Origin of the sequence: Variovorax paradoxus, from assembly GCF_022009635.1 — a bacterium.
In the GTDB taxonomy this organism is placed as follows: Bacteria; Pseudomonadota; Gammaproteobacteria; order Burkholderiales; family Burkholderiaceae_C; genus Variovorax.
Genome location: NZ_CP091716.1, coordinates 2,641,132 through 3,086,652 on the forward strand (window position 1 = coordinate 2,641,132; position 445,521 = coordinate 3,086,652).

General features: G+C 67.0%; 409 protein-coding genes, 1 tRNA gene, 5 pseudogenes and 1 riboswitch (2 of these 416 cut by a window edge). Of the genes and pseudogenes, 203 read left to right on the forward strand and 212 right to left on the reverse strand.

The annotated features are described in order from the left end of the window. Window positions 1–6,360, reverse strand: partial view of an Ig-like domain-containing protein gene (locus tag L3V85_RS12250; RefSeq protein WP_272934789.1) — the 5' end (the start) only. The gene continues 15,072 nt to the left of window position 1, outside the view; only the first 6,360 of its 21,432 coding nucleotides appear in the window; the start codon lies at window positions 6,358–6,360; its stop codon lies off the left edge, out of view. 961 nt (window positions 6,361–7,321) lie between these two features. Beyond that, on the reverse strand, window positions 7,322–7,531 hold the full coding sequence (locus L3V85_RS12255) for a hypothetical protein (RefSeq protein ID WP_237679471.1): 210 nt from the start codon (window positions 7,529–7,531) through the stop codon (window positions 7,322–7,324). Window positions 7,532–7,727: 196 nt separating this feature from the next. Here L3V85_RS12255 and L3V85_RS12260 point away from each other — a divergent pair, with 196 nt between their 5' ends. Both L3V85_RS12260 and L3V85_RS12265 read left to right on the forward strand, forming a co-directional pair. Continuing rightward, on the forward strand, window positions 7,728–8,201 hold the full coding sequence (locus tag L3V85_RS12260) for a hypothetical protein (protein ID WP_237679472.1): 474 nt from the start codon (window positions 7,728–7,730) through the stop codon (window positions 8,199–8,201). A gap of 94 nt (window positions 8,202–8,295) precedes the next feature. Then, on the forward strand, window positions 8,296–10,125 hold the full coding sequence (locus tag L3V85_RS12265) for a bifunctional metallophosphatase/5'-nucleotidase (RefSeq protein ID WP_237679473.1): 1,830 nt from the start codon (window positions 8,296–8,298) through the stop codon (window positions 10,123–10,125). A gap of 84 nt (window positions 10,126–10,209) precedes the next feature. Here L3V85_RS12265 and L3V85_RS12270 read toward each other — a convergent pair whose 3' ends face one another. The 5 genes from L3V85_RS12270 to L3V85_RS12290 form a co-directional block, all read right to left on the reverse strand. Continuing rightward, complete coding sequence (locus L3V85_RS12270; RefSeq protein ID WP_237679474.1) at window positions 10,210–11,511, reverse strand: DUF418 domain-containing protein; 1,302 nt, start codon at window positions 11,509–11,511, stop codon at window positions 10,210–10,212. Window positions 11,512–11,640: 129 nt separating this feature from the next. After that, window positions 11,641–12,000, reverse strand: coding sequence for a hypothetical protein (locus tag L3V85_RS12275; RefSeq protein ID WP_237679475.1), 360 nt, complete (start codon window positions 11,998–12,000; stop codon window positions 11,641–11,643). Between the two features lie 100 nt (window positions 12,001–12,100). Further along, complete coding sequence (locus tag L3V85_RS12280; protein ID WP_237679476.1) at window positions 12,101–12,484, reverse strand: roadblock/LC7 domain-containing protein; 384 nt, start codon at window positions 12,482–12,484, stop codon at window positions 12,101–12,103. Between the two features lie 28 nt (window positions 12,485–12,512). Then, window positions 12,513–13,037, reverse strand: a complete 525-nt coding sequence (locus L3V85_RS12285) for a GTP-binding protein (RefSeq protein ID WP_237679477.1) — start codon at window positions 13,035–13,037, stop codon at window positions 12,513–12,515. Then, window positions 13,034–13,792, reverse strand: coding sequence for a hypothetical protein (locus L3V85_RS12290; RefSeq protein ID WP_237679478.1), 759 nt, complete (start codon window positions 13,790–13,792; stop codon window positions 13,034–13,036). Before L3V85_RS12290 ends, L3V85_RS12285 begins: the two co-directional genes overlap by 4 nt. Window positions 13,793–14,162: 370 nt before the next feature. Between L3V85_RS12290 and L3V85_RS12295 the strand changes: the two genes are divergently transcribed. Then, complete coding sequence (locus L3V85_RS12295; protein WP_237679479.1) at window positions 14,163–14,747, forward strand: BPSL1445 family SYLF domain-containing lipoprotein; 585 nt, start codon at window positions 14,163–14,165, stop codon at window positions 14,745–14,747. A 16-nt stretch (window positions 14,748–14,763) separates the two neighbouring features. Here the strand turns inward: L3V85_RS12295 and L3V85_RS12300 are convergent, their stop codons facing one another. After that, window positions 14,764–15,606, reverse strand: coding sequence for a plasmid replication/partition related protein (locus tag L3V85_RS12300; protein ID WP_237679480.1), 843 nt, complete (start codon window positions 15,604–15,606; stop codon window positions 14,764–14,766). Window positions 15,607–15,636: 30 nt separating this feature from the next. Then, entirely contained in the window at window positions 15,637–16,452 is an 816-nt protein-coding gene (locus L3V85_RS12305) for a 4'-phosphopantetheinyl transferase family protein (protein WP_237679481.1), read from the reverse strand. 163 nt (window positions 16,453–16,615) lie between these two features. Here L3V85_RS12305 and L3V85_RS12310 point away from each other — a divergent pair, with 163 nt between their 5' ends. Then, window positions 16,616–17,392: a siderophore-interacting protein gene (locus L3V85_RS12310; protein WP_237679482.1), complete on the forward strand. Its 777-nt coding sequence runs from the start codon at window positions 16,616–16,618 to the stop codon at window positions 17,390–17,392. Between the two features lie 22 nt (window positions 17,393–17,414). Here the strand turns inward: L3V85_RS12310 and L3V85_RS12315 are convergent, their stop codons facing one another. The 3 genes from L3V85_RS12315 to L3V85_RS12325 form a co-directional block, all read right to left on the reverse strand. Further along, on the reverse strand, window positions 17,415–18,068 hold the full coding sequence (locus tag L3V85_RS12315; protein ID WP_237679483.1) for a TetR/AcrR family transcriptional regulator C-terminal domain-containing protein: 654 nt from the start codon (window positions 18,066–18,068) through the stop codon (window positions 17,415–17,417). Window positions 18,069–18,140: 72 nt separating this feature from the next. After that, a complete protein-coding gene (locus L3V85_RS12320; protein WP_237679484.1) occupies window positions 18,141–18,845 on the reverse strand; it encodes a glutathione S-transferase N-terminal domain-containing protein in 705 nt (234 codons plus the stop codon). Between the two features lie 51 nt (window positions 18,846–18,896). Further along, window positions 18,897–19,856, reverse strand: a complete 960-nt coding sequence (locus L3V85_RS12325; RefSeq protein WP_237679485.1) for a TIGR03571 family LLM class oxidoreductase — start codon at window positions 19,854–19,856, stop codon at window positions 18,897–18,899. Window positions 19,857–20,047: 191 nt separating this feature from the next. Here L3V85_RS12325 and L3V85_RS12330 point away from each other — a divergent pair, with 191 nt between their 5' ends. The 3 genes from L3V85_RS12330 to L3V85_RS12340 all read left to right on the forward strand — a co-directional run bounded on the left by L3V85_RS12330 (window position 20,048) and on the right by L3V85_RS12340 (window position 23,849). Beyond that, window positions 20,048–21,367: an MFS transporter gene (locus tag L3V85_RS12330; RefSeq protein WP_237679486.1), complete on the forward strand. Its 1,320-nt coding sequence runs from the start codon at window positions 20,048–20,050 to the stop codon at window positions 21,365–21,367. 10 nt (window positions 21,368–21,377) lie between these two features. Next, a complete protein-coding gene (locus L3V85_RS12335) occupies window positions 21,378–22,784 on the forward strand; it encodes an FAD-binding oxidoreductase (RefSeq protein ID WP_237679487.1) in 1,407 nt (468 codons plus the stop codon). Window positions 22,785–22,874: 90 nt separating this feature from the next. Beyond that, window positions 22,875–23,849 carry a LysR substrate-binding domain-containing protein gene (locus L3V85_RS12340; protein ID WP_237679488.1) on the forward strand — a complete coding sequence of 325 codons (975 nt, stop codon included), beginning with the start codon at window positions 22,875–22,877 and terminating at the stop codon, window positions 23,847–23,849. Here L3V85_RS12340 and L3V85_RS12345 read toward each other — a convergent pair. After that, a complete protein-coding gene (locus L3V85_RS12345; RefSeq protein WP_237679489.1) occupies window positions 23,846–24,541 on the reverse strand; it encodes a TetR/AcrR family transcriptional regulator in 696 nt (231 codons plus the stop codon). The genes L3V85_RS12340 and L3V85_RS12345 overlap by 4 nt on opposite strands. Window positions 24,542–24,745: 204 nt before the next feature. Here L3V85_RS12345 and L3V85_RS12350 point away from each other — a divergent pair, with 204 nt between their 5' ends. From L3V85_RS12350 to L3V85_RS12360, 3 genes are read left to right on the forward strand one after another with little or no spacing between them, the layout of a single operon-like run. After that, window positions 24,746–25,549, forward strand: coding sequence for an SDR family NAD(P)-dependent oxidoreductase (locus L3V85_RS12350; protein WP_237679490.1), 804 nt, complete (start codon window positions 24,746–24,748; stop codon window positions 25,547–25,549). A gap of 26 nt (window positions 25,550–25,575) precedes the next feature. Continuing rightward, on the forward strand, window positions 25,576–26,712 hold the full coding sequence (locus tag L3V85_RS12355; protein ID WP_237679491.1) for a DUF5938 domain-containing protein: 1,137 nt from the start codon (window positions 25,576–25,578) through the stop codon (window positions 26,710–26,712). 4 nt (window positions 26,713–26,716) lie between these two features. Next, window positions 26,717–28,267, forward strand: a complete 1,551-nt coding sequence (locus tag L3V85_RS12360) for an acyl-CoA synthetase (protein WP_237679492.1) — start codon at window positions 26,717–26,719, stop codon at window positions 28,265–28,267. Here L3V85_RS12360 and L3V85_RS12365 read toward each other — a convergent pair. Both L3V85_RS12365 and L3V85_RS12370 read right to left on the reverse strand, forming a co-directional pair. Continuing rightward, the gene (locus L3V85_RS12365) at window positions 28,255–29,883 is read right to left on the reverse strand and encodes a class I adenylate-forming enzyme family protein (RefSeq protein ID WP_237679493.1); all 1,629 of its coding nucleotides are present in this window, start codon (window positions 29,881–29,883) and stop codon (window positions 28,255–28,257) included. The genes L3V85_RS12360 and L3V85_RS12365 overlap by 13 nt on opposite strands. Window positions 29,884–29,983: 100 nt before the next feature. After that, a complete protein-coding gene (locus tag L3V85_RS12370; RefSeq protein WP_237679494.1) occupies window positions 29,984–30,823 on the reverse strand; it encodes a hypothetical protein in 840 nt (279 codons plus the stop codon). A 234-nt stretch (window positions 30,824–31,057) separates the two neighbouring features. Between L3V85_RS12370 and L3V85_RS12375 the strand changes: the two genes are divergently transcribed. Beyond that, entirely contained in the window at window positions 31,058–31,717 is a 660-nt protein-coding gene (locus L3V85_RS12375; protein WP_237679495.1) for a DUF1345 domain-containing protein, read from the forward strand. Between the two features lie 13 nt (window positions 31,718–31,730). Here L3V85_RS12375 and L3V85_RS12380 read toward each other — a convergent pair whose 3' ends face one another. Genes L3V85_RS12380 through L3V85_RS12390 form a run of 3 tightly spaced genes read right to left on the reverse strand, consistent with a single transcriptional unit; the run spans window position 31,731 to window position 34,820 of the window. After that, a complete protein-coding gene (locus L3V85_RS12380) occupies window positions 31,731–32,690 on the reverse strand; it encodes a DMT family transporter (RefSeq protein WP_237679496.1) in 960 nt (319 codons plus the stop codon). Window positions 32,691–32,729: 39 nt separating this feature from the next. Next, window positions 32,730–33,227 (reverse strand): methylated-DNA--[protein]-cysteine S-methyltransferase, encoded by a 498-nt coding sequence (locus L3V85_RS12385; protein ID WP_237679497.1) that lies wholly within the window; start codon window positions 33,225–33,227, stop codon window positions 32,730–32,732. Window positions 33,228–33,233: 6 nt separating this feature from the next. Further along, a complete protein-coding gene (locus L3V85_RS12390; protein WP_237679498.1) occupies window positions 33,234–34,820 on the reverse strand; it encodes a DNA-3-methyladenine glycosylase 2 family protein in 1,587 nt (528 codons plus the stop codon). Between the two features lie 111 nt (window positions 34,821–34,931). Here L3V85_RS12390 and L3V85_RS12395 point away from each other — a divergent pair, with 111 nt between their 5' ends. Further along, window positions 34,932–36,314, forward strand: coding sequence for a phosphomannomutase/phosphoglucomutase (locus L3V85_RS12395; protein WP_237679499.1), 1,383 nt, complete (start codon window positions 34,932–34,934; stop codon window positions 36,312–36,314). 4 nt (window positions 36,315–36,318) lie between these two features. After that, a complete protein-coding gene (locus L3V85_RS12400; RefSeq protein WP_237679500.1) occupies window positions 36,319–37,704 on the forward strand; it encodes a 3-deoxy-D-manno-octulosonic acid transferase in 1,386 nt (461 codons plus the stop codon). Between the two features lie 138 nt (window positions 37,705–37,842). Here the strand turns inward: L3V85_RS12400 and L3V85_RS12405 are convergent, their stop codons facing one another. From L3V85_RS12405 to L3V85_RS12420, 4 genes are all read right to left on the reverse strand, one after another. Further along, on the reverse strand, window positions 37,843–39,396 hold the full coding sequence (locus tag L3V85_RS12405; protein WP_237679501.1) for a TolC family outer membrane protein: 1,554 nt from the start codon (window positions 39,394–39,396) through the stop codon (window positions 37,843–37,845). 21 nt (window positions 39,397–39,417) lie between these two features. Beyond that, window positions 39,418–39,753 (reverse strand): rhodanese-like domain-containing protein, encoded by a 336-nt coding sequence (locus L3V85_RS12410; protein WP_237679502.1) that lies wholly within the window; start codon window positions 39,751–39,753, stop codon window positions 39,418–39,420. A 13-nt stretch (window positions 39,754–39,766) separates the two neighbouring features. Then, window positions 39,767–40,444, reverse strand: coding sequence for a protein-L-isoaspartate O-methyltransferase family protein (locus L3V85_RS12415; RefSeq protein ID WP_237679503.1), 678 nt, complete (start codon window positions 40,442–40,444; stop codon window positions 39,767–39,769). 89 nt (window positions 40,445–40,533) lie between these two features. Further along, complete coding sequence (locus tag L3V85_RS12420; RefSeq protein ID WP_237679504.1) at window positions 40,534–41,211, reverse strand: TetR/AcrR family transcriptional regulator; 678 nt, start codon at window positions 41,209–41,211, stop codon at window positions 40,534–40,536. A gap of 102 nt (window positions 41,212–41,313) precedes the next feature. Between L3V85_RS12420 and msrA the strand changes: the two genes are divergently transcribed. The 6 genes from msrA to L3V85_RS12450 all read left to right on the forward strand — a co-directional run bounded on the left by msrA (window position 41,314) and on the right by L3V85_RS12450 (window position 48,225). Beyond that, window positions 41,314–41,865 (forward strand): peptide-methionine (S)-S-oxide reductase MsrA, encoded by a 552-nt coding sequence (gene msrA / locus L3V85_RS12425; RefSeq protein WP_237679505.1) that lies wholly within the window; start codon window positions 41,314–41,316, stop codon window positions 41,863–41,865. Window positions 41,866–41,879: 14 nt separating this feature from the next. Beyond that, window positions 41,880–42,269 carry a hypothetical protein gene (locus L3V85_RS12430; protein ID WP_237679506.1) on the forward strand — a complete coding sequence of 130 codons (390 nt, stop codon included), beginning with the start codon at window positions 41,880–41,882 and terminating at the stop codon, window positions 42,267–42,269. An 80-nt stretch (window positions 42,270–42,349) separates the two neighbouring features. Further along, on the forward strand, window positions 42,350–44,524 hold the full coding sequence (locus L3V85_RS12435; RefSeq protein ID WP_237679507.1) for a TonB-dependent receptor: 2,175 nt from the start codon (window positions 42,350–42,352) through the stop codon (window positions 44,522–44,524). Between the two features lie 16 nt (window positions 44,525–44,540). Continuing rightward, the gene (locus L3V85_RS12440) at window positions 44,541–44,936 is read left to right on the forward strand and encodes a hypothetical protein (protein WP_237679508.1); all 396 of its coding nucleotides are present in this window, start codon (window positions 44,541–44,543) and stop codon (window positions 44,934–44,936) included. Between the two features lie 81 nt (window positions 44,937–45,017). Further along, window positions 45,018–47,111: a TonB-dependent receptor gene (locus L3V85_RS12445; protein ID WP_237679509.1), complete on the forward strand. Its 2,094-nt coding sequence runs from the start codon at window positions 45,018–45,020 to the stop codon at window positions 47,109–47,111. A 160-nt stretch (window positions 47,112–47,271) separates the two neighbouring features. Beyond that, window positions 47,272–48,225 (forward strand): AEC family transporter, encoded by a 954-nt coding sequence (locus L3V85_RS12450; protein WP_237679510.1) that lies wholly within the window; start codon window positions 47,272–47,274, stop codon window positions 48,223–48,225. 21 nt (window positions 48,226–48,246) lie between these two features. Here L3V85_RS12450 and pdxH read toward each other — a convergent pair whose 3' ends face one another. Beyond that, window positions 48,247–48,900, reverse strand: coding sequence for a pyridoxamine 5'-phosphate oxidase (pdxH, locus tag L3V85_RS12455; RefSeq protein WP_237679511.1), 654 nt, complete (start codon window positions 48,898–48,900; stop codon window positions 48,247–48,249). A 29-nt stretch (window positions 48,901–48,929) separates the two neighbouring features. On the opposite strand from pdxH, the gene L3V85_RS12460 reads away from it, so the two are divergent. Beyond that, window positions 48,930–49,508, forward strand: coding sequence for a nucleotidyltransferase family protein (locus L3V85_RS12460; protein WP_237679512.1), 579 nt, complete (start codon window positions 48,930–48,932; stop codon window positions 49,506–49,508). On the opposite strand, the gene L3V85_RS12465 is transcribed toward L3V85_RS12460, so the two are convergent. Next, on the reverse strand, window positions 49,498–50,034 hold the full coding sequence (locus tag L3V85_RS12465) for a superoxide dismutase family protein (protein ID WP_237679513.1): 537 nt from the start codon (window positions 50,032–50,034) through the stop codon (window positions 49,498–49,500). The genes L3V85_RS12460 and L3V85_RS12465 overlap by 11 nt on opposite strands. After that, window positions 50,031–50,720, reverse strand: coding sequence for a gamma-glutamylcyclotransferase (locus tag L3V85_RS12470; RefSeq protein ID WP_237679514.1), 690 nt, complete (start codon window positions 50,718–50,720; stop codon window positions 50,031–50,033). Before L3V85_RS12470 ends, L3V85_RS12465 begins: the two co-directional genes overlap by 4 nt. Before the next feature lie 135 nt (window positions 50,721–50,855). On the opposite strand from L3V85_RS12470, the gene L3V85_RS12475 reads away from it, so the two are divergent. Then, complete coding sequence (locus L3V85_RS12475) at window positions 50,856–51,413, forward strand: OmpA family protein (protein ID WP_237679515.1); 558 nt, start codon at window positions 50,856–50,858, stop codon at window positions 51,411–51,413. A 79-nt stretch (window positions 51,414–51,492) separates the two neighbouring features. Here the strand turns inward: L3V85_RS12475 and L3V85_RS12480 are convergent, their stop codons facing one another. After that, window positions 51,493–52,479: an AraC family transcriptional regulator gene (locus L3V85_RS12480; protein ID WP_237679516.1), complete on the reverse strand. Its 987-nt coding sequence runs from the start codon at window positions 52,477–52,479 to the stop codon at window positions 51,493–51,495. A gap of 57 nt (window positions 52,480–52,536) precedes the next feature. Continuing rightward, window positions 52,537–53,358 carry an SDR family oxidoreductase gene (locus L3V85_RS12485; RefSeq protein WP_237679517.1) on the reverse strand — a complete coding sequence of 274 codons (822 nt, stop codon included), beginning with the start codon at window positions 53,356–53,358 and terminating at the stop codon, window positions 52,537–52,539. A 309-nt stretch (window positions 53,359–53,667) separates the two neighbouring features. Between L3V85_RS12485 and edd the strand changes: the two genes are divergently transcribed. The 3 genes from edd (at window position 53,668) to L3V85_RS12500 (ending at window position 57,026) form a co-directional block, all read left to right on the forward strand. After that, window positions 53,668–55,500, forward strand: coding sequence for a phosphogluconate dehydratase (gene edd / locus L3V85_RS12490; RefSeq protein WP_237679518.1), 1,833 nt, complete (start codon window positions 53,668–53,670; stop codon window positions 55,498–55,500). A 159-nt stretch (window positions 55,501–55,659) separates the two neighbouring features. Then, window positions 55,660–56,295 carry a bifunctional 4-hydroxy-2-oxoglutarate aldolase/2-dehydro-3-deoxy-phosphogluconate aldolase gene (gene eda, locus L3V85_RS12495; RefSeq protein ID WP_237679519.1) on the forward strand — a complete coding sequence of 212 codons (636 nt, stop codon included), beginning with the start codon at window positions 55,660–55,662 and terminating at the stop codon, window positions 56,293–56,295. 2 nt (window positions 56,296–56,297) lie between these two features. Beyond that, window positions 56,298–57,026 carry a haloacid dehalogenase type II gene (locus L3V85_RS12500; protein ID WP_237679520.1) on the forward strand — a complete coding sequence of 243 codons (729 nt, stop codon included), beginning with the start codon at window positions 56,298–56,300 and terminating at the stop codon, window positions 57,024–57,026. A gap of 12 nt (window positions 57,027–57,038) precedes the next feature. Here the strand turns inward: L3V85_RS12500 and L3V85_RS12505 are convergent, their stop codons facing one another. The 8 genes from L3V85_RS12505 to L3V85_RS12540 all read right to left on the reverse strand — a co-directional run bounded on the left by L3V85_RS12505 (window position 57,039) and on the right by L3V85_RS12540 (window position 65,442). Further along, window positions 57,039–59,228 (reverse strand): gamma-glutamyltransferase, encoded by a 2,190-nt coding sequence (locus tag L3V85_RS12505; RefSeq protein ID WP_237679521.1) that lies wholly within the window; start codon window positions 59,226–59,228, stop codon window positions 57,039–57,041. A 111-nt stretch (window positions 59,229–59,339) separates the two neighbouring features. Then, window positions 59,340–59,894 (reverse strand): DUF1697 domain-containing protein, encoded by a 555-nt coding sequence (locus tag L3V85_RS12510; RefSeq protein ID WP_237679522.1) that lies wholly within the window; start codon window positions 59,892–59,894, stop codon window positions 59,340–59,342. 19 nt (window positions 59,895–59,913) lie between these two features. Next, entirely contained in the window at window positions 59,914–60,327 is a 414-nt protein-coding gene (gene gloA / locus L3V85_RS12515) for a lactoylglutathione lyase (RefSeq protein WP_237679523.1), read from the reverse strand. A gap of 61 nt (window positions 60,328–60,388) precedes the next feature. Further along, window positions 60,389–61,069 (reverse strand): glutathione S-transferase family protein, encoded by a 681-nt coding sequence (locus tag L3V85_RS12520; RefSeq protein WP_237679524.1) that lies wholly within the window; start codon window positions 61,067–61,069, stop codon window positions 60,389–60,391. Between the two features lie 101 nt (window positions 61,070–61,170). Further along, window positions 61,171–61,857, reverse strand: coding sequence for an ABC transporter ATP-binding protein (locus tag L3V85_RS12525; RefSeq protein ID WP_237679525.1), 687 nt, complete (start codon window positions 61,855–61,857; stop codon window positions 61,171–61,173). After that, window positions 61,854–63,530 carry an ABC transporter permease gene (locus L3V85_RS12530; protein ID WP_237679526.1) on the reverse strand — a complete coding sequence of 559 codons (1,677 nt, stop codon included), beginning with the start codon at window positions 63,528–63,530 and terminating at the stop codon, window positions 61,854–61,856. The genes L3V85_RS12525 and L3V85_RS12530 overlap by 4 nt, the downstream gene beginning before the upstream one ends. A gap of 145 nt (window positions 63,531–63,675) precedes the next feature. Next, window positions 63,676–64,737, reverse strand: coding sequence for a Fe(3+) ABC transporter substrate-binding protein (locus L3V85_RS12535; RefSeq protein WP_237679527.1), 1,062 nt, complete (start codon window positions 64,735–64,737; stop codon window positions 63,676–63,678). 156 nt (window positions 64,738–64,893) lie between these two features. Beyond that, window positions 64,894–65,442: a PaaI family thioesterase gene (locus L3V85_RS12540; RefSeq protein WP_237679528.1), complete on the reverse strand. Its 549-nt coding sequence runs from the start codon at window positions 65,440–65,442 to the stop codon at window positions 64,894–64,896. Window positions 65,443–65,517: 75 nt separating this feature from the next. On the opposite strand from L3V85_RS12540, the gene L3V85_RS12545 reads away from it, so the two are divergent. The 4 genes from L3V85_RS12545 (at window position 65,518) to L3V85_RS12560 (ending at window position 69,595) form a co-directional block, all read left to right on the forward strand. Beyond that, window positions 65,518–65,973, forward strand: coding sequence for a MarR family winged helix-turn-helix transcriptional regulator (locus tag L3V85_RS12545; protein ID WP_237679529.1), 456 nt, complete (start codon window positions 65,518–65,520; stop codon window positions 65,971–65,973). A 108-nt stretch (window positions 65,974–66,081) separates the two neighbouring features. Next, window positions 66,082–67,395 carry an MFS transporter gene (locus L3V85_RS12550; RefSeq protein WP_237679530.1) on the forward strand — a complete coding sequence of 438 codons (1,314 nt, stop codon included), beginning with the start codon at window positions 66,082–66,084 and terminating at the stop codon, window positions 67,393–67,395. A gap of 22 nt (window positions 67,396–67,417) precedes the next feature. After that, entirely contained in the window at window positions 67,418–68,839 is a 1,422-nt protein-coding gene (locus L3V85_RS12555) for an MATE family efflux transporter (protein ID WP_237679531.1), read from the forward strand. Window positions 68,840–68,884: 45 nt separating this feature from the next. Beyond that, window positions 68,885–69,595 (forward strand): SDR family oxidoreductase, encoded by a 711-nt coding sequence (locus tag L3V85_RS12560; protein ID WP_237679532.1) that lies wholly within the window; start codon window positions 68,885–68,887, stop codon window positions 69,593–69,595. 12 nt (window positions 69,596–69,607) lie between these two features. On the opposite strand, the gene L3V85_RS12565 is transcribed toward L3V85_RS12560, so the two are convergent. The 5 genes from L3V85_RS12565 to L3V85_RS12585 form a co-directional block, all read right to left on the reverse strand. Continuing rightward, on the reverse strand, window positions 69,608–69,922 hold the full coding sequence (locus L3V85_RS12565; protein WP_237679533.1) for a hypothetical protein: 315 nt from the start codon (window positions 69,920–69,922) through the stop codon (window positions 69,608–69,610). Window positions 69,923–70,072: 150 nt separating this feature from the next. Continuing rightward, the gene (locus L3V85_RS12570) at window positions 70,073–70,810 is read right to left on the reverse strand and encodes an aldolase (RefSeq protein ID WP_237679534.1); all 738 of its coding nucleotides are present in this window, start codon (window positions 70,808–70,810) and stop codon (window positions 70,073–70,075) included. A gap of 38 nt (window positions 70,811–70,848) precedes the next feature. Beyond that, window positions 70,849–71,493 carry a 2-dehydro-3-deoxy-6-phosphogalactonate aldolase gene (locus L3V85_RS12575; RefSeq protein ID WP_237679535.1) on the reverse strand — a complete coding sequence of 215 codons (645 nt, stop codon included), beginning with the start codon at window positions 71,491–71,493 and terminating at the stop codon, window positions 70,849–70,851. After that, the gene (locus L3V85_RS12580; RefSeq protein WP_237679536.1) at window positions 71,490–72,401 is read right to left on the reverse strand and encodes a 2-dehydro-3-deoxygalactonokinase; all 912 of its coding nucleotides are present in this window, start codon (window positions 72,399–72,401) and stop codon (window positions 71,490–71,492) included. The genes L3V85_RS12575 and L3V85_RS12580 overlap by 4 nt, the downstream gene beginning before the upstream one ends. Further along, the gene (locus L3V85_RS12585) at window positions 72,402–74,138 is read right to left on the reverse strand and encodes an IlvD/Edd family dehydratase (protein WP_237679537.1); all 1,737 of its coding nucleotides are present in this window, start codon (window positions 74,136–74,138) and stop codon (window positions 72,402–72,404) included. It abuts the gene before it with no gap. A 150-nt stretch (window positions 74,139–74,288) separates the two neighbouring features. Here L3V85_RS12585 and L3V85_RS12590 point away from each other — a divergent pair, with 150 nt between their 5' ends. From L3V85_RS12590 to L3V85_RS12610, 5 genes are all read left to right on the forward strand, one after another. Beyond that, entirely contained in the window at window positions 74,289–75,032 is a 744-nt protein-coding gene (locus L3V85_RS12590) for a FadR/GntR family transcriptional regulator (RefSeq protein WP_237679538.1), read from the forward strand. A gap of 107 nt (window positions 75,033–75,139) precedes the next feature. Beyond that, window positions 75,140–76,522 (forward strand): ABC transporter substrate-binding protein, encoded by a 1,383-nt coding sequence (locus L3V85_RS12595; protein WP_237679539.1) that lies wholly within the window; start codon window positions 75,140–75,142, stop codon window positions 76,520–76,522. A gap of 37 nt (window positions 76,523–76,559) precedes the next feature. Further along, the gene (locus tag L3V85_RS12600; protein ID WP_237679540.1) at window positions 76,560–77,450 is read left to right on the forward strand and encodes a carbohydrate ABC transporter permease; all 891 of its coding nucleotides are present in this window, start codon (window positions 76,560–76,562) and stop codon (window positions 77,448–77,450) included. After that, window positions 77,447–78,298 (forward strand): carbohydrate ABC transporter permease, encoded by an 852-nt coding sequence (locus L3V85_RS12605; protein ID WP_237679541.1) that lies wholly within the window; start codon window positions 77,447–77,449, stop codon window positions 78,296–78,298. The genes L3V85_RS12600 and L3V85_RS12605 overlap by 4 nt, the downstream gene beginning before the upstream one ends. A 23-nt stretch (window positions 78,299–78,321) precedes the next feature. Beyond that, the gene (locus L3V85_RS12610; protein WP_237679542.1) at window positions 78,322–79,392 is read left to right on the forward strand and encodes an ABC transporter ATP-binding protein; all 1,071 of its coding nucleotides are present in this window, start codon (window positions 78,322–78,324) and stop codon (window positions 79,390–79,392) included. A gap of 13 nt (window positions 79,393–79,405) precedes the next feature. On the opposite strand, the gene L3V85_RS12615 is transcribed toward L3V85_RS12610, so the two are convergent. Next, window positions 79,406–80,446 (reverse strand): endonuclease/exonuclease/phosphatase family protein, encoded by a 1,041-nt coding sequence (locus L3V85_RS12615; RefSeq protein WP_237679543.1) that lies wholly within the window; start codon window positions 80,444–80,446, stop codon window positions 79,406–79,408. A 117-nt stretch (window positions 80,447–80,563) separates the two neighbouring features. After that, complete coding sequence (locus tag L3V85_RS12620; RefSeq protein ID WP_237679544.1) at window positions 80,564–82,369, reverse strand: DEAD/DEAH box helicase; 1,806 nt, start codon at window positions 82,367–82,369, stop codon at window positions 80,564–80,566. Window positions 82,370–82,671: 302 nt separating this feature from the next. On the opposite strand from L3V85_RS12620, the gene ettA reads away from it, so the two are divergent. Continuing rightward, a complete protein-coding gene (gene ettA / locus L3V85_RS12625; RefSeq protein ID WP_056587499.1) occupies window positions 82,672–84,333 on the forward strand; it encodes an energy-dependent translational throttle protein EttA in 1,662 nt (553 codons plus the stop codon). Between the two features lie 86 nt (window positions 84,334–84,419). Here ettA and L3V85_RS12630 read toward each other — a convergent pair whose 3' ends face one another. The 5 genes from L3V85_RS12630 to L3V85_RS12650 all read right to left on the reverse strand — a co-directional run bounded on the left by L3V85_RS12630 (window position 84,420) and on the right by L3V85_RS12650 (window position 90,580). Next, window positions 84,420–85,799 carry a bifunctional chorismate-binding protein/class IV aminotransferase gene (locus tag L3V85_RS12630; protein WP_237680550.1) on the reverse strand — a complete coding sequence of 460 codons (1,380 nt, stop codon included), beginning with the start codon at window positions 85,797–85,799 and terminating at the stop codon, window positions 84,420–84,422. A gap of 49 nt (window positions 85,800–85,848) precedes the next feature. After that, the gene (locus tag L3V85_RS12635) at window positions 85,849–87,576 is read right to left on the reverse strand and encodes an IS1634 family transposase (protein WP_237674302.1); all 1,728 of its coding nucleotides are present in this window, start codon (window positions 87,574–87,576) and stop codon (window positions 85,849–85,851) included. 99 nt (window positions 87,577–87,675) lie between these two features. After that, entirely contained in the window at window positions 87,676–88,131 is a 456-nt protein-coding gene (locus L3V85_RS12640; RefSeq protein WP_237679545.1) for a hypothetical protein, read from the reverse strand. A gap of 19 nt (window positions 88,132–88,150) precedes the next feature. Continuing rightward, window positions 88,151–89,530: a TAXI family TRAP transporter solute-binding subunit gene (locus L3V85_RS12645; RefSeq protein ID WP_237679546.1), complete on the reverse strand. Its 1,380-nt coding sequence runs from the start codon at window positions 89,528–89,530 to the stop codon at window positions 88,151–88,153. Window positions 89,531–89,551: 21 nt separating this feature from the next. Continuing rightward, on the reverse strand, window positions 89,552–90,580 hold the full coding sequence (locus L3V85_RS12650; protein ID WP_237679547.1) for a P1 family peptidase: 1,029 nt from the start codon (window positions 90,578–90,580) through the stop codon (window positions 89,552–89,554). A 40-nt stretch (window positions 90,581–90,620) separates the two neighbouring features. Between L3V85_RS12650 and L3V85_RS12655 the strand changes: the two genes are divergently transcribed. Next, window positions 90,621–91,916: an NAD(P)/FAD-dependent oxidoreductase gene (locus tag L3V85_RS12655; protein WP_237679548.1), complete on the forward strand. Its 1,296-nt coding sequence runs from the start codon at window positions 90,621–90,623 to the stop codon at window positions 91,914–91,916. Window positions 91,917–91,940: 24 nt separating this feature from the next. On the opposite strand, the gene L3V85_RS12660 is transcribed toward L3V85_RS12655, so the two are convergent. From L3V85_RS12660 to L3V85_RS12700, 9 genes are all read right to left on the reverse strand, one after another. Beyond that, window positions 91,941–92,231, reverse strand: a complete 291-nt coding sequence (locus L3V85_RS12660; RefSeq protein ID WP_237679549.1) for a copper-binding protein — start codon at window positions 92,229–92,231, stop codon at window positions 91,941–91,943. Between the two features lie 35 nt (window positions 92,232–92,266). Then, window positions 92,267–92,728, reverse strand: a complete 462-nt coding sequence (locus L3V85_RS12665) for a DUF411 domain-containing protein (RefSeq protein WP_237679550.1) — start codon at window positions 92,726–92,728, stop codon at window positions 92,267–92,269. A 13-nt stretch (window positions 92,729–92,741) separates the two neighbouring features. Next, complete coding sequence (locus tag L3V85_RS12670) at window positions 92,742–93,266, reverse strand: cupredoxin domain-containing protein (RefSeq protein WP_237679551.1); 525 nt, start codon at window positions 93,264–93,266, stop codon at window positions 92,742–92,744. A 29-nt stretch (window positions 93,267–93,295) separates the two neighbouring features. After that, window positions 93,296–94,687, reverse strand: coding sequence for a multicopper oxidase family protein (locus tag L3V85_RS12675; RefSeq protein ID WP_237679552.1), 1,392 nt, complete (start codon window positions 94,685–94,687; stop codon window positions 93,296–93,298). A 1-nt stretch (window position 94,688) separates the two neighbouring features. Further along, window positions 94,689–96,152: a TolC family protein gene (locus tag L3V85_RS12680; protein WP_414080229.1), complete on the reverse strand. Its 1,464-nt coding sequence runs from the start codon at window positions 96,150–96,152 to the stop codon at window positions 94,689–94,691. Between the two features lie 86 nt (window positions 96,153–96,238). Next, entirely contained in the window at window positions 96,239–96,670 is a 432-nt protein-coding gene (locus L3V85_RS12685) for a hypothetical protein (RefSeq protein WP_237679553.1), read from the reverse strand. A 40-nt stretch (window positions 96,671–96,710) separates the two neighbouring features. Beyond that, entirely contained in the window at window positions 96,711–96,998 is a 288-nt protein-coding gene (locus L3V85_RS12690) for a hypothetical protein (RefSeq protein WP_237679554.1), read from the reverse strand. Next, window positions 96,995–97,990 (reverse strand): glycerophosphodiester phosphodiesterase, encoded by a 996-nt coding sequence (locus L3V85_RS12695; protein ID WP_237679555.1) that lies wholly within the window; start codon window positions 97,988–97,990, stop codon window positions 96,995–96,997. Before L3V85_RS12695 ends, L3V85_RS12690 begins: the two co-directional genes overlap by 4 nt. Window positions 97,991–97,995: 5 nt before the next feature. Next, window positions 97,996–98,538 carry a DUF1439 domain-containing protein gene (locus L3V85_RS12700; protein ID WP_237679556.1) on the reverse strand — a complete coding sequence of 181 codons (543 nt, stop codon included), beginning with the start codon at window positions 98,536–98,538 and terminating at the stop codon, window positions 97,996–97,998. Between the two features lie 264 nt (window positions 98,539–98,802). Here L3V85_RS12700 and L3V85_RS12705 point away from each other — a divergent pair, with 264 nt between their 5' ends. Further along, window positions 98,803–100,344 (forward strand): glycosyltransferase family 39 protein, encoded by a 1,542-nt coding sequence (locus L3V85_RS12705; protein WP_237679557.1) that lies wholly within the window; start codon window positions 98,803–98,805, stop codon window positions 100,342–100,344. Here the strand turns inward: L3V85_RS12705 and L3V85_RS12710 are convergent. From L3V85_RS12710 to L3V85_RS12760, 11 genes are all read right to left on the reverse strand, one after another. Next, entirely contained in the window at window positions 100,341–100,829 is a 489-nt protein-coding gene (locus L3V85_RS12710) for a GNAT family N-acetyltransferase (protein ID WP_237679558.1), read from the reverse strand. The two genes, L3V85_RS12705 and L3V85_RS12710, sit on opposite strands and share 4 nt — an antisense overlap. Before the next feature lie 19 nt (window positions 100,830–100,848). After that, the gene (locus L3V85_RS12715; protein ID WP_237679559.1) at window positions 100,849–101,355 is read right to left on the reverse strand and encodes an AAA family ATPase; all 507 of its coding nucleotides are present in this window, start codon (window positions 101,353–101,355) and stop codon (window positions 100,849–100,851) included. A 194-nt stretch (window positions 101,356–101,549) separates the two neighbouring features. Next, the gene (locus L3V85_RS12720; RefSeq protein WP_272934790.1) at window positions 101,550–102,335 is read right to left on the reverse strand and encodes an amino acid ABC transporter ATP-binding protein; all 786 of its coding nucleotides are present in this window, start codon (window positions 102,333–102,335) and stop codon (window positions 101,550–101,552) included. Beyond that, window positions 102,319–102,972: an amino acid ABC transporter permease gene (locus L3V85_RS12725; protein ID WP_237679560.1), complete on the reverse strand. Its 654-nt coding sequence runs from the start codon at window positions 102,970–102,972 to the stop codon at window positions 102,319–102,321. The genes L3V85_RS12720 and L3V85_RS12725 overlap by 17 nt, the downstream gene beginning before the upstream one ends. A gap of 27 nt (window positions 102,973–102,999) precedes the next feature. Further along, window positions 103,000–103,662: an amino acid ABC transporter permease gene (locus tag L3V85_RS12730; RefSeq protein WP_237679561.1), complete on the reverse strand. Its 663-nt coding sequence runs from the start codon at window positions 103,660–103,662 to the stop codon at window positions 103,000–103,002. A gap of 15 nt (window positions 103,663–103,677) precedes the next feature. Next, a complete protein-coding gene (locus tag L3V85_RS12735) occupies window positions 103,678–104,481 on the reverse strand; it encodes a transporter substrate-binding domain-containing protein (RefSeq protein ID WP_237679562.1) in 804 nt (267 codons plus the stop codon). Then, entirely contained in the window at window positions 104,478–105,269 is a 792-nt protein-coding gene (locus tag L3V85_RS12740; protein WP_237679563.1) for a GntR family transcriptional regulator, read from the reverse strand. The genes L3V85_RS12735 and L3V85_RS12740 overlap by 4 nt, the downstream gene beginning before the upstream one ends. A gap of 97 nt (window positions 105,270–105,366) precedes the next feature. Continuing rightward, window positions 105,367–106,707: an MFS transporter gene (locus tag L3V85_RS12745; protein WP_237679564.1), complete on the reverse strand. Its 1,341-nt coding sequence runs from the start codon at window positions 106,705–106,707 to the stop codon at window positions 105,367–105,369. Between the two features lie 41 nt (window positions 106,708–106,748). Further along, entirely contained in the window at window positions 106,749–107,822 is a 1,074-nt protein-coding gene (locus L3V85_RS12750; RefSeq protein WP_237679565.1) for a hypothetical protein, read from the reverse strand. Window positions 107,823–107,852: 30 nt separating this feature from the next. Continuing rightward, a complete protein-coding gene (locus tag L3V85_RS12755) occupies window positions 107,853–108,626 on the reverse strand; it encodes an SDR family NAD(P)-dependent oxidoreductase (RefSeq protein WP_237679566.1) in 774 nt (257 codons plus the stop codon). Next, the gene (locus L3V85_RS12760) at window positions 108,623–109,129 is read right to left on the reverse strand and encodes an ester cyclase (RefSeq protein WP_237679567.1); all 507 of its coding nucleotides are present in this window, start codon (window positions 109,127–109,129) and stop codon (window positions 108,623–108,625) included. Before L3V85_RS12760 ends, L3V85_RS12755 begins: the two co-directional genes overlap by 4 nt. A 142-nt stretch (window positions 109,130–109,271) precedes the next feature. Between L3V85_RS12760 and L3V85_RS12765 the strand changes: the two genes are divergently transcribed. Beyond that, a complete protein-coding gene (locus L3V85_RS12765) occupies window positions 109,272–110,015 on the forward strand; it encodes a Crp/Fnr family transcriptional regulator (protein WP_237679568.1) in 744 nt (247 codons plus the stop codon). Between the two features lie 16 nt (window positions 110,016–110,031). On the opposite strand, the gene L3V85_RS12770 is transcribed toward L3V85_RS12765, so the two are convergent. Together L3V85_RS12770 and L3V85_RS12775 are read right to left on the reverse strand one after the other, a co-directional pair. Continuing rightward, entirely contained in the window at window positions 110,032–110,997 is a 966-nt protein-coding gene (locus L3V85_RS12770) for a Bug family tripartite tricarboxylate transporter substrate binding protein (RefSeq protein WP_237679569.1), read from the reverse strand. 41 nt (window positions 110,998–111,038) lie between these two features. Beyond that, window positions 111,039–111,479, reverse strand: a complete 441-nt coding sequence (locus tag L3V85_RS12775; protein ID WP_237679570.1) for an OsmC family protein — start codon at window positions 111,477–111,479, stop codon at window positions 111,039–111,041. Window positions 111,480–111,706: 227 nt separating this feature from the next. Here L3V85_RS12775 and L3V85_RS12780 point away from each other — a divergent pair, with 227 nt between their 5' ends. Then, window positions 111,707–113,404, forward strand: coding sequence for a long-chain fatty acid--CoA ligase (locus tag L3V85_RS12780; protein WP_237679571.1), 1,698 nt, complete (start codon window positions 111,707–111,709; stop codon window positions 113,402–113,404). 18 nt (window positions 113,405–113,422) lie between these two features. Here the strand turns inward: L3V85_RS12780 and L3V85_RS12785 are convergent, their stop codons facing one another. Next, complete coding sequence (locus L3V85_RS12785) at window positions 113,423–113,905, reverse strand: tetratricopeptide repeat protein (RefSeq protein ID WP_237679572.1); 483 nt, start codon at window positions 113,903–113,905, stop codon at window positions 113,423–113,425. A 119-nt stretch (window positions 113,906–114,024) separates the two neighbouring features. Between L3V85_RS12785 and L3V85_RS12790 the strand changes: the two genes are divergently transcribed. Next, window positions 114,025–114,546: a thermonuclease family protein gene (locus L3V85_RS12790; protein WP_237679573.1), complete on the forward strand. Its 522-nt coding sequence runs from the start codon at window positions 114,025–114,027 to the stop codon at window positions 114,544–114,546. Between the two features lie 16 nt (window positions 114,547–114,562). Here L3V85_RS12790 and L3V85_RS12795 read toward each other — a convergent pair whose 3' ends face one another. The 3 genes from L3V85_RS12795 to L3V85_RS12805 all read right to left on the reverse strand — a co-directional run bounded on the left by L3V85_RS12795 (window position 114,563) and on the right by L3V85_RS12805 (window position 117,935). After that, entirely contained in the window at window positions 114,563–116,227 is a 1,665-nt protein-coding gene (locus tag L3V85_RS12795) for a phospholipase D-like domain-containing protein (protein ID WP_237679574.1), read from the reverse strand. Between the two features lie 81 nt (window positions 116,228–116,308). Further along, window positions 116,309–116,560 (reverse strand): hypothetical protein, encoded by a 252-nt coding sequence (locus L3V85_RS12800; RefSeq protein ID WP_237679575.1) that lies wholly within the window; start codon window positions 116,558–116,560, stop codon window positions 116,309–116,311. A 19-nt stretch (window positions 116,561–116,579) separates the two neighbouring features. After that, window positions 116,580–117,935, reverse strand: coding sequence for an NAD(P)/FAD-dependent oxidoreductase (locus tag L3V85_RS12805; RefSeq protein ID WP_237679576.1), 1,356 nt, complete (start codon window positions 117,933–117,935; stop codon window positions 116,580–116,582). 156 nt (window positions 117,936–118,091) lie between these two features. Between L3V85_RS12805 and egtB the strand changes: the two genes are divergently transcribed. The 5 genes from egtB to L3V85_RS12830 all read left to right on the forward strand — a co-directional run bounded on the left by egtB (window position 118,092) and on the right by L3V85_RS12830 (window position 122,663). Next, window positions 118,092–119,351 carry an ergothioneine biosynthesis protein EgtB gene (egtB, locus tag L3V85_RS12810; protein WP_237679577.1) on the forward strand — a complete coding sequence of 420 codons (1,260 nt, stop codon included), beginning with the start codon at window positions 118,092–118,094 and terminating at the stop codon, window positions 119,349–119,351. 2 nt (window positions 119,352–119,353) lie between these two features. Beyond that, window positions 119,354–120,358 carry an L-histidine N(alpha)-methyltransferase gene (gene egtD, locus L3V85_RS12815; RefSeq protein WP_237679578.1) on the forward strand — a complete coding sequence of 335 codons (1,005 nt, stop codon included), beginning with the start codon at window positions 119,354–119,356 and terminating at the stop codon, window positions 120,356–120,358. Between the two features lie 684 nt (window positions 120,359–121,042). Continuing rightward, on the forward strand, window positions 121,043–121,327 hold the full coding sequence (locus L3V85_RS12820; protein ID WP_237679579.1) for a DUF427 domain-containing protein: 285 nt from the start codon (window positions 121,043–121,045) through the stop codon (window positions 121,325–121,327). Continuing rightward, window positions 121,324–122,079, forward strand: a complete 756-nt coding sequence (locus tag L3V85_RS12825; RefSeq protein WP_237679580.1) for a 2OG-Fe dioxygenase family protein — start codon at window positions 121,324–121,326, stop codon at window positions 122,077–122,079. The genes L3V85_RS12820 and L3V85_RS12825 overlap by 4 nt, the downstream gene beginning before the upstream one ends. Window positions 122,080–122,222: 143 nt before the next feature. Next, the gene (locus L3V85_RS12830) at window positions 122,223–122,663 is read left to right on the forward strand and encodes a universal stress protein (protein WP_007833935.1); all 441 of its coding nucleotides are present in this window, start codon (window positions 122,223–122,225) and stop codon (window positions 122,661–122,663) included. Window positions 122,664–122,672: 9 nt separating this feature from the next. On the opposite strand, the gene L3V85_RS12835 is transcribed toward L3V85_RS12830, so the two are convergent. Further along, window positions 122,673–123,344 (reverse strand): RluA family pseudouridine synthase, encoded by a 672-nt coding sequence (locus L3V85_RS12835; RefSeq protein WP_237679581.1) that lies wholly within the window; start codon window positions 123,342–123,344, stop codon window positions 122,673–122,675. Window positions 123,345–123,440: 96 nt separating this feature from the next. Here L3V85_RS12835 and L3V85_RS12840 point away from each other — a divergent pair, with 96 nt between their 5' ends. After that, the gene (locus L3V85_RS12840; RefSeq protein WP_272934791.1) at window positions 123,441–124,754 is read left to right on the forward strand and encodes an MFS transporter; all 1,314 of its coding nucleotides are present in this window, start codon (window positions 123,441–123,443) and stop codon (window positions 124,752–124,754) included. A gap of 14 nt (window positions 124,755–124,768) precedes the next feature. On the opposite strand, the gene L3V85_RS12845 is transcribed toward L3V85_RS12840, so the two are convergent. The 3 genes from L3V85_RS12845 to L3V85_RS12855 are packed head-to-tail and all read right to left on the reverse strand — an operon-like array spanning window position 124,769 to window position 125,494. Then, complete coding sequence (locus L3V85_RS12845; protein WP_237679583.1) at window positions 124,769–125,056, reverse strand: 2Fe-2S iron-sulfur cluster-binding protein; 288 nt, start codon at window positions 125,054–125,056, stop codon at window positions 124,769–124,771. A gap of 10 nt (window positions 125,057–125,066) precedes the next feature. Continuing rightward, window positions 125,067–125,348, reverse strand: coding sequence for a VF530 family DNA-binding protein (locus tag L3V85_RS12850; RefSeq protein ID WP_237679584.1), 282 nt, complete (start codon window positions 125,346–125,348; stop codon window positions 125,067–125,069). Next, window positions 125,345–125,494, reverse strand: coding sequence for a hypothetical protein (locus tag L3V85_RS12855; RefSeq protein WP_007833921.1), 150 nt, complete (start codon window positions 125,492–125,494; stop codon window positions 125,345–125,347). Before L3V85_RS12855 ends, L3V85_RS12850 begins: the two co-directional genes overlap by 4 nt. An 87-nt stretch (window positions 125,495–125,581) precedes the next feature. On the opposite strand from L3V85_RS12855, the gene L3V85_RS12860 reads away from it, so the two are divergent. The 3 genes from L3V85_RS12860 to L3V85_RS12870 all read left to right on the forward strand — a co-directional run bounded on the left by L3V85_RS12860 (window position 125,582) and on the right by L3V85_RS12870 (window position 127,781). Continuing rightward, window positions 125,582–126,100, forward strand: a complete 519-nt coding sequence (locus tag L3V85_RS12860; RefSeq protein ID WP_237679585.1) for a GNAT family N-acetyltransferase — start codon at window positions 125,582–125,584, stop codon at window positions 126,098–126,100. Window positions 126,101–126,109: 9 nt separating this feature from the next. Beyond that, on the forward strand, window positions 126,110–126,793 hold the full coding sequence (locus L3V85_RS12865; RefSeq protein ID WP_237679586.1) for a PepSY-associated TM helix domain-containing protein: 684 nt from the start codon (window positions 126,110–126,112) through the stop codon (window positions 126,791–126,793). A gap of 79 nt (window positions 126,794–126,872) precedes the next feature. Beyond that, the gene (locus L3V85_RS12870; RefSeq protein ID WP_237679587.1) at window positions 126,873–127,781 is read left to right on the forward strand and encodes a DUF808 domain-containing protein; all 909 of its coding nucleotides are present in this window, start codon (window positions 126,873–126,875) and stop codon (window positions 127,779–127,781) included. Window positions 127,782–127,803: 22 nt separating this feature from the next. Here the strand turns inward: L3V85_RS12870 and L3V85_RS12875 are convergent, their stop codons facing one another. Continuing rightward, window positions 127,804–128,016, reverse strand: coding sequence for a hypothetical protein (locus L3V85_RS12875; protein WP_237679588.1), 213 nt, complete (start codon window positions 128,014–128,016; stop codon window positions 127,804–127,806). A 29-nt stretch (window positions 128,017–128,045) separates the two neighbouring features. After that, window positions 128,046–129,242 carry a YncE family protein gene (locus L3V85_RS12880; protein ID WP_237679589.1) on the reverse strand — a complete coding sequence of 399 codons (1,197 nt, stop codon included), beginning with the start codon at window positions 129,240–129,242 and terminating at the stop codon, window positions 128,046–128,048. Window positions 129,243–129,344: 102 nt separating this feature from the next. Between L3V85_RS12880 and L3V85_RS12885 the strand changes: the two genes are divergently transcribed. The 4 genes from L3V85_RS12885 to L3V85_RS12900 are packed head-to-tail and all read left to right on the forward strand — an operon-like array spanning window position 129,345 to window position 131,749. Next, the gene (locus tag L3V85_RS12885) at window positions 129,345–129,617 is read left to right on the forward strand and encodes a DUF2164 domain-containing protein (RefSeq protein ID WP_237679590.1); all 273 of its coding nucleotides are present in this window, start codon (window positions 129,345–129,347) and stop codon (window positions 129,615–129,617) included. Window positions 129,618–129,619: 2 nt separating this feature from the next. Next, on the forward strand, window positions 129,620–130,447 hold the full coding sequence (locus L3V85_RS12890; protein WP_237679591.1) for a VOC family protein: 828 nt from the start codon (window positions 129,620–129,622) through the stop codon (window positions 130,445–130,447). A 57-nt stretch (window positions 130,448–130,504) separates the two neighbouring features. Further along, entirely contained in the window at window positions 130,505–130,930 is a 426-nt protein-coding gene (locus L3V85_RS12895) for a hypothetical protein (protein ID WP_237679592.1), read from the forward strand. 21 nt (window positions 130,931–130,951) lie between these two features. After that, complete coding sequence (locus tag L3V85_RS12900; RefSeq protein WP_237679593.1) at window positions 130,952–131,749, forward strand: enoyl-CoA hydratase/isomerase family protein; 798 nt, start codon at window positions 130,952–130,954, stop codon at window positions 131,747–131,749. A gap of 109 nt (window positions 131,750–131,858) precedes the next feature. Here the strand turns inward: L3V85_RS12900 and L3V85_RS12905 are convergent, their stop codons facing one another. Next, window positions 131,859–132,659, reverse strand: a complete 801-nt coding sequence (locus L3V85_RS12905) for a DUF2817 domain-containing protein (RefSeq protein WP_237680553.1) — start codon at window positions 132,657–132,659, stop codon at window positions 131,859–131,861. Window positions 132,660–132,802: 143 nt separating this feature from the next. Here L3V85_RS12905 and L3V85_RS12910 point away from each other — a divergent pair. Then, window positions 132,803–134,529: pseudogene (locus L3V85_RS12910) on the forward strand (IS1634 family transposase). Window positions 134,530–134,558: 29 nt separating this feature from the next. On the opposite strand, the gene L3V85_RS12915 reads toward L3V85_RS12910, so the two are convergent. Together L3V85_RS12915 and L3V85_RS12920 are read right to left on the reverse strand one after the other, a co-directional pair. Beyond that, entirely contained in the window at window positions 134,559–134,915 is a 357-nt protein-coding gene (locus tag L3V85_RS12915; protein WP_237679594.1) for a DUF2817 domain-containing protein, read from the reverse strand. A gap of 40 nt (window positions 134,916–134,955) precedes the next feature. Beyond that, the gene (locus L3V85_RS12920; RefSeq protein ID WP_237679595.1) at window positions 134,956–136,278 is read right to left on the reverse strand and encodes an MFS transporter; all 1,323 of its coding nucleotides are present in this window, start codon (window positions 136,276–136,278) and stop codon (window positions 134,956–134,958) included. Window positions 136,279–136,412: 134 nt separating this feature from the next. Here L3V85_RS12920 and L3V85_RS12925 point away from each other — a divergent pair, with 134 nt between their 5' ends. Continuing rightward, window positions 136,413–137,315, forward strand: coding sequence for a LysR family transcriptional regulator (locus tag L3V85_RS12925; protein WP_237679596.1), 903 nt, complete (start codon window positions 136,413–136,415; stop codon window positions 137,313–137,315). On the opposite strand, the gene L3V85_RS12930 is transcribed toward L3V85_RS12925, so the two are convergent. Beyond that, on the reverse strand, window positions 137,316–137,963 hold the full coding sequence (locus L3V85_RS12930; RefSeq protein ID WP_237679597.1) for a glutathione S-transferase: 648 nt from the start codon (window positions 137,961–137,963) through the stop codon (window positions 137,316–137,318). A gap of 82 nt (window positions 137,964–138,045) precedes the next feature. Here L3V85_RS12930 and L3V85_RS12935 point away from each other — a divergent pair, with 82 nt between their 5' ends. The 4 genes from L3V85_RS12935 to zigA all read left to right on the forward strand — a co-directional run bounded on the left by L3V85_RS12935 (window position 138,046) and on the right by zigA (window position 142,008). Then, entirely contained in the window at window positions 138,046–138,924 is an 879-nt protein-coding gene (locus L3V85_RS12935; protein WP_237679598.1) for a helix-turn-helix transcriptional regulator, read from the forward strand. Window positions 138,925–138,967: 43 nt separating this feature from the next. After that, the gene (locus tag L3V85_RS12940) at window positions 138,968–139,867 is read left to right on the forward strand and encodes an SDR family oxidoreductase (RefSeq protein WP_237679599.1); all 900 of its coding nucleotides are present in this window, start codon (window positions 138,968–138,970) and stop codon (window positions 139,865–139,867) included. A 130-nt stretch (window positions 139,868–139,997) separates the two neighbouring features. Further along, window positions 139,998–140,711: a DUF899 family protein gene (locus L3V85_RS12945; protein ID WP_237679600.1), complete on the forward strand. Its 714-nt coding sequence runs from the start codon at window positions 139,998–140,000 to the stop codon at window positions 140,709–140,711. Window positions 140,712–140,814: 103 nt separating this feature from the next. Then, window positions 140,815–142,008: a zinc metallochaperone GTPase ZigA gene (gene zigA / locus L3V85_RS12950; protein ID WP_237679601.1), complete on the forward strand. Its 1,194-nt coding sequence runs from the start codon at window positions 140,815–140,817 to the stop codon at window positions 142,006–142,008. A 13-nt stretch (window positions 142,009–142,021) separates the two neighbouring features. Here zigA and L3V85_RS12955 read toward each other — a convergent pair whose 3' ends face one another. Next, window positions 142,022–142,510, reverse strand: coding sequence for a Fur family transcriptional regulator (locus tag L3V85_RS12955; RefSeq protein WP_237679602.1), 489 nt, complete (start codon window positions 142,508–142,510; stop codon window positions 142,022–142,024). 168 nt (window positions 142,511–142,678) lie between these two features. Between L3V85_RS12955 and L3V85_RS12960 the strand changes: the two genes are divergently transcribed. Beyond that, window positions 142,679–143,674, forward strand: coding sequence for a Bug family tripartite tricarboxylate transporter substrate binding protein (locus L3V85_RS12960; protein WP_237679603.1), 996 nt, complete (start codon window positions 142,679–142,681; stop codon window positions 143,672–143,674). Between the two features lie 15 nt (window positions 143,675–143,689). Here L3V85_RS12960 and L3V85_RS12965 read toward each other — a convergent pair whose 3' ends face one another. Further along, complete coding sequence (locus tag L3V85_RS12965; protein WP_237679604.1) at window positions 143,690–143,998, reverse strand: hypothetical protein; 309 nt, start codon at window positions 143,996–143,998, stop codon at window positions 143,690–143,692. A gap of 145 nt (window positions 143,999–144,143) precedes the next feature. Between L3V85_RS12965 and L3V85_RS12970 the strand changes: the two genes are divergently transcribed. The 7 genes from L3V85_RS12970 (at window position 144,144) to L3V85_RS13000 (ending at window position 149,525) form a co-directional block, all read left to right on the forward strand. Then, a complete protein-coding gene (locus tag L3V85_RS12970) occupies window positions 144,144–144,806 on the forward strand; it encodes an alpha/beta hydrolase (protein ID WP_237679605.1) in 663 nt (220 codons plus the stop codon). 13 nt (window positions 144,807–144,819) lie between these two features. After that, window positions 144,820–145,137 carry a putative quinol monooxygenase gene (locus tag L3V85_RS12975; RefSeq protein WP_237679606.1) on the forward strand — a complete coding sequence of 106 codons (318 nt, stop codon included), beginning with the start codon at window positions 144,820–144,822 and terminating at the stop codon, window positions 145,135–145,137. 165 nt (window positions 145,138–145,302) lie between these two features. Beyond that, window positions 145,303–146,865: a glutamate--cysteine ligase gene (gene gshA, locus L3V85_RS12980; RefSeq protein ID WP_237679607.1), complete on the forward strand. Its 1,563-nt coding sequence runs from the start codon at window positions 145,303–145,305 to the stop codon at window positions 146,863–146,865. A gap of 46 nt (window positions 146,866–146,911) precedes the next feature. Continuing rightward, window positions 146,912–147,445, forward strand: coding sequence for a response regulator (locus tag L3V85_RS12985; protein WP_414080210.1), 534 nt, complete (start codon window positions 146,912–146,914; stop codon window positions 147,443–147,445). Window positions 147,446–147,577: 132 nt separating this feature from the next. Further along, window positions 147,578–148,507: an SDR family NAD(P)-dependent oxidoreductase gene (locus L3V85_RS12990; RefSeq protein ID WP_237679608.1), complete on the forward strand. Its 930-nt coding sequence runs from the start codon at window positions 147,578–147,580 to the stop codon at window positions 148,505–148,507. Between the two features lie 117 nt (window positions 148,508–148,624). Further along, on the forward strand, window positions 148,625–149,047 hold the full coding sequence (locus L3V85_RS12995; protein ID WP_237679609.1) for a nuclear transport factor 2 family protein: 423 nt from the start codon (window positions 148,625–148,627) through the stop codon (window positions 149,045–149,047). Then, window positions 149,037–149,525 carry a MerR family transcriptional regulator gene (locus L3V85_RS13000; protein ID WP_237679610.1) on the forward strand — a complete coding sequence of 163 codons (489 nt, stop codon included), beginning with the start codon at window positions 149,037–149,039 and terminating at the stop codon, window positions 149,523–149,525. Before L3V85_RS12995 ends, L3V85_RS13000 begins: the two co-directional genes overlap by 11 nt. Here the strand turns inward: L3V85_RS13000 and L3V85_RS13005 are convergent. Both L3V85_RS13005 and L3V85_RS13010 read right to left on the reverse strand, forming a co-directional pair. After that, a complete protein-coding gene (locus tag L3V85_RS13005) occupies window positions 149,512–149,871 on the reverse strand; it encodes an HPF/RaiA family ribosome-associated protein (RefSeq protein WP_237679611.1) in 360 nt (119 codons plus the stop codon). The genes L3V85_RS13000 and L3V85_RS13005 overlap by 14 nt on opposite strands. 117 nt (window positions 149,872–149,988) lie before the next feature. Then, window positions 149,989–150,417, reverse strand: coding sequence for a CBS domain-containing protein (locus L3V85_RS13010; protein ID WP_237679612.1), 429 nt, complete (start codon window positions 150,415–150,417; stop codon window positions 149,989–149,991). A 404-nt stretch (window positions 150,418–150,821) separates the two neighbouring features. Here L3V85_RS13010 and L3V85_RS13015 point away from each other — a divergent pair, with 404 nt between their 5' ends. The 4 genes from L3V85_RS13015 (at window position 150,822) to L3V85_RS13030 (ending at window position 170,465) form a co-directional block, all read left to right on the forward strand. Then, window positions 150,822–168,467, forward strand: coding sequence for an Ig-like domain repeat protein (locus L3V85_RS13015; RefSeq protein ID WP_237679613.1), 17,646 nt, complete (start codon window positions 150,822–150,824; stop codon window positions 168,465–168,467). Continuing rightward, window positions 168,467–168,835: a hypothetical protein gene (locus L3V85_RS13020; RefSeq protein WP_237679614.1), complete on the forward strand. Its 369-nt coding sequence runs from the start codon at window positions 168,467–168,469 to the stop codon at window positions 168,833–168,835. The genes L3V85_RS13015 and L3V85_RS13020 overlap by 1 nt, the downstream gene beginning before the upstream one ends. A gap of 432 nt (window positions 168,836–169,267) precedes the next feature. Next, entirely contained in the window at window positions 169,268–169,705 is a 438-nt protein-coding gene (locus L3V85_RS13025) for a hypothetical protein (RefSeq protein WP_237679615.1), read from the forward strand. A 460-nt stretch (window positions 169,706–170,165) separates the two neighbouring features. Then, window positions 170,166–170,465: a hypothetical protein gene (locus L3V85_RS13030; protein ID WP_237679616.1), complete on the forward strand. Its 300-nt coding sequence runs from the start codon at window positions 170,166–170,168 to the stop codon at window positions 170,463–170,465. 303 nt (window positions 170,466–170,768) lie between these two features. Here the strand turns inward: L3V85_RS13030 and bamE are convergent, their stop codons facing one another. After that, the gene (bamE, locus tag L3V85_RS13035; protein WP_237679617.1) at window positions 170,769–171,377 is read right to left on the reverse strand and encodes an outer membrane protein assembly factor BamE domain-containing protein; all 609 of its coding nucleotides are present in this window, start codon (window positions 171,375–171,377) and stop codon (window positions 170,769–170,771) included. Between the two features lie 202 nt (window positions 171,378–171,579). Here bamE and ylqF point away from each other — a divergent pair, with 202 nt between their 5' ends. From ylqF to L3V85_RS13050, 3 genes are all read left to right on the forward strand, one after another. After that, window positions 171,580–172,542, forward strand: a complete 963-nt coding sequence (gene ylqF, locus L3V85_RS13040; RefSeq protein WP_237679618.1) for a ribosome biogenesis GTPase YlqF — start codon at window positions 171,580–171,582, stop codon at window positions 172,540–172,542. A gap of 20 nt (window positions 172,543–172,562) precedes the next feature. After that, window positions 172,563–173,177 (forward strand): Crp/Fnr family transcriptional regulator, encoded by a 615-nt coding sequence (locus tag L3V85_RS13045; RefSeq protein ID WP_237679619.1) that lies wholly within the window; start codon window positions 172,563–172,565, stop codon window positions 173,175–173,177. A 63-nt stretch (window positions 173,178–173,240) separates the two neighbouring features. Continuing rightward, a complete protein-coding gene (locus L3V85_RS13050; protein ID WP_237679620.1) occupies window positions 173,241–173,849 on the forward strand; it encodes an anthrone oxygenase family protein in 609 nt (202 codons plus the stop codon). Here the strand turns inward: L3V85_RS13050 and L3V85_RS13055 are convergent. Continuing rightward, window positions 173,753–174,592: a hypothetical protein gene (locus L3V85_RS13055; RefSeq protein WP_237679621.1), complete on the reverse strand. Its 840-nt coding sequence runs from the start codon at window positions 174,590–174,592 to the stop codon at window positions 173,753–173,755. The genes L3V85_RS13050 and L3V85_RS13055 overlap by 97 nt on opposite strands. 101 nt (window positions 174,593–174,693) lie before the next feature. Here L3V85_RS13055 and L3V85_RS13060 point away from each other — a divergent pair, with 101 nt between their 5' ends. From L3V85_RS13060 to L3V85_RS13085, 6 genes are all read left to right on the forward strand, one after another. Beyond that, entirely contained in the window at window positions 174,694–175,137 is a 444-nt protein-coding gene (locus L3V85_RS13060; RefSeq protein WP_237679622.1) for a Fur family transcriptional regulator, read from the forward strand. Between the two features lie 87 nt (window positions 175,138–175,224). Further along, window positions 175,225–175,374: a type B 50S ribosomal protein L36 gene (gene ykgO, locus L3V85_RS13065; protein ID WP_013542562.1), complete on the forward strand. Its 150-nt coding sequence runs from the start codon at window positions 175,225–175,227 to the stop codon at window positions 175,372–175,374. Between the two features lie 146 nt (window positions 175,375–175,520). Further along, complete coding sequence (locus L3V85_RS13070; RefSeq protein ID WP_237679623.1) at window positions 175,521–176,228, forward strand: ABC transporter ATP-binding protein; 708 nt, start codon at window positions 175,521–175,523, stop codon at window positions 176,226–176,228. Between the two features lie 13 nt (window positions 176,229–176,241). Then, a complete protein-coding gene (locus L3V85_RS13075) occupies window positions 176,242–177,642 on the forward strand; it encodes an ABC transporter permease subunit (RefSeq protein WP_237680555.1) in 1,401 nt (466 codons plus the stop codon). A 9-nt stretch (window positions 177,643–177,651) separates the two neighbouring features. Then, on the forward strand, window positions 177,652–179,145 hold the full coding sequence (locus tag L3V85_RS13080; protein ID WP_237679624.1) for an ABC transporter permease subunit: 1,494 nt from the start codon (window positions 177,652–177,654) through the stop codon (window positions 179,143–179,145). 48 nt (window positions 179,146–179,193) lie between these two features. Continuing rightward, window positions 179,194–181,374, forward strand: coding sequence for a TonB-dependent receptor (locus L3V85_RS13085; protein WP_237679625.1), 2,181 nt, complete (start codon window positions 179,194–179,196; stop codon window positions 181,372–181,374). A gap of 6 nt (window positions 181,375–181,380) precedes the next feature. Here L3V85_RS13085 and L3V85_RS13090 read toward each other — a convergent pair whose 3' ends face one another. Further along, entirely contained in the window at window positions 181,381–183,036 is a 1,656-nt protein-coding gene (locus tag L3V85_RS13090) for a DUF4139 domain-containing protein (RefSeq protein WP_237679626.1), read from the reverse strand. Window positions 183,037–183,236: 200 nt separating this feature from the next. Here L3V85_RS13090 and L3V85_RS13095 point away from each other — a divergent pair, with 200 nt between their 5' ends. Further along, window positions 183,237–183,662: a PaaI family thioesterase gene (locus L3V85_RS13095; protein WP_237679627.1), complete on the forward strand. Its 426-nt coding sequence runs from the start codon at window positions 183,237–183,239 to the stop codon at window positions 183,660–183,662. Here the strand turns inward: L3V85_RS13095 and L3V85_RS13100 are convergent. Then, the gene (locus L3V85_RS13100; RefSeq protein ID WP_237679628.1) at window positions 183,592–184,815 is read right to left on the reverse strand and encodes an acyltransferase family protein; all 1,224 of its coding nucleotides are present in this window, start codon (window positions 184,813–184,815) and stop codon (window positions 183,592–183,594) included. The genes L3V85_RS13095 and L3V85_RS13100 overlap by 71 nt on opposite strands. Window positions 184,816–184,990: 175 nt before the next feature. Here L3V85_RS13100 and L3V85_RS13105 point away from each other — a divergent pair, with 175 nt between their 5' ends. From L3V85_RS13105 to L3V85_RS13120, 4 genes are all read left to right on the forward strand, one after another. Beyond that, the gene (locus tag L3V85_RS13105) at window positions 184,991–185,902 is read left to right on the forward strand and encodes a LytTR family DNA-binding domain-containing protein (protein ID WP_237679629.1); all 912 of its coding nucleotides are present in this window, start codon (window positions 184,991–184,993) and stop codon (window positions 185,900–185,902) included. 151 nt (window positions 185,903–186,053) lie between these two features. Beyond that, a complete protein-coding gene (locus tag L3V85_RS13110; RefSeq protein WP_237679630.1) occupies window positions 186,054–187,256 on the forward strand; it encodes an ammonium transporter in 1,203 nt (400 codons plus the stop codon). Between the two features lie 82 nt (window positions 187,257–187,338). Then, window positions 187,339–188,274, forward strand: a complete 936-nt coding sequence (locus tag L3V85_RS13115; protein WP_237679631.1) for a succinylglutamate desuccinylase/aspartoacylase domain-containing protein — start codon at window positions 187,339–187,341, stop codon at window positions 188,272–188,274. A gap of 16 nt (window positions 188,275–188,290) precedes the next feature. Beyond that, complete coding sequence (locus tag L3V85_RS13120; protein WP_237679632.1) at window positions 188,291–188,695, forward strand: DoxX family protein; 405 nt, start codon at window positions 188,291–188,293, stop codon at window positions 188,693–188,695. Window positions 188,696–188,708: 13 nt separating this feature from the next. Here the strand turns inward: L3V85_RS13120 and L3V85_RS13125 are convergent, their stop codons facing one another. From L3V85_RS13125 to L3V85_RS13135, 3 genes are read right to left on the reverse strand one after another with little or no spacing between them, the layout of a single operon-like run. Continuing rightward, entirely contained in the window at window positions 188,709–189,599 is an 891-nt protein-coding gene (locus L3V85_RS13125) for a restriction endonuclease (RefSeq protein ID WP_237679633.1), read from the reverse strand. A 55-nt stretch (window positions 189,600–189,654) separates the two neighbouring features. Then, a complete protein-coding gene (locus L3V85_RS13130; protein WP_237679634.1) occupies window positions 189,655–190,575 on the reverse strand; it encodes a M23 family metallopeptidase in 921 nt (306 codons plus the stop codon). Window positions 190,576–190,614: 39 nt separating this feature from the next. Further along, a complete protein-coding gene (locus L3V85_RS13135; protein WP_237679635.1) occupies window positions 190,615–191,166 on the reverse strand; it encodes a pseudouridine synthase in 552 nt (183 codons plus the stop codon). Between the two features lie 86 nt (window positions 191,167–191,252). Here L3V85_RS13135 and L3V85_RS13140 point away from each other — a divergent pair, with 86 nt between their 5' ends. Next, window positions 191,253–191,570: a hypothetical protein gene (locus tag L3V85_RS13140; RefSeq protein WP_237679636.1), complete on the forward strand. Its 318-nt coding sequence runs from the start codon at window positions 191,253–191,255 to the stop codon at window positions 191,568–191,570. Between the two features lie 57 nt (window positions 191,571–191,627). Here L3V85_RS13140 and L3V85_RS13145 read toward each other — a convergent pair whose 3' ends face one another. Continuing rightward, window positions 191,628–193,442: a glutamine--tRNA ligase/YqeY domain fusion protein gene (locus L3V85_RS13145; protein WP_237679637.1), complete on the reverse strand. Its 1,815-nt coding sequence runs from the start codon at window positions 193,440–193,442 to the stop codon at window positions 191,628–191,630. A gap of 147 nt (window positions 193,443–193,589) precedes the next feature. On the opposite strand from L3V85_RS13145, the gene L3V85_RS13150 reads away from it, so the two are divergent. After that, window positions 193,590–193,937, forward strand: a complete 348-nt coding sequence (locus tag L3V85_RS13150; protein WP_081271540.1) for a hypothetical protein — start codon at window positions 193,590–193,592, stop codon at window positions 193,935–193,937. Window positions 193,938–194,019: 82 nt separating this feature from the next. Here L3V85_RS13150 and L3V85_RS13155 read toward each other — a convergent pair whose 3' ends face one another. From L3V85_RS13155 to L3V85_RS13175, 5 genes are read right to left on the reverse strand one after another with little or no spacing between them, the layout of a single operon-like run. Then, complete coding sequence (locus L3V85_RS13155; RefSeq protein ID WP_237679638.1) at window positions 194,020–194,856, reverse strand: LytR/AlgR family response regulator transcription factor; 837 nt, start codon at window positions 194,854–194,856, stop codon at window positions 194,020–194,022. A gap of 9 nt (window positions 194,857–194,865) precedes the next feature. Next, window positions 194,866–195,879 (reverse strand): sensor histidine kinase, encoded by a 1,014-nt coding sequence (locus L3V85_RS13160; RefSeq protein WP_414080230.1) that lies wholly within the window; start codon window positions 195,877–195,879, stop codon window positions 194,866–194,868. A 56-nt stretch (window positions 195,880–195,935) separates the two neighbouring features. Further along, the gene (locus L3V85_RS13165; RefSeq protein ID WP_237679640.1) at window positions 195,936–196,235 is read right to left on the reverse strand and encodes a 2TM domain-containing protein; all 300 of its coding nucleotides are present in this window, start codon (window positions 196,233–196,235) and stop codon (window positions 195,936–195,938) included. Next, the gene (locus L3V85_RS13170; RefSeq protein ID WP_237679641.1) at window positions 196,232–197,188 is read right to left on the reverse strand and encodes a sterol desaturase family protein; all 957 of its coding nucleotides are present in this window, start codon (window positions 197,186–197,188) and stop codon (window positions 196,232–196,234) included. Before L3V85_RS13170 ends, L3V85_RS13165 begins: the two co-directional genes overlap by 4 nt. 39 nt (window positions 197,189–197,227) lie before the next feature. Continuing rightward, entirely contained in the window at window positions 197,228–197,905 is a 678-nt protein-coding gene (locus tag L3V85_RS13175) for a DUF6622 family protein (protein WP_423838545.1), read from the reverse strand. A 246-nt stretch (window positions 197,906–198,151) separates the two neighbouring features. On the opposite strand from L3V85_RS13175, the gene L3V85_RS13180 reads away from it, so the two are divergent. Genes L3V85_RS13180 through L3V85_RS13195 form a run of 4 tightly spaced genes read left to right on the forward strand, consistent with a single transcriptional unit; the run spans window position 198,152 to window position 207,538 of the window. Beyond that, a complete protein-coding gene (locus L3V85_RS13180) occupies window positions 198,152–199,543 on the forward strand; it encodes an efflux RND transporter periplasmic adaptor subunit (protein ID WP_337250117.1) in 1,392 nt (463 codons plus the stop codon). 49 nt (window positions 199,544–199,592) lie between these two features. Further along, window positions 199,593–202,709, forward strand: a complete 3,117-nt coding sequence (locus tag L3V85_RS13185; RefSeq protein WP_237679643.1) for an efflux RND transporter permease subunit — start codon at window positions 199,593–199,595, stop codon at window positions 202,707–202,709. A gap of 34 nt (window positions 202,710–202,743) precedes the next feature. Continuing rightward, window positions 202,744–206,034 carry an efflux RND transporter permease subunit gene (locus L3V85_RS13190; protein ID WP_237679644.1) on the forward strand — a complete coding sequence of 1,097 codons (3,291 nt, stop codon included), beginning with the start codon at window positions 202,744–202,746 and terminating at the stop codon, window positions 206,032–206,034. A 10-nt stretch (window positions 206,035–206,044) separates the two neighbouring features. After that, on the forward strand, window positions 206,045–207,538 hold the full coding sequence (locus L3V85_RS13195) for an efflux transporter outer membrane subunit (RefSeq protein ID WP_237679645.1): 1,494 nt from the start codon (window positions 206,045–206,047) through the stop codon (window positions 207,536–207,538). Window positions 207,539–207,598: 60 nt separating this feature from the next. On the opposite strand, the gene L3V85_RS13200 is transcribed toward L3V85_RS13195, so the two are convergent. Continuing rightward, window positions 207,599–207,964, reverse strand: a complete 366-nt coding sequence (locus L3V85_RS13200; RefSeq protein ID WP_237679646.1) for an SPW repeat protein — start codon at window positions 207,962–207,964, stop codon at window positions 207,599–207,601. 308 nt (window positions 207,965–208,272) lie between these two features. On the opposite strand from L3V85_RS13200, the gene L3V85_RS13205 reads away from it, so the two are divergent. Next, window positions 208,273–209,001: a GntR family transcriptional regulator gene (locus tag L3V85_RS13205; protein WP_237679647.1), complete on the forward strand. Its 729-nt coding sequence runs from the start codon at window positions 208,273–208,275 to the stop codon at window positions 208,999–209,001. Window positions 209,002–209,019: 18 nt separating this feature from the next. Here L3V85_RS13205 and L3V85_RS13210 read toward each other — a convergent pair whose 3' ends face one another. Then, window positions 209,020–209,886 (reverse strand): MurR/RpiR family transcriptional regulator, encoded by an 867-nt coding sequence (locus L3V85_RS13210; RefSeq protein ID WP_237679648.1) that lies wholly within the window; start codon window positions 209,884–209,886, stop codon window positions 209,020–209,022. Between the two features lie 144 nt (window positions 209,887–210,030). Here L3V85_RS13210 and L3V85_RS13215 point away from each other — a divergent pair, with 144 nt between their 5' ends. Genes L3V85_RS13215 through L3V85_RS13225 form a run of 3 tightly spaced genes read left to right on the forward strand, consistent with a single transcriptional unit; the run spans window position 210,031 to window position 212,988 of the window. Continuing rightward, on the forward strand, window positions 210,031–211,365 hold the full coding sequence (locus L3V85_RS13215; RefSeq protein WP_237679649.1) for an aspartate aminotransferase family protein: 1,335 nt from the start codon (window positions 210,031–210,033) through the stop codon (window positions 211,363–211,365). A gap of 53 nt (window positions 211,366–211,418) precedes the next feature. Continuing rightward, window positions 211,419–212,333, forward strand: a complete 915-nt coding sequence (locus tag L3V85_RS13220; RefSeq protein ID WP_237679650.1) for an amino acid ABC transporter substrate-binding protein — start codon at window positions 211,419–211,421, stop codon at window positions 212,331–212,333. Between the two features lie 13 nt (window positions 212,334–212,346). Further along, window positions 212,347–212,988, forward strand: a complete 642-nt coding sequence (locus tag L3V85_RS13225; protein ID WP_237679651.1) for an aspartate/glutamate racemase family protein — start codon at window positions 212,347–212,349, stop codon at window positions 212,986–212,988. Here the strand turns inward: L3V85_RS13225 and L3V85_RS13230 are convergent. Further along, window positions 212,980–213,864, reverse strand: coding sequence for a hypothetical protein (locus tag L3V85_RS13230; RefSeq protein WP_237679652.1), 885 nt, complete (start codon window positions 213,862–213,864; stop codon window positions 212,980–212,982). The two genes, L3V85_RS13225 and L3V85_RS13230, sit on opposite strands and share 9 nt — an antisense overlap. Window positions 213,865–214,020: 156 nt before the next feature. Between L3V85_RS13230 and L3V85_RS13235 the strand changes: the two genes are divergently transcribed. Next, window positions 214,021–214,845: an undecaprenyl-diphosphate phosphatase gene (locus L3V85_RS13235; RefSeq protein WP_237679653.1), complete on the forward strand. Its 825-nt coding sequence runs from the start codon at window positions 214,021–214,023 to the stop codon at window positions 214,843–214,845. A gap of 11 nt (window positions 214,846–214,856) precedes the next feature. Here the strand turns inward: L3V85_RS13235 and L3V85_RS13240 are convergent, their stop codons facing one another. Genes L3V85_RS13240 through L3V85_RS13260 form a run of 5 tightly spaced genes read right to left on the reverse strand, consistent with a single transcriptional unit; the run spans window position 214,857 to window position 219,929 of the window. Continuing rightward, window positions 214,857–216,773, reverse strand: a complete 1,917-nt coding sequence (locus tag L3V85_RS13240) for a sensor histidine kinase (protein ID WP_237679654.1) — start codon at window positions 216,771–216,773, stop codon at window positions 214,857–214,859. Then, a complete protein-coding gene (locus L3V85_RS13245) occupies window positions 216,683–217,387 on the reverse strand; it encodes a response regulator transcription factor (protein WP_237679655.1) in 705 nt (234 codons plus the stop codon). The genes L3V85_RS13240 and L3V85_RS13245 overlap by 91 nt, the downstream gene beginning before the upstream one ends. Before the next feature lie 42 nt (window positions 217,388–217,429). After that, the gene (locus L3V85_RS13250) at window positions 217,430–218,056 is read right to left on the reverse strand and encodes a GNAT family N-acetyltransferase (RefSeq protein WP_237679656.1); all 627 of its coding nucleotides are present in this window, start codon (window positions 218,054–218,056) and stop codon (window positions 217,430–217,432) included. Between the two features lie 45 nt (window positions 218,057–218,101). Continuing rightward, window positions 218,102–218,482 (reverse strand): YciI family protein, encoded by a 381-nt coding sequence (locus L3V85_RS13255; RefSeq protein WP_237679657.1) that lies wholly within the window; start codon window positions 218,480–218,482, stop codon window positions 218,102–218,104. 31 nt (window positions 218,483–218,513) lie between these two features. Continuing rightward, window positions 218,514–219,929 carry a PLP-dependent aminotransferase family protein gene (locus tag L3V85_RS13260; protein ID WP_237679658.1) on the reverse strand — a complete coding sequence of 472 codons (1,416 nt, stop codon included), beginning with the start codon at window positions 219,927–219,929 and terminating at the stop codon, window positions 218,514–218,516. A 157-nt stretch (window positions 219,930–220,086) separates the two neighbouring features. Here L3V85_RS13260 and L3V85_RS13265 point away from each other — a divergent pair, with 157 nt between their 5' ends. The 7 genes from L3V85_RS13265 to L3V85_RS13295 all read left to right on the forward strand — a co-directional run bounded on the left by L3V85_RS13265 (window position 220,087) and on the right by L3V85_RS13295 (window position 227,838). Then, entirely contained in the window at window positions 220,087–221,697 is a 1,611-nt protein-coding gene (locus L3V85_RS13265; protein WP_237679659.1) for an ABC transporter substrate-binding protein, read from the forward strand. A gap of 4 nt (window positions 221,698–221,701) precedes the next feature. Then, on the forward strand, window positions 221,702–222,643 hold the full coding sequence (locus L3V85_RS13270; protein ID WP_237679660.1) for an ABC transporter permease: 942 nt from the start codon (window positions 221,702–221,704) through the stop codon (window positions 222,641–222,643). 13 nt (window positions 222,644–222,656) lie between these two features. After that, window positions 222,657–223,529, forward strand: coding sequence for an ABC transporter permease (locus L3V85_RS13275; protein ID WP_237679661.1), 873 nt, complete (start codon window positions 222,657–222,659; stop codon window positions 223,527–223,529). A 12-nt stretch (window positions 223,530–223,541) separates the two neighbouring features. Beyond that, the gene (locus tag L3V85_RS13280; protein WP_237679662.1) at window positions 223,542–225,179 is read left to right on the forward strand and encodes a dipeptide ABC transporter ATP-binding protein; all 1,638 of its coding nucleotides are present in this window, start codon (window positions 223,542–223,544) and stop codon (window positions 225,177–225,179) included. Next, window positions 225,176–225,916 carry an AzlC family ABC transporter permease gene (locus L3V85_RS13285; RefSeq protein WP_237679663.1) on the forward strand — a complete coding sequence of 247 codons (741 nt, stop codon included), beginning with the start codon at window positions 225,176–225,178 and terminating at the stop codon, window positions 225,914–225,916. The genes L3V85_RS13280 and L3V85_RS13285 overlap by 4 nt, the downstream gene beginning before the upstream one ends. Beyond that, on the forward strand, window positions 225,916–226,260 hold the full coding sequence (locus L3V85_RS13290) for an AzlD domain-containing protein (protein WP_081266749.1): 345 nt from the start codon (window positions 225,916–225,918) through the stop codon (window positions 226,258–226,260). Before L3V85_RS13285 ends, L3V85_RS13290 begins: the two co-directional genes overlap by 1 nt. Before the next feature lie 105 nt (window positions 226,261–226,365). After that, entirely contained in the window at window positions 226,366–227,838 is a 1,473-nt protein-coding gene (locus L3V85_RS13295; protein WP_237679664.1) for an amidase, read from the forward strand. 15 nt (window positions 227,839–227,853) lie between these two features. Here the strand turns inward: L3V85_RS13295 and L3V85_RS13300 are convergent, their stop codons facing one another. From L3V85_RS13300 to mutS, 3 genes are read right to left on the reverse strand one after another with little or no spacing between them, the layout of a single operon-like run. Beyond that, complete coding sequence (locus L3V85_RS13300) at window positions 227,854–228,654, reverse strand: alpha/beta fold hydrolase (RefSeq protein ID WP_237679665.1); 801 nt, start codon at window positions 228,652–228,654, stop codon at window positions 227,854–227,856. A 5-nt stretch (window positions 228,655–228,659) separates the two neighbouring features. Next, on the reverse strand, window positions 228,660–229,499 hold the full coding sequence (locus L3V85_RS13305) for a proteasome-type protease (RefSeq protein WP_237680556.1): 840 nt from the start codon (window positions 229,497–229,499) through the stop codon (window positions 228,660–228,662). 28 nt (window positions 229,500–229,527) lie between these two features. Beyond that, complete coding sequence (gene mutS / locus L3V85_RS13310) at window positions 229,528–232,185, reverse strand: DNA mismatch repair protein MutS (RefSeq protein WP_295185413.1); 2,658 nt, start codon at window positions 232,183–232,185, stop codon at window positions 229,528–229,530. A 180-nt stretch (window positions 232,186–232,365) separates the two neighbouring features. On the opposite strand from mutS, the gene L3V85_RS13315 reads away from it, so the two are divergent. Both L3V85_RS13315 and L3V85_RS13320 read left to right on the forward strand, forming a co-directional pair. Further along, window positions 232,366–233,661, forward strand: a complete 1,296-nt coding sequence (locus tag L3V85_RS13315; RefSeq protein ID WP_237679667.1) for a tyrosine-type recombinase/integrase — start codon at window positions 232,366–232,368, stop codon at window positions 233,659–233,661. A gap of 16 nt (window positions 233,662–233,677) precedes the next feature. Continuing rightward, the gene (locus L3V85_RS13320) at window positions 233,678–234,550 is read left to right on the forward strand and encodes a hypothetical protein (protein WP_237679668.1); all 873 of its coding nucleotides are present in this window, start codon (window positions 233,678–233,680) and stop codon (window positions 234,548–234,550) included. Window positions 234,551–234,687: 137 nt separating this feature from the next. Here L3V85_RS13320 and L3V85_RS13325 read toward each other — a convergent pair. From L3V85_RS13325 to L3V85_RS13340, 4 genes and pseudogenes are all read right to left on the reverse strand, one after another. Further along, window positions 234,688–234,822 (reverse strand): annotated as a pseudogene (locus tag L3V85_RS13325) (hypothetical protein); the annotation flags it as partial. A 223-nt stretch (window positions 234,823–235,045) separates the two neighbouring features. Then, window positions 235,046–236,308, reverse strand: a complete 1,263-nt coding sequence (locus L3V85_RS13330) for a PIN domain-containing protein (RefSeq protein WP_272934792.1) — start codon at window positions 236,306–236,308, stop codon at window positions 235,046–235,048. A 60-nt stretch (window positions 236,309–236,368) separates the two neighbouring features. Beyond that, complete coding sequence (locus tag L3V85_RS13335) at window positions 236,369–237,514, reverse strand: AlbA family DNA-binding domain-containing protein (RefSeq protein ID WP_237679670.1); 1,146 nt, start codon at window positions 237,512–237,514, stop codon at window positions 236,369–236,371. Between the two features lie 176 nt (window positions 237,515–237,690). Next, on the reverse strand, window positions 237,691–237,960 hold the full coding sequence (locus tag L3V85_RS13340) for a hypothetical protein (protein ID WP_237679671.1): 270 nt from the start codon (window positions 237,958–237,960) through the stop codon (window positions 237,691–237,693). Window positions 237,961–238,159: 199 nt separating this feature from the next. Between L3V85_RS13340 and L3V85_RS13345 the strand changes: the two genes are divergently transcribed. The 4 genes from L3V85_RS13345 to L3V85_RS13360 are packed head-to-tail and all read left to right on the forward strand — an operon-like array spanning window position 238,160 to window position 240,364. Next, window positions 238,160–238,396 (forward strand): hypothetical protein, encoded by a 237-nt coding sequence (locus L3V85_RS13345; RefSeq protein WP_237679672.1) that lies wholly within the window; start codon window positions 238,160–238,162, stop codon window positions 238,394–238,396. Next, entirely contained in the window at window positions 238,393–239,238 is an 846-nt protein-coding gene (locus L3V85_RS13350) for a phage portal protein (protein WP_237679673.1), read from the forward strand. Before L3V85_RS13345 ends, L3V85_RS13350 begins: the two co-directional genes overlap by 4 nt. After that, entirely contained in the window at window positions 239,235–239,819 is a 585-nt protein-coding gene (locus L3V85_RS13355) for a glycoside hydrolase family 19 protein (RefSeq protein WP_237679674.1), read from the forward strand. The genes L3V85_RS13350 and L3V85_RS13355 overlap by 4 nt, the downstream gene beginning before the upstream one ends. Then, complete coding sequence (locus tag L3V85_RS13360; RefSeq protein WP_237679675.1) at window positions 239,816–240,364, forward strand: hypothetical protein; 549 nt, start codon at window positions 239,816–239,818, stop codon at window positions 240,362–240,364. The genes L3V85_RS13355 and L3V85_RS13360 overlap by 4 nt, the downstream gene beginning before the upstream one ends. A gap of 72 nt (window positions 240,365–240,436) precedes the next feature. Here the strand turns inward: L3V85_RS13360 and L3V85_RS13365 are convergent, their stop codons facing one another. Continuing rightward, a complete protein-coding gene (locus L3V85_RS13365) occupies window positions 240,437–240,925 on the reverse strand; it encodes a hypothetical protein (RefSeq protein ID WP_237679676.1) in 489 nt (162 codons plus the stop codon). 283 nt (window positions 240,926–241,208) lie between these two features. Between L3V85_RS13365 and L3V85_RS13370 the strand changes: the two genes are divergently transcribed. Next, window positions 241,209–242,000, forward strand: a complete 792-nt coding sequence (locus tag L3V85_RS13370) for a hypothetical protein (protein WP_237679677.1) — start codon at window positions 241,209–241,211, stop codon at window positions 241,998–242,000. After that, window positions 241,954–242,613, forward strand: coding sequence for a DNA/RNA non-specific endonuclease (locus L3V85_RS13375; RefSeq protein WP_414080212.1), 660 nt, complete (start codon window positions 241,954–241,956; stop codon window positions 242,611–242,613). Before L3V85_RS13370 ends, L3V85_RS13375 begins: the two co-directional genes overlap by 47 nt. 455 nt (window positions 242,614–243,068) lie before the next feature. Here the strand turns inward: L3V85_RS13375 and L3V85_RS13380 are convergent, their stop codons facing one another. From L3V85_RS13380 to L3V85_RS13425, 10 genes and pseudogenes are all read right to left on the reverse strand, one after another. After that, window positions 243,069–243,320: a hypothetical protein gene (locus L3V85_RS13380; protein WP_237679678.1), complete on the reverse strand. Its 252-nt coding sequence runs from the start codon at window positions 243,318–243,320 to the stop codon at window positions 243,069–243,071. 28 nt (window positions 243,321–243,348) lie between these two features. Beyond that, window positions 243,349–244,086 carry a heparin lyase I family protein gene (locus L3V85_RS13385; RefSeq protein ID WP_237679679.1) on the reverse strand — a complete coding sequence of 246 codons (738 nt, stop codon included), beginning with the start codon at window positions 244,084–244,086 and terminating at the stop codon, window positions 243,349–243,351. Between the two features lie 111 nt (window positions 244,087–244,197). Next, window positions 244,198–244,386 carry a hypothetical protein gene (locus L3V85_RS13390; protein WP_237679680.1) on the reverse strand — a complete coding sequence of 63 codons (189 nt, stop codon included), beginning with the start codon at window positions 244,384–244,386 and terminating at the stop codon, window positions 244,198–244,200. A gap of 421 nt (window positions 244,387–244,807) precedes the next feature. Then, window positions 244,808–245,311, reverse strand: a complete 504-nt coding sequence (locus L3V85_RS13395; RefSeq protein ID WP_237677815.1) for a hypothetical protein — start codon at window positions 245,309–245,311, stop codon at window positions 244,808–244,810. Beyond that, window positions 245,308–245,505: a transposase domain-containing protein gene (locus L3V85_RS13400; protein WP_237677816.1), complete on the reverse strand. Its 198-nt coding sequence runs from the start codon at window positions 245,503–245,505 to the stop codon at window positions 245,308–245,310. Before L3V85_RS13400 ends, L3V85_RS13395 begins: the two co-directional genes overlap by 4 nt. After that, window positions 245,475–247,058 (reverse strand): annotated as a pseudogene (gene tnpC, locus L3V85_RS13405) (IS66 family transposase); the annotation flags it as partial. The gene L3V85_RS13400 and the pseudogene tnpC, both read right to left, overlap by 31 nt. 56 nt (window positions 247,059–247,114) lie before the next feature. Continuing rightward, window positions 247,115–247,453 carry an IS66 family insertion sequence element accessory protein TnpB gene (gene tnpB / locus L3V85_RS13410; protein ID WP_237677819.1) on the reverse strand — a complete coding sequence of 113 codons (339 nt, stop codon included), beginning with the start codon at window positions 247,451–247,453 and terminating at the stop codon, window positions 247,115–247,117. Then, complete coding sequence (tnpA, locus tag L3V85_RS13415) at window positions 247,450–247,851, reverse strand: IS66-like element accessory protein TnpA (RefSeq protein WP_237677820.1); 402 nt, start codon at window positions 247,849–247,851, stop codon at window positions 247,450–247,452. The genes tnpB and tnpA overlap by 4 nt, the downstream gene beginning before the upstream one ends. A 76-nt stretch (window positions 247,852–247,927) precedes the next feature. Further along, complete coding sequence (locus tag L3V85_RS13420; protein ID WP_237679681.1) at window positions 247,928–248,338, reverse strand: hypothetical protein; 411 nt, start codon at window positions 248,336–248,338, stop codon at window positions 247,928–247,930. Window positions 248,339–248,659: 321 nt separating this feature from the next. Beyond that, window positions 248,660–250,177, reverse strand: a complete 1,518-nt coding sequence (locus L3V85_RS13425) for a sensor domain-containing diguanylate cyclase (RefSeq protein WP_237679682.1) — start codon at window positions 250,175–250,177, stop codon at window positions 248,660–248,662. Between the two features lie 185 nt (window positions 250,178–250,362). On the opposite strand from L3V85_RS13425, the gene L3V85_RS13430 reads away from it, so the two are divergent. From L3V85_RS13430 to L3V85_RS13440, 3 genes are read left to right on the forward strand one after another with little or no spacing between them, the layout of a single operon-like run. Further along, entirely contained in the window at window positions 250,363–251,340 is a 978-nt protein-coding gene (locus tag L3V85_RS13430; RefSeq protein WP_237679683.1) for a magnesium and cobalt transport protein CorA, read from the forward strand. A 53-nt stretch (window positions 251,341–251,393) separates the two neighbouring features. Next, on the forward strand, window positions 251,394–251,873 hold the full coding sequence (locus tag L3V85_RS13435) for a MarR family winged helix-turn-helix transcriptional regulator (RefSeq protein ID WP_237679684.1): 480 nt from the start codon (window positions 251,394–251,396) through the stop codon (window positions 251,871–251,873). Continuing rightward, entirely contained in the window at window positions 251,870–253,402 is a 1,533-nt protein-coding gene (locus L3V85_RS13440; protein ID WP_237679685.1) for a DHA2 family efflux MFS transporter permease subunit, read from the forward strand. Before L3V85_RS13435 ends, L3V85_RS13440 begins: the two co-directional genes overlap by 4 nt. 132 nt (window positions 253,403–253,534) lie before the next feature. On the opposite strand, the gene L3V85_RS13445 is transcribed toward L3V85_RS13440, so the two are convergent. From L3V85_RS13445 to L3V85_RS13455, 3 genes are all read right to left on the reverse strand, one after another. Continuing rightward, on the reverse strand, window positions 253,535–254,374 hold the full coding sequence (locus tag L3V85_RS13445; protein WP_237679686.1) for a siderophore-interacting protein: 840 nt from the start codon (window positions 254,372–254,374) through the stop codon (window positions 253,535–253,537). Window positions 254,375–254,423: 49 nt separating this feature from the next. Continuing rightward, the gene (locus L3V85_RS13450) at window positions 254,424–254,999 is read right to left on the reverse strand and encodes a PadR family transcriptional regulator (protein ID WP_237679687.1); all 576 of its coding nucleotides are present in this window, start codon (window positions 254,997–254,999) and stop codon (window positions 254,424–254,426) included. Between the two features lie 94 nt (window positions 255,000–255,093). Beyond that, window positions 255,094–256,242 (reverse strand): FAD-dependent oxidoreductase, encoded by a 1,149-nt coding sequence (locus L3V85_RS13455; protein WP_237679688.1) that lies wholly within the window; start codon window positions 256,240–256,242, stop codon window positions 255,094–255,096. Between the two features lie 71 nt (window positions 256,243–256,313). On the opposite strand from L3V85_RS13455, the gene L3V85_RS13460 reads away from it, so the two are divergent. Continuing rightward, window positions 256,314–256,754 (forward strand): MarR family winged helix-turn-helix transcriptional regulator, encoded by a 441-nt coding sequence (locus tag L3V85_RS13460; RefSeq protein WP_237679689.1) that lies wholly within the window; start codon window positions 256,314–256,316, stop codon window positions 256,752–256,754. A gap of 22 nt (window positions 256,755–256,776) precedes the next feature. Here the strand turns inward: L3V85_RS13460 and L3V85_RS13465 are convergent, their stop codons facing one another. Further along, window positions 256,777–258,072, reverse strand: a complete 1,296-nt coding sequence (locus tag L3V85_RS13465; RefSeq protein ID WP_414080231.1) for a cytochrome-c peroxidase — start codon at window positions 258,070–258,072, stop codon at window positions 256,777–256,779. A gap of 256 nt (window positions 258,073–258,328) precedes the next feature. On the opposite strand from L3V85_RS13465, the gene acpA reads away from it, so the two are divergent. Continuing rightward, a complete protein-coding gene (gene acpA, locus L3V85_RS13470; RefSeq protein ID WP_237679691.1) occupies window positions 258,329–260,542 on the forward strand; it encodes an acid phosphatase in 2,214 nt (737 codons plus the stop codon). A gap of 100 nt (window positions 260,543–260,642) precedes the next feature. Continuing rightward, window positions 260,643–261,254: a DUF938 domain-containing protein gene (locus tag L3V85_RS13475; RefSeq protein WP_237679692.1), complete on the forward strand. Its 612-nt coding sequence runs from the start codon at window positions 260,643–260,645 to the stop codon at window positions 261,252–261,254. Between the two features lie 13 nt (window positions 261,255–261,267). On the opposite strand, the gene L3V85_RS13480 is transcribed toward L3V85_RS13475, so the two are convergent. From L3V85_RS13480 to L3V85_RS13490, 3 genes are all read right to left on the reverse strand, one after another. After that, on the reverse strand, window positions 261,268–263,811 hold the full coding sequence (locus L3V85_RS13480; protein ID WP_237679693.1) for a TonB-dependent siderophore receptor: 2,544 nt from the start codon (window positions 263,809–263,811) through the stop codon (window positions 261,268–261,270). Window positions 263,812–263,898: 87 nt separating this feature from the next. Further along, window positions 263,899–264,897: a FecR family protein gene (locus L3V85_RS13485; RefSeq protein ID WP_237679694.1), complete on the reverse strand. Its 999-nt coding sequence runs from the start codon at window positions 264,895–264,897 to the stop codon at window positions 263,899–263,901. A gap of 1 nt (window position 264,898) precedes the next feature. After that, entirely contained in the window at window positions 264,899–265,411 is a 513-nt protein-coding gene (locus L3V85_RS13490; protein ID WP_237679695.1) for a sigma-70 family RNA polymerase sigma factor, read from the reverse strand. 129 nt (window positions 265,412–265,540) lie between these two features. On the opposite strand from L3V85_RS13490, the gene L3V85_RS13495 reads away from it, so the two are divergent. Beyond that, window positions 265,541–266,464 (forward strand): protein NO VEIN domain-containing protein, encoded by a 924-nt coding sequence (locus L3V85_RS13495; protein WP_237679696.1) that lies wholly within the window; start codon window positions 265,541–265,543, stop codon window positions 266,462–266,464. Here L3V85_RS13495 and L3V85_RS13500 read toward each other — a convergent pair. Further along, window positions 266,433–267,815 (reverse strand): hypothetical protein, encoded by a 1,383-nt coding sequence (locus tag L3V85_RS13500; RefSeq protein ID WP_237679697.1) that lies wholly within the window; start codon window positions 267,813–267,815, stop codon window positions 266,433–266,435. The genes L3V85_RS13495 and L3V85_RS13500 overlap by 32 nt on opposite strands. Window positions 267,816–268,376: 561 nt before the next feature. Between L3V85_RS13500 and L3V85_RS13505 the strand changes: the two genes are divergently transcribed. The 4 genes from L3V85_RS13505 (at window position 268,377) to L3V85_RS13520 (ending at window position 270,535) form a co-directional block, all read left to right on the forward strand. Then, complete coding sequence (locus L3V85_RS13505) at window positions 268,377–268,595, forward strand: hypothetical protein (protein ID WP_237679698.1); 219 nt, start codon at window positions 268,377–268,379, stop codon at window positions 268,593–268,595. 166 nt (window positions 268,596–268,761) lie between these two features. Continuing rightward, window positions 268,762–269,319, forward strand: a complete 558-nt coding sequence (locus L3V85_RS13510) for a PAAR domain-containing protein (protein WP_237679699.1) — start codon at window positions 268,762–268,764, stop codon at window positions 269,317–269,319. Then, window positions 269,316–269,927 (forward strand): type VI secretion system amidase effector protein Tae4, encoded by a 612-nt coding sequence (locus L3V85_RS13515; protein WP_237679700.1) that lies wholly within the window; start codon window positions 269,316–269,318, stop codon window positions 269,925–269,927. Before L3V85_RS13510 ends, L3V85_RS13515 begins: the two co-directional genes overlap by 4 nt. 20 nt (window positions 269,928–269,947) lie before the next feature. Continuing rightward, window positions 269,948–270,535 carry a hypothetical protein gene (locus L3V85_RS13520; protein WP_237679701.1) on the forward strand — a complete coding sequence of 196 codons (588 nt, stop codon included), beginning with the start codon at window positions 269,948–269,950 and terminating at the stop codon, window positions 270,533–270,535. A 5-nt stretch (window positions 270,536–270,540) separates the two neighbouring features. Here the strand turns inward: L3V85_RS13520 and L3V85_RS13525 are convergent, their stop codons facing one another. The 3 genes from L3V85_RS13525 to L3V85_RS13535 all read right to left on the reverse strand — a co-directional run bounded on the left by L3V85_RS13525 (window position 270,541) and on the right by L3V85_RS13535 (window position 274,063). Continuing rightward, on the reverse strand, window positions 270,541–271,869 hold the full coding sequence (locus L3V85_RS13525) for a sulfatase family protein (RefSeq protein WP_237679702.1): 1,329 nt from the start codon (window positions 271,867–271,869) through the stop codon (window positions 270,541–270,543). A gap of 23 nt (window positions 271,870–271,892) precedes the next feature. Then, on the reverse strand, window positions 271,893–272,891 hold the full coding sequence (locus tag L3V85_RS13530; RefSeq protein WP_237679703.1) for a Bug family tripartite tricarboxylate transporter substrate binding protein: 999 nt from the start codon (window positions 272,889–272,891) through the stop codon (window positions 271,893–271,895). Between the two features lie 155 nt (window positions 272,892–273,046). Continuing rightward, window positions 273,047–274,063: a Bug family tripartite tricarboxylate transporter substrate binding protein gene (locus L3V85_RS13535; protein WP_237679704.1), complete on the reverse strand. Its 1,017-nt coding sequence runs from the start codon at window positions 274,061–274,063 to the stop codon at window positions 273,047–273,049. Between the two features lie 125 nt (window positions 274,064–274,188). On the opposite strand from L3V85_RS13535, the gene pcaQ reads away from it, so the two are divergent. The 3 genes from pcaQ to L3V85_RS13550 all read left to right on the forward strand — a co-directional run bounded on the left by pcaQ (window position 274,189) and on the right by L3V85_RS13550 (window position 277,021). Continuing rightward, window positions 274,189–275,118 (forward strand): pca operon transcription factor PcaQ, encoded by a 930-nt coding sequence (gene pcaQ / locus L3V85_RS13540; RefSeq protein WP_237679705.1) that lies wholly within the window; start codon window positions 274,189–274,191, stop codon window positions 275,116–275,118. An 89-nt stretch (window positions 275,119–275,207) separates the two neighbouring features. Next, the gene (locus L3V85_RS13545) at window positions 275,208–275,813 is read left to right on the forward strand and encodes a TetR/AcrR family transcriptional regulator (protein ID WP_237679706.1); all 606 of its coding nucleotides are present in this window, start codon (window positions 275,208–275,210) and stop codon (window positions 275,811–275,813) included. After that, complete coding sequence (locus L3V85_RS13550) at window positions 275,810–277,021, forward strand: DUF418 domain-containing protein (protein WP_237679707.1); 1,212 nt, start codon at window positions 275,810–275,812, stop codon at window positions 277,019–277,021. Before L3V85_RS13545 ends, L3V85_RS13550 begins: the two co-directional genes overlap by 4 nt. Before the next feature lie 47 nt (window positions 277,022–277,068). On the opposite strand, the gene L3V85_RS13555 is transcribed toward L3V85_RS13550, so the two are convergent. Continuing rightward, window positions 277,069–278,754, reverse strand: coding sequence for an amidohydrolase (locus L3V85_RS13555; RefSeq protein WP_237679708.1), 1,686 nt, complete (start codon window positions 278,752–278,754; stop codon window positions 277,069–277,071). Window positions 278,755–278,788: 34 nt separating this feature from the next. Next, a complete protein-coding gene (locus tag L3V85_RS13560) occupies window positions 278,789–279,553 on the reverse strand; it encodes a helix-turn-helix transcriptional regulator (RefSeq protein WP_237679709.1) in 765 nt (254 codons plus the stop codon). Window positions 279,554–279,703: 150 nt separating this feature from the next. On the opposite strand from L3V85_RS13560, the gene L3V85_RS13565 reads away from it, so the two are divergent. Continuing rightward, window positions 279,704–281,044: an amidohydrolase gene (locus L3V85_RS13565; RefSeq protein WP_414080213.1), complete on the forward strand. Its 1,341-nt coding sequence runs from the start codon at window positions 279,704–279,706 to the stop codon at window positions 281,042–281,044. 3 nt (window positions 281,045–281,047) lie between these two features. On the opposite strand, the gene L3V85_RS13570 is transcribed toward L3V85_RS13565, so the two are convergent. The 5 genes from L3V85_RS13570 to L3V85_RS13590 all read right to left on the reverse strand — a co-directional run bounded on the left by L3V85_RS13570 (window position 281,048) and on the right by L3V85_RS13590 (window position 287,277). Beyond that, window positions 281,048–281,608, reverse strand: a complete 561-nt coding sequence (locus tag L3V85_RS13570; protein ID WP_237679711.1) for a hypothetical protein — start codon at window positions 281,606–281,608, stop codon at window positions 281,048–281,050. Window positions 281,609–281,619: 11 nt separating this feature from the next. Beyond that, window positions 281,620–282,756, reverse strand: a complete 1,137-nt coding sequence (locus tag L3V85_RS13575; protein ID WP_237679712.1) for a hypothetical protein — start codon at window positions 282,754–282,756, stop codon at window positions 281,620–281,622. Between the two features lie 131 nt (window positions 282,757–282,887). Further along, window positions 282,888–283,967, reverse strand: a complete 1,080-nt coding sequence (locus tag L3V85_RS13580; RefSeq protein WP_237679713.1) for a mechanosensitive ion channel family protein — start codon at window positions 283,965–283,967, stop codon at window positions 282,888–282,890. Then, window positions 283,967–286,210, reverse strand: coding sequence for an FUSC family protein (locus L3V85_RS13585; RefSeq protein WP_237680559.1), 2,244 nt, complete (start codon window positions 286,208–286,210; stop codon window positions 283,967–283,969). Before L3V85_RS13585 ends, L3V85_RS13580 begins: the two co-directional genes overlap by 1 nt. A gap of 2 nt (window positions 286,211–286,212) precedes the next feature. After that, window positions 286,213–287,277, reverse strand: coding sequence for an inositol monophosphatase family protein (locus L3V85_RS13590; RefSeq protein ID WP_237679714.1), 1,065 nt, complete (start codon window positions 287,275–287,277; stop codon window positions 286,213–286,215). Window positions 287,278–287,394: 117 nt separating this feature from the next. Here L3V85_RS13590 and L3V85_RS13595 point away from each other — a divergent pair, with 117 nt between their 5' ends. Together L3V85_RS13595 and cysE are read left to right on the forward strand one after the other, a co-directional pair. Continuing rightward, window positions 287,395–288,135, forward strand: coding sequence for an RNA methyltransferase (locus L3V85_RS13595; RefSeq protein ID WP_237679715.1), 741 nt, complete (start codon window positions 287,395–287,397; stop codon window positions 288,133–288,135). 76 nt (window positions 288,136–288,211) lie between these two features. Then, window positions 288,212–288,985 (forward strand): serine O-acetyltransferase, encoded by a 774-nt coding sequence (gene cysE, locus L3V85_RS13600; RefSeq protein WP_237679716.1) that lies wholly within the window; start codon window positions 288,212–288,214, stop codon window positions 288,983–288,985. A 28-nt stretch (window positions 288,986–289,013) separates the two neighbouring features. Here cysE and cadR read toward each other — a convergent pair whose 3' ends face one another. Beyond that, window positions 289,014–289,484, reverse strand: coding sequence for a Cd(II)/Pb(II)-responsive transcriptional regulator (gene cadR, locus L3V85_RS13605; protein ID WP_237679717.1), 471 nt, complete (start codon window positions 289,482–289,484; stop codon window positions 289,014–289,016). Window positions 289,485–289,553: 69 nt separating this feature from the next. On the opposite strand from cadR, the gene L3V85_RS13610 reads away from it, so the two are divergent. Beyond that, window positions 289,554–291,869, forward strand: coding sequence for a heavy metal translocating P-type ATPase (locus L3V85_RS13610; RefSeq protein ID WP_237679718.1), 2,316 nt, complete (start codon window positions 289,554–289,556; stop codon window positions 291,867–291,869). Window positions 291,870–291,955: 86 nt separating this feature from the next. After that, window positions 291,956–293,209, forward strand: a complete 1,254-nt coding sequence (locus tag L3V85_RS13615; RefSeq protein ID WP_237679719.1) for a cation:proton antiporter — start codon at window positions 291,956–291,958, stop codon at window positions 293,207–293,209. Window positions 293,210–293,213: 4 nt separating this feature from the next. Here the strand turns inward: L3V85_RS13615 and L3V85_RS13620 are convergent, their stop codons facing one another. Both L3V85_RS13620 and L3V85_RS13625 read right to left on the reverse strand, forming a co-directional pair. Beyond that, the gene (locus tag L3V85_RS13620) at window positions 293,214–294,542 is read right to left on the reverse strand and encodes a heavy metal sensor histidine kinase (protein ID WP_237679720.1); all 1,329 of its coding nucleotides are present in this window, start codon (window positions 294,540–294,542) and stop codon (window positions 293,214–293,216) included. Further along, a pseudogene (locus tag L3V85_RS13625) lies at window positions 294,539–295,114 on the reverse strand (winged helix-turn-helix domain-containing protein); the annotation flags it as partial. The gene L3V85_RS13620 and the pseudogene L3V85_RS13625, both read right to left, overlap by 4 nt. Window positions 295,115–295,263: 149 nt before the next feature. Here L3V85_RS13625 and L3V85_RS13630 point away from each other — a divergent pair. Next, a complete protein-coding gene (locus tag L3V85_RS13630) occupies window positions 295,264–296,991 on the forward strand; it encodes an IS1634 family transposase (protein WP_237674302.1) in 1,728 nt (575 codons plus the stop codon). A gap of 38 nt (window positions 296,992–297,029) precedes the next feature. Here L3V85_RS13630 and L3V85_RS13635 read toward each other — a convergent pair. After that, window positions 297,030–297,170: pseudogene (locus tag L3V85_RS13635) on the reverse strand (DNA-binding response regulator); the annotation flags it as partial. A gap of 159 nt (window positions 297,171–297,329) precedes the next feature. On the opposite strand from L3V85_RS13635, the gene czcI reads away from it, so the two are divergent. The 8 genes from czcI to L3V85_RS13675 all read left to right on the forward strand — a co-directional run bounded on the left by czcI (window position 297,330) and on the right by L3V85_RS13675 (window position 308,472). After that, a complete protein-coding gene (czcI, locus tag L3V85_RS13640) occupies window positions 297,330–297,704 on the forward strand; it encodes a cation efflux protein, CzcI family (protein ID WP_237679721.1) in 375 nt (124 codons plus the stop codon). 95 nt (window positions 297,705–297,799) lie between these two features. After that, window positions 297,800–299,164 carry a TolC family protein gene (locus tag L3V85_RS13645; protein WP_237679722.1) on the forward strand — a complete coding sequence of 455 codons (1,365 nt, stop codon included), beginning with the start codon at window positions 297,800–297,802 and terminating at the stop codon, window positions 299,162–299,164. Between the two features lie 18 nt (window positions 299,165–299,182). Continuing rightward, window positions 299,183–300,571, forward strand: a complete 1,389-nt coding sequence (locus tag L3V85_RS13650; protein ID WP_237679723.1) for an efflux RND transporter periplasmic adaptor subunit — start codon at window positions 299,183–299,185, stop codon at window positions 300,569–300,571. Between the two features lie 10 nt (window positions 300,572–300,581). Continuing rightward, on the forward strand, window positions 300,582–303,794 hold the full coding sequence (locus L3V85_RS13655; RefSeq protein WP_237679724.1) for a CusA/CzcA family heavy metal efflux RND transporter: 3,213 nt from the start codon (window positions 300,582–300,584) through the stop codon (window positions 303,792–303,794). Further along, on the forward strand, window positions 303,784–304,695 hold the full coding sequence (locus L3V85_RS13660) for a cation diffusion facilitator family transporter (RefSeq protein WP_237679725.1): 912 nt from the start codon (window positions 303,784–303,786) through the stop codon (window positions 304,693–304,695). The genes L3V85_RS13655 and L3V85_RS13660 overlap by 11 nt, the downstream gene beginning before the upstream one ends. 211 nt (window positions 304,696–304,906) lie before the next feature. After that, window positions 304,907–307,165: a catalase/peroxidase HPI gene (katG, locus tag L3V85_RS13665; protein WP_237679726.1), complete on the forward strand. Its 2,259-nt coding sequence runs from the start codon at window positions 304,907–304,909 to the stop codon at window positions 307,163–307,165. Window positions 307,166–307,239: 74 nt separating this feature from the next. Further along, window positions 307,240–308,031 carry an alpha/beta hydrolase gene (locus tag L3V85_RS13670; RefSeq protein ID WP_237679727.1) on the forward strand — a complete coding sequence of 264 codons (792 nt, stop codon included), beginning with the start codon at window positions 307,240–307,242 and terminating at the stop codon, window positions 308,029–308,031. A 168-nt stretch (window positions 308,032–308,199) separates the two neighbouring features. Then, entirely contained in the window at window positions 308,200–308,472 is a 273-nt protein-coding gene (locus L3V85_RS13675) for a general secretion pathway protein GspL (RefSeq protein ID WP_237679728.1), read from the forward strand. Between the two features lie 14 nt (window positions 308,473–308,486). On the opposite strand, the gene mog is transcribed toward L3V85_RS13675, so the two are convergent. Both mog and yjgA read right to left on the reverse strand, forming a co-directional pair. Next, window positions 308,487–309,077 (reverse strand): molybdopterin adenylyltransferase, encoded by a 591-nt coding sequence (gene mog / locus L3V85_RS13680; protein WP_237679729.1) that lies wholly within the window; start codon window positions 309,075–309,077, stop codon window positions 308,487–308,489. Window positions 309,078–309,198: 121 nt separating this feature from the next. After that, window positions 309,199–309,855, reverse strand: a complete 657-nt coding sequence (gene yjgA / locus L3V85_RS13685; protein WP_237679730.1) for a ribosome biogenesis factor YjgA — start codon at window positions 309,853–309,855, stop codon at window positions 309,199–309,201. Window positions 309,856–309,959: 104 nt separating this feature from the next. Here yjgA and pmbA point away from each other — a divergent pair, with 104 nt between their 5' ends. The 11 genes from pmbA (at window position 309,960) to L3V85_RS13740 (ending at window position 321,952) form a co-directional block, all read left to right on the forward strand. Continuing rightward, window positions 309,960–311,330 (forward strand): metalloprotease PmbA, encoded by a 1,371-nt coding sequence (gene pmbA, locus L3V85_RS13690; RefSeq protein ID WP_237679731.1) that lies wholly within the window; start codon window positions 309,960–309,962, stop codon window positions 311,328–311,330. Between the two features lie 59 nt (window positions 311,331–311,389). Further along, window positions 311,390–312,340: a helix-turn-helix domain-containing protein gene (locus L3V85_RS13695; RefSeq protein WP_237679732.1), complete on the forward strand. Its 951-nt coding sequence runs from the start codon at window positions 311,390–311,392 to the stop codon at window positions 312,338–312,340. Window positions 312,341–312,529: 189 nt separating this feature from the next. Beyond that, window positions 312,530–313,816 (forward strand): ABC transporter substrate-binding protein, encoded by a 1,287-nt coding sequence (locus L3V85_RS13700; protein ID WP_237679733.1) that lies wholly within the window; start codon window positions 312,530–312,532, stop codon window positions 313,814–313,816. After that, a complete protein-coding gene (locus L3V85_RS13705) occupies window positions 313,816–314,700 on the forward strand; it encodes a carbohydrate ABC transporter permease (protein WP_237679734.1) in 885 nt (294 codons plus the stop codon). Before L3V85_RS13700 ends, L3V85_RS13705 begins: the two co-directional genes overlap by 1 nt. Next, window positions 314,697–315,539 carry a carbohydrate ABC transporter permease gene (locus tag L3V85_RS13710; RefSeq protein ID WP_237679735.1) on the forward strand — a complete coding sequence of 281 codons (843 nt, stop codon included), beginning with the start codon at window positions 314,697–314,699 and terminating at the stop codon, window positions 315,537–315,539. Before L3V85_RS13705 ends, L3V85_RS13710 begins: the two co-directional genes overlap by 4 nt. A gap of 32 nt (window positions 315,540–315,571) precedes the next feature. Continuing rightward, complete coding sequence (locus tag L3V85_RS13715; protein ID WP_237679736.1) at window positions 315,572–316,675, forward strand: ABC transporter ATP-binding protein; 1,104 nt, start codon at window positions 315,572–315,574, stop codon at window positions 316,673–316,675. A gap of 29 nt (window positions 316,676–316,704) precedes the next feature. Further along, a complete protein-coding gene (locus L3V85_RS13720) occupies window positions 316,705–317,754 on the forward strand; it encodes an NAD(P)-dependent alcohol dehydrogenase (protein WP_237679737.1) in 1,050 nt (349 codons plus the stop codon). 113 nt (window positions 317,755–317,867) lie between these two features. Beyond that, window positions 317,868–318,692 carry an SDR family oxidoreductase gene (locus L3V85_RS13725; protein WP_237679738.1) on the forward strand — a complete coding sequence of 275 codons (825 nt, stop codon included), beginning with the start codon at window positions 317,868–317,870 and terminating at the stop codon, window positions 318,690–318,692. Further along, window positions 318,692–320,020 carry a flavin-containing monooxygenase gene (locus L3V85_RS13730; RefSeq protein ID WP_237679739.1) on the forward strand — a complete coding sequence of 443 codons (1,329 nt, stop codon included), beginning with the start codon at window positions 318,692–318,694 and terminating at the stop codon, window positions 320,018–320,020. Before L3V85_RS13725 ends, L3V85_RS13730 begins: the two co-directional genes overlap by 1 nt. A 31-nt stretch (window positions 320,021–320,051) precedes the next feature. Beyond that, window positions 320,052–320,954: a bile acid:sodium symporter family protein gene (locus tag L3V85_RS13735; protein WP_237679740.1), complete on the forward strand. Its 903-nt coding sequence runs from the start codon at window positions 320,052–320,054 to the stop codon at window positions 320,952–320,954. Continuing rightward, entirely contained in the window at window positions 320,951–321,952 is a 1,002-nt protein-coding gene (locus L3V85_RS13740; protein WP_237679741.1) for an SDR family oxidoreductase, read from the forward strand. Before L3V85_RS13735 ends, L3V85_RS13740 begins: the two co-directional genes overlap by 4 nt. On the opposite strand, the gene L3V85_RS13745 is transcribed toward L3V85_RS13740, so the two are convergent. Further along, window positions 321,933–322,844 carry a LysR family transcriptional regulator gene (locus L3V85_RS13745; RefSeq protein WP_237679742.1) on the reverse strand — a complete coding sequence of 304 codons (912 nt, stop codon included), beginning with the start codon at window positions 322,842–322,844 and terminating at the stop codon, window positions 321,933–321,935. The two genes, L3V85_RS13740 and L3V85_RS13745, sit on opposite strands and share 20 nt — an antisense overlap. Before the next feature lie 101 nt (window positions 322,845–322,945). On the opposite strand from L3V85_RS13745, the gene L3V85_RS13750 reads away from it, so the two are divergent. Further along, complete coding sequence (locus L3V85_RS13750; RefSeq protein ID WP_237679743.1) at window positions 322,946–323,704, forward strand: sulfite exporter TauE/SafE family protein; 759 nt, start codon at window positions 322,946–322,948, stop codon at window positions 323,702–323,704. Between the two features lie 7 nt (window positions 323,705–323,711). Here the strand turns inward: L3V85_RS13750 and L3V85_RS13755 are convergent, their stop codons facing one another. The 6 genes from L3V85_RS13755 to L3V85_RS13780 form a co-directional block, all read right to left on the reverse strand. Continuing rightward, window positions 323,712–324,188, reverse strand: coding sequence for an NUDIX domain-containing protein (locus tag L3V85_RS13755; protein WP_237679744.1), 477 nt, complete (start codon window positions 324,186–324,188; stop codon window positions 323,712–323,714). Further along, window positions 324,188–324,637, reverse strand: coding sequence for a GatB/YqeY domain-containing protein (locus tag L3V85_RS13760; RefSeq protein WP_081266549.1), 450 nt, complete (start codon window positions 324,635–324,637; stop codon window positions 324,188–324,190). Before L3V85_RS13760 ends, L3V85_RS13755 begins: the two co-directional genes overlap by 1 nt. A 109-nt stretch (window positions 324,638–324,746) precedes the next feature. Then, a complete protein-coding gene (gene rpsU / locus L3V85_RS13765; protein WP_007833691.1) occupies window positions 324,747–324,959 on the reverse strand; it encodes a 30S ribosomal protein S21 in 213 nt (70 codons plus the stop codon). Between the two features lie 111 nt (window positions 324,960–325,070). Continuing rightward, window positions 325,071–326,258 (reverse strand): NAD(P)/FAD-dependent oxidoreductase, encoded by a 1,188-nt coding sequence (locus tag L3V85_RS13770; RefSeq protein ID WP_237680561.1) that lies wholly within the window; start codon window positions 326,256–326,258, stop codon window positions 325,071–325,073. 29 nt (window positions 326,259–326,287) lie between these two features. Next, the gene (locus L3V85_RS13775) at window positions 326,288–327,079 is read right to left on the reverse strand and encodes a YaeF family permuted papain-like enzyme (protein WP_237679745.1); all 792 of its coding nucleotides are present in this window, start codon (window positions 327,077–327,079) and stop codon (window positions 326,288–326,290) included. Next, a complete protein-coding gene (locus L3V85_RS13780; RefSeq protein WP_237679746.1) occupies window positions 327,079–328,209 on the reverse strand; it encodes a sterol desaturase family protein in 1,131 nt (376 codons plus the stop codon). Before L3V85_RS13780 ends, L3V85_RS13775 begins: the two co-directional genes overlap by 1 nt. A 147-nt stretch (window positions 328,210–328,356) precedes the next feature. Here L3V85_RS13780 and L3V85_RS13785 point away from each other — a divergent pair, with 147 nt between their 5' ends. The 4 genes from L3V85_RS13785 to L3V85_RS13800 are packed head-to-tail and all read left to right on the forward strand — an operon-like array spanning window position 328,357 to window position 331,455. Beyond that, window positions 328,357–329,190 (forward strand): transporter substrate-binding domain-containing protein, encoded by an 834-nt coding sequence (locus L3V85_RS13785; protein ID WP_237679747.1) that lies wholly within the window; start codon window positions 328,357–328,359, stop codon window positions 329,188–329,190. 10 nt (window positions 329,191–329,200) lie between these two features. Continuing rightward, on the forward strand, window positions 329,201–329,998 hold the full coding sequence (locus L3V85_RS13790; protein WP_237679748.1) for an amino acid ABC transporter permease: 798 nt from the start codon (window positions 329,201–329,203) through the stop codon (window positions 329,996–329,998). A gap of 1 nt (window position 329,999) precedes the next feature. Next, on the forward strand, window positions 330,000–330,770 hold the full coding sequence (locus L3V85_RS13795) for an amino acid ABC transporter ATP-binding protein (RefSeq protein ID WP_272934793.1): 771 nt from the start codon (window positions 330,000–330,002) through the stop codon (window positions 330,768–330,770). A 16-nt stretch (window positions 330,771–330,786) separates the two neighbouring features. Next, window positions 330,787–331,455, forward strand: coding sequence for an aspartate/glutamate racemase family protein (locus L3V85_RS13800; protein WP_237679749.1), 669 nt, complete (start codon window positions 330,787–330,789; stop codon window positions 331,453–331,455). On the opposite strand, the gene L3V85_RS13805 is transcribed toward L3V85_RS13800, so the two are convergent. From L3V85_RS13805 to L3V85_RS13845, 9 genes are all read right to left on the reverse strand, one after another. After that, the gene (locus L3V85_RS13805; protein ID WP_237679750.1) at window positions 331,452–332,342 is read right to left on the reverse strand and encodes an ABC transporter permease; all 891 of its coding nucleotides are present in this window, start codon (window positions 332,340–332,342) and stop codon (window positions 331,452–331,454) included. The two genes, L3V85_RS13800 and L3V85_RS13805, sit on opposite strands and share 4 nt — an antisense overlap. A gap of 150 nt (window positions 332,343–332,492) precedes the next feature. Further along, window positions 332,493–333,410: an ABC transporter permease gene (locus L3V85_RS13810; RefSeq protein WP_237679751.1), complete on the reverse strand. Its 918-nt coding sequence runs from the start codon at window positions 333,408–333,410 to the stop codon at window positions 332,493–332,495. A gap of 16 nt (window positions 333,411–333,426) precedes the next feature. Continuing rightward, complete coding sequence (locus L3V85_RS13815; protein WP_237679752.1) at window positions 333,427–334,695, reverse strand: ABC transporter substrate-binding protein; 1,269 nt, start codon at window positions 334,693–334,695, stop codon at window positions 333,427–333,429. A 46-nt stretch (window positions 334,696–334,741) separates the two neighbouring features. Beyond that, complete coding sequence (locus L3V85_RS13820; protein ID WP_237679753.1) at window positions 334,742–335,860, reverse strand: ABC transporter ATP-binding protein; 1,119 nt, start codon at window positions 335,858–335,860, stop codon at window positions 334,742–334,744. 87 nt (window positions 335,861–335,947) lie between these two features. Beyond that, window positions 335,948–336,757: a uroporphyrinogen-III C-methyltransferase gene (gene cobA / locus L3V85_RS13825; RefSeq protein WP_237679754.1), complete on the reverse strand. Its 810-nt coding sequence runs from the start codon at window positions 336,755–336,757 to the stop codon at window positions 335,948–335,950. Further along, the gene (ybiB, locus tag L3V85_RS13830; protein ID WP_237679755.1) at window positions 336,754–337,659 is read right to left on the reverse strand and encodes a DNA-binding protein YbiB; all 906 of its coding nucleotides are present in this window, start codon (window positions 337,657–337,659) and stop codon (window positions 336,754–336,756) included. Before ybiB ends, cobA begins: the two co-directional genes overlap by 4 nt. A gap of 113 nt (window positions 337,660–337,772) precedes the next feature. After that, the gene (locus L3V85_RS13835; protein WP_237679756.1) at window positions 337,773–340,187 is read right to left on the reverse strand and encodes a DUF6351 family protein; all 2,415 of its coding nucleotides are present in this window, start codon (window positions 340,185–340,187) and stop codon (window positions 337,773–337,775) included. Between the two features lie 136 nt (window positions 340,188–340,323). After that, window positions 340,324–340,959, reverse strand: a complete 636-nt coding sequence (locus L3V85_RS13840) for a response regulator (protein ID WP_237679757.1) — start codon at window positions 340,957–340,959, stop codon at window positions 340,324–340,326. Next, a complete protein-coding gene (locus L3V85_RS13845; RefSeq protein ID WP_237679758.1) occupies window positions 340,956–342,041 on the reverse strand; it encodes a PAS domain-containing sensor histidine kinase in 1,086 nt (361 codons plus the stop codon). The genes L3V85_RS13840 and L3V85_RS13845 overlap by 4 nt, the downstream gene beginning before the upstream one ends. 205 nt (window positions 342,042–342,246) lie before the next feature. On the opposite strand from L3V85_RS13845, the gene L3V85_RS13850 reads away from it, so the two are divergent. Further along, a complete protein-coding gene (locus tag L3V85_RS13850) occupies window positions 342,247–344,520 on the forward strand; it encodes a DUF6351 family protein (RefSeq protein WP_237679759.1) in 2,274 nt (757 codons plus the stop codon). A gap of 4 nt (window positions 344,521–344,524) precedes the next feature. Here the strand turns inward: L3V85_RS13850 and L3V85_RS13855 are convergent, their stop codons facing one another. The 8 genes from L3V85_RS13855 to L3V85_RS13890 all read right to left on the reverse strand — a co-directional run bounded on the left by L3V85_RS13855 (window position 344,525) and on the right by L3V85_RS13890 (window position 355,638). Next, window positions 344,525–347,317: a nitrate reductase gene (locus tag L3V85_RS13855; RefSeq protein WP_237679760.1), complete on the reverse strand. Its 2,793-nt coding sequence runs from the start codon at window positions 347,315–347,317 to the stop codon at window positions 344,525–344,527. Between the two features lie 48 nt (window positions 347,318–347,365). Then, entirely contained in the window at window positions 347,366–347,761 is a 396-nt protein-coding gene (gene nirD, locus L3V85_RS13860) for a nitrite reductase small subunit NirD (protein WP_237679761.1), read from the reverse strand. Window positions 347,762–347,770: 9 nt separating this feature from the next. Continuing rightward, window positions 347,771–348,562, reverse strand: coding sequence for a type IV pili methyl-accepting chemotaxis transducer N-terminal domain-containing protein (locus L3V85_RS13865; protein WP_237679762.1), 792 nt, complete (start codon window positions 348,560–348,562; stop codon window positions 347,771–347,773). Next, window positions 348,559–351,027, reverse strand: coding sequence for a nitrite reductase large subunit NirB (nirB, locus tag L3V85_RS13870; RefSeq protein WP_237679763.1), 2,469 nt, complete (start codon window positions 351,025–351,027; stop codon window positions 348,559–348,561). Before nirB ends, L3V85_RS13865 begins: the two co-directional genes overlap by 4 nt. Window positions 351,028–351,051: 24 nt before the next feature. Beyond that, window positions 351,052–351,861 (reverse strand): ABC transporter ATP-binding protein, encoded by an 810-nt coding sequence (locus tag L3V85_RS13875; RefSeq protein ID WP_237679764.1) that lies wholly within the window; start codon window positions 351,859–351,861, stop codon window positions 351,052–351,054. Beyond that, on the reverse strand, window positions 351,858–352,778 hold the full coding sequence (ntrB, locus tag L3V85_RS13880) for a nitrate ABC transporter permease (RefSeq protein ID WP_237679765.1): 921 nt from the start codon (window positions 352,776–352,778) through the stop codon (window positions 351,858–351,860). The genes L3V85_RS13875 and ntrB overlap by 4 nt, the downstream gene beginning before the upstream one ends. A 13-nt stretch (window positions 352,779–352,791) precedes the next feature. After that, window positions 352,792–354,036 (reverse strand): CmpA/NrtA family ABC transporter substrate-binding protein, encoded by a 1,245-nt coding sequence (locus tag L3V85_RS13885; RefSeq protein ID WP_237679766.1) that lies wholly within the window; start codon window positions 354,034–354,036, stop codon window positions 352,792–352,794. Between the two features lie 330 nt (window positions 354,037–354,366). After that, window positions 354,367–355,638: a nitrate regulatory protein gene (locus L3V85_RS13890; RefSeq protein ID WP_237679767.1), complete on the reverse strand. Its 1,272-nt coding sequence runs from the start codon at window positions 355,636–355,638 to the stop codon at window positions 354,367–354,369. A 124-nt stretch (window positions 355,639–355,762) separates the two neighbouring features. On the opposite strand from L3V85_RS13890, the gene tsaD reads away from it, so the two are divergent. Beyond that, complete coding sequence (tsaD, locus tag L3V85_RS13895) at window positions 355,763–356,821, forward strand: tRNA (adenosine(37)-N6)-threonylcarbamoyltransferase complex transferase subunit TsaD (RefSeq protein ID WP_237679768.1); 1,059 nt, start codon at window positions 355,763–355,765, stop codon at window positions 356,819–356,821. Here tsaD and L3V85_RS13900 read toward each other — a convergent pair. Both L3V85_RS13900 and L3V85_RS13905 read right to left on the reverse strand, forming a co-directional pair. Then, window positions 356,760–357,518 (reverse strand): alpha/beta hydrolase-fold protein, encoded by a 759-nt coding sequence (locus tag L3V85_RS13900; protein ID WP_237679769.1) that lies wholly within the window; start codon window positions 357,516–357,518, stop codon window positions 356,760–356,762. The genes tsaD and L3V85_RS13900 overlap by 62 nt on opposite strands. A gap of 189 nt (window positions 357,519–357,707) precedes the next feature. After that, entirely contained in the window at window positions 357,708–358,079 is a 372-nt protein-coding gene (locus tag L3V85_RS13905) for an Hsp20/alpha crystallin family protein (RefSeq protein ID WP_237679770.1), read from the reverse strand. A gap of 122 nt (window positions 358,080–358,201) precedes the next feature. Between L3V85_RS13905 and L3V85_RS13910 the strand changes: the two genes are divergently transcribed. The 26 genes from L3V85_RS13910 to L3V85_RS14035 all read left to right on the forward strand — a co-directional run bounded on the left by L3V85_RS13910 (window position 358,202) and on the right by L3V85_RS14035 (window position 383,110). Continuing rightward, window positions 358,202–359,482: a branched-chain amino acid ABC transporter substrate-binding protein gene (locus tag L3V85_RS13910; protein ID WP_237679771.1), complete on the forward strand. Its 1,281-nt coding sequence runs from the start codon at window positions 358,202–358,204 to the stop codon at window positions 359,480–359,482. A gap of 3 nt (window positions 359,483–359,485) precedes the next feature. Next, entirely contained in the window at window positions 359,486–360,691 is a 1,206-nt protein-coding gene (locus tag L3V85_RS13915) for a pyridoxal phosphate-dependent aminotransferase (protein WP_295173839.1), read from the forward strand. A 78-nt stretch (window positions 360,692–360,769) separates the two neighbouring features. Beyond that, on the forward strand, window positions 360,770–361,705 hold the full coding sequence (locus L3V85_RS13920) for a DMT family transporter (RefSeq protein WP_237679773.1): 936 nt from the start codon (window positions 360,770–360,772) through the stop codon (window positions 361,703–361,705). Between the two features lie 88 nt (window positions 361,706–361,793). Beyond that, window positions 361,794–362,060, forward strand: a complete 267-nt coding sequence (gene rpsO, locus L3V85_RS13925) for a 30S ribosomal protein S15 (protein ID WP_007837783.1) — start codon at window positions 361,794–361,796, stop codon at window positions 362,058–362,060. A 204-nt stretch (window positions 362,061–362,264) separates the two neighbouring features. Then, a complete protein-coding gene (gene pnp / locus L3V85_RS13930; protein WP_237679774.1) occupies window positions 362,265–364,598 on the forward strand; it encodes a polyribonucleotide nucleotidyltransferase in 2,334 nt (777 codons plus the stop codon). Window positions 364,599–364,687: 89 nt separating this feature from the next. After that, window positions 364,688–365,686 (forward strand): NAD(P)H-quinone oxidoreductase, encoded by a 999-nt coding sequence (locus tag L3V85_RS13935; protein ID WP_237679775.1) that lies wholly within the window; start codon window positions 364,688–364,690, stop codon window positions 365,684–365,686. 13 nt (window positions 365,687–365,699) lie between these two features. Then, the gene (gene tpiA / locus L3V85_RS13940; protein WP_237679776.1) at window positions 365,700–366,464 is read left to right on the forward strand and encodes a triose-phosphate isomerase; all 765 of its coding nucleotides are present in this window, start codon (window positions 365,700–365,702) and stop codon (window positions 366,462–366,464) included. 39 nt (window positions 366,465–366,503) lie between these two features. Beyond that, a complete protein-coding gene (secG, locus tag L3V85_RS13945; RefSeq protein WP_237679777.1) occupies window positions 366,504–366,914 on the forward strand; it encodes a preprotein translocase subunit SecG in 411 nt (136 codons plus the stop codon). A 119-nt stretch (window positions 366,915–367,033) separates the two neighbouring features. Beyond that, a tRNA-Leu gene (locus L3V85_RS13950) sits at window positions 367,034–367,118 on the forward strand. A 67-nt stretch (window positions 367,119–367,185) separates the two neighbouring features. Beyond that, a complete protein-coding gene (locus L3V85_RS13955; RefSeq protein ID WP_012748607.1) occupies window positions 367,186–367,545 on the forward strand; it encodes an NADH-quinone oxidoreductase subunit A in 360 nt (119 codons plus the stop codon). A 15-nt stretch (window positions 367,546–367,560) separates the two neighbouring features. After that, window positions 367,561–368,040, forward strand: coding sequence for a NuoB/complex I 20 kDa subunit family protein (locus L3V85_RS13960; RefSeq protein ID WP_007837763.1), 480 nt, complete (start codon window positions 367,561–367,563; stop codon window positions 368,038–368,040). 13 nt (window positions 368,041–368,053) lie between these two features. Further along, complete coding sequence (locus tag L3V85_RS13965; RefSeq protein WP_237679778.1) at window positions 368,054–368,665, forward strand: NADH-quinone oxidoreductase subunit C; 612 nt, start codon at window positions 368,054–368,056, stop codon at window positions 368,663–368,665. A gap of 5 nt (window positions 368,666–368,670) precedes the next feature. Then, window positions 368,671–369,924 carry an NADH-quinone oxidoreductase subunit D gene (locus L3V85_RS13970; protein ID WP_237679779.1) on the forward strand — a complete coding sequence of 418 codons (1,254 nt, stop codon included), beginning with the start codon at window positions 368,671–368,673 and terminating at the stop codon, window positions 369,922–369,924. Window positions 369,925–369,934: 10 nt separating this feature from the next. After that, window positions 369,935–370,489: an NADH-quinone oxidoreductase subunit NuoE gene (gene nuoE, locus L3V85_RS13975; protein WP_237679780.1), complete on the forward strand. Its 555-nt coding sequence runs from the start codon at window positions 369,935–369,937 to the stop codon at window positions 370,487–370,489. Further along, window positions 370,489–371,829: an NADH-quinone oxidoreductase subunit NuoF gene (gene nuoF, locus L3V85_RS13980; RefSeq protein WP_237679781.1), complete on the forward strand. Its 1,341-nt coding sequence runs from the start codon at window positions 370,489–370,491 to the stop codon at window positions 371,827–371,829. The genes nuoE and nuoF overlap by 1 nt, the downstream gene beginning before the upstream one ends. A gap of 20 nt (window positions 371,830–371,849) precedes the next feature. Further along, window positions 371,850–374,021 (forward strand): NADH-quinone oxidoreductase subunit NuoG, encoded by a 2,172-nt coding sequence (gene nuoG / locus L3V85_RS13985; RefSeq protein ID WP_237679782.1) that lies wholly within the window; start codon window positions 371,850–371,852, stop codon window positions 374,019–374,021. Beyond that, complete coding sequence (gene nuoH / locus L3V85_RS13990) at window positions 374,018–375,097, forward strand: NADH-quinone oxidoreductase subunit NuoH (protein WP_409195238.1); 1,080 nt, start codon at window positions 374,018–374,020, stop codon at window positions 375,095–375,097. Before nuoG ends, nuoH begins: the two co-directional genes overlap by 4 nt. 17 nt (window positions 375,098–375,114) lie before the next feature. Beyond that, on the forward strand, window positions 375,115–375,636 hold the full coding sequence (gene nuoI, locus L3V85_RS13995; RefSeq protein ID WP_237679783.1) for an NADH-quinone oxidoreductase subunit NuoI: 522 nt from the start codon (window positions 375,115–375,117) through the stop codon (window positions 375,634–375,636). Window positions 375,637–375,673: 37 nt separating this feature from the next. Further along, entirely contained in the window at window positions 375,674–376,330 is a 657-nt protein-coding gene (locus tag L3V85_RS14000) for an NADH-quinone oxidoreductase subunit J (RefSeq protein ID WP_237679784.1), read from the forward strand. Beyond that, the gene (gene nuoK, locus L3V85_RS14005; protein ID WP_019653383.1) at window positions 376,327–376,635 is read left to right on the forward strand and encodes an NADH-quinone oxidoreductase subunit NuoK; all 309 of its coding nucleotides are present in this window, start codon (window positions 376,327–376,329) and stop codon (window positions 376,633–376,635) included. The genes L3V85_RS14000 and nuoK overlap by 4 nt, the downstream gene beginning before the upstream one ends. Window positions 376,636–376,642: 7 nt before the next feature. After that, window positions 376,643–378,676 (forward strand): NADH-quinone oxidoreductase subunit L, encoded by a 2,034-nt coding sequence (gene nuoL, locus L3V85_RS14010; protein WP_237679785.1) that lies wholly within the window; start codon window positions 376,643–376,645, stop codon window positions 378,674–378,676. A gap of 25 nt (window positions 378,677–378,701) precedes the next feature. Beyond that, a complete protein-coding gene (locus L3V85_RS14015) occupies window positions 378,702–380,180 on the forward strand; it encodes an NADH-quinone oxidoreductase subunit M (RefSeq protein ID WP_237679786.1) in 1,479 nt (492 codons plus the stop codon). 24 nt (window positions 380,181–380,204) lie between these two features. After that, a complete protein-coding gene (nuoN, locus tag L3V85_RS14020) occupies window positions 380,205–381,692 on the forward strand; it encodes an NADH-quinone oxidoreductase subunit NuoN (RefSeq protein ID WP_237679787.1) in 1,488 nt (495 codons plus the stop codon). Window positions 381,693–381,707: 15 nt separating this feature from the next. After that, window positions 381,708–382,013, forward strand: coding sequence for a DUF2818 family protein (locus L3V85_RS14025; protein ID WP_237679788.1), 306 nt, complete (start codon window positions 381,708–381,710; stop codon window positions 382,011–382,013). Between the two features lie 7 nt (window positions 382,014–382,020). Further along, window positions 382,021–382,638, forward strand: a complete 618-nt coding sequence (locus L3V85_RS14030) for an NUDIX domain-containing protein (protein WP_237679789.1) — start codon at window positions 382,021–382,023, stop codon at window positions 382,636–382,638. A 7-nt stretch (window positions 382,639–382,645) separates the two neighbouring features. Continuing rightward, window positions 382,646–383,110: a DUF1178 family protein gene (locus tag L3V85_RS14035; protein ID WP_237679790.1), complete on the forward strand. Its 465-nt coding sequence runs from the start codon at window positions 382,646–382,648 to the stop codon at window positions 383,108–383,110. 24 nt (window positions 383,111–383,134) lie between these two features. Here the strand turns inward: L3V85_RS14035 and L3V85_RS14040 are convergent, their stop codons facing one another. Continuing rightward, window positions 383,135–384,919, reverse strand: coding sequence for an ABC transporter transmembrane domain-containing protein (locus L3V85_RS14040; RefSeq protein WP_237679791.1), 1,785 nt, complete (start codon window positions 384,917–384,919; stop codon window positions 383,135–383,137). Window positions 384,920–384,995: 76 nt separating this feature from the next. On the opposite strand from L3V85_RS14040, the gene L3V85_RS14045 reads away from it, so the two are divergent. From L3V85_RS14045 to L3V85_RS14060, 4 genes are read left to right on the forward strand one after another with little or no spacing between them, the layout of a single operon-like run. Further along, window positions 384,996–385,532 (forward strand): MarR family winged helix-turn-helix transcriptional regulator, encoded by a 537-nt coding sequence (locus tag L3V85_RS14045; RefSeq protein ID WP_237679792.1) that lies wholly within the window; start codon window positions 384,996–384,998, stop codon window positions 385,530–385,532. Then, the gene (locus L3V85_RS14050; RefSeq protein ID WP_237679793.1) at window positions 385,525–386,997 is read left to right on the forward strand and encodes an efflux transporter outer membrane subunit; all 1,473 of its coding nucleotides are present in this window, start codon (window positions 385,525–385,527) and stop codon (window positions 386,995–386,997) included. The genes L3V85_RS14045 and L3V85_RS14050 overlap by 8 nt, the downstream gene beginning before the upstream one ends. Before the next feature lie 37 nt (window positions 386,998–387,034). After that, window positions 387,035–388,357 (forward strand): efflux RND transporter periplasmic adaptor subunit, encoded by a 1,323-nt coding sequence (locus L3V85_RS14055; RefSeq protein ID WP_237679794.1) that lies wholly within the window; start codon window positions 387,035–387,037, stop codon window positions 388,355–388,357. A 50-nt stretch (window positions 388,358–388,407) separates the two neighbouring features. After that, complete coding sequence (locus tag L3V85_RS14060) at window positions 388,408–389,970, forward strand: DHA2 family efflux MFS transporter permease subunit (protein WP_237679795.1); 1,563 nt, start codon at window positions 388,408–388,410, stop codon at window positions 389,968–389,970. A 57-nt stretch (window positions 389,971–390,027) separates the two neighbouring features. Here the strand turns inward: L3V85_RS14060 and L3V85_RS14065 are convergent, their stop codons facing one another. Next, window positions 390,028–391,236: an AGE family epimerase/isomerase gene (locus tag L3V85_RS14065; RefSeq protein WP_237679796.1), complete on the reverse strand. Its 1,209-nt coding sequence runs from the start codon at window positions 391,234–391,236 to the stop codon at window positions 390,028–390,030. A gap of 268 nt (window positions 391,237–391,504) precedes the next feature. On the opposite strand from L3V85_RS14065, the gene L3V85_RS14070 reads away from it, so the two are divergent. The 6 genes from L3V85_RS14070 to L3V85_RS14095 all read left to right on the forward strand — a co-directional run bounded on the left by L3V85_RS14070 (window position 391,505) and on the right by L3V85_RS14095 (window position 397,584). Further along, the gene (locus L3V85_RS14070) at window positions 391,505–392,275 is read left to right on the forward strand and encodes an ABC transporter ATP-binding protein (protein ID WP_237679797.1); all 771 of its coding nucleotides are present in this window, start codon (window positions 391,505–391,507) and stop codon (window positions 392,273–392,275) included. 1 nt (window position 392,276) lies between these two features. Next, entirely contained in the window at window positions 392,277–392,984 is a 708-nt protein-coding gene (locus L3V85_RS14075; protein WP_237679798.1) for an ABC transporter ATP-binding protein, read from the forward strand. 64 nt (window positions 392,985–393,048) lie between these two features. Further along, window positions 393,049–394,245 carry an ABC transporter substrate-binding protein gene (locus L3V85_RS14080; protein ID WP_237679799.1) on the forward strand — a complete coding sequence of 399 codons (1,197 nt, stop codon included), beginning with the start codon at window positions 393,049–393,051 and terminating at the stop codon, window positions 394,243–394,245. A 130-nt stretch (window positions 394,246–394,375) separates the two neighbouring features. Beyond that, window positions 394,376–395,569: an ABC transporter substrate-binding protein gene (locus L3V85_RS14085; protein ID WP_237679800.1), complete on the forward strand. Its 1,194-nt coding sequence runs from the start codon at window positions 394,376–394,378 to the stop codon at window positions 395,567–395,569. 136 nt (window positions 395,570–395,705) lie between these two features. Further along, window positions 395,706–396,581: a branched-chain amino acid ABC transporter permease gene (locus tag L3V85_RS14090; protein ID WP_237679801.1), complete on the forward strand. Its 876-nt coding sequence runs from the start codon at window positions 395,706–395,708 to the stop codon at window positions 396,579–396,581. Window positions 396,582–396,591: 10 nt separating this feature from the next. After that, on the forward strand, window positions 396,592–397,584 hold the full coding sequence (locus L3V85_RS14095; RefSeq protein WP_237679802.1) for a branched-chain amino acid ABC transporter permease: 993 nt from the start codon (window positions 396,592–396,594) through the stop codon (window positions 397,582–397,584). 76 nt (window positions 397,585–397,660) lie between these two features. Here L3V85_RS14095 and L3V85_RS14100 read toward each other — a convergent pair whose 3' ends face one another. From L3V85_RS14100 to L3V85_RS14110, 3 genes are all read right to left on the reverse strand, one after another. Next, on the reverse strand, window positions 397,661–398,116 hold the full coding sequence (locus L3V85_RS14100) for a YXWGXW repeat-containing protein (RefSeq protein ID WP_237679803.1): 456 nt from the start codon (window positions 398,114–398,116) through the stop codon (window positions 397,661–397,663). A 93-nt stretch (window positions 398,117–398,209) separates the two neighbouring features. Further along, window positions 398,210–399,277 (reverse strand): lipocalin-like domain-containing protein, encoded by a 1,068-nt coding sequence (locus L3V85_RS14105; protein WP_237679804.1) that lies wholly within the window; start codon window positions 399,275–399,277, stop codon window positions 398,210–398,212. Then, entirely contained in the window at window positions 399,277–400,353 is a 1,077-nt protein-coding gene (locus tag L3V85_RS14110) for a PLP-dependent cysteine synthase family protein (RefSeq protein WP_272934794.1), read from the reverse strand. The genes L3V85_RS14105 and L3V85_RS14110 overlap by 1 nt, the downstream gene beginning before the upstream one ends. A gap of 108 nt (window positions 400,354–400,461) precedes the next feature. Between L3V85_RS14110 and L3V85_RS14115 the strand changes: the two genes are divergently transcribed. Together L3V85_RS14115 and L3V85_RS14120 are read left to right on the forward strand one after the other, a co-directional pair. Then, window positions 400,462–402,954 carry a penicillin acylase family protein gene (locus L3V85_RS14115; protein WP_237679805.1) on the forward strand — a complete coding sequence of 831 codons (2,493 nt, stop codon included), beginning with the start codon at window positions 400,462–400,464 and terminating at the stop codon, window positions 402,952–402,954. A 104-nt stretch (window positions 402,955–403,058) separates the two neighbouring features. Beyond that, on the forward strand, window positions 403,059–404,114 hold the full coding sequence (locus L3V85_RS14120) for a hypothetical protein (protein WP_237679806.1): 1,056 nt from the start codon (window positions 403,059–403,061) through the stop codon (window positions 404,112–404,114). A gap of 18 nt (window positions 404,115–404,132) precedes the next feature. Here L3V85_RS14120 and L3V85_RS14125 read toward each other — a convergent pair whose 3' ends face one another. Next, on the reverse strand, window positions 404,133–406,742 hold the full coding sequence (locus L3V85_RS14125) for an FtsX-like permease family protein (RefSeq protein ID WP_237679807.1): 2,610 nt from the start codon (window positions 406,740–406,742) through the stop codon (window positions 404,133–404,135). A gap of 81 nt (window positions 406,743–406,823) precedes the next feature. On the opposite strand from L3V85_RS14125, the gene L3V85_RS14130 reads away from it, so the two are divergent. After that, a complete protein-coding gene (locus L3V85_RS14130) occupies window positions 406,824–408,287 on the forward strand; it encodes a serine hydrolase domain-containing protein (RefSeq protein WP_237679808.1) in 1,464 nt (487 codons plus the stop codon). Between the two features lie 13 nt (window positions 408,288–408,300). On the opposite strand, the gene L3V85_RS14135 is transcribed toward L3V85_RS14130, so the two are convergent. The 3 genes from L3V85_RS14135 to L3V85_RS14145 are packed head-to-tail and all read right to left on the reverse strand — an operon-like array spanning window position 408,301 to window position 410,388. Then, window positions 408,301–409,197 carry an ADP-ribosylglycohydrolase family protein gene (locus L3V85_RS14135; RefSeq protein WP_237679809.1) on the reverse strand — a complete coding sequence of 299 codons (897 nt, stop codon included), beginning with the start codon at window positions 409,195–409,197 and terminating at the stop codon, window positions 408,301–408,303. Further along, window positions 409,194–409,757, reverse strand: coding sequence for an NADAR family protein (locus L3V85_RS14140; protein WP_237679810.1), 564 nt, complete (start codon window positions 409,755–409,757; stop codon window positions 409,194–409,196). The genes L3V85_RS14135 and L3V85_RS14140 overlap by 4 nt, the downstream gene beginning before the upstream one ends. 13 nt (window positions 409,758–409,770) lie before the next feature. Beyond that, window positions 409,771–410,388: a DUF4291 domain-containing protein gene (locus L3V85_RS14145; RefSeq protein WP_237679811.1), complete on the reverse strand. Its 618-nt coding sequence runs from the start codon at window positions 410,386–410,388 to the stop codon at window positions 409,771–409,773. Window positions 410,389–410,544: 156 nt separating this feature from the next. On the opposite strand from L3V85_RS14145, the gene L3V85_RS14150 reads away from it, so the two are divergent. Further along, entirely contained in the window at window positions 410,545–411,201 is a 657-nt protein-coding gene (locus L3V85_RS14150) for an NUDIX hydrolase (RefSeq protein ID WP_237680564.1), read from the forward strand. 5 nt (window positions 411,202–411,206) lie between these two features. Here L3V85_RS14150 and L3V85_RS14155 read toward each other — a convergent pair whose 3' ends face one another. The 5 genes from L3V85_RS14155 to L3V85_RS14175 form a co-directional block, all read right to left on the reverse strand. Continuing rightward, complete coding sequence (locus tag L3V85_RS14155; RefSeq protein ID WP_237679812.1) at window positions 411,207–412,442, reverse strand: RNA polymerase sigma factor; 1,236 nt, start codon at window positions 412,440–412,442, stop codon at window positions 411,207–411,209. Further along, window positions 412,439–412,801: a YciI family protein gene (locus L3V85_RS14160; RefSeq protein WP_237679813.1), complete on the reverse strand. Its 363-nt coding sequence runs from the start codon at window positions 412,799–412,801 to the stop codon at window positions 412,439–412,441. The genes L3V85_RS14155 and L3V85_RS14160 overlap by 4 nt, the downstream gene beginning before the upstream one ends. Window positions 412,802–412,969: 168 nt before the next feature. Continuing rightward, window positions 412,970–414,331 (reverse strand): NAD(P)H-dependent oxidoreductase, encoded by a 1,362-nt coding sequence (locus L3V85_RS14165; protein WP_237679814.1) that lies wholly within the window; start codon window positions 414,329–414,331, stop codon window positions 412,970–412,972. Between the two features lie 4 nt (window positions 414,332–414,335). Then, a complete protein-coding gene (locus tag L3V85_RS14170) occupies window positions 414,336–415,211 on the reverse strand; it encodes a phytanoyl-CoA dioxygenase family protein (RefSeq protein WP_237679815.1) in 876 nt (291 codons plus the stop codon). Then, window positions 415,208–415,915 carry a GntR family transcriptional regulator gene (locus L3V85_RS14175; protein ID WP_237679816.1) on the reverse strand — a complete coding sequence of 236 codons (708 nt, stop codon included), beginning with the start codon at window positions 415,913–415,915 and terminating at the stop codon, window positions 415,208–415,210. The genes L3V85_RS14170 and L3V85_RS14175 overlap by 4 nt, the downstream gene beginning before the upstream one ends. Window positions 415,916–416,031: 116 nt before the next feature. On the opposite strand from L3V85_RS14175, the gene L3V85_RS14180 reads away from it, so the two are divergent. Beyond that, window positions 416,032–416,991 (forward strand): threo-3-hydroxy-L-aspartate ammonia-lyase, encoded by a 960-nt coding sequence (locus tag L3V85_RS14180; protein WP_237679817.1) that lies wholly within the window; start codon window positions 416,032–416,034, stop codon window positions 416,989–416,991. Window positions 416,992–417,013: 22 nt separating this feature from the next. On the opposite strand, the gene L3V85_RS14185 is transcribed toward L3V85_RS14180, so the two are convergent. The 4 genes from L3V85_RS14185 to mutL form a co-directional block, all read right to left on the reverse strand. Then, the gene (locus tag L3V85_RS14185; protein WP_237679818.1) at window positions 417,014–417,664 is read right to left on the reverse strand and encodes an ABC transporter ATP-binding protein; all 651 of its coding nucleotides are present in this window, start codon (window positions 417,662–417,664) and stop codon (window positions 417,014–417,016) included. Further along, window positions 417,661–418,698, reverse strand: a complete 1,038-nt coding sequence (gene miaA, locus L3V85_RS14190; protein WP_237679819.1) for a tRNA (adenosine(37)-N6)-dimethylallyltransferase MiaA — start codon at window positions 418,696–418,698, stop codon at window positions 417,661–417,663. The genes L3V85_RS14185 and miaA overlap by 4 nt, the downstream gene beginning before the upstream one ends. 82 nt (window positions 418,699–418,780) lie before the next feature. Beyond that, window positions 418,781–419,752 (reverse strand): alpha/beta hydrolase, encoded by a 972-nt coding sequence (locus L3V85_RS14195; RefSeq protein ID WP_237680565.1) that lies wholly within the window; start codon window positions 419,750–419,752, stop codon window positions 418,781–418,783. Window positions 419,753–419,943: 191 nt separating this feature from the next. Then, window positions 419,944–421,869 (reverse strand): DNA mismatch repair endonuclease MutL, encoded by a 1,926-nt coding sequence (gene mutL / locus L3V85_RS14200; protein WP_237679820.1) that lies wholly within the window; start codon window positions 421,867–421,869, stop codon window positions 419,944–419,946. Window positions 421,870–421,954: 85 nt separating this feature from the next. Here mutL and L3V85_RS14205 point away from each other — a divergent pair, with 85 nt between their 5' ends. Then, window positions 421,955–422,623: a DedA family protein gene (locus L3V85_RS14205; protein WP_237679821.1), complete on the forward strand. Its 669-nt coding sequence runs from the start codon at window positions 421,955–421,957 to the stop codon at window positions 422,621–422,623. A gap of 82 nt (window positions 422,624–422,705) precedes the next feature. Here L3V85_RS14205 and L3V85_RS14210 read toward each other — a convergent pair whose 3' ends face one another. The 3 genes from L3V85_RS14210 to tsaE all read right to left on the reverse strand — a co-directional run bounded on the left by L3V85_RS14210 (window position 422,706) and on the right by tsaE (window position 425,140). After that, window positions 422,706–422,993 carry a glycine zipper domain-containing protein gene (locus L3V85_RS14210; RefSeq protein ID WP_237679822.1) on the reverse strand — a complete coding sequence of 96 codons (288 nt, stop codon included), beginning with the start codon at window positions 422,991–422,993 and terminating at the stop codon, window positions 422,706–422,708. 153 nt (window positions 422,994–423,146) lie between these two features. Beyond that, a complete protein-coding gene (locus L3V85_RS14215) occupies window positions 423,147–424,637 on the reverse strand; it encodes an N-acetylmuramoyl-L-alanine amidase (protein ID WP_237679823.1) in 1,491 nt (496 codons plus the stop codon). After that, window positions 424,634–425,140 (reverse strand): tRNA (adenosine(37)-N6)-threonylcarbamoyltransferase complex ATPase subunit type 1 TsaE, encoded by a 507-nt coding sequence (gene tsaE / locus L3V85_RS14220; protein WP_237679824.1) that lies wholly within the window; start codon window positions 425,138–425,140, stop codon window positions 424,634–424,636. The genes L3V85_RS14215 and tsaE overlap by 4 nt, the downstream gene beginning before the upstream one ends. On the opposite strand from tsaE, the gene queG reads away from it, so the two are divergent. Beyond that, on the forward strand, window positions 425,126–426,199 hold the full coding sequence (gene queG, locus L3V85_RS14225) for a tRNA epoxyqueuosine(34) reductase QueG (RefSeq protein ID WP_237679825.1): 1,074 nt from the start codon (window positions 425,126–425,128) through the stop codon (window positions 426,197–426,199). The two genes, tsaE and queG, sit on opposite strands and share 15 nt — an antisense overlap. Here the strand turns inward: queG and arsC are convergent. The 5 genes from arsC to L3V85_RS14250 all read right to left on the reverse strand — a co-directional run bounded on the left by arsC (window position 426,196) and on the right by L3V85_RS14250 (window position 431,766). Beyond that, window positions 426,196–426,597, reverse strand: a complete 402-nt coding sequence (arsC, locus tag L3V85_RS14230) for an arsenate reductase (glutaredoxin) (protein WP_237679826.1) — start codon at window positions 426,595–426,597, stop codon at window positions 426,196–426,198. The two genes, queG and arsC, sit on opposite strands and share 4 nt — an antisense overlap. Before the next feature lie 27 nt (window positions 426,598–426,624). Continuing rightward, window positions 426,625–427,311: a glutathione S-transferase family protein gene (locus tag L3V85_RS14235; RefSeq protein WP_237679827.1), complete on the reverse strand. Its 687-nt coding sequence runs from the start codon at window positions 427,309–427,311 to the stop codon at window positions 426,625–426,627. A 32-nt stretch (window positions 427,312–427,343) separates the two neighbouring features. Continuing rightward, on the reverse strand, window positions 427,344–427,856 hold the full coding sequence (locus tag L3V85_RS14240; protein WP_237679828.1) for a 6,7-dimethyl-8-ribityllumazine synthase: 513 nt from the start codon (window positions 427,854–427,856) through the stop codon (window positions 427,344–427,346). Window positions 427,857–427,954: 98 nt separating this feature from the next. After that, window positions 427,955–428,124: riboswitch (FMN riboswitch) on the reverse strand. 97 nt (window positions 428,125–428,221) lie between these two features. After that, a complete protein-coding gene (locus L3V85_RS14245; RefSeq protein ID WP_237679829.1) occupies window positions 428,222–430,411 on the reverse strand; it encodes a TonB-dependent siderophore receptor in 2,190 nt (729 codons plus the stop codon). A gap of 263 nt (window positions 430,412–430,674) precedes the next feature. Further along, on the reverse strand, window positions 430,675–431,766 hold the full coding sequence (locus L3V85_RS14250) for a DNA glycosylase AlkZ-like family protein (protein ID WP_237679830.1): 1,092 nt from the start codon (window positions 431,764–431,766) through the stop codon (window positions 430,675–430,677). A 935-nt stretch (window positions 431,767–432,701) separates the two neighbouring features. Between L3V85_RS14250 and L3V85_RS14255 the strand changes: the two genes are divergently transcribed. Both L3V85_RS14255 and L3V85_RS14260 read left to right on the forward strand, forming a co-directional pair. Further along, window positions 432,702–433,154 carry a hypothetical protein gene (locus L3V85_RS14255; RefSeq protein WP_237679831.1) on the forward strand — a complete coding sequence of 151 codons (453 nt, stop codon included), beginning with the start codon at window positions 432,702–432,704 and terminating at the stop codon, window positions 433,152–433,154. Between the two features lie 42 nt (window positions 433,155–433,196). Next, a complete protein-coding gene (locus L3V85_RS14260; protein ID WP_237679832.1) occupies window positions 433,197–433,664 on the forward strand; it encodes a hypothetical protein in 468 nt (155 codons plus the stop codon). A 360-nt stretch (window positions 433,665–434,024) separates the two neighbouring features. Here L3V85_RS14260 and L3V85_RS14265 read toward each other — a convergent pair whose 3' ends face one another. From L3V85_RS14265 to L3V85_RS14305, 9 genes are all read right to left on the reverse strand, one after another. Continuing rightward, a complete protein-coding gene (locus L3V85_RS14265) occupies window positions 434,025–434,903 on the reverse strand; it encodes a sugar phosphate isomerase/epimerase family protein (protein WP_237679833.1) in 879 nt (292 codons plus the stop codon). An 8-nt stretch (window positions 434,904–434,911) separates the two neighbouring features. Then, window positions 434,912–436,099, reverse strand: a complete 1,188-nt coding sequence (locus tag L3V85_RS14270; RefSeq protein ID WP_237679834.1) for a dihydrodipicolinate synthase family protein — start codon at window positions 436,097–436,099, stop codon at window positions 434,912–434,914. Between the two features lie 7 nt (window positions 436,100–436,106). After that, window positions 436,107–437,282 (reverse strand): Gfo/Idh/MocA family protein, encoded by a 1,176-nt coding sequence (locus tag L3V85_RS14275; RefSeq protein WP_237679835.1) that lies wholly within the window; start codon window positions 437,280–437,282, stop codon window positions 436,107–436,109. Between the two features lie 54 nt (window positions 437,283–437,336). Further along, window positions 437,337–438,767 carry an enolase C-terminal domain-like protein gene (locus tag L3V85_RS14280; protein ID WP_237679836.1) on the reverse strand — a complete coding sequence of 477 codons (1,431 nt, stop codon included), beginning with the start codon at window positions 438,765–438,767 and terminating at the stop codon, window positions 437,337–437,339. An 11-nt stretch (window positions 438,768–438,778) separates the two neighbouring features. After that, window positions 438,779–439,558 carry an ABC transporter ATP-binding protein gene (locus tag L3V85_RS14285; RefSeq protein ID WP_237679837.1) on the reverse strand — a complete coding sequence of 260 codons (780 nt, stop codon included), beginning with the start codon at window positions 439,556–439,558 and terminating at the stop codon, window positions 438,779–438,781. A gap of 57 nt (window positions 439,559–439,615) precedes the next feature. Then, window positions 439,616–440,617, reverse strand: a complete 1,002-nt coding sequence (locus tag L3V85_RS14290) for an ABC transporter substrate-binding protein (protein WP_237679838.1) — start codon at window positions 440,615–440,617, stop codon at window positions 439,616–439,618. Window positions 440,618–440,655: 38 nt separating this feature from the next. Continuing rightward, a complete protein-coding gene (locus tag L3V85_RS14295) occupies window positions 440,656–441,429 on the reverse strand; it encodes an ABC transporter permease (RefSeq protein ID WP_237679839.1) in 774 nt (257 codons plus the stop codon). A gap of 46 nt (window positions 441,430–441,475) precedes the next feature. Beyond that, window positions 441,476–442,468, reverse strand: a complete 993-nt coding sequence (locus tag L3V85_RS14300) for a tripartite tricarboxylate transporter substrate binding protein (RefSeq protein WP_237679840.1) — start codon at window positions 442,466–442,468, stop codon at window positions 441,476–441,478. Window positions 442,469–442,626: 158 nt separating this feature from the next. Then, on the reverse strand, window positions 442,627–443,301 hold the full coding sequence (locus L3V85_RS14305) for a TetR/AcrR family transcriptional regulator (RefSeq protein ID WP_237679841.1): 675 nt from the start codon (window positions 443,299–443,301) through the stop codon (window positions 442,627–442,629). 94 nt (window positions 443,302–443,395) lie between these two features. Here L3V85_RS14305 and L3V85_RS14310 point away from each other — a divergent pair, with 94 nt between their 5' ends. Beyond that, window positions 443,396–445,126 (forward strand): thiamine pyrophosphate-binding protein, encoded by a 1,731-nt coding sequence (locus tag L3V85_RS14310; protein ID WP_237679842.1) that lies wholly within the window; start codon window positions 443,396–443,398, stop codon window positions 445,124–445,126. Here L3V85_RS14310 and L3V85_RS14315 read toward each other — a convergent pair. Continuing rightward, a complete protein-coding gene (locus L3V85_RS14315; RefSeq protein WP_237679843.1) occupies window positions 445,086–445,385 on the reverse strand; it encodes a hypothetical protein in 300 nt (99 codons plus the stop codon). The two genes, L3V85_RS14310 and L3V85_RS14315, sit on opposite strands and share 41 nt — an antisense overlap. Before the next feature lie 103 nt (window positions 445,386–445,488). Here L3V85_RS14315 and L3V85_RS14320 point away from each other — a divergent pair, with 103 nt between their 5' ends. After that, a protein-coding gene (locus tag L3V85_RS14320) for an AraC family transcriptional regulator (RefSeq protein ID WP_237679844.1) crosses the window boundary here: on the forward strand, window positions 445,489–445,521 show its 5' portion. 711 nt of this gene lie beyond the right edge of the window; 33 of the gene's 744 nt are visible here — the first part of the coding sequence; its start codon is at window positions 445,489–445,491; its stop codon lies off the right edge, out of view.

Genomic DNA, 445,521 nt, shown 5'->3' on the forward strand with positions numbered 1-445,521 from the left:
CGAGAAGGCCAGCGGGGCGCTGGCTGCGCTGGTGTTGCCCGCCGCGTCGGTGAGCGTGTGCGTGATGCTGTGCGCACCCTGGGCCAGAGGCTTATTGGGCGTAAGGCTCCAGGTGCCGTCGGCGTTGACCGCGGTGCTGCCGATGAGCGCGGCGCCGTCGTACAGCTTGACGACGTCTCCGGCCTTGGCGCCGCTGCCGCTGAAGGCGGGCGAGGCGTCGTCGGTGGAGCCGCCTGGGGCGATCGGCCCGGTCACAGCCCCTTGGTCATCCGTGGCTGTCACGGTCGTGGGCGTAGCAGGTGCGGTGGTGTCCAGCACGATCGGGTAGTCACCGGTAGCGGGGCTGGCCTGGCCAGCGCCATCGACGGCAATGGCCTTGAGGTTCTTGACGCCATCACTGCCCAGCGGACTGGTGGTCACGCTCCAGGTGCCGTTGGCGGCCACGCTGGTCGAGCCCACGGCGACGCCGTCGGCGTACACGGTCACGACCGTGCCGACGGTCCCGGTGCCGCTGAGTGTGGGCGTGTTGTCGTCGGTGCTGGCGTTCTGGGCGATGCTGCCGGTCACGCTGCCCTTGTCGTCGCTCACGCCGGTGATGGCGGGGGCCGCAGGTGCGTCGCCTAGCAGTGTGAAGGTCGAGGCCGGCGTGATGGCGCTGACGTTGCCGGCCGCATCGACGGCCCGTGCGGTGAGGCTGTGCGTGCCCGTGGCCAGTGGCAGCATGGGCGTGAAGCGCCAGGTGCCGTCGGCATTGACCTCCGTGCTGCCCAGCAGCACGCCGCTGTCGTAGACATTCACACTCGCCACTTGCGCGGGGTCCGCCTTGCCTGCATAGGTCGGCTTGCTGTCGTCGGTCTGCGCGCCTGAAGCGAGAGGGCCCTGCGTCGCGCCCACGTCGTCCAGCACTTGCAGCGCGGAGGCGTCCAGCGCCGGGGGCGGCGTGGTGTCCATGTTGACTGCGAGCGCGCCCGAACGCGCGCTCTCGTTGCCGGCCGCATCGGTCAGCGTGTAGCTGAGCCGGTGCGAGCCTTCGGTCAGCGGTGCATTCGGCGTCAGCGTGCCGGCGACCGGGTCATAGGTTGCGGCGAACTTGATGCCGTCGACATACAGCGCGGGCGTCGTGCCTACGGGCACCGTGCCGATGTTGAGGCCGGGCATGGTGTCGTCGGTGGTCGGGGCGGTGCTGGCCGGGTTCCGGACGGTGCCGACGTTGTCGGCATAGCTCGTCGGTGCGGCTGGCGCGACCGGGGCAGTCTTGTCGACGGTGACGGTGAGCGCCGGCGCCGGCTTGCTCTCGTTGCCGGCCGTGTCGGTCAGCGTGTAGCTGATGCGGTGCGTGCCTTCGGCGAGCGGAGCATCGGGCGTCAGCGTGCCGAGGGCCGGGTCATAGGTCGCGGCGACTTTGACGTCGTCCACATACAGAGACGGCGTCGAGCCGGCTGGCACCGTGCCGATGTTGAGTCCGGGTGTGGTGTCGTCCGTGGTCGGCTCGGTGCTCGTCTGGCTCTGGATGGTGCCGACATTGTCGGCATAGCCCGTCGGCGCGCCCGGCGGGGGCAGAGCGACCGTGTTGACGATGACGGAGAGTGCGGGGGCCTGCTTGCTCTCGTTGCCGGCGGCGTCGGTCAGCGTGTAGCCGATCTGGTGCGAGCCTTCGGCGAGCGGAACGTTGGGCGTCAGCGTGCCTGCGACCGGGTCATAGGTCGAGGCGACCTTGGTGCCATCGACATACAGCGATGGCGTCAGGCCCGTGGGCACCGTGCCGATGTTGATGCCGGGCGTGGTGTCGTCGGTGATCTTGGCGGTACTCGTCGGGCTCTGGACGGAGCCGACGTTGTCGGCATAGCCGGTTGCCGCCGCCGGCGTGGCCGGCGCGATGGTGTCCACGTTGATCACGAAGTCGCTCGACGGCTTGCTCTCGTTGCCCACGGGATCCATGGCCGTGGCGGTGAGCCTGTGCGTGCCTTCGGCCAGCGGCGTGGTCGGCGTGAAGCTCCAGCTGCCATCGGCCTTGACCGTGGTGCTGCCGATGGCGCTGTCGTTGTCGTAGATCTTGATGACATCGCCCGCCGTCGCGCCGTTGCCGGTGAGCGTGGGTGTGGTGTCGTCGCTTGCGCCTCCGTTCACCAATTGGCCCTGCACCGCACCCACGTCGTCCGTGGCGTTGCCGATGGCAGGAATTTTGGGCGGCGTCGTGTCGATGGTCAGGCCGAGAACGGCCTGACCGGTGGTGCCGGCGGCGTTTACCGCGGTGGCTTTGTATTCGTGCGCGCCCTCGGCCTGCTCCGAAAGCGTGAGGCTCCAGTTGCCGTTCGCGTCCGCCGTGGCGGAGCCGAGAACGGCAGCACCCTCGGTGACTGTCACGACCGCGCCGGCCGTGGCCTTGCCGGCGAGTGTTGGCGTGGTGTCGTTGGTGAGCCCGGCGATCTGCCTGGCCCCGCGTGCTGGCGGTCGTTCCAGGGATTGCCGGACGCTGACGATGACGTCGGAGGTGTCGATCGTGAAGGTCAGCGGTGCGCTGGCGGCGCTGGTGTTGCCGGCGGCGTCGGTGACCGTTTGCGTGATGCTGTGCGCCCCCGCGCCCAGCGGCGCGCCGGGTGTGACGCTCCAGCCGCCGTCGGTCGCGACCGTGGCGCTGCCGATGAGGGTGGCGCCGTCGTACAACCTGACGGTGTCGCCGGCCTTGACGCCGCTGCCGCTGAAGGTGGGCGAGACATCGTCGGTGGTGTCGCCGGACACGATCGGGCCTTGCACCGCGCCGACCTTGTCCGCCGCCGCGATCATGCTCGGGGTGGAAGGTGGCGTGGTGTCGAGCACGATCGGGTAGATGCCCGTGGCGGCGCTGGTCTGGCCCGCGCCGTCGGCCGCGACGGCGCTCAGGTTCTTGACGCCGTCGGCGCCCAACGGATTGGTTGTCACGCTCCAGGTGCCGTTGGCGGCCACGCTGGCCGAGCCGACGGCCACGCCGTCGGCATACACGGTCACGACCGTGCCGACGGTGCCGGTGCCGCTGAGCGTCGGCGTGTTGTCGTCGGTGCTGGCGTCCTTGGCGATGTTGCCGGTCACGCTGCCCCTGTTGTCGCTCACGCCGGTGATGGCCGGTGCAGCGGGCGCGGTGCCCAGCAGTGTGAAGGTCGAGGCGGGCGTGGTGGCACTGACGTTGCCGGCCGAATCGACGGCCTGCGCGGTGAGGCTGTGCGGGCCGGTGTCCAGAGGCAATGTGGGCTCGAAGCGCCAGGTGCCGTCGGCGTTGACGGCCGTGCTGCCGATCAGTTTGCCGTTGTCGTAGACGTTGATGCTGGCCACCTGCGCGGGGTCGGCCTTCCCGGCGTATGTCGGCTTGCTGTCGTCGGTCTGCGCGCCGGAGGCGATGGGGCCTTGAATGGCGCCCACGTCGTCGAGCACCTGGATCAGCGAAGCGTTCAGCTGCGGGGGCGGCGTGATGTCCACGTTCACCGTGAAGTCGCCCGAACGCGGGCTTTCGTTGCCCGCCGCATCGACGGCCGACGTGCTGAGGCGATGGAGGCCTTCCGTCAGCGGTGTGGTCGGCGTGAAGCTCCAGCTGCCGTCGGGCTGCACCGTCGTGCTGCCGATCGGGCTGGCGTTGTCGTAGACCTTGATGACGTCGCCCGGCGTCGCGCCGCTGCCGGTCAGCGTGGGCGTGGTGTCGTCGGTGGCGCTGCCGCTCGTGAGCGGGCCTTGCACCGAACCGACGTCGTCAGTGGCCTTGCCGATGGCGGGAGCGTTAGGCGCCGTCGTGTCGATGGTCAACGAGAGGGAGGCTTCGCCCTTCGTGCCGGCCGCGTTGACCGCGGTGGCCGTGTACTTGTGCGCGCCTTCGGCCTGCGCTGGCAGCGTGAGGCTCCAGTTGCCGTTGGCATCCGCCGTGGTGGAGCCGACAACGGTCGAGTTTTCCGTGACGGTCACGATGGCCCCGGCCGTCGCCGTGCCCACGAGGGTCGGCGTGGTGTCGTCGGTGACTGCGCCCGAGGCGAGGTTGCCTTGCTTGCTGCCTTGGTCATCGACCGCATGGCCGACGCTGACGACGACATTCGATGTGTCGACCGTGAAGGTCAGGGGGGCGCTGGCGGCACTGGTGTTGCCCGCTGCATCGGTGAGCGTGTGCGTGATGCTGTGCGCGCCCTGGCCCAGCGGCTTCTCGGGCGAGAGGCTCCAGCTGCCGTCGGCATTGACTGCGGTGCTGCCGATGAGGGTGGCGCCGTCGTACAGCTTGACGGTGTCGCCGGCCTTGGCGCCACTGCCGCTGAAGGCGGGCGAGGCGTCGTCTGTGGAGCCTCCGGCGGCGATCGCGCCGGTGACTGCGCCCTGATCGTCCGTGGCCACGACGGTGGCCGGTTTCGTCGGCGCCGTGGTGTCCAACACGATCGGGTAGTCACCCGTGGCCGGGCTTGCCTGCCCCGCGCCGTCGACTGCGATGGCCTTGAGCTTCTTGACGCCATCGCCACTCAGCGGGCTGGTGGTCACGCTCCACGTGCCGTTGGCGGCGACGCTGGCCGAGCCGACGGCCACGTCGTCGGCGTACACCGTCACGACCGTGCCGACGGTACCGGTGCCGCTCAGCGTGGGGGTGTTGTCGTCGGTGCTGGCGTCCTTGGCGATGTTGCCGGTGATGCTGCCCTTGTTGTCGCTCACGCCGGTGATGGCCGGCGCGGCGGGGGCATCGCCCAGCAGCGTGAAGGTGGATGCGGGTGTGATCGCGCTGATGTTGCCGGCTGCATCGACGGCCTGCGCGGTGAAACTGTGCGCGCCCGTGGCCAGGGGCAGCGCGGGCGTGAAGCGCCAGCTGCCGTCGGCGTTCACTGCCGTGCTGCCGATCAGCTTGCCGTTGTCGTAGACGTTGATGCTCGACACCTGGGCGGGGTCGGTCTTGCCGATGTATTCCGGCTTGCTGTCGTCGGTTTGTGCGCCAGCGGCAATGGGGCCTCGGACAGCGCCGATGTCGTCCAGCACCTGGATGCTGGAGGCATCCAGCGCCGCAGGCGGCGTGGTGTCCACGTTGACCGTGAAGGCGGCCGAGGGCCTGCTTTCGTTGCCTGCCGGGTCGATGGCCGTGGTGGTGAGACGGTGCGCGCCCTCTGCCAGCGGCCTGGCTGGCGTGAAGCTCCAACTGCCGTCGGCCTTGACCGTCGTGCTGCCGATGGCACTGCCGTTGTCGTAGACCTTGATGACATCGCCCGCCGTCGCGCCGCTGCCGGTGAGCGTGGGCGTGGTGTCGTCGGTGACACCGCCACTGGCGAGCGGACCCTGCACTGGGCCCATGTTGTCCGAAGCTGCGCCGATGGCCGGCGCGCCCGGTGCGGTCGTGTCGAGTCGGACGCTTCCGGTTGTCACTGGCATGGAGACGTTGCCGGCCAGGTCGCGGCTCGTCGCGCTGACATTGATCGCGCCGCCTTCCACCGGATTGGGAAACGATGCGTTGACAAAACCGTTGGCGACATCCGCCGCTGTCAGCGTGATGCTGGACGAGACCGTGCCGGCAGCCAGAGTGATGACGTCGCCCACAGCCGCACCCGACACGAGCGTGATCTTCGCGGTCACATCGGCGCCTTTCTCGCTGGCGTTGATGAAGCCGTCCTTGTTGGCGTCGTTGACGATGGCGATGCCGATGACAGGCGGCTTGCCGTCGACAGCGGCTGTGGTTTCAGGGCTCGTGTTGCCGGCTGCATCGGTGGCAACGACGTGCAGCACCGTGCCGTCCTTCGGCGGAGCCGTTGGCGTGATGCTGTACGCGCCGTCGGCCGCGACAGTGGCGCTGCCGATGACGTTGCCCGAGTCGTCCTTGATCGTGACCATGGAGCCGACTTCGGCCATGCCCGTGATCAGGCTGCCGTTGGTCGGATTGACGGTGGGGGCGGCTGGAGACGTCTTGTTGCTCGGCGTCTGCGGAGGGGGCGAGGAAAAGAGGAAGGACTGCAGGTTGTCGCCGCCGCCACCGCTGAAGGCCGCGCCTGCGGCCAAACCACCGCCGACGAGAAAAGGCAGCAAGCCGAGATCGAAGTCCTGGTGCAGCAGCAAGGGCTCGATGGAGTCGATATTCGAATATTCGACGGCCAGATCGCCCTGGTTTTCACCGATTTCGGCCAGCCACAGACCCTCTTGGTTGTCGCTCAGTACAAGGTTGCTGCTGTGGCCATTGAAGGGCGTGAAGAAATCATGAACGGTGACGACCTCGCCTGAAACGGCGGTAATGATCAGGTCATTGCCGACGCGGCGCATGCCTTTGATCCGGTCATTCGACAGGCCGATGCGGATAACCGAGGCCGCCTTGAGTGAAATCTCGTTCACCAGGATTTGGCTGACTTTCCCACCACGCTTGGCAATTACTTCCAGCGAAAACATCTTTTATTCCCTGATTTTTAATTGATTGAGGCTTCGGGATTTATTGAAATCCAGAAATCAATATGGATAAATTTGTCGACTCTTGGATTTGTCGATCTGATTTTTTGAATTGATAATTTATTGGCGCTGCCAATGGCTCCAATTGCACACGCCATCCGATCCACGTCTGGCCTGAACGGAGGGGGCTCGAAGCGCTGGGCACAGGGCGTGCAATGGCCGCCGCGCAGTTCTCGAGCTCTTTCCTTGTGTCGTACTTTCGTAGCGCAATACACGGCCGCAAGAATTTGACGAAGGCACTTCAACCTCGCTGTTTCATCAATGGGATGCCAGTGGAGGTGCCGCGGCACACCCCATCAGGATCATTCGGACAGCGCAATGTAATGGTTTACATTGCGTTTGGAATATTTCATCGACCAAAGGCTGATGAAAATTTCTACTGCTCGAATTGCTCTTTCGGGTGTTTATTTTTAAATGTTCGTGAAAAAGTTCACGAAATTTGGGAGGCTGTGTGTGCGCCCCTGATTATTAATTGCATGTTTATTGCAATTGATGGCAATTATTTGAAAATGCCCTGAAAAGTTGACGCGATCAATTTCAAAGGTAGATGCGAAAAACTTCACGGCATATCAGAAGCGCCTTGAGCATTCCGGGCCGTTTTCCCGGAATGAAAGGCCGGTACCAGGAGATGGGGAGGGGGCGAAAGTCCGCGTAAGCGGTCTTTGTTTACTGTTGTTTCAGTTGCGGGCCGCATGGAGATCCAGGGGCCGAAATGAAAAGCACGGTCGAACGAAAGCCCGTTCAGGGCACGCTCTGCTTGAATCCTTGGAGATGTGCCTTCTCTGCGGATTTGGACGAGGTCAGGTGATGGGATGCGACGCGCAACAGAAGGCGCGTCGGCGAGGAGGGCGCTTGAAGGTCGCGAAAGGCAGCGCTCATGGGCGCTGCCTTACATAGGCTTAGCTCAATCGGGCTCGATCACGCCTTCGTCCAGATAGCGCTGGTACTCGGCAATCGGAATCGCCGTGGTCTGGGCGCTACCGCCGTCGCCCCAGCTCAGCACAGCGCTGTCGGGCGCCAGCAGGACCTCGATCGGCCCCTGGGGAATCAGGATCAAGGGTCCGTCGCCGGCCCTGTATTCGACATCTCCGGTGACTTTCGCGTTCGCTGGCATGTGGGCATTCCTCGGGCTAGGGTGGCGGATTTGCCAGCTTACAGCGCTTGCGTCGCGGCGGGGTCATCGCAGCGCGGCGAATCTTGTAGGCCTGACTGCCGTTTGCACAACTGGTCATATCGGCGTCATGCGCCGCATGGCACGCTCGCGCCCGTTTTCCAAATTTTCTTGTTGATAGAAGAGTCGAGAAAGTGCGATGAAGCCACTTCGTATCGTCGCAGTGCTGACCGCCGGGCTGCTGGCTGCCGCAGCGGTCGTGTTTGTCGCGTGGAACCCCGCAACCGAAAAAACTGTTGGCGCAAGCGAGGCCGCATCCGCACCGCTGCTCGAAATCCGCTGGCACGGCGGCGGCATCGTGCTGCAGGGCAAGGTGCGCGACGTGGCCACGCAGCAAGCGTTGGCGCAAGGTGCGGCCGCGCGACTGGGCGGCGAAACCGATCAGGTGACCGACTGGCTCGACATCACGCCCACCGGACTGGTCGTGGCCGACCCGGCGGCGCTCGCGCAACTCATCCGCTTAGGGCAGGAAGGCTGGCACCTGCAGCGGCGTCCTGCCGAGGCACGGCTCGCGGTGCAGTCACTCGCCGATGCGCGCAGCGCGCAGGCCCTGTCGCTGTTGCAAGCGGCCTTTGGCCCAGGCGTTCCGGCTCGCTTGATTCAGTTGCCCTGATTCATTTCGAAACCTTAACGAGACCGAAGGGATTCACGGCGCCGTCATGCGCCTTGCCCAGCATCCGCTGCATTCAAAACAGAGGAGAGGTGCCATGCAACCATCATTGAAACAGCTCGCCTTGGCGAGCGTCGTTCTTGCCACGCTGACCGCCTGCGGCGGCAGCAACAATTCGAACAGCGTCCTGCCGCTGCCCCCGCCCACGGCGTCCAACCCTCCGGCTCCCGCACCTGCCGTGCCCGGCACGGTGGACGTCAAGCTCATTGCCTTCAACGACCTGCACGGCAACCTCGAGCCGCCGAAGCTGACGATCTCAGCGCCCGCCAAGGGCGGCGGCACGGTGGCGGTGCCCGCCGGCGGCGCTGCCTACATGGCCTCGGCCATCGCCGCGCTCAAGGAGAAGAACCCGAACAACGCGGTGGTGTCGGCCGGCGACATGATCGGCGCGTCGCCGCTGGTGTCGGCGCTGTTCCTCGACGAGTCGACCATCGAAGCCGTGAACGCCATGAAGATCGACTTCAACGCGGTCGGCAACCACGAGTTCGACAAGGGCCAGACCGAGCTGCTGCGCATGAAGAACGGCGGCTGCGCGAAGAACACCGCGCTCGAGCCGTGCCGCGTCAACAAGAACTTTCCGGGCGCGAACTTCGGCTTCCTGGCGGCCAACACCGTGAAGAGCGACGGCAACACGCTGTTTCCCGCCACCGGCATGAAGACTTTCACCAAGGATGGCGCCACGGTCAAGGTGGCGTTCATCGGCATGACGCTCAAGGGCACGCCCAGCATCGTGACGCCAGCCGGCGTCGCGGGCCTGAGCTTCAAGGACGAGGCGGACACCGCCAACGCGCTGATTCCGCAGCTGAAGGCGCAGGGAGCCGATGCCATCGTGGTCGTGGTCCACGAGGGTGGCACCACCGGCGTGGGCTACAACGACAAGAGTTGCACGGGCCTGAACGGCGACATCCTGCCGATCCTCAACAAGCTCGATGCCGCGGTCGACGTAGTGATCTCGGGTCACACGCACCGTTCCTATGTGTGCGACTACAGCAAGACCAACCCAGCCAAGCCCTTCCTGCTGACCAGCGCCGGCCAGTACGGCACGCTGCTCACCGACATCAACCTGACGATCGACACCCGCACTCGCAAGGTCACGGCCAAGGCCGCCGACAACGTGATCGTGCAGGGCGAGGCGTACACCAGCGGCGCCACCACCTATGCGGTGACCGACCAGTACCCGGTGTTCGGCAAGAACCAGCAGGTGGCCGCGCTCATCAGCCAGTACCTCAGCATCGCTGCGCCGCTGGTGCAGCGCGTGGTGGGGCAACTCACGGCCACGGCCAATCGCACGCAGTCGCCATCGAAGGAAAACGTGCTGGGCAACATGATCGCCGACGCGCAACTGGCCGCGACCAAGGACGCCGGCAAGGGTGGCGCGCAGATCGCCTTCATGAATCCGGGCGGCGTGCGCGCCGACCTCGTGCCTGCCGCCGACAACAGCGTGACCTACGGCCAGATCTTCGCGGTGCAGCCCTTCGGCAACGGGCTGGTAGTGAAGACGATGACCGGCGCCCAGATTAGGGCAGTGCTGGAGCAGCAGTTCAACAGCGGTGCCAACACGACCGCCACGCCGAAGGTGCTGCTGCCGTCCGCCAGCTTCTCCTACACCTACAACCTCATCCAGCCCGCTGGATCGCGCATCACCAACATGGCACTCAACGGCACCGCGATGGCCGATGCCGCCACCTACCGTGTCACGATGAACAGCTTCCTGGCCACAGGCGGTGACAACTTCACAGCGTTCAACGAGGGCACGAATGCGCTCGGCGGCGACCAGGACGTGGACGCTCTCGAGGCCTACATCAAGGCCGGCAGCCCGTTGACGCCGCCAAGCGTTGGCCGCATTACCAACGCCACGCCTCCCTGACAGGTCCGCCCGCCGGGATAGATATCCCGTCAACGCATCGACGATCGCCGCCTCGATGGCGGCGGTCTCGATTGGCGAACGGCCTCAGGCCGTCGCGCACAGCCGCATCGGCTGCGGCTTGCCGTAGACCAGACTGCGCCACACCCACTCAGCAGGCCCGAAGCGGAAGCGGCCCAGCCACCAGCAACTGAACAGCGCCTGCAGCCCGAAGATCGCAAGACCTGCGAGCGCGACGCCCGCGAGTCCGAACTGCGGCCCCAGGCCCAGTCCGATGCCGTAGAACAGGCCAAGGCCGAGCAGCGTTTGCGCGAGGTAGTTGGTCAGTGCCATGCGTCCCATCGGTGCCAGCTTGCGCAGCCAGTGGCGCCACGCGGCCTGCTGGAAGAGCAGCACGAAGCCCGCCATGTAGAACACGCCCTGTGCCAGCGGCGCGATTTCCCGCAGCAGGCGCGTCGCGACGAGCCCCGCGCCATCTTGCAGCCATACGGCGACCACGCCCGTGCTGTTGTAGTCCCGCAGCACCAGCAGCACGCTCGCCACCACGCTCACACCGAAGCTGGCGCGCAGCAGCCGGACCCAGAACCGCCGGTGCGCCACCGATTCCTGCAGTACTCGCGTGCGGCCGATCGCCATGCCGATCAGCAGCCGGCCGAACACGAACAGCGGCAGCGACCACACGGCGATTCGCATGCGGATGTCGCGCGTCAGGTTGCCTTGCAGCATCGTTGCCCAGTCGCCGCTGACGAAGGCCGTCCACGCGGCGGCCGAAGCCTGCGGCCTGCTGAGTTGCTGCGGCAGCAGCCCCGGCAACACAGGCTGAAGCAACACGGGCAGCACCACCGCCACGCACACGCCGAGCACGGTCAGCGTGCGCGTCGACATCTTCGTGAATGCGAGCAGCAGCAGGCCGAACACCGCGTAGTAGCGCAGGATGTCGCCCCACCAGAAGAGATAGGCGTGCACGAGGCCGATCGCCAGCAGCACCAGCATGCGGCGCACGTACAGGCGCGTGCCGTCGGCCTTGTCCGCGAGCCGGCGGGTCTGCATCGCGAAGCCGACGCCGAAGAGCAGCGTGAACAGGGTGATCGACTTCGCGTCGACCAGCAGCTCCATCGCCAGTGCGATGGCGCGGTCCCATGCCGCGGTGGGTAGCGCGCCGCGTTGCGACTGGGTAATGAACTCGTACAGCGAGAAGCTGCGCAGGTTGACCAGCAGCACGCCGAAGAGCGCGAAGCCGCGCAGCGCGTCGAGCAGTTCAAGGCGCCGCGTGAGGGGCGCGGGCGCAGGTGCGTATGAGGTTCGCGCGCGCGCGGCGGCGGTGTTCGAATGGCTCAGGGAGCCGCCCGCGGCTGAATAGCGCGGCAGCCTTGCAGGATCGAATGTCATCGGAGTTCGCAGGGTCGGGTCGGGTGCCGGATGTCGGGCAGCCGCAATGAGCCGCCCGTGCCAGACCTGCGATGCTATGAATCAGCATTGCGCGAACATTGCGTGGTTCGGCGCATGCATGCGCCGCGCTCAGATGACGATGTTCTGCTCCACGTCCAGCGTCTTGCGTCGCGCCAGCGCGAGGTTCGACTTGGCCTTGTCCAGCACGAGGTAGACGAATAGCCCTTCCTTCTTCTGCATCGGCCGGATGATGTGGTACTGCCTGCCCAGCGTGATGAGGATGTCCTCGATGACGTCGTTCAAGCCCAGGTCGCGCATGGTGCGCAGCTTGGCGCGAACCACTTCGGTGTTGCCCGCCGCCGCCACTTCCAGGTCGACGCCCGAGCCGATCTGGCCCAGGATCATGCCGCTGCTGGAGTCGACCAGCGCCGCGCACAGCGCGCCGTCGCAGGTCATCAGGTCGTCCATGGATTGCTTGATATTTGCCATCGGAATCTTTCCTAGTACCTCGCCCCTGAAAGTCGGCAGCCACCCGGGCGAAGAGGTGGGCGGCTGCCGGAGTCGAACCGATGCGGCCGGACAGGGGCCCTCAGGCCTGTTGCAGCGACAGCGTTGCCTGCTTCGCGAAGTAGAGGACCTGGCCGATGATGGCGTCCTTGCCCGTGACGACGCTCACGATGAGCGCGATCTCCGGGTGGCGCGCCTGCAGCATCAGGATGTGGCCGTGCGTGGCTTCGATGGTCACGTTGTCGCAGGCGCCGAGGTTGCTTTCCTCGCCCGCAACGGCGCCCAGCGCCGCAAGCGAACTGGCAATGGCCGAGAGGCGGGCCACCTGCGCGGTGTTCTCCACGCGCGCGGCCAGCTCCATGCCGTCTTCGGTCGAGATCACCACCGCTTTCACGCCCTTGATCTCGCGCATCAGCGTGTCGATGGCGGATTCGGCGGCGAGCTTGATTCTTGGCGTTATTTGCATGAGTGCTCAGAAGTGGGAAGACAGGGGCTCAGGTCTCGAGTTGAAGCAGCAGCAGCTCCAGCAGCTCGACGACCTGTCGCGCGTCGGTGACGTTGGCGGGCAGCACCGGGCACAGCACGCCGCGGGCTTCCATGCGCTGCGCAAAGGCGTCGATGTCGGGCTTGGGATGCGCTTCCATGCGGCCCACCGCGACCACGCAGGCGGTCTTGGCGATCAGTTCGGCAAAGCCGTCGAGGTAGACGTCCAGGTCGGCCAGCGGATCGGGGCGGCTGTTGTCCACCAGGATCACCAGGCCGAGCGCGCCGCGCCCCAGGATGCGCCACATGAAGTCGAAGCGCATCTGGCCGGGCGTGCCGTACAGGCGCAGCTTCTCGCCGTTGTCCAGCGTGAGTTCGCCGTAGTCCAGCCCGACGGTGGTGGTGGCCTTGGCCACGGAGGTGTCGCTGTTGCGCACGTCGGTGCTGACGGGGGGGATCTCGCTCACGGCGCCGATGGCGGTTGTCTTGCCGGCGCCCATGGTGCCGGTGAAGAGGATCTTGTGTTCGACGGTCATTTGTGCCCGGTGGCGAGCAGGCCGAGGCGGCTGCGGATGCGTGCCAGCAGGCCGGGTTGCACGGTGTCGCGCGCCAGGGCCTGCGGGCGGCTGTCGACCGGCAGTACCGAATCGGGCGCGGACGGCGTGGACAGCATGATCGGCGCCGCGCCGACCGCGATGGCCGGGGGCGCGGGCTGGCGAGCGCTTTCGAGCAGCTCGGCACGGCGCAGGTCGGCGAGGAAGTCGAGGCAGTCCTGCGGCGCGAGGCCCGAGCGTTGCCGCAGCAGCAGCAGGGAAGTCGGCCGGCCGGTCATCAGCGTGGCCAGTCGAACGCGCGCAGGCGTCTCGAGCAGGGCGGCGGGCGGCCAGCGCAGCAGGCGGAATTCTTCGTTTTCGGCGATATGGCCGTCGGACGCCGCAAGGCCCAGGCCGCGTGCGTGGACGACCAATGCGCCGAGCCGGTTGAGCGTGTGCTCCAGCTCGTCCGCATGCAGCGGCAGCGGCAGGAAATGGCCGCCGCGCTGCGGGTCGGGCTGGCCGATGGCCAGGACCGGCACGGCCGCCGCCGGGTCATCGGTTGCGGTGGAGGCTTGCCCGCCCACCACCCGGAGGTCGGCCTGCCCGGCCTTCCAGGCCCAGTGCTGGTGGGTGCGGTGGTCCAGCAGGCGGACCAGTGACTTGAGGAGCAGCTCTTCCCGGGGCGGCAACCCCTCGACGCTGAAGCTCAGCAAGGCGCGTTGGCCTTTGGTCGCGGGGTTGGCGGCGGTCGTCATGGCTGGTGTGCGTGACGGTTGGGCGCCTCGAAGGAGGGCACCAATATGGGGCGAATATGCCGATCTGAATGCAACTTAGGCTCTTTGAAAAATTTCAATGGATGGAGCGCTGAGGGCGCCGGCCAAACTGAAGTCCAAGGTTGTATCAATCTGTGTGACGCTAAAAATATAACACCTGTTGCAAATAAAAACACAACATTACGGCCGAAGTTTTCGGCCGACCGAGCGGTCGTTCATCGACGCCGTGTCTTCGCGTAGGCCGATTCCTCAAGCCGGATTTGCCCCGGTTTTGCGGATTTAGCATGGGCGCACCTGCCGAGGGAGGCAGTGATTTCTTCGCAGATCCATGTTTTTTCCAAAGGAAGACGCCATGAACACCCTGAATCTCCGCACGCTCGCCGTCTCGTCCGCGGTTGCCTTGTGCAGCATCGCGTTTGTGGGTTGCACCACCACTAAGCCGCAGGACCAGGCCAGCAGCGCGTCCTCGCGCGCTTCGGTCGACGCACAGGTCGACGCCTCGCTGTCCAAGCTGTATGACTCCGTGAAGGGCTCGCGCGAGCTGGTCGCGCGCTCGAGCGGTGTGCTGGTGTTCCCCGCCGTGGTGGGGGCCAGCATGGGCGTGGGCGCCGAATATGGCCGTGGCGCGCTGCGCGTGAACGGGCGCACCCAGTCGTACTACAGCACGACCTCGGGCTCGCTCGGCTTCCAGGCCGGCGCGCAATCGAAGGCGGTGGTCTACGTGTTCACCACGCAGGCCGCGCTCGACAAGTTCCGCAACAGCAAGGGCTGGACGGCTGGCGCCGACGCCACCGTGGCCGCCGCGACCGTCGGTGCCAACGGCAGCATCGACACCAACACGCTGCGCCAGCCGGTGGTGGGCTTCGTGATGACCAACGTGGGGCTGGAAGCCGGCGTCTCGCTCTCGGGCGCGAAGATCACCGAGATCCAGCTGTAACCTGACCGCGCTCCGGTTACTGGCCGAGCCGCGCCTGCAGCTCGGCCACCTGCTTGCGCAGGGCGTCGTTCTCGGCGGTCAACTGCACGACGCGCTCCTTCAGCAGCTGCACCGTGTCGGCGTCGCTCGATGACTGATCGTCGCCGGCCGCGGCTTCCGCGGGCTCCTCGCGCGGTTTCTTTTTCGACTCTCGCACGCGTTTTGCCGCCTGCTTGAGTTCGTCCTTGCCGGCGTTCGCGGCGGACACCTGCTCTTCGGCCGGCAGGGTGGCCACTGCCGCGGCGGTGTTGATCGAAATCACGCCCGACTTCACCGCCGCCACCAGTTCAGGCGCCGCCTGCTTCTGGATTTTCTCGATCATCACGACCTGACTGCTGCTCAGCCGCGCGGCCCTGGCAATGGCTTCCCGGCTGTTCAGCGGGGCTGGCGGGGGCAGCGGGACGGCGCCGTCTTCGGCACTCGCGCCGGTTGGCGAGTCGACATCGAAGGGAGGATCGTCCGCCGATGTCGGCGCGGCAGAAGCCGAACGGGCGCGCTGCACGTCCACGATGTCTTTCTTGCGCAATGCGAGCACGCCGCGCAAAAAGTCCGAAATGCTGCGCCGGCCCAGGTGCTGGTCGATCATCCAGAGATGCACGTCGTCGATGGTCTTGAAGCGCGTGTTCTGCACCGTCTGGAACGGCAGGCCGTGCTTCTGGCAGATGCCGTAGCGGTTGTGGCCGTCGACCAGCACGTCACCCCACAGCACCAGCGCATCGCGGCAGCCCTCGGCCAGGATGCTTCGCTCCAGTGCTTCGTACTCCTCCGGCGTCAGTGGGTCGATATAGGCTTTGAGTTCTTCGTTGACGACGATGTTCATGGGTGCGGAGTCGGGGAGAGGGGCGGGATTTTAGATGCCCGCCGATTCGCCGCTGCGCTCCGGGTGGATTTCCAGGGGCAGCTCCCACTGCAGCGGTGCGATGTCCCGGCACACGATCCGCATGCCGGCACCGTTGCCGCCGGTGGCGGCGCAGACGGCCACGAGATGCTCGGGCGTGGGCCTCAGTTGCCAGAAATGCCGGTGCGGCGCGTCGTCGCCATGCGCGTTGCTGAAAAGCGCGAATCCGATGCGGTCGTCCGCCTCGTCCAGCGCGAAGCCGAAGCTGTCGAGCGGGATCTGCAGGCCCATGCCGCGTGCCTTGATGTAGCTCTCCTTCAAGGTCCACAACTCGAAGAAGCGGTGCGCTCGCCTTGAAGGCGGCAACGCGGCCAGCGCCTTTGCCTCGGCCGGCGAGAAGAAGTGGTCGGCAAGCTCGAGCGACGCGTTGCGGCCGAGGTGCTCCGCGTCGACACCCATTTCGAGATTTCGCGCGAGCGCCAGCACGATCAGCCCATCGGTGTGGCTCAGGTTGAAATCCAGGCCTTGGATGGCCTGCGTCATCGGGCCTCCAATGCGGGGGCGGCCGAAGGGGCCCTCCGCAAACCGCCAGTCCTGCGGCCGCACCGGCGCATAGCGCGAGAGCGCCGTGCGTACCAGCACCCGCGTCAGCAGGTGGCGATGCCGGTCGCGCGCGAAGTGGAAGCGTGCGGTCCGCGCGAGTTCATGGGGCTCCAGCAGCGCGCGGCACGCCGCTTCCAGCGCGGGATCGCCGGACTCGCCGTGACGGCAGAACCAGAGATGGATTTCGCCCGAAGGCAGGGGGAGAAGGGCGTCGGCTGCGGGCATGTGGGGGCCGATGATTGCATGAAGCGGACGAGCCCATCAGCATGGTCGCCCTGTCGGCGGGGTGGCTGCCTTCATGAAAGACTAACGTTGTTAGTTTATGATGAAGTTCAACCTACCATTGTTAGGTTGTCCGTGGCTGCACTCCAAGTTCAGAGGGTTCCTCATGTCTTCCTCCTTTGATTTCCAAGGGCCTGCCGGTGTCTCCGACACGCCGGTGGCCGACGCCGACCAGCCAGGCCTGGTCGAACGCGCTTTCACCCGCCTGTTTCTGCGCCCTGTGCGCGTCATCGCCAGCACCAGCCTTGCGACGCGCTTCCGGCTCATCGATCTTGAGTGCGTGGCGTTCGAGAGCCATCGCTGGTCGCCGGGCCAGAAGGTGCAGATCAAGATCGGCGGCGGCCTGGAGATGCGCACCTACACCCCCGTGCGCTGGGATGCCGCGCGCGGCGTCACGCGCATCGTGGCGTTCGCGCATGGCGAGGGCCCGGGCAGCGAGTGGGTGCACCGCGCGCGGCCGGGCGACGAGCGGCAGGTCTTCGGGCCGCGCCGTTCGCTGGCGATGGAGCCGCTGGCGGCATCGACGATCGTCTTCGGCGACGAGACCTCGTTCGGGCTGGCTGCATCGCTGTGCGGAAGAGACGCCAGCGCGCAGGGCGTGCGCGCCGTGTTCGAAGTGGGTGCCATCGCCGAATCGCGGCGGGTGCTGGACGCGCTCGGCATCCGGCCGTTGGCGCTGATGGAGCGCCGCACCGACGACTCGCATCTGCTGGAGCTGCTGTCCGCGATGGTGCCGCCCATGGACGGCAGCACGCACTACGTGCTGACGGGCAAGGCCTCGTCGATCAGGCAGATGAGCCGTGCGCTCAAGGCACAGGGCGTGGAGTCGAGGCGCATCAGGGCCAAGGCTTACTGGGCGCCCGGCAAGACCGGGCTGGACTGAAGAGCGGGCGCGGGCCCGGCTTTCATTTCTTCGGCTTCGCCGTCGCGGGCTCCGCCTCGATCTTCTTCGCCAGGCCGGCCACGATCACGTCGAGGCCGAGCGCGAAACGCTCTTCGAAGTCGGTGTTGAAGAGCGCCTCGGCGCAGGCGAAGACCGAAGGAAACTGCTGCTTCGTCTTCTCCAGCAGTTCGTCCTGGTTCTCCACCGCGTCGATGCCGGTGCCTGGGCCCAGTGCCTGCTCTTCCATCACGAAGCCCAGCACGTAATACATCATGCTGAATGAACCCCAGGCCGCCAGCTTGGGGCTCGCCCCCGCGCGCAGCAGCGGGCCGACCATCGCCTCGCCCACGCGCAGCGTGTTGTCGGAGGTGACGTAGGTGCCGCCGTAGACCCGCGCGCCGTCACGGTGCGAGAGCAGGCCCCGGCGCAGTTCCTGTCCCACGGTGCGCACGCACTCCTGCCAGGGCATGCCTTCGGTGGGGTTGCGCGCCACGCTTTCGACCAGCGCATCGGCCATGCCGTCGATCAGCGCCTTCTTGTTCGGGAAATGCCAGTAGAGGGAAGGGGCCTGCACCTGCAGCGCCTGGGCCAGCGCCCGCATCGTGAGGCCGTCGAGGCCGTTCTCGTCGAGCAGCACGAGGGCTGTCGCGATGATCTGGTCGCGCTGGAGTCGCATTGTTCTGATTCATCCCGGGGCTTGAGGCTAACGCTGTCAGTGTAGCCAGCCACCGGGAGCGCGCGGGCCGCTTCAGCCGCGCTTGGGAATGCCCAGTCCCTTGACGACGGCAGGCCTTGCGACGAAGGCTTCGAGCACGCGCGCGACGTTCGCGAAGTCCTTGAAGCCCACGAGCTCGCCGGCCTCGTAGAAGCCGACCAGATTGCGGATCCACGGGAAGGTGGCGATGTCTGCGATGGTGTAGCTGTCGCCCATGATCCATTCGCGGTTGGCGAGGTGCTTGTCGAGCACGCCGAGCAGGCGCTTCGATTCGCCCACGTAGCGGTCGCGCGGGCGCTTGTCTTCGTAGTCCTTGCCGGCAAACTTGTTGAAGAAGCCGAGCTGGCCGAACATCGGGCCGATGCCGCCCATCTGGAACATGACCCACTGCAGGGTCTGGTAGCGGCCGGCGGCGTCCTGCGGAATGAGCTTGCCGGTCTTCTCGGCCAGGTACACCAGGATCGCGCCCGACTCGAACAGCGCCAGCGGCTTGCCGCCAGGGCCATCGGGGTCGAGGATGGCGGGAATCTTGTTGTTCGGGTTGAGCGAGAGGAACTCCGGCGACATCTGGTCATTGGTCTCGAAGCTCACGAGGTGCGGCTCGTAGGGCAGGCCGGTTTCCTCCAGCATGATCGACACCTTCACGCCGTTGGGCGTGGGCAGCGAATACAGCTGCAGCCGCTCGGGGTGCTGCGCGGGCCATTTCTTCGTGATGGGGAAGCTGGAGAGATCGGTCATGGGTGGTGTCCTCGGGTTCGCGGAAACTGCAAGCGCCGGATTCTGCCCGGGTCAGGCCGCCGGCGTGCGCGCATGGCCTTGCAGCCGCGGCAGCACCTCGCGCCCCAGTTCGTCGACCACCTCCGCGGCGGGCCGGGGGCCGCGCACCACGTTCATCAGCACATGCGCCACACCGGCGTCTTCCATGCGGTCGAGGTAAGCCACCAGCGCATCGCGCCCGGTGCGCAGGCCGAGTTCGATGGGTTCGGCCGGCGCGGCCGGGTTCTCGAGCAGGTCGATCTGCAGCGACTGGATGAAGGGCTTGGCCTCGCTGCCCGCGCGCTCGCGCAGCGCGGTCTGCCACAGGCCGATGCGGCCCTGCTGGCGGGCCTCGTCGCGGTGGTAGGTGGCCCAGCCGTCGGCATGGGCGGCGGTCCATTGCAGCGACTGGCGCGCCGAGCCCACCACCAGCATGCCGATGCGTTCTGCGGGCGGTGCCATCAGGTCGTGGCCGCCGGTGGCCTCGCGCAGCGCGGCGCGCCCGGCCGCGTCGGGCGAGAGCGCCGAGCGCACCAGGCTCCAGCGCTCGCGAAAGGCGTCGCCGCGCAGCGCGATGTCTTGCCTGAAGATGGCGAACTCCGCCTCGCGGTCGCCCGAGCCGAGCCCGAAGATGAAGCGCTCGCCCGACAGCCGGTTCACCGACAGCGCCGACTTGGCCACGTGCAGCGGATGGCGCAGCGGCAGCACCGCCGCTGCCGTGCCCAGCGCGATGCGTCGCGTGGCGCCGGCCAGCATCGTGAGCCACGCGAAAGGCTCGTCGAGCACGGAGATCTCGTCGCCCTGCGGCACCATCACCGGCACGTCGCGCGTCCACAGCGCGGCGAAGCCGAGCCGGTCGGCGAGGGCGGCGATATCGCGCTCCGCCTCGGGGTCGGCCATCGCGCCGTTGGCACGGGCCACGGGCGTCATCAGGCCCAGGGTGAGTCGGCCGGCGAGCAGGGTCTGCCGGTAGGCGGCGTTGAAGGGAGGCATGGAGGGAAGACGCGAAGGCGCAGGTGAGGTTCTGAAAATGATCGCACGGGCAATCTCGTTCGGAGATGCGCCGATCTTTATTCCATATGAATCTTGCGCGTAAACCCGCTGCGGCGATGCTTGGGGCGCCCGCGACCATCGGCTGCAGGCAACACGAACGCAGACAGAAGCAAAGAAAGAGAGAAGCGCCCATGAGTTCCACCTCCACCGCGGCCCAGCCCTACGGCGGACACTTCGACAGCACCGCCGACGCGGTCTACGGCAAGGTCGGCTGGCGGCTGATTCCGCTGCTCTTTCTCTGCTACATCGTGGCCTACCTGGACCGCGTGAACGTCGGCTTCGCCAAGCTGCAGATGCAGGGCGACCTGCAGTTCAGCGAGGCGGTGTACGGGCTGGGCGCGGGCATCTTCTTCATCGGCTACTTCCTGTTCGAAGTGCCGAGCAACGTGGTGATGCACCGCGTGGGTGCGCGCCGCTGGATCGCCCGCATCATGATCACCTGGGGCGTACTGTCGGCCGCCACCATGTTCGTGAGCTCGCCGATGTCGTTCTACGTGATCCGCTTCCTGCTGGGCGCGGCCGAGGCGGGCTTCTTCCCCGGCATCATCATGTACCTGACCTACTGGTACCCGGCCGCGCGTCGCGGCAAGGCGACATCGCTGTTCCTGGCGGCGATTCCGTTCGCGGGCATCCTGGGCGGGCCGCTTTCGGGCTGGATCCTGCAGGGCATGAACGGCGTGCACGGCTGGGCCGGCTGGCAATGGCTGTTCCTGCTGCAGGGCCTGCCGACCGTGGCACTGGGGCTGGTCGTGTGGCGCTACCTCGACGACCGCGTGAAAGACGTGCAGTGGCTCACGCCCGCCGAGCGCGAGCTCATCGCGCGCGACATCGCCAGGGAAGACGCCGCGAAGGCGCAGCCGCGCATCCTCGGCGTGCTGGGCAACGGCCGCGTCTGGCTGCTGGCGCTGGTGTACTTCGCCTATACCTCGGGGCTGTACGGCATCTCGTTCTGGCTGCCGAGCATCATCAAGGCCATCGGCGTGACGGGCGCGCTCGACATCGGGCTGCTCAGCGCCATTCCGTGGACCTTCGGCGTGATCGCGATGTACTTCATGGCCCGCAGCGCCGACCGCCGGCTCGAATACCGCTGGCACAGCGCACTGGCGGCCGTCGTCGGCGCACTCGGCCTGGTGCTGAGCGTGATCTTCCACGGCAACACGACGCTCGCGATGGCCGGCCTCACGCTGGCCACCATGGGCATCATGTCGACCTTTCCGGTCTTCTGGGGCATGCCGACGGCGTTTCTGGGCGGTGCCGCCGCCGCGGCGGGCATCGCGCTCATCAACTCCTTCGGCAATCTCTCGGGCTTCAGCGCGCCGTTTCTCATCGGCCTGATCAAGGACGCGACGCGCAGCACCGATGCGGGGCTGTACATGCTCGCGGCGCTGCTGGTGACCGGCGCGGTGCTGGTGTTGTTCGTCAAGCCCGGCAGCGCTTCGGCGCGGCCCTGAAGGAGCCGGCATGGACACGGTCGTGAGTTCCTCCACCCGACGTTCTCCGTCGCCCGAATTGCTCGCGCTGCTGGAGCGCGAGTTCGCGGAGCGCTTTTCCATCAGCCGCGCCGTGCTGCAGCAGCACGGCACCGATGAATCGACCTACCCGCCGCAGCCGCCCGATGCGGTCGTGTTCGTCTGCAGCACCGAGGAAGCGGCCTTCGTGGTCCGGGCCTGCGCGAAGGAGCGCGTGCCGGTCATCGGCTTCGGCGTGGGCTCGTCGGTGGAGGGGCACCTGCTGGCGGTGCAGGGCGGCGTGTGCATCGACTTCTCGCGCATGAACAAAGTGCTGGCGATCCGTCCGGGCGACCTCACGGCCACGGTGGAAGCGGGTGTGACGCGCGGGCAGCTGAACGCGGCGCTGCAGGACACAGGCTTCTTCTTCTCGGTCGACCCCGGTGCCGATGCGTCCATCGGCGGCATGGTGGCCACGGCCGCGTCGGGCACCAACACCGTGCGCTACGGCACGATGCGCGACAACCTCGTGAGCCTCACGGTGATCACCGCCGACGGCAACGTGGTGCGCACCGCCTCGCGGGCGCGCAAGAGTTCGGCGGGCTACAACCTCACGCAGCTGTATTGCGGCTCCGAGGGCACGCTGGGGCTCATCACCGAGGCTACCGTTCGGCTGCATCCGCACCCCGAGGCGTATGCCGCCGCGGCGGTGAACTTTCCGTCTGTGCGCGCGGCGGTCGATTGCGTGATCGAGTCGATCCAGATGGGCGTGCCGCTCGCGCGCGCCGAGATGCTGGATGCGCTGACCATCCGCGCCGTGAATGCGCACAGCCACACCACGCTCGGCGAGAGCCCCACGCTGTTCCTGGAGTTCGGCGCGAGCCGCACGCAGATCGAGGAGCAGGCCGGCATCGTGCGCGAGATCGCGGCCGGCCACGGCGGCGGGGAGTTCCAGTGGGCCAACCGGCAGGAAGATCGCTCGCGCCTGTGGACGCCGCGCCACCACGCCTACTTCGCCTGCCTGCAGCTGAAGGCGGGCAGCCGCAGCCTGACGACCGACGCCTGCGTGCCGCTGTCGGCGCTGGCGCAGTGCATCGACGAGACGCAGGCAGACATTGCCGAGCACGGGCTGCTCGCGCCGGTGTTCGGCCATGTCGGCGACGGCAACTTTCATTGCCTGGTGCTGGTCGATCCGAACAGCGCAGAAGAAAACGAAGCCGCCGAGGCCTTCAGCCACCGGCTGGTGCAGCGCGCGCTGCGCCACGGCGGCACCTGCACCGGGGAGCACGGCGTGGGCATGCACAAGATGAAGTACCTGGCCGAGGAACATGGCGAGCACGGCGTGGCGCTGATGCGCTCGGTCAAGCAGGCGCTCGATCCGCACGACATCTTCAATCCCGGCAAGGTCGTCGGCGTTTGAGCGCGTGCGTCGCTGGGCCGGCGCATACCCCCGACCTAGAATGACCGGCCGCGCTCCGCATCTCCGCAGCGCGCGGCCGGAGATATGCGGATGGAATTGCGCCAGTTCAGGTATTTCGTTGCCATCGTGGACTGCGGCAGCCTGTCGCGCGCGGCGCAGCAACTCTTCATTGCACAGTCGGCCTTGAGCAAGCAGATGGCCGAGCTCGAATCGGAGCTGGGTACCCAGCTGCTGCTGCGCAGCCGCAACGGCGTGGCGATGACCGAGGCGGGCAAGGTGTTCTACGAATATGCGCAGGGCATCACCAAGCAGGTGAGCGACGCCAAGGCCGCGGTGCATGTCGCGTCCGATTCGGTGGTGGGCTCGGTGGTGGCGGCGCTGCCGCAGAGCGTGTCGCCCATGATCGCGCTGCCGCTCATGCGCGCGGCTGCCCGGCGCTACCCCGACGTGGTGCTGCACCTCAACGAGGAACTCACCGGCAACATGGCCGACCAGCTGCTGCGCGGGCGGGTCGACGTGGCGGTGTTCTCTCCGACCATGCCGGCGGAAGACATCGCCTTCACGCCGCTGGTGGAGGAAGACTTCGTGTTCCTCGAGTCGCCGCAGAGCCCGCACGCGCTGCCGCCCGGCGACGTGAGCATCGAGCAGGCCACGGCGCGTCCGCTGGTGTGGCCGGCCAATGCACACGGGCATTGCACGCGCTGGCTGGTGGACGGGGTGCTCGAGACGGCTGGTTATTCGCCGGCGCAGGTGGCGGCGGAGATCAATTCGGTCTACACGCTGAAGGCGGCGGTCGAGGCCGGGCTCGGGCCGACCATCATGCCGCTGGGCCTGGCGCAGCGCGAGGTGAAGGAGGGGCGGCTGGCGGCGCACCGCATCGCCTCGCCCGCGATGTTTCGCACACTGGGGCTGTGCGTGTCGGTGCACCTGCCGACGACCAACGCAAAGCGCGCGGTGTGCGCGCTGATCGCTGAGGTGATCCGCACGCTGTGCGAGAGCGGCGAGTGGCAGGGCGCGCGCTTCGTGGCGGGCGCTGCCGCCGCCGTGAAAAAGCCGAAGCCCTAAAGCGCCTTGGCGGTAGCGGCAGCGCGCTTGCGTGCCGCCGGCGCGGCCTTGGCGGGCAGCGAGAACAGCCGCACGATGGACTGCCGCACGTCGGCCTGCATCGCGGCCACGGCGCCGGCGTCGCCCGACAGGTGCTTGAGCAGCGCCTGCTGGAACAGCCCGTCGAACAGCGCATAGGTGGCCGAGGGCGTCATGCCGGGGTCTTCGCCCGACAGCTCCGCGAAGCGGCTCATGATGCGCCAGATCATGTCTTCCAGGCTCTTGTCGATCTGCACGACGTCGGAGCGGAATGCTTCCTCGAACAGCGCCTGCGAGCGCAGGTCATACCAGAGGCGGTGCACGTGCCCTTCGTCGCGCAGCGTGTCGGCCAGGCTCTGCAGGAAGCCTTCCATCAGCTCGTCGCAGGTGGTTGCGCTGTCGACCGCGTGGTCGTAGCGAGTGACGCAGCGCGCCTTGTACTGCTTGACGCTGCAGATGATCAGGTCGATCTTGTCGGTGAAGTAGTAGTGCAGCACGCCGTGCGAGAACTCGGAGTTCTGCGCGATCTCCCGCAGGCTGGTGCGCGCATAGCCCAGCGCCGCCAAGGTGGTGAGCGCGGCCTCGCCCAGTTCCGCGCGCCGCTCGGAGAACTTGTCGACCCTGGCCTTCGGCACCCGCTCCGTTTGCTTCTTTGTGCGTTGTTCTGTCGTCATTTCAAAACGGGCCGCATGCATGCCGGCCCCCTGTACCCGTGTTGATCGCAAACCATAGCACGCAAGCGGGAGAACCCGCATCCGGCGTGTCACGCATGCCATTCTATGGATTCTTGACACTCGTCAAATAAATCCTTGACATGCGTCAAGTCGATTTCTAGCATGGCCGCTCCATCTCACAAACATATCCACAGGAGACAAGTGATGGCCAAGTTCGACTTGAAAGGGCGCCGTGCGCTCGTGACGGGCGGTGCGCGCGGCATTGGCGCGAGCATTGCCGAAGCTCTGGCCGCGGCCGGGGCGTCCGTGATGATCGGCGACGTGCTCGCCGACCTGGGGCGAGAGACCGCCACCCGGCTTTCTTCCTCGGGCGCGACGGTGGGCTTCGTCCCGCTCGACGTCACGAAGGACGCCGACTGGGCCTCGGCCGCCGAGACCACGGTGAAGGAGCTGGGTGGCTTCGACATCCTCGTCAACAACGCGGGCATCGAGATCACCTCGCTGGTGGTCGACGTCGACGGCGACGACCTGCGCCGCATGCTCGACGTGAACGTGGCCGGCACGCTGCTCGGCATGAAGCACGCGTTCCGCGCGATGCGCCCCGGCGGCAGCGCGGGCGGCGGCGGGGCGGTGGTCAACATCGCTTCGGTCGCGGCGACCATCGCCTTTCCGGCCATCGCGGGCTACTCGGCCACCAAGTCGGCGGTCGACCGCGCCACCCGCGTGGCGGCCATGGAGTCCGGCAAGCTGGGCTACGGCGTGCGCGTGAACTGCATCTACCCCGGACTGGTGCCCACCGACATGGGCATGAAGCTGGCCCACGACATCGTCGCCGCCGGGCTCGCGCCCAGCGTCGAGGCGGCGGTGGGCGACGTGGTCGGCCAGACGCCGCTCGGGCGCCTGGGCGAAGTCGGCGACATGGCCGACGTGGTGGTCTTCCTCTGCTCCGACGCGGCCCGGTTCATCACCGGCGCCGGCATCGCGGTGGACGGCGGCATGGGCATGTGAACGGCACGACCTCAAGGAGACAAGACATGAGCAGCAGCAAGAAGAAACCCGTCGTCGTCTACGGCGCCTCCGGCTACACCGGCCGCCTGGTCTGCGAGTACCTGCGCGAGTACAACATCCCCTTCATCGCCGCGGGCCGCAGCGCGCAGAAGGTGGAAGAGGCGATGAAGTCCAACGTGCCCGGCATCGAGACCGCGAAGTACGAGGTGGTGGAAGTGGGGCATTCGGTGGGCGCGCTCACCGAACTCTTCACCGGTGCCTCGGTGGTGCTGAACACCGTGGGGCCGTTCGCCAAGTTCGGCCCCGAGGTCGTCCAAGCCTGCCTGGCCGCCGGATGCCACTACACCGACACAACCGGCGAACAGGACTGGCTCATCACGCTCGAGCGCGAATGGGGCGACAAGTTCGCCAAGGCCGGCCTGCTGCTCTCGCCCGGCCTCGCGCACATGTACACCACCGGCGAGATCGCGGCGCAGCTGTGCCTGGAGACCCCCGGGCTCGACACGCTGGACATCGCCGTGTTCTGGGGCGGCAGCCCGACCATCGCGTCCACCCAGACCATCCTGGTCAACGCCGCCACGTCCAAGGCCTACTACCTGGAGCAGAACGAGTACGTCGAATGGCAACCCGACGCGGGCCTGTACCACCTGTCGATTCCCGGCCAGCACGAGGCGGCGCTCGCGCTGCCCTGGGGCGGCACTTCGCACCCGGTGTGGTTCAAGCGCGACCCGCGCGTGGCCAACGTGAAAGTGCTCGGCGGTGTCTTCAACAAGGCGCTGATGCAGGGCGTGCCGCAGATCGTGGCCGCCGCGCTCAAGGCCACCGAAGGCATGAACGACGAAGACCGCTATGCCGCCCTGGCCCAGACGGCGGCGGGCGTGATGAACACCATGCCTCCGCGCGAGAACCCGCGCATCAACAAGTCCGTCGATTCGGTGCATGCCTCCGGTCCGCTGGGCCGCGTGCACTGCGTGATCTTCGGCAACTGCAACTACAAGCAGACGGGCCTGCTGCAGGCCTATGCGGCGGCATCGCTGCTGCAGCAGCCGCCGCGGCGCGCCGGCTTCGCCTCGGGCTGCCAAGCCTTCGGGCATCACGAGCTGCTGGGCGCGCTGCGCGGCTTCGGGCTGGTGCAGGAGCCCTTGATCACCCGGATGGGCTGATTCCATGCGCCTCGTCGATTACCTCGACAAGGGCGCCCAGCTGGGCGCCCATTCTCCTTGCCTGACTCTGGGCGACACCGACCTGAGTTACGCCCAGGTGCAGCGCATCAGCTGGCGCGTGGCTCGCGGCCTGCGGCGCGCCGGCGTGCGGCCGGGGGACAAGGTGGCCGTGCTTTCGAGCAACGATGCAATGGCGTTCGCCACGGTGTTCGGCATCTCGCGCGCTGGCTGCGTATGGTGCCCGATCAACCCGCGCAACGAGGCGAGCGAGAACGCCTTCGTGCTCGACGCCTTCGACTGCGCGTGTTTGCTCTTCCACGGCAACTACGCCGACATGGTCGACCAGATGCGCACGCGGCTGCCCAAGCTGCGCGCACTGGTCTGCCTCGACGCCCGGCAGCTCTTCGCGCCTTCGCTGGACGAGTGGCTGGAAGGACTGGACGATTCGCCCCTGGACATCACGCCGCCCGACGACGTGGCGATGATCGCCGGCACCGGCGGCACCACCGGCCAGCCCAAGGGCGTGATGCTCTCGGGCCGCAACCTCGAGGCGATGTCGGCGCTGACGCTCATGGGCTATCCCTTCGAGGGCCGGCCCGCGTACCTGGCACTCGCGCCGCTCACGCATGCGGCCGGCGTGCTGTGCCTGCCGGTGATGGCGCTCGGCGGGCGGGTGGTGATCATGCCCAAGCCCGACCTGGGCGAGTTCCTCGGGCTCATCGAGGCGCGCCGCATCACCCACACCTTCCTGCCGCCCACGCTCATCTACATGCTGTTGCAGCATCCGCAGCTTGCGTCGACGCAACTCGATTCGCTGCAATGCTTCTGGTATGGCGCCGCGCCCATGTCGGCCACGCGGCTGGAGGAAGCGCTGCAGAAAATCGGCCCCGTCATGGCGCAACTCTTCGGCCAGACCGAGGCGCCGATGATGATCTCGATGATGTCGCCGCGCGAGCACTTCAACGCCGACGGCACCGTTGCGCGCCATCGCCTCTCGTCCGCCGGGCGGCCGGGCCCGCTGGTGCAGGTGGGCGTGATGAACGGCGACGGCGCGCTGCTGCCCGCCGGCGAGAACGGCGAGATCGTGGTGCGCGGATCGCTCGTGATGCAGGGCTACTACAAGGACGCGCGCGCCACCGAAGAGGCGCGCCGCTTCGGCTGGCACCACACGGGCGACATCGGCTACCTGGATGCCGACGGCTACCTGTACATCGTCGACCGCGCCAAGGACATGATCATCTCGGGCGGCTTCAACGTCTACTCCGCCGAGGTCGAGCAGGCGCTGATGCAGCACCCCGACGTGCAGGACAGCGCCGTCGTCGGCCTGCCCGACGAGAAGTGGGGCGAGCGCGTGGTGGCCGTGCTGCAGCTTCAGGCGGGTCGGCAGGTCGATCCGGAGGAGATCAAGGCCTTCGTCAAGTCGCGCATCGGCAGCGTGAAGGCGCCCAAGCAGATCGAGGTGTGGCTCGACCTGCCGCGCTCCAAGGTGGGCAAGGTGCTGAAGAAGGACGTGCGCTCGACCCTGCTGCAGCGAAGCGCCGATCAGCCGCGCTGATAGTGGTCGTGGTGCGCCTTGCGCAGCTCGAACTTCTGGATCTTGCCGGTCGAGGTCATCGGCAGTGCAGGCAGGAAGATGATCTGCTTGGGCACCTCGAAGCCTCCGAGGTGCTCCTTGCAGTGCGCGGTGAGCACCGCTTCGGTGAAGTCGGCGGGCGCATCGGGCCTGCGCGTGACGAAGGCGGTGATGGCCTCGCCCCAGTGCTCGTGCGGCAGGCCCACCACGGCGGCGTTCATCACGCCCGGGTGGCGCAGCAGTACTTCCTCGACCTTGATCGACGGCACGTTCTCGCCGCCCGACTTGACCATGTCCTTCAGGCGGTCGAGGAAGATGAGCTGCCCGTCTTCGTCCATCCTGCCCAGGTCGCCTGAGTGGTGCCAGCCGAAGCGCTGCGCATGGGCGGTGGCTTCCGGGTCCTTGTAGTAGCCGAGCATCACGTTGGGTCCGCGAAAGACGATCTCGCCGACCTGGTCGGTGCCCAGCAGTTCGCCGTCGTCGCCCATCACCGCGACTTCGTTCACCAGCGTGCCCACGCCCCAGTAGGAGCCGAAGCGCCTGCGCTGCTCGTGCGCCTCGAAGATGGTGGCGCCCGGGTACATCTCGGTCTGGCCCGAGACCAGCGCGAAGTTGGGGCAGAACTCGTCGAGCAGGCGCAGCAGCAGCGTGCGCGACATCGGCGCCATCGCATACACGCACAGCCGCAGGCTCGAGAGGTCGCGCGCCGCGCGCTGCGGATGGGCCAGCAGCGCGCCGTACATCATCGGCAGGCCCACCATCACGGTGATCTTGTGGCGCTCGATGGCCGCGAGCACCGCGCCGGGGTCGAAGCCGCGCAGCACGACCAGCGCGCCGCCCACCGCCAGCGCCGACATCAGCACCGTGTGCTGGCCGCAGTGGAAGAGCGGCAGCACGCTGCTCCACACGTCGGCGCGCTCCGGGCTGCTGCCCCATTCGACCATGTTGCTCAGCAGCACAGAGTGCACCGAGGCGTGCGAATGCATCACGCCCTTCTGGCGGCCGGTGGTGCCGCTGGTGTACATGATGAGCGCGAGGTCCGCGCTGTCGATGGCCACGTCGGGCAGCGTCTCCGGGCCCTGGGCGATGGCCTGGGGCACTGTAGCAATGCCGGGCGGCGGCGCATCGCCGTCGAGCACGCACAGCAGGGGCGACACGCCAGTGGCCTGCAGCAGTTCGCGCAGCTCGGGCTTCGCATGCAGCGCGGTGTCAATCACCACGTGCCGCACTTCGGCGTGCGAGAGGATGTAGCCGATGGCCTCCACCCCCAGCGCGGTGTTGATCGGCACCCACACCAGCCCTGCCTTCTGGATGCCCAGCATGGCGACGACCATCTGGATGGAGTTGTTGCACAGCATGCCCACGCGCTCGCCTTTTTCGAGGCCCAGGTCCAGCAGGTGATGCGCGAAGCGGTTCGATGCGGCGTCGAGCGCGCGGTAGGAAAGGCGGTGCTCGCCCTCGATCAGCGCCGTGCGCTCGCCGAAGCGGCGCGCGGAGCGGTGGATCACGTCGCCCAGCGCGACGCGTGAAATGCGCTCATGAAAGCGCGGGCTCGAGGGCGCGAGGCCGGTGACGGCCGCGGTGGTGGCTGCAGGCATGCTCTTTGTCTCCGTTCTTCGGTTCGTTGGGGCGCAGCCTAAGGCTGGCCCCGACGACGCGTCTTGCGAAGACTGGCTGCGCGCAACCGTGCTCGGAAGCCTAGAAGCGGGCCTTCAGGAAGGCCGACGGGCCTTGCAGGCGCACCTTCAGCCGGGTGTCGGCAAAGTCGGCGTCGCGAGTCAGGTCGATGTTGGTCACGTTGTACGCGAGCACCACGCCGACGTTCTTCACCGGGAACCACTCCACGCCGGCGGAGGCGTTGTAGATGTTGCCGTGGAAGCGGCCGCCGTTCTTCCACACGCCCGAGGCGTCGGCGAAGAGGCGCAGGTCGGGGGTGATGGCATGGCGCACGCCGATTTCAAGCAGCGGCGCGATCGCGTTGTCGCTCGAGCTCTGGCTGTAGGTGCCGACCTGTCCGTTGACGATGGCATTGGCGCTCGCGCCCAGCGTCGCGCGGTAATAGGCCGCGCCGGCGCCCAGGCCCAGCACCGTGTTGCCCGTGCCGATCCACCACTTGTACGACAGCTTGGCGAAGTCGAGCTTGGTGCTGATGTTGGCGTTGCCAAAGGTGTTGAGCGAACCGAAGCCGCCGAAGCTGTTGTTGCTCGCGATGCCGCCCGAGTAGTCGCGCTTGTATTGGTAGTAGTCGAACGAAATGCCCTGGCTGTCGCCGATCAGCATGTCGGCGCTGATGCGCGGCATGGTCACGCGGCCGGGCTTGATGTCGCCCGATTGCAGCGAGCCGTAGAGCGTGTTGACGGAGGCGTTGAACTTGGGATCGGCGTTGTAGCCCCCCACGGAGAAACTGAAGCGGTCCAGCGCCGGCGACGGATCGGCGAGCGCGGGCGTGGCGGCAAACAGGAAGCCGGTGCCGACCAGGGCGCCGATGGCACCGAAACGAACGGTCCAGTCGAAAGGACGGGAGTGAGTCTGCAACATGAAATGGATCCTTCGGATGGAAAAGATAAGCCTCGGCCACATGCGCGTTGGCGCGTGTTTCTTCTGACGCATGTGGCTTCCTGGCACGGCTCCCTTGGGTCGACCGACAAATTAATAGCGGCGCGCCCCTGATTACATGCGTGCGGCGCGGCTGTGCGTGTAGGACTTTCTCGACGTTGGCTTAACGCGCTTTTTTTGCCGGCACGTGCCCGCGCGCGGCGCTACAGTGCCCGCATGCAAGAACACCTCTCCACCACCACCGGCCCGCAGCGGCTTCTGTACGGCGGCCTGGTGGGCGCCGCGGTCGCGATGGTGCCCTGGTCCATGAGCGGCATGGCGCGCGGGCTGGCCGGCTGGTGCGCCGGCGTGCTGGTCTACCAGGTGCTCACCTGGTGGCTGGCCGACACCTTCGACGCGCGCCGCACGCGCGAGCGCGCGCAGTCGCTGGACCAGCCTAACGTGGTGATCCTGGTGTCGATGCTGGTGGCGGTGGGCGTGAGCGTGGTGGCCATCGCCATGCTGCTGCAGCAGGTCAAGCAGCTGAACGGCTGGGAGCGCATCGCGCATGTCGCGCTCGGGCTGGTGGCGCTGGCGGGGTCGTGGCTGATGATGCATTCGATCTACGCGTTCCACTACGCGCACCGCTACTACATCGACCAGAAGGGCGGCAGGCCCGACGGCGGCCTCGACTTTCCGGGCAAGGACGACGCCCCCGACTACTTCGACTTTCTCTACTACTCCTACGTGATCGGCATGACCTCTCAGGTCTCCGACGTGCAGGCCACGTCCAAGGAGATGCGGCGCATCACGCTGATCCACAGCGTGCTGTCGTTCACCTTCAACATGATGGTGCTGGCGCTTTCGGTCAACGTGGTGGCCGGCGCCTTTTCCTGAGCGCGCTTGGCGTTCAGGCAGCGGCCTTGCGCGGCCAGCCGAACTTGACGACACCGGTGGACAGCGCCACGCCGCACACGATGACGGCCGCGCAGATCAGCATCCACTGCGTGATGTGCTCGTCGAGGAACACCGCGCCGTAGAAGAGCGCGAATACGGGCACCAGGAAGGTCACTGTCAGCGCGCGCGCGGGGCCGGCGCGCTCGATCAGCCGGAAGAACAAGATGTAGGCGATGCCCGTGCAGGCGATGCCCAGCGCCAGCAGCGCGAGCCAGGCGCGCAGGCTCGGCATCTGCGTGGGCCACAGCATGAATGCGGGAATGGCCAGGAACAGCGTGGCGCCGATCTGGCTGCCGGTGGCCGTGGTCAGGGCCGGCACGCCGCCCAGGTGGCGGCGCGTGGCGCTGGCCGAGATGCCGTAGCACAGGCATGCGCCAAGGCAGGCCAGCACGGCCCACAGCGCCGCATGACCGGTGGCGCCGGCATGCACGCCGGCGCTGCGGCTCGCGAGCATCGCGACGCCGGCAAAGCCGATCACCAGGCCCACGATGCGCGAGCCCGCCGGGCGTTCGCGGAACCAGGCCCAGGCCACCAGTGCGCCGAACATCGGCGTGGTGGCGTTGAGCACCGCGGCCAGGCCGCTGTTGATGCTCAGCAGAGCGAAGCAGAAGAGCGCGAACGGCAGGCCCGAGTTGAAGACGCCGACCGCGAAGCTGGCCTTCCAATGCTTCGCGATGGTCGGGCCCTGGCCGCGCAGCAGCGCGATGGGCAACAGGAACAGCGAGGCGATGGCCACCCGAACGGCGGCCGCAGGCAGGGCCCCGAACTCGGCCGCGCCGATGCGCATGAAGAGAAAGGACGCGCCCCAGAGCGCGCCCAGCAGCACCAGGTCGACGAGCCAGGCGGCGGAGGCCGAGGCGGGAGCGGCCGGTGCGATGGCCGTGGCCGGGATGTTGTTGTTCGTTGTGCTCATGCGTCCCTCGTTCTTCTCTGCGGTTGTTCCGCGGTTGTCTTACAGCGCGCCTTCCAGCTCCAGAAGGGCGGTCTTGCGATCCAGCCCGCCAGCGTAACCGGTCAGCGAACCGTCGGCGCCCAGCACGCGGTGGCAGGGCACGATCACGCTGATCGGGTTGCGCCCCACGGCCGCGCCCACCGCGCGCACCGCGGCCGGGTTGCCCAGGTTGGCGCTCAGCGCGCCATAGGTCAGCGTGGCGCCGGCCGGAATGGCCAGCAGCTGCTGCCACACGCTCTGCTGGAACGCGGTGCCGTGCGAGAGGTCGAGCTTCATGTCGAAGTGGTCGCGCTTGCCGGCGAAATAGTCGCGCAGCTGCGCGGCCGCCTCGACCAGCGCGGGGTGGTCGTCCTTGGCGATCCAGCCGGTGGTGTCGGGCCAGTGGCGCTGCTGGTCGAACCAGACGCCCGCCAGGCCTTGGTCGGTGGCCGCCATCGTGATGCCGCCGAGTGGCGAGTCGATGTGCGATGTGTAGATGAGCTTGCTCTTGAACTTCATGACATTTCAGGCGGTAAGGCCTGCCGTGGTGATGAGGGGAGATGCAGCCGTGGCTGCGGTAGCGGGAGCGGAAGGCGCATGCCAAGCGCGCAGCACCGCATAGCTGCGCCAGGGGCGCCAGGCCTGCGAGGCTTCGCTGGCGGCGCGCGCGGTGGTCACGCCCAGCGCCTTCTGCAACGCGACGTCTCCCGCAGGGAAGGCGTCGGGCCAGCGCAGCGCGCGCATCGCGATGTATTGCGCGGTCCAGGCGCCGATGCCGGGCAGCTCTTGCAGCGCCGCGATGGTCGAGGGCACGTCGGCCCCCGCATGCAGCGCCAGCCGGCCTTCAGCGACCTCGCGGGCGATGGCCTGCAGCGCGGCCTGTCGTTGTCGCACGATGCCGAGCTGGCCCAGCGCGTCGCCGCTCGCCTGCGCGATGGCGGCCGGCGTGGGAAACAACCGGTCCAGGCCTTCGATGGGCGTGGCGATGGTTTCGCCGAATGCCGCCACCAGCCGCGAGCCCAGCGTGCGCGCCGCGGCCACCGTGATCTGCTGGCCCAGCACCGCCCGCACCGCCAGCTCGAAACCGTCGACCGCGCCGGGCACGCGCAGACCGTCGCCGTGCGGGAAGGCGGCATGCAGCGCGGTATTGATGGCCATCGGCTCTGCGTCGAGGTCGAACAGGGCGCGGGCGCGGCTGATGACGATGGGCAGCACAGCGGCCAGCGAGTCGCTGACCGACAGCAGCACCTGTTCGCGCTCGAGGTCGAAGCGCAGCTGCAGCCAGCCGGCATGCGCCTGGTTGCCCTGCTGGATGCGCAGCGTGCGTGCCAGCTTCACATAGGCGGCCGTGCTGCCCTTGGCCGGCTCCTTGCCGTCGGCCGTGGCCACTACTTCGATGCCGCGCAGCGCGCGGCGCGCGAAGAAGCCGAGCATGGCGTTGTCGTCGTAGGGTGGCCGAAAGCCCAGCCGCACTTCGATGGCCCGGCTTTCACCGCCCTCGACGGCCTCGCCGCCGGCGCGGCGCAGCGCGCTCGGATTGAGGCCGTAGTGCTCGACGAACGCGGCGTTGAAGCGGCGCACGCTCGCAAAGCCGCTGGCCAGCGCGACCTGCGTCATGGGCAGGCGGGTGTCGGCGATCAACTGCTTGGCGGCCAGCAGGCGGCGCGTCTGCAGGTATTGCAGGGGCGACACGCCGAACTGCGCCTCGAAGATTCGGCGCAGGTGGCGGTCGCTCACGCCCAGGCGGGCCGCGATCTGCGCCGCGCCGGGGCCGTCTTCCGACCATGCGTCGGGCTCGTCGATCAGCCGCGCGGCCTGCAGCGCGAGGATGCGCGAGGCGTCTTCGGTCGACCAGCTGGCCGCGCGCGGTGCCAGCTCCGGCCGGCAGCGCAGGCAGGGGCGAAAGCCCGCGGCCTCGGCCTGTGCCGCGTGTCGGAAGAACCGGCAGTTCTCGCGCCGCGGCAGCTTGACGCGGCAGACCGGGCGGCAATAGATGCCGGTGGAAGTGACCGCGGTGAAGAACGACCCGTCGAAGCGCGCGTCGTGCGTCTTCATCGCCAGGTAGCAGGCGTCGCTCTCGAGCGCTTCGGTGGGTGTGTGGCTGGTAGGCATGGGGAAATGATACGGTTTCGACTCGTTTCAACTGGCCGTTTTCGGACATGTGGCACCCCGGGGCGTTGCCTACAATGGCCCGTTTACAAATCCAGCAGGGAAACGCCTTTCATGCAGCTCAGCGCGTCGATCTTCAAGGCCTATGACATTCGCGGCGTCGTGCCGGTCACTCTCGACGCCGAAGTGGCGGAAGCACTCGGGCGGGCCTTCGGCAGCGCCGCCCGCGCCGCGGGCGAGAAGTCGGTGGCCGTGGGACGCGATGGCCGCCTGTCCGGCCCGATGCTGGTCGAGGCGCTGATCAAGGGCCTGGTGGCCACTGGCATCGAGGTGATCGACGTGGGCGCCGTCACCACGCCCATGCTGTACTTCGCGGCCCACACGCTGGCTTCCAGCGGCATCCAGGTCACGGGCAGCCACAACCCCAAGGACTACAACGGTTTCAAGATGGTGCTGGCCGGCCGCGCCATCTACGGCGACGAGATCCAGGGCCTGCGCAAGACCATCGAAGCGGGCTCCGCGCAACTCGCCCCCGGCGGCAGCGTGCGCAAGGTCGACGTGACCGAGGCCTACGTGAAACGCATCGTCGGCGACATCAAGCTGGCGCGGCCCATGAAGATCGTGGTCGACTCCGGCAACGGCATCGCGGGCGCTTCCGCCCCCGCCATCTTCCGCGCCATCGGCTGCGAAGTGACGGAGCTGTTCAGCGCGGTGGACGGCGACTTCCCCAACCACCACCCCGACCCGAGCAAGCCCGAGAACCTCAAGGACCTGATGGCCGCACTGGCTTCGGGCGATGCCGAACTGGGCCTGGCCTTCGACGGCGATGGCGACCGCCTGGGCATCGTCACCAAGGACGGGCAGAACATCTTCCCCGACCGCCAGATGCAGCTGTTCGCGCAGGACGTGCTGTCGCGCGTGCCGGGCGGCACCATCCTCTTCGACGTGAAGTGCTCGCAGCGTTTGGCGCCGGCCATCGAGGCCGCGGGCGGCAAGCCCATGATCTACAAGACCGGCCACTCGCTCATCAAGGCGAAGATGAAGGAAATCGATTCGCCGCTGGGCGGAGAGATGAGCGGCCACATCTTCTTCAAGGAGCGCTGGTTCGGCTTCGACGACGGCACCTACGCGGGCTGCCGCCTGCTCGAAATCCTGAGCAAGAGCCCTGACGCGAGCGCGGTGCTGAACGCGCTGCCCACGAGCTTCTCGACGCCCGAGCTGAACGTGGCCTGCGCCGAGGGCGAGCCGCATGCGGTGGTCGACAAGCTCGTGAAGGGCGCGGACTTCGCGGCGCCGGCCAGGGTGTCGACCATCGACGGCCTGCGCGTCGACTGGCCCGACGGTTTCGGCCTGATCCGCGCGTCGAACACCACGCCCGTGCTGGTGCTGCGCTTCGAAGGCCAGACCGAAGACGCGCTCGAGCGCATCCAGGCCGAGATGCTGGCGCTGCTGCGCACCGCCAAGCCCGACGCCCAACTGGCCGCTGCTGCCCACTGAGCCTGTGCGTTCGCTATTGCTGCGCCTCTACGGCGTTTTCACCACCGCCGTGCAACCGCTGGTCCGCCGCAAGCTGCGGCGCCGTGCCGTGGCCGAGCCCGGCTACGGCGTGGCCGTCGAGGAGCGCTTCGGCCGCTACGACGAGTCCATCACCGGCCATGCCCAGTGCTGGGTGCACGCCGTCTCGCTCGGCGAAACGCGCGCGGCCGCCATCCTGATTGCCGAGTTGCGCCGCCAGTATCCGGGCGTGCCGATCCTGCTCACGCACGGCACCGCCACCGGCCGCGAGGAGGGCGCCAAGCTGCTCGAGCCGGGCGACACGCAGGTCTGGCAGCCGTGGGACACACCGGGTGCCGTGGCGCGCTTTCTCGACAAGTTCCAGCCGCGCATCGGCGTGCTGATGGAAACCGAGGTCTGGCCCGAGATGGCCGCCGCCTGCGCCGAGCGCCGCATTCCGCTGGTGCTGGCCAATGCGCGCCTCAACGAAAAATCGCTGGCCGCGGCCGAACGCCTTGCCTGGCTCTCGCGGCCCGCCTACTCGGCCCTCACCGCGGTGTGGGCGCAGACCGAGGCCGATTCGCACCGTCTGGTGTCGCTCGGCGCCAAGGTGGCGGGCGTGTACGGAAACCTCAAGTTCGACGCCACGCCCGACGCGCGCCAGCTCGGCACGGCGATGTCGCTGCGCGAACACCTGCCGCGGCCGATGGTCGTGCTCGCGAGCTCGCGCGACGGCGAAGAGCGGCTGCTGCTCGAAGTGCTCAAGCGCTTCGGCGCGACCTCGCCGGTGCCGCCGGAGCAGGGCGCGGTGCGCTCGATTGCCAAGCGCGTGCATGACGTGCAATGGATGATCGTGCCGCGCCATCCGCAACGCTTCGACGAAGTGGCGGCGCTGATCGAGGCCGAAGGCTTCGCGGTGGCGCGTCGCAGCGCCGCCGGGCAGCCGGCCGAATCGGAGATCTGGCTCGGTGACTCGCTGGGCGAGATGGCGCTTTACTACGGCCTGGCCGACGTGGCGCTGCTCGGCGGCAGCTTCGAGCCGCTGGGCGGGCAGAACCTCATCGAGCCGGCGGCCTGCGGCTGCCCGGTGATCATGGGACCGTCGACCTTCAACTTCGCGGAAGCGGCGCAACTGTCGCTGGCCGCGGGCGCGTCGCTGCGCGTCGAGGGCATGGAGCAGGCGGTGACGGCGGCGCTGAAGCTGGTCGAGAACCCCGAGCGCCGCGCGGCGATGGCGCAGGCCGCGCAGGCTTTTGCGTCGTCGAACCGGGGAGCGGCGGAGCGCACGGCGGCGGCGGTGCTGGCGATTGCGCAGGCGGCCGAGCCGGTGGATACGGTGAACGCGCCGCTGGAAGAAGATCAACCGCCGCGCGCGGAACCCACGCTGGACTGAAGAACCTGCATTGCTCCTTCCCCCTCTGGGGGAAGGCTGGGATGGGGGCTCGCGCCCAATGAGCGTTGCAGATGGGTGAAGGCCGTCGTGCCCCCACCCCGGCCCTCCCCCGGAAGGGGAGGGAGAAAGACGAGCGCCTCAGCGCACCGGCGGATTCAGGATCACCGGAGGCACGGGCGGCGTCGGCATCGTCGGCGCGGGCGGATTGAACGGCTGCACCGGCACCGGCGGAATCACCGGGATGCTCGGCGGCGTCACCGGCACCACGGGCGTCTGTTGCTGTTGCGGCGTGCGGTCCGGCGCGGTGGCCGCGGGCACGGCCGGCACGCTGCCGTTGCTTGCCAGCGTGGCGTTGATCGCGTGCATGTCGTCGGTGGTCAGCGTGCCGTTGGCCTGGCGCAGCTTCAGGTTGCCCAGCAGCACGTTGTAGCGCGCCTGCGCGAGGTCGCGCTTGGTCTGGAACAGCTGGCTCTGCGAGTTCAGCACGTCGATGTTGATGCGCACGCCCACCTGGTAACCGAGCCGGTTGGCATCGAGCGCGCTCTGGCTCGACGATTCGGCCGCTTCGAGCGCCTTCACCTGACCCGCACCCGAGACGAGCCCGAGGTACGCGGAGCGCGTGGCCTGCGCCACGTTGCGGCGGGTGCCTTCGAGCACGCTGCGCGACTGGTCTTCGAGCGCCAGCGTTTCCTTGATGCGGTTCTCGGTCGCGAAGCCGGCGAACAGCGGCAGGTTGAAGGTGACGCCGACCGTGGTCGCATTGGCGCGCGTGCCCACCGCGCTGGTGGTGGTGCCGGTCGGATTGCGCGTGACGTTGTAGCCAAGGTTGGCGTCCAGCGTGGGCTTGTGGCCGGCCTTGGCCTTTTCCACTTCGAGCCCGGCCACGTCGACGCCCAGGCGCGCCTGCTGGATCGCCGGATGCACCTCGTCGGCCTGCGCGACCCAGGCATTGATGTCCGCGGGCAGGGCGGTGGGCAGCACCACCGGCACCGCGAGCGGCACCGGAACGCTACCGGGGCGGCCGACCAGCTGGTCGAGCACCACCTTCTTGACCTGCAGGTCGTTCTCGGCGGCGATTTCCTGCGCGGTCACCAGGTCGTAGCGGGCCTGCGCTTCGCGCGAATCGGTGATGGTCGAGGTGCCGACCTCGAAGTTGCGCTTGGCCGACGCCAGCTGTTCGGCCACGGCCACCTTCTGCGCGCGCACCAGCGCCAGGCTGTCCTGGCTGGCGAGCACGTCGAAGTAGGCCTGGCTCACGCGCACGATCAGGTCCTGCTCCGCGATGGTGAACACCGCTCGCGCGATGTCGGCCTGGCGCTTGCCCTGTTCGTAGGTGGCCCAGTTGGCGGGCCGGTACAGCGGCTGCGTGGCGTTGATGCCGACGTTCTGCGTGTTGAAGTCGCGCGGGGTGGTGGTGCCGCGGCCGGTGCCCGTGAGGGTGTCGATCTCGATGTCGCTGCGCGTCACGCCGGCCGTGAGGCCGACCGCCGGCAGGATGCCGGCCTTGGCCTGCGCGGCGCGCGCCACGTTGGCGTCGTACTGGGCCCGCGCGCCCTGGTAGGTGGCGTCGTAGCTGCGGGCGGCGTCATACAGTTCGTTCAGTGTCTGGCCCTGGGCCGGCAATGCGAGCAGTGCTGCGAAAGTGCTTGCGAGCGCTGCGGAAAGTGGCGAAAGCCGGGGCCTGGAAGGCATTGAACGTCCTTGAAGAAAGAATCAGTAGCGCGGGATAGACGCGTCGTGCGAGGACCAGGCGTCGATGCCGCCGGCCACGTTGGCCAGGTCGGCAAAGCCGTTCTGGCTCAGGAAGGCGGCCACGCGCTGGCTGCGCGCGCCGTGGTGGCAGAGGCAGGCGATGCGCCGGCCTTCGCCCAGCTCGGCCAGGCGCCCGGGGATCTCGTTCATCGGGATCGCGACCAGGGTGAAGCCCTGGGGCACGACGCTCGCCGTCTGCAGCTCCCAGGGCTCGCGCACGTCGAGCAGCACCGGGGCCGCGTCGGCGTCCTGGGCGAACCAGGCGGCGAGGTCGGCGGGGCGGACTTGGTCGATCATGGTTGCCGTCCGCTCAGAACGAGAAGCGCGAGGGCTCGGGGAAGTTCAGCAGGCGCGGGGCCACGGTGTCCCAAGGCTGGGTGGTGTCCCACTTGCTTTCGCTGGTGCGGGTGACGAAGTGGGCGCGCATCATGGGTTCGTCGCCCACGATGGCCGACAGGCGGCCGCCGACCTTGAGCGAGCCCAGCAGGTTCTGCGGAATGCGCGCGACCGAGCCGCTGAGCACGATCACGTCGAAGCTCGGGCCGCTGGCCAGGGGCACGGAACCGTCGGCGTGGCGCACTTCGACGTTGGTCACGCCGTTCTGGCGCAGCGTCTCGGCGGCGCGGGCGGCCAGCACGGGGTTGATTTCCAGCGACAGCACCTGGGCGGCGCGGGCGCCGAGCAGGGCGGCCATGAAGCCGGAACCGGTGCCGATCTCGAGCACGGATTCGTGCTTCTGGATGTGCAGGTCCTGCAGGGTGCGGGCCTCGACCTTGGGCGACAGCATGAATTCGCCGGGCACGGAGCCGTCCAGCAGCGGCAGTTCCATGTCGAAGAACGACAGGGTGCGGTGCTCGTCGGGCACGTAGTCCTCGCGGTGGATTTCAGCCAGCAGTTCGAGGATGTCGGTCTCCAGCACATCCCAGGGGCGGATCTGCTGTTCGATCATGTTGAAGCGCAAGCGCTCGAGGGTGGGAGTGGGGTTCATGGCGTGGCTTTCCTTGTGGGCTCAGGACAAACCTTCAATTTTAGGTGGCGCCGATGACACCCGCGGCCCGGTCGGCCTTCCGCGACGCTTCATGCCTTGTCTCCGGGGCGGACTGTGAGGCCGTAAAGCACTGTTTCTGCCTGCGTCGCGAGGTATTTCTCGGGGTCGAGCGTGGATGCGCCGTCGACGCAGACCATGGCCGAATGCTTCCAGAGCATGAGGAAGACCATGGGCGCGACCACCGAGTAGATGGCGTGGTCGATGTCGACCTGGGCGAATTCGCCGCGGTCGATGCCGCGCTGCAGAATGCGCCGCAGCAGGTCGTGGCCGGGGCGCACCACCTCGCGGCGGTAGAACTCCGCGAGCTCGGGGAAGTTGGAGCCCTCGCACATCATCAACTTGGTCAGGCCCGAGGCCTTGGTCATGCCGACGCGTTCCCACCACACGTTCATGCAGTAGCGCAGCATTTCGGCCGAGGTGCCCTCGAAAGCCTCGAATTCGGCGTTCCACTCGGTAAACCGGCCGCCCAGGCTTTCCATGACCACGGCCTTGAACAGCTCTTCCTTGCTCGGGAAGTACAGGAAGAGCGTGCCCTTGGAAACGCCGGCCCGCGCCGCCACTTCTTCGGAGCGGGTGGCGGCGAAGCCTTTTTCCACGAACAGGTCGAGCGCGGCCGCCAGCAATTCGCCGGGGCGCGCCTCCTTGCGGCGCTCGCGCTTGGCGCGGACCGTGCAGATCTTGTCGACGAAGGAGCGGGGCGTGGGCATGATTTTAATGACTCGCGGGTTAGTAATGTAGTGAGCGGCATCTGTCACGTCAAGCCGCGACAATATCGGGTTCGTCTTTTTCCAACCTGCCGGAGCAGTGCCATGACCTCTTCATCGTCGCCCACAGAAACCATCGTGCTCGGTGGCGGCTGCTTCTGGTGCACCGAGGCGGTGTTCGACCGGGTGCAGGGCGTGCTCGACGTGGAGTCGGGTTATTGCAACGGCCAGACCGTCAAGCCGACCTACGAACAGGTCTGCACCGGCCGCACCGGCCACGCCGAGGTGGTGAAGCTCGAATTCGACCCGGCGCAGATCAGCCTGCGCGAAGTCCTCGAGATCTTCTTCGTGGTGCACGACCCGACCACGCTCAACCGCCAGGGCAACGATGTCGGCACGCAGTACCGCAGCGGCATCTACTACACCGACGACGCGCAGAAGCAGGTGGCTGAAGAAGTCATCCGCGACATCGAGGCCAGCAAGACCTACGGCTCGCCGGTCGTCACCGAAGTGGCCAGGCTCGCCAACTACTCGGCGGCCGAGGCCTACCACCAGGACTACTTCCTGAACAACCCGAACCAGGGCTACTGCGCATTCGTCGTGGGCCCGAAGGTCGAGAAGTTCCAGAAGACCTTCGCCTCGCGCCTGAAGGCCTGACCTCCTCTCCAGCCGTGCGCATCGCCCGCCAGTCTCCCTCCCGTTCGTCGCGCGCGCTCGTCGTCGCGCTGGCGTTCGCGTTGTGGATCGCTGGCACGCTCGGGGTCATGCACCGGTCGCTGCATGTGCCGGGGCTGGCGCAGGCCGCGGCGGCGGTGCAGCAGGCATCGCAGAGCGGCGTGCACAAGCATGCGGCGCACGGCCTGGGCAGCCTGTTCGGCGAACACACCGACGCCGAGTGCCGGCTGTACGACCAGCTGGAGCACGGCTCCACCGCGCCCAGCGTTCCGCTGGTGGTGCTGCCGATACTGCTGCCGTCGGCCACCTTCGCCTATCTGCAGGGCGAGGCCATCGCCCGCTGGATCGCGCTGTTCGACGCGCGCGGTCCGCCTTCCACTCGCTGAATCCCCCCGTGTTCCGGCCGTAGCGGCCCGCATTGCGCGGGCGGCTGCGGATCGTTCATCGATTCAACGAGTGTCCATTCATGATTCCCAATTTCCGTCGCAGTGCCGTTGGCATTGCCGTTCTTTCCCTGCTGTCCTGGTCGGCCTTCGCTCAGGACGCGGCCACCACGACCACCACCACAGTGGCGCCCAGCGCCGCCGAAGGCACGCTGTCCACCGTGGAGATCCAGTCCGAGCGCCTCAAGAAGGCGCGCATGGAGCTGTCGCCCGAGGTCGGCGCGACCGTCTACCGCATCGACCGCGCCGCCATCGACGCGCTCGGCAAGGGCGACGCCACGCCGCTGGACGACGTGCTGCTGACCTTGCCCGGCGTGGCCAAGGACTCCAAGGCCTCCGGCTCGCTGCATGTGCGCGACGACCACGGCAACGTGCAGTACCGCGTCAACGGCGTGCAGTTGCCCGAAGGCATTTCGGGCTTCGGCCAGTCGCTGGACACGCGCTACATCGACTCGGTCAACTTCCTGACCGGCGCCTTGCCCGCGCAGTACGGCCTGCGCACCGCCGGCGTGGTCGACATCCAGACCAAGCAGGGCTTCGGCAAGCCGGGCGGCTCGCTCGGCTTCACCTTCGGCAGCCACAACACGCTGGAGGAAAGCGGCTCGGTCTACGGCACCACCGGCAACCTGAGCTACTACCTGTCGGGCAGCCTGGTGTCCAACACCAACGGCATCGAGAACCCACAGCCCACGCTCAACGCGCAGAACGACCGCACGCGGCAGGGCAAGACCTTCGGCAACCTGAGCTACTACCTCGACGCCGACACCCGCCTGGGCCTGATGTTCGGCACCTACAACGGCAAGTTCCAGATCCCGACCAACCCCAACCAGACGCCGGCCTTCTCGCTGGCCGGCTACAGCGACCTGGGCACGGGCTACAACGGCCTGCCGTCGTCCGACGTGCGCGAGCGCCAGACCGAGGCCACGCGCTTCGTCGCGCTGTCCTACCAGAAGACCGTGGGCGCGCTGGACTTCCAGGTCTCGGCCTTCCACCAGTACTCGAACCTGCACTACACGCCCGACGCCGTGGGCGACCTGATCTACAACGGCGTGGCTTCCGACACCCTGCGTTCCAACTCGTCGAACGGGCTGCAGGCCGATGCCTCGTACAAGCTGAACGACGCGCACACGCTGCGCTTCGGCGGCGCCTATACGCGTCAGAGCACGCGCAGCATCAATGCGGTGAACGTGTTCCCGGTCGACGACACCGGCGCGCAGGTCGGCAACACGCCGGTGCTCATCAACGACAACTCCGGCAAGGTCGGCCAGCTCGCCAGCCTCTACGTGCAGGACGAATGGCGCATCGACCCCCGGCTGACCTTCAACTACGGCCTGCGCTACGACAGCGTCGACGCATTCACCAAGGAGCACCAGTGGAGCCCGCGGCTGAACCTGGCCTACAAGCTCTCGGACGACACGGCGCTGCACGCGGGCTATGCGCGCTACTTCACGCCGCCGCCGCAGGAGCTGGCCTCGCAGCAGAGCATCAACCTCTACACCGGCACGACCAACCAGCCTGAAATCGCCAACTCCGACCCGGTGAAGGCCGAGCGCACCCACTACTTCGACCTGGGGCTGGACCACAAGGTGAACGACAACCTGTCGCTGTCGGCCGACGTGTACTACAAGAACATCACCAACCTGCTCGACGAAGGCCAGTTCGGCCAGGCGCTGATCCTGTCGCCGTTCAACTACGCCAAGGGCTTCGCGCGCGGGCTGGAGCTGTCGGCGCGCTATAACGACGACCACTGGTCGGCCTACGCGAACTTCGCCTACCAGAAGGCGATGGGCAAGAACATCGTGTCGAGCCAGTCGCTGTTCGGCACCGACGAGCTGAACTACATCGCCAACCACTACGTGTACCTGGACCACGACCAGACCTACACGCTGTCGGGCGGCGCCAGCTACCGCTTCGGCGACAACCAGGTCAGCGGCGACCTGATCTTCGGCAGCGGCCTGCGTCGCACGCCCGACGGCGGCGCGCCCAACAGCGCGGCGCTGCCGCACTACGCGGTGGTCAACGCCGCCTACTCGCACACATGGAAGGAGTCGTCGGGCGGGGACATCGTCGGGCGCATCGCCATCCTGAACCTGTTCGACAAGAGCTACCTGCTGCGCGACGGCACGGGCGTGGGCGTCGGCGCGCCGCAGTACGGGGTGCGCCGCAGCCTGTACGTGAGCATGACCACGCACTTCTGACGCAGGCCCCACGCGCATGATGAACCCGAGGCTGTCGCGCACCGTCGCGCTCATGCTGCTCCTGGCAGTGTGGGCGGCGTCGACGCTCGGCCTCGTGCATGCCACGCTGCACGTGCCGGGCGACCGTGCGTGGGCCGTGGCCGCCGATGCGGGCGCCGCCTCCGCGATTGCGCCCTCGGCCAAGCGCGGCCCGGCGCAGCGCCATGGGTGGATCCATGCGCTCTTCGGCGACAAGACCGACGCCGAATGCCGGCTGTACGACCGCCTGTCGCACGGCTTCAGCATGCCGGGCGTGCCGCTGATGGTGCTGCCGATGGTGCTGCCCTCGGCCACCTTCGCCTACCTGCAGGGCGAAGCCATCGCCCGCTGGATCGTGCTGTTCGACGCACGCGGTCCGCCTCTCGCTCGCTGATTTCTCACGTGTTCCGACGCTGCCGCACCTGCCTTGCGCGGGTGGCGGCCGGTCGCCCCTTGATTTCAACGAGTGTTTTTCATGACCCCCCATTTCCGTCGCAACGCCATCGGCGCTGCCGTTCTTTCACTCGCCGCACTGGCGGGCGCGGCACAGGCGCAGACCGCGCCGACGCCTTCCACCGCCGACAACGCCAGCCTGCGCGAAGTCACCGTCACCGGCAACCCGCTTGGCGCCAGTGACCTGATCGCGCCGACCACCACGCTGTCGGGCGACAAGCTCCTGCTGCGCTCCGAATCGACCCTCGGCGAGACCCTGAACAACCTGCCGGGCGTGAGCAGCAGCTACTTCGGCCCCAACGCCAGCCGGCCCAGCATTCGCGGGCAGGACGGCGACCGCATCCGCATCCTGCAGAACGGCGGCGGCGCGCCCGACGCCTCGGCGCTGAGCTACGACCACGCGGTGCCGGTGGACGCGCTCGTCACCGAGCGCATCGAGGTGCTGCGCGGCCCCTCGGCGCTGCAGTACGGCGGCAGCGCCGTCGGCGGCGTGGTCAACGTGATCGACAACCGCATTCCGACCGAGCCCATCAACGGCTTCGGCGGCCGCGCCGACCTGGGCTACGCCACCGGCAACAAGGAAAAGAGCGGCGGCGTGCTGCTCGAGGGCGGCAACGAGCGCATTGCCGTGCATGTCGACGCCTTCAACCGCGACTCGAAGGACGTGTCGGTGCCCATCACCCTGGAATGCAGCAAGCCGGGCTCGCCTTGGATGGCGCGAAAGATCTGCAACTCCGCCAACCAGGCGCACGGCGGCGCGGTCGGCGGCACCGTATTCTTCGACCAGGGCTGGGTCGGTGCGTCGGTCAGCACCTACCGCAGCACCTACGGCACCGTGGCCGAGGACGACGTGACCATCGGCATGAAGTCCGACCGCCAGGCGCTCGAAGGCGAATGGCGCCCGGGCGGCTTCATCAGCAGCATCCACGCCAAGCTGAGCCACACCAACTACCGCCACACCGAGTTCGAGGGCCGCGAGCCGGGCACCACCTTCTCCAACGTGAGCAACGACCTGCGCCTGGAGGCGCGTCACCAGAAGATCGGCAACTTCGAAGGCCTGGTCGGCTTCAGCAGCGAGACCAACCGCTTCGCCGCCGACGGCGAGGAAGCCTTCGCGCCGCACAGCCGCACGCGCTCGACCGCGCTGTTCCTGCACGAGGAATACGGCACCTCGTGGGGTCGCCTGAGCTTCGGCGCGCGCACCGAGAAGGTCCGCGTGCGCTCGCTGGGCTACCCGGAAGACCTGAGCGTGACGCGCTTCGCAGTCGGCGAGCGCACCTTCAATCCGCACAGCGCGGCATTCGGCGCGCTGGTCAACCTGACGCCGCAGTGGCAGCTGACCTCGAACATCGCCTACACCGAGCGCGCACCGAAGGACTACGAACTGCTGGCCAACGGCCCGCACGTGGCAACGGCCGCGTGGGAAGTGGGCGACCCGACGCTCAAGAAGGAAAAGTCGACCGGCTTCGACCTGGGCGCGCAGTGGAAGGACGGGCCCAACACGGCGCGCGTCAATGCGTATGTCACGCGCTTTCGCAACTACATCGGCCTCACGGCCTCGGGCCGCGAGCTGGACTCCGAAGGCAACGTGGCCGAGCCCGGCACGCCCGACACGCTGGCCGAGTACCTCTACGGCGGCGTGCGCGCGCGCTTTACCGGCATCGAGGCGAACGGCAACCTGCGCCTGCTGGGCGCCGACGGCTTCGCGCGCATGGCCGACGCGGGCACGCTCGACCTCGAATGGCGCGGCGACATCGTGCGCGCGAAGAACCTCGACACCGGCGAGCCGCTGCCGCGCATCGCGCCGCTGCGCCTGGGCGCGACGCTGGCCTACGGCAACGGCCCGTGGACCGCGCGCCTGGGCTTCGACTACAACGCCGCGCAGCACCGCGTGCCGAGCGTGGGCGCGCGCGAGACCGATGCCTATACGCTGTGGAACGCGGCCATCACGTACCGCATGAAGGTGCAGCGCGCCAACCTCACCTGGTATGCGCGCATGGACAACATCACCAACAAGCTGGCCTACAGCCCGACCTCGATCCTCACGACCACGGTGTACCCGAACGCGCCGCTGCCGGGGCGGACGCTGAAGGTTGGTTTGCGCGTGACGTTCTGATCTCGTGCCTTACTCCCTCCCCCTCTGGGGGAGGGCAGGGGTGGGGGCTCGCGGCGTATCCAATGTCAGCGGCCTTTGATGCGCCGCTTGCCCCCATCCCAGCCTTCCCCCGGGAGGGGAAGGAGCAAGACAACGCAAGACCCTCGGCTATCCTCGCCGGGTGAATTCGTTCGTCATCTCCTCGCTTCTTCCCGTCGTATTGCTCATCGCCGCGGGCTACCTTGCCGGCAGGCGCCGCTGGATCGGCGGCAACGCGGTGAAGGACCTGTCGAACCTCATCTTCCTGCTGCTCGCGCCCGCGCTGCTGTTTCGCGCCATGAGCACGGTGCACGTCGAACAGCTGAGCCTCAAGCCGGTGGCGGCGTACTTCATCGCCTCGGGCCTGCTGTTCGCGGGCACGATGGCGCTGCGCGGCTTCAACCGCACGGCCGCGGTGATCGCGCTGGCCAACACCTACAGCAACACCGTGATGATCGGCATCGCGCTGATCGGCTTGGCCTATGGCGAGGACGGCATGGTGGTGCTGCTCACGCTCATCTCGCTGCATTCGCTGGTGCTGCTGACCAGCGCCACCGTGGTGCTCGAGCTGGCCGTGGCGCGCGAGCACGCAGCGGCCGGTGACGGTACCGGCAAGCACTCGATGGCGCGCACCGTGCTGCGCGCGCTGCGCAACGCCATCATCCATCCGGTGCCGCTGCCAATCATGGCCGGCCTGTTGTTCGCGCAGACCGGGCTCGTCATGCCCGAGATGATCGACAAGCCGATCCAGCTCCTCGGGCAGGCCTTCGGGCCGGTGGCGCTGGTGATGGTGGGCATCACGCTCGCGCTCACGCCCATCGGCCGGCACTGGCGCGGCGCGCTGGCGCAGGCGCTGGTGAAGAACCTGCTGCATCCGCTGCTGGTGGCGGCCATCGGCTGGGCGCTGGGTGTGCGCGGCATTCCACTCACGGTGATGGTGGTGGCCGCGGCGCTGCCGATCGGCGCCAATGTGTTCCTGTTCTCGCAGCGCTATCGCACCGCCGAAGACCTGGTGACGGCCAGCGTCGCCGTGTCGACGGTGCTGGCCCTGGGCACGCTGACGCTGGTGATGGTGTGGGTGCAGTGGCTGCCCTGAAGGCAGGCCCGACGACGTGGCTCAGGGCGCGAGCCGCTCGCGCACCCAGTCGGCGCCTTCGAGCCGGTAGCGCAGCCGGTCGTGCAGCCGGCTCTTGCGGCCCTGCCAGAACTCCCAGCGGTCGGGCACCAGCCGGTAGCCGCCCCAGTGCGGCGGGCGCGGCGGCGAGAGCAGGTGCTTGGCGGCGAAGACGGCCGCGTTCTTCACCAGCACGTCGCGTCCGCTGATCACCTCGCTCTGCGGGCTGGCCCAGGCGCCGATGCGCGAGTCGAGCGGGCGGCTGGCGAAGTAGGCGTCGCTCTCGTCGGCGCCGGCCTTCTCGACGCGACCCTCGATGCGCACCACGCGCTCCAGCTCGACCCAGTGGAACTGCAGCGACGCATACGGGTTGCCCGACAGCTCGCGGCCCTTGCGGCTTTCGTAGTTGGTGTACCAGACGATGCCGCGCGCGTCGTAGCCCTTGATGAGCACGATGCGGCTCGAAGGCCGCAGGTCGCTGCCCACGGTGCACAGAGTCATCGCATTGGGCTCGGGCACCCGCGCGTCGATGGCCTCGGTGAGCCAGCGTTCGAACTGCTTCAGCGGGTCGCCTTCGCTGTGGGCCTCGCCGAGCTCGGCGCGCTCGTAGCTCTTGCGCAGCGCGGCCAGCGCGTCATTGGAAAGAGGGGAAGTCATGACGGGATTGTTGCGCACATACTCCGCCCATGACGACCAAGAAGGCGAAATCCCCGGTGGTGATCGTGCTGGCCTCGGGCAGAGGCGAACGCTTCATCGCGGCCGGCGGCACCGGCTCCAAGCTGCAGGCGCCGCTGGCCGGCAAGCCGGTGCTGGCACGCACGCTGGACGCGGTGCGCGCGAGCGGCCTGCCGTGGCACTTGGAAGATGCCGGTCACCCCGGCATGGGCGATTCGATTGCGGCGGCGGTGCGGGCCACGCCCGATGCCGCCGGCTGGCTGATCCTGCCGGGCGACCTGCCGCTGGTGCGGCCCGGGACGCTTCAGGCGGTGGCGGCCGCGCTGGTCACCGGCGTGGGCGCGGTGCAGCCGCAGTACCAGGGTGAGCGCGGGCATCCGGTCGGCTTTGGCGCTGCCTGCCATGCGCAACTCGCCGTGCTTGAAGGGGCATTGGGCGCATCGTCCGTGCTGCGGGCGATGCGTGCGGCCGATTCAGTGGTCGACATCGTGGTGGACGACATCGGCGTGGTGACCGATATCGACACGCCGGAGGCCCTGGCGCATGCCGAGGCCCTCTGGCTCGCCGACCCCGGAAGACTCAGCGCGTGATCACGGCGCAGGCGATGCGCGGGCCCGAGTTGCCCGAAGGCTGGGTCGTGAAGTCGTCGCGGTCGCGGTGAACGATCAGCGCGCGGCCGATCACGTTGTTGACGGCGCCGTCGGTCAGCGAGATCGAGTGGTCTTCCACGCTGAAGCGTGCCACGCCGCCGGCGTCGGCCACCAGGCTCGGCAGCTCGCCGGCATGGCTGCCCGGCGCGGCGAACTTGCCGTGCGTGGCGCCGGTCGGGTTGAAGTGGCCGCCGGAGGCATCGCCGTTGTTGCCGCAGTCGCCCTTTTCGTGGATGTGGAAGCCGTGCTCGCTGCCCGGCACGAGGCCGCGCACTTCGCCCGACACGCGCACGCCGTGGTCCAGGGCGGTGAAGGTCACCGTGCCGCGGGTCGGGTTGGGCGTGATCGCGCCGGTGGGCACCAGTTCCACGACCGTGCTGGGCTTGCCGCCCATGCTGCCGCAGGCGGCGAGAACGGCGGAAGCAGCCAGCGCGGCGGCGATGGCGGAGAGACGACGATGGTTCATGTGTTTTCCTTGGACGGTCCGGAGGAGGGTTGGGAGGGTTTGTCTGGGGACTCCGGAACATATACCGGAGCCTGCGGTGCATCGCAATCGGCGGCGGGCGGCTCTTGTTGCGTGGCGGCCAGCGCCACCAGCCGGGCCAGCGCGGCGTCGTGGATGGCGTGGCGCCGCAGTTCCGCCAGCGTCTGCTGCGCGTAGTCGAGCGAGCTGCCGTAGCGCCCCACGGCGTTGGCGAAGATATAGCGGTAGCGCTCGTCGCTCAATTCGCCCGTGAAGTTGGGGCTGCGCCGCGACAGCGTGAACGCCAGCGCCCGCACCGGGCCTTCGGCCGTGCCGCACTGCAGCCACTTGGGGTCGTACACGCCGGTCGGCATTTCGCGCAGCCAGAGCCGGCGCAGGGTTTCTAGCCCCTCGGCCTTCGGCACGCGGAACACCATGCCCCGCACGCTGCCGCCCGAGAGCAGGCCGAACACCAGGCCCGGCACCTGCACGCTGCCGCGGTTGACCCGGCTCCACATCTTCAGCGCCCGGTGCCAGCCGTGCACCCAGGCGGGCCGGCGCTCGGTGAAGCCGAAGTCGGGCCGCCAGATCAGCGAGCCGTATCCGAAGAGCCACAGGTCCTCGTGCCCGCCCCAGTCGGCGATGGCGCGTTCGAGCATCGGTTGCGGATCGCGCAGGGGCTTGGGCATGGGGTCGAGTCCCGGCGGACCGGGATTTGGCGCCGGGTCCGACACGGAGGGGTCAGGGGCGGCGCCTACAATTTCGTGATCATGGTTCACCGCACCATTATTTACCGTCCCCTTTCCTACGGAGCAAGACCCGCAATGAGCGACGACGACAGCCAGCAAAATTTCATTCTCGGCTTCCTGATGGCGTTGATCGCTCTCGTGATCTTCTTCGTGATCGGCATCGTGCTCTGGCACAAGGCGCACAGCCCGGCCACGGCGCTGGCCGCCGCCAAGCCGCCGGCGGTGGTGATCTCGGCGCCCGCGCCCGGCGCGGAGCCCAAGGTGGCCGAAGTGACCGAGACGGTCACCGTCACGATTCCCGACGGCGCCAGCATCCGCGTGGTCGACGGCGTGGTGAACTTCTACTTCGCCACCGGCAGCGCCGACCTGGCGCCTGGCGCCGCCGAGGCGCTGGCCGCGGTCATCAAGGGCGTGGAAAGCGGGCGCAAGGCGGTGATCTCGGGCTTCCACGACACCACCGGCGACGCCGCCATCAATGAACAGCTCGCCAAGAAGCGGGCCGAGATGGTGCGCGACGTGCTCGTGGGCCTGGGCGTGCCGGCTTCCAAGGTCGATCTGCACAAGCCTGAAGTCACCGCCGGCACCGGCAACAACGCCGAAGCGCGGCGCGTCGAGGTCAAGCTGGTCGACTGACCGCCTTGTCTCCTCCACAAGCACGAAGAGCCCGGTCCGCCGGGCTTTTTCATTTCAGCGTGCGCCAGATGCCGACAACCTATCCGCGCCGCACCCGATCCGGCGTCGACCCGGTCCATCCCCGGAACGCCCGATGGAACGAGTTCGACTCGTCGAACCCCAGCAGGAACGATATCTCGGCGATGGGAAGCGCCGTCTTCTCGAGATAGTGGCGGGCAAGCGCCTCGCGCGTGCCGTTCAGGATCTGCTGGAAGCTCGTTCCCTCGGCATCGACACGCCGCTGCAGCGTACGCCTGCTCAATGCCAGCTTGCGGGCGATGTCCTCGATGGTGACGAGTCCGCTCGGGAGCCCCTCGAGCAGGGCCGCGCGGACGCGCTGGGTCGTGGTCGCCTGCGCGTCGAGATGGGAGAGACGCTGCCGCAGTTCCGGTTCGAACGCCGCCCACAGTGGCTCGTTCGATGTCAGGAAAGGCAGCGCGGCGTCCGCATTCGCGAAGCTGACGAGGCGCCTCGCGCCGCGCGTCAGCCGGGCGCCGAGGAACTCTTCATAGGGCGCGAGGGGCGAAGGCAGGACCTGCGCCTGGACCACGACCGGGCGGATGGGCTCGCGCGTGCCCATGCGCGCGAGCGTCACGCAGAACAGCAGCTCCATCAGCACCAGCGACGCGGGCGGCGATACCGTGTGGTCCAGCCATGAGAACTCGAGGGTCGTCAGGCCGTCCGCCTGCGTGACATCCAGCCGCATCGGCGCGATCAGCGTCTTGTAGCGCGCGATGCGTTGCGCGGCCACGAGCATGTTCGGGCTGCACAGCGCCGCGAACAGCACCGGCGAGAACGACTCGCTGCAGATGGCCTGGCAGAGCCTCAGGGGCAGCAACGGATCGCCCACCGCGGCTTCGATGCCGTCCCAGAGCCGGTAGAAATCGGCTGACGCGAGCCGGACCGAGGGCTGATGCAGCAGATCGTCGGGAAGACCTGCCAGGCGCAGAACGTCGGCGGGTACGACGCCGAGGTCCTTCAGCACCGTTCGCCAGGTCGTGTCGAGTGCGTATCCGGCAGTTTCCATTGGGGGCGATGCTCTGCTCATGCGCGGCATGGGCCATCGGCGCATGCCGACGTGCACTCACGCGCCGATGGCGAATTGTGCCTTCATGCCGCCGAAGAACGCGGCGTCGTCCGCCGCACGACGGGCCGCGAGTATCCGGACGGCGTCCTCGCCGGCCTCGAAGCGGAACTGGCCGCCGGTGTCCGTCGCCGCGGTGTAGACCACCTGGGCGATCTGCTCCGGCTGCGAACCGTTCGCCATCATCGGGCCGAACGCGCTCATCACCGCCTGCACCAGCGGTTGATAGGCGTCGAGCGCAGGGTCGTTGTTGAAGTCGAGCGAGCGGCCGCCGAAGTCCGTCAGGATGCCGCCGGGCTCGACGACCTTCACATGCACGCCCAGCGGCGCTAGTTCGTACTGCAGCGATTCGGACAGGCCTTCGACCGCGAACTTCGTCCCGTGATAGAGCGAGCCGAGCGGGAAGGCCAGGCGCCCGCCCATCGACGACACGTTGACGATCGTGCCGGCACGGTTCGCGCGGAAATGCGGCAGCACGGCCTGCGTGGTCGCCAGAAGGCCGAGCACGTTGACATCGAACTGGCGGCGGATCTTTTCCGCCGGTATCGCCTCGAGCGGACCGAAGGCGCCGTAGCCGGCGTTGTTCACGAGCGCATCGATGCTTCCGAAGCGCGCGATGCCGGCGTCGACGGCCGAGCGGATCGAGCCGGCATCCTGCACGTCGAGCCGCGCGACAAGCATGCGGTCGAACTGGCCGAACTCCGTTTCGCTCTCGGGCGTGCGCATGGTGGCGATGACGTGCCAGCCTTTTGCATGGAAGTGCTTGGCGGTCGCGCGGCCGAGGCCGCTGGAGGTTCCGGTGATGAGTACGGTGCGGGTCATGGGTGGGGGCTCCTTTGCAAGAGCCTTCAGAGTACGGTCCGTGCGGCGACGGCGCAGTGGCTATCCGCGCCAATCGGCAATCCGATTGCGCCATGCGACCGGTCTCGTGCCGGCCCATCGTGGCGGCTGCGGACATGTCGACACCAAAGACTCGGCGGCGGGTTTTTTCATGCGCCCCGCCTTATGGGGAAAGAGTAAATTCGTATCGCCCGGCGCCCTGATTTCATCAGCCTGCAGCCGCCACCTTGGTACGATGGGCCTCCAGGCCCACAGTCGCCCCGGCGACACGCAGCGAGAGCCACTATCCCCATGAGCAGCAGCACACACCCCACCGTCCGCGACGTCACCGATCGCATCCGCGAGCGCAGCCATGGGCTGCGCAGCGCCTACCTGGCCCAGGTGGCCGAAATCCGCGGCCGCGACCGCGGTTCCGACCGCATGGGCTGCGCCAACGTGGCGCATGCCGTGGCCGGCATTCCGGCCAACGACAAGTTCCGCGTGGTGGCCGAGCGGGCCCCCAACATCGGCATCGTCACCGCCTACAACGACATGCTCTCGGCCCACGCGCCGTACCAGGGCTACCCCGACATCATCAAGCAGGAGGCCCGCAGCCTCGGCGCCACCGCCCAGGTGGCCGGCGGCGTGCCGGCCATGTGCGACGGCGTCACGCAGGGCACGCCCGGCATGGAGCTGAGCCTGTTCAGCCGCGACGTCATCGCCATGAGCACCGCCGTCGCGCTCACGCACGACATGTTCGACGCCGCGCTGATGCTCGGCGTGTGCGACAAGATCGTGCCGGGCCTCCTGATCGGCGCCTTGCACTTCGGCCACCTGCCGACCGTGTTCGTGGCCGCCGGGCCGATGCCTTCGGGCCTGTCGAACGGCGCCAAGTCGAAGGTGCGCGAACAGGCGGCGCAAGGGCTGGTCGGCCGCCAGGGTTTGCTCGAGGCCGAAATGGCCGCCTATCACACGCTGGGCACCTGCACCTTCTACGGCACCGCCAACAGCAACCAGATGCTGCTCGAGGCCATGGGGCTGCACGTGCCCGGCACGGCCTTCATCCAGCCCGGCGACGCGATGCGCGAAACCCTCACGCGCGAGGCGGTGCGCACCGTGCTCGGCAAGGCGGGCGACGCTGCCTTCAACTGCCCGCCCATCGGCGAGATGGTCGACGAGCGCTGCATCGTCAACGCCATGGTCGCGCTGCTGGCCACGGGCGGCTCCACCAACCACCTGATCCACTGGGTGGCAGTGGCGCGCGCGGCCGGCATCGTGATCGACTGGGACGACTTCTCCAAGCTCTCGGACATCATCCCGCTGCTGACCCGCGTGTACCCCAACGGCAGCGCCGACGTGAACGAATTCCAGGCCGCTGGCGGCCCCGGTTTCGTGATCGGCGAACTGGTGGACGCGGGCCTGATGCACGGCGACGTGCTCACCGTGCGCGCCGGAGGCATCCGCGAATTCGCCAATGTTCCAGAACTGGCCGGCGAGCAGCGCCTGCGCTGGACCCCCGCCGCGCCGTCTAAGAACGACGCCGTCGCGCGGCCGGTGAGCAGCCCCTTCAGCGCCACCGGCGGCCTGAAGCTGCTGAGCGGCAACCTGGGCCGCAGCGTCATCAAGGTGTCTTCGGTGCCCGATGACCGCCATGTGGTGGAGGCGCCCGCGCGCGTGTTCGACTCGCAGGCGGCGCTGCACAAGGCCTTCACCGCCGGCGAACTGGAGCGCGACGTGGTCTGCGTGGTGCGCTGGCAGGGCCCGCAGGCCAACGGCATGCCCGAGCTGCACAAGCTCACGCCGCCGCTGTCGGTGCTGCAGGGCAAGGGATTCCGCGTGGCGCTGGTCACCGACGGCCGCATGAGCGGCGCGTCGGGCAAGATACCGGCCGCGATCCACGTCTCGCCAGAGGCTGCCGCCGGTGGCCCGCTCGCCAAGGTGCGCGACGGCGACCTGATCCGGCTGGACTCCGTGGCGGGTACGCTCGCCGTGTTGCTGCCCGAAGACGAATGGGCCGCGCGCGAAACCGCGACGCTGCCCGAAGCACAGCGCATCGCCGACGGACGCGGCCTCGGCCGCGAACTGTTCGCCGGCATGCGCAGAAACGCATTGACTGCTGAAGAAGGAGCCTGCTCATGGCTGTGATCAGGCTCGCCCCCAGGCTGCGCGCACTTGGTGTCGCTTCGCCTACCCCCTACCGGGGGCAACACCAGAGGCCCGGCAAAGCCGGTTCCTCGGTGTTTCTGGAGTCGAGCCCTGCACGCCTTGAAGCTGCGGGCTGTACGAAATTTATGGAGCAATGAGATGACAGACAGACTCACCCCCCTCGACGTGATGCGCGACGCACCCGTCATTCCGGTCATCGTGCTGAACGACGTGAAAGACGCGATTCCGCTCGCGCGCGCCCTGGTGGCCGGCGGCATCCGCATGCTCGAGGTCACGCTGCGCACGCCGCAGGCGCTGCAATGCATCGAGGCCATCGCCAAGGAAGTGCCCGAGGCCGTGGCCGGCGCGGGCACCATCCGCAGCGCGGCCGATGCGCAGGCCTCGGCGCTGGCCGGCGCGAAGTTCGGCGTGAGCCCGGGCTACACGCGCGCGGTCGGCAAGGCCTGCCACGACCTCGGCCTGCCGCTGCTGCCGGGCGTTGCCACCGGCAGCGAGATCATGACGGCGCAGGAAGACGGCTACACCCAGCTGAAGTTCTTCCCCGCGCTGCAGGCCGGCGGCCTGCCGATGCTCAAGGCTTGGCAAGGCCCGTTCGGCGACGTCACCTTCTGCCCCACGGGCGGCATCCACGCGGCCAACGCGGCCGAGTTCCTCGCGCTGTCGAACGTGGCCTGCGTGGGCGGTTCGTGGATCGTGCCGACCGACGCGATCCGCGACGGCGACTGGGCCCGCATCGAGCAGCTGGCACGCGCCGCGAGCCAGCTGCCGCGCTGACCATGCGCGCCGGATTCGACGCGAGCGACCTGAAGGTCATCGCGTTCGACGTCTTCGGCACGGTGGTCGACTGGCACAGCGGCATTGCCGCCGAGGCCGAACGCGCCTTGCCGGGTGTCGATGGCGCGGCCTTCGCGCTGGCCTGGCGCGCGGGCTACCAGCCCGCGATGAAGGCGGTGATGGAGCGCATCGCCGCGGGCGAGGGCGGCTTCACGCTGCTCGACGAGCTGCACCTGAGCATGCTCGAACAGGTGCTGCACGACTTCAGCCTCTCGGGCCAACTCGACAGCGCCGCCAAGCGCGACCTGAGCCGCGCCTGGCATCGCCTGCCGGCCTGGCCCGATTCGGCTTCCGGCCTCACGCGCCTGAAGAAGAAGTTCACCATCTGCACGCTGTCGAACGGCAACATCGGCCTGCTCACCGAAATGGCCAAGCGCGCCGGGCTGCCCTGGGACTGCGTGCTGTCGGCCGAGGTGTTCAAGGCCTACAAGCCCGACCCGCGCACCTACCTGGGCGTGGCGGGCGTGTTCGACGCCACGCCCGGCCAGGTGATGCTGGCCGCGGCGCACCACGACGACCTGGCCGCCGCGCGCACTTGCGGCCTGAAGACCGCGTACATCGAGCGCCCGTTCGAGTTCGGCCGCGCCCGGCCGAAGGACGTGTCGCCGCAGCAGGACAACAACCTGCATGCGCGCGACATCGATGAACTGGCCGACCTGCTGGGCTGCTGAGCGTTCTTTTGCTCAGTAGCCGTAGGCGGCGCCCGAACGGCGGTTGTCCGCGGCGCCGCTGTAGGTGGCGGTGCCGTTCGCGTTCTGCGTCACTGCAATGCCGCTGATGCCGCTCAGGAGGCCCGTGACCAGCAGGTTGCTCGTGGTGTAGCCGAAGCGCGTGCGCATGTCGCCCGCCAGCGGCGCCAGGGCCGATCCCGCTTCCAGTTCGGCATTGCCGTTCTGGCCCGTGAAGTTGGGCGCGTTCACCGCGGCCTGGATGTCCATGCCGTAGACCACGTTGCCCATGAAGGTCTTCACGATGTAGTCGGGGATCGGGCCGCCACCGGCCGAACCCCACACCAGCCGCAGCTTGCCCGCGCTGTCGAAGGCGATGGCCGGGGAGATCGACGTGCGCGGGCGCTTGGTGCCGGCGTAGCCGTTGACGTCGGAACCGCTGATCGGCGTGCCGGCCGAGAAGTTCGACATCACGTCGTTGAGCATGATGCCCGCCGCCTCGATGTGCGCGCCCCAGTGCGTGTTGATGGTGGTGGTCATCGACAGCGCATTGCCGTAGCCGTCGATGATGGCGACGTTGCTGGTGGTGTTCCAGTCTTCCTCATGCCCGCCGGTGCCGCTTCGCGGGGCTTGCGCGAGCATCGTCCTGCCGAGCGGCTTGGCGCGGGCGGACATGGTGTCGTAGCCCGCCGGGTTGCTCGCCACGAAGCTGCCGACGTTGCCCAGCGGCGCATCGGTGAAGGCGGTGCTGCCGATCTGGGCCGCGCGCCTGTCGAGTTCCGCATCGCTCAGCAGCACCGAGGCGCGCGCGTTGACGTTCGAGTACGCCGGGTCGCCGATCACCGCGCGGCGGTCGACGTTGGCCAGCCGGCTGGCCTCGGCCGCGAGGTACACGAAGCGCGGCGTGTCCAGCGTGCTCTCGGTCTGCGCCTGCTTGCGCTCGAGGATGCCCAGCGAGTAGAGCGTGACGAAGCCGCCGAAGGACGGCGCGGGCTGCGTGTAGATGGTGGTGCCGAAGCGCGAGCCGACCAGCGGCTTGCGTTCCACCGCCTTGTAGGCCGGGAAGTCGGCCGCCACCATCAGGCTGGGGATCGACGCGATGGTGCCCGCGACGCTCGGGTTGTTCACCGTTCCAGCGGACGGGAGCGTCGACTTGCAGGGCAGGCTGCCGGTGGTGGTGCGTTGCACGATGGCCTTCACCGTGTCCTGCGCCGGGTCGTAGAAGGCGGTGGCGCCGCCGTCGCGCACCAGCTTCATGGTCTGCGCGAGTTCGGCGTTCTTGATGACCGTGCCGATCGGCAGCGGCTTCTGCATGCTGGCGTCCGACGCGTCGCAGTAGCGCCTGGCGATGTCGGGGTACTTGCAGCGCGGCGCGCCCTTGGCGGTACCCGCCGAGTTCACCCAGGCCGACACGCCGGTGCCGGCCGCGACCGGGTTGCCGTCGTCGTCGAACTCGGCGCCGTCGGCGTACAGCGTGGCGTACATGTACTTGGTCATCGGGAAGCCGTTTTCGGCGAGGCCGATGGCGTCGTCCCACAGCGTGTTCCAGGCCTTCTTGCCGTAGCTGCGGTGGACCAGGTCGAGCACCGCCACGGTGCCCGGGATGCCCACGGCGCGCGCGGAGATGTTGGTGTTGCCCTGCTGCGCCGAAATGCTGGCGCCGACCGTGAGGCCCGCCTTGCAGCCGTTGGACACGTCCTGCGCCACGGCCTGGTAGACCGTGCTCGCGCCGGCGGTGTTCGACGGCGCCGCCGACAGCCCGTCGAAGGTGCGCACCTTCTTGCTGGCCGCGTCGTAGTAGGTGATGAGCGTGCCGCCGCCCAGGCCCGAGGCAAAGGGCTCTGCCGTGCCCAGCACGGCCTGCACCGCGATGGCCGCGTCGATGGCGGTGCCGCCGGTCGCGAGGATCTTGCAGCCGGCCTTCGAGGCTTCGTAGTGGGCCGAGGTCACCATCAAGTTGGTGCCGGTGATGCCGGCCGTCTGGCCGTGCGGCGTGCCTGCCTGCTGCGTGCACAGGGCGGGGTCGAAGCGCACCGCGGGCGGCGATGCGTCGGCTACCGGGGGCGTGGCCGCCGGCGGCTGCGACGTGCCTGTGGGAATGGGCGTGAAGCTGAAGGAAGAACCGGAGCCGCCACATGAGGCGAGGAGGGACGTGGCGACGGCGGCCGCCGTTGCGGCGAAGGGAAGGGAACTGAAGATACGCATCAATGAAGCTGTTATAGATTTGTATGAATTTGAATCTATCGCAACTTTTGTGCCACTTAAGTTCACGTTTTCACTGATGCTGGCGAGTGGCGCACCAGCCGGGCGGCCCCTTCAGTCCGTGAGCAGTTTTTCCACCGTGCGCAGGTTGCGCGCGGTGGTGCTCGACTTGTAGCGCGTCTTCGCGAGCAGCTTGGCGACCGGCGTGTCGGTGCTCTCGCCACGCGGGCATTGCCAGTAGAGCACCCCCTTGCCGTGCTTCAGCCGCTCGACCTTGGCATCGACGCTGCCGGCCTTCTCGATGATCTCGTCGAGCACGGCGGCGTCGGAGCCGAACACCAGATACGGGTGCCGCTCTTCGTCGATGCGCTCGAAGGGATAGGCCGCGGCCATGCCGACCACGGCCTTTTGCGTGAGCAGCACGATCCAGGCGTCGTAGCCGAATCGCTTGCGCAGGGCCTGCTCGATGCGGGTGCGCAGCGCGGCGGCATCGCTTTCGTCGGTGTCGAACAGCACGTTGCCGCTGGCGAGCACGGTGCGCACCGCGCCGAAGCCCAGCTCGACGAAGAGCGCCTTGAGTTCGGCGCTCTTGATCGTGATGCCGTTGACGTTCACGCCGCGCAGCAGCGCGACATGGCGGGTCGTGCTTGCAGGTTTCTTCGCGGGCATGGAGCGGTTCCGTATGGGGTCAGCGCAGGCCGCCGCCGGCCGCGCCTTCGTCGCGCTGGATCAGCTCGATCTTGTACCCGTCGGGGTCCGTCACGAAGGCGATGACGGTGGTGCCGCCCTTGACCGGGCCGGCCTCGCGCGTGACGTTGCCGCCCGCCGCCTTGATCTTCTCGCAGGCCGCGTAGGCGTCGGGCACGCCGAGCGCGATGTGGCCGTAGGCGGTGCCGAGCTCGTAGCTCTCGGTGCCCCAGTTGTAGGTCAGCTCGATCTCGGCCTGGTCGGGGTTGCCATTGCCGTAGCCGATGAAGGCGAGGCTGTACTTGTATTCGGGGTTTTCCGACGTGCGCAGCAGGTTCATGCCGAGCACCTTGGTGTAGAAGTCGATGGAGCGCTGGAGGTTGCCGACGCGCAGCATGGTGTGAAGAAGTCGCATCTCGTGGTGCCGTGTAGTTATGAAAGGGGAGGCCGCTATTGTCGGCCTCCGCGTGTGGCGATCAAGCCGCCAGGGTCAGCAGGTGGGCCTGGTGCTTGCGCAGGAAGTCCATGAGGTGCCGCGGGTACTCGGGCACCACCGCGTCGCGCACGCTGGGGCGGGCCGCGAGCGCCTGCCGCCATGCGTTCAGCCTGGGCTTGCCGTCGAACACATGCGAGTCGCTGATCGCGTCGAACACCTCGAAGTAGCGGAACACCGGCGCGAACACCGCGTCGACCAGGCTGAAGTTCTTGCCCGCGAAGTAGGGGCCTTCGCCGAGCGTGGCCTCGACGCGCTCGAACCTGGCCGCGAGCGCGAGCCGCTTCTGTTCGAACACGGCGGCGTCCTGCGTGGTTTCGTAGCCCCAGACGTCGGCGAGGATGGCCGAGCCGAACTCCATCCATGCACGGTGCTGGGCTCGGGCGAGCGGGTCTTCGGGGTGCAGGCGCGCGCCGGGCTGCGTTTCTTCGAGGTATTCGCAGATCACGTTGCTCTCGAACAGCACGGCTTCGGAGTCGTCGGGCCGGCGCACCTTCAGCAGCGGCACCTTGCCCAGCGGCGAGATGTCGAGAAACCACTGGGGCTTGTTCGCGAGGTCGATCACGACGCGCTCGAAGGGCACGCCTTTTTCATGCAGCGCGATCGCTGCGCGCTGCACGTAGGGGCACAGCAGGTGGCTGACGAGTGTGAGTGTCGGGGACATGGGGCTTTCCGTTCTCGAAAGGTGGTTTCGGATCGCCGCGATTCTTGCGGGGCCGAACAACCTTTTCCCGAAAAGCCCATTCGTAAAACCGTGTCCTTGTGCTATGCCACCGCGGTGCCTTGCCAGTGCGTGACGCGCCCGCCGTGCATCACGCCGATGCGGTCGGCCATGGCCTGTGCCTCGGCCTCGTTGTGCGTCACCAGGATCGCGGTCTGGCCCGCCTGCTTGAGGATGTCTCGCACCTGCGCCGTCAGGCGCTCGCGCGTGCCGCCGTCGAGGTTGGAGAAAGGCTCGTCGAGCAGCAGCAGCGCGGGCGAGGGCGCGAGCGCGCGGGCCAGCGCGATGCGTTGCTGCTGCCCGCCCGAAAGCTCGTGCGGATAGCGCTCCGCGGCATCGGCCAGGCCGACCAGCGCGAGCATCTCGGCCACGCGCTCGCGCTGCGCGGCGCGAGGCAGGCGGCGCAGCCCGAAGGCCACGTTCCTGGCGGCCGACAGGTGCGGGAACAGCGCGTATTCCTGGAACATCATGCCTACGCGCCGCTGCTCGGGCGGCAGGTGGATCTGGCTGGACGACAGCAATGCATCGCCCAGGCGGATGCTGCCGGCACGCACCGGCTCGAAGCCGGCGATGGCGCGCAGCACCGTGGTCTTGCCGCAGCCCGAGGGGCCGAACAGGCAGGCGATGTCGCCCGCGGCCAGCGCGAGCGAAAAGTCGTCGACCACGGTGTGCGGTCCGCGCGGCGTGTCGTAGGCGAGCCGTACCGATTCGAGGTGCAGCGAAGAACTCATGGCGTGTCCGGACTGAAAGTGGCGGCGGGCGTGCCCAGCTGGTTGCGTGCCAGCAGCACCACCGGCAGCAGGCCGGCCAGCACGATGGCGAGCGCGGCGATCGCGCCTTCCTCGTAGGTGCCGCGCGCGGCCTCGGCGTAGAGCCAGGTGGCGAGGGTGTCGAAATTGGCCGGCCGCAGCAGCAGCGTGGCGGGTAACTCTTTCATCGCGTCGACGAACACCAGCAGTGCGCCGGCCGCGAGCGCGGGGCGCAGCAGCGGCAGGTGCACGCGGCGCAGCGTGCCGCCGGTGGTTTCGCCGAGCAGCCGCGAGGCCTGCTCGATGGCCGGCGGAATGCGCGAAAGACCCGCCTCGATGCCGCCCACCGGCATTGCCAGGAAGCGGATCGTGCAGGCCACCACCAGCACCACGCCGGCGGCCATCAGCGGCAGGCCCTGCCAGCCGAAGGCCGTGGCCAGCGCGGCGTCGAAGGCCAGCGCGGGCGTCAGCAGGCCGATGGCGAGCACCGTGCCAGGCACCGCATAGCCCAGGGTGGCGACGCGCGCCTGCCAGCGCGCGCGGTTGATGCCGGAGCCTTGCGTGCGCGCGGCCCAGGCGACCACCAGGCCCGCGGCCACGGCCGCCACGGTCACGCCCGCGGCCAACGCCAGCGTGTTGCCCAGGCTCGCGAGCAGGCCCTGTGAAATGCCGCCGCCCTGGCGCAGCCGCTTGGCGCTCTCCCAGACGAGGTAGAGCGCCGGGGCGACGAAGCCGATCAGCACCGGCAGCGCGGCGGCGGCGGTCGCGGCCCATGCGGCCCCGCCGCGCAGCCGGCGCGGCTGCACCGCGCGCATGCGCTGCGCCGAGCCGAAGCGCTGGTGCCTGCGGCCGCTGCGTTCGAGCCAGACCAGCGCCACCACCATGAACAGCATGGCGCATGCGATCTGCGCGGCGCCCGCGAGGTCGGAGCGCGTGATCCAGGTGGTGTAGACCGCCACGGTGAGCGTGTTGACGCCCAGGAATTCGGAGGCGCCGATGTCGTTGAGCGTTTCCAGCAGCGCCAGGCTCAGGCCCACGGCCAGCGCCGGCCGCGCGAGCGGCAGCGCCACGCGGAAGAACGCGCCGCGCCGGCTCTCGCCGAGCATGCGCGCGGCTTCCATCAGGTGGGCCGGCTGCGTCATGAACATGGCGCGCGCCGTCATGTAGACGTAGGGGTACAGCACGAAGCCCAGCACGAAGATCGCGCCGGGCATCGAGCGCAGGTCGGGCAGGCGGAACTGGCGCGGGCTGTCGAAGCCCAGCATCCAGCGGATGGCGCCCTGCACCGGGCCGATGGGGTGCAGCAGGTCGAGATAGGCGAAAGCGACGATGTAGGTCGGCATCGCCAGCGGCAGCAGCAGCGCCCAGTGCAGCACGCCGCGCCCGGGGAAGTCGTGCGCCGTCACCAGCCAGGCGCAGCCGGTGCCGATCAGCAGCACCAGCGTGCCGACGCCGGCCAGCAGCAAGGCCGTGTTGAGCGCCGCCTGCGGCAGCACGTGCGCGAACAGCGGCCCCCAATGCCCCACGCCCGAGCCGAACGCGAGCCAGGCCAGCGTGAGCACCGGCGCGAGCACGCCAAGGGCGATCAGGAAAGACGCGCAGCGCCAGGCCGGGCCCGCGGCTTGCAGGCCCCCATACCGACCGCCGATGTTCATGCGAAACACAGGGCGCCCATTGCGCGCGCTTTTGCTTCAGCGAGGAACACCGTGGAACCGGCTTTGCCGGGCCACCGGTGTTGCCCCCGGTAGGGGGGTGGCGAAGGCGACACGCAGTGCGCCGCAGCCTGGGGGTGAGCCAACGCTATTGGTCGAAGCCGACCTTGTCGACAAGGGCGCTGGCCTGCTTGCGGTACTTGGCGATCTCGGTCAGCGGCAGCGGATCGACCTTCAGCTCGCCGATGGTCTGGCCGATGATCGGATCGAGCGCCACGCCCTTGCGCACCGGGTATTCGTAGTTGGCCTGCGCGTAGAGCGCCTGTGCCGGCTCCGACACCAGGAACTCGAGCAGCTTGACCGCGTTGGCGCGCTGCGGCGCGTTCTTGGCCACCGACGCGCCGCTGATGTTGACGTGCGTGCCGCCGCTCTTGGCGTTGGCGAAGGTCGGGCGCACCACCTTGATGGCGTCGCCCCACTTGCGCGCGTCGGTGCCTTCCTTGGCGCTCTTCATCTGGCCGACGTAGTACGAGTTGGCCAGGCCGATGTCGCAGATGCCGCCCAGGATGTCGCGCGCCACGTCGCGGTCGCCGCCGGTGGCCTTGCGCGCCAGGTTGGCCTTGACGCCGCGCAGCCACTGCTCGGCCTTGGCTTCGCCGTCGTGCGCGATCAGCGAGGCGACCAGCGCGGTGTTGTAGGGGTGCTGTCCGGCGCGGATGCAGACCTTGCCCTTGTACTTGGGGTTGGCCAGGTCTTCGTAGCGGAAGCTGGTGAGCGGCAGGCTCTTGTCGGCGTACAGCACGCGTGCGCGCATCGAGAGCGAGAACCACTGGCCGTCGGCGCCGCGCAGGTTGGCGGGAATGGCCGACTCGAGCACCGCCGACTTCACCGGCTGTGTCACGCCGCCGTCGACCAGGTCCATGAGGTTGCCGATGTCCACCGTCATCAGCACGTCGGCCGGCGAGCGCGCGCCTTCGGCCTTCACGCGTTCCAGCAGGCCGTCCTTCACGAACACGGTGTTGACCTTGATGTTGCTCTGCGCGCTGAATGCGGAGATGAGCGGCTGGATCAGCGCCGGCTCGCGCGTCGTGTAGAGCGTGAGCTCGTCGGTGGCGGCCTGCGCGGGCAGGGCGGCGACGGCCAGCAAGGTGGCGCTGGCGCCGAGCAGTGCGCGCGCGGCGCGGCCTTGGACGCTTGAGCGTTCGGTCATGAAGATCCTCCAGGAGCGGGTGTTCTAGATAGCTCCGGCGCCTGATGTGGGCGCCGGATGCGAATAATTATCACTGGAGGGTGGAGGTGGCGCCGCCTTTGGACTTACGGATCGAAGGCCTACTGCGCCCTGTCGCAAGACAAGGCGCCGCGAGGCTCAGCGCGCCGGCGGGATCTCGAACACCAGGCAGGTGGTCGTGGCGTGCGCGTACAGCGTGCCGTCGGGTCCGTAGAGGCGCGCTTCGGCGGTGGCCAGCTGCTTGCCGCAATGGATCACCTTGCCCTCGGCGCGCACGCGCTGCACCTTGGGCGTGAGGCCCTTGACGTAGTTCACGCCAAGCTCGGCGGTGGTGTAGGCGCGGCCGGGCGGCATCATGGTGTGCACCGAGCAGCCCAGGGCGGAGTCGAGCATCGTCGCGACCCAGCCGCCGTGGATGGTGCCCAGCGGGTTCAGGTGCTGCGGCAGTGGCGTGCCCTGGAAGATGGCCACGCCGGCGCGCACTTCCATGATCGTGAAATCCAGCGTCTTGGCGATGGCCGCGTAGGGAATCTCGCCGGCCAGCATGGCCTGCATCACTTCGAGGCCGGTCTTGCCCGCGATCTGTTCGGGGCGCGCGAGGCCGGGGCCCGGGCCGGCCTCGAGGCGCTCGGCAATGCGGCGTTCTTCGGCGATCCAGGATTCGAGCTGGCTGGGGTTCTGTGTCATGCCTGTGTTCCTTCTGGGGGCTTTGTCGGGAGGGTTTGATTGCATATGCAATAGTTGCACATACAATAATATCCCATGGACACCCCCACCAAGCCACGCGGCTGCACCAGCTTCAAGGTTCGCCAGTTGTCGCGCCGCCTTTCGCAGTTCTACGACGCCGAGGTGTCGAAGAGCGGCCTGAAGACCACGCAGTACTCGCTGCTGTCGAACCTGGCCCGCATCGGCCCCAGCCGCCCGGTCGACCTGGCCGCCGAACTCAAGATGACCGCCTCCACCCTGAGCCGCAACCTGCAGCCGCTGATCACCGCCGGCTTCGTGGCGCAGACCGCGGGCGCCGATGCGCGCAGCCGGCTGGTGCAGGTCACGCCGGAGGGCGAGGAGAAACGGCGCGAGGCGCTGGGCCACTGGAAGACCGCGCAGCAGAAGCTCAATGCGCTGCTGGGCGTGGAGCGCGTGCTGGCGCTGCACCTGCTGATCGACGAGTCGATGGAACTGCTGGGCGCCGACGAAGCCCCCGACGCCGACGACTGACCCGCCCCCCGCCAACCGTTTCCCCCCGTATTCACATCACGCGCACGGCCGCGCGCTGACCCCGTTTTTTCTTCGTCCTCTACACCGCATACCAACATCCGAGGTCCCATGTTCGCCAACCAAGTTTCCGCATGGCTGCAGCGCCGCGGCATCCACTACGGCTGGATCGTCGCCGCCATCACCTTCCTGACCATGCTGACCATGTCGGCCGCGCTGGGCCTGCCGGGCGCCATGCTCAAGCCGCTCGGCCAGGAATTCGGCTGGAGCACCGAGCAGATCTCGTCGGCGCTCGCGCTGCGCTTCGCGCTGTTCGGCCTCATGGGCCCGTTCGCCGCCGTGCTCATGGAGCGCTACGGCCTGCGCGCCGTCATCTGCACCGGTCTCGCGCTGGTGGGGCTGGGCATGGCGCTGGTCACGATGGCTTCGCAGCTGTGGCAGCTGTTCGTGCTGTGGAGCCTGATGCTGGGCCTGGGCACCGGCATGACCGCGCTGGTGCTCGGCGCGGTGGTGGCCAACCGCTGGTTCGTGGCGCGGCGCGGCCTGGTCATCGGCATGCTCACGGCCAGCTCGGCCACGGGGCAACTGGCGTTCCTGCCGTTCGCGGCCTGGATGATCGAGCACTGGGGCTGGCGCTCGGCCATCGTGCCGATCGTGATCGGCAGCATCCTCATCGGCCTGCTGGCGCTGTGCCTGATGCGCAACCGCCCGTCCGACATCGGCCTGCTGCCCTACGGCGAAAAGCCCGGCACGCAGCCGGCCACGCCCGCCGCCGCTGTCCCTGCCATGAACTTCGCCACGCCGTTCCGCGTGCTGAAGGAAGTCTCGACCAACCGCACCTTCTGGATCCTGGCCGGCACCTTCTTCATCTGCGGCCTGAGCACCAACGGCCTCGTGCAGACGCACTTCATCTCGCTGTGCGGCGACAACGGCATGGGCGCCGTGCCCGCGGCGTCGGTGCTCGCGATGATGGGCGCCTTCGACTTCGTCGGCACCATCCTGTCGGGCTGGCTGTCGGACCGCTACGACAACCGCAAGCTGCTCTTCTGGTACTACGGCCTGCGCGGGCTCTCGCTGTTCTGGCTGCCGCACTCGGAGTTCACCATCTACGGCCTGGGCATCTTCGCGATGTTCTACGGCCTCGACTGGATCGCCACCGTGCCGCCCACCGTCAAGCTCGCGGGCGCGGCCTTCGGTCCGGCCAAGGTGGGGCTGGTGTTCGGTTGGGTCTTCGCCGCGCATCAGCTGGGCGCCGCCACGGCCGCCTACGGCGCGGGCTTCGCGCGCACGCTGCTGCTGACCTACACCCCCGCGCTCTACGCGGCCGGCGCGGCCTGCCTGGTGGCGGCGCTGATCGTGATGATGATCCGCCGCCCCGCGTCCAAGACCGGCACGCCGGTGGCGTCCGCCGCGGCACGCGCCTGACCCGAACCCATCGAGGCCCGCCATGACCGCTCCCGGCAACACCGCCGAACTCGACCCCCGCACCCGCCGCCTGCTCGAGGCGCCCATCGTTCCCACGCTGCTGCGCCTGGCCGCGCCCAATGTGCTGGTGATGGTGGCGCAGGCCTCCGTCGGGCTGATCGAAACCTACTTCGTCGGCAAGCTCGGCACCGACGCGCTCGCGGGCATGGCGCTCGTGTTCCCCATCGTCATGCTGATGCAGATGACCTCCAGCGGCGCGATGGGCGGCGGCATCGCCTCGTCCATCGCCCGTGCGCTCGGCGCGCGGCGTCGCGCCGATGCCGATGCGCTGGTGTGGCACGCCATCGTCATCGCGCTGGGCTTCGGCCTGTGCTTCACGCTCGCGCTGCTGCTGGGTGGGCGCTGGCTCTACGGGATCATGGGCGGCACTGGACCGGCGCTCGAAGCCGCGCTCACTTACTCGCACTGGGTGTTCTCGGGCGCGGTGCTGGTGTGGCTGTTCAACTCGCTGTCGGCCATCATCCGCGGCACCGGCAACATGTCGGTGCCGGCCAACGTGACGGTGGTGGGCGTGGTGTTCCTGATTCCGGCGTCGCCGCTGCTGATCTTCGGCATCGGGCCGCTGCCGGGCATGGGCATCGCCGGCGGCGCGATGGCGCTGCTGCTGTATTACCTGCTGGGCTCCATCGCGCTCATCGTCTATTTGCGTTCGCCGCGCAGCCTGCTGCGGCCCACGCTCGCTGCGCTCAAGCTGCGCTGGCCGCTGTTCCGCGACATCCTGCGCATCGGGCTGGTGGGGGCGGTGTCCACCGTGGCCACCAACCTGTCGATCGGCATCGCGACCGCGCTGACCGGGCATTTCGGCTCGGGCGCGTTGGCCGGCTACGGCACGGCTTCGCGGCTCGAATACCTGCTGGTGCCGCTGGTGTTCGGCCTTGGCGCGCCGCTGGTCGCGATGGTCGGCACCTGCATGGGCGCCGGGCAGCGCGAACGGGCGCTGCGCGCCACCTGGGCCGGCGCGGCGCTGGCTTTCGCGCTGACCGAGACGATCGGCCTTGCGGCGGCGCTGTTCCCGCGCCCCTGGTTGCTGCTGTTCGGCAACGACCCCGCGATGCTGGAGACCGGCGCGCACTACCTGCGCGTGGTGGGGCCGCTCTACGGCTTCTTCGGCGTCGGGCTGGTGCTGTATTTCGCGTCGCAGGGCGCGGGCCGGCTGCTGTGGCCGGTGCTCGGCAACATCGCGCGGCTCGCGGTGGCCGGCACGGGCGGCTGGCTCGCGCTGCGCTGGGGCGGCGGGCTCACGGGCGTGTTCGCGGCGCAGGGCGTTGCGCTGGTGGTGTACGGCATCGTGATCGCGTCGGCCATCGCGGGTGGCGCGTGGTTCGGCCGGGTGGGCTGGCCGCGCACGACCAACGGCTTGCTGCGCCGCGTGGCGCAGGCCTGAAGCAACAGTTTCCGACGACTCTCCAAACCCAGACAAAGGCACATCATGCAGATCAAGGATTCCGTCGTCTTCATCACCGGCGCCAACCGCGGCCTCGGCCTTGCGTTCGCAAAAGCGGCGCTGGCCGCGGGCGCGCGCAAGGTCTACGGCGCGGCGCGCGACCCGAAGACCGTCACGCTGCCGGGTGTGACACCCGTCGCGCTCGACGTGACGCAGCCCGCGCAGATCGAGGCGGCCGTGCGGGCATGCGGCGATGTTTCGGTGCTGGTCAACAACGCCGGCATCTCGCGCGGATCGAGCCTCCTGGGCTCGCCTGACGCGATGGCCGCTGCGCGCGCCGAATTCGAAACCAATTTCTTCGGCCCCTGGGCCGTGACGCAGGCCTTCGCCCCGGTGCTCGCGGCCAACGGCGGCGGCGCGGTGCTCAACGTGTTGTCGGCCCTGAGCTGGACCACCTTCCCGGGCGTGGCGACCTACAGCACGACCAAGTCGGCCGCATGGTCGCTGAGCAACGGGCTGCGCAACGAACTCGCGGGGCAGGGCACGCAGGTCACCAGCCTGCACGTGGCCTTCATGGACACCGACATGGCCGCGCATGTGCCCGGTGCCAAGGCTTCGCCCGACGACGTGGCGCGGCAGGCCCTGGAAGGCGTGGAGGCAGGCAGGCCCGAGGTGCTGGCCGACACAGTCACGCGCCAGCTCAAGCAGGGCCTGTCGAGCGACACGCCGCCCTATGCGACGGCGCCTGCCCGATAAAGCCTCGCGGCCTCAGTAGCGATAGGGGTTGTTCGGCCGGCGGTCGTAGCGGTTGGGCACGCCGTCACCGTCGTTGTCACGGCGACCATGGCGGCGGTCATCCCAGCGGCGGTCGCGGTAGTAGCGGTCGCCGCCGTGGTAGTGGCGCGGGCCGTGGTAGTAGCGCGGCGGAGGCGGCGCGTAGTAATGACGGCGCGGCGGCGGTGGCGGCACGACGTACACCTGTGCCTGAATGAAGCTGCCGCCGGGCTGTGCCTGCGCCGGTGCGGTGAATGCGGCCAGCGACAACAAGGCCGCGGCGCCGAATGCCAAAGTAAGCTTTTTCATCTCTGATCCCCACTTGTGTTGTTTGAAGCCTCATCCTCGCGGCCTTGTGTGAAGTTCTTGTAAGGCTGGAGCGAAATCGGATGAAGAGCTGTAAGCCCATGCGCGTAGGACGCGGCATGGGCCGGACACAATTGTGAAGGGACTTGGCGCTCAGGCGCGCGGCGCCGGCAGCATGCGCCGCAGCGCCTCGAAGAACAGGTCCGACTGCTCGCGTTCGCCCTGGATCTGCGCCGCCACGTGCGCGGCAAGTTTCGAATCGACCGGTGCCAGCGGCCGCCCGGTCGATTGCGCGATCACCTGGTGCAGGCAGGCGCGCTCCAGGTAGTAAAGGTCGTCGTAGGCGTGGGCGATGGTGCCGCCCGCCACGATCACGCCGTGGTTCGCCAGAAAGGCCACGTCCTTGCCCGACATCGCGCGGGCGATGCGTTCGCCCTCGGCGTCGTCGAGCGCCAGGCCGTTGTATTCGGCGTCGATGGCGATGCGGTTCATGTAGCGCATCGCGTTCTGGCTCGCCGTGGGGTCGAGCGCGCGGTCGACCGTGATCGTGAGCGCCGTGGCGTAGGGCATGTGGCAATGCAGCACCACCGCGTGGCCCGTGAGGCGGTGCACCGCGCCGTGGATGAAGAGGGCGGTGGGCTCCACGCGGTGGCGGCCGGCGAGCACTTCGCCGTGCACGTCGATCAGCACGATGTCGTCGGGGCCGATCTCGCTCCAGTGCAGCCCGCGCGGGTTGATGAGGTAGCGGTCCTGCGCGCCCGGCAGCATCACGCTGAAATGGTTGCACACACCTTCGGACAGCCCGTGGTGGGCGGCGGCGCGAAGGGCCAGTGCGAGGTCTTCGCGCAGCTTGCGGACGGCGGGGCTGGCGTAGTCGGAATCGGCGGACATCGGTGGGTCTCCTGCTTCTTGTGGATTGGCCGGGGTGGTCAGGCCTGGATCGCTCCGGTCCAGGCCGCGATGAATTTCCTGGCGTCTTCGCGCACCGCCGCGGCCTGCTTGCCGGGCTTGTAGAGCGCGGAGCCGATGCCGAAGCCGGCAGCGCCGCCAGCCCGCCAATCGGCCATGTTCGACGGCGTGATGCCGCCCACGGGCATCACCGGCGTGCCGGCCGGCAGCACCGCCAACAGCGCCTTCACCACGGCCGGCGAAGCCAGCTCCGCCGGAAACAGCTTGAGCCCGGTGGCGCCGGCCGCGAGCGCGCCGAAGGCCTCGGTGGGCGTCATCACGCCGGGCAGGCAGACCATGCCGAGCCGCGCGGCTTCGGCGATGACATCGGCGTTGTAGTTGGGCGAAACGATCAGCTCCCCGCCGGCCGCGTGCACGTCGCGCACCTGCTGCGGCGCGAGCACCGTGCCGGCGCCGACCAGTGCCTGCGGAAAGCGCTTGCGCATCAGCGCGATGCTCTCCAGCGGCTGCGGCGAGTTGAGCGGTACTTCGAGCAGCCGGAAGCCCGGCTCGACGATGGCGTCGCCGACATCCGCCGCTTCGGCGGGCGTGAGGCCGCGCAGGATCGCCACCAGGGGCAGCTCGCGCATCGCGGCGTTGAATTTTTCGAGAGGAGTGGTGGTCATGCGGCCGCGGTTCTGTCGGTGTCGAGAAAGCCGGACAGCGCGTGCAGTCCGGCCCAGGTGGCTTCTGCGCCCAGCGTGCGCGTGGCGACGCCGGTGGCGCGCAGCGCGAGCGTGTAGCGCTGGGTGAGGGCGGGCGAGCCGATCAGCACCACTTCACCCACCGCCTGCAGCGATTGCGTGCGAAGCTCTTCGCCGATCAGCAGGCCCGAGAGATAGCTGGCGAGTTCCTGCTTCGGCATGCGCTCGAACAGCGCCAGCGTGCGCGCGCCGAAGGCGTTGTGCAGCAGGCCGTGGCCGTTCTCGGAGCGCGTCACGCCTTCGAGGAAAGCTGCTTCGTCGAGCGGCGCTGTTGCATCGAGCGTGCGCCCGAGGATCGAGTGCTGGCTCAGCAGCGCATAGAACTCGCCCGTCATGTAGGTGCGAAAGCCCGCCACGCGGCCTTTCTTGACCGTGACCCATTTGTTGTGGGTGCCGGGCAGCACGAAGACGCCGTCGTCCAGCCCGGTGATCGACATGGCGCCGAAGATCTGCACTTCCTCGCCGCGCATCACGTCGGGCACACCGGCATGCTCGTCGCTCAGGCCCGGCACGATCGCGATGCGCGCGCCAGGGATGGCGTCGATGTCGATGATCTTTCGGCCCACCTCGACGCGCCCCGCCGGGCAGGCGCAATACGGCGCCTCGACCCAGCCCTGCTTGCTGCCGGCCATGCCGGAGATCAGGCAGCGGGTGCCTTCGGCATGCATCCAGTCGCCGAACAGTGTCTCGAAGACGGCGGGAAAGCCGCCTTCAGGCACGGTGAGGATGCCGCGCGCGTCGCTGCGCTCTTCCAGCACCTTGCCGTGGGCGTCCAGCAAGGCGCCGCGCAGTGAACTCGTGCCCCAGTCGATTGCTACCAGTCTTGTCATCTAGTGATTGTCGCGCGGCACGAAGGCGCCGCGGCGACCGCGCAGGAAGGCCAGGTCCGCGCCCTGGTCGGCCTGCAGCACCGTGTCGACGTAAAGCTTCCAGTAGCCCGAGTCCAGCGGCGCCTTGGGCGCAACCCACTTCTCGCGTCGACGCGCCAGCTCTTCATCGCTCACATGCAGATGCAGCTTGCGGTTGGGCACGTCGAGCTCGACGATGTCGCCGTCCTGCACCAATGCCAGCGGACCGCCGGCGGCCGCCTCGGGCGCCGTGTGCAGCACCACCGTGCCGTAGGCCGTGCCGCTCATGCGCGCGTCGCTGATGCGCACCATGTCGGTGATGCCCTTGCGCAGCACCTTCGGCGGCAGCGGCATGTTGCCCGCTTCGGCCATGCCGGGGTAGCCCTTGGGCCCGCAGTTCTTCAGCACCATGACGCAGTGCTCGTCGATGTCCAGGGTCTCGTCGTCGATGCGCTTGTGCAGGTCTTCGGCGCTTTCGAACACCACCGCGCGGCCCTTGTGCACCAGCAGTTCGGGCGTGGCCGCGCTGGGCTTGATGATCGCGCCGTTGGGCGCCAGGTTGCCGCGCAGCACGCAGATGCCGGCCTTGTCCTTGAAGGGCTCGGCCAGCGTGCGGATGACCTGCGGGCCGTAGTTCTCGGCGTCCTTCACGTTCTCCCACACGCTCTGGCCGGTGACGGTGAGGATGTCCTTGTGCAGGTGATCGGCGATTTCCTTGATCACCACCGGCAGGCCGCCCGCGTAGCAGAAGTCTTCCATCAGGTACTGGCCCGACGGCTGCAGGTTCACCAGGCAGGGCAGCTCGGCGGCCAGGCGGTCGAAGTCGTCGAGCGTGAGGTCGACGCCGATGCGGCCCGCGATGGCCAGCAGATGGATCACGAAGTTGGTCGAGCCGCCGATGGCCGCGTTGACCTTGATCGCGTTCTCGATGGCCTGGCGCGTGAGGATCTTCGACATGTTCATGTCTTCATGCACCATGTCGACGATGCGCCGGCCGGCCTGGCGCGCGAGCACGTTGCGGCGGCCGTCGACGGCGGGGTAGGCGGCATTGCCCGGCAGGCCGATGCCCAGAGACTCGACCATGCTGGCCATGGTGCTCGCGGTGCCCATCGTCATGCAGTGGCCGTGGCTGCGGTGCATGCAGCTCTCGGCCTCGAAGAATTCCTGCAGCTTGAGCGTGCCGGCGCGCACCTGCTCGCTCATCTGCCACACGCCGGTGCCAGAGCCCAGCTCCTGGCCGCGCCACTTGCCCGAGAGCATGGGGCCGCCCGACACGCCGATGGTCGGCAGGTCGACGCTGGCGGCGCCCATCATGAGCGCGGGCGTGGTCTTGTCGCAGCCCATGAGCAGCACCACGCCGTCGAGCGGGTTGCCGCGAATGCTTTCTTCCACGTCCATGCTCGCGAGGTTGCGATACAGCATGGCGGTGGGGCGCAGCAGCGTTTCGCCGAGCGACATCACCGGGAATTCGAGCGGGAAGCCGCCTGCTTCGTACACGCCGATCTTCACCTGCTCGGCAAGCGTGCGGAAGTGCGAGTTGCAGGGCGTGAGTTCGCTGAAGGTGTTGCAGATGCCGATGACCGGGCGACCGTCGAACTGGTCGTGCGGCACGCCCTTGCCCTTCATCCAGCTTCTGTAGATGAAGCCGTCGCGGTCGTTGCGGCCGAACCATTGCTGGCTGCGAAGTTCGCCGGGTTTCTTCTTGGGGATTGTGCTCATGGGGTTTGTCTCCGTATGCCGTTTTTTGGGGCGACAAACCTCAGGGTTTGTCCTGCCGGGATGCAATTTCAATCATCATATGATAAGCGCGGACAGCCTGCCAGAGCCTTTGTTTTTTGGATCGGCGGGATACCGGAATTCACATCGCACATGATCAAGAACATCCACGGTCGAACGCTCGAGCTGCTCGGTGAAGCCGTGGTGTCGGGTCGCTACGCCATCGGCGCGTCGATCCCCGCCGAGCCCGTTCTTGGCGAGGAACTCGGCGTGAGCCGCACGGTGGTGCGCGAGGCCATCAAGTCGCTGGCGGCCAAGGGGCTCATCGTCACCGGGCCGAAGGTCGGCACGCGCGTGCTGCCCAAGGACAAGTGGAACTGGTTCGACCCGGACGTCATCACCTGGCAGGCGAGGGCGGGCCTCACGCCCGAGTTCCTGCGCGACCTGCAGGACCTGCGCCGCGTGGTCGAGCCCGCCGCGGTACGGCTCGCGGCCGAGCGCGCGAGCGACAAGGACATCGAGGAGATCGAGGCCGCCTACGCAGGCATGAAGGAAGCCGTGGAGAACGGCGGCGACTACGTCACCTTCGACCTGCGCTTTCACAACGGCCTGCTGGCTGCCGCGGGCAACCGCATGATTTCGCAGATGAGCAAGGTGCTCAACGCGCTGCTGCGCACCAGCTTCGAGATATCGACCACCAAGCCCGACGGGCCCACGCTGTCGCTGCCGCTGCATCGCGCGGTGCTCGACGCGGTGATCGCGCACGACCCCGCGAAGGCCGAGCTAGCCATCATCCGGCTCATCGACGGCGCCCGGCAGGACATCGAGGACGTGCTCGGCTCGCGCCGGCGCCTGCCCCGCCTGAGCAGGCCGCCGCCCAGGCTCAAGGCCAGCTAGCAGCCTCGGCGCGGTCCACGCGTTTTCCCGCAGTTCGCATCCGGTTCTTTCCACCCTGGCTCGCCCCCCGAGCCGATTCCACCGAAGAAGAGAAGGAGACAACAAGCATGAAACTCGTCAAATCGTTGATCGCGCCGACGCTGGTTGCGTTGGGCCTCATAGCGGCGGGCAATGCCGCCGCGCAGGAGAAACTCACCGTCTGGTGGGTCAAGGGCTTCTACAAGGCGGAGGACGACGCTCTGTTCGCCGCCATCAAGAAGTTCGAGGAGAAGAACAAGAACGTCAAGATCGAGCTGTCGCAGTACCCGGTGCAGGACATGATCCCCAAGACCGTGTCCGCGCTCGACTCCGGCAGCCCGCCCGACGTGGCGTACGCCGACGTGTACGACTTCCAGGTCACCGGCAAGTGGGCCTACGACGGCAAGCTCGAGGACATCGGCAGCGTGCTCACGCCCATGAAGGACCGTTTCGCGCCCAACACGCTGGAGACCACGTACCTCTACAACGACCAGACCAAGGCCAAGGCGTACTACGCGTTCCCGATCAAGCAGCAGACGATGCACATCGAGTACTGGCGCGACATGCTGGCGGAGGCGGGCTTCAAGGAGTCGGACATTCCCACCGGCTGGAAGGACTACTGGTCGTTCTGGTGCGACAAGGTGCAGCCCGCCAGCCGCAAGGAAAGCGGCAAGCGCACCTTCGGCATCGGCCAGCCGATGGGCGTGGATTCGAGCGACGCCTTCTATTCGTTCCTGACCTTCATGGACGCCTACAACGTCAAGCTGGTGGACGACAACGGCAAGCTGCTGGTCGACGACCCGAAGGTGCGCACCGGCCTCATCGGCGCCATGACCGACTACACCGCGCCCTACACCAAGGGCTGCACGCCGCCTTCTTCCACCAGCTGGAAGGACCCGGACAACAACGTCGCGTTCCACAACAAGACGACCGTGATGACGCACAACGCGACCATCTCCATCGCCGCCAAGTGGCTCGACGACTCGACCAACGCGTCGCTCACGCCGGAGCAGCGCGAGGAAGCGCGCAAGAACTACACCGAGCGCATCCGCACCGCGGGCTTCCCCAACAAGCCTGACGGCAGCAAGATGGTCTACCGCACGGCCGTGAAGACCGGCGTGGTGTTCAAGGACGCGAAGAACAAGGCGCGTGCCAAGGAGTTCGTGGCCTTCCTGCTGCAGGAAGAAAACCTCACGCCGTACGTCGAAGGATCGCTGGGCCGCTGGTTCCCGGTGACCAAGGCCGCGCAGCAGCGCGACTTCTGGAAGGCCGACCCGCATCGCCTGTCGGTCTACAACCAGTACGCAGCGGGCACCGTGACCTTCGAGTTCACCAAGAACTACCGCTTCACCGTGCTGAACAACGAGAACGTGTGGGCCAAGGCCATGAGCCGCATCGTCACCGACAAGGTGCCGGTGGACAAGGCGGTCGACGAAATGATCGCGCGCATCAAGACGGTGGCGGCGCAGTAAGCGCGGCACTTTTGACGAACGCACAGCAGCCGACGCCATGAGCTCGACCGTCACCGCTTCCAACCCCGCCGCCGCGACCACCGCGGCACCTGTTGCCAACCCGGGTGCGCGTCATGCGCGCTGGCAGTTCTGGGGCGCGGTGATGGTCGTGCCCTACCTGCTGGTGTTCGTGGTGTTCGTGCTCTACCCGGTGGGGTACGGGCTCTGGCTCGCACGCCATCCGCAAAGCTACGTGAAGCTGGTCGAAGACCCGATCTTCTTTCGCTCCGTCATCAACACGGTCGTGTTCCTGATCGTGGCCATCAACGTCAAGATGCTGGTGGCGCTGGTGCTGTCGGGCTTCTTCGTCATCTCGCGCTGGTGGATCAAGATCGTTGCGGCGATCTTCATCCTGCCTTGGGCAATGCCGTCGATTCCCACCATCCTGTCGTTCCGCTTCATGCTCAACCCCGAGTGGGGCGTGATCAACACCACCATCTTCCGCCTCACGGGCGCCGACGGCCCCAACTGGCTCAACGACCCGACGTTGGCGCTGGGCTTCGCGATGGTGGTCCATATCTGGAAGTCGCTGCCGTTCTGGACCCTGATCCTGGTGGCGGGGCGGCTGGCCATTCCCGGGGAGCAGTACGAGGCCGCGTCGGTCGACGGCGCTTCGTCGTGGCAGAAGTTCCGCTTCGTGAGCTGGCCCGCGCTCAAGACGCTCTACATCACCTCGCTCATCCTCTCGATGATCTGGACGCTGGGCGACTTCAACAGCGTCTACCTGCTCACCGGTGGCGGCCCCGCCGACCTGACGCACGTGCTGGCCACGCTGGGCATTCGCTACCTGCGTCTGGACCAGGTCGACCTGTCGATGGCATCCATCGTGGTGGCGCTGCCTTTGATACTGCCGCTCGTGTACTTCATGATGAAGAGGCTTTCGAAATGAAACGCTGGACCCCGAAAGCCATAGCGACCGAGGCCAAGCTGCTGCTCATCGGTATCCCGGTGCTGCTGTGGACGCTGATCCCGGTCTATCACATGGCGTTGTTCGCCTTCTCGACCAAGGACTCGGCCACTTCCGGCCACCTGTGGCCGACCACGCCGACGCTGGCGAACTTCAACACGGTGTTCCACCAGAAGCACTTCTACCTGGACCACTTCTGGCTGCAGCTGTGGAACTCGCTGGTGATCGCGTTGTCGGTCGGCGCGATCACGCTGTTCGTGGCCACCACCGCCGCTTTCGCCATCAGCAGGCTCAGGGTGCGCGGCGGTCGCACGGTGATGAACCTGGCGCTGTTCACGTATTTCATTCCGGCGGCGTTCCTGGCCGTGCCCATGTACAAGACCATGGGCAACTACGGGCTGCTGAACAGCCAGTGGGCGCTCATCCTGGCGATGGTGACCATCGCGTCGCCGTACTGCATCTGGGTGCTCAAGCAGGCTTCGGACAAGCTGCCCTACGAGCTCGACGAAGCCGCGCGCATGGACGGCGCGTCGCCGCTGCAGCTGTTTCGCCTCGTGTACCTGCCGCTGATGGTGCCGTCGCTGGTGGCGGTGGGCACGTATTCGCTGCTGCTGGCGTGGAACGAGTACCTCTATGCGTTCCTGCTGCTGTCCAACGACAAGAGCGTGACGCTGGCGGTGGCGCTCGGCAACTTCCTATCGGCCGACGACTCGCCGTGGGAACTGCTCATGGCCACCGGCCTCATCTATGCGCTGCCGCCCGCGGCGATCTACTACACCTTCAAGCGCTACATGGTGGGCGGCCTGACTGCCGGCGCCGTCAAGAGCTGAACGAACGACTCAGGGACAACACGATGGCATCCGTTTCCTTTCGCAATATCCAGAAATCCTTCGGCAAGGTCCAGATCATCAAGGGCCTGGGCTTCGACATCACCGACGGCGAGTTCGTGGTGCTGGTCGGGCCCTCGGGCTGCGGCAAGTCGACCCTGCTGCGCATGCTCGCGGGGCTGGAGGACATCAGCGGCGGCGAGATCATGATCGACGGCCGCGTGGTCAACGACCTCGAGTCGAAGGACCGCGACATCGCGATGGTGTTCCAGAGCTACGCGCTGTATCCGCACATGACGGTGGGCGAGAACATGGGCTTCAGCCTGCGCCTGCGCAGCGCCGAGAAATCGGTAACCGACGAGCGCGTGGCGCGCGCCGCGAAGATCCTCAACCTCGACAGCCTGCTGGGCCGCTATCCGCGCGAGCTGTCGGGCGGCCAGCGCCAGCGCGTGGCCATGGGCCGGGCCATCGTGCGCGACCCGAAGGTGTTCCTGTTCGACGAGCCGCTGTCCAACCTCGACGCCAAGCTGCGCGTGGCCATGCGCGCCGAGATCAAGGCGCTGCACCAGCGGCTGAAGACCACCACCGTCTACGTGACACACGACCAGATCGAGGCCATGACCATGGCCGACCGCATCGTGGTGATGCACGACGGCATCGTCGAGCAGATCGGCACGCCGCTCGATCTGTACGACCGGCCCGACAACCTGTTCGTGGCGCAGTTCATCGGCTCGCCGTCGATGAACGTGATCGAGGGCACGGTGCGCCGCGCGGGCGGCGATTGCTGGGTCGAGGCGCAGGGCGCGCGCTGGCCGGTGCCGGCCGCCACCTCGGCGCCCGACGGCCAGCCGGTGCACTACGGCGTGCGGCCCGGCGACATCACGCTCGGCGGCGCAGCGCAGTCGGTGGCGGCCAAGGTGATCGTGGTCGAGCCCACGGGCGCGGAAACCGAACTGCTGGTGCAGGTCGGCGAAGCCCGGCTGGTGCTGGCGGTGCATGGCCGCGTCGATGCCCGGCCCGACGAGATCGTCAACCTGGCGATCGACACGCCGCGCGTGCACCTGTTCGACCGGCAGACCGGCCGGCGCATGGGCTGAGCGGCCCGCGCGCTCAGCTCGTGCGCAGCCGCAGCAGGGCGCGCACGAAACCGTGGTCGGAGCGCGAGCGGTCGCGCCCTTCGTGCAGGTGGTCGTTGAAGTAGTCGACGCGTCGCACGTCGCCCAGGCTGTGGCGGCTGCCGGCCACGAACTCCTCGCTCACCAGGATCTGGTCGAGCACTTCCGGAAAGCCCTGGTGGATGTGCGAGTAGGCCACGTCCTTCTTGAGCGCCGACTCGCCCTGCATCTCGTAGGCGTTGAACAGCGCCACGTCGCGCGCGGCCTTGTCGTAGGCCACGTCGGAGGTGGCGGCCACCAGTTGCGTGGTCACGCTGTGCGGGTTGTCGTTGAAGTCGCCCATCACCACCAGCGGCATGTTGGTGCCCTGCAGCAGGTCGATGACGATGCAGCGCAGGGCCGCGGCTTCCGCGCCGCGCATCAGCAGCGAGCGCAGGGAGGCCATCGCGCCGACCTTGCGGTCGTCGCGGTCCTCCAGATGGTTGCCCTGCGCATCCTGCAGGAACTTCGGCCGCTTGGACTTCAGGTGCGCCGTGAGCACATGCACCTGCTGGCCGTGCTTCATGCGCACCGTGGCCAAGAGGGGCGGGCGTTCGAAGCGGGTGTGCGCGCCCAGGCCCGGCACCTCGACGCCGAAGCCCGGCGGGAAGTCGACGAAGGAGCGGAGCTCGTCCACCTTGAGCCGCGTCGCGATGCCCACGCGCGGCGTGCCTTGCGCGCCCGGCCTGGCCGGCGTGCCGGCGGGGCTGCCGGGCGGCGGCGTGTTCTCGGCTCCGGGCGCCGAGACGAAGTCGTAGCGCAGGCCGCTGCGCGCGATGGCGGCTTTCAGCGCCGCTTCGTCCCACACTTCCTGCACCGCCAGCACGTCGGCATTGAGTGCATGGAAGCGCTCGCCGGTCCAGTCGATCTTGCGTTCGTACTCGCGCTCGGTGTAGGCGTCCTGGTTCTCGTAGTACGCGCGGTTCGGGTTCGCGAGGTTCAGGAGGTTGCAGGTGGCGACGAAGAGCGTGGCGTAGTTGGGCGGGATGTATTGCATGGCGCAACAATTGTGGCCCGAGCCGGGCAGCGCCATGCCGGCAACGAAAAAGGGCACCGAAGTGCCCTTGATCAGGTTCCGGGCAGGCGTATGTGCTGCCCGGATGCGTCGTGCGCTTCAGCGACCGAACGAACGGCCACCGCCGCCGCCGGAGCGGCCACCACCACCGCCGTAGCCGCCGCCACCACCCGAGCGGCCACCGCCGCCCGAACGGTTGCCGCCGCCGTAGCCGCCGCCACCGCCGCCCGGACGTCCACGCCCGCGGCCGCCACCCATGTGGTCGACGCTGGTGCGCAACGGATCCGGCTGGCCCGCGCCGCCGCCGACTGCTTCGGCACGCAGGTGCGCGACCTGGTTGGCTTGCGTGGGACTGTGGCTGTTGCCGTGATGGCGCGGCTGGCGCTCGTCATGCGGCTGATGGGCTTGCTGGTGCGGTGCATGGTGCGGCGCGCGTGCCGGACCCTGCGGGCCGCGGCCTTGCGGTGCGCGAGCACCACCGCCGCCAGGACCGCGCGGGCCTTGACCCTGGCCCTGGCCGCCGCCATTGGCGCCGCGGCCTTGACCGCCGCCCTGGCCACCGCCGCGGCGCTGACCGCCTCCATTGCCGCCGCCACCGCCGTTGCCGCCACCCTGGCCGGCCTTGTTCTCGCGGATGCGTTGCAGCATCTCGGTGCGGGCGGCCTTGGCGGCAGCCTGCATCACGTCGCGGCTCGGCGGACGGCCGGCGCCGCCCCAGATCGTCTGGCGACCCATGGCGATGGGTTCGGCGCGTTCGCCTTCTTCAGGACCGAAGCCCTCGACGATCTGCACGGGAATCGTCTGCTTGGTGAAGCGCTCGATTTCCTGCATGAAGCCTTCTTCGTCCAGGCACACGAAGCTCACGGCCTCGCCGCTCGAGCCGGCGCGGCCGGTACGGCCGATGCGGTGCACGTAGTCTTCGCTGACGTTCGGAATTTCGTAGTTCACGACGTGCGGCAGCTCGTCGATGTCGATGCCGCGGGCCGCGATGTCGGTGGCCACCAGTGCGCGGATATCGCCGCTCTTGAAGCCGGCCAGCGCCTGCGTGCGGGCGCTCTGGCTCTTGTTGCCGTGCAGCGCCATCGCCTCGATGCCGTTCTTGGTGAGGAATTCGGCCACGCTGTTGGCGCCGAACTTGGTGCGCGTGAACACGAGCACCTGGCTCCACTTGTTCTCGTTGATGATGTGCGCGAGCAGCGCCTTCTTCTTGCCGCGGCCCACGGGGTGGATCACCTGGGTGATGCGCTGCACCGTGGTGTTGCGCGGCGTGACCTGGATGCTCTGCGGGTTCTTCAGTAGCGTGGAGGCCAGGTCGCGGATGTCGTCGCTGAAGGTGGCCGAGAACAGCAGGCTCTGCTTTTCCTTGGGCACCAGCGCCAGGATCTTCTTCACGTCGTGGATGAAGCCCATGTCGAGCATGCGGTCGGCTTCGTCCAGGATCAGCATCTGGACCTGGCTCAGGTCGAGCATGCCTTGCTGCTGCAGGTCGAGCAGGCGGCCCGGGGTGGCCACGAGGATGTCGACGCCCTTCTTGAGCTTGCTGATCTGCGGGTTCATGCCGACGCCGCCGAAGATCACGGTCGAGTCGAGCTGCAGGTACTTGCCGTAGGTGCGCACCGACTCTTCGACCTGGGCCGCGAGTTCGCGGGTGGGGGTCAGCACGAGGGCGCGGATGCCGGTGCCGCCGAACTTGTTGGTGGCGCTGCGGCTCATGCTGAGCTTGTGCAGCATGGGCAGCGTAAAGGCCGCGGTCTTGCCGGTGCCGGTCTGGGCGCCGCCGAGCAGGTCGTGGCCGTCGAGGACGGCGGGGATGGCTTGCGCCTGGATGGGGGTCGGGGTGTCGTAACCGTGCTCGTGCACAGCCTTCAAGATGGCGGGAGCCAGCTTCAGTTCATCAAAATTCATTGGAAACAATAAGCGCCATACACGGCGCAGTGGCATCGGCCCGCTTGGCGTCTTGTTGACGCCGAGCCAGTCAAGGCAGATGAAGGTCAGGGGTGGGAGCCGGAAAGTCCGCCCTCGCAAAAGGGTTGTTGGATTGGAGCTTTCTTCGTCCCCGGCAGAGAGCCGGTGTTGCGGGCAACTGGACCCGGCAACGGTGACTATTGTCGCATGAGTCGATAATCGGTGGTTTGCCGCGCCCGAATGCTCCTTTCTGGCGCCCGCGCTTTTCCCCGAATCTTTGTACCCAAGGTAACTACTCCCAGATGGCTCAATACGTCTATTCGATGAACCGTGTCAGCAAGACCGTGCCGCCCAAGCGGCAGCTCTTGAAAGACATTTCGCTGTCCTTTTTCCCAGGCGCCAAGATCGGCGTGCTCGGCCTGAACGGCTCGGGCAAGTCCACGCTGCTCAAGATCATGGCGGGTGTGGACAAGGAATTCGAGGGCGAGGCGCTGCCCATGCCGGGCATGACGATCGGCTATCTGGAACAGGAACCCAAGCTCAACACCGAGCACACCGTGCGCGAATCGGTCGAGGAGTCCATGGGTGCGGTGTTCGCGGCCAAGGCGCGCCTCGAAGAGGTGTACATCGCCTATGGCGCCGAAGACGCCGACTTCGACGCGCTGGCGGCCGAGCAGGCCCAGCTCGAAGCCATCATCGCCACCGCCGGCACCGATTCCGAGCATCAACTGGAAATCGCCGCCGACGCCCTGCGCCTTCCGCCGTGGGACGCGAAGATCGGCCTTCTGTCGGGCGGCGAAAAGCGTCGCGTGGCGCTGTGCCGCCTGTTGCTGTCCAAGCCCGACATGCTGCTGCTCGACGAGCCGACCAACCACCTGGACGCCGAATCGGTGGAGTGGCTCGAAGTGTTCCTGCAGCGCTTCACGGGCACCGTGGTGGCCATCACCCACGATCGCTACTTCCTCGACAACGCGGCCGAGTGGATCCTGGAAATGGACCGCGGTCGCGGCATTCCATGGAAGGGCAACTACAGCACCTGGCTCGAGCAGAAGGGCGAACGCCTGGCGCAGGAGCAAAAGAGCGAAGAAGCCCACGCCAAGGCACTGAAGAAGGAACTGGAGTGGTCGCGCCAGAACCCGAAGGCACGCCAGGCCAAGAGCAAATCACGTCTCGCCCGCTTCGAAGAGCTGAGCGACATGGAATACCAGAAGCGCAACGAAACGCAGGAAATCTTCATTCCCGTGGCCGAGCGGCTGGGCCAACAGGTGTTCGAGTTCCACGGCGTGAGCAAGTCCTTCGGCGACCGCATGCTCATCGACAACCTGAGCTTCACCGTGCCGCCGGGCGCGATCGTCGGCATCATCGGCCCCAACGGCGCCGGCAAGTCGACGCTGTTCAAACTGCTCGCGGGCAAGGAAAAGCCGGATTCGGGCGAAGTCGTCATCGGCCAGACCGTGAAGATGGCCTTCGTCGACCAGCATCGCGACGAGCTGGCCAACCAGAAGACCGTGTGGGAAGACATCTCGAACGGCCTGGACATCATCAATGTCGGCAAGTTCCAGATGGCCAGCCGCGCGTATGCGGGCCGCTTCAACTTCAACGGCGCTGACCAGCAGAAGAAGGTCGGCACGCTGTCGGGCGGTGAACGCGGCCGCCTGCACCTGGCCAAGACGCTGATCGCCGGCGGCAACGTGCTGCTGCTTGACGAACCGTCGAACGACCTGGACGTGGAAACCCTGCGCGCCCTCGAAGACGCGCTGCTCGAGTTCGCCGGCACGGTCATGGTGATCAGCCATGACCGCTGGTTCCTCGACCGCATCGCCACCCACATCCTGGCCGCCGAAGGCGACAGCCAGTGGACCTTCTTCGACGGCAACTACCAGGAGTACGAAGCCGACAAGAAGAAGCGCCTGGGCGAAGAAGGCGCCAAGCCCAAGCGCATGCGCTACAAAGCCCTCAAGTAATCCTCAGGCCGATCCATTCGGCTACGACCAAAGCGCGCGGTTTCGAAAGGGGCCGCGCGCTTTTTTCATCGTGCGCCGTTGCCGAACTATTCTTGAGGAAGCCGCAGCTCGGCGTCGATCCAGCCGCGCAGGCTGTTCACGAAGGCCATTGCCTGCACGCGCGGCAGATCGTCCAGCCGCACGACCGCTTCCGCGAGCTGACCGCTGCGCAGGCGCATGGCGCGGCCGATGCCGCCCAGCAGGCCGCAGTGCAACGGCGGCGTGACCCAGCGGCCGTCCAGCAGCAGCGCGATGTTGCCGCGCGTGCATTCGGTGATCTCGCCTTCGCGGTTCCAGAGCAGCGTGTCGAACACACCCGGCGCGGTGGGCGCGAAGGCTTCGTAGTGGGCGCGGCGGGTGGTCTTGAAGCGGGTGAAGTCGCTGCCCGATTCGTCGAACGCACGGTCCGCTAGCTGCAGCCGCACGCGCGCGGGCGGTGCTTCCATCGCGAAGGCCTCGGCGCGGGGCGTGCCGCGAGCATCGAGCAGCAGGCGCACGCGCCATGCGCCGCTGGTGTGCCGGCCCTGAAGGCGATGCAGGCACTCGGCGACGAGCGCTTCGTTCCACGCATAGTCGAAATGCCGGGCGGCATTTGCCATGCGGTCGAGGTGCGCCGCTGCATCGCGCAGTTCGCCGTCCACCAGCGCCAGCGTCTCGAGCAGATCGAAAGGCGGCCGCTCGTCGCGCAGCGTGGGCGACAGAAAGGCGCGCTTGTGCCGCCATTCTTCCCATTCGGCATCGGCCTGTGCATCGGCGGTGATGCCGCTTCCGATGCCGCAACGCGCCTCGTTGCCGCGCAGCGTCACCGTGCGGATCGGTACGTTGAAGGTGGCGTGGCCGCCGGGCCGCACCACGCCGACCGCGCCGCAATACACGCCGCGCGCCTCGGGCTCCAACTCTCGGATCAGCCGCATCGCGCTGACCTTGGGCGCCCCGGTGATCGAGCCGCAGGGGAACAGCGCAGCGAACACATCGGCCAGCGAGGTGCCGTCGCGCACCAGCGCCTCGACATCCGAGGTCATCTGCCACACGGTAGGCAGCGCTTCGGTATGAAAAAGCCGCGGCACGCGCACCGAAAAAGGCCGGGCCACGCGCGACAGGTCGTTGCGGATCAGGTCCACGATCATCACGTTCTCGGCCCGCTCCTTGGGCACCGTGCGCAGCCGCAGGGCGTGTGCGTCGTCTTCCGCCGGGGTGGCGCCGCGCGGCGCCGTGCCCTTCATCGGGCGCGCGAGGATGCGCTCGCCTTGCCAGTCGAAGAACAGCTCGGGCGAGACCGACAGCACCTGCTCTTCGCCGCTGTCGATGAAGGCGGTGTAGCCACCGGGTTGCGCTTGCCGCAGCGCAAGGAACCATTCGCGCGCATCGCCCTGGAAGCCGGCGCGCAGCGCGGCCGTGTAGTTGACCTGATAACCCGAGTTCGACACCAACCGCGCTAAGTGCTTGATTTGTATGGGCCAAGACTCTCGGCTGCCACTACAGCAGGCTCAATTGGGTGTCTTGCTGGGGTTTTTTGATCTTCAGTGCGGCCAGCACATCGGTCTGGCGTTGGACGATGGAAGAGACGCCCGCAATGGGCGCGGCATTGTTGATGCTCACACGGTGGCGCTGAATTCGCCGCAAGTCCGCCAGGGCAGCCTCCGGTGACAAATCGCTGCCACTCATCTTCAGGCGCTGGCGCATCACGCGGTACAGGATCAGGGCCAGCATGCAAATGCTCGCATGCGCCTTGATGCGCTCGGGCAGGCGGTGGAACACCGGCGCAATCTCGATCTCCGACTTCAGCACCCGAAATCCCCGTTCGATGTCTGCCAGTGCCTTGTAGCGCTGCACCACCTCTTTGGGTGTCAAGTCCGCCACGTTGGTCACCAGCAGCAGCTTGCCATCCATCGCCTGGGCGCGGGCCAGAGCTGCCTGGTCGATGTCATACGTGAACAGATCGGCATGCAAATCGACCTTGATGATGCGCTTGAGGTGCGCCTCGCTCACCTCATGGAAGAAGCGTGCCGTCACACCCGCATCAGACAGCTTTCTACCCCGGTGTGCCTTGCCTGCATCTTGCGAATCGAGCTTGCCCACCAGCTGGTCGGCGCGCTGGCGCAATTGGTCAATGCGCGCCTGACGACTGGCAGTCTGCTCGGCCGCCTGCTGCGGGTTATGGGCCGCCACCAGACGAAGACCCTGCCATTGCGCCTCATCGATAGTCTCTTCTGTCGTTTCTTGCTCTGATGCGCGGGCTCGGGCTCGGGCGTTGATCGGCTCCAGTATGTCTGCGAACTCGCCATAGCGCCGCCCCGGCACTGCCAGGATGAACTCCAGCGCTTGATCGGTTGATCCGCTGGCCCCACCCGACAAGCGCAACTCGGACAAGGCCTCTATGTTGTCCAGCGAAAGCAGCCCACGGTCAGCCACCACCACCAGGCGGCGGATGTGCGGGTAACGCGCCATCACCTTCTTCAAGGTCGGCTCCAACGTCGGTGCCTCGGCTGTGTTGCCCGCAAACACCTCGTGATAGATAGGCATGCCGTCGGCTGTTTGCACCACGCCGAGCATGAATTGGCGCACCACCATGCCTTCCTTGGACATCCCATAGCGGCGCACGTCACCCTCTTGCTGGCTCAGTCCTTGGGCGCGGATGGTGGTCAGGTCGTAGAACACCACCGACAGATCCTCATCAATCAGCGGGCGCAAAAGGCCCGCCACGCATTCATCCACCGCGTCCTGGTGGTCCATGAGCGCATCCATGCTGCGCAGCAGTTGCTGGTGGGTGAGTGCCTCTGCATCGATACCCGGCATGCTGACGGTTTGCAGCCAGCGCAGCACCCCGAGCTTGGAGTCGGGGTCGCACAGCCGGTTAAAGACCATCACCCGCAGGGCATGCTCGATGGGGTTGGTAAAGCGTGCGCGGCGAAAGACAGCAGCCAAGCCATCGAAACCCAACTCGTGCCAGAGTTGATCCAGCGCCCAGACATCGCCCAGGGCCAGTGCGGATTCAAAACGCACCTGGGGAACGGATGTCTCACTCAGTGAGCGACCCTTGGCGCGAAGCAGACCGCCCAGCAGTGAGTCGACTTGTCCATCTGTTTCGTCCACCCGCCCGATGGTGGCCAGCGTGCGCTGGCGGGGTTTGCCGTGTTCGTCTCGGAAGGACTCCACCAACTGGGCGTAGGTGTGGCCGCCTGAGCGGGTGAGCTTGATGAACATAGAAGAAGTGTAGCAAAAAAATACGGGCAATTGCCAACACATCAGCAATAAAACATTGCCACTACATAAAAATCAAAACGCCTCAGCTAAGTGCTTGATTCATATGGCACCGGTCCGCGAAAACATCGGAAAACGGCGGTTTGGTGTCGAACTCGGGTGATAAAGCTCGCCATTCGCAATGGTGCGGTGGATGGCGTGCATGCTTTGGTCGAAGGCCGCGCGGGGCAGGCTGCATTGCCAGTCGACCGAAGGCGCGGTGGGCGCGGTGGGCGCGACGTCGGGCCAGGGCAGTGCTTGGTCGTGCACGCCGAACCATGCCAGCGGGCCGTCGGCTTCGTGCACCACGAATGCGGGGTCGAAGGCCGTGGCGGCCTCGTAGCGGAGGTAGCCCACGCACCAGCGGCCCTCGCGTGCCATCGCCTCGACGGCCTCCAGCACCGGCCGCACCTCGCCGGCGGTCCGCGCCACCAGCACGCGCGACGGCGCGCCGAAGGCCATGCGCAGCCGGCGCGCGCCGTCGCCGCGCGGCTCCGCGAAATCGATCAGCGCGCTCAAGCCGGAAAGCGTCTTGCCGTCACCCTGCATTGCTCGTTGCGGCCACCACCGGCTCGGCTTCCGGCGTGCCCCGCGCGAGCACGCGCTTGCGCACCGCATAGATGTTGTTGCGCAACGCGTAGAGCTCGTCGGCGTACGACAGCGGCACCGCCACCTTGTTGACGGTGCGGTCGAGCTGGTCGAGGTCGTCCAGCAGCGCCTTCTGCTCGCCCTTGTGCGCATCGACCTTGGCCTCGATGTCGCGCAGCCGCGCATACCAGCGGAACACGCGGCGGCGCACGCGGAACTGGTAGAGCGGCGGCACCACGCGGCTCAGCGGCAGCATCAGCACCAGCAGGCCGCCCAGCACGAGCCACATGCGCTCGACCAGGTTGCTGGCCCAGAACGGCAGGTAGCGCTGCCAGGCCGGCGGCGTGCCGTTGATGGCACGGTCGCCTTCGGGGCTCACCGGCAGTTCGCTGGTGCGCGTGTTGGGGAAGTCGCGTGCCCGGTTGAACCAGCCCGCGCCGCTGTGCAGCGTCTGCGCCGACTGCGCGAACAGCTGCCGCAGGGCGGGGTGCGTCGCGTCGCGCGACAGCAGCGACGTGGTGGCCGCGAGCAGCGACACATCGTGCGGCGGCAGGTCCTTGGCCAGGTCGACCACGCCGCGCGGCAGCGTCACAGCCGACAGGAACGGGAAGCGGCGCGAGTAGGCGTCGGCCTGGCCGAAGTCCATGAGCTTGATGTCGTCCGAGCGCAGCAGGTGTTGCACCTGGGGCGACTGCGGCGCCGACGACAGCACGATGGCGTCGAGCAGCCCGGCCTGCAGCGCCTCGGCGGCGGCGGCCTGTTCGAGGTTCGACAGCAGCAGGTCGTCGGGGCCGAGCCGGTTGGCCTTGAGCATGCGCTCCATGATGTCGGGCAGGCCGCTGCCCGGCAGGTCGACGTTCACGCGCAGGCCGCGCAGTTGCGTGAGCGATGTCAGCGTGCCGGTCTTCTTGTCGATCTTCTGCGCCGAGTCGGCGCGGTAGAACAGCCAGATCGGCTCGAAGAACAGGCTGCCGAGCGAGGTCAGGCCGGCTTCCTCGTCGGCCACCGGGTCGGCGCTGCCGCCGCGCACGAAGCCCACGTCGGCGCCGCCCGTGCGCAGAAGCTGCAGGTTCTCGGTCGAGCCCGAGGTGGGCTTGAGCTCCACCTCGATGCCGGCGCGCTTGAGCGCTTCCGCATAGTGCTTGCCGAACTGCGCGTAGGCGCTGCCCGTGGGACCGGTGGCGAGCGTGACGTGCTTGGGCGGTTGCGGCTGCAGCCACCAGTAGGCGGCCACCAGCAGGCCGATCACGATGAACACGATCGGACCCGCCGAAGCGATCAGGTCGCGGATCGACAGCAGGATCAGCTTCAAGGTTCTGGGGAACGCCATGGTGGTCTTCTCGTGAAGTGTTCAGCCGCGCGCCGCGCCGAGGTCGGCGGCACAGGGAATGTGCAGCTCGCCCACCGTCACCGCGCGCGCCGCATGCACCGCGCGCAAGGTGGCAATGGCAACCGCTTCGGCGGCCATGGTGCTGAGCACCGTCATGCCCGGTGCGTTGCCTTCCAGCGGCACCCGGCCGGTGGCCAGCGCGAACAGCGTGTCGCCGTCGCTCATGGTGTGCACCGGGTTGATGGCGCGGGCCAGCCCGTCGTGCGCCACGTTGGCGAGGCGGTTGGCCTGCACCTTGGTGAGCACCGCGTCGGTGGCGATCACGCCGATGGTGGTGTTGGTGCCCGCCAGCAGCGGCTTGGGCAGCTCGCCGCGCAGCAGCGCGCGGCGGGTGTCGAGCAGCGACTTGCCGTCTTCGGTGCGCGCGCCGGCCACGGGCTGGCCGGTGTTGTGGTCGATCACGTCGCCCAGCGAGTTGACGGCGATCAGCGCGCCGACGGTGACGCCGCCGACCTTGACCGACGCGGTGCCGATGCCGCCCTTCATCGCGCGGTTCACGCCGAAGAGCTTGCCCACCAGCGCGCCGGTGCCCGCGCCCACGTTGCCCTCCGCGGGCGCCGCGGTGCTGGCGGCCTCGCAGGCGGCATAGCCGGCGGCGGCGTCGGGGCGGATGCGCGCATCGCCCATCGGCAGGTCGAACAGCACGGCGGCGGGCACGATGGGCAGGGTGCCGAAGCGCACGTCCATGCCGATGCCGCGCTCTTCCATCCAGCGCATGGCGCCCTCGGCGGCGGCCAGGCCCCAGGCGCTGCCGCCCGCGAGCATCACGGCATGCACCTGCTGCACCAGGTTGCCGGGCGCGAGCAGGTCGGTCTCGCGCGTGCCGGGCGCGGCGCCGCGCACGTCGACACCGCCCACGGCGCCGTCGCGCGCCATGATCACGGTGCAGCCGGTGGGGCGGCGGGTGTCGGAGAAATGGCCGACTTCGATGCCGGCGACGTCGGTGATGGAACCGGCGGAATGGGAGAGTGTGGAAGAGGGGGCTGACATGGCGGCCGATTATGAGACCGCATCCTCTACGATCTGCGCCATGACGGTTGCAAGAAGTTTCTCTTCCGCGGGCACTGCCCGACACGTGGTGGTGATCGGCGCTGGCGCGGTCGGAAGCGCCACCGCCATCGAGGCGCTGCGCGCGGGCCTGCGCGTGACGGTGGTGGAGCCCGGCGAGCCGGGCGGCCAGCACGCAACCAGCTACGGCAATGCCGGCTGGCTCTCGTCGCACTCGGTGGTGCCGCCCGCGCTGCCGGGTGCATGGCGCAAGGTGCCGGGCTGGCTGGCCGATCCGCTCGGACCGCTGGCCCTGCGCTGGCGCTACCTGCCGCGCGCCTTGCCGTGGCTGCTGCGCTACCTGGCCTCGGGCTGGACCGAGGCGCGCGTGCAGCGCACCGCCGACGCGCTGCGCACGCTGCTGGCCGATGCCCCGACGCTGCACGCGCAACTGGCCACCGAAGCCGGCGTGCCCCAGCTCATCGAGCAGCGCGGGCTGCTGCATGCCTACCGCTCGCGCGCGGAGTTCGAAGGCGACGCGCTCGGCTGGCGCGTACGCCGGCGCACCGGAGTGCAGTGGGAAGAGTGGCCGGAGGAAGAACTGCGCCGCCGCGAACCCGACCTCGACGCGCGCTACACGCTCGGCGTCTTCGTGCCCGAAGCCGGCCACTGCCGCAACCCGGGCGCCTACGTGGCCGCGCTGGCACGGCATGCGCTCGATGCAGGCGCCGAACGCATCGCAACCCGCGCGACGGGCTTCCGCATCGAGGGCGGCCGGCTGCGCGCCGTGCTCACCGAAAGCGGCGAGATCGTCTGCGACGGTGCCGCCGTCTGTGCCGGCGCGCGTTCCGGCCCGCTGGCCGCCGCGGCGGGCTCCGCGGTGCCGCTGGAGTCGGAGCGCGGCTATCACGTGGTCGTCGAGGACGCCAAGGTCGGCCCGCGCACGCCGACGATGGTGGCCGACGGCAAGCTCATCGCGCATTGGATGGACGGCGGCCTGCGCGCGGCGGGGCAGGTGGAGATCGCCGGCCTCGAGGCCGCACCCGACTGGCGGCGTGCCGAGATCCTGCATGCGCATCTGCGATCGATGTTCCCTTCGCTTGCCCGGGCCGAGCCGGGTGCGACTTCCGTCAGGCACTGGCTGGGACATCGCCCGAGCCTGCCCGACGGGCTGCCCTGCATCGGCCCGGCGGCCGCCACTTCGGACGTGGTGCTGGCCTTCGGGCATGGCCACGTCGGCCTGTGCGGCTCCGCGCGCACGGGGCGGCTGGCCGCGCAGCTGCTCGCGGGCGCCGCGCCGGAGATCCCGCTGGCGCCCTTCGACCCGGCGCGCTTCTAGCGTTCGGCGCGCGCCAGTTCGGCCTCAGTTCGCCGGTGTCAGCGACAGCACGGTGAGCGCGCCGTCGACCTTGTCGGCCGTGAACTGCACCTTGTCGCCCGGCTTCACCTTGGCGAGCAGCGCGGGGTCGCTCACGCGGAACACCATCGTCATGCCCGTCATCTCGAGGTTGGGAATGTCGCCGTGCCTCAGCGTGATCTTCTTCGCGTCGACATCGATCTTGCGCACCTCGCCTTCGACGGAAGGCAGCGCGGCCTGGGCGAAGGCCGCGGCGGCGAGCAGGGCGGCGGACAGGGCGGTGAACAGTTTTTTCATGATGATGTGTTTCCTGTAAGAGGTTGCCTGGTGATTCAGCGGTGGCTCTGGAAGACGCGGGTGCTGCCGTCGGCCAGCACGAGCAGCACGTCGTAGGGATCGCGGCGGTCGCCGTAGGCGGGGCCGTCCATGCCCGGCGAGCCGATCGGCATGCCGGGCACCGCGAGGCCGACGGCCTTGGGCTTTTCCTTCAGCAGGCGGTGCACGTCGCTCGCGGGCACGTGGCCTTCGATGGCGTAGCCGCCGACCCGCCCGGTGTGGCAGGAGCCCAGCTTGGCGGGAATGCCCAGCCGCTCGCGCGCGGCGGTGTTGCCGTCGTCGTGCACGCGCGTGGCGAAGCCGTTCTTGTTGAGGTGCTTCACCCAGTCCTGGCAGCAGCCGCAGCTCGGGTCTTTCCAGATCTCGACCATGGGCGCGGCGGCCAGGGCGGAGAGCGGCAGGGTGGATGCGAGCGCGAGCAGCGGGGCCGTTCGCTTGAGCAGGGTTCGTCGTTGCATGGCGTGTTCCTCGTCAGGGTTTGGTTCTTGCGGCGGCTGCCAGCACGCGCACGCGGCCGGCCATGCCGAGTTCGTAGTGGTCCTTCACCAGGCAGGCGAAGTCGAAGTCGCCGGCGCGGTTGAAGGTCCAGACCATGTCGCCGGTCTTGCCCGGGGGCACATGCACCATCCACGGGTCGTCGTGCTCCATGCCCGGGAATTTCTTCATCATGGCTGCGTGCGCCTCGATCTCGGCGGTGGTGCCGAGCACCAGTTCGTGCAGGTCCTTGCCGCGGTTCTTCAGGCGCAGGCGGATGGTGTCGCCTTCGCGCACTTCGATGACCGAGGGCGTGAAGGTCATGTCGTCGGCCATCGCGATGTCGATGGTGCGTTTCACCGCGCTGGCCTTGCCGGCGATGCCCCAGGGCTTCTGCTCCGGCGCGAGCGCGGCGGCGGCGCCGGCCGGCTTGGGGCCGTTGTGGGCCTCGTGCGCCTGCGCGGCGGAGGCGGCTGCCGCAAGCGCAAGGCAGGCGGCGATGGATGCGAGTGTCTTGTTCATGAGGTGGGTTCCAAGAAAGAGTCGGAGGGTCAGTGGTCGTGGGCGCCCTGGCCCGAAGGCTTGCGCACGCTGGCGTCGGTCTTGTTGCTGTTGTCGTTGCCGGCGGAAGGCGTGCTGCGAGTGGCCGGCGGCACATTGGCCCCCGGAACTTCGCGCGCGACCGTGCCCGCCGGATGCCTGAACCAGCCCGGGTCGCGGTAGTCGCCCGTCTTCTGGTCGCGCCGCACCTTCAGCAGCGTGAACATGCCGCCCATCTCGGCCGAGCCGAAGGGGCCGGTGCCGGTCATCATCGGCACGGTGTTGTCGGGAATGGGCATCTCCATCTCGCCCATGTCGGCCATGCCCTTGTCGCCCATCACCATGTAGTCGGGCACGAGCTTGCGGATCTTCTCGGCCACGCCCTTCTGGTCGACGCCGATCATGGTCGGCACCTCGTGGCCCATCGGGCCCATGGTGTGGTGCGCCTTGTGGCAGTGCAACGCCCAGTCGCCTTCCTCGTCGGCGATGAACTCCATCTGCCGCATCTGGCCCACCGCCACGTCGACCGACACCTCGGGCCAGCGCGCGGTGCGCGGCACCGGGCCGCCGTCGGTGCCCGTCACCTCGAACTCGTGGCCGTGGATGTGGATCGGGTGGTTGGTCATCGTGAGGTTGCCCACGCGGATGCGCACCCGGTCGCCGCGGCGCACGTTCAGCGTGTCGATGGCCGGGAACACGCGGCTGTTGAAACTCCAGATGTTGAAGTCGGTCATGGTGTTGACCTTGGGCGTGGCGCTGCCGGGCTCCACGTCGAAGCTGCCGAGCAGGAAGCAGAAGTCGCGCTGCACCGGCTCGATCAGCGGATGGCTGTTTTTCGGGTGCGTGACCCAGAAGCCCATCATTCCCATGGCCATCTGCACCATCTCGTCGGCGTGCGGGTGATACATGAAGGTGCCGGGCCGGCGCGCGGTGAACTCGTAGACGAAGGTCTTGCCCGGCGGGATGTGGGGCTGCGTGATGCCGCCCACGCCGTCCATGCCGTTGGGCAGGCGCTGGCCGTGCCAGTGCACGGTGGTGTGCTCGGGCAGCCGGTTGGTCACGAAGATGCGCACGCGGTCGCCCTCGACCACCTCGATGGTCGGGCCGGGCGACTGGCCGTTGTAGCCCCACATGTTGACCTTGAAGCCCGGCGCCATCTCGCGCACCACGGGCTCGGCGACGAGGTGGAATTCCTTGACGCCGGCGTTCATGCGCCAGGGCAGCGTCCAGCCGTTGAGCGTGACGACGGGGTTGTAGGGCCGGCCGTTGGGCGGCATGAGCGGCGGCGCGGTGGCTGTCGAGCCCTGCGACACCGGCTCCGGCAGCGCGGCCATGGCCACGCGGCTCACCGTGGTGGCGGCAACGGCGGTGGCCGCGCCGGCGAAGAAGTTGCGACGGTTCATGTCAGTGGCCTCCCGCCGCGGGTGTTTCGCCGGCCGCCGCGGTCTGCAGCGCCGTCATGCCTCCGGGCGAGCTGCCCGTGAGCACCAGTTGAAGATCGGTGTCCGCCAGCCAGAAGTCGCGCTGCGCCTCGATGCCGGCATTCACCGCGAGCACGCTGGCGCGGGTTTCGCCCAGCAGTTCCCACACGCTCGCGAGCATGCCGTTGTAGCGCAGCACCATCTCTTCGTTGACCTGCTTGCGCAGCGGCAGCACCTCGTCGCGGTAGCGGCGGGCAATGGCGTATGCCGTGTTCCAGCCTTGCCATGCCTCGCGCGCCTCGCTCGCGGCCAGCACGCCCACGTCGCGCACGCGGGCGGCCGATTGCAGGTACAGCGCCTCGGCGCGGCCGTTGCGTGCCTGGCCCCAGTCGAAGATGGGAATGGGCAGGTCGAGCTCGAAGCCGCGCTTGGTGCTGCGCGAGCGGTCGGCGCCGTTGTCGAACTTGGTGTTGCGCACCACGCCGAGCTCCATCGCATTGATCACGCTGGTGGCGTGCGTGAGGCCAAGCGAGCTGGCCACCGCCGTGTTCTGCGCGGTGGCCGAACGCACGTCGAGCCGGTCGCGCAGCGCCAGCGCCTGCACGTCGCCGAGTTCCGGCGCGGCCTTGGGCAGCGGCGGCAGGCGGTCGGGCAGGGTGTAGGCGGTATCGCCGCCGCTCAGGCCGAGCAGCCGGGTGAGCTGCTCGCGCGAGGCGACGGCGGCCTGCTCGGCGCGGGCGAGCTGCGCCGAGGCGTCGGCCAGCAGCAACTGTTCGCGCGTGCGCTGCAGCGTGCTCCAGTTGCCGGCCTTGGCCATGCGGTGCGCGAGTTCGGCGCCGGCTTCGGCGGCCTCCTTCGCGTCGCGCAGATAGGCCACGCTCTGCTGCGCGGCCACCGCGCGCACCCAGGCGCGGCGGGTGTCGGCGGCCAGCACCAGCACGCTCTGCGCCGCCTGCAGCTTGGCCGACTCATGCCGCTGGCCGGCCCAGCGCGCCTGCCACGGCAGCGTGAGCAGGCCCACCACGTTGAAGCTCAGCATGCGCTCTATTTCGCGCTCGCTGCCTTCGGTCAGGCGGCTGATGGCGAACACCGGATTCGGCAGGCTCGCGGCCTGTACGCGGTCGGCGTCGCTCAACTGCAGCGTGGCGAAGGCATCCTGCACGCGCGGGCTGTTGACCAGCGCGATGCGCACCGCGGCCTCGGCATCCAGCGGCTGCGCGAGCAGCTCGCCAATGCGCTTGCGCGAGGCATCGTCCGGCGCGCGCTGGGCCGTGGCGCCGGCCATCAGCGGGTTGCCGGAGGTCAGCGCCTGCACGTCGGCGCTGCCGCCGTCGGATGAAAGGCTGGCACAGCCGGCCAGCACCAGGGCAGCGGCCAGCGCGGCCGTGGTCCGGATGAATGAAACGGAAGAAGGGGAATCGCGGCCGGCGGGCGGCCGGCCAATGATGAGGGTCACGCTCGATCTCCATGAGCAATACGACGGACGCCGCGAGCCGGAACAGGCTCACCGCGGACGGACTACGGGCAGGGAGATCAGGAAATGGGCGGTTTCAGGCCCGGGGCGGGCTCCGCGCTGGCGAAACGGGCCGCGTGCGCGGCGGGCGGCGCCTGGGGGGCGCTGTGCACGATGGCCACGAGGGGCATGCCGCCGAGCGCCACCGTGTGGCAGACCTGGCAGGCGGTGCAGGTGCCGCAGCCCTGGTGGCCGGCGTTGTTGTCGTCGTGGCTGCTGCCGTCGTCGTGCGGACCGGCGTGGTGCTCGGCCATGGACATCGCCATGTGGTCCATGCCGTCGCCGGCTTCCGCCATCGCCTCGTGGCAGTGGGCTTCCGTGGCCGCCGTGGCCATCGAAACGGCGGACGCCGCCGGCAGCGAATGCCGCACCATCTCCACCGCCATGGCGTCGCCGAGCCAGCCGCGAATGGGCAGCAGGGCGATCATCAGGGCGAGCAGCAGGGTGCGCATGGGGCGGGATGATAAACCGGCGACTTGCCAGGCCGGCGACTTATGCCACCAGCTGGCCGCGGGCCTTGTCGGCCCACACCTTCAGGTTGTCGAGCAGGTCCTTCTGGCTGAAGGAGCAGCTCTCCTCGCTGAAGAGCGCGCTCGACTCGAGCCGGTCGAGCAGGTTCAGCAGCACCTCGCCGTAGCGCGGCGGCAGAGCCGCGAGCAGCTCGGCGCTGGCGCGCGCGTCGTCGGACAGCGCGGTGACGGAGCCGCCGCTGCCGCCTTGCAGCGCCTCGATGCGCCTTGCCAATGCGTCGAGCTGGGTGGAAGCAAGCTCGCGGCTCATCGCGCGGCCTTTCCGGGCGGCGGCAGGGGCAGCCCGCGTTCGCGCATCAGGTCGCGCAGCACGTCGGGGTAGTCGGTGATGATGCCGTCGGCGCCCCAGTCCATCAGCCGCAGCATGTCGGCGCGCTGGTTCACGGTCCAGGGCAGCACCGTCATGCCGAGCTTCTGCGCTTCCTTGATGACCGCGGGCGACAGGTCGGCATAGGCCGGCGACCAGATCACCGGCCCGGGTCCGTTGGCGGCCGCGGCCTTGACCATCTGCGGCACCGACGCGAAGTTCGAAAGCTCCAGGCCGGCGGTCCAGCGGCGGTCCTGCAGCGTGCGGGGCGTCGTGAGGTAAGCGCGCGGCAATTGCGGCGCGAGCTGGCCGACCAGCGCCAGCGTGCGCCAGTCGAAGCTCTGGATGGTCACGCGGCCGGCCATCTTCGCCTTGTCGATCTCGGCCAGCAGCGCGCGCACCATCGGCTCGGGCGCGGCGGTTTCGGCGGGCTTGTTCGGATCGATCTTTGTCTCGATGTTGAAGCGCACCGTGGCGGCATTGGCGCCGCGCGCCTGCACCCGCTCGAACAGCGCGGCCAGCGTCGGAATGCGTTCGCCGTCGCGCGGCTGCTGCAGCGCGAACTGCTTGCCGTAGTTGCTCGACGGGTTCAGCCGGCCCACGTCGTAGGTCTGCAGCTGCGCCAGCGTGAGCGAGCGGATCGCCGCGCCGCTCTTCGGCGCCAGCCAGGCGCCGCTGGCGTCGCGCGTGTGGTCGGGGTTGAGCGAAGTGTCGTGCGAGATCACGACTACGCCGTCGGCGGTGAGGCCGATGTCGAGTTCGAGCGTGGTCACGCCCAGGTCGATGGCGTTGTCGAACGCCGCCAGCGTGTTCTCGGGCGCCAGGCCCCGTCCGCCGCGGTGGGCTTCGAGGTCGAAATGCTGCTTGGCCGTGGGCATGATGGCCGCGCAGCCGGCGGCCAGCAGCACGGTAGCGGCGAGGAGCGTGAATTTCATCTTCTTCATTTGAGCTGCACCTTGATGCCGTTGTCGGACACGGTGATGTCGCCGATCTCGTAGGTCTTGCGGCCGACCGTCAGCTCGTCGGCGGTGAAGCTGCGCAGCACCTGGCCCTGCAGCAGTTCCTGCGCGACCACGGCGCCGACCTTCTGCAGCCGCTCGGCGTCGCGTCCCTCGATCCCCTGCAGCTCGATCCGCTCCGCCTTGGGCTGGTCGAGCCGCAGCGCGCGCGTGGCGGCGTCGTATTTCAGCGCGCTGCTGACCGACACCACGCCCTGTACCGGCGACGCGGCCAGCAAGGGGCTCGCGATGGTCAGCGTGGCCGTGATGGCGGCGCGGTTGTTGCGCGCATCCAGGCCCAGCTGCGGGTCGCGCAGGCCGACCATGAAGATCTCCGCGTACCGCTCGGCCACCGGAAAGCGCCTGGCGATCTGCGCCTGCAGCTCGTCGCGCGTGGCCGTGTATTCGCTGGTGAAGAAGTTGAAGCCGGCCAGCGCCGCGAACGGCGCCTGCAGGGCCGCGGCGCCCAGCAGCGCGCGCAGCATCCGACGGCGGAAGGGGACGGGGGCAAGAGTGCGGATGTGCATACCTCGCCGAGCTTGCCACAGGCAAAAACGTTCCCTGCGGGCGAGTGTTGTTAGTTCGCTCTTTTTGTCTGGCGGGTAAAGTTTTGTAATGAAATTTGGTTAATATGCCGGCCGCGCACCAGGCAGCATCTTCTGCAGCGGCAGGAATGTCACCCATGCGAGCGATCGGGGCTGCGGCAGGAGTCCGCCCCGTCCGACCCCTCTCACGGATGGTTTCCACACATGCTGCTTCAGTCCGACAGCCGGGCGAGTGTCCCCGGGCGTCCGGCGCTCGACCTCGGCGCGCTGCTGCCTTCTTCACGCTTTCCCGCCGCCCGCACGTCCGAGGTCGCGCTGTGGATGGCGGTCTGGGCGATCGCGTGGATCACGCTGCTTTCCGCGCTGACCTGGTCGCCGCCAACCGACTCGGTGGAGCAGCTCACCTGGGTGCGCTCCGTCGAATGGGGCTACTACAAGCATCCGCCGCTGCCGACCATCCTGATCTGGCCGCTGGTGCGGGTCTTCGGTATTCATGAATGGGTCGTGGGCGCGGCCGGGGCGCTGGTCATCTCGGCGGCGCTGCTGATCTCCTGGCGGCTGGTGCGCGAACTGGCCGGCCGGCACTTCGCCGCGCTGGCGCTGCTGGGCTCGCTGTGCATCACCTACTACAGCACCCGCACCAATTTCTACAACCACAACACGGTGCTGCTGCCCTTCGTGGCCGCCGCCGCGTGGTTCTGCTGGCGGGCTTTTGCCGACCGCTCGCAGGGCGCCTGGCTCGCGCTGGGTTTGATGCTCGGGCTGGGCGCGCTGGCCAAGTACCAGGTGGCGCTGGCGGGCGTGTCCGTCATCGCCTTCTGGCTCGTGAAGCGCGGCTGGCGCGACATGCTGCATGTGCGCGGCCTGCTGTCGGCCGGCTTCGTCGCGGCGCTCGTCTTCGCGCCGCACCTGTGGTGGCTGGTGGCGCACGATTTCCTGCCGTTCCAGTACGCCAGCCGTACCTCGCTGGGCGCGGCCTTGCCCTGCGTGCAGCGCGCCGCGCATGCGCTGCACTGGCTGGCCGACCAGTGCAACCGGGCCAGCCCCGCGCTGCTGCTGGCGGCCGGCCTGCTGTGGAAGACCCGCCGCGCGGCCGTGGTGCCGCCCGGCGTGCTGTCGGCGCGCGAGGTGCCGGCGGTTCACCCCGACGCCAGGCTCTTTCTTTTTGCCTGGGGCCTGCTGCCGTTGCTGACCATCGTGCTGATCGGGCTCGCGACCGGGGCCGACCTGCAGTTCCAGTGGGGCACTGCCTTCATGTCGTTCACCTGCGCGGCGCTGATGCTGTTCGTTCCCGCCGAGCGCTGGCAGCGCATCGCATGGCGCCACGCGCTGGCCGGCTTCGTGGTCGTGCAACTGCTGCTGGTGGCCATGGCCTGGGCCACGTCGCCGGTGAGCGGGCTGGGCCTGTCGAAGAGCCGCTCGGCCGATTTCCGCTCGGCGAACCTGGCGGCGCGCATCGGTCCGCAAGCCCGCATTGCGCTGGACGGGCCGATCCGCGTGATCACCGGGCCCGCACGCATCGCGAGTGCGCTGTCACTGCGACTGTCCGAGCGTCCGCTGGTGCTGCTGGAAGGCGATCTGGTCGCAAGTCCCTGGGTGTCGCCCGCGCAGATCGAGCGCTACGGCGTGCTGTGGGTCGGCGACGACCACTTGGCGCCGCCGCCGGGGCTCAATGTCCATTGGGAGACGGAGCAGCTCTGGTGGGCCGTGCAGCAGCCGGCGGAGGGGCGCGTCGACGCGTACTAGCCGCCGAGCGGCAGCTCATAGCGCGCGAAAGCGCCACTCTGCTTGCGGATCTCGCTGTGCAGAGAGAACCCGAAGCCTTCGTACAGCCTGCGAAGCGGCGCCCGGTCGGCCACGCAGTCGAGCCGCAGCCAGGGTCGGCCGAGGCCGCGCGCATGTTCGCGCGCAAAGCCCAGCAGCGCGGCCGGCACGCCTTGCCCGGCCCAGGCCCTGCGCACCGCCAGCTTGTGCACGAACACCGAACTCCCGCTTTCGATCTCGGGCCAGAAGTGCGGGTCTTCGAGGTCGAGCCTGACGACGCCCGCCACTTCGCCGCCATTGCGCGCGATGAAGTAGCCGCCGGCCTCTGTGTCGCGCCGGATGCGTTCGGGCGCGATGTCGGTTGCCGTCCACAGCGGCCGGCCTTCGGCGGCGATCCATTGCGCGGCTTCGCTCAGCACGGCCGCGACGGTGGCGGCCTCCTCGGGGCGGGCTTGTTCGATCTGCATGGGGGCCGAGCTTAGCGGCTCAGGCATGGCGCACCACCTCGAAGCCTTCGCTGTCCGACGGTGGCGCGAAGTGGCTGCTGATCAGGTCGAACTGGGCGTCCGAGGTCTCGAAGGCGTGGGTGCCCGACGCGTTGCGTGCCCGCAGCCGCTGCTTGCAGACCTCGTCGGGTACGTCCAGGAAATGCAGCCGGTGCGCCGCGCCGGCCTTCTCGAAGATGCCGCGCGCCCAGGCCCGGTTGGCGACGGTGTTCGCCGGAAAGTCGAGCACCACCGACACGCCGGCCACGAGCAGCGCGGCCACGTGGTCGGCCATCGCCGCCTTGAGCCGGCCCGATGCGCGCACATAGTCGGGCAGTTCGCGGATCTCGCCCGGATACAGCGCGGCGAGCCAGGTGTCTTCGCTGACGAGCACCGTGGCGGGCTCGGCGGCCAGGCGTTGGGTGAGGGTCGATTTGCCCGCGGCGATCTTGCCGCAGACCATGTGAAGTACGGGATGAAGGGCGGGACGGTTGGGGTTCGATGACATGGTTCGATCTCCTGTCGTGATCTTGAAGAAAACCCCAGGAGACAAAAAACCCGCCTCTTGGGGCGGGTTGCATGGCGTGAAGTCTTTGGAAGAACCGCGCGCTAACCCACCATCTCTTGGATGGTGCGAATAATCGACGCGATGTGCAGGCAGGCCATGGGCAGAGGATAGCCCATGACGGCGCCTTCGGTCAGTCAGTCATGCAGCGACGACAGGAACTGCTTGAGTTCGGGCGTCTGCGGGTTGCCGAACAGCTCGGCCGGCGGTCCCATCTCGTGCACGCGGCCCTGGTGCATGAAGATCACGCGGTCGCTGACCTTGCGCGCGAAGCTCATCTCGTGCGTCACCATCAGGAGCGTCATGCCCTCGTCGGCCAGCGACTCCACCACGCGCAGCACCTCGCCCACCAGTTCGGGGTCGAGCGCCGAGGTGATCTCGTCGCACAGCAGCACGGCGGGCTCCATCGCCAGCGCGCGGGCAATGGCCACGCGCTGCTGCTGGCCGCCCGAGAGCTGGTCGGGCATGGCGTCGAACTTCTCGGCCAGGCCAACGCGCGTGAGCAGCTTGCGCGCCTGCGACGCGGCTTCGAGGCTGCCGCGCTTTTTCACCAGCGTGGGCGCGAGCATCACGTTCTTGCCGACCGTGAGATGCGGGAACAGGTTGAAGCTCTGGAAGATCATGCCCACGCGCTGGCGCAGTTCGCGCATGGCCATGGCGCTTTCGTGCAGCAGCGGCTTGCCGTCGACAGTGAGCGAGCCTTCCTGGAACACCTCGAGCCCGTTGATGCAGCGCAGCAGCGTGCTCTTGCCCGAGCCGCTCTTGCCGATGATGGCGATCACCTCGCCGCGCTTCACGTCCAGGTCGATGCCCTTGAGCACCTCGTTGGTGCCGTAGGACTTGCGCAGCGCGGTGATGCGCACGATGGGCGCACCCATCGAGGTGGCGGGCTGTTGTTGCGATTCGTCAAGCACGGCGGCCATGGGTTTTCCTCTCGAGGGTCTTGGCGTACAGGCTCACGGGGAAGCACAGCACGAAATAAAGCAGGGCCACGCAGCTGAACACCACGAAGGGCTTGAAGGTGGCGTTCGAAATCATGCTGCCGGCCTTGGTGAGTTCGACGAAGCCGATCACCGACGCCAGCGCCGTTCCCTTGATGACCTGCACCAGGAAGCCCACGGTGGGCGCGATGGCGATCTTCACGGCCTGCGGCAGGATCACGTGGCGCATCTGCTCGCCGAAGCTCAGCGCCAGGCTGCCCGACGCTTCCCACTGCCCCTTCGGGATCGAGGCGACGCAGCCGCGCCAGATCTCGGCGAGGAAGGCGCTGGTGTAGAGCGTGAGCGCCACGCTGGCCGCGGTCCAGGCCGACACGTCGATGCCGAAGAGCGCAATGCCGAAGTAGGCCAGGAACAGCTGCATCAGCAGCGGCGTGCCCTGGAAGAGCTGCACGTAAAGGCCCACGGCCCTGTTCGCGAACCTGCCGCCGCGCAGCCGCAGGAACAGCAGCAGCGCCCCCACGATGCCTCCGCCCACGAAGGCGATGAGCGACAGCACGACGGTCCAGCGCAGCGCCATCAGCAGGTTGCGCAGGATGTCCCAGAGAGAAAAATCAGCCATGGTGAAAAGGCCCGTATGTGCGGTCGATCAGCGGCCGAAGAAGAACTTCGGCCCCGCCCAGTCGAGCAGCCGGCGCAGCGCGACCGACAGCGCGAGGTAGATCAGCGTGGCGACGATGAACGCCTCGAAGGCGCGGAAGTTGCGGCTCTGGATCAGGTTGGCGGCGTAGCTCAGTTCCTCGGTCGAGATCTGGCCGCACACGGCCGAGCCCAGCATCACGATGACGATCTGGCTCACCATCGCGGGCCACACCTTCTTCAGCGCCGGCGGCAGCACCACGCGCAGGAACACCTGCGACTTGCTCAGCGCCAGGCTCACCGCGGCCTCGATCTGCCCCTTGGGCGTGGCCTCGATGCCGGCGCGGATGATCTCGGTGGAATACGCGCCCAGGTTCAGCACCATCGCGATCACCGAAGCCACCTCCGGCGAGAGCTTCACGCCCGCCGCGGGCAGCCCGAAGAAGATGAAGAACAGCTGCACGATGAAGGGCGTGTTGCGGATCAGCTCCACGTACGTGCCCACCACGATGCGCAGCCACGCCGGCCCGTTCGCGCGCGCCCAGGCGCAGAAGGTGCCGACGATCATGCCCAGCACGGTGCCCACGGCCGTGAGGCCGATGGTCCATGCCACGCCGCGCAGCAGCAGCGGCCATTCCGACAGAACCGCCCCGAAGTCGAATTCGATGTTCATGGCCGCGTGGTTCGATCAGACGGGCAGGTCGCCGGCGGCCTTGCCGAGCCACTTCTTCGACATGGCGTCGAGGGTGCCGTCCTTCTTGGCGGCGGCGATGATCTCGTTGACCTTGGTCTTCAGAGCGGTCTCGCCCTTGGCGACGCCGACGAAGCAGGGGCTGTCCTTCAGCAGCAGCTTGAATTCGGCGCTCACCTTCGGGTTCTTGGAGAGCATGTCGCCGGCGACCGCCGCGCTGGTCGCGATGGTCTGCGTCTGGCCGGCCACGAAGGCGGCGATGGTCGCGTTGTTGTCCTCGAAGCGGCGGTAGTCGACGTTCGGCGGCGCCACCTTGTTCAGTTCCTGGTCTTCCATCGCGCCGCGCGTCACGGCGACGGTCTTGCCCGCCATGTCGGCGAAGCTGGTCAGCTTCATGCTCTTGGCGGCGTACACGGCCTGGAAGAAGGGCGCGTAGGCGGAAGTGAAGTCGATCACCTTCTCGCGCTCCGGGTTCTTGCCGAGCGTGGAAATCACCAGGTCGGCCTTGCGGGTCTGCAGGTAGGGAATGCGGTTGGCGCTGGTCACGGGCACCAGCTCGACCTTCACGCCCAGCTTGGCGGCGATGAGCTCGGCCATTTCCACGTCCAGGCCTTGCGGCTTCATGTTCTTGTCGACCGAGCCGTAGGGCGGGTAGTCGGTCGGCACGGCGATCTTGATGGTCTTGGCCTTGAGCACGTTGTCGAGCGCGTTCTGGGCCTGCGCCGCGCCGGTGGCGGCCAGCATGGCCACGGACACCATGGCGAGCGCGAACTGGCGTTTGGACAGGAAAGAGAAGGTCATAGCAAGGCTCCTAGGTAAGTCGAAGAATCGGAATCGGGAGGCGTGGCTGCCGTCGCTGAAGTCGCGGCGGGCTTGCGGGGCCTGGCGGCCTTGGCGGCGGCCTGCGTGTTGTGCAGCGGCGCCAGCGCGTCGCGCAGCTGGGCCAGCGGGTCGGTGGGTGCCTGCACGCGCAGGGCCGACTGCACCGTGCCGATGTGCTCGGCCATCAGCGCCTCGGCGGCGGCGTGGTCGCCGCGCTCCAGCGCCGCGACGATGCGTACATGGTCTTCGCACGACTGCACCGCATCGTGCGTGGACTGGTAGAGCATGGCGATCAGCGTGGTGCGCGCGGTGTAGTCGCGCAGCGTGTCGGCCAGCAGCGTGTTGCCCAGGCATTCGGCCAGGCACACGTGGAAGTCGCCGAGCAGGAAGCTGCGGTTGCCGACGTCGCTTTCCTTCAGCGCGGCTTTCTCGCGCTGCAGGTGCGCCTTCAATTGGCGCAGGGCGGTCTTCTCGATCTTTCCGGTGCTGCCGGCGCTACGGATCAGCCCCAGTTCGATGACGCGCCGCGCCTCGAAGGCTTCGCGCGCTTCATCCTGCGAAGGTTCGATGACGAACCAGCCGCGCCGCGCGCTCACGGTGACGATGCCGCGCGCCGCCAGCCGGGTGAGGGCTTCGCGCACGATGGTGCGGCTGCAGTCGAACAGTATTGCCAGCTGCTGCTCGCCCAGGCGCGAACCCGGCGCGAGCTTCTGCGCCATCACCGCTTCGACGATGCGTGCACTGATTTCGGATGCGGAAATGGCCATATGCCTGCATACCAGCAGCTTCTGTGCCAACTGGTATGCAAGCCGTGTGCACCTGAATGGAGCGCGGCCCCGGTGCGGGAGCCTTGAACGGGTGCGTTCAGCGTGGTGCGCGGCCCAGCGCACTGGCCGGCATTGCCACAAGCATGAGCAATGCCGACAGCACCAGCGCCCCGCTCAGTACGTACAGGCTCGTGGTGAAGCCGCCCGTCAGCGTCTTGAGCGCGCCGACCATCATCGGCGCCACCAGCCCCGCGCTGCCGCCGATGGTGCTGATGAGCGCAATGCCCGCGGCCGCCGCGCTCCTGGACATGAAAGTGCCCGGCACCGCCCACAGCACGGTGAAGGCGGCGGAAATGCCCATGGACGCCAGCGCCAGGCACAGCACGGCGGCGAGGGCGTCGTGCATGAACAGCGTGGTCAGCGCCAGCCCGGCCGCGCCGACGACCGCGCTCAGCGCGAAGTGCCAGCGCCGCTCCTTGCGCCGGTCGGACCTTCGCCCGACGACGATGTTGGCCGCAATGCCCGCCACCGCCGGAATCACCGCGTAGAACCCGATCTGCAGCACGCTGAGCCCCATCGACTTCAGGATGGTCGGCTGCCAGAAGGAGAGCGCGTAGATGCCCAGGATGATGAGGAAGGACATGAAGCCGATCAGCCACACGCGCCCGTCGCGCATTGCCGCGCCGAAGGTGTGGCGCTCGGCGGCGCCGTGCGCGGCCTGGTCTTCGGCGAGCAGCCGCGCCACGCGCTGTTTCTCGGCGGCCGAGAGCCAGGGCGCCTGCGCCGGGCTGTTCGACAGCCAGCGGAACGCCGCCAGGCCCAGCAGCACGCTCGGAACCCCTTCGAGCAGGAACAGCCACTGCCAGCCGCGCAGCGAGAGCACGCCGTCGAGGCAGGTCATGGTGAGCCCGGCGATCGGCCCGGCCACGATGGGCGCCGCGCCGAAGGCCATGAAGAACAGCGCCGTGGCCTGCGCGCGCCGGTGCGAGGGAAACCACAGCGTCAGGTAGAACAGCACGCCCGGCGCGAAGCCGGCCTCGAACACGCCGATCAGGAAGCGCAGCACATAGAACTGCGTGGGCGTGGTCGCGAACATCATCGCGGCCGAGGCCAGCCCCCACAGGCCCATGATGCGCAACAGCGTGGCGCGCACGCCGATCTTCGCGAGCATCAGGTTGCTCGGAATCTCGAACACCGCGTAGCCGATGAAGAAGATGCCCGCGCCCAGCCCGAACACCGCGTCGCTGAAGCCCAGTTGCTCCTTCATCTGCAACTGCGCATAGCCCACGTTGGTGCGGTCGAGGTAGTTCAGCACATAGCAGGCGCACAGCAGCGGCATCAGCCGCCAGGTGATCTTGCGAAAGAGCGCGGCGTCGTCGCGCGCGGCGGTTTCCGGGGACGCATGCGCGGGCGTGGCGCCCAGGGTGGCGGTGTTCATCGTCCATGTCTCCTTGTGTTGTTCCTTGTTCCGCCGAGGCCTCAGGCGCGCACCGGCGCGCCGTGGCTCGTCTCGCCCCACAGGTGGCTGGCCGGCGCACCCGGAAACAGCCAGTGCGGCGAGCATTCGCTGGACGGCACCACGTTGCTGAAGCCGTGCTGCGCCGAGGTGCCGGCGAGCGTCTTTTCCAGCACCATCGACAGGTACTGGTCGTTGCTGCCTTCCTGGGTGTTGCCGTTGAGGATCACCTCGGCGCCCGTGGCTTTCGCATAGCGGCGAATGCCGTTGTGCCGCGACTGCAGCGGCGCCCAGCTGTCGGCTGCCACGCCGTTCTCGCTGCTCACGCGCAGGCCGTCGGTGGTGCGGTAGACCAGCGAGTGGTTGCCTTCGGTGTGGCCTGGCGTGTGTACCAGCGCCACGCCGCGTCCCAGCTGGATGCTGCCGTCGAAGGCCGCGATGCGCTCCGCCGGCACGCCGTCGAGCCCGTGCGGGCAGTACCACTCGGCCTGCACCGGCAGCAGGCCTCGCACGTTCGCGAGCTCCTGCCGGTGCACCAGCAGTCTGGCGTTCGGAAAAAGACCAGGTGCCCCTGCATTGCCGAGCCAGCGCCGCACATCCTGCGTGTGCAGGTGGTCGTAGGTGATGAAGTCGACCTGCTCGGGCGCGATGCCGCAGCTCGCGAGCGCCTGCGGCACGGTCTGGTAGATCGGCGCGATGGTCTTGTGCAGGAACCTGGGCGTCTGCTCGCTCAGGCGCTTGAAGTAGGGCGTCTCGTTGCCGGCCTCGAAGTCGGCCGGGGTGAACAGCAGCGTGCGCAGCCGCCCCTCGAAGTCGTCGTACTGCAGCAGCGTGGTGCGCGCCAGCAGGTGCACCATGTGCGGCTTGAGCAACTGCTGCGAATACACGCCGGTGAAGGCGAACCACGCGGGGTACGGAATGCGCAGCAGGTTGAAGCTGCGCGCGAAGCGCACCGGCGGCGCGTCGAGCATCCGCTCGCGCAGCGCCTCGGCGCCGTGGCGGATGGCGCGCAGGCGGTCCTGCGGCATGGCGGCGTCGCGTGCGCCTTGCAGTTCCGCGAGTTGCGCGAAGCTGGTCGGCTCGGGGTCTCGGGTCATGTCGTCTCCTGGAAGAAAAATGGGCGGCGCTCAGTACACCGAGCGCCCGCCCGAGATGTCGAACACCGCGCCGGTGCTGAAGGAGCAGTCGTCCGAAGCGAGCCAGGCGGCCATGGCCGCGACCTCGTCGACTTCGACGAAGCGCCCCATTGGCACGCGCGAAAGCAGGGCGGTGCGCAACTGCTCGCGGTGCTCGGCGGGCACGGCCGCGAACACCTCGGTGTCGGCCGCCGAGGGCGTGATGCAGTTCACCAGCACGCCCGCGGGCGCCAGCTCCTTGCCGAGCGACTTGGTCAGCGCGATGAGCCCGGCCTTCGATACCGAATAGGCGGCGTTCAGGCCGTTGCCCTCCTTGCCCGCGACCGAGGCGATGTTCACGATGCGGCCGCGCCGGCGCTCCAGCATCTGCGGCGCCACGGCGCGGCAGCACAGCCACGCGCCCGTGAGGTTGATGTCGAGCACCTCGCGCCACTGCGCCGGCGTATGCGCCCATGCCGGCACCGTCGGGCCGAGCACGCCCGCGTTGTTGACGAGGATGTCGATGCCGCCGAAGCGCTCTTGCGACTGCGCCGCGGCCCGCTCGATCTGCGCCTCGTCGCGCACGTCGACGAGCGCCGTGGCCGCGGTGCCCAGCGGTGCCAGCGCCTGCAGCGCCTCCGCCAGCAGGGCGGCATCGCGGTCCCACAGCGCCACGCTGGCGCCGGCCGAGAGGCAGCGCCGGGCGATCGCCAGCCCGATGCCGCGCGCGCCGCCCGTCACCACGGCGTGGCGGCCCGCGAGCGCGTCGCCGCGCAGGGCGTTCATGCGGCCGCCGTCTCGGTCGCGGGAGCCGGCGCCGGCTGGCCCAGCAGCCCGGCCATCAGCCCCGCGACGGCCTGGGCCGGCACGCCCGCCAGAAGCTGCCGCAGCATGGTCAGCGTGTCGAAGTACACCCGCTCGCACACCAGCCGGTCGCCCTCGAAGATGAAGAAGGCATTCATGCGGCAGCGAAAGCTGTTGCCCGTGGGCGGGATGCCCTTGAGCGGGCCGAGGTGCGTGCCCAGCAGCCAGAACTCGACGATCACCGAGTCGTCGGCATGCCGCAGCTGGATGATCTCGTGCCGCTGGTCCGGAAAGGCACGGCGCGTGTCGATGTAGTACTGGCGCACGTCGGCAATGCCGTCATGCACCTCGCCGCTGGGGATCAACTCGTAGTGGGGGTGCGGAAAGGTGCCGAGCACGGCGTCGAAGTCCTGCCGGGTCTCGTCGGCGAAATGGTCGAGCACGAGGCGCTCGCGGCGGGCTTGCAGGTCGGTGGTTGCGTTCATCGGGGTGTGCTCCATGTGACAGGGAATGACAGGGGCCCCGGGTTGCCGCGAATGCGCCGTGCGGGGCTCGCTGCGTACTATCGGCAGCCCCTCGAAACAAGACTGTCCGGTGTTGGCAATCGCCGCTCCGGACAAACCCGCGATGCCACGCACGCCCATTCCCGCCGATATCCCGGCCGACGTCTCCGCCGGCTCCTCGTCTCCCGGTGCGCAGCCCTCGCCGGTGCACAACAGCGACATGCGGCTGGCCGGCGAGGTGCAGCAGCGCCTGCTCGACGTGGCCCACCGGCGCACGCTGGCGCGCGGGGAATCGCTTTTTCACAAGGGCTCGCAGCCTGATGCGCTGTTCGGCGTGGTCAGCGGCTCGCTGCGCGTGAGCGTGGTCGCGCCGGGCGGGCGCGAGGCGGTGATCGCGATGCTCGAGCCGGGCCACTGGTTCGGCGAGGTTTCGCTGCTGGTGGGACGCGAGCGCGTCTACGACACCTGCGCGGTCGACACCACCGAGATGGCCGTGGTGGCGGCGGCGGACTTCCACCGGCTCGTCGCGGCGCATCCCGACGTGCACATGGCCTTCACGCGGCTGGTGTGCCTGCGGCTGCGTCAGGCGCTGGCCTGGATCGACGACGTGATCCTGATGCCGCTGCCCGTGCGGCTCGCGCACCGCCTGCTGACGCTCGATGCGCGCGCGCCGGGGCCGGGCGAAGGCGGTGGCACGCTGCTTGGCGTGTCGCAGGAAGACCTGTCGTTCATGCTCGGCGTGTCGCGCCAGAGCGTGAACCGGCAACTCAAGCTGTGGGAGGAAGACGGCACGCTGCGCGTGCGCTACCGCAGCATCGAACTGCTCGACCGCGCGCAGCTCGAGCGGCGCGCGGCCACGCCGAGCTGAGCCAGGAGAGGGAAGCTCAGTCCATCCGCGCGCCGGATGCCTTCACCGCCTTCTCCCAGCGCGGTGTTTCCGTTGCAAGGAAGCGCGCGAAGTCCTCGCTGCCCAGGTAGGCCGGGTCGGCGCCCTGGCTCACCATGCGGTCGCGCACTTCGGGGTTGTTCAGCACCTGCCTGAAGGCGTCGCCGAGCTTGGCGACCACGTCTTTCGGCGTGTCCTTCGGCGCGAGGAAGCCGTAGAAGCCCACCACCTCGAAGCCCTTGACGCCCGACTCGATGACCGTCGGCACGTCGGGCAGAGCGGGGTTGCGTTCGCGGCTGGTCACGGCCAGCGCGCGCACCTTGCCCTGCTTGTGATAGTTGGCCGCCTGCGGGATCGATTCGGCCATGAACTGCACCTGCCCGCCCATCAGGTCGGTGAAGGCCGGCGCGCTACCGCGGTAGGGGATGTGCACCATGAAGATGCCGGTCGCGGTCTTGAACATCTCGGGCACCAGGTGGCTGATGCCGCCGTTGCCGGCCGAGCCGTAGTTGACCTGGCCGGGCCGCGCCTTGGCATAGTCGATGAACTGCCTGAGGTTCTGCACCGGCAGCTTGGGCGTGACCAGCAGGGCCAGCGGCTGCATGGCGGTGCGGGCGATGGGCACGAAGTCGCGCTGCGTGTTGTAGGGCAGCTTGCTGTAGAGCGCGCCGTTGATCACCGCCACGCCGGTGTTGGCCAGCATGAGCGTGTAGCCGTCGGCCGGGCTCTTGGCCACGGCATCGGCGCCCACCGAGCCGCCCGCGCCCGGCTTGTAGTCGATGATGATCGGCTGGCCCAGCACGGCCTGCAGCTTGTCGGTCAGCAGGCGCGCGTGCTGGTCGAGCGGGCCGCCGGCCGGAAAGCCGATGACGAGCTTGATCGGCTTGTCGGGGTAGGCGGCCAGCGCGGCCGTGCCGAGGCTGAAAGAAAGGGCCGCCAGCGCGGCCCGGATGGGCTTGTTCATGATCCGTCTCCTTGTTGTGGAGACGATCATAAGCAGCCTCCTCAGCCGGCCAGCGTGGCCTTGAGCGTGATCTCGGGCACGCTCGCCAGCGCCTTCGACAGCGGGCAGCCGGCCTTGGCGGCGGCCGCGATCTGCTGGAACTTCGCCTCGTCGAGCTTCGGCACGGCGGCGTCCAGCTCGAGCGCGATGCGGTCGATCTTGAAGCCTTCGCCGTCCTTGGCCAGCCGCACAGCGGCTTTGGTGTCGATCTTGGTGGCGGTGAAGCCTTCCTTCTCGAGCGCGAAGGCGAAGGCCATCGTCAGGCAGGCCGCGTGGGCCGCGCCGACGATTTCCTCGGGGTTGGTGCCGCGCTTGTCGTCTTCGAAACGGCTCGCGAAGCCGTAGGGGTAGTCCTTGAGGGCGCCGGTCTCGGTGCTGATCTGGCCCTTGCCGGTCTTGCCGGCGCCTTCCCAGTGAACGCTTGCGTGCTTGTCTGCTGCCATGTCGGTTCCTTCGTGCGGTAGGTGGGTGGGTTGGGGGAACGGCAGGTATCGCCGATGGACCGCCGGTTGTCTGTAGTCGCAGGGCGCATGCGCGCCGGCGGTGTCAGAAAAAATGGCGTCACCTAGGCGACGGCCCGCGGGCTTCCCCGATGGGAGCGGCGCCGTCGGCGGCTTAGGCTGCGTGCAGCCGCTTTTTTTCTCCCTCCCGCTTCCCGCCTGTTCTCACCATGCAACAACGCCCGCATTACAAGTTCTGGCCCAAACGCCTTCCGCATTCGATCACCGTCCCGGCCACCTCGCTCTGGCACAACCTGGCCACCTCGGCCGCCCGCTATCCGGACAAGCCGGCGCTGGTGTTCTTCGGGCGGGTGCTGAGCTACCGCGACTTTGCCGAGCAGGCCGAGCGCCTGGCCGGCGCGCTGCATGCGCTGGGCGTGAAGCGCGGCGACCGCGTGATCCTGGACATGCAGAACTGCCCGCAGCTGGTGATCGCGCATTTCGCGATCCTGCGCGCCAACGCGGTGGTGGTGCCGGTCAACCCGATGAACCGGGCCGAGGAGCTCAAGCACTACATCACCGACCCCGACGCCAAGGTGGCGATCATCACCGGCGACCTCGCGGCCGAGCTCGCCAAGGCCAGCGATGCGCTGCCGCCCGAGCAGCGGCTGTCGCACATGATCGTGACCCAGTTCACCGACGCCTTCGACGCCGACGTGTCGGGCGACGACGCCCCGGCGCCGGCCTGGAAGGAGTGGCTCACCACCCGCCATCCGCTGCCCGCGCTGGCCGGCGGCCAGGTCATGGCCTGGACCGACGCGCTGGCCGCCAACCATCCAGCGCCCGCGCACGTGGTGGGCGCCAACGACATGGCGCTGCTGCCCTACACCAGCGGCACCACCGGCCTGCCCAAGGGCTGCGTGCACCACCATTCGAGCCTGATGCACAACGCCATGGCCGGCCAGCTCTGGGGCGGCTCGACTTCCGAGGCTGTGGTGCTGGCGGTGGTGCCCATGTTCCACATCACCGGCGTGGTCAGCATGATGCACACCGCCGTGCTGGCGGCGGCCACGCTGATCATCATGCCGCGCTGGGACCGCGACGTGGCCGGCCGGCTCATCTCGCGCTGGAAGGTCACGGCCTGGACCAACATCCCGACCATGGTCATCGACCTCATGGCCAGCCCCAACTTCGCGAGCTACGACCTGTCGAGCATGAACTACATCGGCGGCGGCGGCGCGGCCATGCCGCAGGCGGTGGCGCAGAGACTGCTGGAGCAGTACGGCCTGAAGTACCAGGAAGGCTACGGCCTGACCGAGACCGCCGCGCCCTCGCACACCAACCCGTCGGACCACCCCAAGCAGCAATGCCTGGGCATTCCGTTCATGAGCACCGACGCGCGCGTGGTCGACCCCGACACCCTGGCCGAAATGCCCATCGGAGAATCGGGCGAGATCATCATCCACGGCCCCGAGGTGTTCCAGGGCTACTGGAAGCGGCCGGACGCCACTGCCGCCGCCTTCGTCGAGTTCGAGGGCAAGCGCTTCTTCCGCTCGGGCGACATGGGCCGCATGGACGAGGAGGGCTACTTCTTCATCACCGACCGCCTGAAGCGCATGATCAACGCCAGCGGCTTCAAGGTGTGGCCGGCCGAGGTCGAACTGCTGATGTTCCGCCACCCCGCGATCCAGGAGGCCTGCGTCATCTCGACCAAGGACGACTACCGCGGCGAATCCGTCAAGGCCGTGGTGGTGCTGCGCGCCACGCACAAGGACACCACCGAGCAGGAAATCATCGACTGGTGCCGCGAGAACATGGCGGTCTACAAGATCCCGCGCAAGGTGCAGTTCGTCGATGCGCTGCCCAAGAGCGGCAGCGGGAAGGTGATGTGGCGGCTGCTGCAGGAAGACGAGAGCCGCGCCAAGTGAGCGCGGCGCGCCCCGGCCTTACTTGCCCAGGCCCAGCGACTTCAGCAGCGCACCAGCCTCCGTGCGCCCGTTCGAGGTGATCGACGGCGAGGCCATCGCCTTGCCCAGGTAGTCCACCACCTTGTGCCGGTTCTGGTTCGGTCCTTCCCACAGGAAGAGCCGTCCCAGTTCCAGCGCCGCGTCGCCGTCGCCTTGCGCGTAGGCCTTCTCGAACCAGAAGCGCGCCCAGCGGAAGTTGCCTTCGTCGCGATAGCAGATGGCGAGGTTGGCGCAGCCCGCCACGTCGCCCGCCTTGGCGGCCTTGCGATACCAGTCGCGCGCCGCCGCGGGGTTTTTCTTCACGCCGATGCCGTGGTCGAGGAAGTAGCCGACGCTGTTGAGCGCATGGGTCTCGCCCGCGGCCGCCGCCTTGAGGAACAGCGAGAGGGCCTTCTTGTGCGCGCCGGCATCCCATGCGTCGTTGGCTGCGAGGAACCAGTCGTCCTGGGTGGGTTCTTGCATGGTGCGTGCTCTCCTTCGAAGCGTGGTTCAAAAGAAAAAGTCTGTGTACCGACCGGTTCCGGCGAATGGATCACGTAGCCTCGATCGGTTCTGCCATTCTGCCTATCTCCCGGTTTTTCATGCATTCGCGCGCGTTGCTGCTTTCCTGCCTCCTTGCCTTTTCTCCCCTCCTGACCCAAGCCGCTCCGCGCTCCTGCCTCGTCGTGGGCATCAGCGACGGCGACACGCTCACCGCGCGCTGCGGCCGCATCGGCGCCTATGAACGCGTGAAGGTGCGCATCGCGGCCATCGACGCGCCGGAGAAGGCGCAGCCCTACGGCCAGCGCAGCCGCCAGGCGCTCAGCAACCTGTGCTTCAGCGAAACGGCGCTCATCACCGAGGTCGACACCGACCGCTACGGCCGCACCGTGGCCGACGTCAGCTGCAACGGCGAGGACGTCGGCAGCCGCATGGTGTCCGAAGGCTGGGCCTGGGTCTACGACTACAACAAGATCGCCACCAAGCGCGGCGGCGGGCTCTTCAAGCTCGAGGCCAAAGCGCGCGGCAAGCGCCTGGGCCTGTGGGCCGACCCGAGGCCGACGCCCCCTTGGGAGTGGCGCCGCCGCGAGCGCGACTCGCGGCACCACGGCTTCTTCTTCTGAGCCTGGGCGCGCGCAGTCAGGCGCCGACCCAGAAGTCGATCTCGCGCAGCGCGGCACCGCCGGGCTTGAGGTAGCCCTTCTGCCAGCTGTCGCCGTCCTCCAGCCCTTTCCATTGCTTGGAGGGCTTCTGCACCGCGCGACGGAAGCGCCAGCGGTACTGGTTGTAGATCGACATGATGTTCGTCGCATAGGCCGAGGCCAGCCCCGGCGCGTCGCGCACGATCAGCAGGTTCTCGTCGTTGATGCCGCTGGCCTTGGGCCCCAGGTTGTGCGAGCCGGTCAGCAGCACCGGGTGCTCCGAGAACGGGTCCACCAGCACCACCTTGCTGTGCACCATGGCGAAGGTATTGGGCAGCTTCTTGAGCTCGCGGCGGAACCACTTGGTCTGCGCGTCGATGGCGGCGGGCAGCACCACGTCGAAGTCGGCCTTCTCGGAGTTGGCCTGGTCGAACAGCTCGACGGGGTGGGCGGTGGTGCTCGGGTCCTGGTTGATCACACCCTTGATGTAGAGCCGGTGTTCGCCGTCGCCGGCGCGCGCGGTGTCGATGATCTCGTTGAGCAGCGTGTCGGCCGGGCCGGGGTTGAACATGAGGAACAGCACCGCCTGCCGCGCGCCCTGCACGATGGCGCGGGCCTCTTCCAGGTCGACCTGGCCCACCGTGGGCGTGAACCACAGGCGCGTGGGCGCGGAGCCGACCTTGGTGGCGCGCGGGCGGCTGTTTTCTTCCTTCAGCTCAGGCGGCGTCTGGTCGCCGGCTTCCTTGAGCAGGTCCCACTGCTTGCGGTATTCGCGCGCCAGTTCGAAGTCGTCGAGCAGCAGCGAGTTGTTGGCTTGCGTGCACAGGCCGGTCTGGGTCCAGTTCTGGCTGCCGGTCCACACCCAGCGCGGCTTCTGTTCTTCGTCGCAGATGACGAGGAATTTGTTGTGGCCCAGCGCGCGCGGCGACACCATGCGGTCGTGCAGGTCGATCTTCGCGGCGAGCCGTTCGCGGGCGGCGGCGTTCTGGTCTTCGCCTTTCTTCTTCACGCTGCCGTTGGCCAGCACTACGTGCGCGCGCTTGCGGAATTTCTCGAGCGCGGTCTCGAGCGCTTCGTCGTCGAGTTCGTAGAGGGCGGCGTACACGTCGCGCTTCTCGCTCGCCGCCTGCGCCAGCAGCTCGAACAGGCGCTCGCCCAGCGCGCCCATGAGGTACGCGCGGAACGGATCGCCGGGCGTCTCGATGACCTTGCGCAGCTTCTTCGTCTTCAGGTCTTCCGCGGTGATGCCGAGCCGGCGCGACACCCATTGCGAGGCCACGATGCCGCGGTTGAAGTACGCCTCGATCTTCGGGGATACCTCGTGATTGAGCACGATCTCGTCGGTCCAGCCGCTGGCGTCGGTGCTGTCGGCGCGCAGGTTCTTGCGGTCGGGGCCGACCATCGGCACCACGCGGTACTGCAGGCGGTCGCCGGGGTTGGCCATGTAGTCGGTCCACTGGTACTTCTGGATCGGCCAGTTGGTGGATGCGCGGCGGTCGCCGTCTTTCTGCTTCTCTTCGGCGAAGCCGACCCAGGTGCTGACCACTTCCTCGACGCCGTTGCGGCGCCGCATGAGCGCGAAGCCCCGGCAGTCCTTGATGAAGCCTTCGGGTTTCCAGGCGATGAACGCGTCGTCGCCGTTGTGATGGACCTTCGCTTGCATGGCGTGCTCCTTGTGAAGCCCGCATTGAGTGCAAGCGCCATGACATGGCAATGACAGCGCCCGGCATGCTGCCGGGGCGCCTCAGCAGGCGCCGGAACTCCAGCAGCGCAGCGGGGGAAAGAGCAGGCCCGCGACGAAGCTGATGACGCAGAACACCAGCAGGATCAGCGCCGCCATGCGCAGCCCCTCGGCGCTCCAGCGCGGCGCGAAGTTGTCGACGATGAAGCCCGAGAGAAAGGTGCCCTCGAGGTATTCGGCGCCGCCCCAGCGCAGCACCCACAGCCACAGCAGCGCCTGGGCCGCATGCAGCACGATCCACAGCGTGAGAGACATCGCGGCGCAGCTTCCCGGCTCAGGACTCGCCCTTGCCCTGCACGTCGGCCACCACGCGCGCATTGCGCTGGAAGCTCCAGTAGGCGCCGGCCCAGTCCATCATCACGACGATGCGGTTGCGAAAGCCGATCAGGAAGTACGCGTGCGCGAACAGCCAGAACAGCCACGCCAGCCGGCCGCTGAAGCGCAGCGGGCCGAAGGGCGTGCCCAGGTCGACCACGGCCGAGTTGCGGCCGATGGTGGCGAGGTTGCCGTAGTCGGCATAGCGGAACGGCGTCGTCGGCCGGCCGGCGATGCGGCACAGGATGTTGGCCGCCGCCGCGCGCCCCATCTGCTTGGCGCCGGGCGACACGCCGGGCACAGGCTTCGGCGGCTTGCCGGGCGCGTGGCTCATGGCGGCGGCAAGGTCGCCCACCACGCTGATCGATGGGTAACCCGCCAGGCTCAGGTCGGGCTCGACCTTGATGCGGCCCGCGCGGTCGCATTCGACGCCGGTGGCGGCGCCCAGCATGCGCCCCAGCGGCGAGGCGGCCACGCCCGCGGCCCACACCACGCAGCTGCTATCGATTCGGTAGCTGGCAGCGGGCGCTCCATCCGCGCCGCCGCCGGTCTGCACCTCGAGGCCGGTGGGGTCGATGGCGGTCACGCGGGCGTTCAACCGCACCTCGACGCCCAGTTTTTCGAGCTGCTCCAGCGCCTTCTGGCTCAGCGACTCGGGCATGGCCTGCAGCACGCGCGGGCCGCCTTCCACCAGCAGCACCTGGGCGCTTGCCGGGTCGATGTGGCGGAACTCGCCCGACAGCGTGTGCTTGGCGATCTCGGCCAGCGTGCCGGCCATTTCGACGCCGGTCGGGCCGGCGCCGATCACCACGAAAGTGAGCAGGGCGCGGCGGCGCTCGGGGTCGGTGGTGATCTCGGCCGTCTCGAACGACAGCAGCACGCGGCGGCGGATCTCGAAGGCATCGGCCAGCGTCTTCAGGCCGGGCGCGATGGGCGCCCACTGGTCGTTGCCGAAGTAGCTGTGCGTTGCGCCGGCCGCGACGATCAGGTGGTCATAAGGCACGCTGTCGCCGTTGGCCAGTTGCACCATGCGCGCGGCGGGGTCGATGCCCGTGACCTCGCCCAGCAGCGTGGTGATGCGCGGCTGCTTTCGGAAGAGCGCGCGCACCGGCGCCGCGATCGATGGAGCGGCGAGCCCGGCGGTCGCCACCTGGTAGAGCAGGGGCTGGAACAGGTGATGGTTGGTCTTGTCGATCACCGTCACGTCGACATCCGCGTGCTGGAGCTTGCGCGCCGCTTCGAGTCCGCCGAATCCGCAGCCGACGATGACGATTCGCGGCCTGCCCGATGTGCCCGATGGGTTGGTCGTTTGCATGCGACGGATGATACGCAGCCCGCCATGCACGTCCGCGCGTCTTGTGCCACAGTGGCTGCCCGCCGATTTTTCGGCTGCGAGCCTGCGGCGTTTTGTCCTACGCGCTTTCTTCATCCGAATGGGCTACAAAGTGCGGCTGACCCGACTGGAGACCCCATGACGCTTTCCCGGCCGATCACACAGGCGGCAAGCGCACTGCGCGACAGATTCCGCGACGTGCGCGCCACCAGCCTGGCGCTTGCCGCCCCGCTTTCCGCCGAGGACCAGTGCATCCAGTCGATGCCCGACGCGAGCCCGACCAAGTGGCACCTGGCGCACACCACCTGGTTCTTCGAGACGGTGCTGCTGCAGCCGCACGCCACGGGTTACCTACCCTTCGACAAGCGCTTTCATTACCTTTTCAACTCGTACTACGAGGCGCTCGGCCCGCGCCATCCGCGCCCGCAGCGCGGCCTGCTCACGCGGCCCTCGGTGGACGAGGTGCATGCGTATCGCAAGCATGTCGACGAGGCGGTGGTCGCGCTGCTCGAGGAAGGCAGCGGCGAGTGGGCCGCCATCGAGCCTATCGTCACCCTGGGGCTGAATCACGAACAGCAGCACCAGGAACTGCTGCTCACCGACATCCTGCATGCGCTGTCGTGCAACCCGATGCTGCCCGCCTACAAGCCCGCGAGCGGGCCGGCGCTGCGGCTGGCCGCCGTGCCGCCCGCGATGCGCTGGATCGAACGTCATGGCGGCGTGGTCGAGGTGGGTTTTGGAGGGCGTGAGTTTTCGTTCGACAACGAGACACCCCGCCACAAGGCGCTGGTGCAGCCGCATGCCATTGCCGACCGGCTGGTGAGCTGCGGCGACTTCGCGCAGTTCATCGCCGACGGCGGCTACCAGCGGCCCGAGCTGTGGCTGTCCGACGGATGGGCGGCGGTGCAGGCGAACGGCTGGCGTCATCCGGCCTACTGGCTCGCGCCCGACGATCCGAGGCTCGGCTTCGGCCTGCAGCCTTCGCAAGGGCCCTCCGCCGGCTGGCACGTGTTCGGCCTGCATGGCGTGCGGCCGATGGAGGCCGATGCGCCGGTGTCGCAGCTCAGCTTCTATGAGGCCGCCGCGTATGCCGAATGGGCCGGCGCGCGCTTGCCGACCGAATTCGAATGGGAGTCTGCATGCGACGCGCCCGGCATCACGCAGATGACCGGCCATGTCTGGCAGTGGACGCGCTCGTCCTACGACCCGTACCCGGGCTTCAGGCCCATGCCCGGCATCGCGGCGGAATACAACGGCAAGTTCATGGTGGGACAACTGGTGTTGCGCGGCGGCAGCGTGGCCACCCCGGCGGGGCACACGCGGCCCAGCTATCGCAACTTCTTTCCGCCGGCGGCACGCTGGCAGTTCTCGGGGCTGCGGCTCGCGAAAGACATCTGATCATGCGAAATCCGACTTCCTCTTCTTCGCTGTCGTTCGTGCCTGCGAAGGCGCGTGCTGCTGGTGCTGTTTCCGAAGCGGCCCAGCCGTTGTCGGAGTTCGGGCGCGAGATGCAGGCCGGGCTTGCCCGTTCGCCCCGCAGCATTTCGCCGAAGTTTTTCTACGACGCCGCAGGGTCGCAGCTGTTCGACCGGATCTGCGAGCTGCCCGAGTACTACCCCACGCGCACCGAACTGCGCATTCTTGGCGAATGCGCGGGCGAGATCGCGCAGCAGGTCGGGCCGAACGCGGAGATCGTGGAGTTCGGGGCCGGGTCGCTGACCAAGGTGCGGCTGCTGCTCGATGCGCTGGAGACACCCAGGCGCTACCTGCCCATCGACATCTCGGGCGAGCACCTCGAGGCGGCTGCGGCGCGGTTGAAGGCGGACTATCCGGCGCTCGTGGTGCAACCCATTGCGGCCGACTACACGATGCCGATGGTGCTGCCTGCGCCTATGGCCGGGGCAGGGCGCCGAGTCGGGTTTTTTCCGGGGTCGACGATCGGAAATTTCGAGCCTGACGAGGCGTTGGCTTTTCTGCAGTTGGCGGCGCGCATGTTGCGTGGCGGCGGGCTCTTGATCGGCGTCGACCTGGTGAAGGACCCGGGGCGGCTGCATGCGGCTTACAACGATGCGCAGGGGGTGACGGGGGAGTTCAACCTCAACCTGCTGCGGCGCGCCAACTCGGAGCTGAATGCGGACTTCGATCTGGATGGGTTCTCGCATGCGGCGTTCTACAACGCGCCTCGGCAGCGGATCGAGATGCACCTCGTGAGTCGTCGGGCTCAGAGCGTTTGTTTGAATGGGGAACGGTTCGGGTTCGAGGAGGGCGAGACTATTCATACGGAGTACTCGCATAAGTTCACTGTTGAAGGGTTGCGGGCTTTGGCTGCTCGGGCCGGGTTCAAGCCTGGTGCGGTTTGGACTGATCCTGAGAGGCTGTTCAGCGTGCATTGGCTGGCTGCTTAGTTTGGGTTTCGGGGCCGGGTCTCGCCCCGGCGGGCGACTCACTTTCTTTTGCTTCGCCAAAAGAAAGTAAGCAAAGAAAAGGCGACCCCACTGTCTGCGACCCTCCGCTTCGCTACGGGCAACCTGCGGTGCTCGCGTTTCGCGGGGTCTCGCCCAAACTCGCTTCGCTCAGACAAGGGCGAGCCCTGATCCGCGAAACGCTGCGCTCCTCGGCGCAGCCAGAGGGGAGGGGAAACTGGCCGGGCCTTTGCTTCGCTCGGCCTCATGCGGCACAGCCGCGACGCGGCTGTGCCGTCGCGCCGAGCGCAGCGATGGCGCGTTTGGTTTTCAAATCCCTTCTGGCTGCGCCGAGGAGCGCAGACGTAGGCGGGATCAGGGCCGCAGCTGTTTGAGCGAAGCGAGTTCTGCGGACCCCCGTCTACGTCGAGCACCGCAGGTTGCCCGTAGCGAAGCGGAGGGACGCAGACAGCAGGGTCGCCTTTCTTTTGCCTACGTTTCTTTGGCGAAGCAAAGAAAAGTAGGTCGGCCGCCGGGCCGAGACCCGGCCCCGGGAAAACAAACTCCCAAATCAGGGTAGATAAAGCAAACGAAGAAAGCTCGAACCGCAGCAACGGCACAATACCCAAGCCCCGTGCGGCAGCGCAACGGCCAGCGCCCGCAACCCTCCCCCTGGAGACCAAGACCATGAAAGCAACCTGGAACGGCGTCACCATCGCCGAAAGCGACGACACCGTGCTCGTCGAAGGCAACCACTATTTCCCGATGAGTTCGCTCAACCGCGATCACGTCACCTTCAGCAACCACAAGACCACCTGCCCCTGGAAGGGCACCGCGAGCTATTACTCGCTGCTGGTCAATGGCGAGCTCAACACCGACGCCGCCTGGTACTACGCCGACCCGAAGCCGGAAGCAGAGGAGATTCGCGACCGCGTCGCGTTCTGGAAGGACGTGAAGGTCAGCGCGCAGTGACCACGGCCGCTTTCACTCCCCCGTTCATCGCCCCCGCCGACCTGCCCGCCGCCCTGCGCGGCCAGGGCTATGCGGTGCTGAGCCCCCAGGGCGTCAGCGAATGGCTCGGCGCACCGCTGTCGCAGCTCGAGGCGCTGCACGCGGACTGGAACGAACTCCCGCCGGACGAGTACCTGAAAGACGGCGGCCGCTATCGCACGCGGCGCCATGCCTGCTTCACCGTCGAGGCCGACGACCACGCCACGCTGGCGCAGGTGCCGCATCGCGCGCACTGGCAGCCGGTCGAATACAACGCGCTGCACGGCGGCATGCAGCGCTGGTTCGCGCCGATGCTCGACGCCACGGTGGCGCAGCCCGTGTGGCAGCGCCTGCTGCAACAGTTGGGCAAGACCAGCGGCGAGATGCGCGGCGCGCCGCAGCGCTGGTACGTGGAAGCGCATCAGTTCCGCATCGACACCGCAGGCGGCATCGGCCGCCCGACGCCCGAGGGCGCGCACCGCGACGGTGTCGACCTGGTGGCCGTGGCACTCATCGGCCGGCAAGGCATCAAGGGCGGCGAAACGCGCGTGTTCGAGGCCAATGGCCGGCGCGGCGAACGCTTCACCATGACCGAGCCGTGGAGCCTGCTGCTGCTCGACGACGCACGCGTGATCCACGAGTCCACGCCGATCCAGCCGCTCGAAGAGGGCGGGGAAGGCTGGCGCGACACGCTCGTGATCACCTGCCGGGCCAAGGGTTTTCAGGGGGACTGAACCCGCGCGGCGGGGCATGCGGGAGCGTGCCGCGCCGCCGCTGGCTTGAGTCCTACAGTCCGCCAACCCAACAGCGGTTAAATTCGAGCCCCGGCTCTTTGTGAGCCGTGTCTGTCTGCTGCGAACGAAAGCGAGGTCCCGCCATGTTCAATCACATCCTGGTTCCAATCGACGGCTCCGAAACTTCCATGCTCGCTGTCAGCAAGGCCAGCGGCCTCGCGCTGGCCTTCGGAAGCCGCATCACGCTGATTCACGTGATCGACAACTATCCCTTCATCGGCGTCGGCGCGGACTACGCGCTCGGCCAGAACGAATACCTCGCCGCTGCAACGGCAAGCGCCAACGCAGCGCTCGCGCGCGGTGTGGCGGCGCTGGCGGCCGAAGGCCTGCACAGCGACCAGCGCGTGATCGACGGCCACGTGGTGCATGAAGGCATCGTCGACACGGCCATCGCCATCGCGGCCGACCTCATCGTGATGGGCTCGCACGGCCGCAGCGGCATCGAGAAACTGCTGCTCGGCAGCGTCACTCAGCGCGTGCTGCAGGACGCGAACATGCCGGTGCTGGTGGTCAAGGGCGGCTGAGGCTCTTCTTCAGCCACGCAAGGCAACGAAATCGGGCGTACGCCTGAAGCGGAGTTCCTCCATCGTCACCGGATGCACGAAGCCCAGCTCGCTCGCATGCAGCAGCAGGCGCGGCGCGCGTGCCTGCAAGGCGGCATCGCCATAGAGCGCGTCGCCCAGAATCGGGTGGCCGATCGACAGCAGGTGCACCCGCAACTGGTGCGAACGGCCGGTCAGCGGCTCCAGCAGCACATGGGTGGCGGCGGAACTGGCTGGCTCGCCGGACCAAGCTGAAATCGCCTTCCACCGCGTGACGCTGGGCTTGCCGGCCGGGTCGATCTTCTGCAGCGGCCGGCGCGGCCAGTCGGCCATCAGCGGGGCGTCGATCACCGACCACTCATCGAGCTGCGGCAGCGTGCCGTCGACCACGGCTTCATAGCGCTTGTGCACCCGGCGCTCGGCAAAGGCGGCGCTCAGGGCGCGCTGCATCTCGATGCCGCGCGCCATCACCACCAGGCCGCTGGTGCCCATGTCGAGCCGGTGCACGATCAGCGCGTCGGGCCATTGCAGCAGGGCGCGCGCGCTCAGGCAGTCCTGCTTGTCCTCGCCGCGGCCGGGCACGCAGAGCAGGCCGGCGGGTTTGTCGAACGCCAGCAGGTGGTCGTCTTCGTGAACGGGGTGCAGGGGGGCGGGCAGCGTCATGGAGGCACCGAGTTTAGAGAGCGCGCCAGAAGAGGGCGCAGGGGGCGTTTCCGCGCCTCACGGCCCGCTCATGAAGCCTCGGATATCCTTGAGCGAATGTCCGGCCCCGACCCAGCTCCCGCTTCCTTCCCTCCCGCAACCCCTGCCATTCCGGTGGTCGCGGCTTCCTCCCCCAGCTTTTCCGACCTGACCCGCGAGCGTCCTTTCATGCACATGTGGACGGCGCGGCTCTTCGGCACCGCCGCCTCGCAGATGCTGCTGGTGGCCATCGGCTGGCACATGTACGACCTCACCGGCAGCGCCTGGGACCTGGGCCTGGTCGGCCTCTACCAGTTCGTTCCGGCGCTGCTGCTGGCGCTGCTGGCGGGCCATATCGTCGACCGGCACCACCGGGGGCGCATCGTCGCGGCCTGCTTCGCGGTGCAGGGGCTGGTCGCGCTGGTGCTGCTGCTGGCGGTGATGGGCAAGCACGACACGCGCGGCCTGCTGCTGGGCCTGTCGCTGGTGCTGGGCGCGGTTCGCGCCTTCCAGATGCCTGCCCAGCAGGCGCTGACGCCGCTGCTGGTGCCGCCGACCATGCTGGCGCGCGCGATGGCCTTCAGCTCGGCCGGCATGCAGGGCGCCATCATCGGCGGCCCGGCGCTGGGCGGGCTGCTGTTCGTGGCGGGCATGGCGGTGGTCTACGGCGCCAGCGTGGCGTGCTTTGCCGTCGCCTGCGTGCTGGTGCTGCGGCTGCGCTATGCCTACACGCCGGCGGCGCGCGAGCCGGTCACGCTGGCCACGGTGTTCGCGGGTGTCGATTTCATCTGGAAGCGCAAGCCGGTGCTCGGCGCGGTCTCGCTCGACCTGTTCGCCGTGCTGCTGGGCGGCGCGGTGGCGCTGCTGCCCATCTACGCCAAGGACATCCTGCACACCGGCCCCTGGGGGCTGGGCCTGCTGCGCGGCGCGCCGGCGGTGGGCGCGCTGGTCATGTCGATCGCGCTCACCCGGCGGCCGGTGGAGCGCCATGTGGGGCGCACGCTGCTGATGGCCATTGCTCTGTTCGGGCTGTGCATGGTGGTGTTCGGCATTTCGAAGAGCTTCATCGTGTCGCTCATCGCGCTGGCAGTCTCGGGCGGGGCCGACATGGTCAACGTGGTGATCCGCCAGACGCTGGTGCAACTGGAAACGCCCGACGCCATGCGCGGCCGGGTGAGCGCCGTCAACTCGATCTTCATCGGCGCCAGCAACCAGCTCGGCGAATTCGAATCGGGCGCCACGGCGGCGCTGCTGGGGCCGGTCGGCTCGGTGGTGGTGGGCGGCGTGGGCACGATGGTGGTGGCGCTCGCATGGTTCAGGCTGTTCCCGTCGCTGGCGCAGCGTGACCGGCTGACGGTGGCGGCGCCTGCGGTCAGGCCGCAGTCTTCGTAGCCCGGCCGGCCAGTTCAGTCCGCGAAGAGGGCGCGCGCGCTGGGCACGTCGAGCGTCACATCGCCCAGCGCCTGTGCCACGCAGGGCAGGATCCAGCCTTCTTCTTTTTCGTCGATGCTCAGGCCCGGCCACTCGATGGTGTGGCGGGTCTCGCCCGACAGCCGCTGGCAGATGCAGGTGCGGCAGGTGCCGTTGCGGCAGGAGCTGGGCAGCTCGATGCCCGCGGCCTCGGCGGCCTGCAGCAGCGTGGTGCCGGCGTCGGCCTCGAAGCAGAGGCCCGACGGTTCGAGTCGAACCTTCATCGTTGCGGGATCAGGGGGTGTTTTGATTCTGCTGCTGTTCGCGGCGTTGCTCGCGCAGCATGAAGAGATACAGGCTCTCGACCTTCTCGCGCGCCCAGGGGGTCTTGCGCAAAAACTTGAGGCTGGAGCTCACGCTCGGATCGATCGCGAAACAGCGGATGGGCACCAACTCGGCGAGCTGTTCCCATCCATAGTGGCCGGCCAGCGCCGTCACGATGGCCTCCAGCGTGAGCCCGTGCAGCGGGTTGCGCGGCTGCGCGGGCCTGGCCGGGGCCGGTGCTGCGTCGGTCACTTGTTCTTGAGCTTGCCGCGCGGGATCACAGCCGTGGTGATCGTGCGGACCGGTTCGATGCCGCCGGTGCCGACGGGCTTGGGCGGCGAGGTGTCCTTCTTCGGTTTCTTCGCTTCCTTGGTGCTGCGTTGCTGACCCTTGGCCATGTCGATTTCTCCTGTTGTTACGACGGATGCACCGGGCAGTTTAGCGGTGCGGCGACAATACGCGGTTCCATTGATTTCCCCGCATTCATGTCAGATTACGAAGTTCGCCCCGCCACCCTGCGCGACGCCAAGGCCGTCGCCGAAGTCCACGCCCTGGCCGCCAAGGCTGCCTACGAAGGCATCCTCCCCGAAGAAGAGCTGCGCACCCTGGCTCCGGCGTCGCGGGAAGCCAAGTGGCGCGAGGCCATCGAATACAGCGAACCCCAGGTGCACGTGGCCACGCTGGACGGCCAGATCGTCGGCTTCGTCGGCTTCGACCGCTCGCGCGACCCCAAGACCCCGCCCACCACCGGTGAAATCTGGGCCATCTACGTCAAGCCCGAGCACTGGGGCAAGGGCGCCGGCGTGGCCCTGTGGGACGCGGCGCGCGAAGGCCTCGAGGAAGAGGGCTGCACCACGGTCACCATCTGGGTGCCCATCCGCAACGACCGCGCCATGCGTTTCCACGAACTCGCCGGCTTCAAGCGCGAGATGAAAACCGCCAAGACCACCGCCTTCGGCACCGTGCGTGTCGAGGAAATCCGACTCAAGCGCGACGTTTCCTGACCTTTCGCCATGGACCACGACAGCACCACCCTGGGCCACGCCGCGCGCGTGCGCTCCCACCAGCGACGCACGGCCGCCGTGCAATGGATCCGCCGCACCCATGGCTGGATCGGCCTCTGGGGCGCGGTGCTGGGGCTGTTGTTCGGGTTCAGCGGCATCTGGCTCAACCACCGCAACGTGCTGAAGCTGCCGCAGGCGCAGGAACGCACCCGCGCGCAGCTGGCGCTGCCCGAGCCCGCCCCCGAGACGCCCGAAGCCATGAGCCGCTGGCTGCAGGAGGCGCTGCGCATGAGCGGGCCACCAAATTCCACCCGCATCGAGCCCGCCAAGCCCGTGGCATGGGCCGACAAGAGCGACAAGAGCGCCCCGGCGCTCATGCAGCCGGCGCACTGGGTCTTCAACTTCGGCGGCCCGAACGAAATGGTGCAGGCCGAGTACTGGCAGGGCAACCGCTCCGTGGGCGTGGCCACCACGCACAACGGCTTCGTCGCCACGCTCACCAACATGCACAAGGGCGGCGGCATGCCGGTGCCCTGGATCCTGCTGGTCGATACGCTGGCCGGCAGCCTGATCTTCCTGTCGATGTCGGGCGTGGCGCTGTGGATGCTCACGCACCGTCGCCGCCGCGTGGGTCTGGCGGTGTTCGGTGCCTCGCTGGTGGCTGTGCTGGCATTGGCGCTGAGCGCGCTCTGAACCGGCCCCGAATGGGTATTGAAAGGCGCGTCAAGGGCAGCGGCTAAGCTCGCCGCTTCTCTTTTCCTCCGACCTGCCCATGGCCTCCAGCCTGCTCCTGCTGCTCGACGACATCGCGACCGTCCTGGACGACGTGTCGGTTCTCACCAAGGTGGCCGCCAAGAAAACGGCCGGCGTGCTGGGCGACGACCTCGCGCTCAATGCGCAGCAGGTGTCCGGCGTCAGGGCCGAGCGCGAGATTCCCGTCGTGTGGGCCGTGTGCAAGGGCTCCTTCATCAACAAGGCCATCCTGGTGCCGGCCGCCCTGGCCATCGGCACCTGGCTGCCCTGGCTGGTGACGCCGCTGCTCATGGTGGGCGGCGCATTCCTGTGCTTCGAGGGCGCCGAGAAGCTCGCCCACAAGTTCCTGCACAAGAAGGCGCATGCCGAAGACACCGGCCGCCATGAACAGGCCGTGGCCGACGCCTCGGTCGACGTGGTCGCCATCGAGAAGGACAAGATCAAGGGCGCGGTGCGCACCGACTTCATCCTCTCGGCTGAAATCATCGCCATCACGCTGGGCACCGTGCAGGGCCAGCCGTTCACCACGCAGCTCAGCGTGCTGGTGGGCATCGCGCTCATCATGACCATCGGCGTGTACGGCCTGGTGGCCGGCATCGTGAAGCTCGACGACGCGGGCCTTTACCTGAGCCAGCGCGCCGGCGCCGCGTCGCGTGCGGTCGGCCGCGGCATCCTGGTGGCGGCGCCGTGGCTCATGAAGGCGCTGTCGGTGGCCGGCACCGCCGCCATGTTCCTCGTGGGCGGCGGCATCCTGGTGCACGGCGTGCCGGCGCTGGGCCACGCGGTCGAAGACTGGGCCAAGGCCACCGGCGGCGTGTTCGGCACCCTGGGCTCGATGGGCGTGAATGCCGGCGTGGGCGTGGTGGCCGGCGCCATCGTGCTGGCCGTGGTGGAACTGGTCGGCAAGCTGCGCGGCAAGAAGGCCTGAGGGCCTCCCAGCGCTATTGGCTTTACTGGCGCGGCTTGCCGCGCTTGAACAGCTCGACCACCACCAGCGCCGCGCCCAGCGCCAGCGCGAACCAGCCCACGATATAGGCGCCCGCCACCATCTCGAACCAGCGCGTGCCCTGCAGGAAGCGCGGCCCCAGCAGGACGGCGGCGCCGATCACGAGGCAGAGGATGCCGCGTTCGAGCGTGCGGAGTTGTCGTTTGGGTTGCGCCATGGCTTGTGCTTCGTTCGGAAAGAGTGGATTCAGTGCGTCATTGTCCCGCGCATCGCGGCCGGATGGCCTTCCAACACGAATGACTTGCCCGTCGGCACCAGCGTGTCGCCGTCCAGCCGCAGGATGGTGATGTCCTTGTCGATGAAGTTGCCCACGTACAGGTACTTGCCGTCGGCGCTCCACACCGCGCCTTCGGGCAGGCCACGCACCACCACTTCGTTGGCGCGGGTCACCTTCTTGCCGTCGATCTTCAGCAGCACCACCGAGCCGTTGCGGTTGTAGAAGTAGGCGTTCTTGGCCGCGTTGCTGCCGCGCAGGATCACCGCTACCGCATGCCTGCCGGTCGGGCTCACGGCCAGCCCCTCGGGGCCGTCGCCGACCACCACCTTGTCGACCACGCGCGGCGGCGCGGCTTCCATGTCGATCACGCTCACCGTGTCGACCTGTCCGTCCGATGCGCCGGCATTGCCGTTGTCCGCCGTGAGCGCGAGCTTGCCGTCGGGCGTCACGTCGACGTTGTAAGGCCACAGGCCCGCCGCGAGGTCGAGCTTGTTGTAGCTGACCTTCTCGCCGTCCACGTCGATCAGCGCGATCTTGTGGCTCGGAAACTTGGCCGCCAGCGCGCGCCTGCCATCGGGTGTGAAGCGCACGTGCGCCACCGAGTCGCCCATGGCCACGGTGTCGATCAGCGTGACCTTCTTGCCCGCGATGCGCAGCACGCTCACCGAGTTGTCGGCGCGATTCGCCACCAGCGCCAGGTTGCCCGCCCGATTGATCGACAGGCCCGAGGGCTGCTTGCCGATCCGCAGCGTGTCCAGCAGCCTGGGCGGGGTGGTCGTCAGGTCGATCACGAACAGGCGGTTGTCGGGCACCTGTTTGCGCACGCCGTTTTCCTCGACCACGTTGAGCGAGTTGGCGACCAGCGCGAGCGTTTCGCCGGGCGTGATGGCCAGGTTGGTCGGCGGGCCGGCGATGGTGTTGTCGAGCTGCAGCGTGCCCAGCACCTTGGGCGCGAGCGGGTCGGTGCCGATGTCGAGCACCTGCACGGTGTCGCGCCCCATGGGCCCGAGGATGACGGCGCCGGCGTCGTTCCACGACTGTTTTTCGTCGTTGGCCACCAGCATCAGCTGGCGCTGCGCCACGGTGGGCGTCATGGAGGTGCAGCCGGCGAGCACGGCGACTGCGCCCAGGGCAAGGGCCGCGAGCGCGGCGGGGCGGATCTTCATGGCGTCTGTCTCCGGTGTTGTTGTGGGCGCATGGTAGCGAACGGAACGACGGGGCCGCGCCCGGCACAATCGACCGACTCCACACCCGAGAGACGAAAGCCCATGACCATCGAGATTTCGAAGGAAGCGCGCCAGCAGGCCATCACCTCCATCGAGCGCTATTTCCGCGAGAACATGGAAGAGCCGATCGGCAACATCGGCGCAGGTGCGCTGCTCGGCTTCTTCCTCGAGGAAGTCGGCCCGCTGGTCTACAACAAGGCCGTGGCCGAAGTGCAGGAGCGGCTGCAGCTGCGCATTTCGGAGATCGACCTCGAGGTGCACGAGGACGAGTTCCAGTACTGGCGCAAGTACGACAAGCAGAAGAAGGGAAAGTAGGCGTGTCGCCGTATCGCGGCATCGATCACGTCGTCATCCGGCTGCAGTCTGTCGAGGCGCTGCATGCGCTTTTTGCGCAGACTTTCGGCCTGCCGGTGTCGTGGCCCCTGCAGCACAGTCCGTTCGCCAGCTTTGGCTGGGTGAACGTCGGCAACACGAATCTCGAGTTCTGGGCCGCTGCACAGAACGACGACCTGCCGCAGGACGCCCAGCCGCCTCTGGTGCACGGCTTCGCGCTCGATCCGGGCGACCTCGGGGCCAGTGTTGCGCTGTTGGCAGCACGCGGCATCGCATGCAAGACGCCAAAGCCGTTTCGGACGCAGACATCCGAAGGCGCGTGGGTCACCAATTTCACGAATGCGGTGGTGCTCGACGTGTCGTCCGATGCGTGCTGCGTTTTCTTCTGCGAATGGGATGCGGAAGGAACGATTTATCCGTGGAAGGAGAAGCTCGATGCCGCACAGCGCAATGCTCGGGACAAGGCTGCGTTCGACGCATGCGGTGGCGGGCCGCTTGGGATCGTCGGGGTGCGTGAAGTGCGGCTTGCCGTGCCGGATGTGGATGAAGCCGGCAAGGCATGGCGGGCCCTGACGGGTTCTGATGGGGCGGATGCCATCGCCCTTACACCTGATGTCTCGTTGCGGCTCCTGCCGCGCGGTACACGCGGCTCCAGCATCGAGACGCTGACCTTCGGCGTTCGATCGTTGCCGGTCGCCAAGGCATTCCTGGCGCCGCGGCAGCTTCTGGAGGCATCGCCCGACGGCGAATTGAGGCTGTCCCGCGCGGCCTGCGACGGACTGGATTTGCGGCTCGTGGAGGCTGGAGCGTAGCGCCCGCACATCGCCTCGATTCCAAAAATGCTTCAAAACGTTGCAAAATTCGACGCCATGCACCTCCCACGCAATCTTCAAGGCTCCCCGCTTTCCTCCGTCATGCGCACGCTGGCCGCTTTTTCGCTGGTCTTTGCCGCATCCATGGCCACGGCGCAGCAGAACCCCGCCGACTTCCCGCTCGACTCGGTCGGCTACCTGAACGAGGAACTGCCGCGCATGGAAGCCGCCATTGCCGCGAAGGACCGCAGCTTCTTCCATGATGCGATGGCGCGCACGGTGGAGTTTTCGGATCGCTGGGGCTTCAAGGTCAAGGCCAATCCGGACCTCGCGGCCTACCCGATGTGCACGGCGGCGGTCATGGACTACGTGGTGGTCGGCATGTGCAAGCTCACTCCCGGCGACGATGCCTGCGAGCCCGGTCTCGCGGCGCGCTTCGACAGCAACGTGAAGCGCTGCCGCGAGATCGCCGCCAGGAAATAGACAGAACACGGATTCCGCGCCATGGACTACACCCGCTATCAAACCCTTGCCATCACGCGCCGGGGCGCGAACGGCGCGGTGCTCGACATCCAGATGCGCGCGGCCAACGGCAAGCTGCCGACGGCCGGCCATGACGGCCACCGCGAACTCGCCGAGATCTGGCGCGACGTGTCGGCCGACGACACGGCGCGCTGCGCGGTGCTGCGGGGCGAGGGGTTGGGCTTCTCGGGCGGCGGCGACCTGGCGATGGTGCAGGACATGACCACCGACGACGCCGTGCGCCAGCGCGTGTGGCGCGAGGCGCGCGACCTGGTCTACAACATCATCAACTGCGACAAGCCCATCGTCAGCGCCATGCACGGCCCGGCCGTGGGCGCGGGGCTGGTGGCGGGCCTTCTGGCCGATATTTCCATTGCCACCAGGAACGCGAAGATCGTCGACGGCCACACGCGCCTGGGCGTGGCGGCGGGCGACCATGCGGCCATCGTGTGGCCGCTGCTGTGCGGCATGGCCAAGGCCAAGTACCACCTGCTGCTGTGCGAGCCGGTGAGCGGCGAAGAGGCCGAGCGCATCGGCCTCGTGTCGCTCGCGGTGGACGAAGCCGACCTGCTGCCGCGCGCCTACGAGGTGGCCGACCGGCTCGCGGCCGGCAGCCAGAGCGCCATTCGCCTGACCAAGTACGCGCTGAACAACTGGCTGCGCCAGGCCGGCCCGACCTTCGACGCCTCGCTGGCGCTGGAATTCATGGGCTTCGCGGGCGCCGACGTGCGCGAGGGCGTCGCCTCGCTGCGCGAACGGCGCGCGCCGAACTTCGGCTGACTGGCTCTGGCTTCGCAAGGGACACCGCGGAACCGGCTTTGCCGGGCCGCTGGTGTCGCCCCCTGCAAGGGGGTTGGCGAAGCGACACGAAGTGCGCGAAGACTGAGGGTTAGCTTGATTTGAGGCCCTGCAGCGTCTGCAGCAGAACCACACGCGTCTGGCCCAGCACCATGCTCTTCCATTCCTCGTTGTCGCAGTAGAACGCGTCGCGCAGTTGCTGGCGAATTTCGCGCTTCTGCGATTCGGGCGCTTCGGGATGGCGGCGCAGCCAGGTGTCGGCGCGCAGGCGGTTCAGCACTTCCAGGTCGGGCAGCGTGCCGAATTCCAGGCCCATGGGCGCGATGCGCGCGTTCGGGCACTCGTCGTAGGCGGTCGAGATGACCGGGCCCGACACGTCGGCCGAGGCCGAGTCGCCCGCGAAGGGCGCGAACACGTCGGCGCCCCACCAGGCGTGGGCCAGTGCGAGGTCTTCGGGCGTGTTGCGGCCCGGGTAGATCTTCTCGCCGTGGCCGTAGGGGCCCAGGCCCGTGTGCACGTCGATCCAGCCCAGGTGCGTGGCCGAGGCGGCGTATTTGCGCAGGATCTTGCGGATGGTGCCGTTGCTCCACGAAGGCGCGGTGCCGCCGTAGAACAAGCCGTTCGGCGAGGTGTACTGGCCCTTGGTCACGGCCGCGCGGAAGGCTGTCATGCCGTGCTTCTGGATGTAGGCGCCCACGGCCGCCTCGTCGGCCGGCGTGGGCGGCCAGCTTGCCGGCAGCACCAGCGGCTCGACCTCGGCATACGCGGCGTTCACCGGCAGCGGCGCATTGAAGTCGATGTGGTTGCGGTTCAGGTCGATGTTGTCTTCGTTGGTGCGGTGCAGGTGCGAAAAACCGTGCGGGTTGACGGCATGCACCCCCGAGTTCGACACCAAACCGCCGTTTTCCGATGTTTTCGCGGACCGGTGCCATATGAATCAAGCACTTAGCTGAGGCGTTTTGATTTTTATGTAGTGGCAATGTTTTATTGCTGATGTGTTGGCAATTGCCCGTATTTTTTTGCTACACTTCTTCTATGTTCATCAAGCTCACCCGCTCAGGCGGCCACACCTACGCCCAGTTGGTGGAGTCCTTCCGAGACGAACACGGCAAACCCCGCCAGCGCACGCTGGCCACCATCGGGCGGGTGGACGAAACAGATGGACAAGTCGACTCACTGCTGGGCGGTCTGCTTCGCGCCAAGGGTCGCTCACTGAGTGAGACATCCGTTCCCCAGGTGCGTTTTGAATCCGCACTGGCCCTGGGCGATGTCTGGGCGCTGGATCAACTCTGGCACGAGTTGGGTTTCGATGGCTTGGCTGCTGTCTTTCGCCGCGCACGCTTTACCAACCCCATCGAGCATGCCCTGCGGGTGATGGTCTTTAACCGGCTGTGCGACCCCGACTCCAAGCTCGGGGTGCTGCGCTGGCTGCAAACCGTCAGCATGCCGGGTATCGATGCAGAGGCACTCACCCACCAGCAACTGCTGCGCAGCATGGATGCGCTCATGGACCACCAGGACGCGGTGGATGAATGCGTGGCGGGCCTTTGCGCCCGCTGATTGATGAGGATCTGTCGGTGGTGTTCTACGACCTGACCACCATCCGCGCCCAAGGACTGAGCCAGCAAGAGGGTGACGTGCGCCGCTATGGGATGTCCAAGGAAGGCATGGTGGTGCGCCAATTCATGCTCGGCGTGGTGCAAACAGCCGACGGCATGCCTATCTATCACGAGGTGTTTGCGGGCAACACAGCCGAGGCACCGACGTTGGAGCCGACCTTGAAGAAGGTGATGGCGCGTTACCCGCACATCCGCCGCCTGGTGGTGGTGGCTGACCGTGGGCTGCTTTCGCTGGACAACATAGAGGCCTTGTCCGAGTTGCGCTTGTCGGGTGGGGCCAGCGGATCAACCGATCAAGCGCTGGAGTTCATCCTGGCAGTGCCGGGGCGGCGCTATGGCGAGTTCGCAGACATACTGGAGCCGATCAACGCCCGAGCCCGAGCCCGCGCATCAGAGCAAGAAACGACAGAAGAGACTATCGATGAGGCGCAATGGCAGGGTCTTCGTCTGGTGGCGGCCCATAACCCGCAGCAGGCGGCCGAGCAGACTGCCAGTCGTCAGGCGCGCATTGACCAATTGCGCCAGCGCGCCGACCAGCTGGTGGGCAAGCTCGATTCGCAAGATGCAGGCAAGGCACACCGGGGTAGAAAGCTGTCTGATGCGGGTGTGACGGCACGCTTCTTCCATGAGGTGAGCGAGGCGCACCTCAAGCGCATCATCAAGGTCGATTTGCATGCCGATCTGTTCACGTATGACATCGACCAGGCAGCTCTGGCCCGCGCCCAGGCGATGGATGGCAAGCTGCTGCTGGTGACCAACGTGGCGGACTTGACACCCAAAGAGGTGGTGCAGCGCTACAAGGCACTGGCAGACATCGAACGGGGATTTCGGGTGCTGAAGTCGGAGATCGAGATTGCGCCGGTGTTCCACCGCCTGCCCGAGCGCATCAAGGCGCATGCGAGCATTTGCATGCTGGCCCTGATCCTGTACCGCGTGATGCGCCAGCGCCTGAAGATGAGTGGCAGCGATTTGTCACCGGAGGCTGCCCTGGCGGACTTGCGGCGAATTCAGCGCCACCGTGTGAGCATCAACAATGCCGCGCCCATTGCGGGCGTCTCTTCCATCGTCCAACGCCAGACCGATGTGCTGGCCGCACTGAAGATCAAAAAACCCCAGCAAGACACCCAATTGAGCCTGCTGTAGTGGCAGCCGAGAGTCTTGGCCCATACAAATCAAGCACTTAGCGCGGTTGGTGTCGAACTCGGGTGCACCAGCAGCAGCGCCACGCCGGCCTGTTCCAGGCGCGAGAGCAGGTCGGCGTCGTTCAGCGTGGCGACTTGCGCGCCGGAGCCGCTGAAGCCTTCGGGGCCGTGCGTGCCCGAGGTCACGAGCAGCAGCTTCTTCGCGTCGATGGGGCCGATCAGCGCGACGTCGGTGGCCAGCTCTTCGCCGAGTGCGCCGCGGTGGGCCTCGAGCACGAACGATTCGACGGTCGCGCCGCGCTGGGCGGCGGCCTCGAGGAACTTGGCGCGGGCTTCGACGTACGTGCCCGAGAAATGCCGCGTGGCGGCGGAGCGTTGGGTTGGCATGAGGTGGGGACTCCTGTGCTTGGAATGTTGGGAAGAATCTTCAGGCCGAGGCCGCGTGGGCGCCCGCGGCGTCGATGTCGCGGCCCGTATGGTCGCGCAGCCAGAGCAGGCCGATCAGCGAGACGACCGTCATCGCCACCAGATACCAGGCCGGTGCCAGCTTGCTGCCCGTGGCGTTCAGCAGCCAGGTGCTGATGAAGGGCGCGAAGCCGCCGAAGAGGGCCACGCCCACGCTGTACACCAGCGACATGCCGCTCGCGCGCACCGCCTTCGGGAACATCTCCGGCAGCATCGTGATGCCGGGCACCGTCTGCACCACCAGGCCGAAGCTGAACACGCCGAGCACCACGAACAGCACCGTGGGCGTGGGCGAAGCGTTGAGCCACAGGAAGCCCGGGTAGATGAGCACGGCCAGCGCGATGCGGCTCCACAGGATGAGCGGCTTGCGGCCCACCACGTCCGACAGCTTGCCCACGAAGGGCGCGAACGCGAAGGAGATGAGGCCCGTGAGCGCGGCGCCGAACAGCGCCACCGACGGCGTGAACCCGAGCTCGCGCACCGCGTAGGTCGGCATGTAGAACGTGACCACGTAGGCGGCCGTGGTGCCGCCCACCAGCGTGAGGATGGCGGCCAGCACCGTCTTGCCGTGCTGCGTGCAGACGATCTTCAGGCTGCTTTCGCGCGGCGCGGCGGCTTCGGCCGGCGAGATGTGCAGCGACTCTTCGAGGTGGCGGCGGATGTACATGCCCACCGGCGCGATCAGCATGCCGATCACGAAAGGCACGCGCCAGCCCCAGCTCTGCATGGCTTCGGCCGAGAGCGCGGTGGTGAGCACGCCCACCACCACGGCGCCCATCAGCACGCCCAGGCCCTGGCTTGCGAACTGCCAGCTCGCCATGTAGCCGCGATTGGCCGGCGTGGCGTGCTCGACCAGCAGGGTGGTCGATGCGCCCACCTCGCCGCCGGCCGAGAAACCCTGGATGAGCCGCGCCAGCACGATGACGATCGGCGCCGCGACGCCGATGCTCGCGTAGGTCGGCGTGAACGCGATCAGCGCGCAGCCCAGGGCCATCAGGAAGATGGTGAGCGTCATGGCCTTCTTGCGGCCCGCCCGGTCGGCGTACGCGCCGATGATGATGCCGCCCAGCGGCCGCATGATGAAGCCCACGCCGAAGCTCGCCACCGTCAGCAGCAGTTGCCCGTAGGAATTGAAGGTCGGAAAGAAGAGCTTGCCGATCACGAGCGCCAGGAAGCCGTAGACGGTGAAGTCGAAGAACTCCAGCCCGTTGCCGATGGTGGTGGCAACGATGGTCTGGCGCCGGCGCGCGGGGCTCGATGCCGGCGGGTTGCTTGGGATGCTCATGTCTCTCCAGTGTGTGCTTGCTTTGTGTGGATGTCTGCCAAAGGTTTCTATGCCCCTGGCCGCGCCGGATGCTAGAGACTCGTCGCTGTCATGAAAAGACAATAATTGGGTCATAACGATAACTTTTGGTTGTCATGAAACCCAATCAGTTGCACGCCTTCGTGGCGGTGGTCGAGCAGATGAGCATCCGCGCCGCGGCCCGGATGCTGGGGCTGTCGCAGCCCGCGGTGACGAAGATCGTGCGCGAGCTGGAGCGCGAGGTGGGCGCGCCGCTGGTGGAGCGCAGCGTCAAGGGCGTGCGGCTCACCGAGTTCGGCCAGGCCTTCGCGCCGCGTGCGCGGCTGCTGCTGGCCGACATGCAGCGCGCGCGGGACGAGATCGCGCAGATCCGCGACGGCGCCACCGGCACGGTGTCGATGGCGGTGAGCGCATCGTTCGCGCTCACCGTGCTGCCGACCGCTTTCAAGGACTTCCACACCCGCCTGCCCGCCGTCGACGTGCAGTTCAGCGAAGCGGTGCTGCCGTGGATGCTGGCGCGGCTGCGCGACGGCTACCTCGACTTTGCGGTGGCCCACGTGGTGCCTGGCACGCTCGATCCGCAGTTCGAGGCGCTGGAGCTGTTTCCGGTGCAACTGGTGGTGGGCATGCGCAACCGCCATCCGCTGCGCGGCGCGCGCTCGCTGCTCGACCTGTACCCGGCCGAATGGATCTTGCCGGGCGACGACGACCGCGGGCGCGAGTCGGTGGCGCCGCTGTTCACTCCGCTGGGGCTGCCGCCACCCTCGCGCATCATCCAGGGGCAGTCGGTGACGGTGGCGCTCGGGCTGGTGGGCAACATGGATTTGATCGGCCTGTTCGTCGAGCCGCTGGTCAAGCTGACTTTCAAGCGGCACGGCATCCGCCGGGTCGACGTTGACGAGGTGCTGCCGATGCTCAACGTGTGTGTGCTGCGGCGCAAGGGACAGTTGTCGACGCCGGCGGCGCAGCACTTCATCGAGTGCATCCAGCGTGCGTCGGCGGCGGAGATGCTGGCCTAGCTAGAACCTGACGCCGGGCTCGCCGGTCTTCCACGGCGCGTACTTGCCCATGACACGCTCGAACAGCGCGGAGCCCGTCCAACCGTCGAGCCAGGCCTGCAGGCGGGGCCACGGCTTCGCGGCGAACCATGCGGCATCGACCATCGCGAACTGGCGCACGAAGGGCATCAGCGCCGCGTCGGCCAGCGTGGCGTGGCCGCCGGTGAGCTGCGGCGAGGCCGAGAGCCGGTCTTCGAGGTCGCGCAGGAATCGTGCGCCGAGTTCGCGGGCCGGCTCGCCGCCGTCCGGGTGGCGGTCGGGGTACTTGTAGCGGTCGAGCAGGGGCTTGAAGCTGTCATCGCATTCGGCGACCAGCGCGAGCATGTCCGGCAGCGCGCCGGCATCGGGCTGCAGCCAGCGCAGCGGGTCGTTGCGGCGCAGCGCCCAGAGCATCACGTCCAGGCTCTGCTCCAGCACCGTGCCGTCGCCGGGCAGCAGCACCGGCACCGTGCCCTTGGGAGAGGCGGCGAGCATTTCGGCGGGCTTGTTCTTCAGCGCCACCTCGCGCAGCTCGCAGGCCTGCTCCGCTGCCGCCAATGCGAGCCGGGCGCGCATGGCGTACGGACAACGGCGGAACGAGTAGAGAACGGGCAGGGCGGTGGCGGGCATGCGGCAAACGGGAGCGAAAAAGGTGAAGATGCCGATTTTCGGCGACCTGCAGGGGCCGGTTTTTTCAACACAATCGGCATCCATGGGCGAACGCCTTTTCCTCCGGCTCGAAGACGACCCCTTGCACGGGCCGGAGTCGGCCATGCCCGCCGGCACGCTGCGCGCATTTCCGGTGAGCGCCGCGCTGCGCGGGCATGTGTCGCACGTCATGCTGTACCGCGAGACTTTTGCGGAAGGCCACGAGATGCGCGAGCGGGTGCTGCCCGACGGCGCGGTGCGGCTGGTCTTCAACTTCGGCGATGCGCCTTCCGCCGGGAGCAGTGATGGCGGCGGCCTGGCGGTGGAAGCCATCGGCGCTTCGGCCGCGCCCGTCGTGGTGCGCATGCGGCGCAAGGTCGAAGGGCTTTCCGTCACGCTGCGCGCCGGTGCCGCGGCGTCGTTGCTGGGGCTGCCGGCCGGCGAGATCGGCGGCGGCGCGGTCCATCTCGATGCGCTGTGGCGGGGGGAGGGTTCGGCGCTGCTCGAGCGCATGGCCGAAATGCCCGACGACGCCGGGCGTGTCGCGCTGCTGCAGGCGGCCCTGTTGCACCGCCTGGGCGACAACCGCATCGCCGCGGGTAACGACATCGCCATGCAGGCGGCGCGGCTGATCGCGGAGGCCGAAGGGCGCCTGCGGCTGCGCGACGTGGCCTCGACGGTCGGTGTCGGCGAACGGCGCCTGCAGCAGCTCTTTCATGCACACGTCGGCCTGTCGCCGCGCGCCTGGAGCCGGCTCGCGCGGATGCACGGTTGCCTGCGCGCGCTGCGGCGGCGGCCGGTGCCGGCCTGGGCGGAGGTCGCGCTGGAGGGCGGTTTCTACGACCAGTCGCACCTCGTCAACGAGTTCCGAGCGCTGTGCGGTGTCACGCCGACCGAGTTCCTGGGACGCGCGGCTTCGGGTTCTTCCAAGACGGGCGGTTGAGCGCGGGCTATCTTCGTTCGCTCTCGAACAAGGAGCCGAAAAGATGCAGAAAGAAGAAATCACCGACCGTCCGCTAAAGGACTGCGTGGCGGTGGTAACAGGCGCGAGCCGGGGCGCCGGGCGCGGCATTGCGGTCGAACTGGGCGCTGCCGGTGCCACCGTGTACGTCACCGGCCGCAGCACGCGCGAACGGCCGGCCGAAAGCTACGGCCAGTTGCTGGCTCTGTCGGAGATGCAGGCGCTGCCCGGCAGCATCGACGACACCGCCGACGAGGTCACGCGCCAGGGCGGCCGGGGCATCGCCGTGCGATGCGACCACACCCGCGAGGACGAGGTGGCCGCGTTGTTCGATCGCGTGCAAACGGAGCATGGCCGCCTCGACCTGCTTGTCAACAACGCCTGGGGCGGCCACGAGAGTTTCAACGGCGTGTTCGAGGCGCCGTTCTGGGAGCATCCGCTGGCCAACTGGGACAGCATGTTCGACCGCGGCGTGCGCAACCACCTGGTGGCCAGCCGCTGCGCCGCGCCGATGCTGGTGCGGCAGAAGAAGGGGTTGATCGTCACCACCACCTTCTGGGACCGGGGCCATTACCTGCGCGGCAGCCTGTTCTACGACCTAGCCAAGGCGTCGATGACGCGGCTGGCCTTCGGCATGGCGCACGACCTGAAGCCGCACGGCGTTGCATCAGTCGCGGTGTCGCCGGGCTGGATGCGCACGGAGTTCGTGCTGGCCGGCCACAGGACCGACGAGGCGCACTGGCACGAAAAGCCCGAGCTCGCGCGCACGGAGTCGCCGCGCTACCTGGGCCGGGCGGTGGCCGCGCTGGCTGCAGACCCGGCTGTGATGGAGAAGACCGGCGAGGTGCTGCGCGTGGCCGATCTGGCGCGTGCCTACGGCTTCACCGATATCGACGGGCGGCAGGTCGAGGCTTTCGAGATGTAGCGCGGCGTAGGACAACTCCAGGCCCGGCAGGGGAAAAGCACGTACTGGCGTGGCGCGATGTTCAGGATCAAGATGGCACGGCGATCAACGCCACTCCACCATCTTCCAGGCCTTCAGGAGGTGATCCGCCATGTCCGCCAATGCCGAGTCTTTCAGCCTTGCGTCCGCCAGCCAGCTTGCAAGGTCCAACCCCGTGCGCTTCCCTGGCGAAAGCGCCGAGTACCGCAGGGCACGCACCGAGCTGCTCGCCGAAGAAATCGATCTGCGTCGACGCATCGAGCGCGTGGCCGAAATGCGCCGTGCACTGCCGCCGGGCGGTATCGTGCCGCAGGACTATATGTTCCAGGGCGTCGACGGCCCGGTGAAATTCTCGGAGCTGTTCGGCAGGCACCACACCCTCATCACCTACAACTGGATGTTCGGTCCGCAGCGCGAGCGGCCATGCCCCATGTGCACGTCGCTGCTCAGCGCCTACGACGGCGAGATGCCCGACATATTGCAGCGCGTGGCGTTCGCGGTGATCGCCACCTCGCCCATCGAGCGCATGACGGCCTTTGCGCGCGAGCGCGGCTGGCGCCACCTGCCGCTGTACTCGTCGGGCGGCAACGACTTCAACCTCGACTATGCCGGCGAGAAGCCCGACGGCGGAGACAACCCGGCCTTCAACGTGTTTCGGCGCGACGGCGACACCATCCGCCATTTCTGGGCCGCAGAGATGAGCCCCGGCACCGCCGACCCCGGGCAGGACCCGCGCGGCGCGCCCGATGCGATGCCGATATGGAACCTGCTCGACATGACGCCGGAAGGGCGGGGCAAGGACTGGTATCCGAGCCTCGACTACTGACTGAGCGGCCAAGCGGTGCGAGCGGGCTGCACTCGCATCAAACGCAACAAAGTTGCGTTGCTCCATATAATGCAATCCTGTTGCATATATGGAGCCTGCCCACATGGCCGACCGCCTCCCCGTCACCGTGCTCTCCGGCTTTCTCGGCGCCGGCAAGACCACGCTGCTGAACCACATCCTCAACAACCGCGAAGGCCGCCGCGTGGCGGTCATCGTCAACGACATGAGCGAGGTCAACATCGACGCGGCGCTGGTGCGCGACGGCGGCGCCCAGTTGTCGCGCACCGACGAGAAGCTGGTCGAGATGAGCAACGGCTGCATCTGCTGCACGCTGCGCGAAGACCTGCTGGTCGAGGTCGGCCGGCTCGCGAAGGAGGGGCGCTTCGACCAGCTGGTGATCGAGTCCACCGGCATCTCCGAGCCGCTGCCCGTGGCAGAGACCTTCACCTTTGCCGGTGAAGACGGCAAGAGCCTGGCCGACGTGGCGCGGCTCGACACCATGGTGACGGTGGTCGACGCCTTCAACTTCCTGCGCGACTACAGCTCGGCCGACAGCCTGGGCCAGCGCGGCCAGTCGCTGGGCGACGAGGACACGCGCACGGTGGTCGACCTGCTGATCGAGCAGATCGAGTTCTGCGACGTGCTGGTGGTCAACAAGATCGATCTCGTCACCGCAGAGGAGCGCGAGCGGCTGATGGCGATCCTGCACAGCCTGAATCCGCGCGCCCGCATCGAGGTGTCGGAGTTCGGGCGCGTGGCGCTCGACCGGGTGCTCGACACCGGCCTGTTCGACTTCGAGGAGGCCGAGCAGGCGCCCGGCTGGCTGGCCGAGCTGCGCGGCGAGCATCTGCCCGAGACCGAGGAATACGGCATCCGCAGCTTCGTCTACCGCTCGCGCCTGCCGTTCCACCCGATGCGCTTCTGGAAGCTGGTGCAGAGCGAATGGGAGGGCGTGGTGCGCTCCAAGGGCTTCTTCTGGCTCGCGAGCCGGGCCACGCGCGCGGGCTCGTGGTCGCAGGCCGGCGGCGCCTGCCGCTACGGCGCGGCGGGCTTCTGGTGGGCGGCGGTGCCGCGCGAGCACTGGCCGACGGACCCCGAGGCGCTGGAGCTGATCCGCAGGAACTGGGACCCGGCCACCGGCGACGCGCGGCAGGAACTGGTGCTGATCGGCATCGGCATGGATGAAGACGCGCTGCGTGCGCGGCTCGACGCCTGCCTGCTGACGGAAAACGAGATGCGCTTCGGCGCCTCGTGGTGGCAGAACTTTCCCGATCCGTTCCCGTCCTGGAACGCGTGAACGGCTGGCAGGGCTATCTGGCGCACTCGCCGCAGGTGCCGTGCAAGGTCAGGGCGGTGTGGCGGGTGTCGATGCCCTGCTTGCGCAGCGCCTTGCCCAGCCTGCCCATCACTTTCGGCAACTCGGGGTCGGAGGGCAGGGCCAGCACCTTGTGGCACTGGTCGCATTCGAAGGTGTTGCCAGAGGCGGCCTCCACATGGCGGGAGAAGCGGTTGACCCGGTCGGCGCCCACCCGGCGGTCGCACAGGCCGGCTTCGACCAGCCGGTCGAGCACCCGGTAGACCGTGACCCGGTCGGGCGCTTCGCCTGCGGCGGCGGTGTAGGCGGCGGCCACTTCCTCGTGGGTGAGCGGCTGGGAGCTGTGTTCGAGCAGTTCGAGCACGGTCTGCGCGGCGCGCGTCACGCGCAGGCCGCTGTCGCGCAGCAGCCGTTCGCTGTCGAACGGCGCCGCGGGGGCACTGGCGGCAAGAGGGGGCTTCGGGTGCGGGGTGGTGGTCTTCATGCGAAACGCCATTGTGTTGCATCCCGGGTGCCCGCGTCCCGATCGGGGGCGTCGCAAGGCATCGGCATATGCCCGAATACGCCTAAGCATCTGACAAATGGGTCGTTCGCGTGCGAACGGGAGAGCGCCAGAATCGCGCGCTTTGTCTCTCGCTACCGAAAGTCCATCATGCGCGCCCGTTCCCTGCTGACTCCGATATTCGCCCTGGGCGTGTTGTGGGCCGGCGTATCGCTCCCCCTGGCCGCGCAGGCGCAGCCCGCCGCCGGCGCTTACCCCTCGAAGCCGGTGCACATCACGGTCGCGAATACACCCGGCAGTTCGCCCGACGTGCTGGCCCGCTTCCTGGGGCAGCGGCTGTCGGAGCAGTGGAAGCAGCCGGTGGTGATCGACAACCGGGCCGGCGCGGCCGGCATCCTGGCGGCCGACGGCCTGGCCAAGGCGCAGCCCGACGGCTATTCGCTGCTGGTGGGCGCCGACGGGCCGATCACCATCCTTCCCAACATCCAGGCCGGCCTGCCCTACGACGCACGGCGCGACCTGGTGCCGGTGGTGTCGCTCGGCCAGATCGACTTCGTGCTGGTGGCCAACCCGAAGACGGGTTTTCGCACGGTGGCTGACTTCGTGCGCGCGGCCAAGGCCCATCCGGGGCGCATCAACTACGCCTCGGCCGGCAATGGCAGTCCGCAGCAGCTCAGCATGGAGCTGCTCAAGCAGAAGGCCGGTATTTACGTCACCCACATTCCGTACCGCGGCGGCCCGCTGGGCATGCAGGACGTGATTGCCGGCCAGGTCGACGTGATGTTCATCGCCGTGGGCCCGGCGCTGCCGCAGATCCGCAGCGGCCGGTTGGTGGCCCTGGGCACCAGCGGCGAGAAGCGCCATGCGCTGCTGCCCGAAGTGCCGACCGTGGGCGAGACCTATGCGGGCTACCGTTCGGGTACCTGGTTCGGGCTGTTCGCGCCGGCCCGCACGCCACAGCCGGTGATCGACGCCATCGCGGCAGATGCCGGCCGCATCGTGCAGACGCCGGCGGCCCGCGCCGAACTGGCGGCGCAGGGCATCGAGGCCACCGGCCATGCGCAGCGCCAGTTCCAGGCGCAGGTGTCGAGCGAATACGAGCGCTATGCGCAGATCGTGAAGGCGGTTGGCATCAAGGCCGAATAGGTCCCGCGGCCTGTCTCACTTGACGGACCGGGCCAGCGCCTTGGCGAAGGCTTCCACGTCTTCTTCGCGGCACGCCTCGGCGGCCAGCGGGGCATGGCCTTGCGCCACCGCCGCAAGCGCGATGGCCTTCTTGGGGCACAGGCCCAGGCAGCTGCACTGCACCACGCGCAGCCGCGCGGGCAGGTGCGACAGGCCGTGCTTCAGCTCCTTGCGGACCTGCTTGGCCCCGAGTTTCGTGGGGCCGTCCTTGCGTTCTTCGCAGTCGCCGCACACCAGCACGATGCCGGCCAGCTTGGTCTCTACCAGGGGAGGGGAATGGCTCACGCGAGGTTCCTTGGTGTCTTTGCAAAGCATGTTGGGCGCCGCGCAACCATGTGCAAGTCAGCCAACCGGCCGTTTCCATGCCTCTGGCGGGCCCCGAATGCGCTAAGGTCCGGTCATCCGCCTTTCTGAATACCTTTGCCCGACCATGTCCCGTCCCCCGATCGAGATAGAAACCGCCCCCAACCCCACCGCCACGGTGATCGTGATGCACGGCCTGGGCGCCGACGGCAACGACTTCGTGCCGATTGCCAACGAACTCGACCTGGCGGCCGTGGGCCCGGTGCGCTTCGTGTTTCCCAATGCGCCCGTCATTCCGGTGACCATCAACGGCGGCTACCAGATGCCCGCCTGGTACGACATTGCCGTGGCCGATCTCGCGGCGCGCGAGGACGAAGCCGGCCTGCGCCGTTCGCAAGCCGCCATCGAGACACTCATCGCCAGCGAGAAGGTCCGTGGCATCGCCGCCGACCGCATCGTGGTGGCGGGCTTCTCGCAAGGCTGCGCCATGTCCCTCATGACGGGCCTGCGCCACACCGAGCGGCTGGCGGGCATCGTCGGCCTCTCGGGCTACCTGCCGATTGCCGCCACCACCGCGGCCGAGCGCCACGCCGCCAACCACGAGACGCCGGTTTTCCTGGCGCACGGCCGGCAAGACCCGGTGGTGCCGCTGGCCGCCGCCGTGCGCTCGCGCGATGCGCTCACCGCCCTGGGCTACACCGTCGAGTGGCACGAGTACACGATGGCGCACTCTGTGTGCATGGAAGAAATTGCCGACCTGAACCGCTTTCTTCTGCGGGTGCTCGGCTGAAGGAGACAACCCCATGATCCTGGTCATCGGACACGCGCTGGCAAAGCCCGACACCCTGCAGGCGATGCTGGCCATCAGCACCGAGCATGTGCAGCGTTCGCGCGCCGAGCCCGGCTGCATCTCGCATGAAGTCACCACCGACGTGCTCCAGCCGCTGCGCCTGACCTTCGTGGAGCGCTGGAGCGACATGGCCGCGCTGCAGACGCACTTCCGGGTGGACGCCTCGCGCGCCTTCGGCAAGGCGCTGGCGGCCATGGCCGACGGCACGCCGGAGATTCATGTCTACCAGTCCGACGAGATCGACCTCTCGGCGGGCCGCGCCAAGGCCTGATTCCGGCGCATCGCCCAAGCATTCGACCCCCGTGGCGTCTATGCGCGAAGCTATCAAAAAAATAGCGCCCGGCAGGCTAGCCGAACGCGGGATTCCCTGCGCAAGCAACGTGCGCGCACCCGTGCTACCTTCCAGCCCCTCAGAAGATTGATGGGTCATAACAATATGAGCAACAGATTGCAGGAGAGGTTGGGTGCTCTTTCAGCGACACGACTGAAAGGCATGCGACGCGGAATCGAGAAGGAAAGCCTGCGCGCGCTGCCGGACGGCAAGCTCGCGCTCACGCCCCATCCCATAGCCCTGGGCTCCGCGCTCACGCATCCGCACATCACGACCGACTTCAGCGAATCGCAGCTCGAACTCATCACGGGCGTTCACGGCGGCGTGGAGTCGGCCCTGGAAGAGCTCACGCGGGTGCACCAGTTCACCTACCGCGTTCTCGACGGATTGGGCGACGAGCGCCTCTGGGTGTCGAGCATGCCCTGCGGCCTGCCGACCGACGAGACCATTCCGATCGGCCGCTATGGCTCGTCGAACGTGGGCCGCGCCAAGAGCGTCTACCGCATGGGCCTGAGCCACCGCTATGGCCGCCGCATGCAGACCATTTCGGGCATCCACTACAACTGGTCGCTGCCCGACGTGTCGAGCGAACAGTACTTCGCGCTGATCCGCAATTTCCGCCGCCACGCCTTCCTGCTGCTGTACCTGTTCGGCGCTTCGCCGGCGCTGTGTTCGAGCTTCGTGGCGGGCCGCCCGCACGAGCTGCAGCCGCTAGGCGACGGCAGCATGTTCATGCCGCACGGCACCTCGCTGCGCATGGGCCGCCTGGGCTACCAGAGCGACGCGCAGGCCTCGCTGGCCGTGAGCTACAACAGCCTCGAGGGCTACGGCGCCTCGCTGCAGGACGCGCTCACGCGCCCGTGGCCTGCGTACGAATCCATCGGCATCCGCAACCTGGGTGGCGACTACAACCAGCTGGGCACCAGCCTGCTGCAGATCGAGAACGAGTTCTACGGCACCATCCGCCCCAAGCGCGTCATCAACCCCGGCGAACGCCCGCTGCATGCGCTGCGCGAGCGCGGCGTGGAATACGTCGAAGTTCGGCTGATGGACCTCGACCCCTTCGAAACCGTCGGCATCAATGCGCAAACCATGCGCTTCATCGACGTGTTCCTGCTGCACTGCCTGCTGAGCGACAGCCCCGACGACACGCCGCAGGAAATCGCCGACCTCGCGCGCAACCAGCACCTGACGGCCGCGCGCGGCCGCGAGCCGGGCTTGCGTCTCGCGCGCGGCGGCAGCGAAGTGACGCTGGCCGACTGGGGCGTGGAACTGGCCGAGCAGTGCCTGCCGATTGCCGCGGCACTCGACGCGGCGCACGGCGGCGGCACGCAGCACGCCGACGCGGTGCGCGCCGCCCTGGCCGCGCTGCAGGACCCCGACAGCCTGCCTTCGGCACGCGTGCTGGCCGCCATCGAGCAGCAGCATGGCAACTCTTTTGTCGGCTTCGTTCGCGCCCAGTCGGAGCAGACCCGCGCCGCGCTGCTCGCGTTGCCGTTCTCGGCCGAGCAGCAGGCCGCGTTCGAGCGCATGACGGCCGAGTCGATCCAGGAGCAGAAGCGCATCGAGGCCGCCGACACCATGCCCTTCGAGATCTACCGCGAGCAGTACGTGTCGCCCGCGCGCCTGGGCATGACGCGCGGCCGCGTGGCGGCGCTGGCCGCGTAGGCCTTTGGGCCCAACGCGGGGCTGCGGGCGCGGCCCCGCCCCTCGCATGCCGACAGGCGTGCTGGCCGATGGCCTACAGGCATTGGCCCGCATGGCCCACCGCGTGCGCGGCCAGGGCGGAGACCATGTGTCCCATGTCCTGCCCATCTTCGACCCTCTGTTGTATTTCCCGGCCCGCCGCCGGGGTGGCGGTATCGCCATGAGCTTCAAGGCCTACCTCGTCGAAGACAGCCCCGTGATCCGGGAGAACCTCGTCGGTTTCCTGCAGGACGTGGCCGATGCCGAGGTCGTGGCCTCCGCCAGCACCGAAGACGAGGCCGTGACCTGGCTGCGCCTGCACAGCAACGACTGGGACCTGACCATCGTCGACCTGTTCCTCAAGCGCGGCAACGGGCTCGGCGTGATCCACGCCTGCCGCAACCGCGCGCCGCACCAGAAGGTTGTGGTGCTCAGCAACTACGCCACCACCGACATGCGCCAGCGCTCTGAACAGCTGGGCGCCGACGCCTTCTTCGACAAGTCGGCCGAGCTCGACCAGCTGGTGGCCTACTGCGAGCAGGTGCGCTCCGCTCACGGTTGAGCCACGGCTGACCGCCTGACGCGTGCAGGACTGCGCGCCGGCGCCTTTCTGGGGTAAAACGCCACGCTGCCGCCTTCAGGGCGGCAACGACGAACAACGGCAAGCAACTCCCTAGGAAAGCGACAGAGAGACATGAGCAGCAGCAACAGCAGCATCGACTTCAAGGGCCGCGTGGCCATCGTGACCGGCGCGGGCGGCGGACTGGGCCGCCAGCATGCGCTGGCACTGGCCGCGCGCGGCGCCAAGGTGGTGGTGAACGACCTGGGTGGCGCGCGCGACGGCTCCGGCGGTTCGGTGAGCGCCGCGCAGGCGGTGGTCGACGAGATCAAGGCGGCCGGCGGCGAGGCCATTGCCAACGGCGCTTCGGTGACCGACTTCGACGCGGTGCAAGCCATGGTCAAGGAAGCCGTCGATGCCTGGGGCCGCGTCGACATCCTCGTGAACAACGCCGGCATCCTGCGCGACAAGAGCTTCGCGAAGATGGAACTGGCCGACTTCAAGCTGGTGGTCGACGTGCACCTGATGGGCGCGGTGAACTGCACCAAGGCCGTCTGGGCGCTCATGAACGAGCAGAAGTACGGCCGCATCGTGATGACCACGTCGTCGTCGGGCCTGTACGGCAACTTCGGCCAGAGCAACTATGGCGCGGCCAAGCTGGCGCTGGTGGGCCTGATGCAGACGCTGAGCATCGAGGGCGCGAAGAACGACATCCGCGTGAACTGCCTGGCGCCCACGGCAGCGACCCGCATGACCGAGGACCTGTTCCCCAAGGAAATGCTCGAAGCCTTCCGCCCCGAGGCCGTGGTGCCCGCCATGCTGGTGCTGGCCGCGCAGGACGCGCCCAACCGCACGATCCTGTGCGCTGGCGCCGGCACCTTCGAGGCAGCGCACATCACGCTGACGCAGGGCGCCTGGCTGGGCATCGAGGCCGACACGCCCGAGCAGCTTGCGGCGCGCCTGTCGGAAGTGACGGAGCGCCAGGGCGAGGTCGTGCCGCAGAGCGGCGCTGCGCAGGGCTCCAACGAAGTGGCCAAGGGCATGGCCAACGCCAAGCGGGGCTGAACGCCAGCCGCCTGTTCATGGCGCGCTTGACTTCGAGTGCACTCGAGCATTTCCAATGAATTCGCCGGACGCTTCCAGGGCGTCCGGTTCATTCATCCAACGCAAGGAAATCAAGCCATGAACACGATCGAAAACAAGGCTCTCGTCCAGCACATCCACGACGAACTGGACAAGGGCAACGGCCAGGCCTTCGTCGACAGCCTCGCCGACGACGCAAGCTGGAAGCTCGAAGGCAGCACCGCATGGTCGCGCACCTATCAGGGCAAGAAGGCGATCCGCGAGGAACTGCTGAACCCGCTCTTCGCGCAGTTCGCGGCGCCCTACCGGAGCAGGACCGAGCGCGTCATCGCCGAGGGCGACCGGGTGGTGGTGCTCTTCAGCGGCGACGTGCCCACCAAGGCCGGCAAGCGCTACAACAACCGCTATTGCTACGTCTACCGACTCGAAGGAGGCAAGGTGAAAGAGCTGACCGAATACTTCGACACCGCGCTCGTGCAGGAGGCGCTGCAGCCGCCTCCGCCAGTCGCCCATGCCGTCTGACAGCAGGGGCGTGCCTTTCCACATCGGCGAACTGGCGGCCCGCACCGGCCGCACGGTGCATGCCATCCGCTGGTACGAGACCCAGGGGCTCGTGCCCGGCGTGGCGCGCGACGAGGGCGGTCGGCGCCTCTACGGCGAGCCGCATGTGGGCTGGCTCGACCTGATGGAGCGGCTGCGCCGCACCGGCATGTCGATCGCCGAGATGCGCGAATACACGGCGCTGGCCGTGCAGGGAAAGACCACGCTGCGCCAGCGGCGCGACATGCTCGCGGCGCACCGCGAGCGCGTGACCGAGACCATCGCCGAGTGGAAGAGGGCGCTGACCCTGGTCGAGCGCAAGATCGGCTTCTACGACGAGTGGATGGCCAGCGGCCATCGTCCGCCGCCGGTTCCCGCGGGTCCGGCAACCGCCGCTGCTGCAAAGCCTCGCGGGCGACGGCGCGGCGGCGGTGCGGGCGCCGCGGCTACTCCGCGATGAAGCTGGGGTCGGTGCGGATCGAGCCCCGGTCCCGGTGGTTGTGAAGGCGGCCCAGGGTGCTGTCCAGCAGCCGCTTGAGCTTGTCGGCAGCGCCGCGGAAGGCCTCGTCGAGGCTGGCCGCGTGCTGCTTCACCGCCAGCGGCTGGTGGTGCGCCAGGCGCGCCTCCATCATGCAGCACTTGTCGGCGCCGCCGGTCTTGTCGTGGTTCTCGTCGCTCAGATGCACCTCGACGCGCGTCACGTCCTCGACGAAACGGCTCAGGTGCTGCTTGATCTCGGTGTCGGCCCAACGCTCCAGCGCGTCCTTGTTGGTGATGCCGTTGCTCGTGTTGACCTGAATCTGCATGCAATGTCCCTGCTGGATGGATGAACGAAAGCCCACTGTGCGCCCGGATGCGCCGCACCGTGCGTAGGTCTACTCCCTACCCACGCGCCGGGCAGGGTCCGCAATGCGGCGTGTTTCTCAGCTCTGGATGTACGTGGTCAACTGCTCGATGGTGGCCTCTTGGTCCGAGATGATGTCGTCCATCAGGTCCTGGATCGAAATCATGCCGACCACCTTGTCGCCTTCGACCACCGGCAGGTGGCGGAACTTGCGCTGGCTCATGAGCGTCATGCAGGCGCGCGTGCGGGTCTGCGGCGTGACGGTCATCACGTCGGGCGTCATGATCTCGGAGACGCGCACTTCCTTCGAGTTCTTGCCCTGCAGCGCCACCTTGCGCGTGTAGTCGCGCTCGGAAAGAAAGCCCACGAGCTTTTCGCCGTCCATCACCATCAGCGCGCCCACTTCGAAGCGGGCCAGGGTGGCCAGCGCGTCGAACACGGTGGCATGCGGAGAGGTGCGCCAGGCCGCGGAATCGTGACGCTTGAGCAGTTCGGAGACGGGTTTCATCGCGGTAACTCCATAAAAAAGTTTTCGACTAGACCGACGCTCATGCGCCGCGCTCGCTCAAATGATAGAGGGGGAGCGAGCCCTTGCGATGCGAACAAACGCTGACAGGCCAATTTTTAGTACAGAAGATCGACCACGGCGGGGGCGCCGGCCGGACTGTCTGCCTCGGCTCCGGTTCGTCGGTGCCTTCGCGATGTAGCAATGCATTTACTTTGTTGGGCATTGTGGACAGATGACGTAGACATCGGCAGTAGGGGTTCTCATCGATTCGCTAAACGAATCGCGACGCATGTGGATGAGTTGAGTTGAACCGTAGGCCGGCAACGTACCGAGCCCTGCCATGAAGGGAGGTCCCGACATGGTTGCCACGTGGCGGTTCTCCGAACAATCATCAGGGAGTAGTCATGGTCGCAATCGTTAGTGGGAACAGTCTGGGTCTCAGCCTGAGTTCGTTGGCCGTTCTGGGCCAGCGAGGCTTGTCGGGGTCGGCGGGGCAAGGCCGAAGCGGTGAACAGGCCTATATCAACGCAGCAACAGGCAATCTCGTGCTGCAGAACAGGGATGAATTCATTCAGGGGCGTGGCCCGGATATCCTGAGCCTGCGCACTTACAACAGCCAGGGGCTGCTGGATGACCCGAACGCCAACAGATGGAACGTGGGCGCCTTTGGGCAGAAGGTAACCCTCATGGGCACCGTCGCTTCCGTGGACAGTAGCCTCATGCGTACCGATCGCGATGGTGCCCAGGCTGTCTACACATGGGATGGGGCCAGCAGCCGCTATGCAAGCACCGCCGGTGCGGGGGCCTTCGACACCATCGCTTATGACGAGAGCGCCGCGCAGTTCGTCTGGACCGATGGTGATACCGGCCTTACCGAGCGTTATCAGTCCACCGGGCCGGGGCGCCTCCTCCGTGCAACCGATGCCGACGGCAACACTGTCAGCTACGCCTACAACGTCAGCGGCACCGTTCAATCGTTAACCGATGCCAACGGCGAGGTCACCTATTACGACTACAGCGGCAATCAGCTGACTCAGATCCGCAGCGTCGATGTCGGCGGAAAAGGTCTGACCCGCGTGCGATACGGATACGACGGGGGCGGCCGCCTGTCCACCGTCACCGCTGACCTCAGCCCGGAAGACGGCAACATCGCCGATGGTCGAACCTACGTCACGGCCTATACCTACGACGGCGCGAGCAGCCGAGTTGCCAGCGTCGCTCAGAGCGACGGCACCACGCTCGCCTTTACCTACGTACACCACGAGGGAGCCTACAAAGTCGCAAGCGTCACTGATTCGCTCGGCGCTGTTACCCGCTTCAGCTACGACACCGCTCAAGGCGCCACTACCGTCACCGATCCCTTGGGCGCCCAAAGCGTCTACAGCTATGACGCGCAAGGCCAATTGCTGGAACTGCGTCAAGGCGTTACGGCCAGCCATCCGCGCGGCGCGAGCCAGGTCAGCTATTCGTATGACGCCTTCGGCAACGTGAAAGATGCAAGCGATGGGGAGGGCTATCGGGTCGACTTCATCTATGACCAGCGCGGCAATTTGAGCGCGGAATACGACTCGGACCGGGGCTACCGCTCGCGTGAATATGGCGAGCAGAACCAATTGCTGAGCGAGACGACTCATGTAGAAGGCCCGCCAGGAACATCGGGCTCTTCTTCCGAGACCGTGCGCTATATGTATGCGCAAGACAACCCGCGCCGATTGCGCTTCGTCATCGGTGCTCAAGGCAACGTCACTGAGTATCGCTACGACGCCTATGGTCAGCGCGTTGTTGCTATCGAATACAGGGAAGGCACCTATGACTATTACGCAGTCTTGGAGGCATCACGCCGGATACCCGACGAGGCTCAAATGGTCGCTTGGCAACAAGCGCAGGACCTCACGAAGACCCGGCGCACCGACTACGTCCACGACGGCCGAGGTGCGTTGAGCAGCAGCACGGTCTATGCCGAGGTCGGAGCCGACGGGCAAGGTATTGCTGCAAGTGCTGCGATGACTCGGTACATCTACGATGCTCGGGGCCTCTTGCTGCAGAAGATCGAGCCGGGCGATGCTGCCTCAACCACGACCTACACCTACGACGGCTTGGGACGTGTGCTCAGTGCCAGTGGCCCTTCGTTGGATGGTGGCGTTACACCGAACACCACGATCACCAGCTACGACGACGCCGGTGGCAAAGCCACGATCAGCATCGCCAGTGGCTTGGTCACCACTTCCACCTACGATCGCGCGGGGCGTCTGGTCAGTGTGACGCAGCAAAGCGCGGGTGCCGGCGTGCTCGGCACCACCTCGTACGCCTACGACAAGAGCGGAAACCTGCTGATGACGCAGGACCCCACTGGCGCACGCAAGTGGATGCTGTACGACGAGGCAAATCGAAAGATTGCGGACATCGATGGCACCGGTGCGGTCATCGAGTATGCGTACAACTCCAACGGGACACTGCGGCAGACCATCGCGTACGGCCAAAGAATCGATACAGCGGTGCTGGTGGATGGCGTTGGCCTGCCCACCACGGCATGGTCGCCCACCAACACGACCACCAGTCTCGCTGCGCTGCGTCCGGCATCCAGGCCGGAGGACCAGAAAGTCTGGAACTTCTATGACGGAGCCAATCGGCTGGCCTTTCAGGTCGACGGGTCGGGCTACGTTACGCAGACTGTCTATGACAGCGCTTCGCGAGTGCTGTCAACCACCAAACTTGCAAATCCAGTGGACGTGCGTCTTCTGGAGGCGAAGAATGGCCCTAGAGAGTTGGGCAATGTCGCGGTGACATTGCGTGCGGATGCTGGACCGGTGCCAGTCCGTACGGCGGTGACCATGACTGCCAGCGTCGCTGACGTGAGCAGCAACGGCATGGTCACCTTCTTCAGCGGAGACATAGCCCTCGGCAGTGCGCCGGTGATTGGCGGCATCGCCACTTTCGTTTCCGACGAGTTGCCAAGCGGCGTCAACAGTATTCGCGCCTCGTACACGAACGGCGCGCAAAAACTTGCAAGCGTGTCTTCGGTGGCGCAAGTCACCGTGACGCCAGCACGAACCAGCGCGCAACTTGCACTCTCATCGTCCCGGATCGCGAGCGGAGATGCGGTCGTCTTGTCGATGGCTCTGATTCATGAACGGCCTTTAGGTCTTCCCGGCGCGACGGGCGAAGTACGGTTCTACGGCAATGACGCCTTGATCGGCACTGCTTCCGTCATCGACGGACTTGCAATGCTCAAGGCGCCGATTTTTCCGGTCGGGAGCGTGAGCGTCCGCGCGGTGTACGCCGGAGACTCGACGCATGAAACGGTATCGGCTGAAACGAAGATCACGGTCGAAAAGGCCGCCACGAGAACGACCCTTCAGGTGTCCCGCCAAGATGCATTGCTGCGTCTGAAAGCGACTGTCATGGGGTCTGGCGAGTCTGCGCTGTTGCCGCAGGGCGCCGTCGTTTTTTACGATGGCGATACCTTGATCGGACGGGCGGCGCTGCGCGACGGCATTGCCACGCTGGACGTCGCCTCTCCTGTGGGGGGCAAGGCGTCTTACCGGGTCGAGTACACAGGTGATGCACACCATGTGCAAAGCGCACGTCATGCCGACCCTTTCGTGACACTTGAAGCTTCCGCAAAAAGCACGGTGCAGGGTGGTCCGATCACCCTGAACATGGAGGTGATCGGCAAGTCGGCGGGCGGAAGAGCCGGCTTCTTCGCCGACAGCCTATACCTTGGTACTGCGGAGGTCGTCGATGGCCGGGCGACATTGGTCACCAACTATCTACCAGTGGGATCGCATGTCTTGCTCAGTGCAAGCCTCCAAAACGACGGAAACGGTGCCGACGCCGCCGTCGTGCAAGGGCCGGCGGTGGAGGTCGTCGTTGGATCGCAAGAAGTTCGGCCGCCGTCGGTCCAATCGCTCTTGATCGACCAGATCGGGCGTGCAGTGGTCGGGGAGTTGATCGGTATCAAACTGACGGTCCCTCGAGTTCCCGATCCATCGGCAAGTGATTTCCTCATCTTCGATGGCAAGACGCTGATCGGACGCGGCCAAGCCGGGTACGGCGACTGGGTCATGCTGCCCAGCCTGTCGTTTGGCACCCACGACCTGACGCTGGTGTATGACGGCGAACTTGCACAAGGACGGGTTTCGACGGCCACGGTGCAAGTAGTCGTCGAGCGCGCCCAGGTCCGCATCGATCTCGCATCGTCCACGCAGCCGCAAGCCGCGGTGCGCGGTAGTCCGGTGACTTTCTCCGCGCGCGTCCGCGCTGCGGGCGATTCCCGGCCTACTGGAGAGGTCACCTTCTACCGCGACGGCGTTGCCATGGGAACGGCCGACGTGGTCGATGGTATGGCCAAGCTGGAGCGCAACGAACCCATCCTGGGTATCCACAGCATCACCGCGAGCTACTCGGGCGACGATAGTCATGAGCCGTCTGGCAATACTGTGGCGTCTGCACAGTCCGCGCTGATACAGAAAGTCGTGGCGTCCGCGAATGCGAAGCAGACTCGCACGGACCTGAGCATCTTGCCTGCAACGATCATCGCCAAGCAGTCCTTCAGCTTGGCGGTTTATATCCGCGAGGGAGATACGCAAGCTCCGGTGGTCCGTGGCACCGTGCGCTTCTACGAGGGTACGCGTCTGCTGGGCATCGGTACTGTCGACTATGGATCAGCCTATCTACCGGTAGCCGGACTTGCCGCAGGAGTGCATCAGTTGCGTGCTGTCTTGATCGGTGATGACACCTACGCAGCAAGCGAAACTTCGTTGAAAGTTTCGGTGCCGAAGATCTCTTCTTATGTCTATCTGGACACCGAGGCCACGAGCCTCATGCAGGGTCAGCCGGTGACATTGACTGCGCAGGTGAGAGGTGGTGTAGTGCCTGCAAGTGGGCGGATGAATTTCTTTGCTGACACACAGTTCGTTGGTTCGGCTGCGGTGGTCGACGGATTGGCCAGCCTCACGACCAGCAATCTCCCGGTTGGGTCGAACATTATCCTCAGCGCAAGTTACGGGGGCGATGATGTCTATCTGACTGGCCTAGGCATACAGAAGCTATGGGAGCCTGGGAAAGCCACGATCCGGACGATTCAAGTCCTTCCTGGCGGACAGAGTCTGGAGCCAGCAACCACACGAACCATGTCCTTCGTTTCGCCGAACTACTCTGGCGCGGCGGGACAGCCTCTCGACGTCGATCTGAACATCGGGAGCAACAACGGATTCAAGAATGGCAACTTCGCTGTTTTCCAGGGGCAGACGCTGATTGGAAGCTATGCGCTAGACCCTGCATCACCGGGGCGGATTCGAATCGAGGGGCTACAGCCTGGTCATTCAGAGCTGACGGTGGTGTACACGGATGGGACGAACGCGCCGGCCGCTGTGGCGACGACCCAGGCGTACATAGGCAAGGCACGCCCCGACCTGGCCGAACTCACTTCGTCCCGACAGATGTCGGTGGAGGGGCAGCCCCTGACATTTTTCGTCAAAATCCGGAATTCGGATGGCAGCGAGGTTTATGACCCGCCGATGACGGGGACGGTCACAATTTTTGGTTCGAGCGGAACGCTGGGCACGACTGCTTTGCGGGGAGGATGGGGCGGAGCGTATGCGACCCTCACCGTCAGCGATTTGCCCGCCGGCTCCTACAGTTTCGGTGTTCGATATTCCGGCGATGCCAACTATGAGGCTCACACCTATACCCCTTGGAATGAGGAGTTCAGGCAACAGATCGCGATGGCGCCTGCGGCCAGTTCGATGAGGATGGAACACTGGACCTACGGCTCATCGCTGAATGTCCAGGTTCATCTTCAGGGGCAAGGCGTTCCTGATAGTGGAACGGTGAGCTTCTACGACGGAAACACATTGCTGAACAGGAGCAATGTGTATGACGGGCGAAGCCATCTTTCAGCGGGTGGCCTGAAGGTTGGCGATCACGTGATCAGGGCTGTGTACTCGGGCGATGCCAATAATGCTGGCTCGGAGTCTTCCACTGTAGTTTCGATCGCCCCGGTAGGAGCGGCGCATACCACGCTTGCCAACCGTAGCGAGGCATCCATTTCACAAGATGGCGCGCTGAACGTGGATCTGTATGGCGCGCGCGCCGGCAGCCTGGTGAGCTTTTATCAAGGGGCGGACAGTTTGGGCACGGCCTTGACTATCAATGGCAGGGCCACCTTGATAGGCGCCCGCCTGCCGCCGGGAAATCAGCGCATCACCGCCGTCTACGCGGGCGACGCGGATACGGCGGGCTCAATATTGACTTTCATGCAATCGGTGAAAGGCGCCGCAGGGGGCGCCGCGCCGCAATTGAAATACGACGCGGCTCAGGACCGCACAGTCAGCCGCCTATACGGCCACGATGGCCGTCTGCAGGGATTGCTTGACGGTGAAGGCTATCTGACCGAATACAAGTACAACGCCGCAGGCGAAATCGTCGAAACCATCCGCCGCGCCGAGCGCTCTGTCACCGAGGTCGATCGCGCCACCGCCGTTGCGGATGCCCGTGCAAGCAGGAGTCTCGCGGGTCTGCGTCGCGGGGACAGTGCCGATGACATCCACACCTACAACTTCTACGATGCCCGAGGCCGGCTGGTCGGACAGGTCGATGGCGAAGGCTACTTGAACGAGACGGTCTACGATGCTCGCGGCAACATTACGCAAACTATCCGTTACGCAAACAAGGCCGGCGCAATCGGAGGCTCTTCCACGCTACAGAGCATTCGCCCGGTTGCCGACAACGCTCGGGATCACCGGACTGTCCAGGCCTGGAGTGCCGCCAACCAACTCCTGAGCCGCACCAACGCGGAGGGCACGGTCACCCGGTTCACCTACGACAGCATCGGCCAGCTCGTGCAGACCACCACGGCGGTCGGAACTGCGGATGAACGTACCAGCCGGCGGCGCTACGACATCCAAGGCCGCCTGGCCGGAGAGCTCGACGGGCGCGGCAGCGATGCCGTTGAGCTCTCCGACCCCTTGAGCCTGTGGGCCGCCAACGGCCTGACGCACACCTATGATGCCGCCGGACGCCGCGCCAGTACGACGGACGCCAATGGCCGCCGCACGCTCTTTTTCTACGACGCAGTCGGACGCCTGGCCTATACCGTCAATGATCTCGGTGAAGTTGCCGAGAGCCGCTACAGCGCTCACGGTCAGCTCTCCGAGCAAGTCGTCTACGGGACCCCTGTGGATGTCGTCACCCTCGCGACCGCGACACCCGGCGGTTTGAACACTGACACCTTGATCCGCTTGCTCGAAGGCGTGGCCGATGACGTCAAGGACACGCGTGTCCTGACCCGCTACAACGCCACTGGCACCAAGGCCAGCAGCACCAGCGCAGTGGGCGACATCACCGACTATTCGTACAACGCGTTCCGCGAGGCTACTTCCAGCAGTTTCACGCTGAAGGATGGTTATCGCGTGACCGATACGGCCAGCTTCGATCGGCGCGGGCTGCTGGTCGAAAGCACAAAGGATCGTGGCCTCGTTGTCGAAGGCAAGACTTACGATGCATTCGGCCGTGAGACCGGGCGTATCGACGGCAAAAAGAATCCAAGCCTGCTCACCTATGACCGGCTCGGCCGCACGGTAACCGTGACCGACGCGCTTCGATCGGAACGTGTCACGACCTACGATGCCTTCGACCGTGTGCTGACGCAGCGAGACACGTTGGGCCATGTCACCCTCTACAGCTACGACCAGGCCAACCGCGGCATGACCGTGACAACGCCGGAAGGCGTGCGCATGACCACGTTGCGCAACCGGCAGGGCCAGATCCATAGCGTGAGTGACGGCCGAGGCAATACCACCACCCACAGTTACGACAAGAGCGGAAACCTGCTGCGCACCGAGGCCCCTGAGGGCATCGCCACGGCAAGCACATACGACAAGGCGGGTTTCGCACTCAGCAGCACCGACGCCAACGGTGTTGTGACCGACTACGCCTATGACGCCGCGAACAGGCTGCTCACGCGAACGGTAGATGCCGCGGGCCTGAGACTTGTGACTGCCTACGGTTACGACGCCAAGGGCCAGAAGATCAGCGTCAAAGATCCAAGAGGCGTTGTCACCACTACCGAATTCAATCGCGGCGGACAGGCTGTGCGCCAAGTTGTCGACCCTGAAGGCCTGGCTCTTGCCACCTCCTACGAATATGACACCACGGGCAAGGTGCTCAAGGTCACGGATCCAAACGGCGTTGTCAAGCAATACAGCTACGACGGCGCCGGACGGCGTGTCAAGGAAGTGCTCGATCCGAACGATCCGCTCGTCCCGCTGGATTACAAAACGGGGCCTTTGAACCTTGTGCGTAGCTACACGTACGACGGCAATGGCAACGTGGTGAAAGCCCTCGATGCAAACGGCAACGCCACGAACTACGCCTACGACGCGAATAATCGAATGGCGTACACGCTGGATGCGCTCGGCAATGTGTCTCGGAATGTCTACGACAGCGAAGGCCGCGTGGCCCGAACCATTCGCTATGCCGCCCCGGTGGAGCGTGACAAGCTGCCCGACTTGCCTGACGCCATCGATATTGCCTCCCGCGTGGTGGCCGACCCGGCCACTGACATGGTGGAGGAGCGCCGCTACGACCGCGACGGACGATTGCACTTCACGGTGGACGGGACAGGCGCTGTCATCGAATACAAATACGACACGTCGAACAATGTTGTCGAGACCCGCTCTTACGCTCGGCGCATTGATCTGGCTACCTGGGAGCCGAACTCGGATCCCGCTGTCGTTGCCGATGATGGCGACTCACGTGTACGCACAGTCTACGATGGGTTCAACCGAGCTGTCTGGAAGGTCGATGGTGCCGGCGGCGTAAGCAGCAACAGCTACGACGACAACGGCAACATCACCGAAGTCCGCACCTATGCGAATGCCCTGACCCGTGCGTCGTTCGAAGCATGGGACGGCCGATCCGCGCCGGCTGTGATGGCCGACGACACGAGGGACCAGCGTGTCCGTACCGTCTTCGATGCCGCGAATCGTGCCGTCTCTCAGGTCGATGGCGTTGGGGGCGTGGTTCGCACTGCATATGACAGTAACGGCAATACGCTCGAGCGGCGAGCCTATGCCAACCGTCTCGAGGCCTCGGCGCTGGCTGCCTGGGATGGAAAAAACCTATTGCTGCCGAAGGAGGATGGCAAGAGCGATCAACATGTTCGCAACATCTACGACGCTGCGGGTCGGCTGACATGGAGCGTGGATGGCGAAGGGGCCGTGACGTCGAATGAATACGATGCCAATGGAAATGTCACATACCGCACCCGGTTTGCCGAGGTCATCGGGCGTGACGCGTCGCCGGACAGTGTGAAGGAAGACTTTCGGGATCAGGTCACCCGCTACATCTACGACGCGGCCAATCGTGTGTCGTACCGGTCGAAGTGGCAGGGACGAAGCGCGACGGGAGGAGGCTACGGCTCTCCTTTCGGCAGTCGCGAAGAGATATCGTACGACTACGACGGTGTGGGCCGCTTGCTGCGGCAAACCGTACACGCGGCTCTGCCGCAGGTCGCACCGACCGGGCGCGTGGATGAGGCTGATCGCACCAGCTATTTCGTCTATGACGCAGCAGGGCGCCTGGCCTATTCAGTAGATGCCGAGGGCGGTGTCACGCGAAACAGCTACGACGGCGCAGGTCGTCTGGTTCGGACGCTCCAAGCCGCGAACAGCATTTGGAACCTTCCTTACTTTGCTGCGTTTCCGGAAGCACGGAGAGATCTCCCCCTGGATAGAACTCTGACCAGCGCTCCCTATTTCCGGAGGGGAAGGGGCGATTTCCTGAGGCTGAGCGCAGCCATGCTCGAAGCCAAACTGACGACGGATGCATCGGCCGATCGCATTACCGTCATGGCCTATGACGGCGCAGGACGGCGCACCCTCACAATCGACGCCATGGGCGGGGTCACCAATAACGCCTACGATGCCTTCGGAAATCTCACGCAGCAGGTTGGCTATGCGATCCGCATCGCCCCGCCTGAGTGGAGTCCAGGCATCAATCGGACGGCCTTCGATCCCGCTGGACTGAAAAAGAGCGAGGCAGACCGCATTTCTTACTTTGCCTATGATCAGGCGCAGCGTCGGGTTCTCACCGTCGACGCGTTGGGTGCCGTCACCGAGACCGCCCACGACGGAATCGGCCAGGCGATCAAGACGCGCAGTTATGCGCGCGCGATTGATGCGACGGGGCTGAGCAATGTGGCCGCTCCCAGCGCTCTGCGCTCCCGCATAACTTCCGACGCGACTGCCGATCGTGTTTCGCGCCAGGTCTTCGATGCCAGCGGCCGTGTGATCTACGGGGTGGATGCTCTGGGCTATGTCAGCAAGACCCACTACGACGGTGTTGGGCGCGTGCGTGGTACCACGCAGTACGCTCGGCCCATTCTGCAGGGCACAGAGGGCCCCGCAGTCGCTGCAGCCATTGCGATCAGCCCGGATGATCGCAGCAAGAGTTTCGAGGTCGATACCCTTGGGCGCGTCGTCCTCAGTGTCGACGCCATGAATGGCACCGAGTCGTGGACATACGACTCAAGGGGCAACAAGACCAGCTACACCAACGCCAAGAATGCTGTCTGGACCTACGAGTACGACGGCATGGGTCGAATGACCGCGGAGATTTCACCGCAGGTCGATCTCACACGAGTCAGAAAGGGTTCGAAGGATCGTTTGGAGGTCGACGAGTACCGCAGTGGCACGAACCAGGTTGTCACCAGCATGGAGTACGACGCTCTCGGCAACATGACTTCCCGAACGGAGGCCTGGGGACGCCCTGAGGCTCGACGGACGCGCTATGCGTACGACGGACTGGGGCGCCAAATCTGGGTGGAATTTCAAGAGAAAAGACCAATCGAACCGATGTCCTCGCAAATGGGGTACGAAGGTGGAGATCTCCGCACCCTTACTACCTACGATGCCTTCGGGAATGCCATCGCCAATGTCGATGTGAGTGGCCATAGGAGCTACAAGACATATGACTCTCTAGGTCGTGTGGTCCATGAGATTGATGCCCTTGGTTACGTCACTGGCTATCAGCGCAATGTCTTCGGAGAGGTGACCGCACTTACCCGACATGCACAGGGCATCGATCTGGACGCTGGTCACTGGCCGGAAGGGAGTGAGCCCTCCGCCAAGATGGTGGCAGCTGTGCTTCGTCCTGGAGATGCCGATCGCATCATCGTCACCAGTCGTGATCGCCTGGGCCGGGCCATCGAAGTCAAGGAGCCGTCCGTTTCTTTCCATGACAGCTCGGCGGCATTCGGCGCCAGGTATGGTTTCGACGGCAAGTCCATCCGTAACACTTACGATGGTTTCGGCAACCTTGTGCAAGTGGCGAGGCGCCTCAATTCGGACAGTTGGGTACTGGCTGCCACCAACTACCATGACCTGCGCGGGCAGCAAGTCGCCACGGTCGATGCGCTCGGCTACCTCACCACCCAGGTCTTCGATGCGGCTGGCAACGTGGTGGATCGCGTCGAGTACGCCAAAGCGCTGCCCGGATGGATCGGCACCTCCAACCTCGCGGCCTGGACGGGATTAGCTGACGCACGAACCGATCGCACGCCACCGGCGCCAACCGTGGACATGTCATCCGATCGGCGTACGGCGACCACCTATGACCGCAACAATCGAAAGACCAGCGAGACGCGGGTGCATGTCGAGCACAGCACTGCTGCCAACGGGACAAGTGAACGCGGCAACCTGACCACCAGCTACGGCTATGACGCCGTGGGTAACCTTACGCGCACTACCGATGCGGCGGGCGCGTCAACCTACAGCTACTACGATGCGCTCGAGCGCGTGACGGCGGTGGCGGAGCCCACGCGTGCGGGCAGCGACGGGGCAACTTTCGTGACTCCGCTCACGGTGTTCCGCCGCGATGCCCACGGCAACGTGGTCACCAAGACCGAGTACATCAACGGAGCCGGCGTTGAGGACCAGCCTGCCAATCCTCGCCCCATGCCGGCGCTTCTTGTCGGGCCGAACCCCGAGGTCGCCCGCGCACAGGCCAGCGGCTGGCAGTTGAATGGAAACATCGGCTATATGTCGGCGACACCCTTCGACGGCGGAGAAGCTGTTTACAGGGTGCGTACCGACTTCTTCGGTCCCTTGCACTACTACACGCAATCGGTCGAAAAGCGTGATGAACTGGTGGCGTCGGGCCTCTGGCATGACGAGGGAATCATTGGCTACATCGCTTCCCAGCAGCAGGAAAAAACCGTGCCGCTGTACAAGGTCCAGCTGCGTCTGCCGCCTTTCTGGCCGCGTGAACTTCAGCCTTTCTCGGCCTACTACTTGCTGACTACCAGCAAGGATGAGGTCGACGATCTCGTGCAGAAGTCCGGAGCCACGCCTCAGGGCATCGTTGGCTATGTCGGCGATGCGCGAGACTCACAGTTCGACACAGGTCTCGTGCGCATGTTCAACCCGCTTGTCGGAGACCATTTTTTTCTGCCCGATACGGTACAGATGGATCCCTACGAGGATGCTGAGCTGGTTTCCAGCACTGATCGTACAAGCTATGCGCAATACGATTTGCTCGGGCGTGTGGTGCAGAGTACCGACGCCATGGGCGTCAATCACTACAACAACTACAACGATCGCGGACAGCTTACCGAGGAATGGCAGTATGTGCGTGGCGGAGACAAGACGCAGCAGCGATTGTTCCGTCGCCACGAATACGACGCATTGGGTCGCCAGGTCCGTGTGATCGAGCCCGGCACCGCTAGCGATAACGCAACCTACACAGAGGGCCGCGCGAGAGCCGACGGGGTCTACGCTGCGAACCCCAAGGTAACCCTGATGCTCGGTGTTCCCGAGTCCGTCAATCCGAACGCGCCGGGGCAAGAGTCCGCCAACGGCAAAGTCGTGGTTCAGATGGCCAACATCGTGAAGGCCAACGGTGGCGCGGTGAAGGTCGAGTTCGATTTCGTCACGCCCGAGACTGCGGCCCCCGATGACGGAAGCGTTCCTCCAAAGATGAATCCCGGCGAGCCTGCGACCTTCTCGCAGGTGTTCGATCAGGCATCCGGTGCAGGGCTGTCCCATGGAGTGAAGCTCACGCCAACCGATCCGATCGGTACGGTCAGCACCATCCGCATATTGCAGCAGGATGCCGCAGGCAAATGGGTCCTGCTGTGGCAGGGCACGCCCACCGAAGCCAACGGGGAGGCCTACCTCAATATCACGGGTGCCGAGAGGCAAGTCGAAACGGTCATGGACTACAACGCCTTCGGCGAGATGGTGTCCAAGCGTGTCAATGGGCAGGCCGGAGAGTATTTCGATTACGACAGGGCAGGGCGTCTGTGGCGTACCAACGCAGGCGATGGTGTGGACAAGATTGCGCAGTACGACCTTCTGGGGCGTCAGACAAGCGAAGTTCGCAGTGCCGGCTCCGGAAGGGGCAACCTCGATCTCGGCAGCTTGAGCAGTGCTGCCCAGGCCAATCAGCTGTCTGACTTGCGCCGTACAGACACCGCATACGATCTTCTAGGGCGCGTCACCTCTCAAGCGTTGGCGGAGCGCGCGCCTCAAGACAGCCCCTGGGCGCTGCAGCGTCCCGTGATCAACCAGAACGTTGACCGTTGGGGCAACGTCGTGAGCATCAGCGATCCGCGCTCGACCGGATGGATCACGCACTATCGCTATAACGCCAACAACCAGTTGACCACGCAGATCCAGACGGATCGCGATGGCAATTCGGGTGTCGATGCGTACGGCAACATCGTCAACTCCAACGCCGCTGTGACGAGGATCTATTACGACGCGATGGGTCGTCAGGTGGCGGTGCGCGATGCCAACGAACGCATCAATGGCCAGGAGTGGGATGCCGGTGGAAACCTTGTACGCGAACTGCATGCTGACGGCAACGGTGTCAGCACCGGCGTGGTCAGCCATGCCTACGACGCTTTCGGAAACAAGGTCCGCACCATCGATGCCGAAGGAAAGAGAAAACGGTTCCTCAGCGACAAGTTCAATCGTTCTCTCAAGACCGTGCACGAGGCCGTGGCGGTCTACCAAGGCGCCAGCCTGGAAGTCGTGCCGCAAGGCAGTCGCGAAGTCGTGGAGACCAACACCTGGGACGCCGCGGGCCGCAAGACCAGCCAGACGAACGGCAACGGCGACACCATTCGCTACGCCTACGACCCGCGCGGCAACCTCATTCGCACGACCCTTGCCGAAGGCGAGGTGACCAGGGCCGCCTACGATGCGCGCAACCGCAAGATCATCGAAATGGATGGCAACGGTGCATTGGCCACATGGAAGTACGACTACTTTGGCCGACTGCAGGGCCGAAGCGACATCGGCGGTGCCACATACAGCTACAGCTACGACAACGCCAGGCAGTTGACCCGCCAGACGAGCACCAATTCTTCCAACGTGGTGACATTCCCCGGCACTTCGAACCCGACCCAGGATTTGAGCTACCAATACGACGGTGCGGGTCAGCTGTTGCAGGTTCACGATGCGAGCCTGGGCAAGACCTCCCGTTATTCCTACGACCTGGCCGGCCGCCGTGTGCGCGAAACCACTGAGCAGGCAGGTGTTTCCTACCAGGACAACAGCATTGCCTACGACGCGTTGGGCCGCATGCGTTGGGTGAGCGACAGCGGGGGGCGTGCAACCGTCGAAATCGAGCACGACAAGGTCGGCAACCGCACGCGTATCCACACGCGCGTGAACGACCCCGCCACGGGCGTTGGCGCCGACAACGACAGGTACTTCGCCTATGACGCGATGAACCGCCAGACCCTGGTGGATTCCGCGAGCGCCGATGGCAGCGCGCTGGGCCCCGATGGGCACCGCCTGGCCTATGACTACAACGGCAACCGCACCAAGGACACCAGCACGGGCACGCACCTGGCGTTGGTCGACGGCCAGTGGAGCAGCGTCGAAGGAGAGACGACTGAGGAATACACCTACGACCGCATGAACCGCCTGTCTACCGTTACGCGCGACGGCGTGAAGGTAGACGAGCGCCTCTACGACGGTGCCAGCCGCGTGGTGGCCAGCGGCGTGGTGACCAGCACGACCCATTCCGTGGGATTGGCCTTCGACTATGCGGTCGCGCACATGGCCGCCAACGGCGCGCCTTACTACGCGCTGGCCGGCGGTGCGATCGACGGGCGCATCAACACATACAACAAGAACGGCCAGCTGCTGGGCCAGAACCGCTACGAGTACGGGATAAAGCGCGACAGCACCATCTATGACAACGGTGCGCACAACCTGGACGCCTTGGGTTTCGAAAAAGGATCTGTCATCGGCTACGACAAGGCGGGCAACCTGCTGGGCTACTTCAGCGGCTATCTCGTGCCGGGCAGCACCAGCTTCACCCACGCGATCAACAACGTGGGGCGCGCCGACGGCTACCGCACGGATTCGACCTGGGTGCGCAATGGCACGGTGGGAACCGCCAATAGTGCGAACGCGGAAGGCCGTGGCTTTCATACCTTCGATGCCAACGGCCAAACGGCTGCAACGGGCGACTCGAACTTCCAGTTGCTGGGCAAGGACAACCGCATCTTCGTCAACGACGCGAACGGGACGACGCTGTACACGCGCTACATGGGCGGCCAGGCGCAACGCCAGTTGGTGGTCAACGGCGAAGTGCTGGGGCGCTACGGGCTGAGCGTGAACGAACAGGTGCTGGTGAGCCCGCCGAATCTGCCGCGAGTCTTTGCGCCTCAGGCAAGCTTCGGATTCGGCTACCGGCCCATCGACGAGGGCCATCCCGCGGCCACGCCGGGCAGCTACGCGGTGCGCGAGGGAGACACGCTGCAGGGCATTGCCAAGAGCGTGTATGGCGACTCGAGCCTGTGGTATTTGCTGGCGGAAGCGAATGGCGTTGCCAGCGGCAGCGAGTTGCAGCGGGGCCAGGTGCTGATCGTGCCCACGCATGTGAGCAGCGCGAACAATGCGAGCACCTTCAAGCCCTACGACCCGAGCAAGATCATCGGCGACACCAGTCCGGCGCTGATGGCGATGCCGGGGGGAGGGGGCAAGGAGGGTTGTGGTGGGTTTGGGCAGGTCATTGTGGCTGTCGTTGCCGTGGTGGTGGCGGCAGTCACTCAGCAGTGGTACCTCACGAGCGTCTTGAACGTGTCGGGAGGAATTGCGGGTGCGATCAGTAGTGGTGCCTATGGCAGTTTGGCCGTGTCTGGTGCAATCGGCGGTATTGCAGGCTCTGTTGCCAGCCAGGGCGTGGGCATTGCCATCGGCGCACAGGAATCGTTCAGCTGGAAGGGCGTGGCACTGGGGGCGCTGGGGGGCGCCATCTCCGCAGGGCTTGGGGCTACGGGTCTGGGGAGCGCGGTGGCCAAGGCGACTACACCCCTCGTGGGCAGGATCGTCACGCAAGCGCTGTCGAATGCGGCCACACAAGGCATCGCCGTGGTGACGGGGCTGCAGGACAAGTTCAACTGGAGATCGGTCGCCGCATCCGCAGCCAGTGCAGGTGTCAGCCAGGCACTGAATGCAGCGATGGACTACAACCCGCTCAATGGCTTCGAGATCGAAAAGAGCCTGGCCTCGGGTCTGGGCGGAAGCCTTGTGGTGCAGGCTGTGCGCGGCGGCAAGATCAGTGCGGCTGCGCTGGCGTCTGACGCTTTCGGCAATGTGTTGGGTGACGCCATTACGACAGCCAATGGGCTGCGCTCGAAAGCTCTGGATGATCAGGCAGCGGCCGATGCACGGAGCGGCCGTACACAGAACCTTGCTCAGCTTCGAGCTTGGGCGGGCGGGTATTCAGGCGATGGTGTTGGAGTGGGAGATCGAGGTACCGATACTGCGCCGGTGCGGCCTTTCTTGATGAACGGCGAGACTGTCAATTCATCGACAGCATCGATGTTCCCCACACCACAGATTGTGTCAAGCGGCCCGTCTTATGTGCTGTATGACAACACGGCCGAGACGAGAGGAATAGCGCCGCAAGGAGTGGGGAACGTGATCGGAAATGTGGATGTGTCCGGTACCGGCACGATCACGCCCTATCAGGGCATCGGCGCCAATCTCATAGAGACCTTTAGTACTGGCCTATCACTGAGCGAAAAATGGAAAATGGCGTCGGGGCAAATCAAGTATGCCTATCGCGGATCGAACTTAGCTCAGGGCGCGGTGCAGATCCTTGGCGGTGGACTGGAAGTCTGGGGCGCTACAACCTTGAGCGCAACTGGAGTTGGGGCGATCGTCGGAGTTCCAATGGCGCTTCATGGTGGCGACAACATTGGGACCGGTCTCAATCGAATGTTGGGTTTGGGCGACGGTACGACCTTGACGTATCAGGGTACTTATGCATTAACGGGCTCCTCAACTGCTGCGAGTTTCGTCGATCAAGGGATTTCGTTCGCTGGCGGAGTTGCAAGTCTGGCGAGCAGTATGAGAAGCGCTTGGACGATCACGGCTGCCGATAAGGCAGCCGGATTGCGTTATGAAGCTGCCCAAGCCTTGGCGCTACTTGACAATGCCGGCTCCAGCATATTTATATCCGGCGCAGCCTCTGTCGGGAGACTGCCGGCGGCATGGGGAAAGACGCCGCATGCGACTGAGTTCCTGTATACATCGAATAGGACTGTTCCGCTTTCAATCGAATCCGCTTTGAATCAGGCGGACGAATTCGGAGCGCTTAGAGGAAGTCTAGTCGACTACAAAATACGGCCCAACGGAAGCGTTACGGTAGATCATGGGGGAGGCTTATTTATCAATTACAGAGCAGTTTCCGACGAGGCATTTGATGCCTTTCACGGTTCGAACAGGCTAGCCGCATACCGAACACCTCAAGAATTTCTTCAAAATAAGCTAATCTCCTGGAGCGATGCGTTTGAAGGTGGTGTGGTGAATGTGCATATACGTCAAAGCACCCTTTTGAGTGACCGAGCCTCTGTTGCTGCCTTGGGTCACGAGTATGGCGAATTACAGACCGTCTTTGGAAGGGTTGGCAACGGGTCTTACACGATAGGAAAATGGGACTCATTCATTAATGGCGCACATGAGCAAGTTGTTCCCAAGGTAGATAGAATTATTGGAAATATGATTATCGGCGGAGGTAGATAATGTTGGCATCGTTGAAAATTTCCGCTCTGCAACGAGAAAATTCTTGGCGTGATTACGGGTTTTCTCCTTCATACTTGGCGGATTTTGTGCTCTCTGAATTGGCGGTGCTCAGTGTTGATGAGTATTCGCTTCAAGAAATATTCTCCAAGCCTGCGATACAAGCATTGCTTAGCTATTCTTGTAAAAGTATTAACGCATATCGATCAGGTAGTGCATTAAGTTCGTTAGGCTCGGGCGGTGTAGTAGCTCGCCCTTCTGATGAGGGAAGAAAGCTCGAAATGTTGTTGAGGTCCTGGGCCGGAAAAGGATGGATTTTTATTTCAGAGGTGGATGGAGAAAATTCCTTCATCGCAGAGCTTATGGAGTAGCAGAAAATATTTGAATGCACTGAAGGCTCCTCAAATACCGCGAGTTTCGTCGATCAGGGGATTTCATTCGCAGGCGGTAGGGCAGGTCAAGCGACAGTCTGAACGCGCTTGGACGGTCACGCCCATAGATACGGAAGTTGCTCTACGCTGGAAGACGAGCCAAGCCTCGCGAGCAATCGGTGATGTATCTGCGGCGCGAGTAGTTAGTGGCGTGCTGGATAGCACAGCGGCTGCAGGTGAGGCTGCGATAAAGCGCGCAGATTTCATCTTCATGTTGAGGCCTGCTCCTCCAAACGGCTCCGCCTCCTCTTCCTTCCCGATGGATGAAGTAATTGGTGAGAGCGACATAAAAGCACCCAACAGCATCTGAACGTTTACTACCGAGGCGACTGCGGTCTATTGCGGTGGTCAGCCCTGCGCTGGACCTAGTCAATGGGTGTGTTTTGCCAAAATTTGCTCTGCGACCTGTTATTTTTGCAAAAAGACCACGGAGTCGATGTAAATGCTAAAAATTGGGATGACAAAGAATTTGTCGGTAAGATGATTGGTGATGTTGTGCTGGCGCGTTTTCTCGGATTTAAACCTGAAACCCAAGCAATTGTGCGCAATACGCTCCAGTATTTACTTGCGACTAAAAGCGCAAGCGATGAGTTTTGGGATATTGTTTGGGGGTCAAGCTCGGCGCCCATTTTTCGCGCTAATTTGAAGGTGAAGGGCTTTGCGGAGCATTATTGCGAGCTTCTTTTCAACAACGAACCTTTGCCTTCGGTAGAGCGATTGAAGGGCTATCACGTGAATCATGAAATGCAGTTGCCCAATCGATTGGATTGGATCGATGTGGCAATATTTCTGGGAATTTTCCAACGGTAAAGAAATCCGGTTAAAGCGGATTTCGCGGATGCTAGTGGTGGTATGCTGGGCTCCGATGGAGATCGCCTGATCTAATAAGACGGTGCGCCGAGCCAGATGCGTTTGGCAACGCCAGGAGGCTAAATTCGAGGTCGGATTTAAATTTCAGACCGCTTAGGCTTTCACCTGTACGAAACCACGCTGTAGAGAAAGCCTTGAGAGGCGATGCTTACTCCATTGGGCCAAGCAGGATCAAGGCCCCCTCGCATGCTGTCAGCGTCGAGCGAAGTTTGCTCATTCAGTGGTCGGCATTAAGTTGACATCAACGGACTCATGCAACGTGGTCAAACGTTGTAGACGGTCACCTGTATCTGAGGAAGTACTATGCTGAAATTCGAGATGCCGCCCGACATCTTTTTTTTGCCAATTAGAGATAACTACCCGCTGCAATTTCTCGTGTTCATATTGCGCGGGTCCTGCCATGAATCAGCAGGATATGGCATGGAAAAAATTCTCGGCCATCATCGGCACTCTTTCGATGCAGTGTTCACACTGCACTGTTTCACCGCAAGATAAGGGCGAGCCTTCGTTACATCCCCTGTTTTGGCGCATGGCGGACTATGTAATTGCTAACGGCCACACGCCGTATTCGATCCTCAACAGTAGTCGTATCGAGGCAACACGTATTGCCAACAAATTTCCACGCATGGGTATTTCATTAGATACGCTGGACCTAGATACAGCGAACGCATTGGCCGCCAAAACTTGCCTAAGGTACTGAGCAACCTCGAGGAACTCGCTGCAGCCATGGGGTCAGCCCGCATCACGGTCATGTCGATAGACTTGGGGCAACCGCTCGGCCCGCTGCGCGCTTGGGTCCGTTCGCGCGGATTTGGCCGTCACAGGAACTCAGATCCATAGCAATTACACCAAGGACACGAGCGGGAGCGCGCACCTGACGGTATCAATGGCACGCGGGCCAGCATCAAAGGGAAGCGACTCGTGTGTTCGGACCGAAGCCACGCAATTCAACAGTCCGCCGGGGATTGCGCGTGTGTGCAACACACGCGCAATGCGCGAAAACTCAAGGCTGGGCCGGCACTGCGGCAAGCACGCGACTCAGCGCAACCGGGTCACCCACCACGGTTTTCACCAGCCCCTTGTCGTCAAAGTTCACCTGGAACTCCGACCAGCTGTCGCGCCAGTAGCGCCACACCGGCGCGTCGAGGCTGGGGTTCTCGCTGGCGATCGGGTAGCCGATGGCCATCAGCACCTGTTCGCGCGTCATGCCGGGCATCACCTTGGCGGCCAGGATGGCCTCGCGCACGGCGGGCGCGAAAGCGGCCATCTTCTGCTTCGGGTCTTGAGTGACGACGTAGCGCTGCGCGAATTCCGGCAAGGTGATGTTGCGGCTGTAGTCGTTCTTGATGCGCTGCGGCTTGCCGCCCAGATCGAGGCTGAACCAGCGGAAGTCGTAGGCCGTGATGCGCGCCGGCGTGCCCACTGCCACGATGCTCGTGCCCTGCTCGTCGTAGTTGATGTCGCTGATCGAATCGCCGTACGTGCGCATGTTGCAGCACAGGTAGCCGTTGATCATCGGGCCGGGCGGCGGCGACGGGCGCTGGGCCTGGACGACGGTCGCGGTCAGGGCGGTGGCAGCCAGCAAGGTGGCGGCCGCAAGGCGGTTGAGCATGGATTTCCCTCGGAGTCTTGTTGGAATGGCTGCGGGGCGCAGCCGGGGAAATTCTAGGCAGAATGGCCGTGCATAGCTATCGAAAACGTAGCACGCAGCTGCCGTTCAGGTTCCCGGTTCACAATGCGCACCCGGCCCGAGGGCCGGCCCGTTTTCCCGAATTCCAGTCAGCGCCAAAAGAGCGAAAAGAAAGAGCCTACCGATGGCGATCCAGTGGTTCCCCGGTCACATGTATGCGACCCAGAAGGCCATCACCGAGCGGGTGAAAGACATCGATGTGGTCATCGAATTGCTCGATGCACGCCTGCCCGGCTCCAGCGCCAACCCCATGCTGGCCGAGCTCACCGCCCGCCGGCCCAGCCTGAAGGTGCTCAACAAGCAGGACCTGGCCGACCCCGAGCGCACCGTGCGCTGGCTCGCGCACTACAACGCGCTGCCCGACACCCGCGCCATCGGCCTCGACGCCAGCCAGACCACGCCCGCGCAGCAGCTGGTGAAGGCCTGCCACGAACTCTCGCCCAACCGCGGCGGCATGGCCAAGCCGATGCGCGTGCTGATCTGCGGCATTCCCAACGTGGGCAAGTCGACCCTGATCAACACGCTCACCGGCGGGCGCAAGGCCAAGACCGGCGACGAGGCCGGCATCACCAAGCTCGAACAGCGCATCACGCTGGCCGACGACTTCTACCTGTGGGACACGCCCGGCATGCTGTGGCCGCGCATCATCGTGCCCAAGAGCGGCTACAACCTGGCCGCCAGCGGCGCCGTGGGGCGCAACGCCTTCGACGAGGAAGAAGTGGCGCTCGAGCTGCTCAACTACCTGAAGGTGCACTACGGCGCGGGCGTGGCCGCGCGCTTCAAGCTGGTGGAGCTCGACGCCCCCACCATGGCCGAGATGAAGGACGAGGCGCTGCTCGACACCATCGGCCGAAAGCGCGGCGCGCTGCTGGGCAAGGGGCGCGTCAATCTGCAGAAGGCCGCGGAAATCGTCATGCACGAATTCCGCGCCGGCAATCTGGGGCGCATCACGCTCGAGACGCCTGAAGAGTTTGCAGGTTGGCTGGCCGCTGGGCAGCTCGCCGATGCCGAACGCGCGGCGAAGAAGGCCGCGCGAAAGCAGAAGGGCAAGCCCAGGCCGGAGGCAACGGCCGGGCAGGACGGCTGAGCGCGCGCGAGGCTGCCGCGATGCCTGCCGCGTCCGACGACGCTCCAGCCGCCGCAGCCTGGCAGCGCGCGCTGGCACTGCGTTTTCCGGAACTCGCGCCGGCCCCGCTGGCGCTTCTTGCGGCGCAGGCGCGCCGGGAACCCCTGGAGGCGCATGCCACGCTGCTGGCCGCCGGCAGCGTCTGGCAGCACGCGCTCTGGGTCGAACGCGGCATGCTGCGGCTTTTCTACATCGACAGCGAAGGGCGCGAGTCGAACAAGAATTTCCATGCCGAAGACGCGTTCATCTGGCCCGTGACGGAGGTCATGCAGCGCGAGCCCGCCGCCTTCTTCATCTCGGCGCTGACGCCGGCGGTTGTCTGGCGCCTGCCGCACGGCGCGCTGCAGGCTGCGGTGGGCACACTGCCCTCGTGGACGGCATTGCGGCTGCAGGCGCTTGCCGGACTGCTCGACGACAAGATGCGGCGCGAACAGCTCTTCCTGCAGTGCACGGCGCGCCAGCGCTACGAGGCCCTGCTGGGCGAGCGACCCGAGTGGACCGGCCGCATCCCGCTGCGCCACCTGGCTTCGTACCTGGGCATGACGGATGTGTCGCTCTCGCGGCTGCGCGCGGAGATGGGACTTATCGGCGGTTAAGGCGCCGGCGGCGCCGCGGCACGACAGTGGGCGGCTTCTTTCCATGCCGCAGGAAATTCCGCCATGTTTTCTCGCTCGCCGGCCGTCTTGCCGTCGCTTGTCTGCCATGCGCTCGCCATCTTCTGGCTGGGCGTGATGGCCGGCTTTTTCTGGACCTACAGCGCCAATGTCAATTTCGCGACCCTGGAAATGGACGGCGCCACCTATGCGCGGGTGCAGTCGGCGCTGAACCGCAATGTGCGGCACGCGATGTTCTTCGGCTTCTTCTTCGGTCCGCCGTTGCTGTGCGCATTGACCCTGGCCACGGCCTGGAGTGCGCGCGGCGCGGGTTGGTGGCGCTGCCTGCTGCTGGCCGGGGCGCTCTACGGCCTGGGCATCGTGGTTTTCACCGCGCAGGTCAATCTGCCGCTCAATGCGTACACCGAGTCGTGGCGCCCGTTGGCGCTGCCGCCCGACTGGGCGCAGACGCGCCTGCGCTGGAACGCCGCGAATCTCTGGCGCACCGTGGCCAGCGCGCTGGCCTTCGGCCTGGCGCTCGCGGCCCTGTGCGCGCGGGCCGCGGCGGCAACAACGGCTCAGTCCAGCGCGAACAGCGCCGCCGCCGCCTCGTTGAGCGCCACCGTGCGGCGTGAATCCGGATGCGGCCCGGCGGCCTTCAGCGCGCGCTGGTAGAGAGCCACGCGGGTGGCCGACACCGGCCGGCACAGCGGCCGGCTCACGAAGCGCGAGAAGCTGCGGCCCGGCACCACGTAGCGCCCAGGGTTGAGCCGCGCGAAGCGGATGTACGCCTGCAGCGCATACAGCATGTCGGCATGCAGCGCGTCCAGGCGTTGTTCGGCGTCCTTGCCGATCTGCGCATGGCCCTTGGCGTCTTTCTTCAGCGGCATGCCCAGGATGTCGGCCATGTCGATCTCGAAGTGCGTGAAGTCGCCGTAGGGGCGCTTGCAGTCGATCATGAAGGTGCGCCAGTTCGCGCGCTGCAGCAGGCGGATGTGCTCGTCGGTCACGTCGAAGGCTTCGCGCTGGCCGAAAGGTGGTTGGAATGCGTAGTGCCCCTGCGCGAAGCTGGCGTGCAGGAAGAAGGCCGAGGCCACGTTGGTGAAGCGCTCGACCGCCGGCGAGGAGGCGCCGTCGAGCGCTTCGCCGAATTGCTCGAGCGTCAGGTCGGGCGGCACGATGCCGGGGGCGCCGGATTCGCAGTCGATCCATTCGGCCTTGCTGCGGCGGAACCAGTCGATGTCTTCCTGCGTGATCTCCACGCTGCCGATGGCGGTGGCCGGCAGGGCGGGCTCCGGCGACGGGGGGGCGGCAGCGGCGGGCGCGCTTTTCTGCTCGCAGCCCGAGACGGCGAGCAGGGCGGATGCCGCGCACGCGGCCGACAAGGCCAGCGCGCCTCGCCGATGAATCCTTCTCACGTTTTTTCTCCCATGGAAAAGCGGTTGGGCCCAAGAGGATGCCACGCCGGGCTGACGGGCGTCTGAGGGCGCGTTCGCAAGGCGGTCACTATCATCGGCGCATGCAACGTCTCACGCGCCAGCGCAACGCAGTTTTCTCCGCCTTCAGCGACGCCGGTCGCGTTCTTACTGCCCCCGAAATCCTGGCGCATGCGCGCGAGATCGTGCCCGAGATCAGCCTGTCGACCGTGTACCGGCAGGTCGCGCTGCTGCTGTCGGACGGCGAGATCGCCAAGGTCGAACTGCCGGGCGAGCCGGCGCGCTACGAGGTCGCCTGCAAGCCCGAAGCGAATGCGCATTCGCACCACGGCGGGCAGGACGCGGCGCAGCACCACCATCACTACTTTCATTGCTCGGGCTGCGGACAGGTGTTCCTGCTGCATGCCTGCCCGGGGCCGATGGACGACCTGGCGCCCAAGGGCTTCCAGGTGACGGGCCATGAAGTGACGCTCTACGGGCTGTGCGCGCCGTGTGTAAAGGCGGGCGCCGGCGCACGCGCAAGTTAGGCGGCGGTCAGTTTTCGAGTGTTATTGAGAATGCATTCTCAATAACGTATAGTCGCGGGTCCGAATCTTTACGGCCTCCGTACGACCATGCAAGTCCTCTCCTCGCTCAAGGAAGCAAAGAAGCGCCACCGCGATTGCCAGGTGGTCACCCGGCGCGGCCGCACCTACGTCATCTGCAAGTCCAACCCGCGCTTCAAGGCCAGGCAGGGCGGTGCGAAGAACAAGAACAAGCGCTGACCGCCAGCGCTGACACGGCGCGCTGACCGATAGGCGCGCCCCGGCGCAAGTCGCCGAACCTCCCCACGAAACCGAGCGCACGTCTCGGCGCACATGCGCCGGCGCGAGCCTGCGTGCGTCTTTTCCTCAACCCGGGTTTCCTCTCCATGCTCCGAGCCTCCGGCCTCACCAAACAGTACGGCGCCCACACGGCGCTCGACCGTCTCGACCTCGACATCCGCGCCGGCGACATCTATTGCCTGCTGGGCGCCAACGGCGCGGGCAAGACCACCACCATCAACCTGTTCCTGAACTTCATCGAGCCGAGCGCGGGCACGGTGGAAATCAACGGCACCGACGTCACGCGCCACCCCGTGGCGACCAAGCAGGACGTCGCGTACATCCCCGAGCAGGTCACGCTGTACGGCACCCTCTCGGGCCTGGAAAACCTGCGCTTCTTCGCCGGGCTGGCGCTGGGCCACGAGTTGCCGCGCAAGCGTCTGCTCGAGCTGATGACCGAGGTGGGGCTCGACCACGCGGCCGCCGACAAGCGTGTGTCCGCGTATTCGAAGGGCATGCGCCAGAAGGTGTGGATCGCGGTGGCACTGGCCAAGCAGGCCAAGGCGTTGCTGCTCGACGAGCCCACCTCGGGCCTCGATCCGCAGGCGGCCAGCGAGTTCTCGGGCCTGCTGCGCCGCGCGGCAGACAGCGGCGTGGCCGTGCTCACCACCACGCACGACCTGTTCCATGCGCAGCAGACCGCCACGCGCGTCGGCATCATGAAGCGCGGACGTCTTGTGGAGAGCCTCGACGGCGAAGCGCAGATCGCACAGACCGACCTGCAGTCGCTCTACCTGCAGCACATGAGGGCCTGAGATGAAGACCCGCATGCTGCTCTCCCTGGTCGCAAGGCGCGAATTCCTCGAACGCCTGCGCGACGGGCGTCTTTATTGGGCCGGCGGACTGGTTGCCGTGCTGCTGTTCACCGCGCTGGCCGTGGGCTGGGCGCACCAGCGCGAGGCCCGCGCCGAACAGCAGGCCGCGCAGGCCATGGACTACCGCGACTGGCTGCACCAGGACCGCCGCCATCCGCACGACGCCGCCCATCAAGGCATGCACGCTTTCAAGCCCGAGGCGGCGCTGGCCATGATCGACTCGGGCATCAACCCGTTCATCGGCAGCACCGTGTGGCTGCAGGCGCACCGCCAGAGCGAGGTCAAGTTCAACGCCGCGCAGGACGCGACCGGCCTGCAGCGCTTCGGCAACCTGTCGGTCGGCTGGATCCTGCAGGTGCTCGGGCCTCTGCTGGTGATCGTGCTGGGCTTCAACGCATTCGCCGGCGAGCGCGAGCAGGGCATCCTGCGCCAGACGCTGAGCCTGGGCGTGCCGCCGCTGCGCCTTTTGGGCGGCAAGGCGCTCGCGCTGGCGGCTTCGCTCGCGGTGCTGCTGGTGCCGGCGGCGCTCGTTGCCGCGGTGGCGGTGGCCGTGGGAGCAGGAGAAGGCGAGCGCCTCGACGCACTGCTGCGGCTGGCCGCGTGGGCGCTCGGCTATGCGGTGTACCTGGGCATCTTCGTGTTCGTGGTGCTCGGCGTATCGGCCGCGTCGTCGACTTCGCGCATGGCGATCACCGTGCTGCTCGCGCTGTGGATCGGGCAGGCGGTGATGGCGCCGCGCGTGATGTCCGAGCTGTCGCGCGCATGGTTCCCCAGCCCCACGCGGCTCGCCTTCAACCAGGCGCTGGGCGCGGAGCTCAAGACCGTGTCCGACCAGGTCTGGCAGAAGAACTTCGGCACCACCGAGCGCTGGGGCCGCGACGTGCCGCTGAGCAAGTGGGGCATCGCGCTGCGGCTGGACGACCAGGCTTCGTACCCCGCGTACGACCGCCACTACGGCCGCCTGTGGGACACCTGGGAACGCCAGCAGCAAGTGCAGGAATGGAGCGGGCTGGTGCTGCCCATCCTTGCCATCCGCAGCTTCTCGATGGGCATGGCCGGCACCGACTTCGCGCACCACCGCAGCTTCACCACCGCGGCCGAACTGCATCGCCGCCGCATCCAGGACCTGATGAGCGAAGACCTGGTGGCGCATGCCGACCCCATGGGCGACCGCCACTTCGCCTACCAGGCCGCGCCCGATCTGTGGGCCACCGTGCCGCCTTTCGACTACCACCCGCCGCATGCCGGCTGGGCGCTGGCGCACCAGGCGCGCAGCCTGGCCGTGCTGTGCGCCGGCCTGCTGCTGGCCGCTGCCTTCGCGGCCTTCGCCACCCTGCGCCAGCGTGCGCTCTGAGGACGAGGCATGAACGACAACAAGCCTCTTCATCCGCCCCAAGGCCGTCGCCTGCTCGCCGTGATGCGCCAGGAATGTCGCCTGATGCTGGCCGAGCGCACGCTGTGGGCCGTCGGCGCGCTGTTCCTGCTGCTGGTGGCCTACGCCCTCGGAAACGGCCTGGTGCAGACCGCGAGCCGCGACCGCGCGCAGGCCGCCGTCGCGCAGGCCGACAGCGACACGCGCGCCGCCCAGCGCGTGCTGCTCACGGGCATCCTCGCCGGCACCGCGCAGCCCACGCCGTTCGAGAACCCGGCCGATCCGTCGCGCATGACCAGCAGCTACGGCGGCCAGCATGCGTTGCTGCCCACTGCGCCGCTGGGCCCGGTCGCGTTGGGGCAGAGCGACCTGTTTCCGAGCCAGTTTCAGGTCACCGGCCAGAGTCGCGTGGTGTTCATGAACCCGAGCGACATCGAAAGCCCCTGGCATCTGCTGAGCGGCCACTTCGACCTGGCGTTCGTCATCGTCTACCTGCTGCCGCTGCTGATCTTCGCGCTCAGCTACAACCTGCTGTCGGCCGAGCGCGAGAACGGCACCTTGCGTTTGCTGCTGTCGCAACCGCTTCGGCTGCGCACGCTGCTCGCGGGCAAGCTGTCGGTGCGCGCGGCCGTGCTGCTGGGGCCGGCGGTGTTGCTGCCGGTGGCGGTGCTGCTGGTCGCGCGGCAGGCGGGGCTGGGCGGCACGGGCAGCGGCGTCGGCGGCGCCACCCTGTGGTGGGCCCTGCTGGTCGGCGCCTATGCGCTTTTCTGGTTCGCGCTGGTGGTGGCGGTGAATGCCTTCGGCGCCTCGTCGGCGACGAACGCGATGGTGCTCGTCATCGCCTGGGTGATGCTGGTGCTGGTGGCGCCGGTGCTGCTCAACCTCGCGGTCACGCTGGCCAGCCCGGCGCCTTCGCGCACCGAACTGGCAACGCGCCAGCGCATCGTCACGGCCGAGGCCATGAAGCGCCATGCCGACCTGATGAGCACCGACTACCAGCACGTCGGCCGGGGCGCGATCCTGGTGCCGCGCGACGGCAAGATCGAAATCGCCGGCCGGCTGCTGGGCAACTACCTGATCGAGAAGGAAGTCGACGAAGCGATCAAGCCTGAGCTCGACCGCTTCGACGCGCAACAGGCGGGGCAGCAGGCGCTGTTGGGCCGCTTCAGCGCCGTGTCTCCGGCGGCGGTGGCCTACGAGGGCATGACTGCGCTGGCCGGCAACGGCACGCGGCGCCAGGCGCGCTTCGAGTCGCAGGTGGTGGCGTACCACGCGGCGTGGAAGCAGTTCTTCTTCCCGCGCATCGACGCGCGCGACGCGCTCGCGCCGGCGGATTTCGACCGCATCCCGGTGTTCGCATGGCAGGAGGAGCCGCCGGGGTTGCTGCGCGGACAGGCCGCATGGGCCGTGCTGCAGCTGCTGGTGCCCAGCCTGCTGCTGTTCGGCCTGGCCGCGTGGCGGCTGCGCCGCTTTTCCGTGGCGTAGCCAGCCCACCCCCCGTTTTTTCTCAGCCATCAAAAGAAGAGCAATCCAATGACCATGTTCATCCGCACGGCCGCGGCGGTGGCCGCCGCCGCGTCGTTCCATGCTGCCCATGCGCAGGCCAGTGCCGAGCTAGGCACCGTCACCATCGAGGGCAGCCGCGACGCCAACAGCCTGCATCTGGAGGAGTCGAGCGGCACCGCGTCGCGCCTGGGCCTGTCGGTGCGCGAGACGCCGGCTTCGGTCGAGATCCTGTCGCAGGACGCGATGCAGCAGCGCGGCGCGCGCACCTTCAGCGAGGCGCTGCGCGGCATGGCGGGCCTGTCGGGCGGCGGGCCGCCGTCGTCGCCGACCACGCTGTCGACGCGCGGCTTCACCAGCCTCATGTACCTGTACGACGGCGTGCGCAGTTCCGGCGCGGGCGTGACCAACCGCGTGCAGGACACCTGGAACTACGACCGCATCGAAGTGCTCAAGGGCCCGGCCTCGGTGCTCGACGGGGAGGGCGCCATCGGCGGCGTCGTCAACTTCGTGACCAAGCGGCCCGACCGCGACAATCCGCACAAGGAGGCGCTGCTTTCGTACGGCAGCTACGGCTCCACGCGCGCTGCCTTCGGCTTCGGCGGCGCGCTCGGCGACGCCAGCGCCTATCGGCTCGACTACAGCCGCAACGACACCAAGGTGGGCACCATCGACCGCAACGGCGAGCGCATCGACCACTTCACCAGCGGGCTGATGCTGGACCTCGGCGGCTCGGTGAAGCTCGACCTCTCGTTCGACTACCTGCGCGACAACAACCAGGCCTACTGGGGCACGCCGCTGGTGCCGCGCAGCTTTGCGACGCAGCCGACGAACGTGGTGAGCACGCCCGACGGCCGCGTGATCGACAAGCGCATGGCGCGCAACAACTACAACGTGCCCGACGACGAGAACTCGTCCGAGACGTACTGGCTGCGCGCGCGCCTCACCGGCCAACTGAACGGCGGCTGGTCGTGGCGCAACGAGTTCTCGGCCAACCAGTCGAACCGCGTGTTCCGCAACTCGGAAAGCGCGGTGTTCGTGGCGCCCGCCAGCATCGCGCGCGACCAGACGCTGATCACGCACGACCAGGACTTCTGGCTGAACCGCTTCGACGCCACCCACAAGGGCACGCTGGCCGGCATGGACAACCGCTTCGTCGTCGGCGGCGAATACAGCGAAACCCGCTTCGGCAGCCAGCGCCGCTTTTCGGACAGCAGCGCGGCCACCGCCAGCCTGCTGCGCGTGCCGGTGTTCGACCCGTACCTGGCACCGTTCAACGAGAGCCCGGCGCTGAGCACCGGCGGCGGCAATCGCACCAACACCACTTCCAACGTGAAGGTGACGTCGGTGTTCATGGAAGACGCGCTCGAGCCGCTTCGCAATCTCACGCTGGTGGGCGGCCTGCGCCACGACCGCACCGAGGTCGAGCGCGGCATCACCGACCTGAACCTGGGCAGCTACACCCGCTTCGGCGCCAGCTACCGCTCGACTTCGGGCCGCATCGGCGCGGTGTACGACATCACGCCGCAGTCGAGCGTGTATGCGCAGTACACCAACGCCACGCTGCCGGTGAACTCGCTGTTCCTGCTGTCGGCGTCGAACGCGGCGTTCCCGATGTCGCGCGGCAGGCAGGCCGAGGTGGGCTTCAAGCAGAGCCTGCCCGAGGCCAACCTGGAGTGGACCGCCGCCGCCTACAAGATCGAGCTGGGCAACGTGCTCTCGCGCGATCCGAACAACCCCAACAACACGGTGAACAACGGCAGCCAGTCGTCGCGCGGCATCGAGCTGTCGACCGTGTGGCGCCCGACGCGCGAATGGATGCTGGCCGGCAACCTGGCCGCGCTCGACGCGCGCTTCGACACCCTGGTCGAGGCCGGCAACGTATCGCGCGTTGGCAACACGCCGCCGAACGTGCCCGAGCGCGTGGCCAACCTGTTCGCCACCTACCGGCCCGACGGCTCGAAGTTCGAGTACTTCGCCTCGCTCAACCACACCGGCCCCATGTTCACCGACAACGCCAACCAAATCCGCATCAACGGCTTCACCACGCTCGACGCGGCGGTGAGCTACCGGCTGCAGAAGGCGCTGCTGACCCTGCGCGTGCGCAACCTGACCGACAAGCTCTACGCCACCTGGGCCGGCCGCGCGACCAGCCAGGTGTTGCTGGCGCCGCGCCGGACCTTCGAGCTGTCGGCCAAGTTCGACTTCTGAGGGCGCTCAGCGCATCTGCAGCCGCGCGTCCTTCGGGTAGCCGATGGTGTAGTCGGCGGCTACGCGCGCGGACTTGCCGGCGTCCAGGTCGAAGCGCCACATCGTCAGGCCGGGCTGCTTGTTCCAAGACAGGTCGTCGGGCTTGGGCGTGAACTGCGAGCTCACGCGCACCTGCTCGTCGACCGACACCGGCGCGGCCTCCAGCACTTCCACCGTGACCGGCGTGCGGTGGCGGTTCTCCACCACGTAGGCGCGCTGCACCTTGCGCTCGGCGCGCGAGCCGGCGAAGCCGCCGGTGCCCTGGTTGTCGCGCTCGGGCTCGGCCTGCACGCGCACCAGCTCGTCGCGGCCGAACGACAGCGTCAGGCGGGCGTCGGTGGGCGGGCTCCAGCGGCCGTTGCCGACGAAGGCGCCGTCGCGGTACAGCAGCATCGGGCCGGCCGGCCATACGCCGTCGGGCTGCGCCATGTCGGCGACCAGGAAGGCGCTCGCGTCCACGCGCGGGCTGGTGCGGGCCACCAGCTTGGCGGTGTCTTCATGCTGGCCCAGCGCCAAGGTCACGCGCTGGCCGTTGGAAGGCACGTCGATGGTCTGCAGCACGGAAAACTCGGTGGCGAAGCTGCCTTCGAACACGCTCACGTCGAACAGCGGAGCCCGGCGCGCGGCGAGTTGCTTGGCGCTTTCGGGGGCGATGGCCATCGGCGCGGCGGCGGGCATCGGCGCCATCTCGTAGCCGCGCGGGCGCGCGGGCTGCGGCGGCGGCTCCACGCCGATGCGCCATGCCGAAGGCAGGCGGCCGGTGGTTTCGCGGCGCGGCTGGCCGGTGGAGAGCACCAGCTTCACGCCGCGCCAGTCTTCGCCCGTGGCCTGCGCCACCAGCGCCTGGCGCTCGATGCGCACCTTGCCCGTGTTGCTGTCGAGCAGCGCGCGGTAGCTGGGCGTCCAGCCGGGGCCGTTGACCTGGTAGCTGAGCTTGACGTCGGCATCCGCGCTGGCGGCGAGCGTGACCGTCACGGCCATCACCTGGTCGCCGCTGCCCTGGGTGCGGCTGCGTTCGGCCAAGAGGGGGTTGAGCTGGCGGTCGATGTCGGTCTGCCGGCGCTGGATCTGGTGCTGCTTGAGCAGCGAGTCCTGCCCGGTGCGGCGCATCGCCTCGGTCATGGCCACCAGGTTGCGCGCATCCGCCGGCGCGCGGGCACCCTGGGGCGTGTCGCCGCCGCTGCCGGCCAGGCCCTTGAGGTAGCCGTTGACCATGCCGAGCGCATCGCTCTCGGCCTGCAGCGCGGCCTTCTGGTCTTCCAGCTCGCGGATGCGGCCGTCCAGCGCGCTGGTCGCGCACTGGGCGGAAAGCTCCCGTGCCTCGCCGAGCACCGAGGTCTCGCCCACCCGCACCGACGCGTCGGCCGACACCTGCAGGCTCTGCACGTCCAGCCCCGCCGGCAGGCAGGCGAAGGTGACCGACCGGCTGCCGGCCGCGACTCGCGCCACGCGGTCGACGGTGGCGCTGCCCGGGTAGACCTTGACCTGGGTGATGCGCGAGCCGGAAGAGCCGAAAGAGCCGGCCGGTGGCGTGACGGCTTGCCCCTGCGCGCTGAGGCTCAGCACCAGCAGGACGGCGGCGCCGGTGGTGGCGCGAAGAATGACGGAGGTCGATGCTTTCATGGGATGCCTTCGAAGAAAGTGGGACAGACCCCTGCTCGTACGGACGGGCCGCGCGAACGGGGTTAAGGCATCGCAAGAAATTTTTCAGCTGCTGTCGCCAAGGCAACCGCCGGCGCGCGGGCGGTCACGCGCGCGACGATGAACGCGGGTGGCGGTTCGTAGAGTGAGCCGCAACACTTTTCCTTCAAGGACTGCACGCCATGCTCGACACCATCCAGGCCATCAACAAGACCGCCGCCTTCAACCGCTGGGCCGGCTTCGAAGTCACGAGCGCCGCCAACGGCGAGGCCGAACTGCGCATGGACTTCCGGGAGGAAGACATGGGCCAGTACGCCGGCTTCCTGCATGCGGGGCTGATCGGCGCGCTGCTCGACACCGTGAGCGGCTTCGCGGCCGCCACAGTGGCGGGCCGCGTGCTGGCGTCGCACTTTTCGGTGAACTGCATCTCGCCGGCCGTAGGCAGCGCCTTCGTGGCGCGCGGGCGGGTGGTGAAGGCCGGGCGCAAGCAGGTGTTCGCGGCGGCCGAACTCTATGCCCGGGGGGAGGGCGACGCCCTCAAGCTCGTGGCGACGGGGAACGCCATTCTGGTTCCGGTGGAAGAGCCCGCCGCGAAGCCCGCGGCCTGAGCTTCAGCCCGAAGAGCGGCCGCAGGAGGTTGAAGCGGCGGATCAGCCCGTCGGTCAGTGCCCAGCAGCCGAGGATGGTCAGCGCCACCAGCAGCACTGGCTCGGCCACCGGGCCGAGCGCGAGCGGGGCCAGCAGCGCCACGCCCGCGATGATCAGCGTCTGGTGCAGCATGTACCAGGGGTAGACCGACTCATTGGCCCAGCGCAGCCATGGCCAGGGCCGGTTCAGGTAGGTGTGCCCGTAGCCCAGGATGGCCGAGACCGACAGCCACAGATAGAGCACGCGCAGCACGTCCATCTGCAGCCCGGAGGGCGGCCCCTTCACGCCGGCGCGCAACGCGAAGAAAGTGGCGATCACCGCGAGCGCCAGCGCGAGCGACACCCGGCGCAGCCGCGCCAGTTCTTTCCAGATGCCGGTATCCACGCCCATCCAATAGCCGTAGAGGAACATCGTGAAATAGAGACTGTGCAGGTGGAAGTCGCGCACCAGGTTGTGGGTGGGCGGAAAGCGCGAGGCCAGCAGCATCGTCCACAGCAGCAGCGGCACCGCCGGCAGCAACAGCAGCTTCCAGCCGCGCAGCCCGTTGAAGCCGCGCCGCACCCGCTGGCCGGCGGCGGAGTTCCACAGCGGCAGCGTCAGCGCCACCAGCGCCGTGTAGCAAAACAGGTAGGGCAGGTACCAGAGGTGGTTCCAGGTGATGCCGAACTCCGCGCCGTCGAAAGCCTGCTTCGGCCACGGCGCGCTCATCGGCAGGTAGCGCAGCAGGAAGGCGCCGAAGCCCGGCGCCACCATGCCGTCGGCCACGCCCTGCGCATAGGCCTGGTAGGGCACGATCACCGCCATGCCGAAGACCAGCGGCAGCATCAGCCGCAGGCCCCGGTCGCGCAGCAGGCCCCAGGTGCCCTGGCCCCGGCTCAGGAAGCCGAGCGACACGCCCGATATGAGAAACACCAGGTCCAGACGCCAGAGGTTGAGCATTGCCATGGGCCAGCGCAGCCATTCGGCCTCGTGCGGGCTCTTGAGGTGCCAGTGCCAGCCGGCCACGTAATACATGCCGACGTGATAGAGGATGACGAGCAGGAAGGCCAGCGCGCGCAGGGCGTCGATGTCGTGGCGGCGACGGTCTGGCGGGGCGTGGTCGGTGGTGTGCATGGCGGGGCCTCGAAGCGGAAAGGCCGCGATGCTCCGCCCCATGCACTCCGCGCGGCGCTCCGCCGGGACGGATTGCCCCCGCTTTGTGACGAGCGGTGGCCTCCAGGGACGAAATTCGCCGGCCCCAGGGACGAAATTCGCCGGCCCCAGGGGCGATTTCGCGAGAATTCCGGCCATGGTCGACCCACGCAAGAACCTGTACGAACGCTACGAGCCGATCCGCCGGTATGTCGAAGTGGGTTTCTGGATCGTGCTGATGACGCTGCAGGCCGCGTTCAGCACCCTGGTCGCGATCGCCGATGTCGGCACGCGCGCCGTGCCGCATGCCCGCTGGGAAGTGGTGACCTGGGAGGTGTCGAGCCACTTCGTGCTGTTGCTGCTGGTGCCGGCGCTGGTGGCCATCGAGCGCTGGCTGGCACCGCTGGCACGCAGCCACTGGGTCCGCTTCCTGGCCGGGCACCTGGCGGCCAGCGTGGCAATCAGCGTGGTGCATGTGGCCGGCATGTTCGCCCTGCGCTCGCTGGTCTATTCCATGGCCGGCGGGCGCTACGACTTCTGGGCCTGGACCGACCAGTGGGGCTACGAGTACCTGAAAGACGTGCGCGTGTACGCCAGCATGATCTTCGGCATCTGGGCTTATCGGCGGTTCGTGCTGCGGCTGCAGGGCGAGGCCCGGATGCTCGACGAGCCGGAGGAGGGGGCGAGCGCGCCGCCCTCGCCGCAACCCGCCATGTCGGAAACACTTCCACCGCCACCCCCGCGCCCCGAACGCTTCCTCGTGCGAAAGCTGCGCCGCGAATTCCTCATCGCCGCCACCGACATCGACTGGCTGCAGGCCGAGGGCAACTACGTCGGCCTGCACGTCAACGGCCACGACTACCTGCTGCGCGCCACGCTCACCGACTTCCTGACCCAGCTCGACCCCGACCGCTTCGTGCGCGTGCACCGCAGCCACGCCGTGAACCTGGGCCGCCTCAAGGAGATAGAGCCGCTGGACGGCGGCGACGCCCGGTTGCACATGCACGACGGCACCACGGTGCCGTGCAGCCGCCGCTATCGGGACGCGCTGCGCGCCGGCGCGGGCTGATCCGGTGCGCGACCGGGCCTGGGAGGCCCGTTATTGGTTCGCTCTGCACCATCAAAGAGCTTTCAGGCACTTTTTTTGCTTGCTTATGGCGCCGCTCCGAGCAATTCGGGTGCGTTGCACCAAATCAAACCAAAAACTGCAAGAAGCTTCAATGGACGCACTTAAACAGGGCGCAGACGCGCTGTTCATCCTTCTCGGCGCGATCATGGTGTTGGCCATGCATGCCGGTTTTGCCTTTCTGGAGCTCGGCACCGTCCGAAAGAAGAACCAGGTCAATGCGCTGGTGAAGATCCTGGTCGACTTCTCGGTGTCGACCATCGTGTACTTCCTGGTGGGTTACGGCGTGGCCTACGGCACGCATTTCTTCGTGAGCGCCACCGAACTGTCGGCAAGAAGCGGCTACGAGCTGGTGAAGTTCTTCTTCCTGCTGACCTTTGCGGCCGCCATCCCGGCCATCATCTCGGGCGGCATCGCGGAGCGCGCCAAGTTCTGGCCGCAGCTCATCGCCACTGCGGTGATCGTGGGGTTCGTCTATCCGCTGTACGAGGGCATTGCCTGGAACAAGCACTTCGGCATCCAGGGCTGGATCGCCTCGCTCACCGGCCATGAGTTTCATGATTTCGCGGGTTCGGTGGTCGTGCATGCCGTGGGCGGCTGGCTCGCGCTGCCGGCCGTGCTGCTGCTGGGCGCGCGGCGCAACCGCTACCGGGGCGACGGCTCGCTGAGCGCGCATCCGCCATCGAACATTCCGTTCCTGGCGCTGGGCGCATGGGTGCTGTGCGTGGGCTGGTTCGGCTTCAATGTGATGAGCGCGCAGAGCATCGACAAGATCTCCGGCCTCGTCGCCGTCAACTCGCTGATGGCGATGGTCGGCGGCACGCTGGTCGCGCTGGCCATGGGCAAGAACGACCCCGGCTTCGTCTACAACGGCCCGCTCGCGGGGCTCGTGGCCATCTGCGCCGGCTCCGACCTGATGCACCCGCTGGGCGCACTGGTGGTGGGCGGCGTGGCGGGCGCCATCTTCGTCAAGATGTTCACGCTGGTGCAGAACAAATGGAAGATCGACGACGTGCTCGGCGTGTGGCCGCTGCACGGCCTGTGCGGCACCTGGGGCGGCATCGCCGCGGGCATCTTCGGCACCCAGGCGCTGGGCGGCATCGGCGGGGTAAACGTGTGGGCGCAGCTGATCGGCACGCTGATGGGCGTCGCCTGGGCCGGCCTGGCGGGGTGGGCGGTGTACGGCGCGCTGAAGAAGGCGGTCGGGCTGCGGCTGACGCAGGAAGAGGAATACGACGGGGCGGACCTGTCGATTCACCATATTTCGGCGACGCCGGAGCGTGAAGTGAATTGGTGACGGGGCCCGTGGCGGGGAGCGAGGCGCGAAACGGCCATCTGTAGCAAACTTGCCGGCTGCTTCGTCCACTCCCCACAACCCCATGACCCAACTGCCTCCCGCCCTCGAAGTCCTCCCCCGCGACCTCTCCGCCTACCGCAAGGGCAATGTCGGCATCGACTACGTGCACCGCTTCGAGTCCGGCAAGCCCGGCCCGCACGTGCTCATCAACGCGCTCACCCACGGCAACGAGATCTGCGGCATGACCGCCGCCACCCACCTGCTCGACAACGACGTGCGCCCGAAGATCGGCACGCTCACCGTGGCCTTCGCGAACATCGAGGCCTACGAGTCGTTCAAGGAAGAGGCGCCCTTCGACAGCCGCCAGATCGTGCACAACCTGAACCGCATCTGGTCGCCCGAGTGGCTCGACGGCAAGGAAGACAGCCCCGAGCTGCGCCGCGCGCGCATCCTGCGCCCCGTGGTGGAGGCGGCCGACCACATCCTCGACATCCACTCGACCAGCCAGCCGGTGGTGCCGTTCTGGGTGTACCCGGCGTTCGAGCGCAACGCCAAGGTCGCGCTGGCCATCGGCCGCCCGTCGGTGCACCTGGTGATGCCCGACGGCCTGGGCTCGGGCACGCCGCTGATCCAGTACGGCAGCCACGGCGGCCCGGACGGCAAGGGCGTGGCGATGGTGGTCGAGTGCGGCCAGCACTTCCTGCGCTCCGCGTCGGAACTCGCGACCGCCGTCACCTACGACTTCCTCGCGTACTTCGGCCTCGTCGACAAGGACCCGGCCACGCCGCCGCCCGAGCCGCAACGCCGCTTTCAGCTGCTGCAGACCTACGTCATCAAGTCGGAAGACTTCGCCTTCGTGCGCCCGCTGATCGGCTTCGAGACCTTCGCCAAGGGCGAGCTGATCGCGACCAATGGCGACGAAGAGATTCGCGCACTGTGCGACGACTGCACGATCTTCATGCCCGCGCAGCGCACGATCGTGGGGCGCGAGGCGGTGTACCTCACCAAGCCGCTCTGAGATCGATCGTCGCCAGATGACCACCGCCACGCCCGCCATGAATCGCTGGCGCGTGGCGGGCCTGGTCTTCGTCTTCCTGTGGTTCGCCATCGGTGGCGTCGCGCATTTCGTGGCGACAGAAGCCGAGATGCGCATCGTGCCGCCGTGGATTCCCTGGCCGCGCGAGACAGTGTGGGTGAGCGGCGTCTTCGAACTGCTGGGCGCGGCCGGGTTGCTGTGGCGGCCGACGCGGCGGGCAGCGGGCATCGGGCTCTTCCTGCTGACCCTGGCCGTGACGCCCGCGAATGTCTACATGCTGCAGCGGGCGGATTTGTTTGCGAACGTGCCTTATTGGGCGCTGGTGGCGAGGTTGCCTTTGCAGGTGATGTTGCTGGCGGTGATTGCGTGGAGTACGGCGCGGCCGAAGGCGCTTGGCAGATGAATCGCCCGGCGGACTACGCCGTTGCGACGGCCTTGGCCTTGGAAATCGTCCTGCCGCCGCACCGGCGATAGTTGGCGCAACCCCAGAAGCTGCCGTCGTTCTTTTTCGAATTCTTCTCGATCATCTTGGCGCCGCAGCTTGCACAGGTGGGGCGCCAGTACTCGCCTTCATAAGCGACCGCGAGCAGGGCCGCCTGCTGCTCCGGCGTGCGTTGGCTGATGAGCTTCAGCAACGCGGCGCCGTCTTGTGCGTGAATGCCGTTCGCCTTGGCGAACGCGATGGCATCGCCGGAAAAAGTGGAGCTCGTGACGTAGGTGCCGCTCTTCAGCTGGTGCGAGGCCATCACCCCGAAGAACTCTCGCATCTCCTTGACGCCGACCGTCTTGGTTTGCCAGTGTTTGCATTGGACGATGCGTGGCACATCGCTGTGCCTGGATTGGAGCCAGATGTCGATCCCGCCGTCCGCGCCGTGCGACTGGCTGCGCGTGGCGAAGCCCGCCTGCGCGTAAAGCGCTTCGCATACGGCCTCGAATCGGCGCCATTCGATGGCGGCAAGCACGGAGGGGCTCCACTGCGACTCCATCCTGGGAGCGGGCGCTGGAGTCATAGGGGGTTGCTGCGACGTTCTTGCTGGAGCAGGTCTGGCTGGCTCGACGGCAGCCGGTGTCGGCACCGCGCTGCGATTGGTGAGGTAGTTCAATGCGAGAAGCACGACCCCTATCGCCAATGCCGCCCAGCCCGCTGGACGAAGTGCCGAGCCCAGGGCTCCAGCGAACACGCCCTTCAGCAACAGGGGCAAGACGGTCAGCAGCAGGATGCCGATGAAGACCGCCGTCCACCCTTTGCCCGCAAGCTCGCGCCGGGCACGCTCACGGCGCCGCTCGGCTTTTGTTTTTCCAGCCATTGCTTGTCCTCGTCTCGCTCCAATGTCGGGCGAGTGTATGAGGAGTGCGGGAGTTTCAAGCCGCAATGAACAACGCCGGATCCACCATCGCCCGGTTCAGCATCACCGACCAATGCAGATGCGGCCCGGTCACCCGCCCGGTCGCGCCGACCGCGGCCAGTTTTTCCCCGGTCTTCAGCACGTCGCCGACCTTCACGTCGACCCGGCTCAGGTGGCAGTACATCGTGAGCAGGCCGCCGCCGTGGTCCAGCCACACGGTGCCGCCATTGAAGAAATAGTCGCCCGTGTCGATCACCTTGCCGGGCAGCGGCGCCAGCACCGGCGTGCCGGTGCCCGCCGCGATGTCCATGCCGCTGTGCGGATTGCGCGACTGGCCGTTGAACACCCGGCGCAGGCCGAACGAGCTGGAGCGGCGGCCGGGCACGGGCACGCGCATCTGCAGCGCTGCATCGGGGCCCATGTCGGTGAGCGTGGCCATCACGGTGGTGAGGTGCGCGCGCTCGCGTTCGTAGCGGGCCTGGTCTTCGGGGGACAGGTCGACGGTGCGCGGTGCGACCGTGAGGCGTTGTTCGCGGTACTGCTTCGGGGCAACGATGTAGGCGATCTGCTTTTCGGGGCGGCCTTCGGGGCGGACGGTGATGCCGGCTTCGCCCGGCTCGGCCGAAAGAGGAATGCCGACCAGCGCGGTCCATTCGATGGTGTCGCCCACCACGAGCAGGGGAACATCGCCTGCGAAGGCGGCGGGCCGCTTTGCAGCCGGGCCGAGCGACAGGCGGGCCACGCCGCCCGGCACCTGGGACGCATGCGGCCAGACGTCGGCCTGCGCGGGTGGCCGCGCTTTCTTCGACGTGCCGGTGGCGGCGTTGGCAACCTGCGAAGCGGGCATCGCCAGCAGGCCAAGGCTGCCGAGCAGGGCGCGGCGGCGATTCAACAGCATGGCGGACGGATGGTCGGAAAAGGCGAGATTGGTTGGCATGGGCAAATGTTCGATGAAGTTCTTTGATGAGGGGCGCGGTCAGCCGAGCCAGCTCCCCGGCGCCAGCCCTTCGAGCGTGTGCGGCCCGATGGCGGCGCGGATCAGCCGCAGCGTCGGCAACCCGACGGCCGCCGTCATGCGCCGCACCTGGCGGTTGCGCCCTTCGCGGATCGCCAGTTCCAGCCACGCGGTGGGAATGCTCTTGCGCTCCCGGATCGGGGGCTGGCGCTCCCAAACCTGCGGCGGCGGATCGAGCAGGCGCGCCCTGGCGGGGCGCGTGGGGCCGTCGTTGAGCTGCACGCCCGCGCGCAAGGCGGCGAGGGCCTCTTCGGTCGGCGTGCCTTCCACCTGCACCCAGTAGATCTTTTCCATCTTGAAGCGCGGATCGGCGATGCGCGCCTGCAGCTTGCCGTCGTCGGTGAGCAGCAGCAGGCCTTCGCTGTCGGCATCGAGCCGGCCGGCGACATAGACGCCGGGAATGTCGATGAAGTCTTTCAGGCCGCGCCAGCGGCCCTCGGGCGTGAACTGGCTGAGCACGCCATAAGGCTTGTTGAAACGGATCAGGCGGGAGGAAGGGCTCGGAAGGTTCATGAACCGACAGGATAGCCCGGGTCTGTCCTGCAACATTCGATGCGCCCGGCGGCTCCAATGGGTTCATCACCAAGGAGAACCCGGAAATGACGATGCGAAGCTCTATTCATCTCGCGTGCGTGGCGGCGACGGCGGGTTTTCTGATGGCCGCCTGCAGCAGCACGTCCTTGCGCGTCGGCGGCGCGCCCGATACGAGCGTCAAGAATTGCGTTGCCGCCGCCGCGCGCGAATTGCGCGTGCCTCCGGCGAGCATCGTGGTGGACAGCGGCTTCACGCCGCGCGACGGCGTCTACACGATCAACCTGAAGGTCGGGCCGCAAGCGCGTCCGGCCGTGTGCACCACCGACGAGAACAGCGCGGTGCTGGGCGTGGTCTACAAGCGGCTGGGAGCGACCGAACAATAAAAAAGCCGAGGCCCATGCAGGCCCCGGCTCTTTGGCGGGGATGGGCGCAGGAGCGCTTTACTTGCCCCAGCTGTCCCGCATTCCCGCCGCGCGGTTGAACACGGGCTTGCCTTCGATATCGCCCTTCGGGTCGCGCACGAAGTAGCCGTGCCGCTCGAACTGGATGCCGACGCCTGCCTCGGCCTTCGCCAGCGAAGGTTCGACGAAGGCCGAGCACACTTCCAGGCTGGTCTTGTTCAGTTCGTCCAGCAGTTCGCCGCCGCCGGGGTTGGCTTCGGCGAAGAGTCGCTCGTAGAGCCGCACTTCGGCCTGCACCGCATCGGCCGCGGCCACCCAGGTGATGTTGCCCTTGACCTTGATCGCGTCCGCGCCGGGCGTGCCGCTCTTGGTGTCGGGCACCAGCGTGGCCTGCACTTCAACGAGCTTGCCGTCAGCGTCCTTGGTGCCGCCGGTGCATTCGATGACGTGGCCGTACTTCAGCCGCACCTTGTTGCCGGGGAACAGGCGGAAGAAGCCCTTGGGCTGCACTTCTTCGTAGTCGGTGCGCTCGATCCACACTTCGCGCCCGAGCTTGAATTCGCGCTTGCCCATGTCGGGGTGGTGCGGATGCACGGGGGCGGAGCAGTCGTCGAGCGAATCGTCGCCGCCCATCAGCTCGCCCCAGTTGGTGATGACCAGCTTGACCGGGTCGAGCACGGCCATGGCGCGCGGGGCGACGGGGTCCATTGTTTCCCGCAACGCGGCCTCGAGGCCGGCGTAGGCTATCCAGCCGCCCGACTTGGTGGTGCCGCTGCGCTCGCAGAACAGGCGCAGCGCCTCGGGCGTGTAGCCGCGGCGGCGCAGGCCGGCGATGGTGGGCATGCGCGGGTCGTCCCAGCCGTCGACGTACTTCTCTTCGACCAGCTGGCGCAGCTTGCGCTTGCTGGTCATCACGTGGGTGACGTTGAGACGCGCGAATTCATATTGGCGCGGGTGCGGGCTGGCGACGAGGCCGCCTTCGGCGAGGCGGTCAAGCAGCCAGTCGTAGAAGGGGCGCTGGTCTTCGAATTCGAGCGTGCAGATGCTGTGGGTGATCTGCTCGAGCGCGTCTTCGATGGGGTGCGCGTAGGTGTACATCGGGTAGATGCACCACTTGTCGCCGGTGTTGTGGTGATGGGCACGGCGCACGCGGTACAGCGCGGGATCGCGCATGTTGATGTTGGTGCTGGCCATGTCGATCTTGGCGCGCAGGATGGCGGCGCCGTCGGCGACCTGGCCGTCGCGCATGGCACGGAAGCGCGCCAGGTTTTCCTCGGGCGTGCGGGTGCGGAAGGGGCTGTCGGTGCCGGGCGTGTTGAAGTCGCCGCGGTTCGCACGCACTTCGTCGGCGGTCTGCTCGTCCACGTAGGCCAGGCCGGCGCCGATGAGGTATTCGGCCGCCTCGTACATGAAGTCGAAGTAGTTGCTCGCGAAGTACTCGTGCTCCTGCAGCGTGCCGGGGGCGCTGGGGCGGTCGGCCAGGTAGGTTTCGTAGCCGAGCCACTTCACCGCGTCGCGGATGGAGTCGACGTATTCCTGGTCTTCCTTCTCGGGGTTGGTGTCGTCGAAGCGCAGGTGGCACACGCCGCCGTATTCCTTGGCCAGCTCGAAGTTGAGCCAGATGCTCTTGGCGTGGCCGATGTGCAGGTAGCCGTTGGGTTCGGGCGGAAAGCGCATGCGCACCTTGGCCGGATCGGCCATGCCCTGGGCGTGGTGGGCGGCGCTGCCGGGCGATCCGCCCCACTTGCGGCCTGCGTAGGCGCCCTGTGCGAGGTCGTTCTCGATCACGTGGCGCAGGAAATTGCTCGGTGCAGCGGTCGTTTTGGCGCCGTTTTTGTCGGTCGGGGAGGTCATTGCGGCATTCTAGAGGGCACCATTTGGGCGTTACCTTTGGCAACTCTCTTCACATTGCAGGGTGCACCCCCTTTGCATTTGCCGCGTTCAATACGTACATGGGCGGTTCAGACCCGAACGCAGCCCCCGAAACAAGGAGTCCACATCATGAGCCTCACACGTTCTACTTTCTTCAAATGGGCCGCCGCGGGTGTCGTGGCAGCCGGTGCACTGTTTGCGGCCACCTCGGCCAGCGCCCGCAGCGACGTGAGCTGGTCGATCGGTGTCGGCGTGCCAGGCGTGGCTGTCGGCGTGGGCAACCCGGGCTACTACCCGGCTCCGGCCCCGGTGTACGTGCCGCCGGCACCCGTCTACTACGCGCCGCCAGCCCCGGTTTACTACAACCCGCCGCCGGTGTATTACCGTCCGGCCCCGGTCTACTACGGCCCGCCGGCCTATTACGGCCCGCGCTATTACGGTCGTGGCTACTACCGCGGCCATGGCCACTGGCGTTAATTAGCCACGGTTTTCGTGACTGAATGAAAAAAGCCGGCTTCGCAAGAGCCGGCTTTTTCTTTGGGCGCGCCGCCCGCAAATTTCACATGGCGCGAAACAGATGGGCATAGAGGCGGCTGACCGGAATCTTCTCGGGCCGCCCGCGCAGTATCAGGTGCATCTTGCCGGCTTCGTCGCGGTGCACCGACTCGATGGCCGCGCTGCGCACCACCACCGCCCGGTGCACCTGCCAGAAGGTGTCGGCGTCGAGCTGGGGCAGCAGCTGCTTCAGCGGCGTGCGGATCAGGTATTCGTGCGTGGCGGTCAGCACGCGCAGGTATTTGTCCGCAGCCTCGAAATACAGAACCTCGTCGACGGGCACCATGCGCACGGTGCTGCCGCCGGCGTCGCTGGCGGCAATCATGCGCAGCGGGGCGGTGGGCGGCGCGACCGTTTCGGCGCCGGCGCCCGCGGCGGCCAGCACCTGGCGCCACTGGGCAAGCGTGCGTTCGAGCGCTTCGTCGGCGACGGCGGGCGTGGCTGAAGGCTGCGGGGCGGCCAGCGCCTGCCGCAGCCGGGCCACGGTCTTGCGCAGCCGCTCGGGCTGCACCGGCTTGAGCACGTAGTCGATGGCCTGGGCCTCGAAGGCGCGCGCGGCGTATTCGTCGTAGGCGGTGACGAACACCAGCTGCGGCATCGGCGCCTGGTCGGTCGGCCAGCAGTCGGCCAGTTCGGCGACGGCGCCCAGGCCGTCCAGGCCGGGCATGCGAATGTCGAAGAACAGCACCTGCGGCAGCAGGCGCAGCGCCTCGCGCACGGCGCTGCGGCCGTCGCCGGCGGTGGCGACCACCTGCAGTTCGGGCCAGGCGGCGGCCAGTTCGGCCTTGAGGGCTTGTGCGAGCAGGGGCTCGTCTTCGGCAATGAGGGCGGTCGGGGTCATCTTGGAATATCAGGCGGGCAGGGGGAAGTTCAGCGTCGCGCAGGTGCCGCCGGCACCCGTGGGCGCCAGCCGCAGGGCGCCTTGCGCGCCATACACCGTGGCCAGCCGCTCGCGCACCTGCTCGAGCCCGAAGCTGCTGCCTTCCGAGGGCGGCGCGGCATCGAGGCCCACGCCGGTGTCGCTCACTTCGATGACCAGTTGGCCGGCATCCTCGCGGGCGCGCACGGTGATTTCTCCGCCTTCCACCTTGGGCTCGAGCCCGTGGCGGATGCTGTTCTCGACCAGCGGCTGCAGCAGCAGCGGCGGCACGGGCGCGTCGCGCAGCGACTCGGGCAGCTCGAGCGTGTAGTGCAGCCGGTCGCCCATGCGCACCGACATCAGCTCCAGGTAGTCGGCCAGCCGCTCGAACTCGGCCGACAGCGGATGCGACAGCGCCCGCGAGCCGCTGAGGGTCATGCGCAGGTAGCTGTTGAGCCGGTCGAGCATGGCCACGGCGCGCGGCGGGTCGACGGTGATCAGCACCCGCAGGTTGGCCAGCGTGTTGAACAGCATGTGCGGCTCCAGCTGCGTCTCGAGCAGCTTCAGCCGTGCCTCGGTGGCGTTGCGCTGGGCCACCTCGATCTGGCTCTGCATGTGCTTGCTCTTGCCGAGGCTGTAGAAGAAGAAGCTCATGCCGATCGCCGCGATGATGGTGATCGTGATGCCGGTGGCCAGCTTGTGGCCCTTGAGGTCGAGGAAGTCGAAGGTCGGCGCGCCGACCCAGGCATCGCCGATGAGGTTGCCGACGAAGAAGCCGACGGCCACGCCCGCCGCGATCAGCAGCATGCCTCGCGGCCATTCGGGCCAGAGCGATTCGCGATGTCCGCTGAGCAGGAGCCGGCCGATGTCGATGAACAGCCAGGCCACGATGCCGATCGACATCGAATACACCATGTGGGCGACCCAGTTGCCGCCGCTGGTGATGCTCAGCAAGGTGGCGATGAGACAGTTGAAGACCGCGGTGATCAGCCCATGCCGCAGCATGGACTTCAGGTTCTCGGCGCTGAACTTGTTTTTTGCAGCAGCAGTCTGCTCCGCGCTCACCGGCGGTCCCCGGCGCCCAGCGCGCGGCGTTCGCGTTCCACCAGGCGTTCGTAGAAGCCGCCGCCGGACGCGACCATCCAGACCACCGCGCCGTGGATCAGCAGGCCCAGGCCCCAGCCCATGAGCGGGTACATGGCCCAGTTGCGGCCGTTGGCGGCCGAGATGGTCACCAGGCCGACGTTGACCAGCACGTAGACGACGGCGTGGATGTACCAGCCCATCTTGGCGCCGGCGCGGCGGCGGGCGAGGCGTTCGACATCGGAGTAGCGGGCGTTGTTGGGCGAGGAGGGATTCATGACAGCTCCTTGTTGTACTGGACGGGAATGAAATCGGGGGTGGCCAAGGGGGCCGCGGGCGCTGCCTGCAGGGCCGCGCGCTGCCGCAGTTCTTCCGTGGTGTCGCCGGGGCCGTCCGGCTTCCAGCCCGGCGGCTTCACGATGTAGCCCACGAAGGCCCGCACCGAGCGCGCCGAGGCCAGGTCGCGAAACAGCGAGCGCCAGTGCGTGAACTCGATCTCGAAGATGTTGTGCGAGGTGATCGGGTTCACCAGCCCGTAGCGGCAGGGCACGTCGGCGCGCTCCGGGATGTAGGTGCCGAACAGCCGGTCGAACACGATCAGCACGCCGCCGTAGTTGCCGTCCAGGTATTCGAGGTTCGACGCGTGGTGCACGCGGTGGGCCGAGGGCGTGTTCAGCACCCATTCGAGCGGGCCCAGGCGCGGAATCCAGGTCGCGTGAATCCAGAACTGGTACAGCAGGTTCAGCGTGAGCATCAGCAGGATCACCTTGGGCGGCATGCCCAGCAGCGGCGCCAGCATGAAGAACGCCAGCGTGCCGGTGAGGCGGCCGGTCCAGCCGAAGCGGTAGGCGGCCGACAGGTTCAGCTGGTTCGGCGAATGATGAATGGCGTGGGTGCACCAGAACCAGCGCACCCGGTGCGCCGCGCGGTGGTACCAGTAGTAGCAGAACTCCTGGCCGATGAAGCAGGCGGCCCAGCCGCTCCAGTGGTCCATCGGCAGCGTGAACAGGCGGTGGGCGTAGAACCAGTCCATGGCGCCGGTCCAGAAGGCCAGCGGCAGGAGCCAGCGCAGCGGGTATTCGCGCACCAGGAAGTCGACAACCGAGATGCCGGAGGCCTTCCAGTCGTAGCTGCGCCAGCCGTTGCGCAGGGAAAGCACCAGCGCTTCGGCGATGGAGGCGACGAGCACCACCGTGACGGAGATCTTGAGGATCAGCAAGAGCACGTTCATGGTGGCAGTTCCTGGAAGCTGGGGGCCGGATGCCGATTATTAGGCGGCGTGCACGCCCGCCGACATGGCGTCAGTACGGATGGCGAGCTTCCACAGGCGCACGGCGCGGGCCAGGAAGACGCCGGTGAAAGCGCCGTACAGCGTCGGCACCACGATGCCGAAGGCGGCCTGGTGGCCCAGCTCGGGGTGCATGGCCAGGGCCGCGCCCACGACGTACTTGGTCAGGAAGATGCCCATCATGAGCATCAGCGGCACCGGGCTGCCGGCCACGTGGAAGCGGCGCTCGGCGGCGTCGTAGCGGGTGGCGGCGGGCAGCGGGCGCTGCAGCACCAGCGCCAGCAGCACGGCCGCGGCGATGGCCCAGCCGAGCAGGGCGCCGACCGAGTCGCCGAAGACCGAGACCACGCCGTAAAGCGACAGGCCGCCCATGGCGACGGGCATCAGCGCGACCCGGGTCAGGCTCACGTTGTTGGCGAGCAGCTGCTTGCTGCCGAGCCAGAGCAGGAGGAAGAAAACGGCGAACACCCACTTGGGCGTGTGGAGGATGACTTGCATCAGCATGGTGGCGCTCCGTTGAAAGATGAAGAGAAGCTGAAGGGCGGGAGAAGAATCGATGGAGCGGACTTTGCCGGCCCCCGCCCTGGCCGGCCACCGGCGTGCGACGAAATGCCGGGCGGCGGCGCGAATTGCCGCAGGCGGGCGTGAACGGCGGCCCACGGGCGTTAGCTTTACCGCCGCTTTACGGCGCAGCAAACTCCGGGGCTACCATTCCGCGCTGTACTCTAGGCCGAACTTCGCACCCTTCGCACGCACAGTCCATGGAACAAGAAAAACCGACCGAGCCCCTGCCCGCCAACGTGTCTCCCACACATCCACCGGTGCGCAGGCGTCGCTGGGTAGGGGCATTGCTGACGCTGCTGCTGCTTGCAATCCTGGGAGGCGGTGCGTGGTATCTGATCCAGCGTGCGAAGACGCCGGCGGGTGCGCCTGGCGCGGCCCCGGGCGGCCGGCCGGGCGGCCCCGGCGGCGCGGGTGGTCCGGGCGCGCGGCGGTGGCGGCCCTGGTGGCCCCGGCGGCGCGGCCACCAGCACCGTGGGCATCGCGACGGCCAAGAAGGCCGACATTCCGGTGCAGCTGGAGGCGCTGGGCACGGTCACGCCGCTGGCCAACGTGGTGGTGCAGCCGCAGGTGTCGGGCGTGCTCACCGCGGTGCTCTTCCAGGAAGGGCAGATGGTCAAGAAGGGCGACGTGCTGGCCACCATCGACCCGCAGCCGTTCCAGAACGCACTGGCACAGGCCACCGGCGCACGCCAGCGCGACGAGGCCCAGTTGGCCGCCGCGCGCGTCACACTGTCGCGCTACCAGACACTGCTGGGCCAGGACTCCATCGCCCGGCAAGACGTCGACACCCAGGCCGCGCTGGTCAAGCAGCTCGAAGGCACCGTGGCCATCGACCGCGCCAACGAGAACACCGCCAAGCTCAATCTCACCTGGAGCCGCATCACCGCGCCGGTGAGCGGGCGCATCGGCCTGCGGCCGGTGGACGCGGGCAACTACATTTCCACCGGCGCCACCAACGGCATCGCGACCATCACCCAGATCACGCCGATCGACGTTGAGTTCGCCATTCCGCAAGACCGCGTGCCCGAAGTGCAGGACCGCCTGGCCCAGGGCGCGAAGCTGGACGCCACCGCCTTCGACCGCACGCGCACGCGCAGGCTCGCCACCGGCGCCTTTGCCACGCTCGACAACCTGGTCGACACCGCGACCGGCACCGTCAAGGCCAAGGCCCGCTTCTCCAATGCCGACAACACACTGTTCCCGAACCAGTTCGTCAACCTGCGGCTGCTGCTGCGCACCGTGGACAGCGCGGTGGTGGTGCCTGTGACGGCACTGCGCCACGGGCCCAACGGCGACTATGTATATGTGCTGAAGGACGACAGCACCGTGGCGCAGCGCACGGTGACGCGCGGCGAGGCCAGCGTCGACAACGTCGCGATCATGTCCGGCCTGACGGCGGGCGAGCAGGTCGTGACCGAGGGCGGCGACCGCCTGAAGGACGGCGCGCGGGTGCAGACCACGGTCGACCGGCCGGCGGCGCCGCCCGCGGGCGCGGCCTCCGGGGAGCGCCGCGGGCATCGCGGCAACGGCGAGCGCGGAAGCGGCCGGCGCGAAGGCGGCGCGGCGGGTGCCGGCGCTCCCTCCGGCGGCGCCGGCGCGGGTACCGGTGCTGAAGGCGCGGGCACGCGGCAGCGTCCATCGTCGTCCGACTCGTCCACGCCTTCCGTGCCTCCGCCCGCGCCCGCCGTGCAGCCGGGCACACCGCCCGCCGCGCCCGGCGGCACGATGCGCTGACACATAGCGCTTCAGAAACCAGCCAGACAGACCGCAAGCGCCGCGACCGATGAGTCCCTCACGCCCGTTCATTCTTCGACCGGTGGCGACCTCGCTGCTGATGGTGGCCATCGTGCTGGCCGGCCTGGTGGCGTTCCGCTTCCTGCCGCTGTCGGCCCTGCCGCAGGTCGACTACCCGACCATCCAGGTGCAGACGCTCTACCCCGGGGGCAGCCCCGAGGTCATGAGCAATACCGTCACCGCGCCGCTGGAGCGCCAGTTCGGCCAAATGTCGGGGCTGGACCGCATGAGCTCGACCAGCGCCGCCGGCGTGTCGATCATCACGCTGCAGTTCTCGCTCGGCCAGACGCTGGACGTGGCCGAGCAGGAAGTGCAGGCCGCCATCAACGCCGGCGGCTCGCTGCTGCCGGCCGACCTGCCGGCGCCGCCCGTGTACGCCAAGGTCAATCCGGCCGACGCGCCGGTGCTCACGCTGTCGATCACCTCCGACACGCTGCCGCTCACCGAAGTGCAGAACCTCGTGAACACCCGGCTCGCGCAGAAGATCAGCCAGGTCTCGGGCGTGGGGCTGGTGTCGCTCAGCGGCGGGCAGCGCCCGGCGGTGCGCATCCAGGCCAACACGCAGGCGCTGGCCACCAACGGCATCGGGCTGGACACGCTGCGCACCGCCATCGCCGCGGCCAATTCGAACGGCGCCAAGGGCAGCTTCGACGGCCCCAAGCGCGCCTACACCATCAACTCGAACGACCAGCTGCTCACGGTCGACGACTACAAGAACCTCATCGTCTCGTACAAGAACGGCGCGCCGATCCGCATGGTCGACGTGGCCCAGGTGGTCAACAGCGCCGAGAACACGCAGCTCAGCGCCTGGGCCGGCAGCAAGACCGAGAGCGGCACCAAGCTCATCCCGGCCATCATCATGAACGTGCAGCGCCAGCCCGGCGCCAACGTGATCGCCACGGTCGACGCCATCAAGGCGCAGCTGCCCGAGCTGCAGGCGGGCCTGCCCACCGGGCTGAACATTTCGGTGCTGAGCGACCGCACGGCCGGCATCCGCGCATCGGTGGAGCACGTCGAGATGGAACTGGTGCTGGCCGTGGTGCTGGTGGTGCTGGTGATCTTCGCCTTCCTGGGAAGCCTGCGCGCCACCGTCATCGCGAGCATCGCGGTGCCCATCTCGCTCATCGGCACCTTCGGGCTGATGTACCTGCTGGGCTACAGCCTGAACAACCTGAGCCTGATGGCGCTGACCATCGCCACCGGCTTCGTGGTGGACGACGCGATCGTCATGATCGAGAACATCGCGCGCTACATAGAAGAAGGCGAAAAGCCGCTGCAGGCCGCCTTCAAGGGCGCCACGCAGATCGGCTTCACCATCATCTCGCTGACGGTGTCGCTCATCGCGGTGCTGATTCCGCTGCTGTTCATGGGCGACGTGGTGGGCCGGCTGTTCCGCGAGTTCGCGGTGACGCTGGCCATCACCATCCTCATTTCCGCGGTGGTGTCGCTCACGCTGGTGCCGATGATGTCGGCGCGCTGGCTCAAGCACGAGCCCAAGCGCGACACCGGCGGCAGCGGCTTCGGCGCGCGCGCGCAGCGCTTCTTCGACGGCGTGATGGTGCGCTACGACCGCTCGCTGCACTGGGTGATCGACCACCAGCCGCTCACGCTGCTGGTCGCGCTGCTCACCATGGTGCTCACGGTGGTGCTGTACCTCACGATTCCCAAGGGCCTGTTTCCGACGCAGGACACCGGCCAGCTGCAGGCCCGCATCCAGGCCGCGCAGGACGTGTCCTTCGACCGCATGTCGCAGCTGCAGCAGGAGGCGGCGCACGCGATCCTCGAGGACCCCGAGGTCGAGAACCTCAGCTCCTTCGTGGGCGTGGACGCTGCCAACAACACCATGCTGCACACCGGCAGCATGCTGATCAACCTCAAGAAGGGCCACGGCGACCAGCAGAAGATCATGGACCGTCTGCGCGAGCACGTGCACGGCGTGGCCGGCGTCACGCTCTACCTGCAGCCCACCCAAGACCTGACCATCGACGCCGAGACCGGCCCGACGGAATACCGCGTGTCGCTCGAAGGCGTGGACAGCGCCGCCATCACCGCGTGGATGAAGAAGCTGGTGGCGCGGCTGCAGGACTCGGACAAGGTGCGCAACGTGAGCAGCGACGCGGGCGCGCAGGGCCTGGCGGCCTTCGTGAACGTGAACCGCGACACCGCGGCGCGCCTGTCGATCACCGCGAGCACGGTGGACGACGCGCTCTACAGCGCCTTCGGCCAGCGCATCGTCTCGACCATCTTCACCGAGACCAACCAGTACCGCGTGATCCTCGAGGCCATGCCCGGCATGGTGAACACGCCGCAGACGCTGGGCCAGCTCAGCCTGATTGCCGGCTCGGGCACGGCCACGCCGCTGTCGGCCATTGCCAACATCAGCGAGCAGCAGGCGCCGCTGCAGATCACGCACGTGGCGCAGTACCCGGCCAGCACGCTGAATTTCGACACCGCCCCGGGCGTGTCGCTCGGCTCCTCGGTCGACGCCATCCGCGCCGCGGCCAAGGAAATCGGCCTGCCCAGCAGCATCACCATGACCTTCCTGGGTGCTTCGGGCGCCTACGAGAAGTCGCTGTCGAACCAGCTCTGGCTCATTCTGGCGGCGGTGGTGTGCGTGTACATCGTGCTGGGCGTGCTGTACGAAAGCTACGTGCACCCGCTCACCATCTTGTCGACGCTGCCCTCGGCCGGCGTGGGCGCGCTGCTGGCGCTCATGATCACCGGCAACGACCTGGGGGTGATCGGCATCATCGGCATCATCCTGCTGATCGGCATCGTCAAGAAGAACGCGATCATGATGATCGACTTCGCCATCGACGCCGAGCGCAACCAGGGCAAGTCGGCGCGCGAGGCCATCCACCAGGCGGCGCTGCTGCGCTTCCGGCCCATCCTGATGACCACGCTGGCTGCGCTCTTCGCAGCCGTGCCGCTGATGCTGAGCTTCGGCGACGGCGCCGAGCTGCGGCGCCCGCTGGGCCTGGCCATCTTCGGCGGCCTGATCGTGAGCCAGTTGCTGACGCTGTTCACCACGCCGGTGATCTACCTCGCATTCGACCGGCTGGGCGGTGGAACCACCCGGCGCATGGTCGAGGAGGAGGCGGTTTGACGTTGCGCGCCGTCGAATCCTCGGGGGCCGGGCGATGAATCTCTCGCTGCCCTTCGTTCGCCGCCCCATCGGCACGGTGCTGCTGACCATCGGCGTGGCGCTGGCCGGCATCGCCGCCTTCTTCGTGCTGCCGGTGTCGCCGCTGCCGCAGGTCGACTATCCGGTCATTTCCGTCAGCGCCGCGATTCCGGGCGCGAGCCCCGAGACCATGGCCACCAGCGTGGCCACGCCGCTGGAGCGGCACCTGGGCACCATCGCGGGCGTCAACGAGATGACCTCGACCAGCTCGGTCGGCACCTCGCGCGTCACGCTGCAGTTCGACCTGAGCCGCGACATCAACGGCGCCGCGCGCGAAGTGCAGGCCGCCATCAGCGCCAGCCGGGTCGACCTGCCCGCCACGCTGCGCAGCAACCCGACCTACCGCAAGGCGAACCCGGCCTCGTCGCCGGTGATCATCCTGGCGCTCACCTCCAAGACCAAGACGCCGGGCCAGATCTACGACGCGGTCTCCAACATCGTGAGCCAGCGGCTGTCGCAGGTGGACGGCGTGGGCGACGTGGAAATCGGCGGCGGCTCGCTGCCCGCGGTGCGCATCGAGCTGCTGCCGTTCGCGCTCAGCCGCTACGGCATCAGCACCGACGACGTGCGCGCCGCCATCCAGGCTTCCAACGCCAACCGGCCCAAGGGCATGGTGCAGGGCGAGGGCCGCAAGCTGCAGATCTACACCCAGACGCCGGCCCTGCGCGCCAGCGACTACGCCCCCATGGTCATCGCCTGGCGCAACGGCGCGGCGGTGCGGCTGCAGGACGTGGCCGAGGTGCTCGACGGCGTGGAAGACACGCGCACGCTGGGCCTGTTCAACGGCGAGCCGGCGATCATCGTGCTGATCACGCGGCAGCCCTCGGCCAACATCATCGAAACCGTCGACAGCGTGCGCGCGCTGCTGCCCGAGCTGCAGGCGCAGCTGCCGCCCGACGTGACGCTGCAGGTGGCGTCGGACAGCACCAATTCCATCCGCGGCTCGCTGCGCGAGGTCGAGTTCACGCTGGTCATCTCCGTCATCCTGGTGGTGCTGGTGGTCAGCCTGTTCCTGCGCAGCGCGCGCGCGACCATCGTGCCGGCGGTGGCCACGGTGGCGGCGCTGCTGGGCACGTTCGGGGTGATGTACCTGCTGGGCTTCAGCCTCAACAACCTGAGCCTGATGGCGCTCACGGTGGCCACCGGCTTCGTGGTGGACGACGCCATCGTGGTGTTGGAAAACACCAGCCGCCATATCGAGTCGGGCATGACGCGCATGAAGGCGGCCTTGCTGGGCGCCAAGGAAGTCGGCTTCACCGTGCTGTCGATCAGCGTGTCGCTGGTGGCAGTGTTCATTCCGCTGCTGTTCATGGGCGGGCAGGTGGGGCGGCTGTTCCGCGAATTCGCGGTCACGCTGTCGGCGGCGGTGATGATCTCGCTGGTCATCTCGCTGACCACCACGCCCATGATGTGCGCCTGGATGCTCAAGCCCGGCGGCGAGCACGACAAGAACAAGCCGCAAGGCCGCTTCGGGCGCATGGCCGCGCGCAGCTACGACTGGGTGCTCAAGCGCTACGAGAACAGCCTCGACTGGGCGCTGGACAGCAAGGGGCTGGTCATGCTGATCCTGGTGGCGGTGGTGGGGCTCAACGTGTACCTGTTCAGCGCCGCGCCCAAGGGCTTCTTCCCGCAGCAGGACAGCGGCCAGCTCAACGGCGGCCTGCGCGCCGACCAGAGCATTTCGTCCAAGGCCATGGCCGCCAAGCTGCGCGAGGTGGTCGACATCATCCGCGCCGACGAGGCGGTCGACACCGTGGTCGGCTTCACCGGCGGCAGCCGGGCAGGGGGCGGCTTCATGTTCGTCAACCTGAAGCCCGCCAGCCAGCGCAAGGACAGCGGCCTGGCCGTGATCGCGCGGCTGCGGCCCAAGCTCAATGCGGTGGCCGGCCTGCGCGTGTTCCTGGGCACGGTGCAGGACGTGCGCTCGGGCGGCCGCTCAAGCAACTCGACCTACCAGTACACGCTCAAGAGCGACAACCTGGCCGACCTGCGCACCTGGGCTTCCAAGCTGGCCGACGAAATGAAGCTGCAGCCGGTGCTGACCGACATCGACACCGACCAGACCGAGAACGGCGTCGAGACGATGGCGAACGTGGACAAGAACACCGCGAACCGGCTCGGCATAACTTCCACCGCGGTGGACAACGCGCTGTACAACGCCTTCGGCCAGCGGCAGGTGGCGACCATCTACACAGAGCTCAACCAGTACCACGTGGTCATGGAATGGGCGCCGCGCTACACGCTCAGCCCCAATGCACTGAGCGACGTGTACGTGCCCGCCACCAAGACGACGGTGGTGGCGGGGCAGGCGGTGACCACGCAGGTCGCGGCGCCGACCACCACCGCCAATTCGGCGCTGTCGGCCAGCAAGACCGCAGCGGGTTCCACCGCGGCGAGTTCGTCCAGCACCGCTGTTCCGGTCTCGGCCAACCCCGCGCTGCGCAATGCGTCTTCAGGCAATGTGCTGAGCAACACGGCCACGTCTTTGGTGCCGTTGTCCGCGGTGGCCAAGTTCTACGAAAACTCGGTGGCGACCTCGGTCAGCCACCAGGACGGCGAACTGGCGACCACCGTCTCGTTCAACCTGGTGGAAGGCGCCAACCTGGGCGACGCGCGCGAGGCCATCGCCAAGGCCGAGGCCAACATCGCCATGCCGACCAACGTGCGCGGCGCGTTCGCGGGCACGGCGGCGAGCGCGCAGCAATCGCAGAGCCAGCAAGCCATGCTGATTCTGGCGGCGCTGGTCGTCATCTACATCGTGCTCGGCATCCTGTACGAAAGCCTGGTGCACCCGATCACCGTGCTGTCGACGCTGCCCTCGGCCGGCGTGGGCGCGGTGCTGGCGCTGCTGATGTTCCGCATGGAGTTCTCGATCATTGCGCTGATCGGCGTGTTCCTGCTGATCGGCATCGTCAAGAAGAACGCCATCCTGATCATCGACTTCGCGCTGGAGGCCGAGCGCTCGCGCGGCCTGAGCCCGCTGGAGGCGGTGCGCGAGGCCTGCCTGCTGCGCTTCCGCCCGATCCTGATGACCACCATGGCCGCCGCGCTCGGCGCGCTGCCGCTGGCCATCGGCTTCGGCGAGGGCGCCGAGCTGCGCCGGCCGCTGGGCGTGGCCATCATCGGCGGGCTGATCGCCAGCCAGATGCTGACCCTGCTGACCACGCCGGTGGTCTACCTGCTGCTGGACAAGCTGCGCCGCCGCGGCGCCAATGAACACGAACTGAGCCGTGCCACGACCGCCTGAGACCATCGCCATGAACGCACTGCTTCCTTCTTCTTCTCTTCGTGCGCCGGGGCGCCTTTCGCTTTCGGCGCTGGCGCTGGCCGCGCTGCTCGCGGGCTGCTCGGTCGGCCCGCTCTATCACCAGCCCGTGACCGCGCTGCCGAACAACTGGAAAGAGCAGAAGGCCGCCGAAGGCTGGCTGCCCGCCGCGCCGGCCGACGCGCTGGACCGCGGCGAGTGGTGGAAGCTGTTCGGCGACCCGACGCTCGACGAACTGGCCTCGCGCGTACAGGTGTCGAACCAGAACATCGCCGCCGCAGTTGCCAACTACGCCAATGCACAGGCGCTGGTGCGCGGGCAGCGCGCGGCGCTGTTCCCGCAGGTGTCGCTCAACGGCTCCGGCAAGCGCTCGGACACCGGCAGCACCAGCCCCTCGAACGCGTTTGCCGCCACGCTGGACGCGACCTGGGCGCCCGACGTCTGGGGGCGGCTGCGCGAATCGGTGAACAGCGCCTCGGCCAATGCGCAGGCCAGCGAGGCCGACCTGGCGTCGGCGCGCCTGTCGGCCATCGGCACCATGGCGACCAACTACCTTTCGCTGCGCGAAGCCGATGTGGAAATCGGGCTGCTCGACCAGACCATCGAGGGCTACGAGCGTGCCTACACCATCACCAGCAACCGCTACAAGGCCGCCATCGCCGCGCAGTCGGACGTGCTGCAGGCGCAAAGCCAACTGGCCACGGCTCGCGCCACGCGCCTGACGCTGGTGCGCAACCGCGCCACCTTCGAGCACGCCATCGCGGTGCTGGTGGGCGCGGTGCCGGCCGATTTCAGCCTGCCGCCCGCGGCCTGGAAGCAGACGGTGCCCGGCATTCCGACCGGCGTGCCCTCGACCCTGCTGCAGCGCCGGCCCGACATCGCGGCGGCCGAGCGCTCGGTGGCCTCGGCCAATTCGCAGATCGGCATCGCGCGCTCGGCCTATTTCCCGAGCTTCAACCTGAATGCGGCGATCGGCAGCAGCGCCAGCCGGGTCGGCGACCTCTTCAGCGCGCCGAACTCGCTCTGGTCGCTGGGCCTCTCGGCGGCGCAGGTGGTGTTCGACGCGGGCGCCATCTCGGCCAGCGTCGACGCGGCCAAGGCCAGCTACGACGCCAGCGTGGCGCGCTATCGCCAGACCGTGCTCGCCGCGTTCCAGGGCGTGGAAGACCAGCTCACCGCCGGCGCCACGCTGGCGCAGCAGGAGGGCATGTACCGCGAGGCCTCCGAGGCCGCGGACAAGACCGAGCAGATCCTGCTCAATCAGTACCGCTCGGCGCTGGTGGCCTACACCGACGTGGTCACGGCCCAGGTGGCCGCGCTGAACGCGCGGCGCACGCTGGTGCAGGTGCAGCTCAACCGGCAGATCGCCGCGGTATCGCTGATCCAGGCGCTGGGCGGCGGCTGGCAGGCGGGCTGGATGGAAGGCGGCGTGCAGCCGGAGCCGGCGCAGCCCGCCACCTCACCCACGCCAACCATCAGGCCGTGAGCGCCTGAGGGCCCGGCCACCGCTCGAGGCGCCGGGTCTTGTCGCTTGAAGCGTTTCCGGTCAGTGCGCCGGACGGTCCATGGCCTGGCCGAGATAGTCCTTGTCCGTCACCAGCACCCAGAGTGCCAGCACCAGGATCACCGCGGCCACGAGCACCGCGTTGACCAGGGGCGTCTCGGCGCCACGGAATCCGACCAGCCAGGGCGACACCGCGAGCCAGGCCGCCAGCGCGACCTCGGTCCATTCTTCCCACTGTCGCGGCACGAAGGTCGCCCCCAGAGCCACGGCACCCAGCACGATGCCGGTCGCCACCATCGTCCACATCGCGGACGTCATGTCCGAAAAGCCCAGGACCCAGGGCGAGACGATCAGCCACACGCCGGCGACGGCGTTGACGGGGTCCTGCCAATGCTTGACTTGCTTCATGGTCGTTACTCCTGTCGCGACAAGGCGCCTCGACAGGCTTTTTGACCCTTATTTCAGAACGGGGTTCCGTTCTATGGGTGGCTCCATGACGGAAACATTAAAAAGCACTGAAAAGGTGCCAAGGTAGTACTTCCCAAGGAGGACTACAGTGTTTATTCTTAAATGTGTTAGTAAATGTTAAGAAATTATCCCTAATCATCGAAAAAGTCCGAAATCGGATTTTTACGGAAATCCGGGATATGAAGCTTCGATACCGAGCCGTACCATCCGCGCGGCCTGATTCCGGCCGCACCCGTTTCCGACTTCCGATGACCCCCCCAGACACCTCCCGGACACGCGCGTTGTCCGTGGCCGATACGCTGCGCAATCGCATCTTCGACGGTGTGATCGCGCCCGGTTCTCACCTGATGGAAATCTCCCTCGCCAACGAGCTGGGCGTGTCGCGCACGCCCGTGCGCGGCGCGATGGCGCGGCTGGCCGACGAGGGGCTGCTGGTCTATCTGCCGAACAAGGGGTTCCAGGTGCGGCGCTTCAACGCCAAGGATGTGTTCGACGCCTTCAGCGTGCGCGCCACCCTCGAAGGCATGGGCTGCCGCATCGTCGGCGAGCGCGGGCTGGACGACGCGGCGCTGGAGCGGCTGGTGGCCATGCTCGCCGAGCAGCACGAAGTGTTGCGCGCCGAAGGCTGGAGCGACGAGCGCGCCATACGCTGGCACGACCTGAACCTCGAATTCCACGGCAAGCTGCTGAAGCTGGCCGACAACCGCTGGCTGACCGAGGCGGTGCGCCGCGCCTGCCAGCTGCCGATCGTGTTCGACAGCCACCTGCGCCCGCACAACCGCGACGCGTCGACGCTGCTCTACCACCGCGCACAGGCCGAGCAGGCGCTCGAAGAACACCGCCAGATCGTCGAATCGCTGAGCCGGCGGGAGGCCGCCGATGCCGAGGCGCTCATGCGCGAGCACATCATCGCCAACCGCGACCTGCTGGTGCGTCACCTCGGCAAGCAAAGCGGCCGGGTGCGCGCGCTGGCCTGACCCGGCCGGCCCGGGGTTTCAGCCGCCGCGCACGACCGGCGGCACCAAATAAGCCCCCGATTCGAAGAGCTGCGCCTCGGCCTGGTCGATGCGCCGGATCACCGGCTTGCCCGCGCGGCTGGCCAGCAACTCAACCAGCGCTTCCGTCACCGCCACGCCGGCCGCGACCGACGGGAAAAACGACGGGCTGTTGATGGTGAACAGCAGCGTCTCGTCCGCCAGCAGCGACAGCGGCGAGGCCGCGCTGTCGGTGATGGCGACGATGCGGCAGCCCGCCGCCTTGGCCGCTTCCGTTACCTGCAGCGCTTCGCGCGAGTAGGGCGCGAAGCTCGCGACCACCAGCGCGTCGCCCTTGGCGAAGGCGCGCTGCTGCATCTCCAGCGAGCCGCCCTGGCCGTCGACCAGGTGCACGCTCGCGCGGAAGAGCCGATACACATAGACGAATGAAAAGGCGATGGGAAAGCAGGCCCGGAAGCCCGCGGCGTGCACGGCGGGCGCCTTTTCTATCAGCGCGCAGGCCTTCTGCAGCGCCTGCTCGCTCTGCCGGTGGGTGGCCTCGAGGTTGCGGCGCTGCACCTCGAACATCTCGCCCGTCAGGCTCTGGTCCTTGGCGCGGCCGACCAGCTGCTTGGCGCGCTCGCCATAAGTGTCGGCGTCCAGCCCCATGTCGGCGGCAAATGCCTCCTTCAACTGCGGCCAACCCTCGAAGCCCAGAGTCTGCGCGAAGCGCACGAGCGTGGCGGGCGTGCTCTGCGAGCGCGTGCCCACGTTGCGCATCGAGCCGGTGACCACCTCGTTGGGGTGGTCGAGCACATAGCGCGCCACCTGCTGCAGCGCGGGGCTCAGTTCGTTGAAGCGCTCGCGGATCCGGTCTTTGGCGCCCATGGCGATGTCTCTTCCTGGTGGCTTCTGTTGCTGTTGGAACAAATGTACCGGAGCGGGCTTGTCACGGCAGTTGACGGAACAAATGTTCCAAACAATAATTCAGCCGAAACGTTAGTTCCAAGAACTCCACTGATTCCGCCCGACATGACGCACGTCTTCCACCGCCATCTCCGCCAGACCCCGCCCGTTGCCGCCAGCTCGCACGGCATGTACATCCGCGATGCCGAAGGGCGCGAATACCTCGACGCCTCGGGCGGCGCGGCCGTGTCGTCGCTCGGCCATGCGCATCCGGAGGTGATGGCCGCCATGCATGCGCAGATCGACACCCTGGCCTATGCCCACACCAGCTTCTTCACGAGCGACGTGGCCGAGCGGCTGGCCGACGAGCTCATCGGCTCGGCCCCCGAGGGCATGAGCCACGTGTACCTGGTGAGCGGCGGCTCCGAGGCGGTGGAGGCGGCGCTCAAGATGGCGCGCCAGTACTTCGTGGAAATCGGCCAGCCGCAGCGCACCCATTTCATCGCACGCCGCCAGAGCTACCACGGCAACACGCTGGGCGCGCTGGCGGTGGGCGGCAACGCCTGGCGGCGCGAGCCCTTCGCGCCCATCCTGGTGCCGGCCACGCATGTGTCGCCGTGCTATCCGTACCGCGAGCAGCGCGCCGATGAAAGCGCCGAGCAATACGGCCTGCGCCTGGCGGTCGAACTCGAGGCGGCCATCCTCGCCCAGGGCGCCGACCGCGTGATCGCCTTCGTGGCCGAGACGGTGGGCGGCGCCACGGCCGGCGTGCTGACGCCGGTGCCCGGCTACTTCAAGGCGGTGCGCGCGGTGTGCGACAAATATGGCGTGCTGCTGATCCTCGACGAGGTGATGTGCGGCATGGGCCGCACCGGCTCGCTCCATGCCTGCGAGCAGGAGGGCGTGGTGCCCGACCTGATGACCGTCGCCAAGGGGCTGGGCGGCGGCTACCAGCCGGTGGGCGCGGTGCTGGCGCAGCGCCGCATCGTCGAGGCGATGTCCAAGGGCAGCGGCTTCTTCCAGCATGGCCACACCTACCTGGGCCACCCGATGGCCTGCGCCGCCGCGCTCGCGGTGCAGCAGGTGATCCGGCGCGACGGCCTCGTCGCCAAGGTGCGCGAGGACGGCATCGCCTTCGGTGCCATGCTGGCCGAGGCGCTGGGCGCGCATCCGCACGTGGGCGACATCCGCGGCCGCGGCTTCTTCTGGGGCATCGAACTGGTGGCCGAGCGCGCGGGCAAGACGCCGTTCGACCCGGCGCTCAAGGTCAACGCCGTCATCAAGAAGGACGCGATGGCGCGCGGCCTGCTGTGCTACCCCTTCGGCGGCACGGTCGACGGCCGGCAGGGCGACCACGTGCTGCTGGCGCCGCCCTTCATCGCCACCCGGCAGGACCTGCAACGGATCGTCGAGCGCCTGGCCGACTCGATCGATGCCGTGACGCGCGCCGCGGCGCGCTGAGCACCGCTTTCTCCCTTCGCTTTTTCTTCAACCGTCGTTCCGAGGAGCGTTTCATGCCCCAGCTTCGTCTGCCGTTTTCCTGCGGTGCCGCCGCGTTCGCCCTGGCTTTCGCGGCCCTGCTGCCCCTGAGCGCCGCGCAGGCCCAGGAGAGCGACACCCTCGCCAAGATCAAGGCCAGCGGCGCCATCACCTTCGGCTACCGCGAGTCGTCCTTCGGGTTCTCGTACCTCGACGGCAACCTCAAGCCCATCGGCTACAGCATCGACATCTGCAACCGCATCGTCGAGGCGGTGAAGACGGAGCTGAAGATGCCGGCCATCGAGGTCAAGTACCAGGCCGTGACTTCCGCCAACCGCATCCCGCTGGTGCAGAACGGCACGGTCGACATCGAGTGCGGCTCCACCACCAACCTGGTCGAGCGCCAGAAGCAGGTGGCGTTCTCGCCGGACATCTTCCGCTACAACGTGCGCATGCTGGTGAAGGCCGATTCCGGCATCAAGAGCATCGCCGACCTGCAGGGCAAGACGGTGGCCACCACCAGCGGCACGACCTCGTTCCGCCTGCTGCGCGAGGCCGACCGGGGCCGCGGCCTGGACGTGACCAACCTCCCGGGCAAGGACCACAGCGACTCCTTCCTGCTGGTGGAAAGCGGCCGGGCCCAGGCCTTCGTGCTCGACGACATCCTGCTGGCCGGGCAGATCGCGAATGCGCGCAGCCCGAAGGACTTCACCATCACCGGCGAAAGCCTGCGCACCGAGAACCAGTCGCTCATGTTCCGCAAGGACGATCCGGTCTTCAAGGCGCTGGTCGATCGCGTGGTCTCGGGCATGATGAAGTCGGGCGAGATGGAAAAGCTCTACGCGCGCTGGTTCATGTCGCCGATTCCGCCGAAGGGCATCAACATCAACTACCCGCTCAACGCCGAGACGAAGGACGCGTTCGCGAATCCCTCGTCCAAAGGCATCTGACGCCGACGAACCCATGACCCGCATTGCCCTGATCCACGCGCTCTCGCACTCCGTCGCGCCCATCAACGAGGCCTTCGCGCGCGACTGGCCCGAGGCGCAGCGCATGAACCTGCTCGACGACAGCCTTTCGGCCGACCTGGCGCGCGGCGGAAAGGGGCTCGACGAGGCGATGCACGAGCGCTTCCAGCGCCTGGCGCAGTACGCGGTCGACACCGGGGCGCGGGGCATTCTCTTCACCTGCTCGGCCTTCGGGCCCTGCATCGAGGCGGTGGCGCGGCGGCATGCGGGCATTCCGGTGCTCAAGCCCAACGAGGCCATGATCGACGAGGTGGCGCAGGGGCAGGGCCGGCTCGGGCTGATCGCCACCTTCGCGCCCACGCTCGCGTCGATGCCGCCTGAATTCCCTCAAGAAACGCCGTTGGAGCTTGCACTGGCCGAAGGCGCGCTCGATGCGCTGAACGCCGGCGACACGCAGCGCCACGACGCGCTCATCGCCGCCCAGGCCGCCGCGTTGCGCGATCGCGGCTGCACGCGGCTGGCGCTCGCGCAGTTCAGCATGGCGCGGGCGCGCGCCGCCTGCGAAGCGGCCAGCGGCCTGCCGGTGCTGACCACGGTCGACAGCGCGGTGCGCGCGCTGCGCCGGCGCTCAGCGTGAGGCGCGCGTGTTTTCGATGACCGAGAACAGCGCCGTCATCGCGATCTGCGCCGCATCGCTGCGGCCCAGCCGGCGCGTGACCAGGGTTTCGCGGTCGGTGCCGTCCAGGCCCTGCGACAGGCGGCGGTAGATGTCGGCCGAGGGCATGGTCGCCGAGGTGCCCAGTGCGTCGCAGTAGGTGTCTGCGAGGATGCCGGTGAGCTGCTCGCTCTGCGCGTTCGACAGCTTCATGGTGTCGCCCGCGAACACGGCGGCGATGCAGTGCATCAGGTAGGCCTGCGTCTCGAGCGAGAAAGACTGTTGCCGCACATAGCACTCGAAAGCGCCCCAGAACAGTGCCTCCGAGGTGCGGCGCCAGCTCTCGAGCACCTTGCGCGCCTTGGCCACCAGGTCGGCATGCGCGTCGCCCGGCTCGGTCGGCCGCAGCGCCAGCCCCTGCAGGGTGAGCGAGACCTCGGGCCCTGCGGCGCCGAGGATGAAGCTCCAGAACTTCCAGCGCGCGTACCACTTCTTGTCGTGCGCGGGGTCCAGGGGTTCGAGCAGCCAGAAGTCGATGCTCTGGGCCGCGTCGGTGCGCTGGCCGGCGACGAGGCCATCGCCCAGGTCCAGCTCCTGCATGACCGATTCCATGCGGTCGGCGGCAATGTGGCCCTGCGCCACGATGCCGGCCGCGCGGCCGGAGCGGTCGATGTCGAGCAGCCGCTGCATCAGCTGGCGCAGTTCGGAGGCCGAGGCGCCGGTGGCCTGGACCACCCGCCGCATCGAGGCGCATTGCTCTTTCTCGATGTCCTGCGTGTTCTTGCGGCGGTCTTCGCCGTGGTCGTCGGCAGTCGAGACATGCTCTTCGAGGCGGTCCCCGAGGGTGAACGTGCGCATCGGCAAAACTCCTCCGGCTCAACCTGTCCGGGCAGTTTCCACTATGGGTCAACGCGGCGCGGCGCGATATCACCTGAACTAGGTATCCTGACGCGCCACCTGAACGCTGGCTGACCAGTGCCATCGTGATAATTGCGGCTCTTTCAAGGAGTACGCGTGGACATCGTTTTGCTGGTCAAGGCCGCCATCATGGGCATCGTGGAGGGGCTGACCGAATTCCTGCCGATCTCATCGACCGGCCACCTGATTCTTGCCGGCTCGCTGCTCGGCTTCGACGACGACAAGGCCAAGGTCTTCGACATCGCCATCCAGACCGGCGCGATCTTCGCGGTGGTGCTGGTCTACTGGGAAAAAATCAAGTCGACCGTGGTCGCGCTGCCCCGGCAGCCGCGGGCGCAGCGGCTGGCGCTGAACATCTTCATCGGCTTCCTGCCGGCGGTGGTGCTGGGCCTGCTGTTCGGCAAGGTCATCAAGGCGCACCTGTTCATCCCGACCGTGGTGGCCAGCACCTTCATCATCGGCGGCTTCATCATTCTCTGGGCCGAAAAGCGGCCGCCGGGCTCGGTGCGCGTCGAGCACGTGGACGACATGACGCCCTGGGACGCGCTCAAGGTCGGCCTGGTGCAGTGCTTCGCGATGATCCCCGGCACCAGCCGCAGCGGCTCGACCATCATCGGCGGCATGCTGCTGGGCCTGTCGCGGCAGGCGGCGACCGATTTCTCTTTCTTCCTGGCCATCCCGACGCTCATCGGCGCGGGCGTGTACAGCCTCTACAAGGAGCGCGCGCTGCTGTCGGTGGCCGACATTCCGCTGTTCGCCGTGGGGCTGGTGTTCTCGTTCGTGAGCGCCTGGCTGTGCGTGCGCTGGCTGCTGCGCTACATCAGCACCCACAACTTCGTGCCGTTTGCCTGGTATCGCATCGTCTTCGGCATCGTGGTGCTGGCCACGGCCTGGAGCGGCACGGTGGTCTGGGCCGACTGACGTCGCTTCGCTCAGGGCCGCGCGCCCAGCGGCATGCGCAGCAGCACCTGGGTTTCGCCGGGCCTTGATTGCAGCTGCAGCTGCGCTCCGAGCCGCCGCGCGCGGGCGCGCAGGCTGCGCAGGCCGGCGCCGGTGGCCTTGTCGATGTTCTCCACGACAAAGCCCCGTCCGTCGTCGCGCACGCTGAGCCGAAGCTCCGCCCCGGCGCGCGCCACGGTCACGTCCACGCGCCGGCTGGCGCTGTGCTTGAGCACGTTGGTCAGCGCCTCCTGCAAGAAGCGCATCAGGTCGAGGCTCTGGGAGGCGGGCAGTTCGAGCGTCTCGATGTTCGACACGCTCCAGCGGCAGTCGATGCCGTTGGCGTCCAGCAATTGCGCGCTGCGGTAGCGCATCGGCGCCAGCAGCTCGCCCAGCGCGCGCGCGCCGTCGTCGCGGCCGGTGGCGTCGATGATCAGCCGCAGGTCGTCGCGCAGGTGCTTGAGCATGGCCAGCAGCTCGGGCGCGCTGAGGTCCTCGGGCGTGCGCTCCAGCTTGGCGATGCTGCCCACCAGCATGCCGCCGAGCCCGTCGTGCAGGTCGCTCACCAGGTTCATGCGCTCGCCGATGCGCGCATGCGTCAGCTCCAGCGCATGCTGCTGCGCCAGCGTGGCGGCGAGGTCGGCCTTGGCGGCGTTCACTTCCTCGATCAGCTCGGTGTTGAAGTTCTCGATGCGCTTGAGGCTTTTCACGAACTGCGCCGCCAGCGTCAGCGCCATGCCCAGCAGCAGGGCGTACGAGGACATCGTCGTGTAGTAGGTATTGCTGTCGATGATCTGCGTGAACACCAGCAGGTCGTGCGCACCGGTGAGCGCCGACACCGCCATGAACGGCGCCAGCGAGCGCATCGGGCTGTGGCGGTGGCGCAGCGCGTGCACGATGGAGGTGCTGTTCACCACGATGACGGTGAGGCCGCCCACCAGCGTCCAGACGGCGCGGTGCGAGATCAGGTCGGCGACGGGCGCCAGCCACAGGTCGAGCACGCCGGCAGCCACGACCAGCAGCGCGGCGCCCTCGAACCGGGGCATGCGCCGCCCGCAGAAGCGCAGCGCGAAGACCACGTAGCACCAGCCGAAGACCAGCAGCGTCGAGGTGTTCAGCGCCTGCCAGCCGTGGTTGCTGGCAAAGGGCCAGGGGCTGGTCGCGATCTGGTTGTAGCCGAACAGCAGCCACAGCACCGACATCAGCGCGAACCAGCCGTAGGCCGTCTCGCGCCGGCGCAATAGCCACAGGGCCGCGAAGAAGGCCGAGGCCGCCGCGCTCACCGCCAGGCCCAGCACCTGCAGGTCGCGGCGGATCAGCCGCTCGCGTTCGAAGTCCGCCTGCATCGCGGCCGGCTCTCCAAGGCTCACCGGCCCCAGTCCGGCCTGGTAGGCGAACAGGCCCGACACCCGCACCAGCAGCGTGTTGGTGCCGGGCCGAAGCAGCGGCGGCGCCAGCAGCCAGTAGCGCGGCGTGTTCCATGCGCGGGTGAGCGGCTCCACCAGGCTGTCGTCGCGCGAAATCGGCGTGCCGTTGAGCGACACCTCGCCGGCCATGTTCAGGTAGTGCAGCAGCAGGCCGGCTTCATGCACCTGCTCGGGCTGCTCCCAGGTGAGCCTGTACCAGACCACGCCGTCGAAGCCCGGCCAGCGCGCGGCCCAGCTGTCGGGCAGGGTAACGGGCATCCAGCCTTCGGCGGGCGGGGCGGTGTCGTTCCAGCCGCTGGCGCGCACGGCCTCGACGCGCAGCGCGGGGGGCTCGGCGGCGGCCTGGGCAAAGGCCGCGGGAGCCGCAAGAAGGAAGAAAAGCAGCGCGCCCGTCAGCGCAGCAAGCCATGCCGCCGCGCCTGGAACACGGCTTCGGTGCGCGAGTTGACGGCCAGCTTGCGGTAGATGTTCTTGGTATGGCATTCCACGGTCAGTCTGGAGATCGACAGCGACTCTGCCATGTCGCGGTTGCTCAGGCCTTGCGACACGAGCTCGAGGATCTTGTGCTCGCGGCGCGTCAGTGCGGCCGGCGTCGTGTCTTCGGCAGCGCCCGGCGGCGCGTCGGCCGGCACCTGCTGCGTGGCGAGCCAGCCCAGGATGTGGCGCGCGATGCTCGGGTCGATGGGGGCGCCGCCCTGCTGGATGCTGCGCAGCGCGATGCCCAGTTCGATGTCGTCGCGCTCCTTCAGCAGGTAGCCGATGGCGCCGGCTCGCAGGGCCGCGAAGATGACTTCCTCGGTGCGCCAGGCCGAGATCACCACCGCCGGCAAGCCCGGGCGGCAGGCCCGCAGCCAGCCGATCAGCTCGACGCCGCTGGCGTCGGGCAGCCCGATGTCGACCAGCACCACGCCGTAGTCATTCGCGCCCAGCAGCTGCTTCGCCCCGGCGACGCTGTCGGTCACCGCGATGCTGTTTTCGTCGCAGCCGAGCGTGGACAGCACGTAGCGCAGTCGCTCCTGCATGGCCGGGTCATCCTCGACGATGAGGGTGGGGCTCAGGGAGACGGGTTCGGCTTCTTCGGCAGGGACTCGGGACATTCGGCGATTCTTCGGCCAGCACGGCGCGACGGATGGAATGTTTTAACTGTTTTCCGTGCTGGCCGCCAAGTATGTCCCCGGCGGGCGACACATGATCGCGTAAGGAGAATCCGTGGTCGGCTCCAGGTACTCCGCCGCGGTGCGAAAGCCCAGCCGCTCGTAGAAGGCCACGCTGCGCGGCGTGAAGGTTTCCAGGAAGCAGGGCACGCCCGCCGCGTCGGCCTCGGCCAGCGTGGGCGCCAGCAGTTGCGCGCCCAGCCCGCGCCCCTGCGCGGCCGGCGAGACGCCCAGGATCGACAGATACCAGGCCCCCTGCGGCACCACGGCCGGCGCGCGCGCGGCCATGAATTCGACGATGCGGTGGTAGTTGGCGTGGCCTTTGGGCCCCAGCGCGGCAGAGAGGAATTCGTTCTTTGCCGCCGATTCGGCCGCATCGACCGCTTCCGCGCGCGGCAGCAGCCACGCGGCCGCGCCGAGCCGGCCGTCTTCGGTGGTCAGGCAGCGGCCGGTTCGCGCGGCCTCGCCCAGCGAGTAGGCGAAGTAGGAGGCCAGTACTGCCTTGCGGGAAGGCATGTCGTGGTCGAAATCGACGGAGATCGCGAGATAGAAGGGGTCGACGATCAGTGCGTCGGCCAGCGCGGGCGTGGAGGGGAATTCGGGCTTCGTCATGACCCGCGAGATTCTAGGCAGCGCTTCTGGCGGCCCGCGCCTGCCTCAGACCTGCGGAATGCGCGCCGGAATTCCGCCGGGGTCGTACCAGCTGATCGGCCGTATCTCGAACACGCCGGTCTCGAAGGCCATCCGGTGCGCCACGTGCGTGGCTTCCTCGACGCTCTCGCATTCGACGACGTACAGCCCCATCAGCTGCTCCGCGGTGTTGGCGAACGGCCGCTCCGTCACCAGCGGATGCAGGTCGCCGGCGCGGCGCACGGTGGTGGCCGCGTCGGGCATGAAGCGCAGCACCGCGCCGAGCCGGCCCTGTGCCTGCAGGTCGTCGCGCAGGTCGGCGTGGCGCTCGAGCATGTCTTCCTCCACGTCGGGCTCCCAGGTGGCCTCGGCGGATTCGGAACCGTGGATGAGGATGGCATAGAGCATGGTCCGTGTCCTTGTCGATTGCTCGAACTCGTCAGGCCTTCGAGCGCAGCCTTTTCGCTTCTTGCGCCAGGAAACGATACAGCTTCGGGTCGTCCGCGTAACCCACGTTGAAGCGCAGCCACGGCGTGGGCCGCAGATCGGTGCGAAAGAGGTCGCCCGGCGCCAGCAGAAAGCTCTCTGCGATGGCGCGCTGCGCCAGCGCGCGCATGTCGACGTCGTCGCGCTCGAACCGCGCCCACAGGAAGGGGCCGCCCGCCGGACGCGTGAACAGCTGCATGCCGGCCGCCTCCAGCCGGTCGCACACGGTGCGCTGCGCCGCCTGCAGCTGTTCGGCCAGCTTCGCCACATGGGCTCGGTAGCGGCCCTCGACCAGCACGCCGTGCAGCAGCCGCTCGGTGAGCTCCGAAGTGGTGAGGCTGTTGACCATCTTCTGCAGGATCATCTTTTCGGCGAACTCCTCGCTGCAGGCGACGAAGCCCACGCGCAGGGCGGGCGACACCGTCTTGGAGAAGCTGCCGACATGGATCACCCGGCGCAGCCGGTCCAGGCTCGCGAGCGGAGTGGCCGCGCCGGGCGGCTCCAGCCCGGCCATCACGTCGTTGTCGACGATGTGGAAGTCGAGCTGCTCGGCCAGCCGCAGAATCTGGTAGGCCACGGCCGGCGTGCACTGGCTGCCGGTGGGGTTGTGCAGGTTGCCGGAGGTGAAGAAGGCCTTGGCGCCGTGCCGCTGCGCCAGCGCCTGCAGCGCCGCGAGGTCGGGGCCGTTGACGGTGCGTTCCACGCCCACCAGCTTCAGGTCGAGCGAGCGCAGCATCGCGTACAGGTTGGTCGAGCCGGGCTCGTCGACCAGCACCACGTCGCGCGGCTGCAGCAGGCAGCGCGCCACCAGGTTCAGCGCCTGCGAGGCGCCGTGCGTCAGCACGATCTGGTGCGGCGCGGTCTCTATGCCCTGCTGCGCGAGCAGCGTCTGTATCTGCTGGCGCAGCGGCAGGTAGCCGTAGGGCGTGCCGTAGCTCGCCAGGCCGGCGCCCGGCTTGCGCGAGAGCGCGGCCAGCGCGCGGCGCACGCCGTCCATATGCAGCATCTCGGGCGGGATCCAGCCGCAGCCCGCGTTCAGCAGGGTGCGGTCGTCTTCGTAGACGTGCTTGAGCAGCCACAGCGAGTCGACCGAGGTGCGGCCCAGGAAGGGCTTGCGCCGCGTGGCCGCGCGCTCGGCCTCGGCCACGTAGTAGCCGCTGGCGCGCCGCGCCTCGACATGGCCCTCGGCCACCAGGCGCTGGTAGGCATTGGTGACGGTCATGGTGCTCACGCCGCAGTCGGTGGCGAGCGCGCGCACCGAAGGCAGCTTGTCGCCGGGCTTCATGGCGCTCGATGCGATCTGCGCCAGCAGGGCGTCGTAGAGCTGGCGCACCAGCGGCGCGGGCAGCGAAGGGTTGACAGTGATCACGGCAAGGCGTGCACGCTTCGTGTGCACGAAAAACCCCAACACGGGGACAAACACGGGGCGGACGAGCGACTGTTCTACTACAGAGCAATCAAACTGTATATATGCATTTGACCTGACAGATGACTCAATGGAGCCCTTGCCGTCTTCAGGAAATCAAATGCAACCGCAGCTCTTTTCGCCTTCGCGCGCCATGTTGTCGCGCCGCCTTGCCCGATGGGGCGCAGCCGTGCTGCTGGCCGGCGCGGCCGTCGTTCCCGCCGTGGCGCAGACCACCACGCTCAAGATCATTCCGAGCAGCAACATCACCGTGCTCGATCCGATCTGGACCACGGCCTACGTGACGCGCAACTTCGGCTACATGGTGTACGACACGCTGTTCGCCACCGACCTGGAAGGCCGCATCCGGCCGCAGATGGTCGACAAGTGGAAGGTGTCGACCGACAACAAGACCTGGACCTTCACGCTGCGCGAAGGCCTGGAGTTCCATGACGGCAAGCCGGTCACCAGCGAGGACGTGGTCGCTTCCATCAAGCGCTGGGCCACGCGAGACACCTTCGGCGCGCAGCTCGCCAAGGTGACGGAGCGCTACGAGACGCCCGACGCCAAGACCTTCTCCATCGTGCTGAAGGAGCCCTTCGGCCTGGTGCTCGAGGCGCTGGGCAAGCCTTCGTCGAACGTGCCGTTCATCATGCCCAAGCGCATTGCCGACACCTCGGGCGACACGCAGATCAAGGAATCCATCGGCTCCGGCCCCTACGTCTTCAAGGCCGACGAGTTTCGCCCCGGCGAGCGCGTGGTGTTCACCAAGAACATGCGCTACAAGCCGCGCGCCGAGGCGCCTTCGGGCACCGCCGGCGGCAAGAACGTGTACGTCGATCGCGTGGAATGGCTCATCATCCGCGACGCGCAGACGCAGATGAATGCGTTGCTCAACGGCGAGGCCGACATCCTCGAGCAGCCCGCCTTCGAGCAATACGCCACGCTGCGCACCAACCCCGACATCAAGCTGGTGGACGCCCAACCCGCGGGCAACCAGTTCATCCTGCGCTTCAACTTCCTGCAGCCGCCGTTCAACAACGAGAAGGTGCGCCGCGCCGCGCTGATCGCGCTGGGCCAGGAAGCCTTCCTGCGCACCCAGGTCGGCACGCCGGGGCTCACGCGCTACTGCAAGAGCATGTTCCCCTGCGGCACGCTGTTCGAGTCGGAGCAGACCGGCGACTACACCGGCGTGGCCAATCCGCAGAAGGCCAAGGCCCTGCTCGAGGAGGCCGGCTACAAGGGCGAGCCCGTGGTGCTCATGCGCCCGACCGACAACCCGACCATCGGCAAGCTGCCGCTGGTGGCCAAGCAGCAGCTGGAGCAGGCCGGCTTCAAGGTCGACATGCAGTCGATGGACTGGTCCACGCTGGTGGCGCGCCGCGCCAAGAAAGACGCCCCCTCGGCCGGCGGCTGGAGCGCGTTCATGACCTCGTGGACCGCCTCTGACATCCTGAACCCCATCACCATGGCCATGATGAACGCCAGCGGCGACAAGGGCTGGTTCGGCTGGCAGAACGACCCCAAGCTCGAGGAGATCAAGGTCCAGTTCGCCCAGGCCAAGACCGATGCAGACAAGAAGAAGTTCGCGCAGGCCGCCCAGCTGCGCGCCTTCGAGACGGCCACGCACGTGCCGGTCGGCCAGTACAACCAGCCCGCCGCGGTGCGCAAGAACGTGAGCGGCCTGGTGCCGGCCGGCGCGCAGGTGTACTGGAACATCAAGAAGCAATAAGCCCATGCTCACGTTCCTCGGCAAGCGCCTGCTCGCCACGCTGCCGGTGCTGTTGGTGGTGGCGGTCGCGATCTTCATGATCGTGCGCCTCACGCCCGGCGACCCGGCGGCGGTGATCGGCGGCAACAGCGCCACCAATGAAGACCTGGACCGCATCCGCGTGCAGCTGGGCCTGACCCGGCCGCTGTGGGAGCAGTTCGCGATCTGGTGCAACGGCGTGCTGCACGGCGACCTGGGCTTCTCGTTCTTCCTGAACAAGCCGGTGACCGAGCTCATCGGCCAGCGCATGGAGCCCACGCTCTCGCTGGCCGGCGGCACGCTGCTGCTGGCGGTGGCCATCGCGCTGCCGCTGGGCACGCTGGCCGCGTGGCGCATGGGCGGCTGGCTCGACAAGGCGGTGATGGCGTTCTCGGTGGCCGGCTTCTCGGTGCCGGTGTTCGTGGTCGGCTACGTGCTGATCTACCTGCTGGCGATGAAGCTGCAGTGGTTTCCGGTGCAGGGCTACCGCCGCATCGCCGACGGCGTGGGGCCGTGGCTTCACCAGCTGGTGCTGCCTTGCCTCACGCTGGCCATCACCTACGTGGCGCTGCTGTCGCGCGTGACGCGGGCGGCGGTGAGCGAGGCGCTGACCGAAGACTTCATCCGCACCGCGCGCGCCAAGGGCATCACCGAGCTGGAAGTGCTCAAGCACCACGCGCTGCGCAACGCGGCGGTGCCGGTGGTCACGGTGATCGGCGTGAGCGCGGCGCTGCTGCTGGGCGGCGTGGTCGTCACCGAAACCGTGTTCGCGATTCCGGGCCTGGGCCAGCTCACGGTCGACGCGGTGCTCAACCGCGACTTTCCCGTGCTGCAGGGCGTGGTGCTGTTCTTCGCGGTGGTGTACGTGGCCGTCAACCTGCTGGTGGACCTGAGCTACCTCTTCATCGATCCGCGCATCCGCTATTGATTGACCGACTGACATGAGCACCCTGAAAAGACTCTGGCGCAATACCGCCGTGCGCGGCGGCGTCGTCGTGCTGGCCGTGCTGGCGCTGCTGGGCGCGTTCGCGCCCTGGCTCGGCACCTTCGACCCCTCGGCCATGGACCCGAGCTTCATCTCGGTCGGCGCCGGCACGGCGGGCCAGGTGACCATGCCCGACGGCGCCCAGTTCGCCCACACCTTCTGGATGGGCAGCGACAGCGTGGGGCGCGACGTATGGAGCCGCGTGCTCTACGGCACCCGCATCTCGATGACGGTGGGCCTGTTCACCGCCTTCGTCGCCATCGCCTTCGGCTGCCTGCTGGGCATGCTGGCCGGCTACTTCCGCGCCGTGGACGCGGTGCTGATGCGCGTGATGGACGGCGTGATGGCCATTCCCGCCGTGCTGCTCGCCATCACGCTGGTGGCGGTGCTGGGCGCCAGCCTGCCGACGGTGATCCTGGCCATTGCCGTGCCGGAAGTGCCGCGCGTGACCCGCCTTGTGCGCGCGCTGGTGATGAGCCTGCGCGACGAGCCCTTCGTGGAGGCCGCCCGCGCGCTGGCCACGGCCGACGCGACCATCCTGTGGCGCGACATCCTGCCGAACGCGCTGGCGCCACTGATCGTGCAGGGCACCTTCATCGCGGCTTCGGCGGTGCTGACCGAGGCCATCCTGAGCTTCCTCGGCCTGGGCCTGCCGTCGGACGTGCCGACCTGGGGAAACATCATGGCCGAGGGCCGCGTGCAGTTTTCGCAGAGCCCGGGCAACGTGCTGTTCCCGGCGCTCTTCCTGGTGCCCACGGTGCTGGCCATCAACATGCTGGGCGACGGCCTGCGCGATGTGCTCGATCCCAAGTTTTCCAAGCGCGTGTGAGGCGCCGATTCAATGACTGATTCCAATCGAAGCGCCGCCATCCTCGAAGTGCGCGGCCTGCGGGTCGCGCTGCCTTCCGACGCCGACCGGCCGCACGCCATCGCGCAGCTCGACCTGCGCATCGAGGCCGGGCGCACGCTGTGCATCGTGGGCGAGTCCGGCTCGGGCAAGTCGGTGCTGGCCACCACGGTGATGGGGCTGCTGTCCAAGGGGCTCGTGCTCGAGGGCGGCGACGTGATTCTCTCGGGCGAGAAGCTGGTCGACAACGGCCGCTTCACCTCCGACAAGCGGCTGCGCCAGTTGCGCGGCACCGGCATGGGCATGGTGTTCCAGGAGCCGATGACGGCGCTGAACCCGGTGCTCACCTGCGGCGAGCAGGTCGACGAGCTGCTGCGCACCCACACCGCGTGGGGCGCTGCCGAGCGCAAGGCGCACATTCTTTCGATCTTCGAGCGCGTGCGGCTGCCCGACCCGGCGCGCATCCATGCGAGCTACCCGCATCAGCTTTCGGGCGGGCAGCGCCAGCGCATCGTGATCGCGATGGCCATCATCCTGAAGCCGCGCCTCCTGATCTGCGACGAGCCGACCACCGCGCTGGACGTGACCACGCAGGCCGAAATTTTGAAGCTCATCGCCGAGCTGCAGGCGGAGCAGGGCAGCGCCGTGCTCTTCATCACGCACGACATGGGCGTGGTCGCGGAGATTGCCGACGACGTGATGGTGATGCACCGCGGCGCGCTGGTGGAGCAGGGCCCCTGCGACCAGGTGTTGCGCAGCCCGCGCGAGGCCTACACCCGCATGCTGCTGGACGCCGTGCCCGGCATGACGCCGCCGCCCGCGCGCGAGTTGCCCGGCGGCAGGCCGCTGCTGGCGGGCCAGGGCGTCGGCAAGATCTACACGCGGCGCGACTGGCTCGGCCGCGCGAAGCACAACACCGCGCTGCAGGACGCCAGCGTGGCGGTGCATCGCGGCGAGACGGTCGGCGTGGTGGGCGAATCGGGCTCGGGCAAGTCGACCTTCGCGCGCTGCATGATCCGGCTGATCTCGCCCAGCGCGGGCAGCATCCTCTGGGGCGACGCCGAGGTGCGCGACCTGCCCGAAGGCCGGCTGCGGCCGCTGCGCTCGCGGGTGCAGGTGGTGTTCCAGGACCCGAATCGCTCGCTCAACCCGCGCCGCACCGTGGGCTCGTCGATGGTCGAGGGCGCCATGAACTTCGGCCTGAGCAAGCTGCATGCGCGCCAGACCGCTGAGGAGCTGATGGACCGCATCCAGCTGCCGCGCACCGCGCTCGACCGCTATCCGCACCAGTTCTCGGGCGGCCAGCGCCAGCGGCTGGCCATCGCGCGCGCCATTGCCTGCCAGCCGCAGGTGCTGGTGGCCGACGAGGCCGTGTCCGCGCTCGACGTGTCGGTGCAGGCGCAGATCCTCGACCTGCTGCGGGAGATCCAGCGCGACCTGGGGCTGGGCATTCTGTTCATCACGCACGACCTGCGGGTGGCGGCGCAGCTGTGCGACCGCGTGATCGTGATGAGCCAGGGGCGCATCGTCGAGCAGGGCCCCACGGGCCAGGTGTTCGCCGCGCCCGCCAACGACTACACGCGGCGGCTGCTGGCGGCCGCGCCGCGCGCGGAACTCGCGAGCGCACGGTGAGCCGGTGGAGCGCCTGGCGCGCATCGATGGCCGACCCCGAGTGGCGCGGCGCCTTTGCCGAGGGCCGGCGCGACATCGCCGGCGCCGCGCTCGGCACCATGGCCATGGGCCTGGTGGCGGGCGTGGCCATGGCCAAGAGTGGTGTGGGGCTGGGGGCGATCCTGGCCATGTCGCTGCTGGTGTTCGCGAGCGCGTCGCAGCTGGCTTGCCTGCCGCTCATCGCGGCCGGCGCGCCGCTGTGGGTGATCGTCGCGACGGCGTGCGTGCTCAACCTGCGCTTCGTGGTGTTCAGCGTGAGCTGGCGCCGCTACTTCGGCGGGCATCGCAGGACGCAGCGCGTGCTGTTGTCGTACCTTGCGGGTGACCCGGTGTATGCGCAGTTCGTGCTGCGGCATCCGGAGCCCGCGCCTTCGGGGTGCGCGACGACGCGGCAGCAGGGCTACTTTCTAGGGCTCGCGCTGACCAACTGGGCGGCGTGGCATGTGGCTTCGCTCGCGGGCATCTTCCTGGCCGACGCCATTCCCGCTGCATGGGGCCTGCGCTTCATCGGCGTGCTGGCGCTACTCGCGCTCGCGTTGCCGATGCTCACCGACCGCGCGGTGCGCTGCTCCGCGCTGGCGGCGGGCATGGTGGCGCTGGCCACGGCCTCGTGGCCGATGGGGCTGAACGTGGTTGCAGCCATCGCCACGGCCTTCGCGGCCGGCACCTGGGCCGACCGCCGGTGGGGTGCGCGCTGATGCACCTGGGTCACGATGTGTACGTGTGGCTGGCGGTGGGCGCGCTGGTGGGGGTGACGGTGCTCACGCGCAGTTTTTTCCTGCTGCCCGACAGCGAGCCGAAGCTGCCGGGCTGGTTGTGGCGCGGGCTGCGCCATGCGCCGGTGGCGGCGCTGCTCGCGATGGTGGTGCCCGACGTGTTCCTGAGCAACGGCCGCATGCTGGCCGACTGGCACGATGCGCGGCTCTTTGCAGTGGCCGCCGCATTGACCTACTACCTCGTTCGACGAAACGACGTGACCGGGACGATTCTTGTCGGCACGGGTACGCTGATGCTTCTGCGACTGGGGTTCGGGTGGGCTTGATGTACCTTGCCTGCCCGGCGCGCTCATCTCGAACCAACAACGAATGAATGAACCCGCGGCCCCTGTTCGGCGCCGCCAACTTGAACAGAAACGGAGAACGAAGAAATGACTTTGGCAATGAGCTGGGACGAATGGGCCTCGCATGACGGCATCGGACTGGCCGAACGGGTCCGCAAGGGCGAAGTGACGGCGGCGGAACTCGCGGCGCAGGCCGCGGCCGGCATCGCGAAGGTCAATCCGCAACTGGACGCGGTCGTCGAAGTGTTCGACGACGTGGTAGCCGATCCGCTGAAGGACGGCATGAACCCCGAGGGCGTGTTCGCGGGCCTGCCCTACCTCATGAAAGACCTGGGCCCCACGCTCAAGGGCCGGCTGCAGGAATTCGGCTCGATGATGATGCAGGGCCACCGCCCCACGGCCGACAGCTTTCTCACGCAGCAACTGCGCAAGTCCGGCCTCAACATCGTCGGCCGCAGCACCACCCCCGAATTCGGCGTGTGCAGTTCGGCCGAGAACTCCATCAGCGTCACCCGCAACCCCTGGGACCTCGAATACACCACCTGCGGCTCTTCGGCCGGCACGGCGGCGGTGGTGGCGGCGGGCGTGCTGCCGCTGTCGCACGCCACCGACGGCGGCGGCTCCATCCGCATTCCCGCGGGCGTGAACGGCAACATCGGCCTGAAGGTGTCGCGCGGCGTGTTCTCGCTGGCGCCGGGCCTGTCGGACCTGTCGGGCCTGGTGTCGATCCAGGGCTGCCACAGCCGCACCGTGCGCGACACCGCCGCCTTCGTCGACAACGCGCGCGGCGGCGCGCCGGGCGAGTTCATGCCCTTCTGGTCGCCGGCCGAGCCGTACAGCGAACTGATCAAGAAAGACCCGGGTCGCCTGCGCATCGCGCTGTCGCACGAGTGGGGCGACTTCCGCGCCACGCCGCATTTCGTGGCCGAACTGGAGCGCGTGGGCAAGTTCCTCGAAGGGGTGGGCCACCATGTCGAATGGGCGCTGCCAAAGGTCGACTTCCAGACCGCGTTCGCGGCCCAGACCACTTGCTACATCAGCAACTTCGCGCAGGTCATCGACGGCCACCTGCACCGGCTCGGGCTGGCACGCCCGCCAGCCGAGCTGCTGGAGCCGATCAACATCAAGATCTGGGAAGCGGGCCTGCACACCTCGTACACCGAGCGCTCGAAGATGCAGGCGGTGTTCAACACCACCTCGCGCGCCTTCGGCAATTTCTTCCAGCAGTGGGACATCATCCTGACGCCGGTGACCGCGCTGCCCACGCCCAAGGTCGGCACCAGCGAGTACCTGACGACGAGCACGAACCCGTCGGTCCACGACTGGTTCGCCAACCTGTGGAAGAACTTCGCCTACACGCCGCTGGCCAATCTGTGCGGCATGCCGGGCATCTCGCTGCCGATGGCCACGCAGGAAAACGGCCTGCCGCTGGGCATCCAGGCGCAGGCCGCGCAGGCGAACGACGGGCTGCTGCTTCAGCTGGCCGCGCAGATCGAGCGCGCGCTCGGCGGCAAGTGGAACGCGGGCCAGCGGCCCGGGGTGCACATCACCCAGGGCTGACGCGGATCACGCGGATCAGAGCAGGTTGCGCAGCGCGGCTTCCACCGCGGCTGCCGTGGCCTGCGGCTTTTCCATGGGGAACAGGTGGGAGCCGTCCAGCATGGCGATGCGGCCCTTGGTGACCTGCTGGGTCATGGTCATGCCCACACGCTTCATTTCGGCCGACTGGCGCCCGCCGATGAACGCCGCCTTGCACTTGAGCGGGTGCGCGCGCAGCAGGGCGCCCAGGTTGTGGGGCAGGGTGTTGTAGATGGCGGTCTCGACGTCGCGGTCGAAGCTCAGGGCGCGGGTGTCCTCGCTGTCGAAGGTGCCGTGGTCGATGTAGTCGTGCAGCACCTGCTCGTCCCACTTCGCGAAAGCCTTCTTGCTGCGGAAGTGCTCGAACACCGCCTCGCGGTGCTCCCAGCTGTTGCGGCGCTTGCGGCTCACGGCGCCGGGCGAGATGCTCTTCATGAGCGGCGTGCGCTTGACCACGTTGAGCGTGTTCGCGCGCCAGCCGCCGAGGATGGGCGAATCGATCAGCACCACGCCGCGCGCCAGTTCGGGGTGGCGCGCCGCGCACATCAAACTCAGGAAGCCGCCAAGCGAATGGCCGATGAGAAACACCGGGCCGCCCGCGCGGTCGGCGCGGGCCTTGGCGAAGTCGGCCAGCTGCTGCACCAGGTGCGGCCAGTTGTCGGTGACGGGGTATTTCGGGTCGTGCCCGAATTTCTCGATGGCATCGACCTCGAAGCCGCGGTTGCGCAGGCTGTCGAGAACGACGCGGTAGGTGCTCGCGGGAAAGCTGTTGCCGTGCGAGAAGACGACGGGAGGCACGGGGTTCAGATCAGCTTTTCGTCGGGGGTCGAAATTTTCCGCAGCGGGCTGTGGCGCGTGGCGGGCATCTTCAGCGGATGCTCGGTATGGCTGTCGTCCCACACCGGGTCTTCGATGCTGTCGAACACCTCGCGCAGCTTCTGGCCCCAGCTGTTGTGCATCATGCGGTAGTAGGGGTTGTCGGCGTCGATGCAGATCACGCGGTCGGTCTCGAGCTTGTTGGCCTCGTACACCACCAGGTCGAGCGGCAGGCCGACCGACAGGTTCGACTTCATGGTCGAGTCCATCGACACCAGCGCGCACTTGGCGGCTTCGTCCAGCGGGGTCTCGGGGGTGAGCACGCGGTCGAGCACGGGCTTGCCGTACTTCGATTCGCCGACCTGGAAGTAGGGCGTCTCGGTGGTGGCCTCGATGAAGTTGCCGGCTGCATAAACCAGGAACAGGCGCATGCCTTCGCCCTTGACCTGCCCGCCGAAGATGAAGGACACGTTGAAGTCCAGCCCCGCATGCTTGAGCGCTTCGGCGTCGCGGTCGTACACGTGGCGCACCGCCGAGCCCAGCACGCGGGCGGCGTCGAACATGCTCTTGGCGTTCCAGATGGTGATGGGGTCGCCCGGCGAGCCGTCTTCGCGGGTCTCGCGCAGCTCTTCGATCTGCAGGATTTCGCGCACCGACTGCGAGATGCTCAGGTTGCCCGACGACAGCAGCACCATGACGCGGTCGCCCGGCTGCTCGTAGACGATCATCTTGCGGAAGGTGCTGATGTGGTCCACGCCCGCATTGGTGCGGGAGTCGGACAGGAACACCAGGCCGGCGTTGAGTTTGATGCCTACGCAGTAAGTCATGGGTTCATCTTGCATGAACGATGCCCGATCACGCGGCACCGAGTTCACGTTTGTTCAATTTTTGAAGGGCATACAGGGCATCGAGGGCCTCGCGCGGACTCATGGCGTCGGGGTCGAGCGCGGCCAGCGCGGATTCTACGGCGCTGACCAGCGGCGTCTCGGCCACCGGGGGCGGCGCGAACAGGTCGACCTGCGCCCGGGTCTGGGCATGCTGCGACTCCAGCGCTTCCAGCGCCTGCCGGGCATGGTTGACCACCGCCGCCGGCATGCCGGCGAGCCGCGCCACCTGGATGCCGTAGCTCTTGCTGGCCGGGCCGGGCTGCATTTCGTGCAGGAACACGATGTCGCGGCCGGCTTCGGTGGCGCTCACGTGCATGTTCACGGCGCCGTGATGCGTGGCCGGGAACTCGGTCAGCTCGAAGTAGTGGGTGGCGAAGAGGGTGAAGGCCTTGCTGCGGTCGTGCAATTGCGCCGCGATGCCGGCGGCCAGCGCCAGCCCGTCGAAGGTGCTGGTGCCGCGGCCGATTTCGTCCATCAGCACCAGCGACTGGGCGGTGGCGCTGTGCAGGATCTGCGCGGCTTCGGTCATCTCGAGCATGAAGGTCGACTGCGCGTTGGCCAGGTCGTCCGCCGCGCCGATGCGGGTGTGAATCGCGTCGATGGGCCCCAGCCGGCAGGCGGCGGCCGGCACGTGCGAGCCGATGGAGGCGAGCAGCACGATGATCGCCACCTGCCGCATGTAGGTCGACTTACCGCCCATGTTGGGGCCGGTGATGACCTGCATGCGCTGCTGCGGCCCGAGCTGCGTGTCGTTGGCGATGAAGCCGCCCGACGATTTTTCGGCCAGCCGGGCCTCCACCACCGGATGGCGGCCCTGCGAAATCTCTATGCACGGGTGCGAGACGAAGCTCGGCGCGCGCCAGTGCAGCGTGTGCGAGCGCTCGGCCAGCGCGCACAGCGCGTCGAGCGTGGCGATGCCGCCGGCCAGCTGCGTGAGCGCGGGCACCGAGGGCTGCAGCGCGTCGAGCAGTTGTTCGTAGAGCCACTTCTCGCGGGCCAGGGCGCGGTCTTGCGCGCTCAGGGCCTTGTCCTCGAAGGCCTTCAGTTCGGGCGTGATGAAGCGCTCGGCGTTCTTCAGCGTCTGGCGGCGGCGGTAGTTGTCGGGCACCTTCGAGAGCGCGCTCTGCGTCACCTCGATGTAGAAGCCGTGCACCCGGTTGAACTGCACCCGCAGGTTGCTGATGCCGGTGCGCTCGCGTTCGCTGACTTCGAGCTTGAGCAGGAAGTCGTCGCAGTTCTCGCTGATGGCGCGCAGCTCGTCGAGCTCGGCATCGTGGCCGGTGGCGATGACGCCGCCGTCGCGCACCAGCGCCGAAGGGTCGGGCTTGATGGCGCTCACCAGCAGGTCGGCGCAGCCCGGCGGCGGCGCCAGGCGCTCGGTGATCCGGGCCAGCAGCGCGGCGGCGCCCGGCAGCAGCGGCGCCAGTTGCTCGGCCTTGGCCAGCGCCAGGCGCAGCGCCAGCAGCTCGCGCGGACGCACCTGCCGCAGCGCGATGCGGGCGGCGATGCGCTCCACGTCGCTGGTGTTCTTGAGCTGCTCGCGCAGCGTGCGCCAGGGCGCCGCCGTGCCGCCCAGCACCGTGGCCTGCAGCGCGCCGATGGCTTCGAGCCGCTCCTGCGCCTCGGAACGGTCGCGCCGCGGCGACAGCAGCCAGCGCTTCAGCAGCCGGCTGCCCATGCCCGTCATGCAGGTGTCGAGCAGCGAGAACATGGTGGGCGATTCTTCGCCGCGCAGCGTCTGCACCAGCTCGAGGTTGCGGCGCGTGGTGGGCGGCAGCTCGATCAGGTCGCCGTCGCGCTCCACCGACAGGCGCTGCACGTGCGACAGCGCGCGGCCCTGCGTGTGCTCTGCGTAGCCCAGCAGCGCGGCGGCGGCGGCATGCGCGTTGCCCAGCGATTCGGCGTTCCAGGCGGCCAGGCTGTTGCTGCCCATCTGCTCGGAGAGCTTGCGCTCGCCCAGTCCGCCGTCGAACTGCCACGCGGGGCGGATCGACAGCGTGAAGGGCGTGGCGCTGCGCGCGGCCTTCAGGCGCTGCTCGAAGGCGGGCGTGACCTCGGCGCTGTAGAGCAATTCGCTGGGTGCGATGCGAGCGATCCAGGCTTCGAGCGCGTCGGCCGGGCATTCGGCCAGCCGCAGTTCGGCCCCTGTCACGCTGAGCCACGCCAGCCCGCAGAAATTGCGCGAGCCCGCGTGCACCGCGAGCAGCAGCGATTCGCTCTTGTCGCTGAGCAGTTCGGAGTCGGTCAGCGTGCCGGGCGTGACCACCCGCATCACCTTGCGCTCGACCGGCCCCTTGCTGGCGCCGACCTCGCCCACCTGCTCGCAGATGGCGACCGATTCGCCCAGCTTGATGAGCCGCGCGAGGTAGGTGTCGACCGCATGGAAGGGCACGCCGCACATCACCACCGGCTGGCCGGCCGACTGGCCGCGCTGGGTGAGCGTGATGTCGAGCAGGCGCGCGGCCTTTTCGGCGTCGCCCCAGAAGAGCTCGTAGAAGTCGCCCATCCGGTAGAACAGCAGGGTGTCCGGATGGTCGGCTTTCAGGCCCAGGTACTGGGCCATCATGGGCGTGTGGGCCGAAGCTGGCGTATCGCCAGGGCCTTGATTTGCATCGATTTTTGCCATTAAGTCTTTGACTCCGTTGAGGAAAATGGCAATCTGGTTACTCTTTCTCTATTCATCGACACTTCTCAAAACACCCCTACAGTTGCTTCGTTGGCGTAGCTTTTTCCCGCTTGGCCGCTTAAAGTTACGCCGAGCTGGCGAACCGGTCATCAGGAAAGTTACGCCGTTGGAGTGAGGCGCATGCAATTCGATGCCCGAGCAGCCAAGCTGCTCAAGCCAGGCGAGCACATTATGGTGGACGGGTGTCCTGGGCTTCGCCTTCAAGCGACGGCCACCACGCGCACTTGGGTCTACAGGTTCAAGTCGCCGATTGATGGGCGGATGCGGCAGACGAAGATCGGCAACTGGCCTGCCGTCAACTTGGCGAATGCCGCCGTGGCTTGGGAGGCAGTGCGAGCGCAGCGCGGCGCTGGCGCCGACCCAGTACTGAAGAGGCGAGAGGCGGCGGCAGTCAAGAAGGAGCCCGCCGCCACCGGCTATACCGTGCGCCAGTTGTGCAACGACTACCTCGATGGGCACATCCTAAAACATCGACAGCCGAAGGGGGTGAAGGAAACCGAGCGGCTGTTCAACAAGCGCCTCGATGCTCTAGCCAACAAGCAAGCCGCAGCTGTTACGCGAGCGGACGCATTCAAACTGCTTGAGGATCAGTCGAATACGCCGGTGAGCACAGTCCAACTGCGCGGCGAGTTGGCCGGCGCATGGGACTACGCCCTCGATGCAGGGCGTATTCCCGATACTTCTCCGAACTGGTGGCGCCTGGTCATGCGGGGGCGCTTGCGGAGCAAGGGCAAGGTCATGCAGGGCAAGAACATCGGGGTTGTGAAGCGGGTGCTGAGCGAGGCAGAGACCGGGCAACTGATCCGCTGGCTACCGCACTTCACTGGCTTGGTCGACGACGCCCTCACGATGTACCTGTGGACCTGTACGCGAGGCGCTGAGATTTGCGCGATGGAAGCGAAAGAGATCACAGAAGAGGTGGATGGCCTCTGGTGGACCGTGCCGAAGGTGAAGACCAAAAATGCGCGGCACGCCTTGGCCACGGATCTGCGAGTGCCGCTGGTGGGGCGTGCTGAAGCTATCGTCCGGCGGCGTCTTGCCGACTACCCCTCAGGCTATCTGTTCCCGGCGCGGGACAGCGGGGGCAAGGCGCACAGTGAACAGGCTGTCGTGCAAACCCAGGTGCATTACTACCAGCCCTATTCGAAAACAAATCCGAAACATGCGCGCCCACGGTTGCCGGTGACGCATTGGGCGCCGCATGACCTGCGGCGCACGAGTCGCACGCTACTTGCGGCAATGGGATGTCCGGATAGTGTTGCTGAAGCACTGCTAGGGCATGTTCAGCCTGGCATTCAAGGTACCTACAACCGGCACGGCTACGACAGGGAGCGGCGGGTGTGGCTCTCCGAGCTTGATGTGAAACTCGAGCACCTCAGCGAGATTTCTTTCGCATCCGATAATCTTAAGAACTGAATAAGTGAGCAAATCCATGAGCAAAGCCCCGGCCCCATTGCAGGTCAAAAATAAGGATGATTGGGAGGACATCAGCTGTCACATCATGAGTTGGCTGATTTTACAAAGATCTAATGTTCGAGTGGCTTTTGAAGCATACGGGCGAGATGGACAGCAGCAGCACGGGGTGGATATTTTGACCTTTGATCCTAGGTTCAGCGGTATTCTTGGGCAGGCTAAATATAAAAGCCCGGGTCACGCGCTTGAATTAGAGGATTTGCTGAGCACGCTGCGGAAAACTTCGACGTATGCCAATAGGATTGATGAAATGGTTTTGCTTACCAATGGGTTGAAAAACACCAGAGTCGATGACTTTTTGGTGCAATCTGAAAGTCGCTATACAAACAAGAACAACGTTACATTTGGCTTTAGCGTTATGTATTGGCAGGATTTTCGAGACTACAAGTTCATACCAGCCCGAGATCTCATTGGGTTTTTTCCTGAGATAGCCGAGATGACGGGGCACTTCACGCAAGATCCCTATGAGACGGCTGCGCGTGCAGCGCAACTCTTGGTTCCACAGTATTTGAGTCGGGAGGACATCGAAGAAGTTCGCAGCGGTCCGGCAGCCAGGGAAAGGCCAAGTGACCAATTGGATAATAGAATAATTGAACTGCTTCAAGGCCTTCAAAAGGCGGAAATTTTAGCTGCTGAGAGAGGTTTTGGTGCTGATCCGGATGCGCGCCGATTGCTTCCAATGGTTAGGGTTGGGTCTAGGCTTTTTCAAGCTTTGGTCGAGTACAGAAAAAGCCACCTAAGTCTTGTGCCTGATTCTGAAATCAAAGCTTGGAGCTACTATGAGGCCGCGTCCCGGGAATTAGTGGAGTCTTATTATCAGTTGGTTGGATAGTCGGCGTCCCGTGTCGTAAATTCGTACCACGGAAAAAAATTCGTCGAGGGCGATATGCACGGCTGCCGATTTTTTCATTTGGCTTGATCAGTTCGACGCGGTGCGGAGTGCCTGTCCGCCGCAGCCCTTTGTTGGGGTCAGAGAAGCTTTCGCGCTTTGCGAGCGCCGGTGTTCGGCGGGGGAGGCAAATTTGATACGGGTCGGCTTTCGGCCCATGCCTCCACTTCTCGCACTAGCCAAGCGACGCGACGACCGGAGAGAATTCGCGGCTTCGGAAAGCCGCACGCGGATCTATGAGATCGTTAGCCGCCGGCAGTGATGGTTGCTCTCTGGAGAACTTGCGGAAGGGAGCTGTCTCTAGCCAAAGAGCGAATAGTGCGGCGTGCTGCGTCCATTCTCTGCTTGAAAGCTGAAAGAACTGATCCTGCTCTTTCGCAAATGGGTTTCGACAACTAGTAGCACTTGGACGCATCCCTCCCTTTTGGTGCCCGGTCACTAGCTGGCGACAAGATGAAGCTCACATTCGATCCGAGAAGCCAACTCGTTCGCCGTCAGCTCTGCTTGAAGCGAAATGGAGCGCTTGCCCTGAGCTGGAAACAAGACCGCCAGTTTTGGGATTGAAAAATTGAAACCATGCTTGAGCTTGTCGAGTTTCAAGTGAACTCGATTGGCTTCGCAAGACATCGTCCATGGCTGTTTTCCTCCGCCGGGAGGGATTGCGCCTTCGTGCGGGATCTGTGTTGCAAACCCGATGCCGCCTATTGGGCCGAAGGCATGCTTTGGCACCTCGGGTGCTGTTGGCATCTTGGGTGCTTCTGGAATCTTTGAAGCTCGGAGGATACGGACTCCCTCCGGAAACGTGAAGATGGCGTCGACGTCTGTGGCAGGCGTTGTGCCCGAGTTCATCAGCTTGAGATCGAACAAAAAGCACCGCCGAACCGTGCAGGACCAAGCCTCAAACTTCTCCAAGTATTTTTCATAGTCGGTAAAAAAAGCCTCTAGTTGCTTGTTGTAGTGCTCCACCGTCACCTCGCTCGGCGTACTCAACATCTTCACAAGGTCTCCGATGGACCCTGGGTGAGTTTGCTTCGCCGCTGTCATGGGGTGGTGCAGCAGTTTCACGCTCTCCAGTCCTGACGGCGTCGGTGGAACAAGGATCGGATCGGGCTTGACGTGTAGGTTCCCATCCCCAAAAGCGGCGGATAGCCTGGGCACCTTGTCTCTAAACTTCTGCAGCTCTTGACGAAGCTCTGAAATCTCTTTGTCTTTCGGGTCTGGCTCTTCTGCTAGCCGTTCGCTGTCCGGCGGCACATGAAGCCGAAACTCTCGCAGCTTGGCCTTGACGCGAAGCCCCATGTCGGCCGTGCACAAGATGGGAGCAGATGGCAGCCTGCCCTTCAGGTCAATTAGCGACGCAACAATTTGATCGTCTTGAACTTCGCGAGCCAGATGGTTAGCTGCGAAGTCCACTTGCGGCTCATCACCGACGAAGCGGAGGGCGACGCCAGGCCTGATCAGGACTTCTTGCCCTTCATCGAGAAGTCGAGAAAGCCAGGACACCATCTGGCCCGCACGCTGCTTCACGCGCAGGTTTCCACCAAGCGCTTTTGCCTTCTCAAGCTCCCTCAAAACAATAGGCAAGATAAGCAGTACAACTTCGTCACCCACGGCGGTCCAGTCCATCTGGTCTGGCCGCTTGAAGTGCAATAGAAGGTTTGTATCGAGGACGACGAAGGTTCGGTTAGAAATTTTGCTCACCAGTTCTGAACGTGCTGAATCCGGGCGACACCGCAATGCGGTACCTCTCCGGGGGAGTGCCTATTTCTTGGCTGGCGCAGCCGTGTAGCCAAAGCCTTGATAGAGAACATCGCGCGTGTCTGCGAGCAGATCGTCGACATCGGCGTCAACTGACAGGTCCTCGATGTAGATCTCCGGGAAGACCATGAACGGGCGGTCGCCGAGCTTTTTTCGAAATGGCAGATTGTTGTTAAGCGCCAGTTCGCAGCCCTCAACGTGCATCAGCGCACAGGTCACCAGTGCCGGACCTGTGATCTCGTACCGCTTGGCGGCCTTCAGCGAAACAGTCAGTGATCGCTCGAAGAATTCGAGCGAGTGGGATGCCCATACCCCCAGCTTGCCGCCTTCACCTCTGTTGCCAGCGATGGTCATGAACTCCATCGATCCATTCCTAAACAGCTGGCTCTGTGAGTACGCTTCACCACCGGAGCCAAGATAGGCGCCGACGCCATCTAGGTTCATGCGCGGGTCGGCACCTCCGTCCCATGCGATGAAGTCGACGAACTGAACGTTTTTGACGTCAACCAAAGTGCGGCGGGCCATGCCTGACAGCGAGACGAGCTCGAACACTGCCAGAGGCGAATCGCCCATGGGCATCCGCGTCTTCCGTTCCTCAACGAGTTTGAGCCTGCTGCGAGCGAATTCGCGCGCTTGTACTGCAAGTGAGGCTGTGCCATTGAAGGCTGAACGCACTTGATCGAAGCTCATATCGGAGGTCATTTTCCCGTTGCGGATGACAAATCTCCGCTTCGTGCTGTTGGGGTTGCGCACGCAGTGGGGGCCGTCGAACGACATGGGGACGCGAAGAACTACCCCGCAACCGCCATCGAGGGGCACTTGGACGATCTGGATGCCATGAAATCGGGACTCAATCCAGGCATCCAGGATCTGAGTGATTCGCCTCGATTCCTTGTCGAAGTTGTCGATGGTCATCGGTAAGACGGCCTTCGCAGTGCCAGTGGCACGGTCCTCGCTGATCCCGTACACGAGATCGCCGCCATCGGCATTCAACAAGGCGCTGACGTCCTTAGCTAGCTCTTCTTTGTCGTCGTCTTCCTTGCCCGGCAGAACCTGCTTGAAATCGAGCGTGCTCGATTCGCTGGTGCGCTGATCACAGATTTCCTGAAAAACGGCGGCGCTGATCTTCTCCAGGGCATACGGCAGCATTGAGTTTTCCCGTTACATTGCCGTCATCGTACCTGTACCAGCGCGTTCAACGGTGCGGACGTTTACCAGCTGATGAGCCGCTACGGGTTTAGCCGCACCCGGATCTATGAAATCGTGAACAGCCGCTAATGATCGTTCTTCACAGACGGCTTGCACAGCGGGCGAATCGGCCCGCGTCAGTAAGAGATGATGTTGTAGGTCAATACCTGCAGCCCGACACCTGTAGCGTATTTCGAGCAACCTATCTCGACATCTTGATGCGCAGGAACTGGGAAACTTCGAATTTGCGGATAAGCGTTTCCCGGATTGATATTGCTGTCAATTCTTACGGTGACAGTTAAGTCGCCTCCGCTTGAATTCGAGAGATAAACAACTTGCCCTAGAGCTGTTCCGCCGCAAGTTCCGCGCATTACGATTCGGACACCACTAGCCAATTTTTCGCTCATAGTTTTCCTCGCTCCTAAAAAACTAATGACGGCCACCTTTGGCGGAATGTAGCCGGACTTGCTGCCGCCGCAAAGGGCCGTTTGCTCACTTGATTCGGAGCGCTCCGGGGCCGGCGCTCGAAAGCTTCACGGCGGTTCCGTGCATGACTGTCCGGTTTTTCCCCTAGAAACCGGACAGAGGCGAAGCTACGGTGGTCGAATGACCATCGCCACCGAAATGCTCGCCAAGTACATGGCCGCCGAGGCTGACATCCTGCTCGGCAAAACAGTCAGCTTCTCCACCGCTTCAGGCCCCCGCACGCTGGGCTACGAGAATCTCGCCGACATCCGCAAAGGCCGCATCGAATGGGAGCGCCGCGTCGCTGCCGAACGCAGCGGCCGCCGGGGCTCCGGTCCCTCGTTCTCCGTTGCGCGATTCGATGGGGGTGGTGAATGAACTTTCTAGATCGCGTCGTCGCGGCGTACAACCCCGTGCGGGCTGTCCAACGCGCCCAAGCTCGCAGGGTGCTCTCGATGTACGAGGGCGCCAAGCCCAGTAAGCAGCGCCGGCGCCGCGCCGACAACAGCGCGCCCAACGTGCTGGTCGGCAACAGTGCCGCAGCGCTTCGCGCGCACGCCCGAGCCCTGGAGCGCGATCACGACATCTGCCGTGGCGCGCTGCGGGTGATGGTGAACAGCGTCGTTGGTCCCGGCGGCATCGCGGTCGAACCACAGCCCCGGCGTGCAGACGGATCGATCCACACCGAATACGCCACCGCGCTGCGCGAAGCCTGGCGCAAGTGGCAGCGTAAGCCCGAGGTCACCGGTCGCTACCGGTGGTCACTGGCCCAGCGCATGGCGGTCTACACCTGGCTGCGCGATGGCGAGATGTTCGCGCAGAAGCTGCTTGGCCCGGTGCCCTTCCTGAAGCACGGCTCGAATGTCCCGCTCTCGCTCGAGTTGTTCGAGGCCGACTTCGTACCACTGGACTACGACGACCTCGGGCGCAACATCCGCCAAGGCATCCAGTCGAATGCGTGGGGCGAAGCCACGAACTATCTCGTCTACAAAGGCGACCCGCGCGACGGCATGTCGTTCACCAGTGCCCAGGCGCTGAAGACGATCCCGGCAGAGCGGATGATGCAGCTTGCCTCCCTGGCCAGCCGCGTGAACACGGCGGCGGACACGGCAGCGAGCGCGGCGCAAGCGGCGGGCGAGGCCGCCAGCACCGCGCAGACCGCAGCACAGACAGCCAACCAGGCCGCCAAGACGGCGGCGAAGGAATTCAAGAAACCATGATCGACACCCAGACCCTCATCGACTGCATTGGCGCCACGCGCGCCAACGCCGAGCGCTACACCCTGTACCTGGCCGATGGGATGAACCGCTTCGGCATCCACACGCCGAACGCGATGGCGGGCTTCCTCGGCCAGCTCGTCATCGAATCCGAGGCGCTGGCCAAGGTCGAAGAAAACCTCAACTACACAACGGCCGACCGGCTGCGCGAGATTTTTCCGAGCCTGTTCGTGCAGGGCGGCTATCGCGCCGAGGACTACACGCGCAACCCGAAGGGCTTGAGCCAGCTTCGCTACAAGGGCTTCCACGGGCGCGGCTTGATCCAGCTCACGTGGGAAGACGCCTATGTCGCGGCTGGCAAGGCGCTTGGTGTGGGTTTGCGTGCGAACCCTGCGCTGCTGCTCGAGCCGCAGCATGCGGCGATGTCGGCGTGTTGGTTCTTCGCGATCTACAAGGACTGTTTGCCGGCAGCCGAGCGGGGTGATGTCTACGATCTGACAGGGCGCGTCAACGGGCCGAAGCGGTTGAAGCTGGCCGAGCGCAAGGCGGCTACTGCGCGCGCCTGCAAGGTGCTGAGCAAATGACCAGGTTCCTCGACATCGTGCCGTCGTGGTTGTGGGCGTTGCTGCTTCTTCTCGCGGTAGCGGTGGCAGGCATCGAGCGAACACAAGTGCTCAAGGCCAAGGCCGAGACATCGGCGGCGCAGAAGGCCGTATCAGACGAAAAGCTCGACCGGCAGTCCGAGAACACCCGCCGCGCGCTTGCCGCGCTTGATGACCTGCGGCGTGTGCTTGCAATGCAAGCGGGCCATGCCAAAAACCAACAGGAGAACTTTGATGCTTACGAACAGAAGGTGGCCGCGCTCGATGTCCGCCGCCGCGCTGCTGCTGGCGATGTTGAGCGGGTGCGCCAGCAGTACGCTGCCTACGCCGCCCGTGATCGGGACCAAGCCGCAACCGACCCCGCTGCCTGCGTCCGCATCGCGGATCGATCCGCGGTCTTCGCAGGGATGGCTGCGCGAGGTCGAGAGCTACTTGAACGAGGTCGACTCATTGTTGAGCAGCGAGACGCCGAGGTCGGCGTGCTGCTGAGGATTGTCAGGAACGACAGAAATTTGATTGCCGAATGAGGCTCTGGAGTCCCACTACGAGGCCTGAATGGACCGTTCGGGAACAGTTTTCATAAGATGCCCTGCATCTGGCTAGCCCGGAACTTTGGTGCAGGTGTTCTTCGTCTCGTACACGAGCGCATATGTTCGCTCCAACTGCATTAACCGCAAATAGTCGCTCTCGCCGAGCTTCCAGTAAAGGTTGATGGGTCGAATAAAGCCCGACGAACCCATACCACCAACCGCGCTCACGAACATCGGCTGACCATACTGCTGAATCGTTTGGTCAATGAAGCCCGCCATGCGTTCGAAGTTGGCAGGAAACGTCTGACTCGCGGAGTAGAGCCGGTCATTGCAGAAGTTGAACAAGTAGCTGTGGTCCACGTCGTCCTGCGCCTGAACGATCAAGGATTTTCCGAACCACTTGGCGATGCCAAGGTTCGTAGATGCGCGTGCAACCTGCTGTGGCGTCATAGCTTGGGTGAAGCCAAATGCGTTGAGAGCACTCGCTGGAAAGACTGCCAACAGCAACATAAGGGTGGTCGTGGCCAGCGCTACACCACGCATAGTTCGATAGCACATCTGATGCTCCTTTGGATCGTCGCCGAGTGAGATTTGGTGGTCCTCAGCGCTGCTACATGATTTCTGCGTTAGGAGTCGCATTTTGGGGCTACGTTTTTGTGCAGCGCTAAGCCTCACATTGGGCTCAATGGGAACGGCTGGATGGGCCGACTGTAGCCGGGCGCGCAGCCTTCCAAATTCTTCCTAGAACTATCAACCAGCCAACCCGCTTGACGGGAACGGAGCAGAACTCGTTGATGAAACCGACTACGATCACCAGCGCCCAAATGGCGGAGGATTCGACGTGGAAAAAGACTCTCACTCAGAAAAGCAAGTTCAGGAGCGACTAAACGCAGTTCGCGAAGTTTTTTCGAAGCCTGTGGCTTTGGAGATGACAGACTTTGTCTCCAAGATCCGTCAAAACTTAATGCTTGCGTCGACGATCACCGTTGCAATCCTTTTTTTGGGGGTGCAGGCAGCGGAGAGTCAATCATTTTTTGGCTTGACTTTGCAAAAGCTCTCGACGCAGAAGCTCAAAGTTGGACTGCTGGCGATCAACACCTACATGCTTGTTCATTTTGTCTGGTTGATGTTCGACGCGTTTCACGGCTGGCGTATCCGCCTAACAGGCTCAGGCATCTTGTACAGCGGAAGGGGCGCCTTTCAGAACAACGATTTTGACTATGTGAATGATCCTCAGCAGTCCTCCCTGCACAATTGGTGGCAAGTGGCCTCCAGGCGATTTCCTAGTCAAACCTCGCAGTTGAGGTTGGAGCATGTTGTTGCCGACCTCGAAAATTACTTTTCGACGGTCAAGATTCAGGACGCCCGGTCGCCGGTCGCCGACGCAATCGTGGGGCTCAATAGGAGTCTCTCAGAAATAAAATTACTAAGGACAGAATTGGGGGCGGTAAAAGATGTTCTCGAAAGTCCAACTCCGCCGGTTGCACTTGAGAGATTCGATAATGCCTACCGGTTGCTTCTTAAAAGTCAGAGCACACGCTGGCTGTTGCTTGAGGTTGGGCTGCCCGTTTTGCTCGGTGCATCGTGTGTCTTGCGGCTATCGTACGAATTGTTCTGGATGCATACGCCCTGAGACGTTTCCCGCGGCCCCCATGCAGCGCGAGCTTTGCTATGAGGCTTTCGCGATACTGCACAGCGGCGCGAGCAAGACACCGGTTTTCGTTGCCGAGCGGCTTACTCGAGCGAGCATCGAGGATGCCAACGAGAAGCGCACCAACAAGTTCTTTGCAGATGCCCGACTGCCGCGCAGTGAGCGCGCGGAGCTGAGCGACTACAAGGGCTCTGGCTATGCCCGCGGACACATGGCCCCAGCAGGCGACATGCCGAATCCGACGGCCATGGCCCAGAGCTTTTCGCTGGCGAACATGGTCCCTCAGAACCCGACGCAGAACTCGGGTGCCTGGTCCAAGATTGAGCAGGACACACGTCGGTACGTGCCGCGCGCTAAGGGCAATGTGTTTGTGATTACGGGACCGGTGTTTGGCCCCCAAAGCCAGATGGTGGGGGCCAACCGTGTGCGTGTGCCCACGCACCTTTTCAAGCTTGTCTACGACGAGAGAACGGGCAAGGCCTGGGCGCATTGGCAACCGAATTCCGAAGACGCCCGCGCCGGACGGCCTATCAGCTACGGGGAGCTAACGCAGCGGGTCGGCATGGAGCTACTGCCAGGAGTTGAGGTGCAGTGATGTGCGCCTTGTGCTGTGGACGCCGCGTAGCGGATTGATCTCGCCCCAAAAAACACCCGCCGAAGCGGGTGGATGATCTTGCGATCAGGAAGTCTTCCAATGTTCAGAAAGCAGACCGGCCTTTGTACTACCGGCGGCCCGAGTCAGCGGGCAGGCTCGCCACGTTTTGCATGGCACCGAGAATTATTTCCAGGCGACTGACCATCGTTCACAGTGTCTACTGCCTACTCGCCGTACAACTGCCCCTGCAAAAGGGGGATGCAAATGATGGGATCGGGGAGATGAGCGCTTACTGTCAACGAGTTAGAGGAGGGCTCCTTTCACTTCACAGTGTTGGTCGCAGTTGATGAGCCCAACGATTTGCTGAGCTTTCGTCCGGTGATCACGGACGAGACGGTCTACTCCACTGCAGCATCTGCCTGGGCGGCTGGTGCATGTGCATTGGCTGATCTGCACTACCCTTTGACTTGGCCGCCGCGCAGGATCTCGACTGGCCCGATTCCGCAATAGACCACCTCGACCATCTTCAACGAGGTGACCGTCCACCGCTCGCACGGCGCGCCTCGCGTGACCTTGTAGTCGCTCGGTATCATCGGCAATGGGCGCTTCTCGCGGGTCTTTTCGCTGTACCAGGGCGGCGTGTAAAAGGTAGTGGTTTCGGTGGGAAAAATGTCTGTTTGACTTGTGTAGAAAATCTCGCGGAGCAAAGGACTGCTCCGTGTGCGGACGCGGAAATCACGAGGCTGAAACCCTTACTTCCGCCTGGTTCTTGCTCTTGCGTAGCTGAGAGTAGTATGCGATCGCAGTCCGATTTAATGAGTGGTGGGCTCGATAGATGCCGTACTTGTGGTAGATCAGACCGTCGTGTTCGCTGCAGGTCTTACCGAAGTAAGCCATCTTCTGCACGCCGTTGACCCAAACAAGAAAAGCGCCATCACCTTCGCTGCACCATTTGGCATACACCATGATGTCGTGCCATTTCCCAGTGAAACCGTCATGCTCGATCAACGACCACCAAGTTGCCTTTGCAAGGTGAATCGTTGGAAACAGCCTCACGCAAAAAGGCCCTCCAATCCGTTTGCCAAACATCCAAGCAGGGTGCCAATTCTCCTTCTTGGTGCGATCGAGTGGTTCTTGATGGAACTGAGCCAGCGTCACTTGATTGGACGAGTCGGGAACCTGATTTGCTTCGGGAAAGTCCCTTGGGACCATGAATGACCAGCCGTACCAACATTCATCGCCGCGAGTTTGCCGCTCTCCTTGTTCGGACATCTCACAACGTTCGGATTGCACCGTTCTTTTTTTGTCTTCGCTGCCGATGTCGCCGTTCTGCAGTTCAAAGCGCTGTGAGGGATTTCCAGGGAAGCGCTGCACGTTCTTGTCAATCTGAACCTGTCGCGTTTCGTCAACGAAGTAGCCGTTTTCGAGCTGGTGCACCCACCCCAACGGCCAAGCAAGTCGTTCTGCATTCATGCTCTTAGTATGCCAACGACTTCGCGCACGGTCGAGGAGGCGAGGGAAGTGCTGAAGGTGCCGTCTGTCGAGCTGTTCGGCGCGGGGCCGGTCGCAACTTAAAGGTGCACGTTATTTGTCTTCTGGATGCTCGCGCGTGATGGTCAGGCTGAGCGGCGAAGGGGCTACATGCCCAACCGCATCAAGTCTGCGTCGAACGTTCACAACGAAATCCAGGATGAGTGATAAGCCGGTCAGCAATTGCAGCACCGCGACGCCATCGACCTTGACACCGGAGTGCGCTACGCGGATCTCGTGCAAACGTCCGCACCGCCATGAACAAGGGCCGCTGGCGTTGGGGGCTTTTGTCGTTTTAATTGTTGCGCGCGATGCGGCAGCTCTATTTACTCCGGGAAGACTTGATAGTGGAAGTCGATCGAGCGCGGGGAGGCCCCGAACGATAGAAACGATTGTTCGAATCGAGAGTCTTTCGACGTAGAGCTCAAAAAATGGGCAGCTGAATATGCAAGTGCGTCGGCGACATCGAGGAGCATGGGCTTGTCTCCTTCGAACGCCTCCGGCGTGATTGATCTGCCCTCGTGAGTGACTGGCATTCTGCTGGCTTGGCGCCTGCCTGTACCCCATTCGATCTTTGTGTGATCCGGGTCGATCCAAAGGCGGAATTCTTCGTTTTCTAAACCGTGAGCGTCCAGTCCGACCATCTTGACCGGCCGCACGCGGGTCACTTGGACTGCAGCTGTGCTCCGACGTAGGCCACACACTCCACGAGGCTGAGGGCGGCCAGCAGCAAGAACTTCTCGGCGTCAGTTCTCACGCGCAACAGATCGTGCTCGCCGAGATAGCCGTACACGAACGCAAGCAGGTAGCGCTCAGGGTGGTCGACGCAGGACTTCGTGATCATCTGCTCGACGAGGGCTGGCGGCACGCCTTCGGTGAACTCCATCGTCGCCGTCAGCCGCCGCAAGGAGGTTTCCTGGACGTCTTCAGAGATCGTCGGCACGGCGTGCCCGCAGTGCTTCATGGCCTGGAAGGCGACCAGCAGAACGTGGATGGGCACTTCAAGCTGCAGCATGTCGACCCCGTAGCGAGGCAACACAAGGATGGAGGCCAGCAGGTTGGGCTGCTGGACGTGGATTTCGTCAGCCAGATCAACCTTCTGCTGCGCGCTCATGCGGTCGACGTCGATGTTCGCCCGGACCATCACGGTCTGCGTGAGCAAGGTCATGGTGCTGCGTCGCACGCGGGCTGCCATCGGTGCGGCAGCAAGTCCTCGATCTGGCTGGCGCGCTGCGTCGGCAGGCGCTGCAGCACGTCGCGCAGGTAGGCCCAGGGTCGTGGCCGTTCAGGCGCGCCGACTGCACCAGGCTCATCACGATGGCCGCTCGCTGGCCGGCCAGTTCGCTGCCCACGAACATCCATGCCCGGCGACCCATCGCCCACGGTTTGATTTGGCGCTCCAGGTGGTTGTTGTCGATGGCGACCGCGCCGTCGTTCAGGTGGCGCGTCAGCGCGGTCCAGTGCCCCAGCGTGTAGTCGATGGCCTTGGCCGTCGGGCCGCCGTCGGCCACCAGCCTGCGCTCCAGTTGCAGCCAGTGCTTGAGCTCTTCCCACAGCGGCCTGGCGAGCTGCTGGCGTTGTGCCCGGCGATCATCGTCGCTGAGGTCTTGGAGCTGCGCCTCGACGCCATAGATGCGCGCGAAGCGACGCACCGCCTCCAGGCCCACCACGCTGGTGCCGTCGTGCGTCAACTCTTCGAAGTTGCGGCGCGCGTGCGCGGCGCAGGCGGCGCCCAGGCGGTCCGGATACAGCCGGGGATCGACCACAGTCTCGTAGGCGCTGTAGCGGTCACTCAGCAGCGTGCCCGACCATCGTCTGCCGTGTCTCTCTCGGCCTCCCAGGAAGGCCAGCGGGTACTGCGCCCCGCGTCCCGGGCAGAACTCGTAGATCACCCCAGGCACCTTGTCGTGCCAGCTTCTGGCGTAGGCCCAGACGTAGGCTCTTCGCGTCTTGCCCGCGCCTGGGTCCAGCAGGGACACGGGTGTCTCATCGGCGTGCAGCACCGCACAGCTGAGGATGAAGCGCCTGTGCGCCTCGTGCAGCGGCTGCAGCGCCGCGCCGGCCTGGCCGGTGATGGACGCCAGCGTGGAGCGCGGTGTGTGCACGCCGCTGCGGGCGTTGATGGTCGTTTGCCGGTAGTACGGCATGTGGTCCACGAAGCGGCTGATCAGCGTGTGCGCGACGAAGCCGCTGGCAGCGATACCGCCTTCGATGACCTCTGCCACGCTGGGCGCCTGGCGCAGCACCTGGCAGCAGCGGCAGGCCCACTTGCCATAGATGTGGCGGTGCACGAAGAACTCGGCCGGCACGATGTCCAGGCGCTCGCTGACCTCCTGGCCGATGCGCGTCATCGGGCGCCCGCAGCCGGGCTCCAGGCAGTCGGTGCGCTCGGGCTCGTGGTGGTGTTCGACACGGCGCAAGTGATCGGGGAACGGGTTGCGGCGCGGCCGGCGCGAGGGCGCCTTGGTCGTTGTGTCCGAGGCTGCTGCGGCGGCCGCAGCCGCGGCGGCTTCACGCCGAAGCCGCTCGAGCTGCTCGCGCAGGCCCGCCTCGTCCTCGGCCAGCGTCTCCTCGAACAGGCGGCGCTGCTCGGCGTTCATGGCCTCGGACTTGGCGCCGAACTTCCAGCGCTTGAGCCTGGCCAGCTCGAAGGTGATCTTCTCGATCTTGGCCTCGCGCAGGGCGATCTCGCGGTCCTTGCGCTGCAGCAGCGCGTCGCGCTCGGCGAGCGCCTGGTCGCGCTGCGCAAGGACACGGCCATGCTCGGCCAGTTGCTGCTGCTGGTCTTGCACCCGCTGGAGCAGCTGAGCAACCAGCGCAGCTGTCTCGGCGGACAGTCCCGAAGGATTCGCTACAGGAAGATCACGCGCACCAAGCATGCGTTGAATGATGCCAGTGCACGCCGATGCCAACATCGGCACATCCCCCGTCAACGCTTGGGGCAGGTGGCGTTGGCGTTGGCGCCGGCTCCTCAGGCTCGCGTGATGACGCTCAGCTCGGGAAGCCGCTGCCAGGGCAGGCCCAGGACCAAGGCGTCGAACTGCGCAGGTGTGAGCGACAGCAAAGGCGTCGCATCGGTCGTGCTGGGCCAGACGAAGCGCCCCGCGTTGAGCCGGCGCGCCGCGCACCACACGCCGAAGCCGTCGTGCACCAGCAGCTTGACACGCGTGCCGCGGGCGTTCGCGAACAGGTAGCCATGGTGCGCCTGCGCTGCGCCGAAGACTTGCACAACGCGCGCCAACAGGCGCTCGGCGCCGGCGCGCATGTCGATAGGGTCTGCGGCCAGCCACATCGCGTCGATGCGGATCATCGAAGCAACTCGCGCATCCAGGCCGCGCACTCGCTTGCGGCGCTCGCCGGCCAGGTCACGGTGACCGCGATCGGCCCACGTCGCAGCTCGATGCGAACGTCCGGGCTATGAGCCGGCTGCACTGGTGGCGGCAAGCTGACCGGGACGAACACTGTCTTGGCTTCTTGCGCCTTGGGGCCCTCGACGGTGGTCGCGCTGACGACGGTGGTTGCCGAGTTCATCTCTGCGTCGCGAACCCATCGGCGCAGCAGATTCGCGTTGACGCCGTGGGCCATTGCCACCGCCGCCATCGACATGCCCGGCTGCATGCAGCTGGCCACAGCGTTTGCCTTGAATTCGTCGCTGTGAATGCGACGTCGCCGGCGTGTGCCGGCTTGCTGATCGGGGATAGTGCTCACGTGTCCACCAAGAGTTGTTGATGGGGACTAGGCTCCTATGCTCCGAGCAGGCTTTCAAGATGGTTGGACTGGACGCTCACTCTAAACCGGCAAGGGCGATGGTGTATGCGAACGCGGCAAGCTGCTTTGCCTCAGCAAGGATCTTCACGGGTGAACCTTGAATCGGAATCTCAAGGTGAGGTGGAAGGCCAGCGCGATCGATGTGTCCCAAGTTGAATGCTGCTCCAGCATTTCGCAAGTAATTGCCAGTGACCGCCAAAAGTTGAAGCACGTCACCGTCACTCAGCGAGGCCCATGCAGTCTTTGCGCGCGCATGTTTGTTAAGCAGTTCGCGGCAATGAATGCGATCAGCAGGCGTGCCCCCGAACATTTCCTTGACTTCACCTAGTGCGGCTAAGACCCTTTCTTGGTCTTCGGCTTTCACAATCACTAGCCCATACGTGATCGCATTACCGAACGAGCTTTCATCGCCGAAGAGATAGAGCATGTTTGGCGTAGCTTTTGGCGTAACTTGAGGTGGTTGGCCTCGATTTTCCCTAGAGAAGACGCCCTGCCATCATCGGAGTGTGCGCTGAGACGTCTGACTTGTTCATTTCAATCAATAACTTGCGATCCGTGCCACCGGTGTGCCGGGCCGGCCGGGCCGGGCGCCATCGAGCGGTCGCCCGCCTTCTCGGGACTGGGGGGCTTGTCGGGGGAGTGCATGGGGAGCGCAGCGCCGGAGCTCGCATGTGCACGGGTGGGAATCCCGGGGGATTTTACGTTCGGTGCATTTGACCCCGGGTCGTTGCCGGCGTCCGGCCGGCCCTCAGGCATCCACGGGCTCTTCGTGGCCCATTGCACGATTGCGCCCGCTTTCCTTGGCCCTGTACAGCGCGCGGTCGGCGGCTTCGATGAGCCGCTGTTCCGCCCGGTTCGCCTGCATGCCGTGCAGGCTGGCCGCGCCGATGCTGAGGGTGACCCGTTCGTGCGGGCTGGCGGCGTGCGCGATGCCGAGGGCGCGAACCCGTTCGAGCAGTTGCTCGGCAACGCTCAGGGCGCCCGGCAGGTCGGTGTTGGGCAGGATGATCGCCACTTCTTCGCCGCCGTAGCGCGCCACCAGGTCGCCCGGGCGCCTGACGCCCTGTTGCAATGCATCGGCGACGGCCCGCAGGCACCGGTCGCCGGCCACATGGCCGTAGGTGTCGTTGAAGTGCTTGAAGTAGTCCAGGTCCAGCAACAGCAATGAAAGGGGCGTGCCTTCGCGGGCGGTGCGGCGGCATTCCCGCGCCAGGACGTCGTCGAAGCTGCGGCGGTTGGCCAGGCCGGTGAGCTGGTCCTGGGTCGCCAGCACCTCCAGCCGGCGGTTGGCCTGCAGCAGGTCTTCGCGCGCGGCCATCAGCGAGGCCTCGGCGCTCATGCGGCGCTGGATGTTGATGATCAGCCGCCGGCCCACCGCCGCCACCACCGCCAGCAAGGCGCCCACGACGCCCAGCGTCAGCAGCGCCTGCCGCCGCCAGGCCTGCAGCGCGTCGTCCTTGCCGAGCGACACGGTCGTCACCAGCGGGTAGCGCTCGCTCGTGCGAAAGGCGTAGAGCCGCTGCACACCGTCGAGGCTGGAGCGGAAGGACGCGGTGCCCGACGTGCCGGCATAGCGGCGCAGGAAATTGGGCGACTTGGAAAAGTCGCGGCCGACATCCTGCTCGCGGTATGGATAGCGCACCAGCAACTGCCCGCCCGAAGTGGCCAGGCTGATGGCGCCGCTGCCGCCGAGGTCGATGGTGCCGAAGGCGCGCAGGAAGTTCTCGATGCCCAGCGCCACGACGATCACGCCGGCGAAGTTGCCCTGGCCGTCTTCCAGGCGCCTGCTGACCGTGATCACCCAGTCGCCGGTGAACTGGCTGCGCACGGGCGAGCCGATGAAGATGTCCTGCGAGCGCTTGTCGCGGTGGTGGATGAAGTAGGCGCGGTCGGCGCTGTTGGTGCCCGGCGCAAAGCTGCCCCGGGAGTGCATCACCCAGTCGCCCCGGGCGTCGAGGATGGACAGGCCGTTGAGCTGGTTCAGCAGGTGCTCCTGGCGGCTGACCAGCGCCTGCACCCGCCGCAGGTGCGCGGGGCCGTCTCCTTCGGCCTCCAGCCGCTCGGCCACGCCCAGCAGCAGCATGGCGCTCTCGGTGAAGATGCCTTCGGAGTAGGTGTTCAGCGCCTGGGCCAGGTTGAGATTGTTGACGTCGATCTCGGCCAGGGTATGCCTGCGCGCCGACCAGAGCTGCCAGCAGGTGGCCGCCGACACGCAGACCACGACGGCCAGCAGCAGCAGCTTCGCAAGGCGAACATCGCGCTTCACTGGCGCACTCCCTCGAATGAACTTGTTCTCATGGCTTCCTGGCTCCCCCTGTCCTGCGCGGCGTCTGCGTTGCGCCGCTCATCGTCTGCCCGGCAAAGCAGCCCCGGACTCTATCCGACCGGAGCCGATTTCAGGGGCATGGCACCATCGAAGCTCCGATTACTGTGAACTGCGCGGGGGTATCGATGCTCATCAATTGCGTCGCCTATGAAAACGGCTCCAAGCTCGCCGACATTTCGGTCGAGGACATCAGCGACTACATCTCCCGGCCGGGTTGCTTCGTCTGGGTGGCGCTGAGCGACGCCTCAGACGCCGAACTCAGCGAGATGCAGAAAGAGTTCGGCCTGCACCCGCTGGCCGTGGAAGACGCCCACCACGGCCACCAGCGCCCCAAAGTGGAGGAATACGGCGATTCGCTCTTTGTGGTAATGCACCTGGTGGAGCCCTCGCCCGAGGGCGAGCACTGCACCAACGTGGGCGAGGTCGACGTCTTCGTCGGCGCCAACTACGTGCTGTCGGTGCGCAACCGCAGCCAGCAGGGTTTTCTGGGCGTGCGCGAGCGCTGCGAGCGCGAGCCCGAGCTGCTGCGCAACGGCGCGGGCTTCGTGCTGTATGCGCTGATGGACGCGGTGGTCGACCGCTACTTTCCGGTGATCGACGCGCTGGAGGTCGAGCTGGAGGCCATCGAGCAGCAGATCTTCGGGCAGGGCGGCGCGGCGCGGGACAAGATCAAGCAGCTCTACGACCTGAAGCGCCGCAGCATGGTGCTCAAGCGCGCGGTGGCGCCGCTGCTGGAGGCGGCCGGCAAGATGCACGGCGGGCGGGTGCCGCAGATCTGCATGAGCTCGCAGGAATACTTCCGCGACGTGGGCGACCACCTGGGGCGCATCAACGGCTCCATCGACGCGATGCGCGACACCATCGCAACCGCGATCCAGGTGAACCTGTCGATGGTGACGATCGAGGAGAGCGAGGTCACCAAGCGGCTCGCGGCCTGGGCCAGCATTTTCGCGGTGTGCACCGCCTTTGCCGGCATCTGGGGCATGAACTTCGAGAACATGCCGGAACTGAAATTCCGCTACGGCTACGCGGTGGCGCTGGGGCTGATCGTGAGCACCTGCGGTTACCTGTATTACCGCTTCAGGCGCGCCGGCTGGCTCTGATGGCCGTCGTTGCTAACGCCAAACTAATAAACATGTAGATAATCTAGTCCCTTATGAAAAGGGACTTCACCCAGCGCTTCGGTTTTCTCGTCAAGAGCGTGGGCAAGCTCTACAGCGAAGAGTTCGACCGCCTGGCGCGCGAGCGCATCGGCCTCACCAGCGCCCAGTGCCGCCTGCTCGGCGCCTTGGCCATGCACGACGAAGACGAGCCGCTGTCGCAGGCGGAACTGGCGCTGCGCCTCGACCTCACGCCGATGGCGGTGGCCGGCCTGTGCGACCGCATGGCCGCGGCCGGCTGGATCCGCCGCGAGCCCAGCCCGACCGACCGCCGCGTCAACAAGATCCACCTGGAGCCCAGCGCCGAAAAGGCGCTCGACGGCGCGCTGAGCATCAGCGACGGGCTCAATGCCCGCGTGATGTCGGTGCTGTCGCAGGCCGAGCGCGCGCAGCTCTTGAGCCTGCTGACCCGGGTGCACGGCAGCCTGCTCGACATCACCTCGCCCCAGGACGCGAAGGAGGCCAGGAAGCCATGAGCGTCGCGCCCGGAACCAAGGTGCCGCACCGCGGGATGATCACCATCTCGATCATGCTGGCGACCATCATGCAGGCGCTGGACACCACCATCGCCAACGTGGCGCTGCCGCACATGCAGGGCAGCCTGCAGGCCTCGCAGGACCAGATCACCTGGGTGCTGACCTCGTACATCGTGGCCTCGGCCATCGCGCTGCCGCTGACGGGCTGGCTCTGCGGGCATTGGGGGCGCAGGCGCGTGTTCATCATCTCGGTGATCGGCTTCACCGTGGCCTCGGCGCTTTGCGGGCTCGCGACCTCGCTGGTCGGCATCGTGGCGGCGCGGCTGTTGCAGGGCATTTTCGGCGCGGCGCTGGTGCCGCTGTCGCAGGCGGTGCTGCTGGACATCAACCCGCGCGAGAAGGTCGGCCAGGCAATGGCGATCTGGGGCGCGGGCATCATGGTCGGGCCCATCCTGGGGCCGCTGCTGGGCGGCTGGCTCACCGAGAACTTCGACTGGCGCTGGGTGTTCTTCATCAACCTGCCGGTGGGCATCTTCGCCTTCTGGGGCATCGCGCGCTACCTGCCGGAGAGCCGGCCGCAGGGCGAGAAGCTCGACATCTTCGGCTTCGTGACGCTGAGCCTGGCCATCGGCATGCTGCAGCTCTTTCTGGACCGGGGCGAGCAGCTCGACTGGTTCGACTCGTGGGAAATCAAGCTCGAAGCCGCCGCCGCGCTGGTGGCCTTCGGCTTCTTCGTGGTCCATACCTGGACGGTGCAGGGCGTGTCCTTCTTCGACCGCGACCTGCTGAAAGACCGCAACTTCGTCACCGGGCTGTTGTTCGCCTTCATCGTCGGCATGATCTTGTTCGCCACGATGGCACTGCTGCCCAACTTCCTGCAGGGGCTGATGGGTTATCCGGTGGTCTACACGGGGCAGGTGACGGCGCCGCGGGGCGTCGGAACCATGATCGCGATGATCATCGTCGGGCGGCTGGTGCAGAAGGTCGACGTGCGTGCGATCATGGCCGTGGGCTTCGGCCTCACGGCGTTCTCGCTCTACCAGATGACGCGGCTCACGCTGCAGATGGACAGCACGCTGATCATCGTCTCGGGCTTCATCCAGGGGCTGGGCATCGGCTTCACCTTCGTGCCGCTGTCGACCGCCACCTTCGCCACGCTGGCTCCGCGCCTGCGCAACCAGGGCACGCCGATCTTCAGCCTGCTGCGCAACATCGGCAGCAGCGTGGGCATCTCGATCGTGCAGGCGCTGCTGACCGAAGGCTCGAGCAAGGCGCACGCGCAGATCGCCGCGACGGTGGCGCCGGGCAACCAGGCGCTGTCGACACTGCCGCAGATGATGTCGCCGGACACGATGACCGGGCTGGCGCTGCTCAATGCAGAGGTGACGCGGCAGGGGGCGCTGGTGGGTTACCTGGACGACTTCGCGATCATGATGATCATCACGGTGCTGGCGATTCCGCTGCTGTTGCTGATTCGCAGCCCCAAGCGGAGTGCGGCTGCGTCGGGGCCGGCGGAAGTGCCGCACTGACTTTGAATTTCTCCCTCCCCCGCTGGGGGAGGGCAGGGGTGGGGGCTCAGCGGCCTTTGAACCGCCGCGGCGCTGGATGCGCCGCCTGCCCCCATCCCAACCTTCCCCCAGCGGGGGAAGGAGCAATACCGCTTACTCGTCGTGCGTGTCGTGCGTCGCTTCCGCACCGCGGCGCCAATAGCCCGAGGCCCGCGTCCATTTCGGATTCGCACCGCGCTCGCCCACCAGATGCGCGCGCAGCGCCTTGGCGATGGCCGATTCGCAGCCGACCCAGGTGTGGAAGTCGCCGGCCGGCAGCTTCGCGGCCTTCAGCGCGTCGAGCAGCACGGGGCTGGTGCCCGGCTCGGCGCCGCGGCGATGCACCCATTGCAGCGTGAGTTCGGCGCGGGTCTCGAAGGGCAGTTCGTCGGCTTCGCTGTCGACTTCCGCCAGCACCACCGCGCGCGCGCCGGCCGGCAGTTCGGCCAGGCGGCGTGCGATGGCGGGCAGGGCGGTGTCGTCGCCGATCAGCAGGTGCCAGTCGAATTCGGTCGGCACGATGAACGAGCCGCGCGGGCCGCCCACGCCGAGGATGTCGCCGGGCTTGGCCTGCTCGGCCCATTGCGTGGCCGGGCCGGCTTCGTGCAGCGCGAAGTCGATTTCGAGCGTGCCGGCCTTCGCGTCATGGCGGCGAGGCGTGTAGTCGCGCATGGTGGGGCGCCCGCCGGCGGGCCACACCGGGCCTTCGGGGCCGGCGGTCGGCAGCGCGAGCTTGCCGGTGGCGGTGTCAGGGAAAAAGATCTTGGCGTGGTCGTCGAAGCCGGGGCTGTGGAAGCCCGCGAGGTCGTCGCCGGTGAGCGTCACGCGGATCAGGTGCGGCGTCACGCGCTGCACGGTCTTGACCGTGAGCTGGCGAAAGCGCAGTTCGTGGCGCACCCGGCGCGGCGTGCGGTCGGGTGCGGAGGCGGTTTGCGAAGTACTGAAGTCAGTCATTGCATGAATCCTGTCTGAGCAGGGCGGGTTGAGATTCGGTGGTGGCGGCTCAGATCTTGTCGATCTGCTGGGCGGCGCTGTCGAGCACGGCGGCGAAGTCGTGCGCCTGCTGTTCCGTGAGCGGCGTGCCCGAAAGGCGCATGCGCATGGCGAGCTTGAGGTTCTCGATGGCGCGCGTGACCTGTGGGGGGCGTCCGCCGCGCGGGCCGGCGCCGTCGACGCCGCCGCTCATGCGGGCCATCATGGCGTCGGCCGTTTCGCGGTTGGACGCGAGGAACTCCTGTCCGCTGGCGGTGATGCTGTAGCGCTTGCGCCCGCCGTTGTCGGCGGTTTCCACGCTGAGGTAGCCAAGCTCCTCGAGCAGCGTGAGCGTGGGGTAGACCACGCCGGGACTCGGGGCGTAGCTGCCGCCGAGGCGGTCTTCGATGGCCTTGATCAGTTCGTAGCCGTGGGCCGGCTTGTCGGCGATGAGCTGCAGCAGCACGAAGCGCAGGCCGCCGTGGCCGAACACGCGGCCACCGCCGCCGCCGCGCCCGCCACGGTGTCCGCGACCGCCGGAAAGGCCGTCTTCATGTTCGCCGCGCGCGGTGCGGCAGTGGTGATGGCCAAAGTGGAAATGTCTCATGGTGGGCATCCTTTTCGATGTATGTCGGAAATTATTTTAGATATATCTAAAATAAAGTCAAATCGATACATGCCGAGATGCCCGGCAGTGGCGTTCAGGCAGTGGCGGATGCCCGGTGCTGCCGCAGGTGCTCCAGCGACAGTGCCTCACCGATGTGCGACATCTGGATGGCCGCGCCTTCGGCCGAGCGCTCTGCCACTTCGGCGACGCGCTCGAACATCCGTGCTTCATGGGCGGCCACCGCGCCGGCCCAGTCTTCCTGCTTCGTCAGCGCGGCGGCCAGCTCGACGGCGTCGAGCATGGCGGCGTTCACGCCTTCGCCGCCGAAGGGCGACATCAGGTGCGCCGCGTCGCCCAGCAGCGTGAGCCCGCGCCGGGGCGTCCAGCAATGGCCGACCGGCAGCGCGTAGATGGGGCGGGGAACGAAATGGTCGTTGCTGGCGCGGAAGAGGTCGGTGAGCGCATCGGCGTAACCCGCGAACTCGTCGATCAGCGCGCTGCGCACCGAAGCGGGCGACGCGAAGTCGAAGCGCTTCGTGGCCCAGTCGGGCGGCACGCGGAAGATCGCGTAGCCGCGGATGTGCGCATTGCCGTTGCGCTGCGCGATGAGGAGCTTGCCGTCGCCCTCCACATCGAGCTTGCCGCGGCCCACGAGCCTGGAGAGCGTCGGGTGGCTGTTGTCCACGTCGTCGATGCCGAACTCGACGAAGGTCAGGCCGCTGTACTGCGGCTTGTACGGCGAGAGCAGAGGCCGCACGCGCGACCAGGCGCCGTCCGCGCCGACGACCAGGTCGAAGGGGCCGGCTTCGCCGTCTTCGAACAGCAGGTTCCAGCACCCGCCCTCCTGCAGCCGCAGGTCGCGCAGCGCACGGCCCCATTGCACGGATTCGGCCGGCAGCGAATTCAGCAGGATGTCGCGCAGCGCCGTGCGGTCGATCTCGGGGCGGTTGCCGGCGGAGGCGTCGGGTTCCTCGAAGAGCACGCGGGCGGACTTGTCCAGCAGGCGCGAGCCTTGGTCTTCATAGCGCGCTGCGCGTCGAAAGGCCTCGCCCAGGCCAGCCCGCTCGATGGCGAGCAGGCCCGAGTCTTCGTGAAGATCCAGCGTGCCGCCTTGCGGGCGCGAGTGCGGGTCTTCCTCGCGCTCGAACACGGTGGCCTGGATGCCTGAGAGGTGAAGGATGCGCGCCAGCGTGAGGCCGCCGGGACCGCCGCCGACGATGGCGATGCGTGGATGCTTGTTCATTCGGTGGACTCCATAAAAGGATAGGTTCCTATTCATATTAACATAGGCTCCTATGAAAGTAGAATGACGGCATGGCAGACATCCCCGAACCCAACCCCCTGAAGCTTCTGGGCCGCGTGGCCCGCGGATTCACGCGCATCGTCGACGGCGGGCTGCGCGAGCTGGGCCTGGCGGCCGGTCAATTGCCGGTGCTGGTGTCGCTGAAGAAGAGCAAGGCGCTGTCGCAGGCCGAGCTCGCGCGCATCGCGCAGGTCGAGCAGCCCAGCATGGCGCAGTTGCTCGCGCGCATGGAGCGCGACGGGCTGGTCGAGCGCGTGGACGACCCGCAGGACAAGCGCAGCCGCCTGATTTCGCTCACGCCGCTGGCAGCCAAGCGCCTGCCGAAGGCCAAGCTGCTGATGGATGCGCACGTCGAGCAGGCGCTCACCGGCTTTTCTCCGGAAGAGATCGAGCAGCTGACCGCGCTGCTGCTGCGGGTCGATGCGAACGTCGAGCGCATGGGCGGCGGCTGAGGAACCGCGAGCCGCGTGAAGGCTACCGGCCCGCGTTGACGGCCGCGTTCTTCTGGTCCGCGTCCGTCAGCGTGCGCAGGAACGCCGCCACGTCGCGAATCTCCGCTTCCGTCAGCGACGGCTTGTCGCCGGGCTTCTGGCCGAAGGGCGCCTCGTTGTTGATGTTGGCGTGGTACTGCGCCGGCAGGTCGTCGAACTTCCGCACCACGCCATTGGCCGCGCGGCCATACCAGCGCTGCGGCGCGGTGTCGCGCTGCGCATAGAAGCGGATGGCTTCTTCCAGCGAATGGATCACCCCGTTGTGGAAGAAGCTCTGCCGCACCGCCACGTTGCGCAGCGACGGTGTGCGGAACAGGCCGCAGTACTCGCTGCGATCCTTCAGGTCGGTGCGGTAGGGGCCGCACAGCCCCAGGTCGTGGAACGACGGGTCGGCATTGGCTTTGAGCTTGCGGTTGCGCGGCACGCCCAGCGCGATCATCCCGAAGTCGGAGAACAGCGGAAACGCGCCGTCCTGCGTGCGCGCGCTGATATGGCACGAGGCGCAATTGCCCTTGCTCTCGTCGTTGAACACCTTCAGCCCGCGCGCCTCGGCCACGCTGAGCCTGGCCTGGCCGCGCAGCACGGCGTCGTACTTGCTGGTGAAGGGGTAGAAGTCTTCCGGCGATTGCTGGAACACCTCCAGCGCCCAGCTGGCCGCCTTGAAGGCCGCCTTCGGGTCCTTGAAGACGTCGTCGCCGAAAACCTTGCGCATGTCGCCTGCGTAGGCGGTGCGCTCGAGCTTGCCGGCCACGTCCTCGACAGAGGCATTGGCCATTTCCGCCGATGACAGCAGCGGCATGCCGGCCTGGTCGTGGGCCGAGTCCGCCCGGCCGTCCCACATGCGGCCGCCGGTGGGCCCGGCGTCGATGCTGTCGTCGCCGTCGTTGTCGTGGTGGTGTTCCGTGAAAGGCGCCAGCGTCTCCAGGTAGCGCAGCGACGGCGCGGCACGAGGGCCTTCGAGCCGACCGTCAACGCCGCCCAGTTGCACCGACAGCGCATTCGGTGGCCCCCAGGCGTGCTTTGGGTCGTGGCAGCTCGCGCACGAGGCCTTGCCCGAGGCCGAGAGGCTGCCGTCGAAGAAGATGCGCCGGCCGATGTCGGTGAGCTGGTCGGCGCTCGGCATCGGCCGGCCCGGCACGGGGGCGTAGAAGGCGCCCACATAAGCCGGTGGCGCGGGCAGCGCAGGCGTGGGGGCCTGCTGCGGCGGCGGCACGGGAGTGGCCGCCTGGGGAGGCTGCTCGCGGCCGCATGCCGCAAGCAGGCCGCACAGCAGCAGCATGGCCGAGGCCACGAGCGCCGGGCGGCGAAAGAAATGAAGCGTCGCAGGCACGTGCAGGAAGGGGCGAAGCGGGCAAGGCCGCAAAGGAGCCGCCGAGGATCGAGCGCCCGTGTGTCAAAGACGTGACGAATTCTTAGGCCTGAATTAGCAAGGCCGGGTGTACGAAGAATTGCAACATGGCTGTCATGCACGCCGCAGAGCATCACGCCGCCCGGCCGCCGGTCTGGCTCATCCACATCTCATAACTCCATACATGATGACCCCCACCCATAGCAGCAGCGCGCCCGCGCGCGGACGCAGATACGTGCGCCACCTCACCCTCTGGCCGACCGCCGTTGCAGCCGCCGTGCTGGCAGTCGCCTGCGGCGGCAGCGACGACCATCCCGCCGGCTCCGTGGGCGGCACGGCGACCTCGGGCGTCGTGACCGGCAGCTACTACCGCAACGCCAAGGTCTGCATCGACGCCAACAACAACGGCCGTTGCGACCCCAGCGAAACCACCGCCATCACCGACGCCAATGGCGCCTTCACGCTCTATGCCCAGGGCCCGGTGGTTGTCGAGATCGGCACCTCCAGCAAGCGCTACGACCCCGTCACCAAGACCGAAACCGCCGTCACCCAGCCGCTGGTGTTCCGTGCGCCCGCTGCCGCCAATGGCGTGGTCAGCGCCATCACCACCGAGCTCTCGGCGCTGATGGATTCCAATGGCGGCAACTTCGCCGCCGCCCGCACCGCGCTGGCGGCCCGCATCGGCGTGAGCGAAGCCCAGCTGCTGGCCGACCACAACAAGGTGACCGACGCCACCGTCAAGACCGCGCTGCAGAACGAGATCGACCAGTCGATCGAGCGCATCGCCGAGGCCGTGGCCGAAGCCGGCACCGGCGGTGACGTGATCGCCGCCTTGCGCAACCGCTTCGCGCTCGACCAGATCACCAACGTGGTCGTCATCTACGCTGAAAACCGCGGCTTCGACAACCTGTACGGCCTGTACCCCGGCGCCAACGGCATTCCGGGCGTGAACCCGACTTCGTCGACCAAGACACCCGAGCCGCAGAAAGACTTCGACGGCTCCACGCTGCCCGCGCTGCCCCCGGTATGGAGCGGCGTGACCGCGCCCGGCCAGACCACCACGATCATCGAAGCGAAGACCGTGGGCATGCCCAACAAGATGTTCCAGATCGACGATCCGGCGGGCTTCTACAACACCGGCACGGTGATCGACCAGAGCGTCATCTCGCGCGACCTGATTCACCGCTTCTACAACAACCAGATGCAGATCAACGGCGGCAAGAACGACAAGTTCGCCGCCTACTCGGATGCCGGCGGCCTCAGCATGGGCTACTACGACGGCAGCAAGATGAAGCTGTGGAAGGTGGCACAGAACTTCACGCTGGCCGACAACTTCTTCATGGGCGCGTTCGGCGGCTCGTTCCTGAATCACCAGTACCTCGTGTGCGCCTGCGCGCCGCTGTATCCGAACGCCGATGCGGCGAATTCGCCCGCCAACAAGTCGATCTCGGCCATCGACACGGACGCCAATGGCAACTTCGTGCGCCTCACCCCCGCGGCCAACGCGTCGACCTCGGTGTTGAACGCCGCGCCTTCGTACCTGAAGGACAGCACGCTGACCCCGAAGGACGCCGCTGGCAACTTCTACGCGGTCAACACCATGCAGCCGCCGTACCAGCCCAGCAGCGTGGCGCCGGCAGGCGCGGACACCAAGCTCTTCGCGAACCCGGCCAACGCAAGCACGCTGCCGCCGCAGACCCAGGCCACCATCGGCGACCTGCTTACCGCCAAGGGCCTCAGCTGGGCGTGGTACGCCGGTGCGTGGAACGACACCACGGCCATCGCCACCAGCGGCAACCGGACATTCCCGCCCGCCGTGCCGCCCGCCGCGCAGACGCCGAACTTCCAGTTCCACCACCAGCCGTTCAACTACTACGCCGCCTTCGACCCCGTCGCCCACCCCGACGCGCGCGCCGCCCACCTGAAGGACTTCGACAACGACTTCCTGAAGGACGTTGCCGCAGGCACGCTGCCCGCCGTGAGCTTCTACAAGCCCCAAGGCAACCTGAACCAGCACGCCGGCTACGCCAGCGTGGCCGACGGCGACGCGCACATCGCCGACGTGCTCGCCAAGCTGCAGGCCAGCCCGCAGTGGAAGAACATGCTCGTGGTCGTCACCTACGACGAGAACGGCGGCTTCTACGACCACGCGACCGTGCCGAAGGGCGACCGCTGGGGCCCCGGCACCCGCATTCCTGCGCTCATCGTCTCGCCTTACGCGAAGAAGGGCTTCGTCGACAAGACCCAGTACGACACCGCCTCCACGCTGCGCTTCATCACGCACCGCTGGTCGCTGCCGCCGCTGCAGGGTCTGGTCGACCGCGACACAGCACTCGTGAAGAACGGCAGCCACCCGATGGGCGACCTGACCGGCGCGCTGGACTTCGGCAAGAAGTCCTGAGGCGGTTTCCTTCCGCAAGGGGAGGCGGGCAGGGTGCCCGCCTCCCTTTTTTCATTGATACCCTCGGGGCATCACAAGCATTCCGAGCCTCGACATCCGCATGGACGACCTTCCTTTCAGCGCAGCCGCCGACCGCAACAAGCAGCCCATCCTCGACGTTCTGAAACGCGTGCTCGGCGAGCGTGGCGCCGCGCTGGAAATCGCCTCCGGCACGGGCCAGCATGTCGCGTGGTTCGCCGCAGCCATGAGCCATTGGACCTGGCAGCCCACCGACGCGGATGCCGCCATGCTCCCCGTCATCGAAAGCCGGTTGGCACAGGCTGGGCTGCCCAACCTGCGCCCGCCGGTGCTGCTCGACGTGACGGCCCCGCAATGGCCGTCGCGGGGCGCACCGTTCGCCGAACGCTTCGACGCGATCTACTGCGCCAACATGCTGCACATCGCGCCGCCGTCCGCATGCGCCGGCCTGATGGAAGGCGCCGCGCGGCACCTGCTCCCGGGCGGCCTGCTGATTACCTACGGCCCGTACTTCGAAGAAGAAGCCCCGGCGCCAAGCAACCTCGCGTTCGACCAAAGCCTGCGCGCCCGCGACGCTTCCTGGGGCATTCGCCGCCTGGAAGACGTCGTGGCGCAGGCCCGCCGCTCGGGCCTCGCGCTGCGCGAGCGGCACGCGATGCCCGCGAACAACCTGCTGCTGGTCTTCGGTTCCTGACCGGCGCGCCCGGTCAGAACTTGTAGCGCGCCGTCAGCTGCACGTTGCGCGGCGCGCCGTACGTGCCCGAATACCACCAGCCCGACACCGACGAGATGTACTTGCGGTCGAACAGGTTCTGCACGTTGAGCGTCACGGAAAGCTGGTCGTTCACGTCGTAGCGTGCCATCAGGCTGGCCACGGCGTAGGCGCCCTGGCGCGCGGTGACCGTGCGCTCTATCTGCCAGGCTTCGCCCGTGTAGTAGAAGCCGCTGCTCCAGTCCACGCCGCCGCCCAGCGTGAGCCGGCGCCAGTCGCCCGGCAGGCGGTAGGTGGTCCACAGGCGGGCCATCTGGCGCGGGAAGGTGGTGTTGATGCGCTGGCCGGTGGCGTCCTTCGAGGTGCTGAAGTTGTACGACGCGGCCACGTTCCAGCCGCGCGCCAGCGTGCCGTTGAGTTCCAGGTCGATGCCACGTGTGGTGGCGCCCTTGATGGCGCGCGAAGCCGTGTTGGTGGTGCCGGGTACGAAGTAGCCCGAGTCCGCCTCCGCGATGTTGTCCTGCTTGATCTGGTAGACGGCGGCACTGCTCGTCACGCGGCCGCCGAGGAAGCTGCTCTTGATGCCGGCCTCGTAGGTGTCGCCCTTTTGCGGATCGAGCAGCGCGCCGTAGCGGTCGATCGAGCTCTGCGGGTTGTAGATCGTGGCAAAGCTCGTGTAGAGCGTGTGGTTCTCGTCGAGGTCGTACAGCAGCCCGGCATAAGGCGTGAACACGCGCCGCTCGGACGAGGGCGACTTCGAGTCGTAGCCGTCGGTGGTCTTGGTGATGTAGTCGCTGTCGTAGTTCAACAGCTTGCCGCCCACCACCAGCTTGAACTGGTCGCTCAGCTGGAAGCGGCCCGCGCCGTAGATGCTCTTTTGCCGGCGCGTGCTGTCGAAGGTAACGAAGCGCTCCCCGAAGACCGGCGTGCCCGCGTTGTTCCAGCGGTAGATATTGACCGGCGCATTGCGCAGGCCCGAAATGTCGAAGCTGCCGTTGGTGAGGCTGCGGAAGTCGGTGTAGTCGGCACCGATCACGGCCTCGTGCTGGCGGCCGAACAGGGTGAACGGGCCCGTCAGCTTCAGGTCCACTGTCTTGTTGCGCAGGTCGTAGTCGCGGCGCTCGGCGTTCAGGTTCAGTCCGTCGCCGGTGAACTTGTCGAACAGGCTGCTGTTGACCGCCAGGTACACCGAGTCTTCGCGCTGCTTCGATTGCAGATAGTTGGCCGAGAGCTTGAGCTTCCAGTCGTTGGCGAGCGTTTGTTCCAGCGTCAGGAAGCCGCTGGTCGAGTTGGTGTTGAAGCGGTTGTCGCGGCTCGCGCCGCTGAACGACACCGGAAGATCCACCTGCTCGCCGCTGCTGTTGAACAGCGGATAACCCAGGTAAGACAGCGAGCCGCGCGATCGGTTCTCCTGGTGGTCGATGCCCGCCGTGAGCTTGAGCGTGGAGGTCAGGTCGGCTTCCACCACGCCGTAGAACACGTCCTTCTTCTTGCGGTAGTAGTCGATGTAGCTGTTGCCTTCCTCGTGCACCGCCACCATGCGGCCGCGCACGCTGCCCGACTCGTTCAGCGGCGTCGAAATGTCGAGCATGCCGCGCCGGTTGCCCCAGGAACCGACACTGGCTTCAGCCAGCCCCTGGAACGAGGCCGTGGGCTTCTTGCGCACCATGTTGATGATGCCCGACGGGTCGCCCGCGCCCGTGGTCAGGCCCGATGCGCCGCGCAGCACCTCGATGCGGTCGTACAGCGCCATGTCCGCGATGCTCTGCGAAGGCAGTGCGTCCAGCCCCAGGAATTCGCTGTGCGTGCTGATTCCGTCGAGCTGGTAGTTGGTGATCGGGTAGCCCCGCGCGCTGGCACTGGTGCGCTCCGTGCCCAGCGTCGAGGTCGACAGGCCCGGCGTGCGCGCGAGCACCTGCTTGATGCTCGTGAGGTTCTCGTCCTCCATGCGCTGCTGGGTGATGACGCTGATCGACTGCGGCGTTTCCTTCAGGCTCAGGCCGAGGCCGGTGGCCGAGGTGCTTGGCCCGCGGGCCGTGTAGGCGCCGGTGCCTTCCGTGGTGCCCGTGCGTTCGGCCTGCGCCGTGACGCGCACTTCGGCCAGCGTGGTGCCTGCCGCTTCCGGCGTCGCGGACGCCGATGCATTGCCGCTCGACGCGACGACCGTCAGCGTGCCGCTCGGCGTCTGTGCCAATGCCAGCCCGCTGCCCGTCAACGCCTGCTGCGCAGCCTGCGCCACGGTGAAGCGCCCTTGCACCGCCTGGGCACGTCGCCCGGCCACCAGCGATGGCGCCGCGCTGATGGTGCGGCCGCCCTGGCGGGCGATGCGCGCCAGCACCAGGCCCAGTTCATCGGCCGGCAGGTTCCATTCCATGGCACCGTCGGTTGCGGCGGTAGCGCCCGGGGCGGCGGATGGTGTCTGCGCGAACGATGCGGTGCTGCCGCATGCGAGCAGGGCGGCGAGCGCCAGGGTGGCCTTGCGAGTCGGCAGGAGCGGGCCGGCCTTCCGGCGGGCCGGTGAAATAGGGGAGAGCGTCACGTCGGACATTCCTCGTCGGTTCTGTCTGGGTTGATCGGAGTGTTCAACCCTGTATGTCCCGCGAGGGTGCGAAAACCCGTCAGCTCATCAGCCCGTATGCACGTCCACGTACACCACCAGGTCGCCCCAGCGCCGCACGCGCAGCGGCAGCGTGTCGACCAGGTCCTGCAGCACCTGCATCGGCCGGTCCAGCGGATACACGCCGAAGACCCGAACGCGCGCCGCCTCCGCGCTCACGCGCAACACGGCGGGCGTGTAGGGGCGCAGCGCATCGACCACTTCGGACAGCGGCTGGTCATGCACTTCCAGCACGCCCGACGACCACGCGCTGGGGTCGACACGCGTGGCGAAGATCGCCTCCACGCTGTCTTGCCGCATCCAGGCGCTGCCGCCTTGCTCCAGCGCAACGCCGGGGCCTTCGTCGCGCGGCGCCAGCCGCACGCTGTGTTCGAGCACCGACACCAGCGTGCGACCCTCTTCCTGCTGCACCATGAAGCGCGTGCCCAGCGCGCGCACCGTGCCTTGCGCGGTCTGCACGACAAAAGGCCGCAGCGCATCGGCTGCGACCTGCGCAATCAACGCGCCCGCGCGCAGCCGCACCAGCCGCTGCGTGGAACTGAAATACAAGTCGGCCGACGAGCGAGCATTGAGCAGCAGGTCGCTGCCGTCTTCCAGCGCGAAGCGACGGCGTTCGCCCGTGCCCGTGCGCAGGTCGCTCGACCAGGCCATGAGCGGCGAGCGCCGGTCGAGCCAGATCCCGCCGCCGGTGGCCGCGAGCAGCGCCACGGCGGCGCTCCCCAGCAGCGCGCGGCGGCGCGGGCGGTGGTCGCCGGGCGCGCTCAGCGCACGCATGCTGGGCGTCGCATGGCCGCCGGCCTGCAGCTGGCTCAATGCGGGCGTGATCCGCTGGTTCAGCCGCTGCTGCAGGTTGGTCCAGGCGGCGGCATGCGCGGGGGCGGCGTCGAGCCACTGTGCAAAGGCCTGCTGGTCGCTGTCGCTGCTGTGGCCCGAGTCGAGCCGCACCAGCCAGTCGATGGCCTGCTCGGTGACCGCATCCAGCGGCAGCGCGTTGGCGTGTGCGGCCATCTCAGGCCTCCAGCTGCGCAGGGCAGGTGTACAGATGCACGATGGCCTGCTTCACGTACCGCTCGACCGACGTAATCGAAATGCCCATGCGCACCGCGATGTCCGCGTGCGCCAGGCCTTCGAGCCGGCGCAGCAGAAACGCCTCGCGCACCTTGGGCGGCAGGCCGTCCAGCCAGCGGTCGATGGTTTCGACGGCTTCGCGCACCAGCGCGTAGGTTTCCGGGGAGGGCGCCAGCTCTTGCGGTTGCGCCGCAAGCGCGTCGAGCCATGCGCGTTCCAGCTCGCGGCGGCGCCAGAAGTTGTAGAGCACCCGCTGCGCCAGCGTCGTCAGGTAGGCGCGCGGCTCCTGGATCGCCTGCGCCTGCCCGCCGCTGATGACCCGCACGAAGGTGTCCTGCGTCAGGTCCGCGGCCGTGTGGCCGTCGCCCAGCCGGCGCCGCAGCCAGCCTTGAAGCCAGTCGCGGTGCTCCCGGTAGAGCGCGTCGATCGGGGCTGTCGCGGCGGGGGAAGGCATGAAACGAAAATGCGGCAGATGAGAATTGCTCTCATTCTATCTGTCGGCCCGCAGTGCCCACCCCAAGGCCGCGGGACTGCCCGATGCGGCATACTCCCCACCCCCTCAAACTCACCAGAATTCCACTGAATGGACAAGGAAGTCGACCCCCGCGTACTCACTGTGATCGACGAGATGCGGCTCTCGGGCCCCAGGCTCACACCGGTCGAGATCGTCGCAAAGATGGGTGTGTTCGACGCTCGCGACAAGCCTTTCGAGCATGCCTGGCTGGCCACTGGCGACAACGTCATCGCCACCATCTGGGCCGAATGGGTGAACGTGGCCGCCAACGGGCGCTGGTTCTACCTCGAGTCGCTCGACGTGCACCACCGCGCCGGCGGCGGTGAACGCAACGCACAACAGATACAGCGCGCCAAAGACCGGCTCGCGCTGCTCAAGCGCAGCTACGACAGCGGCAGCGGCTTTCGTGCCGTGGTGCAGACCAACCGCATCGCCATCCTCGAAGTCGAAAGCAACAAGGACGCCAAGGTGTCCACCCGCGTGCGCGACGACGACGAATGGCACGTTGCCAGCTGGGAACCCGATCTGAAACTGGCCGTGCTCGTGCGCGGCCCGAGCGGCTGGACGCCCACCGACGCCGAAGTGCAGGCCGCCAGGGCGCGCGGCAACGTGCCGCAGCCCATCTCGACCACGGCCAATGCGGCCGCGGCAGGCGGCGGCGACAAGGCATCGCCCGAACAGGTGCAGGCCGCGGCCCTCGAATACGTCGTCAAGCACTTCACCGGCTACGGCTACAAGGCCGAGAACATGACCGGCAAGGGCTTCGACCTCGAAGTGTCCAACGCCAAGGGCCAGACCCTGCTGCGCGTGGTCGTCAAGGGCACCGCACCGGGCGTGCCCAGTTTCAAGCTCAGCAAGGAAGAAAGCGACTGCTCCAAGCGCGAGGCGCTGTGGCGCCTGCTGGTGGTGACCGATGCCGGCAGCGGCGTGGCGCAGCACAAGATCTACAAGCCGACGGAGATCAATTCGGCGCCGGGGTTTGATCCGGCTTGATCGACAACTCGGGGGGTGTCATCAGACGAGCGACCGCCTCTTCGAAAGCGGGTGCTCCAGCGTTCGATATCCGCAGGTACCCGGGGTGCGGCATGTGGAGCAGCAACTGCGGAGGTGCATTCCGCAAACCGCTCACCAAGAAGTTAACGGGCTTGGTGCCACCGGCCATGGTCGCGACATCGATCGAGGCCTGGCTGGAGTTTTGTCTCCAGTCCGCAAGCAGGGGCGAATGGAACCCCTTCGTTTCCGTGAGGCTTCGCACGACGATCACGACCTTCGGTCGAAACAGCGTGAGCAGGCGCGACAGCTGCTCGTCTGCGAACTCGATCGCTCGCTCCAGCAGCGCTGAATCGAGAGCCTGCACTAGTTCTGCAAGCTTGCTGCTCCCCCATGGCAGATAGTTCACCATGGCCACCGCGTCGCTGCTGAATCCCGCTTTCTGAATAGCCCGGAAGAGCGAACGCCATCCAGGTTTGCTGTCGGATTGAGGGGTCCAGCCCGCGCGGGCAGTGCGGTCAGCGCCGAAGTAGGCCTCGCCGAAGTATCCGCTTCGTAGTTGCTCTTCAAGCGTGCCGTAGGGCGAGCCCGCAACGAGTTCGCCGGCATTGGGGTTCGAGCCAAGGATCAGGACATCCAGCCTTCGCCTCTCCAATGCGGCCGCGACCTCGTCGAGCGTGCTGCAGCCGAACGCCGTACCCCTGAATGGAGTCGAGTAACTCAGCGTTCCCGGCAACAGCTGAACGTTTTCCGAACGGCCGGCAAAGAGCGCAGGCGCTTCCACGAGGGATCGCAAGAGCGCGCGCGTTTCCGTCGAATCGATCTTGATGGGTGGCTGAGAAATTGTCGGGGCGCCTCGATCTAGAAGGCCCGAGCAGACAGCGGCGGAAATCGGAGGTAGCGCCAGAGCGGGATCGACCTCGTCGTTGCCGTCAGGCGTCTTCACCGTCTCAGGTTCCGCCTGACCGGACAAGACGCGGACAAGCTCTGTGAGCACTTCACCAAGGTCGGCGTGGATGCTGACGTAGCTGCTCTTAATGATTACCTTCGCGCCTCGCTGCTCAAACTTGCTGGTGAGCCCTGTCAACTGATCCTTGCACCGGCTCGGTATGGCCGGCCCGTGTGTGACCTTCAGGTACGGCGCTTGCGTAGACGGATACCAAGCCTCGACAGATCGAATGCCCCACAGATTGGCGACTGCGAACAGCTTGTCATAGTCCTGCCCCGCATTCGCGTTGGGCTTTACTTCACGGATGGAAAACACGCGCTCCAATCCAATTGATTGGGCCAAGGCGCGAAACTGATTTGCGCGCGCTTCTCGAGCTTCTTGCGATTGGGAGCAAAAGTTGGTCATGGGGGCTTGCGTTTCGTGGCGCCATAGTCTCCACCAGACCATGCCGCTGCGCGCGACGACTGAAGGCGAGAACCAAGCATGGCAGCGCTTTCCGTTAGACAGCCGCTGCAGACGAGCCTGCTGCTTGTTTGCCCGGCTCAACGGCGGCGAAACGCACCCAACTGTCAGAGCTTTGTGTCCCGCCACTTCATCCCGGCAGATATCTCATCGATTCGAGAATTCCTCGACGAAATCTTTTCTCTTGCGCGGCTTCGCTTCTCTACAGTGAATGCCCCTGCCGCAAGACGCCCCTCCTTGTGGGCGACGAACACCGTGAAAAGGAACTCTCCGAACTTCTGATCAAGTGAACTGATGAACCGCCCACCTCACGGCGGGTTGCCGGTGCTCCCTTGGTGCATCGGTGCGAACGTGAGGCACAAAAGGCGACGGCCAGGGCGCGCAAACACCCTGACCGTCTGACCACATGACGTGCACTACTTTTCAGAGAAAGCACACCAAATGGCTGAGCGAATTATGGCCGGGCGTTCTGCGCCCAAATCTTCCCGCCGCACACGTGGCACCATGAACCCGACGGCGACCACCACCCCGACAGCCGACGAGGCAAGAGACCTGCTCGAAATCAAACTGGCGCAGCTGAATTCGCTGCTGTGGTGCTGTTATGGCGACGGCAATGGATGGTTCGAGGAGGCGGGGGAGAAGCACCGGGATCACATGCTCTGGATCGCTGCGGATTTGGCGCGAGAGGCGGAGATGTTGTTGGAGGTGAGTGTGAGGGGGTAGGTAGGCCGGCCGGGACCTGGAGCTTTCCTCCACGCCATGTCGCGCCGAGGGTTGCCATAGCTTCCCGTCGTTGCAGGCGAGTTTAAAAAAACGCACCAAGCGGTCTTCAGCATTGTTGAGATTCAGCGCCTCCATATTCGCCGATGATCAGGCGAAGGAGGGCTGAATGAAAATAATCGGATGGATACGCGAGGGCGATAAAGCCGCTTGTGGCGGCGTCGTAGCCGAAGCTCATTTCAGTTGCATGAGCTACGGTCGTGCACTGTCATATGAGGGGGCGGCAATTGCTTGCCGGAAAAACTGTCACGCCATATCTCGCGGGCATCGCGCATCGTTGCCGAACGGCCGCGAAATGCTCATCCACGGCGACATAACTACCGGTGGATGCCCGCTTATCTCAACCCTCAATGACATTCACGGGATCGACTATGAAGGTGGAGCAGCCGTTCCAGAAGAGTTCTTCCAGAGTCCAGCGAGCGGCTGGGTTGCAGGCCCGGGCACTCCCACACCCCTCGAATACGACGAACAAGTTCAGTTCAGCGCCACTGGAAATGCCGCGCTGATCGGCTTACCGTACTACGTCGAGACCCTGGACGGGCGCACATTCTCGGGGCGCGCCGGAGCTGATGGTTTGCTCCTGCGCGTCGGCACCTACGGCGCAGACGAGTACGCGGTCTATTGGGGAGACGAAGCTCTTGCCAGGATGGCGGGGAGCGACGAATGACGACAAGAAAACTGGCGCAGCAGGTCCAGGTTCAGACGAACACCGTCAAGGAGTCGATCTGCAAGGTCAACGTGACTGCAGTGAGGTTTGCCGACCTGTGGAGCGCTTATCCAAGTGGATATCCATATGTCGATGCAAAGACCGGAAAGCCACCAAGAGGCTACGAAAACCAGTGCGCAATCAAAGTGAGCAAGGCACTTCACGGCGTGGGTGTCGAGATGAAGTCTTTCAGGGGGAGTTCGATCTCGCTCGACAAATTGAGAGCCGGTGTAGTCGCGACGGAACTTTCGAACTGGCTCAAGTTGCAGCCCTTTTGTGGTCTTCCTGAGCAACCGGAGAATGTGACGGGACCGGACTGGCAGGAGAAGATAAAAGGCAGAACCGGGATCATCTACTTCGAGGACTACTGGCGCCGAAGTGGTGAGAGCAAAACCGCAACAGGCGATCACATCGACCTATGGAATGGATCTCGTCTTCCCGCCAATGCTGCAAACAACGCGCGCCGGATCGGGATTAATAGCGTCCAGTGGTTGCCTTGGCCGCTTGATGATTTCAATTTCAGCGATCTGGCGGGAAGCAAGAAGATTCTTTTCTGGGAGGTGAAATGAAAAGATTGTGGGTGTGCCTGATGCTCGCACTCGTCGGTCTGTTCTGTGGCGTCGCCGTTTCAATGCTCAATGGCGCATTCGAGGCAAGGCATTGCGGCGAAGATTGCGCGAGTGCTGCACTCGGGTCTCTGTTGGCCTGGGCTGGAGCTGGCGTCGTCGTATTCCTGGTCTTAGGGCTGGTGCTTTGGCCGCGAACACGAAAGACGTTCAAGAGCCTTGTCTGGGTTGCTCTTCTTCTCGCGTCCGCTTCAACGCTTCCATCTTTGGGTATCTACGGCTATGAACTGCACAGCAGATACTGGAAGGATGAATGGAGCAGGCATATTCCAAATTCCGACTACAGCTTGATGGTGATCGCAGCCAATTCAATTGAAGTAACGACCGCGGGAGCCGAATCAAAAATCCAGATAAAGCAATGGGAGCGCTGCGCTTTGGGCTCTATTGATTGTGAAAAGAAGCCGCGTTCGCTGGAGGCGATATGCCTCGGCAGCGGAAAGGTCGTCACGATTGAAGAATCGAAATGGCCCGTCTTCCGGCGCATCCCTGACGAGGATCTGCAGGGTTTGAATGACAGGCCAGGTGACATGCAGCTGTGCAAGGTGCGGTAGAGACCTTATCTCTGCGGCATGTCCTTGGTCGAATATCCAAGACTCACAGTCGCATCCTCCGGAATGGCCGGCATCGTCGCATTCCAAGCCGCCCAATCCGCCCGCATAGAAGCAAGTCGTTCTGGCTCTTTCTTCGCCAGATTCGCCCGCTCGCGTTCATCCCCGGGGATGTTGAACAGGTATTCGTTCCCGTCCACCTTCAGGTACTTCCAGTCGCCGTCGCGCAGCGCTTCCTGGCCGCGATGGTTCATGCGCCAGTGCAGCGGGCGGCGGAAGCTCTTCGACGCGTCCTTGAGCACGGGCATCAGCGACACGCCGTCCAGCGGATAGTCCGGGTGCGCCGCCACGCCAGCCGCTTCGAGCATGGTGGCCGACCAGTCCATGGTCATGCACAGCTGTGGGCTCTCGCCGCCCTTGCCGATCACGGCGGGCCAGTGTGCGATCCATGGCACGCGGATGCCGCCTTCGGTCAGGTCCATCTTGCCGCCGACCAGCGGCCAGTTGTCGGAGAAGCGTTCGCCGCCGTTGTCGCTGGTGAACACCACCAGGGTGTTGTCGGCCATGCCGTGCTTCTCGAGCGCGGCCATGATCCAGCCGATGCCTTCGTCCATGTGATGGATCATGCGGCGGTACACATGAATGTTGCCGCCGGCCAGGTCGAACAGGTTGTCCTTGATGTTCGGCGCTTTCGCCGCGTCGTCGCGGGTCTCCCACGGCCAGTGGGGCGCGGTGTAGTGCAGGCTCAGGAAGAAGGGGGCTTCGTCTTTCTTCTGAAGTTCTGCCATGCGGTCGACGTAGTCGACTGCACGCTTGGAGAGGATGTCGGTGAGGTAGCCCTCTTCGACCTTGTCTTCCTCGCCGAACCACAGGTCGTGGCGGCCGGTGGAGTCGCAGTGCGTGAAGTAGTCGACGCCGCCCGACATGGGCCCGAAGAACTCGTCGTACCCCGAGCGCAGCGGCCCGAAGGTGGGCGGGTAGCCCAGGTGCCACTTGCCGATGAGCGCGGTCTGGTAGCCGCTGGCCTTGAGCAGTGAAGGCAGGGTGGGGTGGTCGGTCGGCAGGCCCAGGGTGGTGCTGCCGCGGCTCTTGCTGTTGATCGGCTCTTCGGCCGCGCCGCGCAGGCGGTACTGGTAGCGGCCGGTGATCATGCCAAAGCGCGTGGGCGAGCACACGGGCGAATTGGCATAGCCCTGCGTGAGCTTCAGGCCGTTGGCGGCCAGGCCGTCGAGCACGGGCGAGACGGGGCCGAATACGGCGTCGCGGCCGCCATAGCAGCCGAGGTCGGCATAGCCGAGGTCGTCGGCAACGATGAAGATGATGTTGGGTCTGGTCATATGTCTCCTGGGGTTCCTCGCAGTCAGGGCTGGTAGCCCGACTTTTGTACGACTGGCGACCACTGCGCCCGGTAGGCCTTGAGCATGGCCACGGTCTGCGCCTGCGTGCTGACCACCGGCGTCATGCCGGAGTCCTTGAACTTGCGTTGCGTGTCCGGGTCCTGCATGACTTCGCGGATGGCGGTGGCCAGTTGCTCGATCTTGGCCTTGGGCATGGTGGTCGGCGCGAAGAAGGTGTTCCAGCCGGTGGCGGCCAGGTCGAGGCCGGCTTCCTTGAAGGTGGGAATGTTCGGCGCGAACGGCGAGCGCTTGGCGCCCGACAGCGCCAGGATGCGCAGCTTGCCCGCCGTGTGCTGCGGCAGCACCACGTCTTCGGTGTCGACGGCAATGGGCACTTGCCCGCCGATCAGGTCGTTCAGCAGCGGCGCGGAGCCGCGGTAGCCGATCACCTGTGTCTGCACGTTGGCCTTCTCGCCCATCATGAGCCCGAAGAAGTGCGGCAGGCTGCCGGTGGCCGGCACGCCCACGTTGGCCTGGGCTGGGTTGGCGCGCATCCACGCGAGCAGGTGGCTCAGTTCGCGCACGGGCAGGGTGGGCGACACGGCGAGCGCGAAGTCGTAGTCGTTGACGTGCGACACGGGCACGAAGTCGCGCTCGGCGTCGTAGTTGTTGTCCTTGAAGACCAGCGGCGCCACCACCATGACGGCGGGGTTGGCGAGCATCAGCACGTTCTGGTTGGCGGGCGTGATCTTCACCTGCTGCGCCGCGAGGCGGCCGCCCGCGCCGGGCTTGTTGTCGACGATGACCGCCACGCCCAGCTTGGTGCCGAGCTTGTCGGCCACCACGCGCGCCACGCGGTCGGTGGCGCCGCCGGGCGCATAGCCGACCACGATGTGCAGCGGGCTGTCGAGCTTGGCCTGCGCCACGGCGCTGGTGGCAAAAGCCGCCGTGAAGCCGGCGATGGCCAGCAGGCCGACAAGGCGGTGGGTGGCGCGGCGGGTGAGGGAATGGGTCGGCAGCATGATGGGCAGGTCCTTGTCTTCGTCTTTTCAGGCAATGGCCAATGAGTGTGACCGCGAGGTCCGCGGTTGCGGACGATTCTGAGGACGCTGCGTTCGATTGTTCAAATCAACCATTGCCCGGGTTTACCCCGGGGTGCGGCTCTCGGTGGACGGGTTCAGTCGACCTTCATGCCGGTGGCCTTGACGATGCGGCCGTAGCGCGCAAGGCTGGCCGCCAGGTGGTCGCTGGCGGCGGTGCCGGTTTCGCCGAGCGGCACCATGTCGAGCGCCGCAATGCGCGACTTGACCTCCGGCAGCGCCATGGCCTTCTGCAGCGACGCGCGCAGGGTCTGCATCACGGGCTCGGGCGTGGCGGCCGGCACCATCGCGAGGTAGAGCACCTCGAACTCCAGGTTCTTCAGGCCCAGTTCGCCCACGGCGGGCACCTGCGGCAGCAGCGGCGAGCGCTGGCGGCCGGTCACGGCCAGGGCGCGCAGCTTGCCCGACTGCACCTGCGGCAGCAGCCCCGGCGTGGCGAGGATGCCGGCCTGCACTTCGTCGCCCATGAGCGCCAGCACCGCCGGCGCGTTGCCCTTGTAGGGCACGTGCGTGATCTTCGCGCCGGTCTCGCTCGCGAAGATCTCGGCGGCAATGTGGCCCGGGCTGCCGTTGCCGGCGGAGCTGAACGTGGCGGGCTCCGCCTTGGCCTGCGCGATGAACTCGGGCAGGGTCTTGGCCTTCACGTTGCCGGCCACGCCGAAGCTCAGGCCCGAAGAGCTGAAGATCATCAGCGGCTTCAGGTCCTTGGCCGCGAACGGCATCGACGGGTAGAGGTGCGGGTTGATGGTGAAGGTGGTGTCGATGCCCAGCAGCACCGTGTAGCCGTCGGCCGGGCTCTTGGCCACGAAGTCGGCGCCGATGTTGCCGCCCGCGCCGGGGCGGTTGTCGACGATGAAGGGCTGCTTCAGGTCTTTCTGCAGCGCATCGGCCAGCGTGCGGGCCAGGATGTCGATGGGGCCGCCCGCCGGGAAGTTGGTGAGCAGCTTCACCGCCTTGGTGGGGTAGGGGGCGTCGGCCGCGTGGGCGGCCGTGGCGCCAAGGCCCAGGCCCAACGGCAGCAGCGCCGCGCAGGCGGCGGCAACGGCAAGACGGCGGCGCGCGCCGCCGAAGGCGTTCTTGAAAACGGTGGTCATGTCTTTCTTTGTCTCCTGATCGAAGGCAACTCTAGAGCGGTGGCGAGGCCTGCACAACTGAAAGCTCTTCCAACAGGTATTCCCAATAGTTATATTTGAAAGCCCGCCCCACAGAGAGAAGCCCCATGTCAGCCATGAACTTTGCGCGCCTGAAGCTGCGTCACCTGCAATGCCTGGTGATGGTGGCGCAGGAGCGCAACCTGGTGCGCGCCGCCAAGGCGTTGTCGCTCACGCAGCCCGCGGTGTCCAAGACGGTGGCGGAGCTGGAAGAAATCATCGGCCGACCGCTGCTGCTGCGCCGCCGCCGCGGCGTGGAGCTCACGCCGGCGGCCGAGGTGCTGGTGCGCCATGCCGTCTCGGCGCTGCGCGGGCTCAGCGAAGGCTTGGGGCTGGCCATGGACATGCCCGAGGCCGACCAGCTGCACGTGGCCGTCGGCGCGCTGCCCAACATGGTGGCCAACCTGCTGCCCGAGGCGGTCGCCTTGCTGCATGCCTCGCATCCCGCGCTGCGCGTGCGGGTGGTGAGCGGCATCAACGCGCAACTGATGACGCAGCTGCGCCAGGGCGAGATCGACCTCGTGCTGGGCCGCCTCGCGCAGGCATCGGCCATGGCCGACCTCGCGTTCGAGCATCTCTACAGCGAACCGCTGCTGCTGGTGGTGCGGCCGGGGCATCCGCTGGCCTCGCGGCGCAAGCCGGCGCTCGATGCGCTGGCCGGCTATCCGCTGGTGCTGCCGGTGTCGGGCTCGCTGATCCGCCACACGGCGGACGCTTTTCTCATCGCGCAGGGCGTGGCCCTGCCCAACCGGCTGGTGGAGGCGACGGACACCAGCTTCGCCATCGGGCTGCTGCAGCGCTCCGAGGCGGTGTGGTTCGCGCCGCAGGGCGCGGTCGAAGGCTTCCTGGCGCGCGGCGAGCTCAAGCGCGTGGCCATCGACACCGCCAGCACCGAAGGCCCGGTGGGGCTCACGGTGCGGCGCAACAGCGAGCCGGGCGAGGGCGCGCGCCTGTTGATGGAAACCATCCACGGCATCGTGCAGAAGCGAAAGCGCTGAGTGCCCGGCGGTTCCGAAAGGGTTTCTTAATATTAGATCGAGCGTTTAGTCTAATAATTGGCGCATGACCGGACAACCGAGCCCATGCCATGCGCAAAGTCGACCCTGAACGCCAGCAGGCCAAGCGCCGCCAGATCATGGAGGCCGCCGCCGATTGCTTCGCGCGACGCGGCTTCCATGCCACCACCACCGCCGAGATCTGTGCCGCCGCGGGCATGAGCCCGGGCAACCTCTTTCACTATTTCGACAGCAAGAGCGCCATCGTCGAAGCCATCATCGAAGAAGAGCAGCGCGACACCGCCGCCTACTTCGAGACGCTCGGCGACGCGCCCGACCTGCTGGAGGCGCTGCTGGGCTTTCTCGACGTGGTGATGGGCTTCGCGGCCGACAAGGCCTATTCGCGCCTGGCGCTCGAAATTGCGGCGGAGGCCACGCGCAACCCGACCGTGGGCGCGCGCGTGGCCGCGAGCGACGCCGCCACGCGCGAAGCCATCGCCGCGCTGCTGCGCACGGCCGTAGCGCGGAGGCAGGTGGACGCGAGCCTCGATGCCGGCCAGACGGCAAGCTGGATCGCCGCGCTGATCGACGGGGTCTTCGCGCGCCTGGCCGTCGACTCGAGCTTCGAGCCGGAGGCCGAGGCGCCGATGCTGCGGCTGATCGTCAGCCGCTTCCTGCGTCCCGGGAGGGCGGCATGAGCACGACGGCTCCGGCGCGCGAGCGCCAGTCGCTGGTCGATGCCCTGCGCGGCTTTGCGCTGCTGGGCATTCTGGTGGTGAACATTGCGACCTTCGCCTCTCCCTTCTACGGCATGGGCGTGCCCGACCCGATGGCGCAGTCAGCGGCCGAGCGCGCGGCGCTGTTCATGCGCTCCTTTCTGTTCGAGACCAAGTTCTACCTGCTGTTCTCCTTCCTCTTCGGCTACAGCTTCACCCTGCAGATGGACTCCGCCGAGCGCGACGGCAAAGCCTTCGCGCCGCGCATGCTGCGGCGTCTGCTGGGGCTGTGGGTGCTGGGCCTGTTGCATGCGGTAGTGCTGTACCACGGCGACATCCTCACGACCTACGCGGCGATCGGCGGCGTGCTGCTGTTGCTGCGGCGGCGCGGCGACGGCTTCATGGCGTTCTGCGCGGTGGCCTTGGTGCTCGTCACCTCGCTGCTGTGGGCCAGCCTCGGCTATCTGATGACGCGCGCCGGCATCGATGCCGACACGCGCAGCCTTCACGCGGAGGCCATGGCGGCGCTGCACGCCTACCGGGGCACGCCGGCCACGGTCATCGCGCAGCACCTGCGCGAGCTGGCGCAGGTGTGGGTGGTGCTTGCACTCGCGCAGGCGCCGACGGCGCTGGCGATGTTCCTGGCGGGCTTCATCGCCGGACGGCGCGGGCTGTTGGCGAATGCCGCCGCGCACCGGACCCTGTTCAAGCGCCTGGTGATCTGCGGGCTGCTCATCGGGTTGCCGGGCGCCGTGGTCTACGGCCTGTCGACGATGCGCGTGGGCGACGGCGGCCGAGAGGTGGTCGGCTTCGGGCTCGGCTTGCTCACGGCGCCTTTCCTCACGGCCGCCTATGCATCGGCGCTGCTGCTGTTCTTCCAGACGCCACGCGGGCAGGGGCTGGTGGCGTGGCTGGCGCCGGCCGGGCGCATGGCGCTGTCCAACTACCTGCTGCAGTCGCTGGTGTGCGCATGGATCTTCCTGGCCTACGGGCTGCGGTTGATCGGCTCGGTCGGGCCGCTCGGCGGCTTCGCGTTCGCCTTCTCGATCTTCGCGGCGCAACTGGTGCTCAGCCGCTGGTGGATGGGACGCTTTGCCTATGGCCCGGTCGAGTGGCTGCTGCGCGCGTTCACGCTGCTCGAATGGCCGTCGATGCGCAAGGCTCAGCGCGTGAAGAGCGTCGAGAGCTGATACGCCGCGAAGCCCACGAGCACCATGGCCGCGGCCGGCATGGCCGATCAGCGTGCCGCCGGAGCCGCGTAGACCTGCTCGCCCGCGAGCCAGGTGCCCAGCACCTTGGTTTTCCAGATGTCGCCGGGCGCGGCGGTGAACGGGTCCTGGTCGACGATGATGAAGTCGGCCCACTTGCCGGGCTCCAGCGAGCCGGTGGTCTTTTCCTGGTGTTCGGCATAGGCCGCGTCGAGCGTGAAGGCGCGCAGCGCCTGCGGCAGCGTCATCGCTTCCTCGGGGTGCCAGCCGGCGATGGGCTTGCCCTGGTGGTCCGTGCGCGTCACGGCCGCATGCAGGCCGAAGAAGGGGTTGGCCGACTCCACCGGAAAGTCCGAGCCGCCCGCGATCACCGTGCCCTGCTTCAAAAAGGTCTGCCACGCATACGCGCCCTTGATGCGCTCCTTGCCCACGCGGTCTTCGGCCATGTTCATGTCGCTGGTGGCATGGGTGGGCTGCATCGACGCGATCAGGCCCAGCGTCTTGAAGCGCGGAATGTCCTGCAGCGACACCACCTGCGCATGCTCGACGCGGTTGCGCCGCGCCATGCCGCTGGCGTCTTCCTTGTAGGCGGCCTCGAAGGCGTCGAGGATCTGCCGGTTGGCCGCGTCGCCGATGGCGTGCACGTTGACCTGGTAGCCGGCCTTCAGCGCGGTGCGCACCTTGGCGCGCATCGCGGCGTCGTCCATGAACAGCAGGCTCTTGTTGTTGTGGTCGTCGCTGTACGGCTCCAGCAGCGCGGCGCCGCGGCTGCCGAGCGCGCCGTCGGCAAAGAGCTTCACCGCGGCCAGGCTGAAGCGGTCGTCCGCGTAGCCCTTGAGCGGGCCCTGGGTGGAGAGCTTCTTGTAGTCGTCGCCCACGTCGTTGATCATGGCGTAGACCCGCGAGCTGAGCTTGCCCGCGTCCGCGAATTCGCGGTAGATGCGCACTTCGTCCGCGCCGGTGCCGGCGTCGCCCACGCCCGTCAGCCCCAGCGAGGCGAAGTGGCGCAGGGCGGAGTCGAGCGCGAGGCGGCGCTCGGCGTCGGTGTAGGGCGGCATGACCTTGGTCAGCAGAAGCTGCGCCTTGTCGATCAGGATGCCGGTCGGTTCGCCCTTGGCGTCGCGCTCGATGCGCCCGCCCACCGGGTCGGGCGTGTCGCGGGTGATGCCGGCCAGCTGCAGCGCCTTGGTGTTGGCCCAGATGGCGTGTGCATCGACGCGGCGCAGCGTCACCGGGCGGTCGGCAATGGCGGCGTCGAGTTCGGCGGCCGTGGGAAAGCGGTCGAGCTTCCACAAAACCTGGTTCCAGCCCGAGCCCATGATCCACTGGCGCGCTGGGTTGGCCTGGCCGTAGGCCTTGATCTTCGCCTGTGCCTCGGCCAGCGTGCGTGTGTCGGTGACGACCACTTCGCTCTGGCGGAAGCCGACGCGGAAGACGTGGCCGTGCGCGTCGATCAGGCCGGGCAGCAGCGCGCGGCCCTGGCCGTCGATCTTGCGGGCGTCGGGGTATTGCTTCGCGAGCGTGGCCGCTTCGCCGACGCCGAGCACGCGGCCCTTGTCGAAGGCCAGCGCCTCGAAAGACACGAGCTTGTCGCCCGCGAAGGTGTAGCCCTTGACGGGCGCGACCACGGTAGGCTCGGCTTGCGCCGAGGCGCATGCGAGGGCTGCGGCAACGGGCAATGCGCCCAGCAATTTCCTGAAGAGAGCCTGGCTCATGGGTGTATCGATGTCGTTTGAAAAATGAAAGGACTCAGTGCGCCGCCAGCGTCAGGAACTCGCGCAGGTTCTGCACGCCGAGCTTGGCGTACACGCGCTCCTTGTAGGTGATGACGGTGGCCGGCGAGAGCGACAGCCGCCGGCCGATTTCCTTCGCGGTGCAGCCTTCGGTCATCAGGCGTGCGGTTTCGCGTTCGCGTGGGGAGAGCTGGGGCCATGCGCCGGCCTGCGTCGCCGGTGCATGCAACTGCTGCTGCATGGCTACCAGTTCGTCGTGGCGGTGCGCCAGCGCCATGAGCGTGGCCGCATGCGCGCGCATCAGCCGGGCGGTGCGCTCCCGCTGCACCTTGGTGCGGGAGAAGTACAGGTTGAGGTAGCAGGTCTGCTCGCGCCACCGGCGCACCAGCGACACCTTGCCGTCGAAGCCGGGGCGGTCGAACAGCAGGCGGCGGTACTCGGCGTCGCCGATGCCGGCGGCCGAGGTCCAGAGCAATTGCAGCTCGGGGCGCGGCGCGGCGGGCCGGCGCGCGTCGCTGAACATCAGCGGGTAGTGCGGGTCGCGCGCATAGAAGCGCTGCACGAAGATTTCGGTGGTCGACTCGATCAGGTCCTGGTCGAGCACGCTGGCGGCCGACGCGGCCTGCACGCGCCCTTGGGCGTCGTAGCTCAGGTAGCTCACGTGGTCCACGCCCAGCGCCGTGTGCAGGCCCTCGAGCAGGCGGGAATGGAAGGCGGGGCTTCCGAGGTGCTGGACGGCCTCTGCGAGCCATGCGTCCTGCACCGGCAGTTCGTTGTTCATGTGTGTCTCCGGCGTTCAAATAATGCCATGCGGCGCCGTGGCAAAGTTCCCGTGCCCGCATTCGTGAGGACATACACGCCCGGTGCCGCGACCTAGAGTCCCGGCCTCGGCCAAGGCCCACAAAAAAACATTTCAACCGGAGACATGCCAATGAAGAAGAATTTCCTGAACCCCGTGCTGGCCGCCGCGCTCGCCTTCTGCGCCGCATCGGCCCATGCGCAGGCAGGAGACGCCGCCTCGCTGCAGGCGCAGATCGACACGCGCGCCAAGGCGGTGGAGGCCAGGCTGATCGCGTGGCGCCGCGACATTCACCAGCATCCTGAACTCGGCAACTACGAGATGCGCACCGCGAAGCTGGTGGCCGACCATCTGCGCAAGCTGGGCTTCGAGGTGAAGACGGGCGTGGCCAAGACCGGCGTGGTCGGCCTGCTCAAGGGCGGCAAGCCGGGCCCCGTGGTCGCGCTGCGCGCCGACATGGACGCGCTGCCGGTGAAGGAACGCGTCGACGTGCCCTTCGCCTCGAAGGCCAAGGGCCAGTACCTGGGCAAGGAAGTCGACGTGATGCACGCCTGCGGCCACGACACCCACGTCGCCATCCTCATGGCCACCGCCGAAGTGCTGGCGAGCATGAAGGACCAGCTGCAGGGCTCGGTCAAGTTCATCTTCCAGCCGGCCGAGGAGAGCCCGGCCGACTTCGAGCCCAACGGCAGCAACATGTGGGGCGCCAAGCAGATGGTGGCCGAGGGCGTGCTCGAGAACCCGAAGGTCGACGCCATCTTCGGCCTGCACGTGAGCAGCGGCATCGAGTCGGGCAAGCTGGCCTGGCGCAGCGGCGCGGCCATGGCGGCGGCCGACCAGTTCTGGATCGACGTGAAGGGCCGCCAGACGCACGGCGCGCGCCCCTGGGGCGGCATCGACCCGATCGTGGTGGCCTCGCAGATCGTGATGGGCCTGCAGACCATCCAGAGCCGCCAGGTCAATGCGATGCTGGAGCCTTCGGTCATCACCGTGGGCACCATTCACGGCGGCAACCGCATGAACATCGTGCCCGAGAAGGTCGAGATGATGGGCACCGTGCGCACCTACGACGAAGCCATGAAGAAAGACATCCACGCGCGCATGAAGCGCACCACGGAGTCGATTGCCGCGAGCGCGGGCGCCGAGGCCACCTTCAAGGTGGTGGAGCTCTACAACGCCACCATCAACCAGCCGGCGCTGACCGCGCAGATGGCGCCCACGCTGCAGCGCGTGGCGGGCGAGGGCAACTGGATGCTCGGGCCCAAGGCCACGGCGTCGGAAGACTTCTCGTTCTACCAGGAGCGCGTGCCGGGCCTGTTCTTCAACCTGGGCGTGACGCCCAAGGGCGTGGACGTGACCAAGGCCGCGTCGAACCACTCGCCGGAGTTCTACGTGGACGAACCGGCGCTGGTCAACGGCGTGCGCGCGCTGGCGAACCTCACGGTCGACTACATGCTGGCGTCGGCCAAGTAGGCGTCAGTTCGCAACTTGCTGCCGCTTGCCGGTGTTCGAGCGCGTCCTCTGGAGGTGCCGACCGTGCTGTCTCGTGGAAAAACCGAGTTCTTCCGGACTCACATCGTATTCATTGATCAGCGTACGGACTTCCGCGACGACCCGCGGCTTGTTGGCCGCAATCAATTCGTCGAGTTCACGCTGGAGATCGGTGATTCGTCGATGCACCTCTTCTAGGGGGATCTCGGCCTTCAGTGTCGTGCGCCGCTTGTCCGCACTTCGTCCTTGCGTTGCATCGGCATGCTTGCGCTCGGCCTTGTCGTTCTCGTCGATGCTGGCGAAGGTTCGAGACAGCTTCTGGAGAATCAGCTTGCGCTGGCTGTAATCGGTGTTCTGAAGGCGCTTAACGACGGCGGTCTTGTTCGCGAGTTCGTCGCTGCGCTTGGCAAGTTTGCTGAACTTGACCGCTAGCGTATCCAGGTCATCCATGTCTTCCGGTCGCAGCGCGTCGCTGGGCTCCGAGCCTTCTGAATCGGGGGCCGGATTCAGAGCAATCAATTTTTTCAGCAGGGCGTTGCGATCCATGGGTCGTCCTTCTATGCAACTGAAAGGGATTCCATCTCTTGTGCCAAGTCCTTGGCCAGTTCATGTGCAAGAGTATAAAAATCCAGCAAATCGTTCGCCGCGATGCCGTTGCCGGGGCGTTCCAGGCCAACCAACTGGCGCAGTTCATCAGCCGCGGCCCGGTCGAGGTCCCCCAGCATACGCTCAAGCTCCTCGCCGCGGGCCGAACTCGAAATTCTGGCCATGACGGGATGGTTGAGCACACTCACGATGTCGCTGGCGGGCTCTTCCATTCCCGCAACCAGATACCAGGACAGTGCGCGTTTCAGCGCCTTGACGAGCTTCGGACCCGAGGTCGGCAGATCCTTGCCGCCAGCTTCGGTCAATGCTTTGGCCTGGTCCTTGAGCCAATTCATGTAGCGCCCGATATCCGCCGCCGACACGAGCGAACGATGGGGCTGCCGCGCCTGCTCGCAAACCACGATTTCCTGGTATTGAAAGCTCAAGGCTGCGTTGCGCGAATCGGTGCCGCCAATGTCGGTCGAGAGGATCATGTTGGTGACCGCGATCGGGCCGAAGCGTTCTGGCGCGGCGACATAGTCGAGCTTGACCCGTTCGAACTCGGTCTCTGAATCGGTGTGCAGTTTGATCCGGTCCAGAAACGGCTGCAAGTTCAGGAAAGGCCGATGCTCGGCCCGGTCTTCCGACTTGACGCGAAAAAGGCAGGGCAGCGTTTCCTCTTTTGCCTTGGCGTCCACCTTGATCTTGGCGCTGTCGAGATCGTCGAAGTAGTACTCGCAGAAATCAAGATCAGTGATGGAAGCGACCTTGCCCAAAAAAGTGGCGCTGCCGCTCAAGCAGATGTTGCCGGATTCATTGAGCCTGCAGGCAGTTAGCAGGTCGTCGATTTCCTCAAGCATGTCATCTGCAGGAAACATCGACGCGAGATTGAACGGCACGTAATAGCTTCTGCCCTGGAGCGACTTGACGAGATAACCCGGGGAAGCAGGAGCCCACTGAAACCCGCTCGAGGCCAGCAAAAGCGCCGAGCCCTGAGCGCGCAATTCAAGATAGTCCTTCACGAGGCCAGACAGTGCTTCGTCAGGCGGCTGCTTGTTGAATGCGTGCTGTGCACAGGTCAGCGGGATGGACGTGGTTTCATCGGGCATGGAATGGTCCGGGTGATGATTCCTGCCCCATCAGGCGAGGCGGGAACCGAACTCTTAGCGCTCGTGCAGTATCTCAGATGAAGTTGCCCGGTAGCTGCCGCATCGGCGGCGAAGGTCACCCAAGGCCGCGCTCAGGCGTGCTGGGCCGGCTGCGGCATCTGGCGCTCCTGCGCGCCTTCGCTCTCGATGCGCATCTTCGGCAGGAACTGCGGGTACTCGCGCTGCATGAAGTCGATGAGCCCTTCGCGCACGTTGCAGCGCAGGTCGAAGGCCAGGCCCGAGGTGGCGGCGGTGCACAGCACGCGGATTTGCATGGTGCGTTCGGTGGCGTCGGTCACGCGCAGGTTGAAGAAGCGGCCGTCCCATTCGGACGAAGACTTCACGATGCGCTCGACCTCCTCGCGCAGCGGCGCGAGCGGCATGCCGTAGTCGGCGTAGATGAACACCGCGCCCAGCAGCTGCGACGAGTGGCGCGTCCAGTTCTGGAACGGCTTCTCGATGAAGTAGGTGAGCGGCAGGATCAGCCGGCGCTCGTCCCAGATCTTGATGACGACGAAGGTGCCGGTGATTTCCTCGACCCGGCCCCATTCGCCTTCGACCACCAGCACGTCGTCGATGCGGATCGGCTGCGCCAGCGCGATCTGCAGGCCTGCAATGAGGTTGCTGAACACGGGCTTGGCCGCCAGACCGGCCACGATACCGATCACGCCGGCCGAGGCCAGCAGGCTGGCGCCGACCTGGCGCGCGCCCGGGAAGGTCATGAGCATCATCGCGCCGCCGGCCACCAGCACCACCGTCATGGCGGTGCGCGCGAGCACGCGGGTCTGCGTGAGCACGCGGCGCGCATGCAGGTTGTCGGCCACGTCCGACGGGTTCTGGGCCAGCACGCCTTCCGCGAAGCCGCTGATGGCCCTGACGGCGAGCCAGGTGGTCGAAGCGATCAGCAGCAGGCCGGTGAGATGGCGCACGTTGCCGATGAAGTGCAGGTCGTCGGGCGCGCCCTGCCACACCACGTTGAGCGCCAGCAGCGGGAGCACGAGCCGCGCCGCGGAATTGCAGCTGACCACCATCGAATGGATCGTCGGGGCAGGGCGGGTGATCCGCCGCAGGACAAGGCCGCCGATACGGTGCGCGAGAAGAGAAAGGGGAACTGCGATCAGGGCGGCAACCCATGTGCCGAACCAGGGGTGGGCGAGTATCTCTTTGATCATCAGGCGGTGGTCGTCTTTGCTTGGGTTGTGGTTTCGTTCAGTGGTTGAAGAATGCGGGCCGCGTCGTCGCGCAGCTGCGTGGCGAGGGCCGTGGCCAGATCGAGGCGGCGCAGCAGCCAGGGGCTGATGTCGTTGTCGAACGGGTCGGGCAGGGGAATCGGTCCGCCGACAGCGGTGGAACCGCTGCTCTCGGGGTGAGAGGGGCCGGTGGTCGGCATAGTTCCGATGGCGGCCTCGATTCGTTGAGATGTGCGGCTGATGGGGCCTTCGACCTCGCCCGGCGTGAGGCGGTCGCGCCGCAGCACGAGCATCGATTTCACTGCGCTCAGTTGCGCGAGCAGCTGGTAGCTGTGGGCCTGCAGGTGTTCCAGCGGCTCCAGCGGCGGCTGCACCGCGCGCGGTTCGGAGAGCGAACGCTGCGTGGCCTGCACCAGCGCGGAGAGGCTGTCGTAGGCCTCGCGGCGCGCGAGCCGCCATTCGAGCTCGGGGCTGCTGTCGATGGCCTGCAACTGGCCCAGGCCGAGCGCCAGGCGCGCGTGGCGGGCCTGCGCGGTGAGTACGCGCGCCACCAGCGCCGGGATCTGCGTGCGCTCCCAGGATGGCAGCACGTAGCAGAAGCCCCAGGCCAGCGCGGCGCCGATGAGCGTGTCGGCGATGCGCTCGAACAGCGCGAAGATGGGCGCCACGCCCACGTTCAGCATGTGGGCCTGTACCAGGCCCAGCACGGTGGCGGCCACGGCGGTGATGAGGTAGCGCCGCACCGCGAAGCTGTGCGCGATGGCCTGCGCCACGGTCACGATGGCCAGCAGCGCCAGCGCCGACGGATGCGCCGACAGCAGCCCCACCGCGAGCACGCAGCCCAGCAGCGTGCCGGCCACCCGCGCGTTGCGCCGCTCCAGCGTCTGCGAGAGGCTGCCGCGCAGCACGACCACGATGGTCAGCAGGATCCAGTAGTCGTGCGAGCCCCACGGCATCGACACCGCGATGGCGTAGCCGGCCGCGATGGCCAGCGACGCGCGAATGGCATGGCGCAGCGGTGGCTGATCCCAGCGCCACAGCGTGAAGAAGGGGCGCCACGACCAGTCGGTCGGGCTCACGAACATCTGCCAGTTGGCGCGCACCACGGCCAGGTTGGGCTCGGCGTCGCCGCGGGCCATGGCCGACAGGCGCAGCACTTCGTCGTTGATGTGGCCGATGCGGCTGGCCAGTCCGCGCGCCAGCATGGCGGCGGTGGGGCCGATGTGCCCGCCGCCGTTGCTGCTGTCGTCGGACGACACATGGATGGCCGCCAGGCGCGGGCGCCGGTCCGCCACGGCGGCGGGCTGGCGGCGCATGAGCAATGCGTCGGCCAGCGCCATGGTTTCATCGGCCAGCTCTTCGAGCACCTGGCGCATTTCGATGAGCGCCGCGGCGTGGGCCGGGTGGGCGCGCAGGGCGTCGAGGTCGAGCTCGCTCGCGAGCAGCTGGTCGCGCATTTCGAGCACGATCACCAGCATGGCGGCCAGCCGCTGGCGGCGCGGCGTGCGGGGCGATTCGAGCACGATGTCGCGCGTGGCCTGCAGCTGGTCGGCCAGCGCGGCCTGCTCGCGCAGCAATTGGCCGAGCACCGGCGCGGGCGTGTCGCGCACGTCGCGGGTGTCGTCGTGGGGCAGGAACTGGCCGGCCTCGGTGCGCATGAGGGCGGCCAGCGAATACAGCACGTCGGCCACCGACTGGGTGCGAAAGCGCCCGTTGAGCAACAGGTTGGCGAGCGTGGCCCAGATCGCGTACAGGCCCGCGCCCAGCCCGAAGTGCCAGGTGCGCTCGAGCGCATCGGCCATGTCGCGCGGGGCCTGCGTGGCCATGGAGAAGATCATCGAGAACATCACCGCGATGGCGATGGGGATGCCCCGCTTGCCCCAGGCCATGGCCAGGAAGGCCATGAAGGTGGCGGGCACCAGCAGCAGCCCGAGGCGGATGGGCGCGGTGTGCAGCATCTGCACCGCGAAGAAGAGCGGCAGGCCGATGAGCGGTGCCGGCAGCATCTGGAAGAACTTGCCGCGGCGCGGGCCGGGCAGGTCGGGCGGGGCGGTGACGATCACGCCGGTGGCGGCCGCGGAGGCCGCCAGGGTGCCGAGCCAGAGATGGACGCCGCCCGAAATGAACAGGAGCCCGAGCGCGACGGTGAGCCCGCTCGCGACGTAATGGCTCAGCGCAATGCGCAGAGCCGCGCGAACCCTGGCGGCGGCGCGGGGCCCCAGCACCATCACTTGGCGGAAGCGTCGCCCTCGGAGGCGCTGCCGGTGCCGGGTGCCGCGGGTGCGTCGCGGCGGATGCGCGTGAGCTTGCGCGGCGCGGCGGGGACGGCCACGGCGGGCTTGTCGCCCTCAGCGGTTTCGTCCGCGAAATCGACCACCGTGCTGCGGGCGTAGAGGTCGACCGACGCGTCGTCGGGGTTCGACTTGGTCGAGGCCGACACGGCGCGCATGCGGTCGCTGGCGCGCAGCTTGTCGTCCACGTTGGCGAACTTCGAGTACTTGGCGAGCAGCGGCACCAGCTGGCCGTAGATGCGCGGCGCGGCGGCCAGGCATTCGCGCTGTTCGAGGAATTCGGGCTCGCCCGTGAAGTTGCCGATCAGGCCACCGGCTTCGGTGACCAGCAGCGAACCGGCGGCCACGTCCCACGGGTTCAGGCCGGTTTCGAAGAAGCCGTCGGTGAAGCCGGCGGCCACGTAGGCCAGGTCCAGGGCTGCCGCGCCGGGGCGGCGCAGGCCGGCCATGCGGGGCATCATGTCCGCCATGATGGCCAGGTACTGCTTGAAGTTGTCGCCGGTGCGGAACGGGAAGCCGGTCGAAATCAGGCACTCGGTGAGCTTGGTGCGCTTGGACACGCGGATGCGGCGCTCGTTCATGTAGGCGCCGCGGCCCTTGGTGGCCGTGAACAGGTCGTTGCGGCTCGGGTCGTAAATGACCGCCTGCTCGATCTTGCCGCGCACCGATAGCGCGATCGACACGCAGTAGACCGGGAAGCCGTGGATGAAATTGGTGGTGCCGTCGAGCGGATCGATGATCCAGACGTAGTCGGAGTCCTTGGCGCCGTATTCGGTGCCCGATTCTTCGGCCAGGATGCCGTGCCCCGGGTAGGCGCCGAGCAGCGTTTCGATGATCGCTTGCTCGCTCGCGTGATCGACTTCGGTGACGAAGTCGTTGACCTGCTTCTGCGAAATGCGCACGGCCTCGACGTCGAGGGCAGCGCGGTTGATGATCGCGCCGGCGGCGCGTGCGGCCTTGACGGCCACGTTGAGCATGGGATGCAGGTTGGGGGACGACATTGGATTGTGAGAAGAACAGTAGGGAGGCCGCGGAGGCCCCGAAGGCGGCCCGGCGATGCGGGCGGCGAGAATCGGGCATTTTACCGGCTCCGCCGTTTCGTGTCTCCTGAACCCGCCATGCGCACCCGTTTCATCCTGATCCAGACCAGCCACGCCGGCAATGTGGGCGCCGCCGCCCGCGCCATGAAGACCATGGGTTTCTCCGACCTCGTGCTGGTGGCGCCCCGCTGGGCCAACGTGCTGCGGCGCGAGGAAACCATCCAGCGCGCGAGCGGCGCGCTCGACGTGCTGACCAACGCCCGCATCGTCGAAACGCTCGACGAAGCCCTCGACGGCGTGACCCACCTGTGCGCCACGGCCATGATTCCGCGCGACTTCGGCCCGCCCACCCGCACGCCCCGGGAACACCTGGAGCCCCTGGCGAAGCAGGGCGACCAGCACGTCGCCTTCCTGTTCGGCTCCGAGCGTTTCGGCATGCGGAACGAAGACGTCTACCGCTGCAACGTGGCCCTGACCATTCCCACCGACCCGAAATTCGGCTCGCTCAACCTGGGCGCGGCCATCCAGGTGGTGGCCTACGAATGGCGGCTGGCGCTGGGCGGCTACGAGGTGCGGGAGTCCGTCAACCCGGTGCAGGCGGCCGATGCGCAGGCCGTGGCCGGCATGCTCGACCACTGGGAGCGCTCGCTGGTTGATATCGGCTTCCTCGACCCCGAGGCGCCCAAGAAGCTCATGCCGCGGCTGCAGCAGCTCTTCAACCGGGCCCAGCCCACGCCCGAAGAAATCCACATCCTGCGCGGCATCGCCAAGGCCATGAGCGACGCGACCAAGCCGCCCCGCGGCTCCCTGCCTGAATAAAACCTTATCGCCCGTAAGCGATGACGGCGGGCTATAGACTGCCCGCCCCATATCGATATAACGACAAAAGGCAGCGATGTTCTCTCGCCTGCGCGCCGACATCCGGTGCATCCTCGAACGCGACCCGGCCGCCCGCAGCGCCTGGGAAGTGATCACGGTCTACCCCGGCTTCCATGCCGTGGTGCTGCACCGCTGGGCGCACGCCTGTTGGACTCACGGCTTCAAGTGGCCGGCGCGCTTCATCGCGCATGGGGCGCGCTGGCTGACGGGCATCGAGATTCACCCGGCCGCCAAGATCGGCGAGCGGGTGTTCTTCGACCATGCGATGGGCGTGGTGGTCGGCGAGACCGCCGAGATCGGCGACGGCTGCACCATCTACCAAGGCGTGACGCTGGGCGGCACCTCGCTCTACAAGGGCACCAAGCGGCATCCCACGCTGGGCCGCAACGTGGTGGTGAGCGCCGGCGCCAAGGTGCTGGGCGGCTTCGAGGTGGGCGACGGCGCCAAGATCGGCAGCAACGCGGTGGTCATCAAGCCGGTGCCCGCGGGCGCGACGGCGGTGGGCATTCCCGCGCGCATCATCCCGTCGAAGGCCGGCGAAAGCGCCGACGTGGCCGCGCCGCAGAAGTTCTCGGCCTACGGCATCACGCAGGAAGACGACCCGCTGAGCCAGGCCATGCGCAGCCTGATCGACAACGCCTCGAGCCAGGAGCACCAGATCGCGCTGCTGTGGCAGGCCATCGAGAAGCTGTCGGACCGCTCCGGCTCGACCAAGGACTGCGTGCCAGGCGACGCGGCCCGCGACGAGTGCTTCGAGGCCGAGAAGCTCACGCAGCTCATCGGCAAGTAAAAGCCCGAAGCAAAAGCCCGAGGCCGCTTCAGGCGGCGCGCTTGGCCGGCGCGTGCAGCGCGCCGTGCACATGCCCCGCGTGCTGGCCGAAGGGCTCGGGCACGAGGGCGGCGGTGTCCAGTTCCTGCAGGATGCCGCAGCTGCTCGCCGATTCCGGCCCGCCGCACTGCTGGCGCAGCGCCTTCAACTGCTTTTCCAGGGTCTTCAGCTCGGCGATGCGCGCGGCCACGTGGCCGATGTGGTCGTCCAGCAGCTGATTGACCTGGCCGCAGTCTTCCTGCGGGGCGTCGCGGAATTTCAGCAGGCTGCGGATCTCGTCGAGCGTCATGTCGAGCGAGCGGCAGCGGCGGATGAAGCCCAGGCGCTGGGCATGGTCTTCGTCGTAGATGCGGTAGTTGCCGTCGGTGCGCGCCGGCTCGGGCAGCAGTTGCTCGCGTTCGTAGTACCGGATGGTTTCGACGGGGGTGTTCGCGACCTTGGCCAGTTCACCGATTTTCATGATGCGGCAAATGAAGGAGTGGAAATGAGCGTTTGACTCTACACCTGCTTCAGGGTTTCCAATCGATTCATGACGAACGAAAACGCTCTGACACGGCCTGTGCCGCACGCCCATTCGCACCCTCATTCGCATGGCGACGACCACGGCCATGAGCACGCAAAGCCCCACGCCCACTCGCATGCCGAGGATTCATGCTGCGGCAGCAGCAGCTCCTGCGGCGCGATTCCCCTCGCTCCGGCCGGCGCGGATGGCGCCGACGTGCCGAAGGGCGCGCTGCTGTTCCGCATCCCCACCATGGACTGCGCGGTGGAAGAGTCTGAAATCCGCCGCGCGCTGGAGCCGGTCGCGGGCGTCAAGGCCCTGCGCTTTCGCCTCGGCGAGCGCACCATGGCCATCACCACCGAAGACGGCGCGCTGCCCGAGGCGCTCGCCGCCATCCGCAAGGCCGGCTTCAAGCCGGAGCCGCTGAACCCGGGTGGCACGCAGGCCGCCGCGGCGCCCGCGCAGATCGCCGGCATGAACATGGGCCTCGTGCGCCTCATCGCGGCGCTGGTGCTGGCCATCGCCGCCGAGTCGATCTCGTTCATGGCGCTGGACGGCATGGGCTTCAAGGCCGTGGAGGTCGTGCTTGCGCTCGGCGCCATCGGGCTGGCCGGCCTCGACACCTACAAGAAGGGCTTTGCTGCGCTGGTGCGCGGGCGCCTGAACATCAACGCCCTGATGGCGGTGGCCGTGACCGGCGCCTTCATCATCGGCCAATGGCCCGAAGCCGCGATGGTGATGGCGCTCTACGCCATTGCGGAGCTGATCGAGGCACGCGCCGTGGACCGTGCGCGCAATGCCATCCAGAGCCTGCTGGCGCTCGCGCCGGAGCAAGCCGAGGTCAAGCAGGCCGACGGCAGCTGGAAGACCGTGATGGCCAACGCCGTCGCGCTGGGCGACGTGGCGCGCATCCGCCCCGGCGAGCGCGTGCCGCTCGACGGCATCGTCACCGAAGGCACCAGCGCCATCGACCAGGCGCCCGTCACCGGCGAGAGCATTCCCGTCGACAAGACCATCGGCGACCCGGTGTTCGCGGGCACCATCAACCAGACCGCCGCGCTGGAATTCCGTGTGACGGCGGTGGCGTCGAACACCACGCTCGCGCGCATCATCCACGCGGTCGAAGAGGCGCAAGGCTCGCGCGCGCCGACGCAGCGTTTCGTCGACAAGTTCGCGGCCATCTACACACCCACCGTCTTCGTGCTGGCGCTGGCCGTGGCGGTGCTCACGCCGCTGTTCATGGACTGGGCGTGGATGCAGTCGGTCTACAAGGCGCTGGTGCTGCTGGTCATCGCCTGCCCCTGCGCGCTGGTCATTTCCACGCCGGTCACCGTGGTGAGCGCCCTGGCCTCGGCCGCGCGGCGCGGCATCCTCATCAAGGGCGGCACGTACCTCGAGGAGGCGCGCAAGCTCAAGGCGATTGCGCTCGACAAGACCGGCACCATCACCGAAGGCAAGCCGAAGCTGGTCGAATCAGTGCTGGTCGATGCATCGGGCAGCGAAGCCGCAGTGTTTGCCGTGGCCGCGAGCATTGCGGGCCGCTCCGATCACCCGGTGTCGAAGGCCATTGCCGAGGGCCTGAAGAGCCCGCGGCAAGAGGTCGCCGACTTCACCGCGCTGCCCGGACGCGGCGTGGGGGCCACGCTGGCGGGGCAGGCCTACGTGCTCGGCAACCACCGCCTGATCGAGGAGCGCGGGCTGTGCTCCCCGGCGCTCGAAGCCGAGCTCAAGCGGCATGAAGAGGCGGGCCGCACCGTCACGTTGCTGGCGTCGGACAAGGCAGTGCTGGCGTTGTTCGCGGTGGCCGACACCATCAAGGAATCGTCGCAGGCGGCGGTGGCCGAGTTGCGCGCGCTGGGCGTGACGCCCGTGATGCTCACCGGCGACAACACCGCCACCGCGAAGACCATCGGTGCCCACGCCGGCATCGACGACGTGCGCGGCAACCTGCTGCCCGAGGAAAAGCTCGACGCCATCAAGGCCATGCAGCAGCGCTACGGTGCCGCCGCCATGACCGGCGACGGCATCAACGACGCGCCCGCGCTTGCGCAGGCCGACATCGGCTTCGCCATGGGCGGCGCGGGCACCGACACCGCCATGGAGGCGGCCGACGTGGTCATCATGAACGACGACCTGCGCCGCATTCCGGAGACCATCCGCCTGTCGCGCCGCGCGCACTCGGTGCTGTGGCAGAACATCACGCTGGCGCTGGGCATCAAGGGCGTGTTCTTCGTGCTCGCGGTGTTCGGCAGCGCGACCATGTGGATGGCGGTGTTCGCGGACATGGGCGCGAGCCTGCTGGTGGTGGCGAACGGGCTGCGGCTGATGCGCGTGCCCAAGTGAGGGAAGAGCGGGGGCGGGTTGAGCCGGTCATCGGGTGGCACTAACATGGGCCGCAATTCCGTCGGCTCCCATGTAATCGCTACGCCATGTCCGCAACTTCCCTGCTGCTGCAACTCATCGTCATCCTGACCACCGCGCGCGTCTGCGGCTGGGTGCTTCGCCACGTGGGGCAGCCCAGCGTGGTGGGCGAGATGGCCGCCGGCCTCATGCTGGGGCCGGTCGTTTTCGGGGCGCTGTTCCCGTCGCTGCATGCGCAGCTGTTTTCCAAGGAATCGCTGCAAGGGCTGTCGTCGCTGTCGACCCTCGGGCTGGTGCTGTTCATGTTCGTGGTGGGCCTGGAGCTGCGGGCTTCCAAGGGCGTGCGCGAGCAGCTGCGTTCGGCGGGCTACGTGGGCGTGCTGAGCGTGATCGTGCCGCTGGCGCTGGGCGTTGCCATCTCGCCGGCCCTTTACCCCACGCTGGCGCCGGCGGGCGTGGGCTTCTGGCCGTTTGCGCTGTTCATGGCGGCGGCGCTGTCGATCACCGCGTTCCCGGTGATGGCGCGCATCCTCAAGGACCGGGGCATGACCCGCACGCCCTTCGGGCAACTGTCGCTGGGCGCTGCCGCCGTGGTCGACGTGTTCGCGTGGATTCTGCTGGCCTTTGTGGTGGCGCTGGTGGGCGCGGGCGAGGGTTACCAGGGGCTGCTCAAGACCACGCTGGGCATGGCCGTGGTGCTGTGCGCGCTGTTCTTCGGGCTCAAGCCGGCCTTCGCGTGGCTGCTGCGCACCAAGGCACCGGAGGGTGAGCCCTCGACCACTGTGATGGCCTCGCTGATGATCGGCCTGCTGGTCACCGCCCTGGCCACCGAGTGGCTGCACCTGCACGCGGTGTTCGGCGCCTTCCTGTTCGGCGCCTGCCTGCCGCGCGACGACCGGCTGCTGAAGTCGCTGAGCGAGCGCATCGAGCCGATTTCCATCGTCGTGCTGATGCCGCTGTTCTTTGCGCTGGCCGGGCTCGGCACCACCTCCAATGCGTTCTCTGGCGCGGGCTTCGGCGCCATGATGTTGATCCTGGGCGTGGCCGCCTTCGGCAAGATCGCCGGCGGCGCGGTCGGTGCCCGCATGGCAGGCTACGGCTGGCGCGACAGCCTGGCCACGGGCTCGCTGATGAACGCGCGTGGCCTCATGGAACTCATCGTCATGAAGATCGGCCTGGACGCCGGCCTGATCGGCCCCGAACTGTTCACGATGCTGCTGGTCATGGCGCTCGTGACCACCGCCATGACCGGGCCGCTGATCAACCTTTTCATCGGTCGCCGGTCACCTGCCGTGGCCGATGCGGCGCACGCCAAGCCTTGACGGCTCAAGAACGCAGCAGCGTGAACCCGATGCGCGTCTCGCCGCCCTGGCTGGCCGCGAACACCCGCCCGCCATGCATGCGTGCGATGGCCTCGACGATCGACAACCCCAGCCCGTGGTGCCGCGTGGAGCCGTCGCGTGCCTGGGCGGCGCGGTAGAAGCGCTCGAACAGGCGCGGCAGCGCGGCCGGGTCGATCGGCTCGCCGCGGTTGACCACCGCCACGGTGAATTCCCCGCTGTCCTGGCCGATCTCGATGCGGATGACCGAGGCCGGCGTGGCGAAGCGGATGGCGTTGCCCAGCAGGTTGAACAGCGCGCGCCGTATCAGCGCGGTGTCCACGTCGGCCATGGCGTCGCCCGTCACCTCGGCGCGCAGGCCGGCTTCTTCGAGCATGGCGTCGTAGAAGTCGATCACATCGGCGGCCTGCACGGCCAGGCTCGTCACCGCGCGCGTGCGCATCGGCGTGCCGCGCTCGGCCTGGGAGAGAAACAGCATGTCGGTAACGATGCCCGAGAGCCGGCCGATTTCCTCGAGGTTGGACGCGAGCACCGCCTGCAGTTCTTCGTTGCTGCGCTGACGGGTGAGCGCGAGTTCGGTCGAGCCGATCAGGTTGGCCAGCGGCGTGCGCAGCTCATGCGCCACGTCGGCGTTGAAGGACTCCAGCTGCACGTAGGCACGCTGCACCCGCAGCAGCAGGGCGTTGAACTGGGTGATCCACGGGCGCAGCTCTTCGGCGAAACCCATGGCGTCGATGGGCCGGTTGGCCTTGTCCGGCGCCATGGCCGCGGTGCTCTCGGCCAGCCGCTTGAGCGGACGCAACCCGCGCCGCACCAGCCACATGCCGGTGAACGAGACCAGCGCCGTGCCCAGCACCACCGCGCCCAGCAGCGTCCACGCCAGGCGCCGCAGCAGGCGCGCTTCCTGCGCGGTGTTCACGCCGATCTGTACGGAAAGCTGCGTGGTGGTGTCGCCCTGCGTCCACGGCACTTCGATGTCGCGCAGCATCCAGATGCCGCCGACCGCGGGCGTGGACTGGAACAGCGTCTGGCCCGCGTGCGAGATCGACAGCGTCACGTCGTCCTGCATCGAGAAGAAGTCGTCGAGCTTGTGCCGCAGGAAGGGCAGGTTGCCGCCTTTCTCCGCCTCCTTGAGCAGGTGCTGCACCAGCACCGCCTTGTGGTCGAGTTCCTCTTCCTGCTTCTGGTCGAAGTTCCAGGCGGTGACGAGGTAGATGGCAAGGCAGATCACGCTGAGCCCGAACAGCGTCTGCGCGGCGATCCAGAGCGACAGCCGGCTCTGGATGGAGTGCGGCCGGCCTGGGGGCTGACTCATGCCCAGGAGCGGTCTTCCAGCACGTAGCCCATGCCGCGCACCGTGTGCAGCAGCTTCACGTCGAACGGATCGTCGAGCTTGCTGCGCAGGCGGCGGATGGCCACTTCCACCACGTTGGTGTCGCTGTCGAAGTTCATGTCCCACACCTGCTCGGCGAGCGTGGTGCGCGACAAAATCTGGCCGCGCCGCCGCAGCAGCACCACCAGCAGCGTGAATTCCTTGGCCGTGAGGTCGAGCCGCGCGCGGTTGCGAAAGCACTTGCGGCTCACGAGGTCGAGTTCCAGATCGGCCAGTCGCAGCGTGGTCGATTCCTGCGGCTTGCCCCGGCGCAACAGCGCCTGCACCCGCGCCAGCAGCTCCGAAAACGAGAACGGCTTGACCAGATAGTCGTCCGCCCCTTGCTGCAGGCCCTGCACGCGGTCTTCGACCTTGTCGCGCGCTGTGAGCACCAGCACGGGCACGTTCTTCGTGCGCCGTATGGCCTGCAGAACGGCAAAGCCGTCGATGCCGGGCAGCATCACGTCGAGCAGAACCAGCGCGTAGTCGCCCTCGGTGGCGAGGTATCCCGAGTTCGACACCAAACCGCCGTTTTCCGATGTTTTCGCGGACCGGTGCCATATGAATCAAGCACTTAGCTGAGGCGTTTTGATTTTTATGTAGTGGCAATGTTTTATTGCTGATGTGTTGGCAATTGCCCGTATTTTTTTGCTACACTTCTTCTATGTTCATCAAGCTCACCCGCTCAGGCGGCCACACCTACGCCCAGTTGGTGGAGTCCTTCCGAGACGAACACGGCAAACCCCGCCAGCGCACGCTGGCCACCATCGGGCGGGTGGACGAAACAGATGGACAAGTCGACTCACTGCTGGGCGGTCTGCTTCGCGCCAAGGGTCGCTCACTGAGTGAGACATCCGTTCCCCAGGTGCGTTTTGAATCCGCACTGGCCCTGGGCGATGTCTGGGCGCTGGATCAACTCTGGCACGAGTTGGGTTTCGATGGCTTGGCTGCTGTCTTTCGCCGCGCACGCTTTACCAACCCCATCGAGCATGCCCTGCGGGTGATGGTCTTTAACCGGCTGTGCGACCCCGACTCCAAGCTCGGGGTGCTGCGCTGGCTGCAAACCGTCAGCATGCCGGGTATCGATGCAGAGGCACTCACCCACCAGCAACTGCTGCGCAGCATGGATGCGCTCATGGACCACCAGGACGCGGTGGATGAATGCGTGGCGGGCCTTTTGCGCCCGCTGATTGATGAGGATCTGTCGGTGGTGTTCTACGACCTGACCACCATCCGCGCCCAAGGACTGAGCCAGCAAGAGGGTGACGTGCGCCGCTATGGGATGTCCAAGGAAGGCATGGTGGTGCGCCAATTCATGCTCGGCGTGGTGCAAACAGCCGACGGCATGCCTATCTATCACGAGGTGTTTGCGGGCAACACAGCCGAGGCACCGACGTTGGAGCCGACCTTGAAGAAGGTGATGGCGCGTTACCCGCACATCCGCCGCCTGGTGGTGGTGGCTGACCGTGGGCTGCTTTCGCTGGACAACATAGAGGCCTTGTCCGAGTTGCGCTTGTCGGGTGGGGCCAGCGGATCAACCGATCAAGCGCTGGAGTTCATCCTGGCAGTGCCGGGGCGGCGCTATGGCGAGTTCGCAGACATACTGGAGCCGATCAACGCCCGAGCCCGAGCCCGCGCATCAGAGCAAGAAACGACAGAAGAGACTATCGATGAGGCGCAATGGCAGGGTCTTCGTCTGGTGGCGGCCCATAACCCGCAGCAGGCGGCCGAGCAGACTGCCAGTCGTCAGGCGCGCATTGACCAATTGCGCCAGCGCGCCGACCAGCTGGTGGGCAAGCTCGATTCGCAAGATGCAGGCAAGGCACACCGGGGTAGAAAGCTGTCTGATGCGGGTGTGACGGCACGCTTCTTCCATGAGGTGAGCGAGGCGCACCTCAAGCGCATCATCAAGGTCGATTTGCATGCCGATCTGTTCACGTATGACATCGACCAGGCAGCTCTGGCCCGCGCCCAGGCGATGGATGGCAAGCTGCTGCTGGTGACCAACGTGGCGGACTTGACACCCAAAGAGGTGGTGCAGCGCTACAAGGCACTGGCAGACATCGAACGGGGATTTCGGGTGCTGAAGTCGGAGATCGAGATTGCGCCGGTGTTCCACCGCCTGCCCGAGCGCATCAAGGCGCATGCGAGCATTTGCATGCTGGCCCTGATCCTGTACCGCGTGATGCGCCAGCGCCTGAAGATGAGTGGCAGCGATTTGTCACCGGAGGCTGCCCTGGCGGACTTGCGGCGAATTCAGCGCCACCGTGTGAGCATCAACAATGCCGCGCCCATTGCGGGCGTCTCTTCCATCGTCCAACGCCAGACCGATGTGCTGGCCGCACTGAAGATCAAAAAACCCCAGCAAGACACCCAATTGAGCCTGCTGTAGTGGCAGCCGAGAGTCTTGGCCCATACAAATCAAGCACTTAGCGCGGTTGGTGTCGAACTCGGGAGGTATTTCCCCTCGATGCCGTCGCGGGCTATATCGACCACGTATCCGTTCTCTTCGAGCCCCTTTTTCAGGTAATCGCCCAGTTTGGGCTCGTCTTCGATAACAAGAATTCGCATGGGTGAATGGTAACGAAGCACTTTTGGTGCCTCGGTTACGTTTTAGTAATCCTATTGACGGACAAATGCGCAACCCGGCGTCATACATTGCGCAGGGCCTGCACACCGCAAGGGCATTGCCCAAGCCCTGCTGCAGGCCCTCGATATACTTTTTGTTCCATGCGCCGCTGGTTCCTGATTCTTATGCTGTTCCTGCTTCCGTTCCAGCTCAGCTGGGCGGCGGCGTCAGCCTATTGCCAGCACGAGCGCGACACGCAGCCCCGGCACTGGGGCCACCACGAGCACGAAACCCGCGGCACCGACCGCAGCCACAGCGGCGAGGGCGCGCAGAAGAACTCCAGCACCCAGCCCAATGCCGTCGTCGGCGACTGCGCCGTCTGCCACTCCGGCTATGCGCAGCATGTCGAAGGCGCGCAGGAGCCCGTGCTGTCCGTGCGGCGCGCCGCACAGCCGCTGCGCGCCATCGCCGCCGAGCGATTCGATTCGCACATCTCCGACGTTCCGGTCCGTCCCGACTGGTCTCTCGCCCTCTGATTCGGCGAGAGAACACACACAACTTCTGATCCACACCATCAGCTGAGCTCTCGCCGAATTCGTCCGTCCGTTGTTTCGCAACCCAGGAGAATTCGATGCGCACGCTCTTCGTGCCGCTGGCCGTCTTGGCCATGGCGGTGCCCCCGGCATATTCACAACAAGTCACGCCGTCCGTTCCGGCCGCGGCCGGTTCCTCTTCATCTTCGCCGCAGGCGTCTTCGCGCCCGGCCACCAGGACACTGGAGCCCGCAGGCCCGCTGACCCTGCGCAGCGCCGTTGCGATGGCACTGCGCGCCAACCCCGGCCTTGCCGCCGCGTCGCGCGAGCAGGACGCCACCGAGGCCGCCATCGTGCAGGCCGGCGCCTGGCCCAACCCCACGCTCGACGCACAACTGGAAGACCTGCGCCGCGACAACCGCACCACCACATTGCAGCTCAGCCAGCCGATCGAACTCGGCGGCAAGCGCGCGGCCCGCGTGACGGCGGCCGAGCGCGCACGCGACCAGGCCGCATCGGCGCTGGCAGGGCGCCGCGCCGAGATCCGCGCCTCGACCATCACCGCCTTCTTCGACGTGCTGACCGCGCAGGAGCGCCTGCGGCTCGCGCAAGACTCCGTGGGCCTTGCGCAGACGGCGACCCGCGCGGCCACCAACCGCGTGGCGGCCGGCAAGGTGTCGCCGCTGGAAGAAACCAGGGCGCGCGTGGCCGAGGCCGGCACGCGCGTCGAGCTGTTGCAGGCCGAAGGCACGCTGCGCTCGGCGCGCCAGCAACTGGCGGCGCTGTGGGGCAACCCCGATCCGCGCTTCACCCAGGTGGAGGGCGCGGTCGATCAGCTGCCCGCGATGGCGCCGGCGCAGAACCTGGGCGTGCGCCTTGCCGCGGCGCCCGTGGTGGTGCAGGCGCGGCTCGAAGTCGAGCGGCGCAAGGCGCTGTCCGACCTGGAGCAGGCCAAGCGCATTCCCGACGTGACCGTGTCGCTGGGCGCCAAGCGCGTGCCGGCTTCCGACGGCGAAGTCGGCGGCAGCCGGCGCAACCAGGTGGTGGTGGGCCTGTCGGTGCCGCTGCCCATCTTCGACACCAACCGGGGCAACGTGGCCGAGGCCCTGAGCCGCGAGGAAAAGGCGCGCGACGACCTCGCCGCCGCCGAGCTGCAACTGGGCACCGAGGTGGCGCAGGCCACCGAGCGCCTGCGCTCCGCGCGCGCCACCGCAGAAACGCTGCAGCACGACGCGCTGCCCGGCGCCGAGACCGCCTACAAGGCCGCGACCAAGGGCTTCGAACTCGGCAAGTTCAGCTTCCTGGAGGCGTTGGATGCCCAACGCACGCTGTTCCAGGTGCGCGCGCAGTACCTGCTTTCGCTGGCCGACGCACACCGCGCGGCCGGCGAACTCGACCGGCTGCTCGGCAATGAAGGCGACGACATCTCCCCAGTGACACCCGCGGCGCCCGTGGCGCGCTGACAAGGAAGGCAACAGATCATGAACACACAGAACCGCGGCTCGTTCACGGAGCGCGTCGGCAAGAAGCAGTGGATGGCGATCGTCATCGTCCTCGTCGTGGGGCTCGGCGCCGGCGCGATGATCCTTCGCTCCGGCCCCGGCAAGCCCGAGGCCGCCGGCCATTCGGAAGAAGCCGGCCACGGCGACGGCGAGCACCACGAAGAAGGCAAGAAGGAAGGCAAGGCGCAAGCCAAGGAAGAGGGCAAGGACCACGACCACGATCACGGCGAAGCCAAGGGCCACGCCGACAAGGAGCACCACGAGGAAGGCAAGCAAGAAGGCAAGCAGGCCGCCGCTTCGGGCGAGGCGAAGAAAGAGCACGCCGGCCACGAGGAAGAGGAAGAAAAGATCGCTTTCACCGACGCGCAGATCAAGGCGGCCGATATGACCATCGAGAACGCCGGCCCTGCGCGGATCAAGTCGTCGCTGCAGTTGCCCGGCGAGATCAAGTTCAACGAAGACCGCACGGCGCACGTGGTGCCGCGCGTGGCGGGCGTGGTCGACAGCGTGTCGGCCAACCTGGGCCAGGAGGTCAAGCGCGGCCAGGTGCTGGCGGTGATTTCGAGTCCGGCGCTGTCGGAGCAGCGCAGCGAACTGCAGTCGGCGCAGCGCCGGCTCGCGCTGGCGCGCACCACCTACGTACGCGAGAAGACGCTCTGGGAAGAAAAGATCTCGCCCCAGCAGGACTACCTGCAGGCGCAGCAGGTGATGCAGGAGGCGCAGATCGCCGTGGCCAACGCCAACCAGAAGCTGCTGGCGCTGGGCGCCACGCCGTCGTCGTCGGCGCTGGGCCGCTACGAGTTGCGCGCGCCCTTCGACGGCATGGTGGTCGAAAAGCACATCTCGCTGGGCGAATCGGTGGGCGAGGCCGTTAACGTCTTCACCATCTCCGATCTGTCGACCGTGTGGGCCGAGATCAGCGTGGCCGCCAACAACCTGAACCTGGTGCGCATCGGCGAGCCGGTGAGCATCCGTTCCAGCGCGCTGGGCCAGACGGCGACGGGCAAGGTGTCTTACGTGGGCTCGCTCATCGGCGCGCAGACGCGCACCGCCACCGCGCGCGTCACGCTGACCAACCCGCAGCGCGTCTGGCGCCCGGGGCTGTTCGTGAACGTGGAACTCGTGGCCTCCGAGGTCGACGCGCCGGTGACGGTGTCGACCGAGGCGGTGCAGACGGTGGAAGACAAGCCCACCGTGTTCCTGCGCGTGCCCGGCGGCTTCGTGCCGCAGCATGTGCAGACCGGGCGCAGCGACGGCCAGCGCATCGAGATCACCAGCGGCCTGAAGCCCGGCGCGGCCTATGCCGCGAGCGGCAGCTTCGTCGTGAAGTCGCAGCAGGGCAAGAGCTCGGCCACGCACACCCACTGAGGAAGTCCGCATGTTCGAACGCATCATCCGCTTCTCCATCGAGCAGCGCTGGCTCATCCTGCTCGCCGTGCTGGGCATGGCGGCACTGGGCATCTTCAGCTACCAGAAGCTGCCCATCGACGCGGTGCCCGATATCACCAACGTGCAGGTGCAGATCAACACAGCCGCGCCCGGCTACTCCCCGCTGGAGACCGAGCAGCGCGTGACCTACCCGATCGAGACCGTCATGGCCGGCCTGCCGGGCCTGCAGCAGACGCGCTCGCTCTCGCGCTACGGCCTGTCGCAGGTGACGGTGATCTTCAAGGACGGCACCGACATCTACTTTGCGCGGCAGCTCGTCAACGAACGCATCCAGTCGGCGCGCGAGAGCATGCCCAGGGGCATCTCGCCGGTGATCGGGCCGATCTCCACGGGCCTGGGCGAAATCTATCTGTGGACCGTGGAAGCCGAAGAGGGGGCCAGGAAGGCCGACGGCAAGCCGTATTCGTCGACCGACCTGCGCGAGATCCAGGACTGGATCATCAAGCCGCAGCTGCGCAACGTGGCGGGCGTGACCGAGATCAATTCCATCGGCGGCTATGCCAAGGAATTCCAGATATCGCCCGACCCCGCCAAGCTGCTGGCCCACGGCCTCACCATGACCGACCTGGTCACCGCGCTGGAGCGCAACAACGCCAACGTGGGCGCGGGCTACATCGAGAAGCGCGGCGAGCAATACCTCATCCGCGCGCCGGGGCAGGTGAAGTCGGTCGAGGACATCGGCAACGTCATCCTGGGCAACGCCAACGGCATTCCGCTGCGCGTGCAGGACGTGGCCGAGGTCGGCATCGGCAAGGAACTGCGCACGGGCGCGGCCACCGACAACGGCCGCGAGGTGGTGCTGGGCACCGTGTTCATGCTGATCGGCGAGAACAGCCGCACCGTGTCGCAGGCCGTCGACAGGAAGATGCAGGAGATCAACCGCACGCTGCCCGCCGGCGTGAAGGCGGTGACGGTGTACGACCGCACGGTGCTGGTCGACAAGGCCATCGCCACGGTGAAGAAGAACCTGTTCGAGGGCGCGGTGCTGGTCATCGCGATCCTGTTCCTGTTCCTGGGCAACATCCGCGCGGCGCTCATCACTGCATTGGTGATTCCGCTGTCGATGCTCTTCACCTTCACCGGCATGGTGAACCAGAAGGTCAGCGCCAACCTCATGAGCCTGGGCGCGCTGGACTTCGGCATCATCATCGACGGCGCGGTGGTGATCGTGGAGAACTGCGTGCGAAGGCTGGCCCACGCGCAGGCCCACAAGGGCCGGCCGCTGACGCGCAGCGAGCGCTTCCACGAAGTGTTCGCCGCCTCGCAGGAGGCGCGCCGGCCGCTGCTGTTCGGCCAGCTCATCATCATGATCGTGTACCTGCCGATCTTTGCGCTCACCGGCGTGGAGGGCAAGCTCTTCCACCCGATGGCCTTCACCGTGGTGATCGCGCTGCTGGGCGCGATGATCCTGTCGATCACCTTCATCCCCGCGGCTGTGGCACTGTTCATCGGCAACAAGGTCAGCGAGAAGGAAAACCGCCTGATGGTGTGGGCCAAGCGTGGCTACGAGCCGCTGCTGGCGCGCGTCATGGGCGCCAAGCCGCTGGTGATCACCACCGCGGTGGTGGCGGTGCTGCTGTCGGGCCTGCTGGCCACGCGCCTGGGCACCGAGTTCGTGCCCAGCCTGAGCGAAGGCGACTTCGCCATCCAGGCGCTGCGCATTCCAGGCACCAGCCTCACGCAGTCGGTCGAAATGCAGAAGCAGCTCGAACGCACGCTGAAAGAGAAGTTTCCGGAAATCGAACGCATCTTCGCGCGCACGGGCACGGCCGAGATCGCTTCGGACCCGATGCCGCCGAACATCTCCGACGGCTACATCATGCTCAAGCCCGAGAGCGAGTGGCCCAAGCCGCGTCGCTCGCGCGCCGAGGTGCTGGCGGCGGTGCAGGAAGAAGTGGAGAAGCTGCCGGGCAACAACTACGAGTTCTCGCAGCCCATCCAGCTGCGCTTCAACGAGCTGATCTCCGGCGTGCGCAGCGACGTGGCGGTGAAGATCTTCGGCGACGACATGGACGTGCTGAACAAGACCGCGGCCGAGGTGTCGGAGGCGCTGGGCAAGATCGCCGGCGCGGCCGAGGTGAAGGTCGAGCAGACCACCGGCCTGCCGATGCTCACGGTGAACATCGACCGCAACAAGACCGCGCGCTACGGCCTGAACGTGGGCGACGTGCAGGAGGCGATCTCGATCGCTGTCGGCGGCCGTGAAGCGGGCACGCTGTTCGACGGCGACCGCCGCTTCGACATCATCGTGCGCCTGCCCGAGAACCTGCGCACCGACCTCGAGGCCATCAAGCGCCTGCCGGTTGCGCTGCCCAAGGGCGCGGGCGCGGAGGGCGCGCGCACCAGCTTCATTCCGCTCGGCGAAGTGGCCACGCTCGACATTGCGCCGGGCCCGAACCAGGTCAGCCGCGAGGACGGCAAGCGCCGCATCGTGGTGAGCGCGAACGTGCGCGGCCGCGACCTGGGTTCCTTCGTGGCCGAGGCCGAGGAAGCGATGCGCAACGTGAAGATCCCGACCGGCTACTGGACCGTGTGGGGCGGCCAGTACGAGAACCTCGCGTCGGCCACGCAGCGGCTGCAGGTCGTGGTGCCGGTGTCGCTGCTGCTGGTGTTCACGCTGCTGTTCGCGATGTTCGGCAACCTCAAGGACGGGCTGCTGGTGTTCACCGGCATTCCGTTCGCGCTCACGGGCGGTATCGTGGCGCTGTGGATGCGCGGCATTCCGCTGTCGATCTCGGCGGCGGTGGGCTTCATCGCGTTGTCGGGCGTGGCGGTGCTCAACGGGCTGGTGATGATTTCGTTCATCCGCAACCTGCGCGAGGGCGGCCTGCCGCTGGATGCCGCCATCCGCGAAGGCGCGCTCACGCGGCTGCGGCCGGTGCTGATGACCGCACTGGTGGCGTCGCTGGGCTTCGTGCCCATGGCCATCGCCACCGGCACGGGCGCCGAGGTGCAGCGGCCGCTGGCCACCGTGGTGATCGGCGGTATCCTCTCGTCGACCGCGCTGACGCTGCTGGTGCTCCCGCTGCTCTACCGCATCGCGCACAGGCGCGACGAAGAAGAGGCGCAGCAGGAAGATACTCGCGAGCAGAACCACGGCGCGCCGCTGGCCCCTGCACCGCAAGGAACCCATGGCACATGAGCATTCGCACGCCGCAGGCAGCAACGAGAAAGCACTGCGCTGGGCGCTGCTGCTGACATCGGCCTACCTCGTCGCCGAGGTGGTCGGCGGGCTGGTGTCGGGCAGCCTCGCGCTGCTGTCCGACGCGGCCCACATGTTCACCGACACCGTGGCACTGGCAATCTCGTTGGCCGCCATCTGGATAGGCAAACGGCCGGCCGACAGGCGGCGTACTTTCGGCTACTACCGCTTCGAGATTCTGGCGGCGGTGCTGAACGCGGTGCTGCTTTTCTTCGTGGCCATCTACGTGCTGTACGAGGCGTACCGCCGCATCTCCGCGCCGGCCGAGATCCAGTCGACCATGATGCTGCTGGTGGCCGTCGGCGGGCTGGTGGTCAACCTGATCGGCATGCGGCTGCTGGCGTCGGGCAAGGACAAGAGCCTCAACGTGAAAGGCGCGTACCTGGAGGTGTGGGCCGACATGCTGGGCTCCATCGGCGTGATCGTCGGTGCGCTGGTGATCCGCTTCACGGGTTGGGCATGGGTCGATTCGGTGATCGCGGTGGCCATCGGCCTGTGGGTGCTACCGCGCACCTGGCGGCTGCTGCGCGAGAGCCTCAACGTGCTGCTCGAAGGCGTGCCCGACGACGTGGACCTGCAGGAGGTCGAACGCGCGCTGCTGGCAAGCGAAGGCGTCGCCAGCCTGCATGACCTGCATGTGTGGGCGCTCTCCAGCGGCAAGGTGAGCCTGAGCGTGCACGTGGTAGGCACGCCGGATGTAGGCGACCTGGCACCGTTGACGCTGCGCCTGCGCGCGCTGCTGGCGCAGCGCTTCGACATCCACCATTCGACGGTGCAGGCCGAGCGCGTGCCTTGCGAGCAGGCGGCCGACAGCCACGGCTTCGGGCCCGCGGCGGCCTGAGCGATGCCATTCGGCCGCAGGGGCCGATCGATTGCGGCGAGGTGCGCGATGGGGCTATAAAGCTCGCGTCCGGGCGGCAAAGACCGCGTGGCGAATGACAAGCATGGCCGGCTTGCGCTATCGCTGGAATTGAGTGCTTCTATTCGCCTCACCGCGGCTTCTGTCAGAGAATTTGGTTCACCCCCTCGCAGCAGAAAACCAGGAGTTCCCCATGAGCAGTGACAAGTCCGAAGCCAAGTGTCCCTTCAGCCAGGCAGCAGGTGCCGGCACCACGAATCGAGACTGGTGGCCCAAGCAGCTGCGTCTCGATCTGCTTCACCAACACTCGTCGAAATCCGATCCGATGGACAAGGACTTCGACTACGCCGCGGCATTCAAGAGCCTCGACCTCGCCGCGCTGAAAAAAGACCTCGCCGCACTGATGACCGATTCGCAGGACTGGTGGCCGGCGGACTTCGGCCACTATGGTCCGCTGTTCATCCGCATGGCATGGCACAGCGCGGGCACCTATCGCATCGGCGATGGACGCGGCGGCGCCGGTCGTGGCCAGCAACGCTTCGCGCCGCTGAACAGCTGGCCCGACAACGTGAGCCTCGACAAGGCGCGCCGCCTTCTGTGGCCGATCAAGCAGAAGTACGGCAACAAGATTTCATGGGCCGATCTGTTGATCCTCACGGGCAACGTCGCGCTGGAAACCATGGGCTTCAAGACTTTCGGCTTCGCCGGCGGTCGTGCCGACGTGTGGGAACCCGACCAAGACGTGTACTGGGGCCGCGAGACCACCTGGCTCGGCGGCGACATCCGCTATTCGCAAGGCTCGCCGGGCGTCGACAAGCCGAACGCGGTGCTCGTGAAGGATGACGACAGCAAGGTGCCGCACACCCGCGACCTGGAGAACCCGCTGGCCGCCGTGCAGATGGGCCTGATCTACGTGAACCCCGAGGGTCCGGACGGCAATCCCGATCCGCTCGCTGCCGCACGCGACATTCGCGACACCTTTGCGCGCATGGCCATGGACGACGAAGAGACCGTGGCGCTCATTGCCGGCGGCCACACCTTCGGCAAGACGCACGGCGCGGGTCCGGCAACCAACGTTGCACACGAGCCTGAAGCGGCGGGCATCGAAGACCAGGGCCTGGGCTGGAAGAACAGCTTCGGCAGCGGCAAGGGCGGCGACACGATCACCAGCGGCCTGGAAGTCACCTGGACCACCACGCCCACCAAGTGGAGCAACAACTTCTTCGAGAACCTGTTCGGCTATGAATGGGAACTCACCAAGAGCCCTGCAGGCGCGCACCAGTGGGTGGCCAAGGGCGGTGCCGGCGCGGGGACCATTCCGGACGCGCACGACGCATCGAAGCGCCACGCGCCGACCATGCTCACCACCGACCTGTCGCTGCGCATCGACCCGGCCTACGAGAAGATCTCGCGCCGCTTCCTGGCAAACCCCGACCAGCTCGCCGATGCTTTCGCCCGCGCATGGTTCAAGCTCACCCACCGCGACATGGGTCCGCGCGCACGCTACCTCGGACCGGAAGTGCCGGCCGAAGAGCTGATCTGGCAAGACCCGATTCCCAAGGTCGACCATGCGCTGGTCGATGCGCAGGACGTGGCCGCGCTCACGACGAAGGTGCTGGCTTCCGGCCTCACGCCGGCGCAGCTCGTGTCGACGGCATGGGCATCGGCCTCGACCTTCCGCGGCTCCGACAAGCGCGGCGGCGCGAACGGCGCGCGCATTCGCCTGGCGCCGCAGAAAGACTGGGCGGTGAACGAACCGGCGCAGCTGGCCAAGGTGCTACAGGTGCTCGAAGGCATCCGCGAGGAATTCAACGCGGCGCAGAAGGGCGGCAAGAAAATCTCGCTGGCCGACCTGATCGTGTTGGCGGGCAATGCAGGCGTGGAGCAGGCCGCGCGCAATGCCGGACGCGAACTGAAGGTGCCGTTCTCGCCGGGCCGCGCCGACGCCTCGCAGGAACAGACCGATGTGCCGTCCTTCGAGCCGCTGGAGCCCGTGGCCGACGGTTTCCGCAACTACACCAAGGCCCGCTTCAGCGTGCCGGCCGAAGTGCTGCTGGTCGACAGGGCGCAGCTGCTGACGCTGACCGCGCCGGAACTGACCGTGCTCATCGGCGGCCTGCGCGTGATCGGCGCCAATGTCGGCCAGAGCAAGGACGGCGTCTTCACGAAGAAGCCGGGCACGCTGAGCAATGACTTCTTCGTCAACCTGCTCGACATGGGCACCGAGTGGAAGGCTGCTCCGGCCGGCAACGAGAAGTACGAAGGCCGTGACCGCAAGTCGGGCGAACTGAAGTGGACCGGCACGCGTGCCGATCTGGTCTTCGGCTCGAACGCGCAGCTGCGCGCGATTGCCGAGATCTACGCAAGCTCGGATGCGCAGGAGAAGTTCGCGCACGACTTCGTGGCCGCGTGGACGAAGGTGATGAACCTCGACAGGTTCGACCTGGCCTGAGCCTCTGGCTTGCCACTCGCCGGGGGCTGTAAAGCCTCCGGCGCGGCGATACCATCCCGGGCAGGAGATCGTCGATGTACAACGCTGCCCGATACTGGATCGCCGGCTTTCTGATCGCGTTGGTTGCACAAGCCCACGCGCAGATCACGCAGAAGGTGGTGGACATTCCCACCCGGCCTGGCGTGACGCAGCGAATGCTCGTTCTGTCGCCGCCGGAAGCAAAGGCTGCCGTCATCCTGATCGCGGGCGGGCACGGCGGCCTGCAGATCTTTCCCAACGGATCGTTCAACTGGGGGGCCGGCAACTTCCTCGTTCGCACGCGACAGGCATTCGCGGAGCAGGGGCTCATGGTGGCCGTGATCGATGCGCCGTCGGACAGGCAGAGTCCGCCGTATCTGAGCGGCTTCAGGCAGACGCCCGAGCACGCTGCGGACCTGAAGGCGGTCATCGCGTGGATGCGCGAGGCGTCCAAGGCGCCGGTGTGGCTGGTGGGCACCAGCCGGGGCACGCAATCGGCAGCGTATGTGGCCACCGCGCTTTCAGGCCCCGAGGGGCCTGACGGCGTCGTCCTCACCTCGACCATCCTTGTCGACAACCGCGGCCGGCCCGTGCCGGCGATGCCGCTGGCGAACATCCGTGTTCCCGTGCTCGTGGTGCATCACGAGCAGGATGGCTGCGCGCTCTGCCCGTTTGCCAAGGTGCCCGAGCTGATGGCGAAGCTGGAGAACTCGCCGAAGAAGGCGTTGCTGAGCTTCAAGGGCGGCGAGAGCAGGGGCGATGCATGCGAGGCGATGGCCTATCACGGCTTCAACGGGATCGATCGCGAAGTCGTTCCGCAGATTGCGGAGTGGATCCTGGGCAGGTAAAGGCAGGGGCGCCGGTTGTCGGACAATCGCCTCCGCGCACGTCGCGCCTGAATCACAACATGCAGATCGATGGGTAGCTACGACAAGTCTTCCGCACGCACCGCGACCGCAGAGCCGCGCGCCCCGCAGCGCCGCCGGGTCCATGGTGGCTCGCCTTCCCATCCGCCGATGACGTTCGACGTCGGCCCCGTGGCCGAGGCTGCCGTTCCCGGCGCGCGGACCTGGCGCTCGACCGTGGTGGGCATGTCGCTCGGCCTTGGCATCGTGCTGGCGCTGTCCATGAAGTGGCTCATGAGCTACCAGATCGACACTGCCGAAGAGCGGCGCGTACAGCAGAAGGCGGCGCGTGCCGCGGCCGCGCGCTGTTACGAGCAGGCATCGCACGCGGCGGTGAATGCGTGCCTGAAGGACGTGGAAGCCAGGAGCGCTCCCGCCCAGTAACGCGCCGGCGCCGCTCAGGCGCGGGTGCGGATGGCCGATTTCGGCCGGAAGGCCTTGCAGACCGAATCGTCGGTTTCCAGGTACGGCCCGCCGATCAGGTCGATGCAGTAGGGCACCGCCGCGAAGATGCCGGGCACGAGCTGCGCGCCGCTCGCGTCCTTCAGGCCCTCGAGCGTTTCCGCGATCGACTTGGGCTGGCCCGGGAGGTTGATGATCAGGCTCTTGTCCCGGATCACCGCCACCTGGCGCGACAGGATTGCCGTGGGCACGAAGCGCAGGCTGATCTGGCGCATCTGCTCGCCGAAGCCGGGCATTTCCTTGTGCGCCACGGCCAGCGTAGCCTCGGGCGTCACGTCACGCAGGGCGGGGCCGGTGCCGCCGGTAGTCAGCACCAGCGAGCAGCCGGCGTCGACCAGCTCGATCAGCGCGGCGCTGATGCGCGCGGCCTCGTCGGGAATCAGCCGGGGCTCGAACTCGATGGGGTTCTTCAGCGCCTTGCCCAGCCATTCCTTCAGCGAGGGCAGTCCCTTGTCTTCGTAGGCGCCGCTGGAGGCGCGGTCGCTGACGGAGACGATGCCGATGCGTACCGGTTCAGGCGCGTTCATGGAGTGGCTCCTTCCCCTTTCGGGGGAAGGTTGGGATGGGGGCAGGCAGAGCGCCCGATGGATGCGCCGCTTGCCCCCACCCCGGCCCTCCCCCGGAAGGGGAGGGAGAAAGACGGGCGCTTCATGCGTCTTCTTCCCGGTCCTGCGCGGCCGCGGCGGCCGCATGGTCGTCGCCGCCGTGCACCGCCAGTTGGGCGCGCACGAGCTGGAAGATTTCGCGGTAGGCCTTGCCCTGGCGAGGGGCTTCACCGGCCGGGCCGGTCTTCATGTCCTTGCGGGCCTGGCGCACCAGGGCGCGCAGCTGCTGGGAGTCGGTGGCCGGGTGGGTCTCGATCCAGCCGCCCAGGGCGTCGTCGTCGGCAATCAGCCGGTCGCGCCAGCGTTCGGCCTCGTGCAGGGCGGCGGTTTCGGCCGCCGGCACGCTGGCCTGCTCCGACAGGGCCTGCCTCACGGCCTCCAGCACCTCGGGCTCGAGCTTGCGCATGAGCTTGCCGATGAACTGCATCTGGCGGCGCTTGCCCTCGAAATTGGTGATGCGCTTGGCTTCGGCGATGGCGTCGACCAGCTTTTCGTCGAGCTGGAGCGCGTCGAACAGGCCGGCGCGCAGCGTGAGCAGTTCGCCGCCCAGCTTCTGGAGTTCGTCGCTCTCGCGCTTGAGGTCGGTGCGGCTGGCGTCGTCGGTGCCCTTGAGCTCGCGCTTGAGCTCCAGGTCGAGCTCGCTGCCTTCGGCGACGAACTGGCCACGGACGAAATAGCCTTTTTTGGGTTTGCGGGACATGGAATGGATTCTGGGCCGCACCGCGCGGCGTTGCAACGCATGCAATGCGCGGTGGGAAGCAGGGGTAAACGGGGAATGGGGGGCGCAAGTATCATAGCCACCACATGACGACATCCTCCTCGCGCGCCGATTCCGGCTTCGCCTACAGCCGCTCCTTCTTCGAAAACCTGGTCGACACGGCCTTGGCGCATGCCAAGAAGCTCGGGGCGACCGATGCCGGCGCCGAGGCGTCCGAGGGCTGCGGCCTGAGCGTCTCCGTGCGCAAGGGCGAGCTCGAGAACGTCGAGCGCAACCGCGACAAGTCGCTGGGCATCACGGTTTATGTGGGCCACCGCCGCGGCAACGCCAGCACTTCCGACTTCTCCGAAGGCGCCATCAAGCAGACCGTGCAGGCGGCCTACGACATCGCCCGCTTCACGGCCGAAGACCCGGTGAGCGGCCTTCCCGACGAGGAAGACATCGCCAAGGACCACCCCGAACTCGACCTGTTCCACCCCTGGGACGTGACGAGCGAGCAGGCCGCCAAGCTGGCGCTGGAATGCGAAGCGGCGGCCCTGTCGACCGACAAGCGCATCACCAACAGCGAAGGCGCGGGCGTCTCGGCCCAGCAGAGCCACTTCTTCAGCGCCCACACGCATGGTTTCCGGGGCGGCTACGCCAGCTCGCGCCACTCGATTTCGGTGGCGCCCATCGCCGGCAAGGGCGACGGCATGCAGCGCGACGCCTGGTACAGCTCCATGCGCTCGGCCGACGAGCTGGCCAGCCCGCAGGCCGTGGGCCGCTACGCCGCCGAACGGGCGCTGAGCCGCCTGAAGTCGCGCAAGATCAAGACCACCGAATGCCCGGTGCTGTTCGAGTCGCCGCTGGCCGTGGGCCTTCTGGGCGGGCTGGTGCAGGCCGTGAGCGGCGGGGCCCTGTACCGCAAGAGCAGCTTCCTGCTCGATTCGCTGGGCAAGCCCGTGCTGCCCAAGCACGTCGACGTGGCCGAAGACCCGCACGTCATGCGTGGCAAGGGCAGCTCGCCCTTCGACGACGAAGGCGTGATCACCCGGGCGCGCAAGGTGGTCGATGCCGGCCGCCTCGAAGGCTATTTCCTGTCGACCTATTCGGCCCGCAAGCTGGGCATGAAGACCACCGGCAATGCCGGCGGCTCGCACAACCTGACGCTGAGCTCGCGCCTGACCAAGCACACCGACGACCTCGACGCCATGCTCGCCAAGCTGGGCACCGGCCTCTTCGTGATCGAGCTGATGGGCCAGGGCGTGAACTACGTGACCGGCGACTACTCGCGCGGCGCCAGCGGCTTCTGGGTCGAGAAGGGCAAGATCGCCTTCCCGGTGCAGGAGATCACCATCGCCGGCAACCTGAAGGACATGCTCATGGGCATCGAGGCCATCGGGGCCGACGCCTACACCTTCGGCGCCAAGACCACCGGCTCGGTGCTGGTGAACCGCATGAAGGTGGCCGGCGCCTGAGGCGCTGAGGCCCTGAGGCCGTCATCCCTGCCGGCCACCGCGCGAAGGCTCGTCCCACCATGAGGCACAACGCAGCGCGCAAGCCGGAACTGGAGCACGAGCTGCTGCGGGACCCCCGGCTGGGCTTCGAGCCGGCGGCCGGCAGCTCGGTGCGCTGCCTGCAGCACGGCGTGCCCTGGCCCTTCGACTGCTGGCACTACCACGACGAATACGAGCTGCAGTGCATCAACCGCAGCAGCGGCGACGCCTTCGTGGGCGACCACATCGGCCGCTTCGAGCCCGGCTACGTCGCCTTGGTGGGCGCCCGGCTGCCGCACACATGGATATCGCACGACGTGCCGCCCGAGGGCATCGCCGAGCGCAGCATGGTCATCCATTTCCGCGACGAGCCGCTGCGCAAGGGCACCGACCTGTTCCCGGAGTTGAAGGCGGTGCTGCCGATGCTCGACCGCGCGAAGCTGGGCATCGAGTTCTTCGGCATCCATGCCCTGGTGCGCGAACGTTTCCTGCAGGTGCAGGCCAAGGAGGGCATGGCCCGGCTGGCCGAGTTCATCGGCCTGCTGCACGAGCTGGCCCGCTGGCCCGACTGGCGCCAGATTTCGAGCACCGCCGAGCCGGCCGGCGAAGACCCCAGCGCCAACACACGCATGCGCCGCGTGCTCGACTACCTCGACCAGCACCTGACCGAAGAGCTGTCGCTGCCCGCCGTGTGCGCCGTGGCCAACATGGCCGAAAGCAGCTTCTCGCGCTACTTTCACAAGCACATGGGTGCCACCTTCACCGACTTCGTCACGCGACTGCGCATCGCCAAGGCCTGCGAGATGCTGCAGACCTCCGACCGGCTGGTGAGCGACATCTGCTACGAGGTCGGCTTCGCCAACCTGGCGAACTTCAACCGCCGCTTCCTGCAGCTCAAGGGCATGACCCCGTCGGCCTACCGCTACCAGGCGCAGGACCGCTTCGGCCTGCGCAGCGGCCGGCACACGCCGCCACCGCTGACGGCGGCCTGATGCCCGCCTGATACCCGCCTGATACGGGGCTGCCCGACCTCGGCAAAACCCCACCCCGGGTGGTCATCAAAATACCAGTCGCCCGGCTGGCCTGTACGCGATGGCCGGCCCGTGCTGCCTACGCTTCCTCCCACCTGTCCGCGCCCCGATCCGGGGGCAATCCAGGGCAGGCTCACAGGAGACAAAGCGATGACGGCTATTCACAACCCGATCCGGTCGACCGGTTGCGCGCTGCTGCTGGCGGTGCTGGCCGCCTGGGGCGCCACGGCCCAGGCCCAGCAGGTCTGCAAGGAGGACGTGCGCGTCCTGTCCCAGCCCCGTGACGGGCTGACCCTGCTCGAAAAGTACAAGGACGAGTTCAAGGCCCTCAGCGGCGCCTCGTTCAACATCGACAACCTCAACGAGAACGACCGCCGCACCAAGACCCGCGCCGACGCCTCGACGGTGGGCAAGTACAACGTGTACTACGTCGACGAGGCCAACGTGCCGCTGTTCGCCCAGTCGAAGTGGATCGTGCCGCTGGCCAGGTACTACCCCGCCGACTACGACTATGCCGACTTCGACCCCGGCCGCCAGAAGGTCGCCACCTTCGACGGCCAGGCCTGGTTCGCGCCGCTCACCGGCGGCGGCGACCTGCTGGTCTACCGCAAAGACCTGCTCGAGAAGGCCGGCATCAAGCCGCCGACTACGCTGGAGGAATTTGCCGAGGCCGCGAAGAAGCTCAACGACCCGGCCAACGGCGTCTACGGCGTGGCGTTGCGCGGCCAGCGCGGCTCGGGCGCCAACGTGTGGCGCTGGATGCCGTTCTTCCGCGGCTACGGCGGCCAGTGGTTCGACGGCGACAAGCCCGTGTTCGACTCGCCCGCCGCGGTGAAGGCCACGCAGACCTATCTCGATCTCTTCAAGTATTCCGCGCCCGGCACCAAGACCGGCGGCTGGGACGAAGCCACCGGCGCTTTCCTCGCGGGCAAGGTGGCGATGCTGATCGAATCGACGCCGCTGGCCGGCAATGCGCTCGACCCGAAGATGTCGACCGTGATCGGCAAGGTCGCCTACCTGCCGCCGCCTTCGCCATTGACCGGCGGCGGCTACGGCCACGGGCTGGCCATCGGCGCCAAGGCCAACAAGACCGAGGAAGCGAAGAAGTGCGCGGGCCTGTTCGTGGCCTGGGCCACCTCGAAGAAGCAGGAGCAGCGCCGCCTCGCGGAAGGCCAGTTCGGCGAGCTCAACCGCACCAGCGTGCTGTCCAGCCCCGAGTTCGCCAAGCGCTACGGCGCCGACCTGGGCAAGGCGCTGGCCGACACCGGCAAGCTCACGGCCGTGAACTTCTGGCAGGACCCGGCCTGGCCCGACCTCGGCGACCGCTGGGGGATCATCCTGGAAGAGCTGATCACCGGCTCGCGCACCGACATCAAGGGCGGGCTCGACGAACTCGACGCCTACGCCAAGCAGCTGGTCGCGCGGCGCAAGAAGTAATGGCGCCCAGGGAGAAAAGAAGGAAGACGACGCGGCTGCCGCTCGTCTTCATCGGGCCCGGGCTGCTGGTGCTGGCGGTGCTGGCACTGGTACCCACGCTCTTCGCCATCGGCATCTCGCTGCAGGACCGTGAACTGGGGCAGGCGGATACGGGCTGGGTCTGGTTCTCGAACTACATCCAGCTGTTCTCGGACCGGCGCTTTCTGAACTCCGTGCGCGTGTCGTTGGTGTGGGAAGTGCTGACCGTCAGCGCCACCATGGGCCTCGCGGTGCTGCTGGGCGTATTGCTGCACCAGTGCACCACGCCGCGCTGGCGCAACGTGCTGTCGATGCTGTTCATCGTGCCGGTGCTGCTGCCGCGCGTGTCGGCGGCCTTCGTGTGGAAGTTCGCCTTCCATCCGCTGTTCGGCCTGCTGACGTATCCCTACAAGGCCATCACCGGCGAACCGCTGGACCTGCTGGCCAGCCCGCTCACGGCGCTGTTCACCGTGGCCTTCGTGGACGTGTGGCAGTGGGGGCTGTTCTTCGCCGTCATCGTGCTCAAGCTGCTCGAAACCTTGCCGCCGCAGCCCTTCGAGGCCGCGCGCATGGACCACGCCAGGACCTGGGAGGTCTACGCCTACGTGGCGCTGCCGATGCTGAAGGCGCCGCTCGTGAGCCTGACTTTCGTGAAGATGGTCGAGTCGCTGCGCGCCTTCGACCTGATCTACGTGATGACGCGCGGCGGGCCCGGCATCTCGACCGAGACGCTGGACATGTACGCCTTCTCGCAAGGCTTCATCGAGTCGGGCCGTATCTCATATGCCTCGGGCATGGCGGTGCTGATGATGGTCGCCTCGACCGTCGCGTTCACCTACATCTGGAAATGGACGCGGCCGAAATGAGCGCTGTCGCAAAGAAGAAGATTTCCGTCGGCACGCTGTTCGCGCGGCTCGTGCTCATCGTCGCCGGGCTCTCCGCGCTGGTGCCCGTGCTCTGGACCTTCTTGAACTCGTTCAAGAACCGGGTGGACATCGTCTCGGCGGTGCCCAAGCTGTTCTTCACGCCGACGCTGGAGAACTACGTCTATGTGCTCAGCCGCGAGGCGGTGGCGCAGGGTTTGGTCAACTCCATCGTGGTGGTGGGGGCGGCGGTGATCGTTGGCGCCTTGCTGGGCCTGCCGGCCGCCTATGCGCTCGCGCGCTATCCGCTGCGCTGGGCCGACGACATCCAGTTCTTCGTGCTGTCGATGCGCTTCCTGCCGCCCGTGGCCGTGGCCATTCCGCTCATGGTGATCTGGCTGCAGCTGGAGCTGTACGACACGCGCTTCGCGTTGATCGTCACCTACACGCTGCTCACGCTCTCGACCGTGATCTGGCTCGCCATACCCGCCTTCAAGGCCGTGCCCAAGGAGGTGGAGGAGGCGGGCCGCGTGGACGGCTACGGCCCCTACGCGATCTTCTTCAAGGTGGCGCTGCCGATTGCGGCGCGCTCGCTGGTCGGCGCCATCGCCTTCGGCTTCGTGCTGGTGTGGAACGAGTTCCTCATCGCGCTGATGCTCACCACGTCGGACGCCAAGACGCTGCCCATCGTGGCGTCGGAGCTGAGCCAGCTCGGGCGCGACGTGCCGTGGGGCATCCTGAATGCCTCGGTCATCCTGCTGTCGCTGCCGCCGCTGCTGATGGTCGGCGTGCTCAGCGGTTTTCTCAACGCCGCGTTCAAGCGCAAGCGCGACGCCGCATGACGGCGGTCCCTCATTTTCCGGAAAAGCAGAACATGTCCGCAATCAGCTGTCACAACATCATCAAGCGCTACGGCGACACGCAGGTCGTGCACCAGTTCGACCTCGACGTGTCGGACAACGAGTTCGTCGTGTTCCTCGGCCCCTCGGGCTGCGGCAAGTCGACCATCCTGCGGATGCTCGCGGGCCTGGAAGACATCTCCGGCGGCGACCTCATGATCGGCGGCCAGCGCGTGAACGACCTGCCGCCGCAGGAACGCGGCATTGCCATGGTGTTCCAGAACTACGCGCTCTATCCGCACATGAGCGTGCGCGACAACATCGCCTTCGGCCTCAAGCGGCAGAAGGTGCCCAGGGCCGAGATCGATGCACGCATCAAGGAGGTGTCGGACACGCTGGGCCTGGAGCGCTACCTGCAGCGCAAGCCGGCCGAACTGTCGGGCGGACAGCAGCAGCGCGTGGCGATCGCGCGCGCGATGATCAAGACGCCCAAGGTGTTTCTCTTCGACGAGCCCTTGTCGAACCTCGACGCCAAGCTGCGCAACCACATGCGCATCGAGATCGCGCGGCTGCACCAGGCGCTGAAGACCACCACCGTGTACGTCACGCACGACCAGCACGAGGCCATGACGCTGGCCGACCGCATCGTGCTGCTGCGCGACGGGCGCATCGAGCAGGTCGGTTCGCCGCGCGAGATCTTCGAGCGGCCGCGTTCGGCCTTCGTGGCCGGCTTCATCGGCACGCCGCCGATGAACCTGGTCGAGATGCGGGTGCGCGACGCCGGCGGGTACTTCGAGCTGGCGGGCCGCGAGGGCACGGTGCGCGTGGACTCGCGCCGCTTCGCCCTGGAAGGCCGCGAGCGCGTGACCCTGGGCGTGCGGCCCGCGCACCTGCAAGCCGACACGCAGGACGGCCGCGACGGCGGCTTCGCCGGCGAGGTTCAGCTCATCGAATACCTGGGCAACGAGGTGCTGGTGAGCTTCGGGCAGGGCGAGAGCGAAATCGCCGCGCTGATGCCCTCGGCCCTGTGCCCGCGGCTGCGCGACGCGGTGCGCTTCGTGGCCGACCCGGCGCAGGTGCACTTGTTCGACATCGACACCGGCGCCTCGCTGCTGCGCGCCGATAACCCCTTGCATTGACAACCGACACACCTTCGAGGACGAAAGAAATGAAAGCACTGGTTCTGGAAAAGGCGCACGAGCTCCGGCTGCGCGACGTGGAGCTTCCCCTGGAAATGGGACCGCGCGACGTGAAGATCCGCATGCACACGGTGGGCGTGTGCGGCAGCGACGTTCACTACTACCAGCATGGCGGCATCGGCCCCTACGTGGTGGACGAGCCCATGGTCCTGGGCCACGAGGCCTCTGGCGTGGTGGCCGAAGTGGGCGCGGAGGTGACGCACCTGAAGCCCGGCGACCGCGTGTGCATGGAGCCCGGCATTCCCCGGATGGATTCGCGCGCCACGCTAGAAGGTATCTACAACCTCGACCCGGCCGTGCGCTTCTGGGCGACGCCGCCGATTCACGGTTGCCTCACGCCCTTCGTGGTGCATCCCGCGGCCTTCACTTTCCGGCTGCCCGACAACGTGAGCTTCGGCGAGGGTGCCATCGTCGAGCCGCTGGCCATCGGCCTGCAGGCCGCGAAGAAGGCGGCGCTGAAGCCGGGCGACGTGGCGGTGGTCATCGGCGCCGGCACCATCGGCGCGATGACGGCGCTGGCCGCGCTCGCGGGCGGCGCGGCGCGCGTGATCCTCGCGGACCTCGTGCCCGAGAAGCTCGCGCTGTTCGCGCACAACCCGGCAGTGACCACCGTCGACGTGCGCAATGCGAGTCTTGCCGACACGGTGAAGGCTTCGACCGGCGGCTGGGGCGCCAACGTGGTGTTCGAGGCCAGCGGCAGCGCGCGTGCATTCGACAACATCTTCGAGCTGCTGTGCCCCGGCGGCTGCCTGGTGATGGTGGGCATACCCGCCGACAAGGTGGCTTTCGACATCGTGGCCATCCAGGCGAAGGAGGCGCGCATCGAATCGGTGTTCCGCTACGCCAACATCTTTCCGCGCGCTCTGGCGTTGATCGCCTCGGGGCAGGTCGACGTGAAGCCTTTCATCTCGCGCACCTTCGCGTTCGAGGACGGCGTGAAAGCCTTCGAGGAAGCGGCCGCGGGACGCGCGACCGACGTGAAGATCCAGATCGAGTTTCCGGAGCCAGCCGCGGCCTGAGGGCTTCAGCGTTTCTTCAGCGAACGGGTTCCGGGCAAGGGGAAATGCCGGGGGGCGCGGCGCGCATGCGCGGCTAAAGTGACCGGGTTTTGCCACCCGGAGCCATCGCGTCCATGCCCTTGCCTCTGCCGTATCGCAACGTCGTCCTCACCGGAGCCTGTGGTGGCCTGGGCCAGGCGCTTGCGCGCGAACTGCTCGGCGCGGGCGCCAAGGTGGCGCTGGTGGGGCTCGATGCAGGCAGGCTCGCCGAGCTGGTCGCGCTCGCGCCGGCGCAGGGTACGGCATACACGCCCGATGTTTCTTCCGGCCCGGCGATGCAGGCCATGGCGGCCGACTGGATGGCGCGAGCCGGCGTGCCCGACCTCGTGATCGCCAACGCGGGCGTCGCGGGCGGCTACGACACCGCCGAAGCAGACGACCTCGCGGTGTTCCGCCGCATGCTCGAGATCAACCTGCTGGGCGCGGCCACCACCTTCCAGCCTTTTCTGGCGGCGATGCGCGCGCAGCGGCGCGGCGCGCTCCTCGGCATGGCCAGCATCGCGGGCTGGCGTGGCATGCCCGGCAACGGCGCGTATTGCGCGAGCAAGGCGGGCCTGATCCGCTATCTGGAGAGCCTGCGCGCCGAACTGCGCGAGACCGGACTCACGGTGCACACCGTGAGCCCCGGCTATATCCGCACCGCGCTCACGGCCGGCAACCGCTTCGCGATGCCGGGGCTGCTCGAGGCCGACGAGGCCGCGCGCCGGCTCTTGGCCGCGGTGAGCGCGGGCCGCGAGAAGATCGTGCTGCCGCGCCGCATCGGGTGGCTCTCCAGGGCGCTCGACCTGCTGCCCGAAAAAATGCACGACCGCCTGCTGCGCGGCCAGCCGCGCAAGCCGCGTGTGGGCGAGGCGGGCGCCACGGCCATTCCTGGTCTTTCGAAGGAACCTCCCGCCTGATGTCCAGCACCGTACCGACCCATGAACAGATCGCGCTGATCGGCGCCGGCCCCTCCGGTCTGGCCGGCGCGCGCAACCTGCACAAGCACGGCGTGCCGTTCCAGGGCTTCGAGGCGCACAGCGACGTGGGCGGGCTGTGGGACATCGACAACCCGCGCTCCACGGTCTATCACTCGGCGCATCTGATCTCCAGCAAGCGCACCACCGAGTTCGCGGAATTCCCGATGGCCGACACAGTGGCCGACTACCCCAGCCACCGCGAACTGCGCCGCTACTTCAGCGACTTCGCCGACCGCTTCGGGCTGCGCGACCACTTTCGCTTCAACACGCGCGTGCTGCGCGTCGAGCCGGTGAGCGATGCACCCGATACGCTCTGGCGCGTGAGCGTCGAGGCCGGCGACGGCACCGTCGAGACCGCCGAGTACAAGGGCGTGGTCATCGCCAACGGCACGCTGGCCGAGCCCAAGCGGCCAGGCTTCGAAGGCAGATTCGACGGCGAGCTGCTGCACACCAGCGACTACAAGCACCCGGAACTCTTCAAGGGCAAGCGCGTGCTGATCGTCGGCGCGGGCAACTCGGGTTGCGACATCGCGGTCGATGCGGTGCACTACGCGAAGAGTGTCGACATCTCGGTGCGGCGCGGCTACTACTTCGTGCCCAAGTACGTGTTCGGCAAGCCGGCGGACACGCTGGGCGGCAAGCGCCCGCTGCCGCCGTGGCTGAAGCAGAAGATCGACGCGACGGTGCTCAAGTGGTTCACCGGAGACCCGGTGCGCTTCGGCTTTCCGAAGCCCGACTACAAGATGTACGAGTCGCACCCCATCGTGAACTCGCTGGTGTTGCACCACGTGGGCCACGGCGACATCGGCGTGCGCGGCGACATCGCGCGGCTCGACGGGCACACGGTGCACTTCAAGGACGGCAGCGCGCGCGACTACGACCTGATCCTGGCCGCCACGGGCTATGCGCTGCACTATCCGTTCATCGACCGCGAGCTGCTCAACTGGCAGGGCATGGCGCCGCGCCTGTACCTCAACATCTTCTCGCCGCGCTTCGAGAACATCGCGGTGCTCGGGATGATCGAGGCCAGCGGCATCGGCTGGCAGGGGCGCTACGAGCAGGCCGAACTGGTGGCGCGCTACTTCCGCGCAAAGGCCGCCGGCTCGCCCAAGGCACAGGCCCTGCGCGCGGCGGTGCAGGGGCCGCCGCCCGACCTGTCCGGCGGCTTCCGCTACCTGCAGCTGGAGCGCATGGCGTACTACGTGCACAAGGACACCTACCGCGCGGCGGTGCGCAACGCGGCCGCCGCGCTGGCCGACCCCGCCTGAAGAAGAACGAACGAGCGAGGAGGCTCCACGCATGCTGCCCGTCGACGAGATACGCCTGCACTTCAACCCGGCCTCGCTGGTGCTGCTGAACGTGGTGCTGGGCTTCCTGATGTTCGGCATCGCGCTGGATACCCGCATCGAGGACTTCAAGCGCGTGGCGCGCATGCCCGGCGCGATGGCGGTGGGCATCGGCGCGCAGTTTGTGGTGCTGCCGGCGGTGACCTTCGCGCTCACGCTGATCCTGAAGCCGGGGCCGAGCATCGCGCTGGGCATGATCCTCGTGGCCTGCTGCCCGCCGGGAAACATCTCGCAGATCCTGACGCACCGCGCGCGCGGCAACGTGGCGCTGTCGGTGTCGATGACGGCCATTTCCAACGCCATCTCCATCGTGGTGATGCCGCTGAACTTCGCGTTCTGGGGCGGCCTGCACCCGAGCGCCGCGCCGCTGCTGAAGACCATCGCGCTCGATCCGCTCGACATGCTGGGCCACATCGTGATGATCATCGGCATTCCGTTCGTGCTGGGCGTGGCCTGCTCGCACAGGCTGCCGGCGCTCACGGCGCGCATCAAGAAGCCGGTGGGCGCGGTGAGCTTCATCGCGCTGATCGTGTTCATCGTGGGTGCCATCGCGGGCAACTGGCGCTTCTTCCTCGACTACGTGGGGCTGGTGCTGCTGGCCGTGGTGATTCATGACGCGCTGGCCTTCGGCACGGGCTACCTGTGCGCGCGGCTCTCGGGGCTGGGCGACTACGACCGGCGCGCGGTTGCCATCGAGGTGGGCATCCGCAACTCGGGGCTCGGGCTGGTGCTGATCTTCAGCTTCTTCGGCGGGCTCGGCGGCATGGCCGTGGTGGCGGGCGTGTGGGGCTTCTGGGACATCATCGCGGGACTGGCGCTCGCGGGCTGGTGGGGGCGCAGGCCCGTGAAGCCATGAGCGGGGAAGGGCTCGTGGCGCGCCGCGTGCTGGTGACCGGCGGCGACGGTTTCCTGGGGCGCGGCGTGCTCGCGGCGCTGGCGGCGCAAGGGCGGCTCGAAACCCTGGTCTGCGCGGACGTGCGCGAGGTGCCCGCCGAACGGCAGCTCGAGGGCGTCGTTTACCTGCGGCAGGACGTGCGCGACGCGGGCATCGCCGGCGCCATTGCCGACCACGCCATCGACACCGTCGTGCACCTGGCTTCCATCGTCACGCCCGGCAAGGATTCGAACCGCGCATTCGAGCATTCGGTGGACGTGGGCGGCACGCGCAACGTGCTCGAGGCCTGCGTGGCCAACGGCGTGCGCCACATCGTGTTGTCGTCGAGCGGCGCGGCCTACGGCTACCACGCGGACAACCCCGCGTGGATCGACGAATCATGGCCCCTGCGCGGCAACGTGGTGTTCGCCTATGCGGACCACAAGCGCCAGGTGGAAGAGATGCTGGCCGACTACCGCCGGCGGCATCCGGCGCTCGCGCAGACGGTGCTGCGCATCGGCACCATCCTGGGCGAGCGGGTCGACAACCAGATCACCGCGCTGTTCGAGAAGAAGCGGCTCATCGCCATTCGCGGCAGCGCGAGCCCGTTCGTGTTCGTGTGGGACGAGGACGTGACGGGCGCCATCGCGCATGCGCTCAGCGGTGCGACGCCCGGTTGCTACAACCTCGCGGGCGACGGCGCATTGACCATCCACGAGATTGCGGCGCGCCTGGGCAAGCGCGCGCTCGACTGGCCGGCGGGCGTGCTGAAGGCCGCGCTGTCGGTGGGCTCGGCGCTGGGCGTGAGCCGCTACGGGCCGGAGCAGCTCGACTTCCTGCGCTACCGGCCGGTGCTGCTCAATACCGCGCTGAAGACGCGCTTCGGCTACGTGCCGCGCAAGACCAGCAGCGAGGCCTTCGACGCCTTCGTGGCGGCGCGGGCGCTGCAGGGGCGGCCTGTCACTTCTTCGGGGTGGTAGCGTCTTCGGGCGGCGCGATCAGGTGCTCGAGCATGCGCCGGGCATTGAGCGGCAAGTCTTCCGACGAGCGCACGCAGGCCATGAGCGTGCGCTCTGCCCATTTGTCGGCGAGCGAGGCGCGGGCGATCTTCATCGAGCGGGCGCACCGCTCGGCCGCCGTCTGCGGCACGATGCCCACGCCGATGCCGTACTCGACCATGCGGCACACGGCCTCGAAGTTGCGCACCCGCACGCGGTAGGCCAGGTGCTTGCCGAGCGCGCGCACATGCTGGGTGATCAGCTGCTGCAGCGCGCTGTCGGCGGGCAGGCCGACGAATTCGTTGTCGACCACCTCGGCCAGCGTCAGGCGCCGGCGCCCGGCCAGCGCGTGGCCGCGCGGCATGACGAGCACGAGGTCGTCGCGCCTGAAGGTGTGGCATTCGAGGCCCTCGCTGTCGATGGCGTCGGAGACGATGCCGATGTCGCACAGCCCCGCGCGCAGCGCTTCCACGGTGTCGGGGCTGGCGCGTTCCTCCAGGTCGACGGAGATGCGCGGATGCTGCGCGAGAAAGCGGCTGAGCACCTCGGGCAGGTGCTCGGTCAGCGCCGAGGTGCCGCACATGAAGCGCACGTGGCCCTTGAGGCCCTGGCCGTATTCGCCGAGTTCGCCGCGCAGCCGCTCCATCTGCTGCAGCACGACGCGCGCATGGTGCAGCAGCGTGCGGCCGGCTTCGGTGGCACGCACGCCTTGCGCATGGCGCGTGAGCAGCGGCGTGCCCAGCGCGTCTTCCATGCCGCGCACCCGCTGGCTGGCGGAGGCCAGCGTCATGTGCGAGCGGCCGGCGCCGCCGGTGAGGCTGCCGGCCTCGACCACGTTGAGGAAGAGCCGCAGGTCGGTGAGATCGAATCGCATGATCAGCCGGAGTGTGCACCAGGAACCTCAGTCTGAGCCTGAGGCCGGCTGCGCGAATGCCGCATTTCCGGGCGCGGGCTTCCCCGGCAGACTCGGCCGCGATGACCATGCCAACGAACGACGCGATGACTTTCTGGGCCGCCGCCACGGCGGTGTACCTGCTGGCCGGGGTGATCAAGGGCGTGGTCGGCCTGGGGCTGCCGACGGTGTCGATGGGGCTGCTCGCACTATGGATGTCGCCGGTGCAGGCGGCCGCGCTGCTGATCGTGCCCTCGCTCGTCACCAACATCTGGCAGACCGGGCCGCGCGCGACCTTCATGCCGGTGTTGCGGCGCATCGGCGGCATGCAGGTAGGGGTGGTGATCGGCACGCTGGGCGGGGCGCTGTGGCTGGGCGTGCCGGCCGGGGCCTGGGCTTCGTTCGCGCTCGGGGTGGCGCTGGTGGTCTACGCGGTCTGGGGGCTGACCGGGCGGCAACTGCATGTGAGCGACGCGCAGGCGCGCTGGATGGGGCCGCTGGTGGGCATCGTCACGGGGCTGGTGACGGCGGTGACGGGGGTGTTCGCGGTGCCGGCGGTGCCGTATCTGCAGGCACTGGGGTTCCAGCGCGATTCGCTGATCCAGGCGATGGGGATCTCGTTCACCACCTCGACGGTGGTGCTGGCCATCGGGCTGGCCGGGAACGGGGGCTATCCGGTGTCGGCGCTGGGCGGGTCGTTCGCGATGCTGGTGCCGGCCATCGGCGGCATGGTGCTGGGGACCTGGCTGCGTCAGCGGCTGTCGGTGGCGGTGTTCAAGCGCTGCTTCCTGATCGGGCTGGCGCTGCTGGGGCTCTACATGGCCGCGCGCGCCGGCTTGTGAGCCGAAGTCAGGCCGAGGCGAGCAGCAGGGCGGCGCGGACGCGCTCGATGGTCTGGCGGTAGGGCAGGGCGAAGTCGTCGAGCGCGTCGCCAGCTTCGAGCCAGTGGAAGGCGAACACCAGGCCTTCTTCCTCGGGGCTGCCGGTGGCCGTATGGCCGAAGGTCTCTGGCAGCGGGCTTTCGGCGCGCATGAGGAAGATGTGCCACAACTGGGGGTGGCGATGCGTGTTGCCTTCGACACCGGCCTCGCATTCGCGGTCCAGCGTGCCCAGCGACTGCAGCGGGCCGCGGTAGTCGATGCCGGATTCTTCGAGCAGCTCGCGCCGTACCGCGGCTTCGGGCGACTCGCCGGGCTCGATGGTGCCCTTGGGGAGCTGCATGTTGCCATCCTCGGGATGGCGGAACACCAGCAGCCGGTCCCGCGCGTCGACCAGGCAGGCGCAGGCCTTGAGGATCGGGGCGGTGGGGCTGCCGGCGGTCATCATCAGGCGCCCGTCAGAGCGGCCTTGACCGCTGCGCTGACCTGGCCCATGTCGGCCTTGCCTGCCAGGCGGGTCTTGACCACGCCCATCACCTTGCCCATGTCGCCAGGGCCGCTGGCGCCCAGCTCGGCCACGATGGCCTTCACGGCTGCCACCGTTTCATCGGCGCTCATGCGCTGGGGCAGATAGACCTCCAGCACCTTGATCTCGGCGGCTTCCTTGTCGGCGAGGTCGGCGCGGCCGCCGGTGGTGAAGGCGGCGATCGAGTCCTTGCGCTGCTTGACCATCTTGTCGACGATGGCGACGACCATGGCATCGTCGAGCTCCACGCGCTCGTCGACTTCCTTCTGCTTCATGGCGGCCAGCAGCAGGCGGATGGTGGCCAGGCGCTCGGAGTCCTTGGCGCGCATCGCCGTCTTCATGTCTTCGGTGATCTGTTCTTTGAGTGTCATTCGGCAACCTTTCGGAAAAAACAAAAGCCGCGGCAGGTTTCCCTGGCGCGGCTGAGGCAACTTGGCGGCGGTGCTGACTTTCGTCTGGAGCCGGCCGCCGGGGCGTTGCTTAGTACAGCTTCTTGGGCAGCTGCATGCTGCGCACGCGCTTGTAGTGGCGCTTGACCGCGGCGGCCTTCTTGCGCTTGCGCTCGGCGGTCGGCTTTTCGTAGAACTCGCGGGCGCGCAGGTCGGTCAGCAGGCCGAGCTTTTCGATGGTGCGCTTGAAACGGCGCAGTGCGACGTCGAAGGGCTCGTTTTCTTTAACGCGGATGGTGGTCATTGATGAATCGTTGAAATGAATTTGGCCTGGAGAGATCGAGGCCCCAAGCCGGGGTTCCTCAACTGAAAAACATGTGCGGCCGTTGAGGGGAGGCCAAGAGTTAGCCCGCGATTATAGCGCGGTTGCGCAAGCATGGGCGCTCGCCCATGCCCATTGGAAGTTATATCCGCCCAGCCAGCCTGTGACATCGACTACTTCGCCGATGAAAAACAGCCCGGGCTGCTTCGATTCCATCGTCTGGGAGGACAAATCGCGGGTATCGACGCCGCCGGCCGTCACTTCGGCTTTCTTGTAGCCTTCCGTGCCGCTGGGGGTGATCTGCCAGCGCGCGATGCGCTCCGACAGGGCGGCCAGCGCCTTGTCGGCGGCTTCGTTCACCGGCCGCTGCAGGGCCGGATCCTGCCCGACCCAAGCGTCGGCCAGCCGTGAGGGCACCAGCGTGGCGAGTTCGTTGGCGATGCGCTTCTTCGAGCGCAGCTTGGCTTCGCCCAGCGACTCGGCCACGTCAACGCCCGGGGCGAAGTCCAGCGTCAGCGGGGCGCCGGGCTTCCAGTAGCTCGAAATCTGCAGCACCGCCGGGCCGGAAAGCCCGCGATGGGTGAACAGCAGATCTTCGAGGAAGGCCATTTTTTCCTTCTTGGCCCCGGTTTCGATGCGCACCGGCAGCGCCAGCCCGGCCAGTCCGGCATACGGCTCCCAGGCTTCGCCGCCGAAGGTCAGCGGTACCAGCGCTGGACGCGGCGTGACCACGCGCAGCCCGAACTGCTCGGCGATGCGATAGCCGAAGTCGGTGGCGCCGATCTGCGGGATCGACAGACCGCCGGTGGCGACCACGATCTTCGGTGTCTCGATCGGGCCTCGGTTGCTCTCGATTTGATAGCTGCCGGAGCCCGTCGAAGCTATGTTTCCGATCTTGCACGGCTGCCACCGCTCGACGCCGCCGGCGGCACATTCGGCCAGCAGCATGTCGACGATCTGCTGCGACGATCCGTCGCAGAACAGCTGCCCCTTGTGCTTCTCGTGGAAGGCGATGCCGTGCTTCTGCACCAGCTCGATGAACTGCTGCGGCGCATAGCGCGACAGCGCCGAGCGGCAGAAATTCGGGTTGTCGCCGATGAAGTGGCGCTGCGGCGCCCGCACGTCGAGGTCTCGATTCGTGAAGTTGGCGCGCCCGCCGCCCGAGATGCGGATCTTCTCGCCCACCTTCTCGCTGTGGTCCACCAACAGCACCTTGAGTCCGCGCTGGCCCGCCACGCCGGCGCAGAACAGCCCCGCGGCACCGGCACCGATCACGACCACGTCGAACCGGTGGGACACGTCCGCCGCGCTCAAGGGCCGTCGGCCGCGAGCAGCGGCGGCGGGTTGTATTTCAGGTGGCCCACGTAGCGCAGCGGCTGCGTGGCGGCAATGGAGGGCACGTCGCCCTCGCGCATGTGCAGCAGGTCGGCCGGGCTGACCCAGCGCGGGTCGGCATGGGTGATCGGCAGGCCGGCCTGCCTGTAGGCCTCCAGCACGAACTGCGAGCAGAAGAACTGGTCGTTGCGGCTCGCGCCCAGTTGCACCATCGCCATGCCGCTCATGCAGTAGCTGCTCACGGCCTCGGGCATCAGCGGCAGTTCGCACAGGCGGCGGTTCAGCACGAAGGGCGCGTTCAGCAGCACGCCCACGGTGTTGTAGCGCGTGCCGACCTGCGACATCGCCCATTCGCGCAGCCGCGCGGCGCCGGCGGCGTCCACGCCGGGCACGCGAAAGGCCACGACCATCTGTTCCTCGTCGACCACTTCGGCCAGCGGCCGGGCGCGCACGCCCGTGCCCACGGCTTCGGCGATCTGGCCGTCACCGAGGTACAGCACCGCGTGGCTCACCGGGGAGAAGGTGCCCAGGCGGATGCCGAAGGAGTTCACCGTGGCGATGGAGGTCAGCAGGATGTCGCCGGCCTCGAGCGTGTCTGCCGCGATCAGCTCGCCGCCGTTGCCCGGCGCGATGACCGAGCTCTGCATGCGCAGGCGCAGCCCCGCGTCCTTGGACGGCAGGTCGAGCCGGGTGGCACAGGCCGTCAGTAACAACAGCACGGCGCTCGCGGCCACGAGTGCCGCGCGGGTCTTGAAGGCAGCGCGCATCAGCCCTTCCAGACGAACGGAAACTTCAACTGCTTGAAGAAACCGTTGGGCACGTAGTCGCCCAGCACGCCGTACTTCTCGGGCCAGAGCTTGGTGCTCTTCACGGCCGTGCCGAAGATGTAGTCGAGGAAGGCGTAGTGCGCCGCATAGTTCTTGTCGAGCGCCTCGATGTCCTGGCTGTGGTGCCAGTGGTGGAAATTGGGCGTCACGATCAGGTAGCGCAGCGGGCCCAGCCGCACGCTCACGTTGCAGTGGTTGAACACCGCCTGGAAGCCGACCACCACGATGTAGGCGTCGATCACTTCCTTGCTGAAGCCCAGCACGTAGATGGGCGCCAGCACCAGCGTGCGGGTGATCAGCAGCTCCAGGATGTGCTGGCGCGAGCCGGCCATCCAGTCCATGCTCTTGACGCTGTGGTGCACCGCGTGCAGGCGCCACAGCACGGGCACCTCGTGATAGGCGCGGTGCGTCCAGTACTGCACAAGGTCGGCCACCAGGATGATCAGCAGCAGCCCGGCCCAGAACGGCAGGTTGCCGACCCAGCCGCGGATGCCGTCGTTGGCGGCCCAGCCGAAGAGCTTGTGCACCATCAGGTTGGTGGCCAGCAGCACGAAGCCCACGATCATGTGGTTCACCACGAAGTGGTGGAAGTCGGTCTGCCACTCTTCGCGGAACACCGGCTGGTCTTTTCGCAGGGCGAACAGCTTCTCGATGAAGATGAAGATCAGCGAGGAACCCAGCAGGTCGAGGATGAACCAGTCGAGCCCGATGTACGGCGTGTGGTCGGCGAAGTCATGCACCGGCACCTTGTGCCCGCCCAGCAGCGCAGAGGCCGCCACCAGCAGGAACGCGGCCGACGACAGCCAGCGCGAGCGGTTGAAGATGATGTTCACCAGCGACAGCCCGCCCGCGATGACCAGCGCCGTGAGCAGGATGTAGCGCATCACGTCCACGTTGTAGCTCTTGCGCAGCTCCGGCGTGGTGAGGTACTGCGGAAAGTGGAAGGCGAGCACGCCCAGGAAGCAGAGGATGGCCAGGCTCAATGCGATCGTGCCGGTGACCAAGCCCTGGCCGCGGCGCAGCTCGCCGTGGTTCTGGGTGAAATCGTTGAGTTTGTCGATGTCGAGCATGAGGCCCCCTCGGGGTTGCGTTGTGATTGTTGTGCGGCGGATTTTAGGTCTCGCGGCGTTTCCGGACGAGGCGGGCCGGGCGCAAGGAAAGTCTTGGAACCAATCGCTTACCTTTGTATATTGGCAAACTAATTGCTTGGAGTGCGCGTGACCATCAAACGAAATTTCATCCGGGCCCTCGTGGCTGCCGTTGCCGCCTGCACCCTCGGGCCGGCGTTTGCCCAGGACCAGGAAAGCTCGCTCGCGCGAGTGCAGCGCACCCATGTGCTGCGCGTGGGGGCCATCGCCGGCGCCATTCCGTATTTCGCCAAGGACCCCGGCACCGGCAAGTGGGAGGGCTTCGGCCCTGACTTCGGCGAGAGCCTGGCCAAGAGCCTGGGCGCCAAGGTCGAATACGTCGAGACCACCTGGGGCAACGCGGTGCTCGACCTGCAGTCCAACAAGATCGACGCCATGTTCGGCCTGGCCCCGTCGCCGCAGCGCGCCGCCATGGTCAACTTTGCCGACACGCTGTTCGAGAACACCTACACGGTGGTCTGCAAGAAGGGCGTACCGCAAAAGAGCTGGGAACAGCTGAACACGCCCGAGACCAAGATCGTGGTGGACATCGGCTCCAGCCACGACCAGCTCGCCCAGCGCGTGCTGCCCAAGGCCGACGTCACCCGGCTGGAGAACTCCGGTGCCGCCACCATGTCGCTGCAAGCCGGCCGCGCCGATTGCCAGGTGCTGGTGATCCTGCTGGCCGAGCCCCTGCTGGCCAAGCGGCCCGGCCTGGGCACGATGTACATCCCGCAGCCGGTCTACACCGCGCCGGTGAGCATCGGCCTGCGCAAGGACTCCGACCCCGGACTGCAGAAGGCGGTGAACGCCTGGCTGGCGCAGGAGCGCAGCAAGGGCGAGGTCCGCAGTGTCATCCTGAAGAACATGGAAAAGCTCGCGGGCGTGCCGGCCAGCGCCTTCCCGCCCGAAATCAAGTTCTGAAGGGGTCGCCATGGACCTCGAGGATCCGTCGAGCGAGCCCAGGCGCCGCTCCCGGCTCGGCTCGGCCGTGCTGGTGGTGTGCGTGCTCGCCGGCATCTGGGTGGCGGTGCGCCACTTCTCGGGCGGCGCGTCCGGCACGGCCTACGACTGGGACTTCGGCGTGCTCTGGAGCTACCGGCGCCTGCTTCTCATCGGCCTGGCCTACACGCTGGTGTTCACCGTGGTGTGCGTCGTGCTGGGGCTTGCCATCGGACTGATCACCGGGCTGGGGCGGCTGTCGCGCAACCCCTGGATATCGGCGCCCATTCGTGCCTACATCGAGGTGTTCCGTTGCACGCCGGTGCTGGTGCAGCTCGTGTGGTTCTACTACGCGCTGCCGGTGCTCACCGGGCTCGAAATCTCGGCGGTGGCGGCGGCCACGCTGTGCCTGTCGCTCTACGGCGGCGCCTTCTACTCCGAGATCGTGCGCGGCGGCATCATCTCCATCGACAACGGCCAGGTCGAGGCCGCCCGCGCGCTGGGCATGACGCGCATGCAGCTCATGCGGCGCATCGTGCTGCCGCAGGCGTTCAAGCGCATGGTGCCGCCGCTCATGAGCCAGTCGATCATGCAGCTGAAGAACACTTCGCTGCTGTCGGTGCTGGCCGTGCCGGACCTGCTCTACCAGGGCCAGGTGATCGCGCACGAGACCTATCGCCCGCTGGAGCTCTACACCTTCATCGCGGTGGCCTACTTCGCGGTGCTGCTGCCCGTCACCATCTGGGCCAAGCGCATGGAACTCGGCGCCGGGCCGAAGGAAGAAGCCTGAGATGCCCGCACCCCTGATCGAGATCCGCAATCTCAAGAAGGCCTTCGGGCAGAACGTGGTCCTCAAGGACATCTCGCTGCAGGTCGGGCGCGGCCAGGTGGTCGCGATCATCGGGCCGTCGGGCTCGGGCAAGTCGACGCTGCTGCGCTGCATCAACCTGCTGTCGGTGCCCAATGCCGGGCGCGTCACGGTGGGCGAGCAGACCATCGAGTTCAACGGCGTGCACACCACCTTGCCCAACGAGCGAGCGCTGGCGCGCTTCAGGGCGTCGACGGGCATGGTGTTCCAGCACTTCAATCTCTTTCCGCACATGACGGTGCTGCGCAATGTGATGGAAGGCCCCGTCACCGTGCTGAAGACGCCCAAGCCCCAGGCCGAGGCCGAGGCGCGCGCGCTGCTCGCCAAGGTGGGCCTGCTGGAGCGCGCGGACTACTTTCCCGACAAGCTCTCGGGCGGCCAGAAGCAGCGCGTGGCCATTGCGCGCGCGTTGGCCATGAAGCCCGCTGTCATGCTGTTCGACGAAGCCACGTCCGCGCTCGACCCGGAACTGGTCGGCGAGGTGCTCGGCGTCATCAAGGGCCTGGCCAGGGACGGCATGACCATGATCCTGGTGACGCACGAGATCGGCTTCGCGCGCGAGGTGGCCGACCAGGTGATCTTCATGCGCGACGGCGTGGTCGCCGAAAGCGGGCCGCCGGAAGCGGTGATCGACAACCCGACGCAGGCGGCGACGCAGGCTTTCCTGGGCCGCTTCAAGGGCGCGGCGGCATAGTGCCGGGCGTGGTGTGATGCGCGGCACGGCACCGTTCCTCGGCGTGCTGATGCTCGACACGCGCTTTCCGCGGCCGCCGGGCGACGTGGGCAACCCGGCGACCTTCGAGCGGCACGGCATTGCAGTGCGCCTGCTCGTGATCGAGGGCGCCTCGCCCGAGCGCATCGTGAAAGAGGCCGATCCTTCTCTGCTGCAACCCTTCGTCGACGGCGCGCTGCGGCTGGCCGGCGAGGGGGCGGCCATGCTCACGACCAGCTGCGGCTTTCTCGCGGCATACCAGCAGGTGCTGGCCGGTGCGGTGCCGGTGCCCGTCGTCACGTCGAGCCTGCTGCAATGCCGTGAGTTCGCGCACCCCGGCATCCTGACCTTCGACGCGGGCTCGATGAGCCAGGCCATCCTCGATGCGGCTGGCGTGCCGCGGGGTACACCGGTGCAGGGCGTGCAGCCGGGCTGCGAGTTCCATCGGCGCATATTGAACAACGAGGCCCGGCTCGACCTGGCGGAAGCCGGGCGCAACGTGGTCGATGCCGCGCGCAGGCTGGTTGCGCTTCATCCGGAGGTGGAAGACATCGTGATGGAGTGCACCAACATGCCGCCGTACCGCGATGCCGTCGCGCGTGCCACGGGACGCAGGGTGCATGACATCGAGACGCTGCTGGCCGCCCGGTGGGCAGCCCTCGGCTAGCGCTTCAGGGTGGAGCGCCGGCGCAGCAGCGCCGCCGCACCCAGCGCCACGGCCATGACCAGCAGCGACACCACGGTGGTTACCGTGCCCAGCGCGTAGATAGACGGCGTGGTCACGGTCGAGGTCAGCCCCTGCAGTTCGAGCGGCAGCGTGTTGACGTCTCCGATGGCCTGCGAGGTGCGGGCGATCTCGTCCCACGAAAGCGTGAAGCCGAACATGCCGATGCCCACGATCGAGGGGCCGATGAGTGGAAGCACGACGAAGCGGAAAGTCTGCCAGGGGGTGGCGCCGAGGTCGCGCGCGGCTTCTTCGTATGCCGGGTTGAAGCGGTTGAACACCGCGAACATGATGAGCAGGCCGAATGGCAGCGTCCAGGTCAGGTGCGCGCCGAGGGCGGAGCTGAACAGGCCGAGCGCGGTGCCGTAGCCCTCGAGCAGCGTGGTCGCGTCCATGGCCGTCAGCATGCTCTTGATGCCGGTGTCGATCAGCCGGAACTGCAGTCCGATGCCCAGCGAGATGATGATCGACGGCATGATGAGGCTGGCTACGGTGACGAAGAAGAGGGCGTTGCTGCCCGCGAGTTTCTTGCGGAATGAGAGCCCTGCAAGCACCGACAGCACGACGGTGAAGGCCATGACGACGGCGCCGAGCGCGAGCGAGCGGCGGAAGGCGGCGCCGATGTCCACGGTGCCGAGGCCTTCGGCCAGTTTGTGGAACCAGTGCAGCGAGACACCGCGCAGCGGAAACGTGAGGCCGCCTTCGGGGCCCTGGAAGCTCAGCACGAAGATCGTGATCATCGGGCCGTAGAGGAACAGCACGAACAGCCCGAATACGGTTGCCAAGGGCCAGAAGCCGGGGGCGCGCTTTTCTCGTATGTGCTGACTCATTGGTGGTGCTCCTTCGGGGCGCGTGCACAGGCGACCGGGTACTCCCCTGCGCGAATGTCCCCCGCCCTTCGGGCTCCTACTTTCTTTCGCTGCGGGGAGCACCCGGCGCCCTGTGCACATTGAGCGAGCCCTGAAAAACAAAACCCCACCTCAAAGCTCCTTGCGAATGTCGACCAGCCGGGTGAGCCCCCAGATGATCATCAGCACGACAGCCAGCAGAATCATCGCGTTGGCGGCTGCCAGCGGAAACTGCAGATACGAGGTCTGCACCTGGATGATCTTGCCGATGGATGCGATCTGCTGGCCACCCATCACCCCGATCGTCACGAAGTCGCCCATGACGATGGTGATGACGAAAATCGAGCCGATCAGGATGCCGGTGCGCGACAGCGGCACCACCACGTTCCACAGCGTCTGCCAGCCCGATGCCCCCGCGTCGCTGGCCGCTTCGAGCAGCGAGCGGTCGATGCGCATCATGCTGTTGAAGATCGGCACGATCATGAACATCGTGTACAGGTGCACGAAGGCCAGCACCACGGAGAAGTCGGAGAACAGCAGCCACTCGACCGGCTGGTTCGCCAGGCCCACGCCCATCAGCGCCTGGTTGACCAGCCCGTTGCGCCCCAGCAGCGGCACCCACGAAATCATGCGGATCACGTTCGATGTCCAGAACGGCACCGTGCACAGCACGAACAACACCGTCTGCATGGTCGACGAACGCACGTGGAACGCCAGGAAGTAAGCGACCGAAAAACCGATCAGCAGCGTGATGCCCCACACCAGCACGCAGAACTTGAAAGTGCTCAGGTAGGTGTTGAGCGTGACGCACAGGTCGCCGTTGTCGGTGAGACGCGAACAGCCCTCGAACAGGCTCAGGTAGTTGCGCAGCGTGACGGCCGGGATCAGCTCGTATTCGTTGAAATTCCAAAGGCTGACCATCGCGACCAGCGCCAGCGGAATCAGGAAGAACAGCAGGAACACCAGCGCGAATGGCGCCGCCTGCCACCACGCTTTCACGGCATGGACGGGCGTGGCGGCGACGGAGGCGCGGGTGGCGGGAGCGCTCACGGACTCGGGTCGACGGTCAGGCCGCGACGAACTCGTTCCATTTCCTCACCATGTATTCGTTCTCGTCCATCACCGCGTTCCAGCAGGCGATGCCGCCCATGCGCTGCTCGTAGCTGCCGCCGTCGCGCACCGCGCCGGCCTTGGCGATCACGTCTCCCTGCGGGCTCTTGATGTCCTGCGCCGCGGGCTTGCCTTCCATCCAGTAGGCCCACTCGTAGGCTTCCATCTTGGTCTTGGCGGTGTCGAGCACGGCGCTGTAGTAGCCCTGGCGGTTGAGGTACGCGCCGGCCCAGCCGTCGAGGAACCAGTTGATGAACTCGTACGCGCCGTCGAGCTTCTTGCCCGACAGCGTGGCCGGCAGGCCGAAACCCGAAGCCCAGGCACGATAACCCTCCTTCAGCGGCTGGAAGGTGCAGTCGATGCCCTTGCTGCGCACGGCCGTCACCGCCGGTGACCACATCGACTGGATCACCACCTCGCCCGAGGCCATCAGGTTCACCGACTCGTTGAAGTCCTTCCACAGCGCGCGGAACTGGCCGGCCTTCTTGGCCTCGATCAGGGTCTTGATCGTCAGGTCGATCTCGGCCTTGGTCATGTTGCCCTTGTCGGCGTATTTGTGGATGCCCTTGGCTTCCACCACCATCGCCGCGTCCATGATGCCGATCGACGGAATGTTCAGGATGGCGGTCTTGCCCTTGAACTCGGGGTTCAGCAGCTCGGCCCACGAGCCGATGGGGCGCTTGATCAGGTCGGGGCGGATGCCCAGCGTGTCGGCGTTGTAGGTGGTCGGGATCAGCGACATGTACTGCGTGGCCGACTTGGCGAAGGCCTTGCTCTTCTCGCCCTCGAGGTAGATCACCTTCACGGGCGCCGTGCCCTGGTCGCCGACCTTCTTGCCGGCCACTTCGCCCTTGGTGAAGAGCGAGGTGATCTTGTCGGCGTTCTTCACGCGCCTGGTGTCGATGCCCTTGAGGTTCCCGGTCGGCACGATCTTCTTGAGCGAGAAGAACTCGGTGTCGATCAGGTCGAAGCTGTTGGGCGCGGTCACCGCGCGCTTGGTCACATCGTCGGTGGTCACGGCCACGTACTGGATCTCGATGCCGGTGTCGGCCTTGAACTTCTCGGCGATGGCCTTGTCCTGGTTCACCGCCGTGCCGAGGTAGCGCAGCACGACTTTTTCCTGCGCATGCACGAAGGGCGCGATGCCCGTGGCCAGGATGCCGGCCGTGCCCTGCAGCAGGGTGCGACGCTTGAAGCCGGCGGACGAGTCGATGGGGTCGGTCATGGTGAAGTCTCCGTGGAAGAAACGATGGAAAGGGAAAAGGGGTTGCTCAGAGAGTCATGGCGAGCGCGGCCATGTCGTCGCGCGCGGCTGCGCCGGAGGGTGCCGGCGCCCGTTCGCCCGGCGGCCTGGCACCGGGGCCGAGCACGCGCGCGTCGGCCGCGGCCCAAGAGAGGCGCACCACCTCGCCGTGCGCATAGGGCCGGGCAAGGAAGACGGCTTCTCCCAGCAGCACCGAAACGTTCTGCCGGCCAGGGGCGGCGCCGTCGAGCGACAGGCCAAGCAGCACGTAGGTGCCCTGGTACTCGACATCGGTGACGGTGGCGCGCAGCGCGTCGGGTTCAGCGGCTGCTTCGCCGGAGGCCGCGGCGATCCGCATGCGGTCGCAGCGCACCGCGATCGGGCCGGCCGTGGTGTCGAACACGTTGTGGCCGCCCATGAAGCGCGCCACGAACTCGCTCGCCGGATGGTTGTAGACCGCGTGCGGCGACCCGACCTGCTCGATCACGCCGTGGTTCATGACCACCATGGTGTCGGCCAGCGCCATCGCTTCTTCCTGCGAGTGCGTGACGTGCACGAAGGTCAGCCCCAGTTCCTTCTGCCAGCGCCGCAGCTCGGCGCGCATCTGGATGCGCAGGAAGGGATCGAGCGCCGACAGCGGCTCGTCGAGCAGCAGCACCCGCGGCTCGGTGATGAGCGCCCGCGCCAGCGCTACGCGCTGCTGCTGGCCGCCGGAGAGTTCACCGGGTTTGCGCGCGGCCAGGTGGCCCATGGCGACGCGCTCGAGCAGGTCGTTGGCACGCCGCTGGCGCTCGGCCTTGCCGACGCCCTTCATCTTGAGGCTGAAGGCCACGTTGTCGGTGGCCGAGAGGTGGGGGAACAGCGCGAAGCTCTGGAACATCATCGCCGTGCCGCGCGCCGCGGCGGGCAGGTCGGTGATGTTGCGGTTGTCCAGCAGGATGTCGCCGCTGGTGACCGACTCGTGCCCCGCGATCATGCGCAGCGTGGTGCTCTTGCCGCAACCCGAGGGCCCCAGCAGGCAGCAGTAGCTGCCGCTGGCGATGCGCAAGTCGATCCGGTCGACGGCCGCCGGCGTGCCGGGGGCGTAGCGCTTGGTGAGGGCGACGATCTCGACGGCGGCGGGCTCGGGCGTGGCAACGGCGTTCATTGCCGGTGGCCCAGCACGATCCATGCCACGCGGCGGTTCGAGCCGCCGCCGTTGCCGCCGCCGGCACCCCGGTCGGCGCTGTTCGGCTCAGGTGCCGAACTTGCCCGCGTCGAGCGGCAGGGCAGCCGCCGCGAGTCCGCGCAGCACGTCGCCCACGACGATCACCGCGGGGCTGGCCAGCCCCGCTTCGGCGATGCCGTTCTGCAGGTTGCCCAGCGTGGTCGCGATGTGGCGTTGCTGCGGCAGGCTCGCATGCTGGATGACGGCCACGGGCGTGTCGCCCGGCAGGCCCTGCAGCAGTTCGCGCTCGATGTGGCCCGCGCCCGCGACGCCCATGTAGATCACCAGCGTCAGGCGCGCGTTGTAGGCCGTCGCGGCAAGCGCGCGCCAGTCGGTCGGGTCTTCCGTCGCACCGGCGCCGGTCTTGGCATGGCCGGTGACGAACACCACGCCCTGCGCATGGTCGCGGTGCGTGAGCGGCACGCCCAGCGCGGTCACTGCCGCCAGGCCGGCGGTGATGCCGTTGACCACCGCGCATTCGATGCCGGCTTCGCGCAGGTGCTCGACCTCCTCGCCGCCGCGGCCGAAGATGAACGGGTCGCCGCCTTTGAGGCGCACCACCGTCTCGCCCTCGCGCACGGCGGTGATCATCAGCCGCTCGATGAAGGCCTGCGGCGTGCTCTTGCAGCCGCCGCGCTTGCCCACGTGCACGATGCGCGCGTCGGGGCGGGCATAGGCCTGCACGATCTCGTCGTTCACCAGGTCGTCGACCAGCAGCACCGTCGCGGCCTGGATCGCCTTCACGGCCTTGAGCGTCAGCAGTTCGGGGTCGCCGGGGCCAGCGCCCACCAGCGTGCAGCGGCCGGTGATGAGGAAAGAGGGGGTGTCGTTGTTCATGCGTGGGATGCCAGTTGCGTGATGTGCCGCACTTGCGCCGCGATGGCCTCGGGCACGGGAAGCTCGCCGGCCAGCACGCGGCGCGTGTAGTCGGCCGTGGTGGCGACGTCGATTTCCTTCGGCAGGCCCGGCACGTCAGAGGCGGTGCCTGGCTGCTGTGCCTGCAGCTCGGTCCGCACGCCGCGCACGAAGCCGTCGATCTGCGCGGTGCGGCGCGGGTCGGACACCACCTCGCCTTCGAGGCCGCGCGAGAGCAGGGCGGTCATGCCCGTGAGTTCGAAGGTCTCGCCCATGGTGCGGGCGTATTCGGGGTGCGTGTAGCTGGCCACCACCACGCAGGAGCCGGCGCCCGGCTGCATCAGCTTGACCACGCTGTGGCCGGGGTTGCGCAGGCCGACCACGCGGCGCACGTCGAGCAGCCGCTTGAGGGCGGGGTTCAGAAGCTCGGTGGGTGCGAAGGCGGCCTCGCCGTTGGCGATGGGGCGGATGGCCGTCATGGGCGGTACGTCGAGCGCGCAGAGCACGTTGGACGCAAGCACGCGCGATGTTTCGCTGGCGCTGCCATGCACCAGCACCGGCAGCCCTTCGCGCGCCAGCAGCAGCGCCAGCAGCGGCGTGAGCACCGGCAGCTTGCGCGCACCGTTGTAGCTCGGCAGCACGATCAGGGGGCGCTCGCCGGCGGGCACCCGATGCAGCCGCGCGTGCGTGGCGTCGAGGAAGCCGGCCATTTCCTCGGGCGTCTCGCCCTTGATGCGCATGGCCAGGCAGAAGCCGCCGATCTCGAGGTCGGTGACGGTGCCGTCCAGCACCTGGCCGAACAGGTCGGTGGCCTGCTCGCGCGTGAGCGGCTTGGCGCCTCGCGCGCCGCGGCCGATTTCCTTGATGTATTGGCTGATTCCCATGGGTGTGGGGATTGTCCAGCAAGACTTATGCCGCAAGGCGCAGTCGCTTATGCCGTGGCGCCCATAAAAAAAGCCACCGCGGAGGGTGGCTTCGGGTGGATTTCAGCGCGGAATCAGCCTGCGGAGCCCTGGCCGGGGCTGGCGAAATCGCAGACCCCCTCGGGGAAGATGGCCTGCAGCTTCTGGATTTCCGCCGCGTTCGGCTTCCATGTGCCGTAGGTACCGTCCGCCAGCGCGTTGTCCAGCGGCTTCAGCGCGCACTTGAAGATGCCGCCTTCGATCGGACCGCCGGCCACGATGCGCGATGTGCCGTACATAGGGAAGGCCTGCGTGCAGGCACCCTTGGGCTTGGTGTCGAGCACGCCGCTCCACACGTCGGCGCCCCTGGCCATCAGCGCGCCGGTGTTGTCGAAGCAGCTGTCCACTGCGCGGTCCGGCCGGTTGTCGGCCACGCTGCGCTGCGGATTGGCGCGGATCTTCGTCATCCACTCATCGATCACCTCGAAGGCCATCGGCGTCTGATCGAACTCCACGGCTGCGTTGCGCGTCTCGGTGAACCAGATGGCCTGGTGGTCCGAGTTGCCCATCTTGTTGCGGATGCGCTTGCGGATCGCGAAGGACTGGTGCACGTTGTGCATGTTCAGCTGCTGCTCCAGGTACGGATGCCAGTCGATGGTCGGGATGTCGGTCTTGCCGGTGAAGACCAGGCCCGAGCGCTGCATCGCCTTGATGGCATCCAGGTCGCCGTGGGTGCGGAGCGCCGGCACGTCGGGCGTGAGCGGGTTCCAGCGGTTCATGTTGCGGCTGCCCCATGGGTCGAAATAGCTCGCGTCGGCGGCCACCTTCATCACCTCGGCGTTGCCGGTGCCGTTGTAGGGGAAGCCCTCGGCCACCATCTCGCTCATGCGCTTCCAGCCGCCGACCTTCAGGTTCAGGTCGAGGAATTCGGCGGTGGAGATCTTGCCGTCCTTCATCGACTGCAGGCCGTACTGCACGCCCACGTTGTCCCAGGTGGAACGGGGGTAGCCGTCGGCGCCGATGCCGTAGACGTTGCGCACGTCGTCGTAGTGACTGAACGGAATGGGGCCGAAGGCCGCCATGTTCATGCGCGCCGCGCCCTTTGCCATGATGCTGTCGGCGTCGAATTTCGGGTTCATCGCGCCGGCGGTCAGGCCCATCCAGGCCTTGCGGCACTCGGTGGAGCCGGTGGCCATGCGCACGTTGGGCAGGTATGGCTGCAGCCCGTAGAACGGGTTGGCGACCGTCTCCTCGGCGTTGAAGCCCACCAGCCAGGTGCGGTTCTTGATGCTCGCTGTCCACTTGGCGTTGGCGCGGTCGGTCACGTCCATGTAGTACTCGAGCAGCTCGCAGTCGCCCACGTGCGGAATCTGGCCCACCATGTCGGGGTAGGGCTGCACCGCGATGGCCGCGTCGATCAGGCCCGGATGGTTCTGCGGGTACAGGTACTGCTGGATGCCCCCGCCGGACGCCCCGAGGCCCACGGTGTAGCTCGGCACGCCGTAGCGCTTGACGAAGCCTTCCTTGGTCATGAGCGCGGTCTCGCCGCCGAGGATCATGTCGTAGTGCTCGCCCGTGCGGTTGCCGGTGGAATAGGCGATGGCGTAGCCCTTGCCGATGGCGTCGACCAGGCCCGCGCGCTTGTCGGGGCCGCCCTGGTAGTGGCCGAAGCCCACGCCGCCCTGGAAGTGGTAGACCAGCTTCTTGTTCCACAGGCTGGTGTCGGGCCTGGCCGGGTCTTCGCCGAAAGGCGCGAGCATCACGTACTGGTAGATGAAGCGGTTGATGGTGCCGCGTTCCCAGCGCACGATGAAGTCGACCTCCCGGCCGTCGGTCAGCCGGGTCTTGGCGATGTTGCCCGGGCGCGAGCCGTCGGTCGGCATCGGCAGGTACTGGTTGTGGCTGGTCCCGCCCACGGGCATGTAGTAGTACTGCACGTAGGAGTCGATCGAGCAGTGGCGGCTGTAGCCGATGGTGTTGCCGTTCTTGTCCTTGACCGCGTAGTACTTGCTGTCGTCGGTGTCGACCAGCGGCTCCTTGCCCAGGTCGGTGAGTACCGAGCACACGAAGGGCTCCTGCTTGGGGCCCGCGAACATCGGGCCGGTGATGGGGTAGTTGGTGAGCGTGAGCGCGTCGAGCTTGCCGCGGGTCTTGTGGCGCACTTCCAGCGTGTTGGCGCCCAGCTTCAGGCCGGCGACCAGGCCTTCGAGCCGCGTCGCGCTCGCGGCGAGCGCGGGGCTGATCTTCTCGCCGTTGAGCCAGAGCTCGAGCTGGCCCTGGTCGGCCTGCGGCGCGTTGACCGCGATGCGGGCGTCGCCGCCCGAGACGTACTCGGGCTGGCTCGACAGCACCTGCAGCGAAATCTTCGATGCCGCGGGCGGCTGGTCGGCCGCCGGCGCCGTGGCCGACGGGATGAACGCGATGCCGCCCCCGCCGCCGCTGCCGCCGCCGCATGCGGCAATCACGATGGCGCCGGCCGCGCAGGCGCTGATCTGCTTCCAAGAACTCATGTGGATGTCTCCTCGTTTGTTTTTCTGACAGGTCCGGCCCTGTCGGCCGCCCTCCCCGCCGATGCTAGGCAGCCGCCCGCCCCGCCACAAGTCGGAAACCCGGGCGTGCGCTGTCAGATTTCGATGACGCGCGCGCTCAGTCCAGCAGCCTGTGATGCACCGCGTACTGCACCAGCTGCGCGTTCGAGCCCAGGCCCATCTTCTCGAGAAGCCGCCGGCGGTAGGTGCTGACCGTCTTGACGTTGATCGCCAGCCGCTCGGCGATGGCCGTGAGCGACTCGCCGCCCACGATCATGCGCAGGATCTCCGACTCGCGCGAAGACAGGCGTTCGTGAGGCCGCGGGTCTGGCGCCAGCCCCTGCATGTTGTCCATCAGCGCCCGCGTGATCGACGGCGCCACGAACTGTCGCCCGCGGCTCACGATTCGGATGGCCGCGATCAGGTCGACCGCCTCCATGTCCTTGGCCACGTAGCCGTGCGCGCCGTTGCGCAAGGCGCGCACCGCGTACTGCGGTTCGGAATACATGCTCAGCATGATGATGCGCAGCGCCGGAAAACGCTCGCGAATCGGCCCGATCAGGTCGAGCCCGCTGCATTCAGGCATGTTGATGTCCAGCAGCAGCACGTCGACGGGCTGCGCCTCCAGGCAGGCCATGCCGCCGCGCCAGTCGCCGGCCTCGGCGATGCCGGTGATCTCCGGCGCGTCCTGCAGCACCTTGCGCAGGCCGGAGCGGAACATGGCGTGGTCGTCGATGATGAGCAGGCTGGTCATGCGCGCACCAGCGGGCTCGCCACGATGGGGGCCTGCAGCGTCACCCGCGTGCCGAAGCGCGGCGCCGAGTCGATGGCCAGGCTGCCGCCCAGCTCGTAGGCGCGCTCGCGCATCGAGATCAGCCCGAGCGACTGGCGCAGGGCCTGCATGCCGGCGTCGCCGGCATCGAAGCCGATGCCGTCGTCCTCGATCTCCAGCCAGAAGGTTTTTTCGGTGCGCCGGAAGCGCACCGTCACCGCACTGGCGCGCGCATGCCGCGCGACATTGGTCAGCGCCTCCTGGAAGATGCGGAACACAGCGATCGAGCGCCAGCGCGGCAGGTCGATGTCGAACTCCTGCGGCTGCATGCTCACGCGCAGCTCGGAGCGTTCGCGAAAGCGCTTCAGGTGGCCCGCGATGGCGGCGCCCAGGCCCAGGTGGTCGAGCGCCTGCGGATGCATCGACTCCGAAAGCTCGCGCACGTTGTCGATGGCTTCCACCAGCAGCGCGTTGAGGTCGGCCGCGATGCCGCGTATGGCGGTGGAGCGCGAGCGCCGCGCGATGCGCCCCACGTCGAGCTTCATCGATGTGAGCAGCCCGCCCAGCACGTCGTGCACCTCGCGCGCGTACTCAGCGCGCTGCTGTTCGCGCATGGTGTTCAGGCGCGACGCCAGCTCGCGGTATTCGTGGCGCGACTCCAGCAGTTCGGCGTCGCGCTGTATCTGCTCCGTCACGTTCACGCCCACGCCCACCACGGCGGGGCGCCCGCGGAACTGCATCGCCTGGCCGTGCACGTCGATGTGGACCACGTTGCCGTCGCGGTGCAGGCCGTGGGTGACGAAATGCATGCTCTTCACTTCGCCCGAGATGCGGCGCTTGTAGCGCTCCATCACCTCGCCGACGTAGTAGCCCGGCACGCACTCGCGCAGCGGCTTGCCCAGCGCCTCGTCGTTGGAGTAGCCCGCCATGCCCGCGAAGGTGGCGTTGGTGTACTGGAAGTGCTCGTCCTGCAGGATGTAGATGCCCGCTACCGACTGTTCCACGATGCCGCGGAACGGGACGGACTGCATGTCGAAAGGCGCGTCGTTGGGTGTTTGTCTCATCTCTTTTCTTCTGCCCGTCCGATGGCGTCTTCGCGCAGGGCTGCAACCAACGCCGGAATTATGTGGTGCTCGCGCACGCGCGTGGAGACGGGCAAACCCGCTGCGGCATCCGTATTTCCCCGATAAGCGGCGCCCGTTTATCTGACAGATATCCGCGCCGCGTTTGCATAGAGTCGCGCCTTCGCCCCGATGCTGGAGACAAGAGATGAAGACCTGTGCGCCCGCCAAGCGACGCTTGCTGTGGCCCGTCGCGATGAGCCTTGCCGCGCTGCTCTTGGGCAGCTGCGGCGGCGGCAGCGGCAGCAGCGCCCCGACCTGGACCGGCTTCCCGGCCGCCGGCGGCGGCACCGCCGACCCCGGCACGTCGGCCCCACCGGTTTCCGTGGGCAAGATCGCGCTTGCCACCCTGTCGGGTCGCGCCGACATGGTGACCGGCGGCGACACGCTGCTGGAGGTCGCCTTGCCCGAAGGCGTGGCCGCCACCGATGTGCGCGTGACGCGCAACGGCGAGGACGTGACCTCTGCCTTCTCGGCCCGACCCGGCGGCCGTGCGCTGCGCGGCCTGGTGGCGGGCCTCGCCGCAGGCGATAACACGCTGGCGGCGAAGGCGGGAGACAAGGCGAGCGGCGAGCTCGTCGTGACCAACCATCCGATCACGGGGCCGGTGTTCTCGGGGCCGCATCTCAAGCCCTTCGAATGCCGCACCGCGGCGTCGGGCCTTGGCGCGGCGACGGATGCGGACTGCTCGGCCGCCACCACCTTCGACTGGTTCTACTTCACGCCCGCAGGCGTGCGCAAGGCGCTGGCCGACCCGCTGGGCCCACGCCCGGGCGACCTTGCCACCACGACCACGCTCGAGGGCCGGACGGTGCCCTTCATCGTGCGCGTGGAGTCGGGAACGATCAACCGCTCGATCTACCGCATCGCGGTGCTGGACGATCCCGCCGAGCCCGGCCGCTGGAACCCGAAGGGCTGGAACGGGCGCATCGTCTTGCGCTTCGGCGAGTCGACCGCCGCGCAATACAACCAGGGCGTCAACACGCTGAACGACGTGTTCAAGCCGGACAGCATCGACGTGCAGAACATCGAGGCGCTGCGGAAGGGCTACGCCTACGTGATGTCCACGCTCAACATCAACAAGGTCAACGTCAACGACGTGCTTGCGGCCGAGACCGCGATGATGCTGCGCGAACACATCGCCAAGCGCTACGGCCTGCCGCGCTGGATGGTCGGGATGGGTGGATCGGGCGGGGCCATCCAGCAGATGCTGATCGCGCAGAACTACCCGGGCATCCTCGACGGGCTGATGCCGGACTCGGCCTTTCCCGACGTGTTCGGTACCGCGTTGGCGGTGTCCGATTGCCGCCTGCTCGACGCCTACTTCACCAACCCGGCGAGCCCCGGCTATCCGTTCAGCGATGCCAAGCGAAAGGCAGTGGAGGGCCATCTCAAGGGCACCTGCAGGACCTGGAGCATCGGCAACGGCGACGCGGTGCTGGCAACCAGCGGTTCGATTTCACCGGCCTGCGGCCTGGAGAATGCGGCACTCGTCTACGACCCGCTGGGCAATCCGGGCGGCGCGCGCTGCACGGTGTACGACATCAACGTCAATTCGCTCGGGCGCGATCCGGCCACCGGCTTTGCGCGGCGGCCGCTCGACAACGTGGGCGTGGCCTACGGGCTCGACGGCTTGAGGAAGGGCGCGATCACCGCGGCCGAGTTCCTCGACCTGAACGAGAAGATCGGCGGCTACGACCGCGACGGAAACCTCGCCGCGCAGCGCACCGTGGCCGACACCGAAGCGCTGCAGCGCGCCTATGCGCTCGGCCGCATCGGCAGCGGATCGGGCGGCCTGGCCACCGTGCCCCTGCTGAGCCTGCATCCCTATGCAGAGCCTGGCTCCGACATCCACACCATCTACAACGACCTCAAGATCCGCGAGCAACTGATGCAGGCCAACGGCCGTGCGGACAACCAGGTGATCTGGCTGTTCCCCAATCCGCAGCTGGCCGCGCTGATCGGGAAGCCGGGGCAGGTGCAGCCGCTGAGCGTGCTGCTGCGCGACACGCTCGTCGCGCGGCTGGCATTGATGACGCAATGGCTCGACGGCATGGCCGACGACCCCGCGCCGCCGGACGCCGACAAGGTGGCCCGTCACAAGCCTGCCGACGCCGTCGATTCCTGCTGGGACGTGAACGACAGCACCCGCTACAAGGAGACCGCGACGTTCAACGATGCCGGCAAGTGCAATGTCCTCTATCCGAAGACACCGCCTCCGCGCATGGTGGCGGGCGGGCCGCTGGCGGACAACGTGGTCAAGTGCCAGTTGAAGCCGGTGCGGGTGGAGGACTTCCTTCCGGTGACTTTCTCGCCGGCCGAGAAGTCGCGGCTCGACGCGATCTTTCCTGATGGTGTGTGCGACTTCGCGAAGCCCGGCGTCGGCCAGGCGGCGCTCAAGGGCACCTGGCTGCGCTACTGAACGCTCACGCCGCCAGCGACTGCGCCGCAGGGTGCTCGCGCACCCTGCGCTTGAGTTCGGGCACGCACGAGCCGCAGTTCGTGCCGCACTTCAGCGCGCCCTGCAGGGCTGCCAGCCGCTCGTCTGGCGAACCGCCGCATCGGCCGAGTTCCGTCTCGATGGCCAGATCGGTCACGTTGAAGCAGGTGCACACCGTCTTGCCGCGCGACTGCACCGCCACCGGGGCTTTCGAGCCCGGCGACAGCAGCAGGCGCCCGTAGCTCTGCGCAGGCAACTCCTCGCGCAGCAAGGTCGCGATCCAGGCCTCCGCGCTGGTGTCGCCGCCCAGCAGGAAGGCTTCCAGGCCGGCGCTGCCGTCGGCGCGGCGCACCAGCCGCGCAGAGCGGCGCTGGCCTCGGCGCCGGTCGGCGTAACGCAGTGCGTCGGAGGTCTGCAGGCCCAGCAAGGCTTCGATCTTTTCGACCAGCGCGTCGTCGGGCGCATCGTGCGCTGCCGCGCGAAAAAGGATGCCGCTGCGCTCCGCACCCTGCGTGTTGCCGGCGAAGGGCACGCAGGTCGCAAAAGGAAACAGTGCCATCAGCGGCTGGAGCGCACGTTGCGCGGTCAGCGCGGCATCGGAAGGCAGCCACGCCATGGCCAGCAGCGACCACGGCAGCTCGGCCTTGAGGATCTTCACCGGCGTGTGCTTCAGCTCGGGCTGCTTCGATGTGGGGCAGAAGGCCGGCGTGGTGAGCGCGTTGATGCCCGCCAGCCGCGTGCCGTTCGACGAGCAGCCGCTCAGATACTCCTCGCCCCAGTGCATGGCGACGAAGGCCTGGCTCAGCCCCACCTCGGCGCTGGCGCGCGCGGGCAGCATGATCGAGCCACGCCTGGAGGTCAGGTGCACCAGGTCGCCTTCGCGGATCTGCCGGCGCGCCATGTCCTGCGCGTTCATCTGCACCACGGGCTCGGGAACGTGGCCGAAGAGGCGCCCGGCCGTGCCCGTGCGGCTCATGCCGTGCCACTGGTCGCGCAGGCGGCCGGTGTTCAGCGAGAACGGGTAGCGTGCCTCGCGAGCCTCGGCCACCGGCTTGTAGATCGTGTCGACAAAACGGGCGCGGCCGTCGGGCGTGGGGAACACGCCGTCTTCGTACAGGCGCGCGCGGCCGGTGCTTTCTCCCTCTTTCAGCGGCCATTGCTGCGGGCCGGCGGTCTCCAGCATCGCGTAGCTCATGCCGGTGATGTCGAGGTCGCGCCCGCGCGTGGATTCGCGGTGCTCGTTCCAGACCGACTCGGCCGTCTCGTAGGGAAAGAGCGTGAAGGCGCGGCCCATCTGGCGCTCGAGCCGATGCGCGAATGCCACCGCGATCGACCAGTCGTTGCGCGCCGCGCCCGGCGCCGGCACGGCCGGGCGCACGCGCGAGATGCGGCGCTCGCTGTTGGTCACGGTGCCTTCCTTCTCGCCCCAGGTGGTGGCGGGCAGCAGCAGGTCGGCGAAGGCGCAGGTTGCGGTTGTGGCAAAGGCTTCCTGCACCACGACGAACTCGGCACGCTCCAGCGCGCGGCGCACCGTGGCCTGGTCGGGCATCGACTGCGCGGGGTTGGTGCAGGCGATCCACAGCGCGCGGATCTCGCCGTCGGCGGCGGCCTGGAACATCTCCACCGCCGTCTTGCCCGGCTTCTCGGGGACGGAGGGCACACCCCACAGCGCGGCCACTTCGGCGCGGTGATCGGGATTGGCCAGGTCGCGGTGCGCGCTCAGCAGGTTGGCGAGGCCGCCGACCTCCCGGCCGCCCATCGCGTTGGGCTGGCCCGTCAGCGAGAACGGACCGGCGCCGGGCTTGCCGATCTGCGCGGTGGCCAGGTGCAGGTTGATGAGGGCCGCGTTCTTCGCCGTGCCACTGGACGACTGGTTCAGCCCCTGGCAGTACAGGCTCAGCGTGGCCGGCGAGGTGGCGAAAAGACGCGCCGCTTCGAGCAGGTCTTCCTTCGAGACGCCGCAGACCTGCGCCACCTTGTCGGGCGTACATTCGCGCACCGTGGCCTTCAATGCGTCGAAGCCATTGGTGTGCGCAGCGATGTACTTCGCATCCATCCAGCCTTCCCACAGCATCAGGTGCAGCATGCCGTTGAACAGCATCACGTCGGTGCCGGGCTGGATGGGCAGGAAGAGGTCGGCGATTTCGGCCGTGTCGGTGCGGCGCGGATCGGCCACGACGATCTTCAGCGCCGGGTTCGCGGCCTTCGCGTCTTCCAGGCGGCGAAACAGAATGGGGTGCGCCCAGGCCGTGTTGCTGCCCACGATGAGGATGCACTGCGCATGCTTCAGGTCGTCGTAGCAGGCCGGCGGCGCGTCGGCGCCCAGCGTCTGCTTGTAGCCGGCCACGGCACTGCTCATGCACAGGCGCGAGTTGGTGTCGATGTTGTTGGTGCCGATCAAACCCTTGGCGAGCTTGTTGAAGACGTAGTAGTCCTCTGTCAGCAACTGGCCCGACACGTAGAAGCCGACCGAATCCGGGCCGTGGTCGCGGATCACCTGCGCGAACTTGCCGGCGGCGTTGTCGAGCGCGGTGTCCCAGGTCACGACGGTGGGTGCTTCGCGGCGAACGATGCGCTGCATGGGCTGCAGCAGCCGCGTTTGGCGCGTGACCGTGGCGCTGGCCGTGAGGTGCAGCGTCGAGCCTTTGGTGCACAGGCGGCCGAAGTTGGCGGGGTGCTCGGGGTCGCCGCGCACGCCGGTGATCTCGTCGCCGTGCGATTCGATGATGACGCCGCAGCCGACGCCGCAGTAGGGGCAGGTGGAGCGGGTCTCCCGCATCACGCCTCCTCCTCTGGCTGCTTCGACGTGCATGCCGCGGCCCTCACCCTAGCCCTCTCCCAGCGGGAGAGGGGACAACACCTTCGGTCCGGCGACCGGACGCTCGAGGTCGGTGGCGTGCGTCGCCAGTTCGGCGGCGTCGAGATGCACCACGCCTTCTTCCAGCTTCACCGCGAACTTCGGCGTGCAGCCTTCGTCGGGCGACTTCGCGCAGCCGTCGTCCAGCCCGATGGCCCAGTTGTGCAGCGGGCAGGCCACGCTGGTGCCGAACACGATGCCTTGGCTCAGCGGGCCGCCCTTGTGCGGGCAGCGGTCCAGCAGTGCGAACACTTGGTTTTCGGCGTTGCGGAACACCGCAACGTCCACGCCCACCGGCCGCGCCACGCGGCGCGAGCCGAGCACGGGGATGTCGTCGATGCGGCAGATGACTTGCCATTCGCTCATGGGGCCTCCTTAGGTCTTGAGGTCGGAATAAAGGCCGGTGACGCGGTCCATGATCGCCAGCAGGTTCTCGCTGGTGACGAACACGTCGGACATCAGCGCGGGCGAGGCGCCGGCGCCTTCCAGCCGCTGCAGGCCGCGGTTGAAGAAGATCCACTGCGCGTCTGCCAGCACCAGCTCCTGCCTGATCTGCGCGGTGGCCTCGGGCGCGTTGCGCAGCAGCTCGAGCGCCGAGAGGAATTCGGTGCGCGCCTTGCCGATCTCGGCGGTGCTGCCGGCCGGGTCGATCTGCATTGCCGTGGCCAGGTAGAACTTGGCCATGCGCTGCGACAGCATGCGCTGGCGCCCGGCGATGTTGACCAGCCGGCCCACCGGCTTGCCCGAGGCCGCCTCGTACTGCGTGGTGCCCTGGTTGGCGAGCGCGAGCACGGTGGCGTCGAGCTTCACGACCTTGGCGGCCTCAGCCTTGCTGGGCGCCGTGCCCGTGAGTTCGCGCTTGAACTCGCTCCAGGCGCTGTCGAGCGAGTCGTAGGTGCCACGGATGGCAGGGCTGGGCGCGAAGGCCTTGAGCTCCCCCAGTTGCCGCTCGAACAGCGCGATCGACTTGTCGAGCACCTGCTGCGCATTGCGCGCTTCCACGTTCTGCACCAGCGCCAGGTAGGCCTTGCTCGCGCGCTGCGACAGCATGCGCTGGCGGCCGGCCTTGTTGATGGCATCGTTGAGATCGGCGACCTGCGCGTTCACGTGCAGGCCCGCGCCCAGGCCGGCAATGGCGGCGGAAGCGATGAAGACCCGCCGTTTCAAGCCGTCTTCTCCACTTGCGGCACCGCGAGCGGCGTGAACTGCCGCACGTCCACCGAGGCCTGCGCCGATTCGAACCAGGGGTCGGGCTCGCCGTCGAGCGCGAACTGCAGCCGCTCCCACAGCGCCTTGCGGCCTTCGGCGTCGTCCAGGATCTTCTTCTTCACGTAGTCCAGGCCCACGCGGCCGATGTAGTGCACCGTGCGCTCCAGGTACCAGCCCTCTTCGCGGTAGAGCTGCAGGAAGGCGCCCGAGTACTCCATCACTTCCTCGGCCGTCTTCACTTTCACGAGGAACTGCGCGACCTCGGTCTTGATGCCGCCGTTGCCGCCTACGTACAGCTCCCAGCCCGAATCGACGCCGATCACGCCCACGTCCTTGATGCCGGCTTCCGCGCAGTTGCGCGGGCAGCCCGAAACGGCCAGCTTGACCTTGTGCGGCGAGTACATCGCCCACAGCGCGCGCTCCAGGTCCTTGCCCATCTGCGTGCTGTCTTGCGTGCCGAAGCGGCACCACTCGCTGCCCACGCAGGTCTTCACCGTGCGCAGTGACTTGGCATAGGCAAAGCCGCTGGGCATGCCGATGTCCTTCCAGACGTTCTCCAGGTCTTCTTTCTTCACGCCCAGCAGGTCGATGCGCTGGCCGCCCGTGACCTTCACCGTCGGAATCTTGTATTTGTCGGCCGCGTCCGCGATGCGGCGCAGTTCGTCGGGCGTGGTGTGGCCGCCCCACATGCGCGGAATGACGGAATAGGTGCCGTCCTTCTGGATGTTGGCGTGGCTGCGCTCGTTGATGAAGCGGCTCTGCGGGTCGTCCTTCGCCTCCTTGGGCCAGGTGCTGATCAGGTAGTAGTTGATGGCCGGGCGGCAGGTGGCGCAGCCGTTGGGCGTGCGCCAGCCGAGGTTGCGATACACCTCGTCGTGCGTCAGGTAGTGCTGCTTGCGGATGGCGTCGCGCACGTCCTGATGGCTCACGTCGGTGCAGCCGCACACGGCCTTCTTCTTGGGCGTGGCGGAGTAGTCGCCGCCGGCGGTGAACATCAGGATCTGCTCGACCAGCCCGGTGCACGAGCCGCAGCTCGCGCTGGCCTTGGTGTGCTTCTTCACCTCGTCGAGCGTGAACAGGCCTTTTTCCTTGATGGCCTTGCAGATGGTGCCCTTGTTCACGCCGTTGCAGCCGCAGACCTCGGCGTCGTCGGGCATGCTCGCGGCCTTGTTGTGGCCCTCGTGTCCGGTGTCGCCGATGTTCGATTCGCCGAACATCAGCTTGTCGCGGATGTCGTGCACGCTGCGGCCGTCGCGCAGCAGCTTGAAGTACCAGCTGCCGTCCACTGTGTCGCCGTAGAGGCAGGCGCCGACCAGCTTGTCGTCCTTGATGACCAGCTTCTTGTAGACGCCGCCGAAGGGGTCGCTCATGACGATTTCCTCGGTGCCTTCGCCGCCCTGGAAGTCGCCCGCGCTGAACAGGTCGATGCCCGTCACCTTGAGCTTGGTCGAGGTGAGCGAGCCCATGTAGCGGCCGATGCCGAACATCGCCAAATGGTTGGCCGCCACCTTGGCCTGCTCGAACAGCGGCGCGACCAGGCCGTAGGCGATGCCCCGGTGCGCGGCGCATTCGCCGACCGAATAGATGCGCGCGTCGGTCACGGTCTGCATGGTGTCGGTCACCACGATGCCGCGGTTGACGTGCAGCCGCATGCTCTCGGCCAGCGCGGTGTTGGGGCGGATGCCGACGGCCATCACGACGAGGTCGGTCGGCACTTCGAGGCCGTCCTTGAAGCGGATGGCCTTGACGCGGCCGTCTTCACTGCCGATCAGCTCCTGCGTCTGCGCGCCCATCAGGAACTTCATGCCCCGGTCTTCCAGCGACTTCTGCAGCAGCTTGCCCGCCACCTCGTCGAGCTGGCGCTCCATGAGCCAGGGCATGACGTGCACCACCGTCACCTGCATGCCGCGCTTCATGAGGCCGTTGGCCGCCTCCAGGCCCAGCAGGCCGCCGCCGATGACCACCGCATGTTTGTGCGTCTTGGCGGTCTCGATCATCAGGTTGGTGTCGGCGATGTCGCGATAGGCGATCACGCCTTCCAGCTTCGCACCGGGCACCGGCAGCATGAAGGGGTTGGAGCCGGTGCACAGCAGCAGGCGGTCGTAGGCGGCCTCGGTGCCGTCCTCGGCGCGCACGATGCGCTTGACGCGGTCGACGCTCGCCACCTTCTTGCCGGCGTGCAGCGTGATGTTGTTTTCCTCGTACCAGCTCCACGGGTTGAGGATGATCTCGTCCACCGTCTGCTCGCCCGCCAGCACGGGCGACAGCAGGATCCGGTTGTAGTTGGGGTGCGGCTCGGCGCCGAACACCGTGATGTCGTAGAGGTCCGGCTCGACCTTGAGCAGCTCCTCGATGGTGCGGACGCCGGCCATGCCGTTGCCGACCATCACGAGCTTCTGCCTTGTCTTCACGCGCATGTCCATGGTGTGTGCTCCTGCGGTCCGGGCTCAGGCCGCGGTCTTCTCCACGTGGGCCTGGCGGGTGTAGAGGAAGTCGATCACCGCCTTGCGGGCGTGCACGTAGACCGGGTCCTCGGCCAGTTCCACGCGGTTGCGCGGGCGGGCGATGTCGACGCTCAGCACCTCGCCGATGGTGGCGGCCGGGCCGTTGGTCAGCATCACGATGCGGTCGCTCAGCAGCACGGCCTCGTCCACGTCGTGCGTGACCATGACGACGGTGCTGCGCGTCTTCTGCACGATGGCCAGCAGCTCGTCCTGCAGCTTGGCGCGGGTGAGGGCGTCGAGCGCGCCGAAGGGCTCGTCCATCAGCAGCACCTTGGGCTCCATCGACAGCGCGCGCGCAATCCCCACGCGCTGCTTCATGCCGCCGGAGATCTCGCCCGGGCGCTTCTGCGCGGCGGGCGTGAGGCCGACCAGCGCCAGCGCGGCGTCGGTGCGGGCGCGCAGCTGCGCCTTGTTTTCGGTGGCGGCGAACACGCGTTCCACCGCCAGGTATACGTTCTCGAAGCAGGTGAGCCAGGGCAGCAGCGAGTGGTTCTGGAACACCACCGCGCGCTCGGGGCCCGGGCCCTTGATTTCCTTGTCTGCGCACAGCAGCGCGCCTTGCGTGGGCGTGGTGAGTCCGGCAATCAGGTTCAGCAGCGTCGACTTGCCGCAGCCCGAGTGGCCGATGAGCGTGATGAACTCGCCCTTGGCCACGTTCAGGTTCACGTCGCGCAGCGCGACGAAGCGCCCCTTGGGTGTCTTGAACGCCTGCTCGACGCCGTGGATCTCGATGTACTTGCCGTCATTGGTCATGACTTCACCTCTTCGAACGTGAACGCGGTGGCCAGCTTGATGAGCGCGAACTCCAGCACCAGGCCGACGATGCCGATCACGAAGATCGCGATGATGATGTTGGCGACGTTGAGGTTGTTCCACTCGTCCCATACCCAGAAGCCGATGCCGACGCCGCCGGTGAGCATCTCGGCCGCCACGATCACCAGCCACGCGGTGCCCACGGCCAGCCGCACGCCGGTGAGCATGTAGGGCAGCACCGAGGGGAACAGGATCTTGGTGAGGATCTTCCATTCGCTGAGGTTCAGCACCTTGGCCACGTTCATGTAGTCGGTGGGCACGCGCTGCACGCCCACGGCGGTGTTGATGACCATCGGCCAGATCGAGCAGATGAAGATGGTCCAGATGGCCGCCGGGTTGGCGCCCTTGAACACCAGCAGGCCGATGGGCAGCCACGCCAGCGGCGACACCGGGCGCATCAGGCTGATCAGCGGGTTGAACATGCGCGAGAGGAACTCGAAGCGCCCGATCGCGAAGCCGGCCGGAATGCCGACCAGCGCCGCCAGGCCGAAGCCCAACGCCACGCGCTGCAGCGACGAGAGCACGTTCCAGCCCACGCCCTGGTCGTTGGGGCCCTTGCTGTAGAAGGGATCGCTGAATACCGTCAGCGCCTGCTGCCAAGTGGCCGCGGGCGTGGGGAAGCCCGTGGTGCTCTTCATGGCGACGATTTCCCAGATCAACAGCAGCAGGCCGAAGCCCGCGAGCGGGGGCAGCACGCGCATCCAGAACGCGCGCAGGTCGATGGGGGTGCGCTGCTTCTGCTCCCTCTCCCCCTTGGGAAGAGAGTTGGGGTGAGGGGCAGCCTCTCCCCGGCCCTCTCCCGCACGCGGGAGTGGGAGGGATGCTTCGAGCGGCGAATGAAAGACGGCGCTGACCATGGCGTGTTTCTCCTCAGGCATGCAACTTGAACGAATCGGCGTACTTCTTCGGGTCCTTGCCGTCCCACACGGAGCCGTCGAACAGCTTGCTGGTGCGCATCGGGTCCTTGGGCACCGGCGTCTGCGTGGCGGCGGCGGCCTGCTTGTAGATGTCGATGCGGTTGATTTCGGTGGCCACCTTCAGGTAGTCGGGGTGCTCCTTCAGCAGGCCCCAGCGCTTGTGCTGCGTGAGGAACCACATGCCGTCCGAGAGGTAAGGGAAGTTCACGGCGCCGCCGTTGTAGAACTTCATGTGGTTGGGGTCGTCCCAGCTCTTGCCCAGGCCGTTGGTGTAGCGGCCCAGGATGCGCTGGTTGATGGCGTCCACGCTGGTGTTGACGTAGCTCTTGTCGGCGATGGTCTCGGCCATCTTGTTCTTGTTCTGCAGGCCGGCGTCGATCCACTTGCCGGCCTCCAGGATCGCGGCGGTCACCGCGCGCGCGGTGTTGGGGTACTTCTTCGTGAATTCGGCGGTGCAGCCGAGCACCTTCTCGGGGTGGTCTTTCCAGATGTCCTGCGTGGTGATGGCGGTGATGCCGATGCCGTCCATGATGGCGCGCTGCCCCCAGGGCTCGCCGACGCAGTAGCCGTCCATGTTGCCCACGCGCATGTTGGCCACCATCTGCGGTGGCGGCACGGTGATGTTCTTCACGTCCTTGAACGGGTCGATGCCGGCCGAGGCGAGCCAGTAGTAGAGCCACATGGCGTGCGTGCCGGTGGGGAAGGTCTGCGCGAAGGTGTATTCGCGCTTCTCGCTGGCGATGAGCTTGGCGAGCGATGCGGCGTCGACCGCGCCCTTGTCGGAGAGCTTCTTCGACAGCGTGATGGCCTGGCCGTTGTTGTTGAGGGTCATGAGCACGGCCATGTCCTTCCTGGGCCCGCTCAGGCCCAGGTGCATGCCGTAGACCAGGCCGTAGAGCACATGGGCCATGTCGAGGTCGCCGTTGGAGAGCTTGTCGCGCACGCCGGCCCAGCTGGCTTCCTTGCTGGGGACGATCTTCACGCCGTATTTCTTGTCGATGCCCAGCACCGAGGCCATGACCACGCTGGCGCAGTCGGTCAGGGGAATGAAGCCGATCTTGACCTCTTCCTTCTCGGGCTTGTCGGAGCCCTGGGCCCAGACGGCCGCGCGCAGGGCGGGGTCGATGCCCACGGCGCCGATGGCTGCGGCTTGCAGGACGCGGCGTCGGCTGAGGCGGGTTTTGAGCAGGTCGGTCATGGGCGGGGCTCCGGTTGAAGACGAACAAACGAAAAGACAAAAACGAAAAGGCGTCCGCACCGCGCAGGGGCCGCTCGAAAACGAGCCCTTGCGGGATGGGGACGCCTTTGTCCGGTCGGTGGGTGGCACCCGTCGTTGGATGCCGCCTGCCTGAAGACCTTCTGGAGGTCTATGCGCTGGTTGCTTGCAAGCGGTGTGCCAGCCTTTTCGCGCGTCGGCGCGCTATCAGGAAAGTAGCTGCGGTGCCTTGCACGGCGAGGGTGCGGCGCCTTGCGGGCGGTGAATGCGCGGCAGGCACGGTTGTTGTGCACTGCACCAAGTTGAACGCCCTCAGCGCGGCGGGGTGCGCTCCGGCATGGACAGGTAGTCGGCCATGGCCAGCACCGACTCGGCCACCTCGACGAGCCGGCGGCCCTGGTTCATGGCGGTTTCGCGCAGCATCTTGTGCGCCTCCTGCTCGCTCATGCGGCGGTGCGCCATCAGCAGGCCCTTGGCGCGCTCGACGAGCTTGCGTTCGTTGAGCGAGGCGCGCACGGTCTGCAGTTCGTCGCTCATGGCCTGCAGTCGGTGCGACTGCTCCTGAACCATGTCGAGCACCGAACGTTCGAGGTGGCGGCCGAGCTGCGCGGGCGTGGCGGCCTGCGCGTCGGCGTCCGCGTCGTCGAAGAACAGGGCGGCGCCGGTCTGGGGCGCGAGCGTGTCCAGCACCTGCCGGTAGGTCAGCAGCTCGCTGCGGGCCCGCGCGGTCTTGTGGCTGCAAAGCGCGCGCAGGTCGGCCGCGAGGCGGTCTTCGACGGTTCGCATGGCATCGATGCGGCGCGTGCAGCAGTCGAACCAGGCCTGGCCCAGCGCGGCATCGGCGGGCGCGGAGGTGGCGCCCCTGCGGCGCATGCGTTCCAGCTCGGCCATGGTGGCGTCGGACTGGCTCTCGCGCCAGAGCGCGAGCACCGCGTCGCCGGAAAAGTCGATGAACACCTGGAAGCAGCGCTCCTGCGATTCGATCAGGTGCTGCCACTGCAGGCGCCGGGTTTCGTCGCTGCGGCCCATGGCCAGCGCGGCGGCGCCGAAGGCACGCTCCTGGCCGGCGAACTCCTTGCCCTGCATGAAGTTGAACATCGCGACCAGCAGGCGCGAGATTTCAGGATCGGTGGCGCCGTCAGCCGCCTCGAACACCACCGACAGCAGCCCGGCAATGAGCTTGACGAAGGCGGCGGTCGACTGCGAGGGGCGGAGTTCGAGTGCGTCGATGCGGCGGCGCAGGGCGGGCAGGGCGTCCAGGCCCGGGAGCACCCAGGCGATACGGCTGAACAGCCGCGCGCCGTTGCCGGAGCCAAGGCCGCGGTGGTGTTCGGCCTCGAGCTGGTCGAACCCCGCGCGCACTTCCTGCTCGAGCGCCAGGCATTCGGCGATCTGCGGCGCGCGCTGCTCGGCCAGGCGCACGCCATGCGATGCGAGGAACACGTTCGACATGCCGCGCTCGCGCTGCAGCGCGTGCACCAGTCGCCCGATCAGGCCTACCAGCTCGCTGGTGCGCGCGAGCTGGTCCAGCTCGTCGATCTCGCAGCGGCGGGCGGCGATCAGAAAACTCAGTCCGGACTTCATGGTGGGTGCGTGCGCCTGCGGGGCTTTGCACCGGCACTGCAACATCCGTGCCTCGAAGCTCTCAGCTCGCGTGCGTTTGCCCCTTCGCGGGCACCCGCGCCGGGCGCCACCTACACTCGGCGGCATGCTCTTGTTGGGAATCGAATCATCCTGCGATGAAACCGGCGTGGCGCTGGTGGAGTCGCACGGCAACGCGCTGCCGGTGCTGCGCTCGCATGCGCTGCACAGCCAGATCTCCATGCACCAGGCCTACGGCGGCGTGGTGCCCGAACTGGCCAGCCGCGACCACATCCGCCGCGTGCTGCCGCTGACCGAGTCGGTCATGGCCGAGGCCGGCCGCTCGCTCGGCGAAATCGACGTGGTGGCCTACACGCGCGGACCGGGCCTGGCGGGCGCGCTGCTCGTGGGCGCCGGCGTGGCCTGCGCGCTGGGCGTGGCGCTGGGCAAGCCGGTGCTGGGCGTGCATCACCTCGAAGGGCATCTGCTGTCGCCGTTCCTCAGCGCCGATCCGCCGGAGTTTCCGTTCGTGGCGCTGCTGGTGTCGGGCGGCCACACGCAGCTGATGCGGGTGGACGGCGTGGGGCGCTACGAGCTGCTCGGCGAAACCATCGACGACGCGGCCGGCGAAGCCTTCGACAAGAGCGCCAAGCTCATGGGCCTGCCGTACCCCGGCGGCCCGTGGCTCGCAAAGCTGGCCGAAGACGGCAACCCCGCGGCATTCAAGCTGCCGCGTCCGCTGCTGCACAGCGGCGATCTCGATTTTTCTTTCGCAGGACTGAAGACGGCGGTGCTCACGCAGGCCAAGAAGCTCGGCGACCAACTCGAAGCGAACAAGGCCGACCTCGCGGCATCCACGCAGGCGGCCATCGTCGAAGTGCTGTTGAAGAAATCGCTTGCCGCGCTCGACCAGACCGGCCTCAAGCGGCTGGTCGTGGCTGGCGGCGTGGGCGCGAACAAGAATCTGCGCGAGCAACTCAACGCTGCGTGCGCCAGGCGCAAGGTGCGGGTGCACTACCCCGAGCTGCACCTGTGCACCGACAACGGCGCCATGATCGCCATGGCCGCCGCTATGCGCCTGCAATCGGGCCTCTCGCAGGCGACCGAGCGCTATGCCTTCGACGTCAGACCGCGATGGCCAATGGCATCGCTGACTGCCGAGGCGTCGCTGCCGCAGGCTGCATAGCCGGCTGCGACTGGCGCGAGCGGCCGATGGCCGGCAGCGGCAGCACGTCCAGCACGTTGCGCCAGAGCTGGCGCCATTGCGGCCAGTCGTGGCCGCCTTCGGTCGTGAACACGCGGCCCGGCGGCAGCGCGTCGGCCAGCAGCTTGTGGTTGCTGGCAAAGCGGTCTTCGAGGCCGAATCCCAGGTAGAGCGGCGGCAGGTTCTTCGACGGCTGTGCCGCGAGGTATTGCTGGAAGAAGGGCCAGAGCTTGCGGTCGGGTTCCTCGTCGGGCTGCGGCCCGGTGGGCGCCTGCCATGCGCGCAGGCCGCCGGCCTTCTTGATTTCCGCGCCGAGCACGCGGCGCCCGAGGTAGGGCGCCAGCGCCACGATGCCGTCCACCGAGCCGGGCTTGGCCAGCTCGTGGATCAGCGCGCCGAAGCCGCCGATGGAAATGCCCACGAGCCAGATCGCCTTGTAGCCCTTGGCGCGCTGCGGCTCGATGACGTCCGCATGCAGGCGCTCGCTGAGGGTCTGGTCGTAGTAGTAGGACACGTCGGCGTCGACCAGCAAGGCATCGGCCGCGAGGTGGCGTTCCCGCACGGCGCTGATGAAACCTTCGCGCTCGAACTCGTCGGGCTTGAGGTAAGCGCCTGGCAGGAAAACCAGGAGCGTGTCGGATTGTTCGGTGGGGTTTGCAGGTTGAAGGTGAGTTTTCATGGTGCCAGGAGGGGCACCCGATCCGCACCGTCATGATTTTCGATGCGTTTACAAGACGCCCACGAAGAAGAAAGTACTAAGAAAACGTCACATCATGTGACGTTATGCGGCCCTATTGTGAATAGGGAGCATGTTCAAAGTCAAAAGCAACCCTTTGCTGTCACTTTCTTCTTGTGGACATAGGCCGGACTAGTTGATTTGTAAATTCGCGGCCTGGCTCACCGGCACCAGTTTTCCGAGCTTCAGCGTGAGCACGCCGTTCTCGAGCTTGGCCTCGCTGGCGGCCACGTCGATGTCCTGCGGCAGCTCGTAGGCGGCCTTGAACTGGCGCTTGGCTTCGGCCTTGCTGTCGATGCGCAGCACGGCGCCTTCGATGCTGATCGCGAGGTCTTCACGCGAGAAGCCGGGCACGTCGAGCGAGAGGGTCCAGCTCTTGTCGTCCTGCTCCACGAGCGGCGAGCGGCGGGTGCCTGCGAAGGCTTCGCTGGCGAAGCGTTCGAAGGCGCGGTCGTAGGCGCGCGGAGTGAAACGGGCGGTGCGAAGGGGAGGTGCGAAAAACATGAAGAGCTCCTGAATGAACACAATGGGACAAGGAATGTGTGTCCCTTACACTGCGCGGCCGTTCCATCGTGTGAGTGCCGCTTGACACCTCATCTAGGCGCAGCGGCAAGCGTTTCAAGACAATGAATCCCCCCTTTAATTTGCGTCGCGAGACCTTGAAATTCGCGGCGCTGGCGCTATGCGCGAGGCCCTTCGCGGCGCTTGCGCAGACCTCGTCCGCACCCATCCGCCTGGCGCTGATCGAAAGCATGAGCGGCCCCTTCGCCAACACCGGCGAGGCCGTGTTCCGCAATCTGCTGTGGGCCGTGGAGCGCGTGAATGCGCGCGGCGGCGTCAAGCTGCCGGGCGGCGCGCGCATGCTGCAGCTCGACCGCTACGACAGCAAGGGACAGAACGAAGAAGCGCTCTCCGCATTGCGTGCCGCAATGGACGACGGCGCGCGCATCGTGCTGCAGGGCAACTCGTCGGCCACGGCCGCGGCGCTCGTCGATGCCATCGAAAAGAACAACGAGCGCGACGTGTCGCGGCGCGTGGTCTTCCTCAACTACGCGGCGGTCGATCCGGTGCTCACCAACGAGCGCTGCAGCTTCTGGCACTTCCGCTTCGACGCCCATGCCGACATGCGCATGGCCGCGCTGATGGATGTGGTGAAGGACGACGCGGCCCTCAAGCGCGTCTATCTGATCGGGCAGGACTACAGCTTCGGCCAGTCGGTGCTGCGCGAGGCGCGCCGGCAGCTCGGCGCGCAGCGGCCCGACGTGGAGATCGTCGGCGACGAACTGCATCCGATGGGCAAGGTGAAAGACTTCGCGCCCTATGCCACCAAGATCATCGCGAGCGGCGCGCAGGCCGTGGTCACGGGCAACTGGGGCAATGACCTCACGCTGCTCGTGAAGGCGGCGCGCGAGGCCGGGTTCAACGGCACCTTCTATACCTTCTACGGCAATGCGCTTGGCGCGCCGGCCGCCATCGGCGATGCGGGCATCGGCCGCGTCGTCGCGGTCGCCGACTGGCTGCCCAACGTTCAGACGGCGCAGTCCGAGGCGTTCTACCGGGCCTTCCGCACGCGCTTTCCGAAGCCGGCCGAAGACTATGTGCACATGCGACTGGCGCTGATGATCGAAGCGCTTGTACAGGCCGTCGAACGCGCAGGCAACCTCGACACTGTGCAGGTCGCGCGAGCGCTCGAGCAGGCCGACGTGAGCCTCTACGGCCAGCGCGGCCGCATGCGCGCGGCGGACCATCAGTTCCAGCAGCAACTGGTGGTCGGCGTGATGGACCGCAAGGGCAAGCCCGGCGTGCAGTTCGATGTCGAGGGGTCGGGCTACGGCTTTCGCGTGGTCAAGACCATTGCGCCCGAGCGCGCCGAACTGCCGACCTCGTGCAAGATGAAGAGACCTTGATCGATTGATGACAGACAGAGAACAGGACCAACAGACATGCGTGAAGCCATCCACAACCTCGAAGCGTCGAAGATCCGCGAAGTCGCCAACGCCGGCATGGGGCGCGACGACGTGCTGGCCTTCTGGTTCGGCGAAAGCGACGAAGTCACGCCCGAGGTGATCCGCCAAGCCGCCATCGAATCGCTGCAGCGCGGCGAAACTTTCTACGCCCACAACCTCGGCCTGCCGGAGCTGCGCGAAGCCATCGCGCGCTACACCAGCGGGCTGCATCCGGCGGTCGATGCATCGCGCATCGCCGTAACCTCGGGCGGCGTGAGTGCGCTGATGCTGGCCGTTCAGGCGCTGGTCGATGCGGGCGACGAAGTGGTCGCCGTCACGCCTGTGTGGCCCAACCTCACGGCGCAGCCCGCGATCATGGGCGCGCGGGTGCGCACCGTGCCGCTGGTGCCGGTGAACGGGCAGTGGACGCTCGACCTGCCCGCGCTGCGCGCCGCGGTCACTTCGCAGACGAAGCTGCTGATCGTCAACGCGCCCAACAACCCGACGGGCTGGACCATGACGCGCGACGAGCAGCAAGCCGTGCTCGACCATTGCCGCCAGACCGGCACCTGGATCCTGGCCGACGAGGTGTACGAGCGGCTGTACTACGAGCCGACGCCCAACGGCTGCGCGCCGAGCTTCCTCGACATCTCGAAGCCCGACGACCGGCTGGTCGTGACGCACAGCTTTTCGAAGAGCTTCCTCATGACGGGCTGGCGCCTCGGCTGGCTGGTGCTGCCGCCGTCGATGGTGGACGGCATCGGCAAGCTGATCGAATTCAATACCTCTTGTGCCAGCGTGTTCACGCAGCGTGCGGCCATCGCGGCCATCGAGCACACGTCCGAGATCACGCCGCGTGTGGTGGCGCACCTGAAGTCGTGCCGCGACACGCTGGTGCCGCTGCTGGCGGCGGTGCCGGGCGTGCAGGTGGCGCCGGCCAAGGGCGGCATGTACGCCTTCTTCCGGCTCGAGGGCTTCGGCGATTCGCTCGAAGTGGCCAAGCGGCTGGTGGCCGAGGCGGGCCTGGGTCTCGCGCCGGGCAACGCCTTCGCCCCCGAAGCTCAAGGCTGGCTGCGCTGGTGCTTTGCCTCCAAAGACCCGCAGCGGCTGGTGAAGGGCGTCGAGCGGCTGCGCAGCTGGCTTGAGCAGCAGCAACCCGGCAAGGGCTGAGCCGGCTGCAATTTCGTTCAATACGCGGCGCGCGCCGGCCGCGAAGCTGGGCCTTTTCTCGAAAGCGAAAGGTCTGGCATGTCGGAACGGTCGAAGGGCATGGCGCTGTGCGCGCTGGCGATGGTCACGGTGGGCAGCACGGTGGTGGCGAGCAAGGTCATCGCGGGCGGGCTGCCGCCTTTCACCGCGACCGCGCTGCGGTTCGCGATGGCGCTGCCGGTGTTCCTGTTGCTGCTGCGGCTGACCCGCACGCCGTGGCCGAGGCCCGATCGGCGCGACATGGCGCTGCTGCTGAGCCAGGCGGGGCTGGGCAGCGTCGGCTACACGGTGCTGCTGATCATGGGCGTGCGCTGGGCGCCGGCGGCCAGCGCGGGTGTTGTCGCGGGCACCTTGCCGGCGGTGGCCGCGCTGGTGGCGGTGATCGCGCTGCGCGAGCGGCCGGGGCGCTACCTGGTGGGCAGCATCGTGTTGGCGACCGCGGGGGTGCTGGCGATCAGCTGGCCCGGAGCAGGGGCTGCTTCGGCGGGGGACTCGAAATCCCCTGCGGCGTTGCTGGGCAATCTGCTGGTCCTGGGCGCGGTCGTCTGCGAGGCGATGTTCATCCTGCTCAACAAGCGCCTGCGGGTTCCGGTGCGCCCGCTGGCGTTGTCGACGCTCATGGCCGCCTTCGGGCTGCTGCTGTCGCTGGTTCCGGCGCTGCTTGAGCGGGCCTGGGAGCGTCCCTTGCCGATGGCGGCGCTGGCCGGTGTCGCGTACTACGCGCTGGTGCCCACGGTGCTGGGCTTCGTCCTGTGGTTTGCCGGATCGTCCCGGCTGCGCGGGGCCGAGGCGGCGCTATTCACGGCCATCCTGCCGGTCTCGGCGTTGGCCCTGGCGGCGCTCTGGCTGGGCGAAAGCATCAGCCTGGCCCAGATCGCCGGGGCCGCCTGCGTGCTGGGCGCGGTGGGGCTGGCTTCCCTCGATGGGAGGGGTTCCAGGGGGCATGAAAGCCCGCTGAAAGTCGCCGAGCTATAATCCCGAGGCTTTGCATGCCGCAAGGCGCACGGCGAGGGCAGTTCCAGTCCCCACCGCAAGTCAAACATCCAGGAACAAGGAAATCATCATGATCGCAGCCTCCATCAAGGCCGAAGTCGTCAAAGACAACGCCCGCGCCGCCAACGACACTGGCAGCCCAGAAGTGCAAGTCGCACTGCTGACCGCCCGCATCAACGAGCTCACCCCCCACTTCAAGACGCACGCCAAGGACCACCATGGTCGTCGCGGCCTGCTGCGCATGGTGAGCCGCCGCCGCAAGCTCCTGGACTACCTCAAGTCCAAGGACGCCGACCGTTACACCGCGCTGATCGCCAAGCTGGGTCTGCGCAAGTAAACCGAATCGCATGAAAAAACGCCTGGGTTAGTCCGCTAGCTCAGGCGTTTTTTACTTCGCGATCCACTTTCGGAGTGCCCAAACAGAGCGAAGCTGTGTCATTCCAATGAAGTTCGCCCGAGCTTCGCTGGAATGGCATCGTGTTCTGAGAAGCCTCCGCCCCTTGCGGGCCCTGTGTGGCCTGCTACTAAAACAGGAGCAAAAATGAGCCTCTTCAACAAAGTCACCAAGTCGTTCCAATGGGGCGACAAGACCGTCGTCATGGAAACGGGTGAAATCGCCCGCCAAGCCAGCGGCGCCGTGCTCGTCGACATCGACGGCACCGTGATCCTGGCGACCGTGGTCGCTTCCAAGTCGGCCAAGCCCGGCCAGGACTTCTTCCCGCTGACCGTCGACTACATCGAGAAGACCTATGCCGCCGGCAAGATCCCCGGCAGCTTCTTCAAGCGCGAAGCCAAGCCCAGCGAACACGAAACGCTGACCAGCCGCCTGATCGACCGCCCGATCCGCCCGCTGTTCCCCGAAGGCTTCCTGAACGAAGTCCACGTGGTCATCCACACGGTCTCGCTCAACCCCGAAGTCGACGCCGACATCGCCGCCATGATCGGCGTGAGCGCCGCGCTCTCGATCTCCGGCGTGCCGTTCAACGGCCCGATCGGTGCCGCCCGCGTGGGCTACATCAACGGCCAGTACGTGCTGAATCCGGGCCAGACCGCCCGCAAGGATTCGCAGATGGACCTCGTCGTTGCCGGCACGCAAGCCGCGGTGCTGATGGTCGAATCCGAAGCCCTGCAACTCAGCGAAGAAATCATGCTGGGCGGCGTGGTGTTCGGCCATGAGCAAGCCAACATCGCCATCAACGCGATCCATGAACTCGTGCGCGACGCCGGCAAGCCGGTGTGGGACTGGAAGGCCCCCGCCGAAGACGAAGCCTTCGTCGCCAAGGTCAAGGGCCTGGCCGAGGAAAAGCTGCGCGCCGTCTACCAGATCCGCAGCAAGCAAGCGCGTACGCAAGCCCTGCGCGAGGCCAACGCCAGCGTGCTCGAGGCACTGAAGGCCGAAGGCGCCGAATTCGACTCCGGCAAGGTCAGCGACCTGCTGTTCGCCATCGAATCGAAGATCGTGCGCAGCCAGATCCTGTCGGGCGAGCCCCGCATCGACGGCCGCGACACCCGCACCGTGCGCCCCATCGAAATCCGCAACTCGGTGCTGCCCCGCACCCACGGCTCGGCCCTGTTCACGCGCGGTGAAACGCAGGCGCTGGTCATCACCACGCTCGGTACCGAACGCGACGCGCAGCGCATCGACGCGCTGGCCGGCGAGTACGAAGACCGCTTCCTGTTCCACTACAACATGCCTCCCTTCGCCACCGGTGAAGTGGGCCGCATGGGCTCGACCAAGCGCCGCGAAATCGGCCACGGCCGCCTGGCCAAGCGCGCGCTCGTCGCCGTGCTGCCGAACAAGGAAGAGTTCCCGTACACGGTGCGCGTGGTCTCGGAAATCACCGAGTCGAACGGCTCCTCGTCGATGGCTTCGGTCTGCGGCGGCTGCCTGTCGATGATGGACGCCGGCGTGCCCATGAAGGCGCACGTGGCCGGTATCGCCATGGGCCTGATCAAGGAAGACAACCGCTTCGCGGTGCTGACCGACATCCTGGGCGACGAAGATCACCTGGGCGACATGGACTTCAAGGTTGCGGGTACCACCAACGGCATCACCGCCCTGCAGATGGACATCAAGATCCAGGGCATTACCAAGGAAATCATGCAGGTCGCACTGGCGCAAGCCAAGGAAGCGCGCATGCACATCCTGGGCAAGATGCAGGAAGCCATGGGCGAGGCCAAGGCCGAAGTCTCCAGCTTCGCTCCGCGCCTGACCACGCTGAAGATCAACCCCGAGAAGATCCGCGACGTGATCGGCAAGGGCGGCTCGGTCATCCGCGGCCTGCAGGAAGAAACCGGCACGACGATCAACATCGACGAAGACGGCACCATCACCATCGCCTCGACCGATCCGGAAAAGGCCGAGCTGGCCAAGAAGCGCATCGAGCAGATCACGGCCGAAGTGGAAATCGGCAAGGTCTACGAAGGCCCGGTCACCAAGATCCTGGACTTCGGCGCGCTCATCAACCTGCTGCCCGGCAAGGACGGCCTGCTGCACATCAGCCAGATCGCGCACGAGCGCGTCGAGAAGGTGACCGACTATCTGAGCGAAGGCCAGATCGTGAAGGTCAAGGTTCTCGAAACCGACGAAAAGGGCCGCGTCAAGCTGTCCATGAAGGCCCTGACCGAGCGTCCGGCCGGCATGGAATTCAGCGAGCGGCCGCCGCGCGAAGACCGTGGCGATCGCGGTGACCGTGGCGGCGAGCGCCGCGAGCGTTCGGACCGTGGTGATCGCGGCGACCGTGGCGACCGCGGTGGTGATCGTGGCGAGCGCGCACCGCGCTTCAACGACCAGCAACAGCAACCGCGCAACGAGCAGCCGCAGGCTCCGGCCGGCGAGCAGCAACAGCAAGCCCCGCGCGAGCCTCAGGAGTAAGAAGGGCGCAACGGCGGTCTCGTGCCGCCGTTGTCATCTTTTGAAAAGCAAGCTTCGCCCCATCTGCGGGCGCAGGAGGCCGAAAGACCATGAAAGCCATTGAAATCACTTCGTTCGGCGCCCCCGAGGTGCTGCGCGTCGCGCAGCGTCCCGACCCGGTCGCCGGTGCGGGCGAGCTGCTGATCCGCGTTGCGGCAAGTGGTGTCAATCGCCCCGACGTGCTGCAGCGGATGGGCAACTATCCGGTGCCGCCGGGCGCATCCGATCTGCCGGGCCTCGAAGTGGCCGGCGAGATCGTCTCGGGCGACGCCGCGGCCTTGGCCGAGGCGGGCTTCAAGATCGGCGACCGCGTCTGCGCGCTGATTGCAGGCGGTGGCTATGCGCAGCTGTGCGTGGCGCCCGTCGTGCAATGCCTGCCCGTGCCCAAGGGCTGGAGCGATGTCGAGGCGGCTTCGCTGCCGGAGACTTTCTTCACCGTGTGGAGCAACGTGTTCGAGCGCGGCCGCCTGCAAAAGGGCGAAACGCTGCTGATCCAGGGCGGCTCGAGCGGCATCGGCGTGACGGCGATCCAGATCGCCAAGGCGCTCGGCGCGATCGTGATCGTCACGGCCGGCAGCGACGACAAGTGCGAAGCCTGCAAGAAGCTGGGCGCTGACTATGCCATCAACTACCGCACGAGCGATTTCGTCGAAGAGGCGAAGAAGCTCACGGGAGGGAAGGGCGTGGACGTGGTGCTCGACATGGTCGCGGGCGACTACGTGGCGCGCGAGATCGAGTGCCTGGCCGAAGACGGCCGGCTCGTGATCATCGCGGTGCAGGGCGGCGTGAAGAGCCAGATCAATGCCGGCCTCGTGCTGCGCAGGCGGCTCACGATCACCGGCTCGACGCTGCGTCCGCGTCCGGTGGCGTTCAAGGGCGCCATTGCCAAGGCGCTGCGCGACAAGGTCTGGCCGCTGCTCGAGAGCGGTGCGATCAAGCCCGTGATCCACAGCACTTTTGCGGCAGCGGGTGAACCGAGCGGCGCGGCCCAGGCTCACACGCTGATGGAATCGAACCAGCACATCGGCAAGATCGTGCTGACATGGTGACGAGAAGAACGCGATGACAACCAAGAAGAAGCTGATCGCCGGCAACTGGAAGATGAATGGCAGCCTGGCTGCCAACGAAGCGCTCGTGAAGGCGCTGCAGCAAGGCCTGGCCGCAAGCCCGGCCGCGTGCGACGTGGCGCTGTGCGCGCCCGCACCGTACTTTGCGCAACTGCAGTCGCTGCTGGCGGGCTCGCCTGCTCTGGCGTTGGGTGCGCAGGACATTTCGGCGCATCCGCAAGGTGCGTTCACCGGCGAGCAATCGGCGGCGATGCTGAAGGACTTCGGCGTGCGCTACGCGATCGTCGGTCACTCGGAGCGTCGCCAGTATCACGGCGAAACCGATGAAGTCGTGGCGGCAAAAACCGCTGCTGCATTGGCCAACGGCATCACGCCGATCGTCTGCGTCGGCGAAACGCTGGCACAGCGCGAAGCAGGGCAGACCGAAGAAGTCGTCAAGCGCCAGTTGGCTGCAGTCATTCATGTGAACGGTCATTGCATCAGCGAGATCGTCGTGGCCTATGAGCCTGTCTGGGCCATCGGCACGGGCAAGACGGCCACGCCGGAGCAGGCGCAGGCAGTGCATGCGGTGTTGCGCGCGCAGTTGCACCATGCGGCGAGCGAGCACGCGGCGACCATCAAGATCCTCTACGGCGGCAGCATGAACGCGGCGAATGCCGCGGAGCTGCTGTCACAGGCCGACATCGACGGCGGCCTCATCGGCGGCGCGTCGCTCAAGGCGCCCGACTTTTTGCAGATCATCTCTGCCGCTGCACGCTGAATGCGGGCAACGGCGGCAATCAATTAGGAGTAAGAACGAATGAACGTGGTCCTCAACCTTCTGGTCGGCGTGCAGATGCTGGCAGCCCTTGTGATGATCGGCCTGATCCTGATCCAGCACGGCAAGGGTGCCGACATGGGCGCTGCTTTCGGCAGCGGCAGTGCCGGCAGCCTGTTCGGTGCCAGTGGCAGCGCCAACTTCCTGTCGCGCACCACGGCGGTGCTTGCCGCGGTGTTCTTCGCATGCACGCTGCTGCTGGCTTATTTCAGCCATGCACGTCCTGCTGGCGGTGGCAGCCTGCTCGAGCGCGCTGCTGTCGGCGCACCTGCGGCACCGGCTGCGCCTGCTGCTCCCGCGGCCGGCGAAATCCCTGGTGCAGCGGCTCCTGCAGCCCCTGCATCGGCTCCTGCCGCGCCCGCTCCGGCGCCGGGCCAGATTCCCAGCAAGTAATCAACTCGTTTTCATGAGCTGTCAGTGAAAAACGGCTCATTTTCAGGGTAAACTCTAAATCTGTTCGGAAAGCCAAATACCTGTTGCAGGTACCTCATGCCATCCGAACAGTAAAAACCGCGGTCGTGGTGAAATTGGTAGACACGCTATCTTGAGGGGGTAGTGGCGAAAGCTGTGCGAGTTCGAGTCTCGCCGACCGCACCAAATCTCATCGGCAGAAAACCTCATCCAGAGGTTCTTCTTGCCGGTGGCAAGCGGTGAAAAACTCTCGATGAATCTCGACTCCTACCTCCCCGTCCTTTTGTTCATTTTGGTCGGAGTCGGCGTAGGCGTCGCCCCTCAGGTCATCGGATACATTCTCGGCCCCAATCGGCCCGACGCCGCAAAGAACGCTCCCTACGAGTGTGGCTTTGAAGCCTTCGAGGATGCGCGCATGAAATTCGACGTGCGCTATTACCTCGTCGCCATTCTCTTCATCCTGTTCGATCTCGAAATTGCCTTTCTCTTTCCGTGGGCCATTGCGCTCAAGGAGATCGGTGCTGTCGGCTTCTGGGCCATGATGATCTTTCTCGCCATCCTCGTCGTGGGCTTCGCCTACGAGTGGAAAAAAGGCGCGCTCGACTGGGAATGACAAGGAAGCTACACAATGGCCATTGAAGGCGTTCTCAAAGAAGGTTTCGTCACCACGACCTATGACTCGGTCGTGAACTGGGCGAAGACCGGATCTCTCTGGCCGATGACATTCGGCCTTGCATGCTGCGCTGTCGAAATGATGCACGCGGGCGCTGCCCGCTACGACATCGACCGCTTCGGCATGCTGTTCCGCCCCAGCCCGCGCCAGTCCGATCTGATGATCGTGGCCGGCACGCTGTGCAACAAGATGGCGCCGGCATTGCGCAAGGTCTACGACCAGATGCCCGAGCCGCGCTGGGTGCTGTCGATGGGCTCGTGCGCCAATGGCGGTGGCTACTACCACTACAGCTATTCGGTCGTGCGCGGCTGCGATCGCATCGTGCCGGTCGACGTCTATGTGCCGGGTTGCCCGCCCACCGCCGAAGCATTGCTTTACGGCGTGATCCAGCTGCAGCAGAAGATTCGCCGCACCAACACCATTGCCCGCGCCTGAGAGATTGCCGACGATGACTGACTTTGCAATTTCGCCGGAGGTGCTGCGCGCCACCATCGCCGAGACCCTCGGCGACAAGGCCAAGAGCGTGACGATCGCTCTCGGCGAGGTGACCGTGGTGGTCGACTCGACCGACTACATCGATGCCGCACTGCTGCTGCGCGACGCGCCCGGCTGCCGTTTCGAGCAGCTGATCGACCTCTGCGGCATGGACTATTCCGATTACCGCGAAGGCGAGTGGCAGGGCGATCGCTATGGCGTCGTCACGCACCTGCTTTCCGTGAGCCTCAACCAGCGCGTGCGCCTCAAGGTGTTTGCATCGAGCGAAGACCTGCCCGTGGTCGATTCGCTGCAGCCCGTCTGGAATGCCGCCACCTGGTTCGAGCGCGAAGCGTTCGACCTCTATGGCATCGTGTTCGAAGGCCACGACGACCTGCGCCGCATCCTGACCGACTACGGTTTCATCGGTCACCCGTTCCGCAAGGACTTCCCGGTGTCGGGTCATGTCGAAATGCGTTACGACGAAGAGCAGAAGCGCGTCGTCTACCAGCCGGTATCGATCGAGCCGCGAGAAATCACCCCGCGCGTGATCCGCGAAGACAACTACGGCGGCGGTTTGCACTGACAGATATGGCCGAAATCAAGAACTACACACTCAACTTCGGTCCCCAGCATCCGGCGGCGCACGGCGTGCTGCGCCTGGTGCTCGAGCTGGACGGCGAAGTGATCCAGCGTGCCGACCCCCACATCGGCCTGCTGCATCGCGCGACCGAAAAGCTCGCCGAATCGCGCACTTTCATCCAGTCGCTGCCGTACATGGACCGTCTCGACTACGTGTCGATGATGTCTAACGAGCACGCCTATTGCCTCGCCATCGAGCGGATGATGGGCCTCGAAGTGCCGATCCGCGCGCAGTACATCCGCGTGATGTTCGCCGAGATCACCCGCCTGCTGAACCACCTCCTGTGGCTCGGCGCGCACGGTCTCGACTGCGGTGCGATGAACATGCTCATCTACTGCTTCCGCGAGCGCGAAGACCTGTTCGACCTGTACGAAGCTGTGTCCGGCGCGCGCATGCATGCGGCGTACTTCCGTCCGGGCGGTGTCTATCGCGATCTGCCGGATGCAATGCCGCAGTACAAGGTCAGCAAGATCAAGAACGCGAAGGCCATCGAGAAGCTCAACGAGAACCGTCAGGGCTCGATGCTCGACTTCGTCGACGACTTCTGCAAGCGCTTCCCGAAGATGGTCGACGAGTACGAAACGCTGCTCACCGACAATCGCATCTGGAAGCAGCGCACCGTGGGCATCGGCGTGGTCACGCCGGAGCGTGCGCTGAACCTCGGTTTCACCGGCCCCATGCTGCGTGGCTCGGGCATCGAATGGGACCTGCGCAAGAAGCAGCCCTACGACGTCTACGACCGCATGCAGTTCGACGTGCCCGTCGGCAAGACCGGCGACTGCTACGACCGCTACCTGGTTCGCGTCGAAGAGATGCGCCAGGCCAACCGGATCATCCAGCAGTGCTCGGCCTGGCTGCGTGCCAACCCCGGTCCTGTCATCACCGACAACCACAAGGTCGCCGCGCCCGCGCGCGAATCGATGAAGGCGAACATGGAGGAGCTGATCCACCATTTCAAGCTCTTCACCGAAGGCTTCCATGTGCCCGAAGGCGAAGCGTATGCCGCCGTCGAGCATCCGAAGGGCGAGTTCGGCATCTATCTCGTGAGCGACGGCGCCAACAAGCCGTACCGCCTGAAGATCCGCGCCCCTGGTTTCCCGCACCTCGCCGCCCTCGACGAAATGTCGCGCGGTCACATGATCGCCGACGCTGTCGCGGTGATCGGCACGATGGACATCGTGTTCGGCGAGATCGACAGGTGAGAAAGAGCGAATGACTTCCTCGACCCACCATCACACGGCGCCTTCGGCGCCTTCTTCCCCTCTGCAGCCTGCGATCCTCGAGCGCTTCGCGCGCGAGGTGGCCAAGTACCCCGAAGCCGGCAAGCAATCCGCCGTGATGGCCTGCCTGGCCATCGTCCAGCAGGACGAAGGCTACGTCAGCCTGCAGCGCGAACGCGAGATCGCCGAGTACCTCGGCATGGCGCCCATCGCCGTGCATGAAGTGACGACCTTCTACAACATGTACAACCAGCATCCGGTGGGCAAGTTCAAGCTCAACGTGTGCACCAACCTGCCTTGCCAGCTGCGTGACGGCGTCACGGCGCTCGTGCATCTCGAGAAGAAGCTCGGCATCAAGATGGGCGAGACCACGGCCGACGGCCTGTTCACGCTGCAGCAGAGCGAATGCCTGGGCGCCTGCGCCGATTCGCCCGTGATGCTGGTCAACGACCGCACCATGTGCAGCTTCATGAGCAACGAAAAGCTCGACCAGCTCATCGACGGCCTGCGCGGCGCCGCGCAGGCGGCCAAAGGGGAGGCTTCGTGATGTCGCCCGAACAAGTTCTCCAGCAGTTCCAGGCAACGGGCGTCCAGACCTGTTTCCATGACCGCCACATCGAGCCGCAGATCTACGCGGGCCTCGACGGCACCAACTGGCGTCTGGCCGACTACGAAGCACGTGGCGGCTACCAGGCCCTGCGCAAGATCCTCACCGAAGGCCTCACGCCCGACCAGGTGATCGCCGAAGTCAAGGCTTCGGGCCTGCGCGGCCGCGGCGGCGCCGGGTTCCCCACGGGCCTGAAGTGGAGCTTCATGCCCCGCCAGTTCCCGGGCCAGAAGTACCTCGTCTGCAACTCGGACGAAGGCGAGCCGGGCACGTGCAAGGACCGCGACATCCTGCAGTTCAACCCGCACATCGTGATCGAAGGCATGGCCATCGCCGCATACGCGATGGGCATCAGCGTGGGCTACAACTACATCCACGGCGAGATCTTCCAGAGCTACGACCGCTTCGAGGAAGCCCTCGAAGAAGCGCGCGCCGCCGGCTACCTCGGCGACAAGATCATGGGCAGCACGTACAACTTCCAGTTGCACGCCGCTCACGGCTTCGGCGCGTACATCTGCGGTGAAGAAACCGCGCTGCTCGAATCGCTCGAAGGCAAGAAGGGCCAGCCGCGCTTCAAGCCGCCGTTCCCTGCCAGCTTCGGCCTGTACGGCAAGCCGACCACCATCAACAACACCGAGACCTTCGCGGCGGTGCCCTGGATCATCCGCAACGGCGGTCCGGCCTACCTCGAGTGCGGCAAGCCGAACAACGGCGGCACCAAGATCTACTCGGTGAGCGGTGACGTCGAGCTGCCCGGCAACTACGAAGTGCCCATGGGCACGCCGTTCTCCAAGCTGCTCGAGCTCGCGGGCGGCGTCCGAAAGGGCCGCACGCTGAAGGCCGTGATTCCCGGCGGCTCGTCGTCGCCGGTGCTGCCGGCCGACATCATGATGGCCTGCACCATGGACTACGACTCCATCGCCAAGGCCGGCTCCATGCTGGGCTCGGGCGCGGTGATCGTCATGGACGACAGCCGCTCGATGGTCGAGTCGCTCAAGCGCCTCTCGTACTTCTACATGCACGAATCCTGCGGCCAGTGCACGCCTTGCCGCGAAGGCACGGGCTGGCTCTACCGCGTGGTGGACCGCATCCATAACGGCCAGGGCAAGCCCAGCGACATGCAGTTGCTGGACTCCGTCGCCGGCGACATCATGGGCCGCACCATCTGCGCGCTCGGCGATGCCGCGGCCATGCCCGTGCGCGCCATGATCAAGCACTTCCGTCACGAGTTCGAAGCCCTGATTCCGGGCCACGTTCCGACGGCGCCCGTCAAGGCCTGAGCGCGAGAAGAAACATACTCATGATCGAAATCGAACTCGACGGCAAGAAGGTCGAAGTGACCGAAGGCAGCATGGTGATGCATGCGGCCGACAAGGCGGGCACGTACATCCCGCACTTCTGCTATCACAAGAAACTCAGCATCGCGGCCAACTGCCGCATGTGCCTCGTCGACGTGGAAAAAGCGCCCAAGCCGATGCCGGCCTGCGCCACTCCCGTCACGCAAGGCATGATCGTTCGCACCAAGAGCGAGAAGGCCATCAAGGCGCAGCAGTCGGTCATGGAGTTCCTCCTGATCAACCACCCGCTGGATTGCCCCATCTGCGACCAAGGCGGCGAATGCCAGCTGCAAGACCTGGCCGTGGGCTACGGCGGTTCTTCCTCGCGCTACGAGGAAGAAAAGCGCGTCGTGTTCCACAAGGACGTCGGCCCGCTGATCAGCATGGAAGAAATGAGCCGCTGCATCCATTGCACGCGCTGCGTCCGCTTCGGCCAGGAAGTGGCCGGCGTGATGGAGCTCGGCATGTCGCACCGCGGCGAACATTCCGAAATCGAGACCTTCGTCGGCGACTCGGTCGATTCCGAGCTGTCGGGCAACATGATCGACATCTGCCCGGTCGGCGCGCTCACGAGCAAGCCCTTCCGCTACAGCGCCCGCACCTGGGAACTGTCGCGCCGCAAGTCGGTGAGCCCGCACGACTCCACCGGTGCCAACCTGATCGTCCAGGTCAAGAACAACCACGTGATGCGCGTGGTGCCGCTCGAGAACGAAGACGTCAACGAATGCTGGATCGCCGACCGCGATCGCTTCTCGTACGAAGCGCTCAACGGCACTGAACGCCTGACGCAGCCCATGCTGAAGCAGGGCGGTCAATGGCAGCAGGTCGACTGGCAGACGGCGCTCGAATACGTCGCCAACGGTCTGAAGCAGATCAAGGCCGACCACGGCGCCCAAAGCATCGGTACGCTGGTCAGCCCGCACAGCACGCTCGAAGAGCTGCAGCTGGCCACCATGCTCACGCGTGAACTCGGCAGCGACAACATCGACTACCGCCTGCGCAACGCCGAGTTCGCGGCGTTCGAAGGCGTGCGCTGGCTCGGCACCTCGATCGCCTCGCTCACGCAAGTGCAGCGCGCGCTGGTCGTGGGCTCGAACCTGCGCAAGGAACATCCGCTGTTCGCACAGCGCATCCGCCAGGCCGTGCGCAAGGGCGCCGCGCTGTCGGTGATCACCTCGGCCAGCCTCATGGCCGACCGCAACGCCTGGGCCATCGACGTGGCGCAGTCGTCCATCGTCGAAGCCGACCAGTGGGTCGAGGCGCTGGCCGCCGTGGCTGCCGCCATCGGCGAGACCAACGGCGCAGCCGCGCCGCTGGCGCCGAAGAACGCACCCGACGCCGCCGCCAAGGCCATCGCGGCCTCGCTGCTGAGCGGCGAACGCAAGGCCGTGCTGCTCGGCAACGCCGCCGCCCATCACGCCCAAGCCAGCAGCCTGCTGGCACTGGCGAACTGGATCGGCGCGCAAACCGGCGCTACCGTCGGTTACCTGACCGAAGCCGCCAACACCGTGGGCGCACAGCTCGTCGGCGCGTTCCCGAAGAACGGCGGCCTCGATGCCGGCCGCATGCTCGCCGCCGGCTCCGGCCTGAAGGCCGTGCTGCTGCTGAACAACGAGCCGGTGTTCGACTCGGCTGCCGGCAAGGCCGCGGCCGATGTCATCGGCAATGCGCAGATGGTCGTCACGCTGAGCCCCTTCAAGGCCAACCTCGAGTTCAGCGACGTGCTGCTCCCGATCGCTCCGTTCACCGAAACCCCCGGTACCTTCGTCAATGCCGAAGGCCGCCTGCAAGGTTTCCATGCCGTCGTGAAGCCGCAAGGCGAAACGCGTCCGGCGTGGAAGGTGCTGCGCGTGCTGGCCAACCTGCTGGGCTTGCCGGGCTTCGCGTTCGAATCGACCGCCGAAGTGCTGGCCACCATCGGTGACAAGGGCGCCGTGCCTGCCAACGCACTGAGCAACGCGACCGCCGCCGCTGCCGTGGCTTCCAACGGTGCGGCCGCCGCGCCCGTGGTCGCGAGCATCTACCAGCTCGACTCCATCGTGCGCCGCGCGCCGTCGCTGCAACTGACTGCCGACGCGCGCAACGCATCGGCCGGGTCGAACGTGACGGCTCGTGCCGAGGAGGCACTGGCATGATCGTCGACACCATTCATGGCTTCGGCCAGGGTCTGGTTGCCGCAGGCTGGTGGACCGGCGTGGTCTGGCCCGTGGTCTGGACGCTGATCAAGATCATCGTCGTCGTGATCCCGCTGATGCTGGCCGTGGCGTACCTCACGCTGTGGGAACGCAAGGCCATCGGCTTCACGCAGATCCGCATCGGCCCGAACCGCATCGGACCGCTGGGCCTGCTCCAGCCGATCGCCGACGCGCTCAAGCTGATGACCAAGGAAATCATTCTTCCGACGGTCGCCAACAAGGGCCTGTTCCTGCTCGGCCCGATCATGACCATCATGCCGGCGCTGGCCGCATGGGCCGTGATTCCCTTCGGTCCCGACGTGGCGCTGGCCAACATCAACGCCGGCCTGCTGTTCGTGATGGCCATCACCTCGCTCGAGGTGTACGGCGTGATCATCGCCGGCTGGGCATCGAACTCGAAGTACGCCTTCCTGGGCGCGCTGCGCGCCTCGGCACAGATGGTGAGCTATGAAATCGCGATGGGCTTCTGCTTCGTCGTGGTGCTGATGGTCACCGGCAGCCTGAACATGAGCGAGATCGTGAACGTTCAGGGCAAGGGCATGTTCGCCAACATGGGCGTCGGCTTCCTGTCGTGGAACTGGCTGCCGCTGCTGCCGATCTTCGTCGTCTACTTCATCTCGGGCCTGGCCGAAACCAACCGTCACCCGTTCGACGTGGTGGAAGGCGAGTCCGAAATCGTGGCCGGTCACATGATCGAGTACTCGGGCATGAGCTTCGCGATGTTCTTCCTGGCCGAGTACGCCAACATGTGGCTCGTCTCGATCCTGACCGTGGTGCTGTTCCTCGGTGGATGGCTGCCGCCCTTCGAGTTCCTGAGCTTCATTCCGGGCTGGATCTGGCTGGGCGCCAAGACCTTCTGCGTGGTCACCATGTTCCTGTGGGTGCGCTCGACGTTCCCGCGCTTCCGTTATGACCAGATCATGCGTCTGGGCTGGAAGATCTTCATTCCCGTCACCCTCGTGTGGCTGGTCGTGGTCGGTGGCTGGATGCAGACGCCGTTCAACATCTGGAAATAACAGGAAGCGCCAACACCATGTCTGCTGCGCACACCGCAACACCGTCCGCGCCGTTCTCGCTCAAGGACTTCCTGGGCAGCTTCATGCTGTTCGAACTGTTCAAGGGCCTGGCCATCACCGGCAAGTACGCCTTCGCCCGCAAGATCACGGTGCAGTTCCCCGAAGAGAAGACGCCGCTGTCGCCGCGCTTCCGCGGCCTGCACGCGCTGCGCCGCTACGAAAACGGCGAAGAGCGCTGCATCGCCTGCAAGCTCTGCGAAGCCGTTTGCCCGGCGCTGGCCATCACCATCGAATCCGAAGTGCGTGACGACGGTTCGCGTCGCACCTCGCGCTACGACATCGACCTGACCAAGTGCATCTTCTGCGGCTTCTGCGAAGAAAGCTGCCCGGTCGACTCGATCGTCGAGACGCACATCTTCGAATACCACGGCGAAAAGCGTGGCGACCTGTACTTCACCAAGGACATGCTCCTGGCCGTGGGCGATCGCTACGAAAACGAAATTGCAGCGAACAAGGCGGCCGACGCCAAGTACCGCTGATCCGACCAGCCCGAACCCCGTACCAATTCGAATTCCAATGGACGTCAAGACCGGTCTGTTCTATCTGTTTGCCGCGGTGCTGCTGTTCGCAGCCTTCCGCGTCATCACTTCCCGCAACCCCGTGTACGCAGCGTTGTACCTGGTGTTGGCCTTCTTCCAGGCATCGGCCATCTGGCTGCTGTTGCGCGCCGAGTTCCTCGCGATCTCGCTGGTGCTCGTGTACGTGGGCGCCGTGATGGTGCTGTTCCTGTTCGTCGTGATGATGCTGGACATCAACGTCGACAGCTTGCGAGAGGGCTTCTGGAAGCACTTTCCGCTGGCTGCGGGCGTCGGTGCGCTGATCGCGCTGGAAATGGCGGCCGTGCTGATGGGCGGCTTCCGCCTCGGCGAAGCGCGCGTCACCAGCGGCGCCATGGCCGCCGACAGCTCGAACACGCTCGAACTCGGCAAGCTGCTGTATTCGCAATATCTGTATCCGCTCGAAATTGCCGCTGTCATCCTGCTCGTGGCCATCGTGGCTGCCATTGCGTTGACATTGCGCACTCGCAAGGACAGCAAGTACACCAACCCGGCCGATCAGGTGCGCGTGAAGGCGCGCGACCGCGTGCGCATCGTGCAGATGCCCGCGACGCGTGCGGCCGAACCTGTGGCTGAAGCTGCACCTGCGGACGCGGTAAAGGAAAACAAGGCATGACGCTCACGCTCGGACACTTTCTTTCGCTCGGCGCGATGCTCTTCGCGCTGTCTGTGATCGGCATCTTCCTGAACCGCAAGAACCTGATCGTTCTGCTCATGGCCATCGAGCTGATGCTGCTGGCCGTCAACATGAACTTCGTGGCGTTCTCCCACTTCCTGGGCGACATGCACGGACAGATCTTCGTGTTCTTCATCCTGACGGTGGCCGCGGCCGAGTCGGCCATCGGGCTGGCGCTGCTGGTTCTGCTGTTCCGCAACAAGTCGAACATCAACGTCGACGAACTCAACTCGCTCAAGGGTTGAACGCAACATGAGCGCAACCCTTTCCGCATCCACATTGCTGGCCGTGCCGCTGGCACCCCTGGTCGGCGCTGCCGTCGCAGGCCTGTTCGGCACCAAGTTCGGCGGCAATCACATCGGCCGCAAGGTCACGCACTCGCTCACCATCCTGGGCGTGCTGGTCGCTTTCATCATCTCGGCCATGACGCTCAAGAGCGTGATCGTCGACGGTGCCCGCTTCAACGCCACCCTTTACGAGTGGATGGTCGTGGGCGGTCTGAAGATGGAAGTCGGCTTCATGGTCGACGGCCTCACCGCCATGATGATGTGCGTCGTGACCTTCGTGTCGCTGATGGTCCACATCTACACCATCGGCTACATGGAAGAAGACGACGGCTACAACCGCTTCTTCGCGTACATCTCGCTGTTCACCTTCTCGATGCTGATGCTCGTGATGAGCAACAACATGCTCCAGCTGTTCTTCGGCTGGGAAGCGGTGGGCCTGGTGTCGTACCTGCTGATCGGTTTCTGGTTCAACAAGCCGACCGCGATCTTCGCGAACATGAAGGCCTTCCTGGTCAACCGCGTGGGCGACTTCGGCTTCATCCTCGGCATCGGCCTGATCGCGGCCTACGCCGGCACGCTGAACTACACCGAAGCCTTCGCCAAGGCAGGCACGCTGGCCGGCATCACGTTCCCGGGCACCGAGTGGATGCTCATCACCGTGATCTGCATCTGCCTGTTCATCGGCGCGATGGGCAAGAGCGCGCAGTTCCCGCTGCACGTGTGGCTGCCCGACTCGATGGAAGGCCCGACGCCCATTTCCGCGCTGATCCACGCGGCAACGATGGTGACGGCCGGCATCTTCATGGTGGCGCGCATGTCGCCGCTGTTCGAACTGAGCGACACGGCCCTGAGCTTCATCCTCGTGATCGGCGCCATCACCGCGCTGTTCATGGGTTTCCTGGGCATCATCCAGAACGACATCAAGCGCGTGGTCGCGTACTCGACGCTTTCGCAGCTCGGCTACATGACGGTGGCGCTGGGCGCCTCGGCCTACTCGGTCGCGGTGTTCCACCTGATGACGCACGCGTTCTTCAAGGCGCTGCTGTTCCTCGGCGCCGGCTCGGTGATCATCGGCATGCATCACAACCAGGACATCCGCTGGATGGGCGGCGTGCGCAAGTACATGCCCATCACCTGGATCACTTCGCTGCTGGGTTCGCTCGCGCTGATCGGCACGCCGTTCTTTGCCGGCTTCTACTCGAAGGACAGCATCATCGAAGCGGTGCACGAAAGCCACCTGTGGGGCGCGAACTTCGCGTACTACGCTGTGCTGGCGGGCGTGTTCATCACGGCGTTCTATTCGTTCCGCATGTACTTCCTGGTCTTCCACGGCAAGGAACGCTACGACCAGAACCCCGACGCGCACCATGACGACCATGGCCACGGTCATGACGATCATGGTCACGGCCATGACCACAAGCCGCACGAGTCGCCCTGGGTGGTCTGGCTGCCGCTGGTGCTGCTGGCCATCCCCTCGGTGGTGATCGGCTTCATGACAATCGAACCGATGCTCTTCGGCGAGTTCTTCAAGAACGCGATCTTCGTGGACGGTGCCAAGCACCATGCCATGAAGGAGCTGGAAGAGGGCTTCCACGGTCCGGTGGCCATGGCCATCCACGGCCTGACGACCGCACCGTTCTGGCTGGCGCTGGCCGGCGTGGTCCTGTCCTGGTACATGTACATGATCAACCCGGCGCTGCCGGCCGCTATCAAGCGTGCCTTCGGCCCGATCTATCGCCTGCTTGAGAACAAGTACTACATGGACTGGTTCAACGAGAACGTCATTGCCCGCGCCACCCGCGCGCTCGGCACCGGCCTCTGGAAGGGCGGCGACCAGGCGCTGATCGACGGCGCCGTCGTGAACGGCTCGTGGAAACTGGTCGGCCGGATTTCGGGTGTGGTGCGCTGGATGCAGTCGGGCTACATCTATCACTACGCCTTCGCGATGCTGCTCGGCATCTTCATCCTGATGACGTACTTCGTCTGGTTCAAACGCTGAGCCTGAACGCTGGAGAAAAAGAAAAATGGGTTTGTTGAGCCTTGCCATCTGGGTGCCGATCGCATTCGGCGCCGTGCTGCTGGCGTTTGGCCGTGACGAGCACGCCAAGGGCGTCCGTTGGGTCGCGCTCGTCGGTGCCATCGTGAGCTTCCTGGTCACGGTGCCGCTGTTCACGCGCTTCCAGAACGGAACCGCCGCCATGCAGTTCGTCGAGAAGACGAGCTGGATCTCTCGCTTCAACGTCAACTACCACCTCGGGGTCGACGGTCTGTCGCTCTGGCTGGTGCTGCTGACGTCGTTCATTACCGTGATCGTCGTGATCTCGGCCTGGGAAGTGATCACCGAACGCGTGAACCAGTACATGGGCGCGTTCCTGATCCTGTCGGGCTTCATGATCGGCGTGTTCTCGGCGCTCGACGGCGTGCTGTTCTACGTGTTCTTCGAAGCCACGCTGATCCCGATGTACCTGATCATCGGTATCTGGGGCGGCCCGAACAAGATCTACGCGGCGTTCAAGTTCTTCCTGTACACCTTGCTCGGCTCGCTGCTGATGCTGGTGGCGCTGATCTTCCTGTACAACAAGTCGGGCGGCAGCTTCGACATCCTGGCCTGGCACAAGCTGCCGCTGGGTTCGACCGCGCAGACCTTCCTGTTCTTCGCCTTCTTCGCGGCCTTCGCGGTGAAGGTGCCGATGTGGCCGGTGCACACTTGGCTGCCCGACGTGCACGTCGAGGCCCCCACCGGCGGTTCCGCCGTGCTGGCCGCGATCATGCTGAAGCTGGGTGCCTACGGCTTCCTGCGCTTCTCGATGCCGATCGCACCGGACGCCTCGCACGAATGGGCTTGGCTCATGATCGCGCTGTCGCTGATCGCCGTGATCTACGTGGGCCTGGTTGCACTGGTGCAGCAGGACATGAAGAAGCTGGTGGCTTACTCGTCGGTGGCCCACATGGGCTTCGTGACGCTCGGCTTCTTCATCTTCAACGAGCTCGGCGTGTCCGGCGGCATCGTGCAGATGATTGCGCACGGCTTCGTGTCGGGCGCCATGTTCCTGGGTATCGGCGTGCTGTACGACCGCGTGCACTCGCGCCAGATCGCCGACTACGGCGGCGTGGTCAACACCATGCCCAAGTTCGCCGCGTTCGCGCTGCTGTTCGCCATGGCCAATTGCGGCCTGCCGGGCACCGCCGGTTTCGTGGGCGAGTGGATGGTGATCCTGGGGGCGGTCAAGGCCAACTTCTGGATCGGCCTGGGCGCTGCTACCGCGCTGATCTTCGGCGCGGCCTACACCCTGTGGATGTACAAGCGCGTGTACCTCGGCCCGGTCGGCAACGACCACGTCAAGGAACTGAAGGACATCAACGCGCGTGAATTCCTGATGCTGTCGCTGCTGGCCATCGCCGTGCTGTGGATGGGCCTGTATCCGAAGCCCTTTACCGATGCGATGGACGCCTCGGTGACCGAGCTCCTGCGCCACGTGGCAGTTTCGAAGCTGCCCTCCTGATGCCACGCTGAATAAGAGAACGAGATGATTGACAAAATCAGCTGGGTCACGATCTACCCTGAAATCGTGTTGCTGGTCATGACCTGCATCATTGCGCTGGTCGACCTGTCGGACACGAGCCCGCGCCGTACCCGCACCTATGTGCTCACGCTGCTCACGCTGGCCGTGGTCGCCGTGCTGTCGGGCCTGCAGGCCTACGACGCCAAGACGGCCTACGGCTTCGGCGGCATGGTCGTCAGCGACCCGATGGGCAACTGGCTCAAGTGCTTCGCCACCGTGGCCTTGATGGTCACGCTGGTCTACGGCCGCCCCTATGCGGCCGACCGCGAGATGCTGCGCGGCGGTGAGCTCTTCACCGTCAGCATGTTCGCGCTTCTGGGCATGTTCGTGATGATCTCGGGCAGCAACTTCCTGCTGATCTACCTGGGTCTCGAACTGCTCACGCTCTCGAGCTACGCACTGGTTGCTCTGCGTCGCGACAACGCGGTGGCCAGCGAAGCCGCCATGAAGTACTTCGTGCTCGGCGCCATGGCCAGCGGCTTCCTGCTGTACGGCTTGTCGATGATGTACGGCGCGACCGGCTCGCTCGACGTCAACGAAGTCTTCAAGACCATCGCGAGCGGCAAGGTGAATCACCAGGTGCTGGTGTTCGGCCTGGTGTTCATCGTGGCCGGCCTGGCATTCAAGGTGGGCGCCGCGCCGTTCCACATGTGGGTGCCCGACGTCTACCAGGGCGCACCGACGGCCATCACGCTGCTGATCGGCGCCGCGCCTGAACTGGCCGCCTTCGCCATCATCATCCGCCTGCTGGTCGACGCACTGCAGCCGCTGGCCATCGACTGGCAGCAGATGCTGGCGGTGCTCGCCATCGCCTCGCTGCTGGTCGGCAACCTGGCCGCCATTGCGCAGAGCAACCTGAAGCGGATGCTCGCGTACTCGACGATCTCGCAGATGGGCTTCATGCTCCTCGGCCTGGTCGCCGGCTCGGACCAGCAGGGCACCTACAACGCCCAGTACGCCTACAGCGCCTCGATGTTCTACATCGTGACCTACGTGCTGACCACGCTGGCCAGCTTCGGCATCATCCTGCTGCTGGCGCGCGAAGGCTTCGAGAGCGAAGAGATCACCGACCTGGCCGGTCTCAACCAGCGCAGCCCGCTGTACGCCGGCGTGATGGCCATCGCGATGTTCTCGCTGGCCGGCCTGCCGCCGCTGGTCGGGTTCTACGCCAAGCTGGCGGTGCTGCAGGCGCTGATCGCCTCGGGCCACGCCATCTACATCGGCCTGGCCGTGTTCGCGGTGATGATGTCGCTGATCGGCGCGTTCTACTACCTGCGCGTGGTCAAGGTCATGTACTTCGACGCACCTGTCACGGCCACCACCGTGTCGGCGCCGCGCGATGTGCGGGCCGTGCTCACCATCAACGGCGCGCTGATCCTGATCCTGGGCATCGTGCCCGGCGGACTGATGACGCTCTGCTACGACGCGATCGTGGCCACGCTGGCCCACTGACGCGGCCGACCTCGGGTGTCGCAAACCGCGTCTGTCTGGGTCGTGTTGCTGGTGGCCCTCGTGGCCGCCAATCTGCCGTTCTTCAACGACCGCCTTTTCGGCGTCGTGCCGCTGCCGACGAATCCCAAGTCGCTTGCGGTACGCCTCGCCGAACTGGTGGTCTTGTACTTTCTGGCCGGCGGCATCGGGCTGCTGTTCGAGCGCAGGGCAGGGCAGATCGCGGCGCAGGGCTGGGAGTTCTATGCGGTGACGGGCGCGCTGTTCATCGTGCTCGCCTTTCCGGGGTTCACCTGGCGCTACCTGATGAAACACAGGCACTGACGACGACATGACTGCATCACCCACCGCTGCCACCGCCGATTCGCACCTGAGGGAAGAACTCACGAAGAGCGAAGACCTCTTCAAGGGCAATTTCCTGAAGGCCAAGCGCGACACCATTCGCCTGCCCGACGGCAATACCTCCACGCGCGAGTACATCGTGCATCCCGGGGCGGTGGTGGTGATTCCGATGCTGGACGACGGCCGGGTGGTGCTCGAGCGCCAGTTCCGCTATCCCGTCGGCCATGTGATGGTCGAGTTCCCGGCGGGCAAGCTCGACGCGGGCGAAGACCCCTTCGTCTGCGGCAAGCGCGAACTGCTCGAAGAAACGGGCTACACCGCGCGCGAATGGGCGCATGCGGGTGCCATGCACCTGGCGGTGGCGTACTCGACCGAGATCATCCATATCTATTTCGCGCGCGGCCTCTCGCTGGGCGAGCGACAGCTCGACCACGGCGAGTTCCTCGACGTGTTCACGGCCACGCCCGAAGAGCTGGCCGGCTGGTGCCGCGACGGCACCGTTACCGACGCCAAGACGCTGACCTGCACCCTGTGGCTGCAGAACGTCATTTCGGGCGCATGGGCACTGGACTGGACGGCCCTGGCCGGTCAAGGCGGCGCGGGATAATCCGCGCATGAAGGTTCTTGATCTCCGCTGCGCACATGGCCACGGCTTCGAAGGATGGTTCGCGTCCAACGAAGCCTTCGACAGCCAACTGGCCAGCGGGCTGGTCGAATGCCCGGTCTGCGGCGACACCGCCATCGTCAAGCTGCTGAGCGCACCGCGGCTGAACCTGGGCAACGCCAAGGCGCCGCAGGAAAACGCGCCGGCTGCAGCACCGCAACCACAGCAGCAGCTGCCGGCCGAGCAACTCTCACCTGAAGCCCGCTGGATGCGCGCCGTGCGAGAGGTGCTCGCCAAGACAGAAGACGTCGGCGAACGCTTTGCCGACGAAGCCCGCAAGATGCATTACGGCGAAGCCCGAGAGCGCGGCATCCGCGGGCAGGCAACGCCCGAACAGACGGAAGCGCTGCTCGACGAAGGCATTCCGGTGATGGCGCTGCCGATTCCGGCGGCGCTGAAGGAAACGCTGCAGTAGTAGCAGCGGCTCTTCGGCCTTTCCTCAGGCCGTGAACTGAAGCGCCGCGAGGCGCGCATACACGCCGCCCTGCGCCACCAGCGCCGCGTGCGTTCCCTGCTCGACGATGCCACCGTGGTCCAGCACGATGATGCGGTCGGCTTTCTGCACCGTCGCCAGCCGATGCGCAATCACGAGCGTCGTGCGGCCTTCCATGGCCGATTCGAGCGCCGCCTGCACCATGCGCTCGCTCTCCGCGTCGAGCGCGCTCGTGGCTTCGTCGAGCAGCAGCAGCGGCGGGTTCTTGAGGATGGCCCGTGCGATCGCGATGCGCTGGCGCTGTCCGCCCGACAGGCGCACGCCGCGCTCGCCGAGGAAGGTGTCGTAGCCCTCGGGCAGGGCCTGCAGGAAGTCGTGCGCGAAGGCGGCGCGGGCGGCGGCGTGCACTTCTTCAGCGGTGGCTTCGGGGCGGCCGTAGCGGATGTTCTCGAACGCGCTGGTCGAGAAGATCACCGCGTCCTGCGGGACCAGGCCGATGCGGGTGCGCAGATCGGACAGGGCGAGCGACGCCAGCGGCGCGCCGTCGAGTATCAGCCGGCCGGATTGCGGGTCGTAGTAGCGAAGCAGCAGCTGGAACACCGTGCTCTTGCCGGCACCGCTCGAACCGACCAGCGCCACCGTCTCGCCCGGTGCGACGTCGAGGCTGAAATCGCGCAATGCCGGCGTGCCTGGCCGAGAGGGGTAGTGGAAAGTCACCGCGTCGAAGCGGATGGCGCTGCCCGCCGCGGGCACTGGCGTGACCGCCGGGTTGGCCGGTGAAAAGATGGCGCTGGGTGCGTGCAGCAGTTCCATCAGGCGTTCGGTGGCGCCAGCCGCGCGCAGCAGGTCGCCGTAGACCTCGCCAAGCACCGCGGTGGCGCTGGCAAGAATGGCGACGTACACGACCGTCTGGCCCAGGTGCCCGGCCGTGATGTCGCCGCGCAGCACCGCCTGCGTGCCCTGATACAGGCCCCACAGAAGTGCCGCCGAGGTGGCGATGATGATGAATGCCACCAGCACCGAGCGCGCCTTGGTGCGTCGCACCGCGGTGCGGAAGGCGTTTTCGGTCGATCCGTTGAAGCGGCTGGCCTCGCGGCCCTCGGCCGTGTAGCTCTGCACCACTGGAATCGCGTTCAGCACTTCGGCGGCGATGGCGCTCGAGTCGGCCACCCGGTCCTGGCTGGCGCGAGACAGCTTGCGCACGCGGCGTCCGAACCACATGCTCGGCAACACCACCAGCACGAGGATGCCCAGCACCTGCACCATCACATAAGGATTGGTCCAGACCAGCACCGCCAGCGCGCCCACGCCCATCACCGCGTTGCGCAGTCCCATGCTGAGCGAGGAGCCGACCACCGTCTGGACCAGCGTGGTGTCTGCCGTGAGGCGCGAGAGCACCTCGCCGGTCTGCGTGGTCTCGAAGAACGCCGGGCTCTGCTTCAGCACGCGCCCGTAGACCGCGTTGCGGATGTCGGCGGTCACGCGCTCGCCCAGCCAGCTCACCGTATAGAAGCGCGCCGCCGAGAAAAGGCCCAGCGCCACGGCCACCGCGAAGAGGGCGCCGAAGTGGTCGCGCAGCGCCATGGTCTGCGCGCCCTTGTCGGGGTTGACGAAGCCTCCGTCAATCAGGCTTCGCAAGGCGATAGGAAAAGCCAGCGTGGTGACCGCCGCCATCACCAAAAACACCCCCGCCAGGACGATCTGGACCCGGTAGGGGCGAAGAAAAGGGCTCAGGCCCGACAGCGACCGGGGCGAGCCCTTGGCCATGGAAGACGGAGGGGTAGAAGCCATGCAGCGATTCTACCGAACCCTTGCCCTTACAAAGGCGGCCTTGACAATAATTGCCTCGGCAGCTAATATTTTGCCCATGAGCGATGCAAACACCCATGAAGCCGTGCCGGCCTCCGCCGGCGCAGAGCGTCGCCCGCCTGTTTTCTACCGAGCGGAGACGTACTTGACCGAAGACAGCATCGGCTACCTGATGCGCCGCATCGTGACGGCAGTAGGGCAGGCAGTAGAAACCCGCATGTGCGAGCCCGGCGGCCCGACCTACCCGCAGTGGGTGCCGCTGTACAAATTGCACGTCGGCGCCGCCACCACGGTGGCCGAACTGGCCCGTGCCTGCGAACTCGACACCGGCGCCATGACGCGCCTGCTCGACCGCCTCGAGGCCAAGGGCCTGTGCCGCCGCGTGCGTTCGCTGGAAGACCGCCGGGTCGTCAACATCGAACTCACCGACGAGGGCCGTGCCGCCGCCAAGGAAGTGCCGTACGTGCTCAGCCGCGTGCAGAACGAACATCTTGCAGGTTTCACCACCGAGGAATGGGAGCAGCTCAAGGGCTACTTGCGCCGCATCCTCGACAACGCACAGGCCCTTGCGGCCCGTGGAGATAAAAATGACTGATTCCCTCGCCGTGCGCGCGCTGCGTCGCACTCCCGTCGTGGCTGCCGCGCTGCTGGTGGTCGCATTGGCAGGCTGCGCCGACATGGCCGGCATCGGCTCGCAGGCCAAGCTGCGCGACGCCTCGTCGCTGGGCATCGCGCCCGACAGCGCCGCGGCGCCGGTGTCCCGCCTCGACAGCCAGTGGTGGCTCGCCTTCGGCGATCCGCAGCTCAACTCGCTGATCGACCAGGCCGTGGCAGGCAATCCCAACCTGCAGGTCGCGCAGGCCCGCCTCGTGCGCGCGCAGGCTTCCGCCGACGTGGCCGGCGCGGCCCTCAAGCCCAAGGTCAACGGCGAGCTCGACCTGAACCGCCAGAAGTTCAACAGCAACTACATCTACCCGGCGCCGCTGGGCGGCTCGATCCAGAACATCGGCCTGCTGCAGCTCGGCGCGAGCTGGGAACTCGACTTCTTCGGCAAGAACCGCAGCGCGCTCGACACCGCCATCGGTGCAGCCAATGCCGCCGCCGCCGATGCCGACGCCGCCCGCGTGCTGCTCGCGAGCAACGTGGCGCGCAGCTACTTCCAGTGGGCCCGCCTGAACGACCAGCTCACCGTGGCCAAGCGCACGCTGGCGCAGCGCGACGAAACACTCAAGCTCGTGCGCGACCGCGTCTCGGCCGGCCTCGACACCCGCCTCGAACTGCGCCAGAGCGAAGGCGGCCTGCCCGAGGCACGCCAGCAGATCGAATCGCTCAACGAGCAGATCGCGCTGCAGCAGCATGCGCTCGACGCGCTCGTGGCCCAGCCCAATGTGTCGCAATCGCTCAAGCCGCCGCTGCTGGGCGAGGTCAAGCCGATCGCGCTGCAGACGAACATCCCGGCCGACCTGCTGGGCCGCCGCGCCGACATCGCAGCCGCGCGCTGGCGCGTCGAGGCCGCCACCAGCGACGTGGCCAATGCCAAGACGCTGTTCTATCCGAACGTGAACCTCACGGCCTTCGCCGGCTTCCAGGCGCTGGGCTTCGGCAAGCTGCTGAAGTCGGGCAGCGAGCAGTGGGGCGTGGGCCCCGCCATCAGCCTGCCGATCTTCGAAGGCGGCAAGCTGCGCGCCAACCTGCGCGGCAAGTCGGCCGACCTGGACGTGGCCATCGAAAGCTACAACGCCACCGTCATCGACGCCGTGCGCGACGCGGCCGACCAGGTGACGAGCGCGCAGTCCATCGCGCGCCAGCAGACCGAACAACGCGCCGCGCAGACCGCTGCCGAAGGCGCCTACGACATCGCCGTGCAGCGCTACCGCGCCGGCCTCGGCAACTACCTCAATGTGCTGACGGCGGAAACCTCCGTGCTGGCGCAACGCCGCCTGGCGGTCGACCTCGCCGCGCGCGCGCTCGACACGCAGGTGGCGCTGGCCCGTGCCCTGGGTGGCGGCTGGCAGCCGCCGGCCACCACCACGGCTTCGGCCCCGGCCGCGCTGAACTGAACAGACCTGATTTTTCGTCTTCGGAAAGAACTTCATCATGAGCGATAACAACACTCCGACGCCCGCTGCAGCCGCAGCTCCTGCTGCCCCCGAGGCGCCCGCCGGCAACGGCAAGCGCCGCCGCGCGCTCACCGCGCTGGCCGCGGTGGTCATCGTCGCCGGCGGCGGCTGGGGTCTCTACGAATGGCTGGTCGCCAGCCACTACGAGGACACCGACAATGCCTACGTCTCGGGCAACGTGATCCAGATCACCCCGCAGATCGGCGGCACCGTCATGTCCATCAACGCCGACGACACCGACTTCGTGAAGGCCGGCCAGCCGCTGGTGCAGCTCGACCCGGCCGACGCCAAGGTGGCGCTGGAGCAGGCCGAGGCCGCGCTCGCGCAGGCCGTGCGCCAGGTGCGCACGCTGTACGCCAACAACGGCTCGCTGGCCGCGCAAGTCACGCTGCGCCAGTCGGACATCGTCAAGGCCCAGAGCGACATCGCCAAGGCGCAGGACGACCTGCAGCGCCGCCGCGCGCTGTCGGGCAACGGCGCCGTGTCGAAGGAAGAACTCAACCACGCCGAGACGGCACTCGACACCGCCAAGAGCCAGCTCGCGGCGGCGCAGGCCGGCGTGATCGCCGCCAAGGAAGCGCTGGTCAGCAACCAGTCGCTGACCGAAGGCACCAGCGTGGCGCAGCACCCCAGCGTGCTGGCCGCCGCCGCCAAGGTGCGCGAGGCCTACCTGGCCACGCAGCGCGTCGCCATGCCCGCGCCGGTCGACGGCTACGTTGCCAAGCGCACCGTGCAGCTCGGCCAGCGCGTTGCCGCCGGAACGCCGATGATGTCGATCGTGCCGCTCAACCAGCTGTGGGTCGACGCCAACTTCAAGGAAGTGCAGCTGCGCAACATCCGCATCGACCAGCCCGTGAAGCTCACCGCCGACGTGTACGGCAAGAAGGTCGAGTACACCGGCAAGGTCGCCGGCCTGGGCGTGGGCACCGGCAGTGCGTTCGCGCTGCTGCCCGCGCAGAACGCCACCGGCAACTGGATCAAGGTGGTGCAGCGCGTGCCCGTGCGCATCGCGCTCGACCCCGAACAGCTGAAGGCCAACCCGCTGCGCATCGGCCTGTCGATGGACGCCGAAGTCGACATCTCGTCCAAGAGCGGCAAGATGCTGGCAGACGCGCCGCGCCCCGCCGCGCTGGTGCAGACGCAGGTCTACAGCCAGCTCGACCGCGGCGCCGACGCCGAAGTGGACCGCATCGTCGCGGCCAACCTCGGCCGCAGCGCCCCCGCCACGGCAACGGCACCGGCCAAGGGCTCCGCCGCGCCGGCCGGTGCATCGGTGGCCGTGCAAGGCCAGCCGGGCTGATCGCCCGCACGGCCTTCTTCAGGTAATCAGCTCAGTTCGCGCGTCCCGCAATGGCCACCGCTGCTCCTGCTTACATTGCGCATCCGCCGCTCGAGGGCGCAGCCCGCGTCTGGGGCACGGTCGCGCTGTCTGCGGCAACTTTCATGAACGTGCTCGATTCGTCGATCGCGAACGTGTCGTTGCCCGCCATCTCGGGCGACCTGGGCGTGAGCACCACGCAAGGCACCTGGGTCATTACCAGCTTCGCGGTGGCCAACGCCATCGCGGTGCCGCTCACGGGCTTCATGACGCAGCGCTTCGGACAGGTTCGCCTGTTCATGGCCAGCGTGATCCTGTTCATGGTCGCCTCGCTGCTGTGCGGCCTGGCGCCCAACATGACGACGCTGATCCTGTTTCGCGCGCTGCAGGGCTTCGTCGCGGGTCCGATGATTCCGCTGTCGCAGACGCTGCTGCTGTCGAGCTATCCGCGCGCCAAGGCGGGCCTGGCCATGGCGATGTGGTCGATGACCACGCTGGTCGCGCCGGTGATGGGGCCGCTGCTCGGCGGCTGGATCACCGACAACATCTCCTGGCCGTGGATCTTCTACATCAACATTCCCGTCGGCATCGTCGCGGCTTCCATCACGTGGGCGCTGTATCACAAGCGCGAGAGCGTCACGCACAAGGTGCCGATCGACGCCATCGGACTGGCGCTGCTGGTGCTGTTTGTCGGCTCGATGCAGCTGATGCTCGACAAGGGCAAGGAGCTCGACTGGTTCCATTCGCCGCAGATCGTCACGATGGCGGTGGTGGCCGTGGTCGGCTTCGCGTTCTTCCTGGTCTGGGAGCTGACCGACAAGCACCCGGTGGTCGACCTGTCGCTCTTCAAGCGCCGCAACTTCTGGTCGGGTGCCGTGGCCACGGCCGTGGCCTACGGCCTGTTCTTCGGCAACGTGGTGCTGCTGCCCCTGTGGCTGCAGCAGTGGATGGGCTACACCGCCACGCAGGCGGGGATGATCATGGCGCCCGTGGGGATGCTGGCGATCTTCTTCTCGCCGATCGTCGGGCTCACGGTGTCCAAGATCGATCCGCGCCGCTATGCGACCTTCTCGTTCCTGGTGTTCGCGCTGGTGCTGTGGATGCGGTCGAACTTCAACACGCAGGCCGATTTCGTCACCATCATCATCCCGACGGTGATCCAGGGCATCGCGATGGCGTTCTTCTTCATTCCGCTCGTGACCATCACGCTGTCGGGCCTCACGCCCGACCGCATTCCGGCCGCGTCGGGGTTGTCGAACTTCCTGCGGATCACCGCCGGCGCCATGGGCACGTCGCTCACCACCACCTTGTGGGACAACCGCGCGACGCTGCACCACACGCAGCTCTCGGAGACGATCAACCAGGGCAACAACGCGGCCACGAGCGCGATGGCCGGGCTCGGCAGCAGCGGCTTCAGCACTGAGCAGGTGCTGGGGCAGATGAACCGCATCGTCGACCAGCAGGCCTACATGCTGGCCACGAACGACATCTTCTATGCGTCGGCCATCCTGTTCCTGCTGCTGATTCCGCTGGTGTGGCTGGCGCGCCCGCAAAAGGGCGGCGCCGGTGGCGACGCCGCAGCCGGCGCGCACTGACGACAAAAGCAGGCAACCCACCAACCCCCAGGCTTCGCCAAGAAGACCTGGGGGTTTTTACGTGGCCGGCGCGTTCAGCGCGCGCAGCACGTCGTAGCAGGCACCCATGGTGTGATAGTCGGTCTTGCCGGCCGGGCTTTTCTCGTCGTTGATCTTCTTGTTGCGCGGCGAGAGGATGCGATACCAGGCGCCGTGCCGGTGGTCGACGAAGTGCTCCCAGCTGTACGCCCAGATGCTGTCGTACCAGTCCCAGTAGCCCGATTCGCCGGTGCGCACCGCGAGCAGCGCGGCGGCCGCGAAGCTCTCGGCCTGCACCCAGAAGTACTTGTCGCCGTCGCACACCGTGCCGTCGGGCGCGAAGCCGTAGACCAGCCCGCCGTTGTCCGCGTCCCAGCCGCGGAACATGGCAGTGTCGAAGAAGTGCTGCGCGCGCGGCAGGATCCAGTCGGCCTTGCGGTCGGCGACGGCCAGGTGGCGCTCCAGCTGCAGCAGCAGCTTGGTCCACTCCGTCAGGTGCCCGGTCTGGAAGCCCCAGGGCCTGAAGATGTTGGTCTTGTCGTCGCGGTTGTAGTCCCAGTCGACCGACCAGTCGTCGCGGTAGTGCTCCCACACCAGGCCGTCCGCCAGCGCGGCCTGCCGGCCCGTGATGGATTCCGCCAGCGTGAGCGCGCGGTCGAGAAAGCGGGTTTCCTGCGTGGCCTCGTAGGCGGCCAGCATCGCCTCGCAGGCATGCATGTTGGCGTTCTGTCCGCGGTAGGAGCCCACGCGCCAGTCGGCCGTGGCCTCGTCCGCGTAGAGCTGGTGGCGCGGCTCCCAGAAGTGCCGTTCCATCAGGTCCCAGGTGTGGGTGAGGCCGGCATGGGCTTCTTCCAGGCCGGCCATCAGCGCATGCGCATGCGCGAGCAGCACGAAGGCGAGGCCGTAGCAATGGCAGGTGCTGTCCTGCACGGTGGCGCGCTGCTGGTGCCAGTCGATCTGCCACGCATAGCCGCCGCCGGGCTGCGCATGGCCGCGCTGCAGGAAGGCCAGGCCGTGCCGCACCGCCGCCAGGTGCGCCGGGTTGCCGAAGTGCCGGTAGGCCATCGCGTTGTTGAAGACGAAGCGCGTGCTGCTCACCAGGTGCCGCGTGCGCGGGTCGTACACCGTGCCGTCGTCCTTGTAGAAATGGAAGAAGCCGCCCGAGGCGTCGACGCAGCGCGGCTCGTAGAACGACAGCGTGTGCAGCACGTGATCGGTCAGGAAGTCGGGAGAGCGGAAATTCAGCATGTTCGCTTCAGTCTACGCAGCGCCTTGCGAACCCCGCTCGGGGTTTCCCGCAGAGGTCTAAGTGCTGCCACGGCGCGCTTTGTCGCTGCAACGACAGTCGCCGATCGGGCCGTCGCGCCGCCCCGTGAAGGTTGCACTGCAGCATAGGCATTTGCCCCAGTATCCAAGCGCAGGGCGCCCACCAACAATCAGGCCGCGCTCGATGGTGGCGCATTGAGATGGACTGCATGACCCACTTTATTTTTCCGAACCCGGGCGACTCCGCGAGATGAGCGACGTCATCCTCGAAACACGCCAGCTCACCAAGGAATTCAAAGGGTTCACCGCGGTCAGCAAGGTCAACCTGTCGGTGGTGCGCGGCTCGATCCATGCGCTCATCGGCCCCAACGGCGCCGGCAAGACGACCTGCTTCAACCTGCTCACGAAGTTCCTCGAGCCGACCACCGGCACGATCCTCTTCAACGGGCAGGACATCACGCGCGAGCGACCGGCGCAGATCGCGCGGCGCGGCATCATCCGCTCGTTCCAGATCTCGGCCGTGTTCCCGCACCTCACGTTGCTGGAGAACGTGCGGCTGGGCCTGCAGCGCCGCCTGGGCACCTCGTACCACTTCTGGAAGAGCGAGAAGTCGCTCAAGCCATTGGATGCCAGAGCACGCGAGCTGCTGGCTGAAGTCGGCCTGGACGAACTCGCCGACGAGCAGACCGTGAACCTGCCCTACGGCCGCAAGCGCGCGCTCGAGATCGCGACCACGCTGGCCATGGAGCCCGAGCTGATGCTGCTCGACGAACCCACGCAGGGCATGGGCCATGAAGACGTGCACCGCGTGGCCGAGCTCATCAAGCGCGTGTCGGCCGGACGCACCATCCTGATGGTGGAGCACAACATGAGCGTGGTCTCGACCATCGCCGACACCATCACCGTACTGCAGCGCGGCGCCGTGCTGGCCGAGGGCCCGTACGCGGAGGTCTCGAAGAACCCGCAGGTCATGGAAGCCTACATGGGCACCACCGACGGCCAACTTCAAGGTGCTCACTGACATGACCGCCGCACTCGAAATCAAGGGCCTGCAAGCCTGGTACGGCGAATCGCATGTGCTGCACGGCGTCGACATGGTCGTGCAGCCGGGCGAAGTCGTCACGCTGCTGGGCCGCAACGGCGCGGGCCGCACCACCACGCTGCGCGCCATCATGGGCCTGACCGGCGCGCGCAAGGGCAGCATCGAGGTCAACGGCAAAGAGACCATCGGCATGCCGACGCACCGCATCGCGCACCTGGGCATCGGCTACTGCCCGGAAGAGCGCGGCATCTTCGCCAGCCTTTCGTGCGAAGAAAACCTGATGCTGCCGCCGGAGCTGAAGGGTGCGGGGCAGGGCATGTCGGTCGATGAGATCTACGCCATGTTCCCCAACCTGGCCGAGCGCCGCCACAGCCAGGGCACGCGCCTGTCGGGCGGCGAGCAGCAGATGCTGGCCGTGGCCCGCATCCTGCGCACCGGCGCCAAGCTGCTGCTGCTCGACGAGATTTCAGAAGGCCTCGCACCGGTCATCGTGCAGGCGCTGGCCCGCATGATCACCACGCTGCGCGCCAAGGGCTACACCATCGTCATGGTGGAGCAGAACTTCCGCTTCGCCGCGCCGCTGGCCGACCGCTTCTACGTGATGGAGCACGGGCGCATCGCGCTGAAGTTCGGTGCCTCGGAACTCGAAGCCAAGATGCCGGTGCTCACCGAACTGCTCGGCGTCTGAAACGCATCAAGTCCACAAGACCCGTTCCTTCCGTCCCACAAAGATTCCTTCAGGAGACAACAGCATGAACAAGAAACTCGGCCTCATCGCAACCGCAGTCGGCATCCTCGCAATGAGCGCTGGCGCCGTGCAGGCGCAGGAGAAAGTGAAGATCGGCTTCGTCACCGACCTGTCGAGCCTGTATGCCGACCTCGAAGGCAAGGGCGGCGCCACCGCCATCCAGATGGCCATCGACGACTTCGGCGGCAAGGCGCTGGGCCAGCCCATCGAGCTGCTGGTGGCCGACCACCAGAACAAGGCCGACATCGCCGCCTCCAAGGCCCGCGAGTGGATCGACACCGCCGGCGTGACCATGGTCTTCGGCGGCACCAACTCGGGCGTGGCGCTGGCCACCGCCAAGGTGGCGGAAGAAAAGAAGCGCGTGTACTTCAACAACGGCGCCGGCAGCTCGGTGCTCACCAACGAGCAGTGCAGCCCCTACACCGTGCACTACGCCTACGACACGGTGGCGCTGGCCAAGGGCACCGGCGCGGCGGTGGTCGATCGGGGCGGCAAGAGCTGGTTCTTCCTGACGGCCGACTACGCCTTCGGCCATGCGCTCGAAGCCGACACCACCAAGGTGGTGAAGGAAAAGGGCGGCACCGTGGTGGGCGCGGTGCGCCATCCGCTGAACGCGTCGGACTTCTCTTCGTTCCTGCTGCAGGCGCAGAACTCCAAGGCGCAGATCCTGGGCCTGGCCAACGCCGGTGGCGACACCATCAACTCGATCAAGGCGGCCAAGGAATTCGGCATCAACAAGACCATGAAGACCGCCGGCCTGCTGGTCTTTTTGAGCGACATCCACAGCCTGGGCCTGAAGAACACCGAAGGCCTGCTGCACACCACCAGCTGGTACTGGGACCTGAACGACGAATCGCGCAAGTTCGCCAACCGCTTCTTCGAGAAGACCAAGCGCATGCCGACCGACGTGCAGGCCGCCGACTACTCGGCCACCATGACCTACCTGAAGGCCGTGGCCGCCGCCAAGACCACCGATTCCGACAAGGTGATGGCGCAGCTCAAGAGCATGAAGATCGACGACTTCTACGGCAAGGGCCAGATCCGCGCCGACGGCAGCTTCATCCACGACATGTACCTGGTCGAAGTGAAGTCGCCCGCCGAGTCGAAGAAGCCTTGGGACTACCTGAAGGTGCTCAAGACGCTGCCGGGCGACCAGGTCTTCACCACGAAGGCCGAAACCAAGTGCGCCCTCTGGAAGTAATGCTCGCCCCCAGGCTGCGCGCACTTCGTGTCGCTTCGCCTACCCCCTACCGGGGGCGGGCCGGCCGCTTCGGGCGGCCGTGCGCGGCGGCCCCCACGACTTTCCGTTTCCTCACTGGAGTCTGATGATCATGAAAAAGACAGCTGTGTTCTCGGCCGTTTCGCTTGCCATCGCGTTGGCCGCCGGCGCCGCGCAGGCGCAGGAGAAGGTCAAGATCGGTTTCATCACCGACATGTCGAGCCTCTATGCCGACGTGGAGGGCAAGAACGGCGCCCTCGCGATCCAGATGGCCATCGACGACTTCGGCGGCAAGGTCAACGGCATGCCCATCGAGCTGCTGCAGGCCGATCACCAGAACAAGGCCGACATCGCAGCTTCCAAGGCGCGCGAGTGGATCGACACGCAGGGCCTGACGATGCTGTTCGGCGGCACCAGCTCGGGCACCGGCCTGGCCATGGCCAAGGTGGCGCAGGAGAAGAAGCGAGTGTTCATCGTGAACGGCGCGGGCAGCTCGGCGCTCACCAACGAACAATGCAGCCCCTACACCGTGCACTACGCCTACGACACCGTGGCGCTGGCCAAGGGCACCGGCAGCGCCGTCATCGCGCGCGGCGACAAGAGCTGGTTCTTCCTGACGGCCGACTACGCCTTCGGACAGGCCCTGGAAGCCGATGCCTCCAAGGTCGTGAAGGAGAAGGGCGGCACCGTGGTGGGGAGCGTGAAGCATCCGCTGAATACCTCGGACTTCTCTTCTTTCCTGCTGCAGGCGCAGAACTCCAAGGCCCAGGTGCTGGCGCTCGCGAACGCGGGCGGCGACACGCAGAACGCGATCAAGGCGGCGAAGGAATTCGGCATCTCCAAGACCATGAAGATGGTCGGCCTGCTGGTGTTCGTGACCGACGTGCACAGCCTGGGCCTGAAGAACACCGAAGGCCTGCTGCTCACCACCAGCTGGGACTGGAACCTCGACGACAAGACGCGCGCCTTCGGCAAGCGCTTCTTCGAGAAGACCAAGCGCATGCCCACCGACATCCAGGCCGCCGACTACTCGGCCACCATGACCTACCTGAAGGCCGTGCAGGCTGCCAAGTCGATCGATGCCGACACTGTCATGGCGCAGATCAAGAAGACGCCGATCGACGACTTCTACGCCAAGGGCTTCGTGCGCGAGGACGGCCGCTTCGTGCACGACATGTACCTGGTGCAGGTCAAGTCGCCGGCCGAGTCCAAGCAGCCATGGGACTACTACAAGGTGGTCCAGAAGCTGAAGGGCGAAGAGGTCTTCACCACCAAAGCCGAAAGCAAGTGCGCATTGTGGAAGTAACTCCCCAGGCCGCGCGCACTGCGTGTCGCTTCGCCAACCCCCCCTTTGCAAGGGGGGCGGGCCGGCCGCTTCGGGCGGCCGTGCGCGGCGGCCCCCGCGAGAAAGAAAAAACGGCCAGAGGCTTGCTGATACGTCTATGAATATTTCCCTACCCGGCCTGCTGAGCCAGCTCCTTCTGGGGCTGGTCAACGGCTCGTTCTACGCCATCCTGAGCCTGGGGCTGGCGGTGATCTTCGGCCTGCTCAACGTCATCAACTTCGCGCACGGCGCGCTGTTCATGCTCGGCGCCGTCCTGACATGGATGGCGATGGAGTATTTCGGCATCAACTACTGGGTGATGCTGATCGCGGCGCCCATCGTCATCGGCATCTTCGGCGTGCTGATCGAGCGCCTGCTGCTGCGCTGGATCTACAAGCTCGACCATCTTTACGGCCTGCTGCTCACGCTGGGCCTCACGCTGCTGATCGAAGGCGTGTTCCGCTCGGTCTACGGCGTGTCGGGGCTGCCCTACGACGCGCCTGACGCGCTCTCCAGCGCCACCAATCTCGGCTTCATGGTGCTGCCCAACTACCGCGCCTGGGTGGTCGTCGCGTCGCTGGTGATCTGCTTCGCCACCTGGTACGTGATCGAGAAGACCCGGCTGGGCGCCTACCTGCGCGCCGGCACCGAGAACCCGCGCCTCGTGGAAGCCTTCGGCGTCAACGTGCCGCTGATGATCACGCTGACCTACGCCTTCGGCTGCGCGCTCGCGGCCTTCGCCGGCGTGCTGGCCGCGCCGGTGATGCAGGTGTCGCCGCTGATGGGGCAGAACCTCATCATCGTGGTGTTCGCGGTGGTCGTGATCGGCGGCATGGGCTCCATCATGGGCGCCATCCTCACCGGGCTGGGCCTCGGTGTGATCGAAGGCTTCACCAAGGTTTTCTATCCGGAAGCTTCTTCCACGGTTGTGTTCGTGATCATGGTCATCGTGCTGCTCATCCGCCCCGCCGGCCTGTTCGGCAAAGAAAAATAAGGCGGACGGCATGAACATGAAAAAGATATCCACCGTCGTCTACGCGCTGTTGTTGCTCGCACTGGTGCTGGCGCCGTTCTTCGGCGCCTACCCGGTGTTCGTGATGAAGCTCATGTGCTTCGCGCTGTTCGCAGCCGCCTTCAACCTGCTGCTGGGCTTTACCGGGTTGCTGTCTTTCGGGCACGCGGCGTTCCTCGGCGGCTCGGCATACGTCGCGGGCCACGCGATGAAGGTCTGGGGCCTCACGCCCGAGCTGGGGCTGATCGCGGGCACGCTCACCGGTGCCTTCCTGGGCTGGGTCTTCGGCGTGCTGGCCATCCGCCGCCAGGGCATCTACTTCGCGATGATCACGCTGGCGCTCGCGCAGATGATGTTCTTCGTCGCGCTGCAGGCCAAGTTCACCGGCGGCGAAGACGGCCTGCAGGGCGTGCCGCGCGGCAAGCTCTTCGGCCTGATCGACCTGTCGAGCGACCTCACGATGTACTACGTGGCGCTGGTCATCGTCGTCGCTGCCTTCCTGCTGATCGTGCGCACCATCCACTCGCCGTTCGGGCAGGTGCTCAAGGGCATCAAGGAGAACGAGCCGCGCGCGCTTTCGCTGGGCTACGACGTGAGCCGCTTCAAGCTGCTGGCCTTTGTGATCTCGGCCGCGCTGTCGGGCCTGGCCGGTTCGCTCAAGACGCTGGTGCTGGGCTTTGCCACGCTGTCGGACGTGCACTGGACGGCTTCGGGCCAGGTCATCCTGATGACCCTGGTGGGCGGCCTGGGCACGCTGTCGGGCCCGCTGGTGGGCTCGGCCGTGGTGGTGCTGCTGGAGAACAAGATCGGCGAACTCGGCAGCTTCCTGGCGCGCATCACGACCATCGACTGGTTCAACACGCTGGGCGAATCGGTGACCATGGTCACGGGCCTGATCTTCGTGATCTGCGTGCTGGCGTTCCGCAAGGGGATCATGGGCGAGATCATTGCGTTCATCGAGCGGCGCAAGGGGCGCGTGAAGTAAGGAGAGACACGCAAGCAAAGAAAAAGGGAGCCTTGGCTCCCTTTCTTCATTCCGGCTCCAGCTTCGGGCCCGCGGTTCAGCAGTTGCCCTTTTTCGCTTGGCCGGGCGGGCAGAAGTCGCGCTCGCGCTCGTGCCAATGGTCGCGGTCGTGGCGCCGGCCGCGGTCGTCGTCCCACTCGCGTTCGCGACGCGCTTCGCGGTAGGCCTCGCGCCGGCGCCAGTCGCCTTCGGCCCAGCGCCAGCCGCCGCGGTCCTCGATCCAGCGTCCCGGCGCGTAGGCATAGCCCGCGCGTTCGGGCTGCCAGCCGCCCGGGCGCCATGCGTAGGCACGGCCGTCCCAGGCCCAGCGGCCCGGCACCCAGACGAAGCCGCCGCGCGGTGGCGGCAGCGGCTCGTAGCGCGGCGGTGGGGGCGCCGTCATCACCAGACCGGGCACGTTGATGTTGACCGAAACCTGCGCATTGGCGCTCAGGGGGGCCGCGAGGATGGAAAGTGTGCCGGCCATGGCCAGCGCTGCGAGTCGGATCTTCATAGTGGGGTCCTCTGTTCTTGGATGGTTTTGGTGATATTTTTCAACGGCTGCGGAAACGGATCGGTTGTCGCTTCTTGTATGCCGCTACAACAGTTACAGCTTCAGCGGTGCCGCGTAGCCCGTCATTTCCAGGTAGCCCCGGCCCACGCGCTGCCCCTGTGCATCGAGCAGGTCGCTCACGCCTTCCCAGTACACGCCGCCGGTCGAGCCGCGGCTGTCCAGCTCTTGGTCGTCGAGCAGCGCGCGCACCTCGAAGTTGCCTGCCGGCGTCCGCACGCGCCACTGCGTCGGGTATTTGGCCTGCGTGCGTGGGCTCTCCCACGTCTTGAGGCTTTCGAAACGCACTTCGTCGTTCCTGAAGATGCGCGCCACGCCGTCGCGCGGGCGGAACGAGCCGCCGGCCCACAGGCCGCTGCCGTCGGCGCGCCGCAGATGAAAGGCGGTGAGGGCGCTGCCGTCGTCGAGGTTCATGCCGATCCAGTCCCAGCCCACGGCCTCGGGGTGCATCAGCGCTTCGCTCCATTCGTGGTCGAGCCACGCGGCGCCGTTCACCTCGAAGGCCTGGCCCTTGAGCGTCAGCTTGCCTTGCGCCTTGAGCTGCGGCTCGCTGTAGTAGTAGCTCGCCTGCGATTCGTCGGGCCCCTTGCGCGAGAGGCCTGCATTGCCTTGCAGCAGCACGGGCTGGGTCGGTGTGAAGCGCAGGTCGAGCATGAACTCGCCGGCCGGTATGCGCGCGACATACACGCCGCCTTCGCGCACCAGCGACCAGTCGCGAATGCGCACATCGGTGTCGGCCTCGCTGGCCTGCGCCACGCCGAAGCCGGCACGCGCGATGCGCTGGTCGTGCAGCAGCACGCGGCCTTCAAGGTCGGTGACGGCCGCGTGCGCGAACACGAGATTCTTCGCGGCGAAGGCGGAGCGCATGCCTTGCGTGGCCTCGACGCGCGAGCGAAAGAAGGTCACCTGGAAGCCGAACTCGCGACCAGTCGCCGTCTTCGCATGGCCGGTGATGTACCACCACTCGGTGTGCAGGTCGGGGTGGCTGCCGAAGTCGCGCGGGAACTGCAGCGTTCGCAGCGGCAGCGCCCATGCGGTGGGCGCGGCGCACAGGGCGGCCAGCAGCAGCGCACGGCGGGACAGCGCGAAAGACGAAGGAGTCATCACGCCGCCACCAACGCGTCGATGCGCCGCTGCGCCGGGCCGATGTCGCCGAAGGCGTTGCGTACCCACGCCGCGTCGTGATAGCTCGGCAGGTAGCGCTCGCCCGCATCGCACAGCAGCGAAAGAATGGAGCCTTGCTGTCCGGCCGCGCGCATCTCCTGCGCCACCGCGAGCATGCCGACGAAGTTGGTGCCGGTGGAAGGCCCGACCTTGCGGCCAAGCAGCGCCGAGAGCGCATGCATCGCCGCCACCGAGTCGAGGTTGGGCACTTCGATCATGCGATCGACCAGCGTGCGGATGAAGCTGGGCTCCACGCGCGGTCGGCCGATGCCTTCGATGCGCGAGCCCGGCGCCGTCAGCGTGGCGTCGCCCGTGCGGTGGTAGGCCGAGAACACCGAACCTTCGGGGTCGGCCACGCACACCTGGGTGTCGTGGCAGCGGTAGCGCAGGTAGCGCCCGATGGTCGCGCTGGTACCGCCCGTGCCCGCGCCCACCACGATCCACGTCGGCACCGGATGCCGCTCGCGCGCCATCTGCTGGAACATGCTCTCGGCGATGTTGTTGTTGCCGCGCCAGTCGGTCGCGCGCTCCGCATAGGTGAACTGGTCCATGTAGTGGCCGCCGGTGCGCTCGGCCAGCGAGCGGGCTTCTTCATAGACCTGCGCCGCATGGTCGACGAAGTGGCAGCTCGCGCCGTAGAAGGCGATCTGCGCGATCTTCTCGGGCGAAGTGGCGCGCGGCATCACCGCGATGAAAGGCAGCCCCAGCAGCCGCGCGAAGTAGGCCTCGCTCACGGCCGTGGAGCCGCTCGACGCCTCCACGATGGTGGTGCCCTCGCGCACCCAGCCGTTGCACAGCGCATAGAGAAAGAGCGAACGTGCGAGCCGGTGCTTGAGGCTGCCTGTCGGATGGGTCGACTCGTCCTTCATGTACAGGTCGATGCCCTGCGCGGCGAGGGCGGGAAGCGGCAGCGGAATCAGGTGCGTGTCGGCGCTGCGCTGGTAGTCTGCCTCGATGCGGCGGATGGCACTGTCGAGCCATGCGTTGCAGGATGAAGAAGAAAGTATTTGCTGCATATCGCCCTCAGTCTACAAGTCGGTCATGGTTTGTAACCTCGAACACCAGGAGGCCCGCAAATCGGGATACTGTGCGCTGCCCATTCACGAGGCAGGAGACGGAGACACATGAAAAGAATGAACCTGGGCGCGGTGGCGCTCGCGGTACTCGCATTGGCCGGCTGCGCCAGCAGCCCTTCCGGCTCTGGCGGCCCTTCCGGCGGCAGCACGCCGACACGGCCTTCCTCATCGTTCGCGATACCCGGGCTCGAGAAGCCCGCCGAGGTGCTGGTCGACCGATGGGGCGTGCCGCATCTGTACGCGGGCACGCTCTACGACGCCTTCGTGGCGCAGGGCTTCATCGCCGCGCGCGACCGGCTCTGGCAGATGGACCTGTGGCGTAAACGCGGCCTCGGCGAAATGGCGAAAGACTTCGGTCCTGCGTGGGTAGAGAGCGACCGCGCCGCGCGCGCCGTGCTCTACCGCGGCGACATGTACCGCGAGTGGCTGGCCTACGGCTCCGATGCCAAGCGCGTGGCCGAGGCCTTCACCGCGGGCGTCAACGCCTACGTGGCGCAGGTGCGCGCGCAGCCCGCGCTGCTGCCCACCGAGTTCGCGCTGCTCGGCTACCAGCCGGCGACATGGTCGCCCGAGGACGTGGTGCGCATCCGCCATCACGGCCTCACGCTCAACTTCACGTCCGAGATCGAACGCGCGCGTGCGTTCTGTGCCGGCGGTGTCGGCATCAAGGCCGACTGGCTGCGCCGCGAACTCGACCCGCCCGTCACGCCACGCGTGCCGCAGGGGCTGGACCCGTGCGGCATTCCCGCCACCGAACTGCGCGCGGCCTACCTGCGCGCCACCGAGCCGCCGCAGTTCACCAAGGCCAACACGCGACTGGGCCTGAATGCCGGGGCGCAGGTACCGGTGGCGCTCTTGCCCGGCAGCGGCAGCAGCACCGACACGGCGCAGTCGGGCGACCCGACCGGCGCCTACGGCAGCAACAACTGGGTGATCTCCCCGAAGCTCACCGCCACCGGCAGGCCCATCCTCGCCAACGACCCGCATCGCTCGCACGGCGCGCCGAGCCTGCGCTACATGACGCACCTGAGCGCGCCGGGCATGGACGCCATCGGCGCGGGCGAGCCCTTCCTGCCGGGGCTGTCGATAGGCCACAACGGCACCATCGCCTTCGGCCTCACGCGCTTCTACATGGACCAGGAAGACCTTTACGTGTACCAGCTCAACCCGCGCAATCCCGCCGAGTACCGCTACCAGGGCCGCTGGGAGCCGATGGTGCGCGTCACCGAGCGCATCGCGGTCAAGGGCGAGAGCACGCCGCGCGAGGTGGTCAACACCTTCACGCGCCACGGCCCGGTGCTGCTGGCCGAGCCCGGAAAGCAGCGCGCGTATGCACTGCGCGCCGCATGGCTGGAGCCCGGCATGGCGCCGTACTTCGGCTCGATGGACTACATGCGCGCGCGCAACTGGGACCAGTTCCGAGCGGCCATGAACCGCTGGGGCGCGCCGGGGGAGAACCAGGTCTATGCGGACACCAGCGGCAACGTCGGCTGGATACCCGGCGGCCTCACGCCCATCCGGCCCAACTGGGACGGGCTGATGCCGGTGCCGGGCGACGGGCGCTACGAGTGGTCGGGCTTTCGCAACGGCGACGAACTGCCTTCGGAGTTCAACCCCGCGCGCGGCTATGTCGTGACGGCCAACGAAAACAACATCCCGCCCGACCACCCCGCCGCGAAGAAGGGCGTGGGCTATGAGTGGAGCGACGCGGCCCGCGCGCGCCGCCTCAAGGAGCTGTTCGCGGCCAAGGTGGCTGCGGGCTCGCGCTTCACGGTGGAAGACTCGGAGCGCATGCAGAACGACATCGTCGCCACGCCCGCGCAGCGGCTGCTCAAGCTGCTGGCCGGCCTGCGCAGCGACGACGCGCAGACCGCCGCGGCCCTGCGCATGCTGCAAGGCTGGGACGGCAGCATGGACCGCGACAGCGGCGCCGCCGCACTGTATGAAGTCTGGAGCAGCAAGAGCCTGCGCTCGGCCGTGCTCAAGGCCGGGGCGGGCGACGCCGGCGCGGTGCTGGCCACGCCCGGCGACAACACCCGCATGGTGCTGCTGCTGGAGAACCCCTCGGGCTGGGTCACGAACGAGCAGCGCGATGCGCTGCTGCTCAAGACACTGCCTCTGGCCATGCAGGAGCTGAGCGCCAAGCTGGGGCCCGACACCGCCGCATGGAAGTGGGGCACCCTGCATCGCGCCGAGTTCCGCCATCCGTTGGGCGGCGTGGTCGATGCGGCCACGCGCAAGAAGCTCGACGTGGGCGACTGGCCCATGTCCGGCTCGGCCTTCACGCCGATGGCCGCCACGTATCGGCCCAGCGACTACAAGCTGACTGCGGGCGCGTCGTTCCGCATGGTGCTGGACGTGGGCAACTGGGACGCGTCGCGCGTCATCAACACGCCGGGCCAGTCGGGCAACCCCGACAGCCCGAACTACCGCGACCTTGCGCCGCTCTGGCTGGAGGGCAAGTACGTGCCGCTGGTCTACACACGCGCGGCGGTCGAGAAGGAAACTGTGGAGCGCATCCAGCTGACGCCGGGGAAGTAAAACTTTCTCGAGCTCGACGATGAAAGATCCCCGATCCTGGGGATTTTTCATTCCGGGTGCCAAAGCTAGAGTCGGTTGTCGAAGACGCCGAGGAACAAGCTTCCATGCAATCACTTGCTCGCATCCTGGACCCGAACAACAATGGCTTGATGGGGCTTGCTACGCCCGCGGAGGAACTGGCCGCACTCTTGGAGCAAGCCGACGAAGTGGATCAGGTCCCAGCGATCAGCCAGATCTTCGCTTTTGTCAGGATGCTCAGGAGCTACTGGACACCCGACGCCCGCGAACAGCTGGCGCTGGACCGGGTGATCGGTGAACACCTACCCTTGTTGGGCGTCTACCACGGCGGTTTTCTGCAGGCGCAGGCCCCACTTCCCTGGCGCCACTTCTCCCGTGAACTGATCGCGCTGCAACTGATCGTCAGGATCGCCGACTACAAGTTCATCGACCAGAAGGACCATCCGCTGTGCGGGCCCGTCACATTCATGCACGGCATCGCGCGGCGCAATATCGAGGAGTACACGCTGTATGTCATAGGTCTGGCCGAAAACCGCAGAGGTGACCTCGGCACCCATACGGTGAAGGTCAAGTCGAGCTCGAACCTGCTGGGCAGGCACGCCCGGCCTCAGAATTCGGACCAGATCCGCGAGGCCGACTACATCGCGCTGACCAGCCTGCGCGAAGGCAGCAACATCTTCGCCTATCGCTCGGCCAGCACCAACAGGACGCTCGAGGGCATGTCTTCGCCGGCTTCCATGATGCAGTGGATGCGCGATGCAGGCTTCAGCAACGTGGAGGATCATGTTCATTCCGGATGGCGCGTGCATGGCCTGCGCATGAAAGCCGACCGTACCAACCTGGGCTACAACCTCATGCGGCCGCATCTGCTGAAGATGCACCAGCGGCTGACCAACGGCTACACCGTCATGCTGGTCGCCGCCGACAGCCTTGCCAACATGGCGCGGGAGAAGGACCACGGTCAGTCCGCGTTGATGCGTATTCTCGGCGGCCATTTCATGCTGGCGCTTTCCGTCGATGTACGGCAGGACGGCGCGGCATTCGGTCTCGTCACCTGGGGCGAGAAGATCGAGCCGACGGTCGAGATTCCGTGGAGCAAGATCGCGAGCTGGTACCGGGGCTTCGTCTGCGGACAGCCTTGAGAAACAGGCTTCGTCGGCCTACCAGTCTTCCTTCACCGCCAGCACCACGTCCCGCCCCGCCGCGGCCCGCCCCGCGAGCCACGCGGTCACGGTCCCCGCCACCACCACCGCACCGCACAGTCCCAGCAGACGCAGCCACGGCACCAGCAGGTCCATGCTCCAGTGGAAGCTCTGCGGGTTCACCACCTTCACCAGCACCACCGACACCGCGAGCCCCAGCCCCAGCCCTGCGACGGCGCCGATGGCGGTCCATGCCGCGCCTTCGCCCGCCACCACCGCCAGCACCTGGCGCCGCGTGAAGCCCAGGTGCGCGAGCAGGCCGAATTCCTTGCGCCGTGCCAGCACCTGCGCGCTGAAGCTGGCGGCAATGCCGAACAGGCCGATGGCGATGGCCACCGCCTGCAGCCAATAGGTCACGGCAAAACTGCGGTCGAAGATGCGCAGCGAGGTGGTGCGGATCTGGCCCACCGACGCGATCTCCACCGCGTCGGCGGAGCCGCCGCCCTGGCGCGCCGCCAGTTGGCGCACCTGCGCCTGCACCGCGCCTTCGGACGCGCCGGGCGCGAGCCACAGCGCCACGTCGCTCACGTTGCGCTCGCCGGTGATGCGCTCGAAGTCTCGCGCGTCCATCGTGATCGCGCCGAACTGCCGGGCGTAGTCACGCCACACGCCGGCCACGAAGAAGGCCTGTGCCTTCCCTTGCACGCCGACCGCCGAGCCCATCGCGGCCGATAGCGGCGCGAACACCGTGCCCGGCTTCGCACCGTACAGCTCGACCATCGGTTCGCTCACGTAGATGCCGACCTGTCCCTCGGGCACCGGCAGCGCGGCGCCCACCAGCGGCAGCGACTGGGTGGCGCCGCCTTCGAGGCTGCGCGCGATCAGCGTGACGGCGGGGCGTGTCGCGTCGAGCTGCAGCGTCTGCGTGCGCAGCGTGCCGGTGCGCGCCACGCCGGGCAGTTGCGCCAGCGCCTGCACGAAGGCGGGCGGGAAGGTCGCGGTGTCGGTGCTGTTGCCGTTGCCCGCGTTGCCGCCGCGTCCGCCCGAAGTGGCGCGCACGTACAGGTCGGCCGGCAGCACCACGTCGAGCCAGTGCGTGACCGAATCGCGGAAGCTCGCGACCATCACGGTGAGCGCCACGGCCAGGCTCAGGCTGGCCACCACGCCGCTCACCGCCACGGCGGCGGTGCCGCGCATGCGGCGTGCGCGCTCGACGGCCAGCATCGGCAGCAGACGCTGCGCGAACACCGGTGCTATGCGGTCGTACAGCAGCGCGATGAGCCAGGGCAGGGCGGTGATGCCACCCACCAGCAGGCAGGCCACCGACAGGTAAGCCGCCACCGGAATGCCGCCGATGGCCGGCACATTGGCCAGCACCGCGCCGAGCGCGATCAGCCCCAGCGCCAGCCAGTGGCTGTTGCCGCGCGTGGGCGCCGCGCCCAGGCCCTTGAGCGTCTGCGCCTCGGGCAGCGCCTGTGCCGCGCGCGCGGGCCACCAGCCGCCGACCAGCGCGGCCAGCACGCCGAGCCCGCCGTAGAGCGCCGCCGCGCCGGCGCTCCAGTGCAGCTTGGGCGCGACGCCTTCGAAGTAGCCGCCGCCCAGGTCGCCGCCGAGCACCCGCAGCGCGAAGGCCGCGAGCGCGGTGCCGAGTGCCAACCCCGCCGCGCTGCCGATCAAGCCCAGCACCAGCGATTCGGCCAGCACCAGCCGCAGCCGTTCGCGCGGCGTGAGGCCCAGCACACCCAGCAGCGCGAACTGCTGCGCGCGCTTGGCCACGCTGAGCGCCAGCACCGAGAACACCAGGAAGGCGCCGGTGAACAGCGCGACCAGCGCCAGCACCGTGAGGTTCACGCGGTAGGCGCGCGAGAGGTTGCTCACGCGCTCCGCCGCGTCGCCCGGCTCCGCGAACTGCACGCCCGCCGGCCAGCCCGGCGACTGCCGCAGCGAGGCCATGAAGGCGGCCCGGTCGGTGCCGGGCGCGAGCCGCAGGTCGATGCGGCTCAACTGGCCGATCTGGCCGAACAGTTCTTGTGCGGCGGCGATGTCCATCACCGCGAGCGCCGTGCCGCCGGCCGCCACGTGGCCGGCCACGTCGAGCCGCCGCCATGCGTCGCCGCTGCGCAGTTGCACCGTCTCGGCCGCGCCGCCGGCTGCTTGCGCCGGCAGGCCCAGCGCGCTGCGGGCCGCGTTGTTGAGGAACACATGGCCGGGCGCGAACAGCGCGAAGCGGTCGGCGCCGGCCGAGGCCTGCGGCATCAGCGCGGGCGCGATGGTGGGCAGCACCAGCGCATCGACGCCGATCACGCGCATCGGCACCTGGCGCTCGCCGGCGGCCAGCGCCAGGCCCTGGAACTCCAGCACCGGGCTCGCGAGCGTGACCTGCGGGTGCTGCGCGATGCGCGCGAACACTGCTTCGTCGAAGCCGCCTTGCACGGCGCGCACTTCGAGGTCGGGCTGGCCGTTGACCGAGCGCACCGCGCTGGAGAACTCGTCGAGCGCCGACGCGTTGATCAGCTGCACCGAGAACGCCAGCGCCACGCCAAGCATCACCGCCAGCACGGCCGCCGCGTTGCGCCAGGGGTGGTGGCGGAGTTCCTGCCAGGAGAAGGTCGTGAGCAATGCGCGCATGCGCCGATTGTCGCGGTGCGCACGTTGTTACACAGGCGTGGCACGATGGGGCTTCTTCGACGACGCCTGAGGAATCCGACGATGCGGCTCCTGCCCCGCGCCATGATCCGCGCCACGACCCGCGCCACGATCCGCTCTATTCCCCGCCGCTGGCTTGTGGCCTGGCTTCTCGCACCGCTGCTGGCCGGCACCGCCGCCGCGCAACTGCAGCCGCTGACCCTGGCCAGCGACCCGGCCTTCATCGCCAAGGCCGCGCTCGGCGCGGAGCGCGGCACGCTGGTGGTCGGCACGCTGCGCAACGGCAAGCCCGCCTACGGGGCGGCCTACAACCCCGAACCGCCGTCGGCGCCGCGCGCCATCGAGCCCAGCAGCGCCGAGCAGCCAATGTTCGAGATCGGCTCCATCACCAAGGTCTTCACCGGCCTGCTGCTGGCTCAGGCGGTCGAGCGCGGCGACCTCAAGCTCGACGACACAGTGGGCAAGCTGCTCGCGGGCAAGGTCGAGGGGCTGTCGGCCCCCGTTGCCTCTGTCACGCTGCGCCAGCTGGTCACGCACACCGGCTGCATGCCCGTGATGGCCGACGGCGTGGGCGGCGGCGCGCCGCTGGCGGAGCAGTTCCGCAGCTTCGACAAGCCGATGTTCTGGGCCGCGCTCGCACGCATCAAGCTCACGGCCGCGGCGCCGCCGTGCGAGGGCGCGTACAGCAACTTCGGCATGGCGCTGCTCGGCCAGTTGCTGGCCGAGCACTACGGCACTTCGTGGGGCGAGCTGGTGCGCGCGCGCATCACCGAGCCGCTGGGCATGAACGACACCGTCATCACGCTCGGCGACAAGGCCTCGCGCATGGCGCCGGCCTTTGCCGGCGACCGCCGCCAGCCGCTGTTCGACATGCAGGCCTATGCGCCGGCCAGTGCGCTGCGCTCCACTGCCGCCGACATGATGACCTTCAGCCGCGCGATCATCGCGGGCGCCGGCGGCCCGCTGGGACCGGCCGCCGCACGCATGCTCACCCCGCTGGCGCACTACGAGGGCGCCTGGATCGGCTACGCGGTGATGGTGCGCGGCCCCGAGGGCGGGCGCCGCACCTATTGGCACGCGGGCCTCACCGAGGGCTACCGCACGCTGTGGCTGATCGCGCCAGACACCAACGAGGCGATCGTCGTGCTCAGCAGCAACGCGCGCGCGCCGCTGCAGCCGGTGATGCTGGCCATCGGCAAGAGCCGCTACCCGGTGCCGACGACCGAAGTGCCGATCGATCCGCAGCGGCTGGACGACTACAGGGGCGAGTTCCGCATCAACAAGACCAAGGCGCTGAGCTTCACCGTGCGCGGCTCGAAGCTGCTGGTGCGCGAGACCGGCCGCGGCTACAACGCGCTGACGCCGACGGGCACCGATCGCTTCGCCGTGGTGGGCATCGGCGCGCAGTTCGTGTTCAGGCGCGACGCGGCGAACGCGGTGGTAGCCGTGTCGCTCACGCAAGGGGGCAGCCAGCTCGATGCGCGGCGCGAAGGGGTCGCTGCTGCTGCGGTGCCGCTGCAGCAGTGACCGTGCGGGGCGTTCAGCCAGCCAGCGCCAGCAATTGGTCGGCCATCTGTTCGATCTCTTCGCGCATCACCAAAGGCCGCAGCCAGTCCGCCGGAATGCTGCCGGCGCCATAAAAGGCGCCCGCCAGCTGGCCGCAGATCGCTGCGGTGGTGTCGGCGTCGTCGCCCAGGTTGGCGGCGGCGAGCACGGCTTCCTCGAAGGATTGCGTGCGCGCGAAGCACCAGAGCGCCGCTTCGAGCGACTCGACGCAGTAGCCCGATCCCTTGATGCGTTCGATGGGCTTCGATGCGTAGTCGCCGCGCGCGAGCGCCATGACCTTGTCGCTCAGGGGCGCCAGCGGCGCGGTCGAAAGAATCGCTTCCTTGCCTTCGCCCCGCAGCGCCGCGCGCAGCTGCAGCGCGAAGAGTTGCGAGCACTCGATGGCCTCATGGGCGCCGTGCGTGGTGCGCGTGCTTTCTCCGGCCTGTTTCCAGACGGCTTGCGCGCTGGCCGCGTAGAACATCGGCACAGGGGCAAGGCGCATCAACGCGCCGTTGCCGGCGGTGCGCGGATCGGGGTCGCCCGCGAACGGATCGCCCGAGGCCAGATAGCGGGTGAGGGCGCCCGACACCGTGAGGCCGATGTCGAAGCAGTTGCCGGTGCTGCTCATGTAGCCCACGCTGCGCCAGTTGCAGTAGCGGTTCATCTGGTCGACCGCGTCGAAGCCCTTGCAGTGGAGCAGGCTCGCAGCCAGGCATAGCGCCATCGAGGTGTCGTCGGTCCATTCGCCGGGAATCAGCCCGAACGGGCCGCCACCCTGCATGCCCGTGACGGGCTCGAAGCTGCCGCGCGCGCGGAACTCGACCGTGGTGCCCACGGCGTCTCCGCAAGCCAGGCCGAGCAGGCAGCCCCTGTAGCGTTCCGCGTTCATGGCCGCGGGCTCCTCAATGCCTCGCGCGCGGCCATGAGCGCGAAGCCCAGCAGGTTGAGGCCCTTCCATTCGCGCGGGTCCTGCGCGGCCGGGTCGGTCGCGGCGCGGCCGATGCCCCAGATGGGGTCCACCGGGCTGGCTTCCACCAGCACCTGATGGCCCGTGCCCAGCAGGAAGGCGCCGAGCGCCGGGTTCTGCGCGAACTTTTCGATGTTGCCGCGCGTCACGATGTCCAGGCGCGCGGCCACCCATGCGGCTTCGTCGAAATCGCGGATCTCACGGCCGAGCTTCTTGGCTTCGCCGGGCGTGCGTGCCGCGAGGATGCGCTCGCAGGTTTCGTCGTCGCCGAACAGGCGCGCCTTGCCGGCCATCATGAAATGCTCGGCCGTGCGGTAGCGGATGCCGTCGACGGTGAATTCCGCCTCGAACCACTGGCTGAAGCAGCTCTTGTTCACGCCGCTCTTCGGGGACTGATGGCCCCAGAAGAGCAGGTACTCGGGGCGATGGCCCTGCGCGAAGTACGCGAGCAGATCCTGGATGCGGCGAGGTGTCGTGGTCATTTTTCTTCTCTCCTCAGGTGCCGATGACGAGCGGATGCTCCACCGGCAATTGCAGATCGGGGTTGTCGTTTTGCGCCAGGGGGCGCTGCGCATCGACGAAGGCGCGCATGTCGATCACCTCCAGCAGCTCCTCGTGCGCGAAAGCCGCGAGCGTGCGGCCGCGCAGGCCCAGCTGGATCGCACGGCGCTCCAGCTTGTGGCCGCTGGGCGAATGGTCCGGGTCCCACTGCAGGCGCACGTCGGAGTGCCCGACGGCCTCCTGCCACGCCTCGCGGCTCGTGTAGCCGGCATTGAAGGTCGACGGCACCGCTTCGCGCACCACGCGCTCGAAGAACGCACGGCGCAGCCGCAGGCCGAGCGTGACCTCCTGGCCTTCCTTGGTGCCCCAGCCGCTGCGGTACATCATCCAGAGGAAGTTGGGCTTGATCCAGCTCATGCGCGAAAGACTGAAGTCCGGGTCGTCGAGCCGGCCGTGGCGGATCGCGTATTCGCCGATGGCAGGGCGGTAGGCCTGGTAGACGATGACGGATCCGGCGTCGTGGTGGGCGAGGATGTGCTCGCCGCTTTGCGGCCAGCGCGCGCGCTGCGCGATGTGCCGCTCGGTGGGAAGGGGTGTGACAGCAAGGTTCATTTTTTCTCTTCTTCTTTTGGAGTTGCTCTGTACAACTAATTGAGGGTTGTATAGTACAACTAACAAATCCGGCGTCAAGCCTTTCCTGTGAACACTTCCAAGCTGAACTTCCCGCCGCTGACTTTTCCCCGCCCGCTGGTCACGGTCGACGTGGTGATGTTCACCGTGCTGGACGATGCCCTGCAGGTCCTGCTGGTGAAACGGCCTGCCGACAGTGACGAGCCTTTCCCCGGCAAGTGGGCGCTACCGGGCGGCTTCGTGAACATCGACGAAGACGCCACGCTGCTCGACTGCGCCTTGCGCAAGCTGCGCGAGAAAACCGGCGTGGTCACGCCCTACCTCGAGCAGCTCGGCAGCTGGGGCGGGGCGCAGCGCGATCCGCGGGGCTGGTCGGCCACGCACTGCTTCTATGCGCTGGTTCCTGCGCAGGCGATGCAATTGCGCAGCGGCGCCAACGCGGCGGAGGTGGCGTGGTTCGAGGTCGATGCCGCTTCGCGCAAGCGCCTGGCCTTCGATCACGGCGAATTGCTCGAGGCGGCCGTGGCCCGGCTGCGCAGCAAGGTCGAATACACCTCGCTGCCGGCCTTCCTGCTCGAAGAGCCCTTCACGCTGCCGGCCTTGCAGCAGACCTACGAGGTGGTGCTGGGTCGCGACATCGACAAGAGCGCGTTCCGCAAGCGCATGCTCGACGGGGAATTCATGGAAGAGGCCGGCATGGTCACCGGCAGCCTCGGCAGGCCGGCCATGAGCTACCGGCTGCGCGATCGCTCGCGGGCCGCGCTGTTTCCGCGCACCTTCAACAGCGCGAAGTAGGCCTGTCAGAGCCGCTGCGACATCGCATTGAGATAGGCCCGCACCACGGCGCTGGTGCTCAGGCCGATCGCCCGGTCGTAGGCCTGCCGCGACGCCGCGCGTGCGCCGCCCGCGGCCAGCAGATGGGCGCGGGCCGCCCAGAACGGCTGGTAGTTCGTGACATCCGCAGCAGGAATCGCGTCGAGTGCCTGCAATCCGGTTTCCGGCCCGCGTGCGTTGGCCAGCGCGCAAGCCAGGCTGACCTGCGCGCCGATGCTGTGGCGCAGCGCCAGCAGGCCCTCGTAGAGCGACACCAGGGTCTCGGCCGGCACGGACGCGCCGGCCCGGCGTTCGCAGTGGGCCGACTGGATGGCGGCCTCCAGCTGGTAGGCGCCCAGCGCCTGCATCGACGAGGCGTGCCGCAGGTGGTGCTCGGCCTCGGCCAGCAACTGGTGGTTCCAGCGCGTGATGTCCTGCTGGTCGAGCGGCACGTACGCGCCCGCGTCGTTGCGGCGCGCGGCGGTGCGTGCCTCGCAGAACAGCATGAGCGCGAGCAGGCCCAGCGGCTCGGGCTCGCGCGGCATCAGGTTGCACAAGATGCGGCCGAGATCGATGGCCTCGGCCGTGAGATTGCGCGGAATGGCGTCGGCGCCGTCGACGTCGTCCCAGCCGGTGCCGTAGGCGGCGTAGATGCCGTCGAGCACGTCCTGCAGCCGCTGCGGCAGCTCGCGCGCCTGCGGGTATTCGAAGGGAATGCCGGCGGCGCGGATGCGTGCCTTGGCGCGCACCAGCCGCTGGCCGAGCGTCGATGGCGATGTCAGGAAGGCGCTGGCCATGCGCGCCGCATCGAGGCCGAGCACGGTCTGGAGCATCAGCGGCGCGCGGGCCGGCGCGTCGATGGCTGGGTGCGCGCAGACGAAGAGCAGGCGCAGCCGCTCGTCGGGCACGGCCGCGCCGTCGGCGTCGCTGCCGTCGACCTCGCCGGCCAGCAGCATCAGCGCCTGCGTGGCCTCGTCCTGCACGCGGGTGTGGCGCCAGGCGTCGAGCTTGCGGTGCCGCGCGACGCTCAGCAGCCAGGCATCGGGCCTGTCCGGGATGCCGTCGGCCGGCCAGCGTTCCAGAGCGCGGGCGAAGGCGTCGGCCAGGGCGTCTTCCGACGCCGCGATGTCGTGCGTGCGGGCCGACAGGATGGCCAGCAGCCGCCCGTACGAGTCCCGCGCCGCGCGCTCGGCGGCCTGATGAGCCGCCGGGTCCTGCGTCATGCGGCGACGGCGGTGGCCACGAACACCGGCCTCACTTCGGCGCCGCCGCTGGTCGCGCAGGGCGCGCGTTCCGCCCATTCCAGTGCCGCGTCGAGGTCGGGCACGTCGATCACGAAGTAGCCGCCGAGCTGTTCCTTGGTGTCGGCGAAGGGTCCGTCCTGCACCTGGCGCTTGTCGCCGCGCACGCGCAGGGTGGTGCCGGTCATGGGCGGGAACAGGCCGTGGCCGCCGAGCGAGATGCCGGCCTGGCGCACGGCGTCGGCATAGGCGACCCAGCTGGCGCGGTAGGCCTGGGAGGAGGCGTCGTCGCGCTGTTCGAATTCGGCCGCGGGTTGGTAGAACATCAACATGTATTGCATGGTGTCTCTCCGTCATGGAAAAGCTTGTCGAGCAGGATCGCTCACCACAATGACGGCCCGCGTGCGGCCATTTCGACACGCGGCTGCGTGTCGGGCCGAATATTTTTTCCGTTATGGCGCCCGGGTGCAATGCATCATTTCGCATTCACCCGCTGCCGGTGCCGATGTTCAGGCCACTCGCGCTTGCATTGCGGGTGCGAACATGCCTTCCATTTCGCCGCGAAGCTTGTACGCAGCGGTCGAGGTGTCGATCGCCACGTCGGCCCAGCTCAGGCTCTGGCCCTTCTTCACCGGCCGCAGCAGCTTGATGCCGTGCGCCAGCCCCAGCGGCAGGCCGCCCAGGCGCAGCGACCGGTCGGCCGGCAGCAGCTTGCCCCAGACCGTGTAGCCGCCTTCGCCGTCGAGCACTTCGCCCGCGGCGAGGTCGCGCTTGGCGGTGGCCACCACGTCGGCGTTCCAGCAGGTGGCCGCGCCGGTGGGCTCGCCGCGCAGCGCCACGCTGGCCACCGACATGCCGACCTCCAGGCCGATCAGGTGCCAGCGCTTGTAGAGCGTGAAGTAGCGCCCGCTGGGGTCGGTGTGGGCGTTGTATTCCTCGAAGCAGTTCTTGATGTAGTCGGTCTCGGCCTCGACCGTGACCCACACGCCCATGCGGATGTCGTAGGGGATCTTCCGCCCGTCGGCCTCGAGCGAGGAGACCACCTCGACCATGCCCTTGCGTTCCAGCACGCCGCCTTCGCTCCTGGGCCGGGTGACGAAGGGAATGTCTTCCACGCTCGCGGGCGGATAGAGCAGGCCGTCGGAAGGCACCGTGAGGCCGGTGGCGTTGGCCACCGCCGAGCTTTCGATGGACGGCTTCGATCCATCGAGGAAGCTGTTGAACATCTTCGGGTTGAGCCCGCCGCGCTTCGCCTGTTCGGGCGTGAGGCCGTAGTTGCCCCACACCGTTTCGGGCGTCGATTCGGTGAAGTGCGGCAGCCACTTGTGGCCGCGCCCGGCAGCCACCACCGGAAAGCCGCAGGTGCGGGCCCAGTCCACCAGATCGCAGATCAGCGCGGGCTGGTCTCCGAAGGCCAGCGAATAGACCACGCCGGCCTGCCGGGCCCTGCGCGCGAGCAGCGGGCCGCAGAAGGCGTCGGCCTCCACGGTCACGTTCACCACGTGCTTGCCGTGCGCGAAGGCGTCCAGGCAGTGGTCCACCGCCGCGATGGGGTTGCCGGTGCACTCGACCACGATGTCGATGTTCGGCTCGCGCGTCACGGCCTGCCAGTCGTCGGTGATCCAGGTGGTGCCGTGCTTCAGCGCTTCCTGCACCGATGAGGCCGCGGCGCCCTCGCGCTGCCAGCCCACGCGTTCGAGGTTGACGCGGGCCGCGTCCGGCGAGAGGTCGGCTATCGCCACCAGTTGCACGCCGGGCGTGCGCGGAATCTGCGCGAGGTACATGGCGCCGAACTTGCCGGCTCCGATGAGGCCGATGCGCACGGGGCGGCCTTCGGCGGCGCGCTGTTGCAGGCGGGAGTGCAGGCTCATGGGGTCAGGCCTCCGCGGTGTCGAGGATGTCCAGCGAGGTGCGCAGCGCGCTCTCGGGCAGGCCGTTCTTCCACGGCACTTCCACCGGATAGGGCTTCAGCAGGCAGTCGTCGGGCAGCATCTCGATGGGCGTGAAGTCGCGGTGCGCGATGTATTCGGGCCGCTTGTGGCGCAGGATGTGGTTGCTGACCGCGCACAGGCTCAGGTACACCGCCACGCGGTTGAAGGGCGACAGGTTGCTGCCCGAGGCATGCACCAGGCAACTGTGGAAAAGAATCATCGAGCCGGCCGGTCCCTTGGGCGAGACGATGCCGCCGTGCTTGCCGCCGGCGCGATCCACCAGCTGGCGGATCAGGTCGTTGTCGACCGTCCACAGAGGGTAGCTGGTGGTGGTCAGGTCATGCTTCGCATCGACCACGCCCTTGCGGTGGCTGCCCGGTATGAACATCAGCGGGCCGTTGTGCTCGTTCACGTCGTCCAGGAAGATGGCGACGTTCATCGCGCGCTCGGTGGGCATCAGGTCGTCGTTGAGCCAGGTGCCGTAGTCCTGGTGCCACTGCCACACGTCGCCTTCGAAGGCCATCTTGCCGTTGATCTTGAACTGGTGCATGTAGACCTCTTCCTCGAAGAGGTCGGTCACCGGGCCCACCATGCGCGGGTGGCGCGCCAGCCGCGCGAAGGGCTCGCTGATGAGGTGCGCGGCGAAGTTCGTGCGCACGGCATCGGAGCCTTTCTCGCGCACGTTGAAGGCTTCGCGCCTGCTGTAGAGGTCGGGCACCGCGTCGGTCAGTGCCTTCGTCTCTTCGGCCGAGAAATGGCCGGGGAAGAACAGATAGCCGTCGCGCTCGAACTGCGCGCGTTGCTCCGGGGTCAGCTTCATGCCTTGTCTCCTTTTTTGGTCGGTGGGGTCATGGATGCGGCGCGCGCCTGTTGCTGCGCGAGCCGCTCGCTCAGTGCCTCGCTGGCCCGCGAGACGTGTTCTTCGCTCAGGCGCGCCGCGCGGTCGGCGTTGCCGGCGGCGATGGCTTCGGCAATCGCCTCGTGTTCGTCCCAGAGCGATTCGCGCTGAGGCTCGGCCTGCAGCACCGCGCCCATCGCGCGGCGCAGGTGGCGCCAGTGCGGATCGGCGCTCTGGCCGATCAGCGGATTGCCCGAGGCTTCGTAGATGGCCTGGTGGAAAGCCACGTCGGCGTCGAGCATGGCCTCCACATTGCGCCCGCGCGCGGCGCGACGGCCGCGCTCGATGAGCCTGGGGTCGATGCGAAAGCGCTGCTGCGCCGCCAGCCGCGCGGCCAGCGCGTCGAGCGCGCCGCGCACCTGGTAGACCTTGCGCATCGCCTCGGCTTCCAGCGGCGCCACCAGCACGCCCCGGCCGGGCGCATCGAGCACGAAGCCGTCTTTCTTGAGCAGCCGCAGCGCCTGCAGCACCGGCTGGCGCGACACCGACAGGCGCTGCGCGATGTCTTCCTGCGTGATGCGCTCGCCCGGCGCGAGCGTGCCGCTGCTGATGGCGCCGAGCAGGGCGCGGTAGACCTGGTCGACGAGGTCGGGGGCGACCTCGATGCTGACGAGCTGGGCTGGCATGGGCGGGCTCCGGATCTGAACTCTGTATACAGAGTACGAAATTCGGCGTTCCGTGTATCCCGGGTTTTTACCCATGGGGCTGCAAAAGAGCGCGAGCCGCCGCTAAGCTCGATCCCATGCAACTACCTACCTACGACGACGTCATCGCCGCGGCCAAGCGGCTCGAGGGCCATGCTCATCGCACGCCCGTGCTGCGCTCGACCACCGCCGACGAGCGCTGGGGCGCCAGCTTCTTCTTCAAGTGCGAGAACTTCCAGCGCATGGGCGCCTTCAAGTTCCGCGGAGCGTTCAACGCGCTGTCGAAGTTCGACGCCGAGCAGCGCAAGGGCGGCGTGATCGCTTTCTCGTCGGGCAACCATGCGCAGGCCATCGCGCTGTCGGCGCGCCTGCTGTCGATGCCCGCCGTGATCGTGATGCCCAAGGACGCGCCCGCCGCCAAGGTTGCGGCCACGCAGGGCTACGGCGCCGAAGTCGTGATGTACGACCGCTTCACCGAAGATCGCGAGGCGCTGACGAAGCGGCTCGCGCAGGAGCGCGGCATGACGATGATTCCGCCCTACGACCACCCCGACGTGCTCACGGGCCAGGGCACGGCGGTGAAGGAGCTGATCGAGGAGACCGGCCCGCTCGACCACCTGTTCGTGTGCCTGGGCGGCGGCGGGCTGCTGTCGGGCTCCGCGCTGTCGGCGCGCGCGCTGTCGCCGAACTGCAAGGTCTACGGCGTCGAGCCCGAGGCGGGCAACGACGGCCAGCAGTCGTTCCGCGCGGGCAGGATCGTGCACATCGAAACGCCCAAGACCATCGCCGACGGTGCGCAGACGCAGCATCTGGGCGAGTACACCTTCGGCATCATCCGCCGCGACGTGGACGACATCTTCACTGTGACCGACGCGCAGCTGGTCGACGCAATGCGCTTCTTCGCCGAGCGCATGAAGATGGTGGTGGAGCCGACCGGCTGCCTCGCCTTCGCGGGCGCCATTGCCGCTGGCAAGGCCATCGAGGGCCAGCGCGTGGGCATTCTCATCAGCGGCGGCAACGTCGATCTGTCGCGCTACGCGACCTTCCTCGCGCCCTGATCTTTTCCTGAAGAACGGCCCGTCAGGCGCGGATGCCGCTGGCCGTGAGGTGCAGCAGGCGGTCCGCGCGGGCTGCGGCGCTTTCGGAGTGCGTGACCAGCACCAGCGAGGCACCATGCTCGCGGGTCTGGCCGATCAGCAGTTCCATCACCTTCGCTGCGGTGGCCGGATCGAGGTTGCCGGTGGGCTCGTCGGCCAGGAGCAGGGCGGGGCGGTGCACCAAAGCGCGTGCGATGGCCACGCGCTGCAACTGGCCGCCCGACAGCGTCTGCGGCAGCCGCGCGCCCATGCCGGACAGGCCGACCGCTTCGAGCATGTGCGCCACGCGGCCATCGTCGCGCTGCTGGCCCAGCAGCATCAGCGGCAGCGACACGTTCTGCGCCACGTCCAGGTGCGGCAGCACGTGGAAGGCCTGGAACACGAAGCCCACGTGGCGGCGGCGCCAGAGCGCGCAGGCTTCGCCGCCCAGCGCGCCGATGTCGGTGCCGTCATGCGTGACCGTGCCCTGGTCCCAGCTGTCGAGACCGGCCATGCAGTTGAGCAGCGTCGACTTGCCGACACCCGACTCGCCCACGATGGCGACGAACTCGCCGGGCTCGACGGCGAGCGTCACGTTCTCGAAGACAGGGGACTCGCCGTAGTGCTTGCCGAGGTTTGAAATGCGCAGCGTCATCCGGGGCTCGTGGCTTTTGCAATCAGTTGAATGGCGTTCTGCACCGCGTAGGGTGCGTCGCATGCGATCACGGTGCGCTGCGGCATGCTGCGCAGCCAGGTGACCTGCCGCTTGGCGAGCTGGCGCGTGGCGGCGATGCCGCGTTCGCGCAGGTCGGCCATGGCGCGGGCGTCGGGCTGCGAGGTGCCGCAGGCGTCTAGCGTTTCCCAGGCCTGGCGGTAGCCGACGCAGCGCATCGAGGGCAATTCGGTCGACAGGTCGCCGCGCGCGCGCAGCGCCTTCACTTCATCGAGGAAGCCGGCGGCCAGCATCGCGTCGAAGCGTTCGGCGATGCGCGCGTGCAGCCACGCGCGGTTGTTCGGCTCCAGCGAGAACAGCAAGCCGCCTTCGACGGGCTTGGCCGTCTTGTTGTCGCTCGCATGAAAGCTCGACAGCGGCTGCCCGCTGCTCTCCCAAACCTCCAGCGCGCGCTGGATGCGCTGGCTGTCCTGCGGCGCGAGCCGCGCGGCGGTGACAGGGTCGACCTGCGCGAGCCGCGCATGCATGGCGGGCCAGCCGAGCGCGGCCGCTTCGGCATCGATGCGCGCGCGCACGGCGGCATCGGCCGCCGGCATGGCGTCGATGCCGTCGAACAGCGCCTTGAAGTACAGCATGGTGCCGCCTACCAGCAGCGGCAGCGCGCCGCGCGCACGGATCTCGCCGATGAGCCGGGTGGCGTCGGCCACGAAGGCGGCGGCGCTGTAGCTTTCGCGCGGGTCGAGGATGTCGATCAGGTGGTGCGGCACGGCAGCCCGCTCTTCGGCGGTGGGCTTGGCGGTGCCGATGTCCATGCCGCGGTAGACCAGCGCGGAATCGACGCTGACGATTTCCACGCGGCGGACCATCGACATGGCCAGTGCCACGGCGGTCTTGCCGGACGCGGTGGGGCCGGCGAGTGCGACATAGCGCGGTGAATCTGGAAGGGGCGCGGCGCCCGGCGATGCCGGGGAGGCTGCCGCATTGCCCGCGGCGGCCGTTGGGAAGCTGGGAGACATGATGCGCCGAGGGTAGCAAATGGCGCGAGGCCGTCGGCGCCCCGGGGCTTGACCGCCGGACGCCGTGGCGCGGATTCGTCGCTCAGATAGCCGCGGGCACCTGCGAGGGCGCCGCGCCGCGCACGTCCTGCGCGGCGGGAGCGTTGGCCGGCGGCGCGAGCCGCGGCGTCGGCCGGGCCGGGCCGCCGTTGCTCGCGAGCGTGGCCTCCGGTTTCATGCGGAACAGCTGCGCCAGCGCCGCGCGGTATTGCGCCTCGCCGACCGAGTTGGTGTCGTGGTGCGAACCGCCCTCGACCAGTACGAACAGCTTGGGCACCGTGGCCGCGTCATACAGCTTGCGGCCCAGCGTGGGGTTGATCAGGCTGTCGGCCGTGCCGTGCACCACGAGCAGGGGCGCGGTGATGTTCTTGACCGTGTTGATCGCCTCGAAGCGCTGGGTGATGAAGGGGCCGAAGGGCAGCCAGCCCCACTTGAAGCCGCTCACCACGTCGGCGATCGAGGTGAAGGTGCTTTCCACGATCACGCCGCTTTCGTCGTTCACGTGCGCCGCCAGGTCGATGCCGATGGCGCCGCCGAGCGAGTGGCCGAAGATGTAACGATGCTGTTTGGGATGGCGCGCGGCCAGCCAGGTCCAGGCGGCGCGGGCGTCTTCGCGGGCCGATTCCTCGGAGGGCAGGCCCTTGGAGCTCTTCCCGAAGCCGCGATAGTCGATGGCCAGCACAGAAAAGCCCAGCTCATGCATGCGCTGGATGCGCGGCGCCGAGCCGGCGACGTTGTAGCGGGCGCCGTGCAGGTACAGCAGCACGGGCGTGTCGGTCGTTTCGGGCTTGCCGCCCAGCCACAGGCCGTGTAGGCGCGCGGGCTCGCCGGTGAGGGAGGACTGGAAGTCGATCCACACGTCTTCCATGCCCTGAGCCATGGAGGCGGTGTTGCCCCAGCTGCGGTCGCTGGGCTGGAAGATCCATTGGCGCTGCTGTTCGTCGAGCGTCGAGCAACCGGCTGCCAGCAGTGCGCAGAGCGAAAAGACAGACGCGAGGAGGGTCCAGCGTTTCATCATGGGGTTGAGGGACAGCGAAGTCGGCGTAAAAGTTCACCTGCTCTGGCCGCGGCGCGCCGACATTGCGCCGTGGTTTACCCCCTGAAACAACGCTCGCAGGCGCTTTGCGGAACCTATGCAACGTGCGTGCCCGCGACGCGGATGACCGTGAAAACCCCTCGAAAACCCTCTAAAAGGCGCTTTTCGGGCTATCGGCCGCGCATGAAAAGCGAATCCAGCTCCCGGATGGAGAGCTGTCGCCAGGTCGGCCGGCCATGGTTGCACTGGTCGGAACGCTCGGTCGCCTCCATCTGGCGTAACAGTGCGTTCATTTCGTCGATGGTGAGCTTGCGGTTGGCCCGCACGGCGCCGTGGCAGGCCATGGTGGAGAGCAATTCGTTCTGGGCGCGCTGCACCACGGTGCTCGCGTCGTGCTGGCCCAGCTCGGCCAGCACGCTGCGCGCCAGCTCCACCGGATCGCCGTCCGCCAGCGTTCCGGGCACGGCGCGCACCGCGAGCGTGCGCGGCGAGAACGGGGTGATCTCCAGCCCCAGCGTCGGCAGCACCGCCGCGCAGGCCTCGGCGGTGGCCACTTCCTGCGGCGTGGCCGCGAAGGTAGCGGGAATCAGCAGCGGCTGGCTGGTGATGGACGCGCCGTCGAGCTGGGTCTTCAGCCGCTCGTAGACGATGCGCTCGTGCGCCGCGTGCATGTCGACCACCACGAGGCCCTGGCTGTTCTCGGCCAGGATGTAGATGCCCTGCAGCTGCGCCAGTGCCCGGCCCAGCGGCCAGGCCTCGTCGTTTGTGGCGAGGGCGGCGGGGGCCGTGGTGGGGCTTGCCGGCAGGCCGGGGCCGGTGGGCGGGCGGAAGGCCAGTGGCGCTGTCGAGCCGCCCAGGGGCCAGTTCGACGGCAAATGCTCGAAGGCCGTTTCATTCCGTTGCGCCTGCTCATCGACGCGTTCGGCGCGCTGTTGCGGCCAGAGCGCCTCGAAATCGCCGGCGCCGCGCTCCTGGGCTACGAAATTGATAGCAGGCTGCGCCCAACTGGCGTTCGGCGGCAGCGGTGTCTGCTTGAAGAAGGGTTGCGGCGTACCCGAAGCGGCCACGGCGTCGCCCGCGCGGGGTGCAGCCAGGGCGTCCTCGATGGCATGGCGCACGGCCTGGTGGATCTCGCGTCCGTCGCGAAAGCGCACCTCGATCTTGGTCGGGTGCACGTTCACGTCGACCCGCGACGGATCGATCTCGAGGTACAGCGCGTAGATCGGCTGGCGATGGCCGTGCAGCACGTCTTCGTAAGCGCTGCGCACCGCGTGCGACAGCACCTTGTCGCGCACGAAGCGGCCGTTGACATAGAAGAACTGCTGGTCGCCGCGCGAGCGGGCGGCATCGGGAATGCCGGCACGGCCGACCACCCGCACCGGTCCGCCGACACGGTCGACGGCCACGCTCTGCGCCACGAACTCGTCGCTGAGCGCATCGGCCAGCCGCTGCTCGCGGACCTCGGCGGCGCGCCACTGCTCGACCAGCTTGCCGTCGTGCCAGATCGAAAAGCCCACCTCGGGCCGCGCCAGCGCGTGGCGGCGCACCGCCTCGATGCAATGGGCCAGTTCGGTGGCGTCGGTCTTCAGGAACTTGCGGCGCGCGGGCGTCGCGAAGAACAGCTCGCGCACCTCGACCGTGGTGCCGGTGGAGCGAGCCACCGGCCGCAGTTCGCCGGTGCGGCCGTCGAGCGCGAAGGCCGTGTCGGCGCCGGCGAAGCGCGAAAGAATGCTGAGCTCGGCAATCGCGTTGATGGCCGCCAGCGCCTCGCCGCGAAAGCCCATCGTGCCGACCGTCTCGAGGTCGTTGAGGCTCGCGATCTTGCTGGTGGCGTGGCGGCGCAGCGCCACGGTGAGTTCTTCGCGCGGAATACCCAGCCCGTCGTCCTCGACGGAGATCAGCCGCACGCCGCCCGAGGCCAGCCGCACCGTGATCTGACGGGCGCCCGCGTCGAGCGCGTTGTCCAGCAGTTCGCGCACCACCGAGGCGGGCCGCTCGACCACTTCGCCGGCGGCGATCTGGCTGATCAGCTCGTCGGGCAGTTCGCGGATGGGGCGGCGTTCGGTGGGGGAGGGGAAGGTCGGGAGGGCGCTCACCAGGGCATTTTAGAAGGCGAGCCGCGGAGACTGATGTTGGGGTGATTCAGGGTGCGTTCGGCTTCAGCAAGGATAATCCGCGCCCATGGAAATCATCAGCTTTCTCGTCGACTTCATCCTGCATGTCGACAAGCACCTCGAGCAATTCGTCATCGCCTACGGCCCGTGGGTCTATGCGCTGCTCTTCCTTATTGTCTTCGTGGAGACGGGCGCGGTCGTGATGCCGTTCCTGCCCGGCGACTCGCTGCTCTTCATCGTCGGCGCGCTGTGCGGCGCGGGGCTCATGAGCTATCCGCTGGCATGCGGCATTCTGATAGCGGCCGCCATCCTGGGCGACCAGTGCAACTATTCGATCGGCCGCTACTTCGGACCGAAGGTGTTCCAGTGGGAGAGCTCACGCTTCTTCAACCGCAAGGCCTTCGACCAGGCGCACGGCTTCTACGAGCGCTATGGCGGGATCACCATCGTGCTCGCGCGCTTCATGCCCTTCATTCGCACCTTCGCGCCTTTCGTAGCCGGTGTGGCGGAAATGAACCGTGCCAAGTTCACGGCGTACAACGTCGGGGGGGCGCTGATCTGGGTGCTGGGCATCGCCACGGCCGGCTACTTCTTCGGCAATCTGCCGCTGGTCCGCCAGCATCTCGACAAGATCATCTGGGCGCTGATCTTCATTCCGGGCCTGCTTGCGATCTACGGTGCGTGGCGTGCCTCAAAGGCAGAGAAGGCGCGCGCGGCGCAAATGCCCGCAGGCTGAGTTTCCGCCCCTTCACCCGACATGAAAAAGCGCGCCAAGAGGGCGCGCTTTTTTCATCCCTGTGCCTGCCTGATCAAAGAGATCAGTAGTTCGGGCCGTTGCTCGGGTAGTAGCCGCTGCCTTGCGGGTAGCGCTGCTGGTTGTAGTAGTTGCGCTCGTCGGCATTGCGGCCGACCTGGTTGCCGATGATGCCGCCGATGACAGCGCCACCCAGCGTCGCACCGGTGCTCTTGCCGATGGCATTACCCACCAGCGCGCCGCCTACCGCACCCACGCCGGTGCCGAGGTTCTGGTTGGGACCGCTTGCGCAACCGGCGATAGCCATGACGGAAGTGGCTGCCGCTGCTGCGACCCAGAGTCGTGTGTTCATGATGTCCACCTTTCGAGGAGTGATGAGTCATCATGTCCAGAATGCCCTCTAGCCCGGTGTAGGAGCCTGCCGCGCCTCCCTGTGCGGTGTCACGGGCCGCCCCGCGTGGGACAGCAGGGCATGCTTTGGCTTTACAAACGCGCCGCTGCAGGCTCAGAGCTGGCGGCTGCGCGCCAGCGGCGGGTTCTGCGCGAAGTAGCGCTGGATGCCGCGCATCAGCGCATCGGCCAGGCTTTCCTGGTAGTCGACGCGGCGCAGGTTCGCTTCTTCTTCAGGGTTGCTGATGAAGGCCGTTTCGACCAGCACGCTGGGAATGTCGGGCGCCTTCAGCACCGCGAAGCCCGCCTGCTCGACCTGCCCCTTGTGCAGCCGCGCGCCGATGTTCTTGATCTCGCCGAGCATCGCGCCGCCGAGCTTGAGGCTGTCGTTGATCTGCGCGGTCGTGCTCATGTCGAGCAGGGCGCGCTGCACCTGCGCCTCGTGGCCGCCCACGTTGACGCCGCCGACCTTGTCGGCCTCGTTCTCCTTGTTGGCCATCCAGCGCGCCGCGCTGCTCGACGCGCCGCTCTGGCTCAGCGCGAACACGCTGGCGCCGCGCGCGGCGGGCGTGGTGAATGCGTCGGCATGGATGCTCACGAACAGGTCTGCCTGCACGCGGCGGGCCTTCTGCACGCGCACGCCCAGCGGCACGAAGAAGTCGGCATCGCGCGTGAGAAAGGCGCGCATCGGGCTGCCGTTGACGCTGCCCGCGTTGATGCGCTCGCGCAGCCGGTGCGCGACCTGCAGCACGATGTCTTTCTCGCGCGTGCCGTTGGGGCCGATGGCGCCCGGGTCTTCGCCGCCATGGCCGGGGTCGAGCGCCACGATGATGATGCGGTCGGTGCGACTCGCCGTGGCGGGGCCGCCGCGCGGGGCGGCCACCGGCGGCGGAGGCGAGGGCGCAATAGGCCTGACGGGCGCGGTGCCCACGACGGGCGGCGGCGGCGCGACGATCACTGGCGCAGTGGGGCGATCGATGCCGGCCACCACGGGTGGCGGTGGCGTCTGCGGGCCGGGCCGCATCGACTGCTGCGCCATCAGGTCGCCCAGCGGGTCGCCCGCCGGGGCTGTAGGCGTCGAGGGCACGATGCCGGCCACAGCCGGGTTGCCGCCTTGCTGCGGCGTGCGGGGCGCGTCGCGCAAGCGCTCGGCGATCAGCGCTTCCATCGGGTCGACGGCCTGCTCCGGGTACAGGTCGAGCACCAGCCGGTGCTTGTACGCCGCCACGGGTGCGAGCGAGAACACCTGCGGCACCACGGCCTGCTTCAGGTCGAACACGATGCGCACCACCTTCGGCGCATTCTGTCCGACGCGCAGGCCGTTGATGTACGGGTCGCCCGGCTTGATTTTGCCGACCAGTTCGCGCAGCTCGGGGTTGAGGTCGATGCCTTCAATGTCCACCGCGAGCCGCGGCGGGCTGCCCACCACGAGCTGCTGCGAATTGAGGCGCGCGTCGGACTCGATGGTGACGCGGGTGTAGTCGGCGGCGGGCCATACGCGCACCGCGAGGATGGTCGCGCCGCGCGCGATCTGGTGCACGCCGAGCATCAGCGCGATGCTGCCGCCCTGCAGCAGCACGCGCCGTTTCAGGCCGACCGCCTTCATGCGGCGATGCGCGCCAGCAGATCGCTGCCGCGAGGGGTGTTCGCGAGGAGGGTCACGCTGCGTGTGTCGTCAGTCATTGCTTCTATTTTAATAGCGAGGTCGGCAATTGGTGTGCGGCCCGCCGCGTTTTCCGGCCACTCGGCCAGCTTGAGGCCCGGTCCCGCGAAGATGTCGCGGAAGCCGGCGTCGTCCCATTCGCGCGGGTCGGCGAAGCGATAGAAGTCGAAATGGAAGATCTGCAAGCCGTCGGGCGCGTCGTGCGGCTCGACCACCGCATAGGTGGGGCTCTTGATGCGCCCGGCGATGCCGAGGGCGCGCAGCAGGTGTCGAACGAAAGTCGTCTTGCCGGCACCGAGGTCGCCATGCAGCGCGATGAAGGCGTCGCGCAATGCGGGCGATGCGGCGAGCGCCTGCGCGAAAGCGGCGGTGTCGTCTTCGCTGCGCCAGCGCAGGATGCGGGTGCTCGTTTGCGTTTCTACAATCGGCAAGTGATCGTCAGCCATCCACTCGTTGTTCGTATTCAGGCTTTGGCCCGGGAACTCGGATTCTCCCAAATCGGAATCGCGGGCGTCGATTTATCGAGCGCCGAGGACGGTCTGATGCAGTGGCTGGCCCATGGGTTCCATGGCGAGATGCAATACATGGAAACACACGGCACCCGCCGCGCCCGCCCGGCCGACCTGGTGCCGGGCACGGTGAGCGTGATCACCGCGCGCATGAACTACCTGCCGCGCGACACCGGCCCCGAGTGGCAGGCCACGGAGTTCGACCGCCTCACGCGGCCCGGCGAAGCCATCGTGTCGGTCTATGCGCGGGGCAGGGACTATCACAAGGTGCTGCGCAACCGGCTCGCGAAGCTGGCCGAGCGCATCGCCGAAGAGGTCGGGCCCTTCGGGCACCGCGCCTTCACCGACTCCGCCCCGGTGCTCGAAGCCGAGCTGGCCTCGCGCAGCGGGCAGGGCTGGCGCGGCAAGCACACGCTCGTGCTCGACCGCGACGCGGGCTCGATGTTCTTCCTGGGCGAGATCTACGTCGACATGGCGCTGCCGCCGAGCGAACCCGTGACGGCGCATTGCGGCAGCTGCAGCGCATGCATCGACGTGTGCCCGACGCAGGCCATCGTCGCGCCGAAGCGGCTCGATGCGCGGCGCTGCATTTCCTACCTCACCATCGAGCACGGCGGTGCCATTCCGCTGGAGCTGCGCACGCTGATGGGCAACCGCATCTACGGCTGCGACGACTGCCAGCTGATCTGCCCGTGGAACAAGTTCGCGAAGAAGAGCGAGCTGCCCGACTTCGATGCGCGCGAAGGGCTCACCGGGCGCTCGCTGGCGGAGCTTTTCGCGTGGACCGAGGCCGACTTTTTGCGCCGCACAGAGGGCAGCCCGATCCGCCGAATCGGCCATGAGCGCTGGCTGCGCAACATCGCGGTGGCGCTGGGCAATGCGGTTCGCGCGGGCGAAGCCGGTGCGAAAGAAGCGCTTGCCACGCGCGCTGAGCACCCCAGCGAGCTCGTGCGCGAGCACGTTGCGTGGGGCCTCGAGCAGGAAACGCCGGCCTAGCTGGCTGCCTGGCTTTTCTTCGCAGGCAGGATCTCTTCCACGCGCTGCCACGGCCGGCACATCAGCGTGCCGCGCGGCGACACAACGATGGGCCGCTGCAGCAGGATGGGGTGTGCCACGATGGCGTCGAACAGCTGGTCGTCGCTCAATTTCTCGTCGGCCAAGCCGAGCTCTTCATACGGCGCTTCCTTCGCGCGCAGCAGGTCGCGCGCGCCCAGGCCCATGGCCTTGGCCAGTTCGCGCAGCTTCTTCTTGCTCGGGGGCGTTTCCAGGTAGAGAACGATCTCCGGCTCCACGCCGCTTTCGCGGATCAACTGCAGCACGTTGCGCGACGTGCTGCAGTTGGGCTTGTGGTAGATCGTCATCGGGTAGTCGGTGGTGGGCGTGCGTGCGGTCATGGCGTCGATTATGAAAAGAACAGGGCACTACGCTCCCGTGGTCTCCCAGCCGGGCGTGAACGGAAAGCGCGCGGCCCAGAAGTCGGCCAGGCGCGGATCGGCGTCGACACGCTTCACCACCGGCGCCATGCGCGGCGCCTCGCGATAGAAGCGCGCGCGCCGCGGCGTCCAGCGCGACATCACGGTCACGTACAGGTCGAGCATGCCGAGCCTGTCGCCGAGCAGGTAGGGCGCGGGCTCGCCGATCTGCGTGTCCATCAGGTGCCAGCAGTGCGCCATGCGCTCGGCCGAACGCTCGAGCATCGCGCTCTGGCTGGCGGTGTCGGGCACGAGCCGCGCGGGATCGTCGCGCACCCAGTGCAGCGAATAGATGGCGGCCGGCAGGTAGACCATCCAGCGCAGGTAGCGCGCGCGCAGCGGGCTGTCGGGCGGCGGGCAGAGGCCGGCTTCCGGATAGCGGTCGCCCAGCCAGATCAGGATGGCCGCGCTCTCGGTCATCACCTCGCCCGAAGGCAGCACTAGCGCGGGCACCTGGCGCATCGGGTTGACGCCGGAGACGCGTTCGCGCTCCGCCTCGCCTTCCCACGTGGCGATGTCGACGGTGTCGACCTGCGCGCCGATCAGCGTCAGCGCGGCATGGATCGGCGTGGCGCCCGAGCCGGGCGCGCCATAGAGGGTGTAGCGGTCGTTAGAGGCGGACGGTGAAGAACTCATCCGCCCAGATTACTTCAGCCTCGCGGCCATTGTCACGCGGCCAGCAGCGCGTCGACCTGCTTGAGCGCCTCGAGCGTCTTGACGCAGGCCTCGGCCACTTCCGTGCCCTTGACCGCGAAGTGGCGGTGGAAGTACTTGCGATGCTCCACGTGCTCGTGGAAGTGGTGCGGCGTGAGCACGGCCGAGAAGATCGGCACATCGGTCTCCAGCTGCAGCGACATCAGCGTGCTGACCACCGTGTTCGCGACGAACTCGTGGCGGTAGATGCCGCCGTCCACCACCAGCGCGCAGCCCACGATGGCCGCGTACTTGCCCGAGTTGGCGAGCCGCTTGGCATGCAGCGGGATCTCGAAGGCACCGGGCACGTCGAAGATGTCGATGAGATCGCGCGCCACGCCGAGCCGCGTCATTTCCTCGAGGAAGGCGTCGCGGGCCTGGTGGACGATGTCGGAATGCCACTGCGCCTCGACGAATGCGATGCGCGTGCCGCGCGGCGAATCCGACGCGGCAATGGCGGAGAGGGGAAGGTCGTTGATCTGACTCATGGTGTGCCTCTTGAAAGCAGGTTTCCTGAATCAGGGCGCACGAAACCACGAGGCCACCCGCGCGCCTGCATGGCAGGGCACGCGGGTCGTCCCGCATTTCGCGCTCTCTTTCATCCGGACTGTGACCGTCGGCTTCGGAATCGCACCGAATCTGCTGACCCTGGTGCCCGTGGAAGGCACCAGGCGCTCGCGGGCTCGTGCGGCATCCCTTTCGAGAAAAGCCGCCATCACCGCCGGTGGGGAATTGCACCCCGCCCTGAGAACGCTTGCCGTCCGGCTGGCCGGACGACGGCGCGATTCTAGGAGCGCGCCGAGGCCGGGCTTGTCGCCCGCGCGCCAGACCTTCGGCCGCGCGGGGATTTTCTTCAGAAGCGATACGTGGCGGACGCGGTCACTGTACGGCGCTGCCCATAGAAGCAGTCGCCGCGCGCCAGGCAGGTGGTGAGTTGCACCCTGTCGGTAAGGTTGGCCACGTTGAGCGACAACCGCAGCGGCCCGTTGTCCCAGGCGAACATCGCATCCAGCAGCGTGACTGCGGGCACCGGGTGTGCGTCCATGCCGTCCCAGGACTTGCCGATGTAGCGCAGGCCCGCGCCGGCCGAGAAGCCCGGCACGCCGCCGATCGAGAAGCGGTGCGTCACCCACGCCGACGCTGCATGCGTGGGCACGCCCGAAATGCGCTTGCCCAGGTCGGCGGCGTTGCTGCGCGAGACGCGCGCGTCGGTATAGGCGTAGGTGGCGATCCAGTCCCAGTCGCGCGCGATGCTGCGTTTGTACTCGAGCTCCAGACCCTTCACGTGCACCTCGCCGAGCTGCACGCTGTTCAGCGGATTGGTCGGGTCGGTGGTCTTGCGGTTGGTGTCGCGCAGGTCGTACACCGCCGCCATGAACGAGCTGCGCTGGCCTTCGGGCTCCCACTTGACGCCGGCCTCCCACTGTTTGCCGCGCTGCGGCTTGAAGGGCGTGTTGTTCAGGTCGACGCCGCCTAGCGGCAGGAACGACTCCGCATAGCTCAGGTAGGGTGCCCAGCCGCCATCGGCCAGGTACACGATGCCCGCGCGCTTGGTCGTGGCCTTGTCGTCGGCCGCCGCCGCGGGGCGGCCCTGGGTGTCGGTGGTGGCCTTGTCGTGGCGAAGGCCCAGCACGCCGATCCAGCGGCCGTACTTGACCTGGTCCTGCACGTAGATGCCGGCCTGTTTCTGCACCACCTCGGGCGAGCGCGTGTAGCTGGTGGGCGGCGTGTAGTTGCCGTACACCGGCGCGTACACGTCGAGCGCGCCGGCGGTGCCACGACCCGAGAGCTTGGAGGTGGTGTTGCGCTGGAAGTCGGCGCCCAGCAGCACCGTGTGCTCGACCTCGCCGGTCTTGAAATGCGCCTCCGCCTGGTTGTCGAGCAGCAGCATCTTGCCGCCGTTGATGTCGCTGCTCAGGTCGCGCTCGATGGTGCGCTGGTCGGCGTTGAACACCGGCCGCGCCGGGCGGCCCGTGAGCCGGTTGGCCGTGAAGCTGGTGTAGGAGGTGTTGTAGACCACCTTGGTCTCGGTCGAGCGCAGGTTCTGCCGGAAGGTCCAGGTGTCGTTCAGGCGATGGCTGAACAGGTAGCCCAGCGAAGTGTTGCGCGAGTCGTAGCGGTCGAAGCCCGGCTCGCCCATGAAGGTCGAGGTGGGAATCTGTCCGTAGAGCGAAGGCAGCAGCGTGCCCTGCCACGGGAAGAAGCCGATCAGCGAGCCGCTCTTGTCCTTCTGGTAGAGCGCCTGCAGCGTGAGCGAGGTGTCCGCGTTCGGGCGCCAGGTGAGCGAGGGCGCCACCAGGATGCGGTCGTCCGGCGCGTGGTCGACCTGCGTGCCGCTGTCGCGGTTCACCGCCACCAGCCTGTAGAGCCACTTGCCTTCGGTGTCGATCGGCCCGGTGAAGTCCGCCGCCACCTGCTTGCGGGCATTGCTGCCCAGTTGCAACTGCACTTCGCGCTGGGTCTCGGACTGCGGCCGCTTCGACACCATGTTCAGCACGCCGCCGATGCCGCCTTGGCCGTAAAGCACCGACGACGGGCCGCGCAGCAGCTCGACGCGCTCGAGCATGTACGGGTCGAGCTTGGTGGAGTTGTAGGTGCCGTAGGTGCGCTGCAGCCCGTCGAGGTACTGCACCGCGTCGCCGCCGCGCACCTTGAACGAGTCGACGCGGCTGTCGAAGTAGCTCGACACCACGCCGGCCGTGTAGTTGGTGGTCTCGCGCAGCGTGAGCGCGCCTTGTGCCTCCATCTGGTCGCGCGTGACCACCGAGATGGCCTGCGGCGTCTCGATCAGCGGGGTGTCGGTCTTGGTGGCGGTGCCGCCGCGCCTGGCGACGAAGCCGGTGACCGGGCCGGTCGCGGTCTCGCCGGCATCGCCCGACACGGTGACGGTGGGCAGCGCGCGGCGGTGCTCGGCGGTTGCTTCTTCCTTGCCGTCTTCGGCATAGGCCGGCGCGGCGGCGCTCAGTGCCACGGCGGTGGCCGCGAGCGTGGCGCGGCGGCCGTGCGAAAGGCGCCACTTCGGGCGGCGGGTCTTGAATGTCATGTGCAGCTTCTCCTTGTGTCCTGCGTGAAATGAGCGACGGGGAGTGGCTGCGGCACGTGCTGGGCGTGCCATGGCTTCTCTTCTCTGATCCTGTTCGGCAAACGCGAGCGCTACCGACTGCGCGCCGAAGCTGCGGCCGGTGATTTCTGTGGGTTTTTTGCGCTGTGGGCAACCGTTGCGGTTGCGGTCTTCGTTCCTTCGAAGACGGCTGGCGCGCCCGTGTCGGGCGGCTGGCTGGGCGCCGGATTATAGAAGCGAGTGCATCAGCGTCCCGCGAGGAACTGCGTCATGCGCTGCAGTTCGTCGTCGAGCGCCGCGCGGAAGGCCGCGTCGCGCGGCTTCTTGCCGACGTAGCCGAAGATCGGCTGCAGCCTGCCCTCGGGCGCCGTCACGTTGGCCCAGCCGATCACCTGGTCGTGCCACAGCATCGGCAGCGCGTAGTAGCCGAACTGCCGCTTGGGCGCTGGCGTGTAGGCCTCGAACTTGTAGGTCCAGTCCCAGAGCAACTCGAAGCGGCGGCGGTCCCACACCACCGGATCGAAAGGCGCGAGCAGGCGCACCGCGTCGTCGGGCGCGTGGCGGCGCGAGGCGGGGTTCTCGCCGGCGGGCCAGTACCAGGTGGTGCCGTCGATGCTGCAGCTCGCGAGTTCTTCACGCGCGAGGCGCAGGGCGGCCTGTGTCTGGGCCGAGAGATGCGGCGCGCCGTAGCCGAGCAGACGCACGAGGTAGGTGAGGCTCGCGGCCGGCAGCGGCGCGTATTTGCGCACCACCAGTTCGATGAGTGCCGCGGCGCGTCGTGCGCGGCCGGCGGGGCTGTCATCGGCGGGCTGGTGCGTGACGGCCTCGTAGACGCGCGTGCCGCTGTCGCGCCGCACCACGCGCAGCATGCCGCGATAGTGCATGTCGTCGAGCAGATGTGTGGTCGCGTTGCTCGAGCCGCCCCAGTAGTTCTTGATGCGGCCATGCGCGAAGTGCTGTTCGATCTGTCGCGGATGCACCGGGCCATGTTCCTGCACATAGGCCAGCACGTCGGCGGCCTTGCGCCGCGTGTCGGCGTCCCACACGCGGTTGGCTTCGCGCGGATGCATCAGCGCAAGGTGCTCGCGCGGCAGGAAGCCGTAGTTGACGAGGCAGTCTTCCTCGATGGCGAGCCGCGTGTAGCGGCTCTCGAGATCGCCCGCGCGGTAGTCCTTCACGCGGTGGCGCAGGGTGAGGTCTTGCGCGCGCGCAGGTGCGCGAATCGGATCGGCCTGCACGAAGCCGAGCTGGCGGATCGCACCTGGCAGGGTGGTGGGCTTGAAGAGGGTGCGCGCGACTGCGTAGCGGCGCAGGTCGTCCAGGGTCGGGGCGGGCATTCGCGGATTGCAGCACAGGTGGTGGGTTTTCGCTTTTCTGCTTCGTTGTTCCGGGCTCGCTCACGCCGACGGGGTGCCTTGCTCCGCGAATGTCCCCCGGCCTTCGGCCTCCTCCTTTATTTCGCTGCGCAAGGCACCCCATCGACGTGATCGTGAAGCGCCGTCGTGGAAGCTGCATTTGTTGGCGCTCTGCGGGACTTCATGTCGCATGGCGCGGCTATTTCGGCGGGTTCTTCTCTAGAGTGAATGCCCCTGTCACTCAGCACCCCACCAAGGGGAGAAGGAAGGCGCGACACCCCCACCACCCAGATGTTTGAAGGCTGCTTGCCTCGCGGCAGGTCGTCGGTGCGAAAGCAGCGATGCGGATGCGAGGTATCAAAAGGCGACGGCCGGGGTGTTACTAGCACCCCGACCGTCTAACCAAGTTCGTGCACCAACCTTGGAAGGGACGCACAAAAATGGCTACCAAGACTATAGCCCGGCCTCGCACGCCGGTAGCTTCCGCAGAAACCGCCCAAGACCCGGCGGATCTTCTCGAAAACACCCTCTCTCAACTCGAAGCACTCCTGTGGGTCTGCCACGGGGAAGACATCGACTGGTGCGGTGGGGATGGGCCTCGACGATTGGATAACCTGCTTTGGCTTGCGGCGGATCTCGCTCGCAAGGCTGGGGAGTTGTTTCAGATGAGCGAGAAGGCGCGACGTGGGGCGCTTGAGACCTGCGGGTAGTGGCTGGTCCGCGGGTCGCGGATCTCGCGGCCTGCCTCAGGAACGGGATCTTTGAGACGGAACGACTGAAGCCTTCGTGACGAAAAGAGTTCCGCTCGGCTGAGGTTTGCATCGTGGATCGGGACCAAATCGCCACGTAGTGACGTTGGGCCAGGACCACGACCATGCAGAATTCGACCACCTTTACGCTCTAAGCAATAAAACCGCATGACATTGACCAGTTTGCTCGGCAAGAAGCTGAAAGACGAAGAGATTCTTCAACTCATAGAGGACTATCAGGTCGGCGATGTCGTCTATGACTTCGACCGTCTACGCGAGGGCACAGAGGACGAGTACTGGGCCGAAGCGAAGGTGGCTGGATTTGCGGTCCGGTTTGACCAGAACCAAGTGCTCAAGACGGTCTTCTGCTATGCGTCCTCAATTGAGGGGTTCACGCCCATCTCAGCAAGCGACGTTGGGGTGCCGTTTTTTAGTTCTTTTGAGGACGCAGCGGGTGCAGCCAAGGCCGCGGGAGTTCGTCATTCCACCGGGCATGTTGACGATGCTCTACTGGGGTTAAAGTTATCTTGGGTCCGACATGAGCGCCCTGAAGCCTGGGTGCACTACGAGTTCCGTGATGGTGAGCTTGCTCTGGTCACGCTTTCGCGTCCAAGGCCGTAGTTCGGCCAAGAGCAGACCATTCAGCCCAGCCCAGCCCCCTCAATGACACGCCCTCTTTCACCAGACCGCGAGCGCGAATTCCAAGAGCTGCTGGCGTTCGTATCCTTCTATACGACCCATGTCTCGGGCGTGACCCCAACCTCAACCTTCAGTATCCAAACCGTGTGTGCGGGCATCATCGAGCAGCACGGCAAGTCACGGGCACTGGAGGGGCTTCGCCAAGCGGCGAACGACATCATCGAGGAGTTGAGCGACAAGCAGGCAACTGGCGTCGCGGCCCTTGACGAAGCCCTTCGCGCTTCCGGATTGATAACTGCGTCAGAGGTCCGTCGCCGATACGCTTCAGCGTACAAGCGCATCCTCAAGCGAGGGACCATTCGAAACGACACCGAGTACTACCTCATCAACGGTATCGTCGTTGACCTCGGCAACGGAATTTCAGACGAGGAGCGTGTGACTCTCCAACGGCTTTTGGACAGCTACGAGGTCGCAGCCAGGAGGAATCCGTAGTCGACTTCGCAAGCATTGCAATGTCTGCTTTGGCGAAGCCGCTATGTCGGCGTCGGGCACGAAGCAGCCCCTCAAACGCCATGTCCGAAAGATCGCGCTCAGCCTGAAGCGAGCGTCAAGCGCAGTCGTCCCGATGTCGACCGTGTTGGCAACACCAGCCGTTCGGATTTCTGCTCGTCTTCGCATGGCCATCCGCAATCCGCAGCAGCGGTCAAACCGCAAGCGCAACAGCCGCGCCCATCGTGCACAGGGCGCCGGGTGCTCCCCGCAGCGAAATAAAGGAGGAGGCCGCAGGCCGGGGGACATTCGCGGAGGGGAGTACCCGGTGGCCTGTGCACGAGCCCCGAACAAAGATCGGCTTTAGACAGCCTTCTTGTGCCGCTCGATGCAGACGTCCAAAGTCTCGTGACCAGGCCGCCGCCACCAGTCGAGATTCGAAAAAATCTCCACTTCGCTGAAGCCAGAGAACCCCGCGTCCTCGACCCACCCGCGAATCTTCTTCAACTCGACCACGCCATCACCCATCATCCCGCGATCACTCAGCAGGTCGCGCGTAGGCGTAAGCCAGTCGCAGACGTGATACGCCAGCAACCGCTCCCGGCCCGCGCGGGCGATCTGCTGCTGCAGCTTCGGGTCCCACCACACGTGATAGATGTCGAGCGCCACGCCCAGCATGCCGCTCTTGCCCGCGTCGAGTTCGTCGCACAGGTCGAGCGCATGCTCCAGCGTGTTGATGCATGCGCGGTCGGCCGCCTGCATCGGGTGCAGGGGCTCGATGGCCAGCGGCATGCCGACCTCGCGGGCGTACTCGAGCGATGCGGCGATGCCGTCGCGTACTTCGCCGCGCGCGCGGCCGATGTCCTTGTAGGCCGCTTTGCCGTCGAGCGCGCCGGGCAGGGCGCCGACCACCAGCACGAGGCAGGGCGCATCGAGCGTCTTCGCTTCGTCGATGGCACGGCGGTTGTCGTCGAGCGCCGCCTTCAGGCAGGCTGCATCGGGCGCGGGGAAGAATCCGCCGCGGCAGTAGCCCGAGAGGCCGATGCCGTGCGCCTTCAATTGCTTCGCCACCTTGTCGAGGCCGACAGCCGCCACCTGGTCGCGCCATGGGCTGATCGCACGGATGCCGCGTTCGGCGCACTGGTCGATGATGCGGTCCAGCGGCACCTCGGCGCCCGACTGCTTGCGCACCGTGGCGGTGTTGATCGACAGCCAGTCGTGATCTTGCGAGAAATCGCGCATGCTCGTCTTCAACCTTCCACGCCGTGCAGGGCCAGCAGCGTCTTCATGCGCCGCACCGCCAGCTCCGGCTGCTCCAGCAGGTTGGCCGCATCGGCCAGCCGGAACAGTTCGGCGAAGTGCTGCAGCGAGCGCGTGCTCTGCTGGCCGCCGACCATGGTGAAGTGCTTCTGGTGGCCGTTGAGCCAGGCCATGAACACCACGCCGGTCTTGTAGAAGCGCGTGGGCGCGGCAAAGATGTGGCGCGACAGCGGCACGGTGGGGCCGAGGATGTCGTGGAACTTCTTTTCGTCACCCTGCGCCAATGCGCCCAGGGCCGCGCTGGCGGCCGGCGCGATCGCGTCGAAGATGCCCAGCAGCGCATCGCTCTTGCCGTGCGTGGGCTCGCTGCCGAAGCCGTCGCCCGCGATCAGCTCGGCGTAGTTGAAGTCGTCGCCCGTGTACATGCGCACGCCGGCCGGCAGGCGGCGGCGCATCGCGATTTCCTTGTCCTTGTCGAGCAGGGAGATCTTGATGCCGTCCACTTTGTCCGGATGCGCCGCGATGATGCCCAGCGCCGTGTCCATGGCCGCGTCGACATCGCTGGTGCCCCAGTAGCCTGCCAGCGCGGGGTCGAACATGTCGCCCAGCCAGTGCAGCACCACGGGCTGCTTCGCCTGGCTCAGGATGCGGTCGTACACGCGCTCGTAGTCGGCCGGGCTCTTGGCCACGCGGGCCAGCGCGCGGCTGGCCATCACGATCAGCTTGCCGCCGAGCGCCTCGATGGCGGCCATCTGCTCTTCGTAGCCGCGGATCACGTCGTCGACGCTCTTCACGCTGTCGATGTCCAGGTGGTCGGTGCCGCAGCCCGAAGCCACCAGAGCGCCTGGAACGTCCTTCGCGGCGTCGAGCGAGCGGCGGATCAGCTCCAGCGAGGTGGGCCAGTCCAGGCCCATGCCGCGCTGCGCGGTGTCCATGGCCTCGGCCACGCCCAGGCCCAGCGAGAACAGGTGGCGGCGATAGGCGATGGTGGTGTCCCAGTCGACCGCGCATTGCAGCCAAGGGTCGACGGCCGCAAGCGGGTCGGCCACCACGTGCGCGGCCGAGTAGGCGATGCGGTTGAACTTCACGCCCGCGTCGGGCCTGGCCGGCGCGGTGCCGCGCAGCGCGTAGGGCGCCAGCGCGCCGCCGGCGGTGGGGAGGGCAAGAGAAAGCGCCATGGCTGCCTCAGACCTTCAGCACCGGCACGTCGACCCAGCGGCGGTCTTTCCACGATTCGAGCGCGGCCTCGACCAGCTGCACGCCCTTGGCGCCTTCGGGCAGCGTCCACTTGTAGGGCGCGTCTTCCACCACGTGGCGGATGAAGTGTTCCCACTGGATCTTGAAGCCGTTGTCGTAGACCTGCGAGTCCGGAATCTCCTGCCACTGGTCGAAGAAGTTCATGGTCTGCTTCTCGTCGGGGTTCCACACCGGGCGAGGCGTGGCCACGCGCGACTGGGCGCGGCAGCTCGACAGGCCGGCCACGGCGGAGCCGTCAGTGCCGTCGACGTGGAAGGTCACCAGGTCGTCGCGGCGCACGCGCGTGACCCAGCTCATGTTGATCTGCGCGATGACCGGCTCGCCGTTGTGGCCGGTGAGCTCGCAGGTGGCATAGGCGGCGTCGTCGGCCGTGGCTTCATAGGCGTTGCCGGCTTCGTCCCAGCGCTTGGGGATGTGGGTGGTGCCCAGGCAGCTCACGGACTTCACTTCGCCGAACAGGTTGTCCAGCACGTAGCGCCAGTGGCACATCATGTCCAGGATCATGCCGCCGCCGTCTTCCTTGCGGTAGTTCCAGCTCGGGCGCTGGATGGGCTGCAGGTCGCCCTCGAACACCCAGTAGCCGAACTCCAGGCGCACGCTGAGCATGCGGCCGAAGAAACCGGCGCGGCGCAGCATGTCGAGCTTGCGCAGGCCGGGCAGGAAGAGCTTGTCCTGCACGGCGCCGTGTTTGAGGCCCTTGGTCTTCGTGGCCTCTTCCGCCAGGCGCGCGATCTCGACGGCTTCGTTCAGGTTGGTGGCAATCGGCTTTTCGCAGTACACGTGCTTGCCGGCGCGGATGGCCTTGGCCAGCAGCGTGGGGCGCATCTGCGTGGTGCCGGCGTCGAAGAAGATGGTGTCGTCCTTGTTCTCCAGCGCCTTGTCGAGGTCGGTGCCCCAGCGCGGGATGTTGTGCGCCTTGGCCAGCGCTTCCATCTTCTCGGCGTTGCGGCCGATGAGGATCGGGTCGGGCATGACCTTGTCGCCGTTCGACAGCGTGACACCGCCTTGCGCGCGGATCGCGCAGATCGAGCGGATCAGATGCTGGTTCATGCCCATGCGGCCGGTGACGCCGTGCATGATGATTCCGAGACGTTGGGTGGCCATCGTTTTCTTCCTTGAGAGATGCGAGAGAGAGTGAGGTGGAGAGAAGCGTCTGCTTCAGTAGACGGAACGCATGGCGTCCCACGAGATGCCGGCGCCGGGCTTGCCGGTGGCAAAGCCGGGCGCGGTGGCGAGCGAGGACAGGGAAAGCCGTCCTTCGCGGATGGCGAGGCGCACTGCGCCGTCGCTCAGTTCGTACAGGCCCGGGTGGGCGCGCAGCAGTGCCTGCTGTTCGGCCCCCGGCGCGGCGGCCAGGCCGTTGACGTAGTGGTGGCCGTTGCGCTCGACATGCGAGAGCCCGAGCCACGCGACCAGCGCCAGGTCTTGCTGCACGCCGAGGCCGGCCTGCATGGTGAGGTCTTCGCCGGACAGGAAGTAGCGCGCCGTGCCGCCGGCCGCGTTCCATTGCGCGCAGCGCGCGGCGTTGACGATCGATTTGTAGAAGCCCTTGCAGCTCTTGCTGGACACGCCGGTGTAGCCGAGCGCGCGGGCCTGCACGAAGGCGTCGAGCGTGCTGTCGGATTCGTCGATGAGCAGCGCAATGCGCTTGCCCAATGCCGACACGTCGCGCTGCAGGGCTGCGTCGCGGCGGATCGGCTGCTCGACGAACACCGTCTTCTGCACCAGCGTGTGCAGCGCGGGCGTGGAGAGCATGCGGTCCAGGAATGCGCCGAAGGCGTCCGCGTCGGCGTACTGCTCGTTGCCGTCCAGCGTCACCAGGTGGGCGTGCCCGTCTATCACGCCGGCGATGCGCTCGAGGCGCTCGATGTCTTGCGCGGTGTCGCCGCAGAGCTTGAGCTTGAAATGCGTGAGGCCGTAGCGGCGCACCGCCGCCGCGAGCGTGGCGGGCAGGCCGTCGGCGGGCGCGTCGGGCAGGGCGTCTTTGTCGTCGATGGCATCGGCCAGGCCCACGGTGTGGCGCGCGGCGATGTGGGTTCGCGGCGATTGCCTTGCCAGGAAGCCCGGCATGTCGAAGCCGGCAAGGTCGTCGGCCAAGCCGCTGCCCACGATGTCGATGCCGGCGAGGTTGCCGCTCATCGCGGCGCCGAAGCTCACGCCGCTGTGCAGGCACAGTGCGTCGAGCACGGCGCGGTCGATCAGCGCCGGGCCGTAGCTCGCCACCAGCGGCTGCAGGCCCTTGGCCTTGGCGCGGCCCTGCAGCGCGGCGTAGTTGGAAGCGAAGTGCGTCCACGCGGTCTGCGCGTCGGGCTCGGCGGTGTAGGCCTCGCGCGCGTCGCGCAGGGCGAAGCGCAACTGCTCGAAGTTCTGTTCGTTGGTGAGCGCAGGGTTCTTGTCGAACCACTTGGGCACCATCATCTCGGCGGCGCAGCCTTCGGCCGTGCGGCCGTCCGCGAAGCGGATGCGGGCCTTCACGTAGACCTGCGGGCACGCCGTGACGGTGGCCGCGCCGAAGCGGAACGGCAGCCGCAGCGCCACGTTGCGCTCGGCGAAGCGGATCTCCTCGACATGAAAACGGATCGCGTCCATGGCTGTCGCCTTCAGTGGTCCAGGATGCCCTGCGAGAAGAAATGCGCGCGCACCAGCTTCGTGTATGCGCCGAACTCGGGCGAGGCCATCATGTCCAGCGTGCGGGCGCGCGGCAGGTCGATGTCGTACACCGCGGCAATGGAGCCGGGCCGCTCGCTCATCACGATCACGCGGTCCGACAGGAAGATGGCCTCGGGAATGCTGTGGGTGATGAGCATCACCGTCTTCTTCGACGCCATCCAGATGCGCTGCAGCTCCAGGTTCATCTTCTCGCGCGTCATGGCGTCGAGCGCGCCGAAGGGTTCGTCCATCAGCAGCACCGACGGGTCGTGCAGCAGTGCGCGGCAGATCGACGCGCGCTGCTGCATGCCGCCCGACAGCTGCCACGGGTACTTGCCCCCGAAGCCTTTCAGGCCGGCCATCTCCATCAGCTCGCGGGCGCGCGCCCTGGCGGCGTCCATGGGCAGATGGCGCATCTCGGCCTGCAGCAGGATGTTGTCTTCCACGCTGCGCCAGGGCAGCAGCACCGCGCTCTGGAACACGATGCCCACGTCCTTCTGCGGCCCTTTGATGGGCTTGCCGGCCAGCGTGAGGCTGCCGCCGCTGATGGGCAGCAGGCCCGCCACCATCTTCAGCAAGGTGCTCTTGCCGCAGCCCGAAGGGCCGACGACGGAGACGAACTCGCCTTCCTTGATGGCAAAGTCGATCGGCTTGAGCGATTCGACCGGGCCATCCTTGCTTTGGTAGATCTTCGAGACGCCGCGCGCTTCGATCAGGTTGACTTGGGACATGGAATGCGTGAGAGGTGGCGGCAACGAAAAGCGCGCGGGTTCAGGGGCGGAGTCGGGTCAGGGCAGGAAGTCGAGAGTCACGTAGTCCTCGGGCTTGCCGCGCGTGGACGCATCCATGCCGCCGTACTGCACCAGCAGGTCGAGCGAGTCGCTGACGTTCTTCATGGTCACGCGGAACGGGCGCTGGTTGGCCGTTTCCTTCGTGTGATAGAGCGCCACGCTCTGCTTCATGCCGACGATGAGCGTGTCGCGCACGCCGGCCTTGGCGTTGGCCTTGAGCATCGCGTCGACGGCGGCCTCGGGGCTCTTCTCGGCGGCTTCGGCGGCCTTGGTGGAGGCGCGCATGAAGCGCTTCACCAGGTCGGGGTTCTCGGTCAGCAGGTTCTTGTTGGTGATGATCCCGGAGCTGATCTGGTTCACGCCGGAGTCGGCGAAGCGGATCGGCGTCACGGGCTTGCCGGTGGCGTCCTGCAGCTTGATGGCCTGGTCCATCACGTAGCCCAGCAGCAGGTCGGCCTGGCCGTTGGTCACTGCATTGAGCTTGGTCTGGCCGTCGCCCGAGACGATCTTCACCTGGTCGGGCTTGATGTCGTTGACCTTCAGGAACAGGGGCCACATCTGCGACATCGAGTCGCCGGGCGTCACGGCCACGGTCTTGCCGATGATGTCCTTGGGCGTCTTGATGTTCTTCTCGCTGAAGCCCATGACCGACATCGGGCTCACCTGGAAGAGCACGCCGGTGGACTTCAGCGGCGCGCCCTTGGCGGCGGCCTTGATCATGGTGGTGACGTCGATGTAGCCGAAGGTGGCCGACTTGGCGGCCACCGCCTGCGCGGTGACTGCGGAGCCGCGGCCTTCCTGGATGTCGAGATCGATGCCTTCGTCGGCGTAGAAGCCCTTTTCCTTGCCGAGGAAGAAGGGCGCGTGCTCGCTGTAGAGATACCAGTTGAGCATCAGCGTGACCTTGTCCTTGGGCTTGTCGCCCTGCGCTTGGGCAGGGGCGATGGCGAAGGTGGCGAGCGCTGCCGCGGCGAGCAGCGAGGGAAGCAGTTTCTTCATGGTGTTGTCTCCGGAGTTGTTGGCTTTTGCGAAAGAACTCAGTGCGCGTGGCGCTGCGAGGCGTGCCACGGAATCATCACGCGCTCGACCAGGTCGACCGCGACGAAAAGGATCACGCCGATGCTCGACAGCACCACCAGCGCGGCGAACATCAGCGGCAGGTCGAAGTTGCCGTTGGCCACCTGCAGCACGTAGCCGATGCCCGAGTTGGAGCCGACGAACTCGCCGACCACCGCACCCACCACGGCCAGCGTGACCGACACCTTCAGGCCGCTGAATATTTGCGGCAGCGCCTGCGGCAGGCTGATCTTGAAGAAGGTCTGCAGGCGGCTCGCACCCATTGAGCGCGAGAGGTCCAGCATGTCGGGTTCGACCGACTTGAAGCCCATCACCGTGGACACCACCACCGGGAAGAAGCCCAGCAGGAAGGCGCTGATCACCTTGGGGAAGATGCCGAAGCCGAACCACACCACGAACAGCGGCGCGATCGCCACCTTGGGAATGCTCTGCGAGAACACCAGCAGCGGGTACACGTAGGACTCCACCACGCGGGAGTAGGCGATGACCATCGCAATCGGAATGCCGATGAGGATGGTCAGGCCGAAGCCGCCCAGCGTGGCGAGCGTGGTCTTCCAGCTCTCGGCGAGCAGGTGCGGCCATTCGGCGACGAGCTGTTTCACCACCTCCCAGGGCGGTGGAATCAGGTAGGCGGGAATCTTGAAGAGGCGGATCGCCAGGTCCCACAGCACCAGCAGCATCAGGATCAGCAGAAAAGGGCGCAGGGCGGGGGAGAGCAGGAGCTTGCGGAACATGGACGGGCCGGGACTTTCTGGCGTGCTTGTTGACTGACTGGCGTGCTTACTGTTGGACCGACAGGCCGGCGGCCTTCACGAGTTCCGCGTTGCTGGCGATCTCTTCCTTGATGTAGGCGTCGAACTGCGCGGGCTTGAGCGTCCATGGGTCGGCGCCGAGCTTGGCGAAGCGCTCTTTCACCTCGGGCGTGGCCAAGGCCTTGGTCACTTCGGCGTGCAGCCGCTCGACGATGTCGCGCGGGGTCTTGGCCGGCGCCATCATTCCGATCCAGAAGTTGAATTCGGAGCCAGGTACGCCGGCCTCGGTGGTGGTGGGCACGTCGGGCAGGGCGGCGGCGCGCTTGGGCGAACCCACGGCGAGCGCCAGCAGTTGCCCTTCCTTGATCTGGCCGATGACCGGCGCGATGGGCGAGAAGTAGTAGTCGACGCGGCCCGAGAGCACCTCGGTCACGGCTTCGCCCGATCCCTTGAACGGGATGTTGGTCGCGTCGATCTTCGCGGCCAGCTTGAATTTCTCGGCGTTCAGGTGCGTGGCGCTGCCCTGGCCGGCAGAAGCGAAGTTCATGCTGCCAGGCTTGGCGCGCGCGGCGGCCAGAAGCTGCGGCAGCGTCTTGATGTTCTTCGAGGGCGCGATCACCAGTGCGTTGGGCAGCGAAGAGATCGGCGTGACGCCTGCGAAGTCGTGCACCGTGTCGAAGGGCAGCTTGGCGAAGGTGGAGGGGCTGACCGTGTGCGACGACGAATGAATCATCAGCGTGTAGCCGTCGGGCGCGGCCGTGGCCACTGCCTGCTGGCCGATGGTGCCGCTGGCGCCGCCGCGGTTGTCGATGACCAGCACCTGGCCCATGCTCGCGCCCATCTTGTCGGCGATGGCGCGGGCAATGATGTCGGTGGTGCTTCCGGCCGCGAAGGGCACGATCACGCGGATCGGCTTGGCCGGATAGCCGTTCTGCGCGAAGGCCATGCCCGGCAGCAGGGCGGCGATGCATGTCAGCGAGGCAAGGACGGTGGTGCGTGCAGTGCTGGCAAAGAACTTCATGGATGTCTCCGCGCGGTCGGGCCGCTTCTTGAATCGATCAATTCACCATTGAGTGAATTAGCGATTGTAGAAATGGCTCCGCCGCAGCGTCAACGGTCGCTGCCTAGTGAATACCCGGAGAGTCGGAGGGCGCGCCGCGGTCGGGCGCGCCCGGTGCGTCAGTGCAGGACGTAGCCCAGGACCAGGTCGGTCATGTGCGAGAGGCGTTGCGCCATCGCTTTGGGTGCGCGCAGGTCACGGCCGAAGATGGCCGAGAGCGTGTGGTTGTTCGACAGGTAGAAGTAGCACAGCGACGCGATCGAGATGTAGAGCTGCACCGGGTCCACGCCTGCGCGGAAAAGGTTGTCGCGGCGGCCGCGCTCGAGCACGGTGTCTAGCAGTTGCACCAGCGGCGAGTTCATTTCCTGGATGCGCTCGGAGCGCTTCAGGTGCGCCGCGCAGTGCAGGTTCTCGCTGTTGAGCAGCGTGATGAACTCCGGGTGCTCCAGGTAGTAGTGCCAGGTGAAGGACACCAGCTGGCGGATGGCCTCCACGGGGTCGATCTCGTCGAGGTGCAGGCGCTGCTCGGCCGAGCGGATGTCGGCGTACACGCGCTCCAGCACGGCCAGGAACAGGTCGTCCTTGCTGCCGAAGTAGTAGTAGATGAGGCGCTTGTTGAGCCCGGCGCGCTCGGCGATGCTGTCCATGCGCGCGCCGGCGAGGCCGCGCGCGGAGAACTCGTCGCGCGCCGATGCGAGGATGGCGAGCTGCGAGCGGTCGGCGTCGCGCGAGCGAGGCTCCAGCGCTTCGGCCGGATCGAGCATGTCGGGCGTGGAGTCCTTGGGGGCCTTCATGCAGCGAATTTAACCAATTGGGGAATTAACGCAAGGCGTCTGTAGGGGGCGCACATAATTGCCGGAGACATTCGTAGCGAGGTTCTTTCTTCACATGAGTACATCACAACCCGCGGGCCACCTGATCGTCGAGTGCCTGGTCGAACAAGGGATGAATATCGCGTTCGGCGTGCCGGGCGAGAGCTTTCTCGCGGTGCTCGACGGCTTCCATGCCTACCGCGACCGCGCGCGTTTCATCGTCAACCGGCAGGAGGGCGGCGCGGCCTTCATGGCCGAGGCGCACGGAAAGCTTACGGGGAGGCCGGGTGTGTGTTTCGTGACCCGCGGCCCGGGCGCGACCAATGCATCGATCGGCGTGCACAACGCCTTCCAGGACTCGACGCCGATGGTGCTGTTCGTGGGCGATGTCGGCAGCGACTTCCGCGACCGCGAAGCCTTTCAGGAGGTCGACTACGGCAGCTTCTTCGGGCCGAGTACCAAGGGCTTTGCCAAGCGGGTGGAACGCATCGACGACGCCGACCGCATTCCGGAGTACATCGCGCGCGCCTTTGCCACCGCGATGAACGGGCGGCCGGGGCCGGTGGTGCTGGTGCTGCCGGAGGACATGCTGCGCAGCGAGACCAGTGCGCGGCCGCTGGCGCGCGTGGAGGCTGTCGAGCCGTGGAGCGACCCCGGGGCCTTGCGTACGCTGCGCGAGCTGTTGCTGAAGTCGCAGCGCCCGCTGGTCATCGCGGGTGGCGGCGGCTGGACGGCGCAGGCTGCGCAGGCGCTGCAGCGCTTTGCCGAGAACTGGCGGCTGCCGGTGGCGAATGCCTTCCGCTTCCAGGACACCTTCGACAACCACCATCCGCTGTATGCGGGCGATGTCGGCATTGCGATCAACCCGAAGCTCGCGCAGCGCGTGAAGGACGCCGACCTCATTCTGGCGATCGGCCCGCGCCTGGGCGAGATGACCACCGGCGGCTACACGCTGCTCGAAGCGCCCAAGGCGAAGCAGACGCTGGTGCACATCCATGCGAGCGCGGAGGAACTCAACCGCGTCTACCAGGCCGACCTGGCCATCAACGCCGGCATGAGCGCCGCGGCGCGCAGCCTCGAGGTGCTGAGCGCGCCGCCGACGCTGCCGTGGGAGGAGTGGACGCTGCAGGCCCATGCCGACTACGAAGCCAACCTCGTGCCACAGGCGCTGGCCGGCATGCCCGCCGAGACGCCGCGCGGGCCGGTCGACATGGCGGAAGTCGTCGCGCTGCTGCAGAAGCACCTGCCGGCGGACGCCGCCATCACCAACGGCGCGGGCAACTTCGCGAGCTGGGTGCACCGCTACTTCCGCTACCAGGGGCTCGCCAAGGGCACGAAGACCCAACTGGCGCCGACCAGCGGAGCGATGGGCTACGGCGTGCCGGCCGGCATCGCGGCCAACCTGGCGACGGGACGGGTGGCATTCACCATCGCGGGCGACGGCGATTTCCTGATGACGGGGCAGGAGCTGGCGACGGCTTCACAGCACGGCGGCAAGAGCATCATCGTGCTGCTGAACAACGGCATGTTCGGCACCATCCGCATGCACCAGGAGCGTGAATATCCGGAGCGCACGAGCGGCACCGCCTTGCGCAACCCCGACTTCTGCGGCCTCGCGCGCGCCTACGGCTATGCGGCCGAGCGCGTGACGGAGACGGCGCAGTTCGAGGCCGCGTTGCTGCGCGCGCTGGCGGCCGACACCGGCACGCTGATCGAGATTCCGCTCGACCCCGAAGTGATCACCACGCGCGGCACGCTGGCCTCGATCACGCGCGCTGCGAAGCAGCAGCACCAGGCGCGCAACTGAGCGCGGCGCGATGACTTTCCACGCGGGCGCGCAGGGCGGGCGAGCGCAGTTCGAACACGTCGAACAGGCCCAGCGCATCGAGCGTGGGGATCAGCGAAATCATGTCCTGCTCGGCCGACTGCCTGTCGGCCGCCGAAGCGCTGGCGTCTTCGAGGATGCGCACGTTGGCGAGAAACGCGCCGACCGATCCCTTGCGCAGGGTCTGGCCGTTGATGACGGTGAAGTCCTGGCCGTCGGGCAATACGTCTTGGGCTCTCATCTTTGTTCCTTTGAAGGGGTAGTGCGGATGAGACCGATGCTAGGCAGCAGCGGGCTTGCAGGCTTGCTGCGCGGGGCCAATCGATACCGCTGGCGGGCCACCCGTGGCTGCTGATGCCTCCGTGAGGCTCTGGATC

Excerpts from the sequence above, each read along its gene's own strand:
- L3V85_RS12255 (WP_237679471.1), bottom strand. The coding sequence starts at position 7,531 with ATGCCAGCGAACGCGAAAGTCACCGGAGATGTCGAATACAGGGCCGGC.
- L3V85_RS12260 (WP_237679472.1), top strand. The coding sequence starts at position 7,728 with ATGAAGCCACTTCGTATCGTCGCAGTGCTGACCGCCGGGCTGCTGGCT.
- L3V85_RS12265 (WP_237679473.1), top strand. The coding sequence starts at position 8,296 with ATGCAACCATCATTGAAACAGCTCGCCTTGGCGAGCGTCGTTCTTGCC.
- L3V85_RS12270 (WP_237679474.1), bottom strand. The coding sequence starts at position 11,511 with ATGACATTCGATCCTGCAAGGCTGCCGCGCTATTCAGCCGCGGGCGGC.
- L3V85_RS12275 (WP_237679475.1), bottom strand. The coding sequence starts at position 12,000 with ATGGCAAATATCAAGCAATCCATGGACGACCTGATGACCTGCGACGGC.
- L3V85_RS12280 (WP_237679476.1), bottom strand. The coding sequence starts at position 12,484 with ATGCAAATAACGCCAAGAATCAAGCTCGCCGCCGAATCCGCCATCGAC.
- L3V85_RS12285 (WP_237679477.1), bottom strand. The coding sequence starts at position 13,037 with ATGACCGTCGAACACAAGATCCTCTTCACCGGCACCATGGGCGCCGGC.
- L3V85_RS12290 (WP_237679478.1), bottom strand. The coding sequence starts at position 13,792 with ATGACGACCGCCGCCAACCCCGCGACCAAAGGCCAACGCGCCTTGCTG.
- L3V85_RS12295 (WP_237679479.1), top strand. The coding sequence starts at position 14,163 with ATGAACACCCTGAATCTCCGCACGCTCGCCGTCTCGTCCGCGGTTGCC.
- L3V85_RS12300 (WP_237679480.1), bottom strand. The coding sequence starts at position 15,606 with ATGAACATCGTCGTCAACGAAGAACTCAAAGCCTATATCGACCCACTG.
- L3V85_RS12305 (WP_237679481.1), bottom strand. The coding sequence starts at position 16,452 with ATGCCCGCAGCCGACGCCCTTCTCCCCCTGCCTTCGGGCGAAATCCAT.
- L3V85_RS12310 (WP_237679482.1), top strand. The coding sequence starts at position 16,616 with ATGTCTTCCTCCTTTGATTTCCAAGGGCCTGCCGGTGTCTCCGACACG.
- L3V85_RS12315 (WP_237679483.1), bottom strand. The coding sequence starts at position 18,068 with ATGCGACTCCAGCGCGACCAGATCATCGCGACAGCCCTCGTGCTGCTC.
- L3V85_RS12320 (WP_237679484.1), bottom strand. The coding sequence starts at position 18,845 with ATGACCGATCTCTCCAGCTTCCCCATCACGAAGAAATGGCCCGCGCAG.
- L3V85_RS12325 (WP_237679485.1), bottom strand. The coding sequence starts at position 19,856 with ATGCCTCCCTTCAACGCCGCCTACCGGCAGACCCTGCTCGCCGGCCGA.
- L3V85_RS12330 (WP_237679486.1), top strand. The coding sequence starts at position 20,048 with ATGAGTTCCACCTCCACCGCGGCCCAGCCCTACGGCGGACACTTCGAC.
- L3V85_RS12335 (WP_237679487.1), top strand. The coding sequence starts at position 21,378 with ATGGACACGGTCGTGAGTTCCTCCACCCGACGTTCTCCGTCGCCCGAA.
- L3V85_RS12340 (WP_237679488.1), top strand. The coding sequence starts at position 22,875 with ATGGAATTGCGCCAGTTCAGGTATTTCGTTGCCATCGTGGACTGCGGC.
- L3V85_RS12345 (WP_237679489.1), bottom strand. The coding sequence starts at position 24,541 with ATGACGACAGAACAACGCACAAAGAAGCAAACGGAGCGGGTGCCGAAG.
- L3V85_RS12350 (WP_237679490.1), top strand. The coding sequence starts at position 24,746 with ATGGCCAAGTTCGACTTGAAAGGGCGCCGTGCGCTCGTGACGGGCGGT.
- L3V85_RS12355 (WP_237679491.1), top strand. The coding sequence starts at position 25,576 with ATGAGCAGCAGCAAGAAGAAACCCGTCGTCGTCTACGGCGCCTCCGGC.
- L3V85_RS12360 (WP_237679492.1), top strand. The coding sequence starts at position 26,717 with ATGCGCCTCGTCGATTACCTCGACAAGGGCGCCCAGCTGGGCGCCCAT.
- L3V85_RS12365 (WP_237679493.1), bottom strand. The coding sequence starts at position 29,883 with ATGCCTGCAGCCACCACCGCGGCCGTCACCGGCCTCGCGCCCTCGAGC.
- L3V85_RS12370 (WP_237679494.1), bottom strand. The coding sequence starts at position 30,823 with ATGTTGCAGACTCACTCCCGTCCTTTCGACTGGACCGTTCGTTTCGGT.
- L3V85_RS12375 (WP_237679495.1), top strand. The coding sequence starts at position 31,058 with ATGCAAGAACACCTCTCCACCACCACCGGCCCGCAGCGGCTTCTGTAC.
- L3V85_RS12380 (WP_237679496.1), bottom strand. The coding sequence starts at position 32,690 with ATGAGCACAACGAACAACAACATCCCGGCCACGGCCATCGCACCGGCC.
- L3V85_RS12385 (WP_237679497.1), bottom strand. The coding sequence starts at position 33,227 with ATGAAGTTCAAGAGCAAGCTCATCTACACATCGCACATCGACTCGCCA.
- L3V85_RS12390 (WP_237679498.1), bottom strand. The coding sequence starts at position 34,820 with ATGCCTACCAGCCACACACCCACCGAAGCGCTCGAGAGCGACGCCTGC.
- L3V85_RS12395 (WP_237679499.1), top strand. The coding sequence starts at position 34,932 with ATGCAGCTCAGCGCGTCGATCTTCAAGGCCTATGACATTCGCGGCGTC.
- L3V85_RS12405 (WP_237679501.1), bottom strand. The coding sequence starts at position 39,396 with ATGCCTTCCAGGCCCCGGCTTTCGCCACTTTCCGCAGCGCTCGCAAGC.
- L3V85_RS12410 (WP_237679502.1), bottom strand. The coding sequence starts at position 39,753 with ATGATCGACCAAGTCCGCCCCGCCGACCTCGCCGCCTGGTTCGCCCAG.
- L3V85_RS12415 (WP_237679503.1), bottom strand. The coding sequence starts at position 40,444 with ATGAACCCCACTCCCACCCTCGAGCGCTTGCGCTTCAACATGATCGAA.
- L3V85_RS12420 (WP_237679504.1), bottom strand. The coding sequence starts at position 41,211 with ATGCCCACGCCCCGCTCCTTCGTCGACAAGATCTGCACGGTCCGCGCC.
- msrA (WP_237679505.1), top strand. The coding sequence starts at position 41,314 with ATGACCTCTTCATCGTCGCCCACAGAAACCATCGTGCTCGGTGGCGGC.
- L3V85_RS12435 (WP_237679507.1), top strand. The coding sequence starts at position 42,350 with ATGATTCCCAATTTCCGTCGCAGTGCCGTTGGCATTGCCGTTCTTTCC.
- L3V85_RS12440 (WP_237679508.1), top strand. The coding sequence starts at position 44,541 with ATGATGAACCCGAGGCTGTCGCGCACCGTCGCGCTCATGCTGCTCCTG.
- L3V85_RS12445 (WP_237679509.1), top strand. The coding sequence starts at position 45,018 with ATGACCCCCCATTTCCGTCGCAACGCCATCGGCGCTGCCGTTCTTTCA.
- pdxH (WP_237679511.1), bottom strand. The coding sequence starts at position 48,900 with ATGACTTCCCCTCTTTCCAATGACGCGCTGGCCGCGCTGCGCAAGAGC.
- L3V85_RS12460 (WP_237679512.1), top strand. The coding sequence starts at position 48,930 with ATGACGACCAAGAAGGCGAAATCCCCGGTGGTGATCGTGCTGGCCTCG.
- L3V85_RS12465 (WP_237679513.1), bottom strand. The coding sequence starts at position 50,034 with ATGAACCATCGTCGTCTCTCCGCCATCGCCGCCGCGCTGGCTGCTTCC.
- L3V85_RS12470 (WP_237679514.1), bottom strand. The coding sequence starts at position 50,720 with ATGCCCAAGCCCCTGCGCGATCCGCAACCGATGCTCGAACGCGCCATC.
- L3V85_RS12475 (WP_237679515.1), top strand. The coding sequence starts at position 50,856 with ATGAGCGACGACGACAGCCAGCAAAATTTCATTCTCGGCTTCCTGATG.
- L3V85_RS12480 (WP_237679516.1), bottom strand. The coding sequence starts at position 52,479 with ATGGAAACTGCCGGATACGCACTCGACACGACCTGGCGAACGGTGCTG.
- L3V85_RS12485 (WP_237679517.1), bottom strand. The coding sequence starts at position 53,358 with ATGACCCGCACCGTACTCATCACCGGAACCTCCAGCGGCCTCGGCCGC.
- edd (WP_237679518.1), top strand. The coding sequence starts at position 53,668 with ATGAGCAGCAGCACACACCCCACCGTCCGCGACGTCACCGATCGCATC.
- eda (WP_237679519.1), top strand. The coding sequence starts at position 55,660 with ATGACAGACAGACTCACCCCCCTCGACGTGATGCGCGACGCACCCGTC.
- L3V85_RS12500 (WP_237679520.1), top strand. The coding sequence starts at position 56,298 with ATGCGCGCCGGATTCGACGCGAGCGACCTGAAGGTCATCGCGTTCGAC.
- L3V85_RS12505 (WP_237679521.1), bottom strand. The coding sequence starts at position 59,228 with ATGCGTATCTTCAGTTCCCTTCCCTTCGCCGCAACGGCGGCCGCCGTC.
- L3V85_RS12510 (WP_237679522.1), bottom strand. The coding sequence starts at position 59,894 with ATGCCCGCGAAGAAACCTGCAAGCACGACCCGCCATGTCGCGCTGCTG.
- gloA (WP_237679523.1), bottom strand. The coding sequence starts at position 60,327 with ATGCGACTTCTTCACACCATGCTGCGCGTCGGCAACCTCCAGCGCTCC.
- L3V85_RS12520 (WP_237679524.1), bottom strand. The coding sequence starts at position 61,069 with ATGTCCCCGACACTCACACTCGTCAGCCACCTGCTGTGCCCCTACGTG.
- L3V85_RS12525 (WP_237679525.1), bottom strand. The coding sequence starts at position 61,857 with ATGAGTTCTTCGCTGCACCTCGAATCGGTACGGCTCGCCTACGACACG.
- L3V85_RS12530 (WP_237679526.1), bottom strand. The coding sequence starts at position 63,530 with ATGAACATCGGCGGTCGGTATGGGGGCCTGCAAGCCGCGGGCCCGGCC.
- L3V85_RS12535 (WP_237679527.1), bottom strand. The coding sequence starts at position 64,737 with ATGACCGAACGCTCAAGCGTCCAAGGCCGCGCCGCGCGCGCACTGCTC.
- L3V85_RS12540 (WP_237679528.1), bottom strand. The coding sequence starts at position 65,442 with ATGACACAGAACCCCAGCCAGCTCGAATCCTGGATCGCCGAAGAACGC.
- L3V85_RS12545 (WP_237679529.1), top strand. The coding sequence starts at position 65,518 with ATGGACACCCCCACCAAGCCACGCGGCTGCACCAGCTTCAAGGTTCGC.
- L3V85_RS12550 (WP_237679530.1), top strand. The coding sequence starts at position 66,082 with ATGTTCGCCAACCAAGTTTCCGCATGGCTGCAGCGCCGCGGCATCCAC.
- L3V85_RS12555 (WP_237679531.1), top strand. The coding sequence starts at position 67,418 with ATGACCGCTCCCGGCAACACCGCCGAACTCGACCCCCGCACCCGCCGC.
- L3V85_RS12560 (WP_237679532.1), top strand. The coding sequence starts at position 68,885 with ATGCAGATCAAGGATTCCGTCGTCTTCATCACCGGCGCCAACCGCGGC.
- L3V85_RS12565 (WP_237679533.1), bottom strand. The coding sequence starts at position 69,922 with ATGAAAAAGCTTACTTTGGCATTCGGCGCCGCGGCCTTGTTGTCGCTG.
- L3V85_RS12570 (WP_237679534.1), bottom strand. The coding sequence starts at position 70,810 with ATGTCCGCCGATTCCGACTACGCCAGCCCCGCCGTCCGCAAGCTGCGC.
- L3V85_RS12575 (WP_237679535.1), bottom strand. The coding sequence starts at position 71,493 with ATGACCACCACTCCTCTCGAAAAATTCAACGCCGCGATGCGCGAGCTG.
- L3V85_RS12580 (WP_237679536.1), bottom strand. The coding sequence starts at position 72,401 with ATGACAAGACTGGTAGCAATCGACTGGGGCACGAGTTCACTGCGCGGC.
- L3V85_RS12585 (WP_237679537.1), bottom strand. The coding sequence starts at position 74,138 with ATGAGCACAATCCCCAAGAAGAAACCCGGCGAACTTCGCAGCCAGCAA.
- L3V85_RS12590 (WP_237679538.1), top strand. The coding sequence starts at position 74,289 with ATGATCAAGAACATCCACGGTCGAACGCTCGAGCTGCTCGGTGAAGCC.
- L3V85_RS12595 (WP_237679539.1), top strand. The coding sequence starts at position 75,140 with ATGAAACTCGTCAAATCGTTGATCGCGCCGACGCTGGTTGCGTTGGGC.
- L3V85_RS12600 (WP_237679540.1), top strand. The coding sequence starts at position 76,560 with ATGAGCTCGACCGTCACCGCTTCCAACCCCGCCGCCGCGACCACCGCG.
- L3V85_RS12605 (WP_237679541.1), top strand. The coding sequence starts at position 77,447 with ATGAAACGCTGGACCCCGAAAGCCATAGCGACCGAGGCCAAGCTGCTG.
- L3V85_RS12610 (WP_237679542.1), top strand. The coding sequence starts at position 78,322 with ATGGCATCCGTTTCCTTTCGCAATATCCAGAAATCCTTCGGCAAGGTC.
- L3V85_RS12615 (WP_237679543.1), bottom strand. The coding sequence starts at position 80,446 with ATGCAATACATCCCGCCCAACTACGCCACGCTCTTCGTCGCCACCTGC.
- L3V85_RS12620 (WP_237679544.1), bottom strand. The coding sequence starts at position 82,369 with ATGAATTTTGATGAACTGAAGCTGGCTCCCGCCATCTTGAAGGCTGTG.
- ettA (WP_056587499.1), top strand. The coding sequence starts at position 82,672 with ATGGCTCAATACGTCTATTCGATGAACCGTGTCAGCAAGACCGTGCCG.
- L3V85_RS12635 (WP_237674302.1), bottom strand. The coding sequence starts at position 87,576 with ATGTTCATCAAGCTCACCCGCTCAGGCGGCCACACCTACGCCCAGTTG.
- L3V85_RS12645 (WP_237679546.1), bottom strand. The coding sequence starts at position 89,530 with ATGGCGTTCCCCAGAACCTTGAAGCTGATCCTGCTGTCGATCCGCGAC.
- L3V85_RS12650 (WP_237679547.1), bottom strand. The coding sequence starts at position 90,580 with ATGTCAGCCCCCTCTTCCACACTCTCCCATTCCGCCGGTTCCATCACC.
- L3V85_RS12655 (WP_237679548.1), top strand. The coding sequence starts at position 90,621 with ATGACGGTTGCAAGAAGTTTCTCTTCCGCGGGCACTGCCCGACACGTG.
- L3V85_RS12660 (WP_237679549.1), bottom strand. The coding sequence starts at position 92,231 with ATGAAAAAACTGTTCACCGCCCTGTCCGCCGCCCTGCTCGCCGCCGCG.
- L3V85_RS12665 (WP_237679550.1), bottom strand. The coding sequence starts at position 92,728 with ATGCAACGACGAACCCTGCTCAAGCGAACGGCCCCGCTGCTCGCGCTC.
- L3V85_RS12670 (WP_237679551.1), bottom strand. The coding sequence starts at position 93,266 with ATGAACAAGACACTCGCATCCATCGCCGCCTGCCTTGCGCTTGCGGCA.
- L3V85_RS12675 (WP_237679552.1), bottom strand. The coding sequence starts at position 94,687 with ATGAACCGTCGCAACTTCTTCGCCGGCGCGGCCACCGCCGTTGCCGCC.
- L3V85_RS12685 (WP_237679553.1), bottom strand. The coding sequence starts at position 96,670 with ATGCGCACCCTGCTGCTCGCCCTGATGATCGCCCTGCTGCCCATTCGC.
- L3V85_RS12690 (WP_237679554.1), bottom strand. The coding sequence starts at position 96,998 with ATGAGCCGCGAGCTTGCTTCCACCCAGCTCGACGCATTGGCAAGGCGC.
- L3V85_RS12695 (WP_237679555.1), bottom strand. The coding sequence starts at position 97,990 with ATGAAATTCACGCTCCTCGCCGCTACCGTGCTGCTGGCCGCCGGCTGC.
- L3V85_RS12700 (WP_237679556.1), bottom strand. The coding sequence starts at position 98,538 with ATGCTGCGCGCGCTGCTGGGCGCCGCGGCCCTGCAGGCGCCGTTCGCG.
- L3V85_RS12705 (WP_237679557.1), top strand. The coding sequence starts at position 98,803 with ATGCTGCTTCAGTCCGACAGCCGGGCGAGTGTCCCCGGGCGTCCGGCG.
- L3V85_RS12710 (WP_237679558.1), bottom strand. The coding sequence starts at position 100,829 with ATGCAGATCGAACAAGCCCGCCCCGAGGAGGCCGCCACCGTCGCGGCC.
- L3V85_RS12715 (WP_237679559.1), bottom strand. The coding sequence starts at position 101,355 with ATGTCATCGAACCCCAACCGTCCCGCCCTTCATCCCGTACTTCACATG.
- L3V85_RS12720 (WP_272934790.1), bottom strand. The coding sequence starts at position 102,335 with ATGGCCGCCGTGCTTGACGAATCGCAACAACAGCCCGCCACCTCGATG.
- L3V85_RS12725 (WP_237679560.1), bottom strand. The coding sequence starts at position 102,972 with ATGGCTGATTTTTCTCTCTGGGACATCCTGCGCAACCTGCTGATGGCG.
- L3V85_RS12730 (WP_237679561.1), bottom strand. The coding sequence starts at position 103,662 with ATGAACATCGAATTCGACTTCGGGGCGGTTCTGTCGGAATGGCCGCTG.
- L3V85_RS12735 (WP_237679562.1), bottom strand. The coding sequence starts at position 104,481 with ATGACCTTCTCTTTCCTGTCCAAACGCCAGTTCGCGCTCGCCATGGTG.
- L3V85_RS12740 (WP_237679563.1), bottom strand. The coding sequence starts at position 105,269 with ATGGCCATTTCCGCATCCGAAATCAGTGCACGCATCGTCGAAGCGGTG.
- L3V85_RS12745 (WP_237679564.1), bottom strand. The coding sequence starts at position 106,707 with ATGAACACCGCCACCCTGGGCGCCACGCCCGCGCATGCGTCCCCGGAA.
- L3V85_RS12750 (WP_237679565.1), bottom strand. The coding sequence starts at position 107,822 with ATGACCCGAGACCCCGAGCCGACCAGCTTCGCGCAACTCGCGGAACTG.
- L3V85_RS12755 (WP_237679566.1), bottom strand. The coding sequence starts at position 108,626 with ATGAACGCCCTGCGCGGCGACGCGCTCGCGGGCCGCCACGCCGTGGTG.
- L3V85_RS12760 (WP_237679567.1), bottom strand. The coding sequence starts at position 109,129 with ATGAACGCAACCACCGACCTGCAAGCCCGCCGCGAGCGCCTCGTGCTC.
- L3V85_RS12765 (WP_237679568.1), top strand. The coding sequence starts at position 109,272 with ATGCCACGCACGCCCATTCCCGCCGATATCCCGGCCGACGTCTCCGCC.
- L3V85_RS12770 (WP_237679569.1), bottom strand. The coding sequence starts at position 110,997 with ATGAACAAGCCCATCCGGGCCGCGCTGGCGGCCCTTTCTTTCAGCCTC.
- L3V85_RS12775 (WP_237679570.1), bottom strand. The coding sequence starts at position 111,479 with ATGGCAGCAGACAAGCACGCAAGCGTTCACTGGGAAGGCGCCGGCAAG.
- L3V85_RS12780 (WP_237679571.1), top strand. The coding sequence starts at position 111,707 with ATGCAACAACGCCCGCATTACAAGTTCTGGCCCAAACGCCTTCCGCAT.
- L3V85_RS12785 (WP_237679572.1), bottom strand. The coding sequence starts at position 113,905 with ATGCAAGAACCCACCCAGGACGACTGGTTCCTCGCAGCCAACGACGCA.
- L3V85_RS12790 (WP_237679573.1), top strand. The coding sequence starts at position 114,025 with ATGCATTCGCGCGCGTTGCTGCTTTCCTGCCTCCTTGCCTTTTCTCCC.
- L3V85_RS12795 (WP_237679574.1), bottom strand. The coding sequence starts at position 116,227 with ATGCAAGCGAAGGTCCATCACAACGGCGACGACGCGTTCATCGCCTGG.
- L3V85_RS12800 (WP_237679575.1), bottom strand. The coding sequence starts at position 116,560 with ATGTCTCTCACGCTGTGGATCGTGCTGCATGCGGCCCAGGCGCTGCTG.
- L3V85_RS12805 (WP_237679576.1), bottom strand. The coding sequence starts at position 117,935 with ATGCAAACGACCAACCCATCGGGCACATCGGGCAGGCCGCGAATCGTC.
- egtB (WP_237679577.1), top strand. The coding sequence starts at position 118,092 with ATGACGCTTTCCCGGCCGATCACACAGGCGGCAAGCGCACTGCGCGAC.
- egtD (WP_237679578.1), top strand. The coding sequence starts at position 119,354 with ATGCGAAATCCGACTTCCTCTTCTTCGCTGTCGTTCGTGCCTGCGAAG.
- L3V85_RS12820 (WP_237679579.1), top strand. The coding sequence starts at position 121,043 with ATGAAAGCAACCTGGAACGGCGTCACCATCGCCGAAAGCGACGACACC.
- L3V85_RS12830 (WP_007833935.1), top strand. The coding sequence starts at position 122,223 with ATGTTCAATCACATCCTGGTTCCAATCGACGGCTCCGAAACTTCCATG.
- L3V85_RS12835 (WP_237679581.1), bottom strand. The coding sequence starts at position 123,344 with ATGACGCTGCCCGCCCCCCTGCACCCCGTTCACGAAGACGACCACCTG.
- L3V85_RS12840 (WP_272934791.1), top strand. The coding sequence starts at position 123,441 with ATGTCCGGCCCCGACCCAGCTCCCGCTTCCTTCCCTCCCGCAACCCCT.
- L3V85_RS12845 (WP_237679583.1), bottom strand. The coding sequence starts at position 125,056 with ATGAAGGTTCGACTCGAACCGTCGGGCCTCTGCTTCGAGGCCGACGCC.
- L3V85_RS12855 (WP_007833921.1), bottom strand. The coding sequence starts at position 125,494 with ATGGCCAAGGGTCAGCAACGCAGCACCAAGGAAGCGAAGAAACCGAAG.
- L3V85_RS12860 (WP_237679585.1), top strand. The coding sequence starts at position 125,582 with ATGTCAGATTACGAAGTTCGCCCCGCCACCCTGCGCGACGCCAAGGCC.
- L3V85_RS12865 (WP_237679586.1), top strand. The coding sequence starts at position 126,110 with ATGGACCACGACAGCACCACCCTGGGCCACGCCGCGCGCGTGCGCTCC.
- L3V85_RS12870 (WP_237679587.1), top strand. The coding sequence starts at position 126,873 with ATGGCCTCCAGCCTGCTCCTGCTGCTCGACGACATCGCGACCGTCCTG.
- L3V85_RS12875 (WP_237679588.1), bottom strand. The coding sequence starts at position 128,016 with ATGGCGCAACCCAAACGACAACTCCGCACGCTCGAACGCGGCATCCTC.
- L3V85_RS12880 (WP_237679589.1), bottom strand. The coding sequence starts at position 129,242 with ATGAAGATCCGCCCCGCCGCGCTCGCGGCCCTTGCCCTGGGCGCAGTC.
- L3V85_RS12885 (WP_237679590.1), top strand. The coding sequence starts at position 129,345 with ATGACCATCGAGATTTCGAAGGAAGCGCGCCAGCAGGCCATCACCTCC.
- L3V85_RS12895 (WP_237679592.1), top strand. The coding sequence starts at position 130,505 with ATGCACCTCCCACGCAATCTTCAAGGCTCCCCGCTTTCCTCCGTCATG.
- L3V85_RS12900 (WP_237679593.1), top strand. The coding sequence starts at position 130,952 with ATGGACTACACCCGCTATCAAACCCTTGCCATCACGCGCCGGGGCGCG.
- L3V85_RS12915 (WP_237679594.1), bottom strand. The coding sequence starts at position 134,915 with ATGCCAACCCAACGCTCCGCCGCCACGCGGCATTTCTCGGGCACGTAC.
- L3V85_RS12920 (WP_237679595.1), bottom strand. The coding sequence starts at position 136,278 with ATGAGCATCCCAAGCAACCCGCCGGCATCGAGCCCCGCGCGCCGGCGC.
- L3V85_RS12925 (WP_237679596.1), top strand. The coding sequence starts at position 136,413 with ATGAAACCCAATCAGTTGCACGCCTTCGTGGCGGTGGTCGAGCAGATG.
- L3V85_RS12930 (WP_237679597.1), bottom strand. The coding sequence starts at position 137,963 with ATGCCCGCCACCGCCCTGCCCGTTCTCTACTCGTTCCGCCGTTGTCCG.
- L3V85_RS12935 (WP_237679598.1), top strand. The coding sequence starts at position 138,046 with ATGGGCGAACGCCTTTTCCTCCGGCTCGAAGACGACCCCTTGCACGGG.
- L3V85_RS12940 (WP_237679599.1), top strand. The coding sequence starts at position 138,968 with ATGCAGAAAGAAGAAATCACCGACCGTCCGCTAAAGGACTGCGTGGCG.
- L3V85_RS12945 (WP_237679600.1), top strand. The coding sequence starts at position 139,998 with ATGTCCGCCAATGCCGAGTCTTTCAGCCTTGCGTCCGCCAGCCAGCTT.
- zigA (WP_237679601.1), top strand. The coding sequence starts at position 140,815 with ATGGCCGACCGCCTCCCCGTCACCGTGCTCTCCGGCTTTCTCGGCGCC.
- L3V85_RS12955 (WP_237679602.1), bottom strand. The coding sequence starts at position 142,510 with ATGAAGACCACCACCCCGCACCCGAAGCCCCCTCTTGCCGCCAGTGCC.
- L3V85_RS12960 (WP_237679603.1), top strand. The coding sequence starts at position 142,679 with ATGCGCGCCCGTTCCCTGCTGACTCCGATATTCGCCCTGGGCGTGTTG.
- L3V85_RS12970 (WP_237679605.1), top strand. The coding sequence starts at position 144,144 with ATGTCCCGTCCCCCGATCGAGATAGAAACCGCCCCCAACCCCACCGCC.
- L3V85_RS12975 (WP_237679606.1), top strand. The coding sequence starts at position 144,820 with ATGATCCTGGTCATCGGACACGCGCTGGCAAAGCCCGACACCCTGCAG.
- gshA (WP_237679607.1), top strand. The coding sequence starts at position 145,303 with ATGAGCAACAGATTGCAGGAGAGGTTGGGTGCTCTTTCAGCGACACGA.
- L3V85_RS12985 (WP_414080210.1), top strand. The coding sequence starts at position 146,912 with ATGCCGACAGGCGTGCTGGCCGATGGCCTACAGGCATTGGCCCGCATG.
- L3V85_RS12990 (WP_237679608.1), top strand. The coding sequence starts at position 147,578 with ATGAGCAGCAGCAACAGCAGCATCGACTTCAAGGGCCGCGTGGCCATC.
- L3V85_RS12995 (WP_237679609.1), top strand. The coding sequence starts at position 148,625 with ATGAACACGATCGAAAACAAGGCTCTCGTCCAGCACATCCACGACGAA.
- L3V85_RS13000 (WP_237679610.1), top strand. The coding sequence starts at position 149,037 with ATGCCGTCTGACAGCAGGGGCGTGCCTTTCCACATCGGCGAACTGGCG.
- L3V85_RS13005 (WP_237679611.1), bottom strand. The coding sequence starts at position 149,871 with ATGCAGATTCAGGTCAACACGAGCAACGGCATCACCAACAAGGACGCG.
- L3V85_RS13010 (WP_237679612.1), bottom strand. The coding sequence starts at position 150,417 with ATGAAACCCGTCTCCGAACTGCTCAAGCGTCACGATTCCGCGGCCTGG.
- L3V85_RS13015 (WP_237679613.1), top strand. The coding sequence starts at position 150,822 with ATGGTCGCAATCGTTAGTGGGAACAGTCTGGGTCTCAGCCTGAGTTCG.
- L3V85_RS13020 (WP_237679614.1), top strand. The coding sequence starts at position 168,467 with ATGTTGGCATCGTTGAAAATTTCCGCTCTGCAACGAGAAAATTCTTGG.
- L3V85_RS13025 (WP_237679615.1), top strand. The coding sequence starts at position 169,268 with ATGGGTGTGTTTTGCCAAAATTTGCTCTGCGACCTGTTATTTTTGCAA.
- L3V85_RS13030 (WP_237679616.1), top strand. The coding sequence starts at position 170,166 with ATGAATCAGCAGGATATGGCATGGAAAAAATTCTCGGCCATCATCGGC.
- bamE (WP_237679617.1), bottom strand. The coding sequence starts at position 171,377 with ATGCTCAACCGCCTTGCGGCCGCCACCTTGCTGGCTGCCACCGCCCTG.
- ylqF (WP_237679618.1), top strand. The coding sequence starts at position 171,580 with ATGGCGATCCAGTGGTTCCCCGGTCACATGTATGCGACCCAGAAGGCC.
- L3V85_RS13045 (WP_237679619.1), top strand. The coding sequence starts at position 172,563 with ATGCCTGCCGCGTCCGACGACGCTCCAGCCGCCGCAGCCTGGCAGCGC.
- L3V85_RS13050 (WP_237679620.1), top strand. The coding sequence starts at position 173,241 with ATGTTTTCTCGCTCGCCGGCCGTCTTGCCGTCGCTTGTCTGCCATGCG.
- L3V85_RS13060 (WP_237679622.1), top strand. The coding sequence starts at position 174,694 with ATGCAACGTCTCACGCGCCAGCGCAACGCAGTTTTCTCCGCCTTCAGC.
- ykgO (WP_013542562.1), top strand. The coding sequence starts at position 175,225 with ATGCAAGTCCTCTCCTCGCTCAAGGAAGCAAAGAAGCGCCACCGCGAT.
- L3V85_RS13070 (WP_237679623.1), top strand. The coding sequence starts at position 175,521 with ATGCTCCGAGCCTCCGGCCTCACCAAACAGTACGGCGCCCACACGGCG.
- L3V85_RS13075 (WP_237680555.1), top strand. The coding sequence starts at position 176,242 with ATGCTGCTCTCCCTGGTCGCAAGGCGCGAATTCCTCGAACGCCTGCGC.
- L3V85_RS13080 (WP_237679624.1), top strand. The coding sequence starts at position 177,652 with ATGAACGACAACAAGCCTCTTCATCCGCCCCAAGGCCGTCGCCTGCTC.
- L3V85_RS13085 (WP_237679625.1), top strand. The coding sequence starts at position 179,194 with ATGACCATGTTCATCCGCACGGCCGCGGCGGTGGCCGCCGCCGCGTCG.
- L3V85_RS13090 (WP_237679626.1), bottom strand. The coding sequence starts at position 183,036 with ATGAAAGCATCGACCTCCGTCATTCTTCGCGCCACCACCGGCGCCGCC.
- L3V85_RS13095 (WP_237679627.1), top strand. The coding sequence starts at position 183,237 with ATGCTCGACACCATCCAGGCCATCAACAAGACCGCCGCCTTCAACCGC.
- L3V85_RS13100 (WP_237679628.1), bottom strand. The coding sequence starts at position 184,815 with ATGCACACCACCGACCACGCCCCGCCAGACCGTCGCCGCCACGACATC.
- L3V85_RS13105 (WP_237679629.1), top strand. The coding sequence starts at position 184,991 with ATGGTCGACCCACGCAAGAACCTGTACGAACGCTACGAGCCGATCCGC.
- L3V85_RS13110 (WP_237679630.1), top strand. The coding sequence starts at position 186,054 with ATGGACGCACTTAAACAGGGCGCAGACGCGCTGTTCATCCTTCTCGGC.
- L3V85_RS13115 (WP_237679631.1), top strand. The coding sequence starts at position 187,339 with ATGACCCAACTGCCTCCCGCCCTCGAAGTCCTCCCCCGCGACCTCTCC.
- L3V85_RS13120 (WP_237679632.1), top strand. The coding sequence starts at position 188,291 with ATGACCACCGCCACGCCCGCCATGAATCGCTGGCGCGTGGCGGGCCTG.
- L3V85_RS13125 (WP_237679633.1), bottom strand. The coding sequence starts at position 189,599 with ATGGCTGGAAAAACAAAAGCCGAGCGGCGCCGTGAGCGTGCCCGGCGC.
- L3V85_RS13130 (WP_237679634.1), bottom strand. The coding sequence starts at position 190,575 with ATGCCAACCAATCTCGCCTTTTCCGACCATCCGTCCGCCATGCTGTTG.
- L3V85_RS13135 (WP_237679635.1), bottom strand. The coding sequence starts at position 191,166 with ATGAACCTTCCGAGCCCTTCCTCCCGCCTGATCCGTTTCAACAAGCCT.
- L3V85_RS13140 (WP_237679636.1), top strand. The coding sequence starts at position 191,253 with ATGACGATGCGAAGCTCTATTCATCTCGCGTGCGTGGCGGCGACGGCG.
- L3V85_RS13145 (WP_237679637.1), bottom strand. The coding sequence starts at position 193,442 with ATGACCTCCCCGACCGACAAAAACGGCGCCAAAACGACCGCTGCACCG.
- L3V85_RS13150 (WP_081271540.1), top strand. The coding sequence starts at position 193,590 with ATGAGCCTCACACGTTCTACTTTCTTCAAATGGGCCGCCGCGGGTGTC.
- L3V85_RS13155 (WP_237679638.1), bottom strand. The coding sequence starts at position 194,856 with ATGACCCCGACCGCCCTCATTGCCGAAGACGAGCCCCTGCTCGCACAA.
- L3V85_RS13160 (WP_414080230.1), bottom strand. The coding sequence starts at position 195,879 with ATGCTGCGGCATGGGCTGATCACCGCGGTCTTCAACTGTCTCATCGCC.
- L3V85_RS13165 (WP_237679640.1), bottom strand. The coding sequence starts at position 196,235 with ATGAATCCCTCCTCGCCCAACAACGCCCGCTACTCCGATGTCGAACGC.
- L3V85_RS13170 (WP_237679641.1), bottom strand. The coding sequence starts at position 197,188 with ATGAACGTGCTCTTGCTGATCCTCAAGATCTCCGTCACGGTGGTGCTC.
- L3V85_RS13185 (WP_237679643.1), top strand. The coding sequence starts at position 199,593 with ATGAGTCCCTCACGCCCGTTCATTCTTCGACCGGTGGCGACCTCGCTG.
- L3V85_RS13190 (WP_237679644.1), top strand. The coding sequence starts at position 202,744 with ATGAATCTCTCGCTGCCCTTCGTTCGCCGCCCCATCGGCACGGTGCTG.
- L3V85_RS13195 (WP_237679645.1), top strand. The coding sequence starts at position 206,045 with ATGAACGCACTGCTTCCTTCTTCTTCTCTTCGTGCGCCGGGGCGCCTT.
- L3V85_RS13200 (WP_237679646.1), bottom strand. The coding sequence starts at position 207,964 with ATGAAGCAAGTCAAGCATTGGCAGGACCCCGTCAACGCCGTCGCCGGC.
- L3V85_RS13205 (WP_237679647.1), top strand. The coding sequence starts at position 208,273 with ATGACCCCCCCAGACACCTCCCGGACACGCGCGTTGTCCGTGGCCGAT.
- L3V85_RS13210 (WP_237679648.1), bottom strand. The coding sequence starts at position 209,886 with ATGGGCGCCAAAGACCGGATCCGCGAGCGCTTCAACGAACTGAGCCCC.
- L3V85_RS13215 (WP_237679649.1), top strand. The coding sequence starts at position 210,031 with ATGACGCACGTCTTCCACCGCCATCTCCGCCAGACCCCGCCCGTTGCC.
- L3V85_RS13220 (WP_237679650.1), top strand. The coding sequence starts at position 211,419 with ATGCCCCAGCTTCGTCTGCCGTTTTCCTGCGGTGCCGCCGCGTTCGCC.
- L3V85_RS13225 (WP_237679651.1), top strand. The coding sequence starts at position 212,347 with ATGACCCGCATTGCCCTGATCCACGCGCTCTCGCACTCCGTCGCGCCC.
- L3V85_RS13230 (WP_237679652.1), bottom strand. The coding sequence starts at position 213,864 with ATGCGCACGTTCACCCTCGGGGACCGCCTCGAAGAGCATGTCTCGACT.
- L3V85_RS13240 (WP_237679654.1), bottom strand. The coding sequence starts at position 216,773 with ATGCCATACCAAGAACATCTACCGCAAGCTGGCCGTCAACTCGCGCAC.
- L3V85_RS13245 (WP_237679655.1), bottom strand. The coding sequence starts at position 217,387 with ATGTCCCGAGTCCCTGCCGAAGAAGCCGAACCCGTCTCCCTGAGCCCC.
- L3V85_RS13250 (WP_237679656.1), bottom strand. The coding sequence starts at position 218,056 with ATGACGAAGCCCGAATTCCCCTCCACGCCCGCGCTGGCCGACGCACTG.
- L3V85_RS13255 (WP_237679657.1), bottom strand. The coding sequence starts at position 218,482 with ATGCTCTATGCCATCCTCATCCACGGTTCCGAATCCGCCGAGGCCACC.
- L3V85_RS13265 (WP_237679659.1), top strand. The coding sequence starts at position 220,087 with ATGCAACCGCAGCTCTTTTCGCCTTCGCGCGCCATGTTGTCGCGCCGC.
- L3V85_RS13270 (WP_237679660.1), top strand. The coding sequence starts at position 221,702 with ATGCTCACGTTCCTCGGCAAGCGCCTGCTCGCCACGCTGCCGGTGCTG.
- L3V85_RS13275 (WP_237679661.1), top strand. The coding sequence starts at position 222,657 with ATGAGCACCCTGAAAAGACTCTGGCGCAATACCGCCGTGCGCGGCGGC.
- L3V85_RS13280 (WP_237679662.1), top strand. The coding sequence starts at position 223,542 with ATGACTGATTCCAATCGAAGCGCCGCCATCCTCGAAGTGCGCGGCCTG.
- L3V85_RS13290 (WP_081266749.1), top strand. The coding sequence starts at position 225,916 with ATGCACCTGGGTCACGATGTGTACGTGTGGCTGGCGGTGGGCGCGCTG.
- L3V85_RS13295 (WP_237679664.1), top strand. The coding sequence starts at position 226,366 with ATGACTTTGGCAATGAGCTGGGACGAATGGGCCTCGCATGACGGCATC.
- L3V85_RS13305 (WP_237680556.1), bottom strand. The coding sequence starts at position 229,499 with ATGACTTACTGCGTAGGCATCAAACTCAACGCCGGCCTGGTGTTCCTG.
- mutS (WP_295185413.1), bottom strand. The coding sequence starts at position 232,185 with ATGGCAAAAATCGATGCAAATCAAGGCCCTGGCGATACGCCAGCTTCG.
- L3V85_RS13315 (WP_237679667.1), top strand. The coding sequence starts at position 232,366 with ATGCAATTCGATGCCCGAGCAGCCAAGCTGCTCAAGCCAGGCGAGCAC.
- L3V85_RS13320 (WP_237679668.1), top strand. The coding sequence starts at position 233,678 with ATGAGCAAAGCCCCGGCCCCATTGCAGGTCAAAAATAAGGATGATTGG.
- L3V85_RS13335 (WP_237679670.1), bottom strand. The coding sequence starts at position 237,514 with ATGCTGCCGTATGCCCTGGAGAAGATCAGCGCCGCCGTTTTTCAGGAA.
- L3V85_RS13340 (WP_237679671.1), bottom strand. The coding sequence starts at position 237,960 with ATGAGCGAAAAATTGGCTAGTGGTGTCCGAATCGTAATGCGCGGAACT.
- L3V85_RS13345 (WP_237679672.1), top strand. The coding sequence starts at position 238,160 with ATGACCATCGCCACCGAAATGCTCGCCAAGTACATGGCCGCCGAGGCT.
- L3V85_RS13350 (WP_237679673.1), top strand. The coding sequence starts at position 238,393 with ATGAACTTTCTAGATCGCGTCGTCGCGGCGTACAACCCCGTGCGGGCT.
- L3V85_RS13355 (WP_237679674.1), top strand. The coding sequence starts at position 239,235 with ATGATCGACACCCAGACCCTCATCGACTGCATTGGCGCCACGCGCGCC.
- L3V85_RS13360 (WP_237679675.1), top strand. The coding sequence starts at position 239,816 with ATGACCAGGTTCCTCGACATCGTGCCGTCGTGGTTGTGGGCGTTGCTG.
- L3V85_RS13365 (WP_237679676.1), bottom strand. The coding sequence starts at position 240,925 with ATGTGCTATCGAACTATGCGTGGTGTAGCGCTGGCCACGACCACCCTT.
- L3V85_RS13385 (WP_237679679.1), bottom strand. The coding sequence starts at position 244,086 with ATGAATGCAGAACGACTTGCTTGGCCGTTGGGGTGGGTGCACCAGCTC.
- L3V85_RS13395 (WP_237677815.1), bottom strand. The coding sequence starts at position 245,311 with ATGACCTTGCTCACGCAGACCGTGATGGTCCGGGCGAACATCGACGTC.
- L3V85_RS13400 (WP_237677816.1), bottom strand. The coding sequence starts at position 245,505 with ATGGATGTTCGTGGGCAGCGAACTGGCCGGCCAGCGAGCGGCCATCGT.
- tnpB (WP_237677819.1), bottom strand. The coding sequence starts at position 247,453 with ATGATCCGCATCGACGCGATGTGGCTGGCCGCAGACCCTATCGACATG.
- L3V85_RS13420 (WP_237679681.1), bottom strand. The coding sequence starts at position 248,338 with ATGCTCTATCTCTTCGGCGATGAAAGCTCGTTCGGTAATGCGATCACG.
- L3V85_RS13430 (WP_237679683.1), top strand. The coding sequence starts at position 250,363 with ATGCTCATCAATTGCGTCGCCTATGAAAACGGCTCCAAGCTCGCCGAC.
- L3V85_RS13435 (WP_237679684.1), top strand. The coding sequence starts at position 251,394 with ATGAAAAGGGACTTCACCCAGCGCTTCGGTTTTCTCGTCAAGAGCGTG.
- L3V85_RS13440 (WP_237679685.1), top strand. The coding sequence starts at position 251,870 with ATGAGCGTCGCGCCCGGAACCAAGGTGCCGCACCGCGGGATGATCACC.
- L3V85_RS13445 (WP_237679686.1), bottom strand. The coding sequence starts at position 254,374 with ATGACTGACTTCAGTACTTCGCAAACCGCCTCCGCACCCGACCGCACG.
- L3V85_RS13450 (WP_237679687.1), bottom strand. The coding sequence starts at position 254,999 with ATGAGACATTTCCACTTTGGCCATCACCACTGCCGCACCGCGCGCGGC.
- L3V85_RS13455 (WP_237679688.1), bottom strand. The coding sequence starts at position 256,242 with ATGAACAAGCATCCACGCATCGCCATCGTCGGCGGCGGTCCCGGCGGC.
- L3V85_RS13460 (WP_237679689.1), top strand. The coding sequence starts at position 256,314 with ATGGCAGACATCCCCGAACCCAACCCCCTGAAGCTTCTGGGCCGCGTG.
- L3V85_RS13465 (WP_414080231.1), bottom strand. The coding sequence starts at position 258,072 with ATGCTGCTGCTGTGCGGCCTGCTTGCGGCATGCGGCCGCGAGCAGCCT.
- acpA (WP_237679691.1), top strand. The coding sequence starts at position 258,329 with ATGACCCCCACCCATAGCAGCAGCGCGCCCGCGCGCGGACGCAGATAC.
- L3V85_RS13475 (WP_237679692.1), top strand. The coding sequence starts at position 260,643 with ATGGACGACCTTCCTTTCAGCGCAGCCGCCGACCGCAACAAGCAGCCC.
- L3V85_RS13485 (WP_237679694.1), bottom strand. The coding sequence starts at position 264,897 with ATGGCCGCACACGCCAACGCGCTGCCGCTGGATGCGGTCACCGAGCAG.
- L3V85_RS13490 (WP_237679695.1), bottom strand. The coding sequence starts at position 265,411 with ATGCCTTCCCCCGCCGCGACAGCCCCGATCGACGCGCTCTACCGGGAG.
- L3V85_RS13495 (WP_237679696.1), top strand. The coding sequence starts at position 265,541 with ATGGACAAGGAAGTCGACCCCCGCGTACTCACTGTGATCGACGAGATG.
- L3V85_RS13500 (WP_237679697.1), bottom strand. The coding sequence starts at position 267,815 with ATGACCAACTTTTGCTCCCAATCGCAAGAAGCTCGAGAAGCGCGCGCA.
- L3V85_RS13505 (WP_237679698.1), top strand. The coding sequence starts at position 268,377 with ATGAACCCGACGGCGACCACCACCCCGACAGCCGACGAGGCAAGAGAC.
- L3V85_RS13510 (WP_237679699.1), top strand. The coding sequence starts at position 268,762 with ATGAAAATAATCGGATGGATACGCGAGGGCGATAAAGCCGCTTGTGGC.
- L3V85_RS13515 (WP_237679700.1), top strand. The coding sequence starts at position 269,316 with ATGACGACAAGAAAACTGGCGCAGCAGGTCCAGGTTCAGACGAACACC.
- L3V85_RS13520 (WP_237679701.1), top strand. The coding sequence starts at position 269,948 with ATGCTCGCACTCGTCGGTCTGTTCTGTGGCGTCGCCGTTTCAATGCTC.
- L3V85_RS13525 (WP_237679702.1), bottom strand. The coding sequence starts at position 271,869 with ATGACCAGACCCAACATCATCTTCATCGTTGCCGACGACCTCGGCTAT.
- L3V85_RS13530 (WP_237679703.1), bottom strand. The coding sequence starts at position 272,891 with ATGCTGCCGACCCATTCCCTCACCCGCCGCGCCACCCACCGCCTTGTC.
- L3V85_RS13535 (WP_237679704.1), bottom strand. The coding sequence starts at position 274,063 with ATGACCACCGTTTTCAAGAACGCCTTCGGCGGCGCGCGCCGCCGTCTT.
- pcaQ (WP_237679705.1), top strand. The coding sequence starts at position 274,189 with ATGTCAGCCATGAACTTTGCGCGCCTGAAGCTGCGTCACCTGCAATGC.
- L3V85_RS13545 (WP_237679706.1), top strand. The coding sequence starts at position 275,208 with ATGCGCAAAGTCGACCCTGAACGCCAGCAGGCCAAGCGCCGCCAGATC.
- L3V85_RS13550 (WP_237679707.1), top strand. The coding sequence starts at position 275,810 with ATGAGCACGACGGCTCCGGCGCGCGAGCGCCAGTCGCTGGTCGATGCC.
- L3V85_RS13555 (WP_237679708.1), bottom strand. The coding sequence starts at position 278,754 with ATGAGCCAGGCTCTCTTCAGGAAATTGCTGGGCGCATTGCCCGTTGCC.
- L3V85_RS13560 (WP_237679709.1), bottom strand. The coding sequence starts at position 279,553 with ATGAACAACGAACTGCCGGTGCAGGACGCATGGCTCGCAGAGGCCGTC.
- L3V85_RS13565 (WP_414080213.1), top strand. The coding sequence starts at position 279,704 with ATGAAGAAGAATTTCCTGAACCCCGTGCTGGCCGCCGCGCTCGCCTTC.
- L3V85_RS13570 (WP_237679711.1), bottom strand. The coding sequence starts at position 281,608 with ATGGATCGCAACGCCCTGCTGAAAAAATTGATTGCTCTGAATCCGGCC.
- L3V85_RS13575 (WP_237679712.1), bottom strand. The coding sequence starts at position 282,756 with ATGCCCGATGAAACCACGTCCATCCCGCTGACCTGTGCACAGCACGCA.
- L3V85_RS13580 (WP_237679713.1), bottom strand. The coding sequence starts at position 283,967 with ATGATCAAAGAGATACTCGCCCACCCCTGGTTCGGCACATGGGTTGCC.
- L3V85_RS13590 (WP_237679714.1), bottom strand. The coding sequence starts at position 287,277 with ATGTCGTCCCCCAACCTGCATCCCATGCTCAACGTGGCCGTCAAGGCC.
- L3V85_RS13595 (WP_237679715.1), top strand. The coding sequence starts at position 287,395 with ATGCGCACCCGTTTCATCCTGATCCAGACCAGCCACGCCGGCAATGTG.
- cysE (WP_237679716.1), top strand. The coding sequence starts at position 288,212 with ATGTTCTCTCGCCTGCGCGCCGACATCCGGTGCATCCTCGAACGCGAC.
- cadR (WP_237679717.1), bottom strand. The coding sequence starts at position 289,484 with ATGAAAATCGGTGAACTGGCCAAGGTCGCGAACACCCCCGTCGAAACC.
- L3V85_RS13610 (WP_237679718.1), top strand. The coding sequence starts at position 289,554 with ATGACGAACGAAAACGCTCTGACACGGCCTGTGCCGCACGCCCATTCG.
- L3V85_RS13615 (WP_237679719.1), top strand. The coding sequence starts at position 291,956 with ATGTCCGCAACTTCCCTGCTGCTGCAACTCATCGTCATCCTGACCACC.
- L3V85_RS13620 (WP_237679720.1), bottom strand. The coding sequence starts at position 294,542 with ATGAGTCAGCCCCCAGGCCGGCCGCACTCCATCCAGAGCCGGCTGTCG.
- L3V85_RS13630 (WP_237674302.1), top strand. The coding sequence starts at position 295,264 with ATGTTCATCAAGCTCACCCGCTCAGGCGGCCACACCTACGCCCAGTTG.
- czcI (WP_237679721.1), top strand. The coding sequence starts at position 297,330 with ATGCGCCGCTGGTTCCTGATTCTTATGCTGTTCCTGCTTCCGTTCCAG.
- L3V85_RS13645 (WP_237679722.1), top strand. The coding sequence starts at position 297,800 with ATGCGCACGCTCTTCGTGCCGCTGGCCGTCTTGGCCATGGCGGTGCCC.
- L3V85_RS13650 (WP_237679723.1), top strand. The coding sequence starts at position 299,183 with ATGAACACACAGAACCGCGGCTCGTTCACGGAGCGCGTCGGCAAGAAG.
- L3V85_RS13655 (WP_237679724.1), top strand. The coding sequence starts at position 300,582 with ATGTTCGAACGCATCATCCGCTTCTCCATCGAGCAGCGCTGGCTCATC.
- L3V85_RS13660 (WP_237679725.1), top strand. The coding sequence starts at position 303,784 with ATGGCACATGAGCATTCGCACGCCGCAGGCAGCAACGAGAAAGCACTG.
- katG (WP_237679726.1), top strand. The coding sequence starts at position 304,907 with ATGAGCAGTGACAAGTCCGAAGCCAAGTGTCCCTTCAGCCAGGCAGCA.
- L3V85_RS13670 (WP_237679727.1), top strand. The coding sequence starts at position 307,240 with ATGTACAACGCTGCCCGATACTGGATCGCCGGCTTTCTGATCGCGTTG.
- L3V85_RS13675 (WP_237679728.1), top strand. The coding sequence starts at position 308,200 with ATGACGTTCGACGTCGGCCCCGTGGCCGAGGCTGCCGTTCCCGGCGCG.
- mog (WP_237679729.1), bottom strand. The coding sequence starts at position 309,077 with ATGAACGCGCCTGAACCGGTACGCATCGGCATCGTCTCCGTCAGCGAC.
- yjgA (WP_237679730.1), bottom strand. The coding sequence starts at position 309,855 with ATGTCCCGCAAACCCAAAAAAGGCTATTTCGTCCGTGGCCAGTTCGTC.
- pmbA (WP_237679731.1), top strand. The coding sequence starts at position 309,960 with ATGACGACATCCTCCTCGCGCGCCGATTCCGGCTTCGCCTACAGCCGC.
- L3V85_RS13695 (WP_237679732.1), top strand. The coding sequence starts at position 311,390 with ATGAGGCACAACGCAGCGCGCAAGCCGGAACTGGAGCACGAGCTGCTG.
- L3V85_RS13700 (WP_237679733.1), top strand. The coding sequence starts at position 312,530 with ATGACGGCTATTCACAACCCGATCCGGTCGACCGGTTGCGCGCTGCTG.
- L3V85_RS13705 (WP_237679734.1), top strand. The coding sequence starts at position 313,816 with ATGGCGCCCAGGGAGAAAAGAAGGAAGACGACGCGGCTGCCGCTCGTC.
- L3V85_RS13710 (WP_237679735.1), top strand. The coding sequence starts at position 314,697 with ATGAGCGCTGTCGCAAAGAAGAAGATTTCCGTCGGCACGCTGTTCGCG.
- L3V85_RS13715 (WP_237679736.1), top strand. The coding sequence starts at position 315,572 with ATGTCCGCAATCAGCTGTCACAACATCATCAAGCGCTACGGCGACACG.
- L3V85_RS13720 (WP_237679737.1), top strand. The coding sequence starts at position 316,705 with ATGAAAGCACTGGTTCTGGAAAAGGCGCACGAGCTCCGGCTGCGCGAC.
- L3V85_RS13725 (WP_237679738.1), top strand. The coding sequence starts at position 317,868 with ATGCCCTTGCCTCTGCCGTATCGCAACGTCGTCCTCACCGGAGCCTGT.
- L3V85_RS13730 (WP_237679739.1), top strand. The coding sequence starts at position 318,692 with ATGTCCAGCACCGTACCGACCCATGAACAGATCGCGCTGATCGGCGCC.
- L3V85_RS13735 (WP_237679740.1), top strand. The coding sequence starts at position 320,052 with ATGCTGCCCGTCGACGAGATACGCCTGCACTTCAACCCGGCCTCGCTG.
- L3V85_RS13740 (WP_237679741.1), top strand. The coding sequence starts at position 320,951 with ATGAGCGGGGAAGGGCTCGTGGCGCGCCGCGTGCTGGTGACCGGCGGC.
- L3V85_RS13745 (WP_237679742.1), bottom strand. The coding sequence starts at position 322,844 with ATGCGATTCGATCTCACCGACCTGCGGCTCTTCCTCAACGTGGTCGAG.
- L3V85_RS13750 (WP_237679743.1), top strand. The coding sequence starts at position 322,946 with ATGACCATGCCAACGAACGACGCGATGACTTTCTGGGCCGCCGCCACG.
- L3V85_RS13755 (WP_237679744.1), bottom strand. The coding sequence starts at position 324,188 with ATGATGACCGCCGGCAGCCCCACCGCCCCGATCCTCAAGGCCTGCGCC.
- L3V85_RS13760 (WP_081266549.1), bottom strand. The coding sequence starts at position 324,637 with ATGACACTCAAAGAACAGATCACCGAAGACATGAAGACGGCGATGCGC.
- rpsU (WP_007833691.1), bottom strand. The coding sequence starts at position 324,959 with ATGACCACCATCCGCGTTAAAGAAAACGAGCCCTTCGACGTCGCACTG.
- L3V85_RS13775 (WP_237679745.1), bottom strand. The coding sequence starts at position 327,079 with ATGCGCGCTGCCTTCAAGACCCGCGCGGCACTCGTGGCCGCGAGCGCC.
- L3V85_RS13780 (WP_237679746.1), bottom strand. The coding sequence starts at position 328,209 with ATGCTCGACATCGACAAACTCAACGATTTCACCCAGAACCACGGCGAG.
- L3V85_RS13790 (WP_237679748.1), top strand. The coding sequence starts at position 329,201 with ATGGACCTCGAGGATCCGTCGAGCGAGCCCAGGCGCCGCTCCCGGCTC.
- L3V85_RS13795 (WP_272934793.1), top strand. The coding sequence starts at position 330,000 with ATGCCCGCACCCCTGATCGAGATCCGCAATCTCAAGAAGGCCTTCGGG.
- L3V85_RS13800 (WP_237679749.1), top strand. The coding sequence starts at position 330,787 with ATGCGCGGCACGGCACCGTTCCTCGGCGTGCTGATGCTCGACACGCGC.
- L3V85_RS13805 (WP_237679750.1), bottom strand. The coding sequence starts at position 332,342 with ATGAGTCAGCACATACGAGAAAAGCGCGCCCCCGGCTTCTGGCCCTTG.
- L3V85_RS13815 (WP_237679752.1), bottom strand. The coding sequence starts at position 334,695 with ATGACCGACCCCATCGACTCGTCCGCCGGCTTCAAGCGTCGCACCCTG.
- L3V85_RS13820 (WP_237679753.1), bottom strand. The coding sequence starts at position 335,860 with ATGAACGCCGTTGCCACGCCCGAGCCCGCCGCCGTCGAGATCGTCGCC.
- cobA (WP_237679754.1), bottom strand. The coding sequence starts at position 336,757 with ATGAACAACGACACCCCCTCTTTCCTCATCACCGGCCGCTGCACGCTG.
- ybiB (WP_237679755.1), bottom strand. The coding sequence starts at position 337,659 with ATGGGAATCAGCCAATACATCAAGGAAATCGGCCGCGGCGCGCGAGGC.
- L3V85_RS13835 (WP_237679756.1), bottom strand. The coding sequence starts at position 340,187 with ATGAGTTCTTGGAAGCAGATCAGCGCCTGCGCGGCCGGCGCCATCGTG.
- L3V85_RS13840 (WP_237679757.1), bottom strand. The coding sequence starts at position 340,959 with ATGACCAGCCTGCTCATCATCGACGACCACGCCATGTTCCGCTCCGGC.
- L3V85_RS13845 (WP_237679758.1), bottom strand. The coding sequence starts at position 342,041 with ATGAGACAAACACCCAACGACGCGCCTTTCGACATGCAGTCCGTCCCG.
- L3V85_RS13850 (WP_237679759.1), top strand. The coding sequence starts at position 342,247 with ATGAAGACCTGTGCGCCCGCCAAGCGACGCTTGCTGTGGCCCGTCGCG.
- L3V85_RS13855 (WP_237679760.1), bottom strand. The coding sequence starts at position 347,317 with ATGCGGGAGACCCGCTCCACCTGCCCCTACTGCGGCGTCGGCTGCGGC.
- nirD (WP_237679761.1), bottom strand. The coding sequence starts at position 347,761 with ATGAGCGAATGGCAAGTCATCTGCCGCATCGACGACATCCCCGTGCTC.
- nirB (WP_237679763.1), bottom strand. The coding sequence starts at position 351,027 with ATGGACATGCGCGTGAAGACAAGGCAGAAGCTCGTGATGGTCGGCAAC.
- L3V85_RS13875 (WP_237679764.1), bottom strand. The coding sequence starts at position 351,861 with ATGACCAATGACGGCAAGTACATCGAGATCCACGGCGTCGAGCAGGCG.
- ntrB (WP_237679765.1), bottom strand. The coding sequence starts at position 352,778 with ATGGTCAGCGCCGTCTTTCATTCGCCGCTCGAAGCATCCCTCCCACTC.
- L3V85_RS13885 (WP_237679766.1), bottom strand. The coding sequence starts at position 354,036 with ATGACCGACCTGCTCAAAACCCGCCTCAGCCGACGCCGCGTCCTGCAA.
- L3V85_RS13890 (WP_237679767.1), bottom strand. The coding sequence starts at position 355,638 with ATGAAGTCCGGACTGAGTTTTCTGATCGCCGCCCGCCGCTGCGAGATC.
- tsaD (WP_237679768.1), top strand. The coding sequence starts at position 355,763 with ATGCTCTTGTTGGGAATCGAATCATCCTGCGATGAAACCGGCGTGGCG.
- L3V85_RS13900 (WP_237679769.1), bottom strand. The coding sequence starts at position 357,518 with ATGAAAACTCACCTTCAACCTGCAAACCCCACCGAACAATCCGACACG.
- L3V85_RS13905 (WP_237679770.1), bottom strand. The coding sequence starts at position 358,079 with ATGTTTTTCGCACCTCCCCTTCGCACCGCCCGTTTCACTCCGCGCGCC.
- L3V85_RS13910 (WP_237679771.1), top strand. The coding sequence starts at position 358,202 with ATGAATCCCCCCTTTAATTTGCGTCGCGAGACCTTGAAATTCGCGGCG.
- L3V85_RS13920 (WP_237679773.1), top strand. The coding sequence starts at position 360,770 with ATGTCGGAACGGTCGAAGGGCATGGCGCTGTGCGCGCTGGCGATGGTC.
- rpsO (WP_007837783.1), top strand. The coding sequence starts at position 361,794 with ATGATCGCAGCCTCCATCAAGGCCGAAGTCGTCAAAGACAACGCCCGC.
- pnp (WP_237679774.1), top strand. The coding sequence starts at position 362,265 with ATGAGCCTCTTCAACAAAGTCACCAAGTCGTTCCAATGGGGCGACAAG.
- L3V85_RS13935 (WP_237679775.1), top strand. The coding sequence starts at position 364,688 with ATGAAAGCCATTGAAATCACTTCGTTCGGCGCCCCCGAGGTGCTGCGC.
- tpiA (WP_237679776.1), top strand. The coding sequence starts at position 365,700 with ATGACAACCAAGAAGAAGCTGATCGCCGGCAACTGGAAGATGAATGGC.
- secG (WP_237679777.1), top strand. The coding sequence starts at position 366,504 with ATGAACGTGGTCCTCAACCTTCTGGTCGGCGTGCAGATGCTGGCAGCC.
- L3V85_RS13955 (WP_012748607.1), top strand. The coding sequence starts at position 367,186 with ATGAATCTCGACTCCTACCTCCCCGTCCTTTTGTTCATTTTGGTCGGA.
- L3V85_RS13960 (WP_007837763.1), top strand. The coding sequence starts at position 367,561 with ATGGCCATTGAAGGCGTTCTCAAAGAAGGTTTCGTCACCACGACCTAT.
- L3V85_RS13965 (WP_237679778.1), top strand. The coding sequence starts at position 368,054 with ATGACTGACTTTGCAATTTCGCCGGAGGTGCTGCGCGCCACCATCGCC.
- L3V85_RS13970 (WP_237679779.1), top strand. The coding sequence starts at position 368,671 with ATGGCCGAAATCAAGAACTACACACTCAACTTCGGTCCCCAGCATCCG.
- nuoE (WP_237679780.1), top strand. The coding sequence starts at position 369,935 with ATGACTTCCTCGACCCACCATCACACGGCGCCTTCGGCGCCTTCTTCC.
- nuoF (WP_237679781.1), top strand. The coding sequence starts at position 370,489 with ATGTCGCCCGAACAAGTTCTCCAGCAGTTCCAGGCAACGGGCGTCCAG.
- nuoG (WP_237679782.1), top strand. The coding sequence starts at position 371,850 with ATGATCGAAATCGAACTCGACGGCAAGAAGGTCGAAGTGACCGAAGGC.
- nuoH (WP_409195238.1), top strand. The coding sequence starts at position 374,018 with ATGATCGTCGACACCATTCATGGCTTCGGCCAGGGTCTGGTTGCCGCA.
- nuoI (WP_237679783.1), top strand. The coding sequence starts at position 375,115 with ATGTCTGCTGCGCACACCGCAACACCGTCCGCGCCGTTCTCGCTCAAG.
- L3V85_RS14000 (WP_237679784.1), top strand. The coding sequence starts at position 375,674 with ATGGACGTCAAGACCGGTCTGTTCTATCTGTTTGCCGCGGTGCTGCTG.
- nuoK (WP_019653383.1), top strand. The coding sequence starts at position 376,327 with ATGACGCTCACGCTCGGACACTTTCTTTCGCTCGGCGCGATGCTCTTC.
- nuoL (WP_237679785.1), top strand. The coding sequence starts at position 376,643 with ATGAGCGCAACCCTTTCCGCATCCACATTGCTGGCCGTGCCGCTGGCA.
- L3V85_RS14015 (WP_237679786.1), top strand. The coding sequence starts at position 378,702 with ATGGGTTTGTTGAGCCTTGCCATCTGGGTGCCGATCGCATTCGGCGCC.
- nuoN (WP_237679787.1), top strand. The coding sequence starts at position 380,205 with ATGATTGACAAAATCAGCTGGGTCACGATCTACCCTGAAATCGTGTTG.
- L3V85_RS14030 (WP_237679789.1), top strand. The coding sequence starts at position 382,021 with ATGACTGCATCACCCACCGCTGCCACCGCCGATTCGCACCTGAGGGAA.
- L3V85_RS14035 (WP_237679790.1), top strand. The coding sequence starts at position 382,646 with ATGAAGGTTCTTGATCTCCGCTGCGCACATGGCCACGGCTTCGAAGGA.
- L3V85_RS14040 (WP_237679791.1), bottom strand. The coding sequence starts at position 384,919 with ATGGCTTCTACCCCTCCGTCTTCCATGGCCAAGGGCTCGCCCCGGTCG.
- L3V85_RS14045 (WP_237679792.1), top strand. The coding sequence starts at position 384,996 with ATGAGCGATGCAAACACCCATGAAGCCGTGCCGGCCTCCGCCGGCGCA.
- L3V85_RS14050 (WP_237679793.1), top strand. The coding sequence starts at position 385,525 with ATGACTGATTCCCTCGCCGTGCGCGCGCTGCGTCGCACTCCCGTCGTG.
- L3V85_RS14055 (WP_237679794.1), top strand. The coding sequence starts at position 387,035 with ATGAGCGATAACAACACTCCGACGCCCGCTGCAGCCGCAGCTCCTGCT.
- L3V85_RS14060 (WP_237679795.1), top strand. The coding sequence starts at position 388,408 with ATGGCCACCGCTGCTCCTGCTTACATTGCGCATCCGCCGCTCGAGGGC.
- L3V85_RS14065 (WP_237679796.1), bottom strand. The coding sequence starts at position 391,236 with ATGCTGAATTTCCGCTCTCCCGACTTCCTGACCGATCACGTGCTGCAC.
- L3V85_RS14070 (WP_237679797.1), top strand. The coding sequence starts at position 391,505 with ATGAGCGACGTCATCCTCGAAACACGCCAGCTCACCAAGGAATTCAAA.
- L3V85_RS14075 (WP_237679798.1), top strand. The coding sequence starts at position 392,277 with ATGACCGCCGCACTCGAAATCAAGGGCCTGCAAGCCTGGTACGGCGAA.
- L3V85_RS14080 (WP_237679799.1), top strand. The coding sequence starts at position 393,049 with ATGAACAAGAAACTCGGCCTCATCGCAACCGCAGTCGGCATCCTCGCA.
- L3V85_RS14085 (WP_237679800.1), top strand. The coding sequence starts at position 394,376 with ATGAAAAAGACAGCTGTGTTCTCGGCCGTTTCGCTTGCCATCGCGTTG.
- L3V85_RS14090 (WP_237679801.1), top strand. The coding sequence starts at position 395,706 with ATGAATATTTCCCTACCCGGCCTGCTGAGCCAGCTCCTTCTGGGGCTG.
- L3V85_RS14095 (WP_237679802.1), top strand. The coding sequence starts at position 396,592 with ATGAACATGAAAAAGATATCCACCGTCGTCTACGCGCTGTTGTTGCTC.
- L3V85_RS14100 (WP_237679803.1), bottom strand. The coding sequence starts at position 398,116 with ATGAAGATCCGACTCGCAGCGCTGGCCATGGCCGGCACACTTTCCATC.
- L3V85_RS14105 (WP_237679804.1), bottom strand. The coding sequence starts at position 399,277 with ATGACTCCTTCGTCTTTCGCGCTGTCCCGCCGTGCGCTGCTGCTGGCC.
- L3V85_RS14110 (WP_272934794.1), bottom strand. The coding sequence starts at position 400,353 with ATGCAGCAAATACTTTCTTCTTCATCCTGCAACGCATGGCTCGACAGT.
- L3V85_RS14115 (WP_237679805.1), top strand. The coding sequence starts at position 400,462 with ATGAAAAGAATGAACCTGGGCGCGGTGGCGCTCGCGGTACTCGCATTG.
- L3V85_RS14120 (WP_237679806.1), top strand. The coding sequence starts at position 403,059 with ATGCAATCACTTGCTCGCATCCTGGACCCGAACAACAATGGCTTGATG.
- L3V85_RS14125 (WP_237679807.1), bottom strand. The coding sequence starts at position 406,742 with ATGCGCGCATTGCTCACGACCTTCTCCTGGCAGGAACTCCGCCACCAC.
- L3V85_RS14130 (WP_237679808.1), top strand. The coding sequence starts at position 406,824 with ATGCGGCTCCTGCCCCGCGCCATGATCCGCGCCACGACCCGCGCCACG.
- L3V85_RS14135 (WP_237679809.1), bottom strand. The coding sequence starts at position 409,197 with ATGAACGCGGAACGCTACAGGGGCTGCCTGCTCGGCCTGGCTTGCGGA.
- L3V85_RS14140 (WP_237679810.1), bottom strand. The coding sequence starts at position 409,757 with ATGACCACGACACCTCGCCGCATCCAGGATCTGCTCGCGTACTTCGCG.
- L3V85_RS14145 (WP_237679811.1), bottom strand. The coding sequence starts at position 410,388 with ATGAACCTTGCTGTCACACCCCTTCCCACCGAGCGGCACATCGCGCAG.
- L3V85_RS14150 (WP_237680564.1), top strand. The coding sequence starts at position 410,545 with ATGTTCACCGTGCTGGACGATGCCCTGCAGGTCCTGCTGGTGAAACGG.
- L3V85_RS14155 (WP_237679812.1), bottom strand. The coding sequence starts at position 412,442 with ATGACGCAGGACCCGGCGGCTCATCAGGCCGCCGAGCGCGCGGCGCGG.
- L3V85_RS14160 (WP_237679813.1), bottom strand. The coding sequence starts at position 412,801 with ATGCAATACATGTTGATGTTCTACCAACCCGCGGCCGAATTCGAACAG.
- L3V85_RS14165 (WP_237679814.1), bottom strand. The coding sequence starts at position 414,331 with ATGAGCCTGCACTCCCGCCTGCAACAGCGCGCCGCCGAAGGCCGCCCC.
- L3V85_RS14170 (WP_237679815.1), bottom strand. The coding sequence starts at position 415,211 with ATGAAGCTGACCCCGGAGCAACGCGCGCAGTTCGAGCGCGACGGCTAT.
- L3V85_RS14175 (WP_237679816.1), bottom strand. The coding sequence starts at position 415,915 with ATGCCAGCCCAGCTCGTCAGCATCGAGGTCGCCCCCGACCTCGTCGAC.
- L3V85_RS14180 (WP_237679817.1), top strand. The coding sequence starts at position 416,032 with ATGCAACTACCTACCTACGACGACGTCATCGCCGCGGCCAAGCGGCTC.
- L3V85_RS14185 (WP_237679818.1), bottom strand. The coding sequence starts at position 417,664 with ATGACGCTGCGCATTTCAAACCTCGGCAAGCACTACGGCGAGTCCCCT.
- miaA (WP_237679819.1), bottom strand. The coding sequence starts at position 418,698 with ATGTCTCCCAGCTTCCCAACGGCCGCCGCGGGCAATGCGGCAGCCTCC.
- L3V85_RS14195 (WP_237680565.1), bottom strand. The coding sequence starts at position 419,752 with ATGAAACGCTGGACCCTCCTCGCGTCTGTCTTTTCGCTCTGCGCACTG.
- L3V85_RS14205 (WP_237679821.1), top strand. The coding sequence starts at position 421,955 with ATGGAAATCATCAGCTTTCTCGTCGACTTCATCCTGCATGTCGACAAG.
- L3V85_RS14210 (WP_237679822.1), bottom strand. The coding sequence starts at position 422,993 with ATGAACACACGACTCTGGGTCGCAGCAGCGGCAGCCACTTCCGTCATG.
- L3V85_RS14215 (WP_237679823.1), bottom strand. The coding sequence starts at position 424,637 with ATGAAGGCGGTCGGCCTGAAACGGCGCGTGCTGCTGCAGGGCGGCAGC.
- tsaE (WP_237679824.1), bottom strand. The coding sequence starts at position 425,140 with ATGGCTGACGATCACTTGCCGATTGTAGAAACGCAAACGAGCACCCGC.
- arsC (WP_237679826.1), bottom strand. The coding sequence starts at position 426,597 with ATGACCGCACGCACGCCCACCACCGACTACCCGATGACGATCTACCAC.
- L3V85_RS14235 (WP_237679827.1), bottom strand. The coding sequence starts at position 427,311 with ATGAGTTCTTCACCGTCCGCCTCTAACGACCGCTACACCCTCTATGGC.
- L3V85_RS14240 (WP_237679828.1), bottom strand. The coding sequence starts at position 427,856 with ATGAGTCAGATCAACGACCTTCCCCTCTCCGCCATTGCCGCGTCGGAT.
- L3V85_RS14245 (WP_237679829.1), bottom strand. The coding sequence starts at position 430,411 with ATGACATTCAAGACCCGCCGCCCGAAGTGGCGCCTTTCGCACGGCCGC.
- L3V85_RS14250 (WP_237679830.1), bottom strand. The coding sequence starts at position 431,766 with ATGCCCGCCCCGACCCTGGACGACCTGCGCCGCTACGCAGTCGCGCGC.
- L3V85_RS14255 (WP_237679831.1), top strand. The coding sequence starts at position 432,702 with ATGACATTGACCAGTTTGCTCGGCAAGAAGCTGAAAGACGAAGAGATT.
- L3V85_RS14260 (WP_237679832.1), top strand. The coding sequence starts at position 433,197 with ATGACACGCCCTCTTTCACCAGACCGCGAGCGCGAATTCCAAGAGCTG.
- L3V85_RS14265 (WP_237679833.1), bottom strand. The coding sequence starts at position 434,903 with ATGCGCGATTTCTCGCAAGATCACGACTGGCTGTCGATCAACACCGCC.
- L3V85_RS14270 (WP_237679834.1), bottom strand. The coding sequence starts at position 436,099 with ATGGCGCTTTCTCTTGCCCTCCCCACCGCCGGCGGCGCGCTGGCGCCC.
- L3V85_RS14275 (WP_237679835.1), bottom strand. The coding sequence starts at position 437,282 with ATGGCCACCCAACGTCTCGGAATCATCATGCACGGCGTCACCGGCCGC.
- L3V85_RS14280 (WP_237679836.1), bottom strand. The coding sequence starts at position 438,767 with ATGGACGCGATCCGTTTTCATGTCGAGGAGATCCGCTTCGCCGAGCGC.
- L3V85_RS14285 (WP_237679837.1), bottom strand. The coding sequence starts at position 439,558 with ATGTCCCAAGTCAACCTGATCGAAGCGCGCGGCGTCTCGAAGATCTAC.
- L3V85_RS14290 (WP_237679838.1), bottom strand. The coding sequence starts at position 440,617 with ATGAAGAAACTGCTTCCCTCGCTGCTCGCCGCGGCAGCGCTCGCCACC.
- L3V85_RS14295 (WP_237679839.1), bottom strand. The coding sequence starts at position 441,429 with ATGTTCCGCAAGCTCCTGCTCTCCCCCGCCCTGCGCCCTTTTCTGCTG.
- L3V85_RS14300 (WP_237679840.1), bottom strand. The coding sequence starts at position 442,468 with ATGAAGTTCTTTGCCAGCACTGCACGCACCACCGTCCTTGCCTCGCTG.
- L3V85_RS14305 (WP_237679841.1), bottom strand. The coding sequence starts at position 443,301 with ATGAAGGCCCCCAAGGACTCCACGCCCGACATGCTCGATCCGGCCGAA.
- L3V85_RS14310 (WP_237679842.1), top strand. The coding sequence starts at position 443,396 with ATGAGTACATCACAACCCGCGGGCCACCTGATCGTCGAGTGCCTGGTC.
- L3V85_RS14315 (WP_237679843.1), bottom strand. The coding sequence starts at position 445,385 with ATGAGAGCCCAAGACGTATTGCCCGACGGCCAGGACTTCACCGTCATC.